Genomic DNA, 441,109 nt, shown 5'->3' with positions numbered 1-441,109 from the left:
CGGAATCAGCCGCGCTATCCGGCGAATCCGGCCTGACTGGCGAGTTTATGTGATGCACAACAGTAATCAAATAGAACAGCAAATATTATTACCCAGCATTCGAAAGGGGAAGGCACACATGAGTGCAACCGAGACGACGACGGAGGCCGCGGACGCCGACGGCTGGGACGCGGTGCGCGAGCTCCCGCCGAGCGCGAAGCTCGTCGCGAAGGCTCTCGAGTACAACGACCAGCTCACGCAGTCACAGCTCGCCGACGAGACGCTTCTGCCCGCCCGCACGGTGCGGTACGCGCTCTCCCGGCTCGAGGAACACGACGCCGTCGCCTCCCGCTTCTCGTTTACCGACGCCCGCAAGCGCGTCTACACGCTCGACATCGAGTAGCGCCCCGTCCCGAGCAACACCGGTAAGTGGCGTCCCTCGCCAGCCGTCCGTATGCGCGGGTCCCTCCGTCGCGCCGGCATCGGGCTGTACCTCTGCTGGCTCGGGGCTGTCGTCCTTCTGATGCTGGGCCGCTACACCTCCGTTCCACTGTACGAACCGGTCCACGGGGCCGTCGTCGCCGGCGCGGCCGTCCTCACGGTGGTCGGTGCCGCTGGCCTCCTCCGTCGCGGCTACCGCCGTGTCGCCGGCTGACCCTGCCCCGAGCCTTTTGAGGGATGCCGCGGCCACCGTCACCGTGACGGACGTTCGCGCCGCCAAGGACGCGCTCGCCCGGCTGGTCGACTCCTCGCCCGTCGCAACCGCCGAGCGGGCCATCGAGGATGTCGACCGCGCCGCCGAGTTCGTCGACCGGGGCGGTCTCGCTCGGCTCCGGCGTGCCGTCGCGCGTGCCGACGGTGCCCGCGCCCGCCGCGGTCGCGCCGCGCTCTCGGCGTTCGAACGGTACCAGCGGGCCGCCGCGGGCGAGCCCATCGACGCCACGGACCAGTTCCGCCGCGGTCGCGGAACCCCTATAGGGGCCGGTGGCCAACCACGCGACGATGACACGGGTGATCCACACCGGTGACACCCACCTCGGCTACCAGCAGTACCACCTCCCGACCCGTCGGGAGGACTTTCTGTCGGCGTTCCGTCGGGTCGTCGACGACGCGGTCGACGAGGGGGTGGACGCCGTCGTCCACGCGGGGGACCTGTTCCACGACCGGCGGCCGGAACTGCCGGACCTCGTCGGGACGCTCTCGGTGCTCCGCGAGTTGGACGACGCCGACATCCCGTTCCTCGCGGTCGTCGGCAACCACGAGACGACGCGCAACGGCCAGTGGCTCGACCTGTTCGAGCAGATGGGGCTGGCGACCCGGCTCTCGGAGGAGCCGACCGTCGTGGGCGACACCGCGTTCTACGGGCTGGATTTCGTCCCCCGGTCCCGGCGCGACGACCTCGAGTACGAGTTTGCTCCCCACGACGCCGACCACGCGGCGCTCGTCTCCCACGGCCTGTTCGAACCGCTCGTCCCCGACTACGGGAACGTCGAGTGGGACGCCCGCGAGGTGCTGGACGAGGCGAACGTCTCGTTCGACGCGATGCTACTGGGCGACGAGCACGCGCCCGAACGGGCCGAAATCGAGGGAACGTGGGTCACCTACTGCGGGTCGACCGAGCGCGCGTCCGCCAGCGAGCGCGACGACCGCGGCTACAACATCGTCGAGTTCGGGGACGGAGGTGCCTCGATATCCCGGCGCGGCATCCCCACCCGGGAGTTCGTGTTCGTCGACGTGACGCTCGCCGAGGGGGAGGGCGTCGAGCGCGTCCGCGAGCAGGTCGGCCAGCACGAGTTGACCGACGCGGTCGTGGCCGTCTCCATCGAGGGGGAAGGTGAGCGGGTCCAGCCGGCCCGAATCGAGGCGTTCGCCGACGACCGGGGCGCGCTCGTCGCGCGGGTCACCGACGCCCGCGAGCGGACCGAGGAAGACGACGTGGAGGTGTCCTTTGCGGACCCCGACGACGCGGTCCGCGAGCGGGTCCGCGAGATGGGGCTCTCCTCGGCGGCCCGCGACCTCGACGAGACCATCAGGGCCTCGAAGGTGGCCGACTCGAACGTCGCGGACACGGTCGAAGGACGGGTCCGCGAGTTGCTCGACGAGAGCGAGGCCGGCGCGTTCGAGTCGGCCGACGACGCCGCAACGGACGATGGAACGGTCGAGGAGCCGACCGACGACGGGACGACCGAGGAGCCGGCCGACGAGGACGTGGCCGAGGACTCGACGGTCGAGGAGACCGCGCCGGACGGTGGCGACGCCGACGGCTCGGACGGGCAGGCGTCGATGGGTGATTTCTCGTGAGGTTCCGCCGCGTCCGCCTGCAGAACTTCAAGTGTTACGACGACGCCGACCTGCGGCTCGATTCGGGCGTGACGGTCATCCACGGGCTGAACGGCTCCGGGAAGTCGTCGCTGTTGGAGGCGTGTTTCTTCGCGCTGTACGGCGCCCGCGCGCTCGACACGACGCTCGACGAGGTCATCACCATCGGCGCCGAGGAGGCCAGCGTCGACCTCTGGTTCACTCACGGCGGCCACGACTACCACGTCGAGCGGGAACTGAAAGTGCGGGGCGACTCGGCCCAGACGACGACCTGCCTGCTGGAGGGGCCCGACGACCCCGTCGAGGGGGCCCGCGACGTGCGCACCGCGGTCGCGGACCTCCTCCGGATGGACGCCTCGGCGTTCGTCAACTGCGCGTACGTCCGGCAGGGCGAGGTGAACAAGCTCATCAACGCCTCACCCGGCGAGCGCCAGGACATGATAGACGACCTCCTTCAACTCGGCAAACTGGAGGAGTACCGCGAGCGCGCGTCGGACGCCCGCGTCGGCGTCGGCCGCGTCCGCGACACCAAACGCGGAGCGCTCGAGGACCTCGACGACCAGATAGCCACGAAGGAGGACAAGGGCCTCCACGACCGCCTCAACCGCCTGAAGACGGAGCTATCGGAGGTGACCGACGACGTCGACCGGTTCGAGGAGAACCGCGACCAGGCCCGGACCCAACTGGAGGACGCGGAGGCGGACCTCGAGGAGTACGAACAGCGGCAGGCCGAACTCGACGAGGTGGAGTCGGACATCGATGCGCTGACCGACGAGATAGCCGACGCCGAGCAGGCCCGCGAACGGAAGGCCGACCGCATCGCGGAGTTGCGCGAGGAGGCCGACGACCTGCGCGCTGAGGTGGCGGACCTGCTCGACGAGACCGACCTCGACGCCGACGACGCGGACGAACTGACCGACGACGCGCTCGACGCGCGGCTCGCGACACTGCGTGAGGACCGGGAAGCGGTCACCGAGCGGATACAGGAACAGACCGCCGAGATACAGAAGCACACGGGCGCCGCGGAGAACGCCCGCGAGCGCGCCGAAGAACTCGCCGCGGAGGCCGACGCGAAACGCGACGAGGCCGGCGACCTGGCGACCGACTTGGAGGAGGCCCGCGAGGAACTCGCCGAGCGCCGCGAGCGGGTCGAGTCGCTGGACCAGGCGGTCGAGGCGGCCCGCGAGACGTTCGCGGACGCGCCCGTCGACCCCGAGGGGGCGGCCGACCACCGCGAGTCGGTCGCCGACGACCTCGCGGCGGTCCGCGAGGAGATGGCCGGCGTCGAATCCGACCTCGAGAACGCCCGCGAGACGGTCGCCGAGACCGAACGACTGCTCGAGGAGGGGAGATGTCCCGAGTGCGGCCAGCCGGTCGAGGAGTCGCCCCACGTCGATTCCCTCGACGAGGACCGCGAGCGGGTCGCCGACCTCGAAGCGGAGCTCTCCGACCTCGAAGCGCGCGAGGAGGGGCTGGAAGCCGACCTCGAACGTGCGGACGCGCTGGTCGAGCAGGCCGACCGCATCGACGAACTGCGGAGCGAACGCGAGAGCCTCGACCAGCTCATCGAGGAGCGGGAGGCGGCGCTGGCGGACCGCGCGGACCGCGTCGACGAACTCCGTGAGCGCGCCGAGACTCTCGAGGCCGAGGCCGAAGAGAAGCGCGAGGAGGCCGACGCGGCCGCGGAGGCGGCCGACGCCGCCCGCGAGCGGATGGGCGAACTCAACGGCGAGTCGAGCGACCTCAAGGCGGCCATCCAGCGGGTCGAGCGGCTCCGCGAGCGGCACGACGCGCTCGGGGAGACGACCGACCGCATCGAGACGCTCCGCGAGGAGCGGTCGAACCTCGCCGAGCAGAACGACCTGCGGCGCGAGCGCCTGCAGGACAAACGCGACCGGAAGCGCGAACTCGCGGAGGCGGTCGACTCCGACGCCATCGAGTCGGCCGAAAACCGGAAGCAGGAGGCCGAACAGTACCTCGAGAAGGTCGAGCCGAAGCTCGATGAACTGTACGAGCGACGCGACGACCTACAGGCGCAGGTCGGCGCGGTCGAACAGGAGATATCCGACCTCGAGGGGCTCCGCGAACGGCGCGACGACCTGCGGGCGACCGTCGAGCGGCTCGACTCGCTGTACGACGAGGCCGAACGCCTCCAGTCGATGTACGCCGACCTGCGTGCCGAGTTGCGCCAGGCGAACGTGACGAAACTCGAGGCGATGCTCAACGAGACGTTCGAACTCGTCTACGGCAACGACGCCTACTCACACATCGAACTCGACGGCGAGTACGAACTGACGGTGTACCAGAAGGACGGCGAACCGCTGGACCCCGAACAGCTGTCGGGCGGCGAGCGGGCCATCTTCAACCTCTCGCTTCGGTGTGCAATCTACCGGCTACTGGCGGAGGGCATCGAGGGGACGACGCCGATGCCGCCGCTCATCCTCGACGAGCCGACGGTGTTTCTCGACTCGGGCCACGTCTCGAAACTGGTCGAGTTGGTCGAGTCGATGCGCGAGTTGGGCGTCGAGCAGATACTCGTCGTCAGCCACGACGACGAACTCGTGGGGGCGGCGGACGAACTCGTGACGGTGCGGAAGGACCCGACGACGAACCGGTCGTCGGTCGAACGGGCCGACAGCGCCGACGCCGCGGCGCTCGCGGCGTTCAACTGAGGCGGTCGACCGCCTGCCGGCCGGTGTCGGTCAGCGCGTACCCCCGGTGGCCAGCCACCTCCGTCTCGGTGACGAGGCCGGCCGCGCGGAACTCGGTCAGGATGCCCAGCAGGTCCGACTCACAGAGGTCGTAGTCGCCCAACAGCGTGCGGACGGGCGTCGCGCCCCGGCGGTCGAGTTCCACCAGCAGACCGAGCGCCCGGTCGTCGTGGGTCGCCGTCACGAGCGTCCGCACGGCCCCTGGGACGCCGGCGGCCGCCGTCTCCAGCGGCCCGTCGTCGACGACCGTCAACTCCTCGTTCGGGAGGAACCGCTCCTCGCCGGTCTCGGGGTCGCGGACGCGACTGGACTCGCTCGACCGCTTGACGAGCAGGTAGCGGCGCCCGTCCGCGGCTTCGACGGTCTTCACGGCTCCTCCCCGTCGGCCGCGGTCTCGGAGTCGCGGCTGGCCCGTGAGTACCGACGCTGGATGGCGTACGTGCGGGCCAGCGCCACCGCGCCGACGGCGAACAGTCCGCCCCCGACGTAGGTGGCTCCCTCGAAGTACCACAGCATCGGGCCGACGGTGACGCCGAACAGGCCGACGTTCGCGAGTACGACGGCGGCCCAGAACGCCCGCGAGGTCTCGTCGTCGACCTCGTACTCCTCGCCCTCGCTCCCGAACGTGGTCGTGGGGTCGGGGCCGAGGCTCGACGGGTCGAACTCCGACGGCTCGTCGGGCCAGGGGTCGTCGCCGTCGCCGCCGCTGTCACGGACGGTTTCTTTCACCTTGCGGCGCTCGTCGCTCACGCTACGCGAGGAGGGACGCCGGGAGCAAAAACCGTTCGCTCGGCCTCAGGCCATCTCCTCCAACTCGAGGGTGGCCCGCGCCTGGAGCCAGGCGGTGGGGTTCTCGGCGTCGTAGAACACCACGCCCTCCTCTGTCTCGTACGCCTCCGTCGTCTGGACGGCGTCCGACTGGGCCGGCTCGGGCGCGTCGCCCGGGCGATCCGTGTCCGACTTGGGGGTATCGGGCATGGTGTCTCTCACCATCGCCTTGGTACTAAGTCACATGGTATATGCCTTGTGACCGTTACAACGTTCGACCCCCGCGCCGGCCGGCGGCTCTCGACCGGACCACCGATGTTTTTACCGGCCGGGGCAAAGGGCGGGTATCCATGAGCGAGGAGCAGACGACGTTCTCTTCTTTCGATGCCGGTGGGGGTGACGACCCCGAGTCCGTCGCCGAGGCGAGACACGTCACCGAGGGTGACGAGGCCGCGGAGTTCGTCGACACCTCCGAACACCGGTTTCCCGAGGCCGACGGCGCGGTCGAGCTGTTCGTCACGCAGGTCGACTACACCGTCGAGGGGTACGGCGACGAGGAGTTTCCCGTGCTCCACGTGTTCGGTCGCACCGCCGACCGCGAACTCGAACACGTCCGCGTCTACGACTTCCTGCCGTACTTCTACACGCCCGTCGACGACCTCGACCACGAGAGCCCGGGCGACGACCCCCTCCACGAGAGCGACTTCACCGACGACCGGCTGATGGAGGAGCGCATCCTCGGCGTCGAGACGCGCGGCCAGCGGGACCCCACGCTCGGCGGCGACGAGGCCGACGAAGTCGTCTTCTACGAGTCCATCCGCGGCGAGCGGCTCGTGAAGGTGCAGGGCCAGACTCCCCGCGACGTGGGACAGCTACGCGACCGCTACGACCACTACGAGGCGGACATCCTCTTCCCCAACCGCCTGCTCATCGACAAGGACATCAAATCCGGCGTCCGCGTCCCCTGTCAGCGGACCGACGACGGCTCGCTGAAGGTCCACCACCAGCAACTCGCGCCCGTCGAGATGGACGTCGACCCTCGCGTCCACACCCTCGACATCGAGGTGGACGACCGCTCCGGCTTCCCGGAGGACGGCGAGGAGCGTATCATCTGCATGACGAGCCACGACAGCTACCGCGACGAGTACGTCGCGTGGCTGTACGACGCGCCCGAGGCGACTGTCGACGCGCCGGAGTCGCTCGACGGCTTCGAGTTCTGGAACGACGACGCCGACGCCAGCGTCGACCTCCGGGTGTTCGACTCGGAGGAGGCGATGCACGCCGACTACATCGAGTACGTGACGGAGACGGACCCGGACGTGCTGACGGGGTGGAACTTCGACGACTTCGACGCCCCCTACTACGTCGCGCGTCTGGGGGAACTGGGGCTGGACGCGGACCGGCTCTCGCGGGTCGACGAGGTGTGGGACTCCGGGTGGGGCGGACCGGACATCAAGGGGCGGGTCGTGTTCGACCTGCTGTACGCCTACGAGCGCCGCCAGTACTCGGAACTCGACTCCTACCGGCTGGACGCGGTCGCCGAGCAGGAACTCGGCGTCGGGAAGGAACGCTACACCGGCGACATCGGCGACCTCTGGGAGCAGGACCCCGAGCGCCTCCTTGAGTACAACCTCCGGGACGTGGAACTCTGCGTCGAAATCGACCGCAAGGGGGACCTCGTCTCGTTCTGGACCGAAGTGGCGTCGTTCGTCGGCTGTAAACTGGAGGACGCCACCACCCCCGGCGACGCGGTCGACCTCTACATCCTCCACAAGGTCCACGGCGACTTCGCGCTCCCGTCGAAGGGAACCGTCGAGAGCGAGGAGTACGAGGGTGGCGCCGTCTTCGAACCAATCTCGGGGGTCAAGGAGAACGTCACCGTCCTCGACCTCAAGAGCCTCTACCCGATGTGCATGGTGACGACCAACGCCAGCCCGGAGACGAAGGTCGACCCCGACGAGTACGACGGCGACACCTACCGGGCGCCCAACGGCACCCACTTCCGGAAACAGCCGGACGGCATCATCCGCGAGATGGTCGACGAACTGCTCTCCGAGCGGGAGCAGAAGAAGGCCGCCCGCGACGAACACGACCCCGACTCGGACGCCTACAAGCGGTACGACAGCGAGCAGGCCGCCGTGAAGGTCATCATGAACTCGCTGTACGGCGTGCTGGGCTGGGACCGGTTCCGGCTGTACGACAAGGAGATGGGCGCCGCGGTGACGGCAACCGGCCGGGAGGTCATCGAGTTCACAGAGCGGGCGGCGAACGAGCTTAATTATCAAGTAGCTTATGGAGACACCGACAGCGTCATGCTCGAACTCGGAGAGGAGTACACCAAAGACGAGGCCATCGAGGCCTCCTTCGACATCGAGGAGCACATCAACGCCGCCTACGACGAGTTCGCCCGCGAGGAGTTGAACGCCGACTCCCACCGCTTCGAGATCGAGTTCGAGAAACTGTACCGACGATTCTTCCAGGCGGGCAAGAAGAAGCGCTACGCCGGCCACATCGTCTGGAAGGAGGGGAAGGACGTCGACGACATCGACATCACCGGCTTCGAGTACAAGCGGTCGGACATCGCCCCGGTCACCAAGGAGGTCCAGAAGCACGTCCTCGAACTCATCGTCGAGGAGGGGGACGTGGAGGGCGTCAAGGAGTACGTCCACGACGTCATCGAGGAGTTCCAGAAGGGCGAGCGCCCGCTGGACGACGTGGGCATCCCCGGCGGCATCGGCAAACGCCTGGACAACTACGACACCGACACCGCCCACGTCCGGGGCGCGAAGTACGCGAACCTCCTCCTGGGGACGAACTTCCAGCGGGGGTCGAAGCCGAAGCGCCTGTATCTGGAGAAGGTCCACCCCGACTTCTGGACCCGCGTCGAGAGCGAGCGGGGCCTCGACCCGCAGACGGACCCGCTGTACGGCGAGTTCAAGCGCGACCCGGATGTCATCTGCTTCGAGTACGCCGACCAGGTGCCCACGGAGTTCGCCATCCACTGGGACAAGATGCTCGACAAGACGCTGAAAGGCCCCATCGCGCGCATCTTGGAAGCGCTCGACGTCTCGTGGGAGGAGGTCAAGAGCGGCCAGGAGCAGACCGGACTGGGTAACTTCATGTGAGCTTCCCGCGTCGTGTTTTCACACACGAAAAATTATTTTCTCGAATGCGAACTCCGCGGGGCGAACCCGTAAGGATTAACCCCGCTCTCCGCTAGATTTCGGGTGTCCAAAACCATGGCAACGCTGGAAATCAAGAACCTGCATGCGGAGGTCGCCGAGGAGGGTGGCGAGACCATCCTTCGGGGCGTCGACTTAGAAGTCTCGTCGGGGGAGATTCACGCGCTGATGGGACCGAACGGCTCCGGGAAGTCAACGACCGCGAAGGTCGTCGCGGGCCACCCGGCCTACGAGGTCACCGACGGTGAGGTACTGCTCCACCTCGAGGACGACGAGTTCGAGGACATCGACATCGACGAGGAGGACCGGACGTGGAACCTGCTCGACCTGGAGCCGAACGAGCGGGCCGCGCTCGGCGTGTTCCTCGGCTTCCAGTACCCCGCCGAAATCGAGGGGGTCACGATGGTCAACTTCCTTCGGACGGCGCTGAACGCCAAACTCGAGGAGCGCGAAGAACTGTTCGAGGACGAGGCGGCCGACGCCGACGAGGCCGACGAGGAAGAGGACGCCGGCTACGACACCTCCCCGATGGAGGGTCCGGCAGACGAGGGCGAAATCGGCGTCGCGGAGTTCCAGCAGCTCCTCCAGGAGAAGATGGAACTGCTCGACATGGACGAGAAGTTCGCCCAGCGCTACCTCAACGCCGGATTCTCGGGGGGCGAGAAGAAGCAGAACGAGGTGCTCCAGGCCGCCATCCTCGAGCCGTCCATCGCGGTGCTCGACGAGATAGACTCCGGGCTGGACATCGACCGCCTGCAGGACGTCTCGAACGGCATCAACGCCCTGCGCGACGAGGTCGGCACCGGCATCCTCCAGATCACCCACTACCAGCGTATCCTCGATTACGTCGAGCCGGACTACGTCCACATCATGCTCGACGGCGAGGTCGTCAAGGAGGGCGACGCCTCTCTGGCGAAGGAGCTCGAGGAGAAGGGGTACGACTGGGTCCGCGAGGAGGTCTACGAGACGGCGTAACCCGAACCGGTTACGGAACAGCCTGATAAGTAACCCGACCCAACCGCACGTAATCACATGAGTTCAGATCAAGACCACCTCAAAGAGACCGACACCGAGGCCCGGTTCGAGTTCAAGAAGGAGGAGTCGTCCGCCTTCAAGACCGAGAAGGGCCTGACCGAGGAGACCATCCGGGTCATCTCCGAGGACAAGGACGAACCGGAGTGGATGCTGGAGCGGCGCCTGCGCGCGCTCGAGCAGTTCCAGCAGATGCCGATGCCGACCGACTGGCCCGGTCAGCCCGACCTCTCGGAGGTCGACATCGACGAGATAGTTCCGTACATCCGGCCCGACATCGAGACGCGCGGCGGCGCCGAGGAGTGGGACGACCTCCCCGAGGAGATCCGCGACACCTTCGACAAACTGGGCATCCCGGAGGCCGAGCGCAACGCGCTCTCGGGGGTCGGCGCCCAGTACGAGTCGGAGATCGTCTACCAGAACATGCAGGAGCAGTGGGAGGAGAAGGGCGTCATCTTCTGTGACATGGACAAGGCCGTCCAGGAGCACGAAGACATCGTCAAGGAGTACTTCATGACGAAGTGCGTCCCGCCTTCCGACAACAAGTTCGCCGCGCTCCACGGCGCCATCTGGTCCGGCGGCTCGTTCGTGTACGTCCCCGAGGGCGTCACCGTCGAGATGCCGGTGCAGGCGTACTTCCGGATGAACTCCGAGGGGATGGGCCAGTTCGAGCACACGCTCATCATCGCGGAGGACGACTCCGAGGTCCACTACATCGAGGGCTGTTCCGCCCCGAAGTACTCGGCGTTCAACCTCCACTCGGGCGGCGTCGAGGTGTTCGTCGGCGAGAACGCCCACGTCCAGTACTCGACGGTTCAGAACTGGTCGAAGAACACGTACAACCTCAACACCAAGCGCGCCATCGTCGAGGCCGACGGCACGATGGAGTGGGTCTCCGGGTCGATGGGATCGAAGGCGACGATGCTGTACCCCGCGACCATTCTCAAGGGCCCGAACGCGACGGACAACCACATCACCATCGCCTTTGCCGGCGAGGGCCAGAACATCGACACCGGCGCGAAGGTGTACCACAACGCGCCCAACACCAAATCGACCATCGAGTCGAAGTCCATCAGCAAGGACGGCGGCCGGACGAACTACCGGGGGCTCGTCCACATCGCGGACGGCGCGGAGAACTCCTCGACGTCGGTCGAGTGTGACGCGCTGATGTTCGACAACGAGAGTACGTCGGACACGATGCCGTACATGGAGATTCAGGAGTCGAAGGTGGACGTGGCCCACGAGGCCACCGTCGGGAAGATCGGCGACGAGGACGTGTTCTACCTCCAGTCGCGCGGTCTCGACGACGACGACGCCAAGCAGATGATCGTCGCCGGCTTCATCGAGCCCATCACCGAGGAACTGCCCATCGAGTACGCGGTCGAACTCAACCGCCTCATCGAACTCGAGATGGAGGGGTCGCTCGGATAACATGAGCACGCAGGTACACGCAACCATCGACGAAGCGACGGTCCGGGAGATAAGCGAATCGCTCGGCGAACCCGACTGGCTCCTCGACGTTCGCCTCGACGCGCTCGCGGCGCTCGACGACATCGCGTTCCCGGACGTCATCCGCACGCCGGGCCGCACCTGGACGGACCTGACCGACCTCGACTACGAGTCGCTGGTCGACCCGCTGGACGCGGCCGAGGAGAAGGACCAGGTCGGCCCCGACGAGGCAGAGGTGCTGTCCTGGAGCGAGGCGGTCGACGAGCACGAGGACCTCCTGAAGGAGCGGTTCGGCTCCGTCGTCGACCCGCAGACGAACTACCTGACGGCGCTGTCGACGGCGCTGTTCTCGACGGGCACGGTCGTCCACGTCCCCGAGGGCGTCGCCGCCGAGGACGTGAAGGTCCGCACGACGATGAACAGCCGGTCGCTGTTCAACTACACCTTGGTCGTCGCCGAGGAGTCCGCGTCGGTCACCCTGCTGGAACGACAGGAGACCGGTGAGGCCGTCGACGGTGCCCGCTACTACTCCGGCATCACGGAGATAGCCGCGGGCGAGAACGCGTACGTCCAGTACGGCTCGCTCCAGAACCTCGACCAGGAGACGTACAACTACCAGCTGAAGGAAGGGACCGCCGACGACTACGGACAGGTCGACTTCATCGACTGCAACGTCGGCTCCCGGCTCTCGAAGTCGAGCGTCGAGACGCATCTCGACGGCGATAGCTCGGAGACGAAGATCGTCGGCGCGTTCTACGGCCACGACGACCAGCACTTCGACCTCGACGCGCGGGTCTGGCACAACAACGAGAACACCACCGCGGATCTCGTGACGCGTGGCGTCATCGACGACGAGGCCCGCTCGGTGTACGAGGGCGTCCAGAACGTCGGCCGCGAGGCGTGGAACACGAGTTCCTACCAGCGGGAGAACACGCTGATGTTGAGCGACGAGAGCGAGGCCGACGCCTCCCCGAAGCTCATCATCAACAACCACGACACGGAGGCGAGTCACTCCGCGACGGTCGGGCAGGTCGACGCCGAGGACATGTTCTACATGACCTCGCGTGGCCTCACCGACCGGACCGCGACGAACATGCTCGTCGAGGGGTTCTACGTCCCCGTCATGGAGGAGATAGCGGTCGACGAACTCCGCGAGGACCTCGGCTCGCTCGTCCGCGAGCGGCTCCGGTCCCGGGAGTAACGACCCTCCGCGGAACGTTTCTCCAATAGCGGAAAATAACACAACCAGCCGGCCACTCGTGTCGAGTGTGTCGGGCGGTGTGACCGACAGCGTGGCCGAGACGGTGTCGAACTTCTGGGGCCTCTACCTCGTCGTCTTCGCGCTGGCGGCGGGGCTGGCGCTTTTCGACCGGGCGGTCCACCCGGTCCTGCTCGTCGCCGTTGGGCTCGGCGTGCTGTTCGCGTACTACGCGTACGTCGGGTACCGCGAGTCGTGACCCCTGCGTAGGAAACGGTTTAAGGTATTCCGAAAGCGAGAGTACCCATGAGCGAGCCGACGAGGTGGTCGCCGTGAGCCTCTCGTACCCCGTCGCGTCGGACCACCAGCTCGCCCGTCTGCTCCAGATCGGGACCGTGCTGGAGGAGGTGGTCGAAGCCCGCGCCGAGAAGCATTACGAGACGCTCCCCGACGCCGAACGGGACGTGGCCATCGAGGAACTGCTCCGCGAGGCCGCCGAGGAGTCAGCTGGCCACCGAAAACGGCTGGAGGAACTGATGGGTGAACTGGAGGCCGACCCCGTAGCTTACGAGGAGATCGAACAGCTCGTCGCCGCCCGCTACGAGTCCGACACCGACACCGACGGCGTGCTGTACGACCAACTCGCGAGCGAGGAGACCGCCTACAAGTTCTACGACGACCTCATCGGGGCCATCGAGGCCTCGGACGTGGAGTTCAGCATCGCCCGCGCCCGCCTGCTCGAGACGCTCCGGGAGATACGAGACGACGAGGCGGAGGGCGTCGAAAAAGTGACGCGACTGATGGAGGCACGATGAACACCCAACGCCAGTACCTGAAGGCGATTTATCTCATCCAGCAAGCCGAGGACGGCCCCGCATCGACCGGCGACATCGCCGACACCGTCGGCGTCTCGCCGGCCAGCGCCAACGAGATGGTCGGCAAACTCGAGGAGCGGGGGCTCGCCGACCACGAGAAGTACAAGGGCGTCTCGCTGACCGACGACGGCATCCGCGACGCCCGGGAGGCGCTGGAGACGTACTGTATCATCGAGCGGTTCCTCGTCGAGGTGCTGGAAGTCGAGGAGTTCCGCACCGAGGCCAAACAGCTGGAGTCGGTCATCGACGAGACGGTCGCCGAACGTCTCGACACCATCATCGACCGCTCCGAGCAGTGCCCGGACTGCTTCGACGCCGAGGGCGACGTGTGTTCGCTCCTGGAACTCGAGTCCGTCTCGGAGGCGGCGGACTGACCGCGAGAAGTTAACCCTTTGTAGCCGACTCTCGTAGCCGGGCGTGCAGTCCCGTGGTGGTGAGCAGTTCCGACGGAACTGCGAACGGCACGGACGGCGAAGTCCCGTGGTGTAGTGGCCAATCATCTGGGCCTTTGGAGCCCAGGACAGCGGTTCGAATCCGCTCGGGACTATGACTGCTTTCTTACATTTCCACAAACTATAATCCGGTGGCCAGTTCACAGGCTGGCATGGCAACGGACCCAAACGCGGCCGTCTACGACTGGCCCGTTCCGGCCGGGACACCCGCTCGCGAGGTGTGGTACGGGCTCGCTGGCCCCGCCGACGGGTCGGCCGCGTTCTGGTACCGGTACACGCTCCTGTCGACCGAGAGAGGACGGCAGGAGGCACGGCTGTGGGCCGCAGTCACCGACACCGACGGGGACTCGGTGTTCCGCTCGGAGGCGGTCACGCTCGACGAGGCGGCGCTGGACGACGACCCGTTCAGGTACACGCTCCCCGCGGGGGAACTCCGCTCGGACGGCGCCCGCGGCCGTCTCGGGGACGTGTCCTGGGACCTCTCGTACGACTCCGACGAGTACGCGTTCACCCCCCTTCGGAGCCAGCGGCTGACCGACGTCCTCTATCGGTTCGCCGGCACCGGGAAACACTGGAGCCGCAACGAGGCCGTCCACGTCGACGGGGAAGTGGCCGTCGGGGACCGCACGCTCTCGCTCGACGGCGCCCCAGGACATCAGGGCCACACGCTCGGGGCGTCGCCCCCAGAGCGGTGGACGTGGCTACAGTGCAACGGGTTCGACGACCCCTCCGTCGCCGTCGAGTGTCTCAATCTCGACGGAACCGTGTCGATGTGTCTGCGCCGCGACGGCGAGGTGCACGCCCTGAACCGCGTCCGCGACGTGGTCGGCCCCGTCGCCAGCGAGACGGACCACGTCGAACCGGGTCGGTGGTCGTTCTCGGGGAGCGGTGAGGGGGTGGACCTCTCGGTGGAGGTGGTCGCGGACACCGACCACTGGCAACGGGTCGCGTACATGACGCCCGACGACACCCCCCGGTACAACGCTCACTGTTCCGTCTCGGAGGTGACGCTCACGTACAGCGTCGACGGCGAGGAGCGGACGCTGACCAGCGACGCGGGCCGCGCGGAATGGGTCGACTCGACGAAGCCGGTGGCCGGCGAGTACCGGCCGACGTGGGATTAGAGGACGGTGCCGTGTTTCTTGTCCGGGCGGTCCTTCTCGACGTCCTCGTAGAACTCGTAGCGGGCGGCCAGTTCCCCCCGTAGCTCCGAGGGCGGGATTATCTCGTCGATGACCACCTCGCTGGCCATCCGATGGGCGTCGATGTCCCGGCGGTACTCCTCGCGGAGTTCCTGTTCGCGCTCGGCCCGCTTTTCGGGGTCGTCGATGGCGTCCAGTTTGTTCGCGTAGACGGCGTTGATGGCCGCCTCCGGCCCCATGATGCCGATTTCGCCCGACGGGAGCGCGATGGTCGACTCGGGGTCGTAGGCGGGGCCCGACATCGCGTAGATGCCCGCACCGTACGCCTTGCGGACGATGACGCACTGCTTGGGGACGGTGGCCTCGCTGGTCGCGTATATCATCTTCTTCCCCTTCTCGAGGATGCCTTCCTTCTCGACGGCGGAGCCGGCCATGAAGCCCGGCGTGTCACACAGGTACAGGAGGGGAACGTTGTAGGCGTCGCATTTCCAGACGAACTGCGCGGCCTTCTCGGCGGCGTCCGGGAAGATGGCGCCGGCCCGCTCGGCCGGCTGGTTGGCGACGATGCCGACCGGGCGGCCGTCGACGCGCGCGAACGCGGTGATTATCTCCTCGCCGTAGTCGGGCTGGAGTTCGAAGAAGGAGCCGTGGTCGACCACGCGGTCGATGACGTCCTCCATGTCGTACGCCTCGTTGGGCGACTCGGGGACGATGGCGTCGATGCCGCCGGGCGATTTCATCGGCGACTTCGCGTCGGCGCGTGGCGGTTTCTCGTCGCTGTTGTCCGGCAGGTAGGTGATGAGCTGGCTCACGAGGTCGCGAGCGTGTTCCTCGTCGCGTGCGACCAGGTCCGCCGACGAGGAGTGCTGGGCGTGGATTTCGGGGCCGCCGAGTTCCTGCATGTCGATGTCCTCGCCGGTGACCATCTCGACCATCCGCGGCGAGGCGATGGCCATCGCCGACATCCCCTCGACCATGATGGTGAAGTCCGCGAACACCGGCGTGTAGGCGGCGCCGGCGATACAGGGGCCGTACAGCACGCATATCTGTGGCACCCGTCCGGACAGCATCGAGTGGTTGTAGTAGTACTTCCCGATGCCCTCGCGGTTGGCGAAGAACTCGGTCTGTTTGTCGATGCGGCCGCCCGAGGAGTCCATCAGGTAGAGGACGGGCTTGCCGGTCTTGAGTGCGCGCTGTTGCATCCGGAGGAACTTCTCGGTGCCGCGTTTCGCCATCGACCCGGCCTTGACGGTGAAGTCGTTGGCCATGAAGTGGACGTCCCGGCCCTCGAACTCGGCGGCGCCCGTCAGCAGGCCGTCTGCGGGCACGCGGTCGGACTCGTCGTACTCGTCGACGTTGGGGGAGTTCGGATGCCAGCCGTCGAAGTGGGCGAACTTCCCGTCCTCGAACGAGAGGCCGTCCTCACCGAACCAGAGGTCCAGCCGGTCGCGGACGAACAGTTTCCCCTGCTCGGAGAGCCGCTCCTTGTACTTCGAGGGGCCGCCGGCCTCGATGTCCGCTATCTCCTCGAGCAGTTCCTCCTCGCGGGCCGTCGGGCCGAGGTCGTCCTCGATGGGCGCGGTGAGGTCCACGTCCCGGACGAGCACCGGCTCGTCGCTCTCCCCGACGTACACCGCTATCTCGTCGTCGTCGGTGTGTTCCGACAGGGCGCTGGCGATGGCCTCCGCCTCCTCGCGGGTGGCTTCTGCCCCGATGCGAACCTTCATACACCAATAGCTCCGCCACCGGCGGTAAATCGGTTTCCGTTCGTTCCTAACTGGAAACCAGTTGGGAGTTCACGCCAGCACGGCTTCGAGCCGGTCCACGAGCGACTCGTTGCCGACGTGGACGGGCACGCGCTGGTGGAGGCCGTCGGGCTCCACGTCCAGCAGTGACTGCTCGCCGTCGGAGGAGGCGCCGCCGGCCGTCTCCACGACGTGGGCGATGGGGTTCCCCTCGAACTGCAGGCGGAGTTTCCCGTTCGGCGCGGAGTCGAGGCCGGGGTACGCGAAGATACCGCCGTACTCCAGCACCTGGTTCACGTCGGCTATCATCGCGCCGCCGTACCGGAGTTTGAGCTCCCGTTCTATCTCGCGGGCGTACGACTCGAACGCGTCGGGCCAGTCGGGGACGCGCCCGCCGAACCCGTAGACGACGGGCTCGCTGGGGAGCGTCAGGGCCTCCGTGACCGCCGTGGTCTCTCCGTCGTCGTCTATCACGTACTCCGTGACCTCGCCCTCGTGGGCGACGGTCATCGTGGTGATGGGGCCGTAGAGGACGAACGCCGACGCCACGAGGTCACGGCCCGGGGCGGGAAGCGGGGTGTCGTAGACCCCGACGATGGTGCCCATCGCGTTGTTCGACTTCAGGTTCGAGGAGCCGTCCAGCGGGTCGCAGGCGACGTGGAGCCCCTCGTCGCTCGCGACGGTCATCTCCTCGCGCTCCTCGCTGGCGTAGGCGGCCACCGAATCGAGCGCGAGGATGCGCTCCTCCAGCAGGTCGTCGGCGTACACGTCCGCCGCCAACTGCTGTTCGCCGGAGGGGTTCTCCGCGGTGTCGTACACGCGCCGGCCCGCCAGTCCGCCGCGTATCTCCGGCGCGGCCGCGGCGACAGTTTCGATGACGCGGTGCATCTACTCGGCGTACTCGAGGGCGGCGTCGACGGACGCCTCCTCGAAGATGACCTTCTCCAGCGCGTCGAGAATGCGGGTGGGGTCCTCGCGCTGCCAGACGTTGCGCCCGACGGCGAGGCCCGCGCCGCCGGCGTCGATGACCGCCTTCACCGACTGGAGGAACTCGCGGTCGGTGGTCTTCGAGCCGCCCGACATGACCACCTTCGTCTTGCCGGCGACGCTCACGGCGTGTTCCATCGCCTCCTGGGAGCCGGGGTACTTCACCTTCGCCACGTCCGCGCCGAGTTCGTGGGCCAACCGCGACGCGTAGGAGATGGTCGACGGCTTCGTGTCGTTCTTCAGCCCCTGCCCCCGCGGGTACGACCACATGACGACGGGCATGTCGTGTTCGCGGGCGTTCTCGTGGGCGTCGCGGAACTCCTCGACCATCTCTATCTCGTGGTTGGAGCCGCCGTAGACGGTGAACCCGACCGAGGAGGCGCCCACCTCGCGGGCGTACTCGACGGAGCAGTTGACCGCCGAATCCGGCTCGCCCATCCAGAGGTTCGACGTGCCGTTGAGCTTCATCAGCAGGTCGACCTCGTCCTCGTAGGAGGGGTAGTACGCCTCCGCGGGCCCCTTCTGGACCGCGATGGAGGTGACCGCGGGGTGGGTCGCGGCCTCGAACGTCCGGGCGGGGTCCTCGCTACCCGGCAGTCCCTCGAAGTCGACCGGGCCGTGTTCCAGCCCGTGGTCGTACGCGAGGATGAGTACCTTGCCGTCGCGGGAGAGTGGTGCGTCGTCGAAGGGGAGCATACGTGTTCGTCTGTAACTACCTGGACAAAGAAGCTACTGATACGCCCGCTGGCGTCCGCCTGGGTCGTCCGCGCGACGGGCGGGCCGTCCACGCGGGCGCGGGGTTCCGGCAGTCTTTACCGCCCCCGCGTCGACCAGCCACGTATGCGTGGACTCGACGACATCGACACCGTCGGCGTCGTGGGCGCCGGCACGATGGGCAACGGCATCGCACAGGTCGCCGCGGGCGCCGGCTACGACGTGGTGATGCGCGACGTGGAACAGGAGTTCGTCGACCGGGGGATGGACGCCATCGACGACTCGCTGTCCCGGTTCGTCGACAAGGGCGACATCTCGGCCGACGAGAAACGGGAGACGCTCGACCGGGTCGTCGGCGCGACCGACCTCGCGGACCTCGCGGACTGCGACCTCGTCGTCGAGGCGGTTATCGAGGAGATGGACGTGAAACGCGACGTGTTCGCGGACCTCGACGAGACGGTCGACGACGACGTCGTGCTGGCGACCAACACCTCGACGCTCTCGATTACGACCATCGCGGCGGCCACCGACCGGCCCGAGCAGGTCGTCGGCCTCCACTTCATGAACCCCGTCCCCCTGATGAAGGGCGTCGAGGTGGTCGTCGGGGAGAAGACCGCTGAGGAGGCGGTCGACCTCGCGCACGACTTCGCCGAGGACCTCGACAAGGAGACCTGGGAGTCGGACGACAAACCGGGGTTCGTCTCCAACCGCATCCTGATGCCGTGGATAAACGAAGGCATCCGCGCGTACGACGAGGGCGTCGCCACCAAGGCGGACATCGACCGCGGGATGAAACTCGGCACGAACGTCCCGATGGGGCCGCTGGAGCTCGCCGACCACATCGGGCTCGACGTCTGTCTCGACGCGACCCGGACGCTCCACGAGGAGCTGGGCGACCGCTACACGCCGGCGTACCTGCTCAAGCGGAAGGTCGACGCCGGCGACCTGGGCAAGAAGACGGGACAGGGGTTCTACGAGTACTGACACGCGCCCCCGGGTTTTTCCCGTTTTCGCGCCGTTGTACGCGGTATGGCACAGACAGCCACCGCCCGGAACGCACTGCGCGGTCTCAGCGTCGGAACGATGCTTCTGGAGGCGCTCAACGCCGCACGCAAGGGAAGCTGGAAGGTCGCGGCGGCGCTTCTGGGCGCCGCGGCCCTCGCGTACCACCACTCGGGGCTGGGGCTGGTCGTCGAACTGGCGATTCGGCTGTTCCAGTACCTGCGGTAACCCGTTCTTTCTCGGACGTAATCGTCCCTTATCGACCGACTGCACGCCCGCTCAGTGAATAATCCGCTTGGGCGGACAAGTGTACCCCTACCCGTGTCCGCCGCTACCCGTCCCTCCGTCTGCGGGGGGTATGTGTTTTGTGGCTTTGCCTGGGTCGAGAGACGGCACACAGTGGGCGGTTCCCGCGCCGTCGCTCGAAACAGCCAAGTGGTGGGAGTCGAACCCACGGGCATGGACCTGAGCCTCACGCCCGAGCAGAAGCAAATCAAGGAGATGGTCTCGGAGTTCGTCGACGAGGAAGTCGTTCCGCGGGCCTCGGAGATAGACCACACCGACGAGTTCCCGTGGGACCTCGTCGACGAACTGGCGGAGTTGGGGCTGATGGGGATGCCGTTCCCCGAGGAGTACGGCGGCGCGGGGCTCGACTACCACGCCTACCCGATGGCGCTAGAGGAGATCTCCCGGGGGTCGGGCGGACTGGGCACCATCGTCGCGGCCCACATCTCGCTTGCGGGCAACATGGTGTACGAGTTCGGCGACGACGCGCAGAAGGAGGAGTACCTGACGCCGCTCGCGGAGGGCTCGGATATCGGCGCGTTCGCGCTCTCCGAGCCGGGGGCTGGCTCCGACGTGCCCGCGATGGAGACCACCGCCGAGGCGGACGGCGACGGCTACCTCGTCAACGGCAACAAGCTCTGGATTTCGAACGGCTCCGTGGCCGACACCGTCACCCTGTTCGCCAAGACCGACCCCGAGGCCGGCAACAAGGGTATCTCCTCGTTTATCGTCCGGCCCGAGGAGGACGACGGCTTCATCGTCGAGGGGACGGAGGACAAGCTCGGCGACAAGGGCTGTCCCACCGCCGAGTTACGCTTCGACGACATGTGGATTCCCGAGGAGCGCCGCCTCGGCGAGGAGGGCCGTGGCTTCGTCCACGCGCTGAAGACGCTCAACGGCGGCCGCATCACCATCGCCGCCCGCTCGGTCGGCATCGCACAGGCCGCGCTCGACGCCGCGACCGAGTACGCGACGGACCGCGAGCAGTTCGACCAGCCCATCGCGGAGTTCCAGTCCATCAAGCACAAACTCGCGGACATGGACACGAAGACCCGCGCGGCGCGACTGCTGATGCACGACGCCGCAGACAAGAAGATTCGCGGCGAGAGCTTCATCAAGGAGGCCGCGCAGGCGAAACTGTACGCCTCCGAGGTCTCGCGTGAGGTCGCCAACGAGGGCATCCAGATTCACGGCGGCTACGGCTACACGAAGGACTTCCCCGCCGAGCGGTTCTACCGCGACGCCAAACTCAACGAGATTTACGAGGGCACCAGCGAGGTGCTCCGCAACACCATCGGCGACGACCTGATAAACTGACTACTCGCCGCCGACCCGCTGCTCGAACCACTCGTACTGTCGCTCGACGCCGCGCCGGCCGGCCTCGGACAGCGAGAACACGTCCGCCAGCCCGTCGACGCGCTTCTCGACGTGCCCCGTGTCTTCCAGCGCCCGCAAGGCCGCCCGGAACTGCTCGGGGTCGATGCGTCGGTCGTAGCGGTCCTGCAGGGCGGACTTGAGTTTCTGGGCCGGCATCTCCTCGCCGTACAGCAGGATACAGATGTCGCGGCGCGTGCCGCTGGCGAGCCATTTGGACATGGCCGACCGAACGACCCCCGGAGCCGTCAACGTTGCCGTCCGAACCGACACCTACGGGTATCCCCCGGCCGTAGCCTCGCCCATGACTGACACCGCGAGCGCCGAGGCGAACGGCATCACGGCCCGCTACCGCGAGACCGACGAGGAGCGACTCCTCACCTTCGAGCGGGACGGTCGGACCGCCGCCGTCGCACAGAACGTCGAGGGGTACGCGATGCTGAAGGTGCGCCCGACCGTCGACGGCGACGAACTCGAACGCTACTACGGGTTCGACATGGCGCTGGACCACGCCGCCGAACTGCTCGGCGTCTCCGCGCCCGACTTGCCGGTGCCCGACGACGCCGCGGACATGGGGATGTAACGCTACGCGAACGCTTTCTCGACGACGTCGAGGAACGCGTCGGGCTGTTCCGCGTGCGGGAGCAGGTCCGCGCCGTCGACGACGTGGAACTCCGCGCCCGCTCGCTCGGCCATCTCCCGTCCCGTCTCGGGGTCGGGCATCCGGGCGTCGCTCCCCCACACGACCGTCGTGGGGGCGTCGAGGTCAGCCAGCCGCGCCCCGAGGTCGGCGTCGAGGTTGAGATACCCCGAGACGAACGAGGCGGGGGCGTACCGCGCGCCTTTCTGGTGAGCGACCCGCCAGTCGTAGTCGACCCACGACTCGGTGACGCGGTCGGAGTCGGCGAACCCGTGGTCCGCGAGGTTCTTGCGGATGGACGGTTTCGAGACGACGACGTTGAACAGCGCCTCGCCGACGACGGGCGCACGCAGGAGGCTCCGGAGCCAGCCCCGCTTGCCGGGGATGGCCGTCGCCGTCGGGCAGACGAGCAGGAACGACTCGACGGGCGCCTGTTCGGCGGCGACGGCGGCGTAGGCGGCCGACAGCGAGGAAGCGAGTACGCGGGGCTCGTCGGCCACGTCGCGCAGGAACTCGCGGACGAACGCGACGTACAGCGACCCCGAATAGAGGAGGGCGGGCCGGTCTGAGCCGCCGAACCCCGGCAGGTCCGGCGCGAGGACGTGGTACTCCTCCGAGAGCGAGTCGACGACGTTCACGAACTCGTGGGAGGAGCCTGCGGCGTTGACGCCGTGCAGGAGAACGAGGTCCGGGTCCGCGGGGTCGCCGGCCTCGGTGTAGGCGACGTCGAACCCGCGCCACCGGTAGGCGGTCTGCTCGCGCTCCAGCGGCGGGTCGAGGTCGGCGGCCCGGAGCGTCCGGTTGGCGAGCGCGACGCCGCCGACGCCGGCGGCGGCCGCGAGGAGGGCGTTGCGGAGTTTCACGCTCACCGATACGGGCGCCCGGGCCAAAAACCCGGCCGAACCGGCGCACGGTCGCCGGTTCTCACCGGGTGGGACGCGGGACCTGCAGTTATCGCCGGTGGTGTCGAACTCTTGGGTATGAGCCGCATCCTCCTCGTTTACGCGACCGGCGAAGGCCAGACCGAGAAAGTGGCGACCAGACTCGCCGACCGACTCCGCGGGGCCGGCCACGAGGTGACCGTCAGCCACGTCTCCGAGACTGACGCCGCCGCGGTCGAGGCCGCCGACGGCGTCCTGCTCGCGGCGTCCATCCACATGGGGAAGCCACAGGACGCCGTGGTCGCGTTCGCGAGCGAGCACCGCGACCTGCTGGCCGCCCGCCCGAGCGGCTACGTCGAGGTGTGTCTCTCCGCCGCGGTCGACGACCCGGAGCGGCAGGCCGACGCGCACCGCTACGTCGACGAGTTCCGCGAGCGGACCGGCTGGGACCCCGATGCAGTCGGCGTGTTCGGTGGTGCGGTCCGCTACTCGCAGTACGGCTTCCTCAAGCGCCGGCTGATGAAGCGCATCGCCGCGGAGGCGACGGGCGACACCGACACCTCCCGCGACTACGAGTACACTGACTGGGACGCGGTCGCGGCGTTCGCCGCCGAGTTCGGGGACCTGGTGGTCGGCGATGTGGAGGCCGCGCCGTGACGTCGAGCGTCACGGTGCCGCGGCCGCTCCGCGTCTCGTCGGTTGCGGCGCTCGCGCTCGCGGCCGTCGCCAGCGGCGCGGGCCTGCTCACCGACGTCTACCGCCGGGACCCAGCGGTCCTGCTCCCGCAGTCGCTCGGCCAGGACCTCCTCACGCTCGTCGTGGCGGTGCCGGCGGTCGCCGTCTCGCTGTGGTACGCCGCCCGCGGCTCCCGGCGCGGCTACGTCGCGTGGCTCGGCACGCTCGGCTACCTCGCGTACACGTACGCCACCTACGCCACCATCGCACGATTCAACGAACTGTTCCTCGTGTACGTCGCGGCGTTCGGTCTGTCGCTGTTCTCCCTCGTCGGCGGGGTCGCACACCTCGACCTCGCGGGACTGAAGCGGGCGTTCGGCCGGCGGCCCGTCTGGCCGTACGTCGCGTTGCAGGTCGCCGTCGCCGTCCTGGTGGGGGCGGTGTGGCTCGCGGAGATACTCGCGGCGACGCGCTCCGGGACGGTCCCGGCCAGCGTCGCGGACACCGGCCTCCCGACGAACGTCGTCCACGTGCTCGATTTGGGTGTGGTCCTCCCGGGGTTCGTGGTCGCGGCGTACCTGCTCGCGCGCCGCCATCCGTGGGGGTACGCGCTCACCGGCGTCCTGCTGGTGAAGGCGGCGACGCTCGGACTGGCCGTCCTCTCGATGGCGCTCGTCCAGTCGCTCGCGGGCGAGGCGGTGCCGCTCCCGATGCTGGTCGTCTTCGGTCTCGTGAGCGCGCTCGCACTGCTGGCGACTGCCGGGTTCCTCCGGGCGCTCGGTCCCGGCCGGCCCGCGCGGACGGAGGGGGTCGGCTACGGCGACCCGACCCGGTAGCTCACCCCTCCCACTCCTCGAACGACCGGTAGATACCCTTCGAGAGATACCGCTCCGAGGAGTCGGGGAACACCGTCACCACGGAGTCGTGGGGCAACTCGACATCACCGCTGGCCGCGCGCTCGGCTACGTCGCGGGCCGCGACCGACGCCGCGCCCGCCGAGGAAGCGACGAGGTGGCCCTCCTCGCTGGCCAGCCGCTTCAGTTCGTCGTGGGCGTCCCGGTCCGCGACCGCGCGTATCTCGTCGACCAGTTCGGGGTCGAACAGCTCGTTCGTCGTCGGGTCGTGGGTGCCGATGCCCTCTGTCTTGTACTCCGCTTCCTCGGGGTCGTCGCCCGCGAACGACCGGTACAGCGACCCCTCCGGCTCGACGGCACAGACGTACGTGCCGGGCTCCTGTTCGCGGGCGTAGCGGGCCATCCCCATCAGCGTGCCCGCCGTCCCGCACCCCGCGACGACGGCGCCGACCTCGCCGTCCAGCGCCTCGAAAATCTCGGGGGCGGTGGTCGCGTAGTGGGCCTCGGCGTTCAGCGGATTGGAGAACTGTTGGGGGACGACCGCGTCGTCCAACTCGTCGGCGAGTTCGCGGGCGCGCTCGATGGCCCCGCCCATCCCTTCGTCGGTGGGCGTGTTGATGACCTCCGCGCCCAGGGCGGCCATCAACTGCTGTTTCTCCTTCGAGAACCGCTCGGGGACGACGAACACCGCCTGCAGGCCGAGTTGCCGGGCCGCGACGGCGATGCCGATGCCGGTGTTGCCCGCCGTCGGCTCGATGACGGTGCCGCCCTCCCCGATGTCGCCCCGTTCGAGCATCCGTTCGAGCATGTACTTCCCGATGCGGTCCTTCACCGACGCGCCGGGGTTGAACGACTCCAGTTTCGCGTACACCGGCACCTCGTCGGGGGACCCGTGGACCCGGACCAGCGGCGTCTCCCCCACCGTGTCGAGCACGGAGTCGAGCGGCTCCCGATGCGTGGTCATGTCCCCGCAAAAGTTGCCGCCCGAGAAAAAGCCGCGGGTTCCGTACCGGGCGTTACTCGTCGTCGTCTTTCGGCGTGATGTCCGGTTCCCGCTCGACGATGGCGGCCTCCGTCAGCGCGTCCTCCACGTCGACGCCCGACTCCTCGGCCAGCGCCTCGATGATGGCGCGTTGCTGGGCCAGTTGCGTCTCCAGTTCCGTCACGCGTTCGTTTGTGTCGTTGACGGTCTCGCGGGTCTCTTCGACCTGCCCGCGGAGCTGTTCGAGGCGGTTGTACGTCTTCTCCGCCTTGTCGGCGACCGTCTGAATCTTCTTTGCGGTGTCTCCGAGTCCGACCATGTGGGTACGTGGCGGCCCGCATCCGTCACGCTTTCCCTCCGACACGATTTAAGGAGGGGCCGACCGCAGGCGAACACATGGACGACGTGCGTGCCGCTCCCACCGCCGGAATCGTCGGCTGTCTCCTCGTGCTCGCGGTCCTCGCGGTGCCGTACCTGCTCGTCGACGCGGGCGGGGTCGGCGCCTACTACGCGGCCGGTGCCATCTCGCCGCTCGTCGCCGGCCTGTTCGCGCTGGTCGGCGTCATCGTGTTCGCCGCCGGGCGCGAACAGCGGTCCGACCCGCCGCTGGTCGCGGGTGCGGGACTGGTGTTCGGCGCGTTCGTGTTCCTCATCTGTGTGCTGTGGGCCGTCACCGTCCCCGGGGGACTGGTGCTCCAGTTGGGCGAGGTCTCCGGGTTCGGCGCGACGGTGCTGGAACTCCACCGGTGGGTGCTCGCGCTCGTCAGCGTCACCGTCCCCGTGGCCGCCGGCTGGTACGCGCGGGCGCTGGGGCTGGTGTAGGACGGCCGCGCCGCTTTCCCTGTGAAATCGCGGATGAATGGATGGACGGACGGGGTTGCCTGGCCGTTCCAGCACGGGGAATCCCGGTTGCCTCCTCCACCCCGCGACCCCACGGGCGACAGGTGTCCGCGGGTCCGCTGCTCACTTCCGTGCCTGACGGAGTGCCCACGGTCAACCGCGTCACGACCTCCCTGCAGAGGCAGTGACGCGGACCGCTGCCCTCGTGAGACGAGGCTTCCACGTTGGCTCCCGGGGCCCGTGCTGGGCGGGCCAGACGCGCCCGGGTTTCGGTCCCCCCTGAAGACCATAGTGGGGGCGAGGGGCGGGGCCTAACCGCCCGACCTAGTCCAGTTTCACCTACCGCGGTGCCACATAAGGGCCTTTCGGGTCGGCGGTCACGACGGGGCCGGAAACGGAACCTGGACGTCTCGACGGTGACCGCTCAGTCGTCGCCGGATGTCTCGACGGCGACCGCTCAGTCGTCGTCGCCGCTGAGCGCCTCCGCCTCGGTGACGGGGCCGCTGAGTTCGATACCGCCCCCGAGTTCACGCTGGGGGTACGGGATGTCGATGCCCTGCTCGTCGAACCGCTGTTTCACGTTCTTCACGTACTCGGCACGGGTGCGCACGAAGTCGGCCCGGGAGGGGTTCGCTATCCAGATGCGCGACTGGAGGCCGACGTACGAGTCCGCGAGTTCGGTCAGGCGGACCGACGGCTCGGGGTCGTCGAGTATCTCCGGGTGGTCGCGGGCCTCCTCGATGATGATGTCGGTCGCCTGGTCGATGTCGTCGTCGTAGCCGATGCCGAACACGAACTTCAGGCGGAGTTTGTCCTTGGCGACGGGGTTCTTGATGACGCCGTCGGTCAACTGGCCGTTCGGGACGGTCAGCAGTTCGTTGTCGAACGTCCGGACACGGGAGACGCGAAGCGAGATGTCCTCGACGATGCCGGCGTTGCCGTCCCACTCTATCCAGTCGCCGATGCGGAACGGCTTGTCGGTGTAGATGAAGATGCCGGCGACGAAGTTCTTGATGACGTCCTGCATCGCGAAACCGATTGCCAGCGTCGCCGCGGCCGCGACCGTCGCCAGCGACTGCAGGAAGTCGCCGAAGCCGGCCAGTCCGAACGCGACGGCGATGGCGACGAACACGACGACGATACCGACCAGCCGCTTTATCGGGCGCTTCGCGTGGGCGTCGAGGCCGCGTTTGTCCAGCGCCCGGTCCGTCAGCGGGCGCAACAGCGTCCGGCCGACGAGGTAGACGGCGACGAACACGACGACGAACACGATGGCCTGCGCGAGCGGCTCCGCGAGGCTCGCAAGCGCCGTGTTGCCGAGCAACTGGTTGAGGAACTGCTCGACGAACCCGGTCGCGTCGGTCGACTGTAGCGGCACGAGCCACGCCATCAGTGGAACACCGCCGTGTGGCCGCGGGTCCGTATCAACTCGGCGTCGGCCCGCTCTGCGAGCTGTTCGGCCAACTCCTCGGTGGTCGTGCCGCCGCGGGCCGACCGCAGGAACTTCACCTTCACCAGGTCGCGGTCCTGCAACTGGCTCCGCAGTTCGTCGACGACGGGGTCGAGCCCCGACTTGCCGACGCGAAGCGTCGCGTCGACGTCGTGGGCCCGCTCCCGCAGGTCCTGACTCATACGGCTGGGGTTCGTACCCCCGCGGTTTGAAAGTTACCGAAACGGATGCCTGCCGGCCCAGCGCCCCGGATTACCGGTACGGGTAGCGTGCCTGTGCTCCGCAGTCACAGGTGACCACGACGTGTCCTTCCCGTGTTCTGACGCGGGCGTTGCGGCCCGGCACCAGGTAGGCGTCGCAGGCGTCGCAGGTGAACCGCTTGAACCGGTCGGGCAGGTCGAGTCGGTGCCGCTCGGCGACCCGGCGGGCCCGCCTGACGTACGAGCGCGCCCGCTGGTCGTCGCCCTCGCGGGCGGCCTCGCGGGCGAGTTCGTGCAGTCGGTCGATGCGCTCCGCGGCGACGCTCACGCCTGCGTCGAGTCGGCCGGTGCGGATAAATCCGCCGTCTGTACGGAGTCGGCAGGTTCAACTGCCGACGCGGCGGAGCCCCGGACAGTGAGGGTCAGCCACTACTTCGAGTGGGAGCGGTTCGTCACCGGCGGCCAGGCCCAGTCCGTCGCCAACCAGCGGCGGGTCCTCGAGGACCACGGCATCGACTACACCACCGACCCCGACCTGTCGGCGGACCTGCTTCACCTCAACAACATGGGGCCACGCTCCGTGCTTACCGCGTGGCGGGCGCGGCGTCGGGGTGTCCCCGTCGTCGTCACGACCCACCAGACGGCCGCCGACTTCGAGAACAGTTTCGCCTTCTCGAACGCCCTCTCGAAGCCGATGGGGCCGTATCTGGAACGCGCCTACTCGCTGGCCGACCGACTAATCTGCCCCTCCGAGCACAACCGCGCGGTCGTCGACGACTACACTGACACGCCCAAGCGGGTCATCTCCAACGGGTTCGACCCCGCGAAACTGGCGGGCCACGACGACCCCGACCTCCGCGAGCAGTATCTCGACCGATACGACCTCGACCCGCCGGTCGTGTTCACCGTGGCCCACGTCCTCAAGCGGAAGGGGCTCGAGACGTTCATCGACACCGCCCGGGCGATGCCCGACACCGAGTTCGTCTGGTTCGGTTTCCTCCAGCCGACCCACGGGCCGCTCGGCAAACTGCTCCAGAGCGGCGACACGAAGCGACTCGTCGAGTCGGCGCCGGACAACTGCACGTTCACGGGCTACGTCGAGGACATCGCCGGCGCGTTCGCCGCCGGCGACGTGTTCTACTTTCCCACCCACAACGAGAACGAGGGGATGGCCCTGCTGGAGGCGATGTCCTGTGGCGTTCCCCCGGTCGTGCGCGACATCGAGACGTACGACTGGCTCGCGGACGGCGAGGCGTGTCTGAAGGCCGACTCCGCCGGGGGGTTCGAGACGGCCCTGCGGCGAGTGCTCGACGACCCGGAGGAGCGCGAACGGGTCGGGGCGAACGCCCGCGCGGTGAGCGAGCAGTTCACGCTCGACGCCGTCGGCGAGGAGTTAGTCGGCCTCTACCGCGAGTTGGCCGAGAACACAACCCATTAAGCGCCCACCCGCGAACGCCGACGCATGCCCCCGGCCGTCGCCGCGTTCACGGACACCTACCTGCCGACGGTCAACGGCGTCACCTACACCGTGCAGTCGTGGCGCGACGCGTGGGCCGAGCGCGGCGGCCGGATGCACGTCGTCTACCCCCGCGCCGCCGACCACGCGCCCGCGGTCCGGGAACATCCGGTCCGGAGCCTCACGTTCCCGTTCTACGAGGGGTTCTACGCGGGGCTCCCGCAGGTGCCCTCGGGACTGTGGGACGTCGACGTCGTCCACGCACACACCCCTTTCTCGCTGGGACTGGCGGGTGGACGGCTCGCCCGGAGCCGAGACCTCCCGCTCGTCGCCTCCTACCACACGCCGACCGCCGAGTACGCCGACTACATCGCCGAGGGGTCGCTCTCGCGGGTCATCGAGCGGGTCGCCGGCGCCTACGAGAAGTGGTTCATGAACCGCGCGGACGCCGTCGTCGTCCCCTCGGAGCCGGCCCGCAAGCACCTCCACGAGTTGGGCGTCGACGCCCCCGTCGAAATCGTCCCCAACGGCGTCGACACCGACCGGTTCAGCCCCGTCGACGAGGAGACGCTCGCGGCGTTCCGCGAGCGCCACCACCTGCCGGACGGGCCACTCGTCGGCTACACGGGGCGGCACGGCTACGAGAAGAACCTCGATGCCATCCTCGAGGTGGCTCCGGACCTCGACGCGACGGTCGTGTTCGGCGGTGACGGGCCCGCACGCGGCTCCCTGGAGTCGAGGGCGGCAGACCTCGACGCGGACGTGCGGTTTCTCGGGTTCCTCGACCGCGAGGAACTGCCTGCCTTCTACGCGGTGCTCGACGTGTTCGCGTTCCCATCGCCCGTCGAGACCCAGGGGCTCGTGGCGCTGGAAGCGAACGCCTGCGGCACGCCCGTCGTCGGCGTGAACGCCGGTGCGCTCGAGGAGACCATCGACGACGGCGCGACCGGGTTCCACTTCCCCCGCGGCGATACGGACGCGTTCCGTGCCGGTATCGAGCGGGCCATCAGGGAGAACGGTCGGTTGCGGGAGGCGTGTCTCCGGCGACGCGAGGCGGTCAGCCTCGACCACGCCGTCGACACGCTCGCGGACGTGTACGCGTCGGTGCTGTGACTACTCCAGGGCGTCGCCGATGCGCTCGAGTTCGCGCCGGATGTCGTGGAGTTCGTCGCGGACCTTGCGGACCTCGCGGACGAGTTCCTCGTCGGCCTTCGACGACGACTCGCCGCGCTCGCCGCCGGGGCCGCCGGGCTGACCGCCCAGCGCGCCGCCGGGGCCGCCGCCCATCATGCCGCCCATCATCTGTGCGAACGGGTTGCCGCCGCCGCCGCCCATGCCGCCCGGGCCGCCGCCGGGACCGCCGCCACCGAGCATCTCCTCCATCTTCTCCTCGCGCGAGAGGTCGCCTTCCTCGCCCTCGCGCTCTTCGGCTTTCTGCTGACGGATTTCCTCGACGCGCTCGCGGAACGACTTCTCCTCGCTGTCGCCGTCGTCCGCGTCGGGCTCTGCCTCGGACTCCTCGGGCTCGTCGTCTGCCATGCACCGGGGTTGGCGACGGCGCGGGAAAAACGTGCGGGGTTGCGGCTACCGCGAGAGCCGACGGGTCAGCGCCGTCACGACGCCGACCATCGCCAACAGGACCGCGAGGTTGAACCCCATCGTGAACACCGGCCGGTAGGGAGCGGCGACCCACACGTCGATGACGCGCTGGGCGCTGGCGTAGAAGCCGACGGCCGCCACGAGCGCGAACAGTAGCGCGACCGCCAGCGCGCCGCCCTGCAACGCCGTCGAGAGGTCGTAGCCGAACAGGCTGAGCCCACGGTCGGGGTCGGATATCGGCTCGATGTCGGGGCTTCCGGCCGGCGCGTCGCCCGCGGCGGCCGCTGGGTCGGTGTACTCGCTCATGTCGGTGTCGTTCATCTCCGTGGTCTCCGTTCGTTCCGTCGCTGGTGTGGCAGCGGGGTCCTCGTCCCCGGCGGTTCGCTCGCCGTCGCCCGGGTCGCCGGCGTCGCTCACGCCGACCACCTCCGGGCCAGCAGGCCGGCGCCGGCGAGCGCCGCCAGTCCCGCCATGAGGCCGAACCCGGGCTGGCCGGCCGGCGTCGGCGAACTGGGCGGCGTCCGCTCTGCGTCCTCCGGCGTCGGCGACCCGGCGGCGAACTCGCCGGAGTCGAGGTCGACGTCCTCGCGGGTCTCGTTCTCGGGGACGGTACGTTGCGGGTTCAGGTCCGCGCCGGCCCGTGCTGACCCGACGATGACGCCGTCGCGCCACAGCACCGCATCGAGATAGTAGCTGTAGTCGTCGGGCACCGTCAGCGTCGCCGAGGGTATGGCGGTCCGACCGGGTTCGACGGCGCCGATTGGCACCGAGGCGCGGTCCGCGACGATGTTCGAGTCGGCCTGTCGTGCGACCAGCACCACCCGGAGCCCCTCCACCGTCTCGTCGCCGGCGTTCGTCAGGTACGCCGAGACGTTGAGCGTCGTCCGGTTGTCCGCGACCGACCGGACGCTGTACTCGATAGGCGGGATGGTCGCGGCGCCGTCGAACTGGTGGAACCGGACCGTCGAGTCGGCGTACGCGGGCACGAGGCTCCCGACGCCCCGCACCTGCGTCCGGCTCTCGGCGACCCGGCTGTCGCTCTCGTAGACGACGGTGTCGAGGCGGTAGTCGCCCTCGCGGGCGACGGTGAGGTTCACGCTGCTCGTCACCTCCCGGTCGCCGGTGACGTTCCCGAGCGTGCGGCGCGCCCGGTCGACAACGAGGCCGGTGTCGGCGTCGACCGCTCGGTAGCGCACCTCGACGTCGCGTGCCGGACCGCCGCGGTGTTCGAGGCGTGTGGTTACCGCCAGCGTCGCGGTCTCCCCGCCCACCTCGCCGGCCGACAGGGCAGTCTCGCGGACGTCGAGGTGGCTCGGCCGGATTCGGTCGTCGGCCGGCGTCGTGGTGATACCAGGGACGGCGGCGGCCGCCACCAGGAGGGTAGCGAGGACGGCGACTGCACCGCCGGCGAGGAGGGCGACCCGTTCCATGTGGACTGGTCCCGTGGGGCGGGATAAGTGTCTTGTGCGAGAACGCCCGCGTTCGCGGCTCAGAAGGCACCCAGCGACGACTGGCGGGCGGGCGGGTCGCCGTCCGGGTCTACCTCGTAGCCCACGAGGTCACGGAGGTCGACGGCGTAGGCGGTGCCGGCGGTCTCCACCACGAGTAGTCGGCCCTGCACTCCGCGGATGGTGCCTGATGCCAGCGTCTCGGGCACCGGCTGTTCTTCGAGCGCGAAGCCGTAGTCGAAGCGGTACGACGCGATGACGTCGTGGTCGGCCACCAGTGTCGCCCAGGCGTCGTCGTCCACCTCCCGGTGGAGCCCGCGACGCTTCGTCGCCACCCGCACGCGCTCGCCGACCGTCTCGCCGATGTCCGACTCCACCTCGCGGGCGACGGCACCGTCCGGCACCGTAAGGATGTGCGCGCCGCGGTCGGCACCTTGCTCACGGAGGCGCGTCTCTACGCGGCCCGAGCGGGTGACGCCAACCTTGAACGTCGCCGGGGCGAACCCCGCGAGGTAGACGGCGTGCTCGCCCTCGCGGTCGGCTATCATCCCCTCGTGCCAGCGGTCGGCGTGAACCGAGCAGTACGGCGCCGTCGCGTTCGGGCAGGCGTCGTGTCGGTCGTCCTGGACGACGCCGGCACAGTGGCGCTCGCCGAGCGCGTACGACAGCCGGGTCCCGGCAGTCAGCGGGACGCGCTCGACTGCTCCTGCGTCGGCGACCAGCAGGGCGGGGTCGGGGACGGGTTCGTAGCCGACTATCTGCACGCCGCGGGCTACGCGTCCGGCGACCAAATGCGTGCCGACCACCCGCGGGCGCGGGCGAATCGACCCCCAAGGCTAAGAGGTCGCCGTGCGAATCGCTTGCATGCTCGACGCCTCGTTGCGGGTGACCGTCGGTGACGGCGTCTCCTTCGCGCTCACCGTCGAGAACGCGGGTAACGAACCCGTGGAGGTGACGTTCCGCGACGCGGCGAAGGTCGACTTCGTGGTGTACGAGGACGACCGCGAGGTGTGGCGGTGGTCCGAGGGGAAGGCGTTCGCGCAGGTGTTACAGCCGGCGCGGTTCGAACCCGGCGAGGAGGCCGTCTTCGAGGAGTCGTGGCCGACGCCGCAACCGGGCGATTACACCGCCGAGGCCACCATGCGGGTCATGGAGGCCGACGTGTCGGCGCGGACGCCCTTCTCAGTGTGAGTGTTCGGGAACCAGTTCCCGGACCGCGCGCCTGACGGCGTCGTCGCTGGAGCCCGACGGCTCCCACCCGAGCGCGGACAGTTTCTCGATGGACAGGCGCATCCGCGGTACGTCGCCGGTCCAGCCGCGGTCGCCGCCGGTGAACTCGTAGTCGGGGTCCAGCCCCATCTCGTCGGCCACGATGTCCGCGATGGTGGTCACCGACGTCGTCGTGCGGGTGCCGAGGTTGTACGTGTTCACCGGCGCGTCGGCGTGCTCGACGACGTGACACATCGCGTCCACGCAGTCCTCGATGTGCATGTACGACTTCTCCTGTCGGCCGTCGCCCAGTATCTCGAGGGTTTCGGGGTCGCGGCTCAGTTTGTCGATGAAGTCCGGGACGACCGCACCGAGCTGGAGGCGCGGCCCGACGATGTTGGCGAACCGGAACACCCACGCGGTGAACTCGTGGCTGTGGGCGTACACCGACAGTAACGCCTCCTCACCGAGTTTCGAGGCGCCGTACACCGAGATGGGCTCCAGCGGCGCGTAGTCCTCCGGCGTGGGTCGGGGAGCCTCCCCGTAGACGACCGACGAGGACGTGAAGGCGACGTTGCGGACGCCCACCTCGTCCATCCGCTCGACGACGTTCTCCGTCAGCGTGTTGTTCACGCGGTACTGGTCGATGTCGTCGGCGCTGGCGTCCTTGTCGGCGGCGAAGTGGAACACGCCGTCGACGTCCGGCGTGATGGCCTCGGCGACGACGTCCGGGTCAGTGAGATCCCCCTCGACGAGTTCGCAGTCGTCGGGCACCCAGTCGCGGCGGCCGTTCCGGAAGTCGTCGACGACGACCACCTCGTTGTCGGTCACCAGTCGGTCTGCGAGATGCGAGCCGACGAACCCCGCCCCGCCGGTCACGACCAGTCGCTCGCCCTGAAGGTCCATGCGACCGGCTGGACCGGCACCGACCAAGTGTGTTCCGATGGCGCTCCCCTCGGCGACAGTTTGGTAAGGCCCCGAGCAGACTGCCTACCGGATGCGATGGGTGTCGAGAGGAGCGGCGCCGAGCAGGAGGTCGTGGCTCCGACGAACCGGTATCCTCGGCGGTCTCTGGCGGCTCCTCAAGGGGCTGACGCTGTTGCTACTGTTCCTCGGGGTGACGACGTTCGCGCTTCTCGCGTTCGCCGCCGGCGGCGTGGGCCCGCTTCTTGACGGGTCGGGTGGCGTGGTCGACGACGACCGGTCGGCGGGGGTGCCGACACCGACGGGCGAGTTCACGCCGGTCCCGACGACGACGCCCGTGGCGAGCGACGCCGCCGCGAGCGCGGAGACGGGCCGGGTCGACAACCCCTGGGACCGCCGCCGTGTCGTCGTCGCCGTCGGTCACAACGCGATTCCCAGCCGCAACGTCACGCGGGCGGTCCGGCGAGCCATCGTCTACTGGGAGCACCACGCCGCGTTCGCGTCGTACCCGTTCGACTTCGTGTTGCGGCCGGACGCGTCGGACCCCGATGTCGTGGTCGACTACAACGTCTCCGTGGCGTGCGACGGGCGCGACGAGGCCAGCGGCTGTGCGCCGCTTCTGGAGGCCGGGGACACGCCGCCGGACCCCGTCACCGTCGAAATCGAGGCAGACCTGGGAAACGGTCTGCGGAGCGACACGGTAATCACTGCCCACGAGTTCGGGCACGTCCTGGGGCTGGACCACTGTGACGACCCGACGTGGTTGATGGCGCAGGGCTGTCCGAACGTGACCGACCGACCGGACGCGACCGAACGCGAGTTCCCGTTCCGCAATACGACGGTGACGGTGTACGTCGACTACGCCAACGTCACTGCCGAGAACCGGTCGGCGACGACGCGGCACGTCCGCGCGGCCATGCGGTTCTACGCACGGGGCGGCAACGGTACCGTCCCCGAGAACCTGACGTTCCGGCGGGTCGAGGAGCCGTACGCGGCGGACGTCCTGCTGGTCTGGAAACCCGGCGGTACGGGCGGTAACACCATCGCCTGGTCGTTCGTCGGTGACGACGTCGACGGGGACGGCCGCTCGGAGCGGTACACGCACGCCACCGGCGTCATCGACACGGTCCCGGTCAGCCACCGGGGCTACTTCGTCGGCTGGTTGCTGGGCGAGATACTCACGCCCGACGACCTCCCGCCGGAGTTCGCCGGCACCGTCGACGACGTGCCGTGGGCCGACGACCGAAATCCGGCGGTCCGTCCGCTCGAGCGCCGTGCCGTGGGCTGACGGCACGGCCCTACACCGAAACCGTAACGCGCCGCGGCGGCGTCGGTCCGACCATGCAGGACGAACACGACCTCTCTGTCCTCCGTCTCGGGCACCGGCCGGGCCGCGACGAGCGGATGACGACCCACGTGGGGCTGACGGCGCGCGCGCTGGGCGCGGACCGGGTGTATCTGCCCGACAACGCCGCGGGACCGCGGGAGACGGTTCGTGACATCACCGACCGGTTCGGCGGCCCGTTCGACGTCGAACTCACCGGCTCGCCGAAGGCGCTGATACGCGAGTTCGAGGGGACCGTCGTCCATCTCACGATGTACGGCCTGCCCGTACAGGACGTGGAGGCGGAGCTACGAGACGCGCATGCCGAGGAGCCGCTCCTTGCGGTCGTCGGCTCGGAGAAGGTGTCGTTCGACGTGTACGAGGCCGCCGACTACAACGTCGGGGTGACGAACCAGCCCCACTCGGAGGTGGCCGGGGTGGCGGTGTTTCTCGACCGGCTGTTCGAGGGACGGGAACTCGACCGCGAGTGGACCGACGCCGACAGCCGTGTCGTGCCGATGGAGACGGGCAAGAAGGTCGTCGACGGCGAGGCCGAGCGGTAGCGCGGTCTCGAACCGAACGGCGAATGGAGTGGGCGGCGAGGCCGAACGAGGCGAAAGCGCGGCTACGCGAGCAGTAATCGCGGCGGAACTGCCGTCAGGGGGCGAGCAGGCGGAGCATGGGTAACGACGGGCCGGCGCTCCGCGCCGTTCGGCCGGGATGACCCCGCTACCGCCTCGACCGGGCCCGTTCGGTGCTCACTGCACGGGGTCGGTGGCCGCGTTCCCCTACTTGAACCTACGCCGCCGGTCCCGGAGGCTTTAAACGGCTTCCTCGCCGTTTTCCTCGTAATGGCTTATGAGGAACTCCTGGAGGACCCGGTGATTCAGAAGTACCTCCACGAACTGGTGGGGCCGACGGGGATGCCCGTGGCGGCCGCACCGCCGGACGGCGAGGTGACCGACGAGGAACTCGCCGAGGAGCTCGGGCTCGAGCTCAACGACGTCCGTCGGGCGCTGTTCATCCTGTACGAGAACGACCTCGCGTCGTACCGGCGGCTCCGCGACGAGGACTCCGGTTGGCTCACCTACCTGTGGACCTTCGAGTACGACAACATCCCCGAGAAGCTCATGGAGGAGATGGAGCGGCTACTCGACGCGATGGAGGAGCGCCGCGAGTACGAGGCCGACAACGAGTTCTACCTCTGCGAGCAGGACTCCATCCGCTTCGAGTTCGGCGAGGCGATGGAGTTCGGGTTCGAGTGTCCCAACTGCGGCTCCCAGCTCGTCGACATGGACAACGTCCAGTTGGTCGACGCGATAGACGAACGCATCGATGAGATACGCGAGGAACTGAACCTCGCGCCGTCGGCAGAGGCCTGAATGGTCGTCCTCGCAACTAAACTGTACGTCGAGGGCGAGGCCCGCGAGCGGGCGCTCGACTCGCTGGACTCGCTGGTGGCGAACGACCTCGGCGACCTCGACGTCGAGTGGACCGTCGGGCTCCGCGACGATGGGTTCCCGTCCGTGACGCTCACCGGCGAGGACGCGCCCGTCGCACGCAACGTGTTGCGCGAAGAGTGGGGCACCATCACGCCCCACCGCGACGCCGGCGAGGTGTACCTCGGCACGCTCGAGGCGTGGGACGACGACGGGTTCCTCCTCGACGCCGGCGAGCAGGTCCGCGTCCCGGCCGACGAACTCGGGCTCGGGAGCGGGTCGCCCTCCCAGATTCGGACGCGATTCGGGCTCGTCCAGCACGTGCCGCTCCGGTTCGTGGAACCCGACGGGGACGAGCCGGCACGGCTCGCTGACGCCGAGCGCGACCGGCTGTACGACTGGACGCGGGCGGACGCCGGCCGCGTCAACGTCAACTCCGCGACCCGCGCGGAGGTGCGCGCGACGGTCAACCGAGCGGGCCACGCCGAGGACATCGTCACCGTCGAGCGGCTCGGCCTGCTCGAACAGAGCATCGTCTGTCGACCGGAGACGGACCCGCCGGGACTGCTGGCGGACATCGGCCCGCATCTCCCCTCGGAGATGCTCTGTGTCATCCCATGAGGCGATACCTCGCTCTGGTCGGGCTCGCCCTGCTTGCCGCCACGGCCGGCTGTTCGTCCGTACTCGGTCCCGGCCCGGTCGACGACGCGGCGGTGTCGGCCGACGCCGAGTACCGCTGGTCGGCGTCGGGGTCCGCCTACATGGAGGTGAACCGCAACAACTACACCGCGACCTACCGGGTCGCCAACCGGACGACTGGGGACCTGGAAGCCGACGACCCGACCATCGAACTGTACACCCGGGACGCGCTCGGTACCGAACAGCCCCTCGACCTGTCGGCGGTGCAGTTCCATTACCCCAACGGCACGCTCGTCCAGTTCCGCCAGCAGAACGACGAGGCCGTCGCCGTCGTCGCCTACCCGAACGGCACCACGCGCGAGGCGGCGAGCGCGATGTACGTGAACAAGACGCGCCGCCGAACCGTGGTTCACCTGCCGGCCAACGAGACGGGCGAACTCGGCGTCACAATTCCGAAGAACGGCAAGCAGGTGGCGACGCCGACGTTCGTGCGCGGCGACTACGAGATGGTGTTGCCCGAGGACACCGACATCAGCGTCCCGCTTCTCGCACAGGTGCGTCCGCCCCGGAGCGGCGCCGAAACCATCGAGAACCGCGTCCACGTCTACTGGACGGACGTCACCGCGCCCTCGTTGGCCGTCCGCTACTATCTGGAGCGTGACCTCTTGCTGTTCGGGTCGCTCGTCGCCGGATTGAGCCTGACCGCCATCGTCGGCGGCATATACTATCTGCGACAGATTCGTGAGACGCGCCGTCGGCGCGAGGAGGTCGGCCTCGACATCGACATCGAGGACGACGACCGCGATGGCCCGCCGCCGGGGATGCGGTGACGCCCGGCGGCCGCGGCGCTGAAGGTACCGCGGCCCGAACGCCGGGTATGCGCGTCGCGCTGGTCACCGTCGGCGACGAACTGCTGGCGGGCGACACCGTGAACACGAACGCCGCCTGGCTGGGCGAGCAGTTGACGGCACGGGGGGCCAAAATCGAGCGTGTGATTACCGTCCCCGACCGGGTGGCCGACATCGCCCGCGTCGTCAACGAGTACCGCGCCGAGTACGACGCCGTGGTCGTCACCGGCGGTCTCGGCCCGACCCACGACGACCTGACGATGGAGGGGGTCGCCGCCGCGCTCGGCCGGGAGGTGGTCACGAACGAGACGGCGCTCGACTGGCTCACCGAGGAAGGGGGCTACGCCCGTGGCGACCTCGCTGACGGCACCGCGGACCTCCCGGCGGGCGCGGAACCGCTCCACAACGAGGATGGCGTCGCACCGGGCTGTGTCGTCGACTCGGTGTACGTCCTGCCGGGCGTCCCCGCCGAGATGAAACCGATGTTCGAGCAGGTGGCCGACCGGTTCGACGGTACCCCCACACACGTCGAGACGGTCACGGTCGACGAACCGGAGAGCGCGCTGGTCGACCGGTTTCAGGCCTTACAGGAGCGGTTCGACGTGAAGGTTGGGTCGTACCCGGGCGAGCACGTCCGAGTGAAACTGGAGTCGACCGACGCCGACGCCGTCGCGGCGGCGGCCGACTGGCTCCGCGAGAACGCGACGCTCGCCTAGCGGGCGACGTAGTAGTACCAGCCGGCGGTGACGGCGAGACTGACGAACAGGACGAGCCACCCGGCCGCCGCGATGGCGCCCGCGTTGACTTCCGACTGCAGTAGCGTGAACATGCCCGGCCGTGCGAACGGCGGCGTCTTAACCGGTTTGGTGTCGGCCCCGGTCCCCGTGGCCGTCAGTCGTCGTCGCCGGTTTTGATGTCCGCCGACAGTCCCTGTGCCATCTGGATGTCTTTGGAGTTGTTGAGCGTCCAGGCGGTTCGTTCGGTGACGGCTTCGATGACTTCGCGTGCGGAGGGGTAGCCGTTGCCGGATTTCTTGACGCCGCCGAACGGCAACTGCACTTCGGCGCCGATACAGGGGAGGTTGCCGTATGCGAGTCCGAGTTCGGCGTTGTCGCGGTAGTAGTTTATCTGCCGGTAGTCTTCGCTGATGATGGCGCCGGCGAGGCCGTACGGCGTGTCGTTGTGAATCTCGACGGCGCGTTCGACGTCGCCGGAGTATTCGAGGAGTGCGACGTGGGGGCCGAACACCTCCTCGTGGATGCACCGGAGGTCCGGCGAGTAGTCGATTTCGTAGACGAAGGGGCCGACCCAGTGGCCGTCCTCGTGGCCGTCGGGAATCTCCTCGGGGTCGAGGTCCTCGCGGTCGACGAGCACGTTCGCACCCTCCTGTCGCGCGAGGTCGTTGTACTTGCCGAACTTCTCGACCTGGTCATCGTCGACGAGCGGACCCATGAAGGTGTCTTCGGAGAGGGGGTCACCGACGGCGACGCTCTCGGCGACGTCGACGAACCGTTGTTTGAACTCGTCGTAGACGTCTTCGTGGACGATGAGTCGTTCGGAGGAGACACAGCGCTGGCCGGTGGTCTTGAACGAGGACATCACCGCCGAGTGGACCGCGATGTCGAGGTCGGCCGCCTCGGTGACGACGACCGCGTTCTTCCCGCCCATCTCGCAGGCCGCAAGCTTTCCGGGTTCGCCGCCGACCTTCGAGGCGATGCCCTGTCCGACTTCCGACGACCCGGTGAACAGGACGGTGTCGACGGCGTCGTCTTCGACGATGGCGTTTCCGGCGTCACCGAACCCCTGGACGAGGTTGAAGACGCCGTCGGGAATGCCGGCGTCGACCATCATCTCGGCGATGATTTGGCCGCACCAGGGCGTCTGTTCTGCGGGTTTCCAGACGACCGTGTTCCCCTCGACGAGCGCCACCGCCATGTGCCAGAAGGGGATGGCGACGGGGAAGTTCCAGGGGGTGATACAGCCGACCACGCCGCGTGGCTTTCGGCGCATGTAGGCGTCTTTTTCGGGAATTTCGCTCGGTACCACGTCGCCTTTGGGGTGGCGCGCGTCGCCGGCGGCCCACTCGACCATGTGGTAGGCTTCGACGACGTCGGCGCGGCCCTCGCTGATCTCCTTGCCGCACTCTTTGGTGACGACTTCGGCGAGTTCGTCGGTGCGGTCGCGGAGTTCGTGGTAGACGTCCCAGAGATACTCCGCGCGGTCGATGTGCGAGAGGGTCTGCCACTCCTCCTCGGCGGCGTCGGCCGCCTCGACCGCTCGTTCGACGTCGGCGGGGGTGCCGCGGTGGAACTCGCCGAGCGTCTCGCCGGTCGCCGGGTTCGTCGACGTGAACGTCTCAGACCCCTCGCCGTCTGTCCACTCGCCGCCGATGTAGTGCTGGTAGGTGTCGGCCATGTAACGGCAATAATTGCATACCCGGAGGGGAAAAAGCTACCCACATATCGCCGTCGCTGGAGGCGACCGGGGGGTCTATCTACCCCCCGACCGCAGGTGCGTCATGACACGACACACCACTCGACGGGACGCCCTCGCGGCGATCACGACGGCTGGAACGCTGGCGCTCACAGGCTGTATCGGGGGACAGGACGCAGGAGGCGGCGGCAACGACGATGGGGACACACCGACGCCGACGTCGACGTCGACGTCGACGTCGACGCCCGTCGAGGCCGACGCGACGGTTACCGTCGGCCCCGGCGGCGACCTGACGTTCGCGCCGTCGCAACTCCGGGTAGCGGTCGGTGCGACCGTCGCGTGGAGGTGGGACTCCGGCGGCCACAGCCTCACCGTCCGCCGGAAACCCGGGGAGTCGGACTGGCGCGGCACCAACCTCTCGACGAAGGAGGCGGGCTACGTCCTCACGGAGACGTTCGAGGTGGCGGGACGCTACGACTACTACTGTACGCCCCACCAGGGCGCCGGCATGAGCGGCACCCTGTTCGTCGGCGGCGAGTCGCCCACCGGGACGGCGCCCTCGGCGGAGGAGGCGTCGGCAACCACGACGCCGACGGCCGAAAGCGTCGACGGCGGCGACCCGTACTGACGCGGGAGTTCGGTGTCGGGAGGGGTCGGTGGCTTTATTTTCGCGTACTCGAACCCTCCGGTATGGATTTCGACCTCCCGAACGAGCACCGGATGATTCGGGACACCGTCCGGGACTTCTGCGAGGCGGAAATCGAACCCATCGCCCAGGAGATAGAGGACGAACACCGGTTCCCGGCGGAGATATTCGAGGAACTGGCCGACCTCGACCTGATGGGCGTCCCCATCTCCGAAGAGTACGACGGTGCCGGCGGCGACACCCTGATGTACGCGGTGGTCGCCGAGGAACTCGGCCGCGTCTCCGGTAGCGTCGCGCTGTCGTACGTCGCCCACACCTCGCTCGGGTCGAAACCCATCGAGATGTTCGGCACCGACGAACAGAAGGAGAAGTGGCTCCGCCCGCTGATGAACGGCGAGATGGGCGCGTGGGCGCTCACCGAACCGTCGTCGGGGTCGGACGCCTCCGACATGGACACGATGGCGGAGAAAGACGGCGACGAGTACGTCATCAACGGCACCAAGCAGTTCATCACGAACGCCAACGTCGCCAACAGCGTGCTGGTGAAGGCGGTCACCGACCCCGACGCCGGCTACGGCGGCATCTCCACGTTCATCGTCGACCCGAACAACGACGACGGGTTCGAGGTGTCGACCGTCTGGGACAAGATGGGGCTGAACGCCTCCCCGACCTGCGAACTCCAGTTCGACGACGTGCGCATCCCCGAGGACCGCCTGCTCGGCGAGGAGGGCGAAGGCTGGGAGCAGACGAAGAAGACGCTCAACGGCGGCCGCATCTCCATCGCCGCCATCTCGACGGGGCTCGCACAGGGCGCGTTCGAGGCCGCTCGCGACTACTCGACCGAGCGCGAGCAGTTCGGCCAACCGATATCGAAGTTCGACGCCATCCGCGACAAGGTCGTCGACATGGACCGGAAGATAGAGCGGGCGCGCCTGCTGACCCACAAGGCCGCCGCGATGTACGACGACGGCGAGGACGTCACCCGCATCTCTTCGCTGGCGAAACTCGACGCCAGCGAGGTGGCCCGCGAGGTGGCCGAGGACTCCGTGCAGGTCCACGGCGGCTACGGCTACACCGAGGACTTCTCCCCCCAGCGGTTCTACCGCGACGCGAAACTGATGGAGATAGGCGAAGGCACCAGCGAGATTCAGCATCTCGTCATCGGGCGGGAACTCGGGCTATAGTCCGGCCGGAACGCCAGTAGCTAAGTTCAGAGCGCCCGCCCGACCGGTATGGGCACGCCGCTGGACTCGCGCGAGGCACAGACCGGGGAGGTCATCGACCGCCTCTACGAGCAGTACCCCGACCCGACCATCTCGCTGGAGTTCTCGAACCGTCTCGAACTGCTCGTCGCCGTCGTCCTCTCGGCGCAGTGTACCGACGAGCGCGTCAACGAGGTGACCGCCGACCTGTTCGAGAAATACGAGTCGGCCGCCGACTACGCGGACGCCTCCGAGGAGCAACTCGCGGACGACATCTACGGCATCACGTTCCACAACAGCAAGGCGGGCTACCTGCAGGGTATCGGCGAGATACTCGTGAACGAGCACGGCGGCGAGGTGCCCGACACGATGGCCGACCTGACGGACCTGCCGGGCGTCGGCCGGAAGACGGCCAACGTCGTGCTCCAGCACGGGCACGACCTGACCGAGGGCATCGTCGTCGACACCCACGTCCAGCGGCTCTCGCGGCGCCTCGGCCTGACCGACGAGGAGTCGCCCGAGAACATCGAACAGGCGTTGATGGACCTCGTGCCCGAAGCCGACTGGAAGGAGTTCACCCACCTGCTCATCAGCCACGGCCGCGAGACGTGTACCGCCCGCAACCCCGACTGTGCCGACTGCGTGCTGGAGGACGTCTGCCCCTCGTCGAAGGAAGACCACGACGTCGACCTCGCCAGCGGCGAGGCGTGGTGACGCGGTCGGCCTACAGCACGTAGCGAACGAGGAACCGCGAGAGGCCGGTGAGCCACGCCAGTATCCAGAAGAAGGTGTAGCCGAACACGCCGACCCGCAGGCGGGCGCGCCAGTGGTCCATCAACTCGCCGCCGATCTCGTCGAGCAGGACGTCCTCGTCGTAGTCGTGATACAGGTCGTGTTCCCACTTCGCGCGGAAGATACGGACGATGCCGGTGAACCCGAACAGGAGGAAGGCGTACGCTGTCAGCCCGAGCAGGGCGTGGATGACGGCGTAGCCGCCGAACTGCCCGGAGTGGCCGAACAGGCCGAATAGCCGCGGGAACATCCACGCCAGCAACGGCACCGTCGTCAGCGTCAGCCCCGTGATGATGTATTTGAGGTGCCAGGTCAGTATCCCCCAGGTGATGGGGTCGTTGTCGAGCATTATCCACGCGCCGTAGAGGAAACACGGGAGGCTGACGGTCACCGCGACGGCGACCACGCTCGCGACGACCGCGTCCCCGACCATTAGCCGGGCGTAGGCAGGGCGTGCGTTTAGGGGTGCCGGAGTCGGAACCCGCTCCCGGAAACTGTTTACCCAACGAGAGCCAACTTCGGGGTGATGTCTGACTCCCGCTCCGACGCGGCCGACCGGGAGCCACCGGACTCGGAGCTCACGACCGAGGAGCTCCGCGCGCAGGTCGAGGAGAAGTACGATTTCGACGACTTCGGCCCCCGCGAGATGGCGGAGATGACCGTCGAGGAGTGGGAGGCCGCCTTCGACCCCGACACCTGGATAACAGGCGAGGAACTGCTCGACCGCGTGGAGGCGGACCTGAAGCGGCGGGTCATCGACCGCGACGTGTTCGCGCGCGTCGAGCGGCTCTCGGAGCCGGACCGCGTCGTCGCCTACTCCGACGAGGGGTACGCGGTCGTCTACCCGGACGGCACCCTCGAGGGCGAGGGGACGGTGTTGCGCGACGTGAAGCCGACGGTCGCGCTCTGCTCGATGGACGAGTACGACCCGCCGGAGATGCCGTCGGGCGACCTGCTTCCCGAACCGATGGACGTACCGGAGGGGAGCGGCGAGTTCGGCAACCTGATGATTCAGGTCGTAGCGGGCGCACAGGTGCTCGCGGGGCTGGCGCTTCTGGTCGGGTCGTTCCTCGTCGGTTCCGTCGTCACGGGCGTCGCGGGGCTCGGCTTCCTCGCCATCGGCGTGTTCCTGCTGTTCACGGTGGCGAACACGCGGCTCTCCGACCGGTTCCGCGCCGAGGAGTACCGCAACCGCCTGCGTGCGGTCGGACTCGAGGACGGCGAACGCCCCGACTTCCTGCCCGAGAGCGCCCGCGAGGGCGGCGACGCGACGCCCCCCGATGACGACGGCGACGCGACGCCCCCCGATGACGACGGCGACGCGACGGCCTGAGCGGGGGGACGAATCGGGGGAAAACCCCGGTGCCCACGGGGGCTTCGGTGAATTTATACGCGGACAGCCCCGAGTGGCGAACGTCTATGAACAGACGGGACTTCCTGCGGACCGCGGGCGGCGCGACGGCCATGGCCGGAGCCGTCGGAGCCTCCGGGTCCGCAGCGGCCCAATCGTCAAAAGAGGTCGTCGTCGGCCCCGGCGGAAGCCTCGTGTTCGAGCCGACCGAACTGTACGTGTCACCGGGCACGACCGTCAACTTCGTCTGGGAGTCGGACGGCCACAACATCGTGGTCGACTCCCAGCCGGAGGGGGCGAACTGGGAGGGCACCGAAGGCGGTGCGACCAAACTGTACGACACCGGCCACGAGTACTCCCACACGTTCGAGACGACGGGCACCTACGAGTACGCCTGTGAACCGCACCGCACCGCCGGGATGCTCGGCACTGTCATCGTCAACGAAAGCGGTCAGCCGCCGTCGGCCGGCGGCGGCGGGCCCGTGGACCCGAAGCACATGGGCGTCCCCATCCAGGCGCATTTCGTCGGGTTCGCCACCGTGCTGATGATCTTCGTGTCGCTCATCTTCACGTTCTTCATGCTGAAGTACGGTGAATCGCCACACGCCAGCGGGGGGAACCGATGAGCGGGAACAACACCTACGGCGACATCCACCGCTACGAGCCGGCCCGTGAGTCGACGGCCGCGGCCATCGGCATCGTTCTCCTGACGGTGCTCGAGGTCGTGTTCATCGGCCTGTTCACCTACGGGCTCATCTCCGGGTGGGGGCTCTCCGAGTTCGGCAACATGTTCCTCGGGGGGCTGCTGGCGATGATTTTCATCGACCTCGCCTTCATCCTCGTGTTGTACCGCAAGGAGTTCCTCCCCGACGTGATGATAGTGAAGAAGCGACGGCGCAAGTGGGAAGACCTCTACATCCGCGAGGAGGACGTCGACGGCGTCGACTCCGTCGGCGGCGGCTGGGAGCACATCAAACGCGCCGTCTACCCCTACTACAAGAAATAATGCCACTCGACGAAGACAAGTATCCGGTAGAGAGCGGTCGACGGCGCTTCGTGAAGGGCGTCGTCGGCTCCGCAGCGCTTTCGGGGCTCGGCACGGGCGCCGCGGCCGCAATCGGGTCGACGACGACTGCACCCGGGGCCGGCGGCGGCGTCACGCAGTATCTCGGCATCGAGAACACGGACGGCCCCGCGCCACGCGGGATGCCGCTCGTCCCGCTGACCATCGAGAACGGCGAGCTGAAGGGCATCTGGCCCGACACCGTCGAGGACGGCGTCGGCGTGATGGACATCGGCGGGCAGACGTACCGCACCTCCTGGTTCCAGTACTGCGGCGTCCAGACGTATCCGGGCGTCGAGCCGAACAACGACCAGGACAACTTCTTCCGGGCCGCGTCGGACCCGCCGTACGAATGGCAGGCGGACGCGCCCGTGGAGGGTGGCGACAAGCTCACCGTCGACCTGTTCGACGACTACGAGACGTGGGGCAACGGCATCGGCCGGTCCGGCATCGGGAAGCCCGCACAGGCGACGTGGCGCTCGGATGGCCTCTCGCCCCAGGAGACGATTCCGGTGCAGATTCTCCGCTCGACGCGTATCGAGGAGATGGCCGGCAACGACGACGCCATCGGCCAGTGGCTCGACGCCACCACCGAACAGGGGTTCATCGCCTGGCTCGGCAAATGTACGCACTTCTGCTGTGTTCCCAGCTTCAAAGGAACCGAGCAGAGCGCGAAGTTCGGCGGCGAGGACCGGGTGTACTGTCCGTGTCACCAGTCGGTGTACGACCCGTTCAGCATCATCCAGAAGGCGTTCGTCGCCCTGCCGCGACCGGAGGAATAAGAGGATGGAGTACGACACACCCACCCACGAGGGGAGCACATGAGTCTCGAACGCAAGGACGAACACGACCACGAAGGGTGGATGAAGGAGCGGGACCTCACCCCCGTCGAGACGGCGTATCTCACCACCCTGATGTGGCTCGACAAGCGTCTGCGCCTTGTCGACTACCTCGAACTGCTCGAGGACCTCTACTACAAGGTCAACATGCAGATGCCGAAGAGCCACACCGAACAGTACAACCTGGACAACAAGTTCTGGTACTGGTACCCGCTGTACGCGTTGGGGTCGTTCAGTACCATCGCGTACGTGGTGGCGGCCATATCGGGCGCGCTCCTGGGGTTCTACTACTCGCCGGCGACGGCGGGCGACCCCTCCACCGCGTACAACTCCATCACGTTCCTGATGACGGAGATGCGGTTCGGCTTCTTCCTGCGGAGCCTCCACCGCTGGTCCGCACAGGTAATGACGGCGGCGGTGTTCCTCCACATGCTCCGCGTCTACTTCACGGGCGCGTACAAGGAGCCGCGGGAGCTGAACTGGATAATCGGCATCATCCTCATCTCGGTGACGATGGTGTTCGGCTACACCGGCTACCTGCTCCCGTGGGACCAGCTCGCCTACTGGGCGGGGACCATCGGCGTCAACATGGCGCTGTCCATCCCCATCGCGGGCGAGTGGGTCGCACAGCTACTGTTCGGTGGGTACACGCTCGGGCAGGCGACGCTGATGCGGATGTACATCCTGCACGTGTTCTTCCTGCCGTTCATCACGACCGCACTCATCGCCATCCACATCGGCATCGTCTGGATGCAGGGCATCGCGGAACCGCACTGATACCATGACCGACGACAACAACGACACGGAAATCGCCGCGGACGGCACCGGCATCGTCCCGCCGGACGACGAGACCCCCACCTGGAGCGAGCGCAAGGAGCGCACCGAGGGGCTCCCCCGGCTGACCTACGAGTACTTCGAGCGCGCCCGCCGCGAGGACCAGGACCTCCGCGTGGAGTCCGACTACGTCGAGCGCGACGTGCTCGCGTTCCCGGCGTGGCCCCACGAGATGGTCCGGAACCTCGCGCTCACGTCGTTCTTCGTGGGCATGATAATCTTCCTTGCCGCGAGCCTCCCGCCCCACATCGCGGCGCCGGCGAACGGCAACCAGACGCCGGCCATCATCCTGCCGGACTGGTATCTCTACTGGTCGTTCGGTCTGCTAAAGCTCGGCCCGCTCAACCCCGAAATCGCGTTGCTGGGCGGTAGCAAGCTCATGGCCGACCAGACGTACGGCGTGCTCGCCAACCTGGTCGTCGTCGGCGCCATCGCCGTCGTCCCGTTCCTCAACAAGGGGTCCGCCCGCCGGCCGGTCGAACAGCCGTTCTGGGCGGCCGTCGGCGTCGGCGGCGTCGTGTTCTCCATCACCATCGCCGCGCTGGCGGTGAAGAACCTCATCCCGATGGACTCGAAGCTACTGTTCGACCTGTCATTCCTGCTCCCGCTGGTGACGGCGTTCATCAGCTACGCCGTGTTCAAGTCGATGCGGGAGGGGTACATGTTCGAACTCAACCGGCGCTACTACCGGCTCCGGCCGCCGAAGTAACGCCCCACCGTTCCGCTCGTTTCTCCCCTCACAGCGCCGCGTCAGTTCGAGCCCGCGAACGCGGGAGTCAAGTTCCTCGCGCCCCTTCCTCCGACGATGACCGACAGCGAGCCTCCGGACGCCGGCGAGGAGGGCGACCCGGCGGCCGGAGCGGGGCCGGGCGGGCGCAACGTCGAGGTGCCGCTGGACGTGTACAAGTCCGTCACCGTGTTCTCGACGCTGTTCGCCGTCGTGTTCGTGATGCTCGCCTTTGCCATGTTCGACGCGGCGACGATTCAGGGGAGCCTCGTCCGACGCGCGCTCGTCTCGCTTCTGTCCGCGGTCGGCCTCAGCGTCTCGGCGGGCAGTCTGAGCTTCGCGGTGGGTATCCTCGGGTTCGTCTTCCTGGGTGCCGGCATCGTCGTCTACGTCCTCGGCACGCGGTTCAAGGCCGAGGGGATGATGAAGGGGTGAGCCGGCCGGGGAGCCAGCCACCCGGCCGGCCGGTCGGGATGGGAAAACCTAAAGACGCGGCTGACCAACGCTCGGATAATGGCTGACGAATTCGCCAAGGGCTTCGGCATCCTCGTCACCGCGGGGCTCGCGTGGATGACGCTTGCGGGCTGGTACTGTACGCCGAGCTTCGAGGGGGCACAGCTCATCGGCGAGTGTACCTCCTCGGGCACCATCTACGACGCCATGGCCCTCATCCTGAAGGACGCGTTCTTCTGGTTCGCCGTCCTCGGGTTCCTCACGTTCGTGATGGTCATCCCGATGTATCGCAAGGCGCTCGAGGCGTACCGCGACGAGCCCGAGATCCCCGAGTAACGCCACGCGTTCCTCCTCCGTTTCGCCACCGGACAGCGGCGCGTATCCCGCACCCTTTTGCCGGCCGAAAGCGAGATGCCGGTGATGAGCGGGAACCGGACGGTGCCGACGGTCGGGGTGGTCGGCGACCACGAGGCGGTCGTGGCGGCCGTCGAGCGTGCCGGCGGCCGTCCGAAGGTTGCCGACGCCCGCACCGTCGCGGCAACTGACGCGGCGGTCGTGGTCGCCATCGGCGAGGCAGGCCTGCTGGCGGCGGTACGCGCGGGCGTCACCGCGCCGATACTACCCGTGGAGTCGGGTCGTGCCGTGCGGTCCGTGCCGGGGATGGCGGTCGCCCCGGCCGTCGAGCGGCTGGTCGAGGGGGAGTTCGAGTCGGTCGACTACCCGGTGCTGGCCGTCGAGTCGCCGCTGGGGACGGCCCGCGCGCTCCAGGACGTGATGCTCGTGACCGCCGAACCGGCCCGCATCTCCGAGTACACCGTCCGGTTTGACGGCGAACGGGTCGGCCGGTTCCGTGCCGACGGCGTGGTCGTCGCAACGCCCGCCGGCTCCCAGGGGTACGCGGGCGCGGCCGGCAGTCCGGTCGTTCGCCCCGGCGCGGACGTCCTCTCGGTGGTACCGGTGTCGCCGTTCGCCACCGACCAGGACGACTGGGTGCTCCCGATGGACGGCGTCGAACTCACCGTCGAGCGCGACGAGACGCCCGTCGAGTTGCTCGCCGACGACCGGACGGCCGGTGCGGTCGTCCCCGGCGAGACGGTGCGGGTCGCACGCGACGACACCGTCTCCCTCGCGGTGGTGCCCGAGAGCTACGGCGTCTTCGGGTAGGGTGGCCGTCGAATTGGAAAGGTCTTAATGGGACAGGTACGGAGACTCGGGTATGGAACCGTTCGTGTCGCTGTTCGGACCCATCGACGCGATTCTCGCCCCCTACATCGCGTACGTGCTGTTGGCGCTTCTGGTCGTCAACATCGCCGGGCGAGCCCTCGAGTTCAAACAGCACCAACAGCAGGCGGAGTCGGGCGACTGGACGGACCTCTCGCGGCACCCGCTTCGGGTCGGCACGAACGTCCTGCTCGTCGTCGGGTCGTTCTACTACCTCACGGTCCACCAGCACGGCGGGATGGTGTTTGCCACCCTCTTCCTCGGCGTGTTCATCACCGACCTGTTCGAGTTCGAGTCCCGACAGGTGGAGGTGCGCCGCGGCGTGGACCTCGAACGCCCGAAGGGCGCCATCGCCGCATCGCTTCTGGCGCTCGCGTACATCGCCTACCAGACGCTGTTCTTCATCGTCGCGCCCATCTGGAACGGCATCGTCTGAGCCGTCCGACGGGCGTCTGACGAACGTTCATTACCCACAACGTTGGCACCGACAGGTATGGGCGCTGTAACCATCGATGCTCGCGTGCAGGAGGGAGAGAGCACACGGCGATTCGACGACCCGGACGTGCCGCTGGGCACGCTGATAGCGGAGGCCGTCGCGGCCGCCACCGGACGGGACGCAACCGACCTCGCGCTGTACGAGGCGGTCGACCTCGACGCCGTCGAGGCGCTCCACCGGCACGGCGGCACCGACTGGACGCTCTCGTTCGAGGTCGAATCACGGACCGTCGTCGTCGAGGGGGACGGCGAGATACGGGTTCGCTAGTACGGCCAGTCGCCGGTCACCTTCATCCCTTCCGCGAGGTCCTGCGCTTCGAGTTCGCGGGCGATGGCGTCGGTGTCGCGGTGGTCGGCGGCCGTCCGGTCGCTGGCAACCTCCACCACGAGTTCCGCCAGCACGATAGCCAACTCGCGGAAGTTCCGCTTCTCCAGTTTGTCGAGCGTGTCCGCGCGGGTGTGCCCCCAGCCGCGCCCCTCGTCGCCGGTCTCCGAGTGGAGGTGGTAGCCCGGGAGTCCCCGCTCGACGAACGGCCAGTGGTCGCTGTGGGGACCGTGCTCGGGCGTCACCGTGATGGGGTGGTCGAGGCGGTCGCTCACCCGCTCGGCCGCGGCGCGCAACTCGGGGAACCCGTGGCTGTACGCCGCGAGGTCGCGCCCCCGGACGACGCCGTCGTTGTTCACGACTGCTTTCACGCGCTCGGGGTCGACCGCGTCGGCGAGATGCTCCGACCCCTCCAGTCCGACCTCCTCGGCGCCGAAGCAGACGAACTCCACGGGCGTCTCGAGGTCGTCGCGGCGCGCCGCGAGCACCCGCGCGAGTTCCACGACCATCGCCGTCCCGGCGCCGTTGTCCACGGCCCCCTCCGCGATGTCGTGGGCGTCGACGTGGCTCGTCACCAGCACGCGCTCGTCGGCGTCGCCGTCCCCGCCCAGCGTCGCGTGGACGTTCTGGGAGGTGGCGTCGTGGGTCGCGGCCTCGACCGAGACGGTCACTGACTCGCCGTCGTGGCGGCGCGCCAGCCGCGTCCCCACCTCCTTCGAGACGCCCACCGCGGGGATGTCCCCGACTGGTCGGGCCTCGGTACCGACGCTCCCGGTCGGTGCGAGACAGCCCTCGACGTGGTTGCGGAACACGAACACCGCGGCGCCGGCCTCGACGGCGTGGTAGTACTTCTCGCGTCGGTGGACGAGGCGGTCGTACCACGAGGGGACGTTCGAGGCGCACATCACCACCTTCCCCTCCAGGTCGGCCTCCTTGAAGTCGTCCGGGAGCCCGTAGCCGAGGTCGACGAACTCCGCGGTGACCGACTCGCCGGGAGACCGGGGGAGTGCGATGCAGTCGAGTCGCTCGTCGCCGGCCTCGATGGCCGACGACCCGCGGGTCCACCCCTGGATGTCGAACTCCTCCAGCCACGCGTCGTCCGCGTGCTCGGCCAGCGCGCGGCGCGTGGCCCGGGCCGCCTGCAGTTCGCCGTCGGAGCCGGCCATCCGGTCCCCGATGTCGACCAGCGTCTCGAGATGGCTCCAGCCGACCTCGGAGGTGAACGTCTCGCCGATCCAGTCCATACGGGTCCGCCGACGGCCGGCAGGAAAGTGGTTTCGGGCCGGTCGCCGAGTCGCGGCACGCAAGCGTTTTACCCCCCGCCGGACACCGAGGTGACATGCGCGAGGTTCTCGAGGAGTGGCGGCCGGTGGTCGACGAGGCGATAGCCGGACTGCTCCCCCGCGACGTCGACGACGACTACCTCGCGGCGTTCTTCGGTGACCCCTCGTACACCTACGACCCGGACGCGGTCCAGCGTGCGCTGGCCGACCCCATCTGGGACCTGCTCGATCGTGGAGGAAAGCGCTGGCGCGCCATCGTCTGTCTGTTGCTCGTCGAGGGGTTCGGTGAGGACCCACACGACTACCTGCCGTACGCCGCCATCCCGGAGATACTCCACAACGGTACCATCATCGTCGACGACGTGGAGGACGGCGCCTCGATGCGCCGGGGGGAGCCCGCGCTCCACCACGAGTACGGCGCCGACGTGGCGCTCAACGCCGGCAACGCGATGTACTTCCTGCCGCTGAAGGTCATCACCCGGAACCCCGCGGACCTCGATGCGGAGACGCGGCTGGCGGCCTACGAGATGCTGATGTACGAACTGAACCGCACGCATCTCGGACAGGGGATGGACATCTACTGGCACAACGAACGCGAGATACGCGTCGACGAGGCGCAGTATCTGGAGATGTGTGCCTGCAAGACCGGCTGTCTCGGGCGCATCGTCGCCCGCCTCGCGGCCATCGTCACCGACAGTCGCGAGGACGAGGACGCCGTCGCCGCCTACGCCGAGCGGATGGCCATCGCGTTTCAGATAGCCGACGACATCCTCGACGTCGAACATGCGGCGGACCACGGGGGCGAGTTCGGCAAGGGAATGGGCAACGACATCCGCGAGGGGAAAAAGACCCTGATGGCCATCCACACCGCCGAGACGGCGCCCGCCGAGGACGTCGCCCGCCTCGAGGAGATTCTGTGGGCCGACGACAACACCGACGAGGACGTGCTGGAGGCCATCGACATCATGCGCGAGGCCGACGCCGTCGAGTACGCCCGCGAGACGGCGCTCGAACTCGCGGCCAGCGCGCGTGACCATCTCGCGGACGCGGACCTCCGCGAGGAGAACGCCGAGCAGTTGGCCGCGTTCACCGAGTTCGTCGTCGACCGGAACGTGTAACGCCCGTCGCGTCGCCGGTGGTGGGCCGACGTTTATATACGAGAGCGAACCACCCGTCGCGTGACCTGACTCGAGGGCTCGGCCCGGTCCCGGCGGTGGCGCGACGCGCCGGCCGAGACACCCCACGCGTCGCCTGCTCGCCACGACCGCCAGCGTTTATGCCCGCCCGTCCCCGACGCTGGCTATGCACGGTGACGACCTTCCGTTCGACTACGAGTTGCTGGTGGAGTTGACCGAGACGAGCGGCGTCCCCGGCTACGAGGACCGGGTACGCGAGGTCGTGCGCCGGGAACTCGCCCCGGAAGTCGACCGCCTCCGCTCGGACGCGATGGGCAACGTCGTCGGCACCGTCGACGGCGGCGACACGGAGGTGCTCGTCGCGGCCCACATGGACGAAATCGGGTTCATGGTCAGCCACGTCGACGACGGCTTCCTGGGGCTGGAGCCGCTGGGGGGTTGGGACCCCCGCGTGCTGAAAGCCCAGCGCGTCACGGTCCACGCCGAGGACGGCGACCTGCCGGGAGTCATCGGGAGCCCGCCGGTCCACACGCTCGACGACGAGGACCTCGACGCCAGCGAGGAGGTTGCCGACGTCCGCGTCGACCTCGGGTTGCCGGCCACCGAGGTCGACGAGCGGGTCGCCGTCGGCGACCTCGTCACGACCGACCAGCGGACCGAACGCGTCGGCGAGCACGTCACCGGGAAGTCGCTCGACAACCGCGTGTCGGTGCTCGCGCTCGTGGAGGCGGCCCGCGCGCTGACCGACCCGGAGGTGACGGTCCACTTCGCGGCGACCGCACAGGAGGAGGTCGGCCTGCGCGGCGCGATGGCGCTCGGAGTCGACGTGGACGCCGACGTGGTGCTGGCGCTCGACACCACGGTCGCCAACGACGTGCCGGGCGTCGAGAGCGGCGAGCACGTCACCCGCCTCGGCGAGGGTGCCGGCATCAAACTGAAGGACTCCTCGAGTATCACTAACCCGAAGCTCAACCGCCGGCTACGGATGGTCGCCGACGAGCGGTCGATCCCCCACCAGCCGGAGATACTGCCGACGGGCGGCACCGACACCGGCGGCCTGCAGTTCCGCGGCGGTGCCAAGCCCGCGGGCGCCATCTCGGTTCCAACCCGGTATCTCCACACGCCCACCGAAGCCGTCCATCACGACGACGTACGGGCGTGTCTCGACCTCGCGGTGGCGTTCCTCGAGACCGAGAGCGGCGGGTCCGACTACACGCTGTGACCGCCGGGACCGGGAGGCGGCAACGGCCGGCGAAAGCGGAAGCTTCAGGGGCGGGTGTTCCGAACGTCGGGGTATGAGCGCGGACGACACGTCGTCGGTCAGTCGCCGTGGGTTCCTCCGTGCGGCCACCGGCGCGACCGCGGCCTCCGCGGCCGCCGGATCCGCGGCGGCCCAGGAGGGTAACGCCACGAACACGACGAGCACGACCACCTCGACGCCCGGCGGCAACGAGACCGCTACACCCGGGGGCTCGGGCGGCGGCGGACTAACCAAGGAGGTCATCGTCGGTCCGGGCGGGGACCTCGTGTTCGAACCGGAGACGGTCACCGTCACCCCCGGAAGCACCGTCAACTTCGTCTGGGAGTCGGACGGCCACAACATCGTGGTCGACTCCCAGCCGGAGGGGGCCGACTGGGGCGGCACAGAGGGCGGCGCGAGCACGCTGTACGACACCGGCTACGAGTACTCCCACACGTTCGAGACGCTGGGCACCTACGAGTACGCCTGTGAACCCCACCGGACCGCGGGGATGCTCGGCACCGTCGAGGTGGTCGAGGAGATATCGACGCCAGCGCCGGACGCCGGCCCGCCGCCGGTGCCGGACAGCGCCCGCACGCTCGGCATCGCCTCCGTCATCGGCATGGCGTCGACGCTGGGGCTGGCGTACTTCCTGATGCGCTACGGCGGCGACTACGATCAGTAGGTCTCGATTTCCAACTCGACCGGCCGCGCCTCGCCTTCGAGGTCGCGGACGATGCGGCGGACGACACGCTCGGCTTCCTCGCGCACCTTCGGCTCCAGTTTCTCGAACAGCCAGTCCCAGGAGACGAATCGCGGGAGGCTGATGGCGTCCTCGTTGGCAGTGTCGGGGTGGTACTCGACGCGAAACCGGACCCGCGTCGCCACGTCGCGGTCGTCGGGGGGGACCTCCGATTCGATGGCCCAGTAGCCGGTCGCTTTCAGGTCTTTCGTCAGCCGCCAGTCGATGCGGGCGGGCTTGTCGGTCGCGGTCACCTCCGAGCGGGCGGTGTAGGAGAGCTTCCACCACGTGAAGTGGAGCGCGTACTCGGTGCCCGGCGAGCCGTCGCCGTACTGGTCGACGCCGTCGAGATGTTTCGAGTACCGCGCGTATCCCGGGAAGTCGGTGAGGAACTCGTACACCTCCTCCCGGGGGAGATAGACGACGGTGGTAACCTCGACTGCGTCCACACAGCGCGTTCGGACGGTCGCTCCCTAAGGGTTCCGACGGTTCGAGGCCGGAGCGGAACCGTGCCCTTGGTAATCCCCGGCCGCCGACCCCCGGTATGGACACGGACGTCGCAGTCGTCGGCGGAGGCGTGGCGGGGATGACCGCGGCCATCTTCACGGCCCGCGCGGGCCTCGATACGCTCGTCGTCGACCACGGGGAGTCGATACTCGCACGGAACGCCCACCTCGAGAACGTCCCCGGGTTCCCGCTGGGGGTGAACGCTCGCACGTTCCTCTCGCTCGTGCGCGAGCAGGCCGAGGAGAACGGCGTCGACTTCCGCGAGGCGCGAGTCACCCGACTGACGGAGACGGACGAGGGGCTCCGGCTCCGCGTCGAGGACGCCGACGGCGAGTCGGACCTCTCGACGGCGTACGCGGTCGTGGCGTCGTGGTCCGACACCGACCACCTCGCGGAACTGGACGGGGTGGGGCTCACGAAGCGCGGTTCGAAGACGTACGTCGACGTCGACGACTTCGGGCGCACGGGCGTCGACGGGCTGTACGCGGCGGGCCGCGTCGCCGAGAAACCCCACCAGACGGTCGTCGCGGCGGGCCACGGCGCGGAGGTGGCGCTGACGCTCATCGACGACAGCGACGAGCCGTTCTATCACGACTGGGTCGCGCCCGAGGGCTACTTCACCGACCGGGGTCGCGAGGTACCGCCGGGCTGTGAGGAGATAAGCGCGGAGGAACGCGAACAGCGCGAGCAGGCGTCGCTGGAGCGGTTGCGGGAGGCGTTCGCGGAGCCACAGGACGAACCGCCGACGATGCACCCGTCCGTCGCGGACGACGAGTAGCCCCGCTCACCAGTCGGGCGCGTAGTCGGAGTCGAAGAACCGCTCGCGGCGGTCGATGTCGTCGATGGCCGCCACGTCCGACTCCGGGAGGTCGAGCGTCCGCGCGGCCCAGTTGTCGCGGATATGCTCCTCGCCGGTCGCTTTCGGCACCGCCGCGACGCCGTGTGCGAGATGCCACGCCAGCGTCGCCCGTGCGACGCTGACGCCGTGGTCGTCGGCCACCCGCTGGAGTTCGGGCACGTCGAACACCTCGCCGTGGGCGAGCGGTGCGTACGCGACCACGTCGACGCCAACCTCCGCGCAGAACTCGCGGAGCTCTGCCTGCGGGAGCAACGGGTGGAGTTCGACCTGGTTGGCGACGACGTCGGGGTCGACGTCCAGCGCCCGCTCGACGTGGTCAGGGGTGTAGTTGCTGACGGCCACGTCGTCGATACGCCCCTCGTCGCGGAGCTCCGCGAGCGTCGTGTGGACCACGTCGAGGTCGTAGTCGACGGGCCAGTGGACGTACATGAGGTCGACGCTGTCGACGCCGAGCCGCGAGAGACAGCCGTCGACCGCCTCCCGGATGGACGCGCGGGTGGGGTCGCCCTCGACGTGGCGGGGGTGGAGCACCTTCGTCGCCAGATACACCTCCTCGCGGGGCACGTCGGCGGCCTCGATGCCGGCGCCGACTGGCTCCTCGTTGTCGTACAGTTCGGCGGTGTCGACGTGTCGATAACCCATCTCCAGAGCGGTTCGGACGCTGTCGCGGCACTGCTCGAACTCGGTGTTCTGCCAGGTCCCGAGTCCGAGGCGGGGGACCGGAGAGTCGGCGATGACCATGTCGGGAGCGCGCCGAGGACGGCAAAGAAGCTACCGACCCGACGCCGAAGACTGAATACCCGTGGCTTCCACCCCTCAGGTATGCTGGAGGGCGCCAACGTCGCGCTGGGCGTGTCGGGCAGCATCGCGGCGGTCAAGACGGTGGAACTCGCACACGAACTCCGCCGACACGGCGCCGAGGTGCGGGCCGTGATGACCGACAGCGCGCGCGGCATCCTCCACCCGTGGGCCCTGGAGTTCGCCACCGACAACCCCGTCGTCACCGAGATAACCGGCGCCGTCGAGCACGTCGAGTTGTTCGGCGACGACGGCTGGGCCGACGTGTTCCTGCTCGCGCCCGCGACGGCGAACACCTGCTCGAAGATGGCCCACGCGGTCGACGACACGACCGTCACCACCTGCGCGACGGTCGCGCTCGGACAGGGCGTCCCCGTCGTCGTCGCCCCCGCGATGCACGAGCCGATGTACGACCACCCCGGCGTCCTCGACTCGCTCGACACGCTCGAGGAGTGGGGCGTCGCGTTCGTTGAGCCGCGCGTCGAGGAGGGGAAAGCGAAGATCGCCACCGAGGAGGCCATCGTCACGGAGACCGCCCGGGCGGTCGGTGGCTCGCCGCTGGACGGCCGCACCGTCGTCGTCACCTCCGGCGCGACCAGCGAGGCCATCGACCCCGTGCGGACCATCACGAACCGCGCGTCGGGCCGCACGGGCCGGGCGGTTGCGCGGGGCTGTTACGTCCGCGGCGCCGACGTGGTACTGGTCCACGACGGCCCCGAGGTGCCGTACGCCCGCGTCGAGCAGGTCGAATCCGCGGCGGAGATGCTCGGCGCCGTCGAGGCCCACGCCGGCGACGCGGACGCGCTGGTGTCGGCGGCGGCCATCTCCGATTACACGGTCGCCGCGAGCGACGAGAAGATACGCTCCGGACAGGACCTCACGCTCGAGCTGGAGGCGACGCCGAAGCTCATCGACAGCGTGCGCGAGGCGCACCCCGAGTTGCCCATCGTCGGCTTCAAACTGGAGACGGCCGGCGACGACGAGGCGCTCGTCGAGAAGGCGCGCGAACAGCTCGACCGGACGGCCCTCGCCTTCGTCGTCGCCAACCGCTCGGACGTGCTCGGCGCCGACGACACCCGGGTCCTGTTCGTCCGCCCGAACCGCGTCACCGAGTACGCCGGAACGAAGACGGGACTCGGCCTCCGACTCGCGGAGGAACTGGCGGGCGAACTCGACGACTGAGCCGGCTCACTCGACGGGTTCTCGCCAGTGGACGACGACGTTGCCGACGGCGAAGGCGTCCTCGCTCGCCGTGTCGCGGTGGACCCGGACCTCGTTCTCGCCCGCGTGCAGGTCGGCGTCCGTGACGGCGTCGAGCCACAACTGCCAGCCGTCGCCGGGCGGCACGTCGAACCCCGAGAGGGCGGTGCCGTTGACGTGTATCTCGTGGCCGTACGTGTCCACGTCGTACGCCTGCAGTTCGAGGTAGGCGTCGGTGGGGTCGGCGGTCGGCACCGAGAACGTCAGCCGCGAGGAGCGGTCGCCGACGAACGTCGCCCACGGTACGTCGAGGCTCCCGCTGTCGGGGCCGAGATGCTCCAGGACGGGGAGCAGTGCGTAGTTGGCGCGGTGGCGGGCCATGGCGCGCCCGTCAACGTCGGTAGCCAAAGAGGTTGTGCGGCTACTCGGTTGGGTCGTCGACGTCCTCGCTGTCGCCGCCGGGCCAGACCACGCCGCCCGCGAAGTCGACGCCCATCCGCTGGGCGGCCCGGGAGACGACGTGGGCGCCCGTCGGCGCGGTCAGGAACAGGAACACGATACCGACCAGACAGACGAGGCCCGCGCCGGTCGGCCCGAACTGGACGAACCCGGCGAGGAAGATACTCGCGGCCCCAAGGGTGGTGGCCTTCGAGGTGGCGTGCATCCGGTTGTAGACGTCCGGCAGGCGGAGCAGGCCGACGGTCCCCACGACGAGGAAGAACGCCCCGACGGCGATGAGCGCGATGGTGGCGTAATCTCGGATCATTCGATGATGTCACCCTCCGTGACGTAGCGTGCGACGGCGATGGTGCTGATGAACCCGATGATGGCCAGCACCAGCGCCACGTCGACGAACAGCCCACGGCCCTGGTCGATGGCGTACAGCACCGCGATGGCGACGACGTTCGTGCCGATGGTGTCGAGCGCGACTACCCTGTCGGGCGTCGTCGGGCCGCGGATGACGCGGTAGCCGGCCCCCAGCGTCACCAGCGCGGAGACGACGAGGCCGACCAGCACGGCCGCGTCGAGCAGGGGGCTACTCACGGCGACCACCCCGCTCGCGGCCGCTCCGGGCCGCCGGTGCCGGGTCCGAGGGGCTCGCGTCCTCGTCGAAGATGTACAGCGCGTAATCCTCCCACGTTCGGATGGGCGCGACGACGCTGTCGACGTCGCCGACGATGGCGTGGACGTACAGCGTGTTCGTCTCGCTGTCGTGGTCCATCGTCAGCGTCCCCGGCGTGAGCGTGATGGAGTTGGCGATGGTGGTTATCGCCGCGTCCGACTCCACTCGCAGGGGGACCGCGATGACGTCCGGGTCGATGGGGAGGCTCGGGTGGAGCACCCGGTAGGCCACGTCGACGTTCGCGGTCAGCAGTTCGTAGATGAACACCGCGAGATACCGGAGTATCCACGGTATCGAGCGCAGGGAGCCGCCGACGTGGACCCGTTCGGTGTAGAACCGGCGCAGGACGTACGCGACGGGCATCCCGACGGCGAGACCGATGAGGAACTCGCCGACGACGGCGTCGAGGTGGACGCCCCTGACGAACAGCCACAGCACCGCGAGCATCAGTCCGAGGAGCGGCCACTTGCGCGCTCTCATCGGTTCACCCCCAGAACCGCGTCCACGTACTCGCTTCGGTTCACGGCCGCCTCGGCGGCACGGCGTGCGGCGTCCATCACGGGGTCGAAGCCGACGCCCACGAGAACGACGACAGCCGCCAGCAGGACGACGACGGCCACCAGCGGCGCGTCGCGGTCGTACGCGACCGGTTCGCCCCAGAACGCCCGGTTCCACGCCCGCGAGAAGTACGCGATGGTGAACACCGCGCCGGCGAGTGCCGCGGCCAGAAGGAGCGTCGACTCGGCGCGGACGCCCACGTCGAACACGAGCAGTTTGCCGAAGAAGCCCGACAGCGGCGGAATCCCGACCAGCGAGAGCGCGCCGACGAAGAACGCACCCGCCAGCCACGGGTCTCGCTCGGAGAGTCCCCCGAGGACGTCGAACCGGTCGGAGCCGACGCCCCGGAACGTCGCGCCCGACGCGAGAAAGAGGAGGCCCTTCGCCAGCGCGTGGTTCAGTGCGTACACCAGCGCGGCCGCAATCGCGAGTTCCCGGACGGCGGGCACAGTCGCGCCCACCGCCAGCGGCAGGATGATGAACCCGACCTGGCCGATGGAGGAGTACGCGAGCAGGCCGTCGATGTCGGGCTGGTTGACCGCACCGACGCCGCCCAACAGGATGCTCGCGGCGGCCATCACGAACAGCACCGGCCCGAAGAACGCGAGGAACGAGTCGCCCGACACGAACGGCAGGGAGACGGGGAGCGTGGCGGCGGCGAACACCGTGAAGTAGAGTCGGACGATGGCGTACACGCCCACCTTCTTGACGACGCCGGCCAGCACCGCCGTCACCGGGGCGGGCGCGGCCCGGTAGGCGGCGGGCACCCAGAACTGGAACGGGACGATGCCGGCCTTCAGCGCGAACACGGCAAAGAGAACGGCCGACAGCCCCAGCACCGCCGGCACCGATTCCGCGATGCCGTACTCCGCGGGGGCGGCCAGCCGACGGGTGATGTCGGCCATGTTGAGCGTGCCGGTCACCGAGTAGATACCGCCGATGGAGACCAGCATGACGGCGCTCCCGACGAGGTTGAGCACCGCGTACTGGAGTGCGGCCTTGGTGTGTTCCGGCCCCGAGTAGAACACGACGAGCACGTACGAGGACATGAGCATCACCTCGAACCAGACGAAGAGGTTGAAGATGTCGCCCGTGAGGAACGACCCGGTGACGCCGACGAGCATGAAGTGGAACAGCGCGTGGTACGACAGCGTCTGGTCGTCGTCGTCGAGATACCGCACCGAGAAGACGAGCGCCGGCACGGCGACGGCCGCGGACAGCGCGAGCATGAACACCGAGAGGGCGTCCGCGACGGCGACGATGCCGAACGGCGCGTCCCAGTTCGACAGTTGGTAGACGAGCGTGCCGCCCGCGGTGACCCGCTGGAACAGGACGGCGACGGCGACGGCGTAGCCGGCGCCCCCGAGCAGGCTCACGCTCCGCTGGACGCGGGGGTACGGTCGGACCAGAAGTGCGAGCACCGCGGTCGCCAGCGCCGCCAGAAGCGGCGCGAGGACGACGTGGTCAGGCGCCATCGTTCTCACCTCCGAGCGGGTCGGCCTCGTAGTCGCCCAGTTCCTCCAGGTCGATGGTGCCGTGCTCCTCGTACACCCGGTAGGTCAACACGAGCGCGAACGCCGTCGTCCCGAACCCGATGACGATGGCCGTCAACACGAGCGCCTGCACCAGCGGGTCGGTCACGCTCCCACCGCCGCCGTGAGCGCCGTGGGCGACGACCGGGACGCTTCCGGAGAGCCCCCCCATCGTGACGAGGTAGACGTTCGTGGCCTGCGACATGATGGTGACGCCCCAGACGACGCGCACCAGGTCGCGCCGCAGGACGAGGAACGTCCCGAACGCGAACAGCAAGCCGAGCACGACCGCGAGCACGTACTGTGTCATTCAGCTCCCACCACCGAGACGATAGTGAGCAGTCCCCCGACGACGACGAAGTAGACGCCGAGGTCGAACGCGAACGCCGACGCCACCTCGAACGTGCCGTAGACGGGGACGCCTTTCAGGAACAACACGGCCTGCGTCAGGAACGGGAACTCGAGGAGCATCGGTACGAGGCCCGCGGTGACGGCGACGGCGAGTCCGACCGCGAACAGGCGGGCGTACAGCCGCGGCAACCCTTCGAGAACCTCCGGGCCGCCGGCCTCCACTCCGAGCAGTTCGCGGCCGAGGAACTCCCGGCCGTAGATGACGTACGTGAGCGCGACGCCCGTGCAGGTGAGCACGCCCGCGATGAACCCGCCGCCGGGGAGATTGTGACCCTGGAACAGCAGGGCGAGCGCCGTCACCAGGATGAGCGGGACGACTGTGCGGGTGACGGTGCGGGCGATGACCGTCGGCTCGCGCTTCTGTGTCACGCGCGCTCACCTCCGTCGTCGCCGGGGCCCCGCTCCCCGCGCTGTCGCATCCCGATGAGCGTCAGCACCGAGAGGGCCGCCATCGCCACCACCGTTATCTCCCCGAGCGTGTCGAACGCCCGGAAGTCGACGAGGATGACGTTGACGATGTTGCCGCCGCCGCCCGCGTCGAGTATCCACCGGCCGTGCTCCTCGGGGACGGGCGCGGTCTCGATGAAGAACTGCGCGATGCCATCGTCGGGCGAGGCGGCCGTCGACAGCAGGACGGTGACGAACACGGTGACGCCCACCGTCGCGGACAGCACGACGTCGGCGGCCACCTGTCGCCGCTTCAGTTCGCCGTACCACGACGGCAGGCGGTCGAGCACGAGCAGGAAGATGACCAGCACCAGCGTCTCGATGACCAACTGCGTGAGCGCGAGGTCCGGGGCGGCCGCCAGCACGTAGAAGACCGCCACCATGAACCCGAGGATGGACAGCGTCAGCACGCCCGCGATGTGCGAGCCGGCGACGGCGACGGCGACGGCGCCCAGCACAGCGGTGAGCAACACGAGCGCGACGGGCATGCTGGCCGTGAACCCGGTGAACCCGGGAAGGGTCGCCCCCGCGGCGAGATAGCCGCCGAGCGCGAGCGCGCAGACCGACGCCAGCACCGGGTAGGCGTACCGGCGGAGGACGCCGCTGTGGACGACCCGTGCGGTCCGCACCGAGAGGCTGTTCGCCCCGGTCACCGCCGTGTTGTAGTACCAGTTCGGACTCGTCACGGGGACCGCTCGCGCCCGCCGGATACCGCGGTGGAGGCGGTCGTAGAACGGGTACGCCGCGGCGCCGACGACGATGGTGACGACGCTCATCAGCACGTACGGCGACAGCGAGGTCGGGAACTTGTAGGAGAACCCGTGGAACTCGGGGCCGGCGCTCGATGCGGTCACCGCCGCGACGAACTCCTCCAGCGGGGTGAGATGGAACCCGAGCGTGCCGGTCACCCCGCCGAGACCGATGACGGCCGCGATTCCCGCGAGCAGCAGCGGCGGCGCGAGCATCGGCCACGGCGGCCGGTGAGCGTGCAGGTCGTCGGGCTTCTCGCCGAAGAACAGCATCAGGAACCGAATCGAGTAGAGGAACGTGAACACGCTCCCGAACACCGCAATCGCGGGGTAGAGCCAGAACAGGCCGCCGAGCTGGTGGGCGATTTCGTAGGTCGCCTCGAACAGCAGTTCCTTCGAGTAGAAGCCGTTGAACGGCGGCACGCCCGCCATTCCCAGCGCGGCGACGGCGGTGATGGCGGCCGTTATCGGCATCTCCTTCCGGAGGCCGGCGATGTCGGGGATGTAGCGGGTACCCGCCTCGTGGGCGACGATGCCCGCGACCATGAACAGCGTCGCCTTGAACACGGCGTGGTTGAGGATGTGGAACGCGCCCGTCTCCGCGCCGTAGACGGTCGCCAGTCCGTAGCCCGCGATGATGAGGCCGAGATGCGACGCCGTCGAGTACGCGAGCAGTTCCTTGATGTCCGTCGCGCCGACGGCGAGCATCGCGGTTATCGTCATCGAAACGAGGCCGAGGGTGGCGACGACGAGCATCCAGTCGGGGGTGGCGGCCTCCGCCAACAGCAGGGGGCGGAACCGGCCGACGAGGTAGACGCCGGCCTTGACCATGGTGGCGGAGTGGAGGAACGCCGACACCGGGGTGGGTGCCTCCATCGCGTTCGGGAGCCAGATGTGGAGCGGCACCTGTGCGGACTTCGCCATCGCGCCGATGGTGACGAGCGCGATGACCGGCACGAGGAGCCCCCGCGATTCCAGCGCCGCGCGGACGGTTTCGGCGTTGGCTATCAGCGAGTCGGGGCTCCCGACGAGCGTGAACGTCCGCGCGAGTTCGGGCGACTGTCCGGAGACGAACGCGAGCACGAGGAAGCCGACGAGCATGAACAGCCCCCCGGAGACGGTGATGAGCATCGACTTCCGGGCGGCGTAGCGGCCGGAGTCGGTCCGCTGGTAGTGGCCGATGAGCAGGAAGGAGGTGATGGAGGTGAGTTCCCAGAACACGAACAGCGCGACGAGGTCGGCGGCCAGCGCCACCCCGAGCATCGACCCCATGAACGCGAGCAGGGTGGCGTAGTACTTCTTCTGCCCCGGTTCGCCGTGCATGTAGCCGCCGGAGTAGACGAAGACGAGCACGCCGACGCCGGACGCGAGAAACGAGATGAGAAGCGCGAGTCCGTCGAGGTAGAACGACAGCGAGACGCCGAGCGCGGGAATCCACTCGAAGGCGACGCCGCTGGAGGCGGGGTCGGCGTGGAGCGCGACCCCGTACTGGCCGGCGACGAGCGCGAACGACGCGGCCGCGACGGCCGCCGCGTAGTAGGCGGTCCGCTCGCCCAGCAGGCGATAGACGAGCGGGGTGACGGCCGCGCCGAGGAACGGGAGCGCGAGCGCGGCCACGAGCGCGGCGGGACTCGGTTGCACGCCCGGAACGGTGCCCGCGGCGGACTTTAAGCTTCTCAAAGCAGGCGAACGAGCGGCGAGCGACTCCCCCCGGGCTGGGTCCTTCCGTCAGTTTTTACCCCACCCCCGACCCACCGGCGACATGGACAAACTCGCCCAGTCGCTCCGGGACGCCCCGATAGTCGAGAAAGACGGCTACCACTACTTCGTCCACCCCATCAGCGACGGGGTGCCGATGCTGGAGCCGTCGCTCCTCCGCGAAATCGTCGTGAAGATAATCCGGAAGGCGAGCCTCGAAGACGTCGACAAGATAGTCACGCCGGCGGCGATGGGCATCCACATCTCCACCGCGGTGTCGCTGATGACCGACATCCCGCTGGTCGTCATCCGCAAACGCGAGTACGGGCTGGAGGGGGAGACCCCGCTGTTCCAGCAGACCGGCTACTCGGAGTCGCAGATGTACATCAACGACGTCGAGGCGGGCGACCGCGTCTTGGTGCTCGACGACGTGCTCTCGACGGGCGGCACGCTCAGCGCCATCGTCGACGCGCTGGACGACATCGGCGCCGACGTCGTCGACATCGTCGCCGTCATCAAGAAGGTGGGCGGCGAGAACAAACTCGACGAGTCGAACCACCGGGCGAAGACGCTCATCAACGTCGACGTCGTCGACGGCGACGTGGTCGTCGTCGACGAACACGGCGACGACTGAACCGGCGGACCGTCGCGCCCTCCCCTTTTACCCGTCTCACGCACCTACCATCGAGCGATGGCATCCGCACTGTTCGTCGTCAGCGAGGAAGGCTACTGGGGCGAGGAATGCATCGAGCCGCTGACCACGCTCGACGAGGCGGGGGTCGACATCACCGTCGCTACGCCGTCGGGCGGCGAACCGGTCATCGACGACCGCTCGGTCGACCCCGACGAGGTCGGCGAGGAGACGGCCGAGTGGGTCGCGGGCGTCCACGAGACGGACCCGCGGCTGAACGACCCGGAGCCGCTGGCCGCGGTCGACGCCGACGGGCACGACGCGGTCGTGTTCCCCGGCGGCCACGGCACCGAGTGGGACGTGAACCAGGACCGACACGCCCGCGCCCTGCTCCGGGACGCCGTGGAGGGCGACGGGACGGCGCTCGTCGTCTGTCACGCGGTCGGTATCCTCGGGTTCACGCGTGACTCCGACGGCGGGTTCCTCGTCGACGGCCGCGACGTGACCGGGTTCCCTAACGAGTGGGAGGACGGCATCGTCGACGCCGACGACCTGATGCCCGACGGCCGGAAGCTCCCCTACCTCGTCGAAGACGAGGTGGAGGCCGCCGGCGGCAACTGGGACGCCGAACTCGACAGCGATACGTCGGTCACGGTCGACGGCGACCTCGTGACCGCCCGCGGGCCGGAGTCGTCCGCGGCCGCGGCCGAGACGTTGCTCTCGGAGCTCGGTATCGACGCACCCGAAGCCTGACGCGATAGCGGGTTTACGAGAGCCGCGAGCACGAGGCTCCCAGCGTAGTTCACGCGAGACGTAGCGGGTGGTAGATTTGAACCACGGTCGCTCCCGCTGGTCGCTCCCTGGTTCGAATCTCCACGGGCGACTTCACTCGGTCGACGGAGCCGCGAGCCCGAGCCTCGCGGCGTTACTCCCTCGGAGAAGTAGCGGGTGGTAGATTTGAACTACCGGTCTCCGGGTTATGAGCCCGGCGGAATCTCCTGGCTATCCCAACCCGCTACCTCTCCGTATTCGGGTGGCATGAATAAGGGTTGTGATTGCCGTGCCGCCTGTGGAATCTTACCGCGCGTGGACGCGCCAGGTGAGCAGGCTCTCGGCGACGTAGTTGAGGGTCATCCCGACCCCGATGCCGACGACGTTCGCCACGGTCGGCCAGAGGTTCGCGCCCGCCACCACGAGTCGCACGTCCGTCCACGAGGTGAGCACGTACAGCGTGGCGAAGGCGACGGCCAGCCCCCCGAGACGGACGACGTGGGACTTGAGGTAGCGGCGGCCCAGCGACACCAGCCCCGCCTCGCCCTCGTCGGCGAACGTCCACTGGTCGTTCAACAGGAACATCAGCGTGATGGAGGCCTCCGCGCCGACGGCCTTCGCCGGGAGCGGCTGGAGCGTCCACAGCCCCGTCAGCAGGAACACGATGGCCGTCTCCAGCGACGCGCCGGCGACGCCGACGGAGACGAACTGGCCGATGCGGTCGACGCGGGCCAGCGCCCGCAGTCGCGCCTGGAGGCGGTCGACGACGCTCATCGGTCCCGGTCGACGAGCGCTATCGGTTGGTCGCGCGTCGCCGCGAGCGCGTCGTGCAGTCGACTGTCCTGGAGTCGCTTGGCGCGGTGGCGAGCGACGAACAGCGCCCGCCCCATGTCGACCGCGGTGCTGACGGGCGAGACGGTCGACCCGGGGCGGTCCTCCCACGCGATGGGCACTTCGGCCACCTCGTAGCCCAGCGCCGCGACCATCGCCACCAGTTCCACGTCCCACGCGAAGCCGGGTTCGTAGAGATGCTGGCGCACGTCGTCCCACGCCGCCGCGGAGATGGCCTTCGCGCCACACTGGTAGTCGTAGAGGTCCGCGTCCAGCAGGCGGCGGGCGACCCACGCGAACCCGTCGCCGAGGAATCGCCGGGCGACGGTCTGGTGGCTCCGCACCTCGGCGTCGGGGTGGCGCCGGGAGCCGACCGCGAGGTCCGCACCGTCGAGGGCGTCGACGACCCGTGCGGCCGAGTCGACGGGTGTGGAGCCGTCGGCATCGAGGAAACACAGCCGGTCGGTCGCGAGCGCCTCGAACCCCGCGGTGACGGCCGCGCCCTTGCCGCGGCGGTACGGCACCGTCGCCACGTCGGCGTCGATATTCGCCAGCGCGTCGACGGTGGCGCGGCTGGGCGCGTCGAGTTCGACGCGGACGGCGTCGGGGTCGAGGCGGTCGTGGACCGCCGCGACGTACTCACGGAGGCGGTCCACGTCCGGGCGGTAGGCGGGGACCACGACGCCCAGCGACCGGTCCATACCCCGTGAGTCCGCGTCGGACGGCAAAAGCGGTTCGACTCCGGGCGAGACCGCTGTCCCCCACGCCCGGAGTCCAAAAGAAGTATGGCCGACGCTCCCGGCTGTACCGGTGATGCAGTACGGCTACGTCGTCGTCTGGCTCGCCGTCTTCCTCGTTCTCGGGCTGGTCGCGCTCCCCGTGGTCGCGGCGCTGTTCCCTCGCTTCCACGACCGGGGTGCGGCGTTCTCGTTCGCGGCGGCGCTGGCGACGCTGGGCGTCGTCGGCTATCTCGTCGGCCACCTCCGGTTCGGCTACGTCGCCCTGCTGGCGGGTGTCGTCGTCCTCGTCGCCGCGTCGCTGTACGCCGGCCGCACCGTGGAGATAGACCGCCGGAGCTACGCCGAGGTCGCCGTCGTCTTCTCGCTTGCGTTCCTGCTGGTCGTCGCCATCCGCGCGGTCGACCCGGCGGTGAACCCGCTCGGCGGCGAGAAGTTCCTCGATTACGGCCTGCTGAAGTCGCTGTTGCGCGCGTCCCGGCTCCCGCCGGAGGACATGTGGTTCGCCGGAAAGCCGGTCAAATACTACTACGGCGGCCACCTCGTCGCGTCGCTTCTGGCGCGTCTCACGTTCACGCCGGCCGCCTACGCCTACAACCTCGCGCTGGCGGGCTTTTACGCAATGCTCGTCACCGGCGCGTACGGGCTTGCCGGCAACGTCGCCGCCGACCACGGCGCCCCCCGGCGACTCGCCGCGGGCGTCGGGGCCTTCTTCGCGGGTGTGGCATCCAACCTCTACACCGTCGGCCAGGTCCTGCTGTGGCTGTTCCCGAGCGGGGTCGCGCGGTCGCTCGTCGGCAGTACGGGGGCGACCTCCGAGGGGCTCCAGTGGACGCCCGAGTCGTTCTCCTACTGGTCGGCAAGCCGCGTCATCTCGGGCACCATCAACGAGTTTCCGCTGTTCTCGTGGCTCAACGGCGACCTGCACGCGCACATGACCTCGACGGGGTTCATGCTTCTCTTTGCCGCGCTCTGTTACGCCTACTGGCGCACGCCAGCGACCGAACTCCGGCGGCGTCGCCTGCTGGTGTTCGGGCTGTGGCCGCCGCTCGCCGGCTTCATGGCCGTCGTCAACACCTGGTCGTTCGCGACGGCGGCGCTGGGACTGCCGTTCCTGACGCTCGCGCTCGCACCGGCCAGCGCCCGGTCGCTGTTGCCCGAGCGCGTGGCCGACGCGATTCCCGACGGCGACCCGCTGACGGTGCGGAACGAACTCGTCAGGGACGGCGTGGCGCTGGCGCTGGCGGCGCTGACGGTCGTTCTCGCCATCGTGTGGGCCGTTCCGTTCTGGCTCGGAACGGCGTCCAGCCGCTCGGTCGCGTTCTTCCCGCCACGCTCGGGGCTGGGCGGGCTACTGGTGGTCCACGGCGCGTTCCTGCTCGCGTTCGTCCCGTATCTCGCGCGTCGGGCCGCCACCGGCCTCGAGCGCCCGGCACTCGCCTTCGCGGCCGCCGTCGCGCTGTTGGCCGCGTCGGTGCTCGTCGACGCCGCCGCGGTCGGTCTGTTCGGGCCCGTCCTCGTCGTCGGCTGGCTCCTGTTGCGCGACCGTCGCGACGCCGGCTTCGAGACCTTGCTCGTCGTCGCCGGCGCGGGCATCGTCCTGCTCGTCGAGTTCGCGTACGTGCTGGAACCGCAGTACGGCCCCGGCAACCGGCTGAACACGGTGTTCAAGTCGTATCTCCAGGTGTGGGTGCTGTGGGCGCCGGCCGCGGGCGTGGTGCTGGCGCGTCTCGCGGACGCCGGCCGCTCCTCGCTGTCGACCCCGAACGCGGCGACGTGGCGACGGTTCGGGCGCGCGCTCGCGGTGCTGTTGCTGTTCTCCACGTCACTGTACGCCGGGTTCGCGCTCCCGCAACACTTCGACCGCGGCAGTCCGACCGCCAACGAGGTTGGACCGACGCTCGACGCGACGGCGTTTCTCGAGGTCCGCCACCCCGGCGAGGCCGAGGCCATCCGGCGGCTCGACCGCGAGGAGGGCCGACCCCACATCGTCACCGCCGCGCCCGCCGGCTACTACTGGCGACCAAGCGAGGGGAAGGGCGCAAGCGCCCCCGCCAGCCTGACCGGCCTCCCGACCGTCGCCGGCTGGTTCCACGAGGCGCAGTACCGCTCCCAGGAGGCGTACGACCGGCGGGTGACCGACACCCGGGCCATCTACACGGGCGAGGCGACCACACAGCGGCAACTGCTCGCGGAGTACGACGTGGAGTACGTGTACGTCGGCCCGGCCGAGCGGGCCCGGTACGGCGACATCACGGTCCAGCAGGTCGACGGCGTGAGCGTCGAGGGTCGGTACGGCGACGTGGTACTACTCGAGGTGGAGCAAGAGCGGTTGGGGTCGTCGGGCTGAGTCGCTCGGAGCATCCGCCGAGCGGCGGAGGCGTGATGCGGTTCAGCCGCGACGAGCGAGGTGCAGAACGGTGGGTGTCTATACCGCGAGGTCGCCCTTCGCCTTGATGACCTCGACGGCGCCGGCGTCGACGGCTTCCACGTCGAGATGCATCGGGATGAAGTCGCGGCGCTCGAACGTCTCGAGTTCGTCCTCGGAGCCGACCGTACACCACAGTTGCACCTCGTCGGGGCCGTGCCAGTCGCCCTGTCGCGAGACGGAGAAACAGTAGTACTCCTCGCCGTCCACCTCGATGATGCCGTCCTTGCGGATGCCGGGGTCCCCGTGGATGATGAGCCGCTTCATGCCCGTCGCTTCGGAAACCCGGCCATTAAGCGCTTCGAAGGGGGTCAGTCACGGGCGAACGACGCGCCCAGCGTCGCGAGCGGCGTCGCCGCGACGGCCGCAAGCGCCGCGCCCGCGAACATGGCGAACAGGAGCAGTCCGAACGGTCGCGTCGCCACCGGGAGGAAGACCGCTCCGGCGACGACCAGCGCGGCGACGAGTAGCCCCCATCCGGCGACCGGTCGCCCCTGGGCGACCAGCAGGCCGGCGGCGGGCGACAGCGCCACCGGGAGCAGGAACGTCCACCAGGAGACGAGCCCACCCGCCGTCGCTGGCACCGGTCCCGCGAGGGTGACCCACGACCCGAGCGTTGCGACGCCGGCACAGCCGAGCGCGGCGGCGGCCCCGGTCAGCGCCGCACCGCGAGCCGTCCGGAGCCAGCGCGGGCGCACGACGGCGACGCCGCCCAGCAGGACGGCGAGGCCGGTGAGGCCAACGAGCGCCGCGGCGTTGTTCGTCGACTCCCAGACGACGCCGCCGACGAGCGCCGCGAGCGTCGCCGCGACGCCGAGCCCAGCGACCGCGCGGCCGGCCGTCTCGGGGTCTACGCGCGACCCACCGTACCGGGCGACGGTGAGACCGCCAGCCGCGAGCAGGCCGAACGCGAGCGCCGTCGGCACCAGGAACGTCCGGATGTTGTCGAGGTAGATGGGGAGGACGTCGGCCCACAGTGCCGCGGTCGTCCGGACTCCCGGGAGACTCGCGTCCGCGTCGGCGTAGACGACCCGCGCTTCGCCGTCGGTGAGCGAGGGACCGCTCCAGAGCTCCTCGCTCCCGCCTCGCCACGTCACGTTCCGGCCGTCGACGGTGGCCTCCGCGGGGTCGTTCGTCACGCGGGTCCCCTCGGGGGCGACCACGGTGAGGCGGTCGGCGTTGACGACGTACCAGTAGTCGTAGCCGTCCGTGTCGAAGTACTCGACGAGCGTGACGCCGGCGGTCCGGTCGGTGGGGGCGTCGTGGTCGTAGCGTATCGTGACCGTCCGGTTCGACAGCGTCGCGGTCAGTCCCGTCGGGTTCTCGACGGGGCCTTCGGGGTACGTCTCGAAGGCGGCGGCCGCGACGGCGTCGACGCGCTCGGGGTTCCCGCGCAATCTCGCGGCGCTGTCGGGTGTCAGGCGGTTACGGACGACCCACGTCGCCGCGCCGCCGCCGTCGAGATACACGTCGGCGGTGCTGTGAGTCACGTTCACGCTGACGCCGAGTTCCTCGGCGCCGCGTTCGAACTTCTGTCCGCAGACGTCGCAGGCGGCGTCGGGCTGGGGGCTGGCGACGGCGGGGGCGACGAGCGGGAGCGCGACCAGCAGTACGACGACCAGCGACGCGGCGCGTCGCCGGCCGCTGAAACGGATGGGTGGAGGGCTCGACTGCACGGCCGAGGCCTGCCCAGCGACCGGTAAACGTCTTGTGGGGCGCCGGCCCGCTCGCGCCCGCGAAACCAACGGCGTTTTAACCGGGGGCGCGTTACCGCCGACAACAACCATGCAGATGCCACGCCGGTTCAACACGTACTGTCCGCACTGCAACACCCACCACGAACACGAGGTGGAGAAGGTCCGCCGGGGCCGCTCGTCGGGGACGAAGTGGGACGCGCGCCGCACCCGTCGCGCGAAGTCGGTCATCGGGAACGCCGGCCGCTTCTCGAAGGTGCCCGGTGGCGACAAACCCACCAAGAAGACGAACCTGCGGTACCGGTGTGCCGAGTGTGGCAAGGCGCATCTCCGCGAGGGATGGAGAGCCGGTCGGCTGGAGTTCCAGGAATAATGGCGGGGGACTTCGTCACCGTCCGGTGTCCGGACTGCGAGAACGAACAGACCGTGTTCGGCAAGGCCTCGACCGAGGTGGCCTGCGCGGTGTGTGGCCACACGCTCGCGCGGCCGACCGGCGGCCTCGCCGCCGTCGAGGGCGAACTCCTCGACGTCGTCGAGGACCGCTCCGACGAGCAGTTGGCGTAATCGGCCGCTCTCAGTTCTCTCGGCGCGCTCCGACCGTAGCGAACGCTTTAACCCGGCCACGTAATTAGAGACGGGTATGAAATACAGCGGCTGGCCAGAGCCGGGCGAGTTGGTTGTCGGCGAGGTCGACGAAATCGAGGACTTCGGCGTGTTCGTCGACATGCTCGAGTACGAGGACAAACGCGGCCTCGTCCACGTCTCGGAGGTGGCCAGCGGGTGGATAAAGAACATCCGCGACCACGTCAACGTCGGGCAGGTCGTCGTCTGCAAGGTGCTCGAGGTGAACGAGTCGAGCCAGCAGGTCGACCTCTCCATCAAGGACGTCAACGACCACCAGCGCTCCGACAAGATACAGGAGTGGAAGAACGAGCAGAAGGCCGACAAGTGGATGGAACTGGCGTTCGGCGAGGACGTCTCCGACGAGAAGTTCTCGGGCGTCGCCAACGAACTGCTCGCCGAGTACGGGTCGATGTACGCCGGCTTCGAGGCCGCGGCCATCCACGGCCCCGAGGCGCTGGAGAGCACCGACCTCTCGGACGACGAGGTCGAGGCCGTCGTCGACACCGCCCGCGAGAACGTCTCCGTCCCGTACGTCACCGTCACGGGCTACGTCGACCTCTCCTCGCCGAACCCGGACGGCGTCGAGGACGTCCGCGAGGCGCTCCAGGCCGCGGAGGGCAACGGCGAGGTGCCCGACGAGGTCGACCTCGAAGTGACGTACGTCGGCGCCCCCGAGTACCGTATCCGCGTGCAGGCGCCCAACTACAAGACCGCCGAGAGCCAACTGGAGGAGAGCGCGGCCCGCGCCCAGGAGGCCATCGAGGCCGCGGGCGGCGAGGGCTCGTTCCACCGCGAGCGCAAGACCGACGAGGAATGACCTCCGACATCCGCGTCTGTAGCGAGTGGGAGCGGGCCCACGACCGGCCCGTCTACACCCTGGGGTCGACCTGCCCCGACTGCGGCGCGGACGCGGTGAACAGCGCACCCGCCCCGTTCAACCCCGAGGACCCCCACGGCGAGTACCGCCGCCGCCTCCGCCGCCGCCACCGCGACTCTGCTTAACTCGATTTCAGTACGTCGGCTTACAAAAATATCATTCAGATTACCACTAAGGGGGTGGCGCCCCTCCGTTCGGATGTGATGAAGCCGAACCGCCACCCCCGGCCGACGTACAGTCCCGGTCGAACGCTCGCCGCGGCCGTCGCCGTCGTCGCCCTGTTCGCGGCGTCGCTTGCGGCCGTTGCGAACCCGCTGACCACCTCGGCGATGGTCGCGGGCGCGGTCGTCGCCGTCCGCGCCGCCGGTGCCGTCCGCCGGCACGTCCGTCGCCGCCTGCGCCGTCGTCGCGAGGAGGGTCGTACCCGACAGGTCTGCGTCGACGCCGCGGGCGTCTGCGTCGAGGCCTGATGGACGCCGACCGCTACCTCGCGCGGATTGGCCTCGACCCCTCTGCCGTCGAGACGGCCGACCGCGAGACGCTATCCGACCTCGTCGCCGCCCACGCCACGACCGTCCCGTTCGAGACGCTCGCCACCGCCGACGACCCGCACGGCGAGCGCGCCGGCCGCGGCGTCTCGCTTGCCCCCGCTGACTGCTTCGAGAAGGTGGTCGAGCGTCGCCGCGGCGGCTTCTGCTACGAACTCAACGGCCTGTTCGGCTGGCTGCTCGACGACCTCGGCTACGAGCCCACCCGCGTCGCCTCGATGATGCTCGGCGACGACGGCGACCCCTCGCCGCCCGCGGACCACCTCACCCACGTCGTCGACCTCGACCGCCGCTACGTCGTCGACGTGGGGATGGGCGTGCCTCGCCCCCGCGGCCCCGTACCGCTGGACGGCACGGCACGGACGGACCCGACGGGCGTCGACTGGCGGGTCCGCCCCAGCGACCGGCCCGACTGCGACTACCTCGTCCAGTACCGCGAAGGCGACGACTGGACCGACCGGTTCGTGTTCGCCGACCGCCACCGGCCCCGTTCGTTCTTCGCGGCCACCTGCGAGTATCTCGCCACCGCCCCCGAGTCGCCGTTCACGGGCGAACCGGTCGTCGCGGTCAGTACGTCGGACGGCTACCGGAAACTGAACCCGGAGACGCTCGTCACCGTCGCGGACGCCGACCGGACGGAACGCGAGGTGGCGCCCGACGAGTGGCACGACGTGCTGGCCCGCGAGTTCGGCGTCGCGCTGGGCCGGCGGGGACCGAACCGCACTTAAGTCGGGCGCGAACCAACGGAACGCATGGACGAGTTCGACATCGAGCGGCACGCCGACCCTGACCTGACAGACCCGGTGCTCGTCGAGGGGTTGCCGGGCGTCGGGCACGTGGGCAAACTCGCCGCCGAGCACCTGCTCGAGGAGTTCGACGGCGAACTGGTCGCACGGGTGTATTCGACGCATTTCCCGCCGCAGGTGACCGTCGAAGACGGGACGACGACGCTCGCGTGCGCGGAGTTCCACGCCGTCACCGCAACGGGCGACGACGGCGCCCGCGACATGCTGGTGTTGACCGGCGACCACCAGGCGGGCGACGGCCCCGGCCACTACCACCTCACCGACCGCCTGCTCGACGTGGCCGAGGAGTTCGGCTGTGAGCGGGCGTTCGCGCTCGGGGGCGTCCCGACGGGTGAACTCATCGAGGAGTACGCGGTGCTGGGCGCGACCAACGACGAAGCGCTGGTCGACGACCTCGAGGACGTGGGTGTGGAGTTCCGCGAGGACGAGCCTGCGGGCGGCATCGTCGGCGTCTCCGGGCTCGTTCTCGGGTTGGGCGAGCGCCGGGGCCTGCCGGCGGCGTGTCTGATGGGCGAGACCTCCGGCTATCTGGTCGACCCCAAGAGCGCGCGGGCGGTGCTGGACGCGCTCGGCGACCTGCTGGCGTTCGACGTGGGCTACGGCGCGCTCGACGACCGCGCCGAGGAGATGGAGGAGGTCGTCGCGAAGATGCAGGAGATGGAGCAGGGCGCCGCCCCGAGCGACGACGACCTGCGGTACATCGGGTAGCGGGCCGCGCGGCCGCCCCCGCGGCTACGGACTGGGGTTCGGGACGACGAACTCGGTGGTGGTGCCGCCGAACTCGACGGTCGTGCCGTCGGCTTCCGCGACGGCCGGACCGAAGGTGTAGCTGTTCGGGGAGTCCGGCGCCCGGAGGATGTAGCTGAACGTCGTCGCCTCCGTGGTCGACGCGAACTCGATGGTGCCGGCCTCGCCGTCGACGGTGGCGCCGTCGGGGCTCTCGACCATCTCCCAGGACGGGGGGAACGAGTCGGTGACGGTCACTTCGCTGGCGCCGTCGAACGAGTCGAGCGTCACCTCGACCTCGTTGAGCATGCCGGCGCGGTGGACGGAGCCGTCGTCGGTGCGCGACCCCGACGCCGAGAGTGGTGTGTCGCCGCCACCGCCGCCCGAGGCGGGTCCGGCGCCGTACCGCGTCCCGTCGGCGTCCTCGGCCGTGGTGCGCACCTGCTGGAAGCCGAGCGCCGAGGTGAGAAGCAGGTAGCCGAGGAACGACGGCGCGTAGTCGACCAGCCCGAACGGGTGGAGGTTCTTCTGCGTTGCGGGCGGCAACAGCGACGAGATGACGTGGACGCCGGTGGCGCCGTCAGTCGTGATGGAGCCGGCGCTGACCCCGCCGCCGGTGGTGGCGGCGACGCTCGCCTCGCCGTCGGCCCCGGCGTCGGTGAACGCGCTCTCGGTCACCAGCCGCATCGGGAACTCGCCGGCGGCCGCGCCCTCGGAGCCGGGCGTGTAGCCGAGCGGCGGCGCCTTGAGCAGTTGCCCCTGGATGGGTCGCACGTCGGTCATCAGCCGGTGGTCGAGGTTCTTCGAGCCGACCTTCCCGAGCACGTACTCGGTGGTCGAGACGTCGTCGTCCGCGACGCCGGAGACGACCGTGTTGTCGAGTTCAGACAGGAGATTCACGCCCATGTCCGTCAACACGAGGTTGTTGCCCTCGTCGACGAACTCGTCGAGCGCGTCGACGTAGCCGTCGACCGTCTCGCCGGGCGCGGGACTGCTCGCGGGCCGGTAGCCGACGGGGCCGTCGCTCGCGCCGACGTAGCCGGCGTCGCCGTTCGCGCCGTAGTCGTGGATGACGACCGCGTGGTCGTAGTCGCCGAGCGCGCCGGCGGCCACGTCGTCGACGGTGACCGGTTCGACGACGCCCGGGTCGTCGGCCGGGATGGAGTCGGCGTAGTCTTCGAAGAAGCGGAACGGCGACACGTCGTAGGCGCGCTGGGCGTAGCCGACCGCCGGAACCGGGTCCGGGTTGGTGCCGGTCGCCGCGAGCGTGGCGAACTGCGTGTCGACGGCCGTCGCCTCCTCGGCGACGTTCGTCATCCGGAGGGTCCACTCGCCGGCCTCCGGCTCGGAGACGACGAACTCGGGGTGGCCACAGCACATCCCGCCGGCGCGCTCGTCGCCGACGGCCTCGAAGTCGGCCGCCACCGAGCCGTCGGGTGCGACCAGTTCCAGGTCGAGGAACGCCTGCTGGGTGTGGGGGTGGGCGTACAGCGAGTGGAGCCCCGACTCCTCGACGGTGTGGGTTGCCGTCAGCGTCTCGCCGGCCGACAGCGTCTCGCTCGTGACCGACTGGCCGAACACCTCGTCGGGGTCCGGTCCCTCGGGAACGCCGTCGCCGTCGAAGTCGAGCGTACCGGAGTGGCGACGGAGCGCGTCGTCCGCCGTGCCCACCTCGCCGGTGGTGACGTACGCGACCCGCTCGGGGTCGCTCTCCGTCGAGAACGTCTTCGTCGTCGCGGAGAACTCGTCGTCGGTGGTCGGCGTGTCGGAGTTCTGGACGGCGAACCGCGCGATGGTGCGGATGGCGGTACGGTAGCCCCGCACCTCCATGTCGAGCAGGGCGGGGTTGTAGACGTTCCCGCCGGTCATGTGCGAGAACGCCATCTCGAAGTCGAGCGTCGTCATCCCGAGGCCGCCGAGTTCCTCGGGGTGGGACATCCAGTCGAGCATCGCGCCGCTGACGTTGTAGCCGATGGTGTCGAAGATGCCGGCGTAGTCGAACGCCTCCTCGGGAAGGACGCCGAACAGCACGCCGAGCGTCTGGTCGCCCAGCACCTCTTGCTTGAGGTTGCCCGCCTCCTCCCAGACGGTGAGTTCCTCCTCCAGCACGTCGTCGATGACGCGGCACATCTCGTACGTCTCGTGCATCTCGCGGGTGTTGTACTGGTCCTGCGAGATGAGCCCGAGCACGAACTCGTTGAACACGGGGCCGCCGTGGAGGTCCGCACCGTAGTTGAGGTTCTCGTACTCGCGGAAGTGCTCGACCACCGCGAGCGCGTCGGGGACGTTGTCCTCCGTGATGCGGCCGCGCTCGTTGTTCTCGACCGTCTCCGGGTCGGCGGGGTAGTGGGTCGGGAGGATACAGCCGACGGCCGGATACTGGCGGTTCGTGTCGTATATCTCGGCGTTGCCGCGCTCGTACAGCGGTGCGGCCGGCACGCGGGGAGCCGTCTGTCCGCCGACGCTCGTCGCGCCCGGCCCGTTCGTCTGCCAGCCGGAGTCGTACTGCGGGTTGCGGACGGCCCAGCCGTCCGGGTTCGTGAAGCCGAAGATGAGGACGGCGTCGTCGAGCAGTTCGGTGACGGACTGCTTCGACTCGTCGGGGCCCCGCGCGAACTGGTCGTCGCGCGCGATGTTCTCGATGATGCGGGCGCCCGCCTCGGCGCCGGCGCGTTCGAGGCCGTGCAGCGAGCAGGAGTAGAACACCTTCTCCTTCTCCTCGAAGGTGGCCTCGCTGTCGTAGTTCGTCACCTCGGCCACCAGCATCTCCTTGGGGTCGTCGCGGCCGGTGACGTTGTTCAGGTGGCCGGGCGACTGTCCGTCGCCGGCCATCTGCTCGATGCGCACTCGGTTGGGGTAGCGCGCCTCCAGCTCGTCGAGGCCGTCCTTCAGCTGCTCGAAGCCGACGAAGTCGACGGAGCGTTCTGCCTCCGGGAACACGCCCAGCGGGTAGTAGCCGATGCGCCAGAACGGGTTCGAGCCGGGGGAGAACTGGAAGCTATCGGCGCTCGGCAGGTCCGCGACGGCGAGCGCCTGTCCGGTCGTCAGTTTACCGTACGCCGCCGGCTGGGGGTCGGTCGTCGTCAGTACGTCCGCGGCGACGGCCTCGTCCATCGAGGCCGGGCCTGCGGCGTCGGTGAACGTCACCAGCGTCGGTACCGAGTGGTCCGCAGGAGTGTGGTTCTGTACGTAGCGGTACTCCGCGTCGAACGCCTCGCTGTCGGCGTCCGCCGTCGCGTTTCCGGGCAGTGCAAGCGCCGCGCCGGCCGCAGTCGACAGGCGGGCGAAGTCGCGCCGGGAGATGGGTGTGTCGTCGAACGGGTTCATCGGGGATGTGCGGACTGGCGTCCGCGATACGTTCCAGCGTGGCACACTCCGTACAAAGGCTTCTGACAAGAGTGTCAAAAGGTGTCGTTCCCGCCTTCGATAGCGCAAAAACCGCAGGCTATAGCCGGCTTCCGACTACCCGCCCGGAGCCGGCTGAGTCCCCGACCTTCGGGCTCGCAACAGCTACATGACACGTTCCCCGACTCCCGCGTCGACCGGTGGCGAGAGATTCTTAACCGTCCTGGCCCAACTCCGGGTGTGGTACACGAGGTACTGGCTGGCCTCCCGGGGTGGCTGGTTCTCGGCGTCGCGCTGGGTCTGCTCGCCAGCGTCGTCTCCGCCGGGGTGTTCGCCGTCGGCATCCGGCTGTTCCCGACCCGGCGGCCCAACACCGCGGAGGTGGTCGACGGGGACGTCCGCCGGCGCACGGAGATTCGCCAGTATCTCACGGACATCGGGGAGGCGTTCGCGGAGGACCACTTCGTCGAGGGACAGGAGGTGGCCTTCTATCTCCCGAAACGCGACGTGGCCATCACGTTCGACGCCCGGGCGTACTACCGCATCCAGCGGTCGCCGACGTATCCCGTGCTGGTCGAACACGAGATGCCCGGCGTCAACCTCGGCTACCGCCTCCCGTTCGAGACGCCCGAAGTGACCCGCGAGGCGTCGGACGCCGACGCCGCCGTCGACGAACCGGACACCGACCCCCGCGACGCCGCGTTCTCGGTGCTCGGGCTCCCGTCGGGCGCCTCCGAGAGCGAGGTGAAGACGGCCTACCGCGAGAAGGTGAAGGAGGTCCACCCGGACCACGGCGGCGACACCGACGAGTTCCGCCGCGTCCGCGAGGCGTACACCACCGCCAAGGAGCACGCAAGCACATGAGAGTCACCATCACCGACGACGTCGTCGAACAGCTCGCGGACCTGCTGGAGCGGGAGGCGGTCGAGCAGCCCGTCAACTGGATGGGGATGCAGTTCGCCGCCCAGGACCACGGCCACGAGGTGCTGGCGACGTTCGTCTACGAGGCCGACGCCGCGACCTACTACGAGGCGCTACGGCGGGCGGCAAGACGAACCGAACGGGACGTGGAGTTGCCCTGAGCCCCGGCACGCATTTGTCCCGTCGCCGTCTACCGTCGGACATGGAGTTCACGCTCCGCGACCGGGCCGTCTACCTGCCCGACGCGGAGACGCTCGTCTGTTCGGACCTCCATCTCGGGAAGGACGCCGCATCGAACGTCGAACTCCCGCTCGGCGAGCACGACGACATCACCGACCGGTTCGACGCGCTCGTCGCGCGGTTCGCCCCCGCGACGGTCGTCGTCGCGGGCGACCTGCTCCACTCCTTTTCGTCGCTCCCGCGGGGCGTCCTGGAGAGCGTCCGGTCGCTGGAGCAGAGCGCCGAGGCCGCCGGTGCCCGCCTCGTCGTCACGCCCGGCAATCACGACACGATGCTCGGGCAGGTGTGGAAGGGGGCGACCGTCGAGGAACACCGGGCCGGCGACTGGGTCGTCACGCACGGTCACGAGCCCCCCGAGAGCGACGCCGCGGGCTACGTCGTCGGCCACGACCACCCCACCATCGCCATCGAGGGCCGGCGGCGGCCCTGCTATCTCTGGGGGGACGACGCCTATCGCGGCGCCGACGTGCTCGTGCTTCCGAGTTTCACGAAACTCGCGGCCGGCGTCGAGGTGAACGACCTGACTGCGGGCGAGTTCCAGACGCCGCTCGTGCGCGACGCCGACCTGTTCCGCCCGGTCGTCTGGGACGACGACGCCGCGGAACCCCTGGCGTTCCCGCCGCTCGGGGAGTTCAGGCGGATGTTATAGCTCCTCGACGGCCCCGGCGGCGACCCGCCCGGACTCCATCGCGCCCTGTATCGAGCACCAGCGGGTGTAGTCGCCCGCGAGCAGGACGTTGCCCTCCGGTGCGTCCGGGGCGGGTAGGTCCGCCCGGAACCCGGGGGGCTGCGGGAACTGCGCGAACTCGACGCGGTCGGTGTGCCGGAGTTCGAGTTCGTCGAAGCGGGCCTCCGGATACCAGGACTCGAGCGCCTCCCTGGCTTCCGTGGCGAGTTCGTCGTCGCTCTCCGTCTGCCGGCCGAGGAAGTTCGCCACCAGCAACTGCTCGCCGTCGGGTGCGTACGACGGCTGTGCCGACGAGGACGGCGACACCGTGTTCGGCCGGTCGTCCTCGCTGTTGAGGACGATGCGGCGGTCGGTTCGCAGCGACTGGTGGTCCGGGAGCGAGAAGTGGAGGGTGACACAGCCCTTCGCGTCCGTCGGCGTGTCGACGGCGGTCAACTCGCCGGCGGCCTTCGGGTCGGTGGCGACGATTGCGGCGTCGGCCTCGACCGTCTCGCCGCTGACCGCGAGCGTCGCGCCGTCGTCGTCCCCCTCGACCGCGGTCACGTTCGCCCCGAGTTCGACCGTCGCGCCGGCCGCGCGCGCCCGGTCGGCCAACTGCTCCGGGACGGCGCCCATCCCTCCGGCCGGAAGTGCGATTTTCCCCTCGGAGAGCATCTTGTACGTGTACTCGAAGACCGCCGCGGAGGTGGACAGCGAGCGGTCCAGCGTGATGCCGCCGTAGAAGGGGGCGACGAACCGTTCGACGTACGCCCGCGAGAAGCCGCGGTCCGCGAGATACGCCTCGATGGTCAGCCCGCTCGCCGGGCCATCGAGGATGGCGTCGGGGTCCCGTCCGGCCAGTTCGCGCTGAAGGCGGAACGTCGCCAGTTTGTCGCGGAACTGCACGTCCCGGTTGAGCAGGGTGTCGACCGCTAGCGCCGGCTCGCGGAGCGGGTCGGCCAGCGTCGAGCGGTGGTTCGGGCGGGCGAGCGTCGCGCCAGGGACGAACTGGCCGAGGTTGAGGGCGTCGAGGTCGAGTTCCCGCTGGACCGCCGGATACCCCGTGAACAGCACCTGAAACCCGCGGTCGAACACGTAGCCGTCTTCGCGGGTCGAGCGGACGCGCCCGCCCACCTCGTCGCGCTCCTCGTACACCGTCACGTCGTGGCCCGCCTCCGCGAGGCGGGCGGCGGCGACCAGCCCCGAGAGACCGGCACCCGCGATTGCGACGTCCATACGCCCGGTTCGGACGGCGGCCACAAAAGCCCGCCCGGAATGGACAGAGGTAACTCGCCGCTGGCCCAACCGCGGGTATGGAGACGACCGCGGCGTTCGCCGGCCTCACCTGCACGGACTGTGGCGAGACGTTCGACGCCGAGGACACACCGGGCCGGTGCCCGGACTGCGACGGCATCCTCGACCCCGACTACGACTACGACGCGCTCGACGTCACCCGGGAGACGCTCGCGGGCGAGGCGCCGGGGCTGTGGCGCTACGAGTCGCTGCTGCCGTTCCCGCGGTCGGCGGCGGTCACGATGGACGAGGGGGAAACGCCGCTCGTCGAGGCCCCGAGCCTCGCCGAGGAGCTCGGCGTCGAGGCCGTCTACATCAAAGACGAGGGGCGCAACCCCACGGGGACGTTCAAGGACCGCGGGCAGGCGCTCGCGGTCACCGCCGCCACCCTGCACGGCGCGACGGACGTGGCGCTGGCCACCGCGGGCAACGCGGGCCAGGCCGCAAGCGCCTACGCCGCCCGCGCCGGCCTCGACTCGCACGTGTTCGTCCCCTCGCGGGCCTCGTTCGTCAACAAGGCGATGATAAACGTCCACGGCGGCGACATGACCGTCGTGGAGGGCCGCCTCGGCGACGCGGGCGCCGCCTTCGAAGACGCGCTCGCGGAGCACGACGACTGGCATCCGGTCCAGACGTTCGTCACACCGTATCGGCACGAGGGGAAGAAGACGATGCTGTACGAGACGGTCGAGCAACTCGACTGGGAGGTACCCGACCACGTCGTCTACCCGACGGGCGGCGGCGTCGGCCTCGTCGGCATGCACAAGGCCGCCCGCGAACTCCGAGATCTGGGACTCACGGACGAGTTGCCGGCGATGTGGGCCGCCCAGTCCGAGGGCTGTGCTCCTATCGTCGAGGCGTTCGATGAGGGGAAGGAGATGCACGAGGCGTGGGAGTACCCCGACACCATCTGTGGCGGTATCGAGGTGGCCGACCCCGGCGCGTCGCCGCTCATCCTCGATGCGCTCCGCGAGTCCGGCGGCGGTGCGGTCGCCACCAGCGACGAGGACATCCTCGACTCGGCCGTGACCGTCGCGCAACACGAGGGCGTCGAGATGGGCGTCACCTGCGCGGCGGCGGCCTCCGGCGCGTGGGACCTCGCACAGGACGGCGCGTTCGACGCCGACGACACGGTCGTCCTGCTGAACACCGGCGCGGGGAGCAAGGACGCCGACGTGGTCCGCTCGCACCTGATGAGCAAGGGCATCTAGCCCCCACTTTTTGCATCTCGCTCGTCGCTCGCTCCGTTCGCGGATGCTGATTCACCGGCCGTGTCGAGACCTGTCACCACGCAACCGTTTTCTACCGACACCCCCACCACCCGGTAGTGCTGACCACGCTGACCACGCTGCTGGCGGGCGTCGTGTTCGGCCTCGCGCTGGCGGCGCCGCCGGGGCCGATGAACGCCATCATCGCCGAGGAGTCCGTCGTCCGGGGGTGGCTCGCCGGGTTCAAGGCCGGCCTCGGGGCCGCGACGGCCGACTTCGTGTTCTTCCTCCTGGCGTACGTCGGTCTCGTCGCCGTCGTCGCGGAGGTGACCGTCCTGAAGGGGACGATGGTGTTCGTCGGCGGCCTCCTGATGCTGTACTTCGCGTACGGCGCCGCGACGGACGCGCAGGCGACGTTCACCGACAGCGCCGACGTCGAGGAGGAGAGCAAGGGGTTCCGGAAGGCGTTCGTGCTGGCGCTCACCAACCCCTACCAGATACTGTTCTGGCTGACCGTCGGCGTCGGCCTGCTGGAACCCGGGAGCGTCGACGTGCTGTCGTACGCCAGCGACGCGCTGGCCGGCGCGCTGGTCGTCGAGACGGGGTCGCCCGCCCTGCTGGTGGGACTGTTCGGCGGCGTCGGTGTCTGGATAACCGGGTTCCCGGCGGCGCTGAACGCCGCTCGCCGCCGGATGGACGCGCTCGCTCCCGCCGTGGCGTACGCGTCGGCCGCGGTGCTCGCTGGGTTCGGCGTCTACTTCCTCTACGACGCGGTGGTCACTGTCGCCCCCGCTGTCCGCGAGGCGCTGGCGGCGCTCGCGTGACTACTCGAACTCGGCGTCCGGGTCGAGTTCGTCCATGTCGCTTATCTCCGATTCGAGCCACTCCTTGAACCACTTGACGCGCTTGATGCGCTGGTGGGCGATGGACTCGGCGGTGTCGCTGACGACGCGGGAGACGGCGTCCTCGCCGCGCTTGAGCACCCGGCCCACCATCTCGTTTGCGTCCATGTGGGTGCGGGCCTCGTACCCCATCCGAAGCAACATCAGCGTCGTCCCGTTGGCGCCGACCTTGTCCAGCAGGTCCGCCTCCATCAGACACCGCGCCTCCAGCGGTACGTCGTTCAGGTCGCCCTGATAGGAGTGGTCGCGCACGGCCTGACACACCTGCTCGATGAACGACTCGGGGTAGTCGCCGTGGGATTCGAGGAACTCGCGGGTGACGCGGGCGCCTTCCTCGGCGTGGACGTCCTGGTCGGCCTCGAGTTTGGCGATGTCGTGGAAGAGGGCGGCGACCCGAGTGACATCGACGTTCGCGCCCTCCTGTTCGGCGATTTCGGCCGCGAGTTCGGCCACGTTGAGGATGTGGTTGTAGCGGTACGCCGCCGAGTGCCACGGGTACCAGCGCATCCGACCGCCCTCCTCCTCGTTCTCGACGCTGGCCTCGAGGTAGTCGTGGACGAACTGCTTCATCTCCTCGAACTCTTCTTCCGACACGGGGTTCTCCCGGATTTCAACGCCCATGGGGACCACCACGAGAATCGCGTGCGTTAGTCATGTTACGGGAAAAAAGGTGTGTTCGTCTCTTTAGACTTACGACAGCCCCTAAATACGGTCGCCACCTCGGACCGACCGTGACCGAACCGCTGTACCTCGCGGCCGACCCGCCCCTGTTGTTCGAGGCCACCGTCGAGCGCGCGCTCGACGACCGGGTCGTCCTCGACCGGACGGGCTTTTACCCGGAAGGTGGGGGCCAACCGGCCGACCACGGCACGCTCACGGCTGGCGACCGCGAGTGGGACGTGACGGACGTACAGAAGCAGGACACCGTCTATCACCACCTCGCTGACCCGCCGGCCGAGGGAACCGCCGTCACCGGCCGCGTCGACCGGGAGCGCCGGCGCGCCCACAGTCGATATCACACCGCCCAGCACCTGCTGTCGGCGGTGCTTCTCGACGAGTACGACGCGCAGACGCGGGGGAACCAACTGTACGCCGACCGCGCGCGCATCGACGTGGAACACGAGGGGTTCACCGAGACCCATCTGGCGGACGTGGAGACCCGGATGAACGACCTCGTCGAGCGGGACTGTGACGTGCGGTGGTACACGATGGACCGCGAGCGTGCGGAGTCGGACCTCGACCCCGACCGGACACGCATCGACCTCCTGCCCGACTCCATCACCGAGTTGCGTATCGTCGAGATACGCGACGGCGACGACGTGTTCGACCGGACGGCCTGTGCGGGCACCCACGTCACCGCGACGGGCGAGATAGGGTCGGTGACCGTCGAGGGCCGCGAGACGGGCGGGAGCGGCCGCGAACGCATCCGGTTCACCATCGACTCGTGACCGTCACGGCCCCGCGCGGACGGGAACGACGCAGAGTCTCGTGACCCGCGAGAGCGCCGACGGCCGCCGTCTGGAGGGCCCCCCGGCCGACGGCTGGTCGCGTTCGTGTGGCAAGACGACCACGGTCCGTGTGCGTTCTGGTTCGACAGCTGATAGATGACGGCCGGGACGGTCGCTCGGACACGTGCGAGTGGTGGGCTCCCCCGCGCAGTTTTTTGAGGGGGCCCGACGTGTGTCCTCACATGGAGGTCAGAGAAGCCACGTCCGACGACGCCGACGCCATCCGGTCGGTCGCACGCTCGTCGATGCAGGCGTCCTACTCGTTGAGTCCGCAGGCAATCCGCGGAGCCGTCAAGTCGTGGTACGGCGACGAGGCACTCGCGGAGAAACTCGACGACGACGACCTCGTCGTGCGGGTCGCGGACATCGAAAACGAGGGTATCGTCGCCTTCTCGGAGAGCGCCCTGCTGGACGATTCGGGTGACATCCTCTGGCTCCACGTCGACCCGATGTTCCGGGGCGAGGGGCTCGGTGCCGACCTGTTCCAGGCGACTCGGGAGGCGCTCGCCGAGAAGGGGGTCGAAGAACTCCGGGGGCGCGTGCTCGCGGACAACGCGGAGGGCAACGAGTTCTACGAGCATTACGGGCTCCACAAGGTGAGCGAGGACACCGTCGAGATAGACGGCGAGGAGTACGTCGAAAACATCTACTCCGAGCGCGACCCCGAGGAGCCCCGCACGCTCACCCACGAGGGGGAGGAGTTGTACGTGTCGACGACGGACTCCGACCGCGGCTCGAAGGGGCCGTTCTACACCGTCTACACGGACGCAGACGGCGAGAACAAGTACGGCTTCTTCTGTGGCAACTGCGAGTCGCTCGTCACGTCGATGGACTCGATGGGGCGCATGGAGTGTGAGTCCTGCGGGAACGTCCGGAAACCGACCCGGTGGGACGCCGCCCACATGTGACTACGGGCGGCGAAGCGCCGACACCGTCACCGCCCACGCCAGTCCCGCCAGCCCCACGTCGCGGGCGACGACGTCGCCGAACTGTCCGGTGGCCACCCACACCGCCGCGAGATACGCGACCGTCGCCGACAGCGACGCGGCGGCGACGAACGCCGCGACCGCGGTGTAGCGGTCCAGCAGGATGGCGAGGCCGAAGGCGAGTTCCAGCCAGCCGTTCGCCAGCATGAACGTCGTCGGCGAGACGACCAGCAACGACTCGACGGGGTCGACGTACACCGTCCACGCGGCGGGGTCGAGCAGTTTGTGGACGCCCGCGAGCACGATAGCCAGCCCGAGCCCCCACCGCGCGATGACGCCCGGTGCCGGGGCTCTCGCGGCGGCGATGTCGACGTACCGGCTGACTGCTCCCACTGCCATACCAGCCGGATACACGGCCCCCCGTCAAAGCCTCTCCGGGGGGCGCAAAACTGGCTACGACTCCACCGCCTCGCGGAGCGCCCGCACCTCCGCGAGCACCGCGCGCCACTGGTCGACGCTCCCGGGTATCGCGTCGCCGCTCGACTGGTCGACGAGGCGTCGCACATCCGCCGGGTTCTCGATGCGGCGGAACGCGATGTCGTCGCCGCCCGCGATCTCGACGGTGACGGTGCCGTAGCCGAACACGCTCCCGAGGAGGTCCTGCGAGAACTGGGTGTTCTGGACGTTCGTCAGCGACGACTCGACGACCGACCGGCCGACGACGCCCGTCTTCGCGTACACCGCGCGGTCCGTGACGACGAACTCGGTGTTGCGGACCTGGAGGTAGCCGGCGACCGGTATCGCGAGCGCGACCGGCACGCCCACCATCGCCCACGAGGTCACGGCCCACGCGGCGTAGGCGACGCCCGCGAGGAGCGCGAGGCCGATGGCGACGGAGGGCAACGCCGTCGACAGCCGCGGACTCCCGGACCAGACTTCCTCCTCGCCGGCCTCGGGGGTGAACCAGTCGCGGGTCATTCCTCGACGGCCGCGCGGATGGCCCGCAGTTCCGTCAGTATCTCGTCGAGCACCGCCGCCTTGTCCTCGGGTGCGTCGTCGGCCCCGCCCTTCACGCGCTTGTTGATGAGTTCCTGGACGTCCTTCGGGTCGGGCACCGACCAGAACGACAGTTCGACCCCGGAGCCGCCGGCCGTCGATATCTCCACGTCGCCGTAGCCGAACCGCTGGCCGAAAAAGCCCTGCGAGTAGGAGATGTTCTGTATCTTCCCGAACTCGACGCGCTGGACGCTCCGCGAGAGCACCCCGCTCTTGTGGTACACCGCGTCCGTCGTGACGACGTACTCGGTGTTCTCGCGCTGGAGGTACGCGCCGACGATGATGAACAGGCCGACGACCAGTATCGACAGCGGGATGCCGATGACGAGCGCGGGCACCAGACTGCTGTCGTGTGGCTTGCCCGACCAGACGACCGACTCGTCGTCGTCGAGCGTCAGCCAGTCGAACGCGGGGACCGATTCGGGTTCGGCATCTGACATACGCGACCCGAGAGGCGGCGCCGTGAAGAACGTTACTCCGGGCGCTTCAGCGAGAGGGCGGTGCGGTCGAACTCGCAGACGAGGGTGTCGTCGCCGTCGTCTTCCACCTTGAACGCCTCGACGTGCATCTCGACGATGCCGCGCTCGCCGTCGCTGGTCTCTCGCTTGTCCGTCACGGTGGTCCGTGCGTACACGGTGTCGCCGTGGAACACCGGGTTCGGGTGCTCCACCGAGTCGTACGAGAGGTTGGCGACGATGGTGCCGTCCGTCGTGTCCGGGATGGTGAGGCCGACGGCCAAGGACATCGTGTAGAGACCGTTGACGAGGCGCTCGCCGAACTGCGTGTCCGCGGCGAAATCCGCGTCCAGATGCAGCGGTTGCTGGTTCATCGTCATGTCGCAGAACGCCTGGTTGTCCGACTCCGTCACCGTGCGCCGCTTCTCGTGGTCGATGGTCTCGCCCACCTCGAACTCCTCGTAGTAGCGTCCCGTCATGGCCGGGGCCTCGCGCCTCGGCGGCAAAAGCGTGCCGCAGTGGGCCGAATCGCCGCGTCGTGGGGATTGAAATCGCCGGCCGACGACTCCCGGGTATGGCGAGACGTAGCCTGCTGTTCGCGCCGGGCGACAAACCCGACCTGATGCGCAAGACACCCGACAGCGACCCCGACACGGTCGTGTTCGACCTCGAAGACGCCGTCGCACCCGGCGAGAAGGCGGCCGGCCGCGAGGCGGTCAACGGGGTGCTGTCGGACCCCGCGTTCGACCCCAACTGTGAGGTGTGCGTGCGGGTGAACCCGGACCCTGCCGTCGCGGACGACGACCTGAAGGGCGCACTCGCTGGCGACGCGACGGTCGATTCGGTGATGCTCCCGAAGACCGAATCCGCCGACGACGTGGCGACGCTCGCGGCCCTGCTCGACGAGCGGGACGTCGACGTGCCGGTCATTGCGCTGTGTGAGTCGGCCGCCGGCGTGCTCCGGGCGGAGGCCATCGCCGCGTCCGACCCCGTCGAGGCTGTCGCGTTCGGCGCGGAGGACCTGTCGGCGGACGTGGGCGCGACCCGAACCGCGGAGGGGACGGAGGTGCTGTACGCCCGCGAACACGTCGTGCTGGCGGCGGCCGCCGCCGATGTCGCGGCCATCGACACCGTGTTCACCGACATCGAGAACACCGACGGTCTGCGCGAGGACACCGCGTTCGCGCTCGAACTCGGCTACGACGGGAAGATGTGCATCCATCCGGCGCAGGTGGGCGTGGTCAACGACGCGTTCACTCCCGACGAGGAGCGCATCGCGTGGGCGCGGCGAGTGCTGGATGCGGCCGCGGAAGCCGAACGCGAGTCGACGGGCGTGTTCCGCGTCGACGGCGAGATGGTGGACGCGCCGCTTGTCGCCCAGGCCGAGCAGGTGCGCGAGCGGGCCCGTGCCGCCGGCGTCTGGGAGCGTGGTAGTTAACCACGTAAGGACTCGCTAAACGTCATCCCTTGGTATAACTCCGACACGCTTTTGCGGCGACCAATCGACGTCCCGGCCATGTCGGAGGACGTGAACCCGTTCGAGAGCCTACAGGAACAGATCGACGACGCGGCCGGCTATCTCGACGTCTCGGAGGACGTCCTCACCCGACTGAAGCATCCGGAGCGGGTGCTCGAGACGAACCTGACCATCGAGATGGACGACGGCTCGCTGGAGACGTTCCCGGCCTACCGCTCGCAGTTCAACGGCGACCGCGGCCCGTACAAGGGCGGCATCCGCTACCACCCGGGGGTCGACCGCGACGAGGTGAAGGCGCTCTCGGGGTGGATGGTGTACAAGTGTGCGACCGTCGACATCCCGTACGGCGGCGGGAAGGGTGGCATCGTCGTCGACCCCCGAGAGCTGTCGGACGGCGAACTCGAGCGGCTCACCCGCGCGTTCGCGGAGGAGCTCCGGCCCATCATCGGCGAGGACCGCGACATCCCCGCACCGGACGTCAACACCGGCCAGCGGGAGATGAACTGGATAAAAGACACCTACGAGACGCTGGAGAACACGACGGCGCCGGGGGTCATCACGGGGAAGGCCATCGAGTCCGGGGGTAGCGAGGGGCGCGTCGAGGCCACCGGCCGGTCGACGATGCTCACCGCCCGCGAGGCGTTCGACTACCTCGGGCGAGACATCGGGGACGCCACGGTCGCGGTCCAGGGGTACGGCAACGCCGGCTCCGTCGCCGCTCGCCTGCTGGAGCAGGAACTCGGCGCGAGCGTCGTCGCCGTCTCGGACTCCTCGGGCGCGGTGCACGACCCCGACGGGCTGGACACGGCGGCCGTCAAGGAGTTCAAGCGCGAGACGGGGTCGGTCACCGGCTACGAGGACGCGACCGAGGAGCTGAGCAACGAGGAGCTCCTGACGATGGACGTCGACCTCCTCGTCCCGGCGGCGCTGGAGAACGCCATCGACGGCGACCTCGCACGGGACGTCGAGGCGGACGTCATCGTGGAGGCGGCAAACGGGCCGCTCACGCCTGAGGCCGACGACGTACTCACCGAGCGGGACGTACACGTGTTCCCGGACATCCTCGCCAACGCGGGCGGCGTCACAGTCTCTTACTTCGAGTGGGTCCAGAACCGCCAGCGGTTCTACTGGCCGGAGTCCCGCGTCAACGACGAACTCGAACGCCACGTCGTCGACGCGTTCGAGGGGCTGGTCGACGCCTACGAGTCGAACGACCTGCCGAACTTCCGGACCGCGGCGTACGTCGTCGCCATCCGACGCGTCGTCGACGCCTACGAGGAAGCCGGCACCTGGCCCTGAAGGCTCAAACAGGGACTGCCGTCTCCGGAAGGATTGTTGTCCGTCGTCCGGACCCCCTGTTCGATGCCCGACCTCCGCGCTCGCCTGCGCGAGGACCGCCTCGTGGCCGCCGTCGCCGCGCTCACGCTCGTCGCCCTCCTCGCGCGGGTCGTCCTCCTCGGTTCCCGCGTCGCTCACTTCGACGAGGGCCGCGTCGCCTACTGGACCCTCCAGTTCTTCGAGACCGGGTCCGTCAGATACCGCTACATCATCCACGGACCGTTCGCACAACACGTCGGTCGCCTCGCGTTCGCGTCGCTCGGCCCCTCGGACTTCGCGGCGCGTCTCCCCGTGGCGCTGGTCGGCGGACTGTTGCCGCTGTCGGCACTCCTGTTCCGCGACCACCTCCGGGACGTCGAGGTGGCCGGCGTCGCCGCGTTCCTCGCGGTGAATCCGGTACTCGTCTACTACTCCCGGTTCTATCGCTCGACGGTGCTGACCGCGGCGTTCTGCTTCGTCGCGTTCGGCCTGCTCGTCCGCGCGTGGGACCGTCGGGACGGCCGGTACGTCCTCGCGGCGGCGCTGTTCTGGGGGCTCGGGTTCGCCGCCAAGGAGAGTGCGGTCGTCTACCTGCTCTGTTGGGCCGGCGCGGCCGCCCTCCTCGTGGACCACCGGCTGTTCCGGCCCGGCGCCGACGACACCGGCGTCGACTGGCTCCGGGACTGGTTGCGAGCGGCGGACTCCGCCCTCGACGCCGCGACTCTCGCGCGGGCCGCCGGGACGGCGCTCGGGGCGGTACTCGTGGCCGGCGCGGTCACGCTGTTCTTCTACGCGCCCCGTGGCCCCGCCGACGGCGTCGGCTTCTGGGCAGCGGTGTCCCACCCGTGGCGACTCCCGGGGCTCGTCGGCAGCGTCGCTGGCGACATCGCCGTCGGCCGGAGCTACTGGTCCGGCCACTCCCTCGTCGGAAAACTGCTCCGCGGCGTCGTCGACGGCCCGCTGTTCGTCCAGAAACTCCGGGGCCGCATCGGGGGGTTCGTCGCCGTCGCAACGACCTACGCCGCGCCGTTGCTGTCGCTGTCGCTCGTCGGCTTCGTCCACGAGCGGTACGCGCGCGCCGACTCCCGGCCGCTGGTGATGGCGACGGCCTACTGGGGGGCCGTCTCGGTTCCCGGCTACATGGTCGGGGCGGACATCAACGCCGCGTGGGTGTACGTCAACGCGTTCGTGCCGCTGGCGGTGCCCGCCGCGGTTGGGCTGGGTCTCGTCGTGACCGCCGGGCGCGACGCGCTGGCGACGGACGACCGGGTGAGCGTCGGGGCCGTCGCGATACTGCTGGCCGTCCTCGTCGGCTGGACGGCCGTCGCGGGCGTCTCCGGCGTCTATCTCCAGCCGACGTCGCCCGACAACAGCCTCGTCCAGTACGCGCAACCGGAGGCCGACACCCGGGCCGCGATGGATGCGGTGGCCGCCGCGGACGGCGGCGACGCGGACGTGCTCGTCTACGGCGTCGACTCGTTCGCACCCGCGAACAAGCAGTTCGTCGATATGCGGTCCAGTGGACGCGAGCCGGCCTGTGTCGCGTGGTTCTCTACCTTGCCGCTCGGCTGGTACACGGAGACACACGACGCGTCCGTCGCCTGCGCGAACGCCAGCACTGGACTGCCCGACGACTCGCCGCCGGTCGTCGTCGCCAAGGGGAAATGTAGCCTCGCCCGGACGGTCGACTGCCGGGCGACCCCCGGGGCCATCCGTGGCCCGCCCGGGGTGACATCGTTGTCCGACTCCTACGAGCGGCAGGGCGTGTTCCTGCGGACGACTGGCCGGGTGGCCGTCGTCTACGTCGAGGAGTCGGGTAGCTGACCCTGCTATCCCAAACGACCGCTGTACAGACCAGAAGGGTTCTTATCCTCCGGTGAGACGGGGGGGACGATGACCGACGGCTCCCGCTTCGACGACCGCGTCGTCCGGGTCGTGGCCGCCATCGCCCTCCTCGGGCTGGTCGCCCGACTGCTCCTGCTCGGCGACCGAATCGCCCACTTCGACGAGGCACGGGTCGCCTGGTGGACCCACCACTTCGCCGCGAGCGGCCAGTTCCACTACCGCTACATCATCCACGGTCCGTTCATCCAGCACGTCGACCGCGCGCTGTTCGGCCTGCTGGGCGCGACCGACTTCAGTTCCCGGCTCCCGGTCGCCGTCGTCGGCGGCCTGCTCCCGCTCGTCGCGCTGTGGTTCCGTCACCGCCTCTCGGAGACCGAGGTCGGCGCGCTCGCGCTCCTGCTTGCGGCCAACCCCATCCTGCTGTACTACTCCCGGTTCATGCGCTCGACCCTACTGGTCGCGGCGTTCTGCTTCGTCGCCTTCGCCGCGTTCGTCCGCTGGTACGACGGGTTCGGCGTCCGCTACTTCCATCTCGGGCTGGTGGCGCTCGGGCTCGGGTTCGCCGCCAAGGAGAACGCCATCGTCTACGTGCTCTGCTGGCTCGGCGCGGGTGCGCTCGTCCTCCATCACAAGATGTACCGCCACCGGGGGGCCGACTCCGGGAGCGCGTGGCTCGCGTCCGCGGCCCGGTCGACCCGCCGCCGCCTCGTCGGCCCGGACTGGAGCCGACTCCGGTTCTCGGTCGCCCATCTCGCCGGCGGCGTCGTCCTGTTCGGCCTGGTCGTGCTGTTCTTCTACGCCCCCCGCGAAGGGGTGACGAGCGCGGGAGCACTCGCCATCACGCCCGACCACCCCAACTACCAGCAGGTGGTCGACACCTGCCGGCAGACGGGGCTGTGGTCGTCGCTCGCCGCGGGCGATATCGGCTCGCTGTTCCAGTGTACGGAACTGACCATCCAGCGGGGGTACGGCTACTGGTTCGGCGGCTCCAGTGAGACGACCGTCACGACGTACGTCGAGCGGCTCGGCAAGTTCATCTCCACCTCCGCACGGTACGCCGGCCCGCTGTTGGCGCTGGCGCTCGCCGGCTTCCTCATCGAGCAGTACGCCACCGACGACACCCGGCATCTCGTGGTGGGCGTCGCCTACTGGGGGGCCGCGAGCGTCGTCGGCTACCCGCTGGGGACCGACATCTGGGCGGCGTGGATCATCGTCAACGCCCTGGTGCCGCTGGCGCTCCCGGCGGCGGTCGGCCTCGGCTACATCCTCGATGCCGGCCGCGACGCGCTGGCCGACGAGGACCGCGTGAGCGTCGGGTTGGTCGCCGTCCTGCTGGTGCTCGTCGGCGGGGTGATGCTCTCGACCGGCATCTCCGCCGTCTACCTCAACCCCACCGAACCCGACAACGAACTCGTCCAGTTCGCCCAACCGGAGCAGGACATGCGCCCGGCCGTCGCCGAGACGCTGGAACGAGCGGGCGCCTCCGATGGACCTGACGCGCTGTTCTACGGCGGGAGCGACTTCGTCGACATGGACGAGCAGGCGACGCGGACGCCCGCCTGCATCAACTGGTTCCGGACGCTCCCGTGGGCGTGGTATCTCTCGCCCAACGGTGTCGACGTGACCTGCGCGAACGACACCGGCACGCTCCCCGAGGAGATGCCGCCCGTCGTCGTCGCGCAGGCGGAGTGTACGCTCGACCGAAACGTTGAGTGTCGGGAACGGCCGGCGGCCCTGGAGGTAGACTCGCGGCTCAGCGAGCGCATCCCCGCCGACTACGAGCGACAGGGGTTCCTCCACCGCTCGACCGGAGGGAGCTACTTCGACGGGATGGTCGTGTTCTACGAGTCGGAGACATGAGACTCGCGGCGGACGACCGGACGCTCCGGGCCGTCGTGGCCGTCACCGCCGGTGCGCTTCTCGCCCGCCTGTTCTGGCTGGGACGGCGGGTCGCTCACTTCGACGAGGGACGCGTCGCCTACTGGACGCTGGAGTACGTCCGCTCGGGCGCCTTCGAGTACCGCGCGGTGTTGCACGGCCCCCTGCTCCAGCACGTCAACCGCCGGCTGTTCGGCCTGCTCGGCCCCACCGACTTCGCCATGCGGCTGTTTCCTGCCGTCGTCACCGGCCTGCTCCCGCTGGCGGCGGTGCTGTTCCGGACGCGCCTGTCGGACCGCGAGGTGACGGCGCTGGCGCTGGTGCTCGCGTTCGAGCCTCTCCTGCTGTACTACGGGCGGTTCTCGCGGAGCGACCCGCTCGCCATGGCGTTCGCGCTGGTCGCGCTCGGCTGTCTGGTCCGCGCGCTCGATACGGGCCGGCGGTGGTACGTCGCCGCCGCGCCAGTGGCGCTGGCTGTCGGCTTCGGCGCCAAGGAGAACGCCGTTCTCTACCCCGTCGCGTGGCTCGGCGCGCTCCTGCTGGTCGCGGACTACCGACTGCTCGCCAGCGACGACCCGCCGGCGACGCTCCGCGCGTTCGGTTCCCGCGTCCGTCGGGTGCTCCGCCGGGCCGCCCCTCCGCTTGCCGTCGGCGCGGTCGCGTCGGTAGTCGTCCTGTTCGCTCTTTACGCGCCGCGTGCGCCCGGGGCGGACCCCGGAATCGGTGACCTGCTCGCCGACCCCGGCGTGGTCCCGGGGCTGGTCGAGGCGGTCGTGTTCGACGCCGGGAGTCGGTTCGTCGACCTCTGGCTCGCACCCAACGGCGCGTTCAAACTGGAGTTCAGTTACGTGTTCCTGATGGGGTCGCTGTTGCGGACGCTTCTCGCCGGTGCCGCACCGGTGACCCTGCTGGCGGTCGGCGGCTTTCTCGTCGACCGCTACCGCGGCGAGCCCCGTGCGTTCGTGCAGTTCGCCGGGCTGTGGGCCCTGCTCTCCGTCGTCGGCTACCCCGCGGTCGCGGACGTGCCCGGCGACTGGATAGGGATGCACGTCGTCGTGGCGCTGGCGGTGCCGGCGGCCGTCGCGCTCGCGGGCACCTACACGGTGGCCAGGGCCCGGAGCGACCGACTCGGTCGGGTGGCGGCCGCGACACTGCTGGTCGTCGCGGCGAGCGGCGTCGGCCTCGCGGGCTACACCAGCTACGTCGACCCCGAGGGACCGCACGAACTCGCGCAAGGCGCCCAGCCACACGGCGACTTCTCGACGCTCCGCGACGGGCCCGACGAACTGCTGGTGTACGGGCCGACGTTCGTCGACGGCGACGCGGCCGCTCCCCGGCGTCCGCCCTGCGTCGCCTGGTTCACGACGCTCCCGCTCGGCTGGTACACCGAGCGGGCGAACACGAACGTCACCTGCGCGCGCAACGATTCCACGTTGCCCGACCGACTCCCGCCGGTGGTGCTGGCGCCGGCCGACGCCTACGACGGCGAACTCGCGGCCAGGACCGACGGCTGGCGGGTCACGCGGGTCCAGTTCCGCCGGCACTCCACGGCCGCCGTCATCGTCGTCGACACCGACCGGGCCGAGGTCGCTCGCCGCGTCCCGAAACGTTGACCCCCCAGTCGCGGGAACCCCCGGTATGGAACTGACCACACCCGGACCGACGCTGGGCGTCGTCGGCGGCGGGCAACTCGGGCGGATGCTCGGGGAGGCCGCCGGCCCACTCGGGGTCCAGGTCGTCGTCTCGGACCCGACGCCGAACTGCCCCGCCTCGCCGGTGGTCGACGACCAGGTCGTCGGCGAGTTCGACGACTACGACACCGTCCTCGAACTCGCGGAGCGGGCGGACGCGCTCACCTACGAGATAGAGCTAGCCGACCCGGACGCACTCGAGCGGGCCAGCGAGGCGACGGGCACGCCGGTCCACCCGGACCCCGACACGCTCCGGACGATTCAGGACAAACTCGTCCAGAACCGCGCGCTCGACGACGCCGGCGTCCCCGTCCCCGAGTTCCGGCAGGTCGACGACGCGGCGGACCTCCGGGCCGCGGGCGAGGAACTCGGCTGGCCCGTCATGCTGAAGGCGCGACAGGGCGGCTACGACGGGCGGGGGAACGTCCCCGTCGCCGAGTCCGACGACGCCGAGACGAAGCTCAGCGAGGTCGGCGCGGGCGAGGACGGTGCGCTCGCCGAGCGGATGGTGCCGTTCGAGAGGGAACTGTCCGTCGTCGGGGTCAGGGGTGACGGCGAGACGGACGCGTTCCCCGTCACCGAGACCATCCACGAGGACGAAATCATGCGTGAGACGGCGTCGCCGGCCCGAACCGACTCCGCAGTCCGCGAGCGGGCCCGCGAGGTGGCACTCGACGTGCTGGACGAACTCGACGGTCGCGGCGTGTACGGCATCGAACTGTTCGAGCGCGATGGAGACATCATGGTGAACGAAATCGCCCCGCGGCCGCACAACTCCGGCCACTGGACCATCGAGGGCTGTGTCACCTCGCAGTTCGCCAACCACGTCCGAGCGGTGCTGGGGTGGCCGCTCGGCGCCTGCGAGCGCCGGTGTCCGACCGTGATGGCGAACGTGCTCGGGACGGTCGAGGAACCGCGCCGCGCACGGCTGTCGGGCGTCGAGGACGTGCTGGCCGCGGACCGCGCGAGCCTCCACTGGTACGGGAAACGCGAGGCCCGACCGCTCCGGAAGATGGGCCACGTCACGCTCATCGCCGACGACGGGGAGGACGTCGATGACCTCCTACCGCGTGCCCGCCGACTCCGCGACGACCTCCGGTTCGCGTAGGGGCGCGTCCACGCCGGCCGCGGTCAACTGGTCGACCGGGAGGGTGCGGACCACCCCGTCGGGCAGGCCGAGCCACGGGATGGGCGGCCGGACCTCCGAGACGGTGGCCGGGCCGGTCTCCGCTGGCGTCGGGGTCGCGGTGTCGTTCACTGGCGTCTGCGGCCGTTCGGGGAGCGTCTCACAGTCGCCTGCGACGACGTACGCGGCGCCGGACTGGTTCCCGCCGACGTCGGCGCCGGTCGCGGAGACGACGACGTCGGTGTTGCCGTCGCCGCTGGCGTCGCCGGGCCCCGCGACATCCCAGCCGGCGAGCGCGCCCGCCCCGCCTCCCTGGAACGTCGCGCCTGCGGTGGAGAGGTTCCGCACGATGGAGGCGCCGTTGCCGTACACGAGGTAGGCGGCGCCCGACCGGGTGGCCGTCCCGTTGCGGTACGGCGCGCCCACGAGCACGTCGTCGATGCCGTCACAGTCGCCGTCAGCGGCGCCGGCGGGTGCGACCGACCAGCCGGCGCGGTCGCCGGCGCTCTCACCGTAGATGCTGACGCTCGCGTCTTCGAGCGACCGGTTCTCCGTAATCGGGCCGTGGACGATGTAGACGGCGCCGGCGTTCCGTCTGGTCACGTTGCCCGCGGCGTCCTCGACGTTGTGGAACGGTGCGCCGACGACGATGTCGCCGACGCCATCGCCGTTGGTGTCACCGGCACCCGCGATGGCACGGCCCGCCTGCTCGGTCGCGTCGCCTCCCGCCAGAACGACGCCCGAGGAGGCGTTGACGCGGCCGCGGCGGTCGACGCCGAGCACGTACACCACGCCCGCGTTGCTGTCGTCGCGGTCGCTCCGGGGCGCTCCGACGAGCACCTCCGGCTGGCCGTCCCCGGTGACGTCGCCAGCGTCGGCCACCCGATAGCCGGCCGCCTCCCCCGGCATCGCGCCCAGGAACGTCGCGCTCGCAGTGGCGTTGAGGCGGGCGCCGTCCGCCGAGAGCGGGTCGACGAGCAGATAGGCGGCGCCGGCGTTGCGGCCCCCGGTCCGGCTGTCGTTGCCGGGCGCGCCGACGAGCAGTCTGTCCGCCCCTTCGGTGGGAGCGTCGACGGCCGCGACGGCGTAGCCGGCCCGGTCGAGACGGGACGCCCCGTCGACGATGGCGTCGGCGGCCGCCGGGAGCGTCACGTTCCCCGTGAGATTCCCCCCACGGAGGAGGTAGACGCGGCCGGCGTTTCGCCCGGCGCTGTCGTTGCGGGGGGCGCCGACGGCGATGTCGTCGACGCCGTCGCCGTCGAAGTCGCCGGCCGCGAGCCCGAACCCGGCCCGGTCGAACTCGGCACCGAGGAGCGTCGCGTCGGCGCGGTCGGGCGTCCGCGGGGGCGCAGTCGAACCGAACGGGCCGTAGAACACGTACACTGCGCCGCTGTTGGGGTCGTTCTTGTCGGCGAGCGGTGCGGCGACGAGCACGTCGGTGGCGCCGTCGCCGTTCACGTCGACGTCGCTGATGACGGCGTGGCCGGCACGCTCCAGCGGGTCCCCCGCGAACGTCGCGTTCGCGTCGGCGAGCTCGAACGTGCCTGCGAGGGTGCCGGTGGGTGCGTGCGTCGTCGCACCCGGTCCCCGCTCGCCGGTCGTGCCGGCGAACACGGTGGCGATGGCGGCAGTACTCGTGACGGTGAGGAGCACGACGACCACGACAGTCACGGCGGCCGTGTTCTGACGACGGGGGGTGAGCATCGGCGGCCGTACACGGGCCACTACTTTCGTTATGGAGGGACTGAGACGCCAGGCGTGCGCCCGGATTCGGGTCGAAACGGCGGTGAGCCGCGGTAGGCGTCGCGTAACTACCGTGGAGGGCGCGCGGCGTACGGCCGGTTAGCCGGACGTGGCCGCGGCGCGGGCGACCCGCTCGAGCCACGGCACGCCGAGGTCCACCGGGAGGTCGACGCCGAGGTCGAACTGCTGGACGGTCGTCCAGTCGAACGGGACGCCGTCGACGGTGCCCGCGGCGTCGCCGCAGTTGCCGGCCATCAGGTCGAAGTTGGGGTTGAGGTAGTCCGGTGACCGGACGCCGACAACCTGCCCGCTCGCGGTGAACCGGTAGCCGTCGAACCCCTCGCGGCCGAACGTGGGGTTGTTCGGCGGCACCGACTGGCCGTCGTCGGCGTCGACCTCCTCGATGTCGTACTCGCCGTTCGAGAACGTCACCAGCGTCGTCCCCTCGAACGTCTCCCCCTCGGGCACGTAGACGACGACCTGTCCACAGCCCGTGAACCGTGGCGGCGCGAGCGTCTCGCCGTTCTCGGCACAGTCGACGGTGACGGTCTGCTCGCCGATGCGGTAGACGTTCTCGTCGATGGCCGAGAGAGTGGTGACGGTGTACTCGCCGTCCGCCAGCCCCACGAACGTCCCGGAACTGCCGGCCGCGACCGTGACGCGGCGCTCGGTGTCCGGCCCCTCGACGTCGACCTGCACCGGTTCGCCGTTGGGATTGAACACGCTGACGCGCCCGTCACCGTCGTCGCAGTCGCTCTCGGCTATCACCGCCTCCGTGGGACAGGCGACGGTGACGGTCTCCGCGCCGACGCGCCGGACGTTCTCGTCCTCGGCAGTTATCGTCGTGACCGTGTACTCGCCGTCAGCGAGGTCCTCGAACGTCGCGGTGTCGCCGGCGGCCACGGTGACGCGGCGCTCGAATCCCGGCCCCTCGACGTCGACCTGCACGGCAACGTCGTTGGGGTTCTCGACGGTGAGGTTTCCACCCGTCGCCGTACACCGGAGCGCGGTTTCCACCTGCTCGACCGGCGCAGGCTCGGGGGTCGGAGTCGGCGTCGGCGAAGCCGTCACGGTGGGCGACGGACTGGGAGTGGGCGACGGCCTGGGAGTGGGACTGGGACTTGGCGATGGGCTCGGGGTCGGCTCTGGTTCCGGCCGTTCGCAGTCGACGGTGACGGTCTGCTCGCCGATGCGGTAGACGTTCTCGTCGATGGCCGAGAGAGTGGTGACGGTGTAGTCGCCGTCCGCCAGCCCCTCGAACGTCTCGCTGTCGCCGGCGTCGACCGTGACGCGGCGCTCGAATCCCGGCCCCTCGACGTCGACCTGGACCGCCTCGTCGTTGGGGTTCTCGACGGTGAGGGTCCCTTCCTCGTCGTCACACTCGACGGCGGCCGCGACCGGCTCGGTGGGGCAGGCGACGGTGACCGTCTCCGCGTCGACCCGCGTCCCCTCCTCGGTCCGGGTCCGGACGCGGTAGTCGCCGTCCGCGAGAGCATCGAACGTCTCGCTGTCGCCGGCATCCACGGTGACGCGCTCGTCGAAGCCGTCGGGGCCCTCGACCTCCACCAGCACCGACTCGTCGTTGGGGTTCTCGACGGTGAGCTGTCCGCCGTCGGCCACACACCGGAGGCGCGTCTCGACCGGGTCGACCGGTTCGGGCTCAGGCGTGGGTGACGCGGTCGGGCTCGGCGACGGCGTCGGGCTCGGAGATGGCGTCGGGCTCGGCGACGGCGTCGGCGATGCGGTCGGCGTCGGACTCGGAGAGGGCGTGGGTTCGGGGCCCGGCTGGTCGCAGTCGACGACGACGGTCCGGGAGCCGATGCGGTAGACGTTCTCGTCGATGGCCGAGAGGGTGGTGACGGTGTACTCGCCGTCCGCGAGACCGCCGAACGTTCGGGTCGCGCCCGGTGCCAGCGCGACGCGGCGTTCGGTGCCCGGCCCCTCCACGTCTACCTGCACCGGTTCGTCGTTGGGGTTGCTGACGACGATTCGGCCGATTTCGTCGTCGCAGTCGTCGCGCGCCTGCACCTGCTCGGTGGGACAGGCGACGGTGACCGTCTCGGCATCGACGCGCTGACCCGACTCGGTGCGGGTCCGGACGCGGTAGTCGCCGTCCGCGAGTCCGGTGAGCGTCCGGGCGTCGCCGGCGTCGAGACGGAGCACCCGGTCGAACCCATCCGGGCCTTCGATTTCGACCCGGACGCGGTCGTCGTTGGGGTTCTCGACCGTGAGTCGGCCGCCGTCGGCCGCACACCGGAGACGCGTCTCGACCGGGTCGACCGGTTCGGGGCCCGGCGTCGGACTGGGAGTCGGCGTCACCGTCGCGGTCGCCGTCGGACAGTCTATCTCGACGGCCGTGGTGCCGACCGTGTAGCGGTTGCCCGAGATGTCCGCGCGCGTCCGAACCGCGTACTCGCCGTCCGCGAGGCTGGTGAACCGTTCGCGCTCGCCGGAATCGAGCGTGACGGTGCGGTCGTCGCCGGGACCTCTCAGTTCGACGCGGACGCGCTCCTCGTTGGGGTTCCGCACCGTGAGCACGCCGCCGTCGTCGTCACACCGCGTCGAGACGTCCACCTCCTCGGTCGGACAGTCGAACCTGACGCGCTCGAGGCCGACGCGCTCGCCGTCGAGGTCCAGGGTCGCGACCTGGTAGCGGCCGTCGGCCAGTTCGTCGAACGTCCGTGACTGACCGGCCCGGAGCGTCACCACCTGCTCGTAACCGCTCGGGCCGGTGAGTCGGACCCGGACGCGGCGGTCGTTGGGGTTCTCGACGGTGAGCCGACCGCCGTCGGCCGCACATCGCTCCCGCACGTCGACCCGGTCGAGGCCCGGCGCGGGTGACGCGGTCGGGGTGGGCGTGGGGCTGGCCGTCGGCGTGGGCGTGGGCGTCACCGGGCAGTCGCCGAACAGGAGGTAGGCGGCACCCGACTCGTTGCCGCCGGCGTCGCTACCCGGCGCGCCGACGAGCAGGTCCTCATGGCCGTCGCCGGAGGTGTCGTTGGCCGACGCGACCGCCCGCCCCGCGAGGTCGCCTTCGCCCGCGCCGACGAACGTCACGCCCGCCGTCGAGAGATTCCGGAGTCCGTCGGCCCCGCCGCCGTACACGAGGTACGCCGCGCCGGAATCGTTGCCGGCGGTGCTGTTCCGGGACGGCGCGCCCACCAACAGGTCGTCGACGCCGTCGCAGTTCACGTCGCCCGACCCGGCGGCCGACACTGCCGCCCCGGCCCGGTCGCCCACCGCTTCGCCGGTGAGTGTCACGTTCGCCTCGTCGAGCGTCAGGTCCGACGTGACGGGGCCGTAGACGACGTAGGCGGCGCCGGCGTCGGGTCGGGTCGCGTTCGGGCCGGGGTTCTCGACGGCGACGCTGTCGTTGCCGGGCGCGCCGACGACCACGTCCCCGACGCCGTCGTCGTTGAAGTCGCCCGCGGCCGCGATGGCGCGCCCGGCTTCGTCGGTCGGGCCCACGCCCGCGAGGGTGACGCCCTCGGAGACGTTGACCCGGCCCCGGCGGTCGACGCCGAGCACGTACACCGCGCCGCCGTTCGGCTCGTTCGCGTCGCTGAACGGTGCGGCGACGAGCAGTTCGGTGCGGTTGTCGCCGCTGACGTTGCCCGCGCTGGCCACCCGGTAGCCCGCGGCGTCGCCGCGCTGGGCGCCGTGGAACGTCGTGTCCGCGGCGTCGTCGAGACGCGAACCGTCCGCCGAGAGCGGGTCGACGAGCAGGTAGGCGGCACCGGCGTTGAGACCGCCAGCGCTGTCGTTGCCGGGCGCGCCGACGAGCAGTCGCTCGCCCGGCGTCCCGGAGAACGGACCGGTGTACGTCTCGATGGCGGCGACGGCGTAGCCCGCGCGGTCGTTGCGCGCCGCGCCGTCGATAGTCGCGTTGGCCGCGGTCGGGAGCGTGACGTTGCCCGCGTAGTCGCCGCCCCGGAGCAGATAGACGCGGCCGGCGTTTCGCCCGGCGCTGTCGTTGCGGGGGGCACCGACGGCGATGTCGTCGACGCCGTCGCCGTCGAAGTCGCCGGCCGCGAGCGCCCGGCCCGCACGGTCGCCCGGCGCGCCCAGCAGGGTGGCGTTCGCGTCGCTGGCGTTGAACTGCCCGGGGTCGATGGGTCCGTAGAATACGTACACAGCGCCGCTGTTGGGGTCGTTCTTGTCGGCGAGCGGCGCGGCGACGAGCACGTCGTTCTCGCCGTCGCCGTTCACGTCGACGCCCCCGACCACCTCGTTGCCTGCCCGCTCGAACGCGTCGCCCGCGAACGTGGCGTTCGAGTCGCTCAGGTTGAACGTCTCGCGGTCGTCGAGTCCGTCGGACTGCTGGAGTCGCGCGGCGTGGTCACCGCGAGCGTCGTCGCGCTCGGGCGCGAGTTGGGCCGCGAACGCGACGGTGCTGGTGAGAACGAGAACTGTGACGAGGAGGAGCACGGCCGTCGACAGGACACCTCGGTCGTCGACTCGGGACATGTTCCCCCCGTGTGAGGGCCAGCGCTTTCGTTATAGCGAGGTTGCTGGCTGGGAAGCCCGGCTTGCCGGCCGTCAAAGGCCGCATTACCCCGTCCGGCCGGAGATAACGCCGGATTTCCGGTCGGTGGCGTCGCCGTCCCGTCGGGCTTACCGCCGGTCGACCGCGCGGAACCACAACCGCAAAGCCCCTGTCGACACCTCCTCCGGTATGGCCGAATCGGTCGACTCGCTCGTCGACGACCTGCACGCCGAGGCGGACCGTGCCCGCGACCCGGAGGAGACGCCCGAGGTGGGCATCGTGATGGGGTCGGACTCCGACCTCCCGACGATGTACGGCGCCTACGAGGCGCTGACCGAACTCGGGTTCGCGGAGGTGACCGACTACGACGACCCGCCCGAAGCGCGGTTCACGTTCGAGACGTACGTCGTCTCGGCCCACCGGACGCCCGAGTTGATGTACGCCTACGGCGAGACTGCTCGCGACCGGGGGCTGGACGTCGTCATCGCGGGCGCGGGCGGCAAGAGCGCGGACCTGCCGAACATGACCGCAAGCATCGCCTATCCGCTTCCGGTCATCGGCGTTCCCGTACAGGAGAAATCCGTCGACAGCGTCATCGGGATGCCACAGGGTGCGCCCATCACGGCCGTCGACGCCGGCAAGTCGTTCAACGCCGCGCTGTCGGCGGTGCAGGTGCTCGCACGCGAGCACGGGGAACTGGAACAGCGCCTCGTCGACTACCACGAGGACCTCCAGCAGGGCGTCGGGGAGGACTCGCGCCGGCTCCACGAACTCGGGACGCCCGCCTACCGCGAGCGGATGGAGTAACTCACAAGCATCAGTACTACTACAGTAACGGGGTTCAGGGAACCGGTAAGTGGCCGGCAACCGCTCGTGGGAGCGATGACGGACGACACCATGCGAGCGGCGGTGATTCCGGACGAATCGTCGGGATACCGAATCGAGGACCGACCCGTGCCGGACCCCGACCCCGACGATGTCCGCGTCGCCGTCGACGCCTGCGGGGTGTGCCGTGGCGACGACGTGGTGGTCGAAGGGAACCCCGCCGTCGAGTACCCCCGCGTGCCGGGCCACGAGATCGTCGGCACCGTCGACGCCGTCGGCGCGGACGTGACCGAGTGGGAACCGGGCGACCGGGTCGGCGTCGGGTGGCACGGCGGCCACTGCTTCACCTGCGACGCCTGTCGGCGCGGCGACTTCGTCCTGTGCGGCGATAAACCGGTCACCGGCATCCACCGCGACGGCGGCTACGCCGAGTTCACGCTCGCGCGGCCGGAAGCGCTCGTCGCGGTGCCCGACGAGCTCGACAGCGCCGAGGCCGCGCCCCTGCTGTGTGCTGGTCTCACGTCGTTCAACGCGCTCCGGAACGCCGACGCCGGGCTCGGTGACCTCGTCGCGGTGGTGGGTATCGGCGGGCTCGGCCACCTCGGGGTGGCGTACGCCCACGAGGCAGGGTTCGAGACGGTCGCCATCTCGCGGGGAACCGACAAGCGGGCGGCGGCCCACGAGCTGGGTGCGGACCACTACGTCGACAGCGAGCGCGAGGACCCCGCCGAGGCGCTGCAGGCGCTCGGTGGCGCGGACCTCGTGCTGTCGACCGCCCCAGCCAGCGACGCCGTGGCGGCCGTCGTCGAGGGACTCGGCGCGGACGGCGAGGTGTGCAACGTCGGCTTCCCCGAGGAGTCGGTCCCGGTGAACGTCAGCCACCTCGGCGCCGTGCGTGGCAGCGTCTCCGGTGGACCGTCCGGCTCTCCCTGTGCGGCCGAGGAGACGCTCGAGTTCGGCGCTCTCCGGAACGTTACGCCCCGCGTCGAGCGGTTCGACCTCGCCGAAGTGGGGACGGCGTACCGACGGATGGACGACGGCGACGTGCGGTTCCGGGCCGTCGTGACGCCCTGACGTGTGAACCGCAGGGCCTTCGACTCGCGTGCGCCCGTCCGCGCAAGAATCAACCCTTATGTACCCGGATTCCTAACCGGTCAAGTGATACAGAACAGATGAGCAATCCGTGGATAGCTATCGGGGCGCTGACGCTGGTGGCGATCATCATTCCGGTCTCGATGATCGTGATATCGTCACTGCTGCGTCCGAGCGTGCCGGAGCAGGGAAAAAGCGCCGTCTACGAGTCCGGGGAGGTCCCCACGGGCGACACGCGCATCCGCTTCAACATCCAGTACTACATGGTCGCGCTGTTGTTCGTGATATTCGACATCGAGACCGTCCTCATCTTCCCGTGGACGGTCATCTACCGGGACGCCGTCCAGCAGTTCGGCATGGGGCAGGCGCTGCTCCCGATGCTGGTGTTCATCGGCGTGCTGGTCGTGGGGCTCGCGTGGGCGTGGCGCAACGGTGCCGTCCAGTGGGTCAAATCGCCGCGCGCGAGCGCACCGGACCGGAGGGCCGAGTAAACTATGAGTAGCGACAACGAAATTCAGTCGACGCAGGAAGCCCGGATGGGCGAAGGCGTCGACAGTCGATTCAACTCGAAGCTTCGCGAGGCGTTCGGCTCCTCGCCGTTCATCCTCACGAAGTTCGACAAGTTCATGAACTGGGTGCGTGGCTCATCGATGTTCATGCTGCAGTTCGGCATCGCCTGCTGCAGCATCGAGATGATGCACACGTACGCCGTCAAACACGACCTCGACCGGTTCGGCGCGGGCGTTCCCCGTGCCTCGCCGCGACAGGCCGACGTCATCATCGTCCCGGGGACCATCGTCTCGAAGTTCGCCCCGCGGATGAAGCGCGTCTACGACCAGATGCCCGAGCCGAAGTTCGTCGTCGGGATGGGGTCGTGTACCATCTCGGGCGGGCCGTTCCACGAAGGGTACAACGTCATCAAGGGCGCGGAGGAGGTCATCCCGGTCGACATCCACGTCCCGGGCTGTCCGCCCCGCCCCGAGGCGCTCGTGTACGGCATCGCCAAACTGCAGGAGCGGGTCGCCAACGGCGAGACGTCGCCGGTGACGGTCAAGCCGTACGAACTCGAACAGTTCGGGGACCTCGAATCCGACGAACTCGTCCAGCATCTCGCGGACGAGATCGACGAGGAGGACCTCGTGATGCGGTACAACTGGGCTGACTCGCCATGAGCCTGGAAGATCCGACCAAGGCTGACCTCGACGTCGGGGAGACCGCCGACGGCGGCGTCGACTACGACGAACTCGAGGCGCTTCTGGGCGACCACGTCGTCGGTCGCGAGAGCCACGTCAACGCCGAGGCGTTCGTCGTCCGGCCCGACGAGGTGCAGGACGCGCTGTTCCTGCTCCGCGACGAGGCCGGCTTCGACCACTGTTCCTGCGTGACGGCACAGGAGTACGAGGACCGCTACGAGTCAATCTACCACCTCTCGAAGTACGACGACCGCACCCAAGAGGTCGGCGTCGTCGTTCCGACGGCGAAGGACGAGCCGGTCAGCGAGTCCGCCAACCCCGTCTACCGGACCGCGGACTGGCACGAGCGGGAGGCGTACGACCTCGTTGGCGTCGAGTACGACGACCACCCGCAGATGGAGCGCATCCTCCTGCCGGACACCTGGCAGGGCCACCCGCTGTCGCTGGACTACGACCAGGAACAGCCACAGGTCGTCGCGTTCCGCCAGCACGCCAACCCACTCCAGGAGGACCACAGCGCCGGGGAGGACTCGGACACGATGTTCGTCAACATCGGGCCCCACCATCCGGCGACCCACGGCGTGCTCCACCTGAAGGCGACGCTCGACGGCGAGCAGGTCGCCGACGTGGAAAGCGACATCGGCTACCTCCACCGCTGTGAGGAGCAGATGTGCCAGCAGGGTACCTACCGCCACCAGATAATGCCGTACCCCGACCGCTGGGACTACATCTCGGCGGGCATCCTCAACGAGTGGGCGTACGCGCGGGCCGCCGAGGACATGGCCGACATCGACGTGCCGGAGTACGCGCAGGTCATCCGTACCATGTCGGCGGAACTGTGCCGCATCGCCAGCCACCTGCTGGCGCTTGGCACGTTCGCGCTCGACGTGTACGGCGACTTCACGGCCATCTTCATGTACGCCACCCGGGACCGCGAGGTGGTCCAGAACATCCTCGAGGACCTCACCGGTCAGCGGCTGATGTTCAACTACCTGCGGCTCGGCGGCGTCGCCTGGGACATCCCCGAACCCCGCGAGGAGTTCTTCGAGAAGACGCGCGACTTCCTCGACGAACTCCCGGGGCGGCTGGAGGAGTACCACAACATGGTCACCTCCAACGAGATCTTCCAGATGCGGTGTGTCGACACCGGCGTCCTCGACCCGGACATCGCCAAGAGCTACGGCGCGACCGGGCCCGTGGCGCGGGGGTCGGGCATCGACTACGACCTGCGCCGGGACGACCCGTACGGCTACTACGACGAACTCGACTGGGACGTCGTCACCGAGGACGGCTGTGACAACTACTCGCGGGTCCTCGTGCGGATGCAGGAGGTCGAGGAGTCCGCGAAGATAATCGACCAGTGTGTCGACTTGCTGGAAGACTGGCCGGAAGACGAGCGGAACATCCAGTCGAACGTGCCGCGGACGCTGAAGCCGGAGGCAGACACCGAAATCTATCGCGCCGTCGAGGGCGCGAAGGGCGAACTCGGCATCTACATGCGCTCGGACGGCACCGACAAGCCGGCGCGGTTCAAGATTCGGTCGCCGTGCTTCTCGAACCTGCAGACGTTGCCCGAGATGAGCCAGGGCGAGTACATCCCCGACCTCATCGCGTCGCTGGGCAGTCTCGACATCGTGCTCGGTGAGGTGGACCGCTGATGCTCCAGGAGGGCAACGCCACCAACGCGACGAACGCGACGGGCGGCACCCAGCAGATGCTCCCCGAGACCATCTCCGGGGCGCTCGGGCTCGGCGGCGGCCCTATCGCCGACTTCGTCGGCGGACTCATCGGCGCGGCGCTCATCGCCACGTTCCTGCTGACGCTCGTGGCGGTCTCGGGCATCTGGGGCAAGCGAAAGATAACCGCCGCGTTCACCGACCGCATCGCGGTCAACCGACACGGCCCGTTCGGATTGCTCATCATCGTCGCGGACGCGGTCCGTCTACTGTCGAAGGAGCTCATCATCCCCGACGGCGTCGACCGCCCCGCCTACGACATCGCACCCATCGTGATGGCGAGTTCGGCTCTGCTGGGCTTCGCGGTCATCCCGATGGGGAACGGCATCCAGTTAGCCGACCCCGAGGCGGGGCTCGTCTACGTGTTCGCCGTCGCGTCCATCGCGTCGGTCGGGCTCATCATGGCGGGCTACTCGTCGAACAACAAGTACTCGTTCCTCGGCGGGCTGCGCGCGGTCGCACAGAACCTCGCGTACGAGATTCCGCTCGTCGTGACGGCGGCGTCGGTCGTCATCTTCGCCGGGACGCTCCAGATGAGCGAAATCGTCGCGGCCCAGGCCGAACCGCTCGCGCTCGGGCTGAAGAGCTGGTACGCGTTCGTCAACCCGTTCGCGTTCCTCCTCTTTATGGCGGCGAACCTCGCGGAGGTCGGGCGCAACCCGTTCGACATCCCCGAGGCCCCGACCGAAATCGTCGCCGGCTGGCAGACCGAGTACTCGTCGGTGTACTTCGTGCTGTGTTACCTCTCGGAGTTCATCCACATCTTCCTGGGCGGCGCCATCATCACGACCATCTTCCTCGGCGGCCCGACGAGCCCCATCGTCGGCCTGGAGATACTGCCGGGGTTCCTCTGGTTCGTGATCAAGATCCTCGGCGTCTACCTGTTCACCCAGTGGTGCCGGTCGGCGGTTCCACGGGTCCGCATCGACCAGCTCATCGAAATCGGCTGGAAGGGGATGCTGGTGCTATCGTTCGCCAACCTCGTGCTCACGGCCGTCATCGTGGGGGTGATCGCCTGATATGATCGGAGTGCTCAAATCGATGGCAACGACGATGAAACACGCGCTCGACGGCACCACGTTCACCGTCGAGTACCCCGAAGAGGCCCCCGAGGTCTCCGCGCGGTTCCGGGGCGTCCACAAGTTCAGCCAGGAGCGGTGCATCTGGTGTCGACAGTGCGAGAACGTCTGTCCGAACGACACCATCCAGATCGTCACCGACGACCAGCGCAACGGCGAGCAGTACAACCTCCACATCGGGCAGTGCATCTACTGCCGGCTCTGTGAGGAGGTCTGTCCCGTCGACGCCATCCTGCTCACCCAGAACTTCGAGTTCACGGGCGACACGAAGGACGACCTCGCGTACAACATGGAACAGCTGAAGAACGTCCCCTGGTACAAGGACATCGACCCGCTCGCGTCCCGGGAGCCGGACCGCGGCGCCTGGATCGGCGAGGGCGAGGGCGAAATCGACTACCAGTAGACCACGTTCTGTAGTTCCCCTTCGTTCTCCGGGCCACACGCTGGGGGCTGGCAACACGCCGCAACGCCGCCCCCGAGTCGCACCGCCTCGTACTCAACTCGATTTCAGGGAACTGTTTACTGGTGGTACGTCCTGCAGTCGCGTATGTTGCTCGTCGGTAGCGACGACGGAGTGTACCGGGCGACGGACGCGTTCGGCGGCGGTCCCAGCGTCGAGCAGGTACTCGACTCCGGCCAGGCGATGCGCGTCGAGTCGTTCGACGGCGTCGAGGGCGCGTTCGCCGCCACGACGACCGGGCTGTACCACTCGCCGGACGGTGACGAGTGGACAGACCTCGGCGTCCCGACCGGCGAGGTGTACGCCGTCGGTGCATCTCCGGACGGCGACCGCCTGTTCACGGGCACCCGTCCCGCCCGGCTGTACGTCGCGGACGCTGGTGGGCTCGGGTCGGAACCGCTCGACTGGGTGGAACGCGAGCGGTTCCGCGCACTCGGCGAGCGCGACGACTGGGGCATCGACCGGCACGACGGCGTCGCGCAGGTGCGAGACGTCCACGCGTTCGACGACCGTCTCGTCGTCGGCGCCGAGGTGGGCGGCGTTTACGTCGGCGACCGGGACGAAGGGTGGGCCGACCGGCGTATCAGGGGGTTCGACGCGCCCCATCTCGACGACATCCACCACGTCGCGGTCGTCGACCACGAGACGTTCGTCGCCGCGACCGGAAGCGGTCTCTATCGGACGACCGACGCCGGCCGGTCGTGGCGACGCCTCGACGCGGACCACCCCGCGTGGTACTTCCGCGAGTCGTACGTCGACGGCGAGGTCGTCTACGCGGGCGGGTCGACCAGCGCCCCGTCGTCGTGGGACGAGGCCGACCACGCGCTGTTCGAGCGACCCGGTGACGTGACGGGTGCGGTCGACTCGCCAGTTCCCGGCGAGGTAGCCGTCGGGTGGACCGCGCGCGACGGCGACCCGGTCGGCGTCACCGACGCGGGGACGCTGTTCGTGCGCATCGACGGGGGCTGGGAGACGGTCGGCACGGTCCCGTCCGCCGACAGCGTCTACGGTCGGTGTGTCCCGATTTCGTGGGTCGAGACGGGGGCGGTCAGTCCTCGCCGCTGACGCTCGCGTGCGCGTCGGTCGGGTCGGTCCCCAGCGTCGTCGTTCCCGTCGTCTCGGCGGTGAACGGTTCGCCGTAGAGCAGGTTCCCGAGCACGACGTTGACGAACTGGACGACGAGCACCAGCAGTAGCGGGCCGAGGAACAGCCCGTACCAGCCGAACAGCACCGCGCCGAGCACGTACGCGAACAGTACGGCTCCTTCGTGGAGCGTCTGTCCCGAGATGTACGGCCGGAGTACCGACTGCGGGAGGAGGTCGAGGAACAGGAAGGCGACGACGAGGAAACCGACGGGGTAGACGAGCAGGCTGGCGTCGGCCTGGGTGGCCCGGTACGCGAGGATAGCCGCCACCGGCACGTAGACCAGTTTGCCGACGACCAGCGGGACGAAGGTGGCGAGGCCGGTGAGCACCGCAAGCAGGGTCGGGAACGGCATCGCGACGGCCGCGGGTGCGAGCAGGTTGTAGCCGTTGTACGCGACGACCGCGGCGACGGTCACGCCCAGCACCGTCAAGACGTTGCCGAAGTAGACCACCTCGAGGTCGGCGTCGGCGCCCGCGAGCCAGGCGTTGGCGGCGGTGTCCCGGCCGCCCACCTCGGCGCGGAACCACGCCGCCAGACGGTCGCCGTCCCGGTAGAGGAAGAAGGCAAAGGCCAGCGCGAGCGTCAGATGCAACAGAACGTTCGAGACGGCACCGAGCGTCCCCACCGCCACGTCGACGCCCTGTCGGAACTGGGGGAGGTCGGCGAGGCGGCCGAACGCCTGCTGTGGGTTCTGGAGCACCGACGTGAGCGAGGAGCCGTCGCCCAGCAGTCGCACGAGCAGGTCCTTCACCGCGTCGGAGCCGGCGGCGGCACCGAACTCGCGGATGGCGACGATCGCGGTGTACGACAGTAGCGCGAGCACCGGGACGACGATACACAGCAGGGTGAGCGCCGCCGCCGCACTGCGGTCGTCGAGTCGGTGGCGGAGCCGCCTGTTGACCGGGCGCGCGCCGTAGTAGACGAACAGTCCGAGGACGAAGGTGCCGATGAACGAGTAGACGAAGTAGCCGACGGCCGCGAACAGGCCGGCGGCGATGAGCCACCAGCCGGCACGGCGCCGCTCGACGTCGGGGAGGACCGGGGACATACACGGCCGGTTCGGCCGAGTCCGCCTTGTAGCTGTTCCCGAAGCGGCGTCGAGACGGCTCGACGCGCCGGCGAGCCGGCGCCCTTGGCTCCCGCGAACGCGCCCCCGCGTGTAGGCGCGTAAAGAAAGCTTCAAACCGAAGGCGCCGGAGTTTCCGATAATGGCTGTAGCACCGCTCGAACTAGCGGCGTTCCTTCTGTTCGCCCTCGTCACGCTGGCGAGCAGTCTGGGCGTCGTCTTAGTCCGTGACGTGTGGCACAGCGCGCTCCTTCTGGGAGTGGCGCTCACCAGCGTCGCGGTCCACTACGTCATGTTGCGAGCCGAGTTCCTCGCGGCGATGCAGATCCTCGTCTACGTGGGCGGGGTGCTCATCCTCATCACGTTCGCCGTGATGCTGACCCGCGAGCAGGACTCCGAAGAGGAGGTGGTCGCATGACGACCCGCCCGCGCCTCTATCGGGGGGGCAAACTGGCCGGCGTGGTCGCGCTTGCGCTGTTCGGCGTCCTCGCGGCCGTGTTCCTGACCGCCGACTTCGGCGAGATGGCCGGCTTCGGCGGTGCCGAGGGCATCACCGCCTCCATCGGCTACGCGATGTTCAACCTCGACGGCGGGACGCTCCCCGCGGAGGGGTTCCTCGTCGCGTTCGAGATAATCGACGTGGTCCTCATCGCCGCACTCGCCGCGGCGGTGATGCTCGCGCGCCGCGAGCAGGACGCCACCGGGTTCCTGCCGCTCATCGACGGTGGGCGCGACACGGGTCCGGAGGGAGCGTCTCGGAACGACGAGGACGAACACGGAGGTGACGACTGATGGCCGTCCCGGTCCAGTACTATCTCGTGCTGTCGGCGGCCGTCTTCTGTATCGGCCTGTTCGGCATCCTCACCCGTCGGAACGCGCTGTTGTTCCTGATGTCGGTCGAGCTGATGTTGAACGCAGCGAACATCAACTTCGTCGCGTTCTCGATGTACCACGGCAACCTCACCGGACAGGTGTTCAGCCTGTTCACGATGGCGCTTGCCGCCGCCGAGGTGGCGGTCGGCATCGGTATCATCCTGGTGCTGTACCGCAACTTCGAGGACATCGACGTGACGAAGGCGACGACTCTGAGGTGGTAAGATGGCGGAGATAACTCAATTCGCTCCGGCGATTGCGTTCCTGCCGTTCGTATCGTTCCTGGTGGCGTTGCTGTTCGGCGAGTACCTCCCGAAGAAGGGGGCCATCGTCGGCACGCTCGCGACCGCGACCTCGCTGCTGCTGTCGGCAGTGATGCTGGTCACGGTGGCGACGGGCCACTCCCACCACGAGACGCTGTACACGTGGGTCGGCAGCGAGGGCGTCCCGTTCGAGTTGACGTTCGGCGTCCTGCTCGACCCGCTCTCGACGCTGATGCTGGTCATCGTCTCGACCATCGCCCTGCTCGTCCACGTGTTCTCGATGGGGTACATGAACGACGAGGGCGAGACGGGTCTGCCGCGCTACTACGCCGAACTCGGGCTGTTCACCGCGAGCATGCTCGCGTTCGTGTTCTCCGACAACCTGCTGATGGCGTTCATGTTCTTCGAGCTCGTGGGCCTCTGTTCGTACCTGCTCATCGGCTTCTGGTTCCGCGAGGCCGGCCCGCCCTCGGCCGCGAAGAAGGCGTTCCTCGTCACCCGGTTCGGGGACTACTTCTTCCTCGTGGGCGTCGTCGCCGTGTTCGCGACGTTCGGCACGGCGATGTTCGGCGGCCCCGGCGTCGAGGAGTCGTTCCCCGGCATCGCGGCCGCGGCGCTGGCCGGGAACGCGAGCGTGACGACGTTCTTCGGGCTCGGCGAGCAGGCGTGGTTCACCGTTATCGGCCTGCTCGTGCTGGGCGGCGTGATGGGCAAGTCCGCCCAGTTCCCGTTCCACACGTGGCTCCCGGACGCGATGGAAGGTCCGACGCCCGTTTCGGCGCTCATCCACGCCGCGACGATGGTCGCCGCCGGGGTGTACCTCGTCGCCCGGATGTACGGCTTCTACGCGCTCTCCCCGACGGCACTCGCGGTTATCGCGTTCGTCGGCGGCTTCACCGCCCTCTTTGCGGCGACGATGGGCGTCGTGAAACGCGAAATCAAGCAGGTGCTCGCGTACTCGACCATCTCCCAGTACGGCTACATCATGCTCGCCCTGGGCGGCGGCGGCTACGTCGCCGCGGTGTTCCACCTCACCACCCACGCCGTGTTCAAGGCGCTCCTCTTCCTGGGTGCGGGGTCGGTCATCATCGCCATGCACCACAACGAGGACATGTGGGACATGGGCGGGCTGAAAGACGAGATGCCCGTCACCTACTACGCGTTCCTCTCGGGTTCGCTGGCGCTCGCGGGCATCGTCCCGTTCTCCGGCTTCTGGTCGAAGGACGAGGTGCTGTTCGAGACGCTCGTCCACGGGCTCGGCGAGAGCCCGCTGCTGCTCGCCGCGTACGCGATGGGACTGCTCGCGGTGTTCTTCACCGGCTTCTACACCATCCGGATGGTCCTGCTCACCTTCCACGGCGAGCCACGGACCGACACCGCCGCTGACCCCCACGGCGTCCGCTGGAACGTGAAGGCGCCGCTGGCCATCCTCGGCGTGCTCGCGGCGACCATCGGCGTCATCAACCTCGTGCCGGTCCACCAGCTGGTGCCGGCCGTCCCCGAGTTCCTCCACGACTGGCTCTACCACGGGCCGGAGGGGCTCAACGGCGACTACTACGGGACGCTGCTGCACGACGTCGCCGGCTACACCGCCGCGTACCCGCTGGGTGAGACGGCGACGATGCTCGCGTCGGCGGCCGTCTCGCTGGGTGTCGCACTGGCCGGGTCCGGGCTCGCGTACGTGCTGTACCGTGGTCCCGACCCGGACGCACACACGGACAAACTCGGTTCGGTCAAGACCTTGCTGTTCAACAACTACTATCAGGACGAGTATCAGGTGTGGCTCGCTGAGGGACTCACGCTTCCGGTCGCCAACGCGGCCAACCGATTCGACGGGACGATTATCGACGGTGCGGTCGACATGGTGTCCCGCGTGAGTCTCCTGTCGGGCGACCGCCTGCGGCGGGTCCAGACGGGTGTCGTGAGCAACTACGCGGCACTCCTGACGCTGGGGCTGGTGCTGTTGCTGGTCGGCTTCGGCGTCATGCAGGGGTGGTTCGCATGATGATAGAACTCCTGCTCGCGCTGTGTCTGCTCGGCGCCGCGGCGGTGTTCTTCCTGCCCGACGACTGGGCGCCGAAGGCCGCGTTGGGCATCTCGCTCGCGCCGCTTGCGGTGTCGCTGTACATGTACGCCGTTTTCGAGGGGGCGGGCAACGCCCTGCTCGCGGACCCGAGCACCCAACTCGCCTTCGAGACGACCGCCGAGTGGATAACGGTCGGCCCGTACGACCTCTCGTGGCACGTCGGACTCGACGGCATCTCGATGCCGCTGGTCGTGCTGTCGACGCTGTTGACGACGCTGGCCATCCTCTCGTCGTGGACGCCCATCGACGAGCGGCAGAGCCAGTTCTACGGGCTGATGCTGTTCATGGAGGCGATGCTGGTCGGCGTGTTCGCCGCGCTCGACTTCTTCGTCTGGTTCGTGTTCTGGGAGGGCGTGCTCGTGCCGATGTACTTCCTCATCGGCGTCTGGGGCGGCGCGCGCCGGAAGTACGCCGCCATCAAGTTCTTCGTCTACACGAACATCGCGTCGCTGGTGATGTTCCTGGGGTTCTTCGCGCTCGTCTTCGGCCTCGGCGACTCCATCACGTCGCTCGACATGCCGGCAATCGCACAGGCGATTCGCGCGGGCGAACTCGGCTCGCTCGCGGGGATTCCGGCGGTGTCGGTGGCGACGCTCGCCTTCTTCGCGATGTTCGTCGGCTTCGCGGTGAAGGTGCCCGTCGTCCCGTTCCACACGTGGCTCCCCGACGCGCACGTCGAGGCCCCGACGCCCGCGTCGGTGATGCTGGCGGGCGTCCTGCTGAAGATGGGGACGTACGCCCTGCTCCGGTTCAACTTCACCATGTTGCCGGGCGTCGCCACCGACTACGCGCCGCTGATAGCGCTGTTCGCGGTGGTGTCGGTCATCTACGGGGCGCTGTTGGCGCTCGCCCAGGAGGACCTCAAGCGCATCGTCGCCTACTCGTCGGTGTCGTCGATGGGGTACGTCATCCTCGGGCTGGTGGCGTACACCGTCTACGGCGTCGGCGGCGCGACGTTCCAGATGCTCTCCCACGGTCTCATCTCCGGCCTGCTGTTCGCCTGCGTCGGCGTCATCTACAACACGACCCACACGCGGATGGTCGGCGACATGTCCGGGCTCGCCGAGAAGATGCCCGTCACCGTCGGCGCGTTCCTCGCCGGCTCGTTCGGCTACATGGGTCTGCCGCTGATGGCCGGGTTCGCCGCGGAGTTCTACGTGTTCGTCGGCTCGTTCGGTGCGGCCTTTGCGGGCGCTCCGCTGTTCACGGCGGCGGCGATGTTCGGCATCGTCATCGTGGCCGGCTACCTGCTGTTCGCGATGCAGCGGACGCTGTTCGGCGAGTTCCGCTCGGACACCGACTACGAGGTCGTCCGTGCGGACCTCCACGACGTGGTGCCGCTTCTGGTGCTCGTCGTGTTCATCATCGCGCTCGGGTCGTTCCCCGGTGACCTGGCGTTCGACATGATCACCGACGCGGTGGTGCCGGTCCTGCCCGACAACGTTGCGGCTCTCGGAGGTGCTCCGTAAATGGCGATAACTCCCGACTGGGCGGCCGTCGCGCCGACGCTCGTGCTCGGCGTCACGGCGCTTGCCCTGTTCGTGTTCGACAGCATCGACCCCGATTCGAGCAACAACCCGGTGCTCGCCGGCATCGCGTTCGTCGGCGCGCTCGCGTCGATGGCCGTCTCCGGCGTCTACCTGGCGGCCGGCGTCGGCTCGCCGCCGGTCGAACTGTACGGCGGCCAGCTCGTCGTCGACGGGATGGCGCTGTTCTTCCAGTTCATCTTCACCAGCGTCACCGCGCTGGTGTGTCTCGCCAGCCTCGACTATCTCGAGGACCTGGACTACCAGGCCGAGTACTACATGCTCGTCGTGCTGGCGGCGACCGGGATGACGCTGATGGCCGCCGCCGGCTCGCTGGCGGTCGGCTTCGTCGCGCTCGAGTTGGCCAGCCTCCCGTCGTACGCGCTGGTCGCGTTCCTGAAGAAGAACCGCGGCTCCGTCGAGGCGGGGCTGAAGTACTTCCTCATCGGCGCGCTCTCGTCGTCGGTGTTCGCGTACGGCATCTCGCTGGTGTACGGGGTCTCCGGCTCGCTCCTGCTTGACCAGGTCGCCGCGGGCGTCGCCGACACCGGTCTCGGGGGTATCCTCGGCGTCGGCGTGCTGATGGTGCTGGGCGGGTTCGCGTTCAAGACCGCGAGCGTCCCGTTCCACTTCTGGGCGCCGGAGGCCTACGAGGGCGCACCCGCGCCCATCTCGGCGTTCCTCTCGTCGGCCTCGAAGGCCGCCGGGTTCGCGCTGGCCTTCCGCGTGATGGTCGTCGCCTTCCCCATCCAGGAGGTGTACCTCGACATCAACTGGGTGCTCGCCGTGCAGGTGCTGGCGCTGGTGACGATGACGCTCGGCAACTTCGCGGCCGCCACCCAGGAGAACGTCAAGCGGATGCTCGCCTACTCCTCGGTCGGGCAGGCGGGCTACGTGCTCATCGGGCTGGCGGCGCTGACCGGCACCGGGAACCAGGGGCTGGTGCTCGGTGCGGGGATGCTCCATCTGCTCGTCTACGGGTTCATGAACACCGGCGCGTTCCTGTTCGTCGCCTTGGCGGAGTACTGGGGCGTCGGCCGGACGTTCCAGGACTACAACGGGCTGGCGAAGCAGGCGCCCGTCGCCTGCGTCGCCATGACGGTGTTCCTGTTCTCGCTTGCGGGCCTGCCGGTCGGCGGCGGGTTCCTCTCGAAGTACTTCCTCTTGATGGGCACCGTCAGCGCGGGCGTCGTCTGGCTCGGCGCGGCGCTGGCCATCAACAGCGCGCTGTCGCTGTTCTACTACAGCCGCGTCGTGAAGGCGATGTGGATAGAGGAGCCGGACGGCGACGTCTCGGTGAACGGCTACCCGACCGGGCTGTACGCCGCGGTCGTCGCGGCGGCCGTCGTCACGGTCGCGTTGCTGCCCGCGCTCGGCTTCTTCTCGGGGCAGGCGTTCGACGCCGCGGCCGCGATGTTCTGACGCGGCCGGCCCCGTCGACTCCGCTTGCGGAGGGTTTTAGCCCGTCGGCGAGGTATCCGAGCGTATGAGTTCCCGCCTCGTTCTCGGGTGCGGGTCGGTCGGTCGCCGCCTCGCCGTCCAGGGAGACGGCGACCGGACGCTCGTCGTCACCGCCGACGAGCACCGCGTCGAGACGCTCAGAGCCGAGGGCGTGACGGCGACGCTCGGCGACCCGACCGACCCGACCTCCTACGGCGAACTCGGCTTTTCCCCCGAGACTGTCGTCGTCGGGGGCGACGACCCCGCCGAGAACGAGACGGTCGCACGCCTCGCGCGCGAGCGCTACCCGGACGCGCATCTGCTGGCGTTCGCCGGCCGGTCGCCCACCGACGAGAGCGTGGCCGCGCTCGCGGCCCACGCCGACCGGGTGGTCGACCCCCGCGAGGCCATCGCCGAGTTCCTGATGGAGCGAATCGGCGACGACGGGCTCCGCACCCGGCGACTCCGCCGCGTCCTCCGTGATATCGACGGGCCGCTCGCGGTCGTCGCCCACGACAACCCCGACCCGGACGCCATCGCCAGCGCCGTCGCGCTCAAACACGTCGCGGAGCGAGCGGGCACACCCGCCGAGGCCTGCTACTTCGGCGACATCAGCCACCAGGAGAACCGCGCGCTGGTCAACCTGCTGGAGTTCGAGTTGACGAACCTCTCGGAGCCGGACCTCGACCGCTTCGGCGGCATCGCGCTGGTCGACCACTCGCGGCCGGGCGTCAACGACCAACTGCCTGAAGGGATGCCCGTCGACGTGGTCATCGACCACCACCCGCCGCGTGCCCCCGTCGAGGCTCGGTTCGTCGACCTCCGGTCGGACGTGGGGTCGACCTCGACGCTTCTGGTCGGCTACATGCGGGCGCTGGGCATCGACCCCTCGCCGCCGCTGGCGACGGGCCTCCTCTTTGGCATCCACACCGACACCGACGACTTCTCGCGGGAGGTGTCGACCGCCGACTTCGAGGCCGCCGCCGACCTGATGCCGTACGTCGACGGCGCGACCCTGGAGCGCATCGAGTCGCCGTCGGTCAGCCCCGAGACGTTCGACATCCTCGCGCGCGCCATCACCGACCGCGAGGTGCGCGACTCGGTGGTGCTGTCGTACGTCGGGCAGGTCGGCGACCGCGACGCGCTGGCGCAGGCGGCCGACCGCCTGCTCGGGATGGAGGGCATCGAGACGACGCTCGTGTACGGCTCGATGGACGGCACCGTGTTCGCCTCGGCGCGCTCGCGGGGTAGCGACCTCGACATCGGCGAGGCGCTCCGCGAGGCGTTCGGACAGATAGGGAGCGCGGGCGGGCACGCCGACATGGCGGGCGCACAGATACCGGTCGGTGCGCTCGTCGAGGAGGGCGAGGAGGAGGCCGACGAGCGGGTGAGCGAGGTCATCACCGAGCGGTTCTTCGAGACGCTCGACACCGGGCCGAACCGCGCGGCGACCGCGGTGTACGCCGACGAGCAGTACATCGGGACCGGCGGCGGGACCCGCCCGCTCGACGACCTCGAGACCGAGAACTGAGCGGCTCGAACGGGGGGTTTTTGCGTCGTCGCGTCGGACGAACGCCTGATGTCGAAGGGCGTACTCGATGGGAAGCCCCAGGTCCGCGACTACATGACACAGGACGTGGCGACCGTCTCGCCGGACGACACGGTCGCCGAGGTGGCCCGCCGTATCGCGGAGTCGAAGGAGGCCCACTCCGGGTTCCCGGTGTGTGACGGCCGCCGCGTCGAGGGGTTCATCTCGGCGCGCGACCTGCTACTCGCGGCCGACAACGACCCCATCTTCAAGGTGATGTCCGACGACCTCATCGTCGCGCACCCGGAGATGAAGATTACGGACGCGGCCCGGGTCATCCTCCGGTCGGGTATCCAGCGGCTCCCCGTCGTCGACGACGCGGGTAACCTCGTGGGCATCATCTCGAACGCCGACGTCATCCGCTCGCAGATAGAGCGCGCCACCCCCGACAAGGTGGACAAACTGAAGCGCACGCTCCAGAGCATCCACGAGGTAGGCGCCACCGAGGAGCGCCGGACCGTCCGACTGGCGGATCTCACGCCCACCCAGAGCAAGGTGTACACAGACGAACTGGAGGGCCGGAGCTACGAACTGGAGAACGGGCTCGCGGAGCCGCTGGTCGTCATCGACAACGGGGGGGAACTGTTGCTCGCCGACGGCCACCACCGCGTGAAGGCCGCCAGCCAACTGGGCATCGAGGAGATGGACGCGTACGTCATCGTCCTCGACGAGCAGGTCGAACTCGGGATGGCCGAGACCGCTCGCAAGGAGGAACTCGAGTCCATCGCGGACATCGAGGAAGTCGACTACGCCCACCACCCGCTCGTGGCGACGACCAAGCGGCTGCAAGACGAGGAGTAGCGCCCCGGTTCACGGCCGGACTCCATCGCCGAGCGCGAACAGGGGACACGTGGGGTCGGTGGTCCGTGTACGCACTAAAACGCGGTCCGAAGCCCCGGTAGCGGCTCCCTCCCCTACCCGAACGGTTAATGATTGGTCGGCGAGAATTGCGGGTATGTTCGACGAGGAGGAACTCGAGGAGATACGTGAGTCCCGCGACGAGTGGGAGTCGGAGACGCTCGACCCGGTGCTCGACGCTCACGGCGAGCGGAAGGAGCGATTCGCCACCGTCTCGAACCACGAGGTCGACCGGCTGTACACGCCCGAGGACGTCGCGGACATCGACTACGAGGAGGACCTCGGCTTCCCCGGCGAGGAGCCGTACACCCGGGGGGCGTATCCGACGATGTACCGCGGGCGGACGTGGACGATGCGGCAGTTCGCGGGGTTCGGGACGGCCGAGGAGACGAACGAGCGGTTCCACTATCTCATCGACGAGGGCCAGACGGGGCTGTCGACGGCGTTCGACATGCCGTCGCTGATGGGCATCGACTCCGACGACCCGATGGCGGAAGGCGAGGTCGGCAAGGAGGGTGTGGCCGTCGACACCTTACGCGACATGGAGATACTGTTCGACGGCATCGACGTGGGCGAGGTGTCCACGTCGTTCACCATCAATCCGAGCGCGGCGGTCATCTACGCGATGTACATCGCGCTGGCCGACCAGCAGGGCGTTCCACGCGACGAGATACGCGGCACCCTCCAGAACGACATGCTCAAGGAGTTCATCGCGCAGAAGGAGTGGGTCATCCCGCCGGAGCCGTCGCTGGACCTCGTCACGGACACCATCGAGTTCGCCGTCGAGGAGACGCCGAAGCTCCATCCCGTCTCCATCTCGGGGTACCACATCCGCGAGGCCGGGTCGACGGCCGCCCAGGAAGCGGCGTTCACGCTCGCCGACGGGTTCGCCTACGTCGAGGACACGCTCGACAGGGGTCTCGACGTCGACGAGTTCGCGCCGCTCCTCTCCTTCTTCTTCAACTCCCACAACTCGCTGTTCGAGGAGGTGGCGAAGTTCCGCGCCTCCCGGCGCGTCTACTCGCGCATCATGGACGAGTGGTACGACGCCGAGAAGCCCGAGTCGAAGCGGCTGAAGTTCCACACGCAGACGGCGGGCCAGTCGCTGACGGCCCAACAGCCGCTCAACAACATCGTCCGGACGACCGTACAGGCGATGGCGGGCGTGCTGGGCGGCACGCAGAGCCTGCACACGAACAGCTACGACGAGGCGCTGGCGCTCCCCTCCGAGGAGGCGGTGCGTGTCGCGCTTCGAACCCAGCAGATACTCGCCGAGGAGTCCGGCGTCGCCGACATCGTCGACCCGCTCGGCGGCTCCTTCGCCGTCGAGACGCTCACCGACGAGATGGAAGCCGAGATAATGGAGTACATCGAGGAGATACGGGAACTCGGTGACGGCTCGGTCCGCGACGGCGTCCTCGAGGGTATCGACCAGGGCTACTTCCACCGCGAGATTCAGGAGGCCTCCTACGAGTACCAGCAACGCGTCGACGCGGGCGAGGAGACCGTCGTCGGCGTCAACGAGTACAGCATCGAGGAGGACACCTCCGTCGACCTCCTCAAGGTCGACGAGGAGAGCGAACAGAAACAGCTCGACCGGCTGGAGCGCGTCAAGGAGGAGCGCGACGACGAGGCCGTCGAAACCGCGCTGGACGCCGTCGACGCGGCCATCGAGAACGACGAGAACGTGATGCCGGCCATCATCGACGCGGTGAAAGCCTACGCGACGATGGGCGAGATAATGGCGGTGTTCGAGGACCACCACGGGGCCTACCAGGAGCGCATCGGCCTCGCCTAAAGTAGGTCGCGGCTCCGGAAGTACAGCAGGCCGAACACCGGCGCGACGACGGTCCACGCCAGCAGGACCGCGGCGGCGAACGGGTACGTCGTCGCCACCGTCGAGATGGTCTCGTCCGGGTTCGTCAGCAGGGGGTGACCGTACTCGAACTCCGCGAACAGCGTCGTCAGTTTCACGTAGGCGTTGATGGGGTTGACGCGCCCGACCCAGAAGAACCACTCCGGCTTCGGGTAGACGTAATCCTCGCGCATCCCCTGGAGTCCGAGCCACTGGAGCGCGGGCCAGCCGGCCCGTAGCGCGGCGAACACCGTGATGACCACCGCCACCGCGCGGTTGGAGCTGTCGGCGTACGCCGACGCGGTGAGACCGATGCCGACGAACAACAGCGCGTACGGCACCGTGACGAGGGCCAGCCCAAGCATGCCGAGCATCGAGCCGTCCTGGAACGTCAACTGGACGACGACGCCCGTGAGCGCGAGCGCGGCCACGAGCGGCACGCAGACGACCGCGGCCCGCGCGAGGAACTTCCCGAGGTAGGCGTCGTCCCGCGAGTTCGGCAGGCCGAGCAGGAACCGGACGGAGCCGGTCTCTCGCTCCCCGACGACGGCCGCGTAACTACCCAGCAGTGCGACCAGCGGCACGACGAAGGAGAGGGCGGTCCCGACCGCGAGCACGCCGACCTGCATCGGGGGCCGCGGGTCGTAGCCGGCCGTCGGCTCGCGCAACAGGAGCGCGGTGGCGATAGCGAGCGCCGTGAACGCGACGACGACGCCGGCTATCTGCTTGGGGTCGCCGATGAACACTAACGCGACGAGCGCCCCGACCGTCAGCAGGGCACCGACCGCACCCAGCAGGGCGACGTTCGACGCCAGCGTGAACAGGCCGACGGCGACCACCGTCGTGAGCGCGATGATGGCCGCCACCGCCGTCCCGGTCCGGGACCGGTAGACGCTCCGGATGTCCCGGCGGAACACGTCGCGGTACGTCACGCTTCCGCCTCCGTGTACTTCGAGAACACGTCGTCCAGCGACGCCTCGCGGAGGGCGAAGTCGCGGTAGACCCCCGCGTCCGCCGCGGCCTGCAACACGGCGAGTTTCGTGTTGCCGTCGCCGTCACAGGCCACCTCCAGCTGGCCGTTCCGGGCGCGGACCTCGCGCACTCCGTCGAGCGCGCGGAGGTCACCCAGCAGGGCGTCTGGCGCGCCCGACACGGAGACGTCGAGCGTGGTGCCGGCGCCGAGTTCGCGGCGCAGGTCGTCGACGCCACCGACGGCGGCGAGGTCACCGTCCAGCAGGATGCCGATGCGGTCCGCGACCGCCTCCACCTGTTCGAGGATGTGTGACGAGAAGAAGACGGTCGCACCGCGGTCGGCCTCCTCGCGGACGAGTTCCCGCAGGGTGCGTGCGCCGTTCGGGTCCAGCCCCGTCGAGGGTTCGTCCAACACGAGCAGGTCCGGGTCGCCGACGAGCGCGACGGCGAGCGCCATCCGCTGGCGCATCCCCTTCGAGTAGCCGCCGGCCCGCCGGTCGGCGGCGTCCGTCAGCCCCACGCGAGCGAGCAGTTCGCCGGCGTCGTCGTCGGCGTCCTTCGTGTCGATGGCGTGCTGGACGTGTTCGCGGCCGGTGAGGTTCGGATAGGCGCCGTACCCTTCCAGGAGGAGGCCCGCACGCCGACGGATGGCGACCGACCCGCGGTTGGCGTCGTGGCCGAACACCTCGATGCGGCCCGACGTGGGTTTGGTGAAGTCGAGCATCGCGTTGATGGTGGTCGACTTCCCGGCGCCGTTCGGGCCGAGAAAGCCGAACACCTCGCCCGACTCGACCGACAACGAGAGGTCGTCGACGGCGACGACGTCGCCGAACCGTTTCGTGAGGCCGTCTATCTGGATAGCTGACATGGAGGGCGTCTACCAGAGGGGCGGCCAGCGGCGGTAAAAGTCTTCTCACGCGGTGTCGCTAGACGAACGTTTTAATCCGGTGATTACCGTATCGGCGGACGTGACTGTATGGCAGGCGACCACGTAGGCGACCACGACGGGCCGATACAGCCCCCCGCATCGTTCGTCGAGGGGGCGAACGTCACCGAGGATCTTCGGGAGCAGTTCGAACGCGAGGGCCCCGACGCGTGGTCGCGGGCCGCCGACACGCTCGACTGGTCCGAGCCGTACGACGAGGTGCTCCGCGAACGGGACGGCGCCCTCCGCTGGTTCGACGGCGGCCGGCTCAACGCCTCGTACAACTGCGTCGACAGGCATCTCGCCGACCGGAAGAACCACGTCGCCATCCGCTGGGAGGGGACGACCGGCGAGTCGCGCACGTACACGTATCTCGACCTCTACCACGAAGTGAACGAGGCGGCGGCGGGGCTCCGCTCGCTGGGCGTCGAGGCCGGCGACGTGGTGACGCTGTACATGCCCGTGATGCCGGAACTGCCGGTGGTGATGCTGGCGTGTGCCCGACTGGGGGCGCTCCACAACGTCGTGTTCGCTGGCTTCTCCGCGGACGAACTCGCCGAACGGCTCGACGGCACCGGCTCGGAGTATCTCGTCACCTGCGACGGCTACTACCGGCGCGGCACCGCGGTCAACCAGAAGAACAAGGCCGACAACGCGCGGATGGCCGCCGACCACGACGTGGAGACGGTGGTCGTCACCCGCCTGGACGACGACCTGTATCTCAGCGACGACCACGTCGATTACGGCGAACTGCTCGACGACCACGCGGGCGCGACGGTCGACCCCGTCGAGCGAGCGGCCGACGACCCGCTGTTCGTCATCTACACCTCCGGGACGACGGGCGAGCCCGACCAGGTGGTCCACACGACTGGGGGGTATCTCTCGTACGTGACCTGGACCGGCGAGTCGGTGCTCGACATCAAGCCGTCGGACACCTACTGGTGTGCCGCCGACGTGGCGTGGATTACGGGCCACTCGTACATGGTGTACGCGCCGCTGGCGCTCGGGACGACCACGTTGCTGTACGAGGGTGCGCCCGACCAGTCGGAGAAGGACCGGCTGTGGGAACTGGTCGAGCGCCACCGCGTCGACGTGTTCTACACCGCCTCGACGGTGGTGCGGGCGTTCGTGAAGTGGGGCGAGGAACACCCCGCGGCCCACGACCTCTCCAGCCTCCGGCTGTTGGGGACGGTCGGCGAACCCATCGACCCCCGGACCTGGACGTGGTACCGGGAGCACGTCGGCGGCGGCGACGCGCCGGTCGTCGACACATGGTGGCAGACCGAGACCGGGGGTATCCTCGTCTCCACGTTGCCGGCCGTCGACCCGATGAAGCCCGGCGCGGCCGGGCCGCCGCTCCCGGGTCACGAGGTGTCGGTCGTCGACTACACCGGCGACCCCGTCGAGACGGGCGAACCGGGCCACCTCGCGGTGACCGAGCCGTGGCCGGGGATGCCCCGGGGGCTCGCGGAGGCGGCCGTGGCCGACGACTGGACGTACGTGACCAGCGACCGCGCGGTGGTCGACGGGGACGGCTACGTGACCTTCCTCGGCCGCGAGGACGACACCGTGGCGGTGGGCGACACGGCCTACGGGCCGGCCACCCTGGAGAGCGCCGTCATCGAGGTCGGAGGGGTCGCGGAGGCGGCCGTCGTCGAGAGCGAGACGGCCGGCGAGAAGGCCGTCGCGTACGTCTGCACCGAGCGCGACCGGCAGGGCGACGACGCGTTGCGCGCCCGCATCGAGAACCACGTCGCCGACCGGCTCGGCCCGACCGCCCGGTTCGAGGCGGTCATCTTCACTCCCGAACTCCCGAAGACCCACTCGGGGAAGATAATGCGACGACTGCTGTCGGCCATCGCGGACGGCGAGGAGTACGGCGACACCAGCGCCCTCCGGAACCCCGAGACCGTGGGGGAGATAGAGACGGTCAGCCGCGACGACTGATTTTCGCATCGAACGTGTAACCCGAAACGACCGTCGAAACTGTCGTTGAAACAGGTCAGGCTGGGGGCCCGGCGGGGTGTAACGCCACTGTCACCGTAACTCCCCTAGACTTATTTCGGCATCTTGTGAGATACCGAAGTATGTCGACGGGCGACGCGGAGGTAGCACTCGACGGCGACGGCTACCGGGCGCTCCGGCGCGAGACAGGCACCTACCGGGAGCGACTCGTCGTCCGACTGGCGGGCGAGACGGGACTCCGACCCGGGGAGATGGTCGAGGTCCGTCCGGGTGACGTGACGGCGACGGTCAGCGACGGCGCGGTCCACTACTTCCTGACCGTCGACGGCGAGACCGGCCCGCGGGACGTGTATCTGCCCGCCGCGGTGGAGCGGGAACTCGACCGCTACGCGGAGAGCAACGCGGTGGGCGCCGACGACCGACTGTTCGACGTGAGCGCGCGCCGGATACAGATGCTGGTCTCGGAGGTGGCCGACCGCGCGGCCGAGGCGACCGGCGACCGCTCGCTTGCCGCCGTCTCCTCGGCCGACCTCCGGCGCCGGTTCGCTCGCCGACATCTCGACGCGGGCGTCCCGCCGTCGGTGGTGATGGCCGTCGGGGGCTGGCGGCGACTCGACAGCCTCGCGGCCGACGACTCCCCCGACCGGGAGCGCATCGCCGCCGCGTTCGACCGGGACGGGTCGGCCGGCGACGACCGGTTCCGGGCGGCGTTCGACCGCCTCGATAGCCCCGCCGCGCTCCTGGACGCCGACGGCGTCATCGAGCACGTCAACCATCGGTTCGAGGCGGTGACGGGACTCGACCGCGGCGACGCGGTCGGGCGCGAACTCCGGGACCTCGCGGAGTCGGTGGCCGAACACGAGTACGCCGAGATGTGGGAGGCGGTCGTCGCCGGCGAGCGGTGGGCCGGCGAAGTGGCGACCCGGGTCCCCGACGGCGACCCCATCCGCGGACGGCTCGCGCTCGCGGCCATCGGCGGCGGGCCCCGCCCCGACGGGTTCGTCGCCACCGTCCGCCCTCACGACGCCGAGGGCGAGGACCCGCCGGGCCGCCGAACGCTCGACAGGCTCCGCGACGTGCAGGCGGCCGCGCGGGCGTCCGGGGAGTCCCTCGCCGACGCCTCGACGCGGGAGGGGGTACTCCGGCTCGCATGCCAGCGTCTCGCCGACAGCGACGCCTTCCTTGCGGCCTGGGCGAGCGACGCGCCCGGCGACGACACCGAGCCCCCGACGGTGGCCGCCGGCGCCGCCGAGGGGGTGCCCCGCGGCCCGGCCGGGGAACTCGCCGCCCGCGCGCTCGACGAACGGGAGGTGCGGACCACCACCGTCGACGCCGACGAGGGGCCGCTGGCGGTGGCGGCCGTTCCGCTGGCTCACGGGGAGACGCGGTACGGCACCCTCACCGTCGTCAGGCGCGCACCCGACCCGGCGGGCGACCGCGAGCGGGCCGCACTCGCCACGCTCGGCGAGCGCATCGGTGGCGCGCTGGCGGCCGTCGAGTGGAAGCGGCTCCTGCTTGCCGACGCCGTCCTCGAGTTGGAGTTCGAGGGGTCGGGCGCCGACTCGCTGTTCGCGGAGGCGTCGGCCGCGCTGGACTGTCACATCCGGGTCGAGGGGCTGGTGCCGCTGGAAGGGGGGTCGCTCCTGTACTACGTCACCGTCTCGGGTGTCCCACCGGCGGAGGCGCTGTCGACCGTCGAGGCGGCGGCGACGAGCGCGCGGCTCATCGCCGACTACAGCGACGAGTCGCTACTGGAGGTGACCGCCGACGGCGACTCGCTTCCGGGCGCGCTCGTCGACTGGGGGGCGAATCTCACGGACCTCGTCGTCGAGGGGGGACACGTCCGGGCGGTCTGTGAGGTGGCGCCGAGCGTCGACGTCCGCGAGTTGGCGACGGGCATCACCGAGGCGTATCCGACGGTCGACATGGTCGCAAAGCGGGAGGTCGAGCGGTCGGTCGACACGCCCCTGGAGTTCCGGCGCGCCATCGAGGAGCGGCTCACGTCGAAACAGCGGTCGGTGTTACAGGCGGCCTACCACGCCGGCTACTTCGACTGGCCGCGGGGGTCGACCGCCGAGGAGCTGGCTGACTCCATCGGCGTCTCCTCGCCGACGCTACACAACCACCTGCGGCGGGCCCAGCGGAAACTGCTCGCGGCGTTCTTCGAGGACGGCGATGCGTAGCGACGACCTTCCCGCCGTGCGGTTTGCATAGTTAGGGGTCGGGATTAATACGGTGGTTGGTCACGCTACGGTATAGCATGTCGGAGCAACCGGACGCCGATGCGACCATCGAAGCACGGCTACACGAGCAGGACTACTTCCGCCCGCCCGCGAAGTTCGTCGGGCAGGCGAACGCCTCCGACCCGGACATCTACGACGAGGTCGGGGAGTTCCCCGACGGGTTCGAGCAGTACGCCGAACTTCTCGACTGGGACGAGCGCTGGGACGAGGTGTTCGACGGGTCGAACCCGCCGTTCTTCGAGTGGTTCGTCGGCGGGAAACTCAACGCCTCGTACAACTGCGTCGACCGACATCTCGACGAGCGGAAGAACCAGACGGCACTGCTGTGGGAGGGCTCCGACGGCGAGCAGGAGAACATCACCTATCAGGACCTCCATCGGCGCGTCAACGAGATGGCGGCGGCGCTCCGCTCGCAGGGGGTCGAGGAGGACGACGTCGTCACCGTCCACCTGCCGATGGTACCCGCGCTCCCCATCACGATGCTGGCGTGTGCCCGCATCGGCGCGCCCCACTCCGTCGTGTTCGCGGGGTTCTCGGCGTCGGCGCTCGCCGAGCGGGTCGACAGCGCCGACTCCGACTACGTCGTCACCATCGACGGCTACTACCGGCGCGGCGAGTTCCTCGACCACATCGAGAAGACCGACGAGGCGCTCGAGGAGATGGACCGCGACCCGCAGGTGCTCGCGTGGAGCCGCCACGAGGAGCCCAGCGACGAGGTCAGCGACGACTACACGGACGTCGAGAGCCTCCTCGACGAGCACGAGCGCGAGCGGGTCGAGCCGGTGAGCCGCGACGCCGAGGACCCGCTGTTCCTGATGTACACGTCGGGGACGACGGGCAAGCCGAAGGGGTGTCAACACCGCACCGGTGGCTACCTCGCGTACGTGGCGGCCACCTCGAAGAACGTCCTGGACATCAAGCCGGGCGACACCTACTGGTGTGCCGCCGACATCGGCTGGATTACCGGCCACTCCTACATCGTCTACGGCCCGCTGGCGCTGGGCACCACCTCGGTGATGTACGAGGACACGCCCGACCACCCCCACAAGGGTCGCATCTGGGAGATAGCCGAGCGGTACGACGTGGACATCTTCCACACCTCGCCGACGGCGGTGCGGATGTTCATGAAGTGGGGCCCGGAGTACCCCGAGGAGTACGACTTCGACTTCCGGCACATGACGACCGTCGGCGAGCCAATCCAGCCGGAGGCGTGGCTGTGGTACTACAAGCACATCGGCGACGAGGACGCCGTCATCGTCGACACCTGGTGGCAGACCGAGACGGGCGGCCACCTCATCACGAACCTCCCCGCGCTCGAGGACATGAAGCCCGGGAGCGCGGGCAAGGCCTGTCCCGGAATCGAACCGGCGCTCGTCGACGACGGCGGCGAGAAACTCGAACCCGCAAGTGGGAAAGCCGGCAACCTCATCATCGAGCGACCGTGGCCGTCGATGCTCCAGACGGTGTACGGCAACGACGAGCGGTTCATCTCCACCTACTGGGAGGACTTCTCCGATACGGACTCCGACGACTGGACCGACTGGAACTACAAGGCCGGCGACGGCGCGGTCCAGGCCCAGGACGGCTACTGGCGCATCCTCGGTCGGCTCGACGACGTGATGAACGTCGCGGGCCACCGCCTCGGCACGATGGAACTCGAGTCGGCGGTCGCGGAGGTCGAGAAGGTCGCCGAGGCGGCGGTCGCGGCCCGCGAGGACGCCGAGAAAGGCGAGGTGCCCGACGTGTACGTCGTCGTCCGCGAGGGCGTCGAGGAGACGGACGCCGTCAAGGAGGAGATAGTCGCGGCCGTCGAGGACGAAATCGGGAAGTTCGCGCGGCCGGCGAACGTCATCTTCGTCGACGACCTGCCGAAGACCCGGTCGGGCAAGATCATGCGGCGCCTGCTGGAGAACATCTCGAACGAGCAGGAACTGGGCGACACGACCACGCTCCGTGACCCCTCGGTCCCCGAACAGATACGCGACCAGATGCACGGCGACTGACGACCCCGAAACGGCGGGTCAGCCCGCTCGAATAGATACATATAAATTTTTTCTGAAGGGTGCGTTCTACCGACGCTCGGCCGTCCGAGACCGGGTTTAACATAATTATCCTGTTCTTTTATAAGGTCCTGTGCTTTGCTATTGGGTGCCGTGAGGGACAATAGCAATCGCACGCGACGTGACGTGATGAAGGCGGCTGGCGCGACCGGCATCGCCGGGCTCGCCGGCTGTACGGACTCACTCACGAGCGGCAGTGGCTCGAAGGAATCGGTCGGGAACTACCCCATCGAGGGCGACACGGCGACGTTCGGGTTCAACGTCCCGCTGTCGGGCCCCTACGGGTCGGAGGGCCAGGACGAACTGCGGGCGTACAAGCTCGCGGTGGAGCATCTCAACAACGGGGGTGGCTGGGTCGACTCCCAGTTCGACGACCTGTCGGGTGACGGCGTACTCGACTACACCATCGACTACAAGTCGACCGACACGGAGACGGACAAGACGAAGGCCAAGGAGAACGCCCGCCAGCTCATCCAGCGGGACAACGCCATCATGATCTCCGGCGGCTCGTCGTCGTCGGTCGCGGTCAACGTTCAGGCGGAGTGTCAGAACCAGAAGGTGCTGTTCATGGCGTGTCTGACCCACTCCAACGCGACGACCGGGAAGGACTGTGTCCGATACGGGTTCCGGGAGGTGTTCGACGCCTACCACACCGCGCGGGCGCTGACGCCCGTCCTCCAGGAGGAGTACGGCTCGGACAACAAGTTCTACCAGCTGTACGCCGACTACACGTGGGGCCAGTCCGTCGAGCAGTCGATGCGCCAGTTCCTCACCGAGGACGCCGGCTGGGAGCAGGTCGACTCGGTGGCGACGCCGCTGGGGACGAAGGACTACTCGTCGTACCTCTCGGAGGCGTCGAACTCCGAGGCGGACGTGCTCCTGCTCGACCACTACGGGCTGGACCTGGCGAACTCGCTCCAGCAGGCCGTCGACGCCGGGCTCAAAGACGAGATGACCATCGTCGTCCCGCTGTACAACCGGCCGATGGCCGAGGCGGCGGGCGACGCCATCTCCGGCGTGTTCGGCACCGTCGCGTGGGACTCCGCCATCGACAACGAGCCGTCCAACCAGTTCACGCAGGTGTTCCAGGAGGCGTACGACCGCGTCCCTTCGGGGCCGGCACAGCTCGCGTACGCGCAGACGCTCCAGTACGCGGCGGCCGTCGAGCGCGCGGGGTCGTTCTACCCGCCGGACGTCATCCGCGAACTGGAGGGGTACCAGTACGACAACATCGGCATGGGCCAGGAGACGATGCGGGCTTGCGACCACCAGGCCCAGCGGGCGGTGCCGGTCGTCCGCGGCCTGCCCGGCGACGAAATCGAGACGGGCAACTACTACGAGATCGTCAACCTCACCGACGCGGAGAAGGTCACCTACGGCTGCGACGAGGGACCGGCCGCGGAGTGTGAGCTGGGCCCCTACAAGTAGCGACCTCCCCCCATCCTCATTCACGCACATGAACATGCCAACAACTACGTCCGCCGGGGTGGTATCGTGAGCCTCGCCACGGACGTCGTCTCGATACTGTTGAACGGGTTCCAGCAGGGTGCCATCTACGTCCTGCTCGCGGTCGGGCTGTCGATCATCCTCGGGACCCTCGATTTCGTCAACTTCGCACACGGCGCACTGTACATCATCGGCGCCTACTTCGGGCTGTACGTCGCGCAGGGCATCACCGTCCACGAGGGGTACGCCACCGCGCTCGGCCTCTCACAGCTCGGGCTCGGGGCCGGCTTCATCGTCGCGCTCGTCGCGGTGTCGGTCGTGGTGTTCGCGGTCGGTCTGCTGTTCGAGCGGTTCATCGCTCGGAAGTTCTACGACCGACCCGACACCGACCAGATACTCGTCACCTTCGGGCTCGCCATCATCGTCCAGGAGATACTGCGGGTCACCTTCGGGTCGAGCAGTCAGCCGTTCGACCAGCCGGCCTGGGCCAGCGGCCCCATCCCGATTCCGGGCATCGCCATCTCGGAGTGGCGCGTCTACATCGTCGTCATCACGGCCGTTCTGGTCGCCGGCGTCTACGCGCTCGTCGAGTACACCGACTTCGGGCTGGTCGTGCGCGCGGGCACGGTCGACGCCGAGATGGTCCGCCTGCTCGGCATCAAAATCACGCGGCCGTATCTGGTCGTGTTCGGCATCGGTTCCGCGCTCGCGGGCGTCGCGGGCGTCGTCGGCGGGCCACTGTCCCCGATTAACCCGAGCGCAGGCACCGACATCCTGGTTCCGGCGTTCCTCACCGTCGTCATCGGCGGGGTCGGCTCCATCCGGGGGGCCGTCCTCGCAGGACTGACGCTCGGGATGACCCAGGCGGTGCTCATCCAGACGTCCATCGGCGCGTACAACCTCGCGCCCTGGTCGAAGGTGGGCATCTACGCCATCGCGGCGGTCATCCTGCTGGTCCGGCCACAGGGCCTGCTCGGCGAGGAGGTGGTCGGCGCGTGACCGACCCGAACGTCGAGACCGACGGCGGCGCGACCGCCCAGGCGGACGAAGAACTGGTCGGGGACTCCTCGCCGACGTTTCTGGGCCGCGACGAGCTCCGCATCGTCGGCATCACCCTGCTGGGCGTGCTGGTGTTCCCGTACCTGTTCGCCGAAGCGCCGGTCGTCAGCACTCTGCTGAACGGCTACGCCGCGCTGACGACGCTCATCCTCATCTGGGGCATCTTCGTGATGGGGTACGACTTGCTCCACGGGTTCACCGGCCTGCTGTCGTTCGGCCACGCCGCCTTCTGGGGCGCTGGCGGGATGGTCGCCGGCATGCTCGTCGAGTACGCGGGCGTGGGCTACCCGCTGGTACTCGTCGTCGCGGGCGTCGTCGTCAGCGTCCTGCTGGCGTGGCTCATCGGCTATCTGTCGTTGCGCCGGGGTGGCATCTACTTCGCCATCCTGACGCTGGCGTTCGGCCAGATGATATTCTACACCGTGTTCGGCCCGCTGGGCGGCATCACCGGCGGCGAGGACGGCCTGCTTCTGGACATCCCGCCGTTGCTCGGGGCCATCCCCCTGTCGGCGGGCGTTCCCGTGCTGTCGCCGCTGGGTATCATCCCGTCGTGGCTCTACGTCGTCGTCGGGCTGTTCGCGGTGGTGTCGGTCGCCGTCGCCTACCGCATCCTCAACTCGCCGTACGGGCTCGTGTTCAGGGCCGTCCGCGAGAACGAACAGCGCGCGGAGTTCGTCGGGCTCAACGTCTGGCGGTACAAGCTGATGGCGTTCGTCATCTCCGGCGCGTTCGCCGGACTGGCCGGCGCGCTGTTCACGCTGTACAACTCCTCGGCGTCGGCCTCGTCGTTCTACTGGATAATCAGCGGCGACGTGGTCATCATGAGCATCCTCGGGGGCGTCGGCACGCTGTTCGGCGGCTTCGTCGGCGCCGCACTCTACCTGTACATGTCGAACATCCTCATCACGTTCGTGGGCGGTCTCTGGCACCTGCTTCTGGGCGTGGTGTTCGTCGTCGTCGTGTGGTCGTTCCCCAGCGGCGTCTGGGGGGCGCTCACGACGATTCGCGACTGGGTGCGCGGCGCCGTCGGCACCGGCGCCGCCACCGGAGGTGAGGAGTGATGCCGCTGCTAGAGACCGAGGGCCTCGTCAAGCAGTTCGGCGGGGTCACCGCGACCGACGACGTGAACGTCACCATCGAGGAAGACGAGCGCGTCAGCCTCATCGGCCCCAACGGCGCCGGCAAGTCGACGTTCATCAACCTCGTCACCCGGCGGCTGGAGCCGACGAGCGGCGACATCCGGTTCGACGGCGACTCCATCCTGGGGCTCGACCCCCACGAGGTGGTCCAGCGTGGCGTCTCCAAGTCGTTCCAGACGGCCTCCATCTTCCCGGAGCTGTCCGTCCTCGACAACGCCCGCATCGCGTCGCTGGCCGCCGAGCACGGGAAGTTCCGGTTCAACTTCCTCAGCCGGCTCGACTCCTACCCCGAGGTCGACGAACTGGCCCGCACCACCCTCTCCGACGTGGGGCTGTGGGGCCAGCGCGACGTGCCCGCCGAGGACCTGCCGTACGGCGACAAGCGCCGCCTCGAAATCGGCATCGCGCTGGCCGCCGAGCCGGATCTACTCCTGATGGACGAGCCGACCGCCGGCATGTCGCCCGAGGAGACGCAAGCGACCGTCGACCTCATCGAGGAGGTGAAGGAGGGTCGCGACCTCACCTATCTCCTCGTCGAACACGACATGGAGATAGTGTTCAGCATCTCCGACCGCATCATCGTGCTCAACCGCGGCGAAGTCATCGCCGAGGGGCCGCCGGCGGAGATTCGCGAGGATGAAAGCGTCCAGGACGCGTATCTCGGAGGTGTCGAGGCGTGAGCCTGCTCGAACTCTCCGGCGTGGACGCTCACTACGGCGAGAGTCACATCCTCCGTGGCGTCTCGATGAGCGTCGAGGAGGGCGAAATCTGTACCCTGCTCGGCCGCAACGGCGCCGGCAAGACGACCACCCTCCGGTGTATCGCGGGAGCGACGCCGCCCGAGGTGCGCTCCGGGTCGGTCGAGTTCGCCGGCACGGAGGTGACGAGCGACGCGCCCGAGGACATCGCCGCCCGCGGCATCTCGCTGGTGCCGGAGGAGCGGCGGGTGTTCCCGAATCTCACCGTCGCGGAGAACCTCCGGCTCCCGGAGGTGTCGCGGAACGCCTCCAACCGGCTCGGCCGGTCGGTCGCCACCACCCGCGAGGGGATGGCCCTCGAGGAGGTGTACGACTACTTCCCCCGGCTCGAGGAGCGGACCAAACAGCGGGCCGGGACGCTGTCGGGCGGCGAACAGCAGATGCTCGCCATCGGGCGGGCGCTCCGTCAGCCGACGGACCTGCTGTTGCTGGACGAGCCCTACGAGGGGCTGGCACCCCAGATTATCGAGAGCGTCGAGGCCGCAATCCAGCGCATCCGCGAGGACGGCAAGACCATCCTGCTGGTCGAGCAGAACGCCGTCGCCGCGACGAAGATAGCCGACAGCGCCTACGTCGTCGACCAGGGAGAGGTCGTGTTCGAGGGAACGGCCGACGAACTGGAGGCCGACGAGGAGACGCGCCAGCGCTATCTGGGCGTATGACGGGTCTCGACCGCGAGGCACTGTTCGACCGACTCGTCGAGGCGGACGTGCTCGCCGAACGCGAGGACGGCGTCGTCCGCACCGACGCCTTCGAGTCGACGCTCGATGTCTACCGGGCGACGTACGGCGACGCCGACGACGGAGAGTTCCACGCCACCGTCGCGGAGCTGTTCGACCTCGACGTGGCGACGGCCGCCGACCGGGTGGCCGACCTCGGCGTCACGCGCGAACAGCTGTGCGTGTTGCTGTCGCTCCGGTCGCACGTCGACGGCGCCGACCCCGAACAACTGCAGGCGATGGTCGGGATGGTTCAGGCGGTCGCCCCCGACTCGCCCGTCCCCGACGATATCCCGGAACTGGACGACGACTTTCCGACCTATCTCGCCGGCGAGGACCGCGTCGTGGTCGTGTTCGACCGCGGCTGTGACCCCTGCGAGGCGCTCAAGCGGGACCTGGGGACCATCCGCGCGGCCGCACCCGACCGCGTGGATTTCGCAGGCGTCGATGCATCCGAAACGCCGGCGTTTCTCCGGGAGTACGACGTCGAGGCCGCACCGACTGCGCTCCTGTTCCGCGACGGCGAGCCGGTCGCGCGGCTCAGGGGGTACGGGTCCCCCGACCGGTTCCGCGAGGCGTTCGCCGACCATTACTGAACGGCCCGGTCGAACCAGTCGGGGCGTTCGACCGTCGTCGCCCCGACGTTCCCGTACCGCACCCGTCGGACGACGGTGACCGTCGCACCCGCCGCCGTCGTCGCGGTGTACCGTAGGGTGTACGAGCGAACCAGCCCCGTCTCCGTCACGTTCACCGTCACCCCCGCGTCACGGGCGTCGACGAGCGCGTCGCTCCCGGCCGGCGCCGTGGTCGAGTCCCCGACGAGCGTGTAGACGACGGTCCCGCCGACGGAGCGCTTGCCGACCGGCTCGGGGTCGGCCGCGCGCGTGACTCCAGCGACGGCCGCCGCGGGGTCGCCGTCGAGCGCCACCGCCTCGATCCAGTAGCGCCACGTCCCGGCGTAGCCGTCCGGCGGCCGGAACCGGTTGTACCGGGTCTCGTTGGCGTGACTGACCGCCGCCACGTAGGTCGTCCCGTTCGACCAGAACTCGCCGCTCGCGGGGGGCGCGCCGAGCAACACCGGCGCCTCGGGGCCCGCGGTCCGACTCACTGCCCGGTAGTCGCGGTCGGCGCTCAGCCACACCCGCACGTCGTAGGCCGACCGGACGCTCCCGTTGGCGTACGTACTGCTGTGGTTGGCGGTCAGCGTGTAGCTCCGGTCGTCGAGTGCGCCCGCGTGGGCCGCCCCCAGCGCCTGCGGGTCGACGACGCCGTCGGCCGTCACGCCAGGTGCGATGCGGTCGCTCGCCGGCACCTCGACGGGCGTTATCGTCCGGGTCGGGGTCGCGTCCCCGACGGGGGTTCCGCTACAGCCCGCGAGGAGGGCGAGCACCGCCACGACGGCCACGCCGGCGCGCATGCGACCACCTGTGGGCGCGAGGCGCCTAAACCCTCGCGTGGGTTGAGCCGCTAAACCCCTAGGGTGAACGGTTAACAGGGGGCCAGTCGAATCGGTACCCGTATGCGCAAACCACTACTCGTCACCGAGTTCCTCGACAGGGCTCGGCGACACTACGGCGACCAGGAGGCGATGCTGGCCACCGACGGCACCCGCTACACGTACGACGAACTGGGGGAGCGGGCCGACGGGTTCTCCGCCGCCCTCCAGGAGCGGGGCATCGAGAAGGGCGACCGCGTCGCGGTGCTGGACCCGAACACCCACTACCACCTCGAGGCCGCCTACGGAATCATGCAGGTCGGCGGCGTCCACACGCCGCTGAACTACCGGCTGACGCCCGACGACTTCGCGTACATCCTCTCGGACGCCGGCGTCGACGCCATCTACGCCGACTTCGAGTATGCGGAGAAAATCGAAACGATTCGTGACGAGGTGCCGACGGAGACGTTCATCACGAACGACGCCGACGCCGTCGAGGGCGACTGGGAGTCGTTCGACGCGGCCGTCGACAACGACGGCGCGTACGAGCGCCCGGAGATGTCGGAGGACGACATCATCACCATCAACTACACGTCGGGGACGACGGGCGACCCGAAGGGGGTCTGTCGGACCCACCGGACGGAGACGCTCCACGCGTACCTGGTGGTCGGCCACCAGCACATCACCGACGACGACACGTATCTGTGGACGCTCCCGATGTTCCACGCGAACGGCTGGGGGCACATCTTCGCCATCACCGGCATCGGCGCGCGCCACATCTGTACGCGGGGCGTCGACGCCGCCGACATCTTCGAGGCGGTTCGCGAGGAGGACGTCTCGTACATGTGTGCGGCGCCGACGGTGCTGAACATGCTGTTGGACTACTACGCCGACAACGAGGTGGTGACGACTGGCGACGCGCCCGTCCGGTGTGCGACCGCGGGGTCGGCGCCGCCGGAGGCGACCATCCGCACCGTCGAGGAGGACTTCGGCTGGGACCTGATGCACGTGTACGGGCTGACGGAGACGGGGCCGCTCGTCACCACCAGCGACACGCCGCGGCTGACGAGCGACGACAACCGGTTCGAGATCAAGAAGCGACAGGGGCTGTCGTATCTCGGCACCGAGGTCCGCGTCGTCGACGAGGACGGCACCGAGGTGCCCCGCGACGACGAGACCATCGGCGAGGTGGTCGTCAGCGGCAATCAGGTGATGGAGAAGTACTGGAACAAGCCGGAGGCGACCGAGGAGGCGTTCAACGCCCGCCTCGAAGGCTGGTTCCACACCGGCGACCTCGCGACGCTGGACGACAACGGGATGATCTCCATCCAGGACCGGAAGAAGGACATCATCATCTCGGGCGGGGAGAACATCTCCTCCATCGAGGTGGAGGACGCGCTGTACGACCACGACGCCGTCGCCGCGGCGGCGGTCATCCCGGCACCCTCCGACCAGTACGGCGAGACGGTGAAGGCGTTCGTCGTGCCCGCCAACGGCGACACCGACGCGCCGGGCGTCACCGCCGACGAACTGAAGGCGTTCACCAAAGACCAGCTCGCGTCCTACAAGCGGGTGCGCCGCGTTGAGTTCGTCGAGGAGCTACCGACCACGGCGACGGGGAAGGTCCAGAAGTACGAACTCCGCGAGCGCGAGTGGGACGACGAGGAGCGGATGGTCGGCCAGGGTTAGTCGGCACGTCCGGCCACCAGCACCGGCAGGTCCGTCCCGAGGATGACCTGCTGTGCGCCGCCCTTCAACTGCATCTTGCCGGCCGGCGAGCGACGGCGCCCGGCGACGCAGATGCAGTCGGCCTCGAGCCGTTCGGCCGCCGCGACGACCGCGTCGGTGGGGTCGCCGTCGACGACGCGGGTCTCCGTCTCCACGCCCGCCTCCTCGAGATGGTCGAGTGCCACCACGACCGACGGGACGCGGCGGGGGTCGAGTTCGGGGTCGTCGCTCGCGTGGACGACGGTCGCCCGGACGCTGTCGGTGGCACGCGGCAGGCCCACGACCGCATCCGCCTTCACGCCCGCCTGCCCGTCGTCGGGGCCGATGCCCATCACGACGTGGTACATGGGACCGACGTCGGCCGGTAGCGGGTAATAGCTTCCGTTTCGCGCAGTTACGCGTCCGCGTACCGGTCGGAGACGTAGACGACGGCAACCAGAAGCAGACCCAGCAGGGTGCCGATGGTCACGGCGCCGTACACCGCCATCCCGAGCGGCGTGGGCGGTAGCTGCACGACCCCGAACAGCTCGGGGTCGAGCCCCTGTGGGGCGATGACGCCGAGGACGAACCCCAGTCCGGCGGTCAGCGCGACGACGACGACGTACAGTCCGACCACGAGACGCGGGCCGCCGGTCCGGGTAACCTCCGAATCGCTCACGCTCCCTTCTCGGAGCCTGCGGACGATGAGGCTTTTGACCTGGGGTCCCAACCTCCGGGTATGACCGAGAAGGACGCGCTACTTGGAGTGCTCGCGGGCATCGCCGCGATGATGTTCATCACGGGAATCGTCCTCGTCATCACGTCGCCCGCGTAGCTGGTCGGCGCCGGAAAACACGAAAAGCGAGCGGTTACTCGTCGTCGACGCGGCGGATGGCCGGCTCGACGCCGCCGTCGGTGGCGACGTCCTCCTGCTCGCCGCCGTCGGTCACCGCGATGTCGCTCGGGAGCTGGTCCTCGAACCACTCGAACTCGCGGGAGTGCTGGCCGGTCTCCTTGAGGTCCCAGGGGTCGCCGTCCTCGACGGTCGGCCCCTCGATGTACGACTGGACCATGTTCCAGACCCAGATCATCTGCCCGAACATGATGATGAACGCGCCGACCGTCGCTATCTGGTGGAGCGTCGTCACCTGCGCCAGCGGCGCGATGGCGGCGTCGAACTCGTAGGTGGCGTAGCGGCGCGGCATGCCGAGGTAGCCGAGGATGAGCATGGCGAAGAACGTGATTGCGACGCCGATCTCCGAGAGCCAGAAGTGCCACTTCGCCAGCGTGCGCTGGTACATCTTCCCCGTGACGATGGGGAACCAGAAGTAGATGGCTCCGAAGCCGGCGAACGCTATCATTCCCATCACTATCCAGTGGAAGTGGCCGACGACGTAGTAGGTGTCGTGCAACACGAGGTCGATGGGGATGGCGGCGAGGAACACGCCGGTGATACCCCCGATGACGAAGTTGGCGACGAAGCCGATAGAGAACAGCATCGGTGCGGTCAGCCGCACGCGGCCGTTCCACATCGTCGTTATCCAGTTGAACGTCTTCACCGCGGATGGTATCGCTATCGCGAGCGAGACGGCCATGAACGACGCCCGGACGCGGGGGTCGATGCCCGTCGAGAACATGTGGTGGGCCCAGACGCCGAAGGAGAGGACGCCGATGGCCAGCGTCGAGTAGATGACGAACTTGTAGCCGAACAGTTTCCGGCCGGAGAACTTCGGTAGTATCCACGAGACCAGTCCCATCGGCGGGAGCACGAGGATGTACACCTCGGGGTGGCCGAAGAACCAGAACAGATGTTGCCACAGTATCGGGGAGCCGCCTTCGACGGTGAAGAACGTCGTGGCGAAGTTCCGGTCCAAAAGTAGCATGATGAGCGCGCTCCCGAGCAGCGGGAACGCGAACAGGATGAGTGCCGACTGGGTGAGGATGGTCCACGAGAAGATGTCGAGGTTCGCCCAGTTCACCCCGTCGCCACGTTCGGTGAAGATGGTGACGATGAAGTTTATCGCCCCCATCGTCGCGGAGACGCCCGTCAGGTGGAGACCCAGAAGCATCAGGTCCACTCCGGGGTTCGGTTGTTCCGCCGAGAGGGGCGTGTACATCGTCCACGACGTCTGTGCGGGGTCGATGCCGATGCCCAGCGGGGCGGTGAAGAAGCCGGCCCAGATGAGCAGCGCGCCCGGCGGCAGCAGCCAGAACGCGATGGCGTTGATGCGGGGGAACGCCATGTCGTCCGCGCCGATGAGAAGCGGCACGAAGTAGTTCGCGAACGCGGCGATGATGGGCGTCCCGAACAGGAACAGCATGGTGATGCCGTGACTCGTGAGAAGCGAGTTGTAGAACGGCTGGGCCATGACGTCCGTGCCGGGCGCGGCGAGTTCGACGCGCATGAGCATCACGGCCAGTCCGCCCCACACGAACGCGATGGTGGCGTACAGGCCGTACATGATTCCGATGTCCTTGTGGTCGACGGTGGTGAGCCAGCGGGTGAGTCCGGACGGTTTGTGGGAGTGTCCGGTCTCGCCTCCGTAGCCCAGTCCACCGCCGGCGAGCGGCGTGTAGCTACGCCAGTTCTCCATGCGGGCCAAGAGGGCGACGACGGCGACGAGGAAGACCCCCATGAGAACGGTTAGCGCAAGCTGTTCTCCTGCCATGCTTTGGCCTGAGGACTGGTGGGTTAGAAAGGTTGTGTTCCCGCTCCGACGCGGCGGCGAATCCTGCCGCCTTCGGGGAAACCCGTGGCTCGCGCTCGGCGGTCGCGTGTGCCGCGACTGCGGGGGTATCCGGCCGGGTTACGCGTTCTCGTCGTGCTCGCCGTCGACGCCGACCGCGGCGGCACCTTCGGCGGGTTCGTCCGACGTGACCTCGTCGAACCCCTCGTCGTCGACGTCGGCGTCTACCTCCTCGTCGGCCATGTCGGGTTCGGCGTGCTCGCCGGCCTCCGCCTCCAGTTCCTCTTCGGCCTCGGAGATGGCCTTCCCGGAGTAGTAGGTGAGCACGAGAAGCGCGAGGAACGTGACGCCGACGATGGTCAACTGTAGCGCCGTCGCCACCGGGTCCGTCCCGAACGGGTTGTAGAGGACGAACACGCCGATGAAGAACAGCATGATTCCGAGCGGAATCATGTTCACCGTGAGGTCCAGGAGCGTTTCCCGGTCGAACGTGCGTGATGCCATTGGGGGACGTTTGGAGACGGTCCCCAAGAGGCTATTGATTCGCCCCCGGGTCCGTGGCGACGGCCCCGCCGGCACCGCCCGCCGCGACGGCGATGACGCCCGCGGCGGCGATGGAGAAGCCGCGCAGGACGATGGAGTCGGCCGTCGAGGCGGCGGCGAGCCACGCGGTGCCGGCCGACAGTTGCGTCGAGACGACCCACAGGCCGAACACGACGAGCACGGCCCCGAGCCCGGCGAGCAGTCGCCACGGCCGTTCGGCGTACCCAGCCTCGGAGACGATGCCGGCGACGCTCCCGACGAACAGGAGCAGGCCCGCGACGGCGACCGGGTACAGCGCCATCACCACGCCCACCTCGCCGACCGCGAGGCCGAGCGCGACGAACAGCGGCCACGGACTGGCCTTCCGCGCGTCGCTGACCGCGGAAGCGTCGGCGTCTGCTGTCATCACCGGAACGTAGGGCCGGCGGGCCAAAGACCCGTCGGTCCCGGTGCGGGTCGGGAGGTTTATCGGCCCGACGGCCGCCCGGGCGTGTATGAAGGCGACCGCGAAAGCCCACCCCATCCAGGGGCTCGTGAAGTACCACGGGATGCGGGACTCCGAACTCCGCTACCCGTACCACGACTCCATCAGCGTCAGCACCGCGCCGGCACGCTCGAAGACGACCGCCGCGTTCGACTCCGCGCTCGACGACGACCGACTCGTCATCGATGGCGACGAAGTGACGGGTCGCGGCCGCGAGCGCGTCCTCTCGGTCGTCGACCACGTCCGCGAGCGTGCCGGCATCGACCACCGCGTCCGCTTCGAGTCGGAGAACGACTTCCCGACGAACATCGGCTTCGGCTCCTCGTCGTCGGGCTTTGCGGCGGCGGCGGTCGCGCTCTGCGAGGCGGCGGGGCTGGACCTCTCGCACCCCGAGATGTCGACGGTCGCCCGGCGCGGCTCCGCCTCCGCGGCGCGGGCGGTCACGGGGGCGTTCTCCCACCTGGAGACCGGCGTGAACGACGAGGACTGCCGCTCGCACCGCATCGAGACCGACCTCGAGGACGACCTGCGCGTCGTCGCCGCCGAAGTCCCCGCGTTCAAACACACCGAGCAGGCCCACGAGGAGGCCGAGGCCTCCCACATGTTCGAGGCACGGCTCGCGCACATCCACCAGCAGATTTCCGACATGCGTGAGGCGCTCCGGACGGCCGACTTCGACGCCGCCTTCGAACTCGCCGAGGAGGACTCGCTGTCGCTGGCGGCGACGACGATGACCGGCCCCGCCGCGTGGGTGTACTGGCAACCCGAGACGCTGGAGGTGTTCGAGCGGGTGCGGGAGTTGCGAAACGAGGAGGGCGTCCCCGTCTACTTCTCGACTGACACGGGCGCGTCGGTGTACGTCAACACCACCGCCGAACACGTCGACCGCGTCGAGGAAGCCATCTCGGAACTCGTGCCGACACGCGTGTGGGAAGTCGGGGGCCCCGCGCAGGTGCTCCCGGAGAGCGAGGCGCTGTTCTGAATCGGCGGCCCCGGCCGCCGCCCGAGGACTGAAACGACGCCGTGCCGTAGTTCGCCCATGCACGTCGCCGTACTCGGTGCGGGCTACGCGGGGGTCGCCGCGACTCGTCGACTGGAGCGGTCGCTCCCCGACGGGGCCGACATCACCCTCGTCGACGAGACGGACTACCATCTCGTCCAGCACGAACTCCACCGGGTGATTCGGCGGCCGGAACTGGCCGAGGTCATCCGGGTACCGCTCGACGAGGTGGTGGACCGTGCCGAGATAGTGACCGCCCGGGTCGAGTCGGTCGACGCCGCCGACGGCGTCGTCGCGTTCGACGGTCGCGAGCCGCTGAACTACGACTACGGGGTGGTGGCGCTGGGCGCAGTCACCGACTTCCACGGCCTCGCTGACGTGGAGACGCACGCGACGCCGCTGAAGCGGCTCGAACACGCCGAGCGCATCCGCGCCGAGTTCTTCGCGGACGAGGGGGGCCGCGTCGTCGTCGGGGGCGCGGGGCTCTCGGGGGTGCAGGTGGCGGGCGAACTGGCGGCGACGGCCGACGAGGAGGGGTTCGACGCCGACGTGGTGCTTCTGGAGCAGTTCGACAGCGTCGCGCCCGGCTTTCCGGCGCCGTTCAGCACGGCCGTCCGCGAGGCACTCGACGCCCGGGACGTGACCATCCGGACGGGCGTGACGGTCGACGGGGCCGACGCCGACGCCGTCACGCTGGCGTCGGGCGACGCGCTCGCGTACGACCAGTTCGTCTGGACCGGTGGCATCCGGGGGTCGCCGGCGATGGGCGGCCAGCGCCCGGAGACGCGCTCGGACCTCCGGGGCGAGAACGGCACCTTCCTCGTGGGAGACGCCGCCCGCGTGGTCGACGCCGGCGGCGAGGCGGTACCCGCCAGCGCCCAGACCGCCATCCGGGAGGCGCGGGTCGCCGCCGACAACGTGGCGGCGCTGGTCGCTCACGACCTCGACGACCCCGAAGGGTTCCCGCCGCGACTCGACCGCTACACGTTCGATTCGCCGGGGTGGGTGGTCTCGGTCGGCGACGGTGCCGTCGCTCAGGTCGGCCCGACCGTGCTCCGGGGACAGGCCGCCCGCGCCGCGAAAGCGACGATAGGTGCCGGGTATCTCGGGGGGATGGGCGCGGTCCGTGAGGCGGCGGCGCTCGTCCGCGAGGAGTTGTGAGTCAGACGTTCGGGATGCCGACCGCCGAGAACTCGGCGTAGCCGAGGTCTGCGAGCAACGCGAGCACGACCAGCGCGGCTATCCACGCCACCAGGGCGATGCCGCCGGCGGTGAGCCAGCCGGTGCCGTAGCGCCACTTGATGACGAGCAGGTACGCGAGGAAGGTGACGAGGGGGCCGAGAAGCGGCACCCCGCCGACCAGGCTACCGACCACGGCCCACACGACCGCGCCGATGCCGGCCGTCACGACGGCGTGGCCGTAGTTCCGCGACTGAGCCAGCAGTGCCGCCCCGACGTAGATGCCGATGCCACCGATGAACAGGCTGACGAGCAGGACGACGATGTTGTCGGCGAGCGCCATGTCCGGGGGGAGTCAGCGCGGCCGATAAAGCGTTGTGGCCCGCTACGTCGCGGCGACCAGTTCCCGAACCCGTCCCTCGTCGACCGGGTTCGCGGGGTCGTCGCCCCGCTTGAGGGCGGTGCCGACGATAACGCCGTCCGCGACGGCGAGGTAGTCGGCCACGGTGTCGGCGGTGACGCCGCTCCCGACGTACAGCGGCGCGTCTGCCGTCGCACAGACGGGTGCCGCCCGGTCGAGCACCGAGCGGTCGGTCGCTTCGCCCGTTCCCGGACCGGAGACGACGAGCGCGTCGGCGCGGCCCCGCTCCAGCGTCTCTCGCGCCTGGTCCTCGACGGGCCGGTCGGCCAGCGGTGCGGAGTGTTTGACGGCCACGTCCGCGAGAATCGAGACGTCGGCGTCGAGACGCTCGCGGAGTCGGAGCGTCTCGTGGGCCCGCCCCTCCACGATGCCCTGGTCGGTGACGCGGGCGCCGACGTGGACGTTCACGCGGACGAACGCGGCGCCGGCCGCGGCCGCGACGGACAGCGCCGCCTCGGCGTCGTTCCGGAGGACGTTGACGCCGACGGGCACGTCGACGGCGTCGGTCACCGCGCCCACCAGCGCGGTCATGTCGGCCACGACGTGTTTGGGCACCGACTCCGGGTAGAACGGCGCGTCGCCGAAGTTCTCGACGACGACGGCGTCGGCGCCGCCCGCCTCCAGCGCCCGTGCGTCTGCGCGAGCACGCTCCCGGATGGCCGCCCGGTCGCCGCCGTACTCGGGTGCGCCCGGAAGCGGCGGGAGATGGACCATCCCCGCGACGGTGAACTCCATGCCTGCTCTGGGCGTGGTCGCCACAAGAACGCGGCGGTCTGTCAGTTGAGCGCGTCCACCTCGTCGGTCAGGTCGCTCGCGTCGTCGACCGGGCCGTTGACGAACAGGCCGTGCCCGATGAGCGCAATCGCGACCAGACTACAGGCCGTCACCGCCGTCGGGAGCGCGACGGGCGTGAACGCCCCGATGCCTGCACCTGCGAGCATGCTCGCCAGGACCCCGCCCAGCAGGAGGTCGTAGTACTGCCAGGTGTAGTCCATGTGTCTGTGTAGCGCGTCGGTCACCAACAACCTTGCCTCGACCACTCACTCGATTTCGATGGCGTGGCCCTGGGTCGCTGGTTCGGCTTTCGGGACGGTTATCGTCAGCACGCCGTTCTTCATCGTCGCCTCGACGGCGTCGGCGTCGACCGATTCCGGGAGATGAATCTGCCGGCCAACCTGTCGGTGGCTCCGCTCGCGGCGCAGGTAGTGGTCGTTCGACTCCTCGGCCTCCTCGGAGCGCTCGGCTTCGATGTGTAGCGTGTGGTCCGTGACGCGGACGTCGACGTCGCTTTTCGTGTAGCCGGGGAGGTCGACCGTGACGCGGAACTCGTCGTCGTGTTCGACCAGGTCCAGACTCGGTGTGCGGCCGGTCAGCGACCAGTCGCCGAACTCCGACTGCCACGTGTCGGTCGTCTCGTCGAACTGCCGACTCATCCGGTCGAATATCTCGCTCAGTTCCTCGAACGGGTTGTATCGAGCCATGTACGAGCGACCCTCCGCGGCCGTCAGCCTTTGTTAGCCGCTCGGTATTCCCGGGTAGGGGTCCGTGGGGCGACCGTCCGGGGGTCGCCGACTCGACGGTAAGGTCGCGTTTCCGACGGGTACGTCGCTCGTACCGCCCGGCCGTGGCGTCGGCTCACGCCGCGGGAGCGCGGTCCCCCCGGGGACCGTCACCCCCGATGTCGGCGGCGAGCGCCTCGGCCCGCGCCTTCACCGCGCGGTTGACCGCCTCGAAGGTCGCCTCGGTGTCCGCGCCGGCGTACCACAGCACGGGCCGGACGAGCAGACCCCGGAACTGCTCGGACTGGACGAGCCGCGACCGGTCGCCGTCGAGCGGTTCGACGACGAACCGGTGTTCGCCGTCGAACAGGCCGGGCACAATCAGGTGGCCCAGCCACCGGAGTTCCCCGCCGTCCGCGCGGAGAATCTCCGGGCGGAACGTCGGCACGCGGTTCGCGTCGGGGCCGGGTGCGACTTCGAGGGTCGTCCCCGCGACTGCCTCGCCGTCGACGCGGGTGTAGCGGTTCCACTCCGGGTAGGCGTCGAAGTCGGTGAGGACGGCCCAGACCACGTCGGCGGGCGCGTCGATGTCGATAGCCGTCTCCAGTTCGTGCATACCGCTTGCTCGACGGCCGACAGCATCAACACCGCGTGAGCCGTGCTCGCTCGTGGCCCGCCAGCGACGGACGCCGCTCAGGCGTCGCCGAGCGAGACGAGATGCGCCTGTCCGGTCGCCTTCTCGACGTGGACGTTGTACCGCGTCCCGTCGGCGACCGCTTGCACCACGTACGCGCTCCGTTCGTCGTACGCGCCGGGTTCGACCTCGATTGACTCGTACTCGCGGGCCGCGAGCGCGTCGCGGGCGATGTCGCGGGCCGCCTCGGTGGACGTGACCCGCACCGAGTCGGTGCCGAGACTGACCGTCAACACGGGCACGTCCGCCTCCCGAACGATGCGCTCGCTGACGCTCCCGACGACGACCCGGCTGAACCCCTGACGGCCGTGGGTGCCCATCACCACGAGGTCGATGTCGTTCTCGTCGATGTACGAAAGCACCGCGTCGGTCACCTTCCCCTCCAGCAGTTCGGTTCGGATCGGAACGTCGGCGTCCGCGGCTTCCGACTCCGCCGCGGACAGCGCCTCCTCCGCGTCGGCTTTGCGTCGGTCGCGTGACCCGTCGCGCCCCAGCGGCCCGCGGTCGAGAACCGACACGGCGTATACGGTCGCGTCGTACTTCCCCGCGAGGTCGAGGCCTGTTCGAACGGCGCGCTCGGAGCCGGGCGTCCCGTCGGTCGGGACGAGAATCCTGTCGTACATGGACGGCGATACGCGCCCCCGGGGATAAGGCGTGTCGACTGTTCCCAGCGCCTGAGAACCCAGCCTCACAGCGAACCGTATGCGCCCGGATTCGATGTGGCTACGGAAGTGGTTGCCCGTACAGGAGAGTGGTCGCTACAGGCTCCGGTTCGACTATCGAACGAATCGACCTTTCAGGCGTGAGGCGGCCGAATTCGAGAGGTTCAATGTGGGATGTTCTGACGGATGTTGGGTGGGTATCAAATTCTTCCTGCGGTCGGAGTACGTCTACCGCCTCGCCCAACAGTTTTTGACCTGTGTGTGGTAATATCTCACATGGACAATTCGAACGCGTCCGCGTCTCCGCTTGAGTCAGCGGCTGGAACCGCTGGCATTCACGCGATTGAGGCGTTCAAACTATTGAGCGACGAGGTTCGATTGGCCATCCTGCTGGCATTGTGGGAGATCTGCGACCCCCATGCCGAGAACAACGCCATTTCTTTTTCACAACTGCTCGACCGTGTCGGCGTGCGCGACAGCGGAAATTTCAGCTACCACCTCAACAAGCTGGTCGGTCACTATGTCGAGGAGACCGACGATGGCTACCGACTCCGGAACTCCGGGCTCAAAATCGTCCGGGCAGTTATCGCGGGTTCGGGTCTCGAAACGCGCCGACTCCCGTCAACCGAAATCCCTCGATCCTGCTACCACTGTGGTGGCCCGGTAGAACTCAGTTACGAAGACGAACGACTCTATCAGATCTGTACCCAGTGCGAAGGGAATCTCGGCCCCGAGTCATCTGAACAGACGCCCGAGGGAACGCTCATCGTGTACGACGATTTCAATCCCGCCGGCCTGTCTCACCGGACGCCAGAGGAGGTCTTCGTAGCGGGGACGATCGAATACCTTCAAACGGTCAAGTTACTCATCAGGGGTGTCTGTCCGGAATGTTCCGGGCCGGTCCGGAAATCGCTGCAAATCTGCGAGTCCCACGACGCTCCAGTCGGGGAACTCTGTCCCAATTGTGGGACGTCGATACGTGGTGGCTGGAACGAAGCCCGGGTCAGGTACGCGTGCTCGGTCTGCAAGCACAGTGCGTCCTATCCGGCGTGGGTCGCTGTCTTCGACCACCCCGCAGTTGTCGCGTTTTACTACGAGCACGGATTCGACATGACCTACGGCCTTGACGACCCCGAGGTCTGTGGTCGGTTGTTTGATCGCCTTAAAAAGGAACAGACGGTGATCTCCAGAGATCCCGTTCGGATTCGCGTGACAGCCAAATGTGACAGAGCGGAGCTCTACCTGACCCTCGATGGGAGGCTCACTGTTGTAGACGTCTGCCGCGACGACTGCGAGTCCGATCAAGGCTCGGCGGGGGACGCGAACAAGCGGATTGCCAGCAATTCTTCTAGTGAGGTCACCTCCACAGACAGACCGGAGAGCGAGGATTCGGTCAGTCTTCCAGACACCGAGGACTGCCTACAGGCACTCCGACGCTCTCGATGGCCGAATGGAACTCGATGCCCGAACTGCAACAGTACGGATACGATCAAGAAAGGAACGACGAATAAGGACGCACAACGGTACAAGTGCCACGCCTGTGATCGCAAATTCAACGACCTGACGGGGACGCTCTTCGCCGACCATCAACTATCTATTCCGGAAATGGTCCATATCATCCGAGAGAGGAACACAACAGAGTTGACACAAATTGCCCGACAGCTCGATCGGTCCTACAAAGCCGTTCTGGAATTCGCTCATGAAGTTCGAGACAGGAGTACCGAGAGTTCCGAGTCGTCTGTCGTGGCAGCCGTAACGCGATCGAACTCAGCCGGACTATCGGCCTCCGTCACACAACGGGAGTGACCTGAAGTCCGGGCGAGTGCTCCGAGATCACTGACATCAGCTTACACCTGTTCTATCATTCGGTCACAGACGACGCCAAGTCAGCGACTAGTTTTCTTGGACTGGAACACGAGTTCACCCGAGGAGGCAGAACCAGGATATGAGAACCGATTTGCATCTCGTCCGAGTCCTGGTTTCTACATATAACTTGATAGAGCCTTCGGGCCGCCCCCCGGAGTCAACAGAAACCACACCGTGACCAGCAACGCGCCTGTGTCGGCGAGACACGACGTACAGGGCGAATCAGACAGACAGTGTACTTACTGAAACCTCGTACAGATTACACTTTTGCGCCGCTCAACAGTATCATTAGGTGGGTCATGAGGGTACAGTGCCGACCGGCGATGCCCGCTACGCGACCCCGTGGACGATGGGCGTTACAGCGTGCCACGTAGAACGTGACGCGGAAGCACAACCGACGACGGCCGATTACACAGAGAGTACGCATGGCAGAAACCACACCAGACCAAGGAGAACACACACCCGAAGAGGCCGAACCGAGCCCGGAACACATCATGCAGGTGGCGACGGGGTTTTGGGGAACGAAAGTGTTGGGTGCCGCCGTCGATCTCGAACTCTTCACCGCCCTCCCAGACGAGGGGCTTCGAGCCTCCGAGATCGAACGGGAACTCGGCTTGCACCCCCGAGCGACCAGAGATTTCCTCGACACGCTCGCATCGCTCGGATTCCTCGAACGTGACGGGGACGGCGACGATCCCCGGTACCGGAACACGCCGGAGACGGCGGCATTTCTGAACAATGACGATCCACGGTACATCGGTGGCGCGATCAACATCTTCAACCAGCAAACCTACGACGTATGGGGTGGTCTCGAAGAGAGTCTGCGGACAGGCGAACCACAGGGAGTCATCGACGAGACGGGCGAACCCCTGTGGGAGGAGATGTACGATGACCCCATGGAACTGGAGGCGTTCGCCGAGGGGATGGCCGGGCTGTCGAAGGGGAACTTCGTCGCGTTCGCCGAGCAGTTCGATTTCTCGGACTACGATACGATGACGGATGTTGGCGGTGCGCTCGCCGACCTATCTCGAATCGTGGCCCAACGCGAACCCCACCTTTCGATTACCACGACGGATCTGCCGGAGGTAACTGAACTGGCCAGCGAGCGCATCCAGGCCGATGGCCTTGAGGATCGGATCGACGCCGTAAGCAGTGACTACAACGAGGACCCGATACCCGACGCGGATCTGGTGACAGCGAGTTTGATCCTGCATCAGGAGAACCTGGAAACGAAGAAGACGCTCATGGAGAAATTCTACGACGCTGTCAACCCGGGAGGAACCTTCGTCGCTATCGACCACATCATCGACGATGAGCGCCGGGCGAATACCGTGGGCCTGATGATGTCGCTAAATATGCTCGTCTACTACGGTGACGCCTTCGACTACACCGGACAACAGTTCGTGTCGTGGGCGGAGGATGCAGGCTTCGAGGACGTTCAGGTTCAGCATTTGAATGGGCCGGCGAGTATGGGAATTGCACACAAACGTTGAGTCCAGACTCGATAGTCAGCACGCCATCTCCGTTGGAATACGATGAGTTCGAAGCTCAATCGGCGATTGATTTTCCGAACCGCTACCAGTTTGGACGTACGCGAATCCCACCGATGGGCCACCCAGCGTTCGGCTATCGAACGAAAGCACCCTACCCAGTCGTTCGACTGATTATCAGCGAGCCGCCGGGCGATTATCCCGTCGAAAATTTATGGGCGCTGCAGGAACCCTGTCCACCCCGTAACAACCTAGTATCAATCAGCAGGCTGGTCCAGAATCCACCCCCTCCCGACTGGGATTTGCTGGACCAACCATGGACGACCTCGAACCAATCGCGCCCGACGAAGCACTCGCACTGTATATCAAACACCGTGAACGTGAAGTGGCTCAATCGACGCTTCGCTCCCACAAATCCCGCCTTGGACACTTCGTCCGTTGGTGTGAACAAGAAAAGGAGCTCACGAATCTCAACGAACTCACCGGTCGCCTGCTCCACGAGTTCCGGCTATGGCGACGAAGCCACGATGGGGAAATCAAACCCGTCACCGAAAAAACCCAGATGGATACGCTCCGCGTGTTCATCCGGTTCCTAGAGACCGTCGACGCAGTCAAGCCCGACCTCAGCGAGAAGGTTCTCTCACCAGAGCTTGATGCCGACGAAAACGTCCGGGATGACCGGCTTACGCCGGAACAAGCCGAAGCCATCCTGACTCATCTGGGAAAATTCGAGTACGCCTCGCGAGCTCACGTGGTGCTTACGCTCCAGTGGCACACGATGCTCCGCCGTGGAGCAGTCCGCACACTCGATTTGTCTGACTACCACCCAGAAGAACAGTCGCTGGAAATTCGCCATCGACCACAGACGGACACGCCAATCAAAAACAAAATGAAGGGAGAGCGATTCGTCGCGCTCTCTTCCGAAGTCTGCAGCCTGCTTGATGACTGGATTGACAATCAGCGGCCAGATGTTGTTGATGAATTCGGACGAGAGCCACTCATCGCAACTTCACACGGTCGAATGCATACTACTACGCCGACGACGATTGTGTACAACTGGTCGCGACCGTGTAGAATTGGGCTTTCCTGTCCCCTCAATCGAGACCCGGAAGAATGCGAAGCTGCGGAGTACGTCCACGCGTCGAAGTGTCCTGAGAGCGTGTCATCGCACGCTGTTCGCCGAGGTGCGATAACGCATCATCTCAGCTCAGACGTTCCGGTTGAGGTCGTCTCAGCCCGTGCGAACGTCAACCCAGATACTCTCGACAAACACTACGACCGGCGGGATGAGAAAACGAAGATGGAACAGCGGAGAAAATATCTCAACAATATATAATTCAAATCACACAATAACCGTAAGTTGGTATTCACAACTTTTTCACTACTCCTGCGGTATCCGGCAGTGCTCGTAGGATGTCTGGCTACCCGTCTCTCTGGACCGTTCTACTGGAAACTTGTAAGAAGTTATCTACCCGTCTAGAAGGCCATCTAAGTCGTCGGCGGTCAGCGAATTATGTTCCTCAAGATACGATTCAACATCTTCAACGGTGTCCAAATCTGTAATCATATCAAGTTTCTGTTGAGCTTGCTGGCTGAATTTTCCCAGTTCGCCTTGGTCATATTCGTGGTCTTCGTCAACGTAGAGAACATAAATTATATGATAGTTAGTATTGCCCTCGGGGATGAACGTGACTACTTTTGCGTATACACGGCCCGCTTCGCTGAATTTGATTATATCTAAGTTTCCGATTTGTTCGTAAACATACCCGTCAGGCGGCGCAGTTTCCTTCGCGATATTCCTGAGTTTCGTTAGTAAGTTCCTCTGTTCGGAAGCACTCAGACTAGCGAGGTGGTTAGGGAACCTCCCGTCAAATATAATGTGCGTCTCTTCAGACCCACCTAGAGGAATATGCGCCACACAGCTTCAAGAGGCGGTAATACGACTTAAAAGTTTAAAATTTGAGAACGGCTTCGATTTCGTCCTTGCTAGCGGTGTTGCCCTCTGCAAGGTTATCAATCGCTTCGAGAACCTCTACCGGTACAGAGGGCTCATCGTCTCCCTCTGACTGAGCGGGTTCCCGAGCGAATTCAGTCGACATACGAGCAGTTAAGAGATTCATCGCTATAAATCTACTCCCTCGCTACCAGCTCCGAAAGTGGATGTCTGGAAACCATCGATGAGGGTCATTGTGATTTCAGTCAGACTATCAACTACTGTCGGAAGATTCAGCTTCCGCTATCTGCTGTTTCGTGCCCTCTGTGGAATTATTTGATGGAAAGGCCTCTATGCGCCATATTTCTGGTTTTGTTGGTGTGCCATCTTTATCAACCTCATCCGGGCCTCCATCTTTTCTTGCTTGGTCCGGAAGTCGTAGTGCCGGTCGAGAATCTTCTCGGACACGTCGCACCTCTCTGAGAGTACCATCTTTGGAATCGCATCCTTGAGACTGGCCGTGATATACCCTTTCCGAACCGGATGGGTGCTCAGACTGTCTGGGCACTTGAATGCCCAGTTATTTCTCTTTGCGGCATCGCACTCACGCGGGTCTCTACCGTAGGGACACTCCATACCGATAGCGCAGGGACGCGTCCACGCGTAGAAGTACGTGCGAATGGTCGACTTCGAAACTCGCCCATGCGTGGTCGTAAGCAGCGGGCTTCGACCGTGCTCATCTGTCTGGTCCACCCGCTTATCATCAAGGTAGTCATCCAGAACGTTACAAATGCCCAGAGTAATACTGACATCGCGTTCACCCTCCTCACCATTCTTCAGTGTCGTTCCCGTCTTCGGTCGGTGTCTCAGTTTCAGATACCCACCGTCCCTCTGAGACACGTAGTCCGACACGTCAAGCGAATGAATTCCGCCCAATCGTGCTCCACTTTCTGCGTAGAGAAGCCAGATAACGTGGTGAAGACTCGCATACTCGTACCGAGCAAGCCAATCAAGTATTTGCTTCGCAGTGTCTGAATCGAGAATCTCATCTCGAACCTCGTCACTTCGGCTGACCTTCGGTATGAGGACGTACTCGTGTAGACCGGGATTGACGAATTCCCACTGCTCACACCGCTTGATGAACACTCGAAGAATCTTCTGCTGCGTTTCTTCGGACTTAGGTCGTAGTTTCTTCACCTTCGTCGGCGCTTTCTCTCGCCTCCAGACGCGGTAATCTGCGAGGTCGTTGCCCGTCAATTCACTTATGTCATCGATTCCTCTCACCTCCTCACACCAGGCGACAAAGTGATTGTACAAGGCAGAACGGTGGGTGGCTTCAGTACCGGCCTTCAAATTTCGAGTCTGGAAGTATTTGTCCACAGCCTCCTGCGGAGTCTTCGATGTGAGTGAAGGATTCAGTTGGTCCGACATCGTGTCCGAGAACATCTGCATCATCTCTTCCGCAGACAGGTCGGAGACCTTCGGAGAGGTGTCGTCAGCAGCACTCATTTGTGATTCACCTCGCGGAAGGAAGACGGCATTTCACAGAGGTTTATGCTCGGGTCAATCACAGCCGATTCATTCGTTTTCATTACTCCTACAAACGGTCGAATGCAGTATAAGTGTGGCTACTTTTGGAATTTCTAAAGTAGAAGGCTCTATATACTAGAATCAAATTGGACTGAAAAAGTAGAAGAAGTTAAATAGCCAAAATTTAGCACTTCTGTGCCTCATGGCCAGATTTTGACTGCTCGCGCGGTCCGAGAATAATGGGTGATTTTGCGTCGGGTTTCTTCCCAATACGCCGCTCTATATTCTGGCCTATATTAGACGTTTGTCCAATCACTCTCCGAATCTATTTCGGTGGAGACATACCCTGCAAAAGACCGACCTCTTACCCAAGAAGCTCGACCGATGACGACGACGGCCTCTGTAAGCATATTGAACACGTCTTAACGACCCAGGATTGTATCAAGTATAACCCCGACCTCAACGCCGAGCACGTACGCGAGCTCAAAGAGTTCACGCGAGCACGACGGAAGGAACTCTACGACGAGATTCTCGCCGCTCAGTAGTCCTCCCACGATTGCGATTGCTCTATGAGTTCTCCTTTCTTCACGCTCTGCCATAGTTCGTCTTCTTCTTCGACTGTTTCGGGCGCGTGCTCGTCACACCACGCGTATATCTCGGGTTCGACCGGGGTAACGAGGGACTCATACTGTATCTTTGCTCCGTCGTCGCCGACGACTGCGCCGCACTCGATACACTGGAGTTCGTCGGGCCACTCTATCTCGGGTTCGTCGCTCATAGTCTTACCAAGGGGTTTGCCGATTTTAGACGGTTCGCCGACTGCGACGCGGGCCGCCGCGTCGACTGGGCGCTTCGCCCACCGCCCTCAGAACAGGCTTTCCTTCGACGGAGTGCGTTCAAGCCGTTGCACCAAGCGGCGCTCAAACACTCGTCGGTGAAAAGCTACTATTCGGTCTCTGTTGAAATTCCCCGTGGGTGATAGATTTCAACGACCGTGCTACATACAGAGGGTAGGTCCATCAAAGGAACCGTTCATCCGCCTGTTTGGATTTGATTGTTGACTTCGATGCGTTGAGCCAGCCTGTGTCTACATCAGCTGGAACATCGAAGTCAGGGACGAACGGTTTGATATCTAGCAACGGTGTCTCATCAACGACATCAATTCCTCGGACAGTCACTTCGGGGCTTGTGATTGAAGCAATTTCAACAACAGAGAGACCAATTTGATTCGGGCGCTGTGGTGCTCGCGTAGCAAAGACACCTCTTTTTTCGTTATCAAGAAACGGTTCAACCTGCAACGAAGCGGTGTCAGCAGCTGCGTGAAAATGATACAGCAAGATACAGTGGGAAAACCCGCTTAGGTCCTGTAACCCATCGGCGTATGACTCCCTTACCTCGACAGTTCCTTCTACGGTATCCGCTCCAGCTGGTTGAATCGGCATCCCTTCCGGCGATTCAAAAGGTGTCCGAATTACCCCAATTGACTCGTACTGGTACTGGTCATTTGGCATATTATTCCGTCAGTCATCGAATGAGAAATCAGTGTCGTGACCGATATGCGCCCTGTATCTCGCACGTCTGATTTGTCATCCGACGAATGTTGTCAACTGAAGTCCTTCGTAGCGCAGTGGCTTGGTATCCCCAAGGAGAAGGTTGTTCCGGCAGAGTTCAGGGAAGCGAACTCGCGGAAGTACACGCCTATGATAGCGGTCACGTTCGACACCAGACTACGTTCTATCGAGATTGGATGGGTGGAGGCTTCGTGCGTGGACCTCGAAGACAACGAACCGAACATCCCGAAAGACGGAGCTACGAAGAACGAGGCACGGAACTGCATCATCAAGGGCCGGATGGTGGATACCCTGAAACGCTGACTTGGTGAACGGGCGTCGATGGGTAAGTACGACGACGGCGACGAGTTGTGGCTAGCGCAGAAATCGTCGCCATACAGTTCCAAACCGTACAACGCTCTCCCTCACCAGATAATCGAGAGCGATGACGTTCCGATTCCTGAGCATACTGAAATCTCGTGGTGCTCTATTCGGTATGGGGTGGCAACATATTGGGCCAACCACGGTGGCCCGCACCACGCGAAAGAGCAATTGCGCCACAAGGGCCTGAATGCGACAATGAAGTACCTTCACTCGGACGCGAAAACACGGAATAGCACCGCAGAGCAAATCTGGTAACGGGATTTCCACCTGAACATTTTATCCCGTTCGCTCGTACCCGCTCGCATGAGCTTCAGTTCAACGTGGCAGAACTTACTCGACAATCTTGATGAACTGCCCTCGGAGGCAACCCTCATCACCCCACTCTCGCGGAAAGCCTTCGGTGTGACCGATATTCAGGAACATCGAGTGCTGATTCAGTACCGCGACGACGACGATACCATTCCACTCCAGAAAGACCAGTTCGAGACACTGTACCGTCGTATCCAAGACGCCCACGGCGGGTTCGACCTTGACCGGCTCCCACCGGATGCCGAACCCTACGCGACCGTACTGTCCCTTCACCCACGCTTCGAGGTAGACGACCGAGAGGGAACGCTAACCGAGTCGGAGACGCTAACAGGCTCGCCGTTGGTGGAAGCCCGAGGGGATGTTGACGACACTAGCGAAGAGCGCCAAGAGCCGGATTTGGACCTATATGCGGACACTCTGTTGGTCATTGACGCGCTCGAACGCCACGACGTGGCCACGCTCGAAGATGTGGAAACCCCCGGCCTCGTGAATCTGTACACCCTGTTGTCGGACGTACAGCGCAACGCGAACGACCTTCGTCAAGACGTGCGGAGCGTGCTTCTTGACCGACTCCATCACGACCAGTAGGTATCCGGTCGGTTCGGGTCGGTTCAGCGGACGAGTCGTCGAAACCGTTCGCTCAAAGACGACGAGGTGGTGCTGAACGCTTTCGAGGCGGCAGGGATTGAGCGCGAACGACTGACTACTGTCGATTCGGGCAAGGTGGACGAAGCGCTTGATGTAACTGAACTCTCCGAGAGCGACGTGTACGAAATCGAAGAGAGCGAGTACGTCCGAAAGGCCGACGTGGACGAAGATGAGAAGGAGACACGCTTACAAGGGCTGAAAGACCAACTCGCGGCCACCGAAGGCGAGGAAGCGGACGAACTCCGCGAAGAAATCGAAGAACTCGAAGAGCGCATATCGGAACTGACCGAGTTCAGAAGCGGAAGGTCGTTCCACGAGTCGGCTACTGGTGGTTGATTACCGTCTTCGTCCGGACTGTTTCCGAGATACAGAATTAACCAACAAGAGAATAGTTATCCAGTCGCTCATTGGTTAAATTGAATTACTATCCGTCGAAGCTCTAATTAGCGCACAGCGTAGGCGTCTACTCGTCAGTTGTGTCGATACCGAGCGTCTTGTTCAGCCCGCAGAAGCAGGTGGTCGCGTTGAACCCAAACCCGAACGCTCCAACGAGAGCCAGCAGGCCAGTCTTGCGCTTGCCCTTCCGGAGCGTGCTTATGGCTACGATGGTCAACAGGGCGGCGAGTAGTGCGCGGGCGAGTCGGTCGCGTCCACCGACATTCTTTTCTCCCATATTCGAATCGTAGGATGCGTCGGGCTTGTATCTTCTCTCACGGAACGGAAGCGACACGTCTCACCCGGCTGTCGGCAGTTCCACGACGAAGACCGACCTTTCGAGGTCGTTGCCTTTGACCCACACGTCGCCACCGTAATTCGTGACGCCAAGGCCGAAGGAAGCCGAGGCTTTCAGCCTGAACAGTGACACGACTCGCTTTCTCCGCTAAAACGAACGCGATTGTTCGGGGCGACAGCCCGCGCTCGTCGGGGATACAGAAGGTGATAGACGCGGGTGCGTGATGTGCTTCGGTAATTCGTTTGGTGGCGATACTCTCGGAATCGACTACCACTCGCCTCTTGATTCAACAGCGAGGTCGCATTTGTCTGCCAGTCGTTGTATATGGCGCTTCTTGTCACGCTTATTGAAACTCGTGAACAGATAGTAGCCGTTTGTCAACTCACGATATGTTCTCATATCGCGTTCACCGTCGGGATGAACTGGCTGGTTATTGATTAGGGCGTTTTTATTTCCGGGGACATACGGTAGTGGTTCGACACGCGAAATCAGGTCGTGATTCTGAATGAGATAGTCTACAGCGTTAGCCATTACGTCGCTCTGGTTGTCACCATCAAGAACAACGAGGGTACTTTCGTCCCCCTGTATCTCGATAACATACTCTCCGTCTACATCTGAAGCCTCTACCTTTTCCGGCGTTTCACCGAGCGAACCAGCGATTTCTCGCTTCGACTTCTTCCCGTCGGCGTCAATCTCCGACTCAATATCTGCGACGAGCCGGTCAATCATTTCCTTCGCCTGTGTTTCCGCGAGCGACGAGATAGAATCAGAAACCTCGTCCGCCAATACGTTCGAGAGTTCGACTGCCAAGTCGTCCTTATCGGCTTCGAGGGTTCGCCGGGCTTCCCGTAGTTCATTGATTCGACCAAGGATTTTGCCGGACTCACCGGACTCGATAGCGTCTTTCTCGTAGGCCTTGAGAACAGCGAGGCGGTTAGGTAGGTCTTCAAGGGATACGTTGCCCACCTTCTGAACGTCCACGTTCGAGGCGTCTACACGGCGCTGAAAGAAGCGGTACTGCTTCCCGTTCGTTAGAACCCCGTAGTTGACGTTCTTGTTCATCATATAGGACGAGAGTTGTTCGTCGTGGTCGGCAGTCAGGGCTGTGTCCGCGCCTTTGGCTTCAAGAAACGCGACCGGTGTTCCATCGAGAATCAGGGCATAGTCTACCTTGTAGGTCTGCCCGAACGCTTCAACGGAGTATTCGAGTTGGGTGTTCTCGGGGATTTGCCAGTCGAGAAGGTCTAAAAAATCACGGAGAACAGCGGCCTTCGTGTTAGCCTCGTCCATTTGCGGAGAAGATTCGAGAACGGCGTCAGATTGTTCGATGTACTCCCTCACAGCGTCCCTATTCATCTTGTCATGTCACGTCACAGCGGCGGCTTATCAAACCCTGCGAACGAATCTCGGAGAAAGCGGATGTCAGTCGTAGTAACTCACACGCTTGACGACCTCGGCAAAAGCAACATTCTCTCTCACGTCGGTAATCTCGACGGTGACGCGCTCGCCCTGTTCGGTGTCGGGAACAATAACGACGAAACCGCGCTCGACCCGGGTAATACCGTCGCCTTGGTCGCCAATATCTTCGATTTCGACGGTACGCTGTTCGCCCTCTTCGACTGGTGGCTTCGGTGCCCCGCGCACGCGCTCTGGTTCTGTCTCGGTGTCGTTGATTTCGCCGTCGGATGGTGATGGGAGAACAGCCACACGATATATCTCGCCCTGCTGAAGGTCGCCAAGTCGAACTTCTTGTTCGGGGACTTCGACAACGTAGGAGTCGCCCCGCTCTTCGACGGTAGTAGAGAACAGACAGCGAAGTCGGTCGGAAATTTCCATTTGTAGCGTCTTGAACGAGATACACGACGGAGAACACTTGACTCTGCTGTCTCCGCTACTCCGGCGCGACGACCTCGCTACACGCCGGACACTCCGCCCAAACGCCCTCGGTGCCGTCGTCCTTCTCATAATCAATAAGACGCCACGCCGTAGAGATGCGCTCGCCGCAATTCGGACAGCGACCGAGTATCTGCGTGTCGTCGGGCATGGGAAGGGATGGAAGGAGCGTGTGACAGTGTTCCTTCCAATCGAAATTTAATCATCTTCGAACGTAAGCCTTTGGTGGGTTTGCGGGTCGAGCACACCGGATTTCTGGTGAATAGGGGCCTCCAGTAAGATTAACTCATAGCCACCGGTATCTCAAAATCCATGGGTGTCCGCGCGGTACTCGCTCGGCTATTCTCCGGTGACGATACAGAGGTCGTCGTGGAGTGCCGCCAGTGTGGCGCGAATCTCTCTGCGGACGCGGATGAATGTCCGGACTGTGGGTCGGACGAGATAGGACGTTATCGGATTTCGGGGTAGACAGGTGTGGGACTCGTCAGTCAATGCCTTCCATCAGGCGAGCCTGTGCAACAGCGGGGGCTCCTTTTCTCGTCTTGTGCCGCGCCAGCCATATCGATTACTTCCTCTCGGTTGGCAGGTATGCGAATCTCATTCAGGTTCTGTTCGTCGCTCATACGCTTACCAAACTGCGTGCGGTCTCCTTGAGGGGGGTGTGTCCAAGGGAAAGAGTCGTTCCGGGTTCCTATAGGCTATCGAAGCCTCTCACCAAGGCTATGGATTATACCCCGCCGAAGGCTGGGACACCATGCTTCCGCACCCTTTGCCGTCGATACACCTTTGCAATTTTCTTAACGATATTCCAATATGAACCGCATTAACCAGACCGAGGAAACGCGCCAATTCGTCGGCGCGATTCTCGAAGAGGACGGGCGAGCGGATACCGCGGCAATTCGGCGACGAACGGACTTGACTGAAGGCCAGTTACACCATCAGTTCCGAAAGTTGGAGCGTCATAGCATCATCGAGATTGAGCGGTCAGAGATTCCGTCGCAGTCGGGGTCAAGGATGAAAATCGCGGTTATCCCTGAGGATAAACTCCGAGAAGCGAAGTCGCTTGTCTCGCACGACCGGCAACCGGAGCGGACAAAAGTGGACGTGGTGGAGCTCGCAGAGAAACTCGACGAGTTACAAGCGACAATTGAGGAAACTCACGAGTACGTGAGCACGAATCTCTATCGGCGGATGGAGGAGAACACAAAGCGGTTAGAAGCGTTAGAAGCGCGTGAAGGAACTCACGAATAGGCTATTCGATTTTTGAAAACCACGGCAGCTGCTGGCTGTGTATCGAGTGCATTCAGATGCTCCCCCAAGCACCCTAACCAATCGAAATTCACTGTATTATGGTCTGAAACGGCTGTTTCAAGAGGAATGTATATAGTCGGATACAGCTTCTGATATAGCATGGCAACTGAATCGGGTAATGGAGAACAGGAGGTTGTTGAGGTCGTTGTCGCAGAATACGATGACCTGACATTCAACGAAATTCTTGAACTGGAAACCCTCGCATTCCATTACCATTCAGCGGAAGAGTGGAATACCTTCAGCACACAATTCGAAGAACTCGACAAGGAACGGGAAGAGATTATCCGTTGGACGGGGCTCACAAACTGGGAACATGCCATAGAGCGGGTCAAAGATTACGTCAAAGGCGAGTTGGAACCGCTAATTGAGATTGGTCTCACGAAATGGGAAGAGCAAGCTCTCGATGATGCGAAAATAGCGATTAACGATGCGATTCGCGACCTCAAAAGCGTTGAGGAGTTTGACCCTGTTGTCGACGATTTGTTCGATGCCCTGTACACCCTCGAACAGCTACGAAACCGCGCTGAGCATTACGGTCGCTCGTAGAGCCGGACTCTTACCCACCCCTACTGAACTTACACCGGTGAAGATGGATTCGTTCGAGGATACAGCGTGAGCTGGTCTTTACGCCGCAGGATAGGCACCGATAGAATTCTGCTTCCTCGTGTCGATGCCAAAGAACCCCGTCTGTCAATAGCTCGGACCGAACGGTCATGTTGTCATAGACTCTCGACGAGAATATTGGTATTCTTCCGTCAGAATTGGCTGAGAACTAAAATTGCTGATTCATATACTCAGCAACATTAGAATCCATGAGAAGAATGGATTTCATAGAGCAGCATTGGGAGAGTGTGCTGGACTACCTTGTGACGACCGGCGAGTTCCGCTTGGCTGACTTCCCCTACAGTACGGACGAAGAAGCGAAGGTACTGACCGTTCTCGGGGATATGGAAGCCTCTGGCTTTCTCGAAGGCACTACTGGTGGAGAGCTCGTCTGGAAGGCAGGCCCGAAGGTAACGAAGCTAATGAATCTGAGTGAAGAGAGGCTGGAACGACTCCGTTGAGGACATGAAGACAATAACGCCGGACCTAGACACCGCGCTGACTGCCCTGCCACCGGGGAAGCACGAGAGTAGCCAGCTTGAATATCTCGTCAAATAGGTTTCTCACTCGAAACCGCGTTGTTCGATTTCAAAGAGATACCGAGAAAGGAATTCGAGGAGCCTCAGGAAGCAGTAGCAGAGTCTGCTACTTTCAGTCCGCTGTATGCAGATTTGAAAGCCGTCTCAACGTGGTACGTGTGTGGTGGGGAGAGGAAGACCGATAGGCGAAATTAGGTCGGTCATCGATTGACCATTATCGTTTCAATCCCAGTTGGGCCGAATTTCTCAGCCCAGCGGGTTTTCTGTAACAGGTTCCAGAAAGGGATTCCGCATTTTCAATCCCATGTGGGTTGGCGGTCCAACCCGGGTGTTTCTGTAACTACTTCTGGAACTGCCTAACGGCACAACAAGGTAGGCTTCGCCCGAATATATACTTTCCTAGTCATTTAGTTGTCCCAGAATACCGTAAAGAGGGCCATACAGTCGTTTACCCAATCGTTCCTGACCCCCTCACTTGCTCACTACAGAGGAGATATTCACTACGCATTGCGAGCACTTCGTCATGTGGCTCAGCATCGAATACCTCGCTTTCGAAAACCAGCGGCACAAATTCTCACTCGGGTTCAACAGGGTTGAATACAGTTGTCTCATCAATCCGTTCTACAGTAACGGTCATATTCTTTATGAGTTTAGTCGTAGATGTCGCAGTATAGCTTGCATAAAGAAAATACGTCACAGTACATCCTGAATCGCAATCGTTCGCACCTGACCTCGGTTTGAAGCTGAGCCTCACGTTGTATTCTCTTGTTTCTGGCTCAAAACGATTATCCAGAACAGTCACCTCCTCACAACCGATTGTACCATTTAATCCGACACCTAAGAGGTATCGTCCTCGTCCTGCTTCAACCAGTGTTACGAACTCATCCTCTGAAGAGTCGCAGGCAGTTCGGGTGAACTGCTGGTCTCCACTGTAATACTCAGAACTGAATGTTTTTTCGACCATCTCCGGAGTCTCATCAGGCGAGGCTTGTGGCGTTACTTCTGGATTTGATGTGGAGTTCTGTGAAGGAGTTGTTGTAGAGTTCTGTGAATTTCCGCTCGGGTTTGCGGTACCAGTCGGTTCAGGTTCACCTGTACATCCACTGAGTAGTGCAACACCTCCAAGACCCCCAAGTCTTAGCAGCGTTCGTCTTCGCATATCATACCTGATTCTCATTTAGGTATGATAAGTATGGACTCCCACCCGCTCTGAATGTAGCCCCCATATCTCCTCGCTGAGAGTCCTGTACTCCGAGCTCAAGGACAACTGCTGACATAGTGAGAGAGTGACGCCGCCGTGCCCTACAACGCACTTCCCCGAGTAATCAAGAAGCTTTACCACCCGAACCGTATGTTAGAGTGAGCAGTGCCGGCCGGGTTTCACGGACGGTTGTCCTCTATGAGGTGGTCCTTCCACTGTACAATCGCACGAGTGTACGTCCGACCGAAGATTTGTCCACAGCCGAGACAGACCCAGTAGCCAGATGGTTCTTCACGGAGTTGTGGTTTCTTGTCCTGTTCTTCTGGGCAATACCGAGGCATACCAACAAGACGTGGAGAGATTGCAAAGGAGCATCCCCGGCACGTGCGCTTGATGAGAGTGCTTCATATAATCATACACATAAAATTGGGATGGTCGAGATGGATATCTCAGGTTCAATCGGCCAGCCTGAACGGTGCTTCATCGAGAGGCCAGTAAACTATCTCGTCGAAGCTGAACTCGCGTTCGAGTCGAAGCAAATTCTTGATGACCAGTTTCTGTCCGCTCGTCTCACAGGAAGTCACGATTCAAGAAGTCAGTGGGGACGTATCTGTTGTACTGACACTGCCGGTCTAACCAGTTTACAGCGGAAACCCGGAGTCGAGTTCTCTAAAAGCGAGGGGTGTGTCAAGCGTTATGAACCGTAGTCTACCCAGTGTCGTCTCGCATAGGCCAAGCCGTCCTCAACCTGGAAGACTTCTAATTCGAATCCCTCAGTTATCTCGTTGACAGGGTATCCAGCGTCGCTACTGGCAGAAGGATTGAATACCGAGAGTGGAAACGTAACCGACTACACGCTTACCGATTTCCCGTACAGATGCCAAAAGTCTCGTTCCGAGTCGAAACAAACGATGTTGAGGAGAGGATTAGTCGGCAAACCCGAAGCATCCCTAGTGTGGTCATTAGATACTTGTAAACATAATTCTTGATATGAAATATATCATATTTCTTTGTAGTCCCATCATACAGTACAATAGCGCTCATTCACTCCCTGTATAGTGTTTTGAGGCTAATCCATTCTGAGGGAATGTATATGTACCATGGTCCCGACATGGTTAATATGAACCGAACGTCGGTTGAGGTGACGAAAGAAACTGCGGAGAATTTGAGGGAGGCACGCGACCGTGTCTCTCCGTCTCTCAGTCTGAAAGCGTATCTCGACCTACTCGCACAACGCGAGCTACAGAAGGAAGAGCAGGAGCTCTTTCTCAGATAAAAGCCGTTTGGGAAGAGTGCTGGAACACTCTTCGTAAACTCGCAGCCCACTGGTGATGGTCTGTATTGGGAGCTACACATACTGTACGTCGTGCAGTATCTAATAGATTCCGCCACTCCGACCCAGTTGCTGCCGAGTTTGCTTCAACACACAGACTCGGAATATGAACGATTTCAACCCAACAAAGGAAGGTGTATCGCAAGCCTGGACACAAATCCGGGGACAAGTAGAGGACGCCTCAGAAGTTGAGAAAGCCACCGTCATTGAGCAATTCCTAGCCCTCCTCGCTAAGGCCCGCGCTGACGGTGAAATCAGTGATGGGACCATCGATAATCTCATCGGCTCACTGCATAATTTAGATTCTCACTCGGTAACGAAGACTGCACTTCGGGAAATCTACGACGAGCGGACGAAGGCAGTGTCAAACGCAGAGGTCACTGGGGAAGACCCAGCTACCGTCGAAATTTATCCGCTCGATAGGCTGCTCCGTGAGCGACTCTTGACGCTGCGCATCATTCAGTCGACGGATACCAATGAGAACGCGGCGTATCAGTGGACCTTTGAGACCGATGATGGACCAGTTACAATTGAAACAGAGGGGTCCCACAAGTCAGCGCACCACTTCCGAGGCAACTATTTCGACGCAACAGCCGAGCACGTTGCAGAACCCAGTGATGGCTGTACACCTTGGAGTGATTGGGTGGAGCGGTTCATCATGCGATGGAAACAGCGAGACCCGAGTATCGTTGATATCTCAGAGGGGCCCCGGACTCAAGCTATCGAAGACCTCCGCCGTACTGTCTCATCTATGACGGCTGTAACGTCACAAGAGACAGCGTACAAGATGGAACTGCTTTGCCTTCGAGATGAGGAGACAAACGATACAGTTCGCGTTGAGTCACGAGTCGTACAGCGGGCGATTGCACCTCATGAGTCGGTCTCAATGAGAGCCCTATACGCGGAAATGAGCGCCAAAGACTACCTAGCGCGGAAAGTCGAGACGACGCAACTGGGCGATGGGACACCAGTTCGCTGGTGGTGTCTGAAGCGGTCGTTTGCAGAGCCAGCTGAAATCGAGACCGATGATGAACAGATAGGGATGAGTGAAGAGGACGATGAGTGGGATTTTGGTGAGACCGATGAGTGAGGCAACTGATTACATGGAGCAAAAAGCTGCTCGGCAGCGCCAGCAGCAAGAGTGGTTGGACTCGCTCGAAGTGTCTCCTAAGACTGAATCAGTGGCTCCGGATGAAAGTATCAAACTGAATGGTCCTCCCGGAACGGGCAAGTCGACAGAACTCGTTCGACGGCTATCGCTACTGGAGTCAGAATACGATATCAATCTTCGCGATATCACTTGGATAACATTTCGACGAGACCTTGCCGAGGATGTCTTCAGCAAACTTCGAGAAGCAGCAGTTCTCAATGAGGATGATTTTATCCAGCCTACAAAAGGACGAACACGACATATTGGAACTCTTCACAGTGTTGCGATGCGCGTTGCTGGGAAGGGGGAGTGGATGGGTCATGCTTGGGGGATTGCTGAGCGACAAGACTACGTAGATTTTCTCTCTGAGAAGTATGGACGACATTACGACACACCCGACACAGAGGCGTGGGATGAAAGCCCAGGGAAGCGACTGTTCGAGGTATACCACTGGCTAATTCATAACCAGCGGCCGTTCTCAAAGCACTATGAAGCCCCCTCGTACGACCGGCTCCGTTCGTGCTGGAATACTCATCCTCCGCTCTCGGAGGTTGCAGCATCTTGGGAGGATTACAAGAGTGAAAACAAGCTCTTCGATTTCCATGAAATGCTTACGGAAGCTCTCGACTCAGAGGAGCTACCGCCGCAGCAGGTCGTGATTGTCGACGAGTATCACGACTTCACCCCGCTGATGGACAGCGTTGCCCGGAAGTGGCTCGCTGGCGCAGAGATAGCGATTGTAGCGGGTGACCCACATCAAGTGATGAACCGGCATGAGGGAGCAGACCCCAAATACTTCGAACGACTTCCCCTCCCTGAACTTCAGCTTCCGACTACCTGGCGTGTACCCAAAAACATCTGGGACGCAGCGACGACTATCTTGGGCCGAACCCACACACCGCCAGCACTGGACATCGCGAGCGATAAGCCTGGAGAAATTCTGGTACGGCAAGCGCCACCTATGGAATTCAACCGTCGTACAGGTGTTCATACAACTTCTGTCGACAAACGATTCAGCCCGCCGGACCTTCTTTACGAGTTCAGTCAAGAGGGACCGTTATTGTCGGGTGATGGTGGTGCCCACGCAGCGAGTCATGACGAAAATACCATTCTGTACCTCGCTCGGACACAGCTACAGATTTGGCTTATTGGATTGGCCCTGCGGAAGACCGGTATCATCTACGCAGGGCAACAAGGAACCGGGGCATGGAACAAGAACCTCGACCGCGCACATCTTTATAATGGCCTCCAGCGTTTCCGCGGCCTCACGTGTGAACAACGTGGCTGGAAGAGATGGACGCTCATCCTGAGTGAGGAGGCGCTCCTTGACGAACCTCCGACTGAGCTCTGTGCCGAGGAAGCTCAGGCTCTGCTCAAAGCCACTCCATCCTCGTTACTAGCCTGGGATAGAGATGAGACAGCTGCTCTCGGTCGGGCATGGGTGAACGACGAGCTACCCGTCACGCTTCAGGAGTTCTTCGCCCCGATAACTGACCCAATACGCTGGACAGAACTGTTCAGCAACGGTCCAGTATCGGTCAAACACTGCGTGATTCAGAATACTCGTGAACGAAATACTCTCCAAGCGGCGCTTGCTCGTAACCGTGGGCTCATTCCCACCTTCGAGAACCAGGGTCGATTCGCGCTGAATTTCGCTGGATTCCCCCGCGTGATGTCACTGCATGGCTCCAAGGGATTTGAAGCCGATACCGTGATACTGTATGATGGGATTACGCGTCGCATTCGTAACGAGCTGTACTCTCCAGCGGCGCGCGCTTCCGAGGACCGCATCTGGTATGTCGGATGTACCCGCGCGAAGGAACGAGTCGTGGTTCTCCGCGACGGCTTCAGTTGGACAAGTAGTTACATTCCATACGGCATCCAGCCTACCCGGAAAGGTGACGAATGACTACGAGGCCAGATTGGTACGACCTCTTCGAACACTCGGCCGAGGCTAAGTCGTCTTATCTTCAGCGAAGGCAGGTATTGGATGCCCTCATTGAGGACTTCGGGATGTCTGTGGCTGACGCTAAGGCTGAGCTATCGAGAGCGATTGACCAGGGATGGATTATAAAACAAGGCGACGAGTTCTCGCTGATAGCAGAGTCTGCTACTGCCGAAGCCGCTTCGAAGCCGCGAGAGAATCTCCTTTATCCAAACGGTCTCCGTGACCGTCCACAGTGGCTCTTGTGGACTAGGGATAAGATTCCGAGGGCACCGTGGGTCAAGTCGGATATGTACCCATGTCGCTGGAGCGGCGACCTAGCTGCTGAGGAACGGCCCGAAACATCGTTCGAACAGGCCGCAAAGTGGGCCCAACACGAGGTGATTGAACATCTCCCTACGAATCTCGACAACATCGATAGAGATGAGGTTGAGCTGGGGTTTCTGCTCCCTTCAGATGTCCCACCAACCGGCGACGTGATTGTATTCGTTGATTTAGATGCTGTCCGAATTCCAACCACTGGGGAGTTACATCCTCGTGCTCGTGAGCTAGTCGATAACCTCGCGAGTTTCACGGAAATCTCTCAGAGTGGGACTGGCCTACACCTCTTCGTATATGGACGGCTCCCAGAACGGTTCACATCGTTTGATTCGCCTATCGCTGATGACGTGTTTGTCCCGGAGTCAGACAAACTTCCTAGTATCGAGATGTACCAACAGGGGCGGTGGGCCGCTGTCACTGGACGACATCTTCTAGGTACTCCAGACGATGTACACGAAGCTCAGGCGGCAATTGACGACATCATCGACGAATTCCAGCCTGACGAGCGTCAAGCCGCCCAGGTTCTCGAAGATAAGGCTGCAGCAAGCCAACGTGAGTCGGAACCGCGTTCTACCACTAGCGAGCAATCACCTTACTACAGCCATTCAGTTACCCGTGTGGCACGAGCCGCCGGCACAAAACTCACGTCGATGGGGCGAGAGCTCAGAAGCGACCATCCCGCTCATGGGGGGTCAAATGGAACAAACTTCGCCGTATCGAGTGACGACAAACTCTGGCGCTGTTACTCTAGTGGCCACGAAGGAGCCGGGGGTAATGCTCTCCATCTTGTTGCGACTATTGAGGGGTTCTTGGAATGTGGAGACTGCACGGGGCCTCGGGCCCTGGACAAACTAACAGACGAAGAATTCGCCCGTCTCTGCTTGACCGCACGTGATACATACGGGTTCAGTGGTTCTCCTCCGTATCGTGCAATCGTTGGAATTGCTCGTCACTTTGACCTTATTGAGGCGGAACGTGAGATACTGGGAGACCTCTACCCGATAGCCCGGACTCTATACGATTCGACATCCAACGCTGAACTGAGATGAAGGGCCATCAAGTCGAATTCAGCCCTCTACGACCTCTCAGGAGTGTTTATGACTCTATCCTCTACGTCTGGCTATCGGCCGAAGTACGCGCGTAGAAGGCGACGTGCTCGTTCTGTTTTCCCTGTCTGGGGATGATTCGTTCATCCTTTCCGGGGTAGCTGCAGCCGTATATATTCAAGACCCTTTTTGGGTTATTCCGAGAAAGGGATATTATTCGGAGTCCATCGACTCTCCATCAAGAGGTGGACGCAAATCACGCCTCCTGAAGTCCATCGTTTCTCCTGGGTCAAGCTCTACCCGGTAAACGACTGAATCACGGTTATCATTGGTAAGACTTCCTGCATCGTCAGAAATCTTCCTGAGGATTATCCCATGCTGGCCGTGAAAGCGTTCGTGGTCTGGGTCGGTCTCGTCAGGAATGTCTACCCGCACCCTGTCTCCCTGACCGAACTCAGTCATTGTTTCACAGCGATATTCAACGACGGCCTCCAAGTCAGATTCGGTCTCCTCGGATACTTCTGACACCACTTAAGAACTCTGAGAAGATACAGGTGAATCAGATTGAAACCATATAATAGCCCACGACCTGTGCAGAACTTGGGTCACACGGTTAACCTTCACGAGAGTCTTGATTCTGACGCTTATGCACTGACGTGGCTGAGAGAATCACGAAACCTGCAGAAGAAGAGAGTCATAATTAGCCGATTGAGTATCCGAAGAGCGAATCTGTTTTGAGCCAGGCCCCGCGATTAGTGGCAGGTGTAGATATGGCTGACCGAATACGTTATAATGATAATTTTCCGTTTATACCGAAAGCAAAAAGCGACCCCTTCGCACTCCGGGAATATCTTAAACTCTGCAGGAACCCTGTCCACCCCGTAACAACCTAGTATCAATCAACAGGCTGGTTCAGAATCGCCCCCTCCCGACTGGGATTTGCTGGACCAACCATGGACGACCTCGAACCAATCGCGCCCGACGAAGCACTCGCACTGTATATCGACCATCGACGACGCGAAGTGGCCAAATCAACCCTTCGCTCCCACAAATCTCGCCTCGGACACTTCGTCCGCTGGTGTGAACACGAAAAGGAGCTCACGAATCTCAACGAGCTCACCGGCCGCCTGCTCCACGAGTTCCGCCTATGGCGACGAAGCCATGACGGAGAAATCAAACCCGTCACCGAAAAAACGCAGATGGATACGCTTCGCGTATTCATCCGATTCCTAGAGACCGTCGACGCGGTCAAACCCGACCTCAGCGAGAAAGTTCTCTCGCCCGACCTTGATGCCGACGAAAACGTCCGAGACGACCGGCTCACGCCCGAGCAGGCTGAAGCCATCCTGACTCATCTGGGAAAATTCGAGTACGCCTCGCGAGCTCACATGGTGCTTACACTCCAGTGGCACACCATGCTCCGTCGCGGAGCAGTCCGAACACTCGATTTGTCTGACTACCACCCAGAAGAAAAATCGCTGGAAATTCGCCATCGACCAGAGACGGACACGCCCATCAAGAACAAAATGAAGGGAGAACGGTTCGTCGCGCTCTCTTCCGAAGTCTGCGGTCTGCTTGATGACTGGATAGAGAACCAACGACCGGACGTTGTTGATGAATACGGACGAGAGCCACTCATCGCAACTTCACATGGTCGAATGCATACTACTACGCCGACGACGATTGTGTACAACTGGTCGCGACCGTGTCGAATCGGGCTTTCCTGTCCTCTCAATCGGGACCCGGAAGAATGCGAAGCCGCGGAGTACGTCCACGCATCGAAGTGTCCTGAGAGCGTGTCATCGCACGCTGTTCGCCGAGGTGCGATAACGCATCATCTCAGTTCGGATGTTCCGGTTGAGGTAGTCTCGGCTCGTGCGAACGTTAACCCGGATACTCTCGACAAACACTACGACCGGCGTGATGAGAAGACGAAGATGGAGCAGCGGCGGAAGTACCTCAACAACCTCTAAAACAGTTCTTTCGTCTCTTTTATACTAGCTGGAGGCATTTCCAGCCTATTGAATCTTATATCAGTAAAAATCGCCGTGCAAGACAGAGAGGATGTGCGCAGTACGACGTAATCTAGGACCGACGTAATGATTTTCAAGCAGCCAAATGACGATGATACTATGACTGGCGAGCCAGACCCGAATTACTGTGCGTTCTGTGGTGACGGTCTCTACAATAGAGGTCCCTCTGGAAATCCTCAACGTATCGGGGAAATCTTTGAGACCCTAAGTAATGGCGCCGTGACGCAAATGCAGGGAAGCAACCAACAGAAACGTGAAGCGAGGCAGGCGTTTGCAGTAAAAATCGGTGTCTGTCCCGAGTGTCTCAACGATAATGACCTCGCGCCGGGCGACTTAGATAATCTTAGCAATAAATATGACCAGATTTCACTCACCTATACTGAACTCGTTTCAGAAAGGGACCTCTCAAAATAGCAGTATTATCCAGTTGTCTCAAGAGCACAGGTTTCCGACAGTAGTATACAAGTCACCTCAGTAGCAGTTCGTATGAGTGAAGACACTGCCCCCTTTGTTTCTGAGATTAACAATTTAGAAGAAGAATACGGGATTGAATTTCCCGATGAGTTACGTGTTAAGATGGTTGAAGCGGGTATTCAACTACTTGCTGAAGACCGAGGAGAGGAAGTGCCTGAGAGTTTACAGCGTCTCAACACTCTTTCGGGGTTGAACCGTATTTACGGGAATCTGCGTGACAAAGTGAAGGAACTGAATGAGATGATTGAGGGGTCAGCGATTGAGGACCTCGAAGATGAAAGGCAGGACCGTGCTGAATCGCTACTAGCGAGAATTTATATGCACGACGATATCCTGATGTTTTTCATTCTCGCACAGGACTTCATCGAAATCTACTCTATAGACGTGTTAAATGAGGAACTCATTGAGGAGGACTTCCGAGGTACCAACGAGACGATGAAGACGCTCGACCGGAGAATGTCTCAGCCGGTTCGAGAGCATTTGCTATACAGATGTGGAGTCATAGGCCATAAGCTGTACAAGAATATGAGGTCCTTCCGAGACCATCGGAATGACTTGGTACATAAAAAAGACTTCCGTCAAGCATTTGATTTTCAGGATGGTGTCATGCTCGAAGTTGATAAGGGGATGTACAGTATCAACGAACTACACTATATGCTTGAAGGAGAACGATTTTGGAGTGAAGAAGGAGAATAAGTACGCCCCCTTTATTCCAGTATGTTATATACGCGTTATCGAAGATGTTCCAATATCTGAAGGAAACGATATGCAGGAGCACCACGGCCACTAGTATCATCTTCCGCTTTCTCACGTAACAAGTCGATACGCGTGGTGTACTTTTCGTTGATAAACAGTTCCAGCTTTTCGTCGGTTTCTTTCTCGAATTCTTCGGAAAGTCTGTTGAGACCCTTGATGAGCGGTCCTTCCGTTTTCGACCCCTTAACCACCGGTGCCCAAAATTCGAATGAATACTCGTTCGCGTGGGGGAACGTCTGGCGTACGTAACGATGGTTATCCGAGAATTTCCTCCACAACTTCTCTAATGAGCGATGGTAGGCACTTGTGTTGGAATACTCCATCCACCATCCCTCTTCGTCCTTTGGCGAGCCAGAATACAAATTTCCCTTCAGATGTGTCACTACTTCGCAAATATAGACGTGCTGCTCTCCGCTCTCCCTGTCGTTATCTATCGCAAGCACGTCGGCTTCCATCTGGTTGCCGGGTTCTTCTGACCGGTTGTTGTAACTGACAACCTCGCACTCGTTCTCTAATTGGTGATACGCGCCGACTAGAAGTTCTCCCCAACTAGCATTATTTGACATACATCATCGCGAGTTCCGCAGTATAATAGTACCCCTGTCGTTTTCTAGTGTAGTCTTCTCTGAGAATTGCTTCTCAATTACTGGCTGTTAGACCTCGTATGAACCGCGAGAGCTACCGCTATCTGATAAACTACTCCACGTGGCACTTATCTAACTAACGGGGTCCTATGCGCCATATCTCGGGTTTCGTTGGTGCGCCATCTTCATCAACCTCATCCGGGCCTCCATCTTTTCTTGCTCGGTCCGGAAGTCGTAGTGCCGGTCGAGAATCTTCTCGGACACGTCACACCTCTCTGAGAGGACCATCTTCGGAATCCCTCCCTTAAGCTCGGCCGTGATGTACCCTTTCCGAACTGGATGAGTGCTCAGACTGTCTGGACACCTGAATGCCCAGTTATTTCTCTTTGCGGCATCGCACTCACGCGGGTCGCGACCGTAGGGACACCCCATGCCGATAACGCAAGGACGCGTCCACGCGTAGAAGTACGTACGAATTGTTGACTTCGAAACCCGCCCATGCGAGGTAGTCAGCAACGGAGCTCGGCCGTACTCGTCGGTCTGGTCCACCCGCTTATCCTCAAGGTAGTCATCCAGAACGTCACAAACGTCCAGCGTAATACTGACATCTCGCTCACCTTCCTCTCCATTCTTCAATGTGGTTCCTTCCTCTGGACGGTGTCTCAGTTTCAGATACCCACCATCCCTTTGAGACACGTAGTCCGACACGTCAAGCGAATGAATTCCGCCCAATCGTGCTCCACTCTCTGCGTACAGAAGCCAGATGACGTGGTGAAGACTCGCATACTCGTACCGAGCAAGCCAATCGAGTATTTGCTTCGCAGTGTGTGAATCGAGAATTTCATCTCGAACCTCGTCACTCCGGCTGACCTTCGGTATGAGGACGTACTCGTGTAAACCGGGCGTGACGAATTCCCACTGCTCACACCGCTTGATGAACACTCGAAGAATCTTTTGCTGCGTCTCTTCCGACTTTGGTCGTAGTTTCTTTACCCTCGTCGGCGCTTCTTCCCGCCTCCAGACGCGGTAATCAGCAAGGTCGTTACCCGTTAATTCACTCATGTCATCGATTCCCCTCACTTCATCACACCAGACAACGAAGTGATTGTACAAGGCAGAACGGTGAGTGTATTCGGTTCCCGCCTCCAGATTTCGAGTCTGGAAGTATTTGTCCACGGCCTCCTTCGGAGTCTTCGACGAGAGTGACGGACTCAGTTGCTCCGACATCTTGTCCGTAAACATCTGCATCATCTCTTCCGCAGACAGGTCAGAAACCTTCGTAGAGGTGTCGTCAGCAGCACTCATTTGTGGCTCACCTCACGGAAGGAAGATGGCATTTCGCAGGGGTTCATGCACGGGCCAATCACTGCCGATTCATTCGTTTTCATTACCCCAATAAACGGCAGAATGCAGTATAAGTGTGGCTACTTTTGGAGTTTCTAAAGTAGAAGGGCTCATATACTAGAACGGAACCGGGCTAGAAAAGTAGAAGAAGTTAAATAGCCAAATTCAGCGGTACTGCGCCCTATAACCAGATTTTGATTGCTCGCGCGGTCCGAGAATAATCGGCATTTTCACATCGGATTTCTTCCCTAGGTGCCGCTCTATATTCTGGCCAATATTAGACGATTGTCCAATAAGATGCCGGGGCCATTTCGGTCGAGATACCCTTTGCAAAAGACCGACCTCTTACCCAAGAAATTCGACTGAGGACGACAACTTCGTCGGGAGCGCCACATAGCATATGATTATCTTGTCTCCGATTCTGTACGTCACATGAACTTCTGCGAAGATTGTGGAGTTCTCATCGCACCTAAGGCCTCCAGCAGCCGCTGTCTGGACTGCAACCCATCGAAAGGAGCGAGAATACTCTCACGGAAAGCGCAGGGTACAGGAGGCGATTTAGACGCCTTACGGTCAACCAAGAGTGGAGCAATTCGAAAGCGTGATTTAATGGAGTGGCTGCACGGTCTCGATAGGCCAACCGCTACGGAGCTGAAGAGTTCTGTCCTCCCAAAACCGGCCGGGTTCACAGGAAGCACGTTCGAGACAGATATTTCGAATATTCGAGTTACGGGTGACGCACGTTTTATCGAGACCGTTGCGGGATTGCTGAAGCCGTTACTTGACTTGGAAAACGATGAAACGCGAGTCGAAATCAATCTAAAGAGAACGAAAGTACGTGATACGAACCAATACACCGGTAACTACGCATTATATCTCTCAGTCGCTGAGCGGTCTGGCAAGTAGTGGAGCACGGGCTTGCCGTGAAGGCAGACGTTCCGAGACAGGAGGGATATTACCTACTCTAGAGGGTGTCATAGAACTATTCACACGGGATAGTTTCAGTCAAGATGTATCGAATCACCCGCTAAGTGGGAATGCGTCTCCATTTTCGCCAAGCCACCGGGAGCAGAAGTAGCAGTACCCCAGAAACGACTGGATTGACGACTCCGGCAGCAATGTTCCTCGCCACCAGTTCCCCCTCAACAATGGTGCTCGCTAGCAGTAACTGCACGCCGACAGCAATAACGAACAGGACGAGTGTGACGTTCGTGTTGGCGCTGGAAAGTGCTGTTGTTCGGTAGTCTGCGGGCATTCCGTTCTCGTCAGGTACTCCTTCGACTTCGGCGGCGAGCATCGGTGGGGAGCGCAGGGAGGATGCGAACCCGTTGATGGTGGCGAGTGCGAGGAACAGGATGCTGTAGATGTCGGGGTTGAGAGGTTGCAGGAGGTCGTACCCGCCAATCAGTAGTGCTGCCCAGAGAAACAGCTTGAACTTGGGTTCTCGTTCGTAAGCTTGATACAGCGCAATTTCCGCGAGGATTTTCGAGCGAGCGTTGATGTCGTATCGCTCCTCGGTGTTCACTACGAGCTCCAGCAGTGGGAGTATCCACTTAATCATTGCACCTCCCTTCGCCGGCACGCCGAATTGCTCGTAGAGGTCTTCTCGAAGTTCCTCCTCCGACCGGTCTTCGGTGTCGGGGTGCTCTTCGGCGGATGTCTCCTGCTTCACATCTCGACATTCCACCCTATCGATGCATAAATCACACCCCAGAATCAGGAAGCTCGGGCGAGAGAAGGTGGTTTCGCATAAGGGGACTACGACATCTAGTCAGCGACGTTCTCGCTTCATCGGTAACTACAGAGCATGTACTTAGCGATTCAACGCGAGTGAAGCAGCAGTGTGTGAACTGTTCTATGACTCCCTCAAGAAGAGACGAACCCATCATGTTCTCCGTTAAATCAGTCAGAGCATATCGTCGGTCGTCTCTGCTGACCGAATCGCTCCGAGCGTAGTATATCGAAGTCCTTGGGGGTACTTTGACTCATATGGAACCGGGTTTTCCAACTCGTACAGACTCTCCGGCTCGAAGCGAATTACCATCTTGTCCTCTGCGATTTTCGCGCCGTCAGCGTACTCTTCGATTGGACGAGATAAATTCGCCTCTTCGGGTGGAACTACGTCCCTGACCGTAGCGAAATATTTGACCTGACGCACGTCGCCAGTCACGTACATCGCAACATACTCGAACTCGCTTCCAACCCGAACGAATCCCCACGCGTTGTTCTCCTTGAGAAACGGTAGACCTGACTCCTTCGTGGGGAACACCGCGACTTTCGCGTCGTCGTTGCCGTCAATCTCAGTCCGTCGGATTGTCCCGACGATATGATTTCCTGTTGGCTCAATGCCGCCACTGCCGCCACCAACCGGTTCGTCAGCACCTCCGCCGTCAGCGTCGATTTCAGAATCAATATCCTCAACGAGCCGGTCAATCATTTCCTTCGCCTGCGTCTCCGCGAGCGACGAGATAGAGTCAGAAACTTCGTCAGCCAGCGTGTTCGAGAGTTCGACTGCTAAGTCGTCCTTGTCCGTTTTGAGGGTTCGGCGGGCTTCACGGAGTTCATTAATGCGACCGAGTATCTTCCCCGATTCGCCCGACTCGATAGCGTCCTTCTCGTATGCTTTCAGAACGGCAAGACGGTTGGGCAGGTCTTCGAGGTCTACGTTACCGACCTGCTGAACATTCACGTTCGAAGCGTCAACTCGGCGCTGAAAGAAGCGATACTGCTTCCCGTTCGTCAGAATCCCGTAGTTGACGTTCTTGTTCATCATATAGGACGAGAGTTGTTCATCGTGGTCGGCAGTTAGGGCTGTGTCCGCGCCCTTGGCTTCGAGAAATGCGACCGGTGTTCCATCGAGAATCAGAGCATAGTCCACCTTATATGTCTGTCCGAACGCCTCGACGGAGTATTCGAGCTGGGTATTTTGCGGAATCTGCCAGTCGAGAAGGCTCAAGAAATCACGCAGAATGGCGGCCTTTGTGTTCGCTTCGTCCATCTGCGGAGCAGCGTCGAGAACGGCGTCAGATTGTTCGACATACTTCCTAACAGCGTCCCTGTCCATGTTGTTCTGTCACGTCACAGCGGCGGCTTATCAAACCCTGCGAACGAATCTCGGAGTAGGACAGGGTGTCATAGAACTATTCACGCGGTGTAGTTTTCAGGTGAAAGGTATGGAATCACTCGCTAAGTGGGTGTGCGAATTAAGCAATATCTGCTCGCTGACCAATCCAAAAACCAAACAGCATCAAAGCCATTCCAATCACCGCTGGTATCCAGAATCTCAATTCTGTGAACATCGTGATGGACAGTCGCTCAGGAGCAAAGATGGCGGTCCACAACGGAATCCCAACCAGTATGCTCGCTAAAGCAACGAGAGTGAACTTGAGATATGACTCCATTGTCTAACGGAACGTGCTGCCTGTTGATAATCCTCCCTGCCTTGGTCAATAGCTCATCTGTACTTAGCGATTCAACGGGAGCGTAGCAGCAGTGTGGGAACTGTTCTATGACACCCTCTACTCTATTGTGATTTGCGGGCGGGTCCCGTTCGAGACATCGAGGGAATCGGGCGTCTTGAGCACCATGGTTGTGACCTACCGACCAAAATCGCTTACAAAAAGGGTTTCTATGAAACCCTTTTTTAGAAGCCAGTCGTTCCAAGGGTTTCCCCCCGTTTATCCCCGTGAATTACCCCCGCTGGCGCAACCCCTTAGCAAGCTGTTGCTGGAGTAGTATTATGCCAGACCTTTCGCTCGACGACCAACGCGTGTTGCTAGCTATCCGTTCTTCCCAAGAGAAAGACGAAGAGGGCCATCAACGTGCAGATTTCTCCCAACTCCGAGAATGGCTCGGGTGGAAGTATGACCGTTTAGATTATCGTCTTGGCCGGCTCGAAGAGCTCGGCTTCATCAGTATCTCCTATCGCTCATCAGATGAAATTGAGACCAATCGGACTCCTCCCCGAGTGGCGACACTCACCGAGGTCGCAATAGAGCACATCCACAATCAAGGCCTGAAGGATGCGATGTTCGAGAAAATCCCGGAGACTGCAGACCCTCGCACATATGAGGAGATATTCGACCGGCTCGACCTTATCGAAGGTCTCCTTGACGAGTACCGGCAGGAGAGTATGACCTATTATGAGAAATGGAGTTCTGTACTTACCGAACTACGAACGACCGTCAGTCAGCGGGAGAGTGAAATGAGCTCCCTCGTGGATGACCTACAGGAGCATCGTCAGCGCATCTCAATGCTTCTTGGTACGATTTACACGGAAGATAACGGAAGTCGTGATTATTCTGGAGTAAATGAAGCTCTCGACCTTCTCGAAGAGCAGATTCCTTATCTCAGAAGCGTGCAGTCGACTTTGGGCAAACGTATAGACAAGACTGAACAGGAGACGGATTCAGTCCAGACTGAGCTACGCGAGCTCGAAAGACGAGTTCAAGAGATTGAGGAGTATCTCCGTTCAAACGGCCATCGATGGCAGCCACAGCGATTCGTACCCCGCTCTGAATAGAGCGATTTCCTTGACGAGAAGGCCAATTGAAGGATAGACCGCTGAGCAGAACATTTCCCGAAATATCGTACTCTGGGAACTACCGACGGTCGCCGTGATAGTATTTGCAATTTACTGGGGACTCTACTGTATTGTGGCTATATTAGATTTTTAAACTATAAATAGGTATTTCAGCCCAAATCGATGGAAAACCACGATTAATATTTACGACTGCATCGGTAAATGTGTTTCCATTAGTGTTTGTTAAGTCACTATATCTGCCTCGTATAGTCATGGGAAGACGCCCATACAGAGAATCAAAAGCAACGCTACTGCCGAACATGAATGAAATTGTTAGCGCTCACTCATCAGCTTCGTGGACACGGTCAATGGCCGCTAACGCCTATTTGGAACACTATTTCCATGACCTTCCTCTGAGCCTTGAACGAAATCTGGACACAATCCTACCCGTGAATGTACGCCGACGAGATTACATAGCGAAATTAAATATCGGCCTGTCCAAGTGGGCTCCAGACGGTTGGATGGGGGACCGGGAAAAATTGGGAAGACTCGGTCAGGCCGAGATGAAATTGTATCTGAGTGATGCACGAGTTGACCCGGAACCCGGTTCTACACCTCCGCTGAAAACACAAGGACGAACCAACGGTCCGGCACAGGACATGAACAGCTGGGACATGGAAGAGTGTGATGTCCTCATCGCTGCTCAAGGAGACGAAGCCCTTGCAGAGGAGTATCGCGAGGTGCTCGGCATTCCCGTGTTCATACTTGAAAATGTGGATGGAGTGATGCCGTTTGACCGATTCAGGCGATACCTAGGATGTTGAGAGACGAACTCTGGGACCAAGCGCTCCAATTCCTCGCTGAGGGAGAGGTCGTGAGTCTCCTCAAACTTCCATTCTCAAGGAGCCAATTGGTTTCTGCAAAGCGAACCTTGCAAGATATGGAAAAACTTGGTTGGCTAACGAAGCGAAGTGACGACCCGCCAGTTTGGGGCGCTGGACCAGTTGCTCAACGCTGTCTGAACCTCCCGAAACCAGTACGTCCAACAAGTGAGGATGACTGGCAGGATGCGCGTGATGACACGGACCCAGAGGATGACCGGCCGGCAAGCGAGATTCTCCGAGAATTACGAGGAAAGACTTCCGGAAATACAATAACAGACTCCCCCTTAACGAGTCAAGACGAAATCGGTAGCTCCTCTCTTGGAACGTGTAACAACTGCGGCTGTGAACTCTCCTCTGAGGATACCGTTTACGAATCTCATTGGTTCCGCTACGAAGGCTCGAACGACGCGGCAGGGAACGGATGGGTCACGTACTGTGAGGACTGTGCACCACCGGGAATGCTATGACACAGCAATCAACTATTTCCCTTCAGAGTCGAAGAGGACGCTCTCACCAATAGTCACAAACCAGCCGTAGGAGAGCTGCCGTCTATTCAATCGACCATGATTATCCTACCAAGTACCAAAGCAGTCGAAGCGCGTTTCGACTGCATGGTTCGAGGGATGCCAAATATTCGAGAGAAGCACTTCGAGGTCGACGAAGAGAGTGAAGAATATACCTGCAAGACGTGTGGGAGTACGCATTCAGAGCTTGATGCTATTGGACACCTGATAGAGATTCATGGCTATCATCACGTCGACATCGTCCTAGACGAAGTGAATGAGGACTAGCTCTCTAACACTTCGGGGTCAGTTAGCTTTGGAACGATATTGCTAATCTCGTTTTCTGCACACCGGTATTCAAAGCGAGTGGAAACAGCTCGCTGGCTTCCAAGCTGGCAACTTAGAGGAATATCGGGCACGGTTCACTCCCGTTCCAGCCAGTCACGATATACAACTGGTCAGCCGCCCGGGTTACCGCAACGTGGTATAGCCGTCGCTCCTCTTCCTCAACACCCGGTTCATATCGATACCGTTCCGCCTGCCGATACGCATAGCCAGCCAGCAACAGAACTCGTGAGCTCTCTTGGCCCTTTGCGGAGTGGATGGTCCCCACTCTGATTTGGTCTGGGCGAATATCATGCTCGCTATCGAGCGCCCGTCGAAGGACCTCCCGCCGAGCATCATCGAGGCGGAGGCAATTGAGAACAGATTCGGTAGACTCCGGGAAGTCGAAGACCTCGTCCATCACATCAGGAGAATACATTATCCTATCCAGCAGCACCGGATAGTCGTGATAGCCCTCATCTGCTTTCGAATACTTAGTGAGCTTCCCCGCAACCGCGTGGTCAACCCAAGCGTGGTCGACATCCGCAATCGAGAGTAGGACTTCGACGTACGGCGGATACAATTGCTCTCCTTCACGCCAGCGACGAAGCGTGTGGAGAACTTCGGGAGCAGGCGCTTCCCAGTACCAGAGGCCTCGTTTCCGTTCACCGTCAGCTGGTACGATGGGTTGATTCGGATATCCGAGCTCGTTCAAAGCTTTCGCGACGCGCTGTACGTCAAGATTTGTACGGCCCAGAATCATTACTGAACTGTCGTGCCCGAGGTCCGTCAGAACTTCTTCAACCACTGGACGGAGGTCTTCAGCAGTTTTTCCTGCTACTTCCACCTTCTCCTCGATGGCATCGGAATCGTCACCATGCGAGGATAGCGTTTCGTCGAAATAGCCGTAGCCAGCAATGACTTCTTGGGCTTTCTCAACGATTTTCGGGGCGCAGCGCCAGCTCTTAGTCAACTCTATCGATTCGTCACAGTAAGTCTCACGTAGATATCTCCCTCTCGTTCCTCTGAATCCGTAGATAGCCTGTGCCTCGTCACCGGCGATAATGATGTGGTCAAACTGCTGACTGTCCCGCCAGAGCTTGTACAGACGGTATTGGAGCGGCGAGAGGTCTTGAAATTCGTCGATGACGAGTACCTTACCAGACGGAGTTTTCTCCAATTCAATCGCACCACGAACGCAGTCGTCGTGCTGGACGATACCGTTCGATTCCTTCCACACGTCCCACTGTTGCATTACCTCGATTACCCTACTTTCAGGGGCTGCAACTTGTGTCTCCATTCGCGAATAGACACGGTACTCTTCCGGTGTGTCACCGTACCCAAGCGCACGTAGATAGTTGTACGCACGAAGAATCTGATTCGCTACCGGAAGGCTTCCGCGGTCAGCGGCATCGTCTGCCTGCGATGGTGGAACGTACCGGTATTCGAATCGAGGAGCACATTCATCGAAGAACTGCTGGAAGATTTCTTCGTCTGATTCCCGGTCCATTACCACTAACCGGTCGAAGTGAAACTCCTTGTCTTCCCGGACTAGATTGTAGCAGATACTGTTGAACGTACGGACAGTGATTCCTTCATCATCGAACTGGCCTTTGTCCACTACCCACTCCAGCCCGTGGACCGCTTCCACCAAGTCAGGGTCCTCCCAGCGTGCGATGATATCGTGGATATTCGCCCTATTGAACGCAGTGATGAGGATATCACTTGGCTCGACCTCGTCGTCGTTGAGCAGCTCCAAAAGTCGTTGATTACACTCCGTCGACTTTCCCGAGCCCGCCATCCCAACTATTCGAGTTACTCTCGTCATGGTCAGGGAGCTACGTTCGGGGACAAGCCACCGTCGCTAGACCCGTCTTCATCGTCAGAGAGTGCTTCAGGGTCGAAATCAAGACGGGAAGCTCGAACCATCCACACAGAGGGCTTGTCTTTGAGTCCCTTCTCACACAGGAGATTGTTCGCCGACGTTCTGTTTCCCGGACGTTCGACGAGAACACCATCACGATACAGAAGCTCAGAGATAGACCCTCGCACCTCGTGACGGTGCTGGTCAACGAAATTCTTGATGTACTGGCCCCCAACGACTACAAACGGAGAACCATCGTCGGGCTCAACGTAGATACCCCGCGTGTTGTTCGGTTGCCACCACTCGGTGACCACGTGTTCTGTTAGAGAGCCAATTTTCAGGTTGCTCATCTGGGTGCAGAACATCTCAATGAGTGCCTGTTCTTGCTCATTCTGAACGGTCTCTTCCTGAGCCATCTCATCCCAATAGTCGAACAGCCACGCAGCGGCCCAGTCTGCTTCGAATCCCCGAATCACACCTGAAAGCCGGTTAGAGTATGCATCGGCGATTACTCTCGCTGACGGGTCATTTGCGAAAGCCACACTGAAACGTACAGACCCGAACTCACCGATTTCTCGTCGAGGGTCGGGCTTGAACCTCACCTCGTACTCAGCATCCTCGGTCTCGATGCCTGTGGGGACAATCAAGCGAACAGAGTCGGTCTGCCGCTTGAGGAACCGAGCCGCAGGTGGTGCGATGAAATTCTCTGTTCTGCCCTCATCGAAGTCTTTGACTGCATCAGAAAAGGCGGACTCAATCGCACGTCTAGCCCTTTCTGTCTCGTCAGCAGTCAGTATTTGTGCCCATCTGGGGACAAACTGGTTGAGTTGGGCTCCTGACCGGACCTTATCAAATGACTTGTACTCCGAGACAACAATCTGCTCCGCAACAGTGTCGACCAGCGCGAAGAGTGGATTGTCATCCGCCGGGATGATGTGCAACCCGTAGTTTTTTCCAACAGGGTAGACCGGATATTCGAGGTCAAGGCCCCCATCATCCTCTACGTCATAGGTGTCAACCAGCACGGAAGCCTCTCGACGAACTCGCTGAGCAAGTTCGCGATTAGGGTCGAGAGATTCGAGTGAGATGAGTCGATGAGTGTCGGAATCTGGTTTGGCCCCTCCGGCGCTTTCCTCGTCATCCCGATTATTGGTGCCTGTGGCACCGTCGGATTCCTCTGCTGGCTCAGGAGGGGCTTCTGACGCAACCTCCGGTTGCGGGGTGCCCGAACTCACGCTCTCCGTTTCGGGATGGAGGGATGGCTGCGAGGCATCTGGTGATAGAACGTTCTCGTCGATTCCTCCATCCGTTAGGAGTCGTGACGGCGATACAGCTATCTTGTCTGGAGATGTATCTATAGGTGACATTGCTTCCTTTTCTCTTCCTCAGTTAGCTGAGGGCTTCTTGGTTTGACCGACGACGTTCCGGAACTGGGTGAAAGCTGAGCGTTGAAGCGTCGCTGACGACGATTCGGAACGTTCGAGCCTCGACTTCATCCCGAATCTCGACGGGGAGTGTCCCACGACCATATTCGTCAATGGTCCACTGGACAGTTGGCCCCTCTTCCATGACCACTATTGGGTCAGAAGTGGAGAGCTCGTCCCTGATTCGAGGAGGGAGACGACCGCGTGGGCGGACACTGTCTCCTTCTTTCGTCTTGAAGGTCACATCCGCCGTCACAGGCGGCAGACCCGGGCTGTACGTGTCAGCCATACTATGACAGATGGTACGAGAGGTTATAGCCATTCGGGTTGGCCATAACCCATCAAACACCCGTATTGGGCCGTTTCAGTAGTCTTTCCATACAGTATCGGTTTAGAAATACGGGGTAAGATATCTGCCAATTCACCATTGGCGGTGACACTCCGGAGACCGCCTACCCCATTATTGCGCGTGGAGATGCACCCACCCCCCTTTAGCAGCAAATGGGGGGTGTACTCGGAGAGTGCCTGACAGCCCTACACGAGGGCGAGACCTCAGTGTCGTAACACGGTTTTCTGTGTAAGGGAGGAGCCTTTCAGCAGACTTTCGGAGCCTTCCAATTCATCCAATCAGAGGCGTAATTGGTTCCTCTGACTCTGGCAGGCAAGGCTCTGGAAGGCTCTGTAAGGATGGGGTGTAAGCTAACCCATGCGCGCGATACAGAGGTGGCCAATCAACCGCCGCCGCTAAGTTATACTCTACTCCCCCGTCGACGAGTTGGCAGCCCCGGCCGAGGTTCACGAATTGTCATCTTCAACGAGGTGCTTCTTCCAACGTGAAATCGCGCGAGTGTACGACTGACCGAAGATTTGCCCACAGCCGAGACAGACCCAATAGCCGGACGGCTCTGCCCGGAGTTGGGGTTTCTCGTTCAGTTCATCTGGACAATATGGAGGCATACCGTCGAGACGCTGAGGGACTGCAAAGGGGTAGTCCCGCCACGACCGGCCGGTGCGAATCCCCGGAGAAATATTCGCTACAACAGTAGAACTCAGGGTTAGACACTTCCCACTGGTACACTCACATACAGGTATCTATGCGCATCACCAAGCCAGATAATCACGGCTCAACATCAACTGAGAAGACCGACAAAAGTGCTGAACCGATGGTATCGGTGGACTATCTTGATGACCCAATCCCCGTCAGTGAATACGTCAATCACACGCAGGGGCTTATAGACGATATACTCGAACAGCCCAGCGCATTCGGACTAGTTCCAGAACAGCGCGTCAACAAGCTTGAGTCGCAGCTCGAACAGCAACAAGAGAAAATTGACGAACTTGAGAGATTCATTGATATATTGGCAACGGCATCTTCAGCAGCTATCAATGGAGAATGTCCGGAGTGTGGGAAGAAACTTGAGGAAAAGAAGCCAGTCTTCAAATCCAATCACATCGCATGCTCTGAGTGTGGGACCGTCGTCGCTGGGCTCGAATAATTCCCTTGTCCACCCTACTGTGGTGGCCGTAGATTTGACCACTCTGTTCCTTCCCACCCTCCGATGAAGTTGTAATGGTTGTATGGGACTCGCTTCCCAGTCTCTTCATTCTCCCAGACGTACGGAGTGAAATGGCCTAGCTTCTCGAAGGGGTTCTCATCGAAGCTCTCGTGGGTATATTCGTAGATACCTTCGCCAACGTAGAACTCGTTTGACTCAGAAGCGTGCTCTAATTTTGAAGCGACATTCGCTGCGGTTGAGATGGCCGTCCGGCGGTTTAGACTGTGGACTCCAATACGGGAAATGTATGCTTCGCCCATAGTTGCCCCGGCACTGATACTGATTGGTTCGATTCCGTGGTCGCGGAGGCAGGGATTGATGTGGTTTGCGAGCGCGTACTTGAGAGCTGAGAGATACTCGATAACAAGTGTTGCCGTATCTGTATCATCCTCTCCTGCTCCGAAGTAGGCCATGATACCGTCGCCAGTGTTCTTCTCAAAATATCCCTCATAATCACGGACCAACTCCATCGCCTCCGGTACGAAGAGATTCAGCATGAAGAGGACCTCATCGTAGTCGTTCCTATCTGTGTAGTCAGTGAAGTCATTGATGTCGATAAAAACGATACCAAGGTCGAACTTCTTGGCCGTGTGGAGAGTCATATCCTCTAATTCCGGCATACTATAACTATCCGGAATATGCTCTAGACGCTCTTCGACTATCGACACCTGTTCGTTTACGCGAGTCTCAATTTCGCCGGGAGTAGGAGCCATGTATCGTTATAGGTCGCTTCTATCTCCACTCACCAATCGTTTAGGGAGAGGTCTCCGAATGTGGGAGTATGTCATTTAGCAGGGGTGATGTCGAAGAGAGAGTAGAAGACCGAGCTGAAAACGTGGAGGAGCGATTAGAGGACATACCAAGCAGTTACAGTATGCCCGATTTGGAGGATATGACCATCGGGACCGCCAAGGAATTTCGATTAGGGGCGGTATTCCTCGATATTGCTGGCTTCACCGAGTATACCAGCAATCAGGATGACGAGGATGTTCTCTTCATGTTGAATCTCTTCGTACCGGAGGTGATGGAGCTGGTCCGTGACTACGATGGTTACTTCGAGAAGAACACTGGTGATGGGATTCTTGCATATTTCGGCGCAGGCGATGATAATACAGCCATCGCGCACACCGTTCTCGAATACATAGCTTCCGTGAAAACGACGCTTGCAGACTATGTGAACCCGACTCTGGAAGACTTTGGAATTGAGCCAATATCCATCAAGGCTGGTGCTTCAATAGGCGATGTATACATCTCTCGTATTGGAGTCCACAGTCTCAATCGACGAACAGCAGTGGGCATTACTGCTAATGTAGCCTCCAAGCTTGAGGATAAAGCAGACAGCAACGAGTACCTTGTCAACCATGGCATCAATGAATACGCCCACGAAGGAGACAGTATGTGGGCAAGCCATCTCACCGACGAAGGCTCATTTAGCACCTATCGATGGGGTAGTGACGCGAATGGATGGGAAGACGCCCACTACTACAGCTTTACGGGTGTTTGGGCGAATACGGACTGTAGTAACCTCTAATCGTATGTCTGATTTCACCCCTGAGCAACTGGCCGAACGAACACAGGACCACCTCAATGAGTACATCATCGCTGCGGACCGGAAAGCGTCGATATTGATTACTGGTCAGTTTGCTTTCCTTGGACTGGCTGCGACTGCTCTAAGTAATCTCAACCAAGCTCCGAGTGGCTGGCTCCGCTGGTTCTCGATAGGAATGGCGATAGTGGGAGTCATCGCTGTGTTTCTCGCCGTGATTGTGATATACCCACGTACGCCCAGCCCCGAACGAGGTTTCATATATTGGGGGAATATCACCCAGTATAAATCTGGAGAGGACTTTCACGATGCCGTCGCCTCTCTTGATGACGAGGAAGCGATGGAGACTCTGAACAAAGAGAACTACTCACTCGCCAAGGTTGCTGGGAAGAAGTATGAATACTTGCGGTGGTCCCTCCGAGCAACCGTGGTGATGGTATTGTTTGCAGTAGCTGCTGGTATCACTTTTCTCGGCTAATCTTAAGCCCCGTGTGGGATGCTCAGGGGAGCACGCCCTACAACTATACAGGTGAACTCAGAATGGTTGGTATGGATATCTCGGGCTCAATTGACCAGCTCGAACGGAGCTTCGTGAAGAGGCCAGCCAACTATCTCGTAGAAGCCGAGCTTGCGTTCGAGTTAAAGCAGATTCTCAATAATCAGCTTCAGCCCGCTCGTCTCACAGGAGACCACGATTCAGGAGGTGCCCGTGGAGACATCCCTGACCATAGCGAGTACGCCGATGCAGTCATCTCGACGCCGGATATCGACCGAGCGCATTGCGAGGTGAGTGGCAGCAACTTCGGGCTGGGAAGCCAGCAGATGAAGCTCGACCTTGTGCTCTTCGCTGACGAGGTAGACCTGTCATTAGAAGGTGGGAGCAAGAAGTTCCGGGTCGAAGACCTCGTGACTGCAGTCGAATTCAAGTTCATCAAGAACGCGAAATACCTCCGTGAGGACTCTAAGCGATACAACCTGATTGCCGATGACATCGACCGATTGGATGGCCTTCCTGCTCACGTCGACACGTTCTGTCTCGTCTTCGCGAACTTCGACCTCGCCCGGCGTTCTGATACGCAAGAGGCTCTGGAATCCCTCAAATCAAGGAGCGACCGGGTCGAAGTTCGCCATACACACCCCAAATCCGACGGTCTACTCGACTAATTCCGCATACCTTTCCAGCCATTCGCTTACTTCCTCCCGGCCAGCTGCCTCATCAGGTAACGGTACATCGAGCGTTAGCCGGCGCTGCGCCTCCGTTGCATAGGTGGCGACACGAGCATCGGAAGCGGCAGATGGCTCGGTCCAAACACGAGAGCCGTTTTCCTCGAAGTCGCCTGCGACACGGACGACCTCGTCCTCAGTCGTCTCGTCGAGTTCGGCTAAGAGTTCTTCGAGGAGATACTCGAACAACTCCTGCTGCGGGAGCGGAATCACGACCGAGGGATACCACTCCAACACCTCCGGGTCGAATGACACCAACACCTCATCTTCATCGGCATACATCGACTGCACCGTGTCCTCCGGAGGGTCGCGAGAAATTGGCGGGTCTGCGCTCTCTGGAATACTCAGACGATACAGCTTCTGATAGGGGGCATCTTCGTCTTCCGTCAACTGGCGGTCGAGCATCTCGAACGTCCAGCCCCTGTTTCTGAGAACCTGACTCTGGGTGAAGAGTCGCTTCACCACGTCCGGGTCCACAAGTGGGTCAAATGGCCTGTCGGGGTACCCGATACGGCCCACGTCGGGATGCGACGTGTTCCAGCCATAGAGCTTGGCCTCCTCAATGATGTCTTCCGCGCGGACCTCGTCGAGGTCTTGTGCTAAGCCGACCTGCCGGACCTTCTGCTCCGCCTCCTTGGACTGCTCCTCAGCCTCGGTAGCGACATCCTCGCCAGATTTCGTTGATTCCCCCATTGCGATGTTCTGAACCTCGCCTTCCAGCCCTTCGAGGATGGGACGCAGAGGCCCAACGGCCTGTTCGAAGAGGTTGATACGCTCCCCAAGTCGCTCGTAGATGTCCTCCTCGACGGTCTCGTCGTAAACGTAGTTCCAGACGAGCACTCGCTCGTTCTTCTGACCGATGCGGTCAATCCGTCCAATTCGCTGTTCTACCCTCTGGGGATTCCAAGGTAAGTCATAGCATATCATGGCATCACACGTCTGGAGATTGAGGCCCTCGCTAGCCGAATCAGTGCAGACGAGAATAGAGAGGTCTCCGTCCGGGTCAGTGAATTCTCGCTTTACGCGCTCCTTGGACACGTTCTGCCATTCCTGACCCTCGGACTCGTAGATTTCACCGCCGCTGCCCGAATACGTGCCTACGTCGCTGTGACTGAGGCAGACCTTCTCTTTGATAGCGTCGAGGGTGTCCTTGTACTGCGTGAAGATGATGACCGTATCGCGTGCCCTCGCACTCAATTCCTTCAGGTCCTGCATCAACTGCTCCAGCTTGGGGTCCTCCGGAACGTCGTAGAGTTGGGAGATGAAGTCCTCCAGCTCGCTCAACTCGAACTCTCGAACGCGTTCCCCAGCAGAACTGTTCGCCCCAATCTGGTCGACACGCAGCCCGTATTCACGCCGAAGTACCTCCTCCCGGTCAGTGATGGCCCCAGTCTGGAGGTCGCTCTCGGAGACCTCTGAAGCGTCGCTTAGCCCGGACCGAAGATTCTCACGTCGACGCTTGAGTGACTCCTCGATTGCGTGGAGACTGGAGGTAAGGCGCTGCCGATAGGTCGTCATCACGAACCCGATGGCGGTCTTCTCCTTGCCCTCCAAGAGCTTCTTCGACTGGTCGTACACGTCGCTGATGTAGGTCTCTACACGGTCGTAGAGTGGCTCCGCGTCGCCAAGCTCGACCGACCGAGTCTCGATTTCGCGTCGTGGAATGTTCTCGTCGAGCAGGTCGGCCTCCTTGCACATCCGGAGTGTCTGGCGTGTATTCCGGAAGACACGTGATTTGACGGGCGTCGTCTCGTCACCGAGTTCGAGGAGGAACCGAAGAGCCTCCACGGACAGATTCGAGAACTTGTCTTCCCAGTCGCGTGCACCGAGTCTTCCAGTGCCCAGCACGCGATTCAGCCGACGACGTTCGCTCAGCCCGAAGTCGCTGTCGTCGACCTCTTCGCCGACCCACTCGGCCACGTCCTCGTGCTCCTGTATGAACGACTGAATCATCCCTGCCCACGTGCGGAGATGGGTGATACCCTCGTACGGCTCGTAGTTCCACTTCGAGGCGAGGTCTGGGAGAATCTCCTCGACAGTGGCCGTACTGTCAGCATCGATTTCGTCGAGTGCCTCCGCGAGGTCCTGCTGCATTTCGAAGTACGTGTCGAACGACTCGCGGTCGTTCCACCCGTCGGGGAGGTCGCAGAGCCGCAAGAGGTCGAACAGCTCGGTGATTTCGAGCTGCATCGGTGTCGCTGTCAGCACGTAGTTACACACCGTATCGTTCTGCAACTCTGTGAGCAGGTCGTAGAGGTTCGTTCCCTCGCGACCGTGGTGGGCCTCGTCGACGAGCGTGAGGTCCCACTCGAACTGGTCTTTGGGCGGGTCGCCCGGATGCTCCTCCTGCCAGTGGACTGACGGGGAGAACATTCCCATGTTCCCCGAGCGACGGGCGGTGTGCCACGAGGCGAGTACCACTGTCGGCTCGTCCCGGTCAGAGACGAACTCGCCGATGTGGGAGTCCTCCCACGCGTCGATGGTCTCGTAGTCTGACAGGGAGTGCTCGATGCCGTAGGCGTCCCGCAGGACCCGCTGTGCGCCGCTGTACTCGTAGGAGTAGGCGTTGATGTTGAACTTCTCCAGCAGTTCCTCCTGCCACTGTGGCTGGACCGTAGCTGGTACGAGAAGCAGGGCATCGCTCACCTCACCGATGGTGAGGAGTCGGGAGATGGTCAGCCCGGCCTCGATGGTCTTCCCGAGGCCGACCTCGTCACAGAGGAGGAGACTCTCGGGATAGATGCTCGCCGCCGTGTCGGCGATGACACGCTGGTGGGGCCACGGCTCAATCGAACTAATGTCGTCGGCAATGTGCATCGCACCGGGGAGAAGCTCGCGTTCGTTGGCAATCCGAGTGGCCGTTGCCTCGGAGGCAGGCGGCTCGCTCGACTTCTTCAGGCGTTCGACGTGCTCCTCAACTTCCTCGTCGGACTCGGGCTGCCAGTCGAGGATATCTCGCTCGATGGCCTCGTCGATGTCCGTGACCTCGACATCCTCGTGTTCCTCGTTCCAGAGCCGCTCGAAGGTCTTCACGTCCTCCTCGACGTACTCGTTCTCGACCTCGTCCCACGAGCGGTGGACTTTGAATCGCTCGTAGTTGCGGTACCACGCGTTGTAGGTCTCGTTGATACTGCCCTCGAACGTGATTCGGTTCCCGTCGGCGTCGGTTGCGATGCCGAGTTTGGGATGGAAGATGCCCGAATCGGAGTTATTCCGGGGCTCCCCAATTTTAAGCTGGAGTCGCCCCTCGTCCAGCATTTGGGCGATGAGCGCGAGCCGTGACTCGCCTTCCTCGGAGAGGGGTGCGTCATCGGTGAGAACTGGTTTGTTCTCTTGGCTCAGATGTTTCGAAGCAATGATTCGGATTTCGCCGTCGGTTTCGAATGCTGATTCGACTCCTTGAAGTGCATCTGCGAGATTCTGGAGACTCAGATATCCTGCGAGACGGTCATAGTGAGTCGCTCTCGATAACAATGGACGGTAAAATGTCTCTACTAGAGTGAGACCACCTCTAAACTCGCTCTCGTAGACTCGACTCCATTCATAATCTCGAAATCCCATGACGTTAGAAATCTTCTAAAGTAGTTCGTTGATTGTCTGACTCCTTATTTTCACTAACCAAATTAACATCAATATCGAGAAGTTCACCTGTTTCACCAGATGATAGATTCACGCAAGCCTCAAAGTCCGGATGTGTTTCAGGCAGAACTTGTAGAAGACTTTTGATAGTTTGCCTGAAATCAGTATTTTCATGGAAGTTCCGTTCATTTAACCAATTCCATGCGAAGTCAGAGCCCTTTGTGTTGATAACATTTAGTGCCGCATGAACCGCGTCGATGGAGTGGTCAAAGGAACTATCACGGGGGTCGATGGGATATGCCCTTTTTCGACGCTTTTCCCCTGCTTCAAGGGCGGAGTAATCTCTTACTCGGTACGACTGACCTTTTAGAATAAGGGTATCTTTCGATTTCCCCCAGATTTTTGTGGGCGTTTTGATATCGTTGATGTCGACCCCAACCCCATGACCGAGTTGGTTCGCATCGTCATATGGGATATTCTCTCGTTCATGTACTAACCAGCATGCGATATACCATCGAGTGAGATTATCTACACCTTCAAGAGATTCGTCGAGCTCTCGTTCAAGAATTATTTCTACAACCGCTGTTCGGGCTTCTTCAAGCGCTCTGTTCGGGCGGACTATCTCATCATGCTTATCAACTACTGGGTACTCTTCAGTGAAGACTCGGAGCGTGGGGCCGAACGCGCTTATTATAATATCTGTTTTTGTTAAGTTTAGTTCAGAGTTCAGTAGCTCACGTGCCTTGCTTTGAGCTGCTTCGCGTGTCTTTTTTCTGATATCGGACCAGAGGGTTGGAAGAGCTTCGTTGTCCGAATCAGATAGTGGTTTACGACATGTCAGAAGTAGCGTACTATCTGCAGAGGCGCGTTCCTGCATCGCAACCCTCTTTGGCACTTCACTCGTGATGGTGTGGGTAGCGGTGACAACAAATCCTGCCTTAATGAGAGACATAGTAAGAGCATCCCAAGTTTCAGTGTCTCGGTCGGTGAAGTATATCGTAATCACGCCTCCCCGTGAGAGAAGGTCATAGGATTTGGAGAGAATCGAACCCATCTTACTCTCGTATCTCTCACGAGCTACGGTCTCCTTCGACTTGTCGTCACTCTCCTCAACAATAGCTGTATTTTCGACAGCTTCACTATACTTATCGGTTTCTTGATTAGTAAATCGTTCAGGGAATACGTCGGAGAGATACTCTCTTAGCCACACATAGAGTACGTCAGACATCTCAGCATACATTACGTTTGAACCATATGGGGGGTCCATAACTACCGCGTCTACAGACTCTGGTTCAAATGGCATCTCAGCTGCGTCTCCCTGCTCAATTTGTATGTTTGATTCATCAACGTGAGCAGTTTGACGAGCCACATTTTGATAGTGAGTTTTCAGCTTTCTGGCTTCTTCGTCGTAACTGTAGGTGCCTGCTAAGGGATTTGTCTCAACGAAACTCCATTTGAAGGCAAAGTTATTATTACCCAGAAGATTTGCAGGGGACCCGCCATCAAGATTCAGTGGTTGAAGCCGTGTATTTCGGTCCAGAAGTCGAGTCGTAGACATTGATAATAGCACTAGTAATGCTTCTGCAGTTTTTTCGTCGTACTCCTCTCGGATTCGTGGTTTCAGATTATTCACCACCTCAAGATATGTAGCGTGAGTTAAGAGCTGTCTCGGCGCGAAAAAGTCACGCCACTGCGTTAGACCGTAAGGCTTAGCTCTGTCTTGACGACCAATATATCGGTCTTGTTGCAATAAGGTAGCATAATCAAGATTATTCTCAACAACCTCCTTCGCCCTTGATATGGCTTCTTTTTCCTGTTCCGGAATAGCATGGTAGCTTTCTCCGCCTATGTCGCTCGTGTATCGGATTGCACAAACCTCGTATTCGAACGCTCCTTTCTGGAATATTTCGGTAATATCTTCTCGCTCTGTCACGACGTTACAATGAGGACAAGTAGCATCGCCATCATCTACTGTGCCCACATCTGGATTGAATTCACTTTTCGGAACGCTGTCTGGCACGTCTACACACTCAAAATCAAGCTCTGTGTTGTCTGAGCTATAGACCGGCCGGACTGCTTTCCCTCTTTTTCGGTTGAACCACCATTGATTGGTGAGAGGTAAACGCCCCCCACAAGAAGGGCATTCCGTACTATAGGTTCTGAAATAGTGATTCGGTTCAACGCCTCCCTTCTCCGGGAAATACTCTCCCAACTGCTCAGCCGCCTGTTCCTCTACTTTAGAGGTCCATTTGTCTAATTCTTCAGAAAGTCCTCCGACAGAGGGTGCATAATCAAGGATGACTTTGTTGATTAACCACGCCACAGGATTCAGTTCGTTCGATATTGTCGGGAATCCATAACGAGCTGATTCCAGTGGGATAGTTCCTCCACCTGCAGTCGGGTCTAAGACGGTTGGGAGTTCTCCGTCCCAGTAGTTTTTAACCACATTCTGGAGCTCACCGAGCTTTGACTCTTGAGGGACGTTTCGATGGCAATATTCGTACCCGTAATGGTCCTCTACAGACCCGTCACGACCTCCCTCTGTTTGTCTTTTCTTAATAACATAACTCTCGATATCCTCAATATCGACGCTCGGACCGATACCTATCCACTTCAGCAAGCAGTTTGTCGAAATGTCATCTGGAAGGACTGAAGACAATATCGCTAACCGCGTAGCAGCGGTTGGCCTCATCGCAAACCACGGATACAGGCGACGGTGCGACGACATCGTCTGCGGCTTCCCCTCTTTAACACTCTCAATACCGACAGCTGTGACTGGTAAGGGGTTTTCCACCTTCAGGGTTTTTAATTCACTGTCAGTCTGTGCATCTTCACTAACTTCGTCTGGATTGTATTCACTCATTATTCTATATGTGAGCTAAGCAGCACTCGCAATGCCTTTACACCGTTTGGATTCGACGGAGAGCGGCACTTAGCGTGCCAATAGTAACACTCTTCAAGGCTCATTCGAGCGATGCTATCCGCCACAGTAGCCAGCTTCTCGTACTTCTGAAGCCGTTTCATCGCTAGGAATGCGATAGTCAATCGAATCCCAGCACCTTCTGAGAGCACGACGGAACCTTCCCCCCGAGTCACGAAGTCGACATCAATCCCGCTATCATCTAAGACATCTCGAACTAGCCGATGAACGGCTTGCTGACGGCTGTTTGAGAGGGTCGCGATTTTCAGCGCACACCAATCGTTCCACTGCCAATCGTTTGGAGCGCGAGCAGACGGGGCTCCGACATCTGAAAAGTCGAACACTCCATTTGAGTCTTCCCGCACGTCTGGGACAGCATCCGTGACGGCCACCCGCGAAAGCCTACGATTGCTGTTCGCTTTTCGGAATCGCTTCTGGCGTCCGTCTGCAAGGTCTTCCGGGATTAGCTCGTACAGCGTGAGGCCAGCGTCGTCGCCCAGCCGGCGTGTCAGCGCGAAGGTCGGTCGCCCGCCGTACATGCTGCTGCCGTAGGCGAACGACTCCGCCTCGATGCTCATGCGCTCACCTCTTCACTCTGCTCCGACGCTTCCTTCACCACTCCTGAGACGACCAGTTCGACGTTGTTAATCCCACCGAGACTTTCGAGTGCCTCCTGTAGCACGTCGAGCGTTGCTTCACGTGAGCGGTCCTCTATCGAGTCCGTGTCGATAGTCAGAACCGCCTCTCCTTCCGAGTCCCCGCCTGCGCTGATGAAGCTCTCTGGGATGTGGTTCGTCCCGAAGTGGTCGGCGAACTCGGCCGCGGACCCCTCGAAGCCAGCCTCGAAGACGCTGGCAGAGGTGTCGGCTCCTTGTGCGACGTATTCGAACACGATGGAGGTTGCTTCCCCGATGGTATCTAAATCTTTGAGCTTGTTCGAGATGAACCACGCTCGCTCCCAGACTTGGTCACCCTCCAGCTCGATTTCGATTTCGTCGACCTCGACGACGATGTCGCCGCTGGACACGTCGTAGTTGTCCCGTAGCCGCATCTTCTTCCGGTCGATAGCGCTGTTCACGTCCGAGAATGCGCCCTTGATGGCACTCGGTGAGTCCGTGCTGACGTTGAACGACAGCTCGGAACGCTGCGGCGGACTGATTCCACCACCAGTCCCACCGCCAGTTCCTCCAACGGTGCCACCAGCACCACCACTACTGCCTCCTTCCGAGCCGCCTTCGTCTTCGCCTTCTTCCTCGGTTTCCTCGGGGAAGTCGAGGTCGTGCTCGGCGAGCAGTTTCTCCCCGTCCCCGAAGACGTGGTGGTCGTCGCTAATCAGGACACTCGACATCGGGAGTTCCGTCGACATCTGCTCGGCCTCGGAGAGCGTTTTCTCACCTTTCGCGGTGTTTACGGTCATCCCTTCCGAGCAATAGCCCTCGCCGGCCGTGTCGTCCCAGAACACGTACGTCGACATGTCGCTGGTCGTGACGGCCCGGATGGTGGCTCGAAGCGGTCTCGGGTCAAGGAGGATGCGGATGTCCGTTCGTTTCGCGACGAGCTTACGGATATCCAGCGTCGTCATCGAGTCCGGCTCCGACTGCCAGATACGGTTCCGGAACCACGTCGTCCCGAGCGCGCCCTCGTCCTGTGTGATGAGCTTATCGAGGCTTTCGAGGTTCTCGAAGACAATATCGTGGAGGTCCGAGTTATCCTTGACTGAGTCGATTGTGATGTTGGACAATCCGTTAGAATCGGGGAAGTACAAGTGGCGGTACGCATTTCGCACAGATTCCCCCAATAGCGAGGATTCTTGTGTGAGTTGGTCGTCAAGCTCCGAGCGCTTAGATGGACTGAGCTCCGACTCCCAAGCGTCTCCATTCAGGATACGCTCCATCGCTTTCACACGACGTGCGTGGTCAAGTGCGCTCTCTGTTTCTTGAGCACCAGCGACAAGGAAAACGACATTATTTCGATAGACCCGCTTCTTTTCTGACCCCGGTGAATTCCCCGTCTTGTTCGCCAACGTCTGGAGTAGCTCGGGAGGCTCGTCAAGGTCGCTGGTGACAGTCACTGCATCGAAACCCATCACGCAGAGTCGGACAATATCATAGCTATCCGGTACCTCGTAAGGGGCTCGTGGGTCACTAATCGTCTCGAACACACCCCCACCGGTTGCACCTTTCACGGTTCGCTCAAGTCGGTTACGAGCGACTCCGTCTTCGATTTGCTGTGCCTCATTATTGATAAGTCTTGAAATCTTGGCTTCGCCCTTGAACCGGAGAAGTCCGTTCTCCGTCTCGTAGAGGAAGAATGCCTCCGTGTCCGGATTCGACCCCGTCTCATTCAGATTCTTCAGAGCATCACGGTAGTGGTCGAGTTCCACGCCCGGCTCCAGAATCATTTCCCAGAGCTTCCGCCGAGTTACACCACGGCCACGGTTCCCTCCGGAGACAATGCTCTTCCAGAGGATGCTCGTGCCGAGATGAGTCGCAATCGGCGGGTGACCCATCGGAGTCCACTTGTCGTCTTCGTACTGACACGCGGCTTTCCCGTCGTTGGTGTAGATATCCGACTTCGAGGCCGTCCGGAGGTCTTGCTCGATATGCTCGAAGAGGTCGAGGAGCGTCGACCAAACGTGGTCGTCCGAAGGATGCATATCGAAGGGGCGGACGTAGTGACGATACTCGCTCGAATCTTCCACACTCCATATTCGATAGACGGCACGTGAGACGAGTTTGAGCGCACCGCGCGTGCGTTGGAAACTCGGTAGAGTGTCAATTTCCTTTCCAAGAAGGTCAATGAGTGTTGGGTGGAAAGGATAGGCTTGTTCGAGCTGTTCGCGGAATTCTGCTTTCGTGACCCTGTCAGGTAGTTCCTCTTCTATAGAACGGTAGTAGTTTTGGTAACCTTCCGCCGCTCTGGCAGCAGCATCTTCATCCACAGACTCGAAGAGACGGTGACGGAGGACTGCCGCAACCTCGTCATCCTCCGTTGGTGTAACGGAGTGCTCCGTCCGCTCAGAGATGTCGTCGAGGTCGTTGATGAGGTCCTGCACCTCTTTCGCGCGGTCCTCGAACGCAGTAGCAGATACTGAAAGGATGACCGTGACCGCGTCGGTGTTCTGACTCGCGCGCATGAGCGACCAGAGGAACGAGTTGGTCTGGTCGGCTAGCGTCGAGTCTTCGACACCGACTGCGGCAGCCTGCTCGAAGTATTGGGCGACCTCGTCGATGAGGACCAGCCCCGGGTCGTCGAGTGTGTCGAAGAGTTCGGTGATGTCCGACTCCCCCGGTGCGACGCGGTCGTCATCGTACTCGCTAAACTTCGCGTAGCCGTCCGCGCCAGCGAGCTGATACGCGAGTTCGCCCCACATCGTCTGCGTGTTCGGAGCGTTCTCATCGTCCTTGTTGCACTTGGCGTTGGTCGCGCTGACGTACCCTCCCTCGAAAACCGCTGTTCGAACAGAGAGGTCGTCGTTGATGCTCTCGAACTCGGCGCGTGCCTCCTCGTCGACAATGTACTTGTCTAAATCCTCGATAGCATCGGGATTTTGCGAGAAGTGGTAGGCAGCTATCTGCGAGTGGGTCTTCCCCCCTCCGAACACAGTGTCGAGGGACAGCAGTCCATCCGTACCGCTAAACTCTCCCATCTCCTTCCCAGCGTAGCGCTTGGCGAGGAGCGTGAGGAGGTCTTGCAGTCCGTCCGTCGCGTACGTCTTGGAGAAGAAGGTGTCCGGGTCGGCGTAGATGTCGGGGGACTCCTCCGGCCGGAACACCACGTCGGAGAGCTTCGCGGCGAACTCATTTTCGGAGAGAGTTCCCGACAGCACGTCGTCGTGTGGAGTGCACGACTCAAAGAGCGTGGGAATTTGTGGAGCCATTGATGATACTGTCAACGAGGCAGGGGGGTAAGTAAGTAGTTACGTCTGTGTTGAGTGAGAGTCAGACGGTTCACATATGGGTGAACGGTCACGGTAGGCCAGCGGAACATGGCAGTAATACAACCTACCAGTGTTGGTAGGCCCGTATTCGGTACAACCGACAGTGGGACCCCCGGGGGACCCCCTGTAGGTAGTAGACCGGTCACTAACCGAGGTAGTCTAATAGGGAAGTACAGAGAGAGTTCAGCTAGGTCTTGACTTTCTTTCTTGGTTGGAGGGGCTGAACCGGCGGGTTGCTACCAAATTCCCGCAAATCGGACCTGCCAACACTGGTAGGTCGGCAGTCCACCGCTGCTGAAGGGGCCTCGGCCCCCGCTTCAGCGTCTCTACTGTGCATTTACCTACGTTTCAGCCGTATTTAGCTACCGCGGTTGAAGCGAAAGCCCCCGTCTCTACCCAGACAACTGTGCTCCGCGAGCGTCAAGCACGTCTTTTGCTCGTTCCTCAACCTCCTCAGTTGCCGTTGGAGCTGGGATGAGCACAACGACCCCATCGTTCGCCCGGCGTTGGATACCGGTCCCCGGACGTAACTGAAGTCGCTTCGCCGCATTCGTCAGGAGAATTCGATGGCCAGAGTCGCCGAGAGGTGCTAAGGAGGACACAGTCGATGGGCGGCGACCATCTTCGCCCTCTCCTACATCAAGCAGCCTCACGAGTTCAACTGGCGTCAGTTCGTTTACCGGCCTACCCGCGGTGGCCGCATCGTAGAGCTCAATCCATTGCTCAGTAGGCATACTTTCACGGGTGACGAGAATGAGGTCTCGGTCCACTACGGTAATTCGGAGTGAATCCCCGTTCTCCCAGCCAGCGAGGTCAATCAGGCCTTCGCTCACGTAAACTCCGTACGATGTCTTTGCGTTCCCGCCCACCTCGTGTAGTTGAACCATCTACTCACCCCCAGAACTCTCGTCCAACGTATGCTCGATGTCGTATCCAAGGGCCACTCTATGGGCATTCCAGAGGGCTTCCATGGTAGCAGAGACTGCGATTCCGACTTTATGCGTATCTTCGACCCGGATTTGACTTCCTCACAGCAGAAGCTGCTACTGTACCGAGCGGCTTCCGGAGTCAGGACTTAATCTTCTCACCAACTCTCAGTCTATCCGGAGGACGAGATAACGGAATCGCTTGTTCTTCGAGAGACTGATATCGTCACGATAGTCGAAATCAGTCCACTCCATGCGGTACTCTCCATCGAGTTCAAGGGGGGCCTCGTGTCCGCCGTTGACCATCCACGGTTTGATTTCCGACCAGTTGAGGGCACCTTCACGAGTTACACCCTCGTGAATTCTGAACTCGTCGTATAGTGCGCTCTGCTGTGGTTCAGTCCAGTAGTTCGAGTCGTTCGTGAGTAGGACAACGTATCCGTAGCGGCCTTGTTCCGAGACAATCTCTTCTACTCGACGAACGTCCTCGAAGAAACGGTAGTGGGCTCGGTCGTGGGCACCCTGTCGGCTCAGCGTGAAGGTCTCGTCGAACGCGTTGTCTTCGACGGTAGTGCTGTCGGTCTTGTACTTCAGCTCTATCGGGATTGTCACGTCCTCTCGCCGGACACCGATATCGACCTTCATACCAGAGTTCGGCATCCACTCCAATCGGACCCGCTTCTCGCCATACATCTGGGAGAGCTCGGCCGCTAGTGCCATCTTGAGGTGGTCCTCGGAGTGGTAGACTTGGTCCAATCGTTTCACGCCCCACTCAACGTCTACCATGTAACTCTCTTAGGATGGATGGCGTTTCAATTCCGGGTATGGACGCCTTGCATCGTTTTAGAAGAAGCATTCGGATAGAAGGTCGGCTACAGGGAGACGTACCTCCCTATCCTGAAGAGGACAATTCAGACGATATTTTAACCAAATTTCCGACGGTTTCTACTGTATTGTGAGACTACAAACCGATAGACGTAGCCGAGTTCCGGGGAGAAAGTATATTAAGTGAACAACCATAACTTATATTATATGAATTCCCTGTCTGGTGTTCACTACGGTTCGATTCCGTGGCAAGGACTGCCCTGAAAAGGGCGTGAAACAACAATGAGTAGAGATTCTGAATTGGAAATAGCGGAAGATTCCCAAACTGGTGGGATTCCGCTTGAGACGCTGTTACAAACCATCCACGACCAGTTCGAACACGTGGCAGAGATACACGTTGCACACTTGCCAACCCTGTCTGAGGTATCAAAGCTCTGGATTACAGTCCACGCGGGAGACGCCGACTCTCTTGAAGAATACCTCGATGTGTCCTCCGCGACTCACGTCACCATTGATACTGGTAACAATTCCACAAAGCGGCTCCCGTACACCGTTGTCGCGACGTTCGCCGGCCCCGGACATGTACAAAGTACCGAAGGTACGACGGTCTACATGGCTGAAAATGTCCTTGGTGCGGGCGCACGAGACTTGGAGACTGGTTTGGCCCGGCTACAACAGAAGCTGAGCGGTACCTGTCCGACATGTGGAGTGCAAGCAAAAAGACTCAGTCAGCACTACAATGAGGAGCGTGAGTGTGCTGAGGCCGAATCATCGGTTTGAGAAGAACTGGTCCCGTCATTCAGTTTTTGTATCCACGTCTTCCTCACGGTGAGTAATGTGGATGCCCCCATCTTCCGTTACATATAGGTCGTAGTGGTGGTCTGGCTCATCAGGGTCCTTCGTGTAAGCACATATCCAGACTCCATCGGACCGCATTCGCTCAATTCGAAAGTTCGCCTCCTCAACATATTGGTCAATGTCGGTGTCTGGCGGATGCTCTACAATTTGGCTAGTATCGATGTCAATCTCGTCGGGAGCAGTCATACTCATAGGTTAGATGGCTAAGTGATTGACTGTGTTGGTGGCTGTGTTCTAAAAATCGGGGTTTCTGGAACGAGACCGTGATTAGTCACGTGTAACCTAACAAGTTGTACAACAAGGTCCGAGCTACTTCTCAGCAGTCACCTTGGATTCAAGTTCCGTGAGCCGCGCTTCGAGATTGCTCAATTCGCTCTCCCGGGAAGGCCCTTCGCCAACTGCAGTAGCAAGACGTTCATCGGTAGCATCACCATAGAGGTACATCTTCCGTCGTTGCTCGTCCTTGTAAATACGGTCGAGGCTGGACTGGGGGACACCACATGCCCGAGCGATACTGTTGACAGACTGGTCGGGGTTCAGTAGAACTTCTTCGACTGCCATCTGCATCTTGAGGTACTCGTCCATCTTGATGACGAGATACCCGTCAGCATCGGTCTCGAATCCATAGGGCGGCCGTCCTACCCACTTGCCTTCGTTGATAGCTTTTCGAACCCCAGAGCGGACACGCTCGATAGTCATCTGGCGATTGAAATCCATCATCCACGCGACGAACTTCCCAATCATCTCGTCCATCACGTCCCCATCGCCGTGGATGTGAGGGAAGATATCGTTGACAGTGACAATCTCGACGCTATTCTCAATGCAGAGGTCGATGAACTCGATACCGAACGTGAGGTCGCGGGCGATACGCGAGAATTCCCATGTGACGACCTTCGTGATTTCCCCGTCTTCGATGCCGCGAACGAGCTGGTCGACTCCATCGCGCCGAGGCTGTGCTCCCGACTCAATGTCTGCGAACACCTCGGCCGATTCTCGCTCTGCATCGTTCTCGATGAATTCGAGGCACTCCTGAATTTGACGCTCGTGCGACTGCCGGTCAGTCGAGACACGAGCGTAAACGGCTGTATTTCCCATGAGTTTGGGTAGGGGGTAGTCCAAATATATACAAAGCGGGTTTTGGGATTTCTAACCCAAAGAGGTGTTTTTGGGTAGCTAAGCTGCTACCTGCTGTTGTTCAGGCGACTCCGCTGTCGCCCCCGATTTCGTACTCCACGAATTCGAACACCGCCGTCGCAGTCCGGAGAGATACCGTATCCATCTAAGGTATAATTTCTCAGGCAGCATTCCTCCGAACCATGCGAAAGAACTCTCGCAAGCACCCCTAGGAGCATCGTCAGACTGGTTTATGAGAATCCACTTCCCCCCTCAACAAGCTTAATGACCAGAAAGCCGGTTGCTCCGATTCCCGGAATTATCCAGATGAGTGCCTGCCACCCGTATCGAGTCACGTCCAGCCAAGCCGGGAAGAAGGGGTCTCCCGGCTCAGGGGCAAGTCCGGTGTTCGCGACTGTGGCCAAAAATATCGCGACAATCACGAGGACGAATGCTCCTGCAAGTAGTCGCCAGACGATGTCTACAACCTCATCCATCATCGTATATCCCCCAGTTTAGCGATAATAAACAGAGAGAGTCCGCCGAGCAGTGTCGCCGCCAGAACCAGCACGTTCGCCATCCCTACGCGAAATTGTGCGGCCTCGTCGGAGAGTGGACCATCGACAGGAGGCAGGGTTCCGAGGATGGCAATCCCGATGAACGCCAGAGTAAAGACGATGATGGAGGTTATCACCGCATCAACAGCATCTGGCATTATCGACCTTTAGCGACTGTGGAATGATAAATGAATAGTCATCAGTGAACCGCAGGAGAATCGCTACAACTAGGGCGATGCCGGAGATGACCGTGCCGGACTCGGCGCAACGAACTCTCCTCCACGGGCAGGGCAGATGGTCTCTAACTACGCTCCGATAAATGTCAGATGTTCTAGAAGCCTATGGGGGTATAGAGATGTCCCCCAATCAGGTGCTGTTACAGAAGAACAGAGTGGCCGGAGGCTTATCTCCAACCATCCAAATTACACCTCTATGGCCTTGCACTACCCACTATCCGATGAGTCAAGAGAGCGGCTAAACCGAGAGTTCTGGATGAACTACGATACAGACCACTGGTTCTTCAAAATCAAGACCTACGACCTTCTGCTGGAGAACACCGAGAAATTCTTCGAGGAACTCGGTGACGAGGAACTCGAAGAGAAGTCGGTAGAAGCCTTTCATCAAGCAATCGAGAGTGAGATTGTATTCACATTCTACCACATTACAGAATCTCTGTATATGCTGTTGGGAGTTTGCAACAGCGTGGTTCCGTGGCTCGAAATGAAACACATCCGAGTGGGCGAGATTGCTGATTTCATACGCGAAACCGTCGTAGACGAAGATTGGGAAGACGGAGCACTAGAGGAGATATTCTATCCCGGACTAAGGGTTCCCGAGGAACATGAAGGCACGAAAGAGGAGTCACTCACCTTCATATCGGAGTACCTCTCGCGGATGAGTCATTGGTACTTGGACAACGACATCTACAACGAGTACAAGCACGGGCTCCGGCTTTCGACGAGTGGAGGTAGCATTAAAATGGCTCCAGAGAAGGAGCCGGGGGGAGAGACAGGGCCAGTCGCATTCGCGAGAGAAGGAACCACGCACGTGTACCTCGAAGAGGAGGAGGTCCACCGTGAAGATAGCGAGGTATATCTCAAGCTGAATCGTGTAATGAGCGGGTTCGACTACGAACTATTCCTACAGCTTTGCTATATCAACTATCTCCTCCTCGACCAAATCGTTCGGATACGACGAGATAGTCCTGATGACGACCCCGGAGACGAGGAAACACGTATCGAAGTGAACTCGTTCCACGACTTCGAGATAGACGAGATATTCGACTATGACACCAGTAAAGAGTGGGCATTCCGCCTCACGTATCCTGCTGGAGAAGATTTCTCGGGAGTGACGATAGGGTAGCGTGACTCCGTTGAAATCCCAATAATCGAGACCGTGCTATCGACGGATGTTCTGACGAAAGTAAAGTGGTAACCGTAGCCTATTCCGGCAGTGCGTCGGAGGTTGCTCTCTCTGAGAGATAAGCGGCGAGCGAATCCATGTCAAGGTCTCTGAACACAGATACTCGAACCTCACGTGGGATAGAGGTGAATAGCGAAGAGAACTCATGCGGAGAGAGATTCACAGGACTGCGGGAGGTATGAGTGTTCGATTGGTCCCAGTGGTGGAGACGGAAATCAGTATTCGAACCGATAAGCCGGAATGCTATGCGTCCTCCATCCGGAGTCTCTACCTCTGCAATATTATAACCGTTCGTAATAGTCGTGTCACCATAGGTATCACGCGCCCATTCGGCGAGCGTCTCGTAATCACCCTCAACAAACGCAGCCTCTCGGATATCCTGAGGAATCTCATTAACTAACGCCTTCAGTTGAGGGCGGTCCATGGATGGAGAATTGGACTCAATTGTTCGGCCGTCATCGAGATTCTCCCAGAGTAATTTGTACCGTTCGGATTCTCCAGTATCCCGCCCAACAAACCGCTTTTGGAGGTCTCCGTCTCGGTAGGTTGCCAGCGTCACGGCAGGATGTCCAAGGGTGTCGTCAGCATCGATGAAATCTTCAAGAGCCAGTACAGGGGCTGGAGAGCGGTCACCGAGGTCGTCACGCCAGCAGAAGATTGCGTCAACGTTGTCCTCATCCACGTCGTGACCATGGCTGATGAAGTCCGATGCCAACTTCTCAGCCTCAACTCGAAGGGTGTCCCCGGGTTCCCCGAGCGGTGCACCTTCCTCAACGCGGAGCGTGTAGTCTGGGCATGGACCTCGGGAAACAAGGATTGTGTAGCCGAGGTCCTCAGCAGCCTGACTGAAGGCCTCTCGAACGTTCAGCTCTGACGAGATTTTGTATTCGACACTCGGCATGTATTTCGCAACAGACCGGTGTATGAATTTAGATGTCTTAATTATATGGACAACCGCCCGAGCGCTCGCAGCTTTCTCCAGTTTTCTCCTAATAGTCGCATGAACTCTGGACCTATGCTGAGTGAGGATGTCAACTGTTGTGAAGCGTTAGACAAACAGGCAGACCAGCAAGCTCAACCGGCCGAACGTCCGGCTGTTTAACAACCAACTGGCCCTTATTGAACTGCGTGACAGATTCCTTGAATTCCTTCGGCACGTACACGTCGTGGCTCTCAACCACGTCCCTCTCCAATCCGAGATAGATTCGTGTATTCATCTGCTTGCGAATCTCGCCGTCAATATCCTGTGGAGTCTGAGTGATGATGTAGAGTCCGAACTTGTCCTTCCGCCCGCGTTTTGCCGCCTGCTGGAAGTTGGACACAAGATAGCGCTCTCGGGGGTCATTCGCCTCAGAGATGTACTCGTGCGCTTCGTCCAGCGCCAAGAGCATCGGTGTGCCCTTGATGTGTGGATACTCGACATTGCTGCCAATCTTGTTCTCAACGATGTGTGCCAGCAGACACGAGACAACGATTCGGTCCGTACTCCCGCGTAGGTGGTCCGTCGGGATGACCGTCACCTGCCCGGGTGCAAACATCTGCTGCGTGAGGTCGGTAAGCGCGTCCGCCCCGTGGTCAAAGATTCGGTTGTATTCATACTGGTCAACGATGCGTTCCCGAGCAGCGATTAGAACGCTCTCGTTCTCCGTGATGGGCGAGGTCTCTGCATCAGCGAGAAGGTCAGCCGCATACTGAGAGAACTCCCGGTACGTCGGCCGCGGGTTTCCAACTGCGGAGTCGGGGTCATTGCACTCCCGGAAGTATCGTGAGATTGTCTGGTTGATGGCCGACCGCGTCCGCTCTGGCGGTTTGGATGAATAGAGGAGCTGGCGATTCGTCTGAACAATTTCGAACGGTATGTTGAATGAACGGGCGTTGTTGTGGGTGATATTCGTGTCCTGAATCTGAGGCACGAAGACCTCAAAGTCGACATCGGGGTCCTGAAGAATCCCGCCGTGCCGGATACTTTGCGCGTCAAGGTCGTTTCTGAAGTTGGGCGTGTATCCGTCATCCGCGGGGTCGTCACCCATCTCGACGTACTCGCCTTCGGGGTCGATGACCGTGACGTTGAGACCTCGAACACGCTCGTCTTGTACGTCAACGTTGTCCTGCTCCCGCTCCTCCGGGGGAACCTCAATTGTATACCGTTTCTCCGTTGCGAGCTGCCGAAGAATGTTCTTCGAGGCGTGTGTTTTTCCCGACCCCGTGCTACCCGCGACCTGCGCGTGACGGAAAATCGCGGGTTCGCCGAGGTCTTCGTTCCCGTCAGTTGCATTCGGGTTGAAGAGGTAGTACGGAAGTGGAGAGTCCTCACTTGGAATTCGGTCACCACTTACGGCCATGTGGCCGAGGAAGGCACCCTCATGAGGGATACGGAGCGCCGTTCGGAGGAACTCCTCGTCCTCGACGAGGTACACGTCACAGCCGGGTTTAGGCGGCTTGTCGACGGTCGTCTGTTCAAACGGAGAGTCATCGTCTCCAGTATCCACATCTAGCGTCACAGTGCTGATTGGCTCGATTTCGGCGACATACGAGAACGACTGTTCCCCGGGTTCGTGGCGATACCCCCCATCTTGCTTATCGGTGATATTCGCCACCGTTGCGTACTCCAGTCGGTTGATTACCCCGACGAGCATAGAGGTAGAGAACTCCTCGTCTTGGTCCTCGCTCACTGGGTATGGGATGCGGAGATAGTTCCCGAGACGTACGTCATCTCGATAGGTCGAATCGATGAACGCACGGATGTGTGAGTCCTCCCTATCGACGATGATTGGCTCATCCTGTGCAGTTATGTGGCCCACGCGATGGCCCTCGTAGTCGCCGAAAGGTGCGGGTATATCCCGAGGCTCCGCTTCCGATTGTTCTTGCTCTCGTTCCTGCCGAACTTCGTCGAGGATATCGTCGGTCATGGGTTGAATGACTCCGTCAGTTGAGGATTGTTTTGGGTGGCTGTTCGCAGGGTAGTCGAGGTTGGTCGGCTCATTTACTCCGCCTCCATATCTCGGAATCCTCGTTTTTCGTTGTAGTCCTCCAGCGCTCGAACCGAGCCGAGGAGCCGTCGGAGGTTGTTCCGGTCCCCGCGGGTGATGCGGGCCATCTCGTCGGCGTGTGTGATTGCACGTGGTTCCTTCTGCTGTTGGGCGAGTTCGACAAGGAGTTTCTGCTGAATCCGTTCCCGTTGCGACTGTTCTCGAACCAGCATATACGGGGCCTCTACCCGCATCACGTTGTCCGTCATAGGAGTACGAGCGTAGAAGAACGCTCGCTGGTACTCACGGGCGTCACCGTGTTTGAGTTCGATATCGAATGTCTCGAACGGAACGACCGGCGTTCCTCGAACCGTCTGCCTCGTTTGGAGGAGCCACGGTGTGTAACTGATGAGCGACCCGCAGTCGCCGTGCTTGTCCTCCATCGTAAACAGTGCGTCGTTGAACAGCTGATGGTCATTGGTCCACGGAAGTGGAACGCTTACATCGACATCTGCCTCCTCAATCTTCGTCTCTAACGCATCAAGCGCAACCGCGGACCCACTTGTCTTCGTGATACCGACGATTGGGAGGTCTCTCCGGTGCATTATCTCAACGGTCTTGACGTAATTCTGGAGAATGTCGGAGACCATCTCGGGCCAAATCTCGGTCATACGACGGGGACCTTCGCCGACCTGCTCGAAGAGCATCCATCCGAACGCTGGATTCGGATAGAGCGGGCCATCGATGAATAGCGGCCCATCGATTTCACCCGCCATCTCGAAGGCATGCCGGCCTTCAGCGTAGGTCCGCGAAACTTCCACGACGTACTCTTCCAGTCGGCTGGTCCGCTCGCAGGGTGGGAATTGAAAGAGGTGTGCATCGATGCCCTCGGGGATGTCGAGCGATGCGGTATCGATGTCGCTCAACGAAAATTCCTCTTCGTTCAGGTGAGCGACGAGCGTCGTAGTCGCCTGATTGGCTAGGTCGGCGTGGTCGGATTCCCCGGAAACTCCAAGCTTTGCAACGCTCGCTCCGACCAGTAGCCCGTTGTTGAACTGTAATGACCGAGTGGTCGACCCATCGATGCCGTAGGATATTGGCCACGGGTCGTCCCAGTCGTATATTTCTGAGATTGGCTCGTGAGCCACTCCGAACTCCTCGTCATCAGGGAGAAGTGGCTCAATATGTCCTCCGGGGAGGCTGAAGTGAGCGAGAGCCTCCTCTGCTGTCACACGGGGGTCTTCTTCAAACTCCCCAACCGCGTGATTGAGCTCGGTGAACATTTCTTGAAGAGCCGCGTAGGCTCCGAAATCGGTCATCGAGCACCAGCCCCCGGCGAAATCTTGCAGACCATCGTCTCAGGCCACGACCTCCTCTCGGTCCGGGCGGATGACACGGCTCGTTTCCGTGGCAGGATTCTTCTCGACCTGTATCGCATTGTCGCTGTTTTCGATGAGGTGTTCGTTATGGCTGACAACGAGCACTTGCGGTACGTCCCAGTCGCTAATCGTGTCAATCATCGTCTGGAGCTCTCCGACGTGGTCCTCGTCAAGGAACGTGGTCGGCTCGTCCAGAATGAACGGGGGGAGTGCAGCTCCAGCAACCCCATCGCGTTGCGCGATGATACGGTAAACACCTGCACGTAGTGCGAGATTCAAGATGGTCGACTCTCCCCCGCTGGAGAGTTCTGGTTCGAGCAACTCACCATCAGCGGCGACGAGATGGATGTTGTACTTTTTGTCAATCTGGACCCCGCGGTAGGACTGGCTCTGATAGAGGTCCGAGAACATCTCGTTCGTGTACTTGTTGAGCTTCGCTAAGTTCCGCTTCCGGAGCTTACCGCGGACCTCCTTGTATGTCGACTTGACTTCCTTTGCCTCCTCGACGAGGTCGCCAGCCCATGCAATCTGCTCTTGGAGCATTGCCTTCCGCTCTTTCTCCTGTTGAACCTGCTTCTTAGTCTGCTGATGCTCGACGATTTCCTCTTTCACATCTTCCAGACGCCCCTCTGCGTCTTCTTTGTCTGATTCGAACTCCTCGATGTAGCCCTCAATCTCTTCAATCTCACTACGGAGTTCATCAGCGTCGAGGTCGCCCAGTTCTTCTTCGAGTTCGTCGACCTCATCTTCGAGTTCGGTAACCCGCTTGTGAGCCTGACGGCGAAGCTTCCGAAGATTCTCGATATTCTTCTCGTGTTGCTCGATGTCTCCCCGAATCTCGTCAATCTCTCCGTAGAGGTCAACGACCTTCTGGATGGCCTTCTCCTTTGCCTCGGCAGATTCCGCTTTCTCGCGAGCCTCTGTCAAACGCTCCTCAGCGTCATCACGCTCTTGCTCCTTCGCCTCCTCCTCGGATTTTAGCGAGTCAAGTTCCTTACTCAGGGTTTCGAGGTCGTCGTACTTCTCGTTGATGCCCGTTTCAGCTTCTGCTACTGCGGTATCGAGCTCTTCAACCTTCTGCTCTGCCTCGTCGAGTTCTCCATCACGGAGTGTACGTGCGTCAGAGACTGCGCCATCCAGCTCTTCCAACGCCTCTTTGGTATCGTCGAGCGCCGAGAGTTCGTCCTTCGCTCCTCGTAGCTCCTCACGATGCTCCGCCGCGACCGACTCCGCATCGATATCGTGGGCTTCCTCAGTAGCATTGCAGACGGGACACTGGCCGGTCTCAGCCAGTTCATCGACCTGCTCTTCTAGCGTCTCCAGCTGGCCAATCTTCTGGCGAACCTCTTCACGTCGTTTGCTCAGTGACTCACGTTTTTGCGGAATGTGCGTCTCCGCTAACTCGTCAAGGGTAGCATCGGCGGGGAGTCCGAGTTCAGAGGCAGCTGTTTGGATATCATCCCGCTCCTCATCGAGTTTGGATTCCAGCTCTCGTACCCTCTTCTGGGCATCCTCTAAGCGTGCCTCGGCGTCAGCCTTCTCGGTTTTTAGGTCAGTTATCTCTGACCACTTCTCTTGGATTTCGCCAACTTTGTCCGTGATATCACGATTAAGGTACTGCAGTTCGGTCTCCAGATTCGAAAGTTCGCCTTCCTCAATAGATTGGACGGCCGACCGTGCATCTTCGGCAGCTGAATCTGCTTGCTCCAATGCGTTTTCGGCTACCTCTTTGTCTGAGAGGTCGATATCTTCAACGATTTCAGCATCTCGGGCTTGGGTAAGTGCCTCGCGCTTCTCCTTCAGTTCGTCTTCCCGGGTCGATTTCTGTGCCTTCTCAATGTCGAGGTCGTCCTTGTGGCCTTCATGTTCCTTCTTTGCCTTGCTCAATTGCTCCTTGGCTTCATCGAGGTTCCCCTGCAGGTCACCAATCCTCTCTAGCTGGTCCTCGTTCTCCCCCTTCCGCTCCTCCAAGCGGTCGATTTTCTCATCGAGCTCCTCGATTTCGCCATCCAGTTCAGACTCCTCCGCACGTAGGTCCTGAATCTTCTCGTCGAGTGTAGAAGTCTCCGGGAGGTCGTCTATTCGCTTCTGCGTATCATCAAGTCGGGTCTTTGCATCACGCTCGGCCTTTCCGTACTCTTTCCGAGCTTTATCCACTCTGCCGATAAGTTCGTCCATCCGGTCGAGACCGAGCAACCCATCCAGAATCTCACGGCGGGTTTCTGTATCAGCGTGAATCAGGCGAGTGATATCGCCCTGCTGGACGTACACGGAGTTAACGAATGATTTGGCGTCCATACCGATGATTCGCTGAATCTCGTCCTGAACGTCATTGAAGCCGGAGATAGATTCGTCAAGAGCAGGCGAGGAGAGCTTCGGATACCCGCTTTTTGTCTTAGCCCCAGTGACCACCCCTTCGTCGTCGAACTGTTTCTTGATTTCCCATTCGACAGAGAACTCCTCCCCACCGATTACGAAGGCAAGCTCAATACGGCCGGACTCTGCCTGCTTGCGGACGAGTTCGGCGAGATTGAAATCGTTGTTTACCTCCTTCTTCGTAATGTTCGTCTGAAAGAGACCTCCAAACAGGCCCTGTAGTATAGTCGATTTGCCCGCACCGTTCGGGCCGAAGATGAGGTTCTCTCCTGTCTCGAACTCTACCGTCTCTTGTTCGTAGCTTCGGATGCCTTCCAGTGTGAGTGATTTGAAATGCATTGTCTCCCCCTATCGCTCCTCCAGCGTCGCTTCTCCCCATCTGTCCTCCTGTGCCGTCCGAATCCGGTGATTCATCTCGACTCGGATTTCGTCGTCGTCCACAGATTCGTCACGGACGAGGTCTTCCGCTTCTGCCGTTAGGTTGGACAAACTCAACTCAGAGAGTTCCTCGTCGAGCATCTGGTCGATGTCGTCGATTTCTCCATCTTCCCAGTCGAAGTCGAACTCGACGTTGACCTGCCGTTTGTCGTCGACGTGTGGGACTGCAACGTCCTTCTGAGCGAGGAGTTCGTACACATCATTGACCGTAACCGGAACATCTTCTCCGCGCAGTCGGACGACGACCACCTTTTCCGAGATGGATTCTCCCTGTGCTTCTTCCTCGATTCGCTGCTCAACGTGGTCGATACCGTGGCCGTCCTCGAATTCGATGTTCACTACGAGGAAGTCACGCGGGACATTCTCTCGGCCTGCGCTCTCGACGGTCCGCGTGCGGAGTGAGAAGTCGCCGTTCGCCACCTCTATTACGTAGACGCAAGGGTCGCGACTTTCGGAAACCTTAGTGCGTTCCGTCGCGCCCGGGTAGAACGCCTTGACTCCATCCACGTCCGTGTTGCACGTCGAGTGGTAGTCCCCGAGCGCGAGACCGTCTGGTAGGAAGTTCAGCCGGTCGAGGAACTCTTCGAGATGATAGGGGTCTCCTCGGTGAGGCGGAACCAACGGCTCGAAGAGTTCGTGCATACAGAGCAGTGAGACGCCATCGTCGTCTTCGGGCTCCTCCATCGTGAAATCGTAGTTATCCCACGCCGGCGACCGAACTGCGTCGAATCCATACAGGTCAACGGGATTCGCCCCGTCCTTGCCTGATATACGCGTGGGCGACGGAGAGAGTCGTGTAGTGTTCCCGAACCGCTTGATGATGTCCATCCATTGCTCGTCTCGCTTTCGCTCGTGATTCCCGACGATAGCTAAGAACGGAATATCGGCCTCAGCAAGCCGAGAAACAGTATCGAGACATCGATTAACCGTGGGTACGTCGGGAGATGGGTCGTCAAAGAGGTCTCCCGTATGGATGACTGCGTCGACTTCCTCTTCAATAGCAATATCTACCGTCGCATCGAAAGCGTCTGCAAAATCAGACCGTCTGGTGTTACTCCGGTATTGCCTGTTGCCGAGGTGCGTGTCACTGACGTGGAGGATTTTGGTCATTCTGGCGTATCATCAGATGATGTCGAGAGACAGGATAAGTATTGTCCACCAGACAAGTAGTGCTCAAATACAGTAGTTCGCGATTTAAGCTTAAGAGCCTGCAGTCGTTTCGATACAGGAACACTCAAATTCACATCTATCATCCCGAAACTGTATGCCGATTACGAGGTCGGATTTGTCTCACGATGAACACGCGGATATCTCTGTTCAAATCCTATCCCGACGACCAGCGTCAGGGTCAAAACGAGCTTACTGGTTCGATACCGAGGATGTTGCGGGCAACAAGATTCCTGTACTCGTTTGGGAGAAGCATCGCGGACTGGCCGAACATATCTCGACCGGCGAGAAGGCTCGACTGAGGGATTTTAAAGTGAAATCTTGGCCGGAACAGGAAACCCAGCTACATACTGTTTCAAACTCCTCAGTCGAACCGGTTGAACGACGGAAGACACGCATACTACACGTCTCTGACTCGCACTTAGGATATCACCTCCGTCCAACGTCAGGCGGGAAAATGATGCCATGGCACGACGAGGTCGACTGTCAGGCAAGGTTTCGCGATGTGATTGTAGCCGCGTTTGAGAACGATGTCGACGCTGTCGTCCATACAGGGGATGTCTTTGACCACGCTGTCTGCGACGAAGATTTGGATTTGCTCGAATATGGCGTCAAGATACTCGCTTCAGAGGGGATTCCTTTCTTCTACGTGCTAGGGAATCACGACCGCGAAAAAGGGAGGGCTCGTCTCCGCAAACTAAGCAACGCTGGACTAGCTTATCCGCTTGAAGAGGCTCTTCAAGGGCAGAGTATTGGAGATGTGACTCTCTATGGATTGGATAACCGAGACGCGAATTGGTGGAGGAACCCCGATATCCGCTTCACTCCAAACGATACGAGATATTCCGTTCTCTGCCTACACCAGACTGTGTCACCTCCTTACTCAAAAGATAGTCCTGACTGCACCTTGGACACGATTCTCAACTCAGTCGCTTCTCGTCTCAGCCCGGACCTCCTTCTCTTAGGGGACTTACACGGTCCTTTCAGTGACTCAGATGCATCCGTGCCTGTGTACTATTCAGGACCAACGGCACGTATCAGCTATCAATACGAAGACGCTGACCCACGGGCGAACCTCTTTGAGTTCGACGGAAAACCGCATCACATAACAATACGCCTCTAAAGGAAAGTTGAGTCAGCGAATCAGAGACTGCTACTTCATCTTTATTCGAGTGGTGTATACTCAGTACCGGTCGATACTTGACTGTGATTGAAGACCAGAGGTAGACTCCTCTTCTTTCTGATTCCACTTGTTCAACCCTTCAACGACCTCATCACTAACACGTACTTTGGCAGCACTGGATGATGAGTCAGGCCCCCAGAGACCGAATACACGCTTGCCCGCCTGATATTCATCGTGTTCTTTGGGCAGAAGATACACCCATCCAATCTCCTCGTGGTCGCTGTCTCCACGACCGCAGATTAACGCAGTATCGGGGTATCCGACCGGCTTCACCGCGATTGCGTAATTCGTGTTGCGAGGAGGATGGTCTTGACAGCGGACGATTGCCATATGTAGGCTCCGAAGTTCGTTGTGAAGAAAGCTTGCGCTGAGAGTACGCCACTGCTGGCAACCTCAGCGGGGAGTATCGCCTCTAGCCATCTGACTCTTGTTCGTCTTCAGATTCACCAGTTGGTTCAGGAATCACGTTTTCATCATAAAGTTCTCTGCTCGCTTCTTCAGGCGCTATGTTTTCTTTCTCAGCAAATTGGTGGGCTCTAACGATTCGAACCACATCTCTGATTTCGTATTTCAGACGAAGTAACGGGAGTAACGCACTGTCAAAACGAGAAGTTGGGATTTCATCCGGTGGTGAGTGGTTTTCTCCGGGGCCAAAACTGAATCCTGAGAATACGTCCCAGCCGTAGAGTTCTCTGCTCGCTTCAGACGGAGAGATACCCTCACGTTCGGCGATGTGGAAAGCAAACATCGGTCTCCTCAGTTCGAGTAGAAGTTCTATCGTTCCTACCCCCTCCCCGTTAATATCTTTTTCAAGTACCCAGTCAAGATAGAAGTCGTAGGCTGAGTCGTTTATACTTCGCATAACTCGAAACATCAAAAGCGCCTTAACGACCTCAGCACCGCTTGACATTGTTCTGTTCCAATCCCGGTAAACCGCCAATCGGGCGAGTTCTTCTGAGTCTGTGGGGTCTCGAACTAATACCATGTCCAAGGCCGAGAGGCGGAGGGTGACAACCAGTACGAGGGCCACCGATAGGCTCGCACCAACCGCTGGCGAACTGAGTAGTCCCGAGTATGGGACTGTGGGTGAATTAGATGGAAGGAGCGTTACACCTGCAAGCGTGAGTCCAAGAACTGCTTCTCCGTTTGAAAGCCGACGACCGGCCTCATCGTATGCTTGCCGCGTGTCCCGAGCGAGGGTTTCGGGTGAGTCCTCAATTTCAATCTCACCACGTTCGTGGTACTTGACTCCCCGTTGAACAACGTCTTCCCGTCGGTTTTTGATGAAATCTTTCCCCGGATAAAGCCCTAAGACCGCCTTTACCCACGCCATAAACGAGATGATAGTACCGAGTTTGCGGATTGCGGTTGCAAACTTCGAGATGCCCCATCCAACGGTAACCAGACACAACGCTCCTATGTCTACCAGCGCCACCCAGAGCGAACGCCGGAACCAGACAAGAGCGGCATAGAGCACTGTTACTCCGACTGCGGACAATCCGACGAGAACAGTAGCACTCAGTAGTCCGAGAAGCTGAGAGGTAACCAGAGCCAACACAACTGGGAGAACACCAAAGAACAGAGCTGCAAGTAGAATCACCGCAATGAAGGTCATTGTGTTGACCATACACCAATATCGACAGGAAGGGACAAAGAACTTTGACCGTCGTTCAGGCCTGCTTGCTTCATTGGAAAGAGCTCAGTGGTTACTGAGACGGATTTCGAGCCGGTCGAGGATTTCCCAGAGCAACGGAACTGGCTGGAGACTGCTGAAGGAGATAGCCTCATACACGTACTCGTCATTAGCCGCCGGACGTTCTTGATAGTGCGCCCACCTGTCTACGTGCGGATTTGGTTCGTGGTGCCACCCACAGTCGAAACCCGAGCTTTCGCTGTAGTGAAAGACGAACTCAGGGTCCGCGTCGGTAGTCTCACCCGCATACCAACGAATCGTGAGTGTTCCCTCGTCTGCTTCGCTGCCGAGGATGGCCGGGTCAAGCGTCGCAACGACACGGATGAATTGGCCGGGTGGTTCCCCACTCGCATGTTGAACGGCAGGATGCCGCTCAATCGTACGTCTGAGTTCGAGCAGAATCGTGTGCGATACCTGCCCGGGGTCATAGCCGCCGTCGAAGGCGAACATTCGGTCAGGCGGGTGCTGGGGCACTCCCAGCGTAGTCGGAGTAGTGTTCGATAGCGTCCTCGACGAGCTGGAGACGATACGCGATGATGTCCCAGTCGTTCGCAGTTCGGCGCATCTCGCGCGTTTTCTCAGCAGTATCGGAATGTGCCGCCTGCTCGCGAAGCTCACTCGGTGAATCCGCGTCGTACTCGGACTGCCACTCCTCAATCCGTTCTTGTAGGTCGCCACGCAATTCGAGAAGGTCATCGCGGTCGCGGTTGTTGAGGAGGTCGCGGAGTGCCTGCATTCTCGTGTAGAGCGGGTCAGGTTCGTACTGAGTTGCGGTACCCCCAGAGACGGTCCGGAGAACGTTCATCTCAACGAGCCGCTGGAGGTGGTCACGCGCAGTGTTACCCGCGACGTGAGCTTGCTCTGCAATCCAGTCCGCCGATTTGGGTTCGGAAACTGTAACGGCGACCGCGCGCACGCGGTCAAAGGCGCTCTGGTGTTCTTTCCAGCGCTCGGCTCCCGGCGCATCAGTCATACACAGACGTTCGCTCTGGACTGCAATAATTCTACGGGGAATACAAACTATTGAACCAAACTACAGCAAGAGGGGGAAGCCTCGCCGCGTGCGAGCGGTTCCGGAGCCATTCAGAGACCACGCGCCAGTATCTTTATGACGAACTACGGTAATCTTGACTCCAGCAAATCGCACGACGGAGGAGATGGGGATGACGTGGCATAATGAACTCTACTCCAATATCGGAGGAAGGTTTAAATACACCACGTCGCCGTCTGTTGACTCCTAGGTGTTATGCGGCAGGATGGGCGCTGCAGGATTTGAACCCGCGGCAACGTGGTCCGAAGCCACGCACTCTGTCCAGACTGAGCTAAGCGCCCTCGCTCTGCCGTAGCGCGCTCCCCGCCAAAAGCCCTTCCATCGCCGGCAGAATCCGACGCGTTCAAGCCACGTCCGCCACCACCCCGGCGCATGGAACGGCTCCGGGGGCTCGTCGAGTTGACGCGGCCGGGCAACGCCCTGCTGTCGGGGCTGTTGACGTTCATCGGCGCGTTCGTCGCGGGCCTCGGTGGCGGTCCCGCGGGCCTGCTCGTCGCCACCGCCCCGGAACTCCGGGCCGGTGCGGCCGTCGTCGCCACCGTCCTCGCGGTCGGCGCGGGCAACGCCATCAACGACTACTTCGACCGGGAGATAGACCGAATCAACGCGCCCGACCGGCCGATTCCGCGCGGTGCCGTCTCCCCGCGGGGTGCGCTCGTCTTCGCCGTCGCGCTGTTCGGCGGCGCGGTGGCGATGGCGCTTCTGTTGCCGCCGCTTGCCATCGGCATCGCCGTCGTCAACCTGTTCGCGCTGGTGGCGTACACGGAACTGTTCAAGGGGTTGCCGGGCGTCGGCAACGCGCTGGTCGGCTATCTCGGCGGGTCGACGTTCCTGTTCGGCGGGGTGGCCGTCGGCGGCCGCCTCCGGCCGGTCGTCGTCCTGTTCGTGCTGGCGGCGCTGGCGACGTTCGCCAGGGAGGTGGTGAAAGACGTCGAGGACGTCGCCGGCGACCGCGAGGAGGGGCTGAACACCCTCCCCATCGCGTACGGCGAGCGGGCGGCGCTGGTCACGGCGGCAGTCGCGCTCGCGTTCGCGGTGCTCGCCAGCCCGGCCCCGTACCTGCTTGGCACCTTCGGGGTGGCGTATCTCGCGGCCGTCCTGCCGGCGGACGCGGTGATGCTCGCGGCCGGCTACTGGAGCTTCGACGACGCGACGCGGGGACAGACGTGGTTGAAATACGGCCAGTTACTTGCGGCTCTCGCGTTCGTCGTCGGGCGAATCGCCGTGTAATCCAAGCACAAACGCTAAATGCGAGTCAGGAGCCATACGAAACGATGCACGGTTCATCCTCCCCCGTCCGTACCACCTGCTCCGTGAGGGGTACCGATGTATGAGCTGGGGGGGCCGCTCGGCGACCGGGAGGTCGCCCCGGGCACGAACGTCCTCGTCTCCGGGCCGCCGTTGAGCGGGAAGGCGGCGCTCGGTTACGGCGTCCTGCGACACGGGTCCGAGCGCGGCGAGGGGAGCGTCGTCATCATGAACCGCGAGAGCGCCCCGCGAGTGCGCGCCAGCTACCCCGACCTGTTCGGCGTTGACGCGCCGGTCGGCGTCGTCGACTGCGTCACCAAACAGCAGGGCCACGGGACGGTCCTCGACGCCGACAACGTCCAGTACGCCGCATCGCCGGAGGACATGACCGGCATCGGCATCGAGTCCTCGGAGCTACTGGAGGCGTTCCTCGACGTGCGCGGACTCTCGCGCACCCGCCTGCTGTTCGTCTCCGTGTCGACGCTGTTGACGTATTCGGACGTCCAGACGGTGTTCCGCTTCCTCCACGTGTTCACCTCCCGCATCGAGAACGCGGGCGCGCTCGGGCTGTTCGTCGTCGACGCCGACGCTCACGACGAGGAGACGATGCACACCGTCTCACAGCTGTTCGACGGTCTCCTCCAACTCGACGCCGACGGCGCAGTCACCGACCGCTTGCCCTGAGACCGGTCACGATGCGGGCAGTTTTTCGTCGGGCCGGTCCGACGTTGGTGTATGGTCACGACAGACTCGGAGTTCGACGAGATACTCGATGCCGACACCATCGCCGTCGTCGGCTGCTCGGCCACGCCGGGGAAGGCGGCCCACGGTGTCCCGAACTACCTGCGGGAGCACGGTTACGAGGTCATCCCGGTCAACCCCTACGCCGACGAGATATTCGACCGCGAGCCGTACGACTCGCTCGACGAGGTCGACGAGGAAATCGACGTCGTCGACGTGTTCCGGCCAGCCGAGGAGGTGCCGGGCATCGTCGACTCGGTGCTCGACCGGGACGACGTCGACACCGTCTGGCTCCAGTTGGGCATCCGCGACGACGAGTCGGGCGAACGGGTCCGCGAGTCGGGCCGCCGGTTCGTTCAGGACGAGTGTATGAAGGTCGTCCACCAGCGGCTCCGGGGCTGACTACTCCCGCTCGTCGGCGACGCAGTCGGCTATCGGTCCCACGAGGTCGTCCGCGACGCTGTACGGGTCGGTCTCGCGCTCGACCACCCGGTCGACGAACGCGTCGAGACCACCGCGGGCCGCTATCTCCTGTTCCAGGAGGTCGGCCGTGTCCTCGCGCAGGAGCGCGCGGATCTCCTCGGCGTAGCGCGTCCGCACCTTCGCCTCGCGCTCGCCGGCGTCGACGAGCCACGTACGATGGTCCGCGAGCGTGTCGAGGAACGCCTCGAGCCCCTCACCGGAGTTCGCGACCGTCTCGACGATGGGCGGCTCCCACTCGTCGTCATCGTCGTCGCTCGCGTCGTCGCCGTCCGCGACCGCGTCCGCGCCGTGGTGGCCCGCCAGCGGCGAGGCGTCCCGCATGTGAACCATCTCCCGTAGCTCCTTCACCGTGCGGTCCGCGCCCGCCAGGTCCGCCTTGTTGACGACGAACACGTCCGCTATCTCGAGGATGCCGGCCTTCAGCATCTGCACGTCGTCGCCCGACGACGGCGGCACCAGGACGGCGACCGTGTCCGCGGTCTTCACGATGTCGACCTCGTTCTGGCCGGCGCCGACCGTCTCGATGATTATCTTGTCCTTGCCGAACGCGTCGAGCGCCTTCACGGCGTCCGTCGTCGCCGTCGAGAGGCCGCCGAGCGTGCCGCGGGCGGACATCGACCGGAAGAACACGTCCATGTCCCCGACGTTCGAGGCCATGCGGATGCGGTCGCCCAGCACCGCGCCGCCGGTGAACGGCGAGGAGGGGTCGATGGCGATGACGCCGACGGTCAGCCCCTGCTCGCGGTAGGCGTTGGCCATCTTGTCGACGAGCGTCGACTTGCCGGCGCCCGGCGACCCCGTGATGCCGATGATGTCGGCGTCGCCGGTGTGCTGGTGGAGGTCGCTCACGAGGTCACGGTAGCCCGGCGACCGATTCTCTATCTTCGTGATGACCCGGGCGAGCGCGCGGTGTTTCCCGGCCAGGAGGTCCTCGACGAGGTCCTCCTCGCTCATCGCTCGGGCGCGTTCTCGCGGACGAACTCGATGGTCTCCTCCATCGAGGCACCGGGGCCGAAGATTTCGGCGACACCCATCTCGCGGAGGTCGGCGCGGTCCTCCTCGGGGACGATACCGCCGACGAGAAGGAGCGTGTCCTCGAACGCGTCGTACTCTTTGAGGCCGTCGATGACCTTCGGCACCAGGGTGTTGTGCGCGCCCGACAGAATGGAGATGCCGATGACGTCGACGTCCTCCTGGACGGCCGCCTGAACGATTTCGTCGGGTGACTTGTGGAGGCCCGAGTAGATGACCTCGAAGCCGGCGTCCCGGAACGCCCGGGCGATGACGTGTGCGCCGCGGTCGTGGCCGTCAAGCCCGACCTTGGCGACGAGACAGCGGATGGTCCGTTGCTCCTGTTCGGTGCTCATGCAAATATCTCCGGAGTGAGGGTGTTTCACTCTAACGGAGGCTCCGCCGGAATCAGCATCGGTTGCGGAAACACAACCGAAGTTTCAGACGTGCCGAAAGCGGAAGCGTCAGGTGGCTCGCGGCCGACCCCCGGGTATGGCAACAGCGGACGCCGGCCCCGGGTTCGTCAAGGAGCACGTACGCGCGGTGACGGCCGTCGTTTCGGTCGTCGGCTACGCCGTCGTCATCGGCGCGTTCGCCGGCCTGATACCCATTCCCGACATCTCGCGGGAGTTGGTGCTGGTGCTGTCGGACCTCATCGCCGTCATCAACACGCTCGCGCTGACCGCGCTTCTGGCCGGCACCTACTTCATCCGTAGCCGTCAGATACGCCGCCACCGCGCCGCGATGCTCTCCGCGTTCGGGCTCATCATGCTGTTCCTCGTCGTCTACGTGACGAAGGTGGGCGGCGGGTTCGAGAAGAGCATCGTCATCGAGCAGGGGCAGTTCCTCGCCGCCTACGCCGGCATCGTCGAACCCCTCTACCTCGGGATGCTCGCGGTCCACATCCTCCTGTCGGTCGTCTCCGTCCCGGTCGTGCTGTACGCCGTGGTGCTGGGTCTCACCCACACGCCGGCGGAACTCGCGGAGACGAGCCACGCCCGCTACGGCCGCATCGCGGTTGCGGCCTGGACCGTCAGCCTCGCGCTGGGCATCCTCACGTACGTCATGCTCAACCACGTCTACTCGTGGGAGGCGGTGCGCCGCGGTGCGCTCCTGCTTCTGGTCGCCGGCCCGTCGCTACGCCGGTAGCCGGCTACGCCTTGAACTCCTCGAGCAGGGCGCTCGCGCCGTCGGAGTCGGTCCACCGCTGGTTCGTCTCGCGGGCCCACCGCTGGAGCGTCTGCCCGGCCGCCTCCACCTGCGCTTTCAGTTCGTCGTCGGCGTCGGCCGCGGACTCGGTCGACACCGTCGTCCACCCGTCCTCGAAGTCGTACCCCACCGCGACGACCGACCCGTCGGTGACGAGCACCGCGACCGGGACGAGTTTGTACTCGGTGTCCTCGAGGTCGAACACCGCGCCCGGGAACACCGCACGAAAGCGTCCGCTATCGTTGAGTTCCTGCAGTTCCCCAAGCTCCAGCGGCCGGGCGGGGAGCGACGAGAGTTCCATACCTCGGGTCGGCGCTCGCGGGAGTTACCGCTGACGGTATCGGGAGCGCGGCGGCTCCGCCCGGCGTCAGTCGGTCCGCGGGAGGAGGAACGCGCCGACGACGAAGAAGCCGACGGCGAGGACGGCCAGCACCGAGAGGTTCACGACCGCCGCGCGCGCGTCACCGGTGTACGTCGCGGCGCGCACCCCCCGCGAGAAGTACGTGAGCGGCGAGACACCGAGGGGGAGCCAGTCGGGCAACAGCGACGGCGGCACGAACGTTTCCGAGAGAAAGAGGAGGGGGAGCGCGACCCCGTTCGAGGCGGCGACCACCCCGTCCTGCGAGTCGGCGACCCGGCCGAGTATCGCGCCGAAGCCGCAGAACAGCGCCACGCCGAGCGCGACGAACGGAACCAGCAGGACCGAGGGCCGGATGGCGGCGTCGGTGACGAGCGTCACCAGCACGAGGATGCCCGCCGCCGCGAGGCCGATGACCGCGACGTTGACGAGCGTCTGTCCGAGTAGCCACTCCCAGCGGCGAAGCGGCGTCGTCGCCAGTTTCTCGAAGCGGTTACCGTCCCGGTGGCGCGCCACCTCGCTCCCGACCCGGGACAGCGGCGTGAACAGCACCACGACGGCGAGATACCCCGGCACGTAGTAGCCTGCGGGCTCGGTGAACAGGCCACCCGACCCCCCCGCAGTCTGGACTAACGCGCCGAAGATGAGGATGATGATGGCCGGGAAGAAGAACGTGAAGAAGACGGCCGTGCGCCGGCGCAGGAACGATTTGCCGGCGGCGACCGCCTCCGAGCGGACGCGGCGGAGTCGGCTCACGGCTCCCTCCGGGCACCGCTCGCTCGATTCGTCGTCCCGCTCCGCTCGACGACGCGGCTCACTCGCCCACCTCCCGCGGGTCGCCGCCGCTCCCGACGGTCTGTCCCGTCAACTGCAGGTACACTTCCTCGAGGTCCGGGCGTCGCCACAGCAGGCCGTCGTACTCGACGCCTGCCTCGGCGAGGCTGTCGGCCAGCCTTCCCACGTCCTCGGGCGCCACGTCGTCGACGACCAGGCGGCGCTCGTCGGGGACGAGTCGGTAGTCCGCGGCTTCCAGCGCCTGTGCGGCGGCGCCCTCGTCGTCGGCCCGAACCTCGACGCGGGGCGTGCCGCCGTACTCCGCGACGAGCGTGTCGGGTGGGCCGGCGGCGACCAGCCGCCCGTCAGCGAGCAGGCCGACGCGGTCACAGAGCCGCTCGGCCTCCTCCATGTAGTGGGTGGTGAGAAGCACCGTCGTCCCCGCGTCCGCGAGTTCCTCGACGAGCGCCCACACGTCGCGGCGACCCTGGGGGTCGATGCCGGTCGTCGGTTCGTCGAGAAACAGCACGTCGGGGTCGTTGACGAGCGCGGTGCCGACGCAGACGCGCCGCTTCTGTCCGCCCGAGAGGTTCTCGTAGTGGGTGTCGGCCGCGTCCGCCAGCCCCACGTCCGCGAGCACGGCGTCGGTGTCGCGGGCCGTCTCGTAGAGGCCGCCGTAGTAGTCGAGGAGTTCGCGGGCCGTCAGCCGCTCGGGCGGGCCGAACTCCTGCGGGAGCAGACCGACCCGCTGGGGGTCGGCGTCGGCGGGGCGCGTCCCCAGCAGTTCTACCTCCCCTTCGGGAGCCGTAGTGCCGGTCAGCGCCCGGACGAGCGTCGTCTTCCCCGCGCCGTTCGGCCCGATGAGGCCGTACACCTCGCCCTCGTCGACTGCGAGGGAGACGCCGTCGAGCGCCACCGTCTCGCCGTACCGCTTGCGAACGTCGCGTGCGACGACCGCCGGCATCTACAGGCGCGAACGGACGTCGCGGACTATCTGGTCGACGTCGTACTCGTCTTCCTCCTTGTCGTAGACGGTGTGGCCGTCGACGCGGACCCGGAACACGCCGTGGTCGCCGGTGACCAGCGCACAGCGGTCTATCTCCTGCCCGAGCGAACTCAGAAGCGCGTGCTGGACGTCCTGTGCGCGGTCGAGGAACCCGCAGGGGACGCAGTACTCGATTTCGACGTCGGTCATGGCCAGGCGTTGCGCCCGCGGGGCCGTAAGCCTCCCTATCCGATGCGCGACCGGAGCCGCGACAGGTCGCTCACGTCGGGTCGCCACCGGAGCAGGCCGACCGTGACGAGAAAGGCCAGCGTCGAGAGTCCGTACGACCCCCCGGCGACGGTCGCGGCGAACGCCGCCGACCCCGTCACGCCCGAGACGATAGCCGCGATGACCGGGAACGTACACGACACGCAGGACAGCAGGCCGACGACGCCCGCCGCGACCGACCCCGACACGTCGAGGGCGGTGACGTACACGAGATACGCGAGCGCCAGATAGCCCGCGAGTTTGAACGGGATGAGGTTGACGACGACCGCCGACCCGCTGTACAGCACCGCGGGCGCGAATCCGGGCGGCACCTGGTAGGTGACGACCCGGAAGCCGGTGGCGAGGTCGCCGATACCCGGTTGGACGAGGCCGCCGACGTACGCCAGAAGCAGGAAGTAGCCCGCCGCGAGGGCGCCGGCCCCGACCCTCGTCCGGCGGCCGGCCGCCGGCGGGTCCGTCGACCGGTAGGCCCACCACGCGACGTTCAGCCAGACGAACGGGTACGTCACCAGCAGAACGAACCGGAGCGAGTCGGGCGGTCCGGTGACGAACAGCAAGTACAACAGGACGACCAGCAGTTCGGCGTTCACGACGGCGGCCCAGTAGAGGAGCGTCCCCCGGTCCGGGCGGGTGGCGAGCGCGTGGCTCATACGGCGAGCGCGTCGACGACCACCGCGAGCAGGACGGTGCCGAGATAGGCGTTCGAGGCGTGGAACGCGCGGAAGGCGGCGTCGGTCGTCTGCTCGCGGTGGAGGCGGACGACCGCCCACAGGAACACGCCGCCGAACAGGACGGTGGTGACGGCGTACACCACCCCGAGGCCGGTGATGGCCGCGAGCGCGCCCGCCGCGACGAGCGTCGCCGCGAGATACCAGAGGATGTGTTTCCTGGTCTCGGTTTCGCCGCGCACGACGGGCATCATCGGGAAGCCGCCGCGCTCGTAGTCGTCCTTGTACGCGAGCGCGAGGTTGTAGAAGTGGGCGGGCGTCCACAGGAAGATGACGCCCGCGAGCACCACACCCGGCAGTCCCACGTCGCCGGTGACGGCGGCCCAGCCGATGAGCGCCGGGAGCGCGCCGGCGGCGCCGCCGATGACCGTGTTCTGGACGGTGTTCGGCTTCAGGAGGAGCGTGTAGACGACCGAGTAGAACACGATGGCCGTCGCGCCGAGTGCGGCCGCCAGCGCGTTCACCTGGAGGAACGCGACGAGCGACAGCGCGGCAAGCAGGAGGCCGAAGGCGACGGCGTTGCGCACGGGGACGAGTTCGACCGCCAGCGGGCGGTCGCTGGTGCGGTTCATCCGGCGGTCGATGTCGCGCTCGAGGACGTGGTTGAACGTGCCCGACGCGCCGATGGCGAGCACGCCGCCGCCGAGCGTGTACAGGACGGTGTCGACGGCGAGGCCCGGCCCGGCCGCCAGCGCCATCGCCGCGGCGGCGACCAGCGCGAGTAGCCACATCAGCCGGGGCTTCGTCAGCCGGAAGTAGGCCCACGCGGTCGCTTTCAGGCGGTCGAGCGTCGAGTCGAAGGTGGGGGTCTCCTCGGGGGGCGCGTCGGGCAGGTCACGTCGGGGCGTGACGCCTTCCTCGGGGGCGTCGTCGCGTCCCGTCTCGGCCTCGAGGTGCCACGCCAGCGCCGCTGTCAGCGCCGCGAAGATGGCCATCCCGGCGCCGAGGTGGAGCGGCCGCGTCGCGGCGGTCGGTCCGAGCGCGACGACGCGGCCGACGGCCACCTGGAGCGGGTACAGCAGGACGGCGACCGCGAGCGCGGCCTGCACGCGGTGCTCGACGCGCGGCCACGCCAGCGCCGCCGTGGCGACGACGAGCAGGCCGACGGCGGCGGCGACCGCGCGGTGCCCCAGCGCGACGAGCGCGGCCGTCGAACTGGGCGCACACACCGGCCACGTCGAGCAGGCGACGGCCGCGTCCGCGACGGTGGCGGTGGCGCCGGCGACGACCAGCAGGTAGACGCCGACGACCGCGGCCCCGAGCATCGTCGTGACGGTCCCCCGCGGCATCTCTAGTCGAACGTGGACCCGGCCGTACTTAGTCGCCCCGCTTCCCCACGCCCGTACGCACATCGCGGGGTTAATGTGGGGACACTCCTAAGCCGCGAGTAATGATACGGAAGCGTACGGGTGCGCTGGTCGCCGGTCTCGTCGCGCTGTTGGCGCTGGCGGTCGAACCGGCGGCCGCGCAGGCCTCGCTGAACGAGGATCTCATCCAGGGGCTGAACTCCAAGCTCCTCTACGTCGCGATTCCCATCACCATCCTCGTCGAGGTCATCCTCATCTACACCGTCGTCCGGTTCAAGGACAACGACGACCCCCAGCCGACCAAGGAGAACCGCCGTCTGGAGATCACCTGGACGGTCGCGACGGCCATCATCCTGCTGTTCGTCGGCTTCGCCGCCTACCAGTTGCTCGGCGTCACGGCCATCGGCGGCGTCACCGCGGCGTCGAACCCGAACGCGGTCCAGCCCGCGACCACACACGACTTCCCGGGTGCGGTCGGTCCGCCCCAGGGGCAGGACGACGAGGTCGTCGAGGTGGAGGTGGTCGCCCAGAAGTACTTCTGGACGTTCAACTACCCCGAGGCGACGGTGAACGGCAACGAGTCCCGGTACGTCTCGACCCAGGGGACGATGGTGATACCGAAGAACACCACCGTCTACATGCACGTCACCTCGACCGACTGGCTCCACGCGGTCCACGTCCCGAAGCTCGCGCTCAAGCAGGACGCGTTCCCCGAGAAGTACAACACCATCTCGACGGTCGCCTACGAGGAGGGCACCTACCAGCTCTACTGTGCGGAGTACTGTGGCGTCGGCCACTCCGCGATGCTGGGCAAGATAGAGGTCGTCTCCCAGCAGGAGTACCAGGACTGGCTCGACGAGCAGAAATCCGGCATGACCGAGTCCTCGGGCAACGAGTCGGCGGCGCTCGCTCAGCCCTAGCGTCGTCGAAGCGTCTCGCAGTCGCCTTCAGTCACTCGTTTTCGCCCGGCCTCCGTTTCGACCAGTAGCGCGCCGGTCGCGTCGACGTCGGTCGCGGTTCCGACGAGCGTCTCGTCCGTCCCGAGTTCGACCCGGACCGGCTGGTCCAGGGTGACCGATAGCTCGCGCCAGTCGTCGAGCACGGCCGCGAACCCCTCGTCGGTCTCGGCCCGTGCCGCGCGGTCCAGCAGGCGGTCGTGCATCCGGGCCGCTACCTCCTCGCGGTCGACCGCGCCTCCAGTCTCGGCACGCACGGTCGTCACCGCCCGGTCGGTGTCGAGGTCCGCCGGGTCGAGGTCGGCGTTGACCCCGACGCCCAGCACGACACACTCCAGTTCGCCGGGGTCGTCGAGCGCCTCGTCGACCGGTTTGCCAGCCACGGGGACGGCGTCGACGACGGCCTCGGTCAGCACGCCCGCGAGTTTCATCGTCCCCTCCCGCTCGACGACAACGTCGTTGGGCCACTTCAGCGCCGCGTCGACGCCGAACGAGCGGGCCGCCTCGGCGACGGCGACGCCGGCCGCGAACGTGAGTCGGCCGACGTGTTCGGGCCCGAACTCGGGGTACAGAAGCGTCGACGACCAGACGCCACCCGGCGGTGCGGCCCACCCGTCTCCCGACCGGCCGCGTGCGGCCGTGAGTTCGTTCGCTACCGCGAACGTCCCGTGGGGCGCCCCGTCGCGTGCCTCGCGGCGCAGATACGCACTGGTGTCGGGCGTCGACTCGAAGACGGTGACCGGCACGCCGAGTCGCTGTGAGAGCGTGGCCTCGTCCATGCGCGAACGAGCGGCGCGCGCGCCGTGAATCTGTCTGCTCGGGTCGAAAACGAGTGGAGAACGGACCGGTTACAGGTTGATGACCGCGCCGGCGTACAGCACGACGACGAGGAACACCCAGACGACGTCGACGAAGTGCCAGTACATCGAGACGGTGGAGACGGAGGTGTGCTTCTCCGCGGAGTACTGGCCGTACAGCGCGCGAACGAACACGATGGACAGCAGGACAGCACCGAGCGTGACGTGGAGGCCGTGGAGGCCGGTCAGCCCGTAGAACGCCGACGCGTACGCGCCGCCGAAGATGGTGAAGTTCTCGTGAACGATGAACTCGTAGTACTCGTACACCTGCCCGCCGAGGAAGATGAACCCGAGCAGTAGGGTCACGCCGAGTAGACCCTTGAATCGGCTGTGGTCGCCGTTGATGAGCGCGACGTGGGCGTAATGCAGGGTAATAGAGGAGATGACCAGGATGACGGTGTTGGCGATGACCAGCGACGAGAAGATGTGCCCGCTCTCGACGAGCGGCGGGAGGTTGGTCCAGGCGTCCGAGCGGATGAAGAAGTAGTAGACGAACCCGGCGCCGAACGTGGCGATTTCGCTCCCGAGGAACGCGAGCATCCCGAACCTCAGGCCGGTGCCGTGCCCCTCGCCGTCCCAGAACGACTTGACGAACGCGTGGTACACCCAGCCGTAGAGGCCGGTGAGGAACACGAAGGCGCTACCGATGAACACCGCCGGGCCGTACAGCGTCGGCACGATGGGCGACTCGCCGGTCGACAGGACGTACAGCGCCGCGCCGATGTAGAAGCCGGCCGCGCCCAGGGCGGTGACGAACGGCCACCACGAGGCTTCCCCGAACCCCTGTGGCCAGTCGTCGACCGCGGGGAGGTGGTGGCTGTGGTCGTCTGCTTCGTCCGCGTGACTCATACGCGCCGCTAACGAGTGGACTGGCAAAAACCCTCCTACTCGCGGCGCCCCCCGGGGCGAGTTCTGCCGGCTTCCCGCCCGACTCCGACGGGTATACCTGCCCACGGCCACTACCGCCGTCGATGAGTCGCCGCCGCACCGCCCGACTCCTCGCGCTCGCCGCGCTCCTCCCGTTCGTCGGGCGAGCGCTGGCTCACGGAGGGAGCCTCGGCGGCGGTGCCGGCCGTTCGCTCGACGTGCCGACGTGGCTGTTCCTCGCGACGGGCGGGGGCGTCGTCGGCGTCTCCTTCCTGCTGTCGTCGTTCGCCACCGACCGCGAGTTCCTCGCGCGCGTCCACGAGCGCCGCCGCGAACTCGACGTACCCGTCGGCGACGCGCTCGTGGCCGCGGCCCGCGTCGTCGGCGTTCTCGCGGTGGCCGGCGTCGTCGCCGCCGGCTTCCTCGGCCCGGCCGCCCCGCTCCGCAACGCCGCCGTCCTCGTCGTGTGGGTCGGCTGGTGGGCCGGACTGGCGATGGCCGCCTACCTCGTCGGGAACGCCTGGCCCGCGTTGAACCCGTGGCGGACGATGGCCCGCCGTCTTCCGTCGCTCGACCGTCCGGTGCCGGTCGACGGCGCGTGGCTCTCGACGGCCGGTCTGCTGGCGCTGGTGTGGATGGAGGTGGTGAGCCCGCTCGCGGACGACCCGCGACTGCTCGCGGCCGTCGTCGTCGGCTACACGGCGCTCGCACTCGGGGGGTACGTGCTGTTCGGCGCGCGCTACTTCGAGACGGTCGACCCCGTCTCGCGTGTGTTCCGCTCCTACGGGATGGTCGCGCCCACAGAGCGCGGTTCCGACGGACTCCGACTCCGGCTCCCGGGGTCGGGACTGGAGACGGACAGCCTCGACGGGCGCGGGGACGTGGCGTTCGTCGTCGCCCTCCTGTGGGGGACGACGTTCGACGGTCTCGTCGGGACGCCCCCCTGGGCCGACTTCGCACGGGCCGTCGTCGACGCGGGCGTTCCGGCGGCCCTGCTGTATCCGGCGGCGCTTCTCGCCGGCTTCGCGGTGTTCTACGCGGCCTACCTGCTGGCGGTGCGGTACGGCGCCGGCCACGCGGAGACGCGCCTCGACGAGAGCGTCCTCGCCCGCCGGTTCGCCCCCTCGTTGCTGGCTATCGCCGCCGGCTACCATCTCGCCCACTATCTCGGCTACTTCCTGTCGCTGTCGCCCGCGCTCCTGGGGGCGCTCGCGGACCCGCTATCGCCCGGGCAGGCGTACACGCTCGTCCTCCCGGGGTGGCTCGGCGGCGCGTCGCTCGCGGCGGTGCTCGTGGGCCACGTCCTCGCGGTGTGGGTCGCTCACGCCGTCGCCTACGACCTGTTCCCGTCGCGGATGCAGGCCGTCCGCTCGCAGTACGCGCTGACGCTGGTGATGGTGTTCTACACGATGACCTCGCTGTGGATAGTGTCCAGACCGTACGCCGCCCCACCGTTCGTATGACCGACACGCACGACACCGACCCGACGTGTCCGTACTGCGACCGGGCGTTCGCCCGCGAGTCGTACCGCGACCTCCATCTCGGCGTCGACCACGCGGACCGACTCACCGACGCCGAACGCGAGCGGTACGAGACGGCCCACGAGCAGGAGGAGCAGGAACTGCGACTGTACCGCTACAAGGCGCTGGGCCTGCTCGTGCTCGTCTACTTCGGGTTCATCATCCTCTACGCCTTCTCGCTCGGGGCGCGGTAGGTGCCGCTGGGTCGCTCCCCGTCCTGGGTGCCGGTCCGGGCGGGCCGTTCGAGACGGGTCACCGGTCGGTCCAGGGTCGTCGGACCGGCAGGTACCGAACCGCCTACCGCGTCCCTTTAGTCCCGGCCGGCGCTACCCGTGGGCATGCGACGCATCGGGGTCGTGGTCAATCCCATAGCCGGGATGGGCGGCCGGGTCGGGCTGAAAGGCACCGACAACAAGGTCGAGGAGGCTCGCCGCCGGGGGGCCGAACCGCGCGCGCCCGACCGGGCGGTGCAGGCGCTCGAACACATGCGCCAGCAGGGTGTCGACGTCGAACTGCTGGCGTACGGCGGCGTGATGGGGGAAGACGAGGCCCGTGAGGCCGGCTACGACCCCGAGGTCGTGGGGTATCCCGGCGACGAGGACACGTCCCGGGAGGACACGCGGGCGGCCGTCGCGGCGTTCGTGGACGCGGACGTTGACCTCGTGCTGTTCGTCGGCGGGGACGGTACCGCTGTGGACGTGGCGGAGGCACTGGACGAGTCCGGCGCCGACACGCCGATGCTGGGCGTGCCCGCGGGCGTCAAGGTGTACTCCTCGGTGTTCGCGGTGACGCCGCGGGCGGCCGGTCGCCTCGCCGTCTCGTTCGACCGCACCGCGACCCGTGAGGTGAACGACATCGACGAGGACGCGTTCCGGGGCGGCGACGTCAACACCGAACTGAAGGCGGTCCGGCCGGTGCCGGTCGGCGAGGACCTCCAGTCGTCGAAGCAGATCGGCGGCGGCACCGTCGAACAGCTCGCGGAGGCCGTCGCCGGCGACTGCATGGAGGAGCCGGAGACGACGTTCGTGCTCGGCCCGGGGTCGACGCTCGACGCCGTGAAGACGGAACTCGGCTTCGACGGCGCGCCGCTGGGCGTCGACGTGTGGCGCAACGGCGACCTGCTGGCGGGCGACGCCACCGAGTCGGAGATACTCGCGGCGCTCGGCGAGACCAACCGAATCGTCGTCTCCCCCATCGGCGGCCAGGGGTTCATCTTCGGCCGCGGCAACCCGCAGATTTCCCCCGCGGTCATCCGGCAGTCCGAGGTGGAAGTGGTCGCCTCCCGCAAGAAACTCGAGGACATCGGCGTCCTCCGAGTCGACACTGGCGACCCGGACCTCGACGAACAGCTCCGGGGCTGGCAACGGGTCCGCGTCGGGAAGTTCGAGCGCCGTCTGCTGAAAGTCGTCTGATTGTCTCCCCCACTGGCTAATCACCGGCCATTCGTCTTTACCCCCATTAGTGAACCTTAAGGGTGTGCAAAGCAGAGGGTGCGGTATATGGAGACACGCAAAGTACAGCGGCTGGGGCCGTCGACGCTGGCGATGACGCTGCCCGCGGAGTGGGCGAAGGCACAGGACGTCGAGAAGGGCGACGAGGTGTCGCTTCGCATCGGTGGGAAGGGGACGCTCACCGTCATGCCGGAGTCCGTCCAGCAGGAGGAGTCGGAGGCGGTCATCCACGCCGACGAACTGGAGTCGGACGCCGTCGAGCGCGCCATCCTCGCACAGTACGTGCTCGGACGCCGCGTCATCCAGGTCGAAGTCGAGGAGGGCGGCACCCTCGACTCACAGACCATCAACGCCGTCTACAACGCCGAGACGCAACTGATGGGGCTGGGCGTCATCGAGGAGACGCCCGAACGCATCGCCATCCGGTGTTCGGTGGACCCGGAGGACTTCACGCTCGACAACCTGCTCGAACGCCTCGAATCCACGGGGTCGACGATGCGCAACGAGGCGGTGAAGGCGCTTGCCCACGGCAACCCGGACCTCGCACAGCGGGCGCTGAACCGCGAGCGGCAGGCGAACAAGATCTTCGTCCTCCTGCTCCGCCTCATCTTCACGGCCTACCAGAACCCGAACCTCGCGCGGGCCGTGGGGCTCGACTCGGGGTTCCCGCTCATCGGCTACCGCTCCATCGCGAAGAACCTCGAACTCACCGCGGACAACGCCGAGGACATCGCCGAAATCGTCCTCGAGACGGAGGGTCACACCCTCAGCGTCGACGACGCGACGATGCGGCGCATCCGCGAGTTCACCGACTCGGTCAACGAGGTGACCGAGAAAGGCGTGCGGTCGGCCGTCGAGCGCGACTACGACCTCGCCATCGAGACCCGGCGGCTGTTCCGGGAAATCGACGACCGGCAGACCGACATCCTGATGGACCTCCCGGAGATGTCCAACGAGGACCTGCTCCGGGTGCGCGAGGTGCTGGTCGCGCTCCAGCAGACCGCCCAGTACGCGGTCCGTAACGCCGAAATCGCGACGAACCTCGCGCTCAACGAGGACAGCGAGTACGTCACCATCGCCTAGTCGGCAGGCGCGGCGCTCACCTCCGACTCCTCGCACGACTCTCGTTTCTCGACGGTCAACGGGTTCCGGCGGCTAATGGCGCAGTCGAACGCCGGATGCTCCGCGAAGTGACGCACCAGCATGTGGCGCCGGGAGCCGGTGATGCCGGTCCGGCTCACGTCCTCGGCGGTGAACGTCTCGGGCAGTCGCTCGTACAGGCGCTCGACGCGTGCGAACGCGTCGAACACCTTCTCGTTGCCCGCGCTGTCGGCACCGCGGCGCGCGACGACGTAACTGCCGTCCTCGCGATGTTCGCCGCTGGTGTGCAGGAACTCGCGGCGCTCGACCAGCGCGTCGCCGACGGCCGCCTGCAGTTCGCGGGCGGCCGCACGCGACAGCCGGTGCTGGGTACCGTCTATCTCGACCAGAATCGATTCGCCGTCGCTCGTCGCTACTGGCTCCTCACGGGAGAACTCGACCAGGAGCGGTGGCACTCCGGTTCATGCACCCGGCCGTACACCGGGCGGGGTCAAAACCCTGTCGCCGGTCACCCGATGAGGCCGCCGGTCTCCGTCGCGGTGGGCGTGGTCTCGACGGGTGCGGGCGTCGCGGTCGGCGTCGACACCGGCGAGTCCAGCGGCGCGTCGTCGGGGGAATCGACCGGCGAATCGACCGGCGAGTCGACGATGCCGCCGTCGGTGCCCTCGGGCGTGGCCGTCGGGGTCGGGGTCGACCCGTCGCGTCCGCCATCGGCGTTCTTCGTCCCGAAGATGTCCGTCTCGATGGTCTTCTCGTATGTCAGCCGGTCGAGCGGCACCCGTATCTGCTGGTCGGTGCCCGGCAGTTCGACCGTCGCGTAGAAGTCGATGCGGAGCGCCGTCACCTGGTCGTTGCGGAGGTGGCTCACCCACCACTCGTCGAGCCGCTGATTGTCGATGGTCGGGGCCGTCCGGACGACCTCCGTCGCCCCGCCCGGTACCACGTACGCCCGGTCGGTCGCCCCCTCCCCGACCGGGATGTCGTTCATCGTTATCTCGTAGCCGACTTCGGTGATGGTGTACGGCTTCAACTGTGGGTTGTAGACGGTGAACGCCATGTCGATGGGCGTCGACTCGCGGTCGACGTCGCCCCACTCCGCTCTCGTCTCGTTGATGTAGAGCACCGGGTTCGAGTACAGGGGGTTCTCCGGCCCGTGGACCGGGCGCGCCTCGTCGGAGTTGAACTGGCCGATGATGTTCGTCTCGACCCGCCTGTTCTGCTCGATGTCGAACTGGCGGTTGCCGAGGATGGAGGTGTCGACCCGCGCGTCGATGGTGACGTTGGTCACCTCGTCGTTCTGGATGTGCGAGGCCCACCACGGCGGGATGCGGTCGTTGCGCATCTCCGTGGTAAAGTTCAGCGTCGAGTTGCCCGTCTCTATCTCCAGTCCCTCCTTCTGCCCGCTCGCCATCGCCACGTCGTTCATCATCACGGTGTAGTTCACCGTCGTCCCGCCCAGCCGGACCCCGATGGGGTTCGGGTTGTCGACGACGAGGTCCGTCTCCACGATGGTCGTCTCCTCCGAGGTGGCACCGAACCGATTGTCGACGTCGGCGACCGTCGGCGCGCCGAACACGCCGAGCACGAACCCGCCGCCGATACTGAACGTCAGGAGGCCGACTGCGGTGAGGAACGCCTTGAGTTTGGAGCCGAGAAACAGCGCCCGAACGTCCATTAGCGGGCCCAACACGGCGGCCGTCTATATGCTTTCTGACCGCCGCTCGCCGGCGGGCACCGCGAGCAGTCCGACGAGCGCGCCCACGCAGGCGGCCAGATACACGGCGCCGGCCCACAGGTGGATACTCCAGGCCAGTCCCGCGGTCACGGCGACGGCGGCGAACTGACCGGCGGTCACGAGCGCCGTCGTCCCGGCGACCGCCCCCAGTAGCCGGCGACGGCTCCCGGTCGCCACGCCGGCCCACACCGCGGCGTCCAGCAGGAGTCCTGCCACGACTGCGGGCACGGCCAGTGCGGGCGAGCCACCGACGACCGCGACGGCGGCGACCGGGCTGCCGACGAGTAGCGTCCCGGCGCCGACCGTCGGCCGGAGCCGCGTGAGATAGTAGGCGACGACACCGCCGACCAGCACCGCCTGCCAGAGCACGGCCGCGAGCCCGACCGCGGGGTGGGTGCCCCCGGCACCCGCTACGACGAACGCCGGTTGCGCGTAGAGGCTGAACAGGGCGGCCAGCGCCGCCGCGACCAGCAGGCCGACGACGGCGGGCGCCTGCCGCCAACCGGATTCGCCGCCGCGGGCCAGCGTCGCGCGCAACGGGGCGGTGGCGAACAGGACGCCGCCGGTCGCCAGCGCGAGATGCGTCGGGCTGACGAGCGCCTCCACGTCCGACTCCGCGCCGAACGCGGTGTGCCACAGCAGGTCGCCCGGCCCGCCGAGCGCGAACACGACGAGCCCGACCGCACCCAGGCGGTAGCCGACCGGCGGTGCGTGCCCGAGGCTCGCGCCCTCGCGGTAGCGGCGGACGGACACGGCCGCGACCAGCGCCGCGAGCGCGAGAAAGCCCGAGTAGAACATGGCGTGTTCCGGCGTCAGAAACCCCTCCTCGGCGAAGTCGAAGCCGGCGACGTGCGAGCGCACGTCGAGCACGACGCCCGTAATGGACCACACCTGTATCGCCGTCACGACGGCGTCGAGGCGGACGCCGGACAGCGCCCCGGTCGCCGCGAACGGTCCGGTGAGCGTTCGGTCCTCCCGAGCCATGCGATGCTCTGGCAGGGGCGGCATGATAAGTCGGTTGCCGCACGACAGGGGTGGAACGCGGGGATTAAGTGGGCGTCGTCGGAACGACCGGTATGGCAACTTCAGAACGGTCGGACAAACGCGTGGGGCTGGCCGCGCTGTTCGCGGTGCTCGGACTCGCTGGCGCGCTCGTGATGCTGGTGTCGGCGCTCAACCACCAACAGCTCCTCTCGGGGTGGGGGTTCGCGGGCGCGATGCTGTTCGGGGCACTGCTGGTCGCGGCGCTCCATCTGTACGACTGAGACCACGACGGCGCAAGTTTAAGTTCGATAATCCGCTAGCAGGGGTATGGCCGAACCCGACGAGGAGGACGAGCGCATCCTCGCGTACCTCCGCGACCGCGCGGACGCGGGGAAGCGGTACTTCCGCGCCAAGCATATCGCGGACGCCATCGGGCTCACGGCGAAGCAGGTGGGGACGCGGCTCCCACGCCTCGCGGAGGAGTCCGACGACGTCGACATCGAGAAGTGGGGGCGTGCGCGCTCGACCACGTGGCGGGTCACCCCGGAGTGACCTCCCGACCCGGAGCGGGCGGTTTTAACTCTCGTCCCCTCCAGCGGTGCGTATGACCGTACGGGTCGAGCGGACGTTCGAACTCGACGCCCCGCCGGAGCCTGTCTGGGAGTTCATCTCCGACCCGGAGCGGCGCGCCCGCCCCATCAGCGCCGTCGTCGACTTCGAGCTCACTGGCCCGGAGAGCGCCATCTGGCATCTCGAGATTCCGGTCCGGTTCACCGACCGCACCATCGCAGTCGAGACCGAGGACGTCGAGCGCCGCGAGGGCGAGTACGTCCGCTTCGTCGGCACCTCGAAGGTGATGCGCGTCCAGGGGGAACACACAATCGAGCGCGTCGACGGCCGGACGCGCGTCACCAACCAGTTCGTCGTCGACGGGCGCGTCCCCGGCGTCGAAACGTTCTTCGAGCGGAACCTCGACGGCGAACTCGACAACCTGGAAGCCGCGCTCCGCGACGCGCTCGGGCTCGATTCCGACCCATGAGACTCGCACTCGCCCAGCACCACGTCGAGGCCGGTGCCGTCTCCGCGAACGTCGACCGCGCTGTCGCGGCCATCGAGACGGCCGCCGCCGACGGCGCGGACCTCGTCGTTCTGCCGGAGCTGTTCAACGTCGGCTACTTCGCGTTCGACTGCTACCAGCGCGACGCCGAACCGCTCGACGGCCCCTCCCTCTCGCGGGTCCGCGAGGCGGCCCGCGACAACGAGGTGGGCGTGCTCGCCGGCTCCGTCGTCGAGGACCTCTCGACGACCGACGGCGGCCCCGCCGAGGAGGGACTGGCGAACACCGCCGTCCTCTTCGACCGCGCGGGCGAGCGGCTGGCCGTCTACCGCAAACACCACCTGTTCGGCTACGAGAGCGCCGAGTCGCGCCTGCTCGTCCCCGGCGAGACGCTCGGCGTCGCCGAGTTCGAGGGGTTCACCGTCGGGACGACGACGTGTTACGACCTCCGCTTCCCGGAGCTGTACCGCGAGCTAGTCGAGGCGGGCGTCACGCTCGTCTGCGTGCCGAGCGCGTGGCCGTACCCGCGGGTCGAACACTGGGAACTGCTTCCGCAGGCGCGTGCGGTCGAGAACCAGACGTACGTCGCCACTGCCAACGGCTCCGGCACGTTCGAGGACGCCGAACTCGTCGGTCGGTCGACGGTGTACGACCCGTGGGGGACGGTGCTGGCCTCCTCGAGCGACGAACCCGCGCTCGTCACGGCGGACCTGGACCCGGAGCGGGTCGAGCGGGTCCGCGAGGAGTTCCCCGCGTTGCGGGACCGACGGCTGTAGCGGCGCCGGTCCGACTGGCTCGAAACCAACGGCCCGCGGTGGTGGCTGGAAACGAACGTTTATCAGTGGGGCCGCCGAACCCCCGATTGCCAAAGCGACGCTTTTCTCGTCGCGGAGGCAGATTACGGCCACCACACAGGCCGGGTCCGCCCGGTGCCCGGCCGCATCCGCTCCGCGCCCGCCACTCGGGGCTCCCGCCCCCACCTTCGCCTTCCGGCTCAATCGTCCACCAGCCCCGCGTCCGGCGGCCCCATCTGCGGGCGGTCTGCACGAAACGGCAGTTCTTTGGTCGGCGCTCGCTACGCCTCGCGTATGGTCAGCCTCGGACTGGTGGTCGCCCAGTTCAACAAGGAGCGGCCCATCACCCACGAGATGGAGGCGGCCGGCCGCGAGGCCGCCGCAGAGCGCGGCGCCGACATCGTCGACACCATCGAGGTGCCCGGCGCGTACGACGCGCCGCTGGCGGCCGACCGACTGGCGCGGCGCGACGAGGTCGACGCCGTCGCCGTCATCGGAGCCATCATCACCGGCGACACCGACCACGACCGCGTCATCGCGGACGCGGCCGCGACGGGATTGACCGACGTGTCGCTCGACCGCGACACGCCGGTCGCCTTCGGCGTCTCCGGGCCGGGGATGAGCCAGGCCGAGGCCGAAGAGCGCATCCCGAAAGGTGCCGAGGCCGTCGAGAGCGCCATCGACCTCGCAGAGGAACTATGAGCATGGACTTCGCCGACCGCGTACGACGAGTTGAACCGAGCGCGACGCTCGCCATCTCCAACCTCGCCTCCGAACTGGAGGCGGATGGCGTCGACGTCGTGGACCTCTCCGTCGGGGAGCCGGACTTCCCCACCCCCGAGAACGTCACCGAGGCCGGCAAGCAGGCGATGGACGACGGCCACACGGGGTACGCCCCCTCGAACGGCATCCCGCCGCTGAAGGAGGCCATCGTCGAGAAACTCGCCGGCGACGGCCTCGACTACGGCACCGACGAGATAATCGTCACGCCGGGTGCGAAGCAGGCGCTGTACGAGACGTTCCAGGCGCTCGTCGACGACGGCGACGAAGTCGTCCTGCTGGACCCGGCGTGGGTCAGCTACGAGGCGATGGCGAAGATGGCCGGCGCGGAGCTCTCGCGGGTCGACCTCTCGGGCCACGGGTTCCAGCTGGAGCCCGCGCTCGACGCGCTCCGGGAGACGGTGAGCGACGACACCGAACTGCTGGTCGTCAACTCGCCGTCGAACCCCTCCGGGGCGGTGTTCTCCGACGCCGCGCTCGAAGGGGTTCGCGACATCGCCGTCGAGCACGACGTGACGGTCATCTCCGACGAGATATACGACGCCATCACCTACGACGTCGAACAGACGTCGCTCGGCTCGCTCGACGGGATGGGCGACCGCACGGTGACGATAAACGGGTTCTCGAAGGCGTACTCGATGACCGGCTGGCGGCTCGGCTACCTCGCCGCGCCGGCGCCGCTGGTCGACCAGGCCTCCAAACTGCACAGCCACTCCGTCTCCTGTGCGACCCACTTCGTCCAGTACGCGGGCGTTGAGGCGCTTGAGAACACCGACGACGCCGTCGAGGAGATGCGCGCGGCGTTCAGCGAGCGCCGCGACATGCTCGCGGACCTGTTTGCCGACCACGGGAAAGACGTCCCGGTCGGCGACGGCGCGTTCTACATGATGCTCCCCGTCGACGAGGACGACCAGGCGTGGTGTGAGGGGGCCATCGAGGACGCCCACGTCGCCACCGTCCCCGGGAGCGCGTTCGGCACGCCCGGCTACGCGCGGCTCTCCTATGCCGCCAGCGAGGAACGCCTCCGCGAGGGGGTCGAACGGCTCGCGGACAACGGCTACCTGTAGTTCCGCGGGGGCTCAGTCGCCGCGAGCCTCGACCGTCGCCCGCATCTCGTCGGGAAGCGGCGCCGGCTCGAACGCCTCGTCGACGAGCACGAACGTCACCTCACCGCCGGCCGCCGCCTCGCCGTCGGCCGCCTTCTCCACGTCGAACGCGACGGACAGCGACGACTCCCCCGTCTCCTCGACGCGCGTCTCGACGCTCGCGGTGTCGCCGGCCCGGAGCGGCGCCTCGAACGACGCCGAGGCGTCGACGGCCGGCAGGGCGTGGCCCCGGTCGCGAAGCGACGCCATCAGGTGGTCCTCGACGGGCGCGAAGTAGTCGTTGAGACCGACCACGAACAGATGGAAGTACCGGGGGAAGTAGATGAGCCCGCCCGCGTCGGTGTCGCCCCACCGCACGGGCACGTCGGTTCGGTGTGGCATATCCGGGTATCGACACCCGGGGAGTTAGGCGTTGGCCCGCTCAGTCGTCCTGGACGAGCGTGCTCCGGAGGCTCTCGTCGAGTTCCGCGTCGCCCATCTTCTCGACCAGCGCGTCGAGCACCGCCTCGCGCATCCCGGGAACGAACTTGATGGAGCCGACGACGAGGTGGCCGCCGCCGGAGACGCCCGCGCCCGGTAGCTCGTCGTCGAGTTCCGACACCATGTTCGGGATGTCGAGCCGCACGCCGTCGGACCGCAGGACCGCGAAGTCCGGACCGTAGCCGATGGTGATGACGGGGTCGCCCGTCTCCTGGACCTTCCGGTCGTGTATCTCGCCGGTGGTCTTCCCCGGTGCGGGGTAGGTGAACCGGTGGGCGTGCTCGTCGAGGTCGATGTGGTAGAGGTGGGCGTCGTTGTCGAGTTTCTCGTACTCGAGGTGGGGGAGCGCGTCCGACAGCTGTCGGTCGACGTCGCGTTCGGCCCGCTCCGAGAGGAACTCGACGAGTTCGGCGTGGCGGTCGGCGTCGCCGCCGACGTTGAGCACGTCCTCGATGAGCACGTCGCCCGAGTCGTAGCGGAGCCAGTGGGCCGCGTAGTCGAGCGCCTCGCCGATGTCCTGGAGGTCGTCCTCGTCGTACCCCTCCTCGCTGGCGAGCGCGAGGTAGTCGTCCATCGCGTCGGCCTTCGAGCGGTCTGCGAGGCCGGCGACCGCGGGGATGTGTCGCAGTTCGTCGGTCAGCGACGGGTCTATCATCCGCGCGAGTTCGACGCACATCATCCCCGTCGTGATGCGGTAGTCCTCGTCGTGGAGGTACGGGTTGACGTGCCGGTCGACCAGCGGTGCGACCGCCTCGGGGTCGGGGTGGTGGTGGTCGACGACGACCACCGGGATGTCGTACTGATCGAGCGCGCGGTAGGCGGGCGTGTCCTCCTCCGTCGAGCCGTTGTCGAGCATCAACAGGAGGGGGAGCCGCTGGCCGTGCCGCTCCTCGTCCTCGAGCGCGAAGTTCAGGTCGCGCGTGACGTCCTCCATCTCGTAGAAGGGCGCCTTCGAGGGGAGCCGCTTGAACAGGTGTCGCGGGGCCTCCGCGTCCTCGTGGGTCTCCGCGATGAAGTTCTCCAGCGCGACCTGCACGGGCACGGACGCACACATCCCGTCGCCGTCGGCGTGGTGGCGCATCCGAATCGGCCGGGAGTCGAGCACGGCACGCCGGAGGTACTCCGCGACCTCCCGCAGGTCGTCGCGGAGTTTCTCGAAGGCGGGCCAGTCGACCAGCGGCTCCACGTCCGCGGGCGCGGCCGTCTCGGCGACGGCGGCCTCGACCCGCTCGCGGACCTCGGTTTCGGCCTCGCCTTCGAGGCGGTGGAGCTCGTCGACCTCGAGTTGGAGCGCGCCCTCCCGCCGCTCCACGTCGCCGGTGACGCGGACGGCGTCGTCGAGGTCGACCTCGGGGTACGCGCGGACGCCGGCCTCCTCGAAGGCCGCACAGGGGACGACGCCGGTGCCGTCACGCACCTGGAACAGGGTCGGGCCACCGGTCTGTTTTATCTGGACGACCTCGCCGTCGAGGTGGACGGTCGAACCGACGCGCTCAGCGAGATCGTCGACGCTGGCGCGCTCGCCGGGGTCGACGGTCACGGTTCGCGGCGAGTCGACGGACACCTCCGTGAAGGAGAGGTCGCCGTTCTCTCGGACGTCGAGGAGTTCGACGACGAGTTCGTCGCCGACGTCGTAGTCGCCGGAGAGTTCGGAGTCGTGGACGAGACCCGAGACGTGCTCCGAGCAGTCGACGAACACGCCGTACTCCACGACACCGTTGACGGTGGCGTGGTAGCGGGCGCCCTCCTCGACGTCCTCGGTCGTACAGCCGGGGGCGAGGTCGTACACGACCGACTCGTCGGTCGCGTCGACGTCGCCGTCAGCGGACGCAGTCATTGCCGGAAGGTGGGTGTCCTCCGAGTTTAAGGCTTGTCACTTGGGGGACGAGGGCGTCGGGCGGCCCGGTCGCGCCCTCGGTGGGCCCTATCGGAACGCTTAGTTGTCGCGCGAGCCGTGATTTCTGTATGCGGCTGTTCCGGTCGAGCGAGGTCATCGGCATCGCCGCCGACGCACTGGAGTTCGCGCTCCAGGCCTCCGAGGACGCCCACCCCGACGAGTACATGGGGCTGTTGCGCGGGGAAGACGCCCGGAGCCTCGGGCTCGACCGGGACGGCACGGTCATCACGGACGTGCTCGTCATCCCGGGAACGGAGTCGAACCCCGTCTCCGCGACGGTGAAGACGAGCATGATACCCAACGACACCCGTGCGGCGGGGTCGGTCCACTCGCACCCGAACGGGGTGCTCCGTCCATCCGATGCGGACCTCGGGACGTTCGGGAAGGGGAAGGTCCACATCATCATCGGCGCGCCGTACGGCCGCCACGACTGGAAGGCGTTCGACCGGCAGGGTGAGCCCCGCGGGCTGGACGTGCTCGACGTGGACGTCGGCGAGGACGAGTTCTTCGACTTCACCCAGGCGGATATCGACGCGGAACTGCGCGAGGAGGAGCGACGATGAGCCGGACGGTCGTCGCGCAGGGCACCTTCGATCTCCTGCATCCCGGCCACCTCCACTATCTCGCGGACGCGAAGGCGATGGGCGACCGGTTGCACGTCATCATCGCCCGCCGCGACAACGTCACTCACAAGGAGAAACCGATACTGCCGGACCGCCAGCGGCGCGACATGGTCGCCGCCCTCGACCCGGTGGACGACGCGCGGCTCGGCCACGAGGAGGACATCTTCGTCCCCATCGAGGCCATCGACCCGGACGTCATCGCGCTGGGTCACGACCAGCACCACGACGCCGACGCGCTCCGGGAGGCGCTCTCCGGGCGCGGCATCGACTGCGAGGTGGCCCGCGCCAGCGCCCGCGAACCCGAGTACGAGGGTGAACTGCTCTCGACGGGACGCATCATCGACCGCGTGTGTGACGAGCGATGCTAAGACTCGAAGCGTAGTCGGCGGGCCGCGAGCAGACACGCGGCCGCGCCGACCGCCAGCGCGACCGGCAGTCCGACCGGCAGTCGCTCGCCGCTGGCACGCCAGTCGCGGTCGAACGCCCGCCGGTAGTAGTCCGCCACCCGGGGACCCCGGAGCGCGACCACTACCTCGCGGTTCTCGCGAGCGGAGTGGTTGTTCCAGTTGAGGCTCCCGAGCAGGACGGTGTCGTCGACGACTGCCCCCTTCGCGTGGACCTTCTCGAACCGCCCGCGAGGCCGTGCCAACCGCGCCGACAGCGGCAGTCCTTCGCGGTCGGCCAGCGCGTTCAGTCGCTCCACGACGGCACGGTTCTCCTCGGCCGCGTACCACGCGCCCGACAGCAGGACGCGTGTCTCGACGCCGCGGCGTGCGGCCGCCACCGTCGCCGCGAGGAACGGCTGTCCGGCGTCGCCGACCGACATCTGGAGGACGCGAACCGACTCGTTCGCGCGCCGGAGTCGTCTGACGACCGCACGTTCGGCGTTGTCCGGCGCGACCAGTACCGAGGCGTTCTGGTACGGAACCCGTACCGGAGCGATGTTCGCGGGGTACGACCCCCGGGAGGCGTTCGACGGCTCGAACGTCTTCCCGCGCCGGAACCGGCGCCAGTCGACGGCGCCGAACGCGTCGGCGTCCTCGCGGAACGTCGCCGCCAGCGCCCGAACGGCGTCGCGGTCCGACAGCGTCACGCCCCAGCCCCGAGAGGACGCGCCGCCCGTGCCGGCGGGCTTCCAGTTCTCCGTCAACACGGTCGCGCGGCCGTCCGCGACGACGTACTTCGCGTGGTGGAAGGCGTACGGGGCACGCGGGCCGCCGACGACCCGGACCTCGATGCCGGCGGCCGCGAGCCGGTTGAGGCGAGTGGCTTCGATACGCGAGAGCCCGCCGACCGGCGCGCCGTCCACGAGCACGCGGACCCGCGCGCCGCGCTCTCCGGCCGCGAGGAGCGCGCGGGTGACGCGGGCCGACGTGAGCGTGTAGCCCGCGAGCAGTACCCGGTCGGAGGCGTTCCGGACGGCCGACAGCGGGGCACGCGGCGCGTCGGGGAGCACGAACGCGCGGGCAGTGCCCGGCCCGGCATGGACGACGGGGCGGTCGGTGGCGGCGGGCGCGTGCCACGTCCCGTTCCGGTACGTCTCTCCCTCGGGCGCGTCTCCGTACCGGAGGCCAGCGACGGTTCGGTTCTCCCGGACGAGTCGAACCCGGTCGCCGTCGTTCGCCAGCGCGGGGAACGCGTCGAGCCGAATCAGGCGGCCGGTCGCGTTGCGGGCGATGGCCCCGGGGTCGGCGGCGAGCACGACCCGCCCCTCGACGGTCCGGTTCGGGAGCGGAACGCGGTCCTCGCCGTCGGTGAGCGTGTAGGCGGCGAGGTCGGCGACCACTGGGAATCGGACGACGGCGAACTCGCCGCGGTCGCCGTCGGCGACGGGGTTGGGGTGGACCGCGACGACCTGGGGTGTCGTGCCGGCCCCCACGGGCGCCGCTACGGCTGTCAGTATGAGTGCGGCGAGCGCGACGAGGGGGACGACCGGGCGCACGCGCCCGGTGGCCGCGGCTTGCTACAAGAAGTTCAGGCCGAGGGAGCCGCGGCGTCGAGTCGCTGGGCGGCTTTCTCGGCTTCGTTCTCGACGATGTACGAGCGGTCGTCGACGTACTGGGCGGCCGTCTCCAGCGCGCGTTCGGTGCCTATCTGGACCAGCGCCCACCCGGCCGCGGCACGGACGTTGTCGCTGTCGTCGTCCGCCAGGGTGTCCGCGAGCGGGTCGATGGCGCGGGTGTCGCCGATGCGGCCGAGCGCGCGCGCCGCCTGCGACCGCACCTCGGGGTCCTCCGCGACGAGGCGGTCGGCGACCGGCTGGGTCGACGCCTCGCTACCGATTTCGCCGAGCGCCTTCAGCACCGTCTTCTGGAGCGGCGGGTTCGACTCGTCGGCGATGTAGTCGTGGAGCGTCTCGCAGGCGTCGTCGTTGCCGATTTTGCCGAGCACCTCGATGGCCGGCCGGTCGCGCCGTTGTGCGAGTTCCATCATCGCGTCGTACGCCTCGGGCGCGCCCATCCGACGGAACGCGTCGATGCAGTTCTCCTCCATGAAGTCCGACTCGAAGTAGTCGAACCCCAGCAGGATGCGCTCGGGGTCGTTCTCCTGTTCGGCGATGCGGACGACGTTCAGCTCCGGCGGGAAATCCTTCCGGTTCTCGGAGTTCAGCCGGTCGTAGAACCCCTGGGCGTCGAGCTGTTCGACGACGGTGAGGTCGTCCCACTCCTCGGCGTCGTCAAGGCCCGCCGTCAGTTCGTCGGTCGCTTCCAGCAGGTCGGCGATGGTCTCGGCGTCGTCGTCGGCGTCGAGGTCGGCGTCCTCGACGGCCGCCGCCGCGAGGTCGAGCGCCTCGGCGTGGTCTTCGGGGAAGTCGGTGCCGGCGTCGATGCTCGCGTCGAGCGTCTCCTCGACGCTGGCGACGAACTCGTTCACGACTGCGGCGGCGTCTTCCTCGCCGTCCTCGGTCCACTCGGTGTCGGTGACGGTCGCCTTCGCGTCTTCGATGTCCGCGACGACGTCCTCGCCGTACGGGCCACGGGCGTCCTCGATGTCGTTGCGGATGTCACCGATGCGCCCCTCGATTTCCTCGCGGGGGTCCTCCTCGTCCTCGTCGTCGGGTTCGGGGAGGTCGGCCGTCTCCAGTGCCGTCTCGACGCGGTCAAGCTGTGCCTCGACGTCGTCGAGGTCGTCCTCGGTCTCGGCCTCCTCGAGGCTCGCCTCGACGTCGTCGAGGCGTTCGTTCAGTTCCTCCTCGCCGAGGTTCGTGGCGATGGCGTCTTCGTCGGCGTCTTCGTCTGCGTCCTCGGCTTCGGCGTCTTCGTCTGCCTCGGCGTCAGTTTCCTCGGGCTGTTGGTCTTCGTCGCCGTCGGGGTCGCTCTCGGCGTCCGTTTCCTCGGGCTGTTCGTCGGGTTCCTCGGTCTCGTCGGGCGCGTCCGCCTCGTCGGGCGCGTCCTGGGCGTCGTCGTCCCCGTCGCTCATAGAGGGTACTGCGTAAGTTCGGAATAAGGGCGTTTCCCTTCGGCGCGCTCGCGCGCGGCGTCACTCGCGCCAGTAGAACCGGGGGGAAAGCAGGAGATACGCCAGCGCCGCCACCAGGAGCGCGCGGGGGAACACGCCCCCCACCACGGTCGGGAACAGCACCGCGAGCGCCTGCAACCCACCGAGGACGAGCGCGTCGCGGGCGTAGAGGTCCGGATACCGGACGGGCGCGACCATCAGATAGCAGAACAGCGCCGTCGCCGCCAGCAAGGCGACGGGCGCGGTGACGCCCGCGAGGTAGCCCGCGGCCAGAAGCGTCGCCGCCAGCGTCGACTGCACGCCGACGGTGTGGTCGTTCCCCACGTCGTCGGCGGTGTAAAGACCGAGCCGGAGGACGGCGACGGCGACGAACGCGGCCGGGAGTCCCACCGCGGCGGCGGTCCGGGCGTCGGCGGCCAGCCCCCACGCGCCCGAGGCGACGGCGAACACGAGCATCGCGGGTGCGACGGCGAACGTCGCCACGTCGGCAAGCGAGTCGAGGAACTCCCCGGCGGGGCTGGAGCCGTAGCGGCGCGCCAGCACGCCGTCCAGGCCGTCCGCGATGGCCCCCAGCAGGACGAGGCGGGCCGCCAGCGACGGCGAGTGGGTCGCCGCGGCGGCGGCCGCGAACCCCACCGCGGCGTTGACCACGGTGACGACGTCGGCCAGCGCGAGCCGCCCCACGAACCGGGGTTGCATACCTCCGCGTGCGGGGGTCGCTCCCTTATGCGGTTCGTTTTCGGCGCTCGAATCGGACCGCCTATGCCCGTCCAGCACCGAGAGCCGGTATGGACCGCCGGACGTTCCTGGCCGCGACCGGTACGGGCGCCACTGCGGCGCTTGCCGGCTGTTTCGGCACCGGTCTCGCGGAGGAGGAGTTCGACGTTGGGATGACCGCGAACCGGTTCGACCCTGAGCGCATCGAAGTCTCCGTCGGCGACCGGGTCGTCTGGGGGAACAACTCCTCGCGAGGTCACAGCGTCACCGCCTACGAGGACGGCCTCCCGGAGGGGGCGGCGTACTTCGCGTCGGGGGGGTTCGACGCCGAGCGAGCGGCCCGCGACGAGTATCCGACCGGCATCATCGAGTCGGGCGAGACGTACGCCCACACGTTCGAGACGGCCGGGGAGTTTCCCTACTTCTGTATCCCCCACGAGCGCGGCGGGATGGTCGGCACCGTCGTCGTCACCGAGTGACGCGGTTCGCGCCGTCGGCACCCCGCGTCGCCGGCTGGGCTGGTGCGACGATGCGCGGCCCCACGGCTACCGGCCGTGAATAAACGGAAGAAGTCGGGTGGTTACTCTTCGGCGTCCTCGTCGACGTCGACGTCCTCCTCGTCGACGTCGACGGCGGCCTCCTCCTCGGCGGCGACCTCCTCGGGCCGCGCTTCGAGGGTGAGCTTCTGGATTTCGACGCGCCGGAGCGGGTAGATGCTCTTGGCGTCGGCGTAGATGGCCGACGAGAGCCGCCCCTCGACGACGCTCTTGACGAGTTCGTCGAAGGTGCGCTCGCTGGCGGCGTCCCGGACGATGTCGACCATCGTCTCGCGGATGGCCCGCTCCTGGCTGTGGTCGGCCTTTTTCGTCGTGAACGCGACGGGCTGGACCTGGACGCGGTGGTCGTCGGTCGTCAGCACCGTCTCGAAGGCTTCTATCTTCGAGGAGCCGCGACGGACCATGCTACGCAGGTAGTCGCGGGTGAGTTCGTGCTCGACGAACTCGGTGTAGACGGCGTCGGAACCCACGTCGTTGACGCGGAACGTCAGTTTCGTGTTGTTCTCGCCGGCGTCGTCCTCGATGTCGCCGAGAGTCGTCTCGACGGTTCGGTCGTACAGCTGTTCCGGTTCGTCGGCGGGGGTCTCACCGAGTTCGGCCCGGTCGAACAGCTCCGGGGCGATGACGGTGTACCACCGCTTCTCCTGTTTCTGCTTGGATACGCTTCGTTCGCTCATGATGTGTGGGTTGTGTCGGTCATCTGCTGTGCTACCTGCAGGTTCGTCACGTAGTCGTCGACGGTCGTCCGGAGTCCGCTCGTCGAATCGCGCTCGATGGTCGTCACGACGCAGTCGCCGTCCACCCGGGTCGTCATCTCGGCGGTGTTGTCCGGGCGGAGTGCGGCCGCCACCGTCTCGGCGTCGGCGTGTCGCGTCCGGATGGTCGCCCGCCTCATACTGCCTCCCTGAGCGCGGTCACGAACGCCTCGCGGTCGACGTCCCGTGCGTGGCCGGTCGCGTGTCGTCCCGTCGCGGTCGCGTCCGCCGCCGTCGCCGCCCGGTCGAGCGCCTCGAACGCGCCCGCGCCGTGGGCCGCCGCCTCGCCGTCGGCGACGGCGAGCACGAGCGGTTCGGGCGAGCGGTAGGCGTGGGTCAGGCGGGCGACGGTGCCCAGCGGCGCGTCGCCCTCGGCGTGGACGACGACGACGCCGCGGTGGCGCTCGGTCCGCGACTCGCGGACGGCCGCGTGGGCCCGTCGCCCGTGCTCGCGCCAGGCGTCCAGCGCGCCCGACGGCTCGTGGCCGAGCGCGAGCGCGACGCCCGTCCCCGGGGCGACCCGGGCGCAGGCGTCGAGCACGTCGGCGTAGCCGCCCAGCGTCTCGAACGGGCCGCCCGCATAGGGGCGGAGCGCGCGCTCGACCGCTTCGCCGGCGCGGTCGGCGGCCTCATCGACGGCGCGAAGCGCCACCATCGACGCGAGTCGGCGGTGGGCGTCGGCGTCGAGGTCGGCCGGGAGGTCCAGCTCCGCGAGCGCGGCGGTGGCCGCCTCGCCGTCGCCGGAGAAGTCGGCGTGGACGAGCGTCGAGTGTGCGAGCCCGTCGGCGAGGTCCGCGACCGGAACGGCGACGCCGGGCCGCCGTTCCAGTCGGGAGTCGGCCGCCTCGTACAGCGGTGCATCCTCGCCCGGGACGGCGCCGGCCGCGACGGCACCCGCCAGCGCGAGCATCGCGTCGGGGTCGGCGCCCAGTTTGCGGGCCGCCTCGAAGGCGGTGGCCGCGAGCGGCTCGTCGGTCACGGACACGTCCCCGACGTCGGCGCCGACGCCGACGACCACGTCGGCCTCGGTACCGTCGTCGCGGGGGACGCGCCGGACGGACGCCTTGAACGGGATGTCGGTCGCGCGGAACGCGCGAGCCAGCACGCCGACCGCCGCGAGGGCGTCGCCGTCGGCCGTGCCCGCAAGCCGGACGAAGCCGGCATCACGGACGGCGGCCGCGAGGCTCTCGGCGGGGGCTGACGCGTTCGGACGACCGGCCGTGGACATCTACTCGGTGAGTTCGACCGCGCGTTCGTACGAGTACGCGAACGACTCGTCGAGTTCGTCGCCGCGGTAGTAGTCGGCGAGCCGACGAATCTTCGACTCCGTGTTCTGGAGCGCCCGCTTGTTCTGGTGGTCGGTCGGGTTGTCGTCGACGTGCTCGCGGAGGCGGACGGCGCGCTCGAGGAGGTTGTAGAGGTCCTCGGGCACCTCGGGGTCGGCGTCGTTCTCCTCGAGTATCTCGGTGACCTTCTTGCCGGTCGCCGCATTCACGTCGGGAACGGGCGTCCCCTGGACACCCTCGTCGCGGAGCTTCATCCCTATCTGGGAGGGGTCGTGCCCCTGCTCCGCGAGTTCGACGACGCGCTCCTCGATGGCCTCGCTGTCCACGTCGCTCCACTCCGGGGGTTCGTCGGTCGCGGGCCGGTCGGAACCGGACGAGCCGCGACGGCGTGTGTGCATTCGTGCCATAGTTGGGTTGGAACTGCACGGACCGCTCGCGGTCGGCCGTCAGGCCGCGTGCCGCTGGTGACAGCGGCGATACACTACCGCAATCCCGAGCCGCCCAAGCGGACGGCGATGTCAGATTTGCGGTCGTGCGGTTCCCATAGGGAAACGGTCGTTCGCACACTTAGGGGTTGCTACTCGCCGTTCCGGCGTGTAACCCACCCGCACGCGGCCGTCGCTTCGATGGGTTTATGGCCTCGACCGGGATACGAACGGGTGCATCGAGGGCTCGTAGATCAGTGGTAGATCATCCCCCTGGCACGGGGAAGGCCCCGGGTTCAAATCCCGGCGAGTCCACTTTCTTCCCTCGCGTCGCCGGCCCTCGCGGTGCTGTCGGCTCCGCCTGGTGTCGCTTGCGTGGCAGGTCGCTACGGTTACCATCCATCATCGTCCCGTTCGACAGCCGGTCGGTACCCGCGAGTAGCGACCGGCTAACGATGGGGTCGCCCTACCGACGACCGGGACGGGCCGCTGTTTCCCTCCAGCGGTCGACCGATGTTTCCACACCATCCGCTCACCAACGTCAGGCTCCCGCACCACATCTACGCCGGGGCGCTCGTGGCCCTGCTGGCGGTGGCGGTGGTGTGGGACGACGAGCGGGACCGCGAGCCGCTGGTCACGGCGGCGGGCGTCGTGGTGGCGGTGTACGCGTTCGTGTTCCTGTGGCCGTACTACCACCGGGTCGGTGCCGCCGTGACGGTGGTATCTGCGGGGCTGGCCGCCGCGGCGCCCGTCGCCGGCCCGTTCTGGCGTGGCTACGGGTGGGCTCGGGGGTACAGGCCCGGCCCTCGCCTGTGGGCCGCCGTCGGCGGCTACGTGATGGTCGACGACGCGGTCGCCCACGCGTTCGGCTGGCTGACGCCTGGCGACGCCGTCTGGTACGCCGTGGTCCATCCCGTGCTCTCGATGGTCGGGTGACGAATCGGTGTCCGGTCCGGCAGAAGATTGTTACCTGACAACGTGGAATCCCGGATATGGACCGAACCACCAACACGGTGTTTAACGCCCTCCTGAACTTCGCGGTCGGCTACTTCGCGGGGTCGGTACTGAAGGACCGGTCGACCGGGCTCAAGGCGGGGCTCGCGCTCGGTGCCCTCGGTGGCGTCGTTGCGTACGCGATGGGCGGACGGATGGACGACGAGGACGACACGTTCTTCGGCATCGACCGGGTGGAGACTCGCGACCCCGAGACGTAGCGGTCGCTATCCGGTCGGTGGACGTCGAGAAAGCCGGCGTATCAGTCGTCGTCGCGTTTCTTGCCGCGCTCCCAGACGGCCGAGACCGGTTCGCCCGTCGGGGGTGTGTGACTGACGTCCTTCAGCGTCTGTCGCTGTTTGGCTGCCATCGTGGTACACCGTAGCATCCCGGCTCTACTTAACGGTTATTAATAACCTGTTTGGAGTCATTATAACATTTATATTCTGGACAAATAAGTAAATATGCTCTATTTAGTGCCTGAATAGGCATATATAGCCACGATAAACGCGAAAGAATTGATTGTTTATCGGGTGCAGTTGCGACACGCGGGGTCGCTGGTGCGCGCGGCACTCGTCGTGGCGGCTGGCGGTCGACAGACGGATGGCGAAACGGCCACGACGTTTATGCGCGTGGATGCCGTTCGGTAATCGAATGGTACGTGTCGGCGTCCGTGGTCAGTCCGGGCCGCTCGGGTTCGCGCTCGTCCTCGGTATCACGATGATCGGTGCGGTTGCGGCCGCGGTGCTGGGTGGCGCGGCGCTCACCGACACCCAACAGACTGCGGAGTTCGACCAGGCCCAGCAGGCGCTCACACAGTTCGACTCCACTGCTTCGCAGGTCGCGCTCGGCCGCACGGACACCCAGACGGTCGCGCTCGGCGGGGCCGAAGGGACCTACCGTATCGACCCGGACGCCGGCTACGTGACGATAAAACACTACAACTACTCGGGGACGAGCGACCACGTCATCTACGAGAACGACCTCGGTGCAGTCGTCTACGAGCAGGACGGCCGGTCGGTCGCGTATCAGGGCGGCGGCGTATGGTCGTCGTACGGCGACGGCACCGGCCGCATTGTCTCCCCGCCCGAGTTCCACTACCGGGGTGCGACGCTCACGTTCCCGATGGTCCGGGTCACCGGTAGCGGCGGCATCTCCGGGAGTTCGTCGGCAGTCGTCCGCCAGTCGGCGCCGACGAACGTGGTGTTTCCCGACCCCTCGGTCACCTCGCCACACACCTACCAGAACCCCCAGACGAACGGGAACATCCAGGTGAAGATAGAGAGTCGGTACTACGAGGCGTGGGCCTCGTACTTCCGTGAGCGGACCGCGGGTCGCGTGACCACGTACGACTCCAACGAGACGGTCCGGGTGAAACTCGTCTCGCTTGGCATCGGTCCCGGGAGCTTCGATATGCCCGGAGAGGGCGGTGCGGTCGAACTTCGGGGGTTGAGTAGCGGCCATGCGATTGACGAGTTCAACATTACGCTCCGGCCCACCCAGGGAGACAGCGCGAACTTCAACAACCTCCAGTGGTCGCTGTACGCGGAGTCGGGCAACGGTCAGAAACGGCTCGAGATCCACCTTCGTCAGGGTGACGGTGGGAACTGCGACGACCTCACGGCCGACATGATGATTTACTACACCGACGACGGCGGGAGCAGTTACCAGTCGTGGGTGAAGGAGGACGCGTTCCGCGGACAGTGTAACGCCGACAACGAGGTCCGGCTGGTCGCCAACCTCACGAACGCCTCTCAGTCGATGAGCTACCAGTCCATCGGAAACAACGCCCTGTTGTCGACGACGCCGGCGAAGGCGAACGGCGCTTTCCTCGACCCCGTGACCATCGCCTCCCACCCGGGCCACGGCGCGAACCAGTACGGGAGCGGCCACCCCACCTCCGAGAAGATGGACTTCCTCGTGCGCCACTACATCGCCAACTTCGGGAACGAAGTGGACCTGGAGGTGTACGACAAGAACGGCAACGGCGGGAGCGTCAGCGAGGGACTCTCGTCGGGCAACATCCGCTACGGCGGCTCGGGCCAGTACGTCACCTACATGCACGTCACCGAGAACGAGGTCACGGTCGAGTTCCGGTAGCTACGCCAGTCGCACCGTGATGCCCGTCCGCGGGACGTACAGTTGATCGACCGTGAGCGTGCAGGTCACTTTCGTGCCGGTGCGTGCACAGACGTCACCGTCCCCGTCGGTGTCCCAGGAGTCGGGGATGTCGCCCTCCAGATATGCCGCCCAGACGGCCGCCTCCGTGGTGTCGGAGGCCGTGACGTTCAGCGTCACGTCGAGGTTCGCCGCGCCCGCGACGCTGTCGTTTTTCGCCAGCAACACGTCGGACGTGACCGTCTGCGCCCGGATGAGCGTCGTGGTGCTGCCGCCGATTCGCTGGGGTCCATCGCCGGCACGCGTCTCGATGATAGGGAACAGCGCGACCCGGTCGCCGGCCTGCATGATGAACTGCGTCCTCGGTCGCCGTAGCGTCGTTCCGCTGTCGCGGTCCATCCGGATGACCGCACCGTTGACGTACTCTAGCGTCGCGGTGTCGGCCGTGTAGACGAGTGGGTCTATCTCCTTGCGGGTGTAGTTGGTCGTCCCCCCGTTCGTCACGCTGACGTTCACGACCGTCGGTGTGCCGAACCCGAGGTCGGCGTCCGCAAGCTTCACCTCGGTCGCTCGGCTCGGCGCGTCCCGTTCGTAGAGATCGGCGAGGTTGTTCGCCAGTACGTCGAACGCCCGTTCGGCGTTGTTCACCCGTTCGAGGTCGCGGGTGTCCTGCAGGCCGCCGATGCCGAACACGTAGACGACCGAGACGGTCGACAGCACGAGCCCGAACACCAGCACGAACCCGATGACGTCGCTTATGCCGCGGTCACCCATTCGCGATGGTCACCTCGTTGGGACTGCCGGGGTCGAAGCTGACGACGATGTCACCCGCCCCGGCGCCGGAGTCGGCGACGACGGTGTCTTCCGAGAGCGCGACCGGGACTGTCACCTCCACCGATGGGCTGTCGGCTGACAGGACAAGCCGTGCTGCCCCCCCGCTGTCGGTGAGCCGGATGCTGTACGTCGTGCCGGCCGTCTCGGTGGGGAGCGTCCGTCGGACGCGCACGTCGCTCGGCGCGCCGACGTGGCCGATGCGGTCGGCGGCGCTCACGTCCCCCGAGAGACGCTGACCGATGACTTTCAGCTCCTCCCGGACGGTCGCCTCCCGCTGGTCCTGCACGTAGCCACCCGCCGCGATGAGAAGCCCGGTCACGAGTAGCGACGTGACCCCGAGCGTCACGACGTAGCCGACGACGGTCGAGACGCCCCTGTCGGAGGTCATGTGGTCCGTTCCTCCTCGTCGAACGTGACGTGACCCTGTGAGTCACGTACGCGGATACGAATCTCGTACTCGTTACCGTCGGACCCCTCGTCGCTGTTGAGGTCGGCCGTCCCGCTGGCGGACTCGCCGGTCACGGTGTACGTCGCCTGGTCGTCTTGCTCGCCGTCCGTGAGGTCGTACAGCGTCACCGTCACCTTCCTGAGGTCGTCGTCGTCGTCGCTCACTTCCCAGTCTGCGTCGAAGTCGGCGCTGTCCTCCTCGGTGACGGTGAACGCCTCGATGTCCGGCGCAACTCCCCTGAATATGCGCTCTTGACGGGAGAGCGCGGTCCACTGCGTCCGGTACGTCACCTCGGGCGTCCGGAACGACATCGTCGTCTGGACCTCGGTGATGGCGGCGTGGGCGAACGGGTGGCCGTCCCCGGGGTCGTAAAACTGGGAGGTATCGAGCCCACCGTAGTCCTTCGAGACGACGAGTTCCCATTTCCCCTGGACGGTCGGGACGCCGCCGCCGTCCTCGGTGTTCTCATAACGGACATCGTAGCTCTCGCTGGGGTCGTACCACGACAGCTCCGAACATCTGGTGTTCGGCGTCGTCGCCATCGGGGCGACGCCGTGCGGGAACCGCACGTCAGGCGCCGGGCCAAACGTGCCCGTCTTGAAGTCGACGACGACCTCCGGCCCGGCGGCCGCACAACTCCCGTCGAGCACTGTCAACAGCGTGTCGGCCCCCAGAAACGAGTCGTCCGGGTCGTTGGTCATCAGATAGGCGTTTCCGGTGACACTGCTCTGGTAGATGTAGACCTCCCAGGTGTCGCCGCCGGAGTCGGTGACTACCACGGTGAAGGCGGTGCTCGTGATGGTGCTACGGGTGTCGAACAGGCTGTCGGCGTCGAACAGCGTCGTCTTGTCGAGTCGCATCCGGTAGGTCCGGGTCGACTCGAGGTCATCGACGAGAGTCCAGTCCGTCTCGCCCGTGCCGCCGCCGGCCGAGAATCCGCGGGTGTCGTCGAGCTGGGCCATCCGGGTCCCCTTGTCGGTCACGGATGCGGAGACGTGGGTGATGACCCCGTTGCGGGTCTGTTCGCGCAGTCGGTCGTTGATGACGACCACCTCCTCGCTGAAGTTCTTCTCCGGGGCCGCGGGGTTTTCGGTGTTGGAAAAGCGGATGGCCCGCCCGAGCGACTGGTTCACCGTCGCTTCGTGCTCGACGACCGCGCGCGTGTCGTGGTTGCTCTCGCGGGTGGCGAGGTTGCCGGTGTAGATCGCGGAGTTGAGGATGATGGCCAGTGCCACGAGCGTCACTGCGAGCGCCAGGCCACCGACGATGAGCAACTGGGCGCGGTCGCGGCTCACATCCGCCATACGACCACCTCCACTTCGACGATGTTGTACAGTCCAGCGTTGCTCCCCGTGGCCTTCGTGATGTAGATGTCCCCTGAGCTTACCGTCGTTGAGGGGTCGGTCGTCTCGTTGGCTTCCACGAGATGGTCGCCCTCGTACAACGTCACCGTCTTCGACGCGGAGACGGCGTTGTCGCTCGGTACCCCCTGGTAGATGAATCGGGCCGTCCGACTCAACCCTCCCTCGCTGTAGTAGTTGAAGTTGACGTTGAACGCGACGCCCGCGGCCCCGAAATGCGTCTCCAGCATCCGACCCAGCCGTGTCAACGTCACGTTGCTGGTGTCGGTGTAAAACCCCGTCTCGCCGCTGTCGTGGAACTGGCCGCTGGTCTCGTTGTAGTAGAGCACCGCCTGACGGAGTGCACCCTCCTCCTCGGCGGACGCGAGCAGGCCGATGGTCGAGGCGCGCTGTTGGTTCTCGATGTGCTGGCTCGCCGTGCTCGCGGACAGGGGCGTCACCGCCGTGACCTGTAGCGCGAACACGACGCTGGCGATGACCAGCCCGGCGGCGATGATTCCCTCGAGGGTGAACGCTTGCCCACGCATGTTACCACATCCGCACCACGACGGTGACGGTTTGGTTACGAAATCTGACGATGCGCCGGGCGGTGGCGACGCCGCGTGAGTCGCCCGGTAACTGCGGCCCCGTCGCCAGCAGGAAGTCGTCGTCGCCGTCGACGATGTCGCACTCGCCCTGGTCGTTGGGCCCGCTCTCGACGATTCGGTCGGAGTTCGCGTCGAAACAGAGCAGTTCCACCTCGTCGTCCGGACTCCCGTCCAGGTCCTCTCCGGGCAGTTCGGCCTCCATACTGACGTTGATGTTCCGTGTGTCGTCGATGGCGACACGTGGGTTCAGGTCGATGTCCTCGAACAGGCAGTCGTTCCCCAGCGAGTAACTGCCGTCGTCGTTGGTGTTGTCGGGGTCCGGGTCGAAGAACGCGAGCGTACAGTCGCGGTGCAGTTGGTACGGCTCCGCGGGGGTGGCCAGTTGTCCCTGAACCAGGTTCGATGCGACCCGGTCGGCGGCTACCGTCTCGGCCTCCTGTGCCCGGTCGAACGGAGCGAACAGCCCGGGGACGAACGACAGCACGTACACCACGACGATGAGGAAGATACTCACGCCGATGGCGAAGTCGAGTGTCGTCTGGGCCCTCATATGAACATGAACACCAGAAGCGCCAGCGTCGGCAGGATGACGGCGAACTTCAGCCCCGCCATCAGCGACACGTCGCGCATGTAGCCGGCGATGAATCCAGAGATTATTGCCTGGAGCGTGACCGCATGGAAGAACAGCAGGGTCAGCAACTGGGTGTCGACGCCGCCGCTGAACCCAGCGGCACCGCCGCTTCCGCCGCTCCCGGAGGCTTGCTGGGCGAGCCCGGCCATCACGTCGAGGAACTTCACCTTCAGAATCGCCATCACGCCCAGCAGGGTGATGTAGGTCATGATGATGATGACCACCTGCATCCGCGTCCGGCTCTTGCGGTCGCGTTCGATGTCGTCCTGGTTCTCGGACGCCTGGGCCGCGGTCGAGAGCACCTGGGTAATCTGCGAGGAGGCCTCCTGTGCCTTCGAGATGAGCTTGATGGTGCGGGCGAGCCGTGGGATGTGGTACTCGTTGTTGAACTCCCGGAGCGCCGTCTTCAGGCTCGTCCCGTAGTTCACTTTCGCGTGCATCTTGTCGAACTCGTCGGACAGTTTCCCGGAGGAGGTGTCGGCGACGACCTGGATGGAGCCGAGAAGCGTCATCCCGGTGTCGTTGGCCGACGAGAGCTTCCGGAGGTTGTCCGAGAGGTTCTTCGTGATGCCGCGGCGCGACCGGACGTTCCACTCCCGGAACACCATCAGCGGGATGCCGTTGACGTACAGCGGCAGATATATCCAGAAGAACGACCCCCCGATGGGGTTGTTCTTCATCCCCTCCCAGGAGGCGGGCGCGAGCCCCCCGGCGACGACGAACCCGAGCAGGACCAGCGAAGTCGGCACGGTCAACGCGAGGATGGTAAGCGGGTGGTCCCGGAAGAAGATGTGGGGCCGCTTCAGGAGCTTCTTCGTCTCGTAGTTCCCCTCGCGGGACTTGATGCGGTCGAACACCGACCACGTCCCCTCGTAGCTTTCGACCAGCCCGAGGTCGAACATCTTCCCTTCCTCGCGGCGTAGCTCCGAGTCGTCGTCGGGCTGGAGGTAGCCGTCGCCCACCTCGTCCTGTACGACGGTCGAGACCAGGACGAGGAAGCCGGCACCGATGAGCGGAATCAGGCCGTAGACGGTCCCGTACAGCAGGAACGTCTGTGCCTCCCCGAGCATCGACATGATGACGAGGATGATGATGAGCAGGAGCGGGAACAGCGACAGCGTCATGAACATCTCGCCGAACAGCTCCAGCGTCTCCAGTACCATCTCCTGTTCCTGTTTGGAGGTGCGCATGTGCTTCTCCTTCTGGTCTTCCAGGAACGCTTCCATGTCCCCGCCCGAGTTGATGATGGAGAGCATGTCGGTGAGGAACTGGCTCAACTCGTCGGAGGGGGTCTGGAGCGCCTGGTTGCGGATGGCCGTCCGGTAGTCGGTGTCGAAGTAGTCCGTCTCGAGGACGATGGACTGGAACTCGCGGGCCACCTCACCGTAGGTGTCGTCGGCTTTCGCCATCGCCTGCAGTATCTCCAGTTGATTCAGCCCGCCGACGGACAGTGCGTACATGAACGAGACGGAGTCGGACAGCAGGACGTTTATCTCGCGTTTCCGAGCGTCGGCCCGGAAGTACGGCACCGCCACCATCGAGCCGAAGCCGAGGCCGAACCCGATGGAGCCGAACACCAGGCCCGTGATGAAGATGAGTGCGGGGACCTTGATGCTGTCGAGGAAGGCGACTACCGGCGAGGACAGCGGGAGACTCAACAGGGTGGGTGGCTCCGTGACGACGAACTGGAAGACGAGCCAGCCGATTCCCGTCCCCAGAAGCCAGAGCACCGTGCCCGCGATGACGCCGATAGCCAGCGCCCGCGAGAGGTAGATTTCGACCGTCTCGGGCATCCGCGACTCCGCGAGCTTCCGCTCGACGTTGCCGACGAAGTCGCCGTCCTCGTCGAACAGTCGCTGAAAGAGGGGGTAGAAGGCGTCCGACAGTCCGCTGGCGTCGGCGCCGAACCCACCTGACTCGTCGGTGGTACGGAGGCTCATCGCCCCCCGTCGAAGTCGAACCCGCCGAGGTCGATGTCGTCGTCCTCGCTCTCGCCGGGGTCGACGTCCTCGTCGGTCTGGATGTCCAGGACACCCGCGATGCCCTCGGTCTGTTCGCCCCGGTACTCCGTCAGCATCTCCGCGCCGTCATCGAGGATGTTCGCGGTCTCCTCGAGCATCGTCTCGCCGGGGTCCGGTCGGGGTACCATCTCCTCCTTCTCGGGGTCGATGTCGATCTCGACAGACTCCATCTCCCGGAGGTCCTCCAGCGACCGCTCGAGTTCGCCGTTGGCGATGATCGTCAGTATCGACTCCTGGTCGTTGATGAACGCCTGAAGCGTCGCCGCGACCTGCGTGTAGGTGTTCAGGCCGTTCTGGATGAGATACGCGAGCACGAGCTGTCGTTCGAAAATCTCCCGGTCGAGCCGCTCGGGCGACCACCCGCGGTCGAACATTATCTCCTCTAAGGTGTTCGACTGGCCCATCTTCAGGAACTCGTCGGTCTCGGCCTGCCACTGGTAGACGTCCTGGACGTTGATTTCGTCGTTCTCGGGGTCGTAGTGGTTGATTTCGGTCAGCGCCTTGTTGCGCCGGACCTTGTGGCCGCTCACGCGGGTCTGCGTCTGGATGGACACCAGGTCCAGGGCGGTGAACATCGTCTTCGAGACGTTGATGGGGTCGGTGGTGAACCGCTTGATGACCTCGCCGACGGAGTCGGCGTGGAACGTCGTCAGCGTCGTGTGACCCGTCGACATGACCTGGAACAGCGTGCGGCCCTCCTCGCCACGTATCTCGCCCATCACGATGTACTCCGGCCGCTGACGGAGCGCGGCCTCCAGCAGGTCGAACTCGTCGATGTCGCCCTTGTCGTCGTCCGAGAAGGAGGGCCGGGTGACGCTCGCGACCCAGTTGCGCTGGGGCAACTCCACCTCGCGGGTGTCCTCGATGGAGACGATTTTCGCCTTCGAGGGGATGAACAGCGAGACGGCGTTCAGCGAGGTGGTCTTCCCCGAGGCGGTGCCGCCGGCGAAGATGAGGCTCTTGTTGTTCTCGATGCAGAGCCAGAGGAACGCCATCTCCTCCAGCGAGAACGTGTTCCAGTTCACGAGGTCGACTGGCGTGAACGGGACGTCCTTGAACTGCCGGATGGTGTAGTTTGTCCCGTGGTCTGACACTTCCTCGCCGAGCGTCAACTGCGCCCGCGAGCCGTCCGGCAGGGTGGCGTCGACCTGCGGCGACCGCTTCGAGATGCCCTTCCCGGACCGCTGGGCGAGTTTCACGACGAACTCGTCGAGTTCCTCCTCGCCGTGGTAGACGTTCGTGATGACCTGCTCGTGGTCGGAGTGGTAGACGAAGACCGGCGAGTTGTAGCCGTCACAGGAGATGTCCTCGACGTTGATGTCGTGTTTGATGCCGTCGATGCGCTCGAACCCGATGAAGTCGCGTTTCAGCAGGTACAGCAGTTTCTCTATCTGGTACTCCGAGAGCGTCTTGCTGTCCTCCTCGATGAGCGCCGGCTCGGGGCGGGCCTCGATGCCGGCGAGGCGTCGCTGTAGCTCCGTCTCCTCGCCGTCCTCGGCCATGCCGACCATCTCCTTCAGGCGGTCCATCATGCCGGCGTCGTCGCCTCCCTCGCCGGACGGTTCCGACCCGTTCTCGTAGAGGTCGTACCGCTTCAGCAGGTTCCGCGTCTCCCGTTCGATGACGCCCGCGCGGGCCTCTTCGCCCCCCTCGACGACCACCTCGTCGCTGGAGTACTTGATGGCCGTCTTCAGCTTCCCCGAGAGGAACTCCCGGAGGTCGTCCTCGATTGGGGTCAGATGCGGCTCGATGAGGTAGTACTTGTTCTCGTTTTCCTTCTCGGAGTGGAAGATGACGACGAACGCGTACGGCTTGTTCACCCAGTAGCGGTCCACCTCGACGAAGTGGCTCTTCTTCGGCTGGGGAACCGACTTCTCGAGGTCGTACCGGTTCGAGATGGTCGTGTTGCCGTTCGTGTCCGAAAAGAAGGCGTCCTCGTCGAGTTCCTTGCTGACCCGGAGGGTCCGTCGGTCGACCAGTTCGTCGACGAACTTCCCCATGCTCGCCCCGTGTTCGACCGTATCGTCGAACGTCTCGGGGTCGAACCCGAGGTGGTCGGCCTTGTCGAACGGCTCGTCGGGGTCGGTGCCGTCCTCCTCGTAGTAGAACTCCTCCTTGTAATCCTCCCAGGTGTACTCGCCGACGACCACCCGCGTCTCCGATGCCGCGTCCGGGTCGGCGTCGGTGTCGGACTCCGCGTCCGGTGCTGGGGGGTCGGCCCCAGTCTCGCCGCCGTCCGCGTCATCGATAGCCATTACCACGGCATTCGGCGGCGGGGGAAAAAGGGTTGCGCTCAGTTCGGCGTGCTCGCATCGGCGAGATGATAGGATTAAGCCCCGATTAATCGGGGGACGGGGCGGCGAGCCATGGAGGGTCGCCCGAACCTGTTCGTTGTCTGACTTTCGCGTCGCGGTCAGCCGACGAACCGCTGTAGGCGGTCCATAGCGACCCGGAGGTCGTCGAGTCCCGTCGCGTAGGACATCCGGAGGTGGTCCTCGCCGCCGGCACCGAACGCGTCGCCCGGGACGACGGCCACCTGCTCGGCCTCCAGCAGGTCCTCGGCGAACGCCGCGGCGTCGTCGGTCGGGCACTCGGGGAACACGTAGAACGCGCCCGTCGCCTCGAAGCAGTCGATACCCATCTCCTCGAGGCGCGCGAGCACGAAGTTCCGCCGGCGGTCGTACTGGCTGGTCATCTCCTCGACGTCGGGCCCACAGGAGTCCAGCGCCTCCAGCGCCGCGTGCTGGGCAGTGGTCGGCGCCGACAGCATCGTGTACTGGTGGATGCGGTTCATCGACTCGATGACCTCCGGCGGCCCGAGCGCGTACCCCAGCCGCAGGCCCGTCATCGCGTACGCCTTCGAGAAGCCGTTGAACACGACGGTCCGCTCGCGCATCCCCGGCAGGGTGGCGATGGAGGTGTGCTCGCCCTCGTACGTCAGCGCCGCGTATATCTCGTCGGCGAGCACGCCGAGGTCGTGCTCGCGACAGAACGCCGCCACTTCGCGCATGTCCGCCTCGTTCATCGTCGCGCCCGTCGGATTGTTCGGATAGCAGTAGACCAGCAGGTCCGCTTCGTCGGCGCCCGCGTCCTCAAGCGCGTCGCGGGTGAGTTTGAACCGGTCCTCGGCGCGGGTCGGCACCCGACACACCTCGCCGCCCGCGAACGTGACCCCAGGTTCGTACGAGACGTACGACGGCTGAGCGACGGCGACGGTGTCGCCGGGGTCGACCAGCGCGCGGAACGCCACGTCGATGGCCTCGCTCGCGCCCGCGGTGACGAGTATCTCGTCGTCCGGGTCGTAGGAGAGGTCGTACTGCTCGACGTGCTCGGCGATGGCCTCCCGGAGTTCGAGCATCCCCCGGTTGGCCGTGTAGGAGGTCTGGCCCCGCTCCAGCGAGGTGATGGCCGCCTCCCGCGCCCGGTAGGGCGCCGAGAAGTCGGGTTCCCCGACGCCCAGCGAGATGACGTCGTCCATCTCGGCGGCGAGTTCGAAGAACTTCCGGATGCCCGAGGGGGGCACCGACGCGACGCGCTCCGAGGGCGCAAGCGGGTGGGTCGTCTCCTTGCTCATGGTGAGTACGAGAGCCGGTCGTCCTCGCGGGTCTCGTCGAACAGGTGGCCGTTCGTCTTGTACGTCTCCATCACGTAATGGGTGACCGTCTGGGTGATTTCGGGAACCGGAGCGACCTTCTCGGAGACGAACCGGGACACCTCGCCCATCGTCTCCGCCTCGACTTCGAGCGCGAAGTCGTAGTCGCCCGACACCAGCCGCAGGGATTCGACTTCGGGGAACCGGCCGAGCCGGTCCGCGATGTCGTCGTAGGAGGTCTCGCGGTCGAGCGTCACGTTACACTCCACGAGCGCCTGCACCGGCTCGGGGTCGAGTTTCGCCGGGTCGACGACCGCGCGGTAGCCGACGACCGCCCCTTCCTCCTCGAGTGCCGCGACGGTGTCCTCGACTGCGGCCTCGTCGAGCCCGGTCATCCGGGCGAGGTCGGCCGTCGAGTAGCGAGCGTTCTCGCGGAGCAACTCGAGGATTTCGTCGCGCTCGTCCATACGCGTACGCTGACGACGCCGGAGTTAACGCTTGCGACGGAGGCGGCGTTTTCGTGACCGTGTAGAACCATGTATAATCATCGCGTCGCGACCTTGCTCGTCACCCGGTGTCATGGTATGATATTTAATCTCACGATATTCTTATTATGCCCCGGTATACAAACAGGAGGTATGCACCAGCACGCGCTGCAGACGGCGATGTCGCTGTACGAATCCGGCACGTACACACTGGAGATGGCCGCCCAGCAGGCGGGCGTCGAGGAGTCGCGTCTGCTCGACTGCATCGCACGGCGCGGCATCGAGACGGGCGAGCATCTCCCCGAGCAGGTCCGCGAGCGCCAGCGGGTCGCCGCGGACTGACGGATTTACGGGTCCCCGGGTCCACGCCCGGGTGTGACAAGCGAGTCGTCGCGCGTCGTGGGGCTCGTCGCCGGGTCCCACCTGGTCAACCACGCGTACCTCCTGCTTCTGCCGCCCGCGTTCCCGTTTCTGGAAGCCGCGTTCGGCGTTACCACGGCCCAACTGGGGCTGGCCGTCGGTTTGCTGGGCGGCGTCGTCACCCTCCTGCAGTTGCCGCTCGGCTACGTCTCGGACACCTACTCGCGGCAACTCGTCCTCGGGCTGTCGCTCGTCGTCGGTGCCGCCGGCTGTACGATGGCCGCGCTCGCACCCACTTTCGAGTGGCTGCTTGCCGCTCAGGTCGTGATGGGCGTCGGCGTCGCCGGCCACCATCCGGCCCACTACCCCCTGCTGTCGGCGGCCACCGACGAGGGCCAGCGCGGCCGCGCCTACTCGGTCCACGGGTTCGCGGGCGCGGTCGGGCTGGCGACGCCCTTCGCCGTCGTCTCGCTGGCCGACTTCGCAGGGGTCGGCTGGCGCGCCGCGTTCGGTGCCATCGCGGTCGGCGGCGCGCTGTACGCCGCCGTCTCGTTCGCGGTCATCGCGGGCGTCTCCCGGGAGATCACCCACCCGCCCGACGCCCGGCCGCTTCCCCGGCCCCGAGCAGTCGGGCATCGTCGGCTCCGGGCGCTCGTCGGTCGGGCCGCCGGCGGCGTGCGCTCGGAGTTCCGGGGGTTTCTCGCGTCGCCGGTCATACCGGTGTTGACGGCGCTGTGGTTCGTCAACAGCGTCGCCGCGTGGGGCCTCCGCACGTACGCCGCGACGTTGCTGTCGGCGGGCTACGGGCTCGCCCCGGCGACGGCGAACCTCGTCGGCTCCGTCATGCTCGGCGTCGGCGCACTCCTCATCCTCGCGGGCGGCTACCTCACCGACCGCGTCGGCCCCCTGCCGACGATGGTCGTGGGCTACGCCCTGCTGGTGGCGCTGGCCGCGGGACTCGGGACCGTCGCCATCCCCGTCGTCGTGGCGGTCGCCGCCGTCGTTCCCCTCGCGGCGACCATCGACGTCTCCCGCCCCGGCCGCTCGACGCTGACGGACGCCGCCTCGGCGCGCGGTGACGTGGGCAAGAACTTCGCGCTGATGACGGTCGGCATCTCGGCGGGGGGTGCGGTCGCGCCGCCGGCGTTCGGCCTGCTCGTCGGCCGGTTCGGCGTCGGAACCGCGTTCTACGGGGTCGCGGCGACGGCGCTTCTCGCGCTGGCGCTGACGGTCGCCCTCGGACGAGTCACCGCCAGCGGAAGCGCGCCGACCCCGGCGGATTAGAAGAACTCGGTGTCGACGGTCCGGTTCTGACTGAACGAGTCGAGTTTCACCCGCTCGTCGCCGAGCGGCGAGGAGACGGTGAGGTACACGTCCGTCTGCATCACCGACGACTCGCCGTTGCGGACGTGGGTCGGCCACCACGCTTCCATCCGCGAGTTGTCGAGCCGGAACGTCGGCCGGATGGTCTCGGTCGACAGCGGTGCTATCTCGTACGAGCGGTCGACCGTCCGGTTGTCCGCCAGCACCACGTCGTTCAGCGAGACGGTGTAGGTGATGTCCTCGATGGTTATGGGCCGGGCCCGCTCGTTGGTGACCGTCACCCGGCTGTCGATGGGTGCGACCGCCGGGGTGGCGTTGCCCCACGTCGCCCGCGTCGCCTCGATGGTGGCGACGGTCCGGCCCTCCTGCTCGACGGGCCGGGCCGTGGAGTCGTTGAACCCCGCCAGCAGGTCGGTCGTCAGCGTCCGCTCGCGGTCGTCGACGGCCACGTCGAGCGTCGTCACGCCCACGTCCGCGACCGCGTCCGTCCGGGTGACGACCGACGACCGCTCGCCGCCGTTCAGGTGGCGCGCCCACCACGCGGGCACCGTCGAGTGGCGGAACTCGCTTTCCAGCGTGAACTCGTTCGTGCCGGAGTCGAGCGACCCGGTCGTCGTCTCGCCGTCCGCGACGGCCACCCCGTTTATCCCCGTCCGCTGGTCGAGTCGTAGACGAATCAGGCCGCCCACACCGTCCTCGTTGGGGTTCGCGACGACGATGCGGGTGTCGATTTCGGTCGTCTCCTCGCCGACCTCGCCCCACTCGCTTTCGGTGCCGGTCAGCGTCGGTTCGGTGAACGCGACGGCGTCGCGTTCGGCGTCGAGTCGCTCGACGGTGACGTTGCCGTCGCCGAGGAACTCGCTTCGAATTTGTGCCTCCCGCCGGAACACCGTCAGCGGCGTCCGCTCGGTCGTGCCGTTCCGCTCGACGAGCCCGTACACCGTGACGGAGAGTCGCGTCCGCTGGTCGTTCTGCAGGTGGCTGACCCACCACGCCTGCATCCGTGGGGTCTCGATGGTCGGGCGGACGGTGAAGTCGGTCGTCTCGCCGGGTGCGAGTTCGAACGAGGCGTCCGTCGTGCCGTTGCCGACCACGACGCCGTTCATCTCGATGCGGTAGACGGTGCCGTCGAGCCGGACGGGTTCGTCGTGGGTGTTCTCGATGCGGTTCGTGACGACGATGGGCGACTGCTCTGCGGTGGCCTCTCCCCAGCGGGCTTGCTGGTCGGAGACGGTGAGAATCGGGCGGTCGCCGACGGTCACCTCGCGTGGCTCCTCGCGGGCGAACGCACCCAGGATGTCGGTCGTGATGGTGCTGTTCTGTGCCGGCAACGCGGTGTCGATGGGGAGCGCCGACACCGAGAGCGAGGGGTCGATGGACAGCGTCGTCCGCTCGCCGCTGTTGACGTGGGTGACCCACCAGGCGGGGACGCGCTCGTTGGCGAGTTCCGCGGTGACGTTCAGCCGGTTTTCCCCCGGCTGGAGCCCGATACCGCCCTGCGAGCCGTCGGCCATCACCACGCTGTTCATCCGCACCTCGTAGGCGACGGTGGCGACGCCCGGAATCGACTGGTCGTTGGGGTTGTCGACGACGATGTGTGACTCGACAACCGTCGTCTCGGTCGTGACGGTGCCGAACTCGTTGGTGACCGACTGCACTTGCGGCTGCTGGAAGTCCGACCCGAGTTGGTAGACGTACGCCCCGCCCGCCACCCCGGCCAGCAGCACGGCCACCCCGACCGCCTTCAGTAGCGTGCCGCGTTCGACCATTCGGCTCCGATACGGCCCCCCTTGGTGTAAGTGCGGTGGCCGCGTGTCGACCGAGTGACGCAACGCCTTTTCGACTCTCGCCCGTAGCACGGGTATGGTCCAGACGGAATCCGACTCCGAGTTGACGCGTGGCGACACCGCGCCCGACTTCTCGCTGACCGGGACGGACGGCGCGACGTACTCGCCCGACTCCTTCGGGGACAACGACGCCCTGCTGGTCGTGTTCACGTGCAACCACTGCCCGTACGCGAAGGCGAAGTTCGACGCGCTGAACGCCATCGCCGCCGACTACGACGACTGTGCGGTCGTCGGCATCAACCCCAACGACCCCGAGGCGTACCCCGAGGACTCCTACGAGCGGATGTGCGAGTTGGTCGACGACGGCACCGTCGCGTACGACGCCTACCTGCTCGACGACACCAGCGACGTGGCCCGCGCGTACGGCGCGGTCTGTACCCCGGACCCGTTCCTGTTCGCCCAAGATGGTGGGACATGGACGCTGGCGTACCACGGCCGTCTCGACGACGCGATGAACCCCGACGACGAGCCGTCGGGCGAACCGGGGTTCGAGATGCGGCAGGCCATCGACGCGGTGCTGGCCGGCGAGGCGGTGTCGCTCGACGACGAGCCCTCGCGTGGCTGTTCGATAAAGTGGCGCGACGAGTGAGGCAGGGCGGACGGTCGGGAGCGGGCGGCGGCGACTACTTCTCGACGTGGTCGGGTCGGCCGGCCGGCCCCGGTGGCCCGTCGAGCAGGTCGGTCGTCCAGACGGCGACGCCGGTGGCGAGCATCAGCGAGACTGCGAGTAGCCCGACCGAGGTTATCAGGAGGCTGTCGAGCGTACTGCCGGCGCCGGCGACGAACAGGCCGAGCGCCCACACGGCCCCGAGGGACGCGGCGTGGTTCATAGTTGGGCTGGCGCGCCACGCACGGATAAGCCGCACGAGAGACGCGGACGCGTGTGTCGGAGTGACGCGAGAGCGACACGCACGCCTCCGAAACCGCTGACTCGCGGGCCGGAACTTATTTGCTCGCCGTGGCGGTGGACGCGGGTATGGAGACCTGGGTCGAGGAGATGGAGGGCTGGGACGACCGGCCGTTCTCGGACGGCTACGCCGGCCTGCACGACCTCTCGGCCGCCGACTTCTCGGGTGCCGTCTCGGCGGGCGACGCGTGGCTGTTCATGGTGAGCGGCCGGGTGGTCGCCGTCGTCGAGTACCGGCAGACGCGAGACGGCGACGAGGTGGTGTCGGCCGACATCGAGCAGTTCGAGGAGGCGACGGGTACCGTCTACGACGCTCCCCACCCGTCGGTCCCCCTGCTCGTGGCGATGCAGGCCACCGGTGGCGAGACCCGCGGGAAGTACTACACCGAGGACACCCCCGTCGAGGAGGTTCTCGAGACGCTAGAGGAGGGCAGGTTCACGGGCTATCTCGAACTGTCGGAGAACGTGCTGTCGGGCGACTACTACGCCGTGTTCCAGAGCGGTCGGTCGACGCCGCTGGCGTTCATCGGCAACGCGCGCCGCCTGCTCACCGAAGAGGAGGCTCACGAGCGACTCACCGACGAGGTCGGCATCTACGAGGTGGTGTCGGCCGGCATCGACGTCGTGGAGATACCCGGCGAACCGGACGACGAGAGCGCCGTCGCTGGGGCGGCAGGTGCGGCAGGTGCCGCCGCTGGCGAGTCCCTGACCGACACGGCGGCGGACGCGGAGAACGACGGCGGTGGGGAGTCCGATTCCGTCTCCGGCGATGCCGCGACGGTGGACGATGCGGACGGGTCGGACGGGGACGCGGCCGCGAACTCGGTCCCCGATGCCGCGGGCGCGGAGGAGTCGCCCCCGGAGGAGTCGCCCCCGGACGACTCCGACGCAGGGGACGAGGAGACGGCCGACGACGCCGCGACGCCGGCGGGCACGCCCGCGGACAGCGCCGCCTCGGATGACGACCCGGTCGACGACCCGGACGCGGACGCCGACGAGGAGCCGATGGACGGCCCCGAGGCCAAGGCGGCCGACTCGGCCGGCGACCCGGCGGCCGGGGGACCGGTGGTCGACGAGTCTGTCGATTCGGCGGCCGAAGAAGAGCGGGACCCGGCGTCTTCGACCGGCGACCCGGCGGACGACGACGCTGTCGACCCGGCGACTGCACGCGCCGCGAGCGGGCCGGTGGGGGACCTCGAGACGCGGTCGGTGCCGTCGCTGGACCCCGAGCAGTCGTGGAGCGACGACGGGGAGGCGACCACGGAGTCGGGCTCACCCGGGGAAGCCGTTGCCGCCGACGAGGCGGGCGCGCCCGACGAGACCGACGGCGCCGACGAGGAGCGTGCGGAGCTTCGAGCACAGCTACGCGAGGCCCGGTCGAAACTGGCTGACGCCCGCGAGCAGTTGGCGTCGGTCCGCGACGAGCGGGACGACCTCGCGGCGACGGTCGAGGAACTCCGGGCGCGGGTCGCCGACCTGGAAGGCGAGGCGTCGGAGGGCGGCCCGTCGCTGTCGGTCGCGGAGGCGCTGGCGGGGACGAACTTGTTCGTCCGCTACGACTCGAAGGGGCGGACCACCGTCGAAGACGTCCACGACGGCTCCGGCGCCGTCGAAGACCTGCGGGAGAACCTCCAGTTGGCCGACCACACCAAGTTCGAGTCCGAGAACGCGACCGTCGAGGGCGAGGCGTTCGACTCGTGGCTGACCGGCACGCTCCAGTACCGGTTCGCGGAGTGGCTGGTCACGACGCTCGTGGTCGAGATACGCGAGACTGGAGCCGCCGACGGGCTCCGGGAACTGTACGACGTCCTGCCCGAGATAGACCGCATCGAACTCGACGGCTCGGTGACCGTCACCGACGAGGAGGGCGACCGCGACGCCAGCTTCGACGTGGTCTGCCGCGACCGGATGGGCGACCCGCTGGTGGTGGCCCGCCTCGAGCGGTCACGCGACCCCGTCACCGAGACGTCGATGGGGTCGCTGGTGACGGACGCGACCGACGTGGCGACCGACGAGTCGTCGCTGTCGGGTGTCTTCTCGGTCACGTCGGCGTTCTTCTCGCCGGAGTCGCTGGAGACGGCTCGCGAGGCGACGAGCGGCAGTCTGCTCTCCCGTGACAAGCGGCGGAGCTACGTGAAGATATCCCGCAAGCGCGGCTACCACCTGGGGCTGGTGGAGTCGCGAGAAGAGACGTTCCACCTCTCGGTGCCGGACCTTTAGGACTCGATTTCGGGGACGTCGTCGATCTTCATGCCCTCGAGCTTGTCGACGATGTCGTCGATCTTCTCGTCGAGGTCGCCGACGAACTCCGCGGTGGTCTCGGTGGTGATAGCACCCTGGCTCGACGGCTCGATGAGGTTCTCCTCCTCCAGAACGCGCAGCGAGTAGCGGACCTTGTGGTGCGGGTAGCCGGTCTCGTTGGACATCTTCACGATGCCGATAGGCTCGTTCTCGATGACCATCTTCAGGACCTGGAGATGGCGCTCGAGCATATCGACCTCTTTCTCAAGCCTGTCTATCATGGCATTTGTTAACTTGTGTTGGCTACTTTTAAAGGTTGCCCTAAGTGTGGAGCGTCAGGAGGTACTGAGAGTGGTTCACGACCGTCATTTAAGTACCTTGTGGCACGTTACCGGGCGCTCGGCGGTGGACCGAAATCGGTTTACCGGGACACTCGGAACACCCACCGTAAAAATGACCGTCACCATCGTCGGTGCGCAACTCGGCGACGAAGGGAAGGGGGGCATCGTCGACGTCTACGGCGACGCCGCCGACGTCGTCGTCCGCTATCAGGGCGGCGACAACGCCGGGCACACTGTCGTCCACGAGGGCGAGGAGTACAAGCTCTCGCTGGTTCCGTCGGGGGCCGTCCGGGGGAAGACCGGAGTCCTCGGCAACGGCTGTGTCGTCAACCCGACCACGCTGTTCGACGAACTCGACACGCTCCGCGAGCGCGGGCTCGACCCGGACGTCCGGGTCGCGGAACGCGCCCACGTCATCATGCCGTACCACCGGGTCTTGGACGGCATCGAGGAGGACGCCAAGGACGACCTCGCGGCGGGCACGACCGGTCGCGGCATCGGTCCGACCTACGAGGACAAGGCCGGCCGCCGTGGCGTCCGTGTCGGCGACCTCCTCGACCCCGATGTGCTCCGGGACCGGCTGGAGTACGCCGTCCCGCACAAGCGGAGCCTCGTCGAGAACTTCGGCGCCGACCCCGACGCCGACCGGTTCGAGGGAGCCTTCGACGTCGACGAACTGTTCGAGGAGTACCGTGCGCTCGGCGAGCGACTCGCCGACGAGGAGATGACCGTCGACGCCGGCGCGTTCCTGCAGTCCCACCTCGACCGCGACGAGAACGTCATGTTCGAGGGGGCACAGGGCACTTCCATCGACATCGACCACGGCATCTACCCGTACGTCACCTCGTCGAATCCGACGGCCGGCGCGGCCGCCGTCGGCTCCGGTGTGGGCCCCACCGTCGTCGGCCAGGGTGAGGTCGTCGGCATCGTGAAAGGGTATCTCTCCCGGGTAGGGACCGGTCCGCTCCCGACCGAACTCGGCCACGTAGAGGGGCAGACGCCGCCCGAGGGGGGAGACACCTCCGAGACGGGCCAGGCGCTGGCCACGTACATCCGCGACGAGGGGGGCGAGTACGGCACCGTCACCGGCCGGCCCCGGCGCGTCGGCTGGCTCGACATCCCGATGCTCCGCCACGCCGCCCGTGTCAACGGGTTCACCGGCCTCGCCGTGAACCACGTCGACGTGCTCGCGGGCCTCGACGAGGTCAAGGTCGGCCACTCGTACACGCTCGACGGCGAGGAGACGACGACGATGCCCGCGACGACCGAGAAGTGGGGCCGATGCGAGGCGAACCTGCGGACGTTCGACGGCTGGCCGGAGTTCGACGCCGAGCAGGTCGCCCAGGAGGGGTACGACGCCCTCCCCGAGAACGCCCGTACCTACCTCGAGTACGTCAGCGACGAACTCGACGTCCCCATCTACTGTGTCGGGGTCGGCCCCGGCCGCGAGCAGACGGTCGTCGTCGAGGACGTCTGGACGTAGTCAGTCTGCCCCCACGCCCGGGGTGGGTCGTGGCGTCCGTTCGGCCCATCCCCTGTACGCGACGACCAGCACCGCGTACAACACGACGAGGAGCACCCAGTTGGGCCAGCTCCCCGCGGGCTCCACGAACAGCGGCCAGAAGTCGCCGATGCCGTGCAACAGCGCCACCAGAAGCAGGTTCCGGGTCAGGACGTAGATGGCCCCGAAGGCGACACCGGAGAGGCCCGTGACGAGGAGCCCGCCGACCAACCCGCCGAGCGACGCCCGGTCGACCAGCAGGATGGTGGGCGCGTGCAGTAGCGAGAAGGCGACTGCCGCCGTCACGACGGCAAGCGCGGTCCGGAGTGGGTCGCCCCAGCCGTCGAGCAGCGCCGTCAGTTTGTTCTGGAGGTAGCCGCGGAACGCGAGCTCCTCGGCGACCCCGACGAACAGCCAGTAGTAGACGGCGGTGACTGCCACCTCGCCGGCCGAGTACTCCCGCGGGAGCGCCGACAGGAGGACGAACGGTTCGACCCTCACCCCTTGCCCCCCGGCCACGACGAGCGTTGCGACGGCGGCGTTCGCGGCGACCACCACCCCGAGAACGGCGACCACTGCGGGCACCACCAGCCGCTTCGAGAGCCCGACGTCGCGGAGGCGGACACCCTCGTACCGAAGGAACGCCACGGCGATGGCTATCTGGACCGTCGAGGAGACGACCCCGAGTGCGCGCTCCGAGAGAACCGCGGGGTCGGGACCGAGCAGTCGCACCAGAACCGTGTTCGATACCACCACCCACGCCGCGAACGCGACGACGAGCGCGACGGCCGCCCACGCCCCCCGGTCGAACGTCGGCGGCCACCGTGTCGCTACGTCTGAATCCCCGTCCCCCATAGCTGTAATCGCCCGTACTGTCAACGGGAATTGTTAACAAGGTGGTGGTTATCGGGGCCAGTCGCGCCAGAAAGCATTTGCCCATCGACCGGCCACGCGCCGCCCATGTGGTCCCCACGGCGCAGAGCCCTCCTCGCGAGCGCCGGGGCTGCCGCGGTCTCGACCGCCGGCTGTCTCGGCCGCCTGACGTCGGGGCGTCCCGAGCTATCGGTCTCGAACCCCCGGCTCCGGAAACTGGTCGCGTTCGACAACGGCCCCTGGGCGACGGTCCGCGCGGCCGACGACCAGTTCCTCGTCGTCGACGTCTCCGGCGCCGAGGCCGACAGCTACCAGTACCCGCTGGACGTGGAGATAGAGAGTCGGCGCGTCTCCCCGGACGAGCCGACGCCCGCCCGTCGGACGGTCGTCGTTCCGCCCGGGGAGCCGCCGATGGACCCAGAAGGAGCTGGGAGTCACGCCGCGGCGATTCCCGTCCCCGTCCGGCTGGTCGACGACGCGGCCGTCGTCTCGGTCGCCGCCGGCGGACAGTCGGTGCTCGAACTCCCGCTGGAGGTCGTCGAGGCGTTCAATCGCGTTCCGTCGTTCGATCTGCGTGCGTTCGAGACGAGTGTCGAGAGCGGTCGCGTCGCCGTCACGGTTCGCGTCCACAACGACGGCGACCGCGACGGCCTCTGGCTCGGACAGCTATCGACCGACGCGAGCGAGGACATCAGCGAGGTGTTCGGTCTGCGAGTGCCCGTCGACGAGACGGTCGAGCGGACGGTCGAGCCGTCGCTCCCGGGACTCCGCTACGAGGGGGAGGTGACGCTGACGCTGCGCGCGACGGTCGAGTACGAGCGCGAGATACGGGTGAACCGGACGACTCCGGCACCGAGACGCGGACGGCGACGGCCGACGCGGAGACCGGAACGGCCGACGCCGCGACTGACTCGCCCCGTGCCGACACGACGCGGACGGCGACGCCGGAAACCCCCACCCGGGACTGACGACGCCTCCCACGGGTCCGGCACGCTTTTGGCCCGCGCCCCCCCAGCGGCGTGCATGAAGGAGGACCTGATGGACATCATCTGCTGTCCGCTCGACAAGTCCGAACTCGAACTCGACGCCGACGAGCGCGAGGACGGGGAGGTCATCGAGGGGACGCTCACCTGCACCGAGTGCGGCGAAGCCTACCCCATCGAGGACGGCATCCCGAACCTCCTCCCGCCGGACATGCGGGAAGAGGCGGCGGCCTGACGCGGGCCCGCGCTCGCCGACCGACCGCAGGGGTCCGACCGAGCGAACGCTTTTTACCGGACCCTCACGACGGTCCGTGCGTGACGGACACGCTCGTCGCCGCTGTGAACCGGACGCATCTCCACTCGCTGGAGGTTCCCGACGCGTTCGAGACCGACGGGTCGTTCGACGTCGAACTCCGGAACGACGGCGAGTCCACCCACGTCCACCTCCATCTCGACGACTCGCTGTCGGCGGTCGCCCGTCTGGAGGCGACCAACCACTACGTCCGTAGCGAGTCGACCCGGCGCGTCCACGTCGCCGTGGACGCCCCCGACGACACGCAGGTGCGCGGCCGCATGAAAGTCGTCACGGCCTACGGTGCCGAGACCCGGTACGTGACGATTACCGTCGACACCACCGGCCACACCGAGGTGCAGGTCGACCCCGACCTCGGCCAGCCACAGCCGACCGACGAGGGCCTGCTGGCCCGGGTCGACCCGACGCTGTTCGCGGTGGTCGTCCCCGGCGTCGTCGCGCTGGCGCTGGCCGCCGGCGCACTGGTGTCGGCGGGCGCCGTCGCCATCGTGTTCGGCGTGCTGGCGGTGCTGTCGGGGATGGTCGCGGCGGGGCTGGCGGCGCTCCGGTAGCTACTCGTCGTCGGTGGGGACGCCACAGAGGTTCCCGGCGTCGTCGACTCGTTTGGCGCGCAGGAACCGCGCCCGGTAGCGATTCGCGCCGTCCTTCACGTCGGCCTCGCGCACGTCGCCGGCCCGCCCGTCCGCGACGGCGTCGAGTATCTCCTCCAGTTGCTCCTTCTCGCTCGGCGTCAACTCGAATTCGTAGGTGCGCTCCTCCTCGCCCTCAATGCGGGTCCACGTGCGGGCCGCCGCGATGACGAGCGAACACGGTTCCCGACACGGGAAGGTGCCGTCGCCGCCGTCGACGTCGAGGGCGGTGTCCTCGTCGTACTGCCACTCGCGGCGCTTCAGACACTGCGAGTCGTCACAGCAGGCCTCCGCGACCCAGTTCACGTGCTCGTGGCCCTCGCCGCGGTTCCAGGTCTGGACGACGCCGTAGATGCCGGTCTGTCGGTCGACGGTCTCCTCCCAGTGGTCGACGTCCAACTCGTCCTCGCGTTCGAGATGCCAGTTCGTTATCGTCGCCGGATAAATCAGGTCGACCGCGCGGGCACACTCCCGGCCGTCGAGGCCCACGAACGCCCAGCCGTGGGGAAGCGTCGGTGCGGTCTTCAGCGGCCGGTACCGGCCGTCGTCGTCGTGCTTGACGACGTGGCGCGCGTCGAGAGGGTCCCCGTGGACGTCGAGCGTCTCGTCCGACGCGTCCACATCGTCTTCGTGTGAGAGCCGGTAGCGGCGGGCGCCGTTCTCGCCGAGCGTCGCGGTGACGGCCACTTCGCCCCACGTCCGGGTGATGCCGTCGCGGAGCGCGTCGTACTTCTCGGGGACGCGTCCCTCGTCGGCGTACTCGACCCACCGGAGGAACGCGCGGTCGGCGTCGGCGTAGTCGCGGCTCCACGCGTACCAGTTCGTGACGTACGCCGGATGGTCGCGGGCGACCCGCTCGAAGTCGTCGGCGCCTAGCCCTTCGTGCCGGGCGTCGGGCGTCTCGAAGGCGTAGCCGTCGTCGGTGCGCTCCGCGTGGAGGCCGTCGCAGTCGACGCCCGCGTCGGCGGCCTCACGGAGCGCGGTCACCTGTGCGTCGCGCATCAGTCGCCGGCCACCCGGGTTCGCTCGCGAACCTGTTCGACGGCGTCGCCCACCTCGGCACCGGCGTCGCGGGCGCGTTCGAGCACCACGTCGGCCATCAACTCCTCAGTGCCGACCGCCCCCGCGTACCAGACTCGGTGGCCGTCCACCTCGGCGGGCGTCTCCCACCCCGTCCGGTAGTCGTCGGTCAGGCCCATGTCTTCGGGGATGTCCTCCTGGGTGTGGTAGCCGTCCGCGATGAACAGCGGGACGACGACGATGTCGTCGGTCGTGAAGTGGTCGGTCACGTCGTCGACTTCGGGCTCCTCGTCCATGTACAGCGCCCGCACCTCGTCGAACCGGTCGCGCTCGCGGATGCGCTCGGTGTGGTATCGGATGGCCTTCGCGCTGTTCTCGTTGCGCTCTGTGCCGTGACCGACGACCGCGAGACCGAACCCCTCGCCCACCTCGGGGTCGCCGGTGACCGTCTCCGCGCGGCGGACGATGACGTCGCTCATCGCGTCGTGGGTGCCGACCGGCCCGCAGTAGTGGACCCGCTTGCCCACGTCCGTCGCCGTCAGCGTCGCGGAGTCGGCGCTTGTGCCGTCGGAGTCCCAGTCGTCGACGTCCCAGTCGTCGAGCCGTAGTTCACGGGGGATGACCTGCTCGGTGAAGTAGCCCTCGGAGATGAACAGCGGGACGACGTACACCTCCTCCGAGCGGAGCGTGCGGAGCACCTCTCTGAAATGGGGCTCCTCCTTCCAGAACGCGGTGCGCACCTCGTCGAACACGCCGGCCTCGCGGATGGTGTCGGCGTGCCCGTACGTCGGCGTCGAGGAGTCCGGGTTCAGATGTGACCCGTGGGCGACGATGACGAGCGCCTGCATACGCGTATCGAGGGGCGAAATCGGTTTAGGGGTGTCGGAGACGGCGCGAAGCGGTGGGTTTTCCTCGCGGGGTCGCGTCCGTCCATCGATGACAGTCGCCAGCGAGGCTCGCGAGGCCCTCCGCCGCGAGCCGTTCCTCCACGAGGCGCTCCGCGCGGGCGTGCTCAACTACACCGCCGCCGCCCGCCACCTCGACGTGGGCGACGAGGAGGCCGTCGCCGCCGCGCTCCGCCGGTACGCCGCGGACCTGCCCGACCCCGAGGAACGGACCGGGAGCGTCCGCGTCGAGATGCAAAGCGGACTCGGGGACGCCCAGTCAGACGAGGCGCTGTTGACCGTCGGGGACCGCTCGCTGGCTCCCGGTGGCGGCGAGTTCACGGCGCTGGTCGCACGCGGCGACGCGACCGCCGCGGACCTCGGCGAGGTGGTGACACGGCTCTCGGTCGAGGGAGTGGACGTGGTCGCGGCGGGCGCGGTCGACGGCTACCTCCTGGTCGTCGTCGACCGTCGGGCGGGCGTCGACGCGCTCCGGCACGTCGAGGACGCGCTCGGGGCGTGAGTCAGTCGTCGTCGTTCGTCTCCTCGCGCGACAGCGGGCCGATGTCCCTGAGCCGGTCGAGTTCGTCCCGGGAGAGCGGGCGGTAGTCGTCGCCGTGGTCCTCGTCGGTGGCGATGCCGCTCGTGACGATGGTGCGGACGGCGTCCTCGACGGCCATGTCGATGTCGCGGATGCGGTCGTCGGGGATGTAGGTGAGGAACCCCCCCATCACCGGGTTCGGCGCCAGCGGGAGGAACAGCGTCGTCATCCCCTCGATTTCGGCGCTCTGCTCGACCGGCATCGGAGCCTGATTCGTGACGAACCCGATGACGTAGATACCTTCGCGGGGGAACTCCACGAGCTTCACCTCCCGGAAGTTCTCGACGCCCGACTCCAGGAGCACGTCGCCCATCCGGCGGAAGCTCTGGTAGATGGTGCCGATGGCGGGTAGCGAGCCGATGAGGTAGTCGAACAGGTCGATGACCCGCTCGCCGTACCGGTGGCGCGCCAGCAGACCGATGCTCACGATGACCGTCGCGAGCAGGGTGAGCGCGATGAGCTCCGTCAGGAAGTCGATGACGTTCGTGTACAGCCCTACCTCGACGAGGAAGTCGATGAAGCCGACCTCGTAGGCCCAACTCGTCGCGCCGGCCCAGTCCAGCAGTCTGATGACCGGGTCGAGCGCGGTGACGATGAGTTCGAACGCCGCGTTCAGGATGTAGATGGTGATGACGACGGGGATGATGACGACGATGCCTGTGAGCACGACGTCGACCGCCTCCTCGTACACCGACTTCCCGGCCGAGCGGGCGGCGGAGGTGGCGCGACGGTCGGAGTCGGACATGGACTCGTCGACTCGCGGCTCGGTTAAGTGGGTTCGGGGTGAGCCGCGATTCCGACGCTTACTAATCGTCCCCGTCGATACACACGCCCATGACGTTGCGCGTGCTGAACACGCTGACGGGCGAGACGGAGCCGTTCGAGCCACAGGACCCCGACGACGTGCTCCTGTACTACTGTGGCCTGACGGTGTCCGACGACCCCCACCTCGGGCACGCGCGCACCTGGGTCCACGTCGACGTGATGCACCGCTGGCTCGAACAGCTGGGCTACGGCGTCCGTCACGTCGAGAACATCACCGACGTGAACGAGAAGATAGTCGCCCGCGTCGGCGAGGACGACCTCGGCGACTCCGAACGCGAGGTGGCGGCGGGGTTCATCGACCGCCTGCTCGCGGACATGCGCTCGCTCAACCTGAAGCGGGCGGCCGTCTACCCCCGAGTCACCGAGCACGTCCCCGAGATAATCGACCTCGTGGAACGGCTCGTCGAGAAGGGGTACGCCTACGAGTCGAACGGCTCGGTGTACTTCGACGTGACGACGTTCGACGACTACGGGAAACTGTCGAACCAGCGGCTCGACGACGTGGAGGCACAGGGCCCCGACGAGGAACGGGCCGAGAAACGCCATCCAGCCGACTTCGCGCTGTGGAAGGCCGACGGCGTCGACGCGAGCGCGGTCGCCCAGCACCGCCACGACGACCGCGAGTACGCCGTCGACCACCCGACCGGCGAGACGTGGGACTCGCCGTGGGGGGAGGGCCGCCCGGGCTGGCACATCGAGTGCTCCGCGATGAGCATGACCCACCTCGGGGAGACTATCGACATCCACGTCGGGGGCCGTGACCTCGTCTTCCCGCACCACGAGAACGAGATTGCCCAGAGCGAAGCGGCGACCGGAGCGCAGTTCGTCCGCTACTGGCTCCACGCCGACCTGTTCCAGATGGACGACGACAAGATGTCCTCCTCGCTGGGCAACTTCGTCCCGGTCCGGGAGGCCGTCCCGGAGTTCGGGGTGAACCCGCTCCGGATGTTCTTCCTGTCGGCGTCGTACAACTCGACGCAGACGTACTCGGAGGCGGCCATCACGGAGGCGACAGAGCGGTGGGAGCGACTCGAGAACGCCTACCGGCGGGCCACCGAGGCGGCCGACTCCGCGGCGGCCCGGACGACGGTGACCGACGACGCCCTCCGGGAGGCCGTCGACGAGACGCGGGAGGCGTTCACCGCCGCAATGAACGACGATTTCAACACGCGGGAGGCGCTTGCGGCGTTGCTCGACCTCGCGTCGGCGGTCAACGTCCACCTCGACGACCGCGACGAGTACGATTACCAGGGCCTCCGGAACGCCATCGAGACGTTCGAGCACCTCGGCGGGGAGGCGCTCGGGTTCACCTTCGCCGGCGATGCCGAGGGCGAGGCGCACCTCGCGGAGGAACTCGTCGAACTCGTCCTCGACGTGCGCGACGAGGAGCGGGCCGCGGGCAACTACGAGCGGGCCGACGCCCTCCGGGACGACCTCGAGGCGCTGGGCGTCGAGGTGCAGGACACCGACGACGGGACTACCTACCGGCTGTAATCGGTGTGTGAGCGGCTACCGATTGTGTCCTCGGCCACGGAACTTATAGCACAGCCGCGAGTACGCCGAGTCGATTCATGAGCAGACGGCGTGCAGTGCTGGCGTTCGGGCTCGTCGCACTGCTGGTGACGAGCGGATGCATCGGCTTCATCACCGGCAGCGAGGAGCTGTCCTTCGACGCCGAGCCGGTGGCTGTGTCGGATTCGGCCACCCAGGAGGCGGGGTACGACCAGCTCCGTCGGGAGGCGAACACCATCAACCGGACGTTCTCCGTCGCCGGGCAGGAGCGGACGGTGACGGCGACCAACCAGTACGCCGAGTACGGCCGTTCGGTCGACCGGCCGCTGTTCGGCGACCAGCGGGTCGCGCAGTTCACCGCGTTCGCCACGCCGCAGGTCGAGGTGGCGGGTCAGACGCTGAACCCGGTCAGCAACCTGAACAACCGCGAACTCGTCTTGCGGCTCCAACAGCAGTACCAGTCGCTCGAGAACGTCCGCTTCGAGTCCAACCGGACGCAGACGGTGCTGTCGAGCGAGGCCACCGTGTCGAAGTTCCGCGCGGACGCAACGCTACAGGGCGGCCAGGAGGTCGAGGTGTTCGTCCACATCACGAAGGTCAAACACGAGGGCGACTACGTCATCGCCGTCGCGGTCCACCCGACCCAGATCGACGAGCAGGGGCGGGTCAACACGATGCTCGGCGGCCTCGAGCATCCCGCGCCGGCCCCCGAGTAACCCGCGGCAACGCTTTTCTATCCGCGACCGCGACCCGGGGTATGCACCCGGTTGCGCTCGCCGGTGTGGTCTGCACCGGCCTGGCGCTCGTCGGCTACGTGCTCGGACAGGTCGCCGCCTACCCCGGTCGCGCGGTCACGCTCACGGGGCTGATGGTCGGCACGGCGCTCCTGCTCGTCGGGCTCGCCGCGGAGGGGTCGCCGTGATAGACGCCGTCGTCTACTCCGGCGAGACGGGCGTCGTCGAGTACGACGACCTCGCGGCCGCGAAGGCCGCACGCGGGACGACGTGGGTGCGGGCCCACGACGCCAGCCGCGATGAACTGGATAAGGTAGCCGACGCGTTCGGCATCCATCGGCTCGCCGTCGAGGACGTCCGCGGGACCGTCCGCGCGAAGACCGAGGAGTTCCCCGCTTACACGTTCACCCTGCTGAAGGCCGCCGACCTCACGCGGGGGGACCGCCCGTTCGACGAGGAGGTGCGCGAGCGCCCGGTCGGCGTGTTCGTCGGCGACGACTGGGTGGTGACGCTCTCGCAGGCGTCGCTTCCGGCCGTCGACCGCGTGCGGGACGCCGTCTCCCGCGGGGACGAGCGCCTGCTCCAGCGCGGCCCGGACTTCACCGCCTACCGGGTCGTCGACGTGATAGTCGACGGCTACTTCGACGTGCTGGACCGCATCGAAGCCGCCATCGAGGAGATAGAGGAGGAGGTGCTGGTGTCGACCGACATCGAGACGCTCGAGCGCATCAACGCCGTCCGGCGGGACCTGCTGTCGTTCCGGAAAGTCGTCTGGCCGGCCCGCGAGGCCGTCGGCGTGCTCGCGCGGGGCGACCCCGAGCAGGTCCGGGAGGCGACGGAGAAGTACTTCCGTGACGTGTACGACCACCTCGTGCAGGTGGTCGACCTGACGGAGACGTATCGTGACCTGACCAGCGGCGCCCGAGATATCTACCTGAACACGCTCTCGCAGTCGACCAACGAGGTGATGAAGCGGCTGACGGTCATCGCGGTCGTGTTCCTCCCGCTCACGTTCGTCGCCGGCCTCTTCGGGATGAACTTCGCGGCGATGCCCGAACTCGACTGGCCGTACGCGTACCACGCTACCGTCCTGGGGATGGCACTGGTCGCGGTCGTCCTCGCGGCGTACTTCCGCGAGCAGAGGTATCTATAGCGCCAGGGGCCCCATCAGCACGCCCATCAGGTGAACGCGCCGCGTGCCGAGTCGCCCGGGAACGAGCCCCAGCAGGCCGGCGGCGAGGAACACGGCCACCCCCACGACGCCGGCAAAGAGGAACGCGACGACGGCGAGCAGACCCAGCACCGCGACCGAGAGCCGCCGGTAGTCACACCGGCCGACGGTGGCGAGATACCGGTCGCCGACGGTGAGCACGAGCAGGAACCCCGCGCAGGCGGCGACGCCCGCGGTCGCCAGGAACAGCGGGAGGTGGACGCCCGCCCCCGTCCGGTCGACCGCGACCAGAACGCCGGTCCGTGGCTGGCCCAGCGCCGCGAGCGCGAACAGCGCGAAGATGGCGTTCGACGTGTTGACGCCCGAGACGCAGACGAGAAACCCCCGTTCCTCGACCCGGCCGGGCACCGCGAGCAGGGCCGTCGTCGCGGCGACGGCGCTCGAGACACCGGGCAGGTACCCGACGAGCGCGCCCGCACCGGTGCCGACGGCCGCGACGCCGCCAACCTCGCGTGCCGGGAGCGCGACCGTCGCGTCGTCCTGGGGCGGGACGCCACCGCCGGTCATCGCCTCCACGAGGACGGGCGCGCCGAACAGGCCGGCGAACAGCGGCGCGAGCATCCCGCCGGCATCGAGCGGGGCCGCGGGGTCGAGGTCCAGCGTGACCAGCCCCAGTGCCGCGCTGGCGAGCAGACAGCCGACGCCGCCGACCATCGCCGCCGGCCCGGACTCGGTGACGACAAGCAGGGCGGCCACGCCGGTGAGCACGACCGGGAGGTGGGCGGCGACGACCGGGTAGACGGCGGTCATCAGCCGCGTCACCGGGACCGCGAGGGGGACGGCGAAGGCGACGGCCAGCCCCGACCCGAGCGCCGAGAGTCGGACGGCCTCGCGGCCGCGTCCCTGGAGGACGAGGCGGTGGCCGGGGAGGGCGCTGGCGGCCATCGCGGGGTCGGGCACGCCCAGTGCGAGCATCGGCACCGCATCGAGGAACGTGTGGACGACGCCGGCCGCGAGCATCGCCGCGGCGACGAACCGTGGCGGTCCGGGCACCGCGGGCGCGACGCTCGCCAGCAGGAGCGCCACGTTGTTGGCGTGGAGACCGGGGACGAGGCCGCTCAGGGTGCCGAGCGCGACACCCCCGAGGACGAACGCCAGCGCCGCGGCTGTGGCATCGACGCCGAGCGCGACGTGGGGACCGACGGCCACGGGGCCGGTGGCCGCGGCTCGCTACTTGAAGCTACGCGACGGCACGCCCCGCCGTCACAGCGTGGCGTGACGCGCCGCTGTCGAGCGGTGAAAAATACGGAGAATCGGTGATCGAACTCAGCCGAACAGCTCGCCGAGGCCTTCGCCGCCGTCGCCCTCGTCTTCGTCGTCGCCTTCCTCTTCGGCTTCGGCCTCTTCCTCGGCCTCGTCTTCAGTCTCGTCGCCGCCTTCGTCGGCGGCCTCCTCGCTGGCACCGCCGGCGGCCGCGCCGCCGGAGGCACCGCCCGCGGGGACGGCCGCGGCCTGGTCGACGGCCTCCTCGATGTCGACGTCTTCGAGGGCCGCGACGAGCGCCTTGACGCGCGACTCCTCGACGTCGGCGCCCGCGGACTCCAGCACGGACGTCAGGTTGTCTTCGTTGATCTCTTCGCCGGTCTCGTTGAGGATGAGTGCTGCGTAAACGTATTCCATGGGTAATCACCCGAACATCTCGCCGAGCGCGTCGCCGTCGCCGTCGTCGTCGTCGGCATCGGCGTCAGCCTCGGCAGGTTGGTCGTCGCCCTGTTCGTCGTCCTCGGCGTCCGTGGACTCGCCGTCGTCGCCCGTCTCGGCCTCGTCGGCCTCGTCGGCCTCGGTGGTCGAAGCCTCGGTCTCGACGCCGCGGAGCTCCTCGGGAAGCGCCTCCTCGTCGTCGATGGCCGCCGCGAGCGCCCGCATCTGGGCGTCCGCCTTCGACACGAGGTCGTCGGCGATGTCCGGCGACTCGATGGCCGCGTGGATGCCGAGGCTCTTCGCCTCGCCCGACGCCTTGGCGAGCATCGCGCCCACCGTCTGGGCCGTCGGGTAGTCGGCGTTGAGCGAGAGGTTGCGGCCGCGCGCCGCCGCCGTCTCGATGTCGCGGCGGTACTCGTCGACGTCGATGGCGAGCTCCTCGGGCGCGAACACGACGCCGTCGGAGACCACGCCACGCAGGTCGAGGCCGACCTCCTTCGGCTCGATGCCGAGTTCGCTGAGGACGTTGGCGAGTTCGTCGGAGACTTCCTCGCCCGCCTCCAGCACCTTGGAGTCGGCCGTGACCTTGATCGAGCCCTCCATGATGCGGGCCTCCGCGCCCACCTGCTGGAGTTCGCCGACGAACGGACCGGGGTCGATGCCGGTGTCACCCTCGGGGATGACGATGTCGTTCGGGGCGACTTCGCCAGCGTTGATGGGCGCGGGCGTCTTCGACGCCTCGAGCTGTTTGTACAGGCCGAACGGGTTGTCGTTCGTCCCGATGAGCCCGACCTGGCCGCTGACGTGCTCGGTCAGCTCCTCGAGCCCCTCGTCGACCTCTTCGAGGGCACGGACCGCCAGCGTGTTCCGCGAGACGCGGAGCTGTGCGGTGCCGTACAGCTCCCGGCGCATGTCCTGGAGCTGACGCGAGGGGATGCCTGCGATGTCGACGACGCCGACCGACTCGTAGGACTCGAGCATGTCGACGAGGTCGTCGACCTCCTCGCGCTTCCACTCGGGGATGGCTTCCGTCTTGCGCTCGGATTCGGCGCTCATCAGACGGGCACCTCCTCGGCGGGACCCATCGTCGTCTTCACGTAGATGCCGTCGATGTTCTGGGGGCCCTTCTCCAGGGCGCCCTCCAGACGGCGCACGATGACGTCGATGTTGTCCGAGATGTCCGCTGCGGTCATGTCCTCGGCGCCGACGCGCGTGTGGAACGTGCGCCGGTCGCCCGAGCGCACCTGCACGGTGTTTTTCATCCGCTCGATAGTCTCGACGACGTCGTCGTCGGGCTGGAGCGGCGTCGGCATCTTCCCTCGGGGACCGAGCACGGTCCCGAGATAGCGGCCGATGTCCTGCATCATGCTCGCCTCGGCGACGAAGAAGTCGGTCTCGTCGGCGAGGTCCTTGGCGGCGTCGGTGTCGTCACCGAGGTCCTCGAGGTCGTCGCCGTCCATCACCTGGTCGGCCACTTCCTCGGCCCGAAGGGCGGTCTCGCCCTCCGCGAACACGACGATGCGAGTCTCCTGACCCGTTCCCCGCGGCAGGACGATGGACTCGTCCACGCGGTTGTTGGGGTCGTCTAAGTCGAGATCGCGCAGGTTGATAGCGAGGTCCACCGTCTCGCGGAAGTTCCGCTCGGGGGCCTCGTCGAGTGCGCGATTTACTGCTTCCTCTATTGAATCTGCCATCTTTCACCTCCGTAGTCGCAGCCACACGGGGCTACTACGGTGTGAAACAGGCTACGCCTGTCTCGTGTTGAGCGACGACGATGACGCACTTAAGCGCGTCGAATGCGTGGTCGGCGCGAGCGAGACCACGCCGTAGCGAACGGCGACCGACGGAAGCCGTGAGCAGGGAGGTCGAGTGTACCGAGGCCGTCGATACCCGAGCGGGGAGCGACCACCGATACCGAGCAGGGAGCGAAGGGACCCGGGAGGCGAGTGGTCGACTGCGACGCGTTCGACGAACCGACCGCTACCGGGCGAGGAGAACGAGGGAGAATCCCGACGTTACGCGGCGGCTTCCTCGGCGAAGGTGTCGTCGTACTCGCCGTCCTCGAGGCGCTGTTTGAACGTGCGTGCGTCCTCGCCCTCGATGGTGACGCCCAGCGAGACGCAGGTGCCGGCGACCTCCTTGGCGGCGCCCTTCGTGTCGTACGCCAGCAGGTCGGGGAGCTTCTGCTCCGCGACGGTTTTCAGCTGGTCGACGGACATGTCCGCGACAAAGTCCTCCTGGGGCTCGCCGGAGCCGGTCTCGAAGCCGAGTTCGTCCTTGATGAGCGCGGCCGTCGGCGGGACGCCGACGTCGATCTCGAACGAGCCGTCGTCCTCGTAGGTGACGGTGACGGGGACCTCGGTGCCGTCGAACGCTTCGGTCTGGTCGTTTATCTCCTGGACGACAGCCTGCACGTCCACGGGAGTCGGGCCCAGCTCCGGACCGAGCGGCGGCCCGGGGTTGGCCTGCCCGCCGGGGACGAGCACTTCGATGGTTCCAGCCATACCCGATTCCATTCGGCGCGGGCGTTTAAGGATTGTTTTTCGCCCTCAGGGGACGCTGACGCCGTGACGGGCGAGGAACTCGCCGAGCTCCTTGATGACGACCGGGCTGGCGATGAACCGGACGTACTCGCCCTCCTCGACGACGGTGACGGTGAACTCCGATTCCGCGTCCTCGCGGAGTTCCCCCAAGTCCTCCCGCGGGAGGACGATCTGTGTGCTGTCCCGAAGCCGCGAGGGGTCCGGCATTCACGCGAGCGTTACGGGTATCGTGACAAGAAGTTATTGAATCCGGCTCAGAGGTTCACCAGCGCCAGCCCCACCAGTCCGACGGCGATGACGAGCGCGCCCACGTCCGCGAGCCCGGTCGAGAAGACGAACGCGATGGCGGTGTGCGCGACCGCGACGAGCAGGACCGCACCGATGAGGAGATTGTACGCGAGCGTACGCTTGTCCATAGCCCGCATAGCGGTTCCGGGGGCATAACGTCGGCCTTCCCGGCGAGGCCAACGGACAGACTTTTCCACATCAGCGGCCGACTCCCCGGTAATGGGGCTCGAAGAGGAGATCGAGGAGATCGAGGAGGAGATCGCCGAAACCCCCTACAACAAGTCGACGGAAGCCCACATCGGCCGCCTGAAAGCGAAGCTCGCGGAGAAAAAGGAGAAGCTCGAACAGCAACAGTCCGGCTCCGGCGGCGGTGGCGGCTACGCCGTCGAAAAGACCGGCGACGCCACCGTCGCGCTGGTCGGGTTCCCCTCCGTCGGCAAGTCGACGCTCCTCAACGCCCTGACGAACGCCGACAGCGAAGTCGGTTCCTACGAGTTCACGACGCTGGACGTGAACCCGGGAATGTTGAAGTACCAGGGTGCGAACATCCAGTTGCTCGACGTGCCTGGTCTCATCGAGGGCGCCGCCGAGGGGCGGGGCGGCGGCCAGGAGGTGCTGTCGGTCGTCCGCACTGCGGACCTCGTCCTGTTCGTGCTTTCGGTGTTCGAAATCGACCAGTACCAGCGACTCAGCGACGAACTGTACGAGAACAAGATTCGCCTCGACCAGGAATCACCGAGCATCTCCGTCACCAAACGGCCGAAAGGCGGGCTGAAGGTGACGAAAGCCGACGGCGTCGACCTCGACGAAGAGACCATCGAGCAGGTGTGTCGCCAGTACGGCTACGTCAACGCCGACATCACCATCCGACAGAACCTCGACATCGACCAGCTGGTCGACGCGCTGATGGACAACCGGGTGTATCTCCCGTCGGCGGTCACGGTCAACAAGGCCGACCTCATCGAGGAGGACTACCTCGAGACGGTCAACGAGCAACTGCGCGCCCACGACATCGACCCCGAGGAGGCGGTGTTCATCTCCGCCGAGGAGGGGAAGGGGCTCGACTCGCTGAAGGAGACCATCTGGGAGAAACTTGGTCTGATACGCATCTACATGGACAAGCCGGGACGCGGCGTCGACTACGAGGAGCCGCTAGTGCTCACCGAGGAGGAGAACACCGTCGAGGATGCCCTCCACAGACTCGGGGGGAGCTTCGACGAGCGGTTCCGGTTCGCCCGCGTCACCGGCGAGAGCGCGAAACACGACGAACAGCAGGTGGGCCGCGACCACGAACTCGCCGACGAGGACGTGCTCCGCATCGTCGCACGGAAGTGAGCCGTGTCGACCGTCTCAGCCCGGGGGAGTCCCCGTCGTCGACTCGCCGCGCTGGTCGCGCTCGCGGCCGTCCCGTGGACGCTGTTTCTCGTCGCCGGCGGCCGCGCAACCGCCGTGTTGCCGTTTCTGGTCGTCGACTACAACCCCGCGCTCGACCCGACGATACGGTTCGTTCCCGTCTATCGGTTCTTCCTCGCCGGCGGCGGCCTCCCGCGTAACCCGCAGCTGTGGCCCGCGAGCGTCCTGCTGTATCTGGTCGCGCTCGCCAGCGGCGCGGCGGGGGCGCTTCTGGACCGCGAGGATGCACGGGTCACCGCGGGCGCGCTGGTGCTGTCGGGAGTCGCTCACCTCGGCGTCACGTTCGCGTTCAGCCACCGGCTGACGTGGACCCCGCTTCCGGTGGGGCTGGTCGCCGTGTTCGGCGTCGCGTGGTGGTACTACTGGCCGGCACTCCGGGCCGCCGTGCTCGCGCCCATCGAGTGAGTCCACGCCCGGCGACGAGTCCGCGTGCCGAACGCTTTTCGCTCGCCCGCGCGTGGCCGGACACGTATGCACGCACCACTCGACCACACGATGGTCCGCGTCGGCGATCTCGAGGCGTCGCTGGAGTTCTACACCACCCACTTCGACTACGAGGAGAAGGGCCGCTGGGAGGCCGACACGTTCACCAACGTCTACGTCGGCCCCGAGGACGTCGGCGAAGACGGCGCCGTCCTGGAGTTGACGTACAACCACGGCGAGTCCGACTACGAGATGGGCGACGCGTGGGGCCACATCGCCGTGCGCGTCCCCGAGGACGAACTCCAGCAGCGGTACGACGAACTCATGGAGGGTGGCGTCGAGGACTACCGCGACCCCGAGTCGTGTGGCAACCGCTACGCGTTCGTGAAGGACCCCGACGGCCACGAGATAGAACTCGTCAAGCGTGACTACGGCCCGCTGTGGTCGCTGGACCACACGATGATTCGGGTCGAGGACGCCGACGCGGCGCTCGGCTTCTGGACCCGGAAGTTCGAGTACGAGCACACCGGCCGCTGGGAGGCCGATTCGTTCGCCAATTACTTCGTGGAGCCGCCGGAGGCGGACCGCGAGGCGATGGCCGTCGAGTTGACGTACAACTACGACGGGCGCACGTACACGATGGGCGACGCGTGGGGCCATCTCGCGGCCCGCGTCGACGACCTCGACGAAGCGTGGGACCGGCTGATGACCCGGGAGGCCGACGACTACCGCGACCCCGAGTCCTGTGACAACATGTTCGCGTTCACGCGCACGCGCGATGGACACGAGATAGAACTGCTCGAAGGTCGGGTCACGGACTGACTGCTCGGCCGCTGACCCCCTCTTGTCAGTTCCGTGTAAGCCGAACGTCGTGCGAGCGTCCGACGCGTGGCAAACCTTCGCAAACCGTCTGTGACCGGCATTTTCGGGTGTGTCGAGCGTTGGCAAGACCCCCAGTTGACCACAAAACATTTATAACGAGCGCCAGTTCGTCTGGATGTACCCCTACCCATGGTGACAGTACGGAGTACCGCCGTCGGGTCTACCCGTGACACGCGTCACGTCCTGACGGGCGAAACGAACTGTTGCCGTTCGGTACACAACCAACTATGACAGGAACACACGACAAAGTTCGCAGCATCGTCCTGACGGTGCTGATGGTCACGTCCGTCTTTGCGGGCTCCATCGCACTCGCAGGCTCGGCTGCTGCGGCCGGTTCCGGTAACCTGGACCTCACCACATCCACCGGGGATGCGGATGCTGAGGGGCAGGACGGTGTAACGTATAACCAAGAACAGATGGCAGACAACGCTGGCACCCTTCAGACGGTGTACGTCGACTTCACCGACAACGGGAACGCGACGTCCCCCGACCTGAGCGGTGTCACGTCGTCCGACATCTCGCTGTACATCAACGGGTCCGAATACCAGGACTCCTTCTCCGTCCAGGAGAAGTCCAGCGACGGTGTCCTGCGCTTCAAGCTCCAGAACACGCGGAGCGTCGCCGCCGGTGAGAACGTCACTATCGCTATCCGTGACGTCGTCAACGGCGACAACGGCTCCTACGTGTTCTACTCGGAGCTCCGGAACGTCGCGGGGTCGAGCTTCTCCGACCGCGCTGACTCCTACGAGATCATCGCGACCGCTGGCGGCGGTGGCGGTGGCGGTGACCAGGACCCGCCGTACGAGACGAACGACGGTGACGCCACGTTCGACACCGGTTCGCTCCGCTGGTCCGGCCAGATGCTGTTCTTCCAGTCGCCGGGCAACGCGAGCGACACGTTCAAGCTCTACTCGACCAACACGGTCAACGGCGACCAGGTCCGTGGCAACAACCCGAAGGAGATCGTCCTGAACGAGGAGGGGACGGTCCTGATCAACACGGCCGGTCTCGAGGGCGAGTACGTCATCGTTGACAACAACGGTGACCGCGTCATCACTAACAGCAGTGGTATCCAGACCGGCACGACCACTGACTCGGTTATCGAAGATGACGAGAGCGTTCTGATCAACGAGCAGGACCTGGACGTCACTATCGACGAGGATACCGTCGTCCAGGGCGACAACGTCTCGGTCAGCACCGTGAGCAACCGTGGCTCGTACAACCTCACCGTGTCCTCGCCGGACCTCAGCGACTCGGCTGTCTCTGAGGTCTTCGGGAGCACCACGCTCCAGATCAACGGCGACGGCACCTACGAGTACGAGAGCACCACGGACGCTCCGACGGGCAACTACACCTTCAACTTCGAGGTTGAGGACACGACCGCATCGGGCTCCGACTTCCTGGAGATCAACAAGGCCGGCGTCAAGCAGGCGACGTTCGGTCAGTCCTCCTACGTGCAGGAGCGCGGTGACAACGCCACCTTCACCATCGAGATGCAGCAGGGTGGAACGGTGACCCTCTGGGTCGGTGGCGACGATGTGAACTACAACGCCACGATGATGGTCTCCGACGACGACGGTGACGGCGTCGCGACCATCGAGTGGAACACGTACCTCGCCGGCAAGTCCAAGGGTAACGAAGACCGCGTCTTCCGCGTCCTGGACGCCGACGACAACGACGACGGCACTGACTCGCTCTCGTCGGTCAAGCTTGAGACCGACGAGCTGCCGGACGACGCTCGACTCGCGTCGGACAACTACGACCTCGAGGTCTTCACTGACGACGGTGGCGACCTCGAGACCCAGGACCTTGCGGTCATCTCGGTCACTGACCGGAGTACCGACAACGCGACCCAGTACGTCGCACCTGACAACTCCGACCTGAGCAACTCCACGCTCACGCGTGAGTCCAGTACGCGAGCCGACGCCGTCGCGATCGGTGACTTCGCTGTCACCGAGTTCGACGTCTCCGGCATCTACGCGTACGCCGCCAGCGAGACGGACCTCGCCAACGGCACCAACAACGGCGTCTCCGTGTCCATCGTCGAGGCTTCGGCGAGCACGAACGCGCTGCCGAAGCAGATCGAGTACACGAGCGACGAGAACACCGTCGCTGCGGGCGGCTCCGACACCGTCCAGTTCAACTTCGACGAGAGCGCCAACCAGTTCTACGTCACCATCGACACGCAGGCCGCCCGCGCGACGCAGGGCGACACGTCCGACCTGCGGCTCCAGGATGGCGAGACGTACAACGTGACGTTCACCATCGACGGTGACCACAGCGAGTACGTGCCCGAGGGCGAGACTGAATCCGTGACCGCTCAGTTCACGGTTCAGGACCCCGAGGTCACGCTGGACACGAACTCCGACGACGAGATCGTCGTCGAGCCGCGGCCCAGCCAGAACATCACTGGGACGACGAACCTCGCGCCCGGTAGCGAGCTGTCCGTCCGCGCGCGCTCGGAAGGCACTGGTGCGTTCCTCAAGTCCAGCCCGGCAACGGTGCAGGCTGACGGTTCGTTCGCGGCGACGTTCGACTTCTCGAACGTCTCGCAGAACACGACGTTCACCGTCACCATCCCGAACCAGGGCTTCGAGGACAACGCGCAGACGACCGGTGTCGTCGCGCCCGCCCCGACTGCGACTGTCTCCATCGGTAACCAGACGTCCGACGGGTCGACCGTGACGGTCGACTCGGCGACGCTGTCCGACGGTGGCTTCGTCACCATCCACGACGCGAGCCTCCTGGAGGGCGACGTGTTCGCCTCCGTCCGGGGTACGTCCGCGTACCTCGAAGCCGGTGAGCACTCGGACATCGAGGTCACCCTCGACCAGCCGTACGACGAGACCGGCACGGTCATCGCCATGCCGCACCTCGACACGAACGGCAACGAGGAGTACGACTTCGTCACGTCCGAGGGCGCCGAGGACAGTCCGTACACGTCCAACGGCTCGGCCGTTGTCGCCTCCGCGACCCTGACGGTCGAGGAGGAGACGCCGACGGCCTCGCCGACGCCGACGGCCTCGCCGTCGCCGTCGCCGACGCCGACCGCGTCGCCGACGCCGGACGATGGCACGCCGACGCCGTCGCCGACGCCGACCGGTCAGCCCGGCTTCGGCTTCGCCGTCGCTGTCATCGCACTCGCCGGTGCCGCGCTCCTGGCGCTGCGCCGGAACTAACGACTGAATAACCGGGACCCACCCCGGTCATCCGATTCGGGACTCCATTCTTTCGCGTGCCACGTCCGATAGCCGCGGCACCCCGCGGGCGAAGGAGATACGTACCGTCGGCCGGTGACGTCCGTACGTGAGCAACGAGCGGGCCGACGACGCCGATGTGGACCTCGACAGGCGTCGGACGCTGAAGCTGTTGGGGGGCGGACTCACCGCGACCGCGGCGGGAGTGGCGGTCGACAACGTCCTGCTCGGCTACGAACTGCTGGGGACGAACCTGAAGAAACAGGATCTGACGGCGCTGGTCGAGCCCGCGTTTTTCCGTGGCGTGCGCCGGACGGACGTGCGCGACAACCGCGTCCTGCTGTGGGACGAGACGGTCCGTATCCAGCGGGGCCAGCAGGTGTTGGCGAGCCGCGACCTTCCCGAGGTGTCGGCCGCCGCCGCGACCGGTATCGACGCCGAGTACGGGCTCGATGGCTACGTCGAGAGCGGCGTCCCCGTGCTCGCGTCGCTGTACGGGGACGTTCGCTTCGAGTTTTCGAACTACGGGTCGTTCTTCGACCGCGTCCGGGCCGGCGACCCGGTTTCGGAGGCGGTCGAACTCCTGCGCTCGGGCGTGGCCGTGTCGCCCGACACCGTCGAGGGGTTCGCCGGCGCGGACCCCGCCGACCCGGAGGCGGTCGTCGAGGGGCTCGTCGACGGGTTCCGCGAGCACACCCACTACGACCTCGACCGGTACGCGGCGGGGTCGGTCCAGGACAACGTCATCTTCGGTGCGGCCGCCCTTCGGCCGTCGTTCCGGGGGGACGTGGCGTTCGAGTCCGTGGCGGCGAGCGAGGGAACCGGGCTGTTCTGCAACGAGTTCGCCAACCGGTCGGTGGAGGCGCTCCATGCGGTCCCGGCTCGGGAACAGACCGCCCCGGTGTTCGGCGGGACCGTCCACGACAGGCGGCACAAACACGTTTACACGGCCATCGGGAGCGTCCTCCGCGAAGACGACGGCTACGTCGTCCCGATGACGTTCGTCGACTACACCCACGCGACGCTGTACGACGACCTCGGGCTGACGGGACTGCTCGGCGAGGGGCTGGAGGCGTACAACCGGCGGCATATGGCGACGGGTATCAGCTTCTCGTGAGCGGGGCGCCCCCGGCCCACCAGCGGAGGCTCGCCGTCGCCGCCCGGTCACAAGAGCTTTACTCGCGTTGGCGGTGCTCGGTACTGTCCTCCGTCTTATGACCGACACACGGCGCATCCGCGGACTTCTGGCCGACCGGCTGGGCGTCGACCCGCGGGCTCTCGCGGCGTTCCGCATCGGGCTCGGCGTCGTGTTGTTGCTCGATTTGGCGTTGCGGGCGGGGTCGCTGACGGCTTTCTACACCGACCGGGGTGTGCTCCCGCGGTCGTTGCTCCGGGCGACGTATCCGACGCTCGGTGAGCTGTCGCTTCACGCGCTGTTCGGGGCGCTGTGGTGGCAGGCGCTGTTGTTCGCGCTGACGGCGCTGGTCGCCGTCGCGCTCGTCGCCGGCGTCCACAGCCGGGCCGCCGCCGTCGTGGCGTTCGTGCTCGTCGTCTCGCTTCACCTGCGGAACCCGCCCCTACTCAACGCGGGCGACTCGCTGTTGCGTCGCCTGCTTCTGTGGGGGTCGCTGGTGCCGCTCGGCGCACGGTGGGGCTACGACGCCGCCGGCACCGACGAGCGGGTGCTGTCCGTGGCGACGGTGGGGCTGTACCTGCAGGTGCTCGCGGTGTACGTCGTGAACGCGGTCCTGAAGCTCCGCGGCGACGCGTGGCACGCCGGCACCGCGGTCAGATACGTGTTCGGCGTCGACGCGCTGACGGTGGGGCTGGGCGACCTCCTCGCGGGTCAGGCGACGCTACTCACCGTCGGCGCGTACGCGTGGCTCGCACTGCTGGTCGCGTCGCCGCTGTTGCTGGTGACTGCCGGGCGCGCTCGGACATTGCTTGTGGGTGCCCTCGTGGGCGGTCATCTGTTCATGCTGGCGACGCTCCGTCTCGGCGTGTTCCCGCTGGTCTCCGTCGTCTCGCTTCTCCCGTTCCTGCCGGCGTCGGTCTGGGACCGCATCGAGCGCCACGCGCGGCCGCTCCGGGAGCGTCTCCTCGACAGGGTGGGCGACCGACGGGGCGATGCCGCCACAGTCGTTCCGGCCACGGTCGCCCGGCTGGAACCGCCGTCGACGCAGGCCGTCGCTGCGGTGCTTCTCGCGTTCGTACTCGCGTGGAACGCCGCCTCGCTGGGACTCGTCGTCCTTCCGGGTACGGGTGCCGACACGGTCGACCCCGAACAGCGCCGGTGGGACATGTTCGCGCCCGTGCCGGTCCAGACGGACGCCTACTACGTCACCGTCGGCGAGACGGCGGCCGGGAAGCGCGTGGACCTGTTTGCCGGTGCGGCGACCGCCTCGCCGTCCGACGTGGACGCGACGTATCCGGGCCACCGCTGGTATCTGTACCAGCAGCATCTCCGGGGACCGGGAACAGAGGCGTTGCGCGACCGGTTCGGGGCGTACCTCTGTGAGCGGTGGGACCGACGCCACGACTCGCGGCTCGTACGCGTCGAGGTGACGCTCGTGACCCAGCAGGTGCGCCTCGACGGCGCCGGGCCGACCCGGCGGGAGACGCTCGCGGACCGACCCTGTCCCGGGTAGTCCCGCGTGTCGCGCACGGAGCCAACAACTTGATAGGTCGAACCGCACAACTACGGACAGATGCCGCAGGGACCGACCACACTGCTCGCGTGGCTGACCGTGGCCGCGTTCGTCGCCGGCGTGCTCGTCGAGCGGTACGACGAGCGGCTCGGCCGGACGCTGACCGCGGGCGCGTGGGGGCTGTTCGCCGTGTTCTGGGCGGTCCTGATACCTCACTTCGCGTTCGAACAGCAGTCCATCATCGAGGGCGTGCTATCGGCGGCCGCGGTGCCCGCCTCGGCGTACGTCGGCTACCTCCTCTACCGCGGTCGCGACACGCTGATGATACTCTCCCGGGGCGTCGCGGTCATGGGGCTCGTGTATCTGCCGGCGACGACCATCTCGTGGATCAGCGAACCGCTCATCGAGACGGTGACCCGCCAGATCGAGTGGACGGTGGGGATGCTGGGCTACAGCCCCGAGGTCGTCACCCGTGATGGGGTCCGAAACGTGTTCCTCTATCACAACGAGGCGGGCGTTCCGGTTCGCTCTTCCGAGATACTGCTGGCCTGCACCGGGCTGGGGTCGATGGCCATCTTCGTCGGCCTCATCGCCGCCGTGCGTGCCCCGCTCGACCGGAAGATGCGTGCGCTCGCGGTCTCGCTTCCCGTCATCTGGGTGCTGAACATCGTGCGGAACGTGTTCATCACGCTCGCGTACGGCCACCAGTGGTTCCAGGTGTTCCCCGACGCCGTGATGACGCTGTTCGGCGAGAGCCAGCCGGAACTCGTCTCCTTCCTCGTCGCGGACCGCATCATCGCCCAGTCGCTGTCGGTGGTTGCGCTCGTCATCATCCTCGCGCTGGTGGTGCGGGAACTCCCCGAACTGAAGGTCGTCGTCGAGGACGTGCTGTATCTCGTGACGGGCGAGGACCACGACCTCGGCGGGAAGCGCCCGCCCCGCGGCGGCGTCCGGGCCGACGGCGGCGAGCCGCCGGCCGACGGCGACCGCCGGGAGTAACGATACCCCGGTCCGGTCGTCGGACGACAGCTCTCCGGTTTGCTTGTACCACCGGCAGGAGCCGGGTTCCCGCGGCAGGCGGGCGGCCGGGGAGCACTTATAGTCGGAGCACGCAACACCGAAACGACACATGACCGACCCCGTGAGCACGCTCGCGGCCGTCCACGACGCCGTCGCGGTGCCGCTGGCGTGGGCGGTCATCCTGGCGTTCGCCGCCGGGTCGGCGCTGGAACTCCGCGCCCGCGAGTACGCACGCCCCCTGCTCGTGGGGTCGTGGGCGCTGTTCGCCGTGTTCTGGGCGATACAGGCGCCTCACTTCGCGTTCACTCAGCGGTCCATCATCGAGGGTATCGGGAGCGTCGTCGCCGTTCCGGCGTCGCTGTACGTCGGCTACCTGCTGTGGGCCGGGCGGGACTCGCTGTTCGTGTTGTCGCGGGCCGTCGCCGCGATGGGACTCGTCTTTATCCCGTTCCAGGCGGTGCCCGCGCTCCAGGCGTGGCTCGTGGAGACGGTCGCCCGCCAGACCGCCGCCGGCATCGCGCTGGTCGGCGTCGACCCGACGCTGATACCGTGGCCCGAGGCCGCACAGCGGACCGCCGAGGCGCTCGGCAAGTCCGAGGCGTGGGCGGCCGACTACGCCGACAAACACGCCGCCTACCGCAACACGTTCTACTTCGTCCACGAGGGCCACCCCATCACCTACACCATCCTGGTGGCGTGTACGGGCATCGGCTCGATGGCAATTTTCGCGGGGCTGGTCGCGGCGGTCCGGGCCCCGCTCCGGCGCAAACTCCGGGCGCTTGCGGTCTCGCTCCCGGTCATCTACGCGCTCAACATCGTGCGCAACGTGTTCATCGCCGTCTCGTTCGGCCGCCAGCGCGCCCAGGTGTTCCCCGACGCCGTGATGACGCTGTTCGGGACGAGCGACCCCCGGATGGTGTCGTACTACGTCGCGGACCGCATCGTCGCGCAGTCGCTGTCCGTGCTGGTGCTCGTGGGCATCACCTACCTCGTCGTCCGGGAACTTCCGGAGGTGATGGTCGTCGTCGAGGACCTGCTGTACGTGGCGACCGGCAACGAGTACGACCTGCGTGCGGCGCTCGACGTGGACCTGCCGGACCCGGGGTCCGAGCCGGTCCGTGCAGACGGCGGTGCGGGCGAGGAGTAGTCAGACCGGCTCCGCCAGTTCGGCGGGCGCGCCCGCCAGTTCGCGGAGCGCGTCGGCCTCGACGTGGTGGAGGTCCCCCGGCACGACCAGCAGGTGGAGCGGGTCGCCGAACGCCCGGTCGGACAGCGCCGAGAGTCGGTCGGCCGCAACCACCGGGTCGGGACTGCCGGCCCGACAGACCGCCACCGCGAGACAGTCCTCGTAGCCGTCCGCGAGCAGTTCCGCGGCGGTGTCGGCGGTCATGAACTCGTCGCGCTCGCGCTTGATGTCGAGGTAGACGAGCGTGTGGAGTCCGCGCTCGCGGTTGTCGTCGAGGGTGTCACAGACGCTCCCTGGAACGGTGTCGGCGCCGTGGGCGTACGGGAACGGGAGGGTAGTCGCCTTCCCGAACCGGTAGTTCTGAAGGCCCGTCAGCGACGCGGCCGCGGCCTCGGCGGTCGTCCCGTGGATCACCCGCGTCTCGATGCCGCGGTCGTGGGCGCGCAGTCGCAGGTCGACGTGCGTGGTCGAAATCATCGTGTCGCCGGCCGTGAGGAAGGCCACCTCGCCCGCCTCGGCGGCGTCGAGAATCGGGTCCGGCTCCTGCTCGACGCCCGCCCGGTCGCGGACCTCGATGTCGACGCCGTGGTGGGCTTCGAGCGACTCGACTGTCGTTCCCATCAGCCGCGAGGTGTAGAACTCCGCGAAAACGTCGTCCGCGTCCCGGAGCGCCGCCTGGCCCTCGACGGTGATGGAGCGTTCGTCCCAGAGGCCGAGGCCGACGAAGGTGAGCATACCGTCGTCTCGGCCCGGGGGCGAATAAGCGCCCCGACCCGGTCCGAAGCGTCAGCCTTACCGCGTGTGGTGGCCGACGGAGAGCCATGAGCGTCCCGTGCGTCCGCGTGCCGCCGGAGGAGGGTGAGGCGACCCGGCAGGCGCTCGCCGAGGCGGACCTCCTCGATGCGGGGCACGACATCACCGTCGCGGACGGCTGGCTGTACGTCCCCGTCTCGGACCCCGACGCGGTTCCCGACGAGTACGAGGTGGTCGCGTTCGACGCGCCCGTCCGCGAGGACCAGACGATGCCTGCCGACCTGCTGGGGTTCGAGCCCTCCTACGAGCGACTCGGCGGCGTCTACATCCTCGACGAGGACGACTCCGAGCGGGCCGGGGAGATAGCCGACGCGCTGATGGCGTGTGACCTGCCCGTCGAGACGGTGGTCAACCGTGCGTCGAAGGTGAAAGGCGAGTACCGAATCCGGGAGTGGGACGTGCTCGCGGGCGACGGCACGGAGACGGTCCACCGCGAGTACGGGGTCGAGTTCCTGCTCGACGTCCGCGAGGTGTACTTCTCGCCGCGGCTCGCGACCGAGCGCCACCGCGTCGTCGAGCAGGCCGCCGCCGACGAGCGGGTCTTCGACATGTTCGCGGGCGTGGGACCGTTCGTTGTGCCGGCGGCGAAACGCGGCGCCGACTGCGTCGGCTGTGACCTCAACCCCGCCGCGGTGGCGTACCTGCGCGAGAACGCCGCCCGCAACGGCGTCGCCGACCGCGTGACGGCCATCGAGGGCGACGTCCGCGAGACGACCGACGCGTACGCCGACTGGGCGGACCGACTGGTGATGAACCTCCCGCACTCGGCTGACGAGTTCCTCGACACCGCAGTTGAGTTGGCGAGTGACGACTGTGTCGTCCACCTCTACGACATCGCCCACGAGGACGACCCGTTCGGGCCGAGCGAGCGGGCCGTCCGGGCCGCCGCGGGCGAGGCGTACGACGTGGAGGTGCTGGTCCGCCGCGACGTCCGGTCGTACGCCCCCCACGAGCGCAACGTCTGTCTCGACGCGCGGTTGAGCCGCTGAGCGGCGCTACGGGCCGTTCAGCCCGGACGAGCCCGGACGTTTTTACGAATTTGTCACAAACCGTTTAAGAGGGGCATGGTGTGTTGCAGGTAGCCAACGATGACGGCAACACACCGCGTTCCGACGGTCGTCGTCGCCGTCCTGCTGGTGGTGTCCGCGGTCGCCACGCCCGCGCTGGCGGGCGGCGACGGCGGTCTCGCCGGCGCCGGGGAGACGGTCGACGACGGCGCGTCCGGCATCACCGACGACGGTGGGGACGCCATCGACGAGACGACAGATGCGGCCGAGGAGACGGCCGACACCGTCGAGGACGGCGCGGAGTCGACGGTCGACGAGGCCGGAGACACGCTCTCGCAGGACACGACACAGGAGTCCGACGCCGGCCTAGACACGGGCGACTCGACTACCACGACCGACGACGGGACGACCGACAACGAGACGAACGGGAGCCAGGGCATCATCGCTAGCCCCGATAGGGACTCGACGGCCGGACCCGACGCCTGGCGGACGGTCGGCCACACGTCGACCCACACGGGTGCGAACCCGGCTACCACCGGTCCGCGGGTCGCGCTGGGGCGGGTGTGGGTCGCCGGCCCCACCAACGTCTCGGGCGTGCCGGTCGTCGCCAACGACACGATCTTCGCGACTACCGGCGGCGGTACCGTCGCCGCCGTGACTCGGAACGGCTCGCGGCGCTGGACGACGAATCTCTCGGGGGACACGCTGTCGGGGGCGCCGACCGTCGGGGCCTCTCCCGCAGTGGGCGACGAGCGCGTGTTCGTCACCGGCACCGCACGCGACGGCGCCTATCTGTACGGGCTCGACCGGACGAACGGGAGCCAGCAGTTCAGCACCGCCATCGGTTCGAGCACGGCCGCCTCGCCGGTCGTCTCGGACGGCATCGTCTACGTCGGGAGCGCGCAGTCGGGCACCGCCCTGACGGGCGAGACGGGTCCCCTCACGGCCGTCTACCCCAACGGGACCGTGAAGTGGACGAACGCGAATCTCGACGGGGAAGTCGCCGCCGCCCCGGCCGTCGACGGTGCGTTCGTGTACGCCGCCACCACCGCGGGCACCGTGTACAAACTGGACCGCGAGTCGGGCGGCATCATCTTCGAGATGGGCGTCGGCGGCGCCGTGACCGCCCCGCCGACCGTCGCCGGCGACCGGGTGTACGTGGCCACGGACGACGCCGTCCACGCGCTGGCCGCGGATTCGCTCGCGACGCAGGCGTCGTTCCAGTCGCCGGACGGCGCGTTCGTCGGCTCGCCTGTCGTCTCGGCGGACGGCGTGTACGCCGGCACCGACGCAGGTACCGTCGCCAGACTGAACGAATCGCTCGCCACGGTCGACGAGACGACGATTCCCGACAACGTCACCGCGTCGCTGACGATGACGGACGGCACGCTGTACGCGCCGACGGACGCCGGTGTCGAGACGCTGACCCCCTCGCTCGCCTCTGTCGACGCCATCGAGGCGCCGGCCGCGACCAGCGGGTCGCTGACGCCGTCTGCGGGACTCGGCTTCCTGGGGACCGACGACGGCGTGCTCGCGGTGAGCGAGCGGTGTGACCGGTCGGCAGTCGGCGCCAGCACGGTCCGCGTCCCCGAGGACTGTTCGAGCGTCGCGAGCGCCGTGGAGGTCGTCGCCGCCGGCGGCACGGTCGTCGTCGGCTCGGGCACGTACGACGTCCACGTCACGCTCGACAAGCCGCTGACGCTACGGGGCGAGGATGCCGTCCTCGATGGCGAGTCCGACCGCGCGACGGCTGTCACGGTCGCCGCGGACAACGTGACGCTCGCCGGCTTCTCGGTCGAGCGGTACACCGACGCCGCGGTCCGCGTCGGCGCTCACGAGAACGTGACGGTCCGGAATCTCTCGACGCAGTGGGTCCTCCGCGGCGTCAGCGTCGCTCCCGCCGGCGGGAGCGCCAGCGACGTCACGGTCACCGATAGCCACCTGTCGGCGTTCGACGCCGCGGCCGAGTTCGATGCCTCGGGTGGCGGGTCGCTATCCGGCGTGTCCGTCGTCGACAGCCGGGTCCAGTCGACGAGAGGCGGCTACGCCGTTCGCGCGTCGACCGGGTCCGGCGGCGTCGTCTCGGGCGTCGCCCTGCAGTCGGTCACCGTGCCCAGGAACAGTGGGGCGATGTTCGCCGTCCGCTCGGACGGCCGCATCGCGGACGTGGCCGTCCGGGATGTCACGCTCGCCTCCACGGCGCGTGGCGCCGACGGCCTCGCGTTCGTGGTCTCGCCCGACACCGGCACCGGGACCGTCGAGAACGTCTCCGTCGTCGACAGCGCCATCACCGGTGCCTACGACCACGCCCTCCGCGCGTCGGCCACCACCACGTTCGGCACCGACGCCGCCACGGTCTCCGGGCTGTCGGTCGCCAACACCACCATCGCGCCCGACGACGGGCAGGGGCTTGCACTGGAGGTCAGTGCCGGCGACGACGCCGATACCCGGCCCTCTATCGGCCCTGTCACGGTGACGGAAAGCAGTATCGCCAACGCGACCGCGGGCGTGCTCGTCGACGCCCGCGACGGCGGCAGTGTGACCGGCGTCGAAGTCACCGACAGCGACGTGGTCGACAACCGACACGGGCTCCTGGTGGCGGCTGGCTCCGGTGACGGCGTCACCATCGCGGAGTCCAACGTCGTCGGCAACGCCGAGTTCGGCGTGCTGAACGACGGGTCCGGCGTCGTGGACGCGACCAACAACTGGTGGGGCGCGCCCTCCGGTCCGTACGACCCGGCGGACAACCCCAACGGCACCGGCGACAACGTCTCCGACGGCGTCGAGTACCGGCCCTGGGCGACCTCCGAGCGTGGCGGAGCGGACTCGGGCGACGGGAGCGATGGCAACGAGACGGATTCCGGCGACGGAAGCGATGGCAACGAGACGGATTCCGGCGACGGAAGCGATGGTAACGAGACGGACGATGGCACGGACGGTAACGAGACGGATTCCGGTGACGGAAGCGATGGCAACGAGACGGACGATGGCACGGACGGCAACGAGACGGACTCCGGTGACGGAAGCGATGGCAACGAGACGGACGATGGCACGGACGGCAACGAGACGGACGATGGCACGGACGGCAACGAGACGGACGATGGCACGGACGGTAACGAGACGGACTCCGGTGACGGAAGCGACGGCACGGACGGGAGTGATGGTAGCGATGGAAATGACGGCACAGACGGGAGCGATGGGACGGACGACGGAGGTACCACGTCCCCGGGTTCGGGCGGTGGTTCCTCCGACGGCGGTTCGGCCGGCGGTGGGTCGGCTGGCGGCGGTGGAGCCCCGGCTTCCGGTGGCGACGGGAGTGGCGCCACCGGTACGCAGACGCCGACCGGACTCCGGTCGACCGGAGCGCCGGGGTCGGCCGCCATCGAGCGTATCGCGTTCGACAGCCCCGTGAACGGGAACGTCTCGGCGGCCGACATCGACTCGGTCTCCGGGCGGGTGGCACCCCCGGGGCTGGTGTTGCAGGTGTTCCGCATCACGGTCCCACCGACGGCGGAGAACACGTCCGCGACGATTCGGTTCGGCGTCGGGGCCGACGTGATTGCCGAGGCCGGCGTCGACCCGGCAGACGTCCGACTCGTGCGCTACGACGACGGCTGGGAGATGCTCGACACGCGCGTGCTCGACCGCACGGGCGGGAACGTCAGCTTCGGGGCGGAAACGCCCGGGTTCTCGGTGTTCGCCGCCGTCGTGCCCGGAGCGGACGTGCCGACCGCGACGCCGACGCCGTCGCCCACGCCGACGGTGACCGCGGACGCCGAGACCACGCCGTCCCCGACGGCCGCCGACGCGGCGGCCGCGAACGGCTCCGACGACGAACCGACGCCGACGGTCGATGCGAGCATCCGGTCGACGTTCGGTGTCGGTCCCGTGGCGGTACTCGGCATCGTGGGCCTGCTCGCGCTCGTGGTCGCAATCGCGGCCATTCGGCTCCGACGGGACGGCGACGAGGAAGACTACGACCCCGACGTGCGGAGCTAAATTCGGAACCCTTATTTCTCTCATCGCCGGACCACGAGATGAGGAGGCCGCGCCGGTGTAGCTCAGCTGGCAGAGCGATTCCTTCGTAAGGAATAGGCCGAGGGTTCAAATCCCTCCACCGGCTTTCGGTCGGCTTCACCTCCCGAATGACCGTTATCGGACTGTAGAGGGGCTAATACTTCAATATTGCCCTCGGGCACCCCCATCGAGAGGGACATTTGATTCGGTCTCACCACCCTGGTTTGCCGGATACATTTGAATCGGTCGCCGATACGTGGCCGTGCTGTAGTGCGGTTTCGAAAAAGGAGTTCGAACCGGGCGAGAAGGCCGCGCCCGAAGTCAGCCCGTCGCGTTCGCAGGTAGGTCGTCGGACTGTGGAGGGGATGCTCACGTTCTCGCACCTCTCGGCTTCCAGTCAGGGCCGGTTTTGACACCAATTTCCCGGCGGGCCGTCGTGGGACGTTACTCGGCTCGAAAATTTCTGCCAGATTCGTCTGTGCGTAAGGACGAGGGTTTCCACCGCGGCCGGGCGGCGTTCGATACAGGACCTGTATCAACCGGTTTTGTTACGAACGGTTTTCTGATGCTCTCGGGGAATAGCGTGCCGGCAGGCCAAACTTTTTTCAGATAAGGGACGAGAGTGCGGGTAGTGACTGAACAGATGGACAGTATTACAGATGCAGTCACCGAGGCGCTTGCATCTCATCGGGGGGTGGACCGGACGGACCTGTCCACGCCGCTGTATGAGGTAATCGACCCAGACGCGCTGGAGGCGCTGTACCGGACTGATTTCGATGCTTCCGCCGAGTCGCATCCAGCCGTCTCTTTCAAGTATGAAGGTGACCGCGTCGTCGTCGCTGGGCCAAACAACATAGTTATCCAGCCACAGCCGGCGGACCCCGCTCCGTAGTGCCGTCTTCCGGTTGATAGGCGCTCATCAGTTTCTTTGCGAGCCTCGGCTACCGGGGATTCAATATAGAGAAGGGTGGTGTCGAGAGGTTCACGGCCTGTGTCACGACCACCCCTATACTTACCCGGCTGGCGCTCCTCGTGTCTGTGTTGGCGTAGACCATCCACCACTGTATTCACCCCTTTTGACTCCTACCACGGGGCATGCGGCACACCCCTCGCGTTGGAGGTTCCAGTCGGGACGGGTTCTCGTACACCACTGGACCAGTACCCCAACGGAGTCCCGATGAGCATCGACAACCCGTGGGACGATACCCACATGACGGAAGCCGACTTCGAGCAGCACCTGACGGAGTTAGTACTGACCGCCCGCGCTTCAGATATCGAGGTCGCAGGCGGCTATGTCATCCACGACCAAGACGGCCCCTACGACTTCAACCTCGAAATTACCCGAGCCCTCCCACGCGAATAGACTGGGGAACGGTCACCGGAGAAGCGACCACTACGCTTGGGGAAGTTACCGATGCCGAGAACGTGTGCGGGGGCCTTGTGGTGCGAGAAGGTGGCCGCCCGTTTTCCCGCCGGACGACGCCCCACGCCGGGGCGGGGGTCTACTCCGGGAGGTCCCGCCGGCCCGCCCGGAAGCAGTCGAAGCAGGGGAAGTCGTCTCTGTCGCACTCACAGCCGCCGTCAGCCCGGAGTTTGTCCGCCCCTGTAACTGGGTCGGGTGCCTCCGAAGTCTCCGCTGTGGGCGTCTCGACGGCGACAGCGGCGTTCAGCACGGTCGGGCCGCCCACCGTTGCCAGGGCAACTTTGTGTTTACAGTCCCGGTCGCCGTGAACGTCGGCGGGGCAGTCGCACTCGGCAGGAACGGCCAGCCCGTCCCGGTTCTCGACGCCGACCGTGTAGGTGTGGTCGTCCTTGAGGAAGCCGTAACTCGCGTTCGTCACTTCGACCTGGTGGGGGCCGATGACGGTGAACTCCCACGACTCCCAGGCCACCCGCTTGCTGGTCCGGGTGTCGAAATCAAGTTCCTCAACAGCACGCTTTTTGTCTCCGTCGGTGTTGGATTGCATTGGCTTACTCCTACCAGAGAAGCCGGCTCCGGGTGTCTCAGCACCCGGACGCTTTCGAACGCCCCGAGGGACCCGAACTTCTCACCTTTGCCTACGAGGGCAGAGGTAATATAGTTATCGGGTGCCTTCGAAGGCAACGGTTATTCGTATGCGGCGAGAAGGGGCGCGTATGGATGAAGACGACCGGGAGCGGACGGAGGGAGGGCGCTACGCCGAGCAGGTCCGCCCGGAGGATGTGTTGGCGGTGTTTTCCGACCACGAACCCAGGACGACCACGGAAGTCGCTGAGACGCTTGACGTGGCTCGCAGGACGGCCCTGAACAAGTTGGACGAGTTAGTCGAGCGTGGCGACCTGCGTCGGAAGAAAGTCGGCGGCCGAGCGGTTGTCTTCTGGAAGCCGGCGTCCGAGTAACGGGGTTTTGACATGAATCTCGGGGTCCGACTCGATAGAGCGTAACCTGACTCGTGGAAATTTCTGGTCTACCCCGCGCGTAAGGCCCCTTCTGTACTCGGAAACCGACGGACAGCGGACCGATAAGGCTATTACCTGCCATTCGAATAACAGGGTGAGGAGGGAAGAATCGTCGGCAAGCAGGCTGACGACAGATTTTCGCTATACGGCGCTTGGATTAGTTGGTTTTCAGCGACCGCGCGCCAGTATGGCCCCCTTCCTCCAGAGCCAACCATGTACGACGAGTCTCAACCAGCACCAATGACGAAGACCATTTCACCGAACGCCACCAAGTTCCATGCCGAAGACGCCCCGGAGGGAGACCGGCTTGATGGGTCAGAATCCTACAGAAGGCACTACGACCGGCTCTACAAGGCCAATATGGGTCGATGGAATGGGAAGTGGCGTGATGAGTCGTTTGAACTATTCATCGAGAAGATGGCCTTAGTGGACGCCATTTGTAGTCAGTTGGACCTCACGGGGTCCCAACATCGACGGGTCAATGCTCGTGTCCCTCGTCTTGATGGTCGCCGATACAGCCAAATTGGGGGCCTCGTGACGATGATTTTCTCTGTCTGCGCCCTCGTCTGTCGTGAAGACGGGCGTATATTCCATCCTTCCCGGTCCCCAGATAATAACGACCCAGAGTTCCAGCGATTAATGGAACGTCTCGGTCTACGTAAGAATGACTTGCAAAGAACGATACCGAAGGCCAGGAATGAACTTGGCCGGTCTCGTTCCAGGAGGGGGTCGATGAACCGGTTTGCGAGACCCCCTATATAAGCCGACTTGTATTACTATTAGTGAGGGGAAGTGGATAAGTGAGTCTCCCTTGAGACGCTCAGTATCAATTGGGACGGAGCCGTAGTAGGAGTATCCGGTGACGGGGGAGCCAAGGAGACCCGGACGCGGCGAGAAGGTGCGCCTCCCACGCGAAGCAGTCAGACCGGGTCGAGCCTGAAAGGGTGAAGGACCGAATCGGATACAAGTTCCTAACCGGGGGCGGGCGTTCTTGCCCCATTCGGATTATCGAGTCGGGCAAGAAGGCGTGGCTCCCTACCGGCTCCGAGGTGATTACCCTCCGTTCCGGTAGTGGCCTATCGGACTGGGGTTCGGTTCAACATCCATTTCGAGACCTACCCCCATGGGGAAGAACTCTCAGTAATGTTATATGTCTATTATGTGGTCTCTCCGGCGCTCGGCTTTTTCGTCATGCGACCCCTTGTCATAGTGCTTATCGAGAATCTTCCCGCTCATGTTCACCCGTTCACCGGTCACGTCTTTCGGCTGGCCGGCGTTCCGGGCCGCCGTAACGTATCCCCGCCGGAGGGCGTGGGGGCTGACCGAGCCGGGACACTTTGAGGCGTGGCCCCAACGGTTCGCTTCGCAGTCGGTGGGGTCACGGTCGAACGGGCAGTTCCCGCCGTTGTAGAAGCACGGTTGGGTAGCGAGGTAGACGTGTTTCGTGATGGTCGTTCGGCTGGCCCGCCCGTACTCCGTTGCGATGAGCGGGTTCCGGCCGTAGTCGTCTACCGAATCGGGCCGAGTCGTGTTCAGGTAGTCCCGAATCACGCCGGCCGTCTCGGGGGTGATGATTACGTCTCGCTCGCTGTTGGCCTTCCGCTTCAGGGGCGTGCCGGTGTCGGGCCGGTGTCGGATTTCGAGGGCCGCCCGGCCTCCATCGAAGTCTTCCACGTCCAAGGCCCGAAGCCCACCAATCCGCATCCCGCCTTTCCAGAGGATTAGCAGGACAACGTGGCGCATGCTGGCGTAGTCGTACTTCCCGAGGTGGTCGAGTATCGCCGTGGCTTCGTCCCGGAGGAGAACGTCGTCGCATATCTCGTCATCCTCGGACACCTTGGTGGGTTCTACGAGTTCGTGGAGGCCGACCGGAACGGCCTGTATCGTCTCGCAGAACTGGATGAAGTTCTTGACTGTCCGCATGTCGTTCCGGCACGTAATGGGCTTCACGTCGGCCAGTCGCCATTCCTCGAACCGGACTATCTCGTCGCTGTCCACCTCTCGCATGTCGTCTATCCCTCGCTCGGTCAGGTATTCGAGGAACCGCTTGAGGGCGGTGTCGTAGTTGTAGTAGGTCTTGTCCGAGACGTGGGACTGCTTCTTTTTCAGGTAGCGCTTCTTGGCCGCCGTCGGTGATGTAGGCTTAAGTTGCATGGCCTTCTGTGTACGGCCAAGCAGGTGGCGCGTCCGCGTACTGGCCGGCGGAAGCGTTGGCAGGTTCAGCGAACCTGTCAGCGCGCCGAGGGTTCAAATCCCTCCACCGGCTTTCACGCCGTCGTCCACGACTCAGGTACGGGAGAATGAACATCGCACTCGTCGTCCTCGATACGCTCCGGAAGGACGCCTTCGACGACCAGTTCGAGTGGCTCCCGGGCCGGAGGTTCGAGCGCGCGTGGGCGACGAGCAACTGGACGGCGCCCGTACACGCCGCCCTTTTCACCGGTCGCTACGCCAGCGAGGTGGGCGTCCACTCGAAGGCGAACGAACTCGACTGCGAGGAGCCCACGCTGGCCGAACAGCTCTCGGCGGCCGGCTACACGACCCGGGCGTTCAGCGCGAACCCCAACGTCTCAAAGCGGTTCGAGTTCCACCGCGGGTTCGAGGAGTTCACCGGAAGCTGGAAGATACGGCAGTTCAACACCGACCGGGAGGTGTTCGACTGGTCGGGATTCGTCAACGACACCAAAGGCGAGGGGCCGACGCGGTATCTGACGGCTCTGCGACGTTGTGTGACGGAGGACGTGGACACGCTCGCGTCGCTCAAACAGGGATTCGACCTGAAGTTCCGCCCGGACCGGCTCGGAGCCGACGTCCCCGACGACGGGGCACAGGCCTCGCTTGAGCGTATTCGCGAGACGGAGTACGGCGACGACGAGTTCCTGTTTCTCAACCTGATGGAGGCGCACGGCCCGTACGAGCCGCCCGAGGAGTACCGGACGGTCGACCACGAGAAGCCGTCCGCGGCGGACGCCCTGCTCGGCGAAGTCGACGTCGACCGCGACGCTGTTCGGCAGGCGTACGAGGATTCGGTTCGGTATCTCTCCGACGTCTACCGGGAGATATTCGCGGAGCTACGCGCGGAGTTCGACTACGTCATCACCCTCTCGGACCACGGGGAACTGCTGGGCGAACACGGCCACTGGGACCACCAGTACGGGCTGTATCCGGAACTGACCCACGTTCCGCTGGTCGTGTGGGGCGACGACCTCGAGGGGTCGACCGACGCGACGGTGAGCCTGCTCGACGTCCATCGGACGGTGCTGGACCTCGCCGACGTGGACGGCGACTCTCGGGGCCGGAACCTGCTGTCGGACCCGGGGCGTGAGTGTCTCACCGAGTATCACGGGCTGACCCGCTGGCTCCTCGACGAGTTCGAGGCCGGGGACGACGTCGAGACGGTACGGAAGCGGTACGACGCGGAACTGGCCGGCGTCGCGCTCCCGCCGTCGTACTACGGGTACGAGACCGAAGACGGCTGGACGGAGCACGGGACGGCGGACGCCGACCCTCGCGACCGGTTCGAGACGCTCCGGGACTCGCTGGACCGGCGGGACGTCGAGCCGAGCCGGCAGGAGCTCTCCGAGGAGGCGCTGGAGCAGTTGGAGGACCTCGGATACGCCTGAGCCCGCCAACCATCGTGTTCGATGACGGAGTTGCGGAACGGCGGGGGCGGAGTGGGTTTTCGGAGCCGCGCCGCCCGGCGGGAGACGGATTCGAAACGCGGAGGTCAAGTGGGCGCCCCCGCTGTCTCCGGTCGTGAGCGACGACGGGGGGCGGTTCGGCTACGGCGTGCGGATGCTGGCGAGTCTCTCCGTCGCGTGGGCGGTGCTCCAGACCGGGCGGTTCCTGCTGTCGCCGCTGTTGCCCGACATCATCGGGGCGCTCGACATCACGAAGGCGACGGCCGGGCTGGCGCTCGGAGCGTTCCAGGGCGTGTACGCGCTCACCCAGTACCCGAGCGGGCGGTTCTCGGACGCGCTGACGCGGGCGGCGCTTCTGGTCCCGGGGTTCGTGACGCTCGTCGCGGCGTTCGCGGCGCTCTGGGCGACCACCGGCTACGTCGGGTTTCTCGCGGCGGCGGTCCTTCTCGGGGTGGGCAAGGGGCTGTTCGCCATCCCGTCGCGGGCCCTCCTCTCGGATTTGTTCGTGGAGCGGCGCGGTCGCGCGTTCGGACTGTACACCGCCGGCACCGACGTGGGTGGCATCGCCGCGGCGGCAATCGCCTTTCTCGTGGTCGGTGGTGGCGCGGCGCTCGTCCCGGTCGGTCCGGTGGCGGCGGCGCTCGATGCGGCGGGCTGGCGCGCACCGTTCCTGCCGGTGGCCGTGACGCTTGCGCTCGTCGGCCTGCTGTACGTGGTCTGGAACAGGGACACGCTGGCGTTGGGACGGGCGGACGTGGCGTTGCTCTCGACGGTGCGGCGGCTGGCGACGACGCGTGAACAGCGCGAGACGCTCGTCGCGTACGCGCTGTTCTACTTCATGGTCGGCGCGTGGATCAACTTCCTCCCAACGTATCTGCAGGAGGCGAAAGGGTTCGTCTCGCCGGTGCCGGAACTGCTGTTCGCGGTCGTGTTCGTGGTCGGTGTCACCGCGAAACCCGCCGCGGGGACGCTCTCCGACCGGGTGCCGCGCCGCATCGTCGCGGTCGGGGGGCTGGCCCTGGCGGCCGTCGCACTGGTCGCGGTGTCGATCACCGAGTCGCTGGTGGCCGTGACCGCCGCCATTGCGCTTTTCGCGGCCGGCTACAAGACGCAGTTCCCCGTCGTCGACGCCATCGTGCTCGACGCCGCGCCCGACGCGAACGTCGGCGGGGACCTCGGCGCGGCCCGGGCGCTGTTCCTCGGCGTCGGTGCGCTCGGCCCCGTCTACATGGGCGTCGTCTCCACGGCGCTGGGCTATCCGACCGCGTTCGCCGGCCTGGTCGGCTGTCTCGTCGCAAGCGCCGGCATCATCGCGGCCGGCCGGCGGCATTGAAATATGCCCGTCAGTTCCCGGGGACAGGCCTACGGGGCAAAAAACAGTAAACTCGTGTAGCGACGTGACCAGCTAAGATGTCGTTCGACCAACCAACAATACCTGTTCTCGCGGCCGCCCTCCTGCTCGTCCTCGCGGGGACGGGCGCCGTCGCGGGAACCGCGTTGATACAGGGCGACCCGCCGGAACCGACGACAGAGAAACGACCGCCCAGCGACGGGGCGAACTTCACCGTCGCGCCCGAGGACCACTCGCCGGGCGCCGGCACGCCGTACATCATGCTCTCGAAAGGGGAGGGGCCGTGGGGCGACAGCGAGGGGCTGGAGACCATCGACTACTACAAGATTACCACCCAGGAGACCCAGTTCGAAAGCTGTACGCCGAACGACGCGAAGGCGTTCGGCATCGACCGGAAGAACGACGCGGGCGGCACCAAGACCGACACCGCGCTGTTGAGCCACATGCGGAGCTACAGCGTCGAGGGTCGCATCATCACCGTCGAGATATACGACGAGGGTGACCTCGGCGGCTCGCCGACGTACCTCAACCGCTCGGACGAGACGGTGGCGAAACTGGCCAACTGCGTGACCGCCCCCAGCGAGAAAGGCTGGTACCAGTTCACCGGCTACGTCAACGGCACCAACTACGACGGCGAGTTTCAGGAGGTAACGCTGTACTCGAAGTACTACTACATCTGTGACTGCGAGGACAGGGAGGCGGCGAAACAGACGCTCGGCCCGCCGCCGCACTCGGGTGGCGGTAGCACCGCAACCCCGACCCCGACGGCGACGCCGGGCGACACTGCGACCCCGACACCGGAGGCGACCACGACCCCGGCGCCCGACTCGACGGCGACACCCTCGCCGACGGCGACCCCGGGCCAGTCGTCGAACACCCCGACTTCACAGTCCAACACGAACCGAGACGACCCGGCGACTGCGACCCCGACGGGGACGGCCGCCGGCTCGGGCGGCTCCGACGGCACCGAGGCGACGGCCACGTCCGCCGGGAACCCCCAACGGACCGTCGATACGTCGACGCCGACGACGCCGACGCTGGCCGAGGGCCCCGGATTCGGCGCGCTGGCGGCGCTCGTCGGTGTCCTCGTCGTCGGCCTGCTGGCACGTCGCCGTTAACCGTCCGCCGGGGCGTGCAGTAGCGCCGACAGCATCTTCGATTCGGCCTTTCTGAGGTGCTCGTCGACGGTCGAGGGCGCACACCCCAGGTCGTCGGCCAACTCCTGCTGGTTGACGCCGCGGGGAATATCGTAGTAGCCGAGTTCGACCGCACGTTCGAACACCTCGCGCTGGCGGTCGGTGAGAAGCGACATGAAGTTCTCCTCGTCGGGGCGGTAGCGCCCGACCTGTTCGATGTTGATGTCGATGGGGTCGGGCGCGTTCCGGAGCGCCTCCCGGAGCATGTCGTGGCGGCCGACGACGGTGACGAGCACGTCGCCGTGGTCGGTGATGCGGATGGGCGTGTCGATGATGAGCGCGAAGTCGTGACACAGCGCCATCAACGAGCCGGCGGGTTCGCCACGCGTCACGTGGAGATACAGGTGGAACTTCTCCTCGTCGACGTCGATGAGGTCGAAGCCGAGGACGTCGTCGCTGTGGTCGGCGAACTCGCGGGCCGACGGCCGGTCCCCCTCCAATCGATAGAGCAACACGCCCGTCCCGTCCCCGAAGGCGTCGACGTGGAGTAGCGACTCCCGGGCGACCTCCGGTACGGCGGCGAGGTCCCTGTCCGCCGGATGCAGTCCGCCGCTCTCGGGCGTGAGACGGAGGTCGAAATACCGCATTATCGACCGTTCACGTTCGGGGTCGATGTTAATTGTGGTGGGCGTTGTATTTTCCAACTGCCGACAGTTCGCGGGGGATTTATCCGCGGGGGTCCCGACCCCAATCCATGGAGAAAGTGTCAATCGACGAAGTACCCGTCGAGAACAGCCCGCTGGGCGTCCACAGCGAGCGGCGGCCCGTCTCCGCGGCGCTGGGCACCGAGTCGTTCGCGATGAACTTCTTCCGCCTCGAACCGGGGGAGTCGTTCTCCGGTGGCCTGCATACACACCACGACCAGGAGGAGGTGTTCTACGTCGAGGAGGGGAGCGCCACCTTCCAGGTCGGTCGCGACCGCGAGGAGGTGACCGTCGACGCGGGCGACCTGATACGGTTCGACCCCGGCGAGTTCCAGCGTGGCGACAACACGGGCGACGGCGAACTGGTCGGGTGGGCACTCGGGGCGCCGAAGTCACGTCACGACTGGGAGGAGATAGAGTCGGTCGTCCACTGCCGGGAGTGTGGCGAGGAACGCCCCCACGGAATGGCGCTCACCGACGACGGCGGGTTCCGGATGACATGTACCGAGTGTGGTAGCTCCTTCGAGACGTAAGACCGGCTTACCGGCGGTAGCTGAATTTTAATTTTTCGAACATGAAGGGGAAAGGTACAATACGGGGGAGGGGGACTGTGGCGACATGGCGCGGTGCAACAACTGCGACGCGTTCGTGACGGAAGACTACGTGCGAGTGTTCGCGCCCGACGGGTACGACGGGGTCCGCGTCTGTCCCAACTGCGAGGACAAACTCCGGGACGGGGCCGAGGTCCGCGAGGCACGGTCCACTCGGCAGAACTAGAACCCGGCTACCGCGAGCACCACGCCGAGCAGGATGCTGGCGAAGATGACGGCCAGACCCAGAAGGAAGAACCTGTCTGCGGTGCCCATGCTGTTTTGACGGCTCAGTCGTCGGCGGTGATGGTCGCCGACGGGTCCGTCTCCAGATACCGCTCCCCCTGCTCGGTCAGCCGGTAAATCGCCTCGCCCGTTACCGGTTCGATGTAGCCGACGTCGACCAGCACCTCCCAGCGGCGCTCGACGTAGCCCGTCGGCATCCCCAGTCGGTTCGCCACCAGCGCCATGTAGTCGGGCGGATGGTCGCGCAGTTGCTCGAGGATGCGGCGGTCGGCGGGGCGAAGCCTGTCGGAGCTCATGCCGGTAACACCTGCCCCTAATTGTCGTTCGAACTATTTAGTTGTATGGGGTGTGTTACCACACACCTAGCAGTCAACAGAGGTCGACCGTCACGTACGTCCCGCCGTCGTCGGCGACGACGACGCCCACGCCGGCGCGCTCGGCGTTCACGAGCAGGAGCGTGCGACGGCTGTCGGTCTGGTTCATCCAGCCGTCGACCACGGCCGAAGCCAGCGCCGACTCGTTGCGGTGGAGTCGGTCCTCGTCGTTGATCTGGAACCGGCGGCCCGCGACCGACTTGGCGACGACCTCCATCTGCTGGCCGTCGCGGACGCCCGTGTTGGAGTCGTCCAGAACCCGACAGCGGTCGTACAGGTCGTAGCGCTCGTACCGGTCGACCGTCGTGTAGCCGCCGGCGGCGTGAGTGGGGTACCCCTGGTCGGCCATGTTGGCGCTGTGGAACCGCGCCATCTCGTCGCCGGTAGCGAACCGGGCGAGCGGTGCGAGGTCCCGCTCGTCCCGCTTCGCGTTCACGGCCGCCAGCAGTTCGCGCTCAATCGCCCGCTCGTCGAACGCCGACGGCGCGACGGTCGGCCGGGGCGTCTCCACAGGGGTGGCCGAGGTGGTGGCCGTCGCCGCCGGCTCGGCGGCCGGCGTCGACGTGGGGGACCCGGTCGGTGTCGGCGTCGGCGTCTTCGCCAACGACGGCCCCTCGATGTAGGTGCCGACGAACGCCCCGACGCCGAGCGCCCACGCGGCCGCGAGGGCGATGACGACGAGTAGCGACACCTTATTTACCATATTATCCGGTTAACACCGGCGATTAAAGTTCTGTCGGGGGCGTGGCTCCCGTCGCGCGGCGTCACCCGTCGTCGGGGAGCGCCGTCACCGACGCGGTGCCGGTGGCGGGGTTCTCCCCGACGGTCACGCGCGTCCCGAAGACGGGTTCGAGTCGGTCGGCAGTCAACACCGACTCGGGCGTCCCGACGGCCCGGAGCCCCCCGTCCGCGAGCAGGGCGACCCGGTCGCAGAACCGCGCCGCCAAATCGAGGTCGTGGATGGCCGCCACGACCGTCTCCTCGAGGCCAGCGACGAGTTCGAGCGTCCTGACCTGGTGGTTGATGTCGAGGTTCGCCGTCGGTTCGTCCAGCAGGAGCGTCGGGGCGTCCTGTGCCAGCGCTCGCGCGAGCAGGACGCGCTGTTTCTCGCCGCCCGACAGCCCCTCGACGGCCCGGTCTTGCAGACCGGCGGTCTCCGTGCGCTCGAGCGCCTGCCGGACTCGCTCGTCGCCGTCGGGGTCGGGGTTGCGGCGGAGCCGCGACCGGTAGGGGGTCCGGCCCATCGCGACGACCTCACGGACCGAGAAGTCGAAACCGAACGACGTCTCCTGTGGGACGCGGGCGACCAGCCGTCCCGTCTCCCGGGCCGACAGCGACGCGAGGTCGCGACCGTCGACGACGACCCGGCCCGTCGCCGGCGTCGCCAGCCCGCCCATCGCCTTCAGAAGCGTCGTCTTGCCCGCGCCGTTGGGGCCGACCAGCGCGAGGAACTCGCCTTCGCGGACGTCGAGCGACATGTCGGTCAGTATCTCGACGCCGCCGGCCCGCACCGAGAGCTCCTCGACGGCTATCACAGCTGGTGCACCTCCCGCTTGCGGAGCAGGTAGAGGAAGAACGGCGCACCGACGGCGGCGGTGACGATGCCGACGGGCAGTTCGGCCGCCCCCGACCGGGCGAGCGTGTCGGCGGCGACGAGGAACGACGCGCCGGCGAAGGCGCTCGCCGGCAACAGCACCCGGTGGTCCGGCCCGACGACCAGCCGGAGGGTGTGGGGGACGATGAGGCCGACGAAGCCGATGACGCCCGAGACGGCGACGGCGGCGGCGGTGACGACGCTCGACACCGCCAGCAGAATCCGTTTCGTGCGTTCGACCTCGATGCCGAGCGAGCGGGCGTCCTCTTCGCCCACCAGGAGGACGTTCAGGTCCTCCGCGAACAGGTAGAGGACAGCGACGAACAGGGGGACGAGCAGGCCCGTCGCGGCGACTTCCCCCCACGTCGCACCGTCGAGGTGGCCCATCAGCCAGTAGACGACGCGCCGCATCGAGTTGCCGCTGTGCAACAGCATGAACGAGACGGCGGCCCCCAGCAACGTCTGGACGGCCACGCCCGCCAGAAGCAGGGTGGCGACGGGCGTGCGGCCCCCCTCACTGGCGATGAGGTAGACGGCAAACGCCGTCACGACCGCCCCGACGAACGCCGCGCCCCGGAGGCCGAGACCGAACGGCACCGCGACGGGCGCGACCAGTGCGAAGACGGCACCGACCGCGGCGCCCGAGGAGACACCGACGATGGAGGGGTCCGCCATCGGGTTGCGGAAGAACCCCTGCATGACGGTGCCGGCCGCCGCGAGCGCGAATCCGACGACCGCGCCGAGTGCGATGCGGGGCAACCGGACGGTCATCACGATAGTCCGGTTGACGTCCGCCACCGGGAACGAGAACAGCGGCGTCCACTCGACGGCGACGCCCGGCACCTGGAGCGGGCCGGCGGCGTACACCTGCAGGTCGGTCGGCAGGCGGACGGCGTTCAAAAGCACCTTCACGATGACGACCGCGTCGATGGCGACCGGTCCGATGCCGGCGCTGACGACGACGACTGCGACCAACAGCGCGGCTAACCCGGCCGACCACGAGAGCGCGCGCCGCGTCGCGTCCATGAACTAAAGGCGAGTTGGGTTAGACAAATACTTATTGGATTGGCCGGCAGAGAAACACGATGCGATTCAGATTCGTTGGACTCGTTGCAACGCTACTTGTGTTCGCGGCGGTCGCGCCCGCCGGCGTCGCCGGCGCGTCTGCCACACAGGACGACTGCTCGTTCCCGCTGACCGTGACCGACGCGACGGGGACCGAGGTTACGATTTCGGAGCGACCCGAGCGGGTGACGACGCTGAACCCCTCGGCGGCGCAGACGATGTGGGCGCTCGACGCCGAATCACAGGTCGTCGGGCGCACGCAGTTCGCCGCCTACCTCGGCGGCGCCGACTCGAAGACGAACGTCTCGGCGGCCGGCGGCTTCGGCGTCAGCGTCGAGAAGGTGGTCGGAACGGAGCCCGACCTCGTGCTCGCACCGAACACGACCCAGCAGTCCACGGTTCGCAAGCTCCGCGAGTCGGGGCTGACGGTGTATCAGTTCCCGATGGCGTCGTCCATCGAGGACGTCGCGGGGAAGACGACGACCATCGGCCGGCTGACGGGCAACTGCGAGGCCGCCGCCCGCACGAACGCCTGGATGGAAGCCAACGTGGAGGCGGCCCGTGAGGCGACCGCCGACAGCGAGGCGCCGAGCGTGCTGTACCCGCTCGGGAGCGGCTACGTCGCCAACACGGACACGTTCATCTCCGCGATGATAGAGGCCAGCGGTGGCACCAACGCCGTCGCCGAGGCGAACGTCTCCCGTGCCTACCCGCAACTCAGCGACGAGGTCATCCTCCGAATATCGCCGGAGGTCATCGTAACGACCGACTCGAACCGGTATCTGCTCGGCGAGGAGCCGTACGCGTCGACCCCGGCGGGCGAGAACAACCGGACCGTCGACGTGGACGTCAACTACCTCAACCAGCCCGCCCCGCTGTCGGTCGTCTACTCGGTGCGGAACCTCACCGCAGGCTTCCACCCCGACGCGGAAGCGGCGTTCGTCGCCAAAAGCGAGGTGCAGGTGGGAACGCCCACCTCCTCGCCGACGGAGTCGACGGCGACTGACACCGCGACGGCCGAGCCGACGGACGCGACCACGCCGACGAGCCAGCCCGGCTTCGGGCTCGCCGCGGCGCTTCTCGCGCTCGTCGGACTCTCGCTGTTCGGCCGGCTCTAGGGCTCGAACACGTCCGCCCGAGCCTCGGTCGCAACGCCGTACTCGGCGTCCGCGACGGACGCGGGCGGCTCGTCCTCCTCGTAGCGCGCGTCGAGTGCCGCCAGCACCGCGTCGCGAACGCAGGCGCGCGCCGCGGCCCCGACGCGGGTCGCGCTCCCCGAGAACTCCCGTGGCTCGCCCGCGGGGTCGCAGGCCACGACCACTGCGTCGCTGGTCGTGCCGGGGTAGCCGACGGCCGACCCGAGCGTCGCGGCCTTCGCCTCCGCCGCGACGGCGACGAGGTTGGCGAGCGCGCCGTCGGCGAGCGCCGCCGTCGTTCCGACGACGAGGTTGACGGTGCCGCCGAGCAGTTCGCCCTCGGGTAGGTCGCCGCCCGCGGGCTCCATCGGGAGCGCCGCCGGGTTCGAGAGCCCGACCGTCGCGTACGCCTCGACCGGCCCCCGGCGTGCCCCGCGGGCGTTCTCGGCGGCCACACCCGTCAGCAGTACGGGGGCGTCGGGGTCGCGTTCGAGGCCGACGCTCGCCAGTCGCCCGTCGACCGCCGCGTCGATGTCGTCGGGTCGCCAGTCCTTCGGCACGGTGAGGCTGTACGCCTCGTCCGCGCGTCGCTTGCCGCCCCGCCAGCCGGTCGAGAGCCACGTCGTCGCCGGCCGCCGGTACCGGAGCACGCCGCCACGGCGTTCAGTCTCGAACATCGAGTGCCTCCAGCAGTCGGTCGTTCGCCTCGCGGTCCTTGACAGCGACGCGGACGTGGGCGTCGAGCCCGCGGAACGTCGTCGCGTCCCGGACCGCGACGCCCCGCTCGCGGGCGCGGTCGACCACCACGTCGACCGACCGTTCGCCAACGTCGAGCAGAAGGAACGGCGCATCGGAGGGGCGGACCGCGAACGCCGGGTCGAGCGCCTCGCGGAGTCGCTCCCGCTCGGTGGCGACGCGCTCGCGCGTCTCGCGGACGAATCCGCGGTCACGCAGACAGTGGGCGCCGACCCGCGCGGCGGCCGTCGAGAGATTCCAGGCCCGCCGCGCCGTCCGCAGGTCGTCGAGTCGGGCGCCCGTCGCAACGGCGTAGCCCGCACGGACGCCGGGCAGGCCGTACAGTTTCGTCATCGAGCGCGCGACGACGACGCCGGACTCGCCGGCCAGCGACGGCAGGTCGGTGTAGCCGAGGAACGCCTCGTCGACCAGCAGTTCCGTCCCGGCGTCCCGGCACCGCTCGGCAAAGGCACGCAGACGGGTGGGGTCGGCCGCCTCCCCTGTAGGGTTGTTTGGGGTGCAGACGACCGCCATCGCGTGCCCGTTCGGGTCGGCATCGAGGACGGCGTCGTGAGCGAGAAACGTCGGGTCGCCACCCTGGAGTTCGACCTCGCGTGCGTACTCGCCGAAACTCGGTGCAGGCAGGAGGACGCTGTCCCCGGGCTCGACCCGGGTAGCGATTGCGAGGCGGATGGCCGCCAGCCCGCCGGGCGTCGGCACCACCTGTTCGGCGGCGCAGTCGACGGCGTCGGCCGCGGCCGCGCGGAACGCGGGGTAGCCGTCGTCGGGGTAGCGTCTGGCCTCCTCGAGCGCGGCCGCGTACACCTCGCGGGTGCCGTCGGGCGTTCGCGGGTTCGTGTTCGCGCTGAAGTCGAGCAGGTCGGGGTCCGTCTCGCCGCCGTGGGGCACCCGCGCCGCGTCGCGGACGGCGTCAGGATTCATGGAACAGGCGTTCGGCCACGGCGGCATCCCGCTTCCGGTTCACGTTGACCGCGAGGCGCGCGTCCCACGACCGCACCAGCGAGTCCTCGCCGGGCGCGACGACGTTGAGGCCGGCGGGCACCCACGCGCGGTCGTAGTCGGGGGCGACGCCCAGTTGTTCCTTCAGCGCCCGCGGGACGACCACCGAGGTCGCGCCGTCGGCGGCATCGAGCACGCGGTCGACGGTCTCGCTCGCGAGTAGCGGCAGGTCCGCGGCGACGGTCACGACCGGCTCGTCGACCTGCTCCAGGGCGACGCCGAGGTCCGCGACGTAGCCGTCGCCGGGCGTCGCGATGCAGGGGAGTTCGCCGCACAGGTGGTCGTGGGTGTCGGGCGCCTGTGGCGAGACGACGGCGTGGACCGTCTCGACCCGGCTCTCGGCGAGGGCCCGCCGGACGGCATCGACCATCGGGACGCCCCCCACCTCGAACAGCGGTTTCTCGACGGCCGCGTCGAGCCGACTCCCGCGGCCGCCACACATCAGGAGAGCGTCCACGCTATCACCCCCGCGTGGAGGCCGACGACCCGCGCGAGTTCGTTGGCCGCGCCGAATGCGTCGCCGTTGACGCCGCCGACGAGCCGACTCGCCCATCGAGCGACGAGAGCGCCCGCCGCGGTGCCCGCCACGAGCGCCGCGGCCGCCGACGGCCACGAGAGGAGTGTCGCGGGCACGGCGACGGCGACCGCCGGCAGGAGGTCGCGGCCCCGCGACCGCTCCGTGAACGCCGACCCGAGCCCCTCGTGGCGGGCGGTGCCGAGACAGGCGACGCCGGCCATCGCCAGTTTGGCGGCCACCTCGCCGGCGACGACGACCGCGACGGCAACCCGGAGGGGGAGCCCCGAGACCGCGAGCATCCCGAGGCCGAGACCGAGGAGGACGACCCCCATCGCGGCGGCGCCGCCGACGCCGAGCGCCGAGTCCTTGAGGACGTCCACTCGCTCGCCGGCGTCGCCGTGGACGACCGCCGCGTCCCCGAGGTCCGCGACGCCGTCGAGGTGCGTGATACCCGTAAGGAGGTAGAGCCATGCGACGACGGCCACCGCGACCGTCGCGGCCGGAACGACGGGTGCGGCGACGAGCGGGACTGCGACGGCCGCGCCGACGAGATAGCCCGCGAGCGGGAACGCCGCCGGAGTCGCCCGGAACGCCGTCCAGGCGTCGCCGTCGTGGCCGACCGGCAGGCGGGTGAGAAAGCCCAGGGCACCGCGGACGGCGCTCACGACCACGCGACCACCCCCGCGAGCAGGTACGCCAGCAGGCCCGCCCGCGCGACGACGGCCACGCCACGCTCGGCCGCCTCGACGTCCGGGAACGGTGCCTCGGCGTTGAGCGTGTACGCGCCCGGCTTCGAGAGCCGGCGGTCGATGGTCGCCGCCAGCGTCGCCATCGGCCACCCCGAGTTCGGCGACGGCGGTGCAGTCGCCCAGTCGCTCGCCCGTCGAAGCGCCCCCGGTGCCAGCGCGGCGACGGCCAACAGGACCGCGGTGACCCGCGCCGGGACGACCATCACGACGTCGTCGAGGCGGGCACTCGCCCAGCCGACGGGCTTCGACCGGTAGCCGAGCATCGAGTCGCAGGTGTTGACGGCCTTGACGGCGACCGCCGCGCCCGCCGCCACCGGGAGCGAGACGAGCGACCCGACGGCGAACGCGAGCAGGGGGGCGACGAGCCCGTCGGCGAGGTTCTCGGCCGCGCTCTCGACGGCGGCGCTCCGTATCTCCGCGGGCGAGAGGGCGCTCGGGTCGCGACCCACGAGCGCGGGGAGTCGGTCGCGGGCCGCCGCCGGGTCCGCCTCGCTCGCCGCGACGACGCCCCGGGCCTCCGCGAGGAGCATTCGGAGACTCGTCGTCGCGAACAGCGCGAGGCCGGCGACCACGGCGGCCGCGGCGAAGCTGTGTCGGAGCGCGACGCCGACCAGCCCTCCAACGGCGGCCCCCGCCGCGAGTGCCAGCGGCACCGCGAGCGTGCCGACCAGCCGCGGCCGCGACCACTCGCGGTCCAGCGGGGCGACGACGCGCCCGAACCACGCGACGGGGTGGAGCCGCGTCGGCGGTTCGCCCACCAGCGCGTCGAGTGCGAGCGCCAGCAGGACCGCGCCGGCGGCGAGGGCGCTCACGCGTCCACCTCCAGGCCGAGGGGGCCGAGGTCGACGTGCTCGGCGACGAGGCGTGCGGCCGCGTCGTACGGGTCGGCTCGGTCCGGGTTCGCCGTGGGTCGCTCGCGTCCCGCGGTGGCGAACACGCCGTCGAGGAACGCATCGCGTGCGGTGGCGTTCTCGAAGAGGCCGTGGAGGTAGGCGCCGAGGACGCTCTCCCGGGCCGCACTCTCCGGGCCGACCGGCCGGGCCACCTCCCCCAGCGGCCGCGTGTCGCCGGCGTGTATCTCGTAGCCCGAGACGGTCCCGCTCGCGCCGGCGAGCGGACCGACACCGTCCAGCGTCCGGGTGACCCGCTCGACGCGTTTCTGCGGCGAGAAGTGCGTCTCTACGGGGAGCAGACCGACGCCCTCGACCGTCTCGGCGTCGCCGGTCCCCTCCTCGCTGGCGCCGCGGAGGCGCTCGCCGAGCATCTGGTAGCCGCCACAGAGGCCGACGACCGGGCCGTCGAACGCCCGGAGGCGGTCGTCGAGACCGGCCTCGCGGACCGCGAGCAGGTCGTCGACGGTGTTTTTCGTGCCCGGGAGCACTATCGCGTCGACGCCGTCGAGCGGCGCGTCGAGCGGCAGGTACGCCACCCTGACGCCCGGTTCGGCCGCGAGCGGGTCGAGGTCGGCGACGTTCGAGACCCGCGGCAGTCGAGGGACGCCGACCGTGACGGTGCGGCCGGGCGGCGCGTCGTCGCCGACGACCGACCGCTCGCCGACGGGCGGGAGCGCGACGCTGTCCTCCTCGGGGAGGCCGGGGTCGTCGTGTGGAACGACGCCGAGGACGGGCACGCCGGTCCGGGCTTCCAACTCCTCGATGGCCGGGTCGAGGAGAGCGGCGTCGCCCCGGAACTTCGTGACGACGACGCCCGCCACGCGCTCCGCGAGGTCGTCGGGCGCGAGTTCGAGCGTGCCGAGGACGCTGGCGAACGCCCCGCCCCGCTCGATGTCCGCGACGAGCACGATGTCGGCGTCCGCGAACCGGGCGGTCTCGACGTTCGCCAGGTCGCGCTCGCGGAGGTTTGGCTCGGCCATCGACCCCGCGCCCTCCGCGATTATCACGTCGTACTCGGCGGCGAGGCGGGCGTGTGCCGCGGCGGCGGCCTCGCGGGCCCGCTCCCAGTGGTCGGCGTAGTAGTCGCCGGCGCCGACGTGGCCGACGGCCTCACCGTCGACGACCAACTGGCTCTCGCTGTCGCCGCGTGGCTTCAGCAGGACCGGGTTGCAGTCCGTCGTCGGGGCGACCCGCGCGGCCCGTGCCTGTACCCACTGAGAGACGCCGATTTCGCCGTCGCCGCCGTCCCGGGCGGGGACCGCCCGCGCGTTGTTGCTCATGTTCTGAGCCTTGAACGGGGCGACGGCGACCCCCCGGTCGGCGAGCAGGCGACACAGCCCCGTCGCGACGGTCGACTTCCCGACGTGGCTCGCGGTACCGGCGACCAACAGCGTCGCCATCAGAACTCGGTGCCCTTGCGGGCGCGCTGGCCGGCGTCGATGGGGTGTTTCTCCTTGCGCACGTTCGTCACGAGGTCGGCGTGGTCGTGGAGGTACGCCGGGTCGGTGTGGCTTCCCGTGAGCACGAGTTCGAGGTTCGGGGGTTTCGACTCGACGAACTCGACCACCTCCGCCGGGGAGACGAGGCCACGGTCGGCGGCGTACAGCAGTTCGTCGCAGACGAGCATATGTATCCCGTCGTCGGCCGGCCCATCGAGCGGCAGGGGCTCGGTCAGGTCCGTGTCCCCGGCGGCCGCGACCAGCGCCTCCGCCCGCTCGAACCCCGCGCGGGCTTCCGTGGCGTGGTCGGCGTCGTCGCTCCCGTCGTTCATCGCGTGCCAGCCGTAGTGGCCGGTGTTCTCGCAGGAGATGCCGGGGACGGCGGCGATGGCGTTGTACTCGCCGCGGGTCGCCTCGACGCTGTCGGCGCCGCCCTTCATGAACTGGAGGACGTGGACGCGGTAGCCGTGGCCTGCCGCTCGGAACGCCATCCCGAGCGCCGCGGTCGTCTTCCCCTTGCCGTCGCCCCAGAACGCCTGTACGAGGCCGAATGCCTCGGGGGCGCTCGCCTCGATGGACTCGGCGTCGGGCGTCACGCCGCGTCCGGGCGGCGTCGGCTCCGGCGGTGCGTCGTCGCTGTCGGTGTCGTCGGTCATGGCTGTGTGTCGGCAGTCGCGAGCAGTCGGTCGTAGACGGCGACGGTGCGGTCCCGGACGTCGGCCATCGGGACGCCGGCGCGGTCCGCAAGCGCCAGCAGGCCGCCCATCCCGACGCCCTCCTTCGCCTCGCCGCGGACGAAGCCGTCGGTCGCTGGATGGTCGTGGCCGTCGAACCCGGGGTCCGTCACCGTGAGCGCGAGGTCGAGGTCGGCCGCGAGCGCCCGCATCTCCGCGGAGGGGTCGCCCGCGACGAACGACGTGGTCGCTAGCTCCAGGGACGCGCCGACGCCGGCGTGGCGAGCAAGCGCCGCCGCGGCCGCCAACTGGGTCCCACCGGCGAGCGTCACCGCCGTTCCCGACGCTGTCGCCCCCTCGGCGAGCCCCGCGACCGCCGCGAGCACCGGGTCGCCCATCAGCCGGACCGCCGCGACGGGGTCGCCGGCGCAGTCGCCGGGTGCGAGTCCGCTGGCGTCCAGGCCGGTCGCGACGACCTCTCGTTTTCGGGCCAGCGGGTTGTCCGGGAGCGACGAGGAGACCGACCGGCGCTCGCCGAGCACGGTCAGCACCCCCAGCGCCGTCGTCGTGCCGCCTGGAATCGTCTCGCCGACGAGCAGTTCGTCGGCCGGGAGCGAGGCGCCGAACTCCCGGGCGGTTTCGAACGTGTCGCGGGCGTCGGCCACCGGCTCGGCATCGCGGACGTCGCCTCCGGGGTCGGCGTCGACGTCGACGGTGGGTGCACCCGTCGGGCGGGCGAGTCCGGCGTCGACGGCGACCGTCTCCACGTCACAGACCGTACCGACCGCGCGGCTGACGACCGCCGGCGTCGGACAGCCGGTTGGGCTGACCGGGACGACCGGCGCCCGTGTGGGTCGTCCGTACGCGACGATTTCGAGGTCGGCACTCGGCGTGTGGGCCATCACTCCCGGGTCGGCGCCCGCCGCGCTGATGCCCGGTATCGTCGCCGTCTCCGTCGTCCCGCCGACGAGCACGGCCGTCGGCGCCGGGGACGTGGGTGGTCGTTCGGCCATCGAATCCTACTGGCGGTACATTAGGACAAGTTACCTTTAATTGGTCGGAGCGGTCTCCGCCGGGAGACCCGGGGTCGTCGACCGGGGGCGACGGCACGGATATCAGTCGTGTGCGGGCCCGCCCCGTCGTAGCCTGTCGGGGGTGAGCGTCCGGGTATCTACGGGTGTCGGTGCAAGGGCGTGTTACTGGGAAGAACGGCCGATGTCGCGGATTCGGTACGAGGGACTTTCGGGCGTTCCGCGGCGGATAATCGGGGCTTCCACACCGGTTGCCGGCGGCTTCCCTGCTGAACGAACGCGCCGGTTTTTGCGCGTCACCGCCGTCAGTCGGTCGACGGAACCGATGACGGACCGACGCACAGCGGTGACGGCCGGGAGTTCGCCACTGGACGACCGTGTCGCCGAAATCGCGCTCCTCGTCGGGTCGCCCCACCGCGTGCGTATCCTGCTGGCGCTGTACGAGCGGGACGGCTGTACGCGTGACGAACTCCGCGAACTCGTCGACGCCTCCCGAACGACCGTCCACCGGAACGTCGACGCGCTGGAGGACCACGGATGGATAACCACCTCCGCCGTCGAGTACGCCATCACGCCCGCCGGAGCCCTCGTCACCGAGGAACTGCGGGACCTCGTCGAGACGGTGGGACTCGCGGCCGAACTCCGGGACGTGTTACGGTGGCTCCCCCGCGAGGAACTCGGATTCGACCTTCGGGCGCTGAGCGACGCCCGCATCACCGTCGGGACGCCGACGGACCCGTACGCACCGATTCGACGGCTCGCCGACCGACTGACGACGGCCTCGGCGGTTCGCGGTCTGTTCCCCGCGGCCAGTCCCGCGACGGTCGACGCGGTCCACTCCCGGGCGACCGACGGCGTCGACTGGAGTATCGTCCTCGGGGCCGCGGTGCGCGAGGCACTCGAGTCGAATCCCGCGTACGCGAGTCGGTTCGAGGACCTCCAGGCGGCTGAGGAACTCGACCTCTACGCCGTGACGGGGAGCGTCCCGTTCTATCTCGGTCTGGTCGACGGCGAGGTGCAACTCGGCATCGTGAACGGTGATGCGGTGATGAAAGCGCTCGTCGAGTCCGAGGCCCCCGCCGTCGAGGCGTGGGCCGACGAGGTGTTCGCCGACTACCGCGCCAGAGCCACCCCGGTGGAGTAGTCGCCCCGAGAGCCACCGTCCGACTGTGCCCACGGCGGCCCCGGACGCACTGCGCACGATGTACGGGGTCTGCACACCGAACGCGAGACACGCTAACAACTCACAGTGTCGAAACTCCCCGCAGAGCCACCCATGTCCTCACACACCCGCGGTCGGCCCGCGTATCGACGAACGGGACGACGAGCAGTTGCCGCGGTGCTCGCCGTAGTTGTCGCCTCAAGCGCGGCGGTCGCGGGCGTCGGCGTCGCCAGCGGGACCACAGGCGTGTCGGCGGGCGACGCGGGGTACCTGGCCGACACGCCTGCGTCGCTGTCGGCCGTCGCCGGCGTCTCGACCGCTGTCGACGGCCCGGGCAGTTCCGGGCCTCCCGCGCTCGCGTCGCCGACGGTCCTGCCCAGGATTCGTTCACCGCCGTCGCTTTCCCGTCAGGCCGGTCGGCGCGACGCGGCGCGGCGGGGAGTCGACGCCGCGGTCGAACTCGTCCAGCAACAGGGCGTCGAGGTGAGCCAACAGCAGATACGGGCGGCGAGAAGCGGAGCGGTCGACGCGGCGGTCCAGCGACAGTCGGCGTCGGTCGAGCAGGTCCAGGGTGCGGCGTTCGGCGGCGCGTACGGCTCGCTGATACAGGCCCAGAGCGTCAGCGTCGAGCAGGTGCAGGCGGCCGTCGGCGGGAGCGTGACGGGGGCGCTGTTCCAGTCTCAGCAGGCGTCGGTCTCGCAGGTGCAGGCCGCGGCGTTCGGCGCGGCCCACGGCACCGTCGCCCAGGCCCAGCGGGTCGACGTGAGACAGTTGCAGTTCGTCGCGGAGGGGGCGGCGTCGGGTGCCGCGTCGGGCGCGAAGAAGCACGGCGTGACGGACGTGCCGAAGATACAGGAAGCCGCACAGGGCGCCGCCTACGGTGCACTCGACGCCAAGGGCGACCGGACGAAGGCCAGAAGCGCCGCCCGTGGCGGCGCGGAGGGGGTGTTGAAGCAGGTACAGGAGGTGAACGTCAAGCAGGTGCAGGTGGCCGCGCTCGGCGCGGCGAAAGGTGCGGTCTCCCAGAGCCAGAAAGCGACGGTGAAGCAGGTGCAGGCGGCCAGTAACGGCGGCGCTCACGGTGCCATCTCCCAGAGCCAGCGAGTGAGCATCGAGCAGATACAGGTCGCGGCCACGGGTGCCGCGTCCGGCGCGGTTTCCCAGAGCCAGCAGGCCTCCGTGACGCAGGTCCAGTCGGCCGCTCGCGGTGCCTGTGAGGGCGTGCTCGGACAGGTGACGCAGGTCCAGATAGTCAACGTCGTCCAGATTCAGGTCGTCGTGCAGGTGGCCGCCGCCGACTCGGTGAAGAAGGCGGTCAAAGACCGCAACCAGAACGCGGGGCAGGTGTACCGCGATTCGCGGGCCAACGGCAAGAGGAAGGTCGTCTCCGCCGACGCCGACCGGGACGGCCTGACCGACGACCAGGAGCGGCTCATCAGCACCGACCCGCGCGACGTCGACACCGACGGCGACGGTCTGAACGACGGCACCGAGGTGCTCGTCGAGTCGACCGACCCTCGCGACCGGGACAGCGACGACGACGGACTCGACGACGGCGAGGAAGTCGAACTCGGAACCGACCCCACGCGGGCCGACACCGATTTCGACGGCATCGACGACGGCGAGGAAGTCGAAGCCGGGAGCGACCCCCTCGACCCGAACGACCCGAACGAGCGCGACCCCGACGAGGACGGACTGACGAACGGCGAGGAGCGGCGCATCGGCACCGACCCGAACGACAACGACACCGACGCCGACGGGGTCGACGACGGCGACGAGGTGAACGTGTACGGGTCGAGCCCGCTGAACTCCGACACCGACGCCGACGGCCTCGCGGACGGCGAGGAGGTCGAGGTGGACACGGACCCGACCGACCCCGACACGGACGACGACGGGCTGACCGACGGCGAGGAGGTCGCACGGGGAACCGACCCGCTGGACCCCGACGACCCCGAGCAACCGGACGCTGACGGCGACGGCCTCAGCGACCGACAGGAACTCGCCATCGGCACCGACCCCAACGACCCCGACACCGACGACGACCGACTGAACGACAGCGTCGATTTCAACCTCGGGACGGACCCGGTCGACGCCGACTCGGACGACGACGGCCTGATAGACGGTGCAGAAGTCGAGAACGGGTCGGACCCGCTCGACATCAACGACCCCGAGACCATCGACCCCGACAACGACGGGCTCTCGACGATGAACGAGAGCGTCATCGGCACCAACTCGACGGACCCCGACACCGACGACGACGGGTTCCTCGACGGCGAGGAGGTCGCGGACGGCACCGATCCACTCGACCCGGACGACCCGCCGCGGCTGACGACGCTGAACGTCAGCGTCGACTGCGAGCGCGTCACCGTGACGAACCCGAACGACGTCCCGGTCGTGCTGAACGTCACCAACGAGGAGTCCCGGAGCCTCGGCGTTGGGCCCGGGGAGAGTCGGCGCGTCGTCTCGGCTTCGGGCAACTACACGCTGTCCGCGGCGACGGGCGACGGGACGACGGTCACGGTCGACGGTGAGACCGAACTGGCCGTCGACGTGGCCGAGTGTCCGACCACGGGCCGGAGCCTCACGGTCGTCCAACAGCGCGACCGGCTCTCGGTGTCGAACCCGAACGACGCGACCGCGAACGTCTCGGTGGCGGGCGAGACGGCGACCGAGACGCTGGACGTGCCGGCCAACGGGACGGAGGCCGTCGAGGACCTCGCGCCCGGCAACTACACGCTCACGGCCGAGACGGACGCGGGCGACCCGCTCGAACTGAACAACGAGACCGAACTGCAGGTGACCGTGGCCGGCGAACCGGCCGCGGAACCGACGCCCGACCTGACGGCGACGGTCGAGAACGACACGCTGACCGTCGAGAACCCCTCGAACGTCTCGGTCGTCGCCAACCTGTCGAACGAGACGACCGTCGTCGCATCGCTGTCGCTCGCGCCCGGCGAGAACGGAACCGTCGATGCGCTTGCACCCGGGAACTACTCGCTGGCGGCGACGACCGAGAACGGCACCGCGGCGACCGTGAACGGCGACCCCGAGTTCGCGTTCACCCTGGGCGCCCCCGGGCCGACGCCGGAACCCGAGGCGGCGAACCTCTCGGCGACGGTCGAGAACGACACGCTGACCGTCGAGAACCCGTCGGCGGAGAGCGTCACGGCGACCCTCTCAAACGAGACGGTCGTCGTCGCGTCGTTCGACGTGCCGCCGAACGGGTCGGAGACGGTCGCGGACCTGCCGCCGGGCAACTACTCGCTCACGGCCGCGAACGGGACCGACGCTCCCGTTCTCGTCAACGGTGACGAGACGTTCGCGTTCTCCGTCGCCGTGACGGACCCCGGACCCACGCAACCGGTCGCGTTCCTGAACGCCTCGCTCGTCAACGACACGCTGACCGTCGAGAACCCGTCGAACGAGTCGGTAACGGCGACTCTCTCGAACGAGACGGCGACCGAGAGCTTCGACGTACTCGGCGGCGAGACGGTCACGCGCACGCTCGCTCCCGGCAACTACACGCTGACCGCGACCAACGAGACGGGCGGGCCGGTCCTCGTCAACGGGAACGAGTCGTTCGCGTTCGCCGTGGCCGGCGAGGGCGAGGAGCCCGAACCCGTGGACGTCGAGGCGACCGTGACGAACGACACGCTCTCGGTGGTGAACCCGTCGAACGAGTCCGTGACCGCGACGCTGTCGAACGACACCGACACCGTCGAGACGCTGTCGGTACCGCCCGCCACCGCCACCGATGTCCAGAACCTCCCGCCCGGGAACTACACGCTCACGGCTGAGACGGACGCCGGCGAGGCCGCGCTCGTCAACGGCGACGAGAGCTTCGCGTTCGCCGTCGCACCCGGTGACGGCGACGGTGATGGCGAACCGACGCCGGAGCCGGTGAACCTGACGGCGACGGTCGAGAACGACACGCTGACCGTCGAGAACCCGGCGAACACGTCGGTGACGGCGACCCTCTCGAACGAGACTGTCACCGAGCAGTTCGGCGTGTCCGCGAACGACTCCGTCTCGCGGTCGCTGGCGCCCGGGAACTACACGCTCACAGCCGAGACGGATACCGGGGCGGTCGCGCTCGTCAACGCCGACGAGACGTTCGCGTTCAGCGTCGCAGAGCCGGCGCCCGAACCGGTGAACCTGACGGCGACGGTGGAGAACGCGACGCTCACGGTGTCGAACCCCTCGGAGACTGGCGTCACGGTGAACGTCACGAACGCGACCGGACCCGTGGTGACGCTCGCGGTCGCCCCGTTCGATTCGGCGTCGGCCACGGGACTCGCGCCCGGGAACTACACGCTCTCGGGCACCGCTGACACCGGTGCCCCCGTGTTCGTCAACGGCTCCGAGACGTTCGTCGTCACCGTCGCGGCCGTCGGGCAGGTCGACACTGACGGTGACGGACTGTCCGACGAACGGGAGGCAGAGGTCGGCACGAACGCGACGCTCGCCGACACCGACGTGGACGGACTGGACGACGGCGCCGAATTCGATGCTGGAACCGACCCGCTGTTCCCCGACAGCGACCGGGACGCGCTGACGGACGGCGAGGAAGTCGACGACGGCACCGACCCGCTCGACCGCGCCGACCCCGGGTTCGAGGACCCGGCACGCTACGGCGCGGACCCCGACGACCCCGGGCGGACGATACACTGGTACAATCCGGCCGACCCCGGCGACGCCGTGGCGGAGCCGGTGCTCGTGGACTCCGAGGCGATAGAGCAGTCGCTCGGCGACGCGGTCAACGATGCCAGGGCCGACGAGGGGCTCGCTCCGCTGGCGTTCAACGACTCCATCGCCTCGGTCGCTCGCGCCCACAGCGCCGCGATGGCGGACGCGGGGGCTCTCGACACGGTGAACGCCGCCGGTGAATCGCCAGCCGACCGGCTCGCGGGTGCATCGTCGGTCCCGGACTGTGCGGGCGGCTACGTCGAGAACGTCGCTACCGTCGACCAGCCGGCGACGAGCGCGGAGGTGGCCGACGCTGTCGTCTCCGAGTGGCTCGCCGACCCGGCCACGGCCGACGTGTTCGCCGAGGGCGGTGACCTCGGAGGCGTCGGCGTCTATCTGACGACCGCGACCGGCATGCTCGAAGTGTGGGTCACGCTGGGCGTCTGTACCGTCGGGACGCCGACGGTGACCGAAACGCCGACGGTGACCGAAACGCCGACGCTGACGGCCACGCCGACGCCGGCCGTCCTCTCGCCCACCCCGAGGCCGCCCACGCTGACTCCGACGCCCACCGACACGGCGACCGCTACGCCGACGCTCACTCCCACGGCGACGCGTTCCCCGACCCGGACGGAATCGCCCACGACGACAGCGACGGCCACGTTCCCGCCCACCGACAGCCTCTCGCCCCCGATAGCGACGGAGACGGACACGCCAACCGCCGGGTTGCTCGGTCTCGATGCCGGCTCCTCGGGCGGACTCGGTGGACTCGGCGTCGTGTCGACGCTCGCGCTGGCGGTGCTTGCGGTCCGTCGTCGCGAGTGAGCGGGCCTGTCGTGTCCCAGTCGGGGCGCGCCGGTATGGGTTATACTTTTGTCACGTTGGGTCGTAGTCCGGAAACCATGCCTCCCCGTACCGGGTCTTCGGTCACCGTCGCCGGGCGCACTCTGAGCGGTCCTGGGACGGTCGTCGGGTTCGCCGTCGTCGTCGCGCTCGTCGGTCTCGGCTTCAGCCAACTGGTCCCGGTCGCGTTCTTCGAGGGGCTGGACGCCCTCGGCGTCTCCCTGCCGTCGCTCGTCGCGCTCGGGGTCCAGCTACTACTCATCGAACTCGTCGGGTTCGGCCTCGCCACGCTGGCGTATCTGCGACTCCGTGGTCTGCCGTTCGACTACGTGAACCTCCGGTGGCCGACGCTCCGTGACGCCGCGTGGATGGTCGGCGGCTCCCTGCTGGTGCTGGTGCTGTACTTCGGGGTCGTGGCGTCGGCGGTGGCGCTCGGTGCACCGCTGGCGCGGAGCGGGCTGAGCGTCGCCGGCGAGGCGAACCCCGACATCCTGCTTCTGGTCGCCGTGCTTTCGTTTCTGCTCGTGGGCCCGATGGAGGAACTGTTCTTCCGCGGCATCGTGCAGGGGACGATGCGGGAGGTGCTGTCCGCGACGCCGGCCGTCGTCGCCGCCTCCACGACGTTCGCGGCTATCCACTACCTCACGCTCGTCGGCCCGCTGGCGGGGAAGCTCGTGGTGCTATCGAGCCTGTTCATTACGTCGCTTGTGCTCGGGTTCGCCTACGAGCGCACCGGGAACCTGCTCGTGAACGCCGTCGTTCACGGCGCGTACAACGCGGTGTTGCTGGTGCTCGCGTACGTCGCGTTCCGCTCGGGACTGGCGTGAGCGGCCGTCACTGGGCCCGCTCGAACTCCAGCACGACGACCGCGCCCCGCGGTTCGTCGTCCTCGATGCGGACGGAGCCGCCGTACCGGTCGACGAGCACGTCGACGAGATAGAGACCGAGCCCCTGGCCGACGCTCTCGGGAGCCTGCTCGCCAGCGTCGAAGTAGGCGGTCTTGCGGTCGTCGTCGATGCCCGGACCGTTGTCGGCGACCCGGACCGTCACCGTCGTCGCGTCCGCTGTCACCGTCACCACCACTTCGGGCGTCTCGCTGTCGTTGTGCTCGACGGCGTTGTTCAGCACGTTCTCGAACACTGCGGGGAGCAGTTCGTCGGCGGTGACCGCCACGTCCGTCTCGATGTCGACCGTGACCGCCGCGTCGGGGTGGGCCTGCCTGAGCGCCCGCGCCTCCGTGCGGAGAACGGTCGTCAGCGACACCGGCATCAGGTCGACTTCGTTGGACACCGACCGGACAAGCGCCCGCACGTTCTCCACGAGGTCGACGATGGTCTCCGCGCGGTCCTCGTTCGCCTCGAGCAACGCCCGCGCGTCCTCGTCGTCGACGGCCCGTTCGAGCCGGTCGGTGTTCGCCATGATGACCTGCATCCCGTTGAGCACGTTGTGTCTGAGCAGTTCGTTGACGAACAACAGCGCGTCCCGCTGGTTGCGCGCCTCCTCTGACTCGACTGTCTCCCGGAGCGTCGAGATGCCGATGAGCAAACCGGCGAGCGCCCCGCCGCCGGCCGCCAGAAGTAGCTCCTGGACGAGCGTCGGGTCCGAGACGTACCGCCCCTGACTCAACTGGACGGTCACCCCGAACGTGACGAGGGTGACGATGCCTGCAAGCCCCACCATCGTCCACAGGCCCGCCCACCAGACGCGGTGTTCTTCGAACGTGGAGGTGGCCAGCCAGTAGCCCGCGTACACGAGCACCAGCGAGAACCCGGCCAGCAACAGCACCTCCAGGGCGTTCAAAAGCAGGACGGCCGGTCCCTGGTCGGCCACGGCACCGAGATACAGCGCCCGAACGACGATGAGATACCACATCGACAGCGCCGCCAGCACGAGGCCGAGGCCGCTGATGAGCCAGGCTGCCCAGTGGCGCTGTCCCACCCAGTCTCTGACCCGACTTGTCCCCCGGAGCGTGTTCACGGTGAGCGACTCACGTGTGCCCTCCCGACACCGGACACCAATACCGTTGCGGTCCTCTCAACCTTCATAGATGTCAAAATAAATATTTGAGTTCCACAAATGTTTATGCTTCGGAGATACCACCCGGTAGTATGCTCACCGACGCGCAGTTCGAACAGTACCAGCGCGAGGGGTACGTCGTGGTCGAGGACCTGCTCGACGGCGAGACGGTCGAGGCCGTGACCGAACGGCTCCGCGAGTACGTCACCGGCGAGCGCGAGGAGACGGAGTTCTCGCGGATGCTCGAACCCGATGCCGATGTGGGGAGCTTCGACGGCGAGGGCGATCCGGTCCGGAAGTTCGAGGGTGTCGCGATGGCCCGCGAGGACGAGGTGTTCGGCGACTTGGCGTTCGACCGCCGCATCGTGGACGTGATACAGCAGTTGCAGGGGCCGAACCTCACACTGCTCCGGAGCGCGGCGATGCTGAAGCCGCCGGGCGTCGGCAGCGCCAAGAAGTTCCACCAGGACGCGGCCTACTACCCCATCCACCCGATGGACCACGTGACGGTGTGGGTCGCTCTCGACGAGGCGACGCCCGAGAACGGCTGTATGCAGGTCGTGCCGGGGGGTCACACCGACGGGCTACTGGGCCACGAGGCACAGGAGTACGACACGGACATCACCATCGCGGAGCGCGATTACACGCCCGAGGACACCGTTTCGCTCCCGATGGAGCCCGGTGACGTGTTGTTCCAGCACTGTCTCGTCCCCCACTACACCGCTCCCAACGACACCGACGACTGGCGCCGGGCGTACATCCTGGCGTACATGCGGAGTCGGTCGCGGTTCACCGACGACGAGCGGCCGGAGTGGGTCGACACGCTCCAGATAGCCGGCGACGAGTTCCCGGGGTGCGTCTGAGATGCTCGACAGCGTCCGCTCGTACGCCTCGCAGATGGGGCCGACGTGGCTCGCGGGCGCCATCGCCGCCGGCCCCGCGACGATGGCGAGTCTCGTCACTGGCGGCGCCACCTTCGGCTACGCACTGCTGTGGATAACCGTGCTGTCGGCGATGCTGGGCGCCACCTCGCAGTATCTGTCGGCGCGACTCGGCCTGCTGACAGAGCGGGGCATCGTCGGCGTCGTCGAGGAGCATCTCGGGACGTGGTGGGCGTGGCTCCTCGTCGCCGACACGGTGCTCGCATCGGGGCTCGCGCAACTGGTCATCATGAAGACGGTCGCGGGCGTCTCCGCGACCATCACTGGCGTCGATGCCCGCGTCTGGGCCGTCGTGTGGGGCCTGTTGCTCGCGGTCGGACTTGCGGGTGGCGGTTACCGCTTGGCGGAACTGGGGGCGAAACTGCTCGTCTCGCTTGTCGTGCTGGCGTTCGTCGCCAGCGTGTTCGTCGTCCCCATCGACCTCGGGGCGGCCGCGGCGGGTCTCGTCCCCCGGATTCCCTCGGGCGTCAGCGGCGCGCTCGTCGCGGCGGGCATCCTCGGCGGCGCGGTCCACATCACCCTGGTGACGATGCAGTCGTACACGATGCGGGCCCGTGGGTGGACCCGCGACGACGAGGGGCTCGCGCGGTTCGACATCGGCGCGTCGATGCTCGGCGCGTTCGGCGTCTACAGTCTCGCCATCTTCCTCGTCGCGGCCGCGGTCCTCCACTCGCCGGGCGTGAACGCCGCCGACCTGACGGCCGTGTCGGCCGCACAGGCGCTGGGTCCGCTGGTCGGCGGCTACGCCAAGTGGCTGTTCCTGTTCGGCCTCGCGGGCGCGGCCGTCACCACGCTCGGAGGCAACACCGTCGTCCCGCCGTACCTCCTGGCTGACAAACTCGGCTGGGACCGGGACGTCTCGGACCCGCGATACAGGGGTGCCATCGTCGCCACCGCACTCCTGGGCATCGGCGGCGTGTTCCTCGGCGGCGCGTTCTTCCAGTTGCTCGTGCTGGTGCTCGCGTTCGGCCTCGTCGGGACGCCGTTCGCACTCGCGCTGGTGCTGTACCTGCTGAACGACCCCGGTGCGGTCCCCGAGACGAACGGCCCGACGGCGAACCTCGCGGGGCTGGTGCTCGTCGGCGTCACCGTCGTCACCGCGGGGTCGTTCCTCCGCGAGCAGGTGGCCGGCGGCATCGACCCCATCACGGGGCTGGTCGTCGTGTTCGCGGCGGTGCTCGCGGCGGCGACGCTGGCGCTTCTGGCGCTGTTCGTCCGCGAGTGGCTGGCGACCGGGCGCCGACAGCACGGCGCCGCCGAGTAGCCATGACCCCGAAGTCCGGCACCACGCTCGTCGTCGGCCCCTCGAACGCCGGCAAGACCCGCTACACGGCCGACGCGCTCGACGAGTGGGTCGCGGCGAACGGTGCCGAGGGCGTCGTCGTGCTGGAGTTCGCCCCCGAACTGGAACGCGACGGGCGACTGCTGGGCGGCCGCCTCACCCGGTTCACGACCGTCCCGGACGCCGCCTTTCACGGCGTCGTCGAGGCCCACGCGCCCCGCGCCGAGAGCGAGACGGCCGAAGGGGCGGTCGAACTCGCCCGAGAGAACGCCCGCAACGCCGAGCGCGTGCTCGAGGCCGCGCCCGCGGAGCCGCGTGCCGTGTTCGTCAACGACGCGACCATCCCGTTGCAGGCGGACGCCTCCCGCACCGAGCGGTTGACCGACTACTGCGACCGAGCGACGGTGGCCGTCCTGAACGCCTTCGAGAGCGAGGAACTCGGGACCGGCGACGCGGTTTCGCGCAACGAGCGGGCGGCGCTGAAGCGGTTGCGCGCCTGGGCCGACCGGGTCGTGGAACTGGAGTAGCGGGTCGCCCCGGCGGAAACGGGGTAGAGTATTATGCCTGTAGCCTCAAGCCGCGTTCATCTGCTGATGAGTGGCTCGGGTGACCCGATTCGGGTGTTACACGTCGACGACGAACCGGGGTTCGCGGAGATGGCCGCCGACATGGTCGAGGAGGTGGAGGGGCGGCTGACCGTGGAGACGGCGACGAGCGGGAGCGAGGCGCTGGACCGACTCGACGACGAGGTCGACTGTGTCGTCTCCGACTACCAAATGCCCGGCATCGACGGCATCGAACTGCTCGAGGCGGTTCGCGACTCGCATCCGGACCTGCCGTTCGTCCTGTTCACCGCCCACGGGAGCGAGTCCATCGCCAGCGACGCCATCGCCGCCGGCGTCACCGATTACCTCCAGAAGGGCGGCGGCCCGGAGCAGTACGAACTCCTGGTCAACCGGGTCACGAACGCTGTCGACCAGTACCGGGCCAGCCAGCGGGCCGCGGCCCTGGAGCGGGTCCGGAAGCTGGTCGGCCGGGTGAACCAGGCGCTCGTTCACGCCACGACTCGCAGGGAGGTCGAGCGTCGCGCCTGCTCGATCATCGCCGACACCGACCCGTACCTGCTGGCGTGGATCGGTGCGTACGACGCCGAGGAGGAGACGGTCGAGCCACGGGCGTCTGACGGTCTCGACGAGACGTACGTCGACGAGATATCCGTCACGGCCGACGAGACGCCGACGGGTGCGGGGCCGACCGGGCAGGCGCTTCGAGCGGGCGAGATAGCCGTGGCACAGAACATCCCCGAGGACGAGGCGTTCGAGCCGTGGCGCGAGGCGGCGCTCGACCGCGGCTACCGCTCGAGCATCGCCATCCCGTTGCGATACGGCGCCACCACCTACGGGGTGTTGAACGTGTACGCCGGCCGCGAAGACGCGTTCGACGGCCGCGAGCGCGAGATGCTGGGTGGGCTGGGAACCGACATCGCGGAGGCGCTCCACCACCGCGACGTCGAACGACAGCTCAGACGCGAGCGCGACCGGTTCCACCATTTCGTCGACGCCATCGAGAACTACGCCATCTTCACGATGGACGCCGACGGCTACGTGACGACCTGGAATCCGGGCGCGGAGGCTATCAAGGGGTACACGGAAGCCGAGATACGCGGCCGCCACTACCGGACGTTCTTCCCCGAGTCGGCCCGCGAGGAAGGGCGGCCCGAGGAACTGCTCGAGCGGGCCGCGACCACCGGGGTGGTCGACGCCGAAGGATGGCGGGTCCGTGCCGACGGGAGCCGCTTCTGGGCCGACATCACGCTCGCCGGACTGTACGACGGGGACGGCGAACTGCGCGGGTACGCGAAGGTGACCGAGGACCTGACCGAGCGCCGCGAGCGCGAACAGCGGCTCCAGCGGCAGAACGAGCGGCTCGAATCGTTCGCCAGCGTCGTCTCCCACGACCTCAGGAACCCGCTCAACGTCGCACAGGGGCGGATTCGGATGGCCCAGGAGGGAGACGACCCCGAGAACCTCGCGGCCGCCGCCGACGCCGTCGACCGCGCGCTGGACCTCATCGACGACCTGCTGACGCTCGCCCGCGAAACCGACCGGACCGGGGACACCGAGCCGGTCGACCTCGGGGACGCGTTCGGGCGAGCGTTCTCGAACGTGGCGACGGGGCCAGCGACCAGCGAGGTCGCGGCCGACCGGACGGTCGTCGCCGATCGGAGCCAGCTCCGGCAACTGCTGGCGAACCTCGTCCGAAACAGCGTGGAGCATACGGACGAGGACGTGACTATCCGGCTCGGAGCGCTCGACGACGGGTTCTACGTGGCCGACGACGGTCCCGGCGTCCCCGAGAACCGACGCGAACAGGTGTTCGAGTTGGGCTACACGACCGCGGAGGAGGGCACCGGTCTCGGTCTCGGCATCGTCCGGAGCATCGCAGAGGCCCACGGCTGGGCGGTGGACCTGACCGACAGCGAGGCCGGCGGCGCACGCTTCGAGTTCCGCGGCGTGTCGGTCGACGACTGAGGCCCGCGAGAACCCGCAGGCGGTTCTGGTATGCGCACCGTTAACGTGAGATGGAATCACAGTAGGAGCATGCAGGCAGCAGTGTTCCGCGGCGAGCGCGACGTTCGGATGGAGGAGGTACCGGACCCCGAAATCGAGGAGTCGACGGACGCAGTGGTCCGAATCACCCACACCGCCGTCTGCGGGTCGGACCTCTGGTTCTACCGCGGGCAACGCGAGTACGAGGAGGGGTGGCGAACTGGCCACGAACCGATGGGTATCGTCGAGGAGGTGGGCGACGACGTGACGAACGTCCGGCCGGGCGACCGGGTGCTCGCGCCGTTCTCCATCAGCTGTGGGGCGTGTGAGTTCTGCCGGAAGGGGCTCCACACCTCCTGTGTGACCGGCGACACGTGGGCGGGCGAACTCGACGGCGCGCAAGCCGAGAAGGTGCGGGCACCCCACGCGAACGGGACGCTCGTGCGCGTCCCCGACCGGTACGCGGACGACGAGGCGGTGCTGGAGGCGCTGATGCCGCTGACGGACGTGATGTGTACGGGCCACCACGCCGCGGTCAGCGCGGGGGTCGAGGCGGGCGACACCGCCGTCGTCGTCGGAGACGGCGCGGTCGGGCTCTGTGGCGTGCTCGCGGCGCGACGCCTCGGCGCCGAGCGAATCATCGCCGTGGGTCACCACGAGGACCGCCTCGACATCGCCCGCGAGTTCGGCGCGACCGCGACCGTGAGCGAACGCGGCGAGGCGGCCGTCGACCGCGTGCGAGAACTCACGTACGGCGGCGCGAATCACGTCCTCGAATGCGTCGGGGCGGAGTCGTCGTTCGAGACGGCGTTCGACGTGGCCCGACCCGGGGGCACCGTCGGCTACGTCGGCGTCCCGGCGGGCGTCGACGAGGCGGCGTTCCTCGGCACGGCGTTCGGGAAGAACGTCTCGCTCGCGGGCGGTATCGCCCCGGTGCGGGCGTACGTCGACGACCTGATGGCCGACGTGGTACAGGGAACGCTCGACCCCTCGCCGGTGTTCACGAAGACGGTCGACCTCGAAGACACGCCGGAGGGGTATCGGGCGATGGACGAACGCGACGCGGTGAAGGTGCTGGTGCGGAACTGACGCCGCCGGTCGGGGGTCTCGGCGGGCGTCAGTCGGCCGCCTCCCCGCCGAGGCGACGCATCTCGCCTGCCAGTCGGTCGAGGTCCGTCTCCGCCCGCGAGATGCGCGCCGCGAGGAGCGTCAGGCCGCCCGAGACGAGAAATGCGCCCGCGAACGACGTGAGATACAGCGGGTCGGGCGCGGGCAACAGCGGGCCGACGACGGGGACCGCGGTGATGTACCCCCGGAGGTCCGGGAAGTACGCCAGCCCGACCGCGAGTCCCGCGAGACTGCTCAGGAGGGCGCCGCGGCCGGTCAGCGACCGCGAGTAGAGCCCCGCCACCAGCGGGACGGCGACGGCCGCCCCGAGCAGGTCCGCGAGGAAGAACAGCCGGAGAACGCTCCGTGCCCGGAGGCTGACGTAGACGGCCGCCAGCGCGACGACGGCCGTGAACACGCGGGCGCCGACCGCGAGCGCGCGGTCGCTCCGGCCGCTGGCGACCCGCGCCAGGTCGACGGTGACGAGACTCGACAGCGCGTTGAACAGCGTGTCGACCGAACTGGCGACCAGCACCACCGCAAGCAGGACGACCCCGACGACGAGCGCGTCGGGGAACGCGGTGTCGAGAAGCAGGAAGAAGGCGACGTCGGCGTTGTAGCCGGCGCTCGTGGGGTCGGTGACGACGTCCGTCGCGCCGACGGCGACGACGCCGAACAGCGCCGCCAGCAGGACGACCAGGCCGTTCGTGACCGCGGCGTTGCGGAAGCCGCGGGCCACGGTGCCGCTGGACGCACCGGCGTACACCCGTTGCCACCACGTCTGGTTGAGGAGTTCGGCGCCGAGGATGGCGAACGCCAGCGCGAGGCCGAACTGGAAGCCGGCGGCGCTCGTCGGGTCGAGCAGTCGGGGGTTCGCGGCGGCGACGCCCGCGTGGACGGCGTCGGCGCCCCCGAGCGCCACGACGGCGCCGACGAACGCGACGACCAGAAGCGGGAGGACGACGAGCGCCTGCACGGTGTCGGTGACGATGCTCGCCCGGAGGCCGCCGTAGCCCGTGTACAGGAGGACGATGCCGCCGACGGCCAGTGCGGTTTGCCACTCGGGGACGCCGGCCACGAGCGCGAGCGCGCCCGCGATGCCGGTCAACTCGGCGGCGAGGAAGACGAACATGTAGAGGGCGCTCACCGCGAGCACGAACAGGTACATCGCGCGGCCGTAGCGGGCGTGGGCGTACTCGGTCAGCGAGTGGCCCCGCGGCAACAGCTCGCGGATTCGCGGCCCGAGCTTCGCGTACGCGAGCATCGGCACCGCTTCGCCGACGGCGTAGCCGAGCACTGCGGCGAGCCCGAACCCGGCGCCGGCCTCCGGTGCGGAGAACAGTATCCAGACGCCCATCACGGAGGCGACGAGCGTCGCGGTGAGTCGCCGCTCGCCCGTCGAGTTGCGGGCGACGAGCAGGTCCTCGACCGAACCCACGCGGCCCCGCGAGTAGGCGACGCCCAGCGCCGCGAACGCCACGAGCGTCGCCACCGTGAGCCCGAGAGCGACGCCGGCGCTCACCACGGGCGGTCACCTCCTGCCGGGTCGAGCGCGGGGTCGTACGCCGCCTCGAAGAACGCGGCCTCCAGTTCGACCGTCCGGACGAACAGCCGCTCGATGCGCCGCTGTCGGCGCTGGCTCGCGGCCGCGCCCTCGCGGTCGAGTTCCGCCCGGAGCCAGGCCACGAACTCGCGGAAGTCGTCGACGGCGTGGAGGTCGACCCACTCCGCGAAATAGAACCGGTCGGGCGGCTTCTCGATGGCCGTCGCCCACGCGCGGTACACCCATTCGGCCGGCACGAGCACCGCCAGCGTCTCGGCGTAGCCACCCTCTCGGGCGGCCCGCTCCAGCAGGTCGCGGAAGGCGGCGGTCGTCGGCGCCACCTCCGGGTCGCCGTACGTCGATTCGGACACGCCGAGCGTCTCGAACGCCCGCTCGAAGTAGTCGTTCTCGTCGCCGGTGAGCGTGGCGAGGAACCCCGCGAGCCGCGATTTCGCGTCCATCGTCGGCGCCTGCCCGACGGCGTGCCCGAACGCGCCGACGCCCGTCTCCAGGAAGGCGTAGTCCTGCACGAGATAGCGGCGGAACACCTCCTCGGAGAGGTCGCCGCCCCCGAGTTCGCGGACGAACCGGTGGGTCGTCGCCTCGGTCCAGCCCGGCTCCGAGCGGGCCCGGAGCCAGTCGGTGAAGCGGGCGTCCTCGCGGTCGTCGGCGTACGCCGCGAACGTGCCGGCCGCGTCGGTCACAGCGGCCACCCCTCCTGCGTCCAGGCGGCGTCCCAGAACAGGTACTCGTAGCGAGCGGAGGTGCGGAACCGCTCGCGGTAGCGTTCCCTGTCGGCCTGCGAGGCGTCGGCGGCCACCTCGTCCATGAGCTCCTTGCACCACTCCGTCAGCTCGGTGAACTCGTCGCCGGCGTACATCTCGACCCACGCGGCGTACTGCTCGTGGTCGGGCGTGCCGGCGGCCGCGAGTCGCTTCCCGGTCTCGTTGAACCCCCACATGCAGGGGAGCAACGCCGCCACGAGGTCGCCGAACGACTCCGTCGCGGCGGTGCGCACGAGGAAGTCCGTGTACGCCTGCGTCGTGGGCGACGGGCCGGTCGCCTCCAACTCCGTCTCGGAGATGTCGAACTCCGCGGCGTACGACCGGTGGAGGTCCCTCTCCGTGTTGACGGTCGCGTCCAGGAGGTCGGCGAACCGGGCAAGCCGGTCGAGGTCCGGCGCCCGTGCCGCGCCGAACGCGAACAGGCGGCCGTACTCGATGAGGTAGACGTAGTCCTGCCGGACCCAGTACCGGAACGGCTCCGGGTCGAGCGTCCCCTCGCCGAGCCGCTGGACCATCGGATGCTCGACGATGGCCGTCCAGTAGTCGTCGGCCTCGTCGGCTATCGCGTCGGTGAACGCCATACCGGCCCGTCGGCGAGGCGGTCAAAAAGTGTTATGACTGAATTGTATAACTGGATTATTACCGGTCAGTCCTCGCCTTCGAGCATCCAGCCGAACCGCTTCTCCCAGAACTCCTCGCCGCGGGGTTTCTTCGACCGGCCGTACGTCTTCTCGTCGCGTATCTGCCGCTCGAGCGCCTCCCTGGCGTCGTTGAGCGCCTGGCTCGCACCGTACCCCTCGCCGGAGGCGATGAACAGGCCGCGGTCGGTGTGGAGGCGGACGCGGGCGTAGATGAGCGGCGTCCCGCGGTGCTTCTCGTCGTGTTCGTGGAGGTGTATCTTCGCGTCGATGACGCTCATGTCGCCGTCGCGGTCGTCGAACCCGTCGACCATCGCCACGATGTCGTCGTAGCTCACGTCGTCGACGAGGTCGATGCCGTACACCTGGACCGAGCGGTTGCCGCCGGCTTCCCAGGTGAGCGACTCGAGGGCGTCGGTGGTCGTGACGATGCCGAACGGGGTCCCGTTCTCGGTGACGACCAGCGACGAGCCGCCGAACTCGAACATCGCCTCGACGGCGGCCTCGAGCGTCGCGTCCGGGTGGATGGTCCGCACCGGCGACACCATCAGGTCGGCCACCGGCAGGTCCAGCATCCGTGCGAGTTCGCCTTCGCGGGCGCCGAACCCGCCGTGCGTGCGACCGGTGCTCGCGGACAGTTCGCCGCCAGCCGGGTCGGTGCCGCCGGCCTTCCCGCCCTGGCTCCGTGAACTCGCCCGCACCGTGAGGCCGGCCACGTCGTACAGGCTGAGGATGCCGACCGCGTCGTCGCCCTCGACGACTGGCAGGTGGGTGATGTGGTGCTCCCTGAACACGTTGAGCGCCTCGCCGAGCGTGGCGTCCGGCGGGACGGTGACGAGGTCGCGGCTGGCGGCCTCCGCGACCGTCGCGGCGTCGAGGAACGGCTGGACCGCCTCCAGCACGTCGTCGGCCGTGACGACGCCGGTCAACTGCGCCCCCTCGAACACGGGGAGCAGTTGCGAGTCGCTGTCTATCATCAGTCGGGCCACCTCGCGGACGTCCTCGTTCGGCGCGAGCCGGGGGACGTGCCAGACCAGCGAGCCTAGCTTCTCGCCGGGCTGGTGGTGTGAGGTGGCGAGCTGTCGTCGCGTGACGACGCCCTTGAACTCGTCGCCGCGCACGACGACGCCTCTGACGCTCGGGTCGTCGAAGACGCCCGCGAGCTTCGAGACGGGCTGGTCGGGGGCGAACTCCACGTAGTCCTGTGAGACGATGTTTGCGATGTCCATGGGTGAGAGGGTCGCGTCGGGTGGCCGCACGGCCCGCGGTTCGCACGGCCGACAACTGAGCGTTCGTCGCCGGGGCGCACGTAGTCACCGCCGGATTTCAGATGGTGGGAACCGGCGGCGTCGGTTTTCACCCTGGCGCCCGTACCGCCGGGCACCCGGGCTGGCGGTCGCCGGGCGGACGTCCGGGGTCCGGGCCGGCGATGGTCAGTACGGCGGTGATTCGCTCTCGATGACGCTAGCGAGGTTGTCGAGTTCGTCGGTCAGCAACACGAGGAGGTCATCGAGGGTGACGATGCCCGCGACGTTCCCCTCGTCGTCGACGACGGGCATCCGGCGGACGGTGTTGTCGTGCATCGCCCGCGTCGCCTCGAACACGCCCTCGGTCGCCGTGACCGTCGCCGGCGACTCCGTCATCACGTCACCGGCCGTCGTCGTCTTCGGGTCGCGCCGCGGTTCCAGCACCTCGACCACGAGGTCGCGGTCGGTGACGATACCGACCGGCTTCCGCTCGTCGGTGATGACGACGCTCCCTACCTCCTCCTCGCTCATCACCGTCGCGAGGTTGCCGGCTGTCTGGGCCCGTGACGCTGTCACTACGTCGGTTCGTGCGACGTCGGAAACTGGCATGTCGACCGTCCGCTCGACGGCCATCCGCAAGGGTATACGCCGGCTACCCGGGGCCGACAGTCGGCCGGCGGCGACAAGCCGACGTTACCGGGCCGCGACGAGGGTGCGGACCGGACCCGGAACCGTGCCGTGCCACGGTTTATACGCCCGGTGCGTGAACCGGGGGTATGGCAATTCGGCTCCCGAGCGAAATCGTCGTCGAGGAGGTGTTGCCGACGCTCCGGGTCCGCCTCGCGGATGAACTGACGGCCCGTGGGCTGACCCAACAGGAGATTGCCGACCACCTCGGCGTCACGCAGGCGGCGGTGTCGAAGTACGTCGGCGGCGACACGCCGACCGAGCCCCGCATCGCCGACCACCCGCGGACGGAGGCGACCGTCGAGCGCGTGGCCGCGGGTCTCGCGTCCGGCGAGATGGACGGCTACGAGGCCCTCGCCGATGTGCTGGAGCTGATTCGCGAGTTCGAGGACCGCGGCCCAATCTGCGAGTTACACGAGGAGGCGATGCCGGAACTGCAGGGGCTGGGCTGTGACCTCTGTGTCCGCGGGCACGACCCCGCGGTCAGCGCCGAACGCGAGGTGCTGGCGGGCGTCCGCGACGCCACGCGGCGGCTGGCGCGGACGCCCGGAATGGCCGCGTTCGTCCCGAGCGTCGGCACCAACGTCGGCGCGGCACTGCCCGACGCCGCGGACGCGGCCGACGTGGCCGCGATTCCCGGTCGCGTGTACGTCGTCGGCGGCCGGGTGGAGGTGCCCGCCAACCCGGAGTTCGGCGCGTCCGAGCACGTCGCCACCGTCCTGCTGGCGGCGATGGCCGTCGACCCGGAGGTGCGGGGCGCGCTCAACCTCGCCACCGACGACGCGCTCCTCGAAGCGGCCCGCGACCGCGGCATCGAGCCGCTGGAGTTCGACGCCGACTACGAGCGCCGCGGCCAGCGGCTCCGCGAGCAGTTCCGGCAACGCGGGTCGGTTCCACGGGTCGTGTTCCATCGCGGCGCGTTCGGCATCGAGCCCATCACCTACGTGCTGGGCGAGACGCCCGAGACGGCCGCACGACTGGCGGCGGAACTGGTCGCGGACGCCCGCTGACTCACGCGGGTTCGAGCCGCATCGCCCACCCGGAGAGGACGCCGACCGCCACGAGCAGGACGACGCCGCCCGCGAGCATCGGCAGGTTCAGCGACTGGCCGGCGTCCTGGACGATGCCGACCACCATGATGGCGAGTCCGACCACTATCCCGCCGACCGTCAGCCAGAACGGCACCGCGTCGTCAGCCATGCGTGGCGTGTTGCCACGACGCATGATAAATGTGCCCCCGGTGGTGAGGGGTCACTCCAACTCGTTGCGGTAGTACCGCTCGAACTCGGTGGCGGCCGCGCGCTTCGAGATGTCGCGCAGGTACCCGTGGTAGTGGCCGGTCCGACCGGTGGCGAATCCCGCGATGAACGCGGCCCGCAGGCGGTCCGTCTCGGCGGTGTCTGCGTCGCCGAGGGTCGGTTCGTCAGGCTGTGGGTCGGGGTCGGCCATGTCGGCTCTCTCTCGGTGGTGACGTTAGGGTTGTTCCCGGGTACAGGTCGCTTACGGGCGGAGGCGCCAGCCGGGGGTGCCGAAAGCGGGTTCTACCCCGTCGACGGGCCGGCGAACGAACGTTTCGATTTATCAGCATCAGTCGCACCGGTAGCATCGTGGCGTCCGACTGCCAGTCCGACCGGGTGCCGTCGAGAGCCGCGCGCCTCCTCGCGGTCGGACTGGTGGCCGCCGTCGCGCTCACGACCGCCTCGGTCGTCGTCGCCCAACAGGAAGAGGGAACGGTCGTCGGCCGGCCGAGTCTGGAGCTGTCAGTTCCCGACAACCGCGTGGTCGCGGGCAACCGGGTGGCGCTCGACGTCTACGTCGCCAACGGGGGCGACCTCGACGTCGGCGGGCCGCCAGCGTTCGAACAGCGGGTGACGACGGCCCGGAACGTGCGTCTGCGAATCGACGAGGCTCGCCTCGACGACGCGCTCGCGGACGCCATCGACGTGCGCACCGGGAGCATCGTCGTCGGCTCCGTCCCCGAGGGGGTGGCCGGCCCGGTGACGTTCTCCATCGACGTGAACGAGTCGCTCGCCGCCGGCGAGTACGAGATTCCCGTCGAACTCGGCTACGACTACACCGCCCTCGTCGAGTACGACGGCACCACGGCCGACCGGTTCGTCGACTTCACCGAACAGCGGACCGAGACGGTCACGCTCGTCGTTGACGAGCGGGCGCGGTTCGACGTCGAGGCCGCCTCAGCAGGGGTCGTCGCCGCCGGCGACTCGCGCCGGTACGCCGTGACGGTGACGAACGTCGGAAACAGCACGGCCACCGACGCCGCCGTCACCGTCCGGACGGGCAACTCCTCGCTGTTCTTCACCAACCGAAGCACGCTCAGGACCTCGCATACGGCGTTCATCGACCGGCTCGCGCCGGGCGAATCGCGCCGCATCGCGTTCCGCATCGGCGCCCGCCAGGGAACCCCGCCCGGCGTCAACGCGCTGGCGGCGAGGATACGCTACACGGACCCGAACGGCATCGAGGAGACGACCGACCCGTTCGTCGTCGGCGTGCCCGTCGGCGCCGAGCGGACGTTCGCCCTCCAGAACGTCTCGTCGACCCTTCGGGTCGGCGCTACCGGCACGGTCCGTGGCGAACTCGTCAACACCGGCGGGTCGACAGTCACCGACGGGACGCTCAGGGTCGTCTCCGAGAGCCCGACCGTCGAGCCGCGAGAGGTGGCGATTCCGGTCGGGTCGCTCGACCCCGGCGAGGTCGTCCCCGTCTCGTTCCGTGCGGACGTGGCCAACGGGACCGACCCGGGCGCCAGACGGCTCTCCGTCCAGTTGGAGTACCGCGACGACGAGGGCGACGCCCACCGGAGCGACCGGCTGGCTACGCGTGTTCGCGTCGCGCCCGAGCAGTCGTTCGCCGTCCGGAATCTCACCGGGTCGCTCCAGGCGGGCGAACGCGGCGTCGTCAGCGGCCGCCTCGTCAACACCGGTCCCGGCCGCGTCGACGACGCCGTCGTCGTACTCGACGAGTCCGGCGACGCACTCCGCCCCGTGGAGACGACGGCCGCGGTCGGGTCGCTCGAACCGGGTGAGTCGACCGAGTTCTCGTTTCGCGTCGACGCCGGGGCGGCGGCCGACCCCGGCGCGCGGCCGCTCTCGGTCCGCGTCCGCTACCGCGACGCGAACGACGACCGGCGCCGGAGCGCCCCCATCGACGGCTCCGTGACGGTGGCCCGCGAGCAGTCGTTCGCGGTGCGGAACGTGACCGACACGCTCCGGGCCGACGGGACCGGTCTCGTTCGTGGACGGCTCGTCAACACCGGCCCGGCGTCCGTGGACAACGCCGTCGTGGTGCTCGGGGACGCGAACGGCACGGCGACGCTTCGTCCCCGGGAAACCGAGGTCGCCGTGGGGTCGCTCGCCCCCGGCGAGACCGCCCCGTTCTCGTTTCGCATCGACGCCGACAACCGGACCGACTCGGGGGACAGACAGCTCTCCGTCAGGGTCCGCTATCGCGGCCGTGGCGACGAACGTCGGACGAGCGACCCGCTCGACCTCCGGGTGAGCGTCGCCCCCGAGCGGACGTTCGGCGTGCGGAACGTCTCGGGGTCGCTTCGCGTCGGCGAGATGGGCACCGTCCGGGGCGTCGTCGTCAACACCGGCGACGTGGCCGTGGGGAACGCGAGCGTGGTCGTGGCGTCGGGAAGCCCGGCCCTCGACCCTCGGGTACGCGAGGTGGCAGTCGGTCGGCTCCCGCCGGGCGAGGCGACATCGTTCGCAGTCGGCGTCGACGTGGCCAACCGCACCGATGCGGGTCCCCGTCGGCTGTCGTTCCGGGTCCGCTACCGCGACCGGACCGGAGCGGTCCGGACGGGCGACACGCTCGACACGCGGGTCACGGTCGCGCCCGAACCCACGTTTGCGCTCCGTGACGTGACCGACACGCTCCGCGTGGGCGAGACGGGCACCGTCCGGGGCGTCGTCGTCAACACCGGCCCGGCGGCCGTCGAGGGCGTCGTGGTGGTGCTCCGGTCGACGGGACCCACGCTCGACCCACGGGCGACCGAGTACGCCGTCGGCCGGCTCGCGCCCGGCGAGACGTCACCGTTCGCGTTCAGCATCGACGTGAGCAACCGCACGAGCGCCGGTCCCCGACCAATCTCGGCCCGGGTCCGATACCGGGGACGAAGCGAGAGTCGCCGGCTGAGCGACCCGCTGGACGCCCGCGTGAGCGTCGCGCGGGCGGCCGACGAGTTCCGTATCGAACCGCTCGCGGCCCGTGTCGAAGTCGACGGGCGGACCGTCCTCGTGTTGCGTGTGCGGAACCTGCGCAACGAGACGTTCGCCGACGTGCGGGCGCGACTGGGCGTCTCGGAGCCGCTTGAGACCGACGACGCCACGTCGTTCGTTCCGCGACTCGGCGTGAACCAGTCGGTGCGCATCCGGTTCGACCTGAGCACGACCAACGACGCCATCCCGAAAACCGACAGCGTCGCCGTCACGTTCAGCTACACCGACGAGTCGGGCACCCGGCAACGCTCCGACCCCTACTTCGTCGCGGTCAGCGTCGTCCGTCCCGAGTCGCCGTTCCCGCTGGTCCCCGCGGCCGCCGTCGCTATCGCGGTGGCGCTCGCCGCGGTCTGGTGGTGGCGTCGCCGCCGGTGACGGGCCGCCGAGGTCACCCGAGGTCTGCACGCTCGAACAGTTCGGCGCTCACGACGACGAGGGCGACGGCGGCGACGAGGAGATACGCGGTCCCCGCCCAGTCGACGTCGGCGTCGACGAGTATCTCGGCGGTGTCGAAGTAGCGCGAGAAGGCCATGTCGCCGAGCCACTCGTAGTCGGTGTCGAACGTCGCGGCGTCGACGAGGAACATGGCGAACACGCCGCCGGCACCGACCGTCTGGGCGCGACGCGCCGAGTCGAACGACACCGACGCGACCATGCCGAGACCCGCACACGCGAGCAGGTACGGAACCGACAGCGCGTGCAGGGTGGCGAGGTCGACCAGCGAAACGTCCTCGCCGATGAACGCCGTGCCGTAGTAGGTTCCCGCAAACAACACGGCGTTCACCGCGGCGATGCTCGGTACGAGCGAGAGGTACTTGCCGACGAGCACGCGAGTCCGTGACACCGGGTTCGCCAACAGCGGCCCGATCGACCCGTTCTCGACCTCGCTTGCTACCGTCGAAGCGGCGGCGTACGCGAAGTACATCCCGAGCACGAGCAGGAACACGAACTGGTACATCTCGCTGGCGAGGAACCCCTCGATGGTCGTGTACGACGAGGCTTCGCCCACGAAGGCGCGTTGAATCTCGGGCGGCAGGTTCTCGATGTACGACTCGATGTCGACCGCCGCCTCCTTTATCGACGGGAATATCGCAAGCACGAGCGCCGCGTACGCGAGCAACGCCACCGAGAAGTACAGCGTTCCGCGGACGCGCCGCCGGACCTCGAAGGCGGTTATCTCAAACATCGCCGTCCCCGTCGGGGGGGTGCTCGTCCGGGTCGGGCGTCGTCGACGGCTGTTCATCGGGTGTGAACGCCTCGCCCGGCCCGTAGAAGTGGATGAACACGTCCTCCAGCGAGGTCTGTCGAATCTCGAGGTCGCGGATGGTGAACGCCGCGAGTCGCTCGACGAGACCGTTGTAGTTGTCCGTGACGATGAGCGTGTACCGGCCGTCCGTGTCGACCGTCGCCTGCGGGACACCCGCGATATCGAACACCGACGGGTCCGGTGACTCCGCGAACGTCGCCGTGACGACCTTCCCGCTTTTCGCCAGAAGGCTATCGATCTCCTCGAGCGTGACCAGTTCGGCGTCGCGGATGATGGCGACCCGGTCACAGACGCGTCGGACCTCGCTGAGGATGTGCGAGGAGAAGAACACGGTGACCCCTGCGGCCTGCTCCGCGTCGATGAGTTCGTAGAACTCGTTTTGCAGGAGGGGGTCCAGCCCCCGCGTGGGTTCGTCCATGATGACCAGCTCCGGGTCGTGCATGAACGCCTGTACGATGGCGAGCTTCTGGCGGTTGCCGCTGGAGTACTCCGCTATCTTCCGTGACTCGGGAATCGGAAAGCGGTCGAGCAGTTCGTCGCGTCGCTCGTCGCCCTTCAGGCGGCCGAAGTAATCGAGGAGTCGCTCGCCGGTGATACGGTCGTAGAACGTCACGTCGCCGGGAATGTAGCCGATATCGCGTTTCGCTTCGAGAAGCCCTGCCCGTTCGGTGACGTCGTGGCCGAGCAGGCGGGCGTCCCCCCGGGTCGGCGTGAGCAGGCCGAGCATCGTCAGTATCGCCGTGCTCTTGCCCGCACCGTTCGGTCCGAGGAAGCCGAACACCTCGCCGCGCTCGACCTCGAGCGTCAGGTCCACGATGCCCGGCACCTCGCCGTAGTACTTCGTCAACCCCTCGAGGGAGATGGCTGTCGAGGCGCTCACCCCCGTACGTTGATTGTTATCGGGCTTAACTCCTCGACACGGTCGTTCGGCTCTCGCTCGGCGCTAGTCGTCACCGGCGAGGAACGATTCGAGACCCGCCTCCAGTGTCATCTCCGGCTCGTACCCCAACTGCTCGCGCGCCTTCGAGATGTCGGCGACGGAGCGGTCCACGTCGCCCTCGCGGGCGTCGGTGTAGACGATCTCCGAGTCCGACTCCGTCACCGCCCGGACCGTCTCGGCCAGCTCCGCGATGCTCGTTTCGGTGCCGGTGCCGACGTTGAACGCCTCGCCGACGCGGTCGGTGGTCGCCGCCAGTAGGTTCGCGTCCACCACGTCCGAGACGTGGACGAAATCCCGGGTCTGCGAGCCGTCGCCGTCGACGGTCAGCGGCTCGCCTCGGCGGGCCTGGTCGGCGAAGATGCTGATGACGCCGCCGTAGTCGCCCGCCCGTTGTCCCGGCCCGTACACGTTGAAGTAGCGGAGGGCGACGGTGTCGAGCCCGTAGAGGTCGTTGTACCGGCGGGCGTACAGATCCACGGTGGCCTTGTCGATGCCGTACGGCGAGGCGGGCTGGATGGGGTGGGCCTCGTCGATGGGCGTGTACGCCGGCTGGCCGTAGATCGCGCTACTCGACGCGAGCACGACCCTGACGTCGTGTCGGCGCGCGAGTTCCAGCAGTTGGAGCGTCGCGTCCGTGTTGACCCCGTGGCTCCGCCGCGGCTCCTCGACCGACCGGCCGGCAGAGACCACCGCCGCGAGATGGAAGGCGACGTCGACTGAGGAAAGCGCCCGGTCCATCGCCTCCTCGTCGCGGACGTCAGCGTCCACGAGGTCTGCGTCGTCGGGCACGTCCTCGCGCGAGTGGGTGCTCAGATGGTCGAGCACCGTCACCGACGCGCCCCGGTTCAGCAGTTCCGCCGTGAGGTGCCCGCCGATGAACCCCGCGCCGCCGGTGACGAGCGCCGACTGGCCCGCCAACTCTCCGTTCACACGAGACCGGTAGTCGCCCTCGGTTGTATAGCTGTCTCCGAGCGGTGGCGACTGCCGACCGGACGTCAAGACCGTGGAGCCGAGGAATTAGGCCGCCCACGTGGCGGTATTTCAGGTGGTAGGCCGCTGTTACCTATCGGCTCGAAATCACGATGGTCGTATTTACTTTCAAACAGGATAACGGAAGCGCTTATTGTGTATGCAGAGAACGTGTTACTTGAGATGGGCCGGCGAGGGAGGGAATCCGTGCAGCGGAATCCGGTCCAGGGGAAGGTAGGGGTTGCCTAACGAACATGTCGGAAACAGAAGTCGGACGGAGGGGGGAAACGGCAGGGGAACCGAGCGGCGCTCGGCCAGCCGTCGGCATCATCGCCACCGCCGACAACGGTGGCGTCGTCGCCGCGGCGATGCTTCGTGCGCTCGATTGCGGCCACCAACCGATGGTCATCGCAACCGAACCGGATGTCCCGGGCGTCCGGTTCGCCCACCAACTCGACGCTACTGTCGTCGCTTCACCGGAGGGACGATGCGACGAGACGCGGCTGTGGGACAGGCTCTCCACGGCCGCCCGGTCGGACGGCTATCCGGGGCTGTTGCGACACAATACCCCCGACCGCGCAATCGATTACGAAGCTAGCCGGTCGGCGCTCGAAGCCGCCGACAGTTTTGCTATCGAGCCGGAACTGGCCCCCCGGGTCGAGCAAGACACCGAGGTGCTCGCCGCGATACCGGCGTACAACGAAGCCGGCGCCATCGGGGACGTGGTCCAGGAGGCGACGACCATCGTCGACGAGGTGGTCGTCGTCGACGACGGGAGCATCGACGAGACGGTGACGGAAGCCCGCGAGGCAGGCGCGACCGTCATCGAACACGAGCGAAACCGGGGCTACGGCGGCGCGCTGAAGACCGCCTTCTCCGAGGCGAAGCGTGCGGGCGCCGACCACCTCGTCATCCTCGACGGCGACGGCCAACACGACCCCCACGACATCCCGGAGTTGGTCGACCAACAGCGGTCCGAGGGGACCGACATCGTCATCGGGAGCCGCTTCGAGGAGGGCTCCGAGACGGACCTGCCGCTGTACCGCAAGTTCGGGCTCCGGGTCGTGAACCTGCTGACGAACCTCTCGCTGGGCGTGGTCCGCTCACGGTCGCGCATCGGCGACACCCAGAGCGGGTTCCGTGCGTACAACCGGCAGGCCATCGAGTCGCTGGCCGAGGACGACGGCATCGGGAACCACATGGGCGCAAGCACGGACATCCTGTATCACGCCCACAGCCGTGGCTACGACGTCGAGGAGGTCGGAACGACTATCGACTACGATGTCGAGGATGCGAGCAGTCAGCACCCGCTGTCCCACGGGATGCATCTCGTGAGCAACATCCTCCGGACGGTCGAGCGCGAACGGCCGGTGACGGTGCTCGGCATTCCGGGCTTTCTGAGTGCCGTCATCGGCCTCGGATTCGGCTATCTTACGTTCTCGAACTTCCTCAACTCGGGGGTGTTCCCGCTCGGGATGGCGCTCGTGTCCGTGTTCTTCACGCTCGCCGGCATCTTCGCGGCCTTCACCGCGATCATCCTCCATTCGCTGGAGACACACACGGAGTGACCGGCAGGACGCTCCCGAACGTTCAGACTACTCCGACTCGGCTTCTTCCTCGTCATCTCCATCATCGGGCGACCCGTGGGTACCGGTCGGGTCGTCGAGGTCGATGACGACGAGGTCGTCGTCGGACAGCTCGGGGTCGTACTGGGTCGTCACCTCCGGGATCAGCTCGAACCGTTCGAGGAACGCCTTCGGAGCGATGGTTCCCCCGGAGTCCGTCTTCGTGATGGTGTAGGCCGCCTCGTCGGCGTCCTTGTCGTCGACCGGTTCGATGCCGACCTGGTTCTGCTCCTCGTCGAAGTACATGACGGCGCCGTCGCTCTCCACGAAGTACTCCTCGATAGCGGCCTGATTGACGCCGATACTGCCGGATTTCCGAATCGAGATCATCGGGTCCGCACCAGCGGGCCGCCCGCGTCCGCTCCCGGCCTCGTCGAATTTTTCGAATCCCATTTTCCATTTCTTCGTGGGAGCGGTACTTTACTATTTGGGTGATTTGTTTTGATGCATGTCGAATAGGACTCGATTACGAGAGTATCACAAGCCTATTTGTTCAGTATTTTTATCCCCTGGCTGAACTTACCGTCCGTGGACATTTCGGGGGATTGTTGCCCAAACGTGATATGAATATGGTTCAATTAAATTACAGATACACGACATAATTTAAAAGACACTATATGCATGCCAGAAATCGGAAGGGAGACGGCGTGTGCGTACCCGACGATGAAGGCTTCAATACGGGCTGGAGGGGTGGTACTCCTTGCCGGTCTTGTGATCGCCGCCCTGTCGTTGGGCGGTGTCGTCTTCAGTGGAACAGTTATCGGTGCCAAGAACGTCCACGACGGGTCCATCACGGACCCCACGACGGGTGAGCCGATCTACGCCGCAAACAGTAGCGAGAAGAAATCGATCACGTACGGCTACCAGGTCGACAACGTCACGAACTCCGGGGAATCGGTGGAACTGTACCTCACGTTCCCCAACGAAATCAACAGCTCCGCTGGGAAACTCTCCTCGTTCAGCGCCAACGTGACGTGTCTCTGTGGCGGTAGTCCGTCGTCGGTCAGCGTTTCGTCGAGTCCCTCCATCGTCGATGGACCCGACGGTGACGGCGTGAAGGAAACGGTCAAAATCGGTGTGCAACCGAGCAAACGTGACAAACCCATCGACCTCGTCGTGAACTTCACCGGGGACGCGACCTACCCCGACGTGAACACCAACCGCGAGTACATGCTCAAGGGCGCGGTCATCGAACCGAACAACGATGTCAAGCCGCCGACTACGTTCGACACGATAACCGTCGCCGGCGGTCTGTACGCCGAAACCGGGAACTCGTCGAACATCGGCGACACGACGGCGACGCTGAACGGCAACCTCTGGAACCTTAACGGCTCCTCGAGTGCCGATGTCTCGTTCGTGTACTGGAAGCAGGGCCAGAAGTCCTCCACGAAGCAGAAGACGACCGTGAAGAGCGTCGCCTCGACGGGCGGGTATTCGGTCGACGTCAGCGGACTCGACACGGGGACGACCTACGTGGTCCGAACGCAAGTCCAGACATCGGAGGAGTCGTTCGAAGCGATCAATACGGACACGTTCACCACGACGGGCGCGACGGACACTCCGACGGACACTGCGACGGATACCGCGACGGATACCGCCACGGACACTGCGACGGATACCGCCACGGATACCGCCACGGACACCGCCACGGACACCGCCACGGACACCGCCACGGACACTGCGACGGACACCGCCACGGACACCGCCACGGACACTGCGACGGACACCGCCACGGACACTGCGACAGACACCGCCACGGACACTGCGACGGACACCGCCACGGACGACGGTTCGTCGAGTGACGGCTCGACGGACGATGGTTCGACGAATGATGGTTCGACGAATGATGGCTCGACAAATGACGGCTCGACAAATGACGGCTCGACGGACGACAGTTCATCGAGCGACGGCTCGTCCTCGACGGACTCGCCGACGGCCACGTCGACTCCGACCCCCGATGACAACAGTACGGACGCCGATGGGACATCCGACGGGGAAGAGACCCAACAGCCCGACGACGAGACGACACCCGACGAGACCGACTCGCAGACCGACGAGTCGACTGACTCACCGTCGCCGTCGGCAACCGAGGAGTCGGACCAGCAGGTCGCAACCACGGAGGACCCCAGCGGCACCGACACGCCGACCGGGGGAGCAGGACCCGGCTTCCCCGCACTGGTGGCGATACTGACCCTGCTCGGTGCCGGCTACCTCGGTATCCGGGGTAACTGACACCCGCGGAACCCCCACCGTAGCGGCTCCTTCTATGGCCTCAAGCGCTGAGTAGCCTACAATGACGACCAGCGACTGACTGGTCGCTTTCGCCCGGCGCAGTCGGAGGCTTCGCCGACTCCTCCGTCACCGGCGAATCACCGCGTCGCTCGCCGGCCGAACACGAACACGAGCAACGCGAGCAGCGCCGACCCGGCGATCGTCTCCAGCGTAGCAAGCAACCGGGCGAATCCGACCGGCTGGACGTCGCCGTAGCCGAGCGTCGTGAACGTGACGACGCTGAAATAGAGGCTATCGAGTAGCGTCTCGCCGACTGCTGCGGTGTTCCAGTAGGTGACGACGCCGCTGTCGACCTGCAGGCCGAACAGCGGATACAGGAGTGCACACACGAGAACCGCGATTCCCGTCGAGCCGACGACCCGCCACGGGCTCTCGCCGTACAGAAGCGTCGCGCGGGTGAGTTTCGCCCGCGACCAGCGGGCGGCCGCGACGGCCCGCTGCTTCGGTGCATTCGCGTGGCGCGTCGCGTGCCAGTGTTCCTTCAACGAGAGGTCCTGCCGACGAACGAACGATTTCGCCTGCAGTCCGGGGCGGGCAGTGGTCCGGCCCAGTTCCTCGAGCGACTGATAGACGCTTTTCGCCCTGTCGAGGCGAGCGTGGCTGCGGTCGCCCTCGTTCGAGTCGGGCCGGTCGCTCTCGGTGCCGAACTCGGGGTCGTAGACGCAGTACTTGTTCGAGGAAGTCGTGAACTCGTAGCCTGAGTCGGCCACGTCGTCGTCTGGATGGCCCAGAAACTGGGTCTCGCGGTTGACGCGGACATCACCGAGGACCGTACCGTACAGTTTCGCGCCCCGCAGGTCGGTGCCGAACAGCGCCGCCCGGCTCAACAGCGCCGACTCGAAATCTGCCGTGCGGCAGTCGGTATCGCTGAACGCCGCATCGGTCAGGTCGGCACCTGTGAAGACGGCTCCCTCGAGAACACAGTCCCTGAAGTCGACCTGCTCGGAGAACCGCGTGCGATAGAAGCTCGGGGGCTCGCCGAACGTGGCGAACCTGAAGTTCGTCTCCCCACCGAAGACCGTCTCGTCGAACGTCGCCTCGCCGTCGACAGCTATCTTGAAGAAGTTCGCCTTCCCGCCGAACGCCGCTTCCAGCACGAGCAGGTCGCCGCCGAACGCGGCCTTGCCGAGATTGAGCTCGCCACCCGTGGCGTATTTGAAGCTCACGTCGCCCTCGAACTCCGTACCGAAGAAGTTCGCCTCCGCGGCGAACGTCACCGTCGAGAAGTCCGCCTCGCGGAACGTGGCCTCGATGAACGTCGCTCGCGCGTTGAACTCCCCGACGGCGAACGTGGTGCGTCCCTCGGCGGTCACGTCCTTGAACGTCGCCTCCCCGTCTATCACGACGCGCTCGAAGTTCGCATCCCCGCCGAAGGTCGCGAACCGGAACGTCACTGCCTGGAACGCGCTGCGCTCGAACGTGGCCGTCTGATGGAAGTCGGCGCTTCGAAACGCCGCGTCGCCGTGGACGGTGGCGTTCTCGAAGGTGGTTTCCCCCGCACACTCGACACTGGCGAACTCGATGTCGGCGTGGAACGTCGCGGCTCTGAAATGGACCGCCCCGTCGAACGCCGCGTCGTAGAAATCTGGCGTGTCATGGAAAACTGCCTCGTCGAACCTGATGTCGCCGTCGACGCGCGCCTCCCGCACGTTCGTCTCACAGTCGAACGTCGCGCGGTCGAACTCCAGATCCCCGCCGAACTGTGTCTGTTCGAGGGTCGTCTCGCCGTTGAACGTCGTCTTCCTGAGGTCGGCGTCCCCCGCACAGGTGAGTTTGTAGAAGCTCACGCCGTTCTCGAACGTCGTATCGGTGAACTCGGCTGTTGCGTCGAACTCGGCTTTCAGAAACGAGGCCTGTCCCTCGACCGTCGCGTTGGTGAATATCGCCTGCTCGTGGAACGAGGCGTACTCGAAATACGCCGACCCGAACGAGGTGAAATCGAACTCGGCATCGCCGCCGAACGTGGCTCGCTTGAACCGGGCTACGTCGCCGAACTCGGTGAACAGGACGCTCGTGTCCCGTGTGAAGACGGCGTCCTTGAAGTTCGCGTCCGCCTCGAACTCGGCGTTTTCGAAGCGACAGCCGCCGTCGAACAGGGCCGCACGAAACGTCGGCTTCCCGGTGAACCGGACACGCTCGAAGGCGGCGTCGCCCTCGAACGTGGCTCCCGCCAGCCGGAGCGACTCGACATCGAACCGCACGTCCGTACAGGTCACGTCGCCCTCGAAGACGGCATGCGAAAGGTCGATGTTTGCGAGCGTCTCGCTCGGGAACTCGTCGGCCCCGCTCAACTCGAGTGTGCCAACGCGGGCCCCGAGCAATCGACAGGAAGCGGCCCCATCGTCCGCGTCAGCGTCCGCGACCGCCCGCTTGATTGCCCCGAGAAGGGCACTCGTTTCTGCCGGTTCGTCCGGGGGCTGTCGGTGAAACGCACAGCGGTCGGCCTCCCCCTCCGTCGGCTGTGGACACCGCCAGACGCCAGCGTCGTCCAGAGCGTCGTCGTCGATGTGGCAGTCATCCGTGCTTCTCGGCCACGTCTCCGGGCGGTCCGGATCGAGCACGTACTCGCAGCTCCCCCCACTCTTTGCCATGCAGACATCAGGCGGTGCCGGCCCTTGAAAATAGCCCACCGGATGGCAGCGCCTCGGCGATAGCTCCCGCGGTGGCGCTGCTCGCTTGGCAGCCACGGAAGGCCGTTCTCCCCGCTCTCGGGTCGTCGTGAAGACGCCGGTTTGCAAGGCACTATGGTGAGCGCATCCATAGTTCGGGTAGCGAATACCCCGATGGACACGCGCAGTACCGTCACCGGTCGCCCCGGCTCCCGGTGGTTCTCCTCATGAGCGCCGCCGTCGACATCATCCAGATCGTCGTGACGATCATGGGACTTGGCGTCGCCGCACAGGTGCTCGCGGACCGGCTCCGCGTTCCGAGCGTCGTATTCCTCATCCTTGCGGGCGTGCTGGTCGGCCCAGAGGGGCTCGGGCTCATCACGCCCGCCATCTTCGGGGACGCACTCCAGGCTATCGTCGGGTTGAGCGTTGCCATCATCGTGTTCGAGGGGGCGTTCCACCTCCGTATCGACCGCATCCGCGGCGCCCAGCGGGAGACGCTCCGGCTGATAACGTTCGGCGCGGTCGGGTCGCTGGTCGCTACCGCACTCGTCGTCCACTACGTCCTCGGGACACCGTGGGACCTCGCGTTCCTCGTCGGCGCGTTGCTCGTCGCGACCGGACCGACGGTAATCACCCCGATAATGAGCGTGGTCCCCGTCCGTGAGCGGGTCGCCTCGACGCTGGAGACCGAGGGCGTGGTCAACGACGTCACGGCGGCGATTCTGGCTATCGTCATGTTCGAGTACGTCCTCCTGGGCTCTCAAGGGCTCCCGACGCTCGTCCGCGAGTTCGCGCTCAGGTTCGGCCTCGGTATCGCCGTCGGCGCAACGGTCGCGGGTGTGCTGTGGTACGTCCTCCGCTACGGGACGCAGGCGGTCGAGAACGCCCCACAGAACGCCCGGCTGATGGTGTTGGTCTCCTCGCTGACGATGTACGGCATCGCGGAGGTGCTGGGAGCGGCGCTCGGCGCCGCCGAGGCCGGCATCGCGGCGGTCGCGACGGGCGGGTTCATCCTCGGCAACGCCGACATTCCGTATCGCGACACCATCGAGCAGTTCAAGGGCGATGTCTCGCTTCTGGTCATCTCGTTCGTGTTCATCACGCTCGCGTCGTTGCTCTCGCTGGAGGACCTGCTCGGCCTCGGCGCCGGGGGCCTCGTCGCCGTCGTCCTCATCGCGGCCGTCATCCGGCCGGCGGTCGTCCTCCTCAGTACGGTCGGTGACCGACTGACGCTCCGGGAACGCCTGTTCGTCAGCGCACTCGGGCCACGTGGCATCATCCCGGCGTCGGTGGCGACCCTGTTCGCGCTGGAACTCCAGTCGACGAACCCCGCCGCGGCGACGACGCTCGTCGGTACGGTGTTTCTGGTCATCTTCGTCACCGTCGTGTTTGAAGGGGGATTGGCCCGTCATATCGCCCAAGCGCTGGACGTGATTCCGATGCGTACGATCATCGTCGGCGGTGGCCGAGTCGGTCGAGAGCTAGCTGAGCGGCTCGAGCGCCGGGGCGAGGAGGTCGTCATCATCGAGCGGAAGCAAGCCGTCGTCGAGGAACTGCGTCAGGCGGGGTTCACGGTCCACAGCGGCGACGGCACCGACCAGGACGTGCTCGAGACGGCCGGCATCGGGAACGCGAAGATAGCCGCCGTGGCGACCCGGGACGACGACGTGAACCTCCTTGTCGGCCAGCTCGCGCGGAACACCTACGACGTGGAGACGGTCGTCGCCCGCGTCAACGAGCCGTCGAACCTCGACGCCTTCGAGGATATCGACATCGAGGCCATCTCGACGTCTATGTCGGTGGCGTGGTCGATGGACAACGTCATCGAGCGGCCCGGTATCTCCCAGTGGATGCGGGAACTCGACCAGGACGGCGACGTACAGGAGGTGGAGGTCTCCTCGAACGAGCACGCGGGCAAGACCGTCGCGGAGTTGACCGACGAGCTCCCGGAAGGGTGTCACCTCGCGCTCATCAGCCGGGACGGCACCAACCGGCTCCCGCATGCCGACGACCGGGTCGAGATGGGCGACCATCTGACCTTCATCGGCCACAGGGCGGCGGTCAGCGACGCAATCTCGTACTGTACGTCGTAGCCACCGGCCGCGATGGCTGGGCTAGATACGAACTCCAGTGACGTGGCGGCGTCCACGGTCGCATACCTGTAACTCCCACCGCTCGGAATTCTTCAACAGTCGGTCGGAGGAGGATGTCAACGTCTGGTCCGCCTGTGACCTCCACATCGGGCCCGTTCGGGAACCGGTAGCTATCACCGTCGAACCGTCGAACACGACTCTCTCAGCATATTTATGCCGACAAAATTTACTAGAAAGATATTTGTTTCAGTAGCATGTCCAGTCGATACTGTATGTCCGAGTCGGGGGATTCACACTGGACGCCCGAAGAGGGGGTGGCGGTGGCGTACGACTGTCCTGACTGCGAGTTTTCACGCGTCGACAGTAGCCTGCGACACCAGTTCAAGCGGCACCTGATGACCGAGCACGACTACTCGGTCGGGGAGGCAGAGCGGATCATCACTACCCAGTAGGTGTTCCCGCACCGGTAGTGGTGGCCGGCCATCGGAACGGCGCACAGATGCCCGGCCTCTCACAGTCGGTCGGGGTCGAGCATGGGGCGCGGGTAGTCGACCCCGACCTCGACGCCGTAGGTCGCCTGCAGTCCCTCGTTCATCGTCCAGGGCTGGTGGGCCATCTCCGCCGGCAGGGGGTCGAGTTCCGGACACCACGTTTTCACGTACTCGGCGTGTTCGTCGTAGCGCTCGGCCTGCGAGAGCACGTCGAACGAGCGGTTCCGCGAGTCGTTGCCGACGCCCGCGATGTACGCCCAGTTGCCGTAGTTCGAGCCCGGGTCGTAATCGACCAACTGCGTCTCGAAGTATGCGGCCCCCCGCCGCCAGTCGATCCGGAGGTCGTTCGCAAGGAAGCTTGCGGCGTTCTGTCGGGCCCGGTTCGACTGGTAGCCCGTCGCGTTCAACTCCCGCATCGCGGCGTCGACGAACGGGATACCCGTCTCGCCGTCCGCCCACCGTCGGAACGCCGTCTCGTCGGTTCGCCAGTCGATGTCCGTCCGGTCGCGGATGCCCTCGCGAGTGAACAGCGTCCCGCCGTGTTTGCACTGCTGGAACTGGAAGAAATCGCGCCACCGGAGTTCGAACACCAGCCAGTATGTGGAGTCGTTGGCCACCCGCTCGGCCTCGTACGCCTCGACCGTCTCGAACACCGTCCGTGGCGACAGACAACCCTCGTTGAGCCACGGCGACAGCTTCGAGGAGAAATCCGCACCCAGCAGGCCGTTCCGGCTCCGTTTGTACTCTCGGAGTCGGTCGCGGTCCCAGACGTACTCGTCGAGACGGTCGAGCGCCCGCGACTCACCGCCGGTGAACGGCAGGACGGCACGGTCGTCGGTCGGCGGCTCCTCGAGGCCTACGTCGGCGAGCGTCGGCACCGCTCCGCGGTCGGGTGATTTCTCGGGTAACGGTGGCAGGTCGGGCGTGTCCACGGGCTCCCGGACCCGGCTATCGGCTTCGATTTGCTTCCGGAACGCTGTGAACGTGTCGTCGATTTCCGCTGGCGGGACCGGCAGGTCGTCGACGTGGTGGAGCGTGTGGGTCCAGTGTGTCTCCACGGGTGCGTCCAGGGCTCCCCGGACGCGGTCGAGTTGTCGGCGCTCCTCGGGGGCCGGGAGTCGCTGGCAGTGTACCGCGTCGGCGTCGACCGCCGACGCGAGGTCGGCGAGTTGCTCGGCCGGGTCGCCCTGCCGGACGAGCAGGTCCGAGCCACGGTCGGCCAGCCGTTCGCGGAGGCCCGAGACGGATTCTCGGCGGAATCGGGTCCGATGGGACCCGGTCTTCTGGAAGTGGAACGACTCCGAGCCGCCGTACGCCTGCTGACCGTACTGTGTGGAATCGACACAGTACACCGGGAGCAGGCGGTCCGCGTCAGCGGCCGCCCGTAGGGTCGGGTTGTCGTGGAGCCGCAGGTCCCGTCGCACCCAGTAGAGTGCCGTCGACATGCGAGGGGCTTGGCCGCGACCGACTTGGGTGTTGGCGAAGAGGAATCGACTGGACGCGCTCGTCGACGACGATGGCCTGCAGTCAGAGATGGTCCGAGACGCTCCGCGACTCGGTGTGGTATCTACCCCTTGAGACGGATATCCCCGTTCTTCCGAACGGTGATTTCGTAGCCGCAGTACCGGAACCGTACGTACTGCTGGGGGCCGTCGTCGCTCGTGTCGAGCAGCATTTCGAGGACCTCGTGGTCGACCGCCTCCTGAAGCGGTGGCAGGTCGTTCGTGTCGACCCCCTCGCGGGCCGCTACTGCTCCGATGATTGAGGCGACGGCACTGCCCGCATCGTCGACGTGAGCCGTCGTCGAGCGAGCGAGTGCAGCAATCTCGACGTCCCACATCTTCGTCTCGTCGCCTCTGGCGACGGGCCAGCCGCCCCGAACGTCGACACCGTTCGTATCTGCCTCGGTCACGAGCGCCCGAAGGGCTTTCTGGAACCCGTCTTCGGTCGTAACGGCGGGAACCGAGGCTCTCCCGGGCGCCTCCTCGTCGTCCATGGACGCTCACTCTCTTTGCCGGGATAATAGGGATTGTGTCGGCAGAGGCCGGTTGCTAGCTGAATCACCCTTCCTCTTCGTCGCTTGCGGAAGGGGACTCCGCTACCGCGTCAGTTGAAGTTCCGGACTGTCGAAGCTTCGAGCAATGATTCACCCATCGATTCTCCAGGTGACGGCCCCTGCCGGAAGCGTCATCACGGTGGTACAGACGCTCGCGTTCGGCGTGATAACCGTCGCCGCGAGCGTGCTCGTCTACTACCTCGCGGTGTACGTGCGCGACATCCTCGTCGAACCGTACCGCGACCGGTGGCGCTATCTGGTCGTCGGCGTCGCCGCGGCAGTCGTCTACGGGCTCGCGGGACTGACGGGGGTGTTCACCGACCTGGAGGCGGCCTCGACCTTCCGCATCGGAGCGACGCTGTTCTTCTTCCTGTTCAGCGCCGTCGGCGTCCGGGCGCTGTACGGCTCGGTCCGCGTCGACCGCGACGGCGTCGAGTCCGTGGACGTCCCCGGCTGGGCGTGGTACGTCGTTCTGGGCGTGGTCATCGTCGCGTGGTGGGGGGCGTATCTGGTCGCCACGCCGGATGTCGTCGCGCTCGTCGAGACCGTGGGGCTCGCGGGTGCCGTCAGCTACACGCTCGTCTACGCGGTGCTGACCGTCCGCGACGCCGAGGGGACGAGCATCGCCGCGGTCGTCCGTCAGTTCGTCCCCGCGCTGTTGAGCTTCGCCGCCGTCGTAATCGCCGAACAGGCGGGCCAGTACACGCCAGTCGACCCGGCCGTCGTCGTCGGCGTCGAACTCGTCGGGACCGTGCTCGTCGGCGCGTTCCTGTTCACGACCGCGGTGGCGATTCGCCAGCAAGGCGGCGAACTCAGCCGGCTGTACGACCAGACCACCTGGCGCCAGCAGAAACTCGAGTGATTACCTCGCTAGCCCCGACTGCGCTGCGAGCCCGGAGCCGTGTCGGCCCGGCGTGCCCTCCGGACGTTCCCTCCCGCGTGGGCTGGCTCTGAACCTCCGTACCGGGGCGTGTATCGAGGACCTCCTTGCCGGGGCGTGTATCGAGGACCGCGCCCGCTGTCGGTCGACCGTCACGGAAAGTTTAACTCATTCTACATTAATGGGTCGAATATGGCCCCGCCGACGACCGTGCTCCTCCCGACCACGACGGAGTCGCCGGTGATCGAGGAGCTCGCTGCACAGCTCGACGGCGCCGACGAGTTGCTGGTGATCTGCGACCACGAGACGGATCCCGCCGCCGAGTACGCTCCCCGGTTCCGGAACACGCGAGTCGTCGTCGCCGGCGACCCCTCGGGCTGTTCGGGCAAGGCACACGCCATCGCCACGGGGATGGAGGAGGCGAGCCACGACCGCGTCGTCTGGACCGACGACGACTTCCACCATCCGCCCGGCTGGCTCGATGCGTTCCACGAGGCCTACGAGACGCACGGTCCCGTCTCCGAGCTGTACTTCTTCGAGGGGACCGGCCCGCTGTCGACGTTGCTCGAACCGATATACGCCATCGGTGGGACCCTCGGAACCTACGCCGACGACAGGGCCTGGGGCGGCGCCGTCATGTTCGAACGGGACGACCTCGACTGGGGGTCGTTCTGTCGTGACCTCCGGCGGACGGTGAGCGACGACGGGCTCCTCTCGGAGTATCTGGACACGACGTCGCTGAAGCGCGTGCGACGGGTCGAGATCGGCGGGAACTACCGCGAGACGCTCGAGCGACACGTCCGGTGGATGCAGATCGTCCGTCGGCACGACCCGCTGGACGTCGTCGTTCTGGGGGCCGTCACGACGCTTCTCGCGGCGTTGTGTCTGGTGGTGCCCGTCTTTGCGGGACCGGGCGTGACGTTGCTGGCGGCGGGCGTCTACGCCTACGTCGGCGTCCGTCGCTGGACGTTCCTTCTCGCGTATCCGGCGATCCTCGTCCAGGTTCCCCTGTTGGTGTACGCGCTCTCTCGTGACACCTTCGAGTGGGCCGGCCGGCGCTACCGCTGGCACAGCAAGTTCGACGTCGAGATCGTCTCCTAACTACTCGAGTCGGGCCGTCCGCCGGAAGACGACGACCATCCCGGTGAGGACCGTCGCGTAGGCCAGCGCACCGAGGCTCGTCCCGAGGTCGGCCGTGGCGGTGAGCGCGTATCGCGCGGGTCGCCGCACGACCGCGGCGATGACGGGCGTCGCTGGGCTCGGGCTACTCCAGAACGCCGCTACCGGCTTCTGTGGGGGCAACTGGCTGTTCGGCATCGACACGACGGACGGCTAATGGTCGCACGTACGCTCCGCTCGGGTGACCGCCAGTCGCGGGGGCACGGCTCCGCTCGACGGCTCGTGACGACCTGCCATTGCCGGGTGTATCCTCACCGGGGTTCCCGGCACTACCGATGAACGATGGCGACTAACTCGGAGGCCTCCGACGCGACGGGCCGGCTTGTGACGCAACGAAACGCCGTCGGCTGTCTGTTCGGGGCCTGGTTGCTTTCGGTGTTCACCCAGGGGTACATCATCGTCCCGGCGAGCGTCCTGCCGGTACTCGCGGCCGACTTCGGCGTGTCGTCGGCGACCGCCGTCTGGGTCGTGAGTGCGACGCCCGGGGCGTGGGCGCTGACGAACTTCCTGTTCGGCGTCGGGATCGACACGTACGGCGACGTGACAGCCACGGTCGTCGCCGTCGGGGCTGTCGTCGGTGCGTCGTTGCTGGGCTGGTGGGCCGGGACACGCGACCTCTACTGGGTACTGCTCGCGTCACGCGTCCTCGCCGGTGCGGGAATCGGGACGGTCTGGACCGCATCGGCCAACGTCGTCGGGCAGGTGTTCACCGACGAGACCCGCGGCACTGCGCTGGGGCTGTTCACGACGAGCGCTCCCGCCGGGTTCGCGCTCGGACAGATCGTGACGCCCATGGTGGCCCAGCGATTCCACTGGGCGGCCACGTTCCTCCTCGTCGCGGGGTTCTCGGTGGGTGCACTCGCCCTGTTCGTCGGCGCGCTCCAGTTCGTCCAGCGCCGGGAACGGGAGCCAACGAGGAGTGCGGTCGGGAGCTTCTCGCAAGTGGTCGGCTCCCGGTCGGTACTGTTCGGCTGTGTGCTGGCCTTCGCCGCGTACTCGCTGTACCTGTTCATGAACAGCTGGATGCCGACGTACCTCTCCCAGCAGTTCTCCATCTCGCTCGCGTTCGGTGGGCTGTTGGCGTCGCTGTTTCCGGCAGTCGGCATCGTGTCGCGTGCCGGCGGGGGGTATCTCTCGGATCGGTTCCTCGGCCAGCGCCGACTGCCGGTGCTCAGGGTGTCGTTTCTCGTCGCCGTGCCGGTGACGGTCCTCATCGCCAGCACGTCGAGCGTCGCGCTGATCGCCCTCCTGCTCGTCGTCGCCGGCTTCGCCATCCAGTTCACGTTCGGCATCGTGTACACGTACGTACAGGAGTCCGTGGCCCCGGAGGTGTCGGGGACGGCGCTCTCGTTGCTCGGCACGGCCGGCATCTCGGGGGCGTTCACGGCGCCGCTTATCGCCGGCGCCCTCATCGAAGCGACGGGCTCGTACACCAGCGCGTTCGCGTACGCGGTCGCGGTCGCCGTTCTGGGCCTCGGGCTCGCGTGGGTCGCGCCCGAATCGTAGCCACCCCGAACGCACGGCCCGTCTCGATTCAGCCACCGACGGCTCTCACCGCTCCTGGCTCTGCCCGAGCAACGTCGCCTCCGCCTTGTGCAGATGTTCGTGTAGCGTCGACGTGGAGATGCCCAGTTCGTCGGCCAGCTCCCCGGCCGAGACCTCCTTCGGGTAGTCGTAGTAGCCGCTGTCCCGGGCGAGTCGAAACACCTCGAGTTGCCGCTGGGTCAGCCGGTCGGTCGGGAGCGCGCTGGCCCCCGACTGCCACGTCGAGTTCGTGATGCTACGGACGTTGATATCCGCGTCCCGCTCCGTGCTCACCTCGTCGAGTTTCTCCCGGACGGTCGCCCGGTCGTGGTTCGTCGCGAGCGTCCAGTACTCCCGGCCGTCCCTGATATCTATCGGGTCCGAACAGACGAACCCCCGTGACATGAGCGCGTTGGTGATCTGTTTGCGACCGTCGTGGTCGACGAGCAGGTCACGCATGGCGTTGCCCGGAACCGACGCGGTCGCCTGCCGATAGCTCGGGTTCATCTCCGAGACTTCGTGCACGTTCGGGTGCGCCGCGATGAACTCGACTGCGGGGTCGAGCGCCGCCTGCGTGTCGGCGTGCAGGGTGAACAGCGTGGTGACCCGCTCGCCCGTGGTGTAGATGCCGTAGCCGAGCAGTCCCACGTCGAACTGCTCCGTCGCTTCGAGTTCCCAGCAGTCCGGATACCACAGGTCCAGCGAGACGTGCACCGCCCCATCCGTGCTGGTCGGGTGGGTCATCTCGGTGCGCTGTTCCAGTCCGCAGGGTAATCGAGCTATCGGTCAGTCGACGAGTTCCCGTCTCGGCTACGCCCGCTGGGTCGAGACCACGCTCTCCGCGAGCGTGTCCTTGTGGCCCTCGTTGGGGCCACCGGCGAGGGTGAGCAGTTTCGCATCCCGGAGGTAGCGCTCGACGTGATGCTCGGTCGTGTACCCCATGCCGCCGTGGAGTTGGACCGCGTCGTTGGCGTTGTCGACTGCGGCCTGCGTCGCGTGAATCTTCGCCATGCTGAACTCCCGTGTGATATCGTGCCCGCGGTCGGCGCGGTCCGCGGCCCGGAGCGTGAGCAGTCGTGCGGTGTCGACCCGTTCGGCCATCTTCGCCAGCTCCCACCGGACGCCCTGGAAGTCGCTGATCTGCTGGTCGAACTGCTCGCGCGAACCCGTGTACTCGACCGTGTCCTCGAGCGCCGCCCGGGCGATACCGACGCCCCGTGCCGGGACGTTGACGCCGGTGTGAACCTCGCTACGCTGGACGTACCCCTCGCCTTCCGCGCCGACCATGCGGTCGTCCGGGACCCTGACGTCGGTCAGCTCGACTCTCGGCGATTTCACGCTGTGTGCGCCGAGCGTGTCCCAGACCTCCTCGACCTCGAACGCGTCGACGGGGACGAGGAACGCGCTGATGTTGTTCGGGGCGGCCGCCTCCGGCCCGGTCTTGGCGTACGTCAGGACGAGATCCGCGTCGAGAAAGTTCGTGACCCACTGCTTGTGCCCGTTCAGCACCCACTCGTCACCGTCACGCTCGGCGGTCGTCTCCATCTCGAGCTTGTTGCTACCCGCGTTCGCCTCGCTCAGCCCGAGCGCCCCGACGGTGTCGTAGGTGGCCATCTCCGGGAGCAGGGTCTCTCGCTGGCGCGGTGACCCGAACCGTTCGACGATCGACGCGACACCGAGATGTAGCGCCAGGGCACTCGCGACGGGCATGAGTGCCGCTGACAGCTCCTCGATGGCCACCACCAGCTCGACGAGCCCCTCGCCGCGGCCGCCGTGTTCCTCGGCGAGGGTCAACCCGGTCAGCCGCCGCTCCCCGAGTTCCTTGAGGATGGCGTCGGGGTACTCCTCCCGCTGGTCCAGCTCGATCGCACGGGGTTCGATGTCCGTCTCGGCGAACTCGCGGACCTCGGTCCTGAGACTCCGTTGCTCCGGCGTGAGATCGAATCGCATACGCGTACTGACGGCCTGCGTCGATTAAAGCCGGAACCTGCTATAGCAGGCGGTCGTCGCTGTCACGCTCGACCGGCTATCGGCCCCGGCGACCGGCGTTACCGTATCGGGAACTCGTTCGGCACCTCGGCGCCCCAGTCCCGTGCCCACTCGTCCAACTCGGACAGCGCGTCGAGCAGTTCCTGGCCCTTGGTGGTGAGGTCGTAGTACACCGCAACCGGGGCGTCCTCCTCCATGCGTCGGACGACGACGTCGTTTTCGACCAGTTCGTCGAGCGCGTCCGACAGCGTCTTCGAGCGAGCGTCGGTCGCCCGCTTCAGTTCGTTGAATCGCTTCTCGCCGTCGTCGAGCGCGAAGATCACGTTCATGCGCCAGGGCGTGCCGACCTGGTCGATGGCCTCGATGACGGGACAGGCGTCCGCGTTCTTCTGCTCGATATCCTGCTGTCGGGAATCTGTGTCGGTGGACATGGTCAATCAGCCGTGGGAACGGCACAGGCGGTGGTGGTCTCGGGGTACGATTCGACGCCGGCGTACGCGACGAGCTCCGAGCCGAGCGCTTCGACGCGGTCGGCCAGCGCGTCGTCGACGAGCCGTCCGTCGTCGAACGCGCCGTGGGCGTTCGGGATTGCGACCTCGGTCGGTAACACCCAGGCGCCCAGTTCCGATGCGACGGCCCGGAGGTGGTCGAGTGCGGGCGTCGGGAAGCCACCCCCGGAGACGACCAGCAACCCCACCGTCTCGTCTTCGAACTCGTCGAAGCCACAGTAGTCGATGGCCGTCTTCAGCGGGGAGGCGTACGAGCCGTGGTACATCGGGGACCCGAGCAGGACGCCGTCGGCCCGCCGAACCCGGTCGCGGAGCTCGACCGCGTCGCCGGCGTCCTCGCGATCCGGGTCGAACACCGGCAGCTCCAGCTCGGCCAGGTCGATCAGGTCGGTCGTCGCACCGGCCGCGTCGGCCGCCCGCAACGCCCGTTCGAGCGCCGTCCGGGTGTGGCTCCCCGCACGCTGGCTCCCACAGATCGCGACGATATGTTTACTTCTGTTCATTCCTCGTACTCGCTAATACCCACGTACTATACCCAAATAAGCGCTCGGTGGACTCCGTTCCAGTAACAGAACGTATGTATCAGGTATATTCAGTGACGGTCTCCACGGATGCGTCGAGCGTGAACGCCAGTGGCTCCTCCGCATCGACGACCGATATCTCGACGCGGAGGGGGTCCCGCTGTTCGACGGTGACGGCCTCGCTGTCGACGACGAAGCCGAGGTCCCACAGCGGCGTTCCCCGAACGTCGATGCCGGCCTCGTGCAATCGGCCGGTCACGGCCGGCCGGGTCAACAGCGCAACGCCCGCAGGGAGGAAACTGTAGAAGCTACACCGCTCACAGTCGACGGAGACCACCACGGGATGGTCGTCGGCGAAGTACTCCTCGTAGCGGTCGAGTTGCTCGATCACGCCGATGCAGGCGCCGTCCTCGTGGACGCGGTCCGTCAGGTCGGGGTCGATGCGGCCGGCACAGAACGGACAGACGCCGTCGAGCGCACACGTCCAGATGAGCCGGGTGCGACGGTCGAACGCCGCGACCGTCGCGTCCGCGTCGCGGTCGGCGATGCCACCGGGGTCGAACGGCCACTCCAGCGCACGGTTCCCACAGTCCGGACAGCGGATGCGGGCGATGGAATCGGTGTCGTACTCGAAGGTCAACGACTCGCCACACGCCCGGCAGTCCTCGTCGAGTTGGACCGGACCGACCGACACCTGTTCGTGGAACACGCCGCTCTGGATCGCGTCGAGCACCCGGTGGCCGGGGTACTGGAGCTCGTATCCGTCGTCGATTTTCGCGACGAAGTGCCCCTCAAGTTTCGACAGATGGTAGGTGAAGCTCCCCGAGTCCCGCTCCCCGACGGCCTTCCTGAGTTCGGAAAACGACAGCGAGTAGCCCGGCGCGTCCCACAGCGCCAGCAGAATCTCCAGGCGGAGGTCGTGACTCAGCGTCATGAACGCCGACTCGGCGTCCGTGGCGACCTGGGCTCTGTCCGATGGCGTCTCGGTCATACCCGTCACACCTCCGCAGGCCACCATAAATCTCGGCCCGCTCAGAGGTCGACCGCGACGACACCGATGACCGCGGCGCCGAGTCCGGCACCGGCGCTCCCACCGAGAAGCGCCGCCTGGTAGCCGACCGCCCCACCCGCGAGCGTGAACAGCGCCGGACCGACGGCCTGGCTGACGCCGATTGTCGTCGTCTGGAGGCTCATCACCCCACCGCGCAGGTGATCCGGTGCCAGCGCGCTGATGCCGGCGAACAGGGTGGGCGTCACGAGCCCGCTTCCGACGCCGAACACGAGCAGGGCGCCGACCAACTGCCAGACGGTAGTCGCCACCGCGACGCCCAGCAGGCCGACGGCGTACGTGCCGAAGCCGGCGGTGAGCAGGGTGGCCGTCGACGCCCGGGCGGTCAGGGCCCCGTTCCGCGTCGACACGACGGCCGTCACCAGCAGGACGGCGCTCGTCACGACCCCCACGGCGGTCGACGAGAAGCCGAACGCATCCGTGAGATAGAACGGAAGCGCCGTGTACAGGCCGCCGAACAGGAGCGCGAACGAGACGAACATGATGCCGTACAGCGTCGCCGCTCGTCTCGCCGGAACGTGCCGTACCGCCTCGCGGAGGTAGCCGCGCCCGTCCGCGCTGTCGGTCGCGTCGGCATCGCCGAGGCCGAACAGGACGAGTCCCGCGACGGGGAGCGTGAGCGCGTACAGCAGGAACGGCGCGTTCCAGGACTGCCCGGCGAGAACGCCACCGACGATGGGGTAGGCCGCCGTTCCCAGCGACAGCATCGCCGACGTGACGCCCATGACGGCGTCGTGTCGGCGCCCGGAGTAGCGGTCGCCGACGACGGTCATCGCGAGCGCCGAGAGGATGCTCCCGGCGGCGAACCCCTGGACCACGCGCAGTCCGAGTGCGACGGTGAACTCGCCGGTGAACGCGATGGCCGTCCCCGCGAGGCCGAACACGACGAGGCTCCCGGCGAGCACGTACCGGCGGCCGATACGGTCGGCGAGGGCGCCGATGAACGGTGCCAGCACGATGCCCGGCAGCGCATACAGCGTGATGAACAGCCCGGCTCGCGACTCCGAGACGCCGAACGCCGACTGGATCTCGGGGAGCGCCGCGCTGATCAGCGGCACGTCCATCGGCGTCATCAGCGTCGCCGCGAGGATGGCGAGCAGGGCCGGCGACCGCCACGGAATGCCCACCGAGGAGTCCGTGGCCGCAGACGTCTCGGTTGCTCCCATCCGTCTAGACCCCGAGGCCGACCGCGAGGGGCCACGACGCAGACGCGAGTGCGAGGAACACCAGCGCCGCGCCGATGAGACCCACGTTCTTCAGGAAGTGGATGCGTTCGTTCTGACGGTCCTGCCCCTCGAGCGTCCAGAAGTCGTGCATGATGCCCGTGACCGGGACGAGGAACACGACGACGGCCGCCGCGCCGACGGCGGGGTAGACGCCGGCAACCACCGACGCCGCGCCCGCAATCAAGCCGAGACTGCCCGCCGGGACGCTCACCGACGCCAGCGGCGCCCCCTTGCTCCGCGCGTAGCCGACCGACGATTCGAGGTCCAGCAGGTTCCCGAGCGCGAGATAGCCGACGACGAGCCCGAACAGCACGCGGCTGAGTAGGAACGCCGCCTCCGAGAGCGCCGACGCGAACACCATCAGTCCCCACCTCCGGTCGACGCGAGGCCGACTGCATCGCTGGTCTGCTCGATTCCACCTGTCGTGTCGCGGATGTCGTTCGGTGACATCGGTACACGAGAGACGAGAACCCGAGGGCATATATATTTCAGACAACTTATACTATACCAGGTGTAGCGCGCTATACCGGACCGTGATAGATGCTCAGAGTGCTTGGAAATGGTCTCAAAACTCTTCTAGGCGGTACATTGGTCTATGAGTGCTTGGCTAGCAGAAATATAGGGAAACAGTCATATCGTCGCCCCGGCGACCGGCAGGGACGTGTTCGACACCGGGAACCGAGCAGTCGTCGGTCGAGCCGATCCTCAAGCCAGGACGTGACGGACGGCCAGCAGGACGCCGACGCCCGCGACCATCGCGAGCAGGATGCTGTCGGTTCGGTGGGCGACGGCGACGACGGCGGCCCCGGCGACCCACTCCGGCGGGCCGCCCCGGAGCAGTCGGACCGCAAGGAAGGCGACGACGATGCCGCCGGGGAGCGCGTCCAGCGCCTCGCGGGTCGTCTCCGACGGTTCGATGCGGTCGAGCACCCAGTAGCCGCCGGTCTTCGTCGCGTACGTGACAACGCTCATCCCAACGACCGCCGCGATTGCGGCGGACGACACGTCACCGAACACCTCGACCCACCTCCACGAGGCTCGCGGCGATGCCGCCGGCCAGGATGTACCACCGTCCGGGAACGAGCGCGGCGACCGCGAGAGCGACGACGGCCGCGGCCGTCCACGGGGTGAGGCGCCCGGCGCCGTCCCAGAACCCGACGAGGAGCGCGAGGAACACCGCGGTCAGCACGAAATCGAGGCCGTACGCAGACGGATCACCGACCAGCCCGCCCGCGACCACGCCGACCGCCGTGGCGAGAACCCACAGGAGCCAGATGGCGAGCCCGGAGCCGAGCAGGAACGCGCCGCGGCCGCTCCCCGAGCGAAGCTCCTCTATCGTCAGCGCCCAGTTCTCGTCGGCCATGAAGAACAGGCTCGCGTACGCCCGCCCGGACGACAGCTGCGTGAGCCAGGGCTTGAGGGAGGCACCCATCAGGAGATACCGGAGGTTGACCACGAGCGTCGCGCCGACGACGGCGACGACCGGGACGGGCCAGTCCCACAGGCCGACGGCGACGAGCTGTGCCGCGCCCGCGAGCACCGTCGCGCTCATGAGGACGGCCGTCGGGAGACTCACCCCGGCGTCGCTGGCGAGCACGCCGAAGGCGACGCCGTAAGCGGCGACGCCGAGCGCGACCGGGAGCCCCGTCAGGAATCCGGCCCGGAGCCCGTCGCCGGAGAAGCCGACCGACTCGACCGGGCCGTCCTCGTCGGTCGTCTCCCGGTCGCTAGAGTCGGTGGACATCGGGGGTGACGAGGGGGTCTGCGTCGGCCTGGCCGAAGCGAGACGCGCGGCCGTGCGGCTCGGTCCAGTCGGCGTCCGGCCCCACGGGCACCAGCCCCGTCGGGTTGATGTCCCCGTGGCTCCGGTAGTAGTGGTCCGTGACGTGGTGCATGTTGCAGGTCGCCGGGACGCCGGCCGTCTGGTACACGTCGCGGGCGTACGCCCAGAGGGTCTCGAAGTCGGTCAGCGGCCGGCGGTTGCACTTGAAATGCGTGTGATAGACCGAATCGAACCGGTACAGCGTCGGGAACAGGAACACGTCCGCGAGGGTGAGCCGGTCGCCGACGACGTAGCGGTGCGTGTCGAGTTCGTCGTCCCAGCGGGCCAGCGCGTCGAACAGCTCGCGGACGGCCGTCTCGTAGGTCTCCTGCGAGTCGGCGAACCCGGCACGGTAGACGCCGGTGTTGATGGCGCCGTGGATCTCCTCGATCGCGTCGTCGATGCGGGCACGCAGCGACGGCGGGTACAGGTCGGCGTCGGTCGTCGCGTGCTCGCCGAACTCGGTGGCGAGCATGCGGGCGATGTCCGCCGACTCCTCGTTGACGATGGTCTCGGTCTCCCGGTCGTAGAGAATCGGCACGGTCACGCGCCCGGTGTAGCTCGGGTCGGCGTGCTGGAACACCTCGTACAGCCGGTCGAAACCGTGGACGGAATCGGGGGTGCAGGCGTCCTTCTCGGGTGAGAACTCCCAGCCGCGGTCGTGTCTGACCGGGTCGACCACGTCGACCGAGATGACGTCGTCGAGCCCGAGGAGCCGACGGGTGAGCGCCACGCGGTGCGCCCAGGGGCAGGCCCGGGAGACGTACAGGTGGTAGCGGCCCGCCTCGGCGGGGAACCGGGCGTCCGCCGAATCCACGACCCGGTCGTCGAACGCGTCCGCCTCGTACTGGTCGCGCGTGGCGTCCGGTTCCCACGCGCCGTCGTGGAGCATCCCCATCAGCGCTCACCCCCGTAGGCCGAGTCCCAGAACACGCCGTTGCCGCGTCGCTCGCGGCGAAGCGCTCCCTCCTCGACGAGCGACTCGAGCACCTGTCGCGTCTTGCCGTCGTCGAGCTGGTACACCTCCCCGACCTCGCGGGTCGCCACCGGGCCGTACTCGCGGACGAAGCGCCGAACCGGCGGCGGCGACGACTGCTCCACGGAGGGTGCGACCGCGTCCAACGCCGCAACGAGCTGGTCGAACGCCGTGAACCCGGACAATCGACGCTCGCCGTCCGGCCCGCGGACGTCGTACGTCGGGAACGCCCGGACGCCGGCCTCCCGGGTGCGACGGAGGTCCGCCTCGAACGCCGCGCTGGCGGTGCCGTCGTCGAGTGCCGCGGTGAACGCCTCGACGTCGAGGCCGACCTCCCGTGCCAGTTCGACCTGTTCGCTCCGGTGGTTCACGTTGCGGACCTCCGTCACGTAGGCTTCCCGCAGGCGACGGAGGTAGCGGTGGGCGAGGTCGGCGTCCTGCTTTCGGGCGGCCACGAACGCCTCGCTGGCCGGATACGTCGACCACGCGGGGTCGGTCTCGAAGATGGTCGTATCCACCGGCATCCCGTGGCGTTCGGACGCCTCGAGCCAGTGGGGTGCGACCTCGGCGGGCGTCGAGATGTCGTTGGCCGGGTCGTAGAACTCCTCGAAGTCCTCGACGAGCCCGCCCATCACGTACCGGAGCCGGACCTCGTCGCCGAACACCGTCTGCAGCCGGCGGACGACTGGCTCGGACCCCCAGCACCACGTGCACATCGGGTCGGTGTACTGGACGACGGTCGGACGCTCGCTCGCTGTCTCGGTCGTTCCCATGTGACCGTCTCGAACGCGTCCCGGAATATATTTCAGGCAAACTACAGGAAACCACGTGTACCGCGGGAAACCGGGTTCCCGGACGGGTCTTTGTTCTACGGAAACAGGGCCCCTCCGATGGGCACCGTAGAGGTCCGTGTGAGGCGTGAGGGGCGTCGGTCGCGCGGTCGGTAGCTACGGCGTCGACCGTTCGACGACGGTCAGGTCGCCGTCGACGACGAGTTCCAGTTCGTCGCCGCCCCGTTCGACGCGGAGCGCGAGTCGCGTCGGCTCGGTGGCGACGGTGTCGACGTGGCGGTCGGTCATCGCGAACTCCAGTTCCCAGATGGGCGTTTCGGTCACGTCGAGGCCCCGGTTGTTGAAGAACGAGACGAGGTCGACGTCGTACAGCAGCGCGAGCCCCACGGACATGTACTGCTGTGCGCCACAGTGGTCACACGAGCGGTGGACGAACACGTCGAGCTGGTTCGCGCCCGCCCCCGCGAGTTCCTCGCCCGGGAGCAAGCGCGTGTCGAGGCCGTTCGCACAGATGGAGCAGGCACCCTTCGAGAACGCGAGGATGCGATGCCGGAGATACTGGTCGATGCGGGCCAGCAGGGCGTCCCGGTCCCCGTCGCCGATGCTCGGCGGGGCGGTGGTGTCCGAGTACTCCCGGTCGCAGGCCGAACAGCCGATGACGAGCCGGCGGTCGTCGTATCGAGCTTCGATGGGTGCTTCACAGTAGTGGCAGTCGGCGCCGACCGGGAACGGCTCCAGCGACGCGTCCCTGATGTAGGTGCCGGCCAGGATCGTCCGGTAGAGCTCCACCGCCCCGTGCCGGAGCCGGTACCCCTCGTCGGTCCCCTCGAGGAACGGCCCCACGAGCTTCTGGAGGTGGTAGTTGAACTGGCTCGTGGCGATATCGACGTCGGCTCGGTCGTACAGCTCCGAGAACGCGAGCACGGGGCGTGGGCCCTCGGTCCCATGTGCGTCGCCCAGCGTGCGGATGATCTCGGCCCGGTACTCGTTTCCCAGCAGGGCGAACGCGTCCCCTGGCGACTGCGGAGCCCCGGTTCCCCCGCCACCGTCGTCGGACATGGCGGTATCGTCCACCCGTGGGCTGGTTACTCTTCGGGTCGGGGCGATACGACGGCACCTGGCGATGGAAATTTATCAGTATGATTACGGAACTCAACTTTCGCGGCCATTTTAGTCGTTCCGTGTGGTGGTTACTTCTCATGTTCGATCTATCAACAGACGAGATAATATCGGCACCGATACACCGCGTGCTGGCACTGCTGTCGATTCCGTTGCTCGCACAGAACGTCGTGGAGGTCGCATCGCTCGTGATCGACCTGTTCTGGATCGGGCGGCTCGGTGGCGACGCGGTCGCCGCGGTCGGGCTGGCGGCCCCGCTGTTCAGCCTGCTGCTCATCCTCGGCATCGGCGTCCCGTACATCGGGACGATGATCCTCGTCTCCCAGCGCACGGGCGGCGACGAGGAGCGGGCGGCCCGGACGGCGACGTTCAACGGCGTCGTCCTGGGCGGACTCCTGGGCGTCGTCGTCGGTGGGGGTGCCGCGCTCGCGGCACCGGCGCTCGTCGACGCGTTGACGACCATCCGGCCGGGACCGACGCCGGAGGCCGTTGTCGAGCTCACGGTCAGTTACTTCCGCATCCTCGCGCTCGGGCTCGTGTTCGCGTCCGTGAGCGACGCCATCGAGGGGGCGTTCGTCGCCCGCGGCGACTCCCGGGCCGCGCTGTACATCAGCGTCGCGACGGTCGTCACGGTGCTCGTCGCCGATCCGATACTGATCTTCGGCGTCGGCCCGGTTCCGAAACTCGGCGTCGCCGGCGCGGCCATCGCCTCCGTGCTCGGGTTCGTCGCCGGCCTGGTGCTCGCTGTCGTGTTCGTCCTCCGGGGCCGGGCCGGCGGCGTCATGTCACGGTCGGCGGCCCGGGTCGGCCTCGACGAGTTCCGGGCGCTGTTCGACCGCGGGCTCGCCCCGACCGCCCAGCAGGCGAACCGCCGGGTCGCGGAGCTCGTGGTCGTCGTGCTCGTGTTCATCGCCGGCGGCTCGACTGCACTGGCCGCCTACGCGGTCGGCACTCGCGTGTTCTCGACGGCGTCGATTCCGGCCCAGGGGTTACAGTCGGCGACCCAGAGCGTCGTCGGCCAGAACCTCGGCGCCGGCCAGCCGGAGCGGGCCGCCCGAACCGCCTCGGTCGGGGTCGCGCTCGTCGGTGGCCTCCTCGCCGTCATCGCGGTCGTCCAGTGGACGATGGCGAGCGCCATCGCGACGCTTTTGGCCCCCGGGTTGACGGGTACCGCGTTCGCGCAGGCCGTCGAGTTCCTGCGATTCCTCGCGGTCAGCTACCCCGCCTTCGGTGCGATGTACGTCCTCCAGGGCGGGTTCAACGGCGCCAACCGCGGGAGCGTCAGTTTCCGTGCGTCGTTGCTCCAGTACTGGGGCCTGCAGATTCCACTGGCTGTCATCACAGCGGTCGTTCTCGACACGGGCGTCGTCCCCGTCTTCGCGGCTATCGCCGCGTCGCACGTCCTGACAGCCGTCGTTCTCGCGATCTACTACACCACCCAGCGGGGAACGATGTTCCGGAACGCGGCCGACAGCGGCGGGGAGACGCCGGCTGACTGAGGTGGCGGTCCCCTGGCCCGTTCACGCGGGCGAGGACCGTGATACAAGCCCGGCCCGTCGAACTCCGTACTCAAGGCCGGCGGCGACCAGCAGGACGACCAGGAACAGGAACCAGGCACCGAAGTACAGCGCGTGGGGGTCGTCGACGCTGGCGGTGAACTCCGCCCGGGCGTCGAGGACGACGAAGGCGACCAGCAGGGTCGCGGGGGCGACGAGTCGATGCCGGACGAGCAGGTACACCGGAATCGTAGCCAGTAGCCACATCCCGAGCGTGCTGACGAGATACAGCGCCCACCCGAGTCCCCCCGACACGGAGAGGCCGAGCCGGACCGCGAACCACAGCATGACGCCGGCGTGGACCGCGCCGACGGCCGTTGCGAGCCCCACCGCCTGCCGCCGCGCGGCCGGGATCGACAGCCACGTCCGTGGCGGCGAGCCGGGGAGCCAGCTCCAGCTCAGTCGTGCCGTGTACTCGACGAGACCGATCAGGAGGAAGGCGAGCGTCCAGACCGACGCGTTCACCATGTAGCGCACGACGTACAGGCCGTTCTCGATGACGATGATGCCGGTCGGCTCGGCGAGCCGTTCGAGCTCCGCGACGTCACGGAACGTCGGCCCCGGCGGCGTGAGCTCCATGCCGAGCACGTAGCCGGTCGTTACGGCGAGTGCGACGAGCGGCAGGACGACCCGGTAGTGAAGCGCCAGCCAGACCGGGACGGCACCGAGAACGACGAGGCCGCCGTAGCGCCACGCGGCACCGAGCGGCGAGTACGCTGTAGGGCCGACCTGATAGCCGAGATCGAGTGCGACCCCGAGCAGTGCGGCGGCGTGGACCATCCCGACGCCGAGCGCGATTATCGCGGACCGTTTGGAGGGCATACGTGCCACGTATGCGTCCAGTTGCTTCGCTGTTCGGGAACGAGCCGCGGTAGGCCGTCCGATAGCCGGGCGTCGTGGAGGGCCCATCGAGCCGTACCGTGACACCGGGGTCGAGGCGGAGCGACCTCGGACGCGGTCGGAGCCCAGTCGGCGAGTCACCGACGCCGGGAGCGACTGTTCTCAGCTGGCGGGAATCGGCGGTGCACGCCTTGAGGGCAGACGGTGTCTATTCGACTACATGAACTCTGGAGCCAGCATGGAGCACCCACCCGCAGAGGACCGACCCGTCGCTATCCAGACGGTCGGGTTGACCAAACGCTTCGGGGCCGACGTGCTCGCGGTCGACGACCTCGACCTGACCGTGTACGAGGGGGAAGTGTTCGGGTTCCTCGGCCCGAACGGCGCCGGCAAATCGACGACCATCGACGTGATTATGGACTACGTTCGGCCGACCACCGGCCGTGCTGGGGTCCTCGGGCTCGACGCGCAGGACGACACGGCGGCGATCCACCGTCGCGTCGGCATCCTGCCCGACGACTACGGCCTCTACGAGCGACTCACCGGGCGAAAGCACCTGGAGTACGCGATCGCGCTCAAAGATGCCGACGACGAGCCGGACGCGCTTCTCGAGCGCGTCGGCCTCGACGTCAGGGCGGCCGAGCGGCCCGCCGGCGGCTACTCGACGGGCATGACCCAGCGGCTGGCGCTCGCCATCGCTCTCGTTGGCGACCCCGACCTGCTCATCCTCGACGAGCCGTCGGCCGGACTGGACCCCAACGGCGTCCGGTTGGTCCGCGAAATCGTCCGCGACCACGCCCGCCAGGGGAAGACGGTGTTCTTCTCGAGTCACATCCTCAGTCAGGTCGAAGCGGTCTGTGATCGGGTCGCAATCCTCAACGAGGGCCGCCTCGTCGCCGTCGACTCCATCGACGGGTTACGTGATGCGGTCGGGACGGGCGCGACGGTGTCGCTGACGGTCGACCGGGTTCCCGAGGAGCTGACAGTCGCCGACGTGGACGGCGTCGGTACCGTCACCACGGCCGAGCGTACGGTCCGGGCGACGGTCGTCGATCCGGAAGCGAAACTCGCCGTGATCGACCGCGTCCGCGAGGACGGTGCCGAGATCCTGGACATCGCGATCCAGGAGTCCTCGCTCGAGGACCTGTTCACGGCGTACACCGGTGACACCCCACCGCAGCGCGTCCCGCAGGAGGTGGACCGATGACCTGGCCGACGATCGCACGGAAGGAGTTCGACGATGCGGTGCGCTCACGGATGCTGTGGGGTATCGTCGCCGTCATCGCCGGGATGACGTCGCTGTCGGCCGGGTTCTCGCTCCTCATCCCGGAGATGGAGGGTGACGCCGTCACGGCCGTCGGCGGCGCCTCGCAGTTCGCGGGCCTGCTCGTGCCGATCATGGCGCTCATCGCGGCCTACCTCGCGGTCGCCGGCGAGCGCGAATCGGGGAGCCTGAAGGTGTTGCTCGGACTGCCGCCCTCGCGGGGCGAGGTGCTCGTCGGGAAGTTCCTGGGTCGAAGCGGCGTGGTCGCGATCGGCCTCGTGCTCGGGTTCGCCGTGTCCGGGGTCGTCACCGCGGCGCTGTACGGTGGCCTCCCGCTGGTGGCGTTCGTCGGGACGCTGGCGCTGACCGTGCTTCTGGGCGTCGCGTTCGTCGGAATCGCGGTCGGCATCTCGGCGACGACCGCCACACGGGCCCGGGCGATGACGGCCGCGATAGCGGCGTATCTCGGGTTGACACTCCTCTGGGATCTCGTCCCGACCGGCGTTCACGTGGTGGTAACCGGCTCGATGCCCGGCGGGGCCGTCCCCGGCTGGTTCCTGCTCCTCGAGGGGCTGAGTCCGACGGGGGCGTACAACGCGCTCACCCAGAGCCTGTTGCTGGGCGAGCAGATCGCCGTGGCCGCCAGAATCGGCGAACCGGCCCCGGCGTATCTGCATCCGGCGGTGTTCCTGGCCATCCTGCTGGTGTGGACCGTCGTTCCCCTGCTGGTTGGCTACAGCAGGTTCCGGAGCGCCGACCTGAGCTAGAGGTCACGTACCGGGCGGGGTCGTCGAATCACGCCCACCCCATCCCGACGACGACGAGGTAGGCGAACGTGTTGTTGAGCGCGTGCATCAGAACCGCGCCCGAGAGGTTGTCGAACCGGAGGCGGACGAGCGCCGGCAGGAGCCCCCACACGGAGATGAACAGCGTCCCCGCCACCCCGAAGTTCGGGAGATGGATGATCGCGAACAGCCCCGTCATCAGCGCCACCGCGGCCACGACGCCGACTCCCCGCGACAGCAGGACGCCGAGGACCAGCCCGCGGTACAGGATCTCCTCGGTCAGCGGCGCGAGGACGACGGCACCGACGACGACCATCGCCACGGTCGTCGGTGAACCGAGCGAGTAGGAGAGCCCCTGGAGTTCGTACCCCAGCGCCGCGCTCGCGAGGCTCGTGACCTGGAAGACGCCGAGCCCGACGACGAAGGCGACGACCGCCCACCCGACCTCCCGCACCGAGGGCACGCCGAAGCGGAACACGGCACTGCGCTCGTCGGTCGAGAGGAGGGCGTACAGCGTGCCGACGGTCACGAGATTCGCCGCCCCGTAGACGAGATACGCGATGGGCAGTCCGTACGCCTCCTGCTGGCCGCCGACCGCCGCGAGGCCGATGAACACCGCCGACGTGAGCGGCACCGGCAACACCGCGATAGCGAGCACGAGCCACGACCGGTCGGCCAGCGGGGTGACGGTCGCTTGCATGCGGTCGTCGACGAGCGTTTCTGTGAGTTGCGTGTCCGTTGTTGCCATGGGTTAGCGTTTCTCCGTGGTGTGTCGGTCGAACCGCCGGCGGCCACCACCCCGCCGGCGACTACTGATTCGAGACGGCCGTGGTACGACAGGCCGTCCGTACGGTCCCAGACGACGACTGGGCCGCCGCGAGCGGTGCGCCGACGAGAGGTGCGACGAGACCATCGGATGAGACTACTCCTCGGACTCGGCGCCGGCCTCGCGTCGGGCCAGATAGCAGAACGACTCGAGGAACTCCTCGCGGTCGATTTCGCCGGCGCCCGCCTCGACGAGCATCGCCTCGAGGCCCGCCCGGGGACGGTGACACCGCTCGTCGTCACAGCGCTTACAGAGGTACTCGAAGCGCTTGCCGTCGCGGTCCCAGCGGTCGCCGTGCTTGTCGTACTCGCGGGCCCGAGAGCGCGCCACGGTTGCGCCACAGGCGATGCAGTCGACCTGCGCCCCGCCGTCGGGCGCATCGTGCAAGCGGGTCATGGGCTCACTGATGGACGGCCCCGTCGGCGTCGGGCCCACCGTCGGAGCGCACGGCCCTGCCGTCCGGGGGCTCATCGTCGGCACGAGACTCCGCGAGGCCGCGTCGGACGGCCGACTCGTCGCCCGGCTTGCCGGCGACGATGAGCAACGGCTCGTTGGACGGCCCGTACACGTCCATATCCCTGCCCCGCGAGGAGTACCAGGTGTCGACCACTTCGATGACGCCGACCTCCTGGAGACGGCTCAGGTGGTACTGGGCGTTCTGTAGCGACGTGTCGACAGCGGCCGCGAGGTCGGAGGCAGTCGCCGGCTCCTCGTAGACGCGGTCGACCAGCATCCGGGCGGTCTCGCTCGTGAGTGCCTCGACGACGTCGCCGGCGTCGGCAAGCGACATCGTCTGTGAGGACACCTCCTGGTCGACGTCCTCCCGAACCGGGAAGATGGAGCGCGGTGACGCCATCGTCACACCTCCCCCGCGTGTCGACGCACGCGATGGTCGGTGACGAGGGGGTCGAGCAAGCGGTACATCGTCGTCACTGCGCGGCGCGCAAGCGGGTAGCCCCGACGAACGGCGCGGCCCACCAGGAGGCCGGCCACGACGCCGAACACCGCCGCCGGCGTCGTCGCCACTGCGGCCCACGTTGCGACGCCGGTTGCGAACAATGTCGGAACGACGAGGAGCGCGACCCAGCCGGGGTCGGTCCTGGCGCGGCCCCGCTCGTACGTCGTCGGCACGTAGTGTCTCATCCGTACAGGTACGGCTCTATCCTACTTTCCCACCAACCTGCTCGCTACACGCGTTACCTCCGGGCCGACCGGGGGGCTATAGGTATTGACTCCCCGGGGCCGTCCGGGGTCCGACGGCGGCCGGCAGATGTGGCGTCAGTCGGACGCTGTCTCACCATTTCGCGGGGAAATGTTCAAACCGATGGCCCTGTACCCTGTTTTCATGCCGACCGAGGGGGTGGGGCCCCTGAACATCGTGGTAGCGGCCACAGAGGCGTCCTTCGCCGCCACCGTCGCCGACGGGCTCGAGCGTGCCGACGGCGCAGTCACCGCCGACGCCGTGGAGCCGGACGGAGTGTTAGTTCGACGGGCCCGCGAGGACGCCGACGGCGTCGTCGTGGGCGGAGACCTCGAGGGAACGGCCGTCGACCGGCTCGTCACCGACCTCGACGTTCCGGTGGTCCTACTTGCCGACGCCGAGCAGACGATCACGAGCGCGGTCGAGGCCGGGGTCACGGACGTGTTCCCCCGTACGCCGGCGAGGAGTCAATGTGCCCTCATCGCGGAACGGTTCCGTGCGGTCACGGCCGACGACGCCGGGTCCAGTGAACGAGCGGCTCGTCGTTCGACGGACGACGCGTCGGTGCCCGCCGGGGAGGCGTACCGCGAGGTGGTCGAGAACGTCTCCGACGGGCTGGTCATCCACGACCCGGACACCGGCCGGATCGTCGACGTCAACGAGCAGTTCTGCGAGATGAACGGTTACAGCCGCGAGGAGCTCGTCGGCGAGGACATCGGGCTGGTGACCGCGCCCGGCGACGCGTACAGCGACGAGGCGGCCAGCGAGATGATCGAGCTCGCTCGGGAGAAGGGGCCACAGCGGTTCGACTGGCGCAATCAGCGCAAGGACGGCGAGACGTTCCCGGTCGAGGTGCATCTGACGCTCGTAGATCTCGCGGGAGCCGAGCGCGTGCTCGCGAGCGTCCGTGACGTCACCGAGCGCGAGGAACTGGAGCGGACGTACCAGGACATCTTCGAGAACGTCTCCGACGGGCTGGTCGTCCACGACCCGGACACCGGCGAGATACGCGCCGTGAACCAGCGATACCGCGAGCTGACCGGCTACACGCGGGAGGAACTGGTCGGCGAGAGCATCGAGCGGATCATCTCCGACAGTCCCGAGTACACGACGGAGCAGGCGGTGGCGAACATCGAGCGTGCCCAGGCGGAGGGGCCACAGCTGTTCGAGTTCAAGGGTCAGCGCAAGGACGGCAGTACGTTCCTCGGCGAGGTGCATCTCACGACGGTGGAGCTTCGCGGCACCGAGCGGGTGCTCGCGAGCGTCCGGGATATCACCGACCGCAAGCGCCAGGAGCGGGAACTCCGGAAGAGCGAGCGCCGGCTCAGGCTCATCGCCGACCACCTCGATGAGATCATCTATCTCGCCACGGCCGACTTCTCCGAGATCCTGTACATCAACCCGGCGTACGAGGAGATCTACGGCCGGCCGGTCGCCGAACTGGACGAGAACCCCCAGGCGTTCGTCGACGCTGCCCACCCCGACGACCGCGACCGGTACCGGGCGGACGTCGAGGAGCTGGTCGCGGACGTCGAGGCCGGCGACCCGGCCGACCGCTATGGGGGGGAGTACCGCATCCAGCGCGACGGCGAGACCCGGTGGGTGTCCGTCGGCCGCTTCCCCATCGTGAACGACGACGGCGTGGTCGACCGCATCGTCGGCCGGGTACAGGACATCACCGAGCGGACGCGCCGCGAGCGCGAGTTCGAGCAGATATTCGACGGCGTGCAGGACGCCATCGCGGTCATGGAGCCCGAGACGCTCGACATCGTCGACGCGAACGAGGCGTATCTCGAGATGGTCGGTTACGAGAGCCTCGACGCCATCCAGCAACAGGGCATCGAGGGGCTCAGCGTCACCGAGGAGGGGTACACGGCCGAGGCGGGCGCCGAGATCCACAGACGCGTCGCCGAGACCGGCGAGCCGGAGATGGTTGAGTGGCGCGCCGAGACCAGCGAGGGCACGCGGCGGTGGCTGGAGGTCAAGGTCGCGCCGGCGGTCATCGGCGGCGAGGAGTTGAACGTCGCCATCCACCGCGACATCACCGAGCGCCGGCGTAGCGAACAGCGGTTCCGGACCATCGCCGAGCGGGTCGAGGAAATCATCTATCTCGCCAACACCGACCTCACGGAGGTGACGTACGTCAACTCGGCGTACGCCGACATCTACGGCCGGCCCGTCGAGGAACTCGAGGCGGAGCCGCGAGCGTTCCTCGAGGCGGTCCATCCCGACGACCGCGACGAGTACGAGGCGGACATCGAGGCGATGCTCGCGGACATCGAGGCGGGCGACCCCGACGACCGCTACGAGTTCGAGTTCCGCATCCAGCGGCCGGACGGCGGGGTTCGCTGGCTGGAGGCGACCGGCTACCCCATCCTCGACGGGAGCGCCCAGCCACACCAGTTCGTCGGCGTCGTGACGGACGTCACCGAGCGCCACCGGCGGGAGCGGACCCTCGAGACGTTCCACGAGGCGACGCGCGAACTCACGGCGGCTGACTCCCGCGAGGCGGCCTGCAAGCAGGCCGTCCAGGCCGCCGAGGACGTGCTGGGGTTCCCGCTGGTGTCGGCGTACCTTTACGACGACGGGTCGGGCCAGCTCGCCCCGACCGCCGTGACCGACCGGCTCGCTGACCTCGGCGTCGACCCGCCGCCGTTCGGCCCCGGCGACTCGCTCCCGTGGCAGGTGTTCGTCGACGGCGAGGCGGTCACCAGCTCCGAGCCGTCGACGGAGGTGTACGGGCCGGGGGTGTCGGACCCGGACATCGTCCTCCCGCTGGGCTCACACGGCGTGATGCTGGTCGGCGCTCCCGCGGCGTCGTTCGACGCCGAGGACGTCGAACTCGCCCAGATACTGGCGGCGACGCTGGAGGCGGCGCTGAACCACGTCGCCGGCGAGCGGGCACTCGCCGAACGGGAAGCGGAGCTCCGCCAGCATCAGGAACGGGCCGACCAACTCGAGCAGCTCAACCGGATCATCCGCGACATCGAGCAGGCGACGGTCGAGCAGTCGTCGCGGGCGGGCATCGAGGAAGCCGTCAGCGAGCGGCTCGTCGACGTCGACCTCCACGAACTGGTGTGGATCGCGGAGCCGGCGGTCGGCGAGGCGGGGCTCGTGCTCCGGACCAGCGCCGGCGGTAGCGAGGCGTACGTCGACCTTCTCTCGGGAGTCGTCGGGTCGCCGGGCGACGGCGCCGGTGGCCACCCCGCGATCGCCACGTACCGGACCGGGGAGCCCCGCACCGTCGAGAACGTCGCGACCGACGTCACCGCCGGCGAGTGGCGGACACACGCCCTCCGGCACGGCGTCCAGTCGGTCGTGACGGTGCCCATCCACTACGAGACCACCACCCACGGCGTGCTGGCGGTGGCGTCGGCCGAGCCCGACGCCTTCGACGAGGCGACCCGCGAGGTGCTCGCGGAGCTCGGCCGCTCCATCGGCTACGCCATCACCGTCACCGAGCGCGAGCAGGCCCTCGAGTCCGAGGGGACGACCGAACTGGAGTTCGACGTGTCCGACGAGGGGCTGTTCATGGTGCGGGCGACCACGACCGCGAACTCCCGCATCGACCTCGAGCGCACCATCCGTCGGGCCGGCGGCACTTTCTCGATGTTCTACGCGGTCGAGGGCGCCGCCCCCGAGGCGGTGGCCGACCTCGCCAACGCCGCCCCGAGCGTCGAGACCGCACAGGTCGTCACCGCACCTGACGACGACGCGGGCGGACTCGTCGAGGTGTCGGCGCCGACGTGGTTCGGCTCCGTGTTCACCGACCACGGCGCCGTCGTCCGCGAGGCGACCGCCGAGGGCGGCGAGGGGACGCTCGTGGTCGAGACGCCCCGCGGGAGCGACGTGCGGGCGCTGGTCGAGGGGTTCCAGGAGCGGTACCCCGACACCGACCTCGTCGCCCAGCGTCAGCGCGAGCGGACCATCCGCTCGCTGTTCGAACTCCAGGACGCCCTCGAGGCGGAGCTCACCGACCGCCAGTGGGAGGCGCTGGAGACGGCGTACTCGGCGGGCTACTTCGGGTGGCCCCGCGAGACCAGCGGTCAGGAGGTGGCCGACCTGCTCGGCGTCTCACAGCCCACGTTCAACAAGCACCTGCGCGTCGCCGAGCGGTCGGCGTTCCGGATGCTGCTGGACCGCGAGCATCCCGGGGACGACGAGTAGCCGCCTGCACGTCGCCGCGATCCGTCGCCGGCCGTCCACGACGGTCGCGTCGGGCGGGCGCCCAGCGTTCACTCCTCGAACTGCTCGCCCGCGAAGCCCCTCGAACCCTCACCGAAGGCGGACGCGAGGTGGGCCCCCCGGCGGGCGGGAATCGAGGGGTGGCGCGAGGCCAGTTCCGACTCGACGCCGGCGAGCGGCGCCGCGGGGTCGGTGTCACCGGCCGGGTCGTCGAGCCGGGAGCGTCGACGCGCCGCGTAGTCGGCGATCCGGGCCGCCGGCGGATCGGCGCTGTCGCCGAGTTCGTCGGCCAGGACGGCGGCGTCTTCGATGGCGAGCGTGGCGCCGGCGCCGGTCAGCCGGTGGCGGGCGTGGCCGGCGTCGCCCAGGAGGGCGACCCGGCCGTCGCCCCACGTGGCCGACGGGACGCGGAAGTCGTCGGCCCACCACAGTTCGCCCGCGTCGGCGGCGTCGACGGCCGCGGGCAGGAGCCACTCTATCGCCGGACACAGCTCCGCGAGCGCGTCGGCGTCGGGGGCGCGCTGGTCAGGAACCGTCGTCGGGACGGTGAGCCACGCGGCCACGCCATCGCCCGTCGGGACCGCTCTGAACACGGCGCCGTCCGTCGTCCACACCTCGCCCGCCCCGTCGAGGTCGACATCGTCGGGCAGGGGGAGTGCGATGCTCGTCGTGCCACAGAACACCGGGTCCGGACCGCCGAGTAGCTCCCGGGTCCGCGACCGGGGGCCGTCGGCACCGACCACAGCGTCGAACTGCTCGCGGACGCCGTTCGCGAACTCCACGGCGACGCTACCCCGTCGGGCGTCGAGCGACCTGAGCCGCACCCCCCGGTGGACGCTCCCGTCCGCGACGACGGTGCGCAACGCTCCCAACAGGTCCGCGTACTCTATCGCGAGGAGGCCGACCTCGCGGTCGGCGTCCAGCCGCTCGGCGACGGTGCCGTCGGGTCTGCGTCGCGTCCACGTCGTCACCGCGGCGCCGGCCTCGCGGACCTCGCGCCCGACGCCGAGCCGTGTCAGCAGGCGGACGGCTTCCGGCCGGAGTTCGACCGTGCCGGGGGGGTCGAGGGCGTCCGTCCGCTCGACGACGACGGGGTCGAGTCCGGCCCGCTGGAGGAACGCGGCCAGCGAGAGGCCACCGGCTCCACCGCCGACGACGAGCACCTGGATGTCACCGCCGGTCGCCACGCGTGGTCACCTCCCGGCCGGCCCCGCTGTTCGTACGGCCCTGCATTCCGGGCGTCGGAGGGGGAGTGTATCTCTCCTCAGGCGCCGGGTGAACTCGGCTCTGGAGGATGGAGAACTGGCCTGCGTGGTCTGGGGACCGGCGGCACCGGCGTGCGTCGAGACGACACTCGTTGCACGCCCAGCGTGCTGTCTCATTACGCTCGTCGGTACGCCGCTGTCCCCTTCCACCGTGGCGCCTACGCACGTAGCGCTCGCGACGAGCCCCGGCTATATGTATAGGGAGGTCCCCGAGTATGCCACTCCGACCCCCTGTCCTGCACGTAGCGCTCACAGGAACTCGGACGTGACCGGTCGGAGCGTTCTCGCGGGGTCGTTCCCCGTTCGCGTATCCGGTAGGTCGGACGGACGTCCCCGAGGAGTGGTTCGACGAGCACCCAGCGGAGCGGCGAGAGAGTCCCGAGATCGACCGTTACCCCCTATCGGAGTTCCTCGGCCGTCGTATGTACCGTATCCTCGCTCGGACCGTCAGACCCCCTGTGGTACCATTTATTCTGCATGGCCGAGTTGTGGTTCCCATGGCTCGGCTGGTTTTCGTGACTATTCCGACCGGAAAACGGGAGGCCGTTCTCGATGTTCTCGACGACGAAGGGATAGATTATACGCTTACTGACGAAGCGAGCGGCCGCGAATACACCTCCTCGGTTCATTTCCCTCTTCCGACGAGTGCCGTCGAGCCGGTGTTAGAGAGCCTTCGAGAATCCGGTCTAAACGAAGATGCCATCACGGTGACCGTCGAGACGGAATCGGTTTCCTCTCGTGAGTACGACCAACTCGAAGAGCGATTCACGGAGGATTCTGAAAGCCCCGAACAGATTGCAAAGGAGGAACTCCAAAGTGCTGCCAACGACCTCGTCCCGGCGTCCGTACCGATTTTTGCTGGCATGACTATCGTGAGTGCCATCATCGCGACGGCAGGACTACTGCTGGACTCCGCTGCGGTGGTCGTCGGGTCGATGGTGATCGCGCCGCTCATCGGCCCCGCGATGGCGACGAGCGTCGGCACGGTGTTCCGGGACCGCGAGCTCTTTCGAGACGGCGTCAAGCTACAGATCATCGGAGCGACACTCACGATCGCGAGCGCCGCCCTGTTCGCGGTCCTCATCAGAACCGGGAATCTCGTTCCGCCCGGATTAGACGTCCTGTCCATCTCGCAGATCCGAGAACGGTTCCGTCCGGATATCCTGTCACTCGTGGTCGCGCTCGGATCGGGAGCCGCGGGCGTCATCAGCCTCGCGTCTGGACTGTCATCGGCGCTGGTCGGTGTCATGATCGCCGTGGCACTCGTTCCGCCCGCAGCGACGGTCGGCATCGGTATCGCGTGGGGAAATACGGCACTCGCCGTCGGCTCCGGCGTGTTACTCCTCGTCAACGTTCTGTCGATCAATCTCGCCGCGCTTCTCGTGCTCTGGTATATGGGGTATCGGCCCAGCAAACTGTTCTACATCGAGCAGACCAGAAAGACGTTCCTCAAGCGTGTGGCCGTTCTCCTGATCAGCATTCTGCTCCTCTCCGCATTCCTCGGAACTGTGACGTTCTCCTCGTATCAGACGTCCACTGTCGAACAATCGATCCAGGACGACGTTCGACAGATTCTCGATGAACCGGCCTATTCGGAGTTCACTCTTCTCGAAATTCAGTTCGAGTACTCCGACAGCCTTCTCGCTCAAAGCCCCTCTCGGGTCACGATCTTGATCGGGGCGCCGAGAGGGGAGGCGCCACCGGAGCTCGGTGATCGAATCAACGATCGAATCGATCGAATCGCCGGTCGAAACGTGGCTGTTCAGGTTCGGTATCTCATCATCCAGGAACCCGCGTGACTCCGACCACGGCCCACACTTATCTCGACCGAGGCTAATCGTCGATTAGAAACACGTCATGTGTCGACGCATTCTACTCCCGACCGACGGCAGTAAAGCCTCGTCGACCGCGGCCGAAGCGGCAGTCGCACTCGCCGACCAGTTCGACGCGGAGCTACACGTAATTCACGTTCTCCGCGACCTCACCTCCCCTGAGGCTGATGGTGTCGACCCCCCCGGATACGGCGAGGAAGCGGTTCGAGCGGCTGTCGAATTGGCTGCTTCCGCTGGTGTCGAGGCTACGAGGAGGATCATCACAAACAGAACGTCGATCCATCAAGCGATTCTCACCTACACCGACGACCATGGTATCGACTGTATCGTGATGGGTACCCGGGGTAGGAGTGGGCTCAGCCCCGGCCGGGCTCTCCTCGGGAGCGTCGCGGAACTCACTCTACGCGAGTCCCCTGTCCCGGTGATGACTGTCCACGAGGAGACGATCATCGATCCGGACATCAGTTCGATACTCGTTCCCATCGATGGCAGCGAGTGTGCGACCACTGCCGTTGACCACGCCGCGACGCTGGCGAGGTCGGTCGACGCGAAACTGCACCTCGTCTACGTCGTCGAGGTGGGACAGACGATCGACGGGGGGAGAGCCGAAAGGCTACGAGGCATCCTCGAAGAGATCGGGGAGAAGGCGCTTGATCTCGCCCTCGAGCGGGTCCAATCGTCGACGTACTTACCGACGGAAACCTCGGTGCTGAATGGGCCTCCCTATCTCGAGATTGTCAGATATGCGGAGGAGCACGATGTCGATTGTATCGTCATGGGGACTCACGGTCGAAAGGGAATACGTCGGTTCCTCCTCGGTAGTGTCACCGAACGTGTGATCCGCCGTGCTGATGTACCTGTCATATCGGTGAAATAGTGTGTCACGGCCGTGTTGAATCCCTCGGCCGGTGATGGGTTTCAGCAGTCCCGCTGAATACAGGACGCGTACTCCCCGTGCGTCGAAAAAAGGCAGAGGTCGAGTTTTCATCAGAATCCGCCTTGCGTGATACCAATAAGACACAAGTAGCCATTTAAGATTTAAAAACCCCTTTCTCGATTTGCATCTTCCGTTCTAGTATGAACCGACCAACGAGGCGGGCATTCCTGGGATCCCTCGCAGGTGGAGTGCTCGCCGGTATGGGTGGCTGCCTGCAGATGTTCTCGGGGAACGCAAGCGGTCCCAAATCCGACGACGAAAGCTGGGAGACCGTCTCGCCGAACCCGTTCACCGCGGTCGCCAACTCTCGCTCCCCGGTAGCCACGGTCGGCGGTTCCGGTCGATCAGAATCGTTCGGGCGGATGGTCGATACCACGGGCGATACCGTCTTCGTCGGCGTGCCACAGGCTGCTCCCGATGGCGTCAAAAAAGCCGGACTCGTGGCCGTGTTTGAAACGTTGGAGAATGGATGGGAACAGACAGCGACACTGACTGGTCGGAAGCAGAAACGCGACTATTTCGGGGGACAGATCGCAGCCAGCGGGTCGACGCTGCTGGTCGGCAACCAGTACAACTACTCGGGGACGTCGCGGATCCCCGTGTCGGTGTTCGAGCGGTCGAATAGTGGCGGCTGGGAACGGACGACGGAGCTAACCGAGCGCGTCTACGTCGAATCGATGGCGGTAGACGGTGATACGGCCGTCCTGCGGACTGCAGACACCAACGGCCTCGTCGATGTCTTCGAACGTGAAACCGGGGAGTGGGGACGGCGACAGACGTTATCCGTTGAGAATCGGGACGACGGACGAATCGTCAGATCAGTTGCAACTGATGGCGAGACGATACTGGTCGGAACACCACCGAAGTCAGGGCCGAAGCGTCGACGTTCCAGCTCGGGCGTCGTTCACGTCTTCAGGCGATCGAACGGTACCTGGCGTCATCGGACGACCCTTTCGGGAGCGCCGGGAAGCGACCACTTCGGCTGGTCGGTTGCGGTGGACGATAGAACGGCACTGATCGGCGATTACATCAATGATACAGCGTACGTGTTCGGTCTCACGGACGGTCACTGGTCTCGCGAGCAGATGTACACTGCGACGAATGGTGATTCGTCTCAGTATTTCGGTGACACGGTCGCGATGGACGGCAGTACGTTGCTGGTCGGCGCACCGCACGTCCAGTTCGGCGACTCGGTCGGTGCGGTATACGACCTGGACCAGCCGTCCAGTAAAAACGACCCGCGAGGACTATATTTCACAGCACCCGATACGACCGAGCAGTTCGGCGACGTGATAGCGACCACGAACGGAACAACGGTCGTCGCGGGCAGGCAGTCCGGGGCGGGATTCGTCTACATCTACGAACAGTGACGCCGGTCGTTCTCAGTACGTGAACCATCTGTAGTACCGGCCTCGCGGGCAAAACGAACGGAGAGCAGATCGATTCAATCCCCTCAGCGTCGAGCGCGGGGTTCGTAGGTGGTCGCTGCAGCGCACGAGACTGGTGGCCGGTACCGGTCGGGGACTTCGTGTTGTCACAGGCCCCAGAAGAATGCGATGCCCGCCGTCGTCACGACGGTCAGGATGAGCTGGAGCGGCGCACCGACGCGTGCGAAATCCGTGAACTTGTACCCACCTGGGCCGTAGACCATGAGGTTCGTCTGGTAGCCGACGGGGGTCAGCAGCGGTGTGCTGGCGGCGAAGGTCACGGCCATGACGAACGCGAAGGGGTTGGCGCCGAGCTGACCGGCAACCTCGACCCCGATCGGCAGCAGCAACACGACACTAGCGGAGTTGCTGACCATCTCGGTGATGACCGCAGTTCCCAGGTAGAACAGCCCCAGAACCGCGATCACGGGTAGGAGGACGCTGACGGAAACGACGAGGTCGGCGATGAGGCCAGCCGTGCCCGAGGCCTCGACAGCGATGCCGAGCGGGATGACACCCGCCACCATGAAGATCACGTCCCAGTCGACGGCCTCGTATGCCTCCTCGGGTGTGAGGATGCCGGTGAAGAACATCGCCGCGACGCCGGTCAGTGCACTCATCATGAGCCCGAGGACGTCGAGTGCCGCGAGTCCGAGAGCACCGGCGAGGATTCCCAGTGCGATGGGGATCTTCGACCGGTCGAACTCCTCCCATCCGTCCTCGCCCGCGATGGCGACGTTCGTGTCCCTCGCGATGCGATCGAGCACTTGGTCGGGCGCCTGGACGAGGATGACGTCGCCGGCCTGTAACCGGACCTCGCGGAGGCGCTGGCGAATCACCTCGTCGCCGCGGCGGATCGCCAGCACTGTCACGTCGTAGTCGCGCTCGAAATCTGCAACACCGCTGCGCCGACTCGACCAGGGGCCGGGCAGTAGCACGACCTCGGTGAGCTCGATCTCCTCGTCGGGGGCCTCCTCGGCCGTCTCGTCGTCGTCTTCCCCCGTGTCGTCGCTCGTGTCGTCGCTTGCCGCCTCGTCCTCGACGAGCGAGCCGCTCTCCTCCGCGTCGAGCGACTCCCAGCCGTGACGCCGTGGCGAGAAGCCGGGCGGGAGAGGCGCATCCTCCTCGGTGGCCGCCTCCATGACCTCCGGCAACAGCTGCAGGTGGTCTTGCTCGATGACCTCCTGGAGGGTTTCCTGGTCGGCCCTGACGGAGAGGACGTCGCCAGCCTCAATCCGCTCCGTTCCGAGGCCGCGGGCGAGCGTCCGGTTGCCACGGACGATCTGAAACACGTCGAGATCGAGGTCCCGCTCGCTCAGATCGCCGACCCGGGAACCGACGAGCGGCGAGTCCTCCATGACGACGACGTCGGTGAGATAGTCGGTCATGCCGAACGCGTCGGTGGGCGATTCGGCCGGCTCGATCCGTGCTGGCGTGAGGTATCGACCGACGGTGAGCAGGTACACGATTCCCACGAGCAGGACGATAGCACCCAGGTGCGTGAACTCGAGCAGCGCGAACGGCTGGGCGTCGGGACCGCCCACCTGGACCCAGACCTCGCTCGCCAGGAGGTTCGTTATCGTCCCGACGACCGTGAGCATGCCGCCGAGCATCGAGGCGAACGACAGCGGTATCAGGAGCTTCGAGGGCGACGTCTTCGTTTGCCGGGCGAGGTTCATTATCGCGGGAATCAACACCGCGACGACCGAGACGTTGCTGACGACCCCGCCCGGCGGCCCGGAGAGCGTGACCGTGGCGAGCAACTGCCGGAACTCGTTGTCCCCGGCGAACGCGACCAGCTTCCGCGTGAGAATCTGGATAACGCCGGTCTGGCGGACGCCTTCGCTCAGGACGAACATCGCCAGCACGGTGAGCGTCGCGGGGTTCGAGAATCCCGACACTCCCTGCTCCGGCGACACGCCGGTCCACTCGCCGAGCAGAACGAGTGCGACCACGAGACCGACCGCGGTGGCGTCGATCGGAACCGGCTGGGTGACGAAGAGAACGAAGACGATGGCGATGATCGTCAGTACGACGACCACGTCGAGCGAGACCGGAAGTTGCACAGGAAGTAGCTGTAGCGGCCATCCGGCGCTCGATGAGACGGCGGAGGAGACGGCACTCATTTATTCGGTTCGCGAAGAGTTGCTTGGATTGTCACATAGAATTTGGGTTCTCACCCGTGCTGGCGAACGAGAACCCAGCGATGCGTCCACGGCTCGAACCACCGCATTCTCTGGATGCGGTGAACGAGCGGTCTGTGCACGATATCGAGGAGGGCATGCCCACAGGATTATGACGGCTGATTACATAGTCGGACGGATGGCAGATACGAAAAAGGGCCGGGAAAAGCAAGCGGACAACGAAGAGCAACGCCAGCGAGAGCGGGAAATGAAGGAAGCGCGCACCCGTGCCGATGAAGACGAACCACCTGACGAGATGGACGACGTGACCGACGACACGCGAGGCGATACTGACGACGGACCGGACGCGTCCCGTCCGTGTCACCGGCGCGGATGCGACAGGCCAGCGGCGTTCGAAGTCCTCGAACGGTACCAGGAGGACACAGGTCATGGCGCGGTCGAAGCAAGGGCCGCGCTGTGTCAAGAACACGCCGACGAGGAGACCCCGACGAATCTGGACCGTGCCTACGACGACTACGTGTTTCGGGTCACGCCACTCGCATCGGCGAGCGAGACTGACGCAGCTTGACTCCCTCCTCCGGATTTACCCGGAGGAATCCCGGACGTTGGGATATTCGGGTTTGCAGGCTCCCTGCTCTCTCGGTGTGAACCGTCCCTCCACGCTGGTCTCCGGTCACCCTGTACGTTGGTTCACTACCGCTCGCAGGATTGCGAGTCGGTCTCGGTCCAGGCGCGGACCGCGACGCCGATGATCCCGACCGTGATCGCCGACACGAGGATTCGAACGAGTCCGCCACCGAGAGCGGCCGTCGTCCCGCCGGCGGCTGCACCGCCGACCACACCGGCTGCTGCCGGGGCGAAGAGACAACAGAGGCTCAGTGCGCCTCCGAGTCCGAGAAGCGACCATCGGCGACTCGACTCCGTCTCGTCTGTCGTGTCAGGTGTCGTGTCCGTCATCGTGGCGTGTTCATCGGTGGGCGTGGTGCTGTGAATCGACCTCGCAGGTCTCACAGGGGCGCTTCCAGCGGGCGTACAGAAGCCCGCCGAACAGCACGACGCTCACGGCGCCGAGCAGGGGCCGGACGGGGTCGAGATACGTCATCAGCGCCGAACTGCTGAACAGAGCGAGCAGGAGCGCGTTGCAGATGGGACAGCCGAACGCCAGAACCCCGAGTGCGGCGCCCGCCGTGGCGGTCGCATCGTCGCCGCGGTGTGTGGCCGTTCGCTGGAGCGTGTAGGCGCCGAGGAACGCGGCCGTCAGGCCGAGAAACAGGTAGTCCAGCGGCGTCCGCGGAACCATCCGGACGTAGATCGGATTGGGAATCAGCCCCGTGACGACGCCGAAGAGGGCGAACGAGCCCGCGGTGACGAGTGCCGCCCTGCGATGGTGGTTCGATGGTGAGTACATTCGTCTCCGTGCGCCGGTTGTGGAAGCCTAACGCAATCCTGTCTCGGAACGTCCGGGCAAAAGGTCTTCTGGTGTCACCGGTCGGTACGGTCGTCTCCGTGGTCGCATCGGGGCCGGACGAGCGGCACCCAGTCAGCGCTTCGGTCGACCAGGTTCTATCGACGACCTCCGTTCCCGGTGCCGCCCGTGAGCATGTGGCGACGCTCGCTCCGGTGGGGCCGGAGCGGAATCCGGATACTCACCGCCGACAGATTCCGGTGCTTGCCCGCCGGGGCGCGACCGTGGCCGGTACCTCCCCAGCACACCTACCGCGCCGGGGTTGCGCCTCTTCCGTCGTGTGATGAGGGCCCGTGGACACGACAACCAACGGCTGGGAACTCGGGTTGCAGGAGGTGCTAACGCGCTCGCATAGTATTGTGGGATATTGGAAGGATTAAGCAAGACTTTAATCAGCCAGGCCCACTACGACCGGGTGTGATCGCTCACGAGACACCGGTCGTGGTTGGTCGGCCCGCCGCGTCGAGTACCGCCTCCCGTCGGCCTCGCTGAGCCGATGCCGGACCCACTGACGCTACTTTTGGTCGCGCTCGCGGCGCTCGTGAGTCTGTTCATGGCGTGGGTCATCGGCGCCGGCTCGGCCGGTGCGACCCCGTTCGCGCCTGCGGTCGGCGCGAACGCCATCTCCGTGTTGCGGGCCGCGTTCGTCGTCGGCCTCCTCGCGTTCCTCGGGGCGGCCGTGCAGGGCGCGAGCATCTCGGCGGCGGTCGGGCGCGGCCTCGTCCACGGCGTGACGCTCTCGCCGATGGCCGCCGTCGTCGTGCTCCTGCTCGCGGGCGGGCTGATGGCGGTCGGTATCGCGACGGGCATCCCGATTGCGACCGCGTTCACCGTCACCGGGGCGGTCATCGGCATCGGGCTCGCGCTCGGCGGCACGCCCGCGTGGGCGAAATACCAGCAGGTGGGTGCGGTCTGGCTGCTCACGCCCGTCGTCGGCGGTGGCGTGGCCTACGGACTCGCCCGAATCCTCTCCCGCGAGTGGATGCCCGAACGATTGAGCATTCCCCTGCTTGCCGGATTGGTCGGCGGCGTCGTCGCCAACGTCGAGCTCACGCTGTTCGCACCGCCCGGTGAGAGCGGCTCGCTCGCGACGCTCGTGGGGAGCTGGCTCGCCACGGCCGTTCCCACTTTCGGCCTGGAGCGGCTGCTCGTGACGGCGCTGGCGGTCGTCGCAGCGACGCTAGTAGTCGGGCTCGACGTGCGTCGCGACGAGACCGGGGCGATGAATCGGTTCCTGCTCGCGCTCGGGTCGCTCGTCGCCTTCTCCGCCGGCGGTTCACAGGTCGGGCTCGCCGTCGGCCCTCTGCTGCCGCTGTTCGACGCGGTGGCCGTCCCGCTCACCGCCGTGCTCGTCGGTGGCGGTGTCGGTATCCTCATCGGCGCGTGGACGGGCGCCCCCCGGATGATCAAGTCGCTGTCGCAGGACTACTCGTCGCTGGGGCCGCGCCGCGCCATCTCGGCGCTCATCCCCTCGTTTCTGATTGCACAGGTAGCGGTGCTACTCGGCGTGCCGGTGTCGTTCAACGAAATCGTCGTCTCCGCCATCGTGGGCAGCGGAATGGCCATCACCGGCGGCGCCGGCGTCAGTCGGCGGAAGCTTCTCCGAACCGTCGGTGCCTGGATCGGCTCGTTCGTACTCGCGTTCGGCATCGGGTTCGGTCTCTACTCCGGGCTCGAGGCTCTGTGAGCGGTGCTACTGTCGAGGAGGGTCGCGGATCGTGTGTTGTGGCGGTAGGGAAGCGAAACCCCCCGTTCACGGGTTGGGAGTTCCGTCGCCCTCCTCTGAACGCATCAGCACTCGACCCCGGCGTCGCCGAAGCGATGCGGCGAGTGAGCATCCCGTTCGTGGACGTGTACGACAGCCATCCCCTCAGACTGGAGTTCCGATTCTTCCGGCTCACACCCGACGAGGTCACTGGCCAACAAGAAGCCGGGACTGGATAGAGAAGCCGGGACTGGATAGTAGACGTTCGAAGCGAGCGGGGCATATCCTCTTAATTACCCTCGTCACGTAGTCACTCGCTGTATGCCAGAGGAAGTTCTCTTCAAGTCGGAGCAGCGGATGAGCCGAGAACAGATCGCATCGTACCTCCAGACAGTCGTGGATAAACTCAACGCCGGTGACGCAGTCACACTTCAGGCAGGCGGTGACTCCGTAACGCTCGACCCCCCGTCTCAGCCCACGTTCGAGGTGAAAGCCGAACGCGAAGGCCCGACAAACGGGCCGAAAGAGCTGAGCATCGAATTCGAACTCGAATGGCCGGAAGATGGCGACGACGGTGGCGAACTCGGAATTGAATAGCTCCCCACCGCGGTTTTTGTGGGAGTTGCTGTAGGGGTCCACAGCCGGAACATCTACGTTCTCATCGTTCAGATCGGCGGTGAGACGTCCGGCTCGGGTGCTATCGGGCTTTTGTTCGTCGGGATCGCTCTTGGCGTGGCGGCCTACGGTGCTGTGGTCTTGCGGATACTCGTCGAGTATTACTACTACGGCACGGGTTCCGCCGTGTCGAGACCGATCGACAACGGTGGGAACGTGGCCGAATAGCCCGCCGCTCGTAGCGAGCCCGTCATCTCTCGGGGCTCGTTCGGAGTGCGTCGGCGAACTCCGACGGATCGAGTGGTTCCTCGAGACTGAGGCGGTTCGGCGGGCGGCCACGGCCGGCATCTGAGACGGGCTCCCGGCTGATGAGGCCCGCCGCTTCGAGGTCGGCGGCAGCATGCGAGATGGGACCGGTGGTGACGAGCGGGTACGTCTCGATCAGGTCGCCGAGCTGTTTCTGCTGGTGGTCGTGGTCGTCGGCGACGACGGCGGTATCGACGCTGTCGTCGTCGACTCTAAATTCTCGCTACGATGTGGCAATCTTGTCTTATCGCGATTGCCAGCACGGTACCACGATAATAACTTTGCGCGTGATTCGCGTGTGTTGGTTTCTATGTCAGAGCGTAGTGGGTTCCTCGGCTCCGATTCCGCGCTGAAGCTTGATCGAAGAGACGTTCTGCGTTCTGCCGGTAGTGGTGCATTCGCGACGGGGCCGGTGCTCTCTCTTGCGATGACAGGCAACGGTGCTCCCGGTCAATCCGAAGCAGAGTCCCTCGACCACATCGAGCGACGCGCACCACACCGGACTCGAACATTGATGATAACTGGTAACAGGCCTACGGAGTACACGCTCGCGGTCGACGGTTCTCTCGAACCGGACCGATTCGGCGGCGACTTCATGAGCGATGAAGATGACACCCCGACCGTGACGGACGAGGGGCTGTTGACCACGTCGGATGATACCGGGCCTAACCTGGAAAACGCCTCGCCGACCGCGTTCCTCGGTGACCGATTCCTGTTCAGCGGCAGCGTCGAGCAACTCGACATCGACAGTGACGGGGCGGTGAATCTCTACCTCGACGAGCAGAACGTCTCACGACGCCGACTCTTGGGGTTCCGCGGGTTCGATGGCTGCACGCATACACTGATGATCACCGGCAACCGGCCCACGGAGTACACCCTTGCGGTCGACGGCACTCTCCAACCGGATCGGTTCGGTGGCGACTTCGTCGGTGATGATGGTGACGTCCCGTCCGAGACGAGCGGTGGACTGTTGACCACGTCAGATGACACGGGGCCCAAACTACAGAACGCCACGCCGACTGCGTTCCTCGGTGACCGGTTCCGCTTCACCGGCAGCGTCGAGCAACTCGATATCGACAGTGACGGGGCGGTGAACGTGTATCTTGACGAGCAGCGCGTCCCCATCGAGCAGGTGTTTCGCCGAACCTGAACAGCACCGACAGCGCAATTCAGCCGTCGAGGCTCCATCGACCGTCGTCACGCCGGCGTTGGCTCCTCGGGTGGTTCTGGGGTCGGTTCTTCGGTCGGTTCCGGCGTTAGTTCCTCAGTTGGTTCCTCAGTTGGTTTGGGAGTTGGTTCCGGCGTTGGTTCCTCAGTTGGTTTGGGAGTTGGTTCCGGCGTTGGTTCCTCAGTTGCTTCGGGAGTGGGTTCTGGTGTTGGTTCCCCAGTTGGTTCAGGTGTCGGCTCCGGCATGGGCTCCGCAGTCGTCGGTGATGATTCGGGTTGCTGGGCAACCTCGCCTGCAGGCTCGGTCCGGGCGACGACGATCGGATCGTCATAATCGAAGGCCTGTAGATTGAGTTGCCAGACGAGCACTTCGTCGTCGCTTTCCGGTGTCCACTCCACGGTGAACTCGTGCCGGCCCGGGTCGAGGATGCGGAAGGGGTCTGGCTCCGAGACGATGGTCCCCTCTGGGAAGGAACTATCGGGGTATATTTCGCGCTCGTTCGGGTTCTCGTAACCGAACGTCACTGCGATGGTGTCGTCGTCGATTCGCTCGTACCCCTCGACCGAAACGGTCGGTTTCTCGGGCCGGACCCTGTCGAGACACGATTCGAGGTCCGGGTTGTCGACGCTGAACTGGTTCCCGCCGTCCGCCGGCTGGACGTGGACGGCGATAAGCACCGGATGAACCCCCTTCTCGGGGTTGCCACCGAGGTGGCTCGCGTTGAACACCGTGGGGCCATCGGTCGGGCCATAGCTGCGCTCCATGCCATCGATCCCGTCTGCGATGAACGTGTAGTACGGGAGAGTCACCTCCTCAGTGCGGTGCCCGATACGCACCGTATCGCACCCGAGGAACGTGACGGTCTGGTCGGTGGAACCGTTCGAGGGGTCCGCAGTGCTCGCTTCGTCGAGTCGCTGTGTCACCTCTCCGGCAGGGTCCGTCCGGGCGACGACGATCGGGTCGTCATAATCGAAGGCCTGTAGATTGAGTTGCCAGACGAGCACTTCGTCGTCGCGTTCTGGCGTCCACTCCACGGTGACGGTGTGCCGACCGGGATCGAGGACGAACTGGTAGGGATCGGGCTCCGATGCGAGCGTCCCCTCAGGGAAGGAACTGCCAGGGTACAGCCGGTGGTCGTTCGGGTTCTCGTAACCGAACGTCACCGCGATGGTGTCGTCGTCGATCCGTTCGTACCCCTCAATCGAGATGGTCGGCTTTTCTGGGCGAATCTCGTCGAGACACGAGTTCAGGTCTGGATTCTCGACGACGACCGATTCCTCGGTGTCCTCGAGTTCGACCTCGGCGAACTGGATGACTGTTCGGAGCCACGGCTCGTCGTGGCCACTGAGTTCGGTCGCGTTGAAGATGCGATACCCTGCTGGGGCCCCGCGAGTAACCTCGCGCCCGTCGATGCCATCCTCGAGATAGTGAAGGATGCCGAAGTTGAGATACGTGACGCGGTCCGCGATCTCGACTTTGTCACAACTGAGGAACGTCACGGGCGGGCTGGACGAGTCATCTGGGGTAGACGAGTCGTCTTGCTCGCTGGGTGGGGCTGAATCTACCTGTACGCTGTCTCTGTATACGTACTCTGACTGCTGGTCGATGTGGTTCGTCGAGCCAGGCGATGGATCCGCTTTCCAGACTCCCAGTCCATTCGCAAGGGATTTCGTCTGGATGACGAACTCACCAGGGTCTGGTGGGGTTACTTCGACTTTCAGATATCGTCGCTCTCCTTGTTCCCAAGATCCGGACCCCTCGACGAGAACGTGGTCCAACGACGTCGTGTCGGTGCCATAGCGTGCCCCGGTTTCAGCACCCGGTCCGACGACGCCAGTTATCCCGTCCTCGAAATTGTGGTCGAGAATCGTCACCCGCGATTCGTCGATCAGACTCGGGAACGACACTGCGAGGGATTGCGAGTCTGCGGGGCCACCGGTATTCCTTCCGGTCATGTTGATCACGATTCGGTCGCCGACTGAAACGCCTCCACTGGGGGTGACCTCTACGTCCGTGACCGTTGGCTCCGGATACGCCGGGGTTCGCGCGTCACCGAACCCTCGCTCGACGGCTGATATATCGACACTCTTGGAGATGATTTGCGTCAACCGTTGGTCTCCAAGCATCGCCTCCACCAGATACGGCGTCTCTGCGGTGCTCTTGACGAGCAGATAGTACTCGCCCGCCCAGATGCCGTCGACACCGTTCACGCCGGTGAGTTCGATCCACTTCTCGCTTCCTCGTCTAGTGAGTTCGTACTGCGTGTCGGGATTTTCGATGTCGGTTGGCTCCTCGTATGGATAGAGGTACGCGTCGGTATCATCGAGACGGGAGTCGTTCGCCGTGAACAACCGGATTCGAAGCGTCTTGGATTTCCCCTCGTCCGCCTCCCCGATTTGTATCCGGTATATCGCGTAGTCGGACGGCGTCTCGATCGTATCGAACATCCTCGAGAGATAGGGACTGTCGTCCATTTCGTGGGTCGGCATCGACGGAGGTCCCACGGTGATGGCGAGATGTTCGTTCGATGGAGCGTTTCTCAACCAGGCCTGAGTGGCGTAGTAATCCGCAATCAGCGTGCTGCGCAACGACTCCATTTGCCACCGAATCGTTCGATAATCGTCCAAACTCGCTCCCGAATACGATTTTCGGACGTGGCTGTGAACAGACATCACATAGATGGGAAGCATGGAGTAGAGCGACCGGAGCGTCTCCGATCTCGCTGTCAGCAACGCGCGTTCGTCCGCTCGATCGAACGTCCCGTCACCGGTGACGTCGGTTTCCCGACGCAACTTCTCCGAGTTCTCCCGGAGTTCATCTATCTTCGCCTTGATTTCGTCGTATCGCCCCGTCCGCATCGCGTTGCGCGTCTGGGCGGATTCGACCGCAGAGAGGAGACTCACCGCTCTGTCCGATAGGCTGATCACCGAGTAGGCGACACTTGCACTCGTCGCACTCCCACCCGATGTCTCGATCAGTGTCACGAGCGACTCGACGTACGCATCGGCTGTGATGTCACCCCCCGTTATCGTCGCGGCTTCGTCGGCCTGAGTGCGACTCCGCGCTGTCCACCAGCTATGGTTCAGCGTTCGCTCGCTCAAATGGGCGTAAATCGATTGATGCTTGCGTAACACCGTTTCGGCCCTGCTGGAGACCGCGGTTGCCTGTTCTTTGCCGCTCCCTGTGCCCTCGAGCGTGTAGTGTTTCTCACGGGTCAGGCTGACCACAGATGCGGCCTCACCACTTCGCGGACCGAGCGTCCCAGCGTCGCTGATGCCTCTATCCGTGTTCTCCAAGGCGGTAGTCGCGCCGGTGGCGGGGGTAACTATTAGCACGACTGCCAGCCCCAGCGGAATGAATTGCCTGCACCCGCCGTCCAGCGACAGGGGTTCGCTATCGTCCTTTGACATTGGGCTCACGGGGAAACCCCGACCCATGAGATGAGGCGAGTCGGCTCTATCAGGGCACGGGCTACAGTTTGTCAAGGTGGTGCACGATGTTAACCCGGTGAACAGCGAGCGGACAACGTGCTCATTCGAACAACGTAGCCAACCCTCGCTGTATGTCGCTCTCGAGACCAGCAGACGACGGTGGGGACAGCGACTTCCGACGGAAATCCGGTGGGATACTGCTCGCCGGACGCATCGTCCTCGGTTCCGTCCCACTCCTGGTTGCTGCACAAGAGCGTGGAAACCGTGCATCTCAGTCCGAACCGCGAAACCCGTTCGGTTCAGGCCAACCGCTCGTTTCGAGGACAAGCGACGAATACATCAGCGGCAGAAGCAAGCGTCTGTGAAGCGAAGGAGGTCGGAACCGCTGGGGTGTCGGGATGGTACTCTGATTACAGCGGTACCGAGGCGAAAGTCCCCCCGTTTACATTTCCACTTCCACGCGCAGGTCTCGGACCTCGTCGACGTACCGATCTGCGCCGATGTCGCGATACCACTCCAGCGCCTGAGAAATGTGTTCGCGTGCGGCATCGGTATCGCCCAATTCGTGTAATGCCTGCGCGTAGTCGACGCGCGTCTCGGCCAGTCCCGGCTTTCGGTCGCTCGCTTCGAGAGTTTGCAGGGCTTCCTGCAGAAGCGTTCGCGCGCGTTCGTACTCGGCGGCCGCGAGCGCGATTCGACCCCGCTCGCGGGTGGCAAGTGCCTGGTCCCGATCGGACCCTGCGTCCTCGTAGGCGGCTTCTGCCGCCATCACGAACTCCCTGGCGGTCGAAAGGTTGCCGCGCTTGCGCGCGACCGCCGCGAGTCCGCGCAGACAATGCCCCTCGGCAAACCGGATACCCGACTCACGATCCAGTTCGAGTGCGGATTCGAGGTACTGTTTGGCCCGTTCGAGGTCCCCCTCATTTGCACGTCTATGGAGGGTGTTCCCGAGAGCACGCTTGCTGTGGGCCGTATAGTCGCTCCCTCCGAACTCATGAGCGCGTTCGAGCGCCTGCTTGAACCGAGCGATCGATCGGTCGAGATTCCCGCGGTCCCGGGCGATGACGCCGAGGTTGATGAGGCTGTCCACGAGGTGGTGGCCGGCTTCGATGTCGCGGCGAATCTCGTGGCCGTTCTCGAACCACGCCGCCGCCGCGTCTATGTCCCCCCGATCACGCGCCATGATGCCGAGATTGTTCATGCAGTTCGCTTCGCCGGCGCGGTCGCCGACCGCTCGAAACCCCTCGAGAGCGTCTTGCAAGTCCACCGTGGCAGCTTCCACGTCGCCATCACGATGCCATTTCACGAGACCGATGCCCAGCATCGCCTCCGCTTCGCCCTGTCGGTCGTCGATGTCGCGATACCGTTTCAGGGCGGTCCGTTCGCAGTCGAGCGCCGCGTCGAACTCGCCCTGTCGCCTGTGGATAAACCCTCGACTGGCGACGTGGCTGGCTCGGAGTCGTTTCGCCGACCGCTCGTCGGCGATCTCGCTGATTCTCGCGTCCAGGCCGTCGAGCGCCTCTTTCGCGGCCTCGAAGTCGCCGCTGTGAATGAGCATATCCGCGCGCCACTTGAACGTCCGTGCCTCGAGGAGCGCCGAACACCTGTCCGGAAACATCAGGAGCGTTCGCTCGCCCCTGCCGTACAGCGCTGTGAGGTCGTGCCAGCGATCACCGATCCCGAAGAGCTGGCCGAGGACGTGTTCGAGCCAGCTGTCGGCATCGTCGTCGATTCGGTCGAGATGTGGCGTCTTGTGACCACAGTGTCGTGCCAGCGCGTCGCGTCGCTCGTCGTCGTCGACGAGTCCAAGCAGAGCGTTTGCCGAGCGAGCGAAGCGGTGGTGCAGGCGTTCGTCGCTCTCGGCGTCCCGCACGGCCTTGAGAAACCACGCGCCCCACGAGTCGTGGACCGTCCGGGCCGTCTCTTCGCCGGTCGAAAAGATCATCGTGCCGTCGAGCACGTCGAGAGCGTCGTTGAGCGCCGCTCGATTCGGCCCCTCGGGATGGACGGTCAACGCATACACGAGGTCGTCCGTGATTTCGAAGCCCGCGGCCAGCAGGAGTGCGACGTGGACGCCGACCTCGCGTGCGGCGTCGGCGTCGCTCGCCTCGAGCCGTCGATAGGCCGTCTTCACTTCTTCGACGAGCGTCGTCGTCGCCGAGGCCGCCTCACTCGGCCGGTCCCCAGCATCGACGTACGTGCCGAGATGGTGCAACAACAAGAGCATGTCTCCCGTTCGCTCCTTCTCGCTTTCGTCCGGCAGGAAGTCCCTGACCTCGTCGACTGACGGTAGCGGTTGATCCAGCCGGTCACCGAGGTGGGTCAGCAACCGCTCGAGTTCGCGTTCGTCGAACGGCGGTATCGAGACCGATGTGAAATGGCCATGCCGGAGTTCGGCGTGGCGGGCGTCCGGGTGGTCGTTGGTCGATATCCACTCGTTCCGGCGGGCGTCGACGAGAAACGACACCGTCGGGTCATCGGCGAACGCCTCCACGACCGTGAACAGCTCCGACGCCTCCGAGCGCATCACGTCCTCGACGACCACGAGCGTGTGTCCCGTGCTCCGGCGCAACACGGCTTCGAGGCGGTCGAGCGACTCGAAGCCGATTCCGGTTTCGCTTTGCCGGTAGAAGACGGGGCCATCGTTCGCCTCGTACCACCGATACGCGACCTGCATACAGACCGTGCTCTTCCCGCTACCGGGCGGCCCGACGATTGCACAGTCCTCGCCGCGTTGCAGTCGGTCACGAACGGCCGCCGGCAACTCCCGTCGCTCGTCGTCGGCCACCTGTTCTCTGGGAAGCGTCTGCCCGTCGGCGACTTCGACGAGCGAGGCCCCGGCGCGAAGTGTCGTTTCGGGAGGAAGCGCGGACCGTGTTTCGAAGTACGCTTCGGTGAGAACTCTGAACCCCTCCGTGCGGAGTGGCGAGTGGGCCGCCAACTGGACGCGACGGTCGGTATCGGCGTCCACTGCAGTGCTCTCGTCGGCCTCCGACCGGACACCGGGCTCGGTGTCTGCCGACCAGACGACCGTCTGGTCGTCCGTCTCTTCGAAGATTCGCTGAGCCCATTCGACTGCCTCGGAGGTCGAGGATTCGATGACGGCGGCAAGTGACCCTTCGGCGGTGTGGAGTGCGACCAGGAGCTCGGTTCGACTGCCGTCTTCGATCAGGAGTACCCCGGTTCGGTCGAGGCTCCCCCGCGTCACGAGGCGACACCGCTCGCTCGTCTGGAGTGCCCGGACCGTCTCGTGTTCGCTCTCCCTCAATCGACGGGCAACGCGCTCGGCGGCGATGAGCGAGACCGTCCCGCCGGTCTCGATGACCGAGTGCCATGCTCCGATGAGTGCAGTATCGACGAGTGCAGGTACCGTCGCTCGTAGTCGTGAGGCGCTCTCGATGTGTTCGACGAGGGTTTCGGTCAGCGCATAGCTACCTTCCTCGTCGGCGAGATGGACGGTCGCGCCGTCGCCGAGGACCGCCGGCGACAGCGTGAGATCTGCCGGGAGGTCCTGAAACACGCTGGCAGCGTCCTGAACCGTGTCGAGCGCGTTCGTGTGGTCGCAGTAGGACTCGTAGGCAAGCCGGCCTGCGAGCGTCGCGACGTAGCCGTCGTCGGTCCGGTGAACCCACCCGACGGTTTCGAGTTCCCGTAATCCCCGTGTCACCGTCGACTGCGAGACGTCGAGTGCGTCAGTGAGATCGCGAGGATACATCGCGCGGTCGAGCATCGCCGCGACGAACTCGCCCCGCTGTTCGAGGACAGCTCCGGGGTCGATATCCCTCTCCGTCATCAGTTACCTGGAAGACGTGGCATCTCAATGAATAAACGTATCGCCGGCCGTAGTATCTCAGCCCCCCGGACGACTGCCTTTGGGTACGAGCGCGTCCCCGTGAGCACTGCGCTCATGCCGTGAGCTAATTTTCCCGGCACGTAACGTCCCACTCGAAATGCCTCGGTTTGGGGATGCACGTGGACGGATTGTTGTCGACTGCCCGCCTCGGGGGTGGGTTCGCCCGCTATGGAGGGCATCTCGATGAGATCGCTCGGCTCCGTATGTCTCGTGTTGTTGATGATCACGAGCGCGGTGACCGCACCAGTCACGGCGATGGACCCCTCGTCGACGGCTGACCCCTCCGCAACTGCGAGTTCATCCGGTGTGGATGACCTCCCTCGAGACCTCTCGGCTCCGTCCGATGGGTCGACGACGCTGGGTTCGGACGGCTCGTTCTCGCTGGCGAAGTTGAATCACGCCTTGTCAGCCGAATCGATGACAAGAGCCAGCGTCGCCCGGAGCAGTGGCCAGCCCACCGAACGCTGGAACAGGACGTTCGGCGGCTCGCAGGCGAGCGAAGGGCAGGCCGTTGCCACGACCGATGCCGGTGGCTACGTCGTCGCCGGATACGCGACCGCGGACGGGAACCGCGACGGACAACTCGTCAAAGTCAGCAGTGACGGAACGACAGTGTGGAGCCACACCTACGGCGGGAGTGGCGACGAACGAGCCTACGATGTGACTCCGACGTCCGATGGCGGCTACGTCATGGCGGGCGTGACGCGTCCCAACGGGGTCCATTCCGATGGTGGACGCGACATGTGGCTCGTGAAGGTCGACGGAAGCGGCGACCGAGTGTGGACGCAGACTTTCGGCGGGCCGGTTGCGGACCACGCTCAGTCGGTCATCGAGACTGCCGACGGGGGGTATGCCGTTGCCGGCTGGACGAACTCCACCGGTGCCGCACGCAAGAACGTCTGGCTCGTGAAAGTCGACAGTACCGGTACCAAGGAGTTCGCCCGCACATACGGGGGAAGTGGCGTCGATAAAGGCCAGGCACTCGTTCAGACCGCCGATGGCGGGTTCGCCATCGCCGGGTGGACGAACTCCTCGGGCAGCGGCCAGGACGACATGTTCCTCGTCCGAACGACGAGTTCGGGTGACAAACAGTGGAGCAAGACCTACGGTGGGGAATGGAACGAGGGCGTGTTCAGCCACGGGCTGACCACCACCTCCGACGGCGGGTTCGCGTTGGCCGGCTGGACGGAGACATTCAGCATCGGCGCCGACGACATGTGGCTGGTGAAGGTGGATTCGACCGGCACAAAGCAGTGGAGCAACGCGTACGGACGGAGCCTCAACGATGTCGCAACGTCGGTCATCCAGACAGCCGACGGAGGATATGCGCTGTCGGGCTACACCCGGACCTACGATGGCGACGGCTACGACTCGTGGCTCATCAAGACCGGGTCCGAAGGTGCTGAACAATGGAACCTCACGTTCGGTGGCGGTGGGACGGACGTCGGCACCGACCTCGTTCAGACCGATGGCGGCTACACGTTCGCGGGCTACACCAGTTCCTACGGGAGCGGGAGCTACGACACGTGGCTGGTGACGACCGGTGAGTCGACCGGTCCGCCGCCGACGATTGACGCGAAATCGGTAGAACTGACGCCGTATCCGGTCGAGCAGGGCACAGATCCGACCCTACAGGTCGCCGTGGCGAACGCAAACGAGGTCGACGTGCGCGTGTCGTTGCCGGAGTCCGGGCGGTCGACCCGCGCCCGGATGGCCCACACCACGGGAGACCAGTATCGGCTCGATCTGGGTAGCGTTGGCCTCCTCGACGGCCTCTCGCCGGGGACGGAGGTCGATCTCGAAATCGTCGCCACGAGCGAGGCCGGACAAGCGCGGCTTGGGAGCTTCCTCCGGGACGCGGATCGAACGCGGTTCCTCACGACGAACCCCGACCTCGACTACTACGTGTTCCGTGATGTCAAGGAGGTCGCCGTGGTTATGGGCACGTTCTCCGGGCAATCCCCGCCTGCTGACCTCCGGGACCCGACCGCACTGCAGTTGTGGGAGACGAGCATGGAACTCGACGCCAACAACTACTTCGGCTCGGGTCGCGGGTCGATGGGTGCGATCGGATTCGACTTCACGTATCTGGACAACGACAGCCAGTTCTACACGCTCCCCCACGAGGAGGTCTACTACGGAAACCGTGCCGACCCTGCGTGGATATACAACGCACGTCGGTATCAACGCATGGACGTCTGTCCCAACGGGCAGGGAAGCGTCACCGTCGGAAAGTGTGGTGCCCACGTCTTCCTCGAGGATCTGAAGTCGACGTCGGGCCTCGACCCGAGTGAGTACCACTCCTGGATCGGGACCCACGGGGGAATGAGCATCGGCAACCCGAAGGCGAACGACGACCTCGCTGGGGACGACAACCGGTATACTGGCGTCCACTTCTTCCCCGACTTCGCTGACAGCAACGAGGAGCGAACCTACGCTCCCATCGGTCGGGGCATCACCACCCTGTTGCACGAACTGGGTCACGGCACCCCGATGAAGTTCGCCCACCCAACGAACAAGAACGACCGCGTGTCGCTGATGGGGTACCAGAAGCAGTTCAGCCCGACCGGCGAACGGGAGATTCCGCCGGTGTCGCCCGTCCATCGACTCGGACTGATTCGGTCCTGGGACCCGAGTCAACCCATCGACTGGCTTGAGCCGAGACGGACGTTCCTCACTGCGAACGACGTCGAGCAGACCGAACTCGAGGTCAAAGCCCTCCGAAGCTACGATCTGGGCGATGAGGTCCCGGTCGTGCAAGTGGTGTCCCTGTCGACCGACGGTTCGTCGCCCGTCGATTTCGTGTTCGCAGGCGACCCGGACGAATTCCACAAGACCGACCCCCTGGACAACGAATCGGTGCGGATGTACCGGGTTCAGGACGGCGAGGTCCTCCAGTATGACGGTCCCGGAAACGGAGCGATACAGACTGCCAAGGTCGGATTCGGGAACGGCCTGCAACTGGAGTACGAGACTGCCAGCGAATCGGGCACGGGCGAAGATTATCGAGCGACCGTCAGCGTCGAACTGAACACTATCGAGCGCAACACGAACACGGTCTCGATGAAGGGGCAGGTGTCGGTGCCCGACGACTATTCGATCGGTCCCGGCCGATTCAATTACACCGCTCCGGACCTCGACCTGGTCGCCATCGACAGCCAGGGTCGTCGCGTCGGCGTCACCGAGTCCGGCGAGTTCGTCAACGAGATCCCGGGGGCGACCGCGTCCGGAGACACGAACGGGATGGAATGGATCACCGTTCCCGAGGACGCCGATGTCGAGTTCAGGGTCCGTACTGATGACGTCGAGGCGTTCATGAACCAGACGAACGTCTCGTCCGAGAACGTGACCGTCGACTTCCAGACGGCGGTCACGCACGTCGGCTCCGAGCCGACCGTCACCCAGCAAGACGGTGCGTACACGGTGACGAACGCGACTACTGAGGTGACCGCGAACCGGAGCGTCGATCCCGGAACGACGTCGTCGGCGGTCAACCAGACCGTCATCGCGGGCTTCAACGTCGCCCCGAACAACCCCCACCCGAACCGGACGGTCACCGTCGACGGGTCGCTTTCGACGGCGCTGAACGGCTCCATCGAGCGCTACGAGTGGACGTTCGAGAACGGGACGACCGTGACCGGCGAAACGATTTCCCGGGTCTACACCGAGTCGGGAACGTACACGCTCTCGCTCACGGTCACGGACTCCCGTGGCCACACCGCGTCAACCACGAAGACGTTCCGCGTGGCAGACCGACCGCCGACGGCTCGACTGACAGTGCTTGCAACTGACCCGGTCGCCGGCCAGAGAGATGTCGTTCTCTCCGCGACGGAGTCCACCGATTTCATCGGCATTACCGAGTTCCGCTGGGACGTCGACGGCGACGGCACCGTCGAGCGGGTGACGGACAACGCGACCACGAGAATTACCCCCTCCTACGAGGAGGCAGGAACCTACGAGCCGACCGTAATCGCGGTCGACGCGAAGGGACAGACCGATTCGGCGTCACGAACGATTACCGTCGATGCGCCAGAAAACACCGATGGGAGCGCTGGTGTCGGCACCACCGGTGGTGATGACACTGCAGACCAGCCATCGACGGCCGACTCGCCCGTGGCTGTCCGGAGTGCCGGGCCGGGGACCACGTTCGTCGTGTCGGGCGTGGAGTCGGACGGCTCTATTTCGATGGACGTCCCCGAGCGGGCGAGACACCCATCGGCACCGGCCGAGATTACGGCTCTCAATCTGACGCTGTCCGAGACGGACGGGCAGTTCAGGCTCACCGTCTCGGCACCCGCGGAGAAGCCACCCGGGTCGGTTCCACCGCTCGGTGCCGGCTCGCCGATGATCTATGTCAACGTGACGACGAACGCCTCCGATTCCATGCTCACGCAGGCGAGCGTTCGCCTCGACGTATCGGAGGACGCGCTTCCGGACGGTACATCTCCGGAGAACGTCACGCTCTACCGATATTACAACGGATCGTGGCGCGCACTCGAGACGAGCTATCTCGGAGATGGGCGGTACGTCGCTACAACGCCCGGCTTCTCGGCGTTCGCGCTCGGCGCTCCGACGGCGTCGACTCCGACGCCGACGATGACCGACGTCGAGCCAACCGCGACGCCGACCACGACTGATGTCGAGCCCACCGCGACGCTGACGCCTACGTCGACTCCCACAGCCTTGACTCCGACGACGACGCCATCGGCGGGAAGTGGCGCTGGCTTCGGTGTCGGCGTCACGCTACTCGCCGTTCTCTGTAGTGTCGTCATCGTGCGCCGGGTTCGGGACTGAACCCACTCGCTGGCGCCCCGCCCACACGGTTCCGGATTTTTCATCGAGACAGCACGAACCGACGACCGGTGGCTCTGCCCCGGGATGTCTCCGGTTTCGGGAACATGACGGGCGGGTCGCCGGCGGTCAGGGGTCGAACTCCTCGGTGACCCAGTCGGGCATCGATACCGACACGTCCCCCTGCGTTCGAATCCGGAAGTTGTTGTGGCGCGTCGTCCGGGTGTCACCGTCCGCTTGCTCAGTTACCGTGACCTCGGCGTGCCGCACTACTCCATCGAAATCGACCGACAGCGACCCACTGACGTTGTTTCCATCGGTATCGAACTCGGATGCCGTAACTTCCTTCAGCGTGAACTCGAGGACGGAGCGGCCGTCCCGTTCGGTCACCTCGCTCGGTTCAAAACGTGCAAACGACAGGATGCCACGCACCGAGTGGGAGGCACGGAGCTTCGAGATCACGTTCGCAGACAGGAGCTTGCCGCCGCCAAACGCCATTCCGAGATTCCCGTTCGAGGCGTGAACCTGCTCGAACGACTTGCCGAGCGTTTCCCGGCCGTACTCCGGGTCGCCGGTCCCATCGACTTCCGCGTACGCCTTCCCCTCGGTGACGTAGATGTCGATGGTCTGGTCCGGATGGGTGACCGTCCGTCGCTGTTCGGCGCTCGAGAGGCTACTTCGATACCGGCTTTCGGACGTGTGAGGGCCGACCAGGGATACGTCGTACCCTTGTTTGCCGAGGGCGGTGGCCGTCGCATCGAGGAGCGTCTGTGGCTCCGTCACCCCTGTTTCCGAGGTTCCGGGTGGATACTCGTTCGCGGCCAAATCGGGGCCCGAGCTACCGAGACAGCCGGATAGCGAACATGTCATCAGCGTTCCCCCACAGGCCAGTATCCCCCGCCGCGAGATGGTCCGCACCATGGTCCCGGCGTGGGGTTCGACCACGGAAGGAGTTTTTCATCACCTTTGAAATATGTTCGTAACCTAATCCGGAGAGCTACGACTACGGTGGCTCGATCGGCAGGGACGATTTCGTCGAAATCGAGACGGGCGGCACCACGAAGAAAAATTGCCCCGCTTGCGAGCCGCACCGTTTCCCGAGACAGGTTCATCCCCTAACAGGTCGAGCGATTCTTCCCGCCGCTTCGGCCAGCCCGTGTGGAACGCATCGCCGAACGCTCGGTGGGGGCACTCGGACGGTTCCGCTCGGTAGATGTTTCGGGTCAGGTGGATTCGATCGGCTTGGTCATCTCGTGTCGCTTGATGCTGTAGCCGGCTGTCTCGTAGAGTTCGATGGCGGCGTGGTTTTCGGCAGCGACCTGTAGCGTCAGCTGCTGGCAGTCGCAGTCGCGTCCCCACTCCTCGACAGTCGAAAGGAGCTCGGCGGCCACGCCTTGGCGACGGGCGTCTTCGATGACGTAGAGTTCGCTGATGTGGCACTGATGCAACTGTTCGACGATGGGTGGTGGAGTCTCGACGTCGGCGGCCACGTACCCGATCGGTGTGTCCTCACGGCGAGCGAGATACGTGACGGCATCGTCTTTGTCCAGCTGTGACCGCTTGTAGGAGAGGCCCTTCTCTCTGAGTCCATCGGCGAGGCTGTACTCCATTGTCGTGGCCATCTCACGCTGTGCGGGCACCCATAACTCGTCGACGAACGACTCGAGTTCAGCCGCTCGAAGCGGCGCGATTTCCATAGATACGGTACCCAGGCCACGGCTGGAAAGCGTTTCCGGTGGCACGGCTCTTGCCTCGGGAGATGTTCGGAACAGCTGGCTGACTACAGTGGTGTGTTCAGCAATGGTCGCATACTTAGCCAGGCTGCATCTTCCGAAATGTCGCAGTGCGACCGAGTAGGAACCTTGAGGGGAGAGACAGGAGAGGTGTGACTCGTGAGTCCTACCGTCCACGAGGTTCGGAACGCGATTCGGGTGGCGACGGGTCGCTTCGAACGGAATGTCGAGGCGTCGTTCACGAAAGAGGAACTCCAGGCCATCTGTGAGGCTCTCGAGGTTGCTGTCGGCGAGACGGGACGGCCATCGACAACGCGGATGCGCCGACTCATCCGGGCGCAGGTCGGCATCGCTGAGTCACCGGAGACGGCGGACGATTCCACGTTCCGGAAAGGCGACCTCCAAGCGATTGCTGACGAGCTCGGAGCGTCGTCGGAGGCGTAGACGCCAGTCATCCGAGCATTCCCTGTGTTTCGACCGAATCGCGCCCTGTATGCAGCACAACCCCTGTGACAGCCACAGCTGATAGACCTCGGCGCGGGAGCTGAGACGACAGCCGACCCCGTAACAGATTTCTCCCTCCCGAAATTGGTCCCCTGAATGCACTCCACCGTGTGTAGCAACTGGTGAGATTCCGCCAGTTTTGGGCTGTTCTGGCGGCAACCATCCCTCTATGGACGCCTCGATCCCGCCGTGCTGTCGGGCGCAGCTGTGTCGAGTCCGATCTCGATGCGACAGCCACGCGGCTCGTTGTCCGCGATACTGAACTCGCCGTTGCCCCGTGTGACGATCCAGTAGGCCGTCCAGAGCCCGAGCGTCGTGAGATGGTCCTGGGGGTCGACGTCCGCTTGGGTCAGCAGTGCTTCGGTGCCATCGGGCATCCCGGGGCCGTTGTCCGCAACGGTGATCGTCGTGCGTTGCTCGTCGGGCGGTCCCTGATTGATGGCGATCGTGACCTGACACTCTGCGGCGTCGTTGTGGACGATGGCGTTCTCGACGAGCTCATCGAGTGCGACATCGAGGTTCGGATTCGCCACCACGGGCGCTGTCGATGGGAGATCGATGGTGAACGTCGCGTCCGTTCGTTCCTTGTACGTCGCGATGAGCTGTTCCACGATGGGAACGACATCAAGCCTCGTCGGTTCCTCGTGTGCAAACGACAGCTGCTCGATCGTGACGACCTGCTCGGTGGTTTCGGAGACATCCGTCACCTGCTCGAGGATGGTGTCGACTTGGGCTCTAACGACGGGGGCAGATGCGTCGGCTTTGGCCTGCTGGGCGTGGCCGAGGATGATGTTGATTTTGTTCCGGAGGTTGTGTCGAAACACGCGATGCAACACCGCGAGTTCCTGCTCGCGTTCTCGGCTACGGGCAAGTGACCGTCGAAGCGAGCGCTCGCTGTAGCGCATCATGGCGAGGATGAACCCGGCGGTCAACAGCACCTCGACGGCCCCCTTGACGGCCTGCAGCTGGCGGGTGAACGAAGACATCCCGAACAGACGGATGAAAATGACGTCGGAAACGAACAGGGCGACAACGCCGAGACTGAGGTACACGAGTGCGGCGATTCCCGGCGACACTCGTCGTTTCACCCTCGACGCTACGCTGTGAATATTACTAATACCTGCGGTTACCGGCGGTTCAGTGTGGTTTACGTGGAAGTTAGTGGTTCGTAACTTACCGGATTATCGTCAGACCGGGTTCGTCCGCTACAAAACCAGACCAAGCTGTGTAGTGGAACGTCGGTACGTCCCCAATGCCGGTGGAACCCCATACAGATCGCTTCTGACAAATAGCGCTTTACTGGATTTCGACATCGCTAAACTCGAATCGCGCTCCACCGGATGCGCTGTCAGTCAACGTGACGTTCCATCCATGGGCTTCCGCGAGCCGTTGTACAATCGCCAATCCAAAGCCGGCCCCCTCATCCTTCGATGTGTTTCCTGGTGCAAAGACCGTCTCCCGTTCGTCTTCAGGAACACCTGGCCCATCGTCTTTGAAGTATATCGTCTCCTCGTCTGCCTGACCGATACGGACGGTGACGTCGTCGCCACCGTGTTCGATGGCATTGCGAAGCAGGTTCTCGCAGATGTGCCGGACGCGATCCGGATCCGCGCGGACCGTGACGTCGTCCTCGATCTCCAGCGTGGCCGCGTCGGTATCGACCATCTCCCAACAGTTGCCGACTGCACTTACCAGGTTGACCGGTTCCATCTCGCCCACCTGTTGGCCGTTGCGAGCGAGCGTCAGGGTGTCGTCGACGATCGTCTCCATCCGATCCAATGCAGCCTGCAGTGCATCGAGATGCTCGCTCTCCCGCTCCTGTTCGAGAAGCGTTGCTCGGCCCTGCGCAACGTTCAGCGGATTCCGCAGGTCGTGTGAGACAACGCCAGCGAACTCGTCGAGGCGCTCGTTCTGCCGTTGCAGTTCACGCCGTCGTCGGAGTCGCTCCGAGATATCCCGGAAGACGCCCTGAAACAGCGGCTGCTCGTGGTCCGTGTCGTCGATGACCCACGCGTTGATCTCGACGGGAATCCGTTCGCCATCGGCCGTCACTGCGAACACGGGCGACCCGTCGTCGAACTGGGAAACGACGGCCGGTTGCTGCTCGAAATGCGTTTCGAAGAGTTGCTCGTACCGCTGTTGTTCCTCGGCCGGATGGAGGGCACCCACCTCCATCGACCGTAACTCCTCTTGCGTGTACCCGAACAACGTTTCGGCCGCCTGACTGACCTCGAAGATCGCTCCCGTCTCGGGGTTTGCAATCACGATCGCGTCCGGTGAACTCTCGATGAGTCCCCGGAGCGTCGTCTCGCCTTCCAAATCGGGTGGCATTGACTACACTGCTGTAGAAACCAGCGACATATAAACTGTCGAACTGGATTCAACTGCAGAGTCCCGCGATAAGGTTCAAACGGATTCGACGGCTGTTCCGACAGCGGACGAAACGCCGTGACCACGCTCAGAACGCGCTGGTGCGCGACCCCGATGAACGACTGTACGAGGAGGGGCGTGGCGACGGTGTACGTGGGCGATGTGACCGGCGTGTTAGAAACGCACTGTCGGTCAGGGTGAGCGAGAAGACGCAGAACTTCTGGGCGTTCAAGAAGTTCATCCACCGTCTCGCGTGTATCCGTGAGGAGTACGGTATCTCCCTCGAAGTCGAGTCGGAAGTGTGGACGAGTCAGATGTCTCTCGAGTGTGGCGACCACAAGGAGACGGTTCGCCATGGAGATACGCTGCCGTGTCTGTGCAGGTTCCAGGGCCCCCACCGCCCTCACAGGGTCTGAGACTATCCTTCGAGAACACAGCAACACGGAAGTCAGGCCGATGGCACGGCCCGTGCGATTCGAGTGGGACGACCACGATGGGTCGGGGAAACCACACCCTCACGAACGTCCCAAAGAAGTGCCACGAACCCGCGAGTTGCCTCCGTGGGTCCGTAACCGACTCCCCCGACAGAATCCTCGTGCGGTAGCGTGAGGAGGGTATCAACGTTCGGTCATGTCTGTTACTGCCATTCCGAGCCCGTATACCAACGAGACTAACGCGACACCGAACACGAGAAGCCACAAGAGAAGGATGAAGTTGAACGGAACGGTTACCACTCCCGCGGGGAGGCCACGCTGCACTGCGATTTTATCTGGAACTATCGGGCGGTAGACCAGCTGTATAACTATCAGAACGAGTCCGGTGGTGGCACCGAAGGCAATCGTCCACCAACTCCCGCCATCGTAGGGGGTCTGTCGGAGGATACTGATATAGTCAATCATGAACGTAACTCCGATGGAGTACAGAAGACAGATCGTACTAGATACTACAGCATGATCCAGTAACAGGAAATGCGAACCGAGGCCGATACATATCCCTACCACACCACCAACGAGTGTTGCTCGCTTCGTTGGCGGATTTCGAGTTGTCTTCTTGGATGCTGAAGACGAAGTAGAATGAATAGATCGATCGGAGTTCATCTTACACTCACCAACTACTGACAGGAAATCAGTCTTAGGAATATCGTTGTAGTATAATACGGGAGCGACTGCGCAATCGTTGCCACCCACGGCTGGGATATCTCCATTTCTGATAGTGAGACAGGCGGTGCCCAATTCGAGATTACCGGCATAGAGCGCGGAGGAATCGGGTCGTGACACCTCTGATGGGAGGCACGTGATTGGCTACTGTCGGACCTACTTTGATGGGACCTCGCGGTCGTCAGGCAGGTGTGGGAGCTGCAGCGTCACGACTGAGCCACGTGGCTCCCGGTCGGCGGCCGTGATCGACCCACCCGATTTGGTGACGAGCCAGTACACCAGCCACACACCGAGCCCGGTTCCGTGGGAGAGTTCACTGGGTGGTTGCCCATCCTCCAGAATAGCGCGTTCCATTTCCGGAATTCCAGGCCCGTCGTCGATAACCTGTATCTCGAGTATCTCGTCGTCTACGGATGTGGCGATCTCGATAGATGGCGACGGGCGGTCGTGATGAACGATGGCGTTTCGCACGAGTTCCACGATCGCTTCGGAGAGTCGTGGAGATGCGACGATCGTCTTCGACGGGGCTACCGGAAACGCGATGTCTGCGGGGTGGTCCATCTCTGCGAACACGGATACGACCTGTTCCACGAGCGAATCGACCTGCATCGGCGTCGCTGGTGGCGTATCGGTTATGACCTCCGTCACCATTCTGGCTTTTGTACTCGTTTCCAACAGGTCGTTCGACGAATCGATGATTCCGCTCGCACGGTCCGTGGTCGGGGGCTCGGTTTCGGCTTCGATATCCCGTGCTTGTCCCAGAATCAGATTCAGTGTATTACGGAGATTGTGCCGTAACACCCGGTCGACGACCTGGAGGTGTTTCGTCCGCGCGACCCGGTCCGAGATATCCCTCGCGATGCCGATAATCTGGACGACTCTGTCGTCCTCGATGACGGGGGTGAGCTTGGTATGCCACGTGATCTGGCCGGTTTCGTGCCTGAGTGTCTCTTCGTATTCGATCGTGTCTCGTTGCTTGACGCAGGCCCGGTAGTTGGCGGCCACCTCTGTGCCGACCTCGTCGCCGAGAAACTCCCTGGGGCGAAGTCCGCCGAATTCATCGATCGACATCCCGGTGAGCGATTCGTGGGCGGTGTTGTTCCACTGAAATCGAAACGAGATATCGTCGTCAGCCCGTTCGACCGAGAAGATGAACACGGCGTCATCGATGGTTGCGAGGATCGCCTCAAGTTCCGGCTCGTCTACCGGGACCCGGTAGTCGTCGGCGGTCGGAGGCTCCGGCGACGAACTGTCGTCTTCACCCCCGAACGAACCATCCCCCATACTGTACGCGGAATTAATGGCTGACAGTTAATAAATTAGACTAATAGTTCACCTCAATTCTGCGGCGCATATATCAACACGCCGACTGCCTCTTTCCTGGCTCAGTCTATATATGTGGATTTCGGCCGCTCGAGCGAATCTGTAGACAGGAGTGACCAACTCCAGCATGGACCCGGCCTCGGTCTAGTTCTCGTTTATCGGGTCGTCCGTCTTTCCGGCGGGACCGTCACGGTCGCGGACAACGACCCGCGAGGGAGCGTCGTACCCATCACGCCCCCGACAGACTGACGCGTTCGGACGCTTCCCCCGTCGCGTCTTCGTGTGGTAGCCCGGGCTGAGAACGCCCCCGAGAGCGCAGACACGTTCTCTTCGGAACGCCACCTCCTCCATACAGCCGGTAGCGTCTGGCAGCTGCTGCGACGGGATGGTGGTGGCACACCCGTGGAGTTAGCCGAGGCTACTCCGGAGGCGGACAGCGAACGCTGTCGGGTCGACCGACTCCTCAACGCGTCTTACTGCCGATACTCCGGATTCGAGCATATCGGCCCAGCAATGAACCGAAACAAACCGAGCGATCGACTCTCCAAACTCCGACCGATGAGCGCGCTTCAGGCGTGAACTCCCGCTCACGATACACCAACGCCTGGCCACGCCGGCCGCGTTCGTGGCCCGATTTTCGTTCATTGTGGCAACTCACCAGTGGCGGGTTCCTCAAACTACTTTTGCGTGCATACTTAACGTATGCATATGAGTACGTCAATTCGCGTCTCAGACGAGACCAAGGAGAAGTTGGCGAGGCTGAAGCGTGACGATGAGAGCTGGGATGAGTTTCTCGACCGATTGGCAAACGAAGGGTCAGGAATGAAGGCCGGCGCGTGGAACGGAACTGACAAAGCCGAAAAGGCGCGCGAAGCTATCAAGCGCTCCCGAGAGAGCTTCCAGCAGTGACCTTTCTCGATTCGTCGGTTATCATCGATTACCTCGATGGTGTCGATGATGTCGTCGGATTCGTCGATGAACGACCGACGTTGGTTACGTCCAGCATCTGTATCTATGAAGTTCTCGCTGGTGAGGTGTTTTCAGCGGGTGAGACAGACCTCATCGGCGCGCGTGAGAACTTCGGACGAGTCACTGCGCTCGACTTCTCCGAAGAGGTCGCGTTTGAAGCTGCTCGGATGCAGAACCGCCTTCTCGAATCTGGCGACCCGATGTCGCCACGTGACCTCATGATTGCAGCTACGGCTCGATCTGAAGGAACGGAACTGGTTGTTTCCGACGCTGACTTTGATACAGAAGGCCTCGACGAACTCCTCTCTGTCCGGAAATTTGAGCCGTAGTAGTCTCTCTGGAGTGTGCGTGGGCGTATCATCGTCGTTAACGGCCTGTATCTCGTCGTCGGAGACGAGCGTCTCGCCGTCCTCGACGACCAAAAGCGGCCGCCGGGCGCGGCCGGCGTCGGCGTTGATGATAACCTCGTTGGTCCCTTCGTCGACCGAGACGTTGACCATCTCCGATATCTCGCCCTGTTGGCGAGCAGTGCGGATACGGTCGGCCAACAGTTGGGGTTCTGGGTGGGTTCCGACTAAACTACCGTTAACATATACTTTGGATTCTGACTGGTTCGACATAATATGTCTCTGAGTGATGTCTCCAAGTCACGGATTCAGGAGTCGGTGACTTGGACGTCGAATCGAACGTAGATGTGTCGGCTCGATAGCAATGACTCCAATTGATACGGCCGTTTAAATACCCTCGGGTGACAGGATGTACTACCAGCTGGAGCGTACCATCGCCGAACGCGGCGCGGGGAGTAAGCTACCACGTACCACGCCCTGAAGGGCGTGGCATTCAGCGTGGACTCCCGTTCTACCCGGCAGAGCCGGGGTGTCTTGGTTCGTGCGCCGTGAGAGAGTCCCGTGAGGGACGTGTCGTGTTGCGCGTCTCGAGGGACGCGGTATCTCCTTGCACCGTGCATTCCCGTCGCCCCCTTCCTGCCACGCTGGTGACGCTCAAACGCGGCAGGCTCGCGTTTTTGATGCCCGCCTTTCGGCGGGTACGTCGGTGGACGTGTGTCCGGTCGAAGGTGTGGTATCGACCACGCCGACGGGAGGAACGCCAAATCACCTCCAGTTTTCCGCGTTGAGTCACCGGAGAGACGATTTCAGTGAGATAACCGCGTGGTGCGTGGCGGATGTGGTCGGATTCACGTCCGGCCTTCAGGCCGGGACTCTCTTCTTGCAAAAAGATAGGAGTGCGAGCCCCCGCCATCATCTGAGAAGCTGTTGGGTGAATACCCAACACACTTATCGTGTTGGGTAGCAAACCAACAGAGGAGGGATGGGCCAGGAACTCACGCACCGCTACACCCACGTCGAAGCCGGGCTCGTCGAGAACGTCGTCATCCGACGGACGACCGACACGGATGCCTACCCGTCCGGTTGGAAGTACACACTGCACCTGGGAACGCTGCAAGATTTGACGCTCATCCGCTATGACAACGCTCACGAGGACACCAAAGGCCACGAACTCCACACCGCTGCCGGGGAGGCAGACGTCGAGTTCCCTGGTATGGAAGAACTCATCGTCGAGTTTTGGGCTAGTGCTGACGAATACTGGGAGACGATTGGTGGCAACCCACCCCGTCCCTATTGAACCGCAGATACAATACAGATCCAATCCACCCGAACATGACCACGCTTCACATCACCGTCGGCGATCGAGCACAGCTCCGAGAGGACACGCTCCAGTTCATTCAGACTGCTGAAGCTGATGAACTGGATGAAAGCGATGAGCGTGCAGTACTCCAGTTCGGGACTTATGACGATCTCGTCGACAGCCTCACACCACTGCGCCTCGATCTCATCCAAGCAATCGCCAAAGAACGACCATCAAGTATGCGGGAGGCTGCACGACTCGTCGACCGCGACGTCTCCGATGTCCATGCAGATCTGAAACAGCTGGAGGTATTGGGCATCCTCGAACTCAAGGAAGGTGGCCCTGGGGGAGCGATCCAGCCAGTTGTCCCGTTCGATAAAATCGAGATGCACATCGACTACCCGCTTCTCGACGATGTCGACGTAGACAGTACTCCCGCTAGTGCAGACTAGCTACTTGCTTTCCACCCTAGAGCCGGAACTCATCTCCAGTTCGAATACCGACACCGAATTCGAGTACCCCACAGGCGGAACAGACCGAATGTCTCCGGGTTTTACACGAAATTGAGGAGAAAGCCCACGACTTCAGTCGTGGGATGAATCCGGTCAGACACCACACAAACCATCCTCGATAGTCGACGAGAGTTTGATGAAAACGTAATACCTATTGTTGAACGCTATCGAGCGTGTGCGCTCGTCAGCGATGCAGGCATCTGGAGTGATGATTCCGACTTCGACGAACAGAACGTGGTCGAGACGTACTCGACGAGCGACGAAATTAACTCGTTTGACACATTCTAACTCGATGTGCGATTGATTGTCTGGATGGGAAGTTGAGACTACAGCAGGTTTAGCAGGCCTGTAATGCGTGAATATGCCTAATTTGGCCAGCGGAAACTGCCCCAGATGGCTCTCCAAGCGACTATTCTTATCACACACTCAACTATATGGACAAATTTTCGAGACTTCCAGCAGTGTAGCCACTCAGACAGCACGCTAACCAGAACAGAGTGCCTCACTACCCGATTCCAGTTTCCTTCTTCAGCAGCGTCAGCGTGTTGTCGGCTGTAATCACCGGTGAGTGCTCATACTCGCCGGTCAACTCGACCTGCACGAGCAGATCGACCGCTCGCCAGATGGAGTACAGCAGACACGCGAACGCGAAGTAGAAGAATCGAAGCCCGAAATTCTTCGACGTTGTCGCCGCCATAAACCGCTTTATCGATCGGTAGCCACTCTCGATCTCCCAGCGATAGCCGTACTCCGTGAGGTGTCCACTCCCTCTATTCGTCATGAACACCGAGTACTGCCGGTGATCGTCGTGCTCAGTGTTTGCTTTTCGCCGATAAACCAGCGTCGTCTCGTGCCACTCGTTCTTGCCGAGATGCAGCTTCCGGTCGGTCTCGTATCGGTCTTGGTCGCGCTGGAGTAACCGCTTGGCTTGGGCTTTCTCGCTGGTCTGCATCCGCTTTGGGACGACGTAGGAGAGCCCGCGCTGGGTGATCATCTCCAGAACGTGCTGACTGTCGAACTCCCGATCCATCAAGACGTTATCGACGTGAACGAGCTCTTCGGCGGAGTCAAGCAGATCCTCGACGATTTCCTTCCGTGACTCGCCCCGTCGAACCGGGCGCGCATCAAGCACGATCGGAACCGCATTGCCAACCAACTGTACTGTTGCCCACTGATAGGCGTACTCGTCGGAGTTCTCTTTCGTTCCGAGAATCTCGTCCTCGTGGTCCGTCCGGTCGCCTGTGAAGGGGTCGGCTTCGGTGATGTCGATCGCCACGATCCCGGCACGATAGAACTCCTCCGTCGCTGCTACTTCCTCTACGAGGCGGGCCACTGCCTGCCGGTACATCTCTCGAATCTGTTCGATTGAGAGAGCACGGAGATGGTCACGATGCGCGTGCCCGAGCGGGGTTCGGTCACGAGTCGACTCGTGAATGAAACTGCGTGCCCCCTCGTTCGCAGCGAGATTCTCTCGCAACCCCAGATACGTTTGCAAGTCCCAGTACGCATTCTCGGGGATCTCACACCCCTCACCACGATCAAGCGAAAACGCAGGGAAGATGATGCGGCTGACGTGGTCGGTGATTTCACTCGCTTGCTCGAGAACGGTACTATTGTCTGGATCCGACTCCTCGGATTCGGTATTGTGGTGCCGGAGCGTTCGATCCGGTTCACGCGGGACCGGAACACCCGCATTCTGCGCGTTGATGAGGATCGTTCGAGCAACCGTCTCGATGGTCGCTCGGAAATCTTCGGTGAAGCGAGTGTGCCAGCTTCGCCACAGCGTCGACTGATCGGGGATTGATTCAAGACCTAGTTGCTCGCAGATCTCAGGACGGCGATCCAGGTACTCGACGAGTGCCGTCTCGTGGTTCCACCCATGGAGTTTTTTCAGCACGAACACGCGAACGAGCGTACCCATCTCGTAGCGTGTCGAGTCCGCGTAGTGGTCATGAGGGTCGAACCGAACGTAGGCTAACGGGCACGCACAGACGAACTGCTCGACGGACGTATGAGCGTCGTGGTCGAACCAGGCTTCCGAAACGGTTCGAACGTCCGACTCCAGTCCGGTTAGCGAACTTCGGTCATACAACGGCGTTGAGTCGTACTTCGGCCACGCGACGTGCGATTTTGGGCGATACGTCGAAAGACATTCCGGCGAGACTCACACGTTGGTGCCACTACGCGAGGCTGGACACGTATCGCTCAAAAACGCCGCTTTCTCGGAGGGATGCACTGACCGAGTGACTCGTCATCTCGTTCACGACATCTGGTTTGTATCACTGGCTCGTCGCTACGCAGTTCTATCAGGCGAGCGGAGAACCGCCATCGTCTCGGTAGTGTGGGGACGAACGGTCGTGCTGCCCGAGTTTTACCCGTCAAGCCATCTCTTCGGCGTTTTTCCGAGGCAGTCACTGACAACAGGAGAGGGACATACAATCGGAGGCGGCACTTATGTTCGGTCCTCCCCAATAAGTGCTATGGACGGCCCCGACGACCCACCTGAGGACGACCCACCAGCCGCTATCACAACCGAGGACGAGTTCCACGAGGCACTCCAGCAGCTCGTGACAGACGCCGCCGCGAACGGTGTCGACGTTCGGGGTGGCTGGCCCATCGTCGACGACGACCGCGAGGATTCGTGGGAGCTCGTAATCACCAAAATCGCGCGTCGAACGACGGCGCAGGTCGACGACGCGGCGTTCCCTGCATCGGCGATTGTCGACGCAGTGGCGGCGCGAGAAGGGGTCGATCCGACCGAGCTGCCACCGCTATACGATTCGATTGGCCCCGACATCCTCGAGATACTCCACGAGTCAGGCGACCCAGACCAGCGTGTACGGTTCGACTATTACGGATACACGATCTCGGTCACGTCCGGCGGCTCGATCACGATCGACGGCTAACGGGTCCTGCCACGAGTGAAACAGTCCCAGAGGCGGGGATTGCTGTCGTGATCCATTCAGGGCCAGCCCTCGGGGAGTTCCTCTTGATGGTCGTGCATCAAGTGCAGTAGCGGCGCGATCTCATCGAAATTCGGTCCTCGACGGATAGTTCGCATGTCCTCGTCCCACTCGATATACCCCGCCTCAGCGAGCTTCGGCAGGTGCGCGTGATACAACTCGGTCGTCAACAGTTCGAGGTCGTCGTCTTCGGTGGCGAGGTCCTCGACACTGAATTCGTCCTCGTCGCGGGGATTGTGCTCGCTGACGAGCAGCAGGATGCGTCGGCGATACGGATGGCTGAGTGCGTCGAACATCCGATCCAACGAGCGATCGGTGCCGCCATCGGCGGTGACCGCCGGGTCGGACAGAACGTCCGTGCTTCGGAGGACGGTACCCATCCCCCGGCGGATCTGCTGTGAGACCTCGACGTCCGAGCGGTCAAGTTCGTCGGCGATGTCGACGAGCGTTGCCGTCCTCGGCACGTCGAAATACCCTGCTTGGAGGGCCACACGAAGTGTCTCTCGTTCCTCGACAGTCAGTGCGTCGAATCGTTCGTTCAGCTGAGAATTGGTGTTTCTGTCCATCGGGTTACCCACCTGGAGGGGCGTTCTTCGATGCGGGCCATCGGGCCGTCGTGACGTGGTGGTTCCATCGCATAGAGTGAAAGAGACGGCGTGGGAGCGAAAGGGTTGGCCCTAACAGGAGAAATCGGATGCGCAGTAGTGTTTCACAAATAAGGCCCTATTAGGAATGCGCCTCATCCAACTCGGACACATCGCCGGGGGACCAACTCTCGAAGAGCACCTCACACAGCCTGCGCTGGGCTGCACGGAGATGTTCGGAGAACGTCGGCTGGGAGACGCCCAGCAGTTCCGTGACCTCCTTGCCATTACTGACCCGGGGGACCTCGAAGAAGCCACTCAGGTAGGCGGTCTGCAGGACTTCGCGCTGTCGGTCAGTCAGGCGGTCCTCGAGCGCGGCGACGAACGTCTGTCGAGTCTTCAGCGGCCGTTCGCGCGACTGACGCGTGAGCAGTTCGAAGACCTGATTCCACTGCCGGAGCTGGTCGAGAAACGTTCGGACCGCCGCTGTGTGCGGGATGTCGACGACGGCAGTCGCAACACCCGCGTCGATCGTGAGCGAGCGCACGACGGCACCCGCGTCGGTGAACCGCGCAGCGAGTGTCGGATCGGACACCCGCACCCTGAACAGGGACCCATCTTCCCGCTCGGTGAGGCACTGGACGCTCTCGAAGGCAAGGAGTCCTTCCGCTGCGGCCTGCAGTTCCGCTGGATTAACCGCACGGGCGATGAAGAAGACGTCGGCCTGCCCGCCCGACCGAGGAACGAACCCCTGGTGCTCGACCGTGCAGTCGGTCTCCCGGGCGAGGCGACACAACGGCGTGTCGGCATCGTCGAATCGGAGCGTGAGTTCGACAACGCTGTCGGTCTGGAGGGTCGCCCGCGTCTCCCTGGCGTTGATCGTGTGAGCGATCGTGTCGCCGAGCTCCGACAACACGTCCTGGTTGCGCTTGTCCTTGCCGGATTGAGGACGGTCAGCGTAGACGGCCAACACGCCGTATGTTGCGTCGTCGTAGATGAGTGGGATGCAAATCAGCGACCGAGCGCCGCGTTCGAGCGTTGCTTCCCGCCAGGGAGCGAAATTGCTGTCCGTAGCGATGTCCGCGACGACCTGTAGGTCACCGGTGCGTACAGCACGGGCAATTGGGTCACGATTGGTCGGGGTGTCCTCGACCGTGATCTCGAGGTCCTCCAGGTAGCCGCTGTCGACGCCAGCCCACGCCCGTGGTTCGATCGAGTCAGTTCCCGGATCGTGGTCACCGATCCAGGCGAACTCGTAGAGGTCGGAGTCGGCTAGCCGTTCGCAGACTGCTTCGTCGATCTCCTCGCGCGTGTTGGCAGCCACGAGCGCTTGGTTGATCTCTCGGATGAGCGTGTTGAGCCGGTCGAGGCGGACCAACTCTTCGTTCCGGTCCGCTAACTCTGCTTCTCCGACGGCGCGGTCCCATGCGGTCTCGACGGTCGCAGCCACCATCTCGACGAGGTCGACCGTTCGTTCGTCGAAGGTTCCCGCCCGGGTGGAGCCGAGACACACGACGCCGTGGCGGCCCAGGGGCACGAGCACGCGGCTTTCGAGCGACCCCCACGTGTCGTCCTGGCCGTCGAGATCGGTCGCCACGTCGACGTCGCTCCCGACGAACGTCTGCCAGATCAGCTCGGAGAGCTCCGTCGAGGGGCTGACCGAGCCGCGGTCCACGTCCGGGGCCGTGTCGACGGCGTGTTCGTCGAGCTCGCCGCGCTGGTCGTCGTACCGCCAGAGGGCGGCGTACTCGACGTTCAGGACTTCCCTCACGAGCCCGGCGACCCGGTCTTCGATTGTCGCCGACTCGGTATCGAGCAGGTCCCGGGTCACAGCGTTGAGCCGTTCGAGCGTCGCCCGAAGCTCACGTTGGTCGTGAATGTCGGTTGCCGCGCCGAACCAGCGGCTGATCTCTCCATCGTCCCTGACTGGTCGCGCTTGGACGAGGAACCAGCGATACTCCCCATCGTGGTGCCGGATACGGTGCTCCTGCCGGAGCGGCTCGCCCGCGTCGACCGCACGCTGGAAGTTTTCGAGGGACTGCTCGCGGTCGTCAGGATGGATGGCGTCGAGCCACCCGTCGTCAGCGGCCTCCTCCATCGTCTGGCCGGTGTAGTCGAGCCACTGCTGATTGTGCCAGATCGCCGACCCCTCCGGGTCGTTGCTCCACAGGAGGCTCGGCACGAGGTTCGCCACGGCGCGGAATTTCTCCTCGCTCTCGCGGCGAGCCTGTTCGGCGTGGGCACGCTCGACGGCGGCCCAGGTGCGCTCGGCGGTCTCCTCGACCATTTCGATCTCGGTGTCGGTCCACTCGCGGGGTTTCGCGTTGTCGACGGCGAAAAACGCCACGAGACGGTCGTTCTTGACCAGCGGCACGGCGACGTTGGCGTAGCTGTCGAGTGTCGTGAACGTCGCTCCCGCCTCATCGCTCAGTTGCTCGGTCGAGTCGTAGTCGGTCAGGACGAGGCGGTCGCCGGCACGAAGCGTCTCCGCGGTGTACTCGCCAAAGTCCGACAGACGGTGCTCGCCCACGGTCGAACTGACGTCGCTGTGGTAGTGATCGGCGTGAATCCGGAACGTCTCCTCGTCCTCGTCGACTTCGGCGTAGTGGGCGCGCGCGACGTCGAGCCATTCCCCGAGGATATGGGCGGCTTCGTGCTGGATCTCCACGGGATCGGTGAGTGGGCGGATCGCGTCGGTGAGTTCGAGCAGGAACTGGTCGCGCTGTTCTCGCCGTTTGCGCTCGGTGATGTTGGTGGCCGTCCCGAACCACTCGACGATCTCACCGTCGTCGTCCAGGATGGGCACGCCCCGCGAGCGGGCCCACCCGCGGGTCCCGTCGGCCAGGAACACCTCGTGCTCCAGGTCGAACAGGTCCTTTGTCTCGACGGCCGCCTCGATAGCGTCCGCGAGCCGCTCCTGTTCGTCCTCCGGGATGTACTCCGTGAGCCACCGCTCTGTGCGCTGCTCGTCCACCTCGATGAACGGGTCCCCCTCCAGGGAGTACACCTCCGACCAGTCGGGACTCATCCGGTAGACGAGGTCCGTCGTCGTCGTGACGAACGCGTCGAGTCGCTGCTCGTTCTCTTTCAGCCGTTCGTAGGCGGCCTCTTTCGCCTCGTGTAACTCCCGGCCGCGAAGCATGATGTCCGTCGTGAGGTGGGAATCCCGCGTGTCGAGGCGGTCGAGCACCGCCTCGTCGCCGCCAGCCTGGAGCTGGCGTACGACCGGCGTGACGTCCTCGACGCGGTGGATGATGTAGTTGATTTCCCCCGAATCGTCGAAGACAGGGGCGTTCGTCGGGGTCCACCAGCGGTCCTCGAACTCGTCCGTCTCGGAGTCGGTGTGGGGGATCGGGTAGAACGTCACCGGCATGACGTCGGTTTCTCCCTCTGCTCTCACGCGTTCGAGCGACCGCCGTAACCGGGGAGCGCCTTCGGGGTCCGGGGCGTCTGGATCGGCAGGGAACACGTCGAAGATATTCTTGCCCAGGATTTCTGCCCGGTCGGTCATCGTCGCCGCCAGGTAGGCGTCACTCACGGCGACGATCTCGTAGTCCTCGGGCTCCACGATGAGATAGAGGCCAGGAACGTTCTCGAACAGCCGCCGGAATGTCGATTCGGTGACGGTTGCCGTTGGGTCGTTCTCGGCGGGAACGTCGGTGCTGGCAGGCCGCCACCAGACGCGACTGTTCGCGCCGACCTTCTTCGTCTTCAGGCTCCCGTCGGCGACGAGCGAGTCCAGCCGGTTGTAGATGGTCCGCTGGGTGCAGTCGAACCCCTCGGCGACCTCGGGGGTCGTCACTGGCGTGCCGGGCGGGCCGAGGGCGTCGACCGTCTCCAGCACGTCGGCGGTTGAAGGCGCGGCTGAAGTCATGCGAACGCTTCGCATGGCGCAGACAAAAGCGTTCTGTCGATAGAATCATCGGCCGGACGAATACGAAGATACCGGGAAGCGGATCACAGAACCGACACGGTGCCGATTATCGAAAACGGGAGTCGACGTGTCGTTTCTGGTACCTTGTCGGTAGTCTCATCACTCGCGAGTGCATCGTTTGAGGCGATGCATCGTGGACACAAGTCCAATCTTCCGTGAAGTGCAGCAGTTTCGTCAGCTGTGGCTCTGGGCCCTTCTTGGCGGGATCGCGGTACTTATGCTCGTGCTCGGGCCTGTCTCGTGGATTGGACTTGTGGTCATCGGCGTCGTCGCCGCGTTCCTCTACAGCCTTCGCCTCAATACCGAGGTGAGAGCCGACGGAATCTATCTCAAGATGTGGCCCATCCACTGGTCATTCCGTCGGATCACCTGGGCGGAGATTGACCACTACGAGCTGAGAACGTACCGCCCACTCCGCGAGTTCGGTGGCTGGGGCATTCGCTGGGTACCAGGTAGGATCGCGTACAACGTCCGTGGGAATCAGGGCGTCTGGATCCAGCGGACGACCGGTCGTGACGTTCTCGTCGGATCACAAGACGTGGAAGAACTCGTCAGCGCGATCGACGACGCCTACGAGCGTTGAGGTAGCGTTGCTGGTTCTCGACTTGCTCTCGTGCATTGAGAGGACCGGTCGAAACTTCTGGCCTTCGCGGAGTTGAGACGATACAGGTTATAAAAAGGCGAAAGATGGAGCTCACTGATAGTCCGAAATCGACCGGTATGGAACGTAGTAGCCGATTTCGTCAATCCATATCGACAGCCACTCATCAGCGGTCGATTCGTCGATCTTACCAGCATCGATAGCAGCCAGGAGCACACCGACTGATCCGACAACGGTCACACCCTGTTCTTTGGCGAACGATCGAGCATCCCCGTCGTCGGTCAGCAGACGGCCGTCGTGTGCGTCCGCCACGGCAAACGCTTGGGCCTCGCCGGCATCGAGATGGTCACTGACGACCGCCTCCCTGTTTGCGACCGTCTCCGAGATAGGTACGATTGGAATCTCGTTGTCGAGTGTCCCGAGTGCGGATTGAAGATACGGGTGTCCATCAACGCCGTTTTCGAGTTCCTCGCGAACGACCGGTACTGTACAGATTCCGGAGAGCCCTGTAACCACCCACAACTGGTCGATATACGCAAAATTCGAGAGGACAGTCGTGTTCAGGACGCTCGGATTCGCCGGAATTCCGTCACCAGTCATTTCGCGGGTGATTCCACATCGTCCGAGTCCTCGTCGTCGAATTCGAGTTCGCGTGCTGCCTCTACCTCGTAGGCTGCGTCGTCTTCGTCAACGAGCCCGAGGCGAAGTTCAACGCCGTGCTCACGGAGGATGTCACGCATCGTCCAGCGATCGACATCAGCGAGTCTCGCAGCATCACCGAGTGTAATCCGCTCGCGTTCGTAGAGGGCGACCGCAGCTGCTATCCGCTCGTTCTCGTGGTCCTCGAAGTACTCACGCACGAACTCCCGCAACGCATCGCTCTTGCCTCCGAACACACCAGCCTCGACAGCACCCTCGATCAGGAGGTCGAGATCGTCAGGATATGATCCGGTGATTCGTGCCATCGTTCTAGCCGAGACTATGACTTCATACTATTTATGAACTACGCCAGACTGCCATATTCGTTAAGGCGACCAGTCTCAACTACTGCCACCGCACGACATCCCCCGTCGGTAGACCGGCTGAGACAGAGCGCTCACTGGTCGTCCTCAGTATCGACGCTTGGATGCTCCTTCTCGGGCGCGTGTTCACGCCAGGCGTCCTTGTCCTCCGCTCCGAACTGTTCGTTAAAGAGGGCAGTCGCCCGCTCGTACCCGCTGTATCCCTCGAGGCGTTCTTCGTCGGCCGTCACTGCCCAGTACGTTGCCTTGTGCTCGACAAGCTCACGGTCCTTCAACCGAGAGAGTGCCGTACTAACCGCGCCTTCGTCAAGACCGGTCTGAGACGCAATCTCGCGGGCCTTGAATGCATAGTCGTCGTTTGCTATGAGGAAGCCAAGAACTTGATTAGGGACCGAAAGATCCGCGAGCTCGTCCTCACTCGTGTTCTCGAATGTGTCTCGGTCGATGGACATCGTTGAAATAAGGTACGTCATCCACTGTAAGGAGTGTTAGGTGTGAAAGTTACGAAATTTCTGAATGTGAATCACTGTCAATCGCTAAGACCGTATGCATCGGGCAGCCAGTCTCACCTACCGGCTTGGTCTGGATGTTCGCCAGTTTGGCCGTACGTGAACCCCCAGTGGACTCTGAACTGATCTCACGACGACTTCGACTGTGAGTACGACGAGACGCCGCCGGCGGAGGGGGACGAGTGGCTGGTCGGGTTCACGTGGCGTCCGACCAGTACTGGTCGGTAGAACGGGAGTCCACCGACAAGCCCACGACGTCAGTCGTGGGTAGCTGACTCGTCCCACAAGGCCGTGATTCGATCTTCGATTTCGTCGAGGACGAGCGCAACGACATCACGATGGTCGTCCGGCCACGATGCGTCCTCGCCGGGCGTCGGGGCGGTGGGCGGGGGATGGACGTGGTCCCGTGTATTGTGCGGATTCGGGTGCCGGTCCCACCGGCACTCCCAGGCGTGGTCCGTGTACTGCTCTCGGTGACATCCTCCCCGCCGTGAACGGAGGGGCTTCCCATTCCGCGTTGGGATATTTATATCCCCTCGAGTAATGAAATGGACTCCTGGCCGGAGCGTGTCACCGCCGAACAGGCCACGGCGATGCTTGCAAACACGGAGTGTATGAGGCCTGTGCTCTCAGAAAGACCACACGACGGTATCCGTCGACTGGAGAGAGTCGTTCGCGAGCGTGACCGCCGCGTTTTCATCGTCATCGAGCGGAAACTCGGCATCGAGGTCGACCGACTGCGCCGGTAGTAAACCGGACGAATTGGAGGTCCTACAGAGCACTTGAGGCCTGACGCACGACGCCCGGGGCTGACGACTCGTCGACCGTCCGCCGCAACGATCGAGCCACCCGCCGCCCGGCGGACTGGGCCTCGCGAACCCTGCGGCCGGCCATGAAGCCAACCACGGCAGCCGCGACCAGCGTACCGTGCGATGCGGCCACCAGCGCCACCAGCAGCGCGCCGAACATCGCGGCGCTCACGACCACTACCTCGTTCGTACTGTACCTGAACCGTGCCCGCTGTACCGAGCGGGTCGTGCCTCGCTTCATATGTGATGGCTGGGACCGCTACCTCATAAGCATAATCTGAATTACATTTCTGTAATCCTCCATACTGAAACTCAGTTCACCAGTTTTCGTCGGTCGTCCGGACCCGGTGTCGGCCGAGGTACTCTGAAGGCAGCCGGTGACCATTATCGGCGTATGGGGGACCACGACAACGCGGGTGGGGTTACGGTTGACGACCTCGAGGCGGCGTTCAGCCTCGTGGCCAACGACATCAGATTCCGGATCGTACAGGAGTTGTGGGAGGCCCGGCAGGCGGAGGCGCTACCGATGCCGTTCTCCGAGCTGTTCGACAGCGTTGACGTGCAGGACTCGGGCCAGTTCAACTACCACCTCGACAAGCTCGTCCCGCGGTTCGTCCGGAACGTCGAGGACGGCTACGAACTCACGTTCGCGGGGGAGCAAGTCATCGGCGCGGCGGTGTCGGGCGTCTACACCGATACGGACGTCACCGTCGATGGGATCGACGTCGGGGAGTGCACGGACTGTGGCAGCACCATCGAGGCGCGGTACGAAGCCGGCCGACTGGATGTCCAGTGTGTCGACTGCGAGTTGGTGGTCGCGGGTGGGATGCCCGCGCCGCCGGTACTGGCTGCGAGTCACGACCCGGAGTCGCTCCCACGAGTGTTCAGCCAGTTCCTGCTGACGCGCAGCCAGTCGCTGACGCGGGGGTTCTGCCACCACTGCGGCGGGCGCATCGAATCCTCGCTCGACACGGAGTCGTGGGACGAGCCGCACGTCCAGCAGTCCTGCCAGGCATGCGGCGTGGACGTGGGGATGGCCGTCGAGGCCGTCGTGCTCGATCACCCGGCTGTCGTCTCGTTCCTCTACGAGGAGGGTATCGACCTCCGTGAGACGATGATCTGGGACCTCGACTGGCTGTTCGACACCGAGGTGACGGTCGCGAGCGAGGAGCCGCTGCGCGTCGAGTTGACGATGGACGGTGACGACGAGCGGCTCGACCTCACACTCGATGAAACGCTATCGGTGGTGGATGTCGCGCGGTCGTGATCCCACGAATTACTCTCGACGGAGAATCGATATGCTCCGGGGGTTAGCGAGATGAGCTGTCCTTGCCTCCCTGGAGTTGGGTAATGGCTACTGCATACACTGCTCCACACTCACACTCGACCTGCTCAGCGGTTCGGCTGTCCGACATCTGGGCTCCACAGTCGCATTCTATCGTCAACGTACGGTCGCTCATCGGTCGGTCATGGGCCTGCGTACTTTCATCCTCATCCGAGACTGATTTGGGTATGATGTAGTGTCACTGGAGGATACTCACCTCCTGAATATTGGCGGTTGAAACAACCCATTCATAGACTAATATGATCGGACTATTCAGCTGATTCCAGCAGCGTGACACATACCGGTTCGTCGCTCTGGAGATCGGAGTGGGTCTAGGTATGTGGCCGACTGATATCCGTAGTGGACGCACAGCGTCCTCTCGCGACCGGATATACCTGGGATGGTATATGGCGTAGATTGATTATCGGGGGGAGGCATGATTGGTTCGAATGGGGGTGCTCGAGCTGCTCCGCAGGGGGAGTTCCGGATGCACCGTCCTCCACGAGTGTCGCGTCTGCGGGACGGCTGTCTCACCGGAGACCGATGAGTGTCCCAGCTGTCACTCGACGGAGATCGCTCGATACGCGTTCTGAGGTGGAGATGTCGGACCTCGGTCGGGGGGCCTCCGGAGCCACCATCTCCTGCGTGCTGCTCTCGGCGGTCGGTCTCGTGTGCGGGTGCTGTGTCCGTCGGAACGACGATTTCGAACAGGGGACTGCTCGCAACTCGAACCTCCCGATTTCACCGAACTACGTGACGCGGCCCTCCCGATATTCGGGGGGTCCGCAACGGCGATCGACCGCGCTGGGCTGGTGGTTCGGCGGCCGCTCGTCTACCGGGATGGCCGTATCCGCGGCCACATCGTCGGGGACCCGGAGACGCTGCAATCGACGATCGATGGCCTCCCAGCGAGCGTTTCCGTCCAGATTGACGCGATTCAGCAGTTTCCAAGTGCCGACGTGAATCCGGCGACAACGAGAGGCGCTCCAAGTAGCCGTCGCGCTGGGATACTACGATACGCCTCGTGAAGCCACCCACGCCGACATCGCCGAGGAGTTGGGCTGTGCGCCGAACACGGCGAGCGACCATCTCCAGAACGGCGAGGCGAAACTCGTCAGGGCGGAACTTGCGGCATTTACGTCCTCGCTGTGACGGTCTGTGCGAGTCTCGGACAGCGCAGTTCGCAGTGCTCCGGAATCCATCGCTCACGGGGAATGCTGTAGCTTCGTATCCAGCGTATCCCGTGACCCAACGGTTGTGACTGATAGTGATTGGCAAGTCGGTTCGTAGCTTGCTCAGTACAGGAGCTCTATTTGTCGGAGTGAACTGGAGATTCGAGGTAGGATGGCGTCCTGCAACGCTTCGAAGAACATCGGCTTGCGGTATCTCCGTCGCAACTATTTTGAAATTGGCTAACTGCCGTTGGATGTGGTCGTGAGACGAAGCCTCCTCTCACAGTTGTGACATCGTTTGGGTAGGCGGAGGTCAACCTGGTTCGGTTCGACGAGGAGACGTCCATTAGAGACGTGAACACCTGGATGAACTGGAGAGATCCGGCCCAGCTCATCTCGGACGGAACCGAACCGGGAACATTCCTCGGTGGAGCTGAAGCCGTTCTCACGCCGGGCTTGCTCGAAGGGAATGAAGGTGAATCTGCAGACACGCAAGGCGAGTGCCTCGGGGGCTGCCCCGAGGCGGTTCAATCGTCCCACAAGGCCGTGATTCGATCTTCGATTTCGTCGAGGACGAGCGCAACGACATCACGATGGTCGTCCGGCCACGCTGCGTCCTCGCCGGGCGTCGGGGCGGTGGGCGGGGGATGGACGTGGTCCCGTGTATTGTGCGGATTCGGGTGCCGGTCCCACCGGCACTCCCAGGCGTGGTCCGTGTGCTGCTCTCGATAGTGGATCTTGAAGTCGTCGTTCGTGTACCAACGGACGGTCAACTGCGCCTCGTCGACGGCTCCCGGGTAGTACGACAGGGCAAAGGCGACGTAAAGTTCCAGATGGCCGCTGGCGTCCGTGATGGTCGCTCGGGAGACCTGCCTCGTCGCTTGGAGTCGCGTCCGGAGGAACTCAAGAATGGGACGATCGATGGGGGCAGGGCTCCCGCCATCGCCTGTCGGTGGTACCATTCGGTGGGCTACCCAGACGCTTGGTCGCGCTCGCCACCCGTGCGCTGCTGGCGGGCACGTTCGTAACGCTCACGCTCTTCGCGGGCGGTCGCCCAGTCGGCGAGGTCGCTGTACACGTCGTCGATGGTTCGCTCGTCGCTGCCCTCCGCGGCGGCGACGGCGTCGACTGCGGCCGGTGACGCGGCGTCGTACGTCGCCTCGTACTCGGCGATGCGGCTCGTCAGCTCACGAACGCGAGCCTGCAGGTCCTCGACGGATTGGTCGGCTGCGAGCTGGTTGATGCGTCGCCATTCGAAATACGCGTCATTCCGTTCGTAGGTGGCCGGATGGCCATCGTGTCTGGTGACGATTCCCAACTCGTCGAACCAGCCGAGGTACTTCCGGGCGGTCTTGGGGTCACAGTCGGCGCTGTCGGCGATCGTGCTCGCCGCCGTGGGCTCGCGGGTCTGTAGGATAGTGCCGTAGATGCGCTGCTCGACGTCGTCGCTGCTGAACGCATCCTCGAACGGGGGCGGCCCATCCCCAGCGTCCGTCTCGGACATACTCGGAATTGCAGAGCAACGGATATAGTTCTTACTTCAGGGAATAATATTCCGGGTAGTGGTGCGTGCAGGGTACCGGCTGGGTGGCTTCGAGAGGACCACTGCAGTACCCAACAAGTAGGCGGCGGCGATCTCCTGGGTGAGTGCGTCGTCGTGAGCGGCGTCTTGGAGGTACTCCCGAAGCGCGGTCACGAGGACGTCTGTTCGGTCTTCCCCGAGGACGGCTGCCAGTGCGTCGGCCCGGTCGATGAGCCGGTTGGGGGCCCGAAACTGCACGCGCTCCTTATCAGTATTATGATGTGTGCACCGTGAGCTAACCCACTTAGCCGTTTTCCTGTGTACAACGTGAGTCACTCGGCCCGGGCTAGGCAGGTATCAGTCGGAGATGTAGCCAATCAACTGGCTCGCCACATCTTCTGTGCGGTCGTCAACGAGAGCGGTCAGATAGTGTTCGACGTCTGCAGCACTATTGAGCGTTGCAAGCGACCATGGGAGGACGTGGCTTCGTTCACCGAGTGGGTCACCTTCGTAGTCGTCGTCCCGGAGTGGGAGTGCCTCCTCGTGGTAGGTCTTCGTGGAGAGCAGGACCGTCATGAGTTGAGTACCATGGTTCGGGAGTTGAGGCGCTCCCAGAATTAGCATCGGGCGACCTTTCTCCGAGAGCGGGTCGGTCCCCCAGATGATGTCGCCACGTTCCAAGTCCCCGAATGCAGTCACTGTACTTTTTCCATCTCGTCGGTCTGGAGGTCCTCAAGACGCTCCTCACCGTACTGTTCGTCTGCCGTCTCGTAGTGTCGGTGTAGCCGGTAGGCCGCCTGAAGCCGTTCCTCGTCATCTGTGATCGCCCAGTACGGGCGCTTATGCCGCACGAGACCTCGTTCCTTCAATCGCGAGAGAATCGCACTGACGGCGTCTGTATCCAGCCCGAGTTGCTCGGCGATCGTTGCCGCCTTCCACGCCCTGTCGTCATTCTTGTCGAGGAACAGCACGATCCGCTCGGTATCATTCCGTTCCTCGAATTCGTCAGCGTCAGCGTTCTCGAATTCGTCGATATCGATGGCGCCGCTCGACATAGACCACTGTTGGGACTGTTGGAACATAGTCGTTTGGCATGTTTGTTACCGTGGATGGGCGTTTCCGTGCCCAGAAATGCGGAAGAGGGTCGCTCGCTGGCATCGCGACGAGATGTTCCTCGAGATCGCGCGTCCAGTACGTCGCGAATCCGCCTGGACTACACCGCTCGCACAGAGCCTTTGCCCGGTCGGTCGTCTCCCGATCCGTGACCTCCACATTCGTCGGCCGACATTTCGGGTTAGATACCAGCGGGTCAGGGCTGTATCTGGCCGCCTGGAGCGACAATGAGCCCGAGGCGCTTCGGGAGCGAGTCGGTCGGATCAGCGACACAGCCGAGCGGATCATCGCCGCTGTCGCGGCGAGTGTGTGAACGGACCATCGAGCGAGCAATCGCAGGCGATGCGTCCTATGGGCGTCGCCATCACGTCTCTCACCGTCCGGTCCCTATTCGGAATCGTCGTGGGGAGCCACGGCTGGTGGAAATGAATTCCGCGCTCTCGGGGGCATGCTACCGGTCGCGAGCCGATGCCGCGAACAGGGACTCGAACTCGACGAGATCGTCGGGGTGGTCGACGCCATCGGCAGCGACCGCCTGGAAGAAGCCGTGGTGGGTTTCGCTCAGCTCCATGACTTCGGGGTCGTCGACGTCCTCCGGGTCGATATCCGCGGGGTAGTCCTCACTCTCCTCGTGGAGATAATACAGTGCGGGGGCCTCCTCGTCGAGCCACGCCGCTTCCGCATTCATATTCTCGAGGGCGAGCCCGCGCTCGAACGCGTCCTGTTTCTCGGCCAGGTGATCGAAATGAGCTCGGACGTCAGCAAGGCTGTCGGGGTCCAGGGCGAGTTTGAACAGCCGGAAGCGTGTCATGGTCGGTCGACTCACCTGCCAGTGTCCTAAATCCACGTTTTCGAGGGTCCTTTCGGGAAGTTTCGCACGACTAGGTTTCACCGGTGTCGGACTCGGGGATTTTGTGCGCCCCTGACGGGCGAGGGGCGCCCTGGAGTGCGTTCCTCGATACTCGATGGGACATAGAGCACTCGTTGCGTACGAACGGATGGATGGCACGTACAACCTGCATTACACGCACTGGGGTGGCTGCAACCTCAGGCTGAAACATCGGGTTACCGAGGCGACGCCGTTCAGTGGCGACACGCCATCGCAATGGGCCCGGGAGGTCCACCGGGCGCTGACGACCGGCTCGAATCCCGCGTCAGTCCGTGACAGCTACCACATCGACGGGAGCTGTCCGACCGACGTCGAGCCGATTCCGCGCGAGACGGGCGTCACGCTTGCGAAGGCACTGTCGGGGCAGCTCGATAACCTGCATCACGAGACGTTCTACGTGGTCGACCGGGCGTTCGACGTGACGGCGTATCGGACGCTGTGGTTCGGGCTGCAGTACGATTCGGAGACGGTCGAGCGGCAGCCGACGGTCGGGTTCGGGGCCGTGCGGACGGTGCGGTGGTACGACGGCGCGCCGGTCGGGGACGGTCGCGCTCGCGGTGAGTTCGCGGGCACGAACCGCGACGTCAGTGAGCTGCCCGATGGGGGCGTGTTCGATGTTGAGGACGCAACGGAGTTCTGGTACGAGCAGGAGCAGGCAACGACGGACGCCGACAGAGAGGTGCTGTTTGGCACGATCGACTGAGGACTGATCCGCGGAATTGTGATCGATCTCGCGACTCTGGATACGTTTGAGTATATTTGGAAACGTATTGAGTCTGGAAAACCTTTCACTTGCACTCTGTTTCGAGTGATGTTAATTGAATGATATTGGACGGGTTCCCAGTGGGTGCCCAATCGGGGGCTTTCGTCGACGTACGACTGTCTTGAGTCCCTTCAGGAGAACACGGAACTCGAAGTCGGACATGGACGTAGACGCTCCACACTCCGACACAGACGCTGAATCGAGCCCGGAATCGGATGCGGACTCAGAGTCGACAGAGACTGCGGACGACCCCGTGGTCTCCAGATCGTCGTAGCCTGCGTTCGACGACGATGCTCCTCAGCGTACGGACCCGGAAGCCGAATTGGGACCCATTCTAGTCTGATTTTTTGAAAGAAAAGGCCTCTGAATCTGGCGGCGATGAGGAACCAGATCAGGGAATCTCGGCTTCTAACGAGCGGTCCATTGTCGATAGTCTCTCCTCCACTTGCGACGAACCGAGTCAGCAGCCAATGGAATCTCACCCCTACGCCCGGCGAACCGGGGCTTGTCGACTCTCCAGGTAATGAGCACGGAGGACCTCCGAGCGGTGGTGGCGGTGGATGGGGCCGAGCGATGTAGACAAGCAAAGAATCGGTGATGCAGGCGAGGTGTTCGTCTTCGAAGAGATTGTAGAGACGCTCAAGTAGTACTTCGATACCGAGGGGCGGTACCGTGATTCTCGGGTGGCTGACTCGCGAATACCGGGTTATTGTACTATAAGTATATCAAACCAATCCCCCCCCAAGTTTGGTCAGGATGAGATATTATCTCATCGGTTGTATACTTCTCACGGATTTCCTGCCAGAACTGATGAACATTAACGCCCGGGTGTGCAGAACCCCACTCTAGATGACGATCTTCTGCATCTGATCTTCTAGCAATTTCCTTTACCGCAGATTGATTATCTGGATGGAATACAATATCATGGAATGCCACTAATCCATCATCAGACATGAGGTTCTTGTACATTTGAAAGTCACTCTTCACGCCCTCATACGAATGATCTCCATCAATGAATAAAAAATCCACTTTATTTTCGCCCACCACATCCATTTTTATTCTCTCCAGAGTTGTTTCATTATGGGAATCGTCTCTGATAAAATCCATTGTCGCATCATCTGAAAATGTTTTGAATATCTCTGTCTTTTTTTGATTATATCCTCCGCCAAATCTACCTCCCGGGAGATCTAAACTAACAATATGCTCTAGGCTTTGGACATGCCTACACCAGGTGTAGAATGTACCACCGTTTGCAGTCCCTATTTCGAGGATTACTTTTGGTTCATGTTGTTGGACATTGCGAGCTAGCTCAAGTAGTTCATCTCTCAATTGCAAAGCAGTTAATTTATACTCTCCATAACCAGGCTGGACATCCAGAATCGTGTCTAGAACATCATCGATTCCTTCTTCCTGTTCGGCTCTCTTTTGTATTTCTTTGAGTGATCTCTGAAAAGCTATTGAGTCGATAATTGGGAGCCTCAGGAATTGAGAAATCGCATATTTTGATGATTCACGAGAAAGTAATTTTAGTCCTCCTCTTTGATAGGTTCGAATTGCGCTTTCGACGGGGTTCATGCCAGAGAGACCTTAGTGCATAATGAAATAGCCACCGATTCAAATTTATACCTCCACAAAAATATTCCCTTAATAAGCAATTCTTTATAAACTACTTCATCTATCGCCGGCTCATAGAAACATAACCTTTATCTAATTGGTCAGGAACAAATTGCTTATGAAAGGAGTCATTCTCGCAGGTGGGTCTGGGACGAGGCTAAGACCGATTTCTCATACAACGCAAAAGCAACTTGTCCCTGTAGCAAATAAGCCCGTAATACAATATGCGGTTGAGTGTTTAAAATCGGCAGGAATAACGGAAATTGGTGTGGTTTTAGGTGGACAATACCCTAGTAAGATTAAGAATTTTCTTGAAGATGGGAAAGATTTTGAAGTGGATATTACGTATATCCATCAAGGTGAACCTCTTGGTTTAGCACATGCTGTTGATTGCGCGAAACAGTTCGTTAACGATGAACCATTTCTAGTATATTTTGGAGATACAATAATTAATGAGGGTATTGTTGGAAATTTAGTTGAGTCGTTTGACGAGAATCACCATTCAGCGGGTTTCATTCTTCAGGAGGTCGAGGAACCCTCAAGATTTGGGATAGTCGATTTGGATGGAGATAGTATCGTAAACATTCAGGAGAAACCTGATGAACCTGCTTCTGATAAAGCATATATCGGTGTGATTGCGTTGACTGATTCGATATTTGAACAAATTGAATCCCTTGAGCCCTCTTGGCGTGGTGAACTTGAATTGAC

General features: G+C 65.6%; 433 protein-coding genes, 5 tRNA genes, 1 other RNA gene and 10 pseudogenes (1 of these 449 only partly in view). 225 read left to right on the top strand and 224 right to left on the bottom strand.

Annotated features, from left to right (window positions below):
* Positions 1-118 precede the first annotated feature (118 nt).
* Genes NL112_RS19740 through rad50 form a run of 5 tightly spaced genes read left to right on the top strand, consistent with a single transcriptional unit; the run spans position 119 to position 4,970 of the window.
* Complete coding sequence (locus NL112_RS19740; protein ID WP_255150564.1) at positions 119-382, top strand: MarR family transcriptional regulator; 264 nt, start codon at positions 119-121, stop codon at positions 380-382.
* Between the two features lie 51 nt (positions 383-433).
* On the top strand, positions 434-634 hold the full coding sequence (locus NL112_RS19735; protein WP_255150563.1) for a hypothetical protein: 201 nt from the start codon (positions 434-436) through the stop codon (positions 632-634).
* 43 nt (positions 635-677) lie between these two features.
* Positions 678-1,007, top strand: coding sequence for a DUF7966 family protein (locus NL112_RS19730; RefSeq protein ID WP_255150562.1), 330 nt, complete (start codon positions 678-680; stop codon positions 1,005-1,007).
* Complete coding sequence (mre11, locus tag NL112_RS19725) at positions 982-2,280, top strand: DNA double-strand break repair protein Mre11 (protein WP_255150561.1); 1,299 nt, start codon at positions 982-984, stop codon at positions 2,278-2,280. The genes NL112_RS19730 and mre11 overlap by 26 nt, the downstream gene beginning before the upstream one ends.
* Positions 2,277-4,970, top strand: a complete 2,694-nt coding sequence (rad50, locus tag NL112_RS19720; protein WP_255150560.1) for a DNA double-strand break repair ATPase Rad50 — start codon at positions 2,277-2,279, stop codon at positions 4,968-4,970. The genes mre11 and rad50 overlap by 4 nt, the downstream gene beginning before the upstream one ends.
* On the opposite strand, the gene NL112_RS19715 is transcribed toward rad50, so the two are convergent.
* The 3 genes from NL112_RS19715 to NL112_RS19705 are packed head-to-tail and all read right to left on the bottom strand — an operon-like array spanning position 4,963 to position 6,002.
* Positions 4,963-5,379 (bottom strand): DUF7346 family protein, encoded by a 417-nt coding sequence (locus NL112_RS19715; RefSeq protein WP_255150559.1) that lies wholly within the window; start codon positions 5,377-5,379, stop codon positions 4,963-4,965. The two genes, rad50 and NL112_RS19715, sit on opposite strands and share 8 nt — an antisense overlap.
* Positions 5,376-5,759 carry a DUF7322 domain-containing protein gene (locus NL112_RS19710; RefSeq protein WP_255150558.1) on the bottom strand — a complete coding sequence of 128 codons (384 nt, stop codon included), beginning with the start codon at positions 5,757-5,759 and terminating at the stop codon, positions 5,376-5,378. The genes NL112_RS19715 and NL112_RS19710 overlap by 4 nt, the downstream gene beginning before the upstream one ends.
* Before the next feature lie 45 nt (positions 5,760-5,804).
* Positions 5,805-6,002, bottom strand: coding sequence for a DUF7331 family protein (locus tag NL112_RS19705; RefSeq protein ID WP_255150557.1), 198 nt, complete (start codon positions 6,000-6,002; stop codon positions 5,805-5,807).
* 125 nt (positions 6,003-6,127) lie between these two features.
* Here NL112_RS19705 and NL112_RS19700 point away from each other — a divergent pair, with 125 nt between their 5' ends.
* The 9 genes from NL112_RS19700 to NL112_RS19660 all read left to right on the top strand — a co-directional run bounded on the left by NL112_RS19700 (position 6,128) and on the right by NL112_RS19660 (position 15,089).
* On the top strand, positions 6,128-8,902 hold the full coding sequence (locus tag NL112_RS19700; protein ID WP_255150556.1) for a DNA-directed DNA polymerase: 2,775 nt from the start codon (positions 6,128-6,130) through the stop codon (positions 8,900-8,902).
* Between the two features lie 114 nt (positions 8,903-9,016).
* Positions 9,017-9,934, top strand: a complete 918-nt coding sequence (locus tag NL112_RS19695) for an ABC transporter ATP-binding protein (protein WP_255150555.1) — start codon at positions 9,017-9,019, stop codon at positions 9,932-9,934.
* A gap of 57 nt (positions 9,935-9,991) precedes the next feature.
* Positions 9,992-11,422: a Fe-S cluster assembly protein SufB gene (sufB, locus tag NL112_RS19690; RefSeq protein ID WP_255150554.1), complete on the top strand. Its 1,431-nt coding sequence runs from the start codon at positions 9,992-9,994 to the stop codon at positions 11,420-11,422.
* Between the two features lies 1 nt (position 11,423).
* Entirely contained in the window at positions 11,424-12,641 is a 1,218-nt protein-coding gene (sufD, locus tag NL112_RS19685) for a Fe-S cluster assembly protein SufD (RefSeq protein WP_255150553.1), read from the top strand.
* A gap of 79 nt (positions 12,642-12,720) precedes the next feature.
* Entirely contained in the window at positions 12,721-12,897 is a 177-nt protein-coding gene (locus tag NL112_RS19680) for a hypothetical protein (RefSeq protein ID WP_255150552.1), read from the top strand.
* A gap of 73 nt (positions 12,898-12,970) precedes the next feature.
* The gene (locus NL112_RS19675) at positions 12,971-13,453 is read left to right on the top strand and encodes a ferritin-like domain-containing protein (protein WP_255150551.1); all 483 of its coding nucleotides are present in this window, start codon (positions 12,971-12,973) and stop codon (positions 13,451-13,453) included.
* Positions 13,450-13,887: a metal-dependent transcriptional regulator gene (locus NL112_RS19670; RefSeq protein ID WP_255150550.1), complete on the top strand. Its 438-nt coding sequence runs from the start codon at positions 13,450-13,452 to the stop codon at positions 13,885-13,887. The genes NL112_RS19675 and NL112_RS19670 overlap by 4 nt, the downstream gene beginning before the upstream one ends.
* A 100-nt stretch (positions 13,888-13,987) precedes the next feature.
* Positions 13,988-14,060 (top strand) — tRNA-Gln (locus NL112_RS19665).
* 57 nt (positions 14,061-14,117) lie between these two features.
* Positions 14,118-15,089 carry a tocopherol cyclase family protein gene (locus NL112_RS19660; protein WP_255150549.1) on the top strand — a complete coding sequence of 324 codons (972 nt, stop codon included), beginning with the start codon at positions 14,118-14,120 and terminating at the stop codon, positions 15,087-15,089.
* Here NL112_RS19660 and NL112_RS19655 read toward each other — a convergent pair.
* From NL112_RS19655 to NL112_RS19645, 3 genes are all read right to left on the bottom strand, one after another.
* Positions 15,086-16,834, bottom strand: coding sequence for an acyl-CoA carboxylase subunit beta (locus NL112_RS19655; RefSeq protein WP_255150548.1), 1,749 nt, complete (start codon positions 16,832-16,834; stop codon positions 15,086-15,088). The two genes, NL112_RS19660 and NL112_RS19655, sit on opposite strands and share 4 nt — an antisense overlap.
* Before the next feature lie 69 nt (positions 16,835-16,903).
* A complete protein-coding gene (locus tag NL112_RS19650; protein ID WP_255150547.1) occupies positions 16,904-17,740 on the bottom strand; it encodes a class 1 fructose-bisphosphatase in 837 nt (278 codons plus the stop codon).
* Positions 17,741-18,535, bottom strand: a complete 795-nt coding sequence (locus NL112_RS19645) for a class I fructose-bisphosphate aldolase (RefSeq protein ID WP_255150546.1) — start codon at positions 18,533-18,535, stop codon at positions 17,741-17,743.
* A 144-nt stretch (positions 18,536-18,679) separates the two neighbouring features.
* Between NL112_RS19645 and NL112_RS19640 the strand changes: the two genes are divergently transcribed.
* The 3 genes from NL112_RS19640 to NL112_RS19630 all read left to right on the top strand — a co-directional run bounded on the left by NL112_RS19640 (position 18,680) and on the right by NL112_RS19630 (position 21,157).
* Positions 18,680-19,537, top strand: coding sequence for a 3-hydroxyacyl-CoA dehydrogenase family protein (locus NL112_RS19640; RefSeq protein ID WP_255150545.1), 858 nt, complete (start codon positions 18,680-18,682; stop codon positions 19,535-19,537).
* Positions 19,538-19,582: 45 nt separating this feature from the next.
* The gene (locus NL112_RS19635; protein WP_255150544.1) at positions 19,583-19,783 is read left to right on the top strand and encodes a hypothetical protein; all 201 of its coding nucleotides are present in this window, start codon (positions 19,583-19,585) and stop codon (positions 19,781-19,783) included.
* 231 nt (positions 19,784-20,014) lie between these two features.
* Positions 20,015-21,157, top strand: coding sequence for an acyl-CoA dehydrogenase (locus NL112_RS19630; RefSeq protein WP_255150543.1), 1,143 nt, complete (start codon positions 20,015-20,017; stop codon positions 21,155-21,157).
* Here NL112_RS19630 and NL112_RS19625 read toward each other — a convergent pair whose 3' ends face one another.
* The gene (locus NL112_RS19625; protein ID WP_255150542.1) at positions 21,158-21,436 is read right to left on the bottom strand and encodes a PadR family transcriptional regulator; all 279 of its coding nucleotides are present in this window, start codon (positions 21,434-21,436) and stop codon (positions 21,158-21,160) included.
* A gap of 82 nt (positions 21,437-21,518) precedes the next feature.
* Here NL112_RS19625 and NL112_RS19620 point away from each other — a divergent pair, with 82 nt between their 5' ends.
* Positions 21,519-21,797 (top strand): DUF7111 family protein, encoded by a 279-nt coding sequence (locus NL112_RS19620; protein ID WP_255150541.1) that lies wholly within the window; start codon positions 21,519-21,521, stop codon positions 21,795-21,797.
* Positions 21,798-21,799: 2 nt separating this feature from the next.
* On the opposite strand, the gene NL112_RS19615 is transcribed toward NL112_RS19620, so the two are convergent.
* A complete protein-coding gene (locus NL112_RS19615; RefSeq protein ID WP_255150540.1) occupies positions 21,800-22,717 on the bottom strand; it encodes an alpha/beta fold hydrolase in 918 nt (305 codons plus the stop codon).
* Positions 22,718-22,834: 117 nt separating this feature from the next.
* Between NL112_RS19615 and NL112_RS19610 the strand changes: the two genes are divergently transcribed.
* Positions 22,835-23,392 (top strand): flavodoxin domain-containing protein, encoded by a 558-nt coding sequence (locus NL112_RS19610; protein ID WP_255150539.1) that lies wholly within the window; start codon positions 22,835-22,837, stop codon positions 23,390-23,392.
* Positions 23,389-24,246, top strand: a complete 858-nt coding sequence (locus NL112_RS19605) for a hypothetical protein (RefSeq protein ID WP_255150538.1) — start codon at positions 23,389-23,391, stop codon at positions 24,244-24,246. Before NL112_RS19610 ends, NL112_RS19605 begins: the two co-directional genes overlap by 4 nt.
* A gap of 1 nt (position 24,247) precedes the next feature.
* On the opposite strand, the gene NL112_RS19600 is transcribed toward NL112_RS19605, so the two are convergent.
* A complete protein-coding gene (locus tag NL112_RS19600; RefSeq protein ID WP_255150537.1) occupies positions 24,248-25,228 on the bottom strand; it encodes a PLP-dependent cysteine synthase family protein in 981 nt (326 codons plus the stop codon).
* A 52-nt stretch (positions 25,229-25,280) separates the two neighbouring features.
* The gene (locus NL112_RS19595) at positions 25,281-25,565 is read right to left on the bottom strand and encodes a DUF5798 family protein (RefSeq protein ID WP_255150536.1); all 285 of its coding nucleotides are present in this window, start codon (positions 25,563-25,565) and stop codon (positions 25,281-25,283) included.
* A gap of 77 nt (positions 25,566-25,642) precedes the next feature.
* On the opposite strand from NL112_RS19595, the gene NL112_RS19590 reads away from it, so the two are divergent.
* Positions 25,643-26,068: a DUF7548 family protein gene (locus NL112_RS19590; RefSeq protein WP_255150535.1), complete on the top strand. Its 426-nt coding sequence runs from the start codon at positions 25,643-25,645 to the stop codon at positions 26,066-26,068.
* Between the two features lie 39 nt (positions 26,069-26,107).
* Here the strand turns inward: NL112_RS19590 and ffs are convergent.
* The 4 genes from ffs to NL112_RS19570 form a co-directional block, all read right to left on the bottom strand.
* Positions 26,108-26,421: signal recognition particle sRNA (gene ffs, locus NL112_RS19585), an RNA gene on the bottom strand.
* Positions 26,422-26,543: 122 nt separating this feature from the next.
* A complete protein-coding gene (locus tag NL112_RS19580) occupies positions 26,544-27,476 on the bottom strand; it encodes a mechanosensitive ion channel family protein (RefSeq protein WP_255150534.1) in 933 nt (310 codons plus the stop codon).
* Complete coding sequence (locus tag NL112_RS19575; RefSeq protein WP_255150533.1) at positions 27,476-27,718, bottom strand: YhbY family RNA-binding protein; 243 nt, start codon at positions 27,716-27,718, stop codon at positions 27,476-27,478. The genes NL112_RS19580 and NL112_RS19575 overlap by 1 nt, the downstream gene beginning before the upstream one ends.
* A gap of 70 nt (positions 27,719-27,788) precedes the next feature.
* On the bottom strand, positions 27,789-28,064 hold the full coding sequence (locus NL112_RS19570; RefSeq protein WP_255150532.1) for a ribonuclease P protein component 4: 276 nt from the start codon (positions 28,062-28,064) through the stop codon (positions 27,789-27,791).
* Here NL112_RS19570 and NL112_RS19565 point away from each other — a divergent pair.
* Positions 28,029-29,174, top strand: a complete 1,146-nt coding sequence (locus NL112_RS19565) for a glycosyltransferase family 4 protein (RefSeq protein ID WP_350356141.1) — start codon at positions 28,029-28,031, stop codon at positions 29,172-29,174. The genes NL112_RS19570 and NL112_RS19565 overlap by 36 nt on opposite strands.
* Before the next feature lie 24 nt (positions 29,175-29,198).
* Positions 29,199-30,305, top strand: a complete 1,107-nt coding sequence (locus NL112_RS19560) for a glycosyltransferase (RefSeq protein ID WP_255150530.1) — start codon at positions 29,199-29,201, stop codon at positions 30,303-30,305.
* On the opposite strand, the gene NL112_RS19555 is transcribed toward NL112_RS19560, so the two are convergent.
* From NL112_RS19555 to NL112_RS19540, 4 genes are read right to left on the bottom strand one after another with little or no spacing between them, the layout of a single operon-like run.
* Positions 30,306-30,731 (bottom strand): hypothetical protein, encoded by a 426-nt coding sequence (locus tag NL112_RS19555; protein ID WP_255150529.1) that lies wholly within the window; start codon positions 30,729-30,731, stop codon positions 30,306-30,308.
* 45 nt (positions 30,732-30,776) lie between these two features.
* Positions 30,777-31,208 carry a DUF8060 family membrane protein gene (locus NL112_RS19550; protein WP_255150528.1) on the bottom strand — a complete coding sequence of 144 codons (432 nt, stop codon included), beginning with the start codon at positions 31,206-31,208 and terminating at the stop codon, positions 30,777-30,779.
* On the bottom strand, positions 31,205-32,221 hold the full coding sequence (locus NL112_RS19545; RefSeq protein ID WP_255150527.1) for a DUF7490 domain-containing protein: 1,017 nt from the start codon (positions 32,219-32,221) through the stop codon (positions 31,205-31,207). Before NL112_RS19545 ends, NL112_RS19550 begins: the two co-directional genes overlap by 4 nt.
* 59 nt (positions 32,222-32,280) lie before the next feature.
* A complete protein-coding gene (locus tag NL112_RS19540) occupies positions 32,281-33,003 on the bottom strand; it encodes a DUF2797 domain-containing protein (protein WP_255150526.1) in 723 nt (240 codons plus the stop codon).
* A 100-nt stretch (positions 33,004-33,103) separates the two neighbouring features.
* On the opposite strand from NL112_RS19540, the gene NL112_RS19535 reads away from it, so the two are divergent.
* Positions 33,104-33,430: a BsuPI-related putative proteinase inhibitor gene (locus tag NL112_RS19535; RefSeq protein ID WP_255150525.1), complete on the top strand. Its 327-nt coding sequence runs from the start codon at positions 33,104-33,106 to the stop codon at positions 33,428-33,430.
* On the opposite strand, the gene NL112_RS19530 is transcribed toward NL112_RS19535, so the two are convergent.
* Entirely contained in the window at positions 33,422-34,354 is a 933-nt protein-coding gene (locus NL112_RS19530; RefSeq protein ID WP_255150524.1) for an NAD-dependent epimerase/dehydratase family protein, read from the bottom strand. The genes NL112_RS19535 and NL112_RS19530 overlap by 9 nt on opposite strands.
* Before the next feature lie 91 nt (positions 34,355-34,445).
* Between NL112_RS19530 and NL112_RS19525 the strand changes: the two genes are divergently transcribed.
* The 6 genes from NL112_RS19525 (at position 34,446) to NL112_RS19500 (ending at position 39,338) form a co-directional block, all read left to right on the top strand.
* The gene (locus NL112_RS19525; RefSeq protein ID WP_255150523.1) at positions 34,446-35,660 is read left to right on the top strand and encodes a matrixin family metalloprotease; all 1,215 of its coding nucleotides are present in this window, start codon (positions 34,446-34,448) and stop codon (positions 35,658-35,660) included.
* Positions 35,661-35,713: 53 nt separating this feature from the next.
* Entirely contained in the window at positions 35,714-36,259 is a 546-nt protein-coding gene (locus NL112_RS19520; protein ID WP_255150522.1) for a tRNA (cytidine(56)-2'-O)-methyltransferase, read from the top strand.
* Positions 36,260-36,547: 288 nt separating this feature from the next.
* Positions 36,548-37,078 carry a transcription factor gene (locus tag NL112_RS19515; RefSeq protein ID WP_255150521.1) on the top strand — a complete coding sequence of 177 codons (531 nt, stop codon included), beginning with the start codon at positions 36,548-36,550 and terminating at the stop codon, positions 37,076-37,078.
* Entirely contained in the window at positions 37,079-37,756 is a 678-nt protein-coding gene (locus tag NL112_RS19510; protein WP_255150520.1) for a DUF2110 family protein, read from the top strand. It abuts the gene before it with no gap.
* A complete protein-coding gene (locus NL112_RS19505) occupies positions 37,753-38,604 on the top strand; it encodes a DUF5803 family protein (protein ID WP_255150519.1) in 852 nt (283 codons plus the stop codon). Before NL112_RS19510 ends, NL112_RS19505 begins: the two co-directional genes overlap by 4 nt.
* 47 nt (positions 38,605-38,651) lie before the next feature.
* The gene (locus NL112_RS19500; protein ID WP_255150518.1) at positions 38,652-39,338 is read left to right on the top strand and encodes a competence/damage-inducible protein A; all 687 of its coding nucleotides are present in this window, start codon (positions 38,652-38,654) and stop codon (positions 39,336-39,338) included.
* 175 nt (positions 39,339-39,513) lie between these two features.
* On the opposite strand, the gene NL112_RS19495 is transcribed toward NL112_RS19500, so the two are convergent.
* Positions 39,514-41,037, bottom strand: coding sequence for an aldehyde dehydrogenase family protein (locus NL112_RS19495; protein ID WP_255150517.1), 1,524 nt, complete (start codon positions 41,035-41,037; stop codon positions 39,514-39,516).
* Positions 41,038-41,140: 103 nt separating this feature from the next.
* Here NL112_RS19495 and NL112_RS19490 point away from each other — a divergent pair, with 103 nt between their 5' ends.
* The 3 genes from NL112_RS19490 to nth all read left to right on the top strand — a co-directional run bounded on the left by NL112_RS19490 (position 41,141) and on the right by nth (position 43,617).
* A complete protein-coding gene (locus tag NL112_RS19490) occupies positions 41,141-41,683 on the top strand; it encodes a plastocyanin/azurin family copper-binding protein (protein WP_255150516.1) in 543 nt (180 codons plus the stop codon).
* A gap of 62 nt (positions 41,684-41,745) precedes the next feature.
* Entirely contained in the window at positions 41,746-42,885 is a 1,140-nt protein-coding gene (locus NL112_RS19485; RefSeq protein ID WP_255150515.1) for an acyl-CoA dehydrogenase family protein, read from the top strand.
* A 48-nt stretch (positions 42,886-42,933) separates the two neighbouring features.
* The gene (gene nth, locus NL112_RS19480) at positions 42,934-43,617 is read left to right on the top strand and encodes an endonuclease III (protein ID WP_255150514.1); all 684 of its coding nucleotides are present in this window, start codon (positions 42,934-42,936) and stop codon (positions 43,615-43,617) included.
* A gap of 10 nt (positions 43,618-43,627) precedes the next feature.
* On the opposite strand, the gene NL112_RS19475 is transcribed toward nth, so the two are convergent.
* Complete coding sequence (locus tag NL112_RS19475; protein ID WP_255150513.1) at positions 43,628-44,128, bottom strand: DUF7321 family protein; 501 nt, start codon at positions 44,126-44,128, stop codon at positions 43,628-43,630.
* A gap of 93 nt (positions 44,129-44,221) precedes the next feature.
* Here NL112_RS19475 and NL112_RS19470 point away from each other — a divergent pair, with 93 nt between their 5' ends.
* The 11 genes from NL112_RS19470 (at position 44,222) to NL112_RS19420 (ending at position 50,946) form a co-directional block, all read left to right on the top strand.
* A complete protein-coding gene (locus tag NL112_RS19470) occupies positions 44,222-45,028 on the top strand; it encodes a DUF7319 domain-containing protein (RefSeq protein ID WP_255150512.1) in 807 nt (268 codons plus the stop codon).
* An 86-nt stretch (positions 45,029-45,114) separates the two neighbouring features.
* Positions 45,115-45,672 carry a plastocyanin/azurin family copper-binding protein gene (locus tag NL112_RS19465; RefSeq protein WP_255150511.1) on the top strand — a complete coding sequence of 186 codons (558 nt, stop codon included), beginning with the start codon at positions 45,115-45,117 and terminating at the stop codon, positions 45,670-45,672.
* Complete coding sequence (locus tag NL112_RS19460) at positions 45,669-46,052, top strand: DUF7318 family protein (protein WP_255150510.1); 384 nt, start codon at positions 45,669-45,671, stop codon at positions 46,050-46,052. The genes NL112_RS19465 and NL112_RS19460 overlap by 4 nt, the downstream gene beginning before the upstream one ends.
* On the top strand, positions 46,052-46,891 hold the full coding sequence (locus NL112_RS19455) for a Rieske (2Fe-2S) protein (protein ID WP_255150509.1): 840 nt from the start codon (positions 46,052-46,054) through the stop codon (positions 46,889-46,891). The genes NL112_RS19460 and NL112_RS19455 overlap by 1 nt, the downstream gene beginning before the upstream one ends.
* Before the next feature lie 39 nt (positions 46,892-46,930).
* The gene (locus NL112_RS19450; RefSeq protein WP_255150508.1) at positions 46,931-47,725 is read left to right on the top strand and encodes a cytochrome b; all 795 of its coding nucleotides are present in this window, start codon (positions 46,931-46,933) and stop codon (positions 47,723-47,725) included.
* Between the two features lie 4 nt (positions 47,726-47,729).
* Complete coding sequence (locus NL112_RS19445) at positions 47,730-48,491, top strand: cytochrome b family protein (protein WP_255150507.1); 762 nt, start codon at positions 47,730-47,732, stop codon at positions 48,489-48,491.
* A 96-nt stretch (positions 48,492-48,587) separates the two neighbouring features.
* Entirely contained in the window at positions 48,588-48,944 is a 357-nt protein-coding gene (locus tag NL112_RS19440; protein WP_255150506.1) for a DUF7315 family membrane protein, read from the top strand.
* Between the two features lie 78 nt (positions 48,945-49,022).
* Positions 49,023-49,298, top strand: a complete 276-nt coding sequence (locus NL112_RS19435; RefSeq protein WP_255150505.1) for a DUF7314 family protein — start codon at positions 49,023-49,025, stop codon at positions 49,296-49,298.
* Between the two features lie 84 nt (positions 49,299-49,382).
* Positions 49,383-50,126: an NAD(+)/NADH kinase gene (locus NL112_RS19430; protein ID WP_255150504.1), complete on the top strand. Its 744-nt coding sequence runs from the start codon at positions 49,383-49,385 to the stop codon at positions 50,124-50,126.
* A 52-nt stretch (positions 50,127-50,178) separates the two neighbouring features.
* On the top strand, positions 50,179-50,619 hold the full coding sequence (locus NL112_RS19425) for a DUF7313 family protein (RefSeq protein ID WP_255150503.1): 441 nt from the start codon (positions 50,179-50,181) through the stop codon (positions 50,617-50,619).
* A gap of 57 nt (positions 50,620-50,676) precedes the next feature.
* Positions 50,677-50,946 carry a HalOD1 output domain-containing protein gene (locus tag NL112_RS19420; protein ID WP_255150502.1) on the top strand — a complete coding sequence of 90 codons (270 nt, stop codon included), beginning with the start codon at positions 50,677-50,679 and terminating at the stop codon, positions 50,944-50,946.
* On the opposite strand, the gene NL112_RS19415 is transcribed toward NL112_RS19420, so the two are convergent.
* The gene (locus NL112_RS19415; RefSeq protein WP_255150501.1) at positions 50,943-52,247 is read right to left on the bottom strand and encodes a M20/M25/M40 family metallo-hydrolase; all 1,305 of its coding nucleotides are present in this window, start codon (positions 52,245-52,247) and stop codon (positions 50,943-50,945) included. The two genes, NL112_RS19420 and NL112_RS19415, sit on opposite strands and share 4 nt — an antisense overlap.
* Positions 52,248-52,342: 95 nt before the next feature.
* Here NL112_RS19415 and NL112_RS19410 point away from each other — a divergent pair, with 95 nt between their 5' ends.
* The 3 genes from NL112_RS19410 to NL112_RS19400 all read left to right on the top strand — a co-directional run bounded on the left by NL112_RS19410 (position 52,343) and on the right by NL112_RS19400 (position 55,347).
* A complete protein-coding gene (locus tag NL112_RS19410; protein WP_255150500.1) occupies positions 52,343-53,404 on the top strand; it encodes a polyprenyl synthetase family protein in 1,062 nt (353 codons plus the stop codon).
* A 184-nt stretch (positions 53,405-53,588) separates the two neighbouring features.
* Positions 53,589-54,644, top strand: coding sequence for a M42 family metallopeptidase (locus tag NL112_RS19405; RefSeq protein WP_255150499.1), 1,056 nt, complete (start codon positions 53,589-53,591; stop codon positions 54,642-54,644).
* A 73-nt stretch (positions 54,645-54,717) separates the two neighbouring features.
* On the top strand, positions 54,718-55,347 hold the full coding sequence (locus NL112_RS19400) for a plastocyanin/azurin family copper-binding protein (RefSeq protein WP_255150498.1): 630 nt from the start codon (positions 54,718-54,720) through the stop codon (positions 55,345-55,347).
* Here NL112_RS19400 and NL112_RS19395 read toward each other — a convergent pair.
* Complete coding sequence (locus tag NL112_RS19395) at positions 55,341-55,853, bottom strand: SRPBCC family protein (RefSeq protein WP_255150497.1); 513 nt, start codon at positions 55,851-55,853, stop codon at positions 55,341-55,343. The two genes, NL112_RS19400 and NL112_RS19395, sit on opposite strands and share 7 nt — an antisense overlap.
* Positions 55,854-55,948: 95 nt before the next feature.
* Between NL112_RS19395 and NL112_RS19390 the strand changes: the two genes are divergently transcribed.
* Positions 55,949-56,689: an FAD-dependent oxidoreductase gene (locus NL112_RS19390; RefSeq protein WP_255150496.1), complete on the top strand. Its 741-nt coding sequence runs from the start codon at positions 55,949-55,951 to the stop codon at positions 56,687-56,689.
* A 6-nt stretch (positions 56,690-56,695) separates the two neighbouring features.
* Here the strand turns inward: NL112_RS19390 and NL112_RS19385 are convergent, their stop codons facing one another.
* On the bottom strand, positions 56,696-57,511 hold the full coding sequence (locus NL112_RS19385) for an aldo/keto reductase (RefSeq protein ID WP_255150495.1): 816 nt from the start codon (positions 57,509-57,511) through the stop codon (positions 56,696-56,698).
* Between the two features lie 81 nt (positions 57,512-57,592).
* On the opposite strand from NL112_RS19385, the gene coaBC reads away from it, so the two are divergent.
* On the top strand, positions 57,593-58,750 hold the full coding sequence (gene coaBC / locus NL112_RS19380) for a bifunctional phosphopantothenoylcysteine decarboxylase/phosphopantothenate--cysteine ligase CoaBC (protein WP_255150494.1): 1,158 nt from the start codon (positions 57,593-57,595) through the stop codon (positions 58,748-58,750).
* 6 nt (positions 58,751-58,756) lie between these two features.
* On the opposite strand, the gene NL112_RS19375 is transcribed toward coaBC, so the two are convergent.
* The 8 genes from NL112_RS19375 to mbhE are packed head-to-tail and all read right to left on the bottom strand — an operon-like array spanning position 58,757 to position 65,229.
* The gene (locus NL112_RS19375) at positions 58,757-59,149 is read right to left on the bottom strand and encodes a DUF7383 domain-containing protein (RefSeq protein WP_255150493.1); all 393 of its coding nucleotides are present in this window, start codon (positions 59,147-59,149) and stop codon (positions 58,757-58,759) included.
* A 40-nt stretch (positions 59,150-59,189) separates the two neighbouring features.
* Complete coding sequence (mnhG, locus tag NL112_RS19370; protein ID WP_255150492.1) at positions 59,190-59,534, bottom strand: monovalent cation/H(+) antiporter subunit G; 345 nt, start codon at positions 59,532-59,534, stop codon at positions 59,190-59,192.
* Positions 59,531-59,812 (bottom strand): MrpF/PhaF family protein, encoded by a 282-nt coding sequence (locus tag NL112_RS19365; protein ID WP_434084191.1) that lies wholly within the window; start codon positions 59,810-59,812, stop codon positions 59,531-59,533. Before NL112_RS19365 ends, mnhG begins: the two co-directional genes overlap by 4 nt.
* Positions 59,805-60,371, bottom strand: a complete 567-nt coding sequence (locus NL112_RS19360) for a Na+/H+ antiporter subunit E (protein ID WP_255150490.1) — start codon at positions 60,369-60,371, stop codon at positions 59,805-59,807. The genes NL112_RS19365 and NL112_RS19360 overlap by 8 nt, the downstream gene beginning before the upstream one ends.
* Complete coding sequence (locus NL112_RS19355; protein WP_255150489.1) at positions 60,368-61,924, bottom strand: complex I subunit 5 family protein; 1,557 nt, start codon at positions 61,922-61,924, stop codon at positions 60,368-60,370. The genes NL112_RS19360 and NL112_RS19355 overlap by 4 nt, the downstream gene beginning before the upstream one ends.
* Positions 61,914-62,291 (bottom strand): sodium:proton antiporter, encoded by a 378-nt coding sequence (locus tag NL112_RS19350; RefSeq protein ID WP_255150488.1) that lies wholly within the window; start codon positions 62,289-62,291, stop codon positions 61,914-61,916. The genes NL112_RS19355 and NL112_RS19350 overlap by 11 nt, the downstream gene beginning before the upstream one ends.
* Positions 62,288-62,761 (bottom strand): MnhB domain-containing protein, encoded by a 474-nt coding sequence (locus tag NL112_RS19345; protein WP_255150487.1) that lies wholly within the window; start codon positions 62,759-62,761, stop codon positions 62,288-62,290. The genes NL112_RS19350 and NL112_RS19345 overlap by 4 nt, the downstream gene beginning before the upstream one ends.
* Positions 62,758-65,229, bottom strand: coding sequence for a hydrogen gas-evolving membrane-bound hydrogenase subunit E (gene mbhE / locus NL112_RS19340; protein ID WP_255150486.1), 2,472 nt, complete (start codon positions 65,227-65,229; stop codon positions 62,758-62,760). Before mbhE ends, NL112_RS19345 begins: the two co-directional genes overlap by 4 nt.
* 121 nt (positions 65,230-65,350) lie before the next feature.
* Between mbhE and hpt the strand changes: the two genes are divergently transcribed.
* The gene (gene hpt / locus NL112_RS19335; RefSeq protein ID WP_255150485.1) at positions 65,351-65,920 is read left to right on the top strand and encodes a hypoxanthine/guanine phosphoribosyltransferase; all 570 of its coding nucleotides are present in this window, start codon (positions 65,351-65,353) and stop codon (positions 65,918-65,920) included.
* A 57-nt stretch (positions 65,921-65,977) separates the two neighbouring features.
* Complete coding sequence (locus tag NL112_RS19330; RefSeq protein WP_255150484.1) at positions 65,978-66,670, top strand: type 1 glutamine amidotransferase domain-containing protein; 693 nt, start codon at positions 65,978-65,980, stop codon at positions 66,668-66,670.
* A 189-nt stretch (positions 66,671-66,859) separates the two neighbouring features.
* Here NL112_RS19330 and NL112_RS19325 read toward each other — a convergent pair.
* The 3 genes from NL112_RS19325 to NL112_RS19315 all read right to left on the bottom strand — a co-directional run bounded on the left by NL112_RS19325 (position 66,860) and on the right by NL112_RS19315 (position 68,220).
* Positions 66,860-66,934: transfer RNA gene (locus NL112_RS19325), tRNA-Met, on the bottom strand.
* A gap of 60 nt (positions 66,935-66,994) precedes the next feature.
* Positions 66,995-67,462 carry a GtrA family protein gene (locus NL112_RS19320; RefSeq protein WP_255150483.1) on the bottom strand — a complete coding sequence of 156 codons (468 nt, stop codon included), beginning with the start codon at positions 67,460-67,462 and terminating at the stop codon, positions 66,995-66,997.
* Entirely contained in the window at positions 67,459-68,220 is a 762-nt protein-coding gene (locus tag NL112_RS19315) for a glycosyltransferase (protein ID WP_255150482.1), read from the bottom strand. The genes NL112_RS19320 and NL112_RS19315 overlap by 4 nt, the downstream gene beginning before the upstream one ends.
* Before the next feature lie 112 nt (positions 68,221-68,332).
* On the opposite strand from NL112_RS19315, the gene NL112_RS19310 reads away from it, so the two are divergent.
* Positions 68,333-70,606: a DUF2298 domain-containing protein gene (locus NL112_RS19310; RefSeq protein WP_255150481.1), complete on the top strand. Its 2,274-nt coding sequence runs from the start codon at positions 68,333-68,335 to the stop codon at positions 70,604-70,606.
* Positions 70,607-70,684: 78 nt separating this feature from the next.
* Here NL112_RS19310 and NL112_RS19305 read toward each other — a convergent pair whose 3' ends face one another.
* Positions 70,685-70,951, bottom strand: a complete 267-nt coding sequence (locus tag NL112_RS19305; protein ID WP_255150480.1) for an HAH_0734 family protein — start codon at positions 70,949-70,951, stop codon at positions 70,685-70,687.
* A 44-nt stretch (positions 70,952-70,995) separates the two neighbouring features.
* Positions 70,996-72,360: a hypothetical protein gene (locus NL112_RS19300; RefSeq protein WP_255150479.1), complete on the bottom strand. Its 1,365-nt coding sequence runs from the start codon at positions 72,358-72,360 to the stop codon at positions 70,996-70,998.
* Positions 72,361-72,469: 109 nt separating this feature from the next.
* On the opposite strand from NL112_RS19300, the gene NL112_RS19295 reads away from it, so the two are divergent.
* The 7 genes from NL112_RS19295 (at position 72,470) to NL112_RS19265 (ending at position 75,941) form a co-directional block, all read left to right on the top strand.
* Positions 72,470-72,751 (top strand): 50S ribosomal protein L44e, encoded by a 282-nt coding sequence (locus NL112_RS19295; protein ID WP_255150478.1) that lies wholly within the window; start codon positions 72,470-72,472, stop codon positions 72,749-72,751.
* The gene (locus NL112_RS19290) at positions 72,751-72,942 is read left to right on the top strand and encodes a 30S ribosomal protein S27e (RefSeq protein WP_255150477.1); all 192 of its coding nucleotides are present in this window, start codon (positions 72,751-72,753) and stop codon (positions 72,940-72,942) included. The genes NL112_RS19295 and NL112_RS19290 overlap by 1 nt, the downstream gene beginning before the upstream one ends.
* Positions 72,943-73,018: 76 nt before the next feature.
* The gene (locus NL112_RS19285) at positions 73,019-73,819 is read left to right on the top strand and encodes a translation initiation factor IF-2 subunit alpha (RefSeq protein WP_255150476.1); all 801 of its coding nucleotides are present in this window, start codon (positions 73,019-73,021) and stop codon (positions 73,817-73,819) included.
* Positions 73,816-74,004, top strand: coding sequence for an RNA-protein complex protein Nop10 (locus tag NL112_RS19280; protein WP_255150475.1), 189 nt, complete (start codon positions 73,816-73,818; stop codon positions 74,002-74,004). Before NL112_RS19285 ends, NL112_RS19280 begins: the two co-directional genes overlap by 4 nt.
* A 78-nt stretch (positions 74,005-74,082) precedes the next feature.
* Complete coding sequence (locus NL112_RS19275; RefSeq protein WP_255150474.1) at positions 74,083-74,349, top strand: hypothetical protein; 267 nt, start codon at positions 74,083-74,085, stop codon at positions 74,347-74,349.
* Positions 74,349-75,155 carry an arylamine N-acetyltransferase family protein gene (locus tag NL112_RS19270; RefSeq protein ID WP_255150473.1) on the top strand — a complete coding sequence of 269 codons (807 nt, stop codon included), beginning with the start codon at positions 74,349-74,351 and terminating at the stop codon, positions 75,153-75,155. Before NL112_RS19275 ends, NL112_RS19270 begins: the two co-directional genes overlap by 1 nt.
* Positions 75,156-75,179: 24 nt before the next feature.
* Complete coding sequence (locus tag NL112_RS19265) at positions 75,180-75,941, top strand: proteasome assembly chaperone family protein (protein ID WP_255150472.1); 762 nt, start codon at positions 75,180-75,182, stop codon at positions 75,939-75,941.
* 24 nt (positions 75,942-75,965) lie between these two features.
* Here the strand turns inward: NL112_RS19265 and NL112_RS19260 are convergent, their stop codons facing one another.
* Positions 75,966-79,286: a M14 family zinc carboxypeptidase gene (locus NL112_RS19260; protein WP_255150471.1), complete on the bottom strand. Its 3,321-nt coding sequence runs from the start codon at positions 79,284-79,286 to the stop codon at positions 75,966-75,968.
* Between the two features lie 258 nt (positions 79,287-79,544).
* Between NL112_RS19260 and NL112_RS19255 the strand changes: the two genes are divergently transcribed.
* The 3 genes from NL112_RS19255 to NL112_RS19245 are packed head-to-tail and all read left to right on the top strand — an operon-like array spanning position 79,545 to position 81,114.
* A complete protein-coding gene (locus tag NL112_RS19255) occupies positions 79,545-80,168 on the top strand; it encodes a J domain-containing protein (RefSeq protein ID WP_255150470.1) in 624 nt (207 codons plus the stop codon).
* Complete coding sequence (locus tag NL112_RS19250) at positions 80,165-80,386, top strand: hypothetical protein (RefSeq protein WP_255150469.1); 222 nt, start codon at positions 80,165-80,167, stop codon at positions 80,384-80,386. The genes NL112_RS19255 and NL112_RS19250 overlap by 4 nt, the downstream gene beginning before the upstream one ends.
* Before the next feature lie 41 nt (positions 80,387-80,427).
* Positions 80,428-81,114, top strand: coding sequence for a metallophosphoesterase (locus NL112_RS19245; RefSeq protein WP_255150468.1), 687 nt, complete (start codon positions 80,428-80,430; stop codon positions 81,112-81,114).
* Here NL112_RS19245 and NL112_RS19240 read toward each other — a convergent pair.
* Entirely contained in the window at positions 81,109-82,368 is a 1,260-nt protein-coding gene (locus NL112_RS19240) for an NAD(P)/FAD-dependent oxidoreductase (protein ID WP_255150467.1), read from the bottom strand. The two genes, NL112_RS19245 and NL112_RS19240, sit on opposite strands and share 6 nt — an antisense overlap.
* Before the next feature lie 77 nt (positions 82,369-82,445).
* Here NL112_RS19240 and NL112_RS19235 point away from each other — a divergent pair, with 77 nt between their 5' ends.
* Complete coding sequence (locus NL112_RS19235; RefSeq protein ID WP_255150466.1) at positions 82,446-83,636, top strand: threonine synthase; 1,191 nt, start codon at positions 82,446-82,448, stop codon at positions 83,634-83,636.
* 119 nt (positions 83,637-83,755) lie between these two features.
* Positions 83,756-84,457: a LysE family translocator gene (locus NL112_RS19230; RefSeq protein WP_350356182.1), complete on the top strand. Its 702-nt coding sequence runs from the start codon at positions 83,756-83,758 to the stop codon at positions 84,455-84,457.
* Here the strand turns inward: NL112_RS19230 and NL112_RS19225 are convergent, their stop codons facing one another.
* Positions 84,458-85,156, bottom strand: coding sequence for an HD domain-containing protein (locus NL112_RS19225; protein ID WP_255150464.1), 699 nt, complete (start codon positions 85,154-85,156; stop codon positions 84,458-84,460).
* Positions 85,157-85,266: 110 nt separating this feature from the next.
* Here NL112_RS19225 and NL112_RS19220 point away from each other — a divergent pair, with 110 nt between their 5' ends.
* Entirely contained in the window at positions 85,267-85,983 is a 717-nt protein-coding gene (locus tag NL112_RS19220) for an alanyl-tRNA editing protein (protein WP_255150463.1), read from the top strand.
* A 242-nt stretch (positions 85,984-86,225) separates the two neighbouring features.
* Positions 86,226-86,951: a GNAT family N-acetyltransferase gene (locus NL112_RS19215; RefSeq protein ID WP_255150462.1), complete on the top strand. Its 726-nt coding sequence runs from the start codon at positions 86,226-86,228 to the stop codon at positions 86,949-86,951.
* Here the strand turns inward: NL112_RS19215 and NL112_RS19210 are convergent, their stop codons facing one another.
* From NL112_RS19210 to NL112_RS19195, 4 genes and pseudogenes are all read right to left on the bottom strand, one after another.
* Positions 86,952-87,368, bottom strand: coding sequence for a DoxX family membrane protein (locus NL112_RS19210; RefSeq protein WP_255150461.1), 417 nt, complete (start codon positions 87,366-87,368; stop codon positions 86,952-86,954).
* Between the two features lie 54 nt (positions 87,369-87,422).
* Entirely contained in the window at positions 87,423-87,947 is a 525-nt protein-coding gene (locus NL112_RS19205) for a PH domain-containing protein (protein ID WP_255150460.1), read from the bottom strand.
* A 2-nt stretch (positions 87,948-87,949) separates the two neighbouring features.
* Positions 87,950-88,465, bottom strand: a pseudogene (locus NL112_RS19200) (PH domain-containing protein); the annotation flags it as partial.
* Between the two features lie 32 nt (positions 88,466-88,497).
* Positions 88,498-88,959, bottom strand: a complete 462-nt coding sequence (locus NL112_RS19195; RefSeq protein ID WP_255150458.1) for a MaoC family dehydratase — start codon at positions 88,957-88,959, stop codon at positions 88,498-88,500.
* A gap of 95 nt (positions 88,960-89,054) precedes the next feature.
* Here NL112_RS19195 and NL112_RS19190 point away from each other — a divergent pair, with 95 nt between their 5' ends.
* From NL112_RS19190 to NL112_RS19165, 6 genes are all read left to right on the top strand, one after another.
* The gene (locus tag NL112_RS19190; protein ID WP_255150457.1) at positions 89,055-89,918 is read left to right on the top strand and encodes an HpcH/HpaI aldolase/citrate lyase family protein; all 864 of its coding nucleotides are present in this window, start codon (positions 89,055-89,057) and stop codon (positions 89,916-89,918) included.
* Positions 89,919-89,996: 78 nt separating this feature from the next.
* Entirely contained in the window at positions 89,997-91,256 is a 1,260-nt protein-coding gene (locus NL112_RS19185; protein WP_255150456.1) for a Glu/Leu/Phe/Val family dehydrogenase, read from the top strand.
* A 63-nt stretch (positions 91,257-91,319) separates the two neighbouring features.
* Entirely contained in the window at positions 91,320-93,098 is a 1,779-nt protein-coding gene (locus tag NL112_RS19180) for a flippase activity-associated protein Agl23 (protein ID WP_255150455.1), read from the top strand.
* 69 nt (positions 93,099-93,167) lie between these two features.
* Entirely contained in the window at positions 93,168-94,979 is a 1,812-nt protein-coding gene (locus NL112_RS19175) for a flippase activity-associated protein Agl23 (protein ID WP_255150454.1), read from the top strand.
* A complete protein-coding gene (locus NL112_RS19170; protein ID WP_255150453.1) occupies positions 94,976-96,610 on the top strand; it encodes a flippase activity-associated protein Agl23 in 1,635 nt (544 codons plus the stop codon). The genes NL112_RS19175 and NL112_RS19170 overlap by 4 nt, the downstream gene beginning before the upstream one ends.
* Positions 96,611-96,635: 25 nt before the next feature.
* Positions 96,636-97,796 (top strand): 5-(carboxyamino)imidazole ribonucleotide synthase, encoded by a 1,161-nt coding sequence (locus NL112_RS19165; protein ID WP_255150452.1) that lies wholly within the window; start codon positions 96,636-96,638, stop codon positions 97,794-97,796.
* On the opposite strand, the gene NL112_RS19160 is transcribed toward NL112_RS19165, so the two are convergent.
* Positions 97,752-99,518, bottom strand: a complete 1,767-nt coding sequence (locus tag NL112_RS19160) for an integrin alpha (RefSeq protein ID WP_255150451.1) — start codon at positions 99,516-99,518, stop codon at positions 97,752-97,754. The genes NL112_RS19165 and NL112_RS19160 overlap by 45 nt on opposite strands.
* A gap of 138 nt (positions 99,519-99,656) precedes the next feature.
* The gene (locus tag NL112_RS19155) at positions 99,657-104,024 is read right to left on the bottom strand and encodes an integrin alpha (RefSeq protein WP_255150450.1); all 4,368 of its coding nucleotides are present in this window, start codon (positions 104,022-104,024) and stop codon (positions 99,657-99,659) included.
* 208 nt (positions 104,025-104,232) lie between these two features.
* Here NL112_RS19155 and purE point away from each other — a divergent pair, with 208 nt between their 5' ends.
* The 8 genes from purE to NL112_RS19115 all read left to right on the top strand — a co-directional run bounded on the left by purE (position 104,233) and on the right by NL112_RS19115 (position 111,493).
* Positions 104,233-104,850, top strand: a complete 618-nt coding sequence (gene purE / locus NL112_RS19150) for a 5-(carboxyamino)imidazole ribonucleotide mutase (RefSeq protein ID WP_255150449.1) — start codon at positions 104,233-104,235, stop codon at positions 104,848-104,850.
* A 90-nt stretch (positions 104,851-104,940) separates the two neighbouring features.
* Positions 104,941-105,942, top strand: coding sequence for an alcohol dehydrogenase catalytic domain-containing protein (locus NL112_RS19145; protein ID WP_255152624.1), 1,002 nt, complete (start codon positions 104,941-104,943; stop codon positions 105,940-105,942).
* A 98-nt stretch (positions 105,943-106,040) separates the two neighbouring features.
* Positions 106,041-106,451, top strand: a complete 411-nt coding sequence (locus NL112_RS19140; protein ID WP_255150448.1) for an NADH-quinone oxidoreductase subunit A — start codon at positions 106,041-106,043, stop codon at positions 106,449-106,451.
* Positions 106,452-106,454: 3 nt separating this feature from the next.
* Positions 106,455-107,132: an NADH-quinone oxidoreductase subunit B gene (locus NL112_RS19135; protein ID WP_255150447.1), complete on the top strand. Its 678-nt coding sequence runs from the start codon at positions 106,455-106,457 to the stop codon at positions 107,130-107,132.
* Positions 107,129-108,811, top strand: a complete 1,683-nt coding sequence (locus NL112_RS19130; RefSeq protein ID WP_255150446.1) for an NADH-quinone oxidoreductase subunit D — start codon at positions 107,129-107,131, stop codon at positions 108,809-108,811. The genes NL112_RS19135 and NL112_RS19130 overlap by 4 nt, the downstream gene beginning before the upstream one ends.
* The gene (locus NL112_RS19125; RefSeq protein ID WP_255150445.1) at positions 108,811-109,908 is read left to right on the top strand and encodes a complex I subunit 1/NuoH family protein; all 1,098 of its coding nucleotides are present in this window, start codon (positions 108,811-108,813) and stop codon (positions 109,906-109,908) included. Before NL112_RS19130 ends, NL112_RS19125 begins: the two co-directional genes overlap by 1 nt.
* A 1-nt stretch (position 109,909) precedes the next feature.
* The gene (locus NL112_RS19120) at positions 109,910-110,371 is read left to right on the top strand and encodes a NuoI/complex I 23 kDa subunit family protein (RefSeq protein ID WP_255150444.1); all 462 of its coding nucleotides are present in this window, start codon (positions 109,910-109,912) and stop codon (positions 110,369-110,371) included.
* A gap of 144 nt (positions 110,372-110,515) precedes the next feature.
* Positions 110,516-111,493, top strand: a complete 978-nt coding sequence (locus NL112_RS19115; RefSeq protein WP_255150443.1) for a WD40/YVTN/BNR-like repeat-containing protein — start codon at positions 110,516-110,518, stop codon at positions 111,491-111,493.
* Here the strand turns inward: NL112_RS19115 and NL112_RS19110 are convergent.
* The gene (locus NL112_RS19110) at positions 111,477-112,622 is read right to left on the bottom strand and encodes an AI-2E family transporter (protein ID WP_255150442.1); all 1,146 of its coding nucleotides are present in this window, start codon (positions 112,620-112,622) and stop codon (positions 111,477-111,479) included. The two genes, NL112_RS19115 and NL112_RS19110, sit on opposite strands and share 17 nt — an antisense overlap.
* Positions 112,623-112,782: 160 nt before the next feature.
* Here NL112_RS19110 and NL112_RS19105 point away from each other — a divergent pair, with 160 nt between their 5' ends.
* The 9 genes from NL112_RS19105 (at position 112,783) to NL112_RS19065 (ending at position 123,072) form a co-directional block, all read left to right on the top strand.
* The gene (locus tag NL112_RS19105) at positions 112,783-113,058 is read left to right on the top strand and encodes an NADH-quinone oxidoreductase subunit J (RefSeq protein WP_255150441.1); all 276 of its coding nucleotides are present in this window, start codon (positions 112,783-112,785) and stop codon (positions 113,056-113,058) included.
* Positions 113,055-113,432 (top strand): NADH-quinone oxidoreductase subunit J, encoded by a 378-nt coding sequence (locus tag NL112_RS19100; protein ID WP_255150440.1) that lies wholly within the window; start codon positions 113,055-113,057, stop codon positions 113,430-113,432. Before NL112_RS19105 ends, NL112_RS19100 begins: the two co-directional genes overlap by 4 nt.
* Positions 113,432-113,737 (top strand): NADH-quinone oxidoreductase subunit NuoK, encoded by a 306-nt coding sequence (gene nuoK, locus NL112_RS19095; protein WP_255150439.1) that lies wholly within the window; start codon positions 113,432-113,434, stop codon positions 113,735-113,737. Before NL112_RS19100 ends, nuoK begins: the two co-directional genes overlap by 1 nt.
* 1 nt (position 113,738) lies before the next feature.
* The gene (gene nuoL / locus NL112_RS19090) at positions 113,739-115,781 is read left to right on the top strand and encodes an NADH-quinone oxidoreductase subunit L (RefSeq protein WP_255150438.1); all 2,043 of its coding nucleotides are present in this window, start codon (positions 113,739-113,741) and stop codon (positions 115,779-115,781) included.
* On the top strand, positions 115,778-117,331 hold the full coding sequence (locus tag NL112_RS19085) for a complex I subunit 4 family protein (protein WP_255150437.1): 1,554 nt from the start codon (positions 115,778-115,780) through the stop codon (positions 117,329-117,331). The genes nuoL and NL112_RS19085 overlap by 4 nt, the downstream gene beginning before the upstream one ends.
* Complete coding sequence (locus tag NL112_RS19080; RefSeq protein WP_255150436.1) at positions 117,332-118,810, top strand: NADH-quinone oxidoreductase subunit N; 1,479 nt, start codon at positions 117,332-117,334, stop codon at positions 118,808-118,810.
* Between the two features lie 64 nt (positions 118,811-118,874).
* A complete protein-coding gene (locus NL112_RS19075; RefSeq protein WP_255150435.1) occupies positions 118,875-120,359 on the top strand; it encodes a DHH family phosphoesterase in 1,485 nt (494 codons plus the stop codon).
* A 48-nt stretch (positions 120,360-120,407) separates the two neighbouring features.
* Positions 120,408-121,217: a CBS pair associated ParBc domain-containing protein gene (locus NL112_RS19070; protein ID WP_255150434.1), complete on the top strand. Its 810-nt coding sequence runs from the start codon at positions 120,408-120,410 to the stop codon at positions 121,215-121,217.
* Positions 121,218-121,371: 154 nt separating this feature from the next.
* The gene (locus NL112_RS19065) at positions 121,372-123,072 is read left to right on the top strand and encodes an acyl-CoA mutase large subunit family protein (protein ID WP_255150433.1); all 1,701 of its coding nucleotides are present in this window, start codon (positions 121,372-121,374) and stop codon (positions 123,070-123,072) included.
* Here NL112_RS19065 and NL112_RS19060 read toward each other — a convergent pair.
* Positions 123,069-124,061, bottom strand: a complete 993-nt coding sequence (locus tag NL112_RS19060; RefSeq protein ID WP_255150432.1) for an ABC transporter permease subunit — start codon at positions 124,059-124,061, stop codon at positions 123,069-123,071. The two genes, NL112_RS19065 and NL112_RS19060, sit on opposite strands and share 4 nt — an antisense overlap.
* Positions 124,058-124,969 carry an ABC transporter ATP-binding protein gene (locus NL112_RS19055; protein WP_255150431.1) on the bottom strand — a complete coding sequence of 304 codons (912 nt, stop codon included), beginning with the start codon at positions 124,967-124,969 and terminating at the stop codon, positions 124,058-124,060. The genes NL112_RS19060 and NL112_RS19055 overlap by 4 nt, the downstream gene beginning before the upstream one ends.
* 108 nt (positions 124,970-125,077) lie before the next feature.
* Here NL112_RS19055 and NL112_RS19050 point away from each other — a divergent pair, with 108 nt between their 5' ends.
* The 9 genes from NL112_RS19050 (at position 125,078) to NL112_RS19010 (ending at position 137,011) form a co-directional block, all read left to right on the top strand.
* Positions 125,078-126,973 carry an acetate--CoA ligase gene (locus NL112_RS19050; protein ID WP_255150430.1) on the top strand — a complete coding sequence of 632 codons (1,896 nt, stop codon included), beginning with the start codon at positions 125,078-125,080 and terminating at the stop codon, positions 126,971-126,973.
* Positions 126,974-127,113: 140 nt separating this feature from the next.
* Positions 127,114-129,174, top strand: a complete 2,061-nt coding sequence (locus tag NL112_RS19045) for a bacterio-opsin activator domain-containing protein (RefSeq protein ID WP_255150429.1) — start codon at positions 127,114-127,116, stop codon at positions 129,172-129,174.
* Positions 129,175-129,251: 77 nt separating this feature from the next.
* Positions 129,252-131,237, top strand: coding sequence for an acetate--CoA ligase (gene acs / locus NL112_RS19040; RefSeq protein WP_255150428.1), 1,986 nt, complete (start codon positions 129,252-129,254; stop codon positions 131,235-131,237).
* 186 nt (positions 131,238-131,423) lie between these two features.
* Positions 131,424-132,722, top strand: coding sequence for a substrate-binding protein (locus NL112_RS19035; protein WP_255150427.1), 1,299 nt, complete (start codon positions 131,424-131,426; stop codon positions 132,720-132,722).
* 66 nt (positions 132,723-132,788) lie between these two features.
* The gene (locus NL112_RS19030) at positions 132,789-133,739 is read left to right on the top strand and encodes a branched-chain amino acid ABC transporter permease (RefSeq protein WP_255150426.1); all 951 of its coding nucleotides are present in this window, start codon (positions 132,789-132,791) and stop codon (positions 133,737-133,739) included.
* Complete coding sequence (locus tag NL112_RS19025) at positions 133,736-134,860, top strand: branched-chain amino acid ABC transporter permease (RefSeq protein WP_255150425.1); 1,125 nt, start codon at positions 133,736-133,738, stop codon at positions 134,858-134,860. Before NL112_RS19030 ends, NL112_RS19025 begins: the two co-directional genes overlap by 4 nt.
* On the top strand, positions 134,860-135,618 hold the full coding sequence (locus NL112_RS19020) for an ABC transporter ATP-binding protein (protein WP_255150424.1): 759 nt from the start codon (positions 134,860-134,862) through the stop codon (positions 135,616-135,618). The genes NL112_RS19025 and NL112_RS19020 overlap by 1 nt, the downstream gene beginning before the upstream one ends.
* Entirely contained in the window at positions 135,615-136,358 is a 744-nt protein-coding gene (locus NL112_RS19015; RefSeq protein WP_255150423.1) for an ABC transporter ATP-binding protein, read from the top strand. Before NL112_RS19020 ends, NL112_RS19015 begins: the two co-directional genes overlap by 4 nt.
* Positions 136,355-137,011: a thioredoxin family protein gene (locus tag NL112_RS19010; protein ID WP_255150422.1), complete on the top strand. Its 657-nt coding sequence runs from the start codon at positions 136,355-136,357 to the stop codon at positions 137,009-137,011. Before NL112_RS19015 ends, NL112_RS19010 begins: the two co-directional genes overlap by 4 nt.
* Here NL112_RS19010 and NL112_RS19005 read toward each other — a convergent pair.
* Positions 137,005-137,832 (bottom strand): DUF7537 family lipoprotein, encoded by an 828-nt coding sequence (locus NL112_RS19005; protein ID WP_255150421.1) that lies wholly within the window; start codon positions 137,830-137,832, stop codon positions 137,005-137,007. The genes NL112_RS19010 and NL112_RS19005 overlap by 7 nt on opposite strands.
* A 102-nt stretch (positions 137,833-137,934) precedes the next feature.
* Between NL112_RS19005 and NL112_RS19000 the strand changes: the two genes are divergently transcribed.
* Complete coding sequence (locus NL112_RS19000) at positions 137,935-139,539, top strand: class I adenylate-forming enzyme family protein (RefSeq protein WP_255150420.1); 1,605 nt, start codon at positions 137,935-137,937, stop codon at positions 139,537-139,539.
* Here the strand turns inward: NL112_RS19000 and NL112_RS18995 are convergent.
* The 5 genes from NL112_RS18995 to NL112_RS18975 all read right to left on the bottom strand — a co-directional run bounded on the left by NL112_RS18995 (position 139,536) and on the right by NL112_RS18975 (position 143,193).
* Positions 139,536-139,925, bottom strand: a complete 390-nt coding sequence (locus NL112_RS18995) for a universal stress protein (RefSeq protein WP_255150419.1) — start codon at positions 139,923-139,925, stop codon at positions 139,536-139,538. The two genes, NL112_RS19000 and NL112_RS18995, sit on opposite strands and share 4 nt — an antisense overlap.
* Before the next feature lie 47 nt (positions 139,926-139,972).
* A complete protein-coding gene (locus tag NL112_RS18990; RefSeq protein WP_255150418.1) occupies positions 139,973-140,236 on the bottom strand; it encodes a DUF7520 family protein in 264 nt (87 codons plus the stop codon).
* Between the two features lie 190 nt (positions 140,237-140,426).
* The gene (ctaD, locus tag NL112_RS18985) at positions 140,427-142,226 is read right to left on the bottom strand and encodes a cytochrome c oxidase subunit I (protein ID WP_255150417.1); all 1,800 of its coding nucleotides are present in this window, start codon (positions 142,224-142,226) and stop codon (positions 140,427-140,429) included.
* Positions 142,227-142,364: 138 nt separating this feature from the next.
* Complete coding sequence (locus tag NL112_RS18980; RefSeq protein WP_255150416.1) at positions 142,365-142,748, bottom strand: DUF6684 family protein; 384 nt, start codon at positions 142,746-142,748, stop codon at positions 142,365-142,367.
* 31 nt (positions 142,749-142,779) lie between these two features.
* Positions 142,780-143,193, bottom strand: a complete 414-nt coding sequence (locus NL112_RS18975) for a DUF7541 family protein (protein ID WP_255150415.1) — start codon at positions 143,191-143,193, stop codon at positions 142,780-142,782.
* 88 nt (positions 143,194-143,281) lie between these two features.
* On the opposite strand from NL112_RS18975, the gene mvaD reads away from it, so the two are divergent.
* Both mvaD and NL112_RS18965 read left to right on the top strand, forming a co-directional pair.
* Positions 143,282-144,253, top strand: a complete 972-nt coding sequence (gene mvaD, locus NL112_RS18970; protein ID WP_255150414.1) for a phosphomevalonate decarboxylase MvaD — start codon at positions 143,282-143,284, stop codon at positions 144,251-144,253.
* 57 nt (positions 144,254-144,310) lie between these two features.
* A complete protein-coding gene (locus NL112_RS18965; protein WP_255150413.1) occupies positions 144,311-145,432 on the top strand; it encodes an NAD(P)/FAD-dependent oxidoreductase in 1,122 nt (373 codons plus the stop codon).
* 1 nt (position 145,433) lies between these two features.
* Here NL112_RS18965 and NL112_RS18960 read toward each other — a convergent pair whose 3' ends face one another.
* The 6 genes from NL112_RS18960 to NL112_RS18935 form a co-directional block, all read right to left on the bottom strand.
* On the bottom strand, positions 145,434-145,793 hold the full coding sequence (locus NL112_RS18960; RefSeq protein WP_255150412.1) for a hypothetical protein: 360 nt from the start codon (positions 145,791-145,793) through the stop codon (positions 145,434-145,436).
* Positions 145,794-145,835: 42 nt separating this feature from the next.
* Positions 145,836-146,606 (bottom strand): BtpA/SgcQ family protein, encoded by a 771-nt coding sequence (locus tag NL112_RS18955; RefSeq protein ID WP_255150411.1) that lies wholly within the window; start codon positions 146,604-146,606, stop codon positions 145,836-145,838.
* 41 nt (positions 146,607-146,647) lie between these two features.
* Positions 146,648-146,866: a DUF8015 family protein gene (locus NL112_RS18950; protein WP_255150410.1), complete on the bottom strand. Its 219-nt coding sequence runs from the start codon at positions 146,864-146,866 to the stop codon at positions 146,648-146,650.
* A gap of 45 nt (positions 146,867-146,911) precedes the next feature.
* Positions 146,912-147,352, bottom strand: coding sequence for an Hsp20/alpha crystallin family protein (locus NL112_RS18945; RefSeq protein WP_255150409.1), 441 nt, complete (start codon positions 147,350-147,352; stop codon positions 146,912-146,914).
* 154 nt (positions 147,353-147,506) lie between these two features.
* Positions 147,507-147,986, bottom strand: coding sequence for an SRPBCC domain-containing protein (locus NL112_RS18940; RefSeq protein WP_255150408.1), 480 nt, complete (start codon positions 147,984-147,986; stop codon positions 147,507-147,509).
* Positions 147,987-148,063: 77 nt separating this feature from the next.
* On the bottom strand, positions 148,064-148,687 hold the full coding sequence (locus tag NL112_RS18935; RefSeq protein ID WP_255150407.1) for a universal stress protein: 624 nt from the start codon (positions 148,685-148,687) through the stop codon (positions 148,064-148,066).
* 315 nt (positions 148,688-149,002) lie between these two features.
* Between NL112_RS18935 and NL112_RS22980 the strand changes: the two genes are divergently transcribed.
* The 3 genes from NL112_RS22980 to NL112_RS18915 all read left to right on the top strand — a co-directional run bounded on the left by NL112_RS22980 (position 149,003) and on the right by NL112_RS18915 (position 153,418).
* Positions 149,003-150,532, top strand: a complete 1,530-nt coding sequence (locus tag NL112_RS22980; protein WP_434084190.1) for a DUF7351 domain-containing protein — start codon at positions 149,003-149,005, stop codon at positions 150,530-150,532.
* 485 nt (positions 150,533-151,017) lie between these two features.
* The gene (locus tag NL112_RS18920; protein ID WP_255150406.1) at positions 151,018-152,085 is read left to right on the top strand and encodes an acetylserotonin O-methyltransferase; all 1,068 of its coding nucleotides are present in this window, start codon (positions 151,018-151,020) and stop codon (positions 152,083-152,085) included.
* A 313-nt stretch (positions 152,086-152,398) separates the two neighbouring features.
* On the top strand, positions 152,399-153,418 hold the full coding sequence (locus tag NL112_RS18915; protein WP_255150405.1) for a tyrosine-type recombinase/integrase: 1,020 nt from the start codon (positions 152,399-152,401) through the stop codon (positions 153,416-153,418).
* A 132-nt stretch (positions 153,419-153,550) separates the two neighbouring features.
* Here NL112_RS18915 and NL112_RS18910 read toward each other — a convergent pair whose 3' ends face one another.
* From NL112_RS18910 to tsaA, 5 genes are all read right to left on the bottom strand, one after another.
* Positions 153,551-154,000, bottom strand: a complete 450-nt coding sequence (locus tag NL112_RS18910; protein ID WP_255150404.1) for a hypothetical protein — start codon at positions 153,998-154,000, stop codon at positions 153,551-153,553.
* Positions 154,001-154,034: 34 nt separating this feature from the next.
* Positions 154,035-154,181: a hypothetical protein gene (locus NL112_RS18905; protein WP_255150403.1), complete on the bottom strand. Its 147-nt coding sequence runs from the start codon at positions 154,179-154,181 to the stop codon at positions 154,035-154,037.
* Positions 154,182-154,366: 185 nt separating this feature from the next.
* Entirely contained in the window at positions 154,367-155,524 is a 1,158-nt protein-coding gene (locus NL112_RS18900) for a tyrosine-type recombinase/integrase (protein WP_255150402.1), read from the bottom strand.
* A 559-nt stretch (positions 155,525-156,083) separates the two neighbouring features.
* On the bottom strand, positions 156,084-156,323 hold the full coding sequence (locus NL112_RS18895) for a hypothetical protein (RefSeq protein ID WP_255150401.1): 240 nt from the start codon (positions 156,321-156,323) through the stop codon (positions 156,084-156,086).
* Positions 156,324-156,564: 241 nt separating this feature from the next.
* Positions 156,565-157,056, bottom strand: a complete 492-nt coding sequence (gene tsaA, locus NL112_RS18890; RefSeq protein ID WP_255150400.1) for a tRNA (N6-threonylcarbamoyladenosine(37)-N6)-methyltransferase TrmO — start codon at positions 157,054-157,056, stop codon at positions 156,565-156,567.
* A gap of 72 nt (positions 157,057-157,128) precedes the next feature.
* Here tsaA and NL112_RS18885 point away from each other — a divergent pair, with 72 nt between their 5' ends.
* Together NL112_RS18885 and NL112_RS18880 are read left to right on the top strand one after the other, a co-directional pair.
* Positions 157,129-157,419, top strand: a complete 291-nt coding sequence (locus NL112_RS18885; protein WP_255150399.1) for a hypothetical protein — start codon at positions 157,129-157,131, stop codon at positions 157,417-157,419.
* A 363-nt stretch (positions 157,420-157,782) separates the two neighbouring features.
* Positions 157,783-158,772: pseudogene (locus NL112_RS18880) on the top strand (DUF7983 family protein).
* Positions 158,773-158,899: 127 nt separating this feature from the next.
* Here NL112_RS18880 and NL112_RS18875 read toward each other — a convergent pair.
* From NL112_RS18875 to NL112_RS18855, 5 genes are all read right to left on the bottom strand, one after another.
* On the bottom strand, positions 158,900-159,109 hold the full coding sequence (locus NL112_RS18875; RefSeq protein ID WP_255150398.1) for a YgaP-like transmembrane domain: 210 nt from the start codon (positions 159,107-159,109) through the stop codon (positions 158,900-158,902).
* Between the two features lie 60 nt (positions 159,110-159,169).
* Positions 159,170-159,301: a hypothetical protein gene (locus NL112_RS18870; RefSeq protein WP_255150397.1), complete on the bottom strand. Its 132-nt coding sequence runs from the start codon at positions 159,299-159,301 to the stop codon at positions 159,170-159,172.
* A gap of 135 nt (positions 159,302-159,436) precedes the next feature.
* Positions 159,437-160,525 (bottom strand): type I restriction enzyme HsdR N-terminal domain-containing protein, encoded by a 1,089-nt coding sequence (locus NL112_RS18865; RefSeq protein ID WP_255150396.1) that lies wholly within the window; start codon positions 160,523-160,525, stop codon positions 159,437-159,439.
* 66 nt (positions 160,526-160,591) lie between these two features.
* On the bottom strand, positions 160,592-161,005 hold the full coding sequence (locus tag NL112_RS18860; RefSeq protein WP_255150395.1) for a TRAM domain-containing protein: 414 nt from the start codon (positions 161,003-161,005) through the stop codon (positions 160,592-160,594).
* A gap of 55 nt (positions 161,006-161,060) precedes the next feature.
* Entirely contained in the window at positions 161,061-161,213 is a 153-nt protein-coding gene (locus NL112_RS18855) for a DUF7837 family putative zinc-binding protein (RefSeq protein WP_255150394.1), read from the bottom strand.
* Between the two features lie 662 nt (positions 161,214-161,875).
* Here NL112_RS18855 and NL112_RS18850 point away from each other — a divergent pair.
* The 3 genes from NL112_RS18850 to NL112_RS18840 all read left to right on the top strand — a co-directional run bounded on the left by NL112_RS18850 (position 161,876) and on the right by NL112_RS18840 (position 163,437).
* Positions 161,876-162,313 carry a hypothetical protein gene (locus NL112_RS18850; RefSeq protein ID WP_255150393.1) on the top strand — a complete coding sequence of 146 codons (438 nt, stop codon included), beginning with the start codon at positions 161,876-161,878 and terminating at the stop codon, positions 162,311-162,313.
* A gap of 159 nt (positions 162,314-162,472) precedes the next feature.
* The gene (locus NL112_RS18845; RefSeq protein ID WP_255150392.1) at positions 162,473-162,919 is read left to right on the top strand and encodes a hypothetical protein; all 447 of its coding nucleotides are present in this window, start codon (positions 162,473-162,475) and stop codon (positions 162,917-162,919) included.
* A gap of 275 nt (positions 162,920-163,194) precedes the next feature.
* Entirely contained in the window at positions 163,195-163,437 is a 243-nt protein-coding gene (locus NL112_RS18840) for a hypothetical protein (protein WP_255150391.1), read from the top strand.
* A gap of 652 nt (positions 163,438-164,089) precedes the next feature.
* On the opposite strand, the gene NL112_RS18835 is transcribed toward NL112_RS18840, so the two are convergent.
* On the bottom strand, positions 164,090-164,674 hold the full coding sequence (locus NL112_RS18835) for a hypothetical protein (protein WP_255150390.1): 585 nt from the start codon (positions 164,672-164,674) through the stop codon (positions 164,090-164,092).
* Positions 164,675-165,836: 1,162 nt separating this feature from the next.
* On the opposite strand from NL112_RS18835, the gene NL112_RS18830 reads away from it, so the two are divergent.
* From NL112_RS18830 to NL112_RS18815, 4 genes are all read left to right on the top strand, one after another.
* Positions 165,837-165,992 (top strand): hypothetical protein, encoded by a 156-nt coding sequence (locus tag NL112_RS18830; protein WP_255150389.1) that lies wholly within the window; start codon positions 165,837-165,839, stop codon positions 165,990-165,992.
* Between the two features lie 163 nt (positions 165,993-166,155).
* Positions 166,156-167,139 (top strand): hypothetical protein, encoded by a 984-nt coding sequence (locus NL112_RS18825; RefSeq protein ID WP_255150388.1) that lies wholly within the window; start codon positions 166,156-166,158, stop codon positions 167,137-167,139.
* The gene (locus tag NL112_RS18820) at positions 167,132-169,108 is read left to right on the top strand and encodes a UvrD-helicase domain-containing protein (RefSeq protein WP_255150387.1); all 1,977 of its coding nucleotides are present in this window, start codon (positions 167,132-167,134) and stop codon (positions 169,106-169,108) included. The genes NL112_RS18825 and NL112_RS18820 overlap by 8 nt, the downstream gene beginning before the upstream one ends.
* Positions 169,105-170,514, top strand: a complete 1,410-nt coding sequence (locus NL112_RS18815; RefSeq protein ID WP_255150386.1) for a hypothetical protein — start codon at positions 169,105-169,107, stop codon at positions 170,512-170,514. Before NL112_RS18820 ends, NL112_RS18815 begins: the two co-directional genes overlap by 4 nt.
* A 210-nt stretch (positions 170,515-170,724) precedes the next feature.
* On the opposite strand, the gene NL112_RS18810 is transcribed toward NL112_RS18815, so the two are convergent.
* On the bottom strand, positions 170,725-171,039 hold the full coding sequence (locus NL112_RS18810; RefSeq protein ID WP_255150385.1) for a DUF8139 family protein: 315 nt from the start codon (positions 171,037-171,039) through the stop codon (positions 170,725-170,727).
* Between the two features lie 425 nt (positions 171,040-171,464).
* Between NL112_RS18810 and NL112_RS18805 the strand changes: the two genes are divergently transcribed.
* The 3 genes from NL112_RS18805 (at position 171,465) to NL112_RS18795 (ending at position 173,714) form a co-directional block, all read left to right on the top strand.
* Positions 171,465-172,484, top strand: coding sequence for a tyrosine-type recombinase/integrase (locus NL112_RS18805; protein WP_255150384.1), 1,020 nt, complete (start codon positions 171,465-171,467; stop codon positions 172,482-172,484).
* Between the two features lie 159 nt (positions 172,485-172,643).
* The gene (locus NL112_RS18800) at positions 172,644-172,958 is read left to right on the top strand and encodes a hypothetical protein (RefSeq protein WP_255150383.1); all 315 of its coding nucleotides are present in this window, start codon (positions 172,644-172,646) and stop codon (positions 172,956-172,958) included.
* 72 nt (positions 172,959-173,030) lie between these two features.
* Entirely contained in the window at positions 173,031-173,714 is a 684-nt protein-coding gene (locus tag NL112_RS18795; protein ID WP_255150382.1) for a hypothetical protein, read from the top strand.
* 35 nt (positions 173,715-173,749) lie between these two features.
* Here the strand turns inward: NL112_RS18795 and NL112_RS18790 are convergent, their stop codons facing one another.
* The 4 genes from NL112_RS18790 to NL112_RS18775 all read right to left on the bottom strand — a co-directional run bounded on the left by NL112_RS18790 (position 173,750) and on the right by NL112_RS18775 (position 178,766).
* The gene (locus NL112_RS18790) at positions 173,750-174,229 is read right to left on the bottom strand and encodes a hypothetical protein (protein ID WP_255150381.1); all 480 of its coding nucleotides are present in this window, start codon (positions 174,227-174,229) and stop codon (positions 173,750-173,752) included.
* A gap of 276 nt (positions 174,230-174,505) precedes the next feature.
* Positions 174,506-175,663, bottom strand: coding sequence for a tyrosine-type recombinase/integrase (locus tag NL112_RS18785; RefSeq protein WP_255150380.1), 1,158 nt, complete (start codon positions 175,661-175,663; stop codon positions 174,506-174,508).
* Between the two features lie 1,066 nt (positions 175,664-176,729).
* The gene (locus NL112_RS18780) at positions 176,730-177,374 is read right to left on the bottom strand and encodes a hypothetical protein (RefSeq protein ID WP_255150379.1); all 645 of its coding nucleotides are present in this window, start codon (positions 177,372-177,374) and stop codon (positions 176,730-176,732) included.
* A 234-nt stretch (positions 177,375-177,608) separates the two neighbouring features.
* Positions 177,609-178,766 carry a DUF8743 domain-containing protein gene (locus NL112_RS18775; protein WP_255150378.1) on the bottom strand — a complete coding sequence of 386 codons (1,158 nt, stop codon included), beginning with the start codon at positions 178,764-178,766 and terminating at the stop codon, positions 177,609-177,611.
* Between the two features lie 675 nt (positions 178,767-179,441).
* On the opposite strand from NL112_RS18775, the gene NL112_RS18770 reads away from it, so the two are divergent.
* Together NL112_RS18770 and NL112_RS18765 are read left to right on the top strand one after the other, a co-directional pair.
* On the top strand, positions 179,442-180,224 hold the full coding sequence (locus NL112_RS18770; RefSeq protein WP_255150377.1) for a hypothetical protein: 783 nt from the start codon (positions 179,442-179,444) through the stop codon (positions 180,222-180,224).
* A gap of 368 nt (positions 180,225-180,592) precedes the next feature.
* Complete coding sequence (locus NL112_RS18765; protein WP_255150376.1) at positions 180,593-181,048, top strand: hypothetical protein; 456 nt, start codon at positions 180,593-180,595, stop codon at positions 181,046-181,048.
* Positions 181,049-182,011: 963 nt separating this feature from the next.
* On the opposite strand, the gene NL112_RS18760 is transcribed toward NL112_RS18765, so the two are convergent.
* The 3 genes from NL112_RS18760 to NL112_RS18750 form a co-directional block, all read right to left on the bottom strand.
* Positions 182,012-183,763, bottom strand: coding sequence for a UvrD-helicase domain-containing protein (locus tag NL112_RS18760; RefSeq protein ID WP_255150375.1), 1,752 nt, complete (start codon positions 183,761-183,763; stop codon positions 182,012-182,014).
* A 2-nt stretch (positions 183,764-183,765) separates the two neighbouring features.
* The gene (locus tag NL112_RS18755) at positions 183,766-184,824 is read right to left on the bottom strand and encodes a hypothetical protein (protein WP_255150374.1); all 1,059 of its coding nucleotides are present in this window, start codon (positions 184,822-184,824) and stop codon (positions 183,766-183,768) included.
* Positions 184,825-185,188: 364 nt separating this feature from the next.
* Positions 185,189-185,512 carry a hypothetical protein gene (locus NL112_RS18750; protein ID WP_255150373.1) on the bottom strand — a complete coding sequence of 108 codons (324 nt, stop codon included), beginning with the start codon at positions 185,510-185,512 and terminating at the stop codon, positions 185,189-185,191.
* Positions 185,513-186,317: 805 nt separating this feature from the next.
* On the opposite strand from NL112_RS18750, the gene NL112_RS18745 reads away from it, so the two are divergent.
* On the top strand, positions 186,318-186,719 hold the full coding sequence (locus tag NL112_RS18745; RefSeq protein ID WP_255150372.1) for a hypothetical protein: 402 nt from the start codon (positions 186,318-186,320) through the stop codon (positions 186,717-186,719).
* 14 nt (positions 186,720-186,733) lie between these two features.
* On the opposite strand, the gene NL112_RS18740 is transcribed toward NL112_RS18745, so the two are convergent.
* Complete coding sequence (locus NL112_RS18740) at positions 186,734-187,399, bottom strand: adenylate/guanylate cyclase domain-containing protein (protein ID WP_255150371.1); 666 nt, start codon at positions 187,397-187,399, stop codon at positions 186,734-186,736.
* 161 nt (positions 187,400-187,560) lie between these two features.
* Here NL112_RS18740 and NL112_RS18735 point away from each other — a divergent pair, with 161 nt between their 5' ends.
* From NL112_RS18735 to NL112_RS18725, 3 genes are all read left to right on the top strand, one after another.
* Positions 187,561-188,310 (top strand): adenylate/guanylate cyclase domain-containing protein, encoded by a 750-nt coding sequence (locus NL112_RS18735; RefSeq protein ID WP_255150370.1) that lies wholly within the window; start codon positions 187,561-187,563, stop codon positions 188,308-188,310.
* Positions 188,311-188,314: 4 nt separating this feature from the next.
* Complete coding sequence (locus NL112_RS18730) at positions 188,315-188,803, top strand: Pycsar system effector family protein (RefSeq protein WP_255150369.1); 489 nt, start codon at positions 188,315-188,317, stop codon at positions 188,801-188,803.
* A 71-nt stretch (positions 188,804-188,874) separates the two neighbouring features.
* Positions 188,875-189,489: a hypothetical protein gene (locus NL112_RS18725; protein ID WP_255150368.1), complete on the top strand. Its 615-nt coding sequence runs from the start codon at positions 188,875-188,877 to the stop codon at positions 189,487-189,489.
* Here the strand turns inward: NL112_RS18725 and NL112_RS18720 are convergent.
* The 6 genes from NL112_RS18720 to NL112_RS18695 all read right to left on the bottom strand — a co-directional run bounded on the left by NL112_RS18720 (position 189,478) and on the right by NL112_RS18695 (position 201,700).
* Positions 189,478-193,110, bottom strand: a complete 3,633-nt coding sequence (locus NL112_RS18720) for a DEAD/DEAH box helicase (RefSeq protein WP_255150367.1) — start codon at positions 193,108-193,110, stop codon at positions 189,478-189,480. The two genes, NL112_RS18725 and NL112_RS18720, sit on opposite strands and share 12 nt — an antisense overlap.
* A gap of 4 nt (positions 193,111-193,114) precedes the next feature.
* Entirely contained in the window at positions 193,115-195,991 is a 2,877-nt protein-coding gene (locus NL112_RS18715) for a DUF1156 domain-containing protein (protein WP_255150366.1), read from the bottom strand.
* The gene (locus NL112_RS18710; protein ID WP_255150365.1) at positions 195,991-196,626 is read right to left on the bottom strand and encodes a DUF7680 family protein; all 636 of its coding nucleotides are present in this window, start codon (positions 196,624-196,626) and stop codon (positions 195,991-195,993) included. Before NL112_RS18710 ends, NL112_RS18715 begins: the two co-directional genes overlap by 1 nt.
* On the bottom strand, positions 196,623-199,877 hold the full coding sequence (locus NL112_RS18705; RefSeq protein ID WP_255150364.1) for an ATP-binding protein: 3,255 nt from the start codon (positions 199,875-199,877) through the stop codon (positions 196,623-196,625). Before NL112_RS18705 ends, NL112_RS18710 begins: the two co-directional genes overlap by 4 nt.
* 503 nt (positions 199,878-200,380) lie before the next feature.
* Positions 200,381-200,875, bottom strand: coding sequence for a hypothetical protein (locus NL112_RS18700; RefSeq protein ID WP_255150363.1), 495 nt, complete (start codon positions 200,873-200,875; stop codon positions 200,381-200,383).
* Positions 200,876-201,082: 207 nt separating this feature from the next.
* A complete protein-coding gene (locus NL112_RS18695; protein WP_255150362.1) occupies positions 201,083-201,700 on the bottom strand; it encodes a hypothetical protein in 618 nt (205 codons plus the stop codon).
* Between the two features lie 321 nt (positions 201,701-202,021).
* Between NL112_RS18695 and NL112_RS18690 the strand changes: the two genes are divergently transcribed.
* The gene (locus NL112_RS18690) at positions 202,022-202,519 is read left to right on the top strand and encodes a hypothetical protein (RefSeq protein ID WP_255150361.1); all 498 of its coding nucleotides are present in this window, start codon (positions 202,022-202,024) and stop codon (positions 202,517-202,519) included.
* Between the two features lie 15 nt (positions 202,520-202,534).
* Here NL112_RS18690 and NL112_RS18685 read toward each other — a convergent pair whose 3' ends face one another.
* The 4 genes from NL112_RS18685 to NL112_RS18670 all read right to left on the bottom strand — a co-directional run bounded on the left by NL112_RS18685 (position 202,535) and on the right by NL112_RS18670 (position 204,425).
* Complete coding sequence (locus tag NL112_RS18685; RefSeq protein WP_255150360.1) at positions 202,535-202,783, bottom strand: hypothetical protein; 249 nt, start codon at positions 202,781-202,783, stop codon at positions 202,535-202,537.
* Between the two features lie 123 nt (positions 202,784-202,906).
* Positions 202,907-203,692 (bottom strand): recombinase family protein, encoded by a 786-nt coding sequence (locus tag NL112_RS18680; RefSeq protein WP_255150359.1) that lies wholly within the window; start codon positions 203,690-203,692, stop codon positions 202,907-202,909.
* A gap of 269 nt (positions 203,693-203,961) precedes the next feature.
* Entirely contained in the window at positions 203,962-204,210 is a 249-nt protein-coding gene (locus tag NL112_RS18675; protein ID WP_255150358.1) for a hypothetical protein, read from the bottom strand.
* On the bottom strand, positions 204,207-204,425 hold the full coding sequence (locus NL112_RS18670) for a hypothetical protein (protein WP_255150357.1): 219 nt from the start codon (positions 204,423-204,425) through the stop codon (positions 204,207-204,209). Before NL112_RS18670 ends, NL112_RS18675 begins: the two co-directional genes overlap by 4 nt.
* Positions 204,426-204,699: 274 nt before the next feature.
* On the opposite strand from NL112_RS18670, the gene NL112_RS18665 reads away from it, so the two are divergent.
* Positions 204,700-205,629, top strand: a complete 930-nt coding sequence (locus NL112_RS18665) for a hypothetical protein (RefSeq protein ID WP_255150356.1) — start codon at positions 204,700-204,702, stop codon at positions 205,627-205,629.
* Positions 205,630-205,708: 79 nt separating this feature from the next.
* On the opposite strand, the gene NL112_RS18660 is transcribed toward NL112_RS18665, so the two are convergent.
* From NL112_RS18660 to NL112_RS18640, 5 genes are all read right to left on the bottom strand, one after another.
* The gene (locus NL112_RS18660; protein ID WP_255150355.1) at positions 205,709-206,590 is read right to left on the bottom strand and encodes a hypothetical protein; all 882 of its coding nucleotides are present in this window, start codon (positions 206,588-206,590) and stop codon (positions 205,709-205,711) included.
* Between the two features lie 130 nt (positions 206,591-206,720).
* On the bottom strand, positions 206,721-208,598 hold the full coding sequence (locus NL112_RS18655; protein WP_255150354.1) for an ATP-binding protein: 1,878 nt from the start codon (positions 208,596-208,598) through the stop codon (positions 206,721-206,723).
* Positions 208,599-208,672: 74 nt separating this feature from the next.
* Positions 208,673-209,977 carry a DNA double-strand break repair nuclease NurA gene (locus NL112_RS18650; RefSeq protein WP_255150353.1) on the bottom strand — a complete coding sequence of 435 codons (1,305 nt, stop codon included), beginning with the start codon at positions 209,975-209,977 and terminating at the stop codon, positions 208,673-208,675.
* Positions 209,978-210,016: 39 nt separating this feature from the next.
* Positions 210,017-212,752, bottom strand: a complete 2,736-nt coding sequence (locus NL112_RS18645) for an AAA family ATPase (protein WP_255150352.1) — start codon at positions 212,750-212,752, stop codon at positions 210,017-210,019.
* A 9-nt stretch (positions 212,753-212,761) separates the two neighbouring features.
* Positions 212,762-213,961, bottom strand: a complete 1,200-nt coding sequence (locus NL112_RS18640) for a metallophosphoesterase family protein (RefSeq protein ID WP_255150351.1) — start codon at positions 213,959-213,961, stop codon at positions 212,762-212,764.
* Between the two features lie 154 nt (positions 213,962-214,115).
* Here NL112_RS18640 and NL112_RS18635 point away from each other — a divergent pair, with 154 nt between their 5' ends.
* Entirely contained in the window at positions 214,116-215,141 is a 1,026-nt protein-coding gene (locus NL112_RS18635; RefSeq protein ID WP_255150350.1) for a metallophosphoesterase family protein, read from the top strand.
* 60 nt (positions 215,142-215,201) lie between these two features.
* On the opposite strand, the gene NL112_RS18630 is transcribed toward NL112_RS18635, so the two are convergent.
* From NL112_RS18630 to NL112_RS18610, 5 genes are all read right to left on the bottom strand, one after another.
* A complete protein-coding gene (locus NL112_RS18630) occupies positions 215,202-215,531 on the bottom strand; it encodes a hypothetical protein (RefSeq protein ID WP_255150349.1) in 330 nt (109 codons plus the stop codon).
* Between the two features lie 82 nt (positions 215,532-215,613).
* Positions 215,614-216,828, bottom strand: coding sequence for a hypothetical protein (locus tag NL112_RS18625; RefSeq protein WP_255150348.1), 1,215 nt, complete (start codon positions 216,826-216,828; stop codon positions 215,614-215,616).
* A gap of 72 nt (positions 216,829-216,900) precedes the next feature.
* Positions 216,901-217,344, bottom strand: coding sequence for a hypothetical protein (locus NL112_RS18620; RefSeq protein ID WP_255150347.1), 444 nt, complete (start codon positions 217,342-217,344; stop codon positions 216,901-216,903).
* A 4-nt stretch (positions 217,345-217,348) separates the two neighbouring features.
* Positions 217,349-217,867, bottom strand: a complete 519-nt coding sequence (locus tag NL112_RS18615) for a DUF7342 family protein (RefSeq protein WP_255150346.1) — start codon at positions 217,865-217,867, stop codon at positions 217,349-217,351.
* Between the two features lie 284 nt (positions 217,868-218,151).
* Positions 218,152-218,226, bottom strand: a tRNA-Arg gene (locus tag NL112_RS18610).
* 91 nt (positions 218,227-218,317) lie between these two features.
* On the opposite strand from NL112_RS18610, the gene NL112_RS18605 reads away from it, so the two are divergent.
* The 3 genes from NL112_RS18605 (at position 218,318) to NL112_RS18595 (ending at position 220,336) form a co-directional block, all read left to right on the top strand.
* Complete coding sequence (locus NL112_RS18605) at positions 218,318-219,175, top strand: geranylgeranylglycerol-phosphate geranylgeranyltransferase (RefSeq protein WP_255150345.1); 858 nt, start codon at positions 218,318-218,320, stop codon at positions 219,173-219,175.
* Positions 219,176-219,271: 96 nt separating this feature from the next.
* Positions 219,272-219,877, top strand: a complete 606-nt coding sequence (locus NL112_RS18600; protein WP_255150344.1) for an RAD55 family ATPase — start codon at positions 219,272-219,274, stop codon at positions 219,875-219,877.
* A 51-nt stretch (positions 219,878-219,928) separates the two neighbouring features.
* Positions 219,929-220,336 (top strand): CoA-binding protein, encoded by a 408-nt coding sequence (locus NL112_RS18595; RefSeq protein ID WP_255150343.1) that lies wholly within the window; start codon positions 219,929-219,931, stop codon positions 220,334-220,336.
* Here NL112_RS18595 and meaB read toward each other — a convergent pair whose 3' ends face one another.
* Together meaB and NL112_RS18585 are read right to left on the bottom strand one after the other, a co-directional pair.
* Positions 220,337-221,371, bottom strand: a complete 1,035-nt coding sequence (meaB, locus tag NL112_RS18590; RefSeq protein WP_255150342.1) for a methylmalonyl Co-A mutase-associated GTPase MeaB — start codon at positions 221,369-221,371, stop codon at positions 220,337-220,339.
* Positions 221,368-221,784, bottom strand: coding sequence for a cobalamin B12-binding domain-containing protein (locus NL112_RS18585; protein ID WP_255150341.1), 417 nt, complete (start codon positions 221,782-221,784; stop codon positions 221,368-221,370). The genes meaB and NL112_RS18585 overlap by 4 nt, the downstream gene beginning before the upstream one ends.
* Before the next feature lie 136 nt (positions 221,785-221,920).
* On the opposite strand from NL112_RS18585, the gene NL112_RS18580 reads away from it, so the two are divergent.
* Positions 221,921-222,577 (top strand): DUF420 domain-containing protein, encoded by a 657-nt coding sequence (locus NL112_RS18580; RefSeq protein ID WP_255150340.1) that lies wholly within the window; start codon positions 221,921-221,923, stop codon positions 222,575-222,577.
* Positions 222,578-222,581: 4 nt separating this feature from the next.
* Here NL112_RS18580 and NL112_RS18575 read toward each other — a convergent pair whose 3' ends face one another.
* From NL112_RS18575 to NL112_RS18550, 6 genes are all read right to left on the bottom strand, one after another.
* Positions 222,582-222,938 (bottom strand): DUF7964 domain-containing protein, encoded by a 357-nt coding sequence (locus NL112_RS18575; RefSeq protein ID WP_255150339.1) that lies wholly within the window; start codon positions 222,936-222,938, stop codon positions 222,582-222,584.
* A gap of 66 nt (positions 222,939-223,004) precedes the next feature.
* A complete protein-coding gene (locus tag NL112_RS18570; protein ID WP_255150338.1) occupies positions 223,005-223,751 on the bottom strand; it encodes an ABC transporter permease in 747 nt (248 codons plus the stop codon).
* Between the two features lie 58 nt (positions 223,752-223,809).
* Positions 223,810-224,733: an ABC transporter ATP-binding protein gene (locus NL112_RS18565; protein ID WP_255150337.1), complete on the bottom strand. Its 924-nt coding sequence runs from the start codon at positions 224,731-224,733 to the stop codon at positions 223,810-223,812.
* On the bottom strand, positions 224,734-224,964 hold the full coding sequence (locus NL112_RS18560) for a SelT/SelW/SelH family protein (protein ID WP_255150336.1): 231 nt from the start codon (positions 224,962-224,964) through the stop codon (positions 224,734-224,736).
* A gap of 35 nt (positions 224,965-224,999) precedes the next feature.
* Complete coding sequence (locus NL112_RS18555) at positions 225,000-225,692, bottom strand: DUF7546 family protein (protein WP_255150335.1); 693 nt, start codon at positions 225,690-225,692, stop codon at positions 225,000-225,002.
* Entirely contained in the window at positions 225,689-227,059 is a 1,371-nt protein-coding gene (locus NL112_RS18550; protein ID WP_255150334.1) for a heme o synthase, read from the bottom strand. The genes NL112_RS18555 and NL112_RS18550 overlap by 4 nt, the downstream gene beginning before the upstream one ends.
* Before the next feature lie 101 nt (positions 227,060-227,160).
* On the opposite strand from NL112_RS18550, the gene coxB reads away from it, so the two are divergent.
* Positions 227,161-227,997, top strand: coding sequence for a cytochrome c oxidase subunit II (coxB, locus tag NL112_RS18545; protein ID WP_255150333.1), 837 nt, complete (start codon positions 227,161-227,163; stop codon positions 227,995-227,997).
* On the opposite strand, the gene NL112_RS18540 is transcribed toward coxB, so the two are convergent.
* Entirely contained in the window at positions 227,994-228,812 is an 819-nt protein-coding gene (locus NL112_RS18540) for a biotin--[acetyl-CoA-carboxylase] ligase (protein WP_255150332.1), read from the bottom strand. The genes coxB and NL112_RS18540 overlap by 4 nt on opposite strands.
* Positions 228,813-228,881: 69 nt before the next feature.
* On the bottom strand, positions 228,882-229,739 hold the full coding sequence (locus NL112_RS18535; RefSeq protein WP_255150331.1) for a cytochrome c oxidase subunit 3: 858 nt from the start codon (positions 229,737-229,739) through the stop codon (positions 228,882-228,884).
* 122 nt (positions 229,740-229,861) lie between these two features.
* Between NL112_RS18535 and NL112_RS18530 the strand changes: the two genes are divergently transcribed.
* The 4 genes from NL112_RS18530 (at position 229,862) to NL112_RS18515 (ending at position 233,811) form a co-directional block, all read left to right on the top strand.
* Positions 229,862-231,220, top strand: a complete 1,359-nt coding sequence (locus tag NL112_RS18530) for a hypothetical protein (protein ID WP_255150330.1) — start codon at positions 229,862-229,864, stop codon at positions 231,218-231,220.
* A complete protein-coding gene (locus NL112_RS18525) occupies positions 231,217-231,471 on the top strand; it encodes a DUF7410 domain-containing protein (protein WP_255150329.1) in 255 nt (84 codons plus the stop codon). The genes NL112_RS18530 and NL112_RS18525 overlap by 4 nt, the downstream gene beginning before the upstream one ends.
* A 144-nt stretch (positions 231,472-231,615) precedes the next feature.
* Positions 231,616-232,689 carry an ATP-NAD kinase family protein gene (locus NL112_RS18520; protein ID WP_255150328.1) on the top strand — a complete coding sequence of 358 codons (1,074 nt, stop codon included), beginning with the start codon at positions 231,616-231,618 and terminating at the stop codon, positions 232,687-232,689.
* An 87-nt stretch (positions 232,690-232,776) separates the two neighbouring features.
* Positions 232,777-233,811: a phosphate uptake regulator PhoU gene (locus NL112_RS18515; protein ID WP_255150327.1), complete on the top strand. Its 1,035-nt coding sequence runs from the start codon at positions 232,777-232,779 to the stop codon at positions 233,809-233,811.
* Here the strand turns inward: NL112_RS18515 and NL112_RS18510 are convergent.
* The 3 genes from NL112_RS18510 to NL112_RS18500 form a co-directional block, all read right to left on the bottom strand.
* Positions 233,808-234,188, bottom strand: a complete 381-nt coding sequence (locus NL112_RS18510) for a DUF7528 family protein (RefSeq protein WP_350356181.1) — start codon at positions 234,186-234,188, stop codon at positions 233,808-233,810. The two genes, NL112_RS18515 and NL112_RS18510, sit on opposite strands and share 4 nt — an antisense overlap.
* A gap of 149 nt (positions 234,189-234,337) precedes the next feature.
* Positions 234,338-235,504, bottom strand: a complete 1,167-nt coding sequence (locus NL112_RS18505) for an LEA/WHy family protein (protein ID WP_255150325.1) — start codon at positions 235,502-235,504, stop codon at positions 234,338-234,340.
* Positions 235,505-235,528: 24 nt separating this feature from the next.
* A complete protein-coding gene (locus tag NL112_RS18500; RefSeq protein WP_255150324.1) occupies positions 235,529-236,548 on the bottom strand; it encodes a hypothetical protein in 1,020 nt (339 codons plus the stop codon).
* Positions 236,549-236,640: 92 nt separating this feature from the next.
* On the opposite strand from NL112_RS18500, the gene NL112_RS18495 reads away from it, so the two are divergent.
* The 6 genes from NL112_RS18495 to NL112_RS18470 all read left to right on the top strand — a co-directional run bounded on the left by NL112_RS18495 (position 236,641) and on the right by NL112_RS18470 (position 240,246).
* Positions 236,641-236,829, top strand: a complete 189-nt coding sequence (locus tag NL112_RS18495; RefSeq protein ID WP_255150323.1) for a DUF7525 family protein — start codon at positions 236,641-236,643, stop codon at positions 236,827-236,829.
* A gap of 46 nt (positions 236,830-236,875) precedes the next feature.
* The gene (locus NL112_RS18490; protein WP_255150322.1) at positions 236,876-237,100 is read left to right on the top strand and encodes a DUF7123 family protein; all 225 of its coding nucleotides are present in this window, start codon (positions 236,876-236,878) and stop codon (positions 237,098-237,100) included.
* 52 nt (positions 237,101-237,152) lie between these two features.
* Complete coding sequence (locus tag NL112_RS18485; RefSeq protein WP_255150321.1) at positions 237,153-237,587, top strand: SRPBCC family protein; 435 nt, start codon at positions 237,153-237,155, stop codon at positions 237,585-237,587.
* On the top strand, positions 237,584-238,381 hold the full coding sequence (locus tag NL112_RS18480) for a carbon-nitrogen family hydrolase (RefSeq protein WP_255150320.1): 798 nt from the start codon (positions 237,584-237,586) through the stop codon (positions 238,379-238,381). Before NL112_RS18485 ends, NL112_RS18480 begins: the two co-directional genes overlap by 4 nt.
* 312 nt (positions 238,382-238,693) lie before the next feature.
* Positions 238,694-239,101 carry a 6,7-dimethyl-8-ribityllumazine synthase gene (ribH, locus tag NL112_RS18475; protein ID WP_255150319.1) on the top strand — a complete coding sequence of 136 codons (408 nt, stop codon included), beginning with the start codon at positions 238,694-238,696 and terminating at the stop codon, positions 239,099-239,101.
* Entirely contained in the window at positions 239,098-240,246 is a 1,149-nt protein-coding gene (locus NL112_RS18470; protein WP_350356139.1) for a pyridoxal phosphate-dependent aminotransferase, read from the top strand. Before ribH ends, NL112_RS18470 begins: the two co-directional genes overlap by 4 nt.
* A 12-nt stretch (positions 240,247-240,258) precedes the next feature.
* Here NL112_RS18470 and NL112_RS18465 read toward each other — a convergent pair whose 3' ends face one another.
* Together NL112_RS18465 and han are read right to left on the bottom strand one after the other, a co-directional pair.
* Entirely contained in the window at positions 240,259-240,666 is a 408-nt protein-coding gene (locus NL112_RS18465; protein ID WP_255150318.1) for an acyl-CoA thioesterase, read from the bottom strand.
* A 40-nt stretch (positions 240,667-240,706) separates the two neighbouring features.
* Positions 240,707-242,602 (bottom strand): Hef-associated nuclease, encoded by a 1,896-nt coding sequence (gene han, locus NL112_RS18460; RefSeq protein WP_255150317.1) that lies wholly within the window; start codon positions 242,600-242,602, stop codon positions 240,707-240,709.
* Between the two features lie 128 nt (positions 242,603-242,730).
* Between han and NL112_RS18455 the strand changes: the two genes are divergently transcribed.
* A complete protein-coding gene (locus NL112_RS18455) occupies positions 242,731-243,225 on the top strand; it encodes a Mov34/MPN/PAD-1 family protein (protein WP_255150316.1) in 495 nt (164 codons plus the stop codon).
* Positions 243,222-243,653 carry an FAD synthase family protein gene (locus tag NL112_RS18450; protein ID WP_255150315.1) on the top strand — a complete coding sequence of 144 codons (432 nt, stop codon included), beginning with the start codon at positions 243,222-243,224 and terminating at the stop codon, positions 243,651-243,653. The genes NL112_RS18455 and NL112_RS18450 overlap by 4 nt, the downstream gene beginning before the upstream one ends.
* Here the strand turns inward: NL112_RS18450 and NL112_RS18445 are convergent.
* The 3 genes from NL112_RS18445 to NL112_RS18435 are packed head-to-tail and all read right to left on the bottom strand — an operon-like array spanning position 243,650 to position 247,443.
* Complete coding sequence (locus NL112_RS18445) at positions 243,650-245,227, bottom strand: phospholipase D-like domain-containing protein (RefSeq protein WP_255150314.1); 1,578 nt, start codon at positions 245,225-245,227, stop codon at positions 243,650-243,652. The genes NL112_RS18450 and NL112_RS18445 overlap by 4 nt on opposite strands.
* 32 nt (positions 245,228-245,259) lie before the next feature.
* Positions 245,260-246,705, bottom strand: a complete 1,446-nt coding sequence (locus NL112_RS18440; RefSeq protein ID WP_255150313.1) for a HEAT repeat domain-containing protein — start codon at positions 246,703-246,705, stop codon at positions 245,260-245,262.
* Positions 246,706-246,765: 60 nt separating this feature from the next.
* Positions 246,766-247,443 (bottom strand): protein sorting system archaetidylserine synthase, encoded by a 678-nt coding sequence (locus NL112_RS18435; RefSeq protein WP_255150312.1) that lies wholly within the window; start codon positions 247,441-247,443, stop codon positions 246,766-246,768.
* Between the two features lie 89 nt (positions 247,444-247,532).
* Between NL112_RS18435 and NL112_RS18430 the strand changes: the two genes are divergently transcribed.
* Positions 247,533-247,940: a plastocyanin/azurin family copper-binding protein gene (locus NL112_RS18430; protein WP_255150311.1), complete on the top strand. Its 408-nt coding sequence runs from the start codon at positions 247,533-247,535 to the stop codon at positions 247,938-247,940.
* 101 nt (positions 247,941-248,041) lie between these two features.
* On the opposite strand, the gene NL112_RS18425 is transcribed toward NL112_RS18430, so the two are convergent.
* From NL112_RS18425 to NL112_RS18410, 4 genes are read right to left on the bottom strand one after another with little or no spacing between them, the layout of a single operon-like run.
* Positions 248,042-248,695 carry a 30S ribosomal protein S3ae gene (locus NL112_RS18425; RefSeq protein WP_255150310.1) on the bottom strand — a complete coding sequence of 218 codons (654 nt, stop codon included), beginning with the start codon at positions 248,693-248,695 and terminating at the stop codon, positions 248,042-248,044.
* Positions 248,692-248,913: a KEOPS complex subunit Pcc1 gene (locus NL112_RS18420; RefSeq protein ID WP_255150309.1), complete on the bottom strand. Its 222-nt coding sequence runs from the start codon at positions 248,911-248,913 to the stop codon at positions 248,692-248,694. The genes NL112_RS18425 and NL112_RS18420 overlap by 4 nt, the downstream gene beginning before the upstream one ends.
* A complete protein-coding gene (locus NL112_RS18415) occupies positions 248,910-250,001 on the bottom strand; it encodes a hypothetical protein (protein ID WP_255150308.1) in 1,092 nt (363 codons plus the stop codon). The genes NL112_RS18420 and NL112_RS18415 overlap by 4 nt, the downstream gene beginning before the upstream one ends.
* The gene (locus NL112_RS18410) at positions 250,002-250,466 is read right to left on the bottom strand and encodes a 30S ribosomal protein S15 (protein ID WP_255150307.1); all 465 of its coding nucleotides are present in this window, start codon (positions 250,464-250,466) and stop codon (positions 250,002-250,004) included.
* A 261-nt stretch (positions 250,467-250,727) separates the two neighbouring features.
* Here NL112_RS18410 and NL112_RS18405 point away from each other — a divergent pair.
* The 3 genes from NL112_RS18405 to NL112_RS18395 all read left to right on the top strand — a co-directional run bounded on the left by NL112_RS18405 (position 250,728) and on the right by NL112_RS18395 (position 251,698).
* Positions 250,728-250,799: transfer RNA gene (locus NL112_RS18405), tRNA-Ala, on the top strand.
* 198 nt (positions 250,800-250,997) lie between these two features.
* The gene (locus tag NL112_RS18400) at positions 250,998-251,420 is read left to right on the top strand and encodes a hypothetical protein (protein ID WP_255150306.1); all 423 of its coding nucleotides are present in this window, start codon (positions 250,998-251,000) and stop codon (positions 251,418-251,420) included.
* Between the two features lie 56 nt (positions 251,421-251,476).
* Entirely contained in the window at positions 251,477-251,698 is a 222-nt protein-coding gene (locus tag NL112_RS18395) for a hypothetical protein (protein ID WP_255150305.1), read from the top strand.
* Positions 251,699-251,739: 41 nt separating this feature from the next.
* Here the strand turns inward: NL112_RS18395 and NL112_RS23045 are convergent, their stop codons facing one another.
* Positions 251,740-251,847: a DUF7989 family protein gene (locus tag NL112_RS23045; protein WP_491543646.1), complete on the bottom strand. Its 108-nt coding sequence runs from the start codon at positions 251,845-251,847 to the stop codon at positions 251,740-251,742.
* Positions 251,848-252,131: 284 nt separating this feature from the next.
* Between NL112_RS23045 and NL112_RS18390 the strand changes: the two genes are divergently transcribed.
* Positions 252,132-253,577: a DUF7289 family protein gene (locus NL112_RS18390; protein ID WP_255150304.1), complete on the top strand. Its 1,446-nt coding sequence runs from the start codon at positions 252,132-252,134 to the stop codon at positions 253,575-253,577.
* On the opposite strand, the gene NL112_RS18385 is transcribed toward NL112_RS18390, so the two are convergent.
* The 9 genes and pseudogenes from NL112_RS18385 to NL112_RS18345 all read right to left on the bottom strand — a co-directional run bounded on the left by NL112_RS18385 (position 253,578) and on the right by NL112_RS18345 (position 263,536).
* The gene (locus NL112_RS18385) at positions 253,578-254,369 is read right to left on the bottom strand and encodes a DUF7289 family protein (RefSeq protein ID WP_255150303.1); all 792 of its coding nucleotides are present in this window, start codon (positions 254,367-254,369) and stop codon (positions 253,578-253,580) included. It abuts the gene before it with no gap.
* Positions 254,362-254,817: a DUF7266 family protein gene (locus NL112_RS18380; protein ID WP_255150302.1), complete on the bottom strand. Its 456-nt coding sequence runs from the start codon at positions 254,815-254,817 to the stop codon at positions 254,362-254,364. The genes NL112_RS18385 and NL112_RS18380 overlap by 8 nt, the downstream gene beginning before the upstream one ends.
* Positions 254,814-256,181 (bottom strand): DUF7261 family protein, encoded by a 1,368-nt coding sequence (locus NL112_RS18375; protein ID WP_255150301.1) that lies wholly within the window; start codon positions 256,179-256,181, stop codon positions 254,814-254,816. The genes NL112_RS18380 and NL112_RS18375 overlap by 4 nt, the downstream gene beginning before the upstream one ends.
* The gene (locus tag NL112_RS18370) at positions 256,169-256,765 is read right to left on the bottom strand and encodes a DUF7288 family protein (RefSeq protein WP_255150300.1); all 597 of its coding nucleotides are present in this window, start codon (positions 256,763-256,765) and stop codon (positions 256,169-256,171) included. Before NL112_RS18370 ends, NL112_RS18375 begins: the two co-directional genes overlap by 13 nt.
* Position 256,766: 1 nt before the next feature.
* Positions 256,767-257,375, bottom strand: coding sequence for a DUF7287 family protein (locus NL112_RS18365; protein ID WP_255150299.1), 609 nt, complete (start codon positions 257,373-257,375; stop codon positions 256,767-256,769).
* Entirely contained in the window at positions 257,372-259,396 is a 2,025-nt protein-coding gene (locus tag NL112_RS18360; protein ID WP_255150298.1) for a type II secretion system F family protein, read from the bottom strand. The genes NL112_RS18365 and NL112_RS18360 overlap by 4 nt, the downstream gene beginning before the upstream one ends.
* 5 nt (positions 259,397-259,401) lie before the next feature.
* A pseudogene (locus NL112_RS18355) lies at positions 259,402-261,654 on the bottom strand (type II/IV secretion system ATPase subunit); the annotation flags it as partial.
* Positions 261,655-261,890: 236 nt separating this feature from the next.
* Positions 261,891-263,051: a pyridoxal phosphate-dependent aminotransferase gene (locus tag NL112_RS18350; RefSeq protein ID WP_255150296.1), complete on the bottom strand. Its 1,161-nt coding sequence runs from the start codon at positions 263,049-263,051 to the stop codon at positions 261,891-261,893.
* The gene (locus NL112_RS18345; RefSeq protein WP_255150295.1) at positions 263,048-263,536 is read right to left on the bottom strand and encodes an Lrp/AsnC family transcriptional regulator; all 489 of its coding nucleotides are present in this window, start codon (positions 263,534-263,536) and stop codon (positions 263,048-263,050) included. Before NL112_RS18345 ends, NL112_RS18350 begins: the two co-directional genes overlap by 4 nt.
* Before the next feature lie 171 nt (positions 263,537-263,707).
* On the opposite strand from NL112_RS18345, the gene NL112_RS18340 reads away from it, so the two are divergent.
* Positions 263,708-263,896 carry a DUF7317 family protein gene (locus tag NL112_RS18340; protein ID WP_255150294.1) on the top strand — a complete coding sequence of 63 codons (189 nt, stop codon included), beginning with the start codon at positions 263,708-263,710 and terminating at the stop codon, positions 263,894-263,896.
* A gap of 33 nt (positions 263,897-263,929) precedes the next feature.
* Entirely contained in the window at positions 263,930-265,198 is a 1,269-nt protein-coding gene (locus tag NL112_RS18335) for an MFS transporter (protein WP_255150293.1), read from the top strand.
* On the opposite strand, the gene NL112_RS18330 is transcribed toward NL112_RS18335, so the two are convergent.
* On the bottom strand, positions 265,195-267,006 hold the full coding sequence (locus NL112_RS18330) for an LEA type 2 family protein (RefSeq protein WP_255150292.1): 1,812 nt from the start codon (positions 267,004-267,006) through the stop codon (positions 265,195-265,197). The genes NL112_RS18335 and NL112_RS18330 overlap by 4 nt on opposite strands.
* Positions 267,007-267,100: 94 nt before the next feature.
* Between NL112_RS18330 and NL112_RS18325 the strand changes: the two genes are divergently transcribed.
* Positions 267,101-267,673: a thioredoxin family protein gene (locus tag NL112_RS18325; RefSeq protein WP_255150291.1), complete on the top strand. Its 573-nt coding sequence runs from the start codon at positions 267,101-267,103 to the stop codon at positions 267,671-267,673.
* Positions 267,674-267,707: 34 nt separating this feature from the next.
* Here NL112_RS18325 and NL112_RS18320 read toward each other — a convergent pair whose 3' ends face one another.
* Positions 267,708-267,914, bottom strand: a complete 207-nt coding sequence (locus tag NL112_RS18320) for a hypothetical protein (protein ID WP_255150290.1) — start codon at positions 267,912-267,914, stop codon at positions 267,708-267,710.
* Between the two features lie 146 nt (positions 267,915-268,060).
* Here NL112_RS18320 and NL112_RS18315 point away from each other — a divergent pair, with 146 nt between their 5' ends.
* Positions 268,061-270,211 carry a DUF7527 domain-containing protein gene (locus NL112_RS18315; protein ID WP_255150289.1) on the top strand — a complete coding sequence of 717 codons (2,151 nt, stop codon included), beginning with the start codon at positions 268,061-268,063 and terminating at the stop codon, positions 270,209-270,211.
* On the opposite strand, the gene NL112_RS18310 is transcribed toward NL112_RS18315, so the two are convergent.
* Complete coding sequence (locus tag NL112_RS18310; protein ID WP_255150288.1) at positions 270,208-270,513, bottom strand: hypothetical protein; 306 nt, start codon at positions 270,511-270,513, stop codon at positions 270,208-270,210. The genes NL112_RS18315 and NL112_RS18310 overlap by 4 nt on opposite strands.
* A 172-nt stretch (positions 270,514-270,685) precedes the next feature.
* Here NL112_RS18310 and NL112_RS18305 point away from each other — a divergent pair, with 172 nt between their 5' ends.
* Positions 270,686-272,056 (top strand): adenylosuccinate synthase, encoded by a 1,371-nt coding sequence (locus NL112_RS18305; protein ID WP_255150287.1) that lies wholly within the window; start codon positions 270,686-270,688, stop codon positions 272,054-272,056.
* Here the strand turns inward: NL112_RS18305 and NL112_RS18300 are convergent, their stop codons facing one another.
* Positions 272,057-272,929: a CPBP family intramembrane glutamic endopeptidase gene (locus tag NL112_RS18300; RefSeq protein WP_255150286.1), complete on the bottom strand. Its 873-nt coding sequence runs from the start codon at positions 272,927-272,929 to the stop codon at positions 272,057-272,059.
* 1,041 nt (positions 272,930-273,970) lie between these two features.
* On the opposite strand from NL112_RS18300, the gene NL112_RS18295 reads away from it, so the two are divergent.
* Together NL112_RS18295 and NL112_RS18290 are read left to right on the top strand one after the other, a co-directional pair.
* Positions 273,971-274,165 (top strand): methytransferase partner Trm112, encoded by a 195-nt coding sequence (locus NL112_RS18295; RefSeq protein ID WP_255152622.1) that lies wholly within the window; start codon positions 273,971-273,973, stop codon positions 274,163-274,165.
* An 80-nt stretch (positions 274,166-274,245) separates the two neighbouring features.
* Positions 274,246-274,794 (top strand): DUF7524 family protein, encoded by a 549-nt coding sequence (locus NL112_RS18290; RefSeq protein ID WP_255150285.1) that lies wholly within the window; start codon positions 274,246-274,248, stop codon positions 274,792-274,794.
* Here NL112_RS18290 and NL112_RS18285 read toward each other — a convergent pair whose 3' ends face one another.
* Positions 274,795-275,874: a DR2241 family protein gene (locus NL112_RS18285; RefSeq protein ID WP_255150284.1), complete on the bottom strand. Its 1,080-nt coding sequence runs from the start codon at positions 275,872-275,874 to the stop codon at positions 274,795-274,797.
* Positions 275,874-276,740 (bottom strand): CbiX/SirB N-terminal domain-containing protein, encoded by an 867-nt coding sequence (locus NL112_RS18280; protein ID WP_255150283.1) that lies wholly within the window; start codon positions 276,738-276,740, stop codon positions 275,874-275,876. Before NL112_RS18280 ends, NL112_RS18285 begins: the two co-directional genes overlap by 1 nt.
* Positions 276,741-276,828: 88 nt before the next feature.
* On the opposite strand from NL112_RS18280, the gene NL112_RS18275 reads away from it, so the two are divergent.
* The gene (locus NL112_RS18275) at positions 276,829-277,299 is read left to right on the top strand and encodes a DUF7523 family protein (RefSeq protein ID WP_255150282.1); all 471 of its coding nucleotides are present in this window, start codon (positions 276,829-276,831) and stop codon (positions 277,297-277,299) included.
* A 1-nt stretch (position 277,300) separates the two neighbouring features.
* On the opposite strand, the gene NL112_RS18270 is transcribed toward NL112_RS18275, so the two are convergent.
* Positions 277,301-278,122, bottom strand: a complete 822-nt coding sequence (locus tag NL112_RS18270; protein WP_255150281.1) for a DUF502 domain-containing protein — start codon at positions 278,120-278,122, stop codon at positions 277,301-277,303.
* Between the two features lie 89 nt (positions 278,123-278,211).
* Here NL112_RS18270 and cysS point away from each other — a divergent pair, with 89 nt between their 5' ends.
* From cysS to corA, 4 genes are all read left to right on the top strand, one after another.
* Entirely contained in the window at positions 278,212-279,696 is a 1,485-nt protein-coding gene (gene cysS / locus NL112_RS18265; RefSeq protein ID WP_255150280.1) for a cysteine--tRNA ligase, read from the top strand.
* Between the two features lie 77 nt (positions 279,697-279,773).
* On the top strand, positions 279,774-280,430 hold the full coding sequence (locus tag NL112_RS18260) for a DUF6517 family protein (RefSeq protein WP_255150279.1): 657 nt from the start codon (positions 279,774-279,776) through the stop codon (positions 280,428-280,430).
* A gap of 41 nt (positions 280,431-280,471) precedes the next feature.
* Positions 280,472-280,636 (top strand): hypothetical protein, encoded by a 165-nt coding sequence (locus tag NL112_RS18255; protein WP_255150278.1) that lies wholly within the window; start codon positions 280,472-280,474, stop codon positions 280,634-280,636.
* Positions 280,633-281,601, top strand: a complete 969-nt coding sequence (gene corA, locus NL112_RS18250) for a magnesium/cobalt transporter CorA (protein WP_255150277.1) — start codon at positions 280,633-280,635, stop codon at positions 281,599-281,601. Before NL112_RS18255 ends, corA begins: the two co-directional genes overlap by 4 nt.
* Here the strand turns inward: corA and NL112_RS18245 are convergent.
* From NL112_RS18245 to NL112_RS18215, 7 genes are all read right to left on the bottom strand, one after another.
* A complete protein-coding gene (locus tag NL112_RS18245) occupies positions 281,596-282,828 on the bottom strand; it encodes a tripartite tricarboxylate transporter permease (protein WP_255150276.1) in 1,233 nt (410 codons plus the stop codon). The genes corA and NL112_RS18245 overlap by 6 nt on opposite strands.
* A gap of 117 nt (positions 282,829-282,945) precedes the next feature.
* Positions 282,946-283,299 (bottom strand): 50S ribosomal protein P1, encoded by a 354-nt coding sequence (gene rpl12p, locus NL112_RS18240; RefSeq protein WP_255150275.1) that lies wholly within the window; start codon positions 283,297-283,299, stop codon positions 282,946-282,948.
* Positions 283,300-283,305: 6 nt separating this feature from the next.
* Positions 283,306-284,376, bottom strand: coding sequence for a 50S ribosomal protein L10 (locus NL112_RS18235; RefSeq protein WP_255150274.1), 1,071 nt, complete (start codon positions 284,374-284,376; stop codon positions 283,306-283,308).
* Positions 284,376-285,014, bottom strand: coding sequence for a 50S ribosomal protein L1 (locus NL112_RS18230; protein WP_255150273.1), 639 nt, complete (start codon positions 285,012-285,014; stop codon positions 284,376-284,378). The genes NL112_RS18235 and NL112_RS18230 overlap by 1 nt, the downstream gene beginning before the upstream one ends.
* Before the next feature lie 321 nt (positions 285,015-285,335).
* A complete protein-coding gene (locus tag NL112_RS18225; RefSeq protein ID WP_255150272.1) occupies positions 285,336-285,824 on the bottom strand; it encodes a 50S ribosomal protein L11 in 489 nt (162 codons plus the stop codon).
* A 45-nt stretch (positions 285,825-285,869) separates the two neighbouring features.
* Positions 285,870-286,070: a VNG_1110C family protein gene (locus tag NL112_RS18220; protein WP_255150271.1), complete on the bottom strand. Its 201-nt coding sequence runs from the start codon at positions 286,068-286,070 to the stop codon at positions 285,870-285,872.
* A gap of 47 nt (positions 286,071-286,117) precedes the next feature.
* Positions 286,118-286,279 carry a hypothetical protein gene (locus NL112_RS18215; protein WP_255150270.1) on the bottom strand — a complete coding sequence of 54 codons (162 nt, stop codon included), beginning with the start codon at positions 286,277-286,279 and terminating at the stop codon, positions 286,118-286,120.
* Between the two features lie 91 nt (positions 286,280-286,370).
* Between NL112_RS18215 and NL112_RS18210 the strand changes: the two genes are divergently transcribed.
* From NL112_RS18210 to artA (NL112_RS18175), 9 genes and pseudogenes are all read left to right on the top strand, one after another.
* Positions 286,371-287,486, top strand: coding sequence for an OBG GTPase family GTP-binding protein (locus tag NL112_RS18210; RefSeq protein ID WP_255150269.1), 1,116 nt, complete (start codon positions 286,371-286,373; stop codon positions 287,484-287,486).
* A 3-nt stretch (positions 287,487-287,489) separates the two neighbouring features.
* Positions 287,490-287,969, top strand: coding sequence for a TIGR04206 family protein (locus NL112_RS18205; RefSeq protein ID WP_255150268.1), 480 nt, complete (start codon positions 287,490-287,492; stop codon positions 287,967-287,969).
* 66 nt (positions 287,970-288,035) lie between these two features.
* Positions 288,036-288,809, top strand: a complete 774-nt coding sequence (locus tag NL112_RS18200) for a VOC family protein (RefSeq protein ID WP_255150267.1) — start codon at positions 288,036-288,038, stop codon at positions 288,807-288,809.
* A 287-nt stretch (positions 288,810-289,096) separates the two neighbouring features.
* A pseudogene (locus NL112_RS22945) lies at positions 289,097-289,189 on the top strand (surface glycoprotein); the annotation flags it as partial.
* A 96-nt stretch (positions 289,190-289,285) separates the two neighbouring features.
* Positions 289,286-292,048, top strand: coding sequence for a DUF7282 domain-containing protein (locus NL112_RS18195; protein ID WP_255150266.1), 2,763 nt, complete (start codon positions 289,286-289,288; stop codon positions 292,046-292,048).
* A 127-nt stretch (positions 292,049-292,175) separates the two neighbouring features.
* The gene (locus tag NL112_RS18190) at positions 292,176-293,183 is read left to right on the top strand and encodes a hypothetical protein (protein ID WP_255150265.1); all 1,008 of its coding nucleotides are present in this window, start codon (positions 292,176-292,178) and stop codon (positions 293,181-293,183) included.
* A 97-nt stretch (positions 293,184-293,280) separates the two neighbouring features.
* On the top strand, positions 293,281-294,714 hold the full coding sequence (locus tag NL112_RS18185) for an HTTM domain-containing protein (RefSeq protein WP_255150264.1): 1,434 nt from the start codon (positions 293,281-293,283) through the stop codon (positions 294,712-294,714).
* A 60-nt stretch (positions 294,715-294,774) separates the two neighbouring features.
* Positions 294,775-295,713: an archaeosortase A gene (gene artA / locus NL112_RS18180; RefSeq protein ID WP_255150263.1), complete on the top strand. Its 939-nt coding sequence runs from the start codon at positions 294,775-294,777 to the stop codon at positions 295,711-295,713.
* Positions 295,714-295,843: 130 nt separating this feature from the next.
* Positions 295,844-296,881 carry an archaeosortase A gene (artA, locus tag NL112_RS18175; protein ID WP_255150262.1) on the top strand — a complete coding sequence of 346 codons (1,038 nt, stop codon included), beginning with the start codon at positions 295,844-295,846 and terminating at the stop codon, positions 296,879-296,881.
* Here artA (NL112_RS18175) and dph5 read toward each other — a convergent pair whose 3' ends face one another.
* Positions 296,882-297,655 carry a diphthine synthase gene (gene dph5, locus NL112_RS18170; protein WP_255150261.1) on the bottom strand — a complete coding sequence of 258 codons (774 nt, stop codon included), beginning with the start codon at positions 297,653-297,655 and terminating at the stop codon, positions 296,882-296,884. It abuts the gene before it with no gap.
* 86 nt (positions 297,656-297,741) lie between these two features.
* Between dph5 and NL112_RS18165 the strand changes: the two genes are divergently transcribed.
* From NL112_RS18165 to NL112_RS18145, 5 genes are all read left to right on the top strand, one after another.
* A complete protein-coding gene (locus NL112_RS18165; RefSeq protein ID WP_255150260.1) occupies positions 297,742-298,722 on the top strand; it encodes a class I SAM-dependent methyltransferase in 981 nt (326 codons plus the stop codon).
* A gap of 99 nt (positions 298,723-298,821) precedes the next feature.
* Positions 298,822-302,739, top strand: a complete 3,918-nt coding sequence (locus tag NL112_RS18160) for an outer membrane protein assembly factor BamB family protein (protein WP_255150259.1) — start codon at positions 298,822-298,824, stop codon at positions 302,737-302,739.
* Positions 302,740-302,790: 51 nt separating this feature from the next.
* Positions 302,791-302,863: transfer RNA gene (locus NL112_RS18155), tRNA-Thr, on the top strand.
* Between the two features lie 525 nt (positions 302,864-303,388).
* Positions 303,389-303,649, top strand: a complete 261-nt coding sequence (locus NL112_RS18150; RefSeq protein ID WP_255150258.1) for a HalOD1 output domain-containing protein — start codon at positions 303,389-303,391, stop codon at positions 303,647-303,649.
* 285 nt (positions 303,650-303,934) lie between these two features.
* Positions 303,935-304,120, top strand: coding sequence for a hypothetical protein (locus NL112_RS18145; protein ID WP_255150257.1), 186 nt, complete (start codon positions 303,935-303,937; stop codon positions 304,118-304,120).
* A 139-nt stretch (positions 304,121-304,259) separates the two neighbouring features.
* Here the strand turns inward: NL112_RS18145 and NL112_RS18140 are convergent, their stop codons facing one another.
* A complete protein-coding gene (locus tag NL112_RS18140) occupies positions 304,260-304,724 on the bottom strand; it encodes an SWIM zinc finger family protein (RefSeq protein WP_255150256.1) in 465 nt (154 codons plus the stop codon).
* 169 nt (positions 304,725-304,893) lie between these two features.
* Here NL112_RS18140 and NL112_RS18135 point away from each other — a divergent pair, with 169 nt between their 5' ends.
* Positions 304,894-305,136, top strand: a complete 243-nt coding sequence (locus NL112_RS18135) for a helix-turn-helix domain-containing protein (protein WP_255150255.1) — start codon at positions 304,894-304,896, stop codon at positions 305,134-305,136.
* Positions 305,137-306,342: 1,206 nt separating this feature from the next.
* Here the strand turns inward: NL112_RS18135 and NL112_RS18130 are convergent.
* The gene (locus tag NL112_RS18130) at positions 306,343-307,350 is read right to left on the bottom strand and encodes a tyrosine-type recombinase/integrase (RefSeq protein ID WP_255150254.1); all 1,008 of its coding nucleotides are present in this window, start codon (positions 307,348-307,350) and stop codon (positions 306,343-306,345) included.
* 146 nt (positions 307,351-307,496) lie between these two features.
* Between NL112_RS18130 and NL112_RS18125 the strand changes: the two genes are divergently transcribed.
* The 3 genes from NL112_RS18125 to NL112_RS22855 all read left to right on the top strand — a co-directional run bounded on the left by NL112_RS18125 (position 307,497) and on the right by NL112_RS22855 (position 311,306).
* Complete coding sequence (locus NL112_RS18125; protein WP_255150253.1) at positions 307,497-308,819, top strand: sulfatase-like hydrolase/transferase; 1,323 nt, start codon at positions 307,497-307,499, stop codon at positions 308,817-308,819.
* Positions 308,820-308,991: 172 nt separating this feature from the next.
* Entirely contained in the window at positions 308,992-310,170 is a 1,179-nt protein-coding gene (locus tag NL112_RS18120) for an MFS transporter (RefSeq protein ID WP_350356180.1), read from the top strand.
* A 77-nt stretch (positions 310,171-310,247) separates the two neighbouring features.
* Complete coding sequence (locus tag NL112_RS22855) at positions 310,248-311,306, top strand: PGF-CTERM sorting domain-containing protein (RefSeq protein ID WP_286672167.1); 1,059 nt, start codon at positions 310,248-310,250, stop codon at positions 311,304-311,306.
* Here the strand turns inward: NL112_RS22855 and NL112_RS18110 are convergent.
* Positions 311,303-311,971 carry a helix-turn-helix domain-containing protein gene (locus NL112_RS18110; protein ID WP_255150251.1) on the bottom strand — a complete coding sequence of 223 codons (669 nt, stop codon included), beginning with the start codon at positions 311,969-311,971 and terminating at the stop codon, positions 311,303-311,305. The two genes, NL112_RS22855 and NL112_RS18110, sit on opposite strands and share 4 nt — an antisense overlap.
* A 107-nt stretch (positions 311,972-312,078) precedes the next feature.
* On the opposite strand from NL112_RS18110, the gene NL112_RS18105 reads away from it, so the two are divergent.
* Together NL112_RS18105 and NL112_RS18100 are read left to right on the top strand one after the other, a co-directional pair.
* A complete protein-coding gene (locus tag NL112_RS18105) occupies positions 312,079-312,561 on the top strand; it encodes a cupin domain-containing protein (protein WP_255150250.1) in 483 nt (160 codons plus the stop codon).
* An 85-nt stretch (positions 312,562-312,646) separates the two neighbouring features.
* The gene (locus tag NL112_RS18100) at positions 312,647-312,805 is read left to right on the top strand and encodes a DUF7563 family protein (protein ID WP_255150249.1); all 159 of its coding nucleotides are present in this window, start codon (positions 312,647-312,649) and stop codon (positions 312,803-312,805) included.
* A gap of 103 nt (positions 312,806-312,908) precedes the next feature.
* Here NL112_RS18100 and NL112_RS18095 read toward each other — a convergent pair whose 3' ends face one another.
* The 4 genes from NL112_RS18095 to btuC form a co-directional block, all read right to left on the bottom strand.
* Positions 312,909-313,160 (bottom strand): hypothetical protein, encoded by a 252-nt coding sequence (locus NL112_RS18095; RefSeq protein ID WP_255150248.1) that lies wholly within the window; start codon positions 313,158-313,160, stop codon positions 312,909-312,911.
* 73 nt (positions 313,161-313,233) lie between these two features.
* The gene (locus NL112_RS18090; RefSeq protein ID WP_255150247.1) at positions 313,234-313,941 is read right to left on the bottom strand and encodes a CAP domain-containing protein; all 708 of its coding nucleotides are present in this window, start codon (positions 313,939-313,941) and stop codon (positions 313,234-313,236) included.
* A gap of 61 nt (positions 313,942-314,002) precedes the next feature.
* Positions 314,003-314,773 (bottom strand): ABC transporter ATP-binding protein, encoded by a 771-nt coding sequence (locus NL112_RS18085; RefSeq protein WP_255150246.1) that lies wholly within the window; start codon positions 314,771-314,773, stop codon positions 314,003-314,005.
* A complete protein-coding gene (gene btuC / locus NL112_RS18080; RefSeq protein WP_255150245.1) occupies positions 314,770-315,858 on the bottom strand; it encodes a vitamin B12 ABC transporter permease BtuC in 1,089 nt (362 codons plus the stop codon). Before btuC ends, NL112_RS18085 begins: the two co-directional genes overlap by 4 nt.
* Positions 315,859-315,917: 59 nt before the next feature.
* Here btuC and NL112_RS18075 point away from each other — a divergent pair, with 59 nt between their 5' ends.
* Complete coding sequence (locus NL112_RS18075) at positions 315,918-317,015, top strand: PGF-CTERM-anchored ABC transporter substrate-binding protein (protein WP_255150244.1); 1,098 nt, start codon at positions 315,918-315,920, stop codon at positions 317,013-317,015.
* On the opposite strand, the gene NL112_RS18070 is transcribed toward NL112_RS18075, so the two are convergent.
* From NL112_RS18070 to NL112_RS18035, 8 genes are read right to left on the bottom strand one after another with little or no spacing between them, the layout of a single operon-like run.
* A complete protein-coding gene (locus NL112_RS18070; RefSeq protein ID WP_255150243.1) occupies positions 317,012-317,710 on the bottom strand; it encodes an adenosylcobinamide amidohydrolase in 699 nt (232 codons plus the stop codon). The two genes, NL112_RS18075 and NL112_RS18070, sit on opposite strands and share 4 nt — an antisense overlap.
* Positions 317,697-318,710, bottom strand: a complete 1,014-nt coding sequence (gene cobD, locus NL112_RS18065; protein WP_255150242.1) for a threonine-phosphate decarboxylase CobD — start codon at positions 318,708-318,710, stop codon at positions 317,697-317,699. Before cobD ends, NL112_RS18070 begins: the two co-directional genes overlap by 14 nt.
* Positions 318,700-319,230 (bottom strand): NTP transferase domain-containing protein, encoded by a 531-nt coding sequence (locus NL112_RS18060; protein ID WP_255152620.1) that lies wholly within the window; start codon positions 319,228-319,230, stop codon positions 318,700-318,702. Before NL112_RS18060 ends, cobD begins: the two co-directional genes overlap by 11 nt.
* Positions 319,230-319,970 carry an adenosylcobinamide-GDP ribazoletransferase gene (gene cobS, locus NL112_RS18055; protein ID WP_350356138.1) on the bottom strand — a complete coding sequence of 247 codons (741 nt, stop codon included), beginning with the start codon at positions 319,968-319,970 and terminating at the stop codon, positions 319,230-319,232. Before cobS ends, NL112_RS18060 begins: the two co-directional genes overlap by 1 nt.
* Positions 319,967-320,866 (bottom strand): adenosylcobinamide-phosphate synthase CbiB, encoded by a 900-nt coding sequence (cbiB, locus tag NL112_RS18050; protein WP_255150240.1) that lies wholly within the window; start codon positions 320,864-320,866, stop codon positions 319,967-319,969. Before cbiB ends, cobS begins: the two co-directional genes overlap by 4 nt.
* Complete coding sequence (locus NL112_RS18045; protein ID WP_350356179.1) at positions 320,863-322,350, bottom strand: cobyric acid synthase; 1,488 nt, start codon at positions 322,348-322,350, stop codon at positions 320,863-320,865. The genes cbiB and NL112_RS18045 overlap by 4 nt, the downstream gene beginning before the upstream one ends.
* Positions 322,347-323,042: a cob(I)yrinic acid a,c-diamide adenosyltransferase gene (locus NL112_RS18040; RefSeq protein WP_255150238.1), complete on the bottom strand. Its 696-nt coding sequence runs from the start codon at positions 323,040-323,042 to the stop codon at positions 322,347-322,349. The genes NL112_RS18045 and NL112_RS18040 overlap by 4 nt, the downstream gene beginning before the upstream one ends.
* Positions 323,039-324,073, bottom strand: coding sequence for a nicotinate-nucleotide--dimethylbenzimidazole phosphoribosyltransferase (locus tag NL112_RS18035; protein ID WP_255150237.1), 1,035 nt, complete (start codon positions 324,071-324,073; stop codon positions 323,039-323,041). Before NL112_RS18035 ends, NL112_RS18040 begins: the two co-directional genes overlap by 4 nt.
* 343 nt (positions 324,074-324,416) lie before the next feature.
* Between NL112_RS18035 and NL112_RS18030 the strand changes: the two genes are divergently transcribed.
* From NL112_RS18030 to NL112_RS18020, 3 genes are all read left to right on the top strand, one after another.
* On the top strand, positions 324,417-325,235 hold the full coding sequence (locus tag NL112_RS18030; RefSeq protein WP_255150236.1) for a helix-turn-helix transcriptional regulator: 819 nt from the start codon (positions 324,417-324,419) through the stop codon (positions 325,233-325,235).
* A gap of 195 nt (positions 325,236-325,430) precedes the next feature.
* Positions 325,431-330,764 (top strand): CAP domain-containing protein, encoded by a 5,334-nt coding sequence (locus tag NL112_RS18025; RefSeq protein ID WP_255150235.1) that lies wholly within the window; start codon positions 325,431-325,433, stop codon positions 330,762-330,764.
* Between the two features lie 77 nt (positions 330,765-330,841).
* Entirely contained in the window at positions 330,842-331,609 is a 768-nt protein-coding gene (locus NL112_RS18020; protein WP_255150234.1) for a CPBP family intramembrane glutamic endopeptidase, read from the top strand.
* Between the two features lie 7 nt (positions 331,610-331,616).
* On the opposite strand, the gene NL112_RS18015 is transcribed toward NL112_RS18020, so the two are convergent.
* A complete protein-coding gene (locus NL112_RS18015; RefSeq protein ID WP_255150233.1) occupies positions 331,617-332,720 on the bottom strand; it encodes a sensor histidine kinase in 1,104 nt (367 codons plus the stop codon).
* Between the two features lie 170 nt (positions 332,721-332,890).
* On the opposite strand from NL112_RS18015, the gene NL112_RS18010 reads away from it, so the two are divergent.
* The 5 genes from NL112_RS18010 to NL112_RS17990 all read left to right on the top strand — a co-directional run bounded on the left by NL112_RS18010 (position 332,891) and on the right by NL112_RS17990 (position 338,659).
* Complete coding sequence (locus NL112_RS18010) at positions 332,891-333,661, top strand: phytanoyl-CoA dioxygenase family protein (RefSeq protein ID WP_255150232.1); 771 nt, start codon at positions 332,891-332,893, stop codon at positions 333,659-333,661.
* Between the two features lies 1 nt (position 333,662).
* Positions 333,663-335,003, top strand: a complete 1,341-nt coding sequence (locus NL112_RS18005; protein WP_255150231.1) for an NRAMP family divalent metal transporter — start codon at positions 333,663-333,665, stop codon at positions 335,001-335,003.
* A 2-nt stretch (positions 335,004-335,005) separates the two neighbouring features.
* Positions 335,006-335,548 (top strand): hypothetical protein, encoded by a 543-nt coding sequence (locus NL112_RS18000; RefSeq protein ID WP_255150230.1) that lies wholly within the window; start codon positions 335,006-335,008, stop codon positions 335,546-335,548.
* A 66-nt stretch (positions 335,549-335,614) separates the two neighbouring features.
* Complete coding sequence (locus NL112_RS17995) at positions 335,615-337,552, top strand: response regulator (protein WP_255150229.1); 1,938 nt, start codon at positions 335,615-335,617, stop codon at positions 337,550-337,552.
* 69 nt (positions 337,553-337,621) lie between these two features.
* On the top strand, positions 337,622-338,659 hold the full coding sequence (locus NL112_RS17990) for a zinc-dependent alcohol dehydrogenase family protein (RefSeq protein WP_255150228.1): 1,038 nt from the start codon (positions 337,622-337,624) through the stop codon (positions 338,657-338,659).
* Positions 338,660-338,687: 28 nt separating this feature from the next.
* Here NL112_RS17990 and NL112_RS17985 read toward each other — a convergent pair whose 3' ends face one another.
* The 5 genes from NL112_RS17985 to NL112_RS17965 form a co-directional block, all read right to left on the bottom strand.
* A complete protein-coding gene (locus tag NL112_RS17985) occupies positions 338,688-340,202 on the bottom strand; it encodes a sodium:solute symporter family transporter (protein ID WP_255150227.1) in 1,515 nt (504 codons plus the stop codon).
* Complete coding sequence (locus tag NL112_RS17980; RefSeq protein WP_255150226.1) at positions 340,196-340,924, bottom strand: TenA family protein; 729 nt, start codon at positions 340,922-340,924, stop codon at positions 340,196-340,198. The genes NL112_RS17985 and NL112_RS17980 overlap by 7 nt, the downstream gene beginning before the upstream one ends.
* Positions 340,921-341,586: a thiaminase II gene (gene tenA / locus NL112_RS17975; RefSeq protein ID WP_255150225.1), complete on the bottom strand. Its 666-nt coding sequence runs from the start codon at positions 341,584-341,586 to the stop codon at positions 340,921-340,923. The genes NL112_RS17980 and tenA overlap by 4 nt, the downstream gene beginning before the upstream one ends.
* A 65-nt stretch (positions 341,587-341,651) precedes the next feature.
* Positions 341,652-342,872 (bottom strand): CBS domain-containing protein, encoded by a 1,221-nt coding sequence (locus NL112_RS17970; RefSeq protein WP_255150224.1) that lies wholly within the window; start codon positions 342,870-342,872, stop codon positions 341,652-341,654.
* Between the two features lie 204 nt (positions 342,873-343,076).
* The gene (locus NL112_RS17965; protein ID WP_255150223.1) at positions 343,077-343,499 is read right to left on the bottom strand and encodes a CBS domain-containing protein; all 423 of its coding nucleotides are present in this window, start codon (positions 343,497-343,499) and stop codon (positions 343,077-343,079) included.
* Positions 343,500-343,666: 167 nt separating this feature from the next.
* Between NL112_RS17965 and NL112_RS17960 the strand changes: the two genes are divergently transcribed.
* Positions 343,667-344,587, top strand: a complete 921-nt coding sequence (locus NL112_RS17960) for a thiamine-phosphate synthase family protein (RefSeq protein ID WP_255150222.1) — start codon at positions 343,667-343,669, stop codon at positions 344,585-344,587.
* A gap of 1 nt (position 344,588) precedes the next feature.
* Here the strand turns inward: NL112_RS17960 and NL112_RS17955 are convergent, their stop codons facing one another.
* Together NL112_RS17955 and NL112_RS17950 are read right to left on the bottom strand one after the other, a co-directional pair.
* Positions 344,589-344,777, bottom strand: a complete 189-nt coding sequence (locus NL112_RS17955; protein ID WP_255150221.1) for a hypothetical protein — start codon at positions 344,775-344,777, stop codon at positions 344,589-344,591.
* Between the two features lie 51 nt (positions 344,778-344,828).
* Positions 344,829-345,026 (bottom strand): hypothetical protein, encoded by a 198-nt coding sequence (locus NL112_RS17950; RefSeq protein WP_255150220.1) that lies wholly within the window; start codon positions 345,024-345,026, stop codon positions 344,829-344,831.
* A gap of 158 nt (positions 345,027-345,184) precedes the next feature.
* Between NL112_RS17950 and NL112_RS17945 the strand changes: the two genes are divergently transcribed.
* A complete protein-coding gene (locus tag NL112_RS17945) occupies positions 345,185-348,196 on the top strand; it encodes a COG1361 S-layer family protein (protein ID WP_255150219.1) in 3,012 nt (1,003 codons plus the stop codon).
* Between the two features lie 13 nt (positions 348,197-348,209).
* On the opposite strand, the gene NL112_RS17940 is transcribed toward NL112_RS17945, so the two are convergent.
* The 3 genes from NL112_RS17940 to NL112_RS17930 form a co-directional block, all read right to left on the bottom strand.
* Positions 348,210-349,007, bottom strand: coding sequence for an ABC transporter permease (locus NL112_RS17940; protein WP_255150218.1), 798 nt, complete (start codon positions 349,005-349,007; stop codon positions 348,210-348,212).
* Complete coding sequence (locus NL112_RS17935) at positions 349,000-349,968, bottom strand: ABC transporter ATP-binding protein (RefSeq protein WP_255150217.1); 969 nt, start codon at positions 349,966-349,968, stop codon at positions 349,000-349,002. The genes NL112_RS17940 and NL112_RS17935 overlap by 8 nt, the downstream gene beginning before the upstream one ends.
* A gap of 63 nt (positions 349,969-350,031) precedes the next feature.
* Positions 350,032-350,958 (bottom strand): NAD-dependent epimerase/dehydratase family protein, encoded by a 927-nt coding sequence (locus NL112_RS17930; RefSeq protein ID WP_255150216.1) that lies wholly within the window; start codon positions 350,956-350,958, stop codon positions 350,032-350,034.
* A 293-nt stretch (positions 350,959-351,251) separates the two neighbouring features.
* Here NL112_RS17930 and NL112_RS17925 point away from each other — a divergent pair, with 293 nt between their 5' ends.
* Complete coding sequence (locus NL112_RS17925; protein WP_255150215.1) at positions 351,252-352,565, top strand: glycosyltransferase family 2 protein; 1,314 nt, start codon at positions 351,252-351,254, stop codon at positions 352,563-352,565.
* 27 nt (positions 352,566-352,592) lie between these two features.
* Here NL112_RS17925 and NL112_RS17920 read toward each other — a convergent pair whose 3' ends face one another.
* Entirely contained in the window at positions 352,593-353,015 is a 423-nt protein-coding gene (locus NL112_RS17920) for a hypothetical protein (protein ID WP_255150214.1), read from the bottom strand.
* Positions 353,016-353,243: 228 nt separating this feature from the next.
* On the opposite strand from NL112_RS17920, the gene NL112_RS17915 reads away from it, so the two are divergent.
* Entirely contained in the window at positions 353,244-354,854 is a 1,611-nt protein-coding gene (locus tag NL112_RS17915) for a hypothetical protein (protein WP_255150213.1), read from the top strand.
* 137 nt (positions 354,855-354,991) lie between these two features.
* On the opposite strand, the gene NL112_RS17910 is transcribed toward NL112_RS17915, so the two are convergent.
* Positions 354,992-357,505, bottom strand: a complete 2,514-nt coding sequence (locus tag NL112_RS17910; RefSeq protein WP_255150212.1) for a pentapeptide repeat-containing protein — start codon at positions 357,503-357,505, stop codon at positions 354,992-354,994.
* A gap of 245 nt (positions 357,506-357,750) precedes the next feature.
* Here NL112_RS17910 and NL112_RS17905 point away from each other — a divergent pair, with 245 nt between their 5' ends.
* Together NL112_RS17905 and NL112_RS17900 are read left to right on the top strand one after the other, a co-directional pair.
* Positions 357,751-359,619: a cation:proton antiporter domain-containing protein gene (locus tag NL112_RS17905; protein ID WP_255150211.1), complete on the top strand. Its 1,869-nt coding sequence runs from the start codon at positions 357,751-357,753 to the stop codon at positions 359,617-359,619.
* A gap of 272 nt (positions 359,620-359,891) precedes the next feature.
* Positions 359,892-360,071, top strand: coding sequence for a hypothetical protein (locus NL112_RS17900; protein WP_255150210.1), 180 nt, complete (start codon positions 359,892-359,894; stop codon positions 360,069-360,071).
* A gap of 59 nt (positions 360,072-360,130) precedes the next feature.
* Here the strand turns inward: NL112_RS17900 and NL112_RS17895 are convergent, their stop codons facing one another.
* Together NL112_RS17895 and NL112_RS17890 are read right to left on the bottom strand one after the other, a co-directional pair.
* On the bottom strand, positions 360,131-361,555 hold the full coding sequence (locus NL112_RS17895) for a DASH family cryptochrome (RefSeq protein ID WP_255150209.1): 1,425 nt from the start codon (positions 361,553-361,555) through the stop codon (positions 360,131-360,133).
* A 122-nt stretch (positions 361,556-361,677) separates the two neighbouring features.
* Complete coding sequence (locus NL112_RS17890) at positions 361,678-362,106, bottom strand: HalOD1 output domain-containing protein (protein WP_255150208.1); 429 nt, start codon at positions 362,104-362,106, stop codon at positions 361,678-361,680.
* Between the two features lie 145 nt (positions 362,107-362,251).
* On the opposite strand from NL112_RS17890, the gene NL112_RS17885 reads away from it, so the two are divergent.
* The 4 genes from NL112_RS17885 (at position 362,252) to NL112_RS17865 (ending at position 365,731) form a co-directional block, all read left to right on the top strand.
* A complete protein-coding gene (locus NL112_RS17885; protein ID WP_255150207.1) occupies positions 362,252-363,028 on the top strand; it encodes a hypothetical protein in 777 nt (258 codons plus the stop codon).
* A gap of 210 nt (positions 363,029-363,238) precedes the next feature.
* Positions 363,239-364,147: a glycosyltransferase family 2 protein gene (locus tag NL112_RS17880; RefSeq protein WP_255150206.1), complete on the top strand. Its 909-nt coding sequence runs from the start codon at positions 363,239-363,241 to the stop codon at positions 364,145-364,147.
* 94 nt (positions 364,148-364,241) lie between these two features.
* Positions 364,242-364,382: a YgaP-like transmembrane domain gene (locus NL112_RS17870; RefSeq protein WP_350356137.1), complete on the top strand. Its 141-nt coding sequence runs from the start codon at positions 364,242-364,244 to the stop codon at positions 364,380-364,382.
* A gap of 125 nt (positions 364,383-364,507) precedes the next feature.
* Positions 364,508-365,731, top strand: coding sequence for an MFS transporter (locus tag NL112_RS17865; RefSeq protein WP_255150203.1), 1,224 nt, complete (start codon positions 364,508-364,510; stop codon positions 365,729-365,731).
* A gap of 45 nt (positions 365,732-365,776) precedes the next feature.
* On the opposite strand, the gene NL112_RS17860 is transcribed toward NL112_RS17865, so the two are convergent.
* The 12 genes from NL112_RS17860 to NL112_RS17805 all read right to left on the bottom strand — a co-directional run bounded on the left by NL112_RS17860 (position 365,777) and on the right by NL112_RS17805 (position 375,711).
* Positions 365,777-366,493 carry a helix-turn-helix domain-containing protein gene (locus tag NL112_RS17860; RefSeq protein WP_255150202.1) on the bottom strand — a complete coding sequence of 239 codons (717 nt, stop codon included), beginning with the start codon at positions 366,491-366,493 and terminating at the stop codon, positions 365,777-365,779.
* A gap of 66 nt (positions 366,494-366,559) precedes the next feature.
* Complete coding sequence (locus tag NL112_RS17855; RefSeq protein WP_255150201.1) at positions 366,560-367,699, bottom strand: acyl-CoA dehydrogenase family protein; 1,140 nt, start codon at positions 367,697-367,699, stop codon at positions 366,560-366,562.
* Positions 367,700-367,797: 98 nt separating this feature from the next.
* Entirely contained in the window at positions 367,798-368,169 is a 372-nt protein-coding gene (locus NL112_RS17850) for a winged helix-turn-helix transcriptional regulator (protein WP_255150200.1), read from the bottom strand.
* A gap of 2 nt (positions 368,170-368,171) precedes the next feature.
* Positions 368,172-368,750: an NADPH-dependent FMN reductase gene (locus NL112_RS17845; RefSeq protein ID WP_255150199.1), complete on the bottom strand. Its 579-nt coding sequence runs from the start codon at positions 368,748-368,750 to the stop codon at positions 368,172-368,174.
* A gap of 79 nt (positions 368,751-368,829) precedes the next feature.
* On the bottom strand, positions 368,830-369,759 hold the full coding sequence (locus NL112_RS17840) for a winged helix-turn-helix domain-containing protein (RefSeq protein WP_255150198.1): 930 nt from the start codon (positions 369,757-369,759) through the stop codon (positions 368,830-368,832).
* 41 nt (positions 369,760-369,800) lie between these two features.
* Positions 369,801-371,003, bottom strand: coding sequence for an MFS transporter (locus tag NL112_RS17835; protein ID WP_255150197.1), 1,203 nt, complete (start codon positions 371,001-371,003; stop codon positions 369,801-369,803).
* Between the two features lie 4 nt (positions 371,004-371,007).
* A complete protein-coding gene (locus tag NL112_RS17830) occupies positions 371,008-371,424 on the bottom strand; it encodes a quinol oxidase (RefSeq protein ID WP_255150196.1) in 417 nt (138 codons plus the stop codon).
* 344 nt (positions 371,425-371,768) lie between these two features.
* Positions 371,769-372,068: an AzlD family protein gene (locus NL112_RS17825; protein WP_255150195.1), complete on the bottom strand. Its 300-nt coding sequence runs from the start codon at positions 372,066-372,068 to the stop codon at positions 371,769-371,771.
* A 1-nt stretch (position 372,069) separates the two neighbouring features.
* A complete protein-coding gene (locus NL112_RS17820; protein ID WP_255150194.1) occupies positions 372,070-372,807 on the bottom strand; it encodes an AzlC family ABC transporter permease in 738 nt (245 codons plus the stop codon).
* On the bottom strand, positions 372,791-373,783 hold the full coding sequence (locus NL112_RS17815; protein WP_255150193.1) for a glutathione S-transferase family protein: 993 nt from the start codon (positions 373,781-373,783) through the stop codon (positions 372,791-372,793). The genes NL112_RS17820 and NL112_RS17815 overlap by 17 nt, the downstream gene beginning before the upstream one ends.
* A complete protein-coding gene (locus tag NL112_RS17810; protein WP_255150192.1) occupies positions 373,783-374,634 on the bottom strand; it encodes a DsbA family oxidoreductase in 852 nt (283 codons plus the stop codon). The genes NL112_RS17815 and NL112_RS17810 overlap by 1 nt, the downstream gene beginning before the upstream one ends.
* A gap of 174 nt (positions 374,635-374,808) precedes the next feature.
* Positions 374,809-375,711: a DUF7351 domain-containing protein gene (locus tag NL112_RS17805; protein ID WP_255150191.1), complete on the bottom strand. Its 903-nt coding sequence runs from the start codon at positions 375,709-375,711 to the stop codon at positions 374,809-374,811.
* Between the two features lie 140 nt (positions 375,712-375,851).
* Here NL112_RS17805 and NL112_RS17800 point away from each other — a divergent pair, with 140 nt between their 5' ends.
* The gene (locus tag NL112_RS17800; RefSeq protein ID WP_255150190.1) at positions 375,852-377,270 is read left to right on the top strand and encodes an MATE family efflux transporter; all 1,419 of its coding nucleotides are present in this window, start codon (positions 375,852-375,854) and stop codon (positions 377,268-377,270) included.
* Positions 377,271-377,291: 21 nt separating this feature from the next.
* Here NL112_RS17800 and NL112_RS17795 read toward each other — a convergent pair whose 3' ends face one another.
* On the bottom strand, positions 377,292-378,149 hold the full coding sequence (locus NL112_RS17795) for a hypothetical protein (protein ID WP_255150189.1): 858 nt from the start codon (positions 378,147-378,149) through the stop codon (positions 377,292-377,294).
* A gap of 256 nt (positions 378,150-378,405) precedes the next feature.
* Here NL112_RS17795 and NL112_RS17790 point away from each other — a divergent pair, with 256 nt between their 5' ends.
* Both NL112_RS17790 and NL112_RS17785 read left to right on the top strand, forming a co-directional pair.
* The gene (locus NL112_RS17790; RefSeq protein ID WP_255150188.1) at positions 378,406-379,374 is read left to right on the top strand and encodes an ABC transporter ATP-binding protein; all 969 of its coding nucleotides are present in this window, start codon (positions 378,406-378,408) and stop codon (positions 379,372-379,374) included.
* The gene (locus tag NL112_RS17785; RefSeq protein WP_255150187.1) at positions 379,371-380,198 is read left to right on the top strand and encodes an ABC transporter permease subunit; all 828 of its coding nucleotides are present in this window, start codon (positions 379,371-379,373) and stop codon (positions 380,196-380,198) included. Before NL112_RS17790 ends, NL112_RS17785 begins: the two co-directional genes overlap by 4 nt.
* 28 nt (positions 380,199-380,226) lie before the next feature.
* On the opposite strand, the gene NL112_RS17780 is transcribed toward NL112_RS17785, so the two are convergent.
* From NL112_RS17780 to NL112_RS17765, 4 genes are all read right to left on the bottom strand, one after another.
* Positions 380,227-380,964, bottom strand: coding sequence for a CPBP family intramembrane glutamic endopeptidase (locus tag NL112_RS17780; RefSeq protein WP_255150186.1), 738 nt, complete (start codon positions 380,962-380,964; stop codon positions 380,227-380,229).
* A gap of 174 nt (positions 380,965-381,138) precedes the next feature.
* Positions 381,139-381,438: a DUF7562 family protein gene (locus NL112_RS17775; protein WP_255150185.1), complete on the bottom strand. Its 300-nt coding sequence runs from the start codon at positions 381,436-381,438 to the stop codon at positions 381,139-381,141.
* A 4-nt stretch (positions 381,439-381,442) separates the two neighbouring features.
* A complete protein-coding gene (locus tag NL112_RS17770) occupies positions 381,443-381,898 on the bottom strand; it encodes an ArsR/SmtB family transcription factor (RefSeq protein ID WP_255150184.1) in 456 nt (151 codons plus the stop codon).
* Between the two features lie 2 nt (positions 381,899-381,900).
* Entirely contained in the window at positions 381,901-382,185 is a 285-nt protein-coding gene (locus NL112_RS17765; protein WP_255150183.1) for a hypothetical protein, read from the bottom strand.
* A gap of 202 nt (positions 382,186-382,387) precedes the next feature.
* Here NL112_RS17765 and NL112_RS17760 point away from each other — a divergent pair, with 202 nt between their 5' ends.
* A complete protein-coding gene (locus NL112_RS17760) occupies positions 382,388-386,410 on the top strand; it encodes a PAS domain S-box protein (RefSeq protein ID WP_255150182.1) in 4,023 nt (1,340 codons plus the stop codon).
* A gap of 68 nt (positions 386,411-386,478) precedes the next feature.
* Here NL112_RS17760 and NL112_RS17755 read toward each other — a convergent pair whose 3' ends face one another.
* A complete protein-coding gene (locus NL112_RS17755; RefSeq protein ID WP_255150181.1) occupies positions 386,479-387,615 on the bottom strand; it encodes an FAD-dependent oxidoreductase in 1,137 nt (378 codons plus the stop codon).
* A 575-nt stretch (positions 387,616-388,190) separates the two neighbouring features.
* Between NL112_RS17755 and NL112_RS17750 the strand changes: the two genes are divergently transcribed.
* From NL112_RS17750 to NL112_RS17740, 3 genes are all read left to right on the top strand, one after another.
* Complete coding sequence (locus NL112_RS17750; RefSeq protein WP_255150180.1) at positions 388,191-389,492, top strand: TIGR00341 family protein; 1,302 nt, start codon at positions 388,191-388,193, stop codon at positions 389,490-389,492.
* 58 nt (positions 389,493-389,550) lie between these two features.
* Positions 389,551-390,402, top strand: a complete 852-nt coding sequence (locus NL112_RS17745) for a universal stress protein (RefSeq protein ID WP_255150179.1) — start codon at positions 389,551-389,553, stop codon at positions 390,400-390,402.
* Between the two features lie 200 nt (positions 390,403-390,602).
* The gene (locus tag NL112_RS17740; RefSeq protein ID WP_255150178.1) at positions 390,603-391,832 is read left to right on the top strand and encodes an FG-GAP repeat protein; all 1,230 of its coding nucleotides are present in this window, start codon (positions 390,603-390,605) and stop codon (positions 391,830-391,832) included.
* 164 nt (positions 391,833-391,996) lie between these two features.
* Here the strand turns inward: NL112_RS17740 and NL112_RS17735 are convergent, their stop codons facing one another.
* Positions 391,997-394,015 (bottom strand): SLC13 family permease, encoded by a 2,019-nt coding sequence (locus NL112_RS17735; protein ID WP_255150177.1) that lies wholly within the window; start codon positions 394,013-394,015, stop codon positions 391,997-391,999.
* A 196-nt stretch (positions 394,016-394,211) separates the two neighbouring features.
* On the opposite strand from NL112_RS17735, the gene NL112_RS17730 reads away from it, so the two are divergent.
* Positions 394,212-394,601, top strand: a complete 390-nt coding sequence (locus NL112_RS17730) for a hypothetical protein (protein ID WP_255150176.1) — start codon at positions 394,212-394,214, stop codon at positions 394,599-394,601.
* 125 nt (positions 394,602-394,726) lie between these two features.
* Here the strand turns inward: NL112_RS17730 and NL112_RS17725 are convergent, their stop codons facing one another.
* Positions 394,727-394,990, bottom strand: coding sequence for a hypothetical protein (locus NL112_RS17725; protein WP_255150175.1), 264 nt, complete (start codon positions 394,988-394,990; stop codon positions 394,727-394,729).
* A 10-nt stretch (positions 394,991-395,000) separates the two neighbouring features.
* A complete protein-coding gene (locus NL112_RS17720; RefSeq protein WP_255150174.1) occupies positions 395,001-395,441 on the bottom strand; it encodes a hypothetical protein in 441 nt (146 codons plus the stop codon).
* A 553-nt stretch (positions 395,442-395,994) separates the two neighbouring features.
* On the opposite strand from NL112_RS17720, the gene NL112_RS17715 reads away from it, so the two are divergent.
* The 3 genes from NL112_RS17715 (at position 395,995) to NL112_RS17705 (ending at position 399,274) form a co-directional block, all read left to right on the top strand.
* Positions 395,995-397,185, top strand: a complete 1,191-nt coding sequence (locus NL112_RS17715) for an inorganic phosphate transporter (protein WP_255150173.1) — start codon at positions 395,995-395,997, stop codon at positions 397,183-397,185.
* Positions 397,186-397,524: 339 nt separating this feature from the next.
* Positions 397,525-397,800 (top strand): amphi-Trp domain-containing protein, encoded by a 276-nt coding sequence (locus tag NL112_RS17710; protein ID WP_255150172.1) that lies wholly within the window; start codon positions 397,525-397,527, stop codon positions 397,798-397,800.
* Between the two features lie 418 nt (positions 397,801-398,218).
* Positions 398,219-399,274, top strand: a complete 1,056-nt coding sequence (locus NL112_RS17705; RefSeq protein ID WP_255150171.1) for a hypothetical protein — start codon at positions 398,219-398,221, stop codon at positions 399,272-399,274.
* A 47-nt stretch (positions 399,275-399,321) separates the two neighbouring features.
* On the opposite strand, the gene NL112_RS17700 is transcribed toward NL112_RS17705, so the two are convergent.
* Together NL112_RS17700 and NL112_RS17695 are read right to left on the bottom strand one after the other, a co-directional pair.
* A complete protein-coding gene (locus NL112_RS17700; RefSeq protein ID WP_255150170.1) occupies positions 399,322-402,702 on the bottom strand; it encodes a hypothetical protein in 3,381 nt (1,126 codons plus the stop codon).
* Positions 402,703-403,165: 463 nt separating this feature from the next.
* Positions 403,166-406,516: a tetratricopeptide repeat protein gene (locus tag NL112_RS17695; RefSeq protein ID WP_255150169.1), complete on the bottom strand. Its 3,351-nt coding sequence runs from the start codon at positions 406,514-406,516 to the stop codon at positions 403,166-403,168.
* A 366-nt stretch (positions 406,517-406,882) separates the two neighbouring features.
* Between NL112_RS17695 and NL112_RS17690 the strand changes: the two genes are divergently transcribed.
* Complete coding sequence (locus tag NL112_RS17690) at positions 406,883-411,370, top strand: PKD domain-containing protein (RefSeq protein WP_255150168.1); 4,488 nt, start codon at positions 406,883-406,885, stop codon at positions 411,368-411,370.
* Between the two features lie 126 nt (positions 411,371-411,496).
* Here NL112_RS17690 and NL112_RS17685 read toward each other — a convergent pair whose 3' ends face one another.
* Both NL112_RS17685 and NL112_RS17680 read right to left on the bottom strand, forming a co-directional pair.
* Complete coding sequence (locus NL112_RS17685) at positions 411,497-412,312, bottom strand: hypothetical protein (RefSeq protein ID WP_255150167.1); 816 nt, start codon at positions 412,310-412,312, stop codon at positions 411,497-411,499.
* 278 nt (positions 412,313-412,590) lie between these two features.
* The gene (locus tag NL112_RS17680) at positions 412,591-413,064 is read right to left on the bottom strand and encodes a GNAT family N-acetyltransferase (RefSeq protein ID WP_255150166.1); all 474 of its coding nucleotides are present in this window, start codon (positions 413,062-413,064) and stop codon (positions 412,591-412,593) included.
* A gap of 195 nt (positions 413,065-413,259) precedes the next feature.
* On the opposite strand from NL112_RS17680, the gene NL112_RS17675 reads away from it, so the two are divergent.
* The gene (locus NL112_RS17675) at positions 413,260-413,544 is read left to right on the top strand and encodes a hypothetical protein (RefSeq protein ID WP_255150165.1); all 285 of its coding nucleotides are present in this window, start codon (positions 413,260-413,262) and stop codon (positions 413,542-413,544) included.
* A gap of 227 nt (positions 413,545-413,771) precedes the next feature.
* Here the strand turns inward: NL112_RS17675 and NL112_RS17670 are convergent, their stop codons facing one another.
* On the bottom strand, positions 413,772-414,692 hold the full coding sequence (locus NL112_RS17670) for a sensor histidine kinase (protein ID WP_255150164.1): 921 nt from the start codon (positions 414,690-414,692) through the stop codon (positions 413,772-413,774).
* A gap of 208 nt (positions 414,693-414,900) precedes the next feature.
* Positions 414,901-415,923: a sensor histidine kinase gene (locus NL112_RS17665; RefSeq protein WP_255150163.1), complete on the bottom strand. Its 1,023-nt coding sequence runs from the start codon at positions 415,921-415,923 to the stop codon at positions 414,901-414,903.
* An 86-nt stretch (positions 415,924-416,009) separates the two neighbouring features.
* Here NL112_RS17665 and NL112_RS17660 point away from each other — a divergent pair.
* Positions 416,010-416,546 (top strand): annotated as a pseudogene (locus NL112_RS17660) (IS200/IS605 family transposon protein TnpB); the annotation flags it as partial.
* Between the two features lie 45 nt (positions 416,547-416,591).
* On the opposite strand, the gene NL112_RS17655 reads toward NL112_RS17660, so the two are convergent.
* Complete coding sequence (locus NL112_RS17655) at positions 416,592-416,873, bottom strand: hypothetical protein (RefSeq protein ID WP_255150162.1); 282 nt, start codon at positions 416,871-416,873, stop codon at positions 416,592-416,594.
* 414 nt (positions 416,874-417,287) lie between these two features.
* A complete protein-coding gene (locus tag NL112_RS17650) occupies positions 417,288-418,415 on the bottom strand; it encodes a PAS domain-containing sensor histidine kinase (RefSeq protein WP_255150161.1) in 1,128 nt (375 codons plus the stop codon).
* Between the two features lie 747 nt (positions 418,416-419,162).
* Between NL112_RS17650 and NL112_RS17645 the strand changes: the two genes are divergently transcribed.
* Both NL112_RS17645 and NL112_RS17640 read left to right on the top strand, forming a co-directional pair.
* Entirely contained in the window at positions 419,163-419,363 is a 201-nt protein-coding gene (locus NL112_RS17645; protein WP_255150160.1) for an antitoxin VapB family protein, read from the top strand.
* Positions 419,360-419,752 (top strand): type II toxin-antitoxin system VapC family toxin, encoded by a 393-nt coding sequence (locus tag NL112_RS17640; protein ID WP_255152619.1) that lies wholly within the window; start codon positions 419,360-419,362, stop codon positions 419,750-419,752. The genes NL112_RS17645 and NL112_RS17640 overlap by 4 nt, the downstream gene beginning before the upstream one ends.
* A 27-nt stretch (positions 419,753-419,779) precedes the next feature.
* On the opposite strand, the pseudogene NL112_RS17635 reads toward NL112_RS17640, so the two are convergent.
* Positions 419,780-420,046 (bottom strand): annotated as a pseudogene (locus NL112_RS17635) (DNA-directed RNA polymerase subunit B); the annotation flags it as partial.
* Positions 420,047-420,752: 706 nt separating this feature from the next.
* On the opposite strand from NL112_RS17635, the gene NL112_RS17630 reads away from it, so the two are divergent.
* From NL112_RS17630 to NL112_RS22940, 3 genes and pseudogenes are all read left to right on the top strand, one after another.
* Positions 420,753-421,067, top strand: a complete 315-nt coding sequence (locus NL112_RS17630; RefSeq protein ID WP_255150159.1) for a toxin-antitoxin system TumE family protein — start codon at positions 420,753-420,755, stop codon at positions 421,065-421,067.
* A 35-nt stretch (positions 421,068-421,102) separates the two neighbouring features.
* A complete protein-coding gene (locus NL112_RS17625; RefSeq protein WP_254526037.1) occupies positions 421,103-421,522 on the top strand; it encodes an HVO_A0114 family putative DNA-binding protein in 420 nt (139 codons plus the stop codon).
* 225 nt (positions 421,523-421,747) lie between these two features.
* A pseudogene (locus tag NL112_RS22940) lies at positions 421,748-421,870 on the top strand (PIN domain-containing protein); the annotation flags it as partial.
* Positions 421,871-422,087: 217 nt separating this feature from the next.
* Here the strand turns inward: NL112_RS22940 and NL112_RS17620 are convergent.
* Positions 422,088-423,763, bottom strand: a pseudogene (locus NL112_RS17620) (transposase).
* A 299-nt stretch (positions 423,764-424,062) separates the two neighbouring features.
* Here NL112_RS17620 and NL112_RS17615 point away from each other — a divergent pair.
* Positions 424,063-424,488: a HalOD1 output domain-containing protein gene (locus NL112_RS17615; protein ID WP_255150158.1), complete on the top strand. Its 426-nt coding sequence runs from the start codon at positions 424,063-424,065 to the stop codon at positions 424,486-424,488.
* Positions 424,489-424,544: 56 nt separating this feature from the next.
* On the opposite strand, the gene NL112_RS17610 is transcribed toward NL112_RS17615, so the two are convergent.
* Positions 424,545-425,111, bottom strand: coding sequence for a helix-turn-helix domain-containing protein (locus NL112_RS17610; RefSeq protein ID WP_255150157.1), 567 nt, complete (start codon positions 425,109-425,111; stop codon positions 424,545-424,547).
* A gap of 160 nt (positions 425,112-425,271) precedes the next feature.
* Positions 425,272-429,003, bottom strand: a complete 3,732-nt coding sequence (locus tag NL112_RS17605) for a bacterio-opsin activator domain-containing protein (RefSeq protein ID WP_255150156.1) — start codon at positions 429,001-429,003, stop codon at positions 425,272-425,274.
* Between the two features lie 277 nt (positions 429,004-429,280).
* On the opposite strand from NL112_RS17605, the gene NL112_RS17600 reads away from it, so the two are divergent.
* Positions 429,281-429,646: a DUF6141 family protein gene (locus NL112_RS17600; RefSeq protein WP_255150155.1), complete on the top strand. Its 366-nt coding sequence runs from the start codon at positions 429,281-429,283 to the stop codon at positions 429,644-429,646.
* A gap of 111 nt (positions 429,647-429,757) precedes the next feature.
* Here the strand turns inward: NL112_RS17600 and NL112_RS17595 are convergent, their stop codons facing one another.
* From NL112_RS17595 to NL112_RS22935, 4 genes and pseudogenes are all read right to left on the bottom strand, one after another.
* Positions 429,758-430,264, bottom strand: coding sequence for a PIN domain-containing protein (locus tag NL112_RS17595; RefSeq protein ID WP_255150154.1), 507 nt, complete (start codon positions 430,262-430,264; stop codon positions 429,758-429,760).
* Positions 430,261-430,629, bottom strand: coding sequence for a UPF0175 family protein (locus NL112_RS17590; protein ID WP_255150153.1), 369 nt, complete (start codon positions 430,627-430,629; stop codon positions 430,261-430,263). The genes NL112_RS17595 and NL112_RS17590 overlap by 4 nt, the downstream gene beginning before the upstream one ends.
* A 131-nt stretch (positions 430,630-430,760) precedes the next feature.
* Positions 430,761-431,138 carry a MarR family transcriptional regulator gene (locus NL112_RS17585; protein WP_255150152.1) on the bottom strand — a complete coding sequence of 126 codons (378 nt, stop codon included), beginning with the start codon at positions 431,136-431,138 and terminating at the stop codon, positions 430,761-430,763.
* Between the two features lie 314 nt (positions 431,139-431,452).
* A pseudogene (locus NL112_RS22935) lies at positions 431,453-431,671 on the bottom strand (toxin-antitoxin system TumE family protein); the annotation flags it as partial.
* A gap of 72 nt (positions 431,672-431,743) precedes the next feature.
* On the opposite strand from NL112_RS22935, the gene NL112_RS17575 reads away from it, so the two are divergent.
* Positions 431,744-431,944: a hypothetical protein gene (locus NL112_RS17575; RefSeq protein ID WP_255150151.1), complete on the top strand. Its 201-nt coding sequence runs from the start codon at positions 431,744-431,746 to the stop codon at positions 431,942-431,944.
* A 22-nt stretch (positions 431,945-431,966) separates the two neighbouring features.
* Here NL112_RS17575 and NL112_RS17570 read toward each other — a convergent pair whose 3' ends face one another.
* Positions 431,967-432,176 carry a hypothetical protein gene (locus NL112_RS17570; protein ID WP_255150150.1) on the bottom strand — a complete coding sequence of 70 codons (210 nt, stop codon included), beginning with the start codon at positions 432,174-432,176 and terminating at the stop codon, positions 431,967-431,969.
* Between the two features lie 222 nt (positions 432,177-432,398).
* Here NL112_RS17570 and NL112_RS17565 point away from each other — a divergent pair, with 222 nt between their 5' ends.
* Together NL112_RS17565 and NL112_RS17560 are read left to right on the top strand one after the other, a co-directional pair.
* Positions 432,399-433,271, top strand: a complete 873-nt coding sequence (locus NL112_RS17565) for a DUF7351 domain-containing protein (RefSeq protein ID WP_255150149.1) — start codon at positions 432,399-432,401, stop codon at positions 433,269-433,271.
* Positions 433,272-434,291: 1,020 nt separating this feature from the next.
* Positions 434,292-434,480 carry a helix-turn-helix domain-containing protein gene (locus tag NL112_RS17560; protein ID WP_255152618.1) on the top strand — a complete coding sequence of 63 codons (189 nt, stop codon included), beginning with the start codon at positions 434,292-434,294 and terminating at the stop codon, positions 434,478-434,480.
* Between the two features lie 547 nt (positions 434,481-435,027).
* On the opposite strand, the gene NL112_RS17555 is transcribed toward NL112_RS17560, so the two are convergent.
* The 6 genes and pseudogenes from NL112_RS17555 to NL112_RS22975 all read right to left on the bottom strand — a co-directional run.
* Positions 435,028-435,462 (bottom strand): toxin-antitoxin system TumE family protein, encoded by a 435-nt coding sequence (locus tag NL112_RS17555; protein WP_255150148.1) that lies wholly within the window; start codon positions 435,460-435,462, stop codon positions 435,028-435,030.
* A gap of 8 nt (positions 435,463-435,470) precedes the next feature.
* A complete protein-coding gene (locus NL112_RS17550) occupies positions 435,471-436,004 on the bottom strand; it encodes a DUF7342 family protein (protein WP_255150147.1) in 534 nt (177 codons plus the stop codon).
* A 36-nt stretch (positions 436,005-436,040) separates the two neighbouring features.
* The gene (locus tag NL112_RS17545) at positions 436,041-436,280 is read right to left on the bottom strand and encodes a hypothetical protein (protein WP_255150146.1); all 240 of its coding nucleotides are present in this window, start codon (positions 436,278-436,280) and stop codon (positions 436,041-436,043) included.
* A 99-nt stretch (positions 436,281-436,379) separates the two neighbouring features.
* On the bottom strand, positions 436,380-436,721 hold the full coding sequence (locus NL112_RS17540; protein ID WP_255150145.1) for a hypothetical protein: 342 nt from the start codon (positions 436,719-436,721) through the stop codon (positions 436,380-436,382).
* Positions 436,718-437,077, bottom strand: a complete 360-nt coding sequence (locus NL112_RS17535) for a MarR family transcriptional regulator (RefSeq protein WP_255150144.1) — start codon at positions 437,075-437,077, stop codon at positions 436,718-436,720. Before NL112_RS17535 ends, NL112_RS17540 begins: the two co-directional genes overlap by 4 nt.
* A gap of 94 nt (positions 437,078-437,171) precedes the next feature.
* Positions 437,172-437,252 (bottom strand): annotated as a pseudogene (locus NL112_RS22975) (DUF7558 family protein); the annotation flags it as partial.
* Positions 437,253-437,283: 31 nt separating this feature from the next.
* Between NL112_RS22975 and NL112_RS17530 the strand changes: the two are divergent.
* Entirely contained in the window at positions 437,284-437,448 is a 165-nt protein-coding gene (locus tag NL112_RS17530) for a hypothetical protein (protein ID WP_434084189.1), read from the top strand.
* 138 nt (positions 437,449-437,586) lie between these two features.
* Here the strand turns inward: NL112_RS17530 and NL112_RS17525 are convergent, their stop codons facing one another.
* On the bottom strand, positions 437,587-437,946 hold the full coding sequence (locus NL112_RS17525) for a hypothetical protein (protein WP_255150143.1): 360 nt from the start codon (positions 437,944-437,946) through the stop codon (positions 437,587-437,589).
* Between the two features lie 154 nt (positions 437,947-438,100).
* On the opposite strand from NL112_RS17525, the gene NL112_RS17520 reads away from it, so the two are divergent.
* Positions 438,101-438,727 carry a DUF6735 family protein gene (locus tag NL112_RS17520; protein ID WP_255150142.1) on the top strand — a complete coding sequence of 209 codons (627 nt, stop codon included), beginning with the start codon at positions 438,101-438,103 and terminating at the stop codon, positions 438,725-438,727.
* 774 nt (positions 438,728-439,501) lie between these two features.
* Here the strand turns inward: NL112_RS17520 and NL112_RS17515 are convergent.
* A complete protein-coding gene (locus tag NL112_RS17515; RefSeq protein WP_255150141.1) occupies positions 439,502-440,362 on the bottom strand; it encodes a class I SAM-dependent methyltransferase in 861 nt (286 codons plus the stop codon).
* Positions 440,363-440,519: 157 nt separating this feature from the next.
* Here NL112_RS17515 and NL112_RS17510 point away from each other — a divergent pair, with 157 nt between their 5' ends.
* Positions 440,520-441,109, top strand: the 5' portion of a protein-coding gene (locus NL112_RS17510) for a glucose-1-phosphate thymidylyltransferase (RefSeq protein ID WP_255150140.1). The gene runs 487 nt beyond the window's last position; 590 of the gene's 1,077 nt are visible here — the first part of the coding sequence; its start codon is at positions 440,520-440,522; its stop codon lies beyond the right edge, outside the window.

The organism is Halorarius halobius, assembly GCF_024298865.1.
Classification (GTDB): Archaea; Halobacteriota; Halobacteria; order Halobacteriales; family Haloarculaceae; genus Halorarius; species Halorarius halobius.
Note: the sequence above shows the minus strand (reverse complement) of the source record. Positions and strands in the feature narration are given on the sequence as shown.

Bases quoted from the DNA above. Each gene is read 5' to 3' on its own strand.
- NL112_RS19740 (WP_255150564.1), top strand. From the start codon at position 119: ATGAGTGCAACCGAGACGACGACGGAGGCCGCGGACGCCGACGGCTGG.
- NL112_RS19735 (WP_255150563.1), top strand. From the start codon at position 434: ATGCGCGGGTCCCTCCGTCGCGCCGGCATCGGGCTGTACCTCTGCTGG.
- mre11 (WP_255150561.1), top strand. From the start codon at position 982: ATGACACGGGTGATCCACACCGGTGACACCCACCTCGGCTACCAGCAG.
- NL112_RS19705 (WP_255150557.1), bottom strand. From the start codon at position 6,002: ATGGTGAGAGACACCATGCCCGATACCCCCAAGTCGGACACGGATCGC.
- NL112_RS19700 (WP_255150556.1), top strand. From the start codon at position 6,128: ATGAGCGAGGAGCAGACGACGTTCTCTTCTTTCGATGCCGGTGGGGGT.
- NL112_RS19695 (WP_255150555.1), top strand. From the start codon at position 9,017: ATGGCAACGCTGGAAATCAAGAACCTGCATGCGGAGGTCGCCGAGGAG.
- sufB (WP_255150554.1), top strand. From the start codon at position 9,992: ATGAGTTCAGATCAAGACCACCTCAAAGAGACCGACACCGAGGCCCGG.
- sufD (WP_255150553.1), top strand. From the start codon at position 11,424: ATGAGCACGCAGGTACACGCAACCATCGACGAAGCGACGGTCCGGGAG.
- NL112_RS19670 (WP_255150550.1), top strand. From the start codon at position 13,450: ATGAACACCCAACGCCAGTACCTGAAGGCGATTTATCTCATCCAGCAA.
- NL112_RS19660 (WP_255150549.1), top strand. From the start codon at position 14,118: ATGGCAACGGACCCAAACGCGGCCGTCTACGACTGGCCCGTTCCGGCC.
- NL112_RS19655 (WP_255150548.1), bottom strand. From the start codon at position 16,834: ATGAAGGTTCGCATCGGGGCAGAAGCCACCCGCGAGGAGGCGGAGGCC.
- NL112_RS19650 (WP_255150547.1), bottom strand. From the start codon at position 17,740: ATGCACCGCGTCATCGAAACTGTCGCCGCGGCCGCGCCGGAGATACGC.
- NL112_RS19645 (WP_255150546.1), bottom strand. From the start codon at position 18,535: ATGCTCCCCTTCGACGACGCACCACTCTCCCGCGACGGCAAGGTACTC.
- NL112_RS19640 (WP_255150545.1), top strand. From the start codon at position 18,680: ATGCGTGGACTCGACGACATCGACACCGTCGGCGTCGTGGGCGCCGGC.
- NL112_RS19635 (WP_255150544.1), top strand. From the start codon at position 19,583: ATGGCACAGACAGCCACCGCCCGGAACGCACTGCGCGGTCTCAGCGTC.
- NL112_RS19630 (WP_255150543.1), top strand. From the start codon at position 20,015: ATGGACCTGAGCCTCACGCCCGAGCAGAAGCAAATCAAGGAGATGGTC.
- NL112_RS19625 (WP_255150542.1), bottom strand. From the start codon at position 21,436: ATGTCCAAATGGCTCGCCAGCGGCACGCGCCGCGACATCTGTATCCTG.
- NL112_RS19620 (WP_255150541.1), top strand. From the start codon at position 21,519: ATGACTGACACCGCGAGCGCCGAGGCGAACGGCATCACGGCCCGCTAC.
- NL112_RS19610 (WP_255150539.1), top strand. From the start codon at position 22,835: ATGAGCCGCATCCTCCTCGTTTACGCGACCGGCGAAGGCCAGACCGAG.
- NL112_RS19600 (WP_255150537.1), bottom strand. From the start codon at position 25,228: ATGACCACGCATCGGGAGCCGCTCGACTCCGTGCTCGACACGGTGGGG.
- NL112_RS19595 (WP_255150536.1), bottom strand. From the start codon at position 25,565: ATGGTCGGACTCGGAGACACCGCAAAGAAGATTCAGACGGTCGCCGAC.
- NL112_RS19590 (WP_255150535.1), top strand. From the start codon at position 25,643: ATGGACGACGTGCGTGCCGCTCCCACCGCCGGAATCGTCGGCTGTCTC.
- NL112_RS19580 (WP_255150534.1), bottom strand. From the start codon at position 27,476: ATGGCGTGGCTCGTGCCGCTACAGTCGACCGACGCGACCGGGTTCGTC.
- NL112_RS19575 (WP_255150533.1), bottom strand. From the start codon at position 27,718: ATGAGTCAGGACCTGCGGGAGCGGGCCCACGACGTCGACGCGACGCTT.
- NL112_RS19560 (WP_255150530.1), top strand. From the start codon at position 29,199: ATGCCCCCGGCCGTCGCCGCGTTCACGGACACCTACCTGCCGACGGTC.
- NL112_RS19555 (WP_255150529.1), bottom strand. From the start codon at position 30,731: ATGGCAGACGACGAGCCCGAGGAGTCCGAGGCAGAGCCCGACGCGGAC.
- NL112_RS19545 (WP_255150527.1), bottom strand. From the start codon at position 32,221: ATGGAACGGGTCGCCCTCCTCGCCGGCGGTGCAGTCGCCGTCCTCGCT.
- NL112_RS19535 (WP_255150525.1), top strand. From the start codon at position 33,104: ATGCTCGACGCCTCGTTGCGGGTGACCGTCGGTGACGGCGTCTCCTTC.
- NL112_RS19530 (WP_255150524.1), bottom strand. From the start codon at position 34,354: ATGGACCTTCAGGGCGAGCGACTGGTCGTGACCGGCGGGGCGGGGTTC.
- NL112_RS19525 (WP_255150523.1), top strand. From the start codon at position 34,446: ATGCGATGGGTGTCGAGAGGAGCGGCGCCGAGCAGGAGGTCGTGGCTC.
- NL112_RS19520 (WP_255150522.1), top strand. From the start codon at position 35,714: ATGCAGGACGAACACGACCTCTCTGTCCTCCGTCTCGGGCACCGGCCG.
- NL112_RS19515 (WP_255150521.1), top strand. From the start codon at position 36,548: ATGGCTTATGAGGAACTCCTGGAGGACCCGGTGATTCAGAAGTACCTC.
- NL112_RS19510 (WP_255150520.1), top strand. From the start codon at position 37,079: ATGGTCGTCCTCGCAACTAAACTGTACGTCGAGGGCGAGGCCCGCGAG.
- NL112_RS19505 (WP_255150519.1), top strand. From the start codon at position 37,753: ATGAGGCGATACCTCGCTCTGGTCGGGCTCGCCCTGCTTGCCGCCACG.
- NL112_RS19500 (WP_255150518.1), top strand. From the start codon at position 38,652: ATGCGCGTCGCGCTGGTCACCGTCGGCGACGAACTGCTGGCGGGCGAC.
- NL112_RS19495 (WP_255150517.1), bottom strand. From the start codon at position 41,037: ATGGCCGACACCTACCAGCACTACATCGGCGGCGAGTGGACAGACGGC.
- NL112_RS19490 (WP_255150516.1), top strand. From the start codon at position 41,141: ATGACACGACACACCACTCGACGGGACGCCCTCGCGGCGATCACGACG.
- NL112_RS19485 (WP_255150515.1), top strand. From the start codon at position 41,746: ATGGATTTCGACCTCCCGAACGAGCACCGGATGATTCGGGACACCGTC.
- nth (WP_255150514.1), top strand. From the start codon at position 42,934: ATGGGCACGCCGCTGGACTCGCGCGAGGCACAGACCGGGGAGGTCATC.
- NL112_RS19475 (WP_255150513.1), bottom strand. From the start codon at position 44,128: ATGGTCGGGGACGCGGTCGTCGCGAGCGTGGTCGCCGTCGCGGTGACC.
- NL112_RS19470 (WP_255150512.1), top strand. From the start codon at position 44,222: ATGTCTGACTCCCGCTCCGACGCGGCCGACCGGGAGCCACCGGACTCG.
- NL112_RS19465 (WP_255150511.1), top strand. From the start codon at position 45,115: ATGAACAGACGGGACTTCCTGCGGACCGCGGGCGGCGCGACGGCCATG.
- NL112_RS19460 (WP_255150510.1), top strand. From the start codon at position 45,669: ATGAGCGGGAACAACACCTACGGCGACATCCACCGCTACGAGCCGGCC.
- NL112_RS19455 (WP_255150509.1), top strand. From the start codon at position 46,052: ATGCCACTCGACGAAGACAAGTATCCGGTAGAGAGCGGTCGACGGCGC.
- NL112_RS19450 (WP_255150508.1), top strand. From the start codon at position 46,931: ATGAGTCTCGAACGCAAGGACGAACACGACCACGAAGGGTGGATGAAG.
- NL112_RS19445 (WP_255150507.1), top strand. From the start codon at position 47,730: ATGACCGACGACAACAACGACACGGAAATCGCCGCGGACGGCACCGGC.
- NL112_RS19440 (WP_255150506.1), top strand. From the start codon at position 48,588: ATGACCGACAGCGAGCCTCCGGACGCCGGCGAGGAGGGCGACCCGGCG.
- NL112_RS19435 (WP_255150505.1), top strand. From the start codon at position 49,023: ATGGCTGACGAATTCGCCAAGGGCTTCGGCATCCTCGTCACCGCGGGG.
- NL112_RS19430 (WP_255150504.1), top strand. From the start codon at position 49,383: ATGAGCGGGAACCGGACGGTGCCGACGGTCGGGGTGGTCGGCGACCAC.
- NL112_RS19425 (WP_255150503.1), top strand. From the start codon at position 50,179: ATGGAACCGTTCGTGTCGCTGTTCGGACCCATCGACGCGATTCTCGCC.
- NL112_RS19420 (WP_255150502.1), top strand. From the start codon at position 50,677: ATGGGCGCTGTAACCATCGATGCTCGCGTGCAGGAGGGAGAGAGCACA.
- NL112_RS19415 (WP_255150501.1), bottom strand. From the start codon at position 52,247: ATGGACTGGATCGGCGAGACGTTCACCTCCGAGGTCGGCTGGAGCCAT.
- NL112_RS19410 (WP_255150500.1), top strand. From the start codon at position 52,343: ATGCGCGAGGTTCTCGAGGAGTGGCGGCCGGTGGTCGACGAGGCGATA.
- NL112_RS19405 (WP_255150499.1), top strand. From the start codon at position 53,589: ATGCACGGTGACGACCTTCCGTTCGACTACGAGTTGCTGGTGGAGTTG.
- NL112_RS19400 (WP_255150498.1), top strand. From the start codon at position 54,718: ATGAGCGCGGACGACACGTCGTCGGTCAGTCGCCGTGGGTTCCTCCGT.
- NL112_RS19390 (WP_255150496.1), top strand. From the start codon at position 55,949: ATGGACACGGACGTCGCAGTCGTCGGCGGAGGCGTGGCGGGGATGACC.
- NL112_RS19385 (WP_255150495.1), bottom strand. From the start codon at position 57,511: ATGGTCATCGCCGACTCTCCGGTCCCCCGCCTCGGACTCGGGACCTGG.
- coaBC (WP_255150494.1), top strand. From the start codon at position 57,593: ATGCTGGAGGGCGCCAACGTCGCGCTGGGCGTGTCGGGCAGCATCGCG.
- NL112_RS19375 (WP_255150493.1), bottom strand. From the start codon at position 59,149: ATGGCCCGCCACCGCGCCAACTACGCACTGCTCCCCGTCCTGGAGCAT.
- mnhG (WP_255150492.1), bottom strand. From the start codon at position 59,534: ATGATCCGAGATTACGCCACCATCGCGCTCATCGCCGTCGGGGCGTTC.
- NL112_RS19360 (WP_255150490.1), bottom strand. From the start codon at position 60,371: ATGAGAGCGCGCAAGTGGCCGCTCCTCGGACTGATGCTCGCGGTGCTG.
- NL112_RS19355 (WP_255150489.1), bottom strand. From the start codon at position 61,924: ATGGCGCCTGACCACGTCGTCCTCGCGCCGCTTCTGGCGGCGCTGGCG.
- NL112_RS19350 (WP_255150488.1), bottom strand. From the start codon at position 62,291: ATGACACAGTACGTGCTCGCGGTCGTGCTCGGCTTGCTGTTCGCGTTC.
- hpt (WP_255150485.1), top strand. From the start codon at position 65,351: ATGGACAAACTCGCCCAGTCGCTCCGGGACGCCCCGATAGTCGAGAAA.
- NL112_RS19330 (WP_255150484.1), top strand. From the start codon at position 65,978: ATGGCATCCGCACTGTTCGTCGTCAGCGAGGAAGGCTACTGGGGCGAG.
- NL112_RS19320 (WP_255150483.1), bottom strand. From the start codon at position 67,462: ATGAGCGTCGTCGACCGCCTCCAGGCGCGACTGCGGGCGCTGGCCCGC.
- NL112_RS19315 (WP_255150482.1), bottom strand. From the start codon at position 68,220: ATGGACCGGTCGCTGGGCGTCGTGGTCCCCGCCTACCGCCCGGACGTG.
- NL112_RS19310 (WP_255150481.1), top strand. From the start codon at position 68,333: ATGCAGTACGGCTACGTCGTCGTCTGGCTCGCCGTCTTCCTCGTTCTC.
- NL112_RS19305 (WP_255150480.1), bottom strand. From the start codon at position 70,951: ATGAAGCGGCTCATCATCCACGGGGACCCCGGCATCCGCAAGGACGGC.
- NL112_RS19295 (WP_255150478.1), top strand. From the start codon at position 72,470: ATGCAGATGCCACGCCGGTTCAACACGTACTGTCCGCACTGCAACACC.
- NL112_RS19290 (WP_255150477.1), top strand. From the start codon at position 72,751: ATGGCGGGGGACTTCGTCACCGTCCGGTGTCCGGACTGCGAGAACGAA.
- NL112_RS19285 (WP_255150476.1), top strand. From the start codon at position 73,019: ATGAAATACAGCGGCTGGCCAGAGCCGGGCGAGTTGGTTGTCGGCGAG.
- NL112_RS19280 (WP_255150475.1), top strand. From the start codon at position 73,816: ATGACCTCCGACATCCGCGTCTGTAGCGAGTGGGAGCGGGCCCACGAC.
- NL112_RS19275 (WP_255150474.1), top strand. From the start codon at position 74,083: ATGAAGCCGAACCGCCACCCCCGGCCGACGTACAGTCCCGGTCGAACG.
- NL112_RS19270 (WP_255150473.1), top strand. From the start codon at position 74,349: ATGGACGCCGACCGCTACCTCGCGCGGATTGGCCTCGACCCCTCTGCC.
- NL112_RS19265 (WP_255150472.1), top strand. From the start codon at position 75,180: ATGGACGAGTTCGACATCGAGCGGCACGCCGACCCTGACCTGACAGAC.
- NL112_RS19260 (WP_255150471.1), bottom strand. From the start codon at position 79,286: ATGAACCCGTTCGACGACACACCCATCTCCCGGCGCGACTTCGCCCGC.
- NL112_RS19250 (WP_255150469.1), top strand. From the start codon at position 80,165: ATGAGAGTCACCATCACCGACGACGTCGTCGAACAGCTCGCGGACCTG.
- NL112_RS19245 (WP_255150468.1), top strand. From the start codon at position 80,428: ATGGAGTTCACGCTCCGCGACCGGGCCGTCTACCTGCCCGACGCGGAG.
- NL112_RS19240 (WP_255150467.1), bottom strand. From the start codon at position 82,368: ATGGACGTCGCAATCGCGGGTGCCGGTCTCTCGGGGCTGGTCGCCGCC.
- NL112_RS19235 (WP_255150466.1), top strand. From the start codon at position 82,446: ATGGAGACGACCGCGGCGTTCGCCGGCCTCACCTGCACGGACTGTGGC.
- NL112_RS19225 (WP_255150464.1), bottom strand. From the start codon at position 85,156: ATGGGCGTTGAAATCCGGGAGAACCCCGTGTCGGAAGAAGAGTTCGAG.
- NL112_RS19215 (WP_255150462.1), top strand. From the start codon at position 86,226: ATGGAGGTCAGAGAAGCCACGTCCGACGACGCCGACGCCATCCGGTCG.
- NL112_RS19210 (WP_255150461.1), bottom strand. From the start codon at position 87,368: ATGGCAGTGGGAGCAGTCAGCCGGTACGTCGACATCGCCGCCGCGAGA.
- NL112_RS19205 (WP_255150460.1), bottom strand. From the start codon at position 87,947: ATGACCCGCGACTGGTTCACCCCCGAGGCCGGCGAGGAGGAAGTCTGG.
- NL112_RS19195 (WP_255150458.1), bottom strand. From the start codon at position 88,959: ATGACGGGACGCTACTACGAGGAGTTCGAGGTGGGCGAGACCATCGAC.
- NL112_RS19190 (WP_255150457.1), top strand. From the start codon at position 89,055: ATGGCGAGACGTAGCCTGCTGTTCGCGCCGGGCGACAAACCCGACCTG.
- NL112_RS19185 (WP_255150456.1), top strand. From the start codon at position 89,997: ATGTCGGAGGACGTGAACCCGTTCGAGAGCCTACAGGAACAGATCGAC.
- NL112_RS19180 (WP_255150455.1), top strand. From the start codon at position 91,320: ATGCCCGACCTCCGCGCTCGCCTGCGCGAGGACCGCCTCGTGGCCGCC.
- NL112_RS19175 (WP_255150454.1), top strand. From the start codon at position 93,168: ATGACCGACGGCTCCCGCTTCGACGACCGCGTCGTCCGGGTCGTGGCC.
- NL112_RS19170 (WP_255150453.1), top strand. From the start codon at position 94,976: ATGAGACTCGCGGCGGACGACCGGACGCTCCGGGCCGTCGTGGCCGTC.
- NL112_RS19165 (WP_255150452.1), top strand. From the start codon at position 96,636: ATGGAACTGACCACACCCGGACCGACGCTGGGCGTCGTCGGCGGCGGG.
- NL112_RS19160 (WP_255150451.1), bottom strand. From the start codon at position 99,518: ATGCTCACCCCCCGTCGTCAGAACACGGCCGCCGTGACTGTCGTGGTC.
- NL112_RS19155 (WP_255150450.1), bottom strand. From the start codon at position 104,024: ATGTCCCGAGTCGACGACCGAGGTGTCCTGTCGACGGCCGTGCTCCTC.
- purE (WP_255150449.1), top strand. From the start codon at position 104,233: ATGGCCGAATCGGTCGACTCGCTCGTCGACGACCTGCACGCCGAGGCG.
- NL112_RS19145 (WP_255152624.1), top strand. From the start codon at position 104,941: ATGCGAGCGGCGGTGATTCCGGACGAATCGTCGGGATACCGAATCGAG.
- NL112_RS19140 (WP_255150448.1), top strand. From the start codon at position 106,041: ATGAGCAATCCGTGGATAGCTATCGGGGCGCTGACGCTGGTGGCGATC.
- NL112_RS19135 (WP_255150447.1), top strand. From the start codon at position 106,455: ATGAGTAGCGACAACGAAATTCAGTCGACGCAGGAAGCCCGGATGGGC.
- NL112_RS19130 (WP_255150446.1), top strand. From the start codon at position 107,129: ATGAGCCTGGAAGATCCGACCAAGGCTGACCTCGACGTCGGGGAGACC.
- NL112_RS19125 (WP_255150445.1), top strand. From the start codon at position 108,811: ATGCTCCAGGAGGGCAACGCCACCAACGCGACGAACGCGACGGGCGGC.
- NL112_RS19120 (WP_255150444.1), top strand. From the start codon at position 109,910: ATGATCGGAGTGCTCAAATCGATGGCAACGACGATGAAACACGCGCTC.
- NL112_RS19115 (WP_255150443.1), top strand. From the start codon at position 110,516: ATGTTGCTCGTCGGTAGCGACGACGGAGTGTACCGGGCGACGGACGCG.
- NL112_RS19110 (WP_255150442.1), bottom strand. From the start codon at position 112,622: ATGTCCCCGGTCCTCCCCGACGTCGAGCGGCGCCGTGCCGGCTGGTGG.
- NL112_RS19105 (WP_255150441.1), top strand. From the start codon at position 112,783: ATGGCTGTAGCACCGCTCGAACTAGCGGCGTTCCTTCTGTTCGCCCTC.
- NL112_RS19100 (WP_255150440.1), top strand. From the start codon at position 113,055: ATGACGACCCGCCCGCGCCTCTATCGGGGGGGCAAACTGGCCGGCGTG.
- nuoK (WP_255150439.1), top strand. From the start codon at position 113,432: ATGGCCGTCCCGGTCCAGTACTATCTCGTGCTGTCGGCGGCCGTCTTC.
- nuoL (WP_255150438.1), top strand. From the start codon at position 113,739: ATGGCGGAGATAACTCAATTCGCTCCGGCGATTGCGTTCCTGCCGTTC.
- NL112_RS19085 (WP_255150437.1), top strand. From the start codon at position 115,778: ATGATGATAGAACTCCTGCTCGCGCTGTGTCTGCTCGGCGCCGCGGCG.
- NL112_RS19080 (WP_255150436.1), top strand. From the start codon at position 117,332: ATGGCGATAACTCCCGACTGGGCGGCCGTCGCGCCGACGCTCGTGCTC.
- NL112_RS19075 (WP_255150435.1), top strand. From the start codon at position 118,875: ATGAGTTCCCGCCTCGTTCTCGGGTGCGGGTCGGTCGGTCGCCGCCTC.
- NL112_RS19070 (WP_255150434.1), top strand. From the start codon at position 120,408: ATGTCGAAGGGCGTACTCGATGGGAAGCCCCAGGTCCGCGACTACATG.
- NL112_RS19065 (WP_255150433.1), top strand. From the start codon at position 121,372: ATGTTCGACGAGGAGGAACTCGAGGAGATACGTGAGTCCCGCGACGAG.
- NL112_RS19055 (WP_255150431.1), bottom strand. From the start codon at position 124,969: ATGTCAGCTATCCAGATAGACGGCCTCACGAAACGGTTCGGCGACGTC.
- NL112_RS19050 (WP_255150430.1), top strand. From the start codon at position 125,078: ATGGCAGGCGACCACGTAGGCGACCACGACGGGCCGATACAGCCCCCC.
- NL112_RS19045 (WP_255150429.1), top strand. From the start codon at position 127,114: ATGTCGACGGGCGACGCGGAGGTAGCACTCGACGGCGACGGCTACCGG.
- acs (WP_255150428.1), top strand. From the start codon at position 129,252: ATGTCGGAGCAACCGGACGCCGATGCGACCATCGAAGCACGGCTACAC.
- NL112_RS19035 (WP_255150427.1), top strand. From the start codon at position 131,424: ATGAAGGCGGCTGGCGCGACCGGCATCGCCGGGCTCGCCGGCTGTACG.
- NL112_RS19020 (WP_255150424.1), top strand. From the start codon at position 134,860: ATGCCGCTGCTAGAGACCGAGGGCCTCGTCAAGCAGTTCGGCGGGGTC.
- NL112_RS19010 (WP_255150422.1), top strand. From the start codon at position 136,355: ATGACGGGTCTCGACCGCGAGGCACTGTTCGACCGACTCGTCGAGGCG.
- NL112_RS19005 (WP_255150421.1), bottom strand. From the start codon at position 137,832: ATGCGCGCCGGCGTGGCCGTCGTGGCGGTGCTCGCCCTCCTCGCGGGC.
- NL112_RS19000 (WP_255150420.1), top strand. From the start codon at position 137,935: ATGCGCAAACCACTACTCGTCACCGAGTTCCTCGACAGGGCTCGGCGA.
- NL112_RS18995 (WP_255150419.1), bottom strand. From the start codon at position 139,925: ATGTACCACGTCGTGATGGGCATCGGCCCCGACGACGGGCAGGCGGGC.
- ctaD (WP_255150417.1), bottom strand. From the start codon at position 142,226: ATGGCAGGAGAACAGCTTGCGCTAACCGTTCTCATGGGGGTCTTCCTC.
- NL112_RS18980 (WP_255150416.1), bottom strand. From the start codon at position 142,748: ATGGCATCACGCACGTTCGACCGGGAAACGCTCCTGGACCTCACGGTG.
- NL112_RS18975 (WP_255150415.1), bottom strand. From the start codon at position 143,193: ATGACAGCAGACGCCGACGCTTCCGCGGTCAGCGACGCGCGGAAGGCC.
- mvaD (WP_255150414.1), top strand. From the start codon at position 143,282: ATGAAGGCGACCGCGAAAGCCCACCCCATCCAGGGGCTCGTGAAGTAC.
- NL112_RS18965 (WP_255150413.1), top strand. From the start codon at position 144,311: ATGCACGTCGCCGTACTCGGTGCGGGCTACGCGGGGGTCGCCGCGACT.
- NL112_RS18960 (WP_255150412.1), bottom strand. From the start codon at position 145,793: ATGGCGCTCGCCGACAACATCGTCGTCCTGCTCGTCAGCCTGTTCATC.
- NL112_RS18955 (WP_255150411.1), bottom strand. From the start codon at position 146,606: ATGGAGTTCACCGTCGCGGGGATGGTCCATCTCCCGCCGCTTCCGGGC.
- NL112_RS18950 (WP_255150410.1), bottom strand. From the start codon at position 146,866: ATGGACTACACCTGGCAGTACTACGACCTCCTGCTGGGCGGGGTCCTG.
- NL112_RS18945 (WP_255150409.1), bottom strand. From the start codon at position 147,352: ATGGCTCGATACAACCCGTTCGAGGAACTGAGCGAGATATTCGACCGG.
- NL112_RS18940 (WP_255150408.1), bottom strand. From the start codon at position 147,986: ATGCACGAACTGGAGACGGCTATCGACATCGACGCGCCCGCCGACGTG.
- NL112_RS18935 (WP_255150407.1), bottom strand. From the start codon at position 148,687: ATGTACGACAGGATTCTCGTCCCGACCGACGGGACGCCCGGCTCCGAG.
- NL112_RS22980 (WP_434084190.1), top strand. From the start codon at position 149,003: ATGGACAATTCGAACGCGTCCGCGTCTCCGCTTGAGTCAGCGGCTGGA.
- NL112_RS18920 (WP_255150406.1), top strand. From the start codon at position 151,018: ATGGCAGAAACCACACCAGACCAAGGAGAACACACACCCGAAGAGGCC.
- NL112_RS18915 (WP_255150405.1), top strand. From the start codon at position 152,399: ATGGACGACCTCGAACCAATCGCGCCCGACGAAGCACTCGCACTGTAT.
- NL112_RS18905 (WP_255150403.1), bottom strand. From the start codon at position 154,181: ATGTCGACTGAATTCGCTCGGGAACCCGCTCAGTCAGAGGGAGACGAT.
- NL112_RS18900 (WP_255150402.1), bottom strand. From the start codon at position 155,524: ATGAGTGCTGCTGACGACACCTCTCCGAAGGTCTCCGACCTGTCTGCG.
- NL112_RS18895 (WP_255150401.1), bottom strand. From the start codon at position 156,323: ATGAGCGACGAACCCGAGATAGAGTGGCCCGACGAACTCCAGTGTATC.
- tsaA (WP_255150400.1), bottom strand. From the start codon at position 157,056: ATGCCAAATGACCAGTACCAGTACGAGTCAATTGGGGTAATTCGGACA.
- NL112_RS18875 (WP_255150398.1), bottom strand. From the start codon at position 159,109: ATGGGAGAAAAGAATGTCGGTGGACGCGACCGACTCGCCCGCGCACTA.
- NL112_RS18865 (WP_255150396.1), bottom strand. From the start codon at position 160,525: ATGAATAGGGACGCTGTGAGGGAGTACATCGAACAATCTGACGCCGTT.
- NL112_RS18860 (WP_255150395.1), bottom strand. From the start codon at position 161,005: ATGGAAATTTCCGACCGACTTCGCTGTCTGTTCTCTACTACCGTCGAA.
- NL112_RS18855 (WP_255150394.1), bottom strand. From the start codon at position 161,213: ATGCCCGACGACACGCAGATACTCGGTCGCTGTCCGAATTGCGGCGAG.
- NL112_RS18850 (WP_255150393.1), top strand. From the start codon at position 161,876: ATGAACCGCATTAACCAGACCGAGGAAACGCGCCAATTCGTCGGCGCG.
- NL112_RS18845 (WP_255150392.1), top strand. From the start codon at position 162,473: ATGGCAACTGAATCGGGTAATGGAGAACAGGAGGTTGTTGAGGTCGTT.
- NL112_RS18840 (WP_255150391.1), top strand. From the start codon at position 163,195: ATGGATTTCATAGAGCAGCATTGGGAGAGTGTGCTGGACTACCTTGTG.
- NL112_RS18835 (WP_255150390.1), bottom strand. From the start codon at position 164,674: ATGCGAAGACGAACGCTGCTAAGACTTGGGGGTCTTGGAGGTGTTGCA.
- NL112_RS18830 (WP_255150389.1), top strand. From the start codon at position 165,837: ATGAACCGAACGTCGGTTGAGGTGACGAAAGAAACTGCGGAGAATTTG.
- NL112_RS18825 (WP_255150388.1), top strand. From the start codon at position 166,156: ATGAACGATTTCAACCCAACAAAGGAAGGTGTATCGCAAGCCTGGACA.
- NL112_RS18820 (WP_255150387.1), top strand. From the start codon at position 167,132: ATGAGTGAGGCAACTGATTACATGGAGCAAAAAGCTGCTCGGCAGCGC.
- NL112_RS18815 (WP_255150386.1), top strand. From the start codon at position 169,105: ATGACTACGAGGCCAGATTGGTACGACCTCTTCGAACACTCGGCCGAG.
- NL112_RS18805 (WP_255150384.1), top strand. From the start codon at position 171,465: ATGGACGACCTCGAACCAATCGCGCCCGACGAAGCACTCGCACTGTAT.
- NL112_RS18800 (WP_255150383.1), top strand. From the start codon at position 172,644: ATGACTGGCGAGCCAGACCCGAATTACTGTGCGTTCTGTGGTGACGGT.
- NL112_RS18795 (WP_255150382.1), top strand. From the start codon at position 173,031: ATGAGTGAAGACACTGCCCCCTTTGTTTCTGAGATTAACAATTTAGAA.
- NL112_RS18790 (WP_255150381.1), bottom strand. From the start codon at position 174,229: ATGGAAGCCGACGTGCTTGCGATAGATAACGACAGGGAGAGCGGAGAG.
- NL112_RS18785 (WP_255150380.1), bottom strand. From the start codon at position 175,663: ATGAGTGCTGCTGACGACACCTCTACGAAGGTTTCTGACCTGTCTGCG.
- NL112_RS18775 (WP_255150378.1), bottom strand. From the start codon at position 178,766: ATGGACAGGGACGCTGTTAGGAAGTATGTCGAACAATCTGACGCCGTT.
- NL112_RS18770 (WP_255150377.1), top strand. From the start codon at position 179,442: ATGCCAGACCTTTCGCTCGACGACCAACGCGTGTTGCTAGCTATCCGT.
- NL112_RS18765 (WP_255150376.1), top strand. From the start codon at position 180,593: ATGGCCGCTAACGCCTATTTGGAACACTATTTCCATGACCTTCCTCTG.
- NL112_RS18760 (WP_255150375.1), bottom strand. From the start codon at position 183,763: ATGACGAGAGTAACTCGAATAGTTGGGATGGCGGGCTCGGGAAAGTCG.
- NL112_RS18750 (WP_255150373.1), bottom strand. From the start codon at position 185,512: ATGGCTGACACGTACAGCCCGGGTCTGCCGCCTGTGACGGCGGATGTG.
- NL112_RS18745 (WP_255150372.1), top strand. From the start codon at position 186,318: ATGCGCATCACCAAGCCAGATAATCACGGCTCAACATCAACTGAGAAG.
- NL112_RS18740 (WP_255150371.1), bottom strand. From the start codon at position 187,399: ATGCCGGAATTAGAGGATATGACTCTCCACACGGCCAAGAAGTTCGAC.
- NL112_RS18735 (WP_255150370.1), top strand. From the start codon at position 187,561: ATGTCATTTAGCAGGGGTGATGTCGAAGAGAGAGTAGAAGACCGAGCT.
- NL112_RS18730 (WP_255150369.1), top strand. From the start codon at position 188,315: ATGTCTGATTTCACCCCTGAGCAACTGGCCGAACGAACACAGGACCAC.
- NL112_RS18725 (WP_255150368.1), top strand. From the start codon at position 188,875: ATGGATATCTCGGGCTCAATTGACCAGCTCGAACGGAGCTTCGTGAAG.
- NL112_RS18720 (WP_255150367.1), bottom strand. From the start codon at position 193,110: ATGGGATTTCGAGATTATGAATGGAGTCGAGTCTACGAGAGCGAGTTT.
- NL112_RS18715 (WP_255150366.1), bottom strand. From the start codon at position 195,991: ATGAGTGAATACAATCCAGACGAAGTTAGTGAAGATGCACAGACTGAC.
- NL112_RS18710 (WP_255150365.1), bottom strand. From the start codon at position 196,626: ATGAGCATCGAGGCGGAGTCGTTCGCCTACGGCAGCAGCATGTACGGC.
- NL112_RS18700 (WP_255150363.1), bottom strand. From the start codon at position 200,875: ATGGTTCAACTACACGAGGTGGGCGGGAACGCAAAGACATCGTACGGA.
- NL112_RS18695 (WP_255150362.1), bottom strand. From the start codon at position 201,700: ATGGTAGACGTTGAGTGGGGCGTGAAACGATTGGACCAAGTCTACCAC.
- NL112_RS18690 (WP_255150361.1), top strand. From the start codon at position 202,022: ATGAGTAGAGATTCTGAATTGGAAATAGCGGAAGATTCCCAAACTGGT.
- NL112_RS18685 (WP_255150360.1), bottom strand. From the start codon at position 202,783: ATGACTGCTCCCGACGAGATTGACATCGATACTAGCCAAATTGTAGAG.
- NL112_RS18680 (WP_255150359.1), bottom strand. From the start codon at position 203,692: ATGGGAAATACAGCCGTTTACGCTCGTGTCTCGACTGACCGGCAGTCG.
- NL112_RS18675 (WP_255150358.1), bottom strand. From the start codon at position 204,210: ATGATGGATGAGGTTGTAGACATCGTCTGGCGACTACTTGCAGGAGCA.
- NL112_RS18670 (WP_255150357.1), bottom strand. From the start codon at position 204,425: ATGCCAGATGCTGTTGATGCGGTGATAACCTCCATCATCGTCTTTACT.
- NL112_RS18665 (WP_255150356.1), top strand. From the start codon at position 204,700: ATGGCCTTGCACTACCCACTATCCGATGAGTCAAGAGAGCGGCTAAAC.
- NL112_RS18660 (WP_255150355.1), bottom strand. From the start codon at position 206,590: ATGCCGAGTGTCGAATACAAAATCTCGTCAGAGCTGAACGTTCGAGAG.
- NL112_RS18655 (WP_255150354.1), bottom strand. From the start codon at position 208,598: ATGACCGACGATATCCTCGACGAAGTTCGGCAGGAACGAGAGCAAGAA.
- NL112_RS18650 (WP_255150353.1), bottom strand. From the start codon at position 209,977: ATGACCGATTTCGGAGCCTACGCGGCTCTTCAAGAAATGTTCACCGAG.
- NL112_RS18645 (WP_255150352.1), bottom strand. From the start codon at position 212,752: ATGCATTTCAAATCACTCACACTGGAAGGCATCCGAAGCTACGAACAA.
- NL112_RS18640 (WP_255150351.1), bottom strand. From the start codon at position 213,961: ATGACCAAAATCCTCCACGTCAGTGACACGCACCTCGGCAACAGGCAA.
- NL112_RS18635 (WP_255150350.1), top strand. From the start codon at position 214,116: ATGCCGATTACGAGGTCGGATTTGTCTCACGATGAACACGCGGATATC.
- NL112_RS18630 (WP_255150349.1), bottom strand. From the start codon at position 215,531: ATGGCAATCGTCCGCTGTCAAGACCATCCTCCTCGCAACACGAATTAC.
- NL112_RS18625 (WP_255150348.1), bottom strand. From the start codon at position 216,828: ATGGTCAACACAATGACCTTCATTGCGGTGATTCTACTTGCAGCTCTG.
- NL112_RS18620 (WP_255150347.1), bottom strand. From the start codon at position 217,344: ATGTTCGCCTTCGACGGCGGCTATGACCCCGGGCAGGTATCGCACACG.
- NL112_RS18615 (WP_255150346.1), bottom strand. From the start codon at position 217,867: ATGACTGATGCGCCGGGAGCCGAGCGCTGGAAAGAACACCAGAGCGCC.
- NL112_RS18605 (WP_255150345.1), top strand. From the start codon at position 218,318: ATGGAACGGCTCCGGGGGCTCGTCGAGTTGACGCGGCCGGGCAACGCC.
- NL112_RS18600 (WP_255150344.1), top strand. From the start codon at position 219,272: ATGTATGAGCTGGGGGGGCCGCTCGGCGACCGGGAGGTCGCCCCGGGC.
- NL112_RS18595 (WP_255150343.1), top strand. From the start codon at position 219,929: ATGGTCACGACAGACTCGGAGTTCGACGAGATACTCGATGCCGACACC.
- meaB (WP_255150342.1), bottom strand. From the start codon at position 221,371: ATGAGCGAGGAGGACCTCGTCGAGGACCTCCTGGCCGGGAAACACCGC.
- NL112_RS18585 (WP_255150341.1), bottom strand. From the start codon at position 221,784: ATGAGCACCGAACAGGAGCAACGGACCATCCGCTGTCTCGTCGCCAAG.
- NL112_RS18580 (WP_255150340.1), top strand. From the start codon at position 221,921: ATGGCAACAGCGGACGCCGGCCCCGGGTTCGTCAAGGAGCACGTACGC.
- NL112_RS18575 (WP_255150339.1), bottom strand. From the start codon at position 222,938: ATGGAACTCTCGTCGCTCCCCGCCCGGCCGCTGGAGCTTGGGGAACTG.
- NL112_RS18565 (WP_255150337.1), bottom strand. From the start codon at position 224,733: ATGCCGGCGGTCGTCGCACGCGACGTTCGCAAGCGGTACGGCGAGACG.
- NL112_RS18560 (WP_255150336.1), bottom strand. From the start codon at position 224,964: ATGACCGACGTCGAAATCGAGTACTGCGTCCCCTGCGGGTTCCTCGAC.
- NL112_RS18555 (WP_255150335.1), bottom strand. From the start codon at position 225,692: ATGAGCCACGCGCTCGCCACCCGCCCGGACCGGGGGACGCTCCTCTAC.
- NL112_RS18550 (WP_255150334.1), bottom strand. From the start codon at position 227,059: ATGCCGCGGGGGACCGTCACGACGATGCTCGGGGCCGCGGTCGTCGGC.
- coxB (WP_255150333.1), top strand. From the start codon at position 227,161: ATGATACGGAAGCGTACGGGTGCGCTGGTCGCCGGTCTCGTCGCGCTG.
- NL112_RS18540 (WP_255150332.1), bottom strand. From the start codon at position 228,812: ATGGACGAGGCCACGCTCTCACAGCGACTCGGCGTGCCGGTCACCGTC.
- NL112_RS18535 (WP_255150331.1), bottom strand. From the start codon at position 229,739: ATGAGTCACGCGGACGAAGCAGACGACCACAGCCACCACCTCCCCGCG.
- NL112_RS18530 (WP_255150330.1), top strand. From the start codon at position 229,862: ATGAGTCGCCGCCGCACCGCCCGACTCCTCGCGCTCGCCGCGCTCCTC.
- NL112_RS18525 (WP_255150329.1), top strand. From the start codon at position 231,217: ATGACCGACACGCACGACACCGACCCGACGTGTCCGTACTGCGACCGG.
- NL112_RS18520 (WP_255150328.1), top strand. From the start codon at position 231,616: ATGCGACGCATCGGGGTCGTGGTCAATCCCATAGCCGGGATGGGCGGC.
- NL112_RS18515 (WP_255150327.1), top strand. From the start codon at position 232,777: ATGGAGACACGCAAAGTACAGCGGCTGGGGCCGTCGACGCTGGCGATG.
- NL112_RS18505 (WP_255150325.1), bottom strand. From the start codon at position 235,504: ATGGACGTTCGGGCGCTGTTTCTCGGCTCCAAACTCAAGGCGTTCCTC.
- NL112_RS18500 (WP_255150324.1), bottom strand. From the start codon at position 236,548: ATGGCTCGGGAGGACCGAACGCTCACCGGACCGTTCGCGGCGACCGGG.
- NL112_RS18495 (WP_255150323.1), top strand. From the start codon at position 236,641: ATGGCAACTTCAGAACGGTCGGACAAACGCGTGGGGCTGGCCGCGCTG.
- NL112_RS18490 (WP_255150322.1), top strand. From the start codon at position 236,876: ATGGCCGAACCCGACGAGGAGGACGAGCGCATCCTCGCGTACCTCCGC.
- NL112_RS18485 (WP_255150321.1), top strand. From the start codon at position 237,153: ATGACCGTACGGGTCGAGCGGACGTTCGAACTCGACGCCCCGCCGGAG.
- NL112_RS18480 (WP_255150320.1), top strand. From the start codon at position 237,584: ATGAGACTCGCACTCGCCCAGCACCACGTCGAGGCCGGTGCCGTCTCC.
- ribH (WP_255150319.1), top strand. From the start codon at position 238,694: ATGGTCAGCCTCGGACTGGTGGTCGCCCAGTTCAACAAGGAGCGGCCC.
- NL112_RS18470 (WP_350356139.1), top strand. From the start codon at position 239,098: ATGAGCATGGACTTCGCCGACCGCGTACGACGAGTTGAACCGAGCGCG.
- NL112_RS18465 (WP_255150318.1), bottom strand. From the start codon at position 240,666: ATGCCACACCGAACCGACGTGCCCGTGCGGTGGGGCGACACCGACGCG.
- han (WP_255150317.1), bottom strand. From the start codon at position 242,602: ATGACTGCGTCCGCTGACGGCGACGTCGACGCGACCGACGAGTCGGTC.
- NL112_RS18455 (WP_255150316.1), top strand. From the start codon at position 242,731: ATGCGGCTGTTCCGGTCGAGCGAGGTCATCGGCATCGCCGCCGACGCA.
- NL112_RS18450 (WP_255150315.1), top strand. From the start codon at position 243,222: ATGAGCCGGACGGTCGTCGCGCAGGGCACCTTCGATCTCCTGCATCCC.
- NL112_RS18440 (WP_255150313.1), bottom strand. From the start codon at position 246,705: ATGAGCGACGGGGACGACGACGCCCAGGACGCGCCCGACGAGGCGGAC.
- NL112_RS18435 (WP_255150312.1), bottom strand. From the start codon at position 247,443: ATGCAACCCCGGTTCGTGGGGCGGCTCGCGCTGGCCGACGTCGTCACC.
- NL112_RS18430 (WP_255150311.1), top strand. From the start codon at position 247,533: ATGGACCGCCGGACGTTCCTGGCCGCGACCGGTACGGGCGCCACTGCG.
- NL112_RS18425 (WP_255150310.1), bottom strand. From the start codon at position 248,695: ATGAGCGAACGAAGCGTATCCAAGCAGAAACAGGAGAAGCGGTGGTAC.
- NL112_RS18420 (WP_255150309.1), bottom strand. From the start codon at position 248,913: ATGAGGCGGGCGACCATCCGGACGCGACACGCCGACGCCGAGACGGTG.
- NL112_RS18415 (WP_255150308.1), bottom strand. From the start codon at position 250,001: ATGTCCACGGCCGGTCGTCCGAACGCGTCAGCCCCCGCCGAGAGCCTC.
- NL112_RS18410 (WP_255150307.1), bottom strand. From the start codon at position 250,466: ATGGCACGAATGCACACACGCCGTCGCGGCTCGTCCGGTTCCGACCGG.
- NL112_RS18400 (WP_255150306.1), top strand. From the start codon at position 250,998: ATGTTTCCACACCATCCGCTCACCAACGTCAGGCTCCCGCACCACATC.
- NL112_RS18395 (WP_255150305.1), top strand. From the start codon at position 251,477: ATGGACCGAACCACCAACACGGTGTTTAACGCCCTCCTGAACTTCGCG.
- NL112_RS23045 (WP_491543646.1), bottom strand. From the start codon at position 251,847: ATGGCAGCCAAACAGCGACAGACGCTGAAGGACGTCAGTCACACACCC.
- NL112_RS18390 (WP_255150304.1), top strand. From the start codon at position 252,132: ATGGTACGTGTCGGCGTCCGTGGTCAGTCCGGGCCGCTCGGGTTCGCG.
- NL112_RS18385 (WP_255150303.1), bottom strand. From the start codon at position 254,369: ATGGGTGACCGCGGCATAAGCGACGTCATCGGGTTCGTGCTGGTGTTC.
- NL112_RS18380 (WP_255150302.1), bottom strand. From the start codon at position 254,817: ATGACCTCCGACAGGGGCGTCTCGACCGTCGTCGGCTACGTCGTGACG.
- NL112_RS18375 (WP_255150301.1), bottom strand. From the start codon at position 256,181: ATGGCGGATGTGAGCCGCGACCGCGCCCAGTTGCTCATCGTCGGTGGC.
- NL112_RS18370 (WP_255150300.1), bottom strand. From the start codon at position 256,765: ATGCGTGGGCAAGCGTTCACCCTCGAGGGAATCATCGCCGCCGGGCTG.
- NL112_RS18365 (WP_255150299.1), bottom strand. From the start codon at position 257,375: ATGAGGGCCCAGACGACACTCGACTTCGCCATCGGCGTGAGTATCTTC.
- NL112_RS18360 (WP_255150298.1), bottom strand. From the start codon at position 259,396: ATGAGCCTCCGTACCACCGACGAGTCAGGTGGGTTCGGCGCCGACGCC.
- NL112_RS18350 (WP_255150296.1), bottom strand. From the start codon at position 263,051: ATGAGCAAGGAGACGACCCACCCGCTTGCGCCCTCGGAGCGCGTCGCG.
- NL112_RS18345 (WP_255150295.1), bottom strand. From the start codon at position 263,536: ATGGACGAGCGCGACGAAATCCTCGAGTTGCTCCGCGAGAACGCTCGC.
- NL112_RS18340 (WP_255150294.1), top strand. From the start codon at position 263,708: ATGCACCAGCACGCGCTGCAGACGGCGATGTCGCTGTACGAATCCGGC.
- NL112_RS18330 (WP_255150292.1), bottom strand. From the start codon at position 267,006: ATGGTCGAACGCGGCACGCTACTGAAGGCGGTCGGGGTGGCCGTGCTG.
- NL112_RS18325 (WP_255150291.1), top strand. From the start codon at position 267,101: ATGGTCCAGACGGAATCCGACTCCGAGTTGACGCGTGGCGACACCGCG.
- NL112_RS18320 (WP_255150290.1), bottom strand. From the start codon at position 267,914: ATGAACCACGCCGCGTCCCTCGGGGCCGTGTGGGCGCTCGGCCTGTTC.
- NL112_RS18315 (WP_255150289.1), top strand. From the start codon at position 268,061: ATGGAGACCTGGGTCGAGGAGATGGAGGGCTGGGACGACCGGCCGTTC.
- NL112_RS18310 (WP_255150288.1), bottom strand. From the start codon at position 270,513: ATGATAGACAGGCTTGAGAAAGAGGTCGATATGCTCGAGCGCCATCTC.
- NL112_RS18305 (WP_255150287.1), top strand. From the start codon at position 270,686: ATGACCGTCACCATCGTCGGTGCGCAACTCGGCGACGAAGGGAAGGGG.
- NL112_RS18300 (WP_255150286.1), bottom strand. From the start codon at position 272,929: ATGGGGGACGGGGATTCAGACGTAGCGACACGGTGGCCGCCGACGTTC.
- NL112_RS18295 (WP_255152622.1), top strand. From the start codon at position 273,971: ATGAAGGAGGACCTGATGGACATCATCTGCTGTCCGCTCGACAAGTCC.
- NL112_RS18285 (WP_255150284.1), bottom strand. From the start codon at position 275,874: ATGCGCGACGCACAGGTGACCGCGCTCCGTGAGGCCGCCGACGCGGGC.
- NL112_RS18280 (WP_255150283.1), bottom strand. From the start codon at position 276,740: ATGCAGGCGCTCGTCATCGTCGCCCACGGGTCACATCTGAACCCGGAC.
- NL112_RS18275 (WP_255150282.1), top strand. From the start codon at position 276,829: ATGACAGTCGCCAGCGAGGCTCGCGAGGCCCTCCGCCGCGAGCCGTTC.
- NL112_RS18270 (WP_255150281.1), bottom strand. From the start codon at position 278,122: ATGTCCGACTCCGACCGTCGCGCCACCTCCGCCGCCCGCTCGGCCGGG.
- cysS (WP_255150280.1), top strand. From the start codon at position 278,212: ATGACGTTGCGCGTGCTGAACACGCTGACGGGCGAGACGGAGCCGTTC.
- NL112_RS18260 (WP_255150279.1), top strand. From the start codon at position 279,774: ATGAGCAGACGGCGTGCAGTGCTGGCGTTCGGGCTCGTCGCACTGCTG.
- NL112_RS18255 (WP_255150278.1), top strand. From the start codon at position 280,472: ATGCACCCGGTTGCGCTCGCCGGTGTGGTCTGCACCGGCCTGGCGCTC.
- rpl12p (WP_255150275.1), bottom strand. From the start codon at position 283,299: ATGGAATACGTTTACGCAGCACTCATCCTCAACGAGACCGGCGAAGAG.
- NL112_RS18235 (WP_255150274.1), bottom strand. From the start codon at position 284,376: ATGAGCGCCGAATCCGAGCGCAAGACGGAAGCCATCCCCGAGTGGAAG.
- NL112_RS18230 (WP_255150273.1), bottom strand. From the start codon at position 285,014: ATGGCAGATTCAATAGAGGAAGCAGTAAATCGCGCACTCGACGAGGCC.
- NL112_RS18225 (WP_255150272.1), bottom strand. From the start codon at position 285,824: ATGGCTGGAACCATCGAAGTGCTCGTCCCCGGCGGGCAGGCCAACCCC.
- NL112_RS18220 (WP_255150271.1), bottom strand. From the start codon at position 286,070: ATGCCGGACCCCTCGCGGCTTCGGGACAGCACACAGATCGTCCTCCCG.
- NL112_RS18215 (WP_255150270.1), bottom strand. From the start codon at position 286,279: ATGGACAAGCGTACGCTCGCGTACAATCTCCTCATCGGTGCGGTCCTG.
- NL112_RS18210 (WP_255150269.1), top strand. From the start codon at position 286,371: ATGGGGCTCGAAGAGGAGATCGAGGAGATCGAGGAGGAGATCGCCGAA.
- NL112_RS18200 (WP_255150267.1), top strand. From the start codon at position 288,036: ATGCACGCACCACTCGACCACACGATGGTCCGCGTCGGCGATCTCGAG.
- NL112_RS18195 (WP_255150266.1), top strand. From the start codon at position 289,286: ATGGCAGACAACGCTGGCACCCTTCAGACGGTGTACGTCGACTTCACC.
- NL112_RS18185 (WP_255150264.1), top strand. From the start codon at position 293,281: ATGACCGACACACGGCGCATCCGCGGACTTCTGGCCGACCGGCTGGGC.
- artA (WP_255150263.1), top strand. From the start codon at position 294,775: ATGCCGCAGGGACCGACCACACTGCTCGCGTGGCTGACCGTGGCCGCG.
- artA (WP_255150262.1), top strand. From the start codon at position 295,844: ATGACCGACCCCGTGAGCACGCTCGCGGCCGTCCACGACGCCGTCGCG.
- dph5 (WP_255150261.1), bottom strand. From the start codon at position 297,655: ATGCTCACCTTCGTCGGCCTCGGCCTCTGGGACGAACGCTCCATCACC.
- NL112_RS18165 (WP_255150260.1), top strand. From the start codon at position 297,742: ATGAGCGTCCCGTGCGTCCGCGTGCCGCCGGAGGAGGGTGAGGCGACC.
- NL112_RS18160 (WP_255150259.1), top strand. From the start codon at position 298,822: ATGACGGCAACACACCGCGTTCCGACGGTCGTCGTCGCCGTCCTGCTG.
- NL112_RS18145 (WP_255150257.1), top strand. From the start codon at position 303,935: ATGAGCATCGACAACCCGTGGGACGATACCCACATGACGGAAGCCGAC.
- NL112_RS18140 (WP_255150256.1), bottom strand. From the start codon at position 304,724: ATGCAATCCAACACCGACGGAGACAAAAAGCGTGCTGTTGAGGAACTT.
- NL112_RS18135 (WP_255150255.1), top strand. From the start codon at position 304,894: ATGGATGAAGACGACCGGGAGCGGACGGAGGGAGGGCGCTACGCCGAG.
- NL112_RS18130 (WP_255150254.1), bottom strand. From the start codon at position 307,350: ATGCAACTTAAGCCTACATCACCGACGGCGGCCAAGAAGCGCTACCTG.
- NL112_RS18125 (WP_255150253.1), top strand. From the start codon at position 307,497: ATGAACATCGCACTCGTCGTCCTCGATACGCTCCGGAAGGACGCCTTC.
- NL112_RS18120 (WP_350356180.1), top strand. From the start codon at position 308,992: ATGCTGGCGAGTCTCTCCGTCGCGTGGGCGGTGCTCCAGACCGGGCGG.
- NL112_RS22855 (WP_286672167.1), top strand. From the start codon at position 310,248: ATGTCGTTCGACCAACCAACAATACCTGTTCTCGCGGCCGCCCTCCTG.
- NL112_RS18110 (WP_255150251.1), bottom strand. From the start codon at position 311,971: ATGCGGTATTTCGACCTCCGTCTCACGCCCGAGAGCGGCGGACTGCAT.
- NL112_RS18105 (WP_255150250.1), top strand. From the start codon at position 312,079: ATGGAGAAAGTGTCAATCGACGAAGTACCCGTCGAGAACAGCCCGCTG.
- NL112_RS18100 (WP_255150249.1), top strand. From the start codon at position 312,647: ATGGCGCGGTGCAACAACTGCGACGCGTTCGTGACGGAAGACTACGTG.
- NL112_RS18095 (WP_255150248.1), bottom strand. From the start codon at position 313,160: ATGAGCTCCGACAGGCTTCGCCCCGCCGACCGCCGCATCCTCGAGCAA.
- NL112_RS18090 (WP_255150247.1), bottom strand. From the start codon at position 313,941: ATGGTAAATAAGGTGTCGCTACTCGTCGTCATCGCCCTCGCGGCCGCG.
- btuC (WP_255150245.1), bottom strand. From the start codon at position 315,858: ATGGACGCGACGCGGCGCGCGCTCTCGTGGTCGGCCGGGTTAGCCGCG.
- NL112_RS18075 (WP_255150244.1), top strand. From the start codon at position 315,918: ATGCGATTCAGATTCGTTGGACTCGTTGCAACGCTACTTGTGTTCGCG.
- NL112_RS18070 (WP_255150243.1), bottom strand. From the start codon at position 317,710: ATGTTCGAGACTGAACGCCGTGGCGGCGTGCTCCGGTACCGGCGGCCG.
- cobD (WP_255150242.1), bottom strand. From the start codon at position 318,710: ATGAATCCTGACGCCGTCCGCGACGCGGCGCGGGTGCCCCACGGCGGC.
- NL112_RS18060 (WP_255152620.1), bottom strand. From the start codon at position 319,230: ATGTGTGGCGGCCGCGGGAGTCGGCTCGACGCGGCCGTCGAGAAACCG.
- NL112_RS18040 (WP_255150238.1), bottom strand. From the start codon at position 323,042: ATGACCGACGACACCGACAGCGACGACGCACCGCCGGAGCCGACGCCG.
- NL112_RS18035 (WP_255150237.1), bottom strand. From the start codon at position 324,073: ATGGCCGAACGACCACCCACGTCCCCGGCGCCGACGGCCGTGCTCGTC.
- NL112_RS18030 (WP_255150236.1), top strand. From the start codon at position 324,417: ATGACGGACCGACGCACAGCGGTGACGGCCGGGAGTTCGCCACTGGAC.
- NL112_RS18020 (WP_255150234.1), top strand. From the start codon at position 330,842: ATGCCTCCCCGTACCGGGTCTTCGGTCACCGTCGCCGGGCGCACTCTG.
- NL112_RS18010 (WP_255150232.1), top strand. From the start codon at position 332,891: ATGCTCACCGACGCGCAGTTCGAACAGTACCAGCGCGAGGGGTACGTC.
- NL112_RS18005 (WP_255150231.1), top strand. From the start codon at position 333,663: ATGCTCGACAGCGTCCGCTCGTACGCCTCGCAGATGGGGCCGACGTGG.
- NL112_RS18000 (WP_255150230.1), top strand. From the start codon at position 335,006: ATGACCCCGAAGTCCGGCACCACGCTCGTCGTCGGCCCCTCGAACGCC.
- NL112_RS17995 (WP_255150229.1), top strand. From the start codon at position 335,615: ATGAGTGGCTCGGGTGACCCGATTCGGGTGTTACACGTCGACGACGAA.
- NL112_RS17990 (WP_255150228.1), top strand. From the start codon at position 337,622: ATGCAGGCAGCAGTGTTCCGCGGCGAGCGCGACGTTCGGATGGAGGAG.
- tenA (WP_255150225.1), bottom strand. From the start codon at position 341,586: ATGGCGTTCACCGACGCGATAGCCGACGAGGCCGACGACTACTGGACG.
- NL112_RS17970 (WP_255150224.1), bottom strand. From the start codon at position 342,872: ATGGACATCGCAAACATCGTCTCACAGGACTACGTGGAGTTCGCCCCC.
- NL112_RS17965 (WP_255150223.1), bottom strand. From the start codon at position 343,499: ATGCCAGTTTCCGACGTCGCACGAACCGACGTAGTGACAGCGTCACGG.
- NL112_RS17960 (WP_255150222.1), top strand. From the start codon at position 343,667: ATGGCAATTCGGCTCCCGAGCGAAATCGTCGTCGAGGAGGTGTTGCCG.
- NL112_RS17955 (WP_255150221.1), bottom strand. From the start codon at position 344,777: ATGGCTGACGACGCGGTGCCGTTCTGGCTGACGGTCGGCGGGATAGTG.
- NL112_RS17950 (WP_255150220.1), bottom strand. From the start codon at position 345,026: ATGGCCGACCCCGACCCACAGCCTGACGAACCGACCCTCGGCGACGCA.
- NL112_RS17940 (WP_255150218.1), bottom strand. From the start codon at position 349,007: ATGTTTGAGATAACCGCCTTCGAGGTCCGGCGGCGCGTCCGCGGAACG.
- NL112_RS17925 (WP_255150215.1), top strand. From the start codon at position 351,252: ATGTCGGAAACAGAAGTCGGACGGAGGGGGGAAACGGCAGGGGAACCG.
- NL112_RS17920 (WP_255150214.1), bottom strand. From the start codon at position 353,015: ATGGGATTCGAAAAATTCGACGAGGCCGGGAGCGGACGCGGGCGGCCC.
- NL112_RS17915 (WP_255150213.1), top strand. From the start codon at position 353,244: ATGCCAGAAATCGGAAGGGAGACGGCGTGTGCGTACCCGACGATGAAG.
- NL112_RS17910 (WP_255150212.1), bottom strand. From the start codon at position 357,505: ATGGCAAAGAGTGGGGGGAGCTGCGAGTACGTGCTCGATCCGGACCGC.
- NL112_RS17905 (WP_255150211.1), top strand. From the start codon at position 357,751: ATGAGCGCCGCCGTCGACATCATCCAGATCGTCGTGACGATCATGGGA.
- NL112_RS17900 (WP_255150210.1), top strand. From the start codon at position 359,892: ATGTCCGAGTCGGGGGATTCACACTGGACGCCCGAAGAGGGGGTGGCG.
- NL112_RS17895 (WP_255150209.1), bottom strand. From the start codon at position 361,555: ATGTCGACGGCACTCTACTGGGTGCGACGGGACCTGCGGCTCCACGAC.
- NL112_RS17890 (WP_255150208.1), bottom strand. From the start codon at position 362,106: ATGGACGACGAGGAGGCGCCCGGGAGAGCCTCGGTTCCCGCCGTTACG.
- NL112_RS17885 (WP_255150207.1), top strand. From the start codon at position 362,252: ATGATTCACCCATCGATTCTCCAGGTGACGGCCCCTGCCGGAAGCGTC.
- NL112_RS17880 (WP_255150206.1), top strand. From the start codon at position 363,239: ATGGCCCCGCCGACGACCGTGCTCCTCCCGACCACGACGGAGTCGCCG.
- NL112_RS17865 (WP_255150203.1), top strand. From the start codon at position 364,508: ATGGCGACTAACTCGGAGGCCTCCGACGCGACGGGCCGGCTTGTGACG.
- NL112_RS17860 (WP_255150202.1), bottom strand. From the start codon at position 366,493: ATGACCCACCCGACCAGCACGGATGGGGCGGTGCACGTCTCGCTGGAC.
- NL112_RS17855 (WP_255150201.1), bottom strand. From the start codon at position 367,699: ATGCGATTCGATCTCACGCCGGAGCAACGGAGTCTCAGGACCGAGGTC.
- NL112_RS17850 (WP_255150200.1), bottom strand. From the start codon at position 368,169: ATGTCCACCGACACAGATTCCCGACAGCAGGATATCGAGCAGAAGAAC.
- NL112_RS17845 (WP_255150199.1), bottom strand. From the start codon at position 368,750: ATGAACAGAAGTAAACATATCGTCGCGATCTGTGGGAGCCAGCGTGCG.
- NL112_RS17840 (WP_255150198.1), bottom strand. From the start codon at position 369,759: ATGACCGAGACGCCATCGGACAGAGCCCAGGTCGCCACGGACGCCGAG.
- NL112_RS17835 (WP_255150197.1), bottom strand. From the start codon at position 371,003: ATGGGAGCAACCGAGACGTCTGCGGCCACGGACTCCTCGGTGGGCATT.
- NL112_RS17830 (WP_255150196.1), bottom strand. From the start codon at position 371,424: ATGGTGTTCGCGTCGGCGCTCTCGGAGGCGGCGTTCCTACTCAGCCGC.
- NL112_RS17820 (WP_255150194.1), bottom strand. From the start codon at position 372,807: ATGTCCACCGACTCTAGCGACCGGGAGACGACCGACGAGGACGGCCCG.
- NL112_RS17815 (WP_255150193.1), bottom strand. From the start codon at position 373,783: ATGGGGATGCTCCACGACGGCGCGTGGGAACCGGACGCCACGCGCGAC.
- NL112_RS17810 (WP_255150192.1), bottom strand. From the start codon at position 374,634: ATGGGAACGACCGAGACAGCGAGCGAGCGTCCGACCGTCGTCCAGTAC.
- NL112_RS17805 (WP_255150191.1), bottom strand. From the start codon at position 375,711: ATGTCCGACGACGGTGGCGGGGGAACCGGGGCTCCGCAGTCGCCAGGG.
- NL112_RS17800 (WP_255150190.1), top strand. From the start codon at position 375,852: ATGTTCGATCTATCAACAGACGAGATAATATCGGCACCGATACACCGC.
- NL112_RS17795 (WP_255150189.1), bottom strand. From the start codon at position 378,149: ATGCCCTCCAAACGGTCCGCGATAATCGCGCTCGGCGTCGGGATGGTC.
- NL112_RS17790 (WP_255150188.1), top strand. From the start codon at position 378,406: ATGGAGCACCCACCCGCAGAGGACCGACCCGTCGCTATCCAGACGGTC.
- NL112_RS17785 (WP_255150187.1), top strand. From the start codon at position 379,371: ATGACCTGGCCGACGATCGCACGGAAGGAGTTCGACGATGCGGTGCGC.
- NL112_RS17780 (WP_255150186.1), bottom strand. From the start codon at position 380,964: ATGGCAACAACGGACACGCAACTCACAGAAACGCTCGTCGACGACCGC.
- NL112_RS17775 (WP_255150185.1), bottom strand. From the start codon at position 381,438: ATGACCCGCTTGCACGATGCGCCCGACGGCGGGGCGCAGGTCGACTGC.
- NL112_RS17770 (WP_255150184.1), bottom strand. From the start codon at position 381,898: ATGGCGTCACCGCGCTCCATCTTCCCGGTTCGGGAGGACGTCGACCAG.
- NL112_RS17765 (WP_255150183.1), bottom strand. From the start codon at position 382,185: ATGAGACACTACGTGCCGACGACGTACGAGCGGGGCCGCGCCAGGACC.
- NL112_RS17760 (WP_255150182.1), top strand. From the start codon at position 382,388: ATGCCGACCGAGGGGGTGGGGCCCCTGAACATCGTGGTAGCGGCCACA.
- NL112_RS17750 (WP_255150180.1), top strand. From the start codon at position 388,191: ATGGCTCGGCTGGTTTTCGTGACTATTCCGACCGGAAAACGGGAGGCC.
- NL112_RS17745 (WP_255150179.1), top strand. From the start codon at position 389,551: ATGTGTCGACGCATTCTACTCCCGACCGACGGCAGTAAAGCCTCGTCG.
- NL112_RS17740 (WP_255150178.1), top strand. From the start codon at position 390,603: ATGAACCGACCAACGAGGCGGGCATTCCTGGGATCCCTCGCAGGTGGA.
- NL112_RS17735 (WP_255150177.1), bottom strand. From the start codon at position 394,015: ATGAGTGCCGTCTCCTCCGCCGTCTCATCGAGCGCCGGATGGCCGCTA.
- NL112_RS17730 (WP_255150176.1), top strand. From the start codon at position 394,212: ATGGCAGATACGAAAAAGGGCCGGGAAAAGCAAGCGGACAACGAAGAG.
- NL112_RS17725 (WP_255150175.1), bottom strand. From the start codon at position 394,990: ATGACGGACACGACACCTGACACGACAGACGAGACGGAGTCGAGTCGC.
- NL112_RS17720 (WP_255150174.1), bottom strand. From the start codon at position 395,441: ATGTACTCACCATCGAACCACCATCGCAGGGCGGCACTCGTCACCGCG.
- NL112_RS17715 (WP_255150173.1), top strand. From the start codon at position 395,995: ATGCCGGACCCACTGACGCTACTTTTGGTCGCGCTCGCGGCGCTCGTG.
- NL112_RS17710 (WP_255150172.1), top strand. From the start codon at position 397,525: ATGCCAGAGGAAGTTCTCTTCAAGTCGGAGCAGCGGATGAGCCGAGAA.
- NL112_RS17705 (WP_255150171.1), top strand. From the start codon at position 398,219: ATGCGAGATGGGACCGGTGGTGACGAGCGGGTACGTCTCGATCAGGTC.
- NL112_RS17700 (WP_255150170.1), bottom strand. From the start codon at position 402,702: ATGTCAAAGGACGATAGCGAACCCCTGTCGCTGGACGGCGGGTGCAGG.
- NL112_RS17695 (WP_255150169.1), bottom strand. From the start codon at position 406,516: ATGACGGAGAGGGATATCGACCCCGGAGCTGTCCTCGAACAGCGGGGC.
- NL112_RS17680 (WP_255150166.1), bottom strand. From the start codon at position 413,064: ATGGAAATCGCGCCGCTTCGAGCGGCTGAACTCGAGTCGTTCGTCGAC.
- NL112_RS17655 (WP_255150162.1), bottom strand. From the start codon at position 416,873: ATGATTGACTATATCAGTATCCTCCGACAGACCCCCTACGATGGCGGG.
- NL112_RS17650 (WP_255150161.1), bottom strand. From the start codon at position 418,415: ATGGGGGATGGTTCGTTCGGGGGTGAAGACGACAGTTCGTCGCCGGAG.
- NL112_RS17645 (WP_255150160.1), top strand. From the start codon at position 419,163: ATGAGTACGTCAATTCGCGTCTCAGACGAGACCAAGGAGAAGTTGGCG.
- NL112_RS17630 (WP_255150159.1), top strand. From the start codon at position 420,753: ATGGGCCAGGAACTCACGCACCGCTACACCCACGTCGAAGCCGGGCTC.
- NL112_RS17625 (WP_254526037.1), top strand. From the start codon at position 421,103: ATGACCACGCTTCACATCACCGTCGGCGATCGAGCACAGCTCCGAGAG.
- NL112_RS17615 (WP_255150158.1), top strand. From the start codon at position 424,063: ATGGACGGCCCCGACGACCCACCTGAGGACGACCCACCAGCCGCTATC.
- NL112_RS17610 (WP_255150157.1), bottom strand. From the start codon at position 425,111: ATGGACAGAAACACCAATTCTCAGCTGAACGAACGATTCGACGCACTG.
- NL112_RS17605 (WP_255150156.1), bottom strand. From the start codon at position 429,003: ATGACTTCAGCCGCGCCTTCAACCGCCGACGTGCTGGAGACGGTCGAC.
- NL112_RS17600 (WP_255150155.1), top strand. From the start codon at position 429,281: ATGCTCGTGCTCGGGCCTGTCTCGTGGATTGGACTTGTGGTCATCGGC.
- NL112_RS17595 (WP_255150154.1), bottom strand. From the start codon at position 430,264: ATGACTGGTGACGGAATTCCGGCGAATCCGAGCGTCCTGAACACGACT.
- NL112_RS17590 (WP_255150153.1), bottom strand. From the start codon at position 430,629: ATGGCACGAATCACCGGATCATATCCTGACGATCTCGACCTCCTGATC.
- NL112_RS17585 (WP_255150152.1), bottom strand. From the start codon at position 431,138: ATGTCCATCGACCGAGACACATTCGAGAACACGAGTGAGGACGAGCTC.
- NL112_RS17575 (WP_255150151.1), top strand. From the start codon at position 431,744: ATGGACTCCTGGCCGGAGCGTGTCACCGCCGAACAGGCCACGGCGATG.
- NL112_RS17565 (WP_255150149.1), top strand. From the start codon at position 432,399: ATGGGGGACCACGACAACGCGGGTGGGGTTACGGTTGACGACCTCGAG.
- NL112_RS17555 (WP_255150148.1), bottom strand. From the start codon at position 435,462: ATGGTACCACCGACAGGCGATGGCGGGAGCCCTGCCCCCATCGATCGT.
- NL112_RS17550 (WP_255150147.1), bottom strand. From the start codon at position 436,004: ATGTCCGAGACGGACGCTGGGGATGGGCCGCCCCCGTTCGAGGATGCG.
- NL112_RS17535 (WP_255150144.1), bottom strand. From the start codon at position 437,077: ATGTCGAGCGGCGCCATCGATATCGACGAATTCGAGAACGCTGACGCT.
- NL112_RS17525 (WP_255150143.1), bottom strand. From the start codon at position 437,946: ATGACACGCTTCCGGCTGTTCAAACTCGCCCTGGACCCCGACAGCCTT.
- NL112_RS17520 (WP_255150142.1), top strand. From the start codon at position 438,101: ATGGGACATAGAGCACTCGTTGCGTACGAACGGATGGATGGCACGTAC.
- NL112_RS17515 (WP_255150141.1), bottom strand. From the start codon at position 440,362: ATGAACCCCGTCGAAAGCGCAATTCGAACCTATCAAAGAGGAGGACTA.